This window comes from Kribbella soli (genome assembly GCF_004331345.1).
Lineage (GTDB): Bacteria > Actinomycetota > Actinomycetes > Propionibacteriales > Kribbellaceae > Kribbella > Kribbella soli.
On the sequence record NZ_SJJZ01000005.1, the window covers coordinates 1 to 461,373 of the forward strand.

The window sequence follows — 461,373 nt, forward strand, 5'->3', positions numbered from 1 at the left end:
CGCCAGCGCCGATGGTACTGCGACCGGGAGGTCGTGGGAGAGTAGGACGCCGCCGGACATTCACACTGTTAAGGGCCACCCCACTAGGGGTGGCCCTTAGCATTTTGTGGAGGGTCGGCGGCCGCCGACCAGGACGTCACCTCCGCTGCGGGCGCGGTAACGTTTGTCCGATTACTGCTCTTCAGCATCGTTAGGAGTCACCGTGGCGACGCCACCTCGCAATCCTCGGTCCGGTTCAGGGGACCGTCGCGGTTCGTCCGGAGGCGCCGGCCGCTCAGGCGGGTCCGGTGGTGGACGATCAGACTCCGGTCGTTCGAACTCGGGCGGTCGTTCGGGCTCGGGTGCCGGTCGTTCGGGCTCTGGAGCGGGTCGCTCGGGCTCGGGTGGCGGTCGCTCTGGTTCTGGATCCGGTTGGTCCGGCTCCGGGACTGGTGGTGGTGGCACTGGTGCTGGTCGTTCTGGTTCTGGGTCGGGTGCGGGTCGTGGTGGGTCTGGTGCCGGAGGCGGCGGAAGTCGCGGAGGATCCGCGGGCCGTAGCGGCGGGGCGCCGAGCCGGCGGGGCGGGTTTGCCGGTGGGCGTTCGGGTGGCTCGGGTGGTTCGTCGTACCGGGATCGGGATGAGAGTTCTTCCGAGAACAGGCGGGGGTTTGCCGGTTCTCGAGGTGATGACAAGTCTGCGCGGGACCCGTTCGGCGGGCAGATGTCCGGTCAGGGTGGGCGCGACGATCGCTCTGGTGGGTACCGGCGTGATGATCGGGGCGGTTCCGGCCGTGGACCTGGTGCAGGTCGCGGCGTAGCCGGCTCCCGGCGAGACGACCGCGGCGGCCGCGACGATCGCGGTCGTGACGACCGCGGCGGGTACCGCCGTGATGACCGTGGTGGTGGCGATGACCGCGGTGGCTTCCGTCGGGATGACCGTGGTGGCGCGAGTGGTGGTGGACACCGGCGCGATGACCGTGCGGACGGCGGACGTGACGATCGCGGACGTGATGACCGCGGCGGGTTCCGTCGGGATGAACGCGGCGGTGCGAGCGGTGGTGGCTATCGGCGTGATGAGCGTGGTGGTGACGACCGTGGTGGCGCTGGTGGCGGTGGGTATCGGCGGGACGATCGCGCGGGTGGTGAGCGTGGTGGGTTCCGGCGTGATGACCGTGACGATCGCGGGCGGGATGAGCGTGGGGATTCTCGGCGTGGGCCGGTGGGGGACTCGCGGGGACGCGGGCCTGCTCGGGCCAGTGGGCCTGGGCGGGGAGAGCGTGGCGCGTTCCGGCGTGATGAGCGGGGAGACTCGCGTGGGCGTCCGCCAGCCGGGGATTCGCGTGGGCGTTCCGGAGGTCGGGACGAGCGCGGCGGGTTCGGGGCGCGGGACGAGCGGCGTGGATCCGGTGGGCGTGACGACCGGCGTGATGAGCGGCGCGGTGGGCCCCGTCGGGAGGACCGCGAGGAGAAGGTCGGGCCGCGGCGCGACGACCCGAAGATTCCGGAAGGGATCACGGGTGCCGAGCTCGACCGTGGGGTGAAGGCCGAGCTTCGGTCCTTGCCGCGGACGTTGGCGGACCTGGTGGCGCAGCATCTGGTGGCGTCGGGGCGTTTCCTCGACGACGACCCGGAGCTCGCGTACCAGCACGCCCGGACCGCGCGGCGGCTGGCGGCTCGGCTCGGTGGTGTGCGGGAGGCCGTGGCGATCACGGCGTACCTGGCTGAGCACTACGACGAGGCGCTCACCGAGTTCCGCGCCGTACGGCGGATGACGGGCAACCACGAGGTCATCGCGATGATGGCCGACTGCGAGCGGGCGCTCGGGCGGCCGGACAAGGCGCTGGCGCTGACCAAGGACAAGCACGTCCATGACGTGTCGGAGCCGACGCAGATCGAGCTGCTGATCGTGGCGGCCGGGGCGCGGCGCGACAAGGGTCAGACCGCGGCGGCGATCCAGATGCTCGAGGTGCCGGAACTGACGAAGCGGACGCGGGCCGAGTGGCTGCCGCGGCTGCGGTACGCGTACGCCGATGCGCTGGCGGAGGCCGGGCGGACCGATGACGCGCTCGTCTGGTTCCACCGTGCGGCGGGCGTCGACGGTGACGGTGTGACGGGTGCGGCCGAGCGGGCTGCCGAGCTCGAAGGCCTCGAGTTCACCGACCTCGACGAGGACGACACCGTCGTGGACGACGAGTACTTCGAGGACGAGGACACCGCCGAGACCACGGACGCAGCTGACGCGGCCGAGGAAACCGACGAGGACCTCGATGCTGAGGAGGTCGTCGACGGCGAGGACGATGTGGATGTAGTGGACGTAGACGCGGAGGATGCGGAGAAGTCCGAGGACTCCGAGGTTGTCGGGGAGTTGACGGACGGGGAGTCCAAGGGCAGCGAGGAGTAGGGCGTGGAGGCTGCGGGCGTGCCGGCGGGTGACGAGCCAGTTCGGGTGCTGGTGGGGACCGCGCTGGCCAAGGGCGCGCGCCGGCTCGAGAAGTCTGTCCGGATGGTGCAGAACGCCGAGGACGACGCCATCCACCAGGTCCGGGTGTCCTGCCGGCGGTTGCGGAGCGATCTGAAGCTGTTCCGCAAACTGCTGGCCGGCGACTGGGCGACCGACCTGCGAGCGGATCTGTCAGCACTCGCGCAGGCCTGCGGTGAGGCCCGGGACCTCGAGGTGATCGCGGCGCTCGTCCGCGAAACCGCCAACAGCGAGGACAACCAGGAACACGTCGACACGATCCTCACCACGCTCACCCTCGGCCTGGAACGCGCTGCGGCCCGCTCCGCCGAGGTCGTCCTGGGGGAGTCCACCAAGGACCTGCTCACCACCATCGAGGCCGTCGCAGCAGCTCCCGACCTCAACGCCAAGGCAGAAAAGCCCTGCAGCGAGGTGCTACCGCAGCTCCTGCGATCCGCCACCGAGAAGTTCACCCAGGCAGCCGACAAGCTCAAGCCCTGGACCTCGGACGACGACTGGCACGAGGTACGACTGCTGGCGAAGCGAGTCCGGTACGCCGCCGACACCAGCGCCGTCGTACTCGGTGACGAAGCACGGGCGACTGCAGCGCACGCAGCGACGTACCAAGAGCTCCTGGGGCAGCATCAGGACCACTGCGCCGCGGCTGACGCTCTGACGGCCATGGCTGTCGACGCAGCGGCTCAGGACGACCCGGAGCTCTCCTTCACCCTCGGACGGCTCACAGAGCGCCACCGGGCCGCCCGCAAGCCCCTCCGTGAGCAGTTCCTCAGCCTGTACCACCGGCCCTGAACTCACAGGGTCCGGAACAGCAGCCCGACCCGTGGCTTCGGGCCGAACGACGTGGCCTTCTGCGGCAGTACGACGCCTTGCGCAGCTGAACGCAGTACCTGGTCCATCCGGGGAGCTGCGAGCTCCACGGCGAGCTGCTGAGGGCCAGCCAACGCCAGTGCGTCCGAGAACGTGTGGTGGAAGCTGAGGTCTTCCTCGATCACACCCCACGCCGGAAACAACACCTCATGCAGCAACGCGACCGTAGGCGCCTCGGAGTCAGTGTGGAGAGTCAGCCAGCTGGAACCGTCCGTGACCGAGATGCGGTCCGGGTCGCCCTCGATGCGACCGGGCTGCATCTGCCAGCCGGCCGGCGTGTGTGACTGCACGGTCACCAGGTCCAGACCCGGTACGACGCGGTGGATCGGGTCCAGCGTCAACGGGTGCCGGATGTAGTCGACCAGCATCGCCAAACCGACCTCCGCGGTCGGCCGGTACGGTTCGCGCAGCTGACGCTCAAGGTACGCCGCGTACCGGTGATGACCGTCCGCGATAACCGCCTCGTGTTTGGCCAGCTCCTGCTCGATCGTCGCCAGCACATCTGGATCGTCGATCCGCCAGATACGGTGCTCGGCGCCGTTGTACGTCTCGGCCTCCACCCACGGCTCACCGGACCGGGCCGCGTCCACAGCATCACTTGCCGCGCCACCGTCGGCGTACGCGAGCAGAATCGGCTCCAGGTCGGCGTCTGTCGCCTCCATCAGCTGCAGCCGGTCGTCGACCCAGTGCGGCATCACTTCCTCGTGCGGCAGCACCACTTGCCGCGTCGGGTCCAGCCGCAGCGAACCGACCAGTCCGCACAGTACGGCGCTCCCCAGACGCTGCTCGTACACGTACAGCGCGGGCCGCTCGTCCTGCACCACCACACCGTCCCGCTGCCATCCGGCGAGCCGGTGCGCGGGTTCGTCGTACCGGCCGCGACCGAGGTCCGGATCGCGTGGAAGGATGAGCCTCACCATGTTGTGCAGATCAGAGTCAGTCAGCCGCCGGACGATGGCGGGTTCCAGCACGTCGTACGGCGGTGAGGTGACGGCGCCGAGCGCGCTGACCTTGCCCGCCACGAACCGCCAGGCACGCAGTGGGTCGAGGCTCAGCACCCCCCGTGGATCCAGCATGCGCGGAATCGTACGGGGTGAAGCGTGAGCGCGGAACGTACACCGCCGCAGCCGCTCTCGGCGTGTGACGAACCGCTCGCGACCCGGTACGACGTGGCGCTGCTGGACCTCGACGGCGTCGTGTACGTCGGGCCGGATCCGGTCCCGGACGCGCCGGAGAACCTCCGCAAGGCCGCCAAGGAAGGCATGCGGATCGGGTACATCACGAACAACGCGAGCCGGCCGGCGGGAATCGTTGCCGAGCACCTCGCGTCGTTCGGGCTGGACGTGATCCCCGAGGACGTGGTGACGTCGGCGCAGGCGGCCGCGAAGCTGATCGCGAGCGAGTTCCCGAAGGGATCGCCGGTGCTCGTGGTCGGCGGCGAGGGGCTGATCGTCGCGCTCGAGGAGTACGGGCTGACGCCGGTGCGGACCAGCGACGCGCGGCCGGTCGCCGTCGTCCAGGGCTTCCACCCGGACGTGAACTGGGTGATGCTCGCCGACGGCGCGCACGCGATCCACGAGGGCGCGAAGTGGTTCGCGACCAACCTCGACCTGACGATCCCTACCGCGGCCGGCAAGGCGCCGGGGAACGGCACGCTGGTGCAGGCGGTCCGGGCCGCGGTCGACGTGGACCCGGTCGTTGCCGGGAAGCCCGAACCGCCGTTGCTGGAGACGAGCATCGAACGGCTGGAAGCCAAGCACCCGTTGATGATCGGGGACCGGCTGGACTCCGACATCGAGGGCGCCAACGCGGTCGGGATCGCGAGCCTGTGGGTCGCGACCGGCGTCAACGACGCGTACGACCTGGCGCGGGCGCCGAAGCACCAGCGTCCGACGTACGTCGCCGCAGGTCTCGGGGCGCTGGCCGAGAAGCAGCCCGGGGTGACTGTCAACGGCTCGAAGCACACGTCGGCCGGCTGGACTGCCGAGGTCGTGAACAACGCGGTCACGGTGAAGGGCGAGGGAGCGCCGTACGACGGACTGCGCGCGATCCTGTCCGCGGTCTGGGCCGCCGTCGACGCGCCCGCCGAGCCGACCAAGCCCGCCAAGGCCACCGCCCGCGGCCGCCGGCCACGCCCGAAGCCTGCGCCGACCGCCGACACCATCGCCCTGGACGCCGCCCTCCACCGCATCGGCCTCGACAAGTAGCGTGCCTCAAAGCCCCACGGGCGCGGGGCGGGCTGGTGTTGCGGCGGGGAGGCGATACCGTTGCTGGGAACGATGCGAGGAGGCAGTCATGGTGATGGACGCACTGCGCGGCTACGTACAACTGGCGAACGGGTTGACCGAGGTCACCAAGCAGAAGGCCCAGGCGGCTGCGAAGGCGTTGCTGCAGCAGACCGGGGCGGACGCGCTGACGACCAGGGCGAGTGACCTGGCCGACGAGATCGTTGCCACCAGCAAGAGCAACCGTCAGCTGCTGCAGGCGATCGTGTCGAACGAGGTCGAGGGCGCGGTCGCGCGGCTCGGGTTCGTCCGCTCCGAAGAGGTCGCGGCGCTGACCCGCCGGGTGAAGACGCTCGAGACCGAGCTGGCCGAGGCGCAGGCCGCTGCGCCGGCTCCGGTCGTGGACGCCGTGGTCGAGGAGGCTCCGGCGCCTGCCAAGAAGGCGGCGAAGAAGGCTCCCGCGAAGAAGGCGGCTGCAAAGAAGAGCGCGCCCGCCAAGAAGGCTGCGGCGAAGAAGGCGGCCAAGAAGGCTCCGGCCAAGAAGACGGCGAAGAAGGCCTGACATGACTGAGCATCCCGGCGAGCAGTTCCCACCGGACGTGGACCCGGACGTCGAGCCCGGCTTCGACCCGTATCAGTCCGAGGAGACTCAGTCGCACCCCGACTACGACACCGAGCCCGGTGCCCAGGACGTCGCTGAGCACGTGGATCCCGCTGCGGTCGAGTTCGGCCCGGAGTTCGCGCGCGCTCCCGGCCAGGAGTACGAGCACTCCTTCGAGGCCGGCTCCGCCGAGGACCCGGCGTACGAGGCCGAAGACCCGGCGAGCGAGCCGTCCACCCAGGAAGAGGGCGGACATCCGTTGGTCGAGGAGACGATGGCTCGGCTGGACGAGTTGCGGGAGAAGCCGGTGAGTGAGCACGGTGAGGTGTACGCCGACCTGCACGAGCGGCTGCAGACCGCCTTGGTCGAAGCCGACGCCGACCAGGGCGACCGGAACTAGCGGAAGAGCCGAGTGGCCAAGGGAGTCAAGCGGTCGCGGCTCGATGCCGAGCTGGTACGGCGTGGGCTCGCGCGCTCCCGTGAGCACGCGAGCGAGCTGATCGCGGCCGGCAAGGTGAAGGTTTCCGGGACCGTGGCCAGCAAGCCCGCGACCGGGGTCGGTGCGGATGCCCCGATCGTCGTCGACACGTCCGAGCACGAGGACCCCGGCTACGCGAGCCGCGGCGCGCACAAGCTGATCGGCGCCCTCGAAGCGTTCCCAGCTGTCCAGGTCAAAGGCCGCCGTGCCCTCGACGCCGGTGCGTCCACCGGCGGATTCACCGACGTACTGCTGCGCCATGACGCCGCGCACGTGATTGCCGTCGATGTCGGGTACGGCCAGTTGGTGTGGGCGTTGCAGACCGACGAGCGGGTCACGGTGATGGACCGGACGAACGTCCGGACGCTGACGCTCGAGGATATCGGTGGTGAACCGGTCGATCTCGTGGTCAGCGATCTGAGTTTCATCTCGCTCACGCTCGTGCTGCCGGCGCTGCTCGGGGTGGTGAAGCCGGACGGCGAGCTGGTGCTGATGGTGAAGCCGCAGTTCGAGGTCGGCAAAGAGCGGCTTGGCAAGGGCGGCGTGGTCCGGGACCCCGAACTGCGGGCGGACGCGGTCCGGAATGTCGCCGCCAAGGCGCACGACCTGGGCTGGGGAATCGAAGGCGTAGCGGCCAGCCCGTTACCTGGTCCGTCAGGAAATGTCGAATACTTCCTGTGGATACGCCGGGAAGCACCGCCTCTCGATGAGACGATGCTGCTGACCGCCATCGAGCGCGGACCGCAATGACCGGGGCGGTGGGGCGGGAAACGCAGAAAGAGTGGAGGCAGTGGTGGCTGAGCACGAGCCGCGGCGCGTGCTGCTGGTGACGCACACCGGCCGGGAGCAGGCGGTCGAGGTTGCCCGTGATGCGCACCGGTTGCTGACCGACGCCGGGATGCTGGTCCGGCTGCTCGGCGGTGAGGCCGAGGAGCTCAAGCTCGACCCGGTGGAGATCGTCGACGACCCGGAGAAGGCGGCGAACGACGTCGAGCTGATCATGGTGCTCGGCGGCGACGGCTCGATCCTGCGCGGTGCCGAGCTCTCCCGCCCGCACGGTACGCCGGTGCTCGGGGTGAACCTGGGCCACGTCGGGTTCCTGGCCGAGGCGGAGGTCGACGACCTGGAGCGGATCGTCCAGGTGGTGGTGGACCGCAGTTACACGGTCGAGGAGCGGATGACGCTGGCCGTCGACGTACGGCTCGACGACGAGCTGATCTTCGAGACCTGGGCGCTGAACGAGGCGAGTGTCGAGAAGGCGGCCCGGGAGAAGATGCTCGAGGTTCTGGTCGAGGTGGACGACCGCCCGCTGTCCCGCTACGGCTGTGACGGCGTCGTGGTCGCGACGCCGACCGGGAGTACGGCGTACTCCTTCTCGGCCGGCGGACCGATCGTGTGGCCGGAGGTCGAGGCGATCCTGATGGTGCCGCTGAGCGCGCACGCGTTGTTCTCGCGGCCGATCGTGGTCGCGCCGACGTCGCGGCTGTCGATCGAGCTCGTCCCGTCCTGGCACGGCCGCGGCGTGTTGTGGTGCGACGGCCGGCGGATGGTCGAGGTGCCGCCCGGCGCCGAGATCCAGGTACGGCGGGGTTCGACGCCGGTCCGGCTGGCCCGGGCCCACGAGGCGCCGTTCACCGACCGGCTGGTGGCGAAGTTCGACCTCCCGGTGCTCGGCTGGCGTGGGGCCGCCGAGCGCAAACGCAACGGAAACGGAAACTGACAATGCTTTCGGAGATCCGCATCACTGGGTTGGGCGTGATCGAGGACGCGACGTTGGACCTCGACCCGGGCTTCACCGCGGTCACGGGTGAGACCGGTGCCGGCAAGACGATGGTTGTGACCGGGGTGAACATGCTGCTCGGCGGCCGTGCCGACAGCGGTCTGGTGCGGCACGGGACGCGGCGGGCGCGGGTGGAGGGTCGTGCGAGCGCCGTACCGCGGGCGATCGTGCAGCAGGCCGAGGACCGTGGTGGCGAGCTGGACGACGACGAGCTGCTGATCGCGCGCGAGTTGTCGTCGGAGGGCCGTTCACGGGCGTTCCTCGGCGGCGCGTCCGTCCCGGTGTCCGTGCTGGGCGAGGTCTCCGGGGATCTCGTCGCGATCCACGGCCAGGCGGACCAGTGGCGGTTGCTGCAGCCGGCGCGGCAGCGCGAAACGCTGGACACCTTTGCGGGCAAGGCGGTTCTGGTGCCGCTGCAGGAGTACGCCGCCGCGTACAAGCGGCACCGTGACGTCGAGGCCGAGCTGACCGAGCTGACCACCCGCGAGCGTGATCGCCTCGCCGAGGCGGACCTGCTGCGGTTCGGTCTGAACGAGGTCGCGAAGGCGGAGCCGTTGCCCGGCGAGGACAGCGAGCTCGCGGCCGAGGAAGACCGCCTCGCGTACGCCGACGGTCTGCGTACGGCGGCCACGAACGCGGCGGACGCGCTGGCGTCGGAAGACCTCGAATCCACGCGGCCGAACGACGTACTCGGCCTGCTGGCGTTGACGAAACAGGTCCTCGACGGCGAGCGCGAGCACGACGCGAAGCTCGCGGAGCTGGCCGACCGCGCGGGCGAACTCGGGTACCTGGCGGCTGATCTGGCGCAGGAGCTCTCGTCGTACGCCGCCGATGTCGACACCGATCCGGCCCGGCTGGCTGTGGTGAGCGAGCGACGTTCGCTGCTCACCAACCTGGTTCGCAAGTACGGCGCTGAGGACGGCACCGTCGACGAGGTCATCGAATGGACCAAGCGGTCGGCCGAGCGGCTGTCCGAGCTCGACGGCAGCGACGAGCGCGTCGAGCAGTTGACGGCCGAGCTGGACGAGCTGGACGCGAAACTCGCCGAACTCGGTCAGCAGATGCGGGACGCCCGGATCGAGGCGGCCGCACGGCTCGGCGTCGCGGTGTCGGAGGAGCTGACCGGGCTGGCGATGCCGCACGCGAAGCTGTCGGTCGAGGTGCACGAGACCACGGCCGGCCCGTTCGGGATCGACGACGTCGAGTTCTGCTTCGCGGCGAACCCGGGGAGTCCGGCGCGCCCGCTGCAGAAGGCGGCGTCCGGTGGTGAGCTGTCCCGGGTGATGCTCGCGCTCGAGGTGATCCTGTCGGACACGCACCCCGTGCCCACGTTGGTGTTCGACGAGATCGACGCCGGGATCGGCGGCCGCGCCGCGGTCGAGGTCGGCAAGCGGCTGGCCCGGCTGGCGGAGAAGACCCAGGTGATCGTGGTGACGCACCTGCCGCAGGTCGCCGCGTTCGCGGACCGTCATGCCGTCGTGCTGAAGAGCGACGACGGGTCCGTCACCACCAGCGGTCTGATCGCGCTCGACGACGACGCCCGGCTGAAGGAACTCTCCCGGATGATGGCCGGCCTGGAGAACTCCGATGCCGCGCAGGCGCACGCCGAGGAACTGCTCGCACTTGCCGCCGAACGGCACAAACCGCGCCGGAAGAGTCGTTCCAAAGGATGATTTGACGCACAGTCACTGTTAATTCGGTGCGTGAACAAGGGCCGGGCCGGGTAAATGAGCCGGGAAGGGGCTCTTGACATGGCAGGATGAGGGTGCGATGAAACTGCCCAGCCTGCGGAGAGCACGTCCCACTGAACTGCCCGGCGTCACCGGAGTGGTCCGGCTGGATCGACGTACCAAGAATCTCACCAAACGGCTGAAGCCGGGTGACATCGCGGTCATCGACCACGTCGACCTGGACCGGGTGAGCGCCGAGGCCCTGGTCGACTGCCGGGTCGCCGCGGTGGTGAACGTCGCCGACTCGATCAGCGGCCGGTACCCGAACCTCGGGCCGGAGATCCTCGTCGAGGCCGGCATCCCGCTCGTCGACGGCGTCGGCCGCGAGGTCTTCTCGGTCCTGCACGAGGGCGAGCAGGTCAGGCTCGACGACGGCACGCTGTACCGCGGCCACGAGGCGGTCGCGAAGGGCATGACCCAGGACAGCAAGTCGGTCGCCGAGCTGATGGACGACGCCCGCGCCGGGCTGTCCACCCAGCTCGAGGCGTTCACCGCGAACACGCTCGAGTACCTGCGTCGCGAGAAGGATCTGCTGCTCGACGGCGTCGGCGTACCGGCGATCCACACGCAGATGGAGGGCAAGCACGTCCTGATCGTGGTCCGCGGGTACGACTACCGCGAGGACCTGGTCGCGCTGAAGCCCTACATCCGCGAGTACCGGCCGGTGCTGATCGGTGTCGACGGCGGTGCGGACGCGCTGGTCGAGAACGGGTTCGTCCCGGACCTGATCCTCGGCGACATGGACTCGGTGAAGGACGAGACCCTGAAATGCGGCGCCGAGGTGGTCGTGCACGCGTACCGCGACGGCCGCGCGCCCGGCGCCGAGCGGCTCGAGCGGCTCGGCGTGGACTCGATCGAGTTTCCGGCCGCCGGCACCAGCGAGGACATCGCGATGCTGCTGGCCGACTCCAAGGGCGCCTCGCTGATCGTCGCGGTCGGCACCCACAACTCGCTGGTGGAGTTCCTCGACAAGGGGCGCCCCGGCATGGCGAGCACGTTCATCACCCGGTTGCGGGTCGGTGCCAAGCTGGTCGACGCCAAGGGCGTCTCCCGGCTGTACCGCAGCCGGGTCTCGACGTTCCAGGTGGTCGCCTTGATGGTGGCCGGCCTGTTCGCGGTCGGGGTGGCGATGGTCGCCATCGGGGCCGACGACGTCGTCTGGTCGATCCTGCGGGCGCGCTGGGGCGACTTCGTCTACTGGATCCGGGAGCTGTTCACGTGATCGACTTTCGCTACCACATCGTCTCGATCGTGGCGATCTTCTTCGCCCTGGGCGCCGGTGTGGTGCTCGGCGCCGGGCCGCTGAAGAGCACCGGCAAGGAATTCGTCGCGAGCCAGGCCGAGAAGGACCGTCAGCAGCTGGCCGACGCCCGCGCCGAACTGGTGCAGGTGAAGGCACTCGACAAGTACCGCGACGACTACGTCGCCAAGGTGACCGCCGGGATGACCGCCGGCAAGCTGACGAACAAGAAGATCGCGATCGTCACGATGCCGAACGCGGACAACGACCTGACCAACAGCGTGCAGGACGAGGTGGAGAAGTCCGGCGCCGTCGTCACCACGAAGGTCGCGCTGGACGCGAAGATGTTCGACACCGGTCAGCGGCAGCTGGTCGAGTCGCTGGTCAACCAGCTGGTCACCGCGGACATGCAGATCCCGACGGACAGTACGACGTACCAGCGGGCCGGGCTGCTGCTGGCGCGTGGGATCGCGGCCAAGGAGGACGGCAAGACCGGCGACGCGGACTCGACCAAGGTGATCAGCGGCATGACCGGCGCGAAGCTGCTGTCGCTGAAGCCGTCGCAGATCAAGGACCGGGCGACGCTGGTCCTGGTGATTGCCGCGAAGCCGCCGACGCCGGTGCCCGACAACTCGACGTACAACGACAGCGTCGACTTCATCGAGGGCCTGGACACGGGCAGCAGCGGTGTCGTGGTCGCGGGGACTCCGGTGACCGCGGCCGACGGCGGAATCATCAAGGCCTTGCGGAGTGACTCCGAGGCCACCAAGATCGTTTCTTCGGTGGACGTGGCCGACATCCCCGCCGGACAGGCAACGGTCGTCTTCTCGCTGGTCGAGCAGGCGGAGGGCAAGGCGGGGCAGTACGGCGCGATCAACGCGAAGAACGGCGTCGCGCCGTCGGCCGTACAGACGAAGGACAACTGACGTGGGAATTCTGAGCGCCGCCATCGCGGCGGCCGCTACTGCTGGGCTCGAGCGTGCGGCGGAGAAGCTGCCGAAGGAGACCCGGGAGCCGTTCGAGCGGACCAATCACCGCGGTGAGCCGGTGACGCTGCTCGAGGGGCCGGTGGCGGTGCTCGGTGCACTGGCCGGCGTCGCGGCTTCGCGCGGCAGCGGCAAGGTGAAGGCGGCCGCGCTGGTGGCCGGCACGGTGTCGGGTGCGGTCGGTGCGTACGACGATCTGCGCGGGACCACGCAGGCGAAGGGTTTCCGCGGTCACCTGAGCGCGTTGAAGCGCGGCGAGGTGACGAGCGGCGCGGTGAAGATCCTCGGGGTCGGCGCGGCCGGTCTCGCGGCCGCCGCGTTGCTGCCGCGGAAGTCGCGCGGCGTGAAGGCCGTCGCCGGGGTCGTTGCCGACGGCGCCTTGATCGCCGGTACGGCGAACCTCACCAACCTCCTCGACCTGCGACCGGGCCGCGCGCTGAAGGCCGTGACCGCCCTGAACGCACCGCTGGCCGTCGTGAACGGTCCGGCCGGTGCCGTCGTCGGCGCTGCCGTGGCGTCCGCTCCGTCCGACCTCGGTGAACGCTCGATGCTGGGCGACTGCGGCGCGAACGGCCTCGGCGCCATCACCGGTACGGCGCTCGCGGCGTCGCTCCCGCGTCCGTTGAAGACGCTCGTCCTGGCGGCGGTCGTCGGCCTCAACCTGGCCAGCGAGAAGGTCAGCTTCACCAAGGTCATCGCCGACACCCCGGTCCTCGACAAGATCGACCAGTGGGGCCGTCGACCCAGGTGAGCAGGCTCGCCCGCGCGGCCCTGCTTGTTGCGGCCGTCACCGTTCTGGCGCGGGTTGTGGGCTTCGGCCGGTGGTTGGTGTTCTCGAAAACTGTCGGCGCGGGCTGCTTGGCTGAGGCCTACACGACGGCCAATCAGCTGCCCAACATTCTCTTCGAAGTGGTCGCCGGTGGGGCGCTGGCGGGTGCCGTCATTCCCGTGCTGGCCGGGCCTGTCGCCCGCGGCGACCGGGCGGCGCAGGGGCGGATCATCGGGGCGTTGCTGTCCTGGTCGTTCGTGCTGCTGGCCCCGGTCGCCTTGCTGGCTTGGGTTCTGGCGGGGCAGTACACCGACGCGATGCTCGACCCTGGCGCCGACTGCGCGAGCTCCACGGCGACCGCGACCCGGATGCTGGCGATCTTCGTGCCGCAGGTCTTCGGGTACGCCGTGGCGGTGGTCGCGACCGCGGTTCTCCAGTCCCACAAGCGTTTCGCGGCCGGTGCGTGGGCCCCGTTGATCTCGAGCCTGGTGGTCGTCGGCACCTACTTCCTGTTCGCCGGCACAGCGCCTGACGCGGACTCGGCCTCGCAAGGCGCCACCGATCTACTGGCCTGGGGTACTACGGCCGGCGTCCTCGCACTAGCTCTTACAGTCCTAGTCCCGATGCTCCTGCTCCGCCTGCCGATCAGACCGACGCTCCGTCTGGATCCGGGTGTCGGACCGGTACTGCGGAAGCTCGCACTCGCCGGCCTGGCAGTACTGGTCGCGCAACAGCTCACCTTCGTCGTTACGACGTACCTGGCCAACCACCGTGGCGTAGCGGGCAGCATTGCCGTGTACACGTGGGCCAACGCGGTGTACCTCCTGCCGTACGCAGTGCTGGCCGTGCCGATCACCACAGCCGTCTTCCCGCGTCTGGCCGCAGCGTTCGAGGCAGGGGAGGGTTTCGACCGCTACGCCGCGGCGTCCACCCGCGCGGTGATGCTGGCCGGTGGCGCAGGCGCCGCGCTGCTCGTCGGTACGGCGGTACCGGTCGCCAGGATCTTCGCGTACGACGACGGCGCGGTGCAGGAGGCCAAGGCGACCTCACTGGCCAACGGACTCCTCGCGTTCGCCCCAGCTGCCATCGGGTTCGCCGTACTGATGCATGTCGGCCGGGTGCTCTATGCCCGGCACTCCGGACGTGAGGTGGCCGTGGTGACATCCGCGGCCTGGATACTCGTGGCTGTAGCCGGTGTGGTGCTCACGGCCCGCTGGGACGCAGTACCCGCGCTGGCTGCCGCGATGTCTGTCGGCACGGTCGCAGGTGCGGCTGTACTGCTCCTGGTTCTACGTCGTGAGGCTGGACCAGCTGTACTGACCGGAGTGCCACGTGCGCACCTCACTGCACTGGCGGGCGCTGTGCTGGCCGGTGCAGCCGGCTGGGCGGTGGCACTGCCGGCAGGAGACGGTGGAGTAGGCAAGGCAGTGGTGTTCTCTCTCCTCTCCGGGCTCGCCGCCGTCGTCGTGTACGCCGTGGTCGTGCTTGCATTGGATCGCGCGGACGCTCGCGCACTCGTACGACAGGAGAAACCATGAGGATCGGGCTGCTGCTCGCGGAGTCGCGGGGCGGTATCGGGCAGCACGTCGCCTCGCTGGTGCCGCGGTTCGTGAGTGCTGGGCACGAGGTGGTGGTGTGCGCTCCACCGGGCACGGCCGAGCACTTCGAGTTCGCCCCGGCGACCGTCGTCTCCCAGGCCGCCGGACTCCGTGACTGCGACGTCATCCACGCGCACGGCTACCGCGCCGGCATGACCGCGCTCCGAGACAGGTCCCGGCTGCGCCCGCTGGTCGTCACGTGGCACAACGCGGTGATCGCGCCAGGACCACGTGGCCTCGTGATGCGGATGGGGCAGCGGCTGGTTGCCAGAGGCGCCGACCTGACCCTGGGCGCCTCCAGCGACCTCGTGGACCTGGCCAAGAGCCTCGGCGCCCGCAACGCGCAGCTGGCACCTGTGGCCGCTCCGGCGATGCCACGGATCCGTACACGGCGTGCCGACGTACGGCGGGAGCTGGGGATCGGCGAGCAGCCCATGGTGCTCACCGTGGGGCGCCTGGCGCCGCAGAAGGACTACCCGACCTTGCTGTCCGTGGCTGCCCGCGTCCACGAGTCGACTCCGGACGCGGTGTTCGTGGTCGTCGGTGACGGGCCGCTGCGGGACAACCTGCAGGCGCGGATCGACGCGGAGGAGTTACCGGTCCGGTTGCTCGGGCACCGCAACAACGTGGCCGAGCTGCTCGGTGCGGCCGATGTGTTTCTGCTCACATCACACTGGGAGGCGCGCGCCCTCGTACTGCAGGAGGCGATGCAGGTCGGCGTACCGGTCGTGGCCACCGCGGTCGGCGGCGTACCCGAGCTGGTCGGGGACAGCGCCGTACTGGCGTTTCCCGCTGACGCGGACGGGCTGGCGGACGGGGTACGGGCCGTACTCGCGGAGCCCGACACCGCGAACGCTATGCGGACACGCGGCCGGGAGTTGGCCTCCAGATGGATGGACGAGGACGCGGTGGCGAAGAATCTGCTCGACATCTACGCGGGTCTCGTCGCGACCGGTGGTTGACAAGAGGTAGGCTGGAGACCCGTGGACAGGGCTTCCAATTCGCAGCAGACCAAGCACGTATTCGTCACCGGTGGCGTGGCATCCAGTCTCGGTAAGGGACTGACAGCATCCAGCCTCGGCAGTCTGCTGACGGCACGGGGCATCCGCGTCACGATGCAGAAGCTGGATCCGTATCTCAACGTGGATCCCGGCACCATGAACCCGTTCCAGCACGGCGAGGTGTTCGTCACCAACGACGGCGCCGAGACCGACCTGGACATCGGGCACTACGAGCGTTTCCTCGACCGGGACCTCTCCCAGGTCGCGAACGTCACCACCGGCCAGATCTACTCGAGCGTGATCGCCAAGGAGCGCCGCGGCGAGTACCTCGGCGACACCGTTCAGGTGATCCCGCACATCACGAACGAGATCAAGGAACGGATGCTCGCGATGGCGAGCCCGGATGTCGACGTCGTACTGCACGAGATCGGCGGCACGGTGGGCGACATCGAGTCGCTGCCGTTCCTCGAGGCGGCCCGGCAGGTCCGGCACGACGTCGGCCGCGACAACGTGTTCTTCCTGCACATCTCGCTGGTGCCGTACATGGCGCCCAGCGGTGAGCTGAAGACCAAGCCGACCCAGCACTCGGTCGCCGCGCTGCGTTCGATCGGTATCCAGCCCGACGCGATCGTGTGCCGCGCCGACCGGCCGATCCCGGACAGCGTGAAGCGCAAGATCTCGCTGATGTGCGACGTGGATGTCGAGGCAGTCGTGGCGGCCGTGGACGCGCCGTCGATCTACGACATCCCGAAGGTCGTGCACGCCGAGGGCCTGGACGCGTACGTCGTCCGCCGGCTGAACCTGCAGTTCCGTGACGTCGACTGGACCCGCTGGGACGAGCTACTGCGGGTCGTGCACCACCCGAAGGACGAGGTCACGGTCGCGCTGGTCGGCAAGTACATCGACCTCCCGGACGCGTACCTGTCGGTCGCCGAGGCGCTGCGCGCGGGCGGGTTCGACAACGACGCCCGGGTGAACCTGCGCTGGATCGCCTCCGACGAGTGCGCCACGCCCGAGGCCGCGGCCCGGCTGCTCGGTGACGTCGACGCGATCTGCATCCCCGGCGGGTTCGGGGTGCGCGGGATCGAGGGCAAGATCGGTGCCATCCGGTACGCCCGCGAGCAAGGCGTACCGATCCTCGGGCTCTGCCTCGGCCTGCAGTGCATGGTGATCGAGGTCGCGCGGGATCTCGCCGGTCTCGACCAGGCGAACTCCAGCGAGTTCGACCCGGACGCGGAGCAGCCGGTGATCGCGACGATGGAGGAGCAGAAGCACATCGTCGCCGGCACCGGCGACCTGGGCGGCACGATGCGCCTCGGTCTGTACCCGGCGAACCTGGCCGACGGCTCGATCGTCCGCTCGCTGTACGGCGGCCCGTCGGTGCAGGAGCGGCACCGGCACCGCTACGAGGTCAACAACGCGTACCGGGACAAGCTGGAGACCGCCGGGCTGGTGTTCAGCGGGCTGTCGCCGGACAACGAGCTGGTCGAGTTCATCGAGCTGGACCGCTCCGTGCACCCGTACTTCGTCGCCACGCAGGCGCACCCGGAGCTGCGGTCGCGGCCGACCAAGCCGCACCCGCTGTTCTCCGGGCTGGTCGCGGCCGCCATTGAGCGGCAGCGCGAGTCCCGGCTCCCGGTCGAGGACCCGAAGCCGGTGGCCAAGAAGACCACTGAGAAGTCTGGTGCTGAGAAGGCCAAGGCCGAGACGGTCAAGGCTCGATGACCGACTACCCGGAGCTCCGGTTCGGCGCCGGGCTGGCGGATCAGCCCGAGCGCTGGCCGGTCTCCGCTTCGGAGACCGTGCATGAGACCGGCCGGGTGATCTCGGTACGCCGGGACACCATCGAACCGCCCGGCGGTGAGTCGTTCGTCCGCGATGTCGTCGTACATCCCGGAGCGGTCGGCGTGGTCGCGCTGGACGAGAACAACCGGATGCTGCTCGTCCGTCAGTACCGGCACCCGGTCGGCTACAAGCTGCTCGAGGCGCCGGCCGGGCTGCTCGACGTGCAGGGGGAGCAGTACCGCCTGGGCGGCGAGCGTGAGCTGTGGGAGGAGACCGCGACCAAGGCCGCCGACTGGCGGATCCTGGTCGACGCGTTCACCTCACCCGGCCTGACGAACGAGGCGGTTCGCATCTTCCTGGCCCGCGACCTGTCGCCGGCTCCGGAGTCGTTCGAGAGGGTGCACGAGGAGGCCGACATGGAAACCGTCTGGGCCCCCCTCATCGACGTAGTAGGCGCCGCCCTCGCCGGCCATCTCCAGAACCCCATCCTCATCATGGGCGCCCTGGCCGCCTGGACCGCCCTCAACGGCCCCGGCTTCGAAACCCTCCGCCCGGCCGACTCCCCGTGGCCGGCCAAGGACCACACCTGAGCAATCCCGGGTCTGGATGCCGGCATCGTTACCTGCCGCACATCGAGAGTGGTCCATCTCGTCGCTAGTGTCCTGCGGACATCCGACGGCGAGCAGAAGGAGATCGGTTCGTGAGCACGTCGCAGCCATCGCATGGTGCGAAGACAATTCTCGACAAGCTCGTGGTCAATGTCATCGATTGGGGCGAGCTCAAGGTCCATCGCAACACGGCCGGCGTGTCGTTCGACGCGTCGACCGGGCCGCTGGGTGCGGTGCAGCCCGACGGGTCGATGGTGTTCGACAACGCGATCGGTCGCGCCTTCGAGGCCGCGGCGGAACGACCTCACTCGCTCAGCTCTGACGAGGTGACCGAGCTCCGGCACGCGATCCGGGTTGTCACGTTCACGGCGCTGGACAAGCGCATCGAAGCCCGGGAGACCGAAGGGGGCGGACCCATCAAGATGGCACTCGACGCCGGCGGCGAAGCGGATCGGTTCCTGAACGACGGGCTGCGGCACGCGGACTGGGCCGTCAACGGTGACCGGATCTGCTACCGGCTCAGCCCCGAGCTCGGGTCGAGGCTGCGGGACGCCCAGGAGGGCGAGCCCGAGCATCCGGTGGCCCGGGACGCCGCCCTGGCGCTGGCCGTTCAGTACGGGCGGGCACGGGGCGAATGGCCCGACAACGCGGTCCGCGATCTGCTCAAGGCACCGCGGGAGGAGATCTTCGAACGGGTTGTCGACGCGAAACTGGCATCTCACCTGCGGGACAACTTCGAGCCGGCACGGGACGCGTTGGCGGACCTGCGCGCGCGATTGACCGACGACATCCGCACGGAGTTCCAGCAACTCTCCCAGGAGCCGCATCTCAAGACGTCCGAGGTCCAGGGGCGAGTGGCCGCGGTGTGCGAGCGCGTCGACGACTCGGCCCGGACCGTGAAGGAAACCCTCAACGCGGTGGCGGCAGTGCAGTCCGGTCGGCCATCGGCCACCGGAGCGCGCAAACCCGCGGCGGACAAGCCGCACAGATGGACCAGTTTCGGTCGCTGACCCTGGAGCCGGGGGCGTAGTCGGCAGTTCCGGAACTTCGCGTAGTTCTTGACGTGCGTTCCGTAGCCGGGTATTTGTTGCTGACAACGATGTCACACCGCCCCGTTCCGACGTCGAAGGTTGGCCGCCCATGCGCTTGTCCGCCGTACTTGCTGCTGCTCTGATCGCTGCGATCGCTCCTACGACGGCTCAGGCCGTGCCCACGCCGGCCGCGCCCGGCTCCGGTGGTCATCCGACGACGGCGACGCCGCCTGATCCGGTGGTTGCCGGTCTGCGTATACCGGAGGCCGTCGGGAGCAGCCGGATCACGAGCAGTTCCTTGGATCCAACTGAGCAGGTGGATCCGTTGGTGGGTACGTCGAATGCGGGGAACGTGTTTCCGGGGGCGGTTGTGCCGTTCGGGATGTTCTCGTTCAGTCCGGAGACGAGTCGGGGGAATGCGTACCGGACTGCTGCTCCGGGTGGGTACCTGTACTCGGCGAGCAAGATTCGTGGGTTCAGCCTGACGCATATGAGCGGGACCGGGTGTGCGGGCGGCTCGGGAGACATCCCGGTGTTCCCGTTGGCGGGTGAGGTGAAAAGCTCGCCGCAGAGTGATGCGAAAGACGAGCTCTACGCGTCGACGTACAGCCATGCGAACGAGGTCGCGAAGCCGGGCTACTACAAGGTCGGTCTGGACTCCGGGGTGTCTGCGGAGCTGAGTGCGACCACGCGGACCGGGTCGGCGGCGTTCACGTTTCCGGCGGACAAGGCCAAGACTCTGATGTTCCGTACGTCGAACTCCGAGGTCGGATCCAGCGACGCGCAGGTCAGCATCGACGCGGCGCACCGCACTGTGAGCGGGTCGGTGACGAGCGGGAACTTCTGCGGCTACCTGGCCAGCGTCGGGCAGCGCAGCTACTACACGCTGCACTTCGTCGCCGAGTTCGACCAGCCGTTCAAGAACCAGGGCACCTGGACCGACACCACGGTGACCCCGGGCAACACGAGCGCCCGCGGCGGTACGACGTACGGCGCCGACGGGTGGATGCCGCCGAACAAGGGATCCGGTGGGTACGTCGGCTTCGACAGCGACAAGGTGACGATGCGGATCGGCATCTCCTACGTGAGCACCGCCAACGCGCTGGCGAACCTGCGTGCCGAGAACCCGCGCGGTACGTCGGTCGCCGTCACGGCCGCGAAAGCCAAGCAGACGTGGCGAAAGCAGCTCGACCGTATCGAGATCACCGGCGGTACGACGGACCAGCGCACCACGTTCTACACCGCGCTGTACCACGCCCTGCTGCACCCGAACGTGTTCAGCGACGTCAATCGCCAGTACTGGGGCTTCGACCAGAAACCGCACTACCTGTCGCGCGGGCAGCAAGCGCAGTACGCGACGTTCTCCGGCTGGGACGTCTACCGGTCTCAACTGCAACTAGTTACATTGCTCGAGCCCGAGCGGGCCGGAGACATCGCGCAGTCGCTGTTCAACCAAGCCACGCAGAACGACGGCATCTGGGACCGGTGGACGCACGCGTCCGGCAGTACGGCGGTGATGACGGGCGACCCGTCCGCACCAGCTGTGGCCGGCATCTACGCGTTCGGTGGCACGAACTTCGACGCCCGCGGCGCACTGCGCTCGCTGGTGAAGGCAGCGACCGTGCCGACCGCGAAAGACCTCAGCTCGGCCGGTAAGCCGGTCATGTCGATCGGGCAGCGGCCGTCGCTGGACAAGTACCTGGCACTGCACTACATCCCCACGAAGTCCAATGCCTGGGGCGGTGCGGTCGAAACGCTCGAGGACGTGACGGACGACTTCTCACTGGCTCAGCTCGCGCAACGGACCGGCGACACGTCGACGTACCAGAAGTTCCTCACCAGGTCGCAGTACTGGCAGAACGTGTTCAACCCGGGCAACGGCGGCTATATCCAGAACCGGGACGACAACGGTGCCTGGCCCGCTTTCACGCCGTCGACGTACGACGGGTTCGCCGAAGGCAGTAGTGCGCAGTACAGCTGGATGGTGCCGCACAACCGGGCCGGTCTGGTCGACGCGATGGGTGGTGCGGACGCCGTTAACCAGCGGCTGGATGCGTTCTTCAAGAACCCGGACGGGACCTGGGCGCTGACCGGTGCAGGGGAACTTCACGCCGAGATGGACAACGAGCCGTCGATCAACACGCCCTGGATCTACAACTACACCGGCCGCCCGTACCAGACGCAGGAGACGTTGCGGCAGGCAATGACCCAGCTGTGGAACACCAGCACCGGAGGGATCCCGGGGAACGATGACCTCGGTGCGATGTCGTCCTGGTACGTGTGGACCGCTCTGGGCCTCTACCCGGACGTACCGAGCCGCGCGGAGCTCCAGGTCGCGGCGCCGCTGTTCCCACGTGCTGTGATCCACCGCGACGGCAAGACCATCCGGATCAACGCTCCGGGTGCGGATGCGCAGTACGTGCAGTCGCTGAAGGTGAACGGGAAGACCTCGACGAAGCCCTGGCTGCCGGAGTCGTTCGTACAGCGTGGCGGGACGTTGGACTTCACTCTCGGTACGACGCCCAACAAGGCCTGGGGCGCGAAGGACGCACCGCCGTCGTGGCGGACCGGCGAGATCCCGTTCCAGACCTCTACTGACACCAGCCGCGTAGTCATCGCTCCTGGCACTACTAGTGCACCTGTAACCCTGCAAGCGCACCGGCTGAGTGGGACGGCGCAGGACGTGAGCTACACGCTGAAGACACCTGCTGGTCTCACAGCGACACCTACTACCGGCACGTTCCACGTCGACAAGGTCGGTAGTGCGTCTGTGACGATCACAGCCGCCGCTGGTACGCCGAACGGTCGCTACCCCGTCACAGTGGAGATGAAGGCGGCTGACGGAACCGCCTTGCCACAGGTCGGCTTCACTGTGGTCGTGGGGCAACCGAACTCGTTCTTCGTACTACGTGAAGGCGTGGGCATCTCTGATGACAACAGCGACCACACCGAGGCTGACTACGACGGCGGGGGCGTCAGCTACTCACGTCAGGCCCTGGCCGCGGCCGGTCTGACTGCAGGCGGCACAGGTACTGTCCAGGGCCTCAGCTTCACGTGGCCCGACGTACGCGCCGGTGACCCCGACAACGTGCCGGCCGACGGACAGCTGCTCAACCTGAACCTGCCCGTCGGTACGACGAAGCTGTCCTTCATCGGCAGTGCGGTCAACGGCAACCAGCAGACGACCGCGACGCTCAACTACGCGGACGGTACGACGTCGCAGATCGACCTGTCCTTCAGCGACTGGACCCTGGGCGGTGGCGGCGACACCCTGCACTACGGCAACGTGATCGTCGCTACCACGCCGTACCGCAACGAATCGGGTGGCGGAAAGGACAACGTCATCACGCATATCTTCGCCACGGCACCTGTGACGTTGACGCAGACCCCGGTCAGCATCGCGCTGCCCAAGAACCGTGACCTACGGCTCTTCACCGTTGCGGGAGGGAATTCTTGATGAGGAAGACCATCGTGATCGCGGTGCTGACAGTGGCCAGTCTGCTGGTCGCCACAGCACCGGCCGACGCCACCGGTACGCCGCCGAGCACCAAGGGACCATGTGGCTACACGGTGACGCCGGACGAGCCGCCTGCCCGTCCGGTGTCGCTACCACCCGACCCGGAACACACACCGGACAAGGGGATCGTCAGAGTCGTCGTCGCGACCAGCCAGGGGCCCATGCTGCTGTCGCTGGACCGCGCGAAGGCGCCGTGCACGGTGCAGAGCTTCCTGCACCTGGCGAAGAGCCGCTTCTACGACTTCACCACCTGTCACCGGCTCACGCTGTACCCGACGCTGAAGGTGCTGCAGTGCGGTGACCCGAGCGGTACGGGCGAGGGCGGGCCGGGCTACTCGTACAAGGACGAGCTGCCCACCGACCTGCCGAACTGGCCGGACGACCCGACCGGGACGCGGAAGGTGTACGCCCGCGGCACGCTGGCAATGGCGAACGCCGGTCCGAACACCAACGGGTCGCAGTTCTTCCTCGTCTTCGGGGACTCGCGGCTGCGGCCGGACTACACCGTCTTCGGCTCGGTCGACCGCCTCGGGCTCGCCACACTCGACCGGGTGGCGGCAGGAGGGATCGCGCCGACGCCCGACGACCCGGCACCGGTCGACGGCCCGCCGGTGCGCAAGACCGACATCATCGTCGCGCGGTCACTCGGCTCCCGCTGATCCAACGGCTTCGCCGCCGTCCTCCGCGAGGGCGGCGGCGACCAGGCGGATGTTCGCGGTGAACTCGTCGGCGGGGATCTTCGGGAGCATGTCGTCCCAGGCCGCGATCATCGCGCCGCGGAGTTGCATCATGCCGACGGGGCGGGCGAGGAACCACAGGTGGAAGTGCTCGCTGCCGTCACCCCAGCGGTTGAAGTGCGTCCGGCCCACGCTGTCGATGCTCTGGATCGCCTTCGCCACGCGCTGGATCATCGAGCCGAGGGTGGCGGTCAGCTCAGGTGGCAGATTGTCGAGGCGGTAGTGCTCGCGCGGCTCGAGAATCGCCACCAGCGGTAGGCCGGTCGGCTCGAACGCCTTCAGTGTCCACTGCTCGTCGCGCCAGATCACGGACCCGTCGGGATCCGCGCACTTCGGGCACGGCTGACCGCCGTCCGCACCGCGTCGCGGCGGTTCGGGCAGCACCGGATCGGCCAGCGGCACGACCTCCAGCTCGCCCTCGAACGGGAAGAACGGCGATTCGAGCAACGGTTCGGCCGACATGCGTTCGCCGTACGGCAGCCGGCGGTGGTACTCGGAGGGCAGCTCGGTCATGGACCGCACTCTGCCCGAGAATCGGGGCATGGAGAAGCCAGAACTGGCCACCTTGCTGGATCTCGAACCGCACCCGGAGGGCGGGTGGTACCGGCAGACGTGGCGCTCGCCGGTCGAGTTCGAGCCGGAGGGGTACGGCGGGACGCGGGCCAGCGCGACCGCGATCTACTTCCTGCTGGCGCCGGGGGAGGAGTCGCGATCGCACCGGGTGCGGTCGACGGAACTCTGGCTGTGGCACTCGGGCGGGCCGTTGACGTTGGAGTACGACGATCAGACGGTCACCCTCGGGCCGGACGTGCGAGCTGGCCAGCGCCCGCAGGTGGTGATACCTGCGGGCGCGTGGCAGGCAGCCCGGCCCGTGGGTGACGAGGCGGTGCTGGTGTCGTGCATCGTGTCACCGGGTTTCGACTTCGCCGACTTCACGATGCGATAGACCCTCCTCTACATCTGCGGGACGATGCCCTCGCCTGCTGTGACTTCCGGGAGGTGTTCGCGGACCATGTAGCCGCCGGCGCAGGCGATCCACACCGCCGAGAGCAGCAACGGGATACCGGTCATCAGGAAGCCGCCGGCAACGAACGCGCCGTCGGAGGCGAACACTCCGAACGAACCGGCGAACGACACCACTGCGGCCAGCAGTGCCAGATAACCGAGCCAGTTCGGCATCAGGTGCGTGCGCAGCACGCCGAGGCCGGCCGCGGCCAACGGCAGTGCGGCAGCGAAGCCGATCATCGTGGTCATCACTGCGCTGAGCTCGTACATCGCCATGCTCAACCCGACCTCCCGGCCGTCGATGGCGAAGGCGGTCGCACCGGTGACGGTTGCGTTCACGAAGATCGCACTACCCACCAGCACCGATCCGGCGAGCAGCGCCAGGTGCACATCACTGCGCTCGTCGCGCTCGCGCATCGCCTCGGCGAACGCGGACGCGAACCAGATCACCAACCCGCCCGCTGCGGCCCACATCAGCGCGCTGGTCAGGATCATGCCGCGGTTGTCGCTCAGCCACGCCGCGATCGTGCTCCGCGAGTCGTCGACGGTCGGTGGATTGCCGGGCAGGAACCTGCCCAGGAGTGCCAGGACGACGAAGGCCAACCCAGCAAAGCCGCCCCAACGCAACTCGTGTCGCTCAGTCATGGGGAAACACCTCCAGTGTGCGCACCACGAAATATGGTGCGTCTACTGCTGATATTCCTCCGCTCTGAGCGGCCGTCAAGAGGTGCCGTCCGGCGAACAGGCGCGTCGTCGGACGGCAGCGCACATCGCTACTGGAGAACGGTTGCCAGGGCCTCGTAACCGGGCAGCAGGTCGATGCCTTCGTGGCCCAGTTGCTGGATCGCGACGTGGTCCGCGCCGGCGTCCAGATGGGCCTCCAGACCGGCCGCGATCTCGACCGCGGAGCCGTGCAGCACCATCGCGTCGACGAGCCGGTCGCTGCCGCCGTCGGCGAAGTCGTCGTCGCTGAAACCGAGCCGCTTGAAGCTCGTCGTGTAGTTGCTCAGCTGCAGGTACGGCGCCAACCGGTCACGGGCCGTCGCGCGCGCGATCTCCGGATCGGTTTCGAGCACGACCATCTGCTCCGGAGCGAGCAGCACCCCGCCGCCGAGGGCGCGACGCGCTTCCCGGGTGTGCTCCGGGGTGGTCAGGTAGGGGAGTGCCCCGGCGGTCCGTGCGGCGGACAACTGCAGCACCTTCGGGCCGAGCGCGGCCAGTGCCCGCCGGTCGACCGGCACCTTCGCGTCGTCCAGTTCGTCGAGGTACCCGACGATCGTCTGGTACGGCGACTTGTACTCGCCGGTGGCCTCCCGGTGCCCGATCCCGACCCCCAGCAGGAACCGTCCCGGGTGCTCGTCCTCCAGCCGGTGGTACGACGCCGCGACGTCGGCCGCCGGGGATTTCCACATGTTGACGATGCTGGTGCCGACGGCAACCGAACTCGTTGCGGCCAGCAACACCTCGGCGTCACGCAGATCGGACTCCGGCGAGCTGCCCAGCCACAGCGTGCCGTACCCCGCCTGCTCCAGTCGCGCCGCGAGCTCCGGGCCGTAATGCTGACCGCCGTGCCAGATCCCGTACCGTCCCAGTTCCATCGCCACTCCGTGCTCCTCTCGTCGGACGTCCCTCACCGTGCAACCCGGGGCGGGCGGGCGCCGTTCCAGCATCCCTGACGCCCACGAATGCCCGTCAATGATCGTTGCCACGTCAGCCGGCTAAGTAGTTGAGAACTGCATGAAACGGGCGGGCGATTTTGCCGAAATGCTTCCATTGGATTAATGCCGGGGCACTCGCAGAGTGTCGCGTGACGATCAGACCATCCGATCGGCTGGTATGAACCCCGCGGGCTTACACTCGGCAGCGACCTAGCGGCACACCCCTCAACCGCCGGGCCGCGGACACAACGACGTGAGCCGCACACCTGGAGCGTGAAAGAAGGGCGAGTTGTGAAGGTCGGAGTACCGAAAGAAGTCAAGAACCACGAGTACCGGGTGGCGATCACCCCGTCCGGTGTGCACGAGTTCGTGCGCAGCGGGCACGAGGTTCTGATCGAGCAGGGGGCGGGCGCCGGTTCGCTGATCCCGGACGACGAGTTCGTCGCCGCCGGGGCGCGGATCGTGCCAGAGGCGGACGATGTCTGGGCCGACACGGAGCTGGTGCTCAAGGTCAAGGAGCCGGTGGCGGAGGAGTACCACCGGATGCGCAAGGACCAGGTGCTGTTCACCTACCTGCACCTTGCCGCGAGCCAGGACTGCACCGACGCGCTGCTGAAGTCGGGTGTCACCGGAATCGCCTACGAGACGGTGCAGCTGCCGGACGGCACTCTGCCGTTGCTGGCGCCGATGAGCGAGGTGGCCGGCCGGCTGGCGCCGCAGTCCGGTGCGTACCACCTGATGGCGCAGGGCGGCGGCCGTGGCGTGCTGCTCGGCGGCGTGTCCGGCGTACACCCGGCCCGTGTGGTCATCCTCGGTGCTGGTGTCTCCGGGATGAACGCGGCCGCGATCGCGCTCGGTATGCAGGCGCAGGTGCAGCTGTTCGACCGCAACATCGCACGGCTGCGGCAAGCCGACCAGATCTACCAGGGCCACCTGCTGACGATCGCGTCGAACGCGTTCGAGATCGAGAAGGCTGTCCTCGAAGCCGACCTGGTCATCGGCGCGGTGCTGGTCGTCGGCGCCAAGGCGCCGAAGCTGGTCACCAACGACCTGGTCAGCCGGATGAAGCCGGGCAGTGTGCTGGTCGACATCGCGATCGACCAGGGTGGCTGCTTCGAGGACTCGCGTCCGACCACGCATGCCGACCCGGTCTACAGGGTGCACAACTCGCTGTTCTACTGCGTCGCGAACATGCCCGGTGCGGTGCCGAACACGTCGACGTACGCGCTCACCAACGTGACGCTGCCGTACGCGATCGAGCTGGCGAACCTCGGGTGGCGGGAGGCGCTGAAGCAGGACCACAGCCTGGCACTCGGCCTGAACACGTTCGACGGGCACGTCACGTACGGTCCGATCGCGGACGCGCACGACCTGTCGCAGCTGAAGCTCGACGAGGTGCTGGTCTGAGCAACATCGCACGGGCGGTCAGCGCGTACCTCGACCATCTGACGGTCGAGCGCGGCCTGGCCGCCAACACGTTGGCGTCGTACCGGCGTGACCTGCGCCGGTACGGCGGCTACCTCGCGGGCACGGAGATCGACGACCTCGGCCGGATCACGGAGGCCGTGGTCGGCGACTTCCTGATGCGGTTGCGCGAGGGCGATGCCGACCACCCGCCACTGACCGCGTCCAGTGCGGGGCGGACCGTGGTGGCGGTCCGTGGCTTCCACAAGTTCTGTGTGCGCGAGGGACTGACCGCAGTGGACCCTGCGGCGGCGGTGAAGCCACCTGCGCCGCCGCAGCGGCTACCGAAGGCCCTGTCTGTCGACGAGGTGACCAGGATCCTCTCAGCGGCCGCTGGGGCCGAGGCGGAGCCTGCTGTGCTCGCAACGCGGGATGCGGCGTTGCTGGAGTTCCTGTACGGCACTGGTGCCCGTATCTCGGAGGCGGTCGGGCTGGACGTCGACGACATCGACCTGGACGCCGGTGCGGTGCTGCTGCGCGGTAAGGGCAGCAAGGAGCGGGTAGTACCCGTTGGCACGTACGCCCGTGAGGCGCTGTCGGCGTACCTGGTCCGTGGGCGCCCCGATCTGGTGTCACGCGGTCGCGGCACCCCCGCGCTCTTCCTGAACGCCCGCGGCGGCCGCCTGTCCCGGCAGAGCGCTTGGACGGTACTGCGTCGCGCTGCCCAGCGGGCCGGGATCTCCAAGGAGATCTCCCCGCACACGCTGCGGCACTCCTACGCGACTCATCTGCTCGACGGCGGCGCCGACGTACGCGTTGTCCAGGAGCTGCTGGGACATGCGTCCGTTACGACAACACAGGTCTACACACTCGTGACGGTCGACAAGCTCCGCGAGGTCTACGCCACCTCTCACCCCCGGGCGCTGTCCTCCTGAGGGCTACCCCGGTGCGCCGAATATGTAGACGGTGTGCGATCATCTCGTCACGGCCGGTGATCCGGGGAGGGTGATCGGCCGAGTTCGGAGCTTTGTCGACAAACAGCCCCACCCCGGTGCGGAGTGGCTGGTTGAGAGTGCTTGAATGCACGCTTACAGTCGCTGGGATCGCCCGTATCGGTTGAAAGGTTTGACGAGTCATGAACGAGTCGACATTCCCGGGCACCGAACACGTGATGGGCCACCTTCCGGTACCGGAGCCGGCCCAGCCGATCAGCATGCCACCGACGACCCCACCCAGCAGCCCGCCGCGGCCGGCGCCCACGGCGCCGCGGGGCCTGCCCGACAACTATGCGGAGATGCCGAAGCCGACGGCCAAGCTCACCGCGGAGGACCTTGCACCCGTGAACGACCCGAACGGTCCGCGTCACAAGATCGGGCCGACCGGCCGGCCGCAGCCGGACCTGCCGGTGCCGCAGCCACCGACCAAGACCGGCCCGGCGCAGGTGATCGCGATGTGCAACCAGAAGGGCGGCGTGGGCAAGACGACCACCACGATCAACCTCGGCGCAGCGATCGCCGAGACCGGTCGCAAGGTGCTGCTGATCGACTTCGACCCGCAGGGGTCCGCCTCGATCGGCCTCGGCGTCCAGCCGCACGACCTCGAGCTGTCGGTCTACAACCTGCTGATGCAGCGCGACATCACCCCGGACGAGGTGATCCAGCCGACCCGGGTGGAGAACCTCGACCTGATGCCGGCCAACATCGACCTGTCCGCGGCCGAGGTCCAACTGGTCCAGGAGGTCGCCCGCGAGTACACGCTGCAGCGCGTCCTGGACCCGATCATCCCGCTGTACGACGTGATCCTGATCGACTGCGCCCCGTCGCTCGGTCTGCTCACCGTGAACGCGCTGACCGCGTCGAACGGCATCGTCGTACCGCTCGAGTGCGAGTTCTTCGCGCTCCGCGGCCTGGCGATGCTCACCGACACGATCGCCAAGGTGCAGGACCGGCTGAACCCGAAGCTGGAGATCGTCGGGATCCTCGGCACCATGTTCGACGGGCGGACGACGCACGCCCGGGAGGTCCTCGACCGCGTGGTCCAGGCCTTCGACGAGCGCGTCTTCCACACTGTCATCCGGCGTACCGTCAAGTTCCCCGAGACCACGGTCGTCGGCGAACCGATCACGACGTACGCGCCCTCGTCCCAAGCGGCTACGCAGTACCGCGACCTTGCCAAGGAGGTGCTGGCGCGTTGTCCCGCCGGGTGAGCCTGCCAGGTGCCAGTGAACTCTTCGGGGGTGCGGCACCGAAGCAGACCAGACCCGAGAAGCGCACCACCACTGACGGACCGTCGTCCACTGTGCGGTCCCGCACGACGGTCGTCGACGACCGGAAGTCGAGTGGTCGGATCCGGCACGACACGAAGATCACCGTGTACGTGACGGAGGAGGAGCTGCTCGGCCTGGAACAGACCAGACTCGCGCTGCGCGCGGAGCACGGCCTGACGGCCGACCGGGGCCGGATCGTCCGGGAGGCGATCGACGTCCTGCTCGCCGACTTCGTCGACCACGGGCCGGACTCGGTGCTGGTACGGCGGCTGAAGGCGTCGGAGTGACCGTGTCCTCCTCGGACTCGTTACCGTTGGACCTCGGAACCGATGCTGCTCCGGCTGTTGCCGAGGGCAAGGGGTTCAGTGTTCACCTGGTGAACTTCGAGGGGCCGTTCGACCTGCTCCTGCAGCTGATCTCGAAGCACAAGCTGGACATCACCGAGATCGCGCTCTCGGTGATCACGGACGACTTCATCGCGCACATCAAGGCGCTGGGGTCGGAGTGGGACCTCGACCAGACGTCGGAGTTCCTGCTGATCGCGGCGACCCTGCTCGACCTGAAGGCGGCGCGGTTGCTGCCGAAGGGCGAGGTCGAGGACGACGAGGACCTGGCGCTGCTGGAGGCCCGGGACCTGCTGTTCGCGCGGCTGCTGCAGTACCGGGCGTTCAAGCAGATCGCGGCTCTGGTGCAGGAGCGGATGGCGGTCGAGTCCCGTCGGTTCCCGCGGGCTGTGGGGGTCGAGCCGCGGTTCGCGGAGCTGCTGCCCGAGGTATTGCTCGGGCTCGACCCGGCCGGGTTGGCAGCGTTGGCTGCGAAGGCGATGGCGCCCAAGGACGACGTACCTCCGGGGGTTTCGCTCGCACACCTGCATGCGCCGGCTGTCACTGTGCGGGAGCAGGCCGAGGTGATCGTGGACCGGTTGCGGCGGCAACGGAGTACGACGTTCCGGTCGCTGGTGGCTGATTCGCCGGACACCGTCACGACGGTGTGCCGGTTCCTGGCGTTGCTGGAGCTGTTCCGCGAGGCGGCTGTGACGTTCGACCAGGTCACGCCGCTGGGGGAACTCACTATTCGGTGGACCGGCACCGACGAGGGCGAGATCGCGGTCAGCGACGAGTTCGACGAGGAGCAGAAACCCGCCGACGAGACCGGCGAGGCGCCGGTCGTCGAGGACGAAACGCACTTCCTCGAACCCGGTGAGAGCCTCACCGACGAATCCGACATCCACGAACCCGCCCCAGACGAATCCGAGACGGCAAACCAGTGACCAACTCCCACCACCCCTCCACCTCGGAGGACCCCACCTCCACCGACGACCAGCCGTCCACCACCCCCGACGCGGTGGACGAGTCGGCAGCCTCTGCCGAGGTGGTTGGGGAGGATTTTGCACCCGAATCGGCAGGTAATCCTCCCCAACCCGAAGCAACGGACGCGGCCAACGCGGCGGGAGAGTCGACCGACGAGGCGGAGGGGCTGTCTGGCGGGGCAGGCCCGACTGGGGTGGATGAGGAGCATTTGCCGCCGGGGCAGACTGCGGTGCCGGTGGGGGACGAGGTTGTTGTCGACGACGAGACGATGCGGCGGGCGATCGAGGCGATCCTGATGGTGACGGACGAGCCGTTGCCCGTACTGACGATGGCTCGTGCGGTCGGCCGGCCGACGGGCGATGTGGGTGCGGCGCTCGAGGAGCTGGCGGCGGAGTACACCGAGCAGGGGCGTGGGTTCGACCTGCGTGAGGTGGGCGGCGGCTGGCGGTACTACACCCGCGCCGAAGCCGCGCCGTACGTCGAACGCTTCGTCCTCGACGGTCAGCAGGCGCGCCTCACGCAGGCCGCACTCGAAACCCTCGCCGTGGTCGCCTACAAGCAGCCGGTCAGTCGAGCGCGCGTGTCGGCCATCCGTGGTGTGAACGTGGACGGCGTGGTGCGTACGCTCGTCGCCCGCGGTCTGGTCGAGGAGGCCGGTTCGGACACCGAGTCCCAGGCGACCCTGTACCGCACGACGACGTACTTCCTGGAACGCATGGGCATGCAGTCCCTCGACGACCTCCCCGAGCTGGCCCCGTACCTCCCCGACATGGACGACATCGAGGAAGAACTAGCCGCCCAGACCCTCCCCCCGGCCGCCACCACCGACACACAACCGTCAGCCGACGCGGAGGCCGGTGAGACTGAGGATTCGAGCGACGCCGCACCTACGGCTGACACCTCCACCGAGGCAGACGAGGCGTCCGCTGAGGTGTACGCCGAGGGCGCGCAGACCGATGAGGCCGAGGGGTCGGCCGACGCCGCAGACAGCACCTCCACCGAGGCAGCCACGGACGCCGAGGACGCGGACGCCGAGGACGAAGTAGACGCGGACGTCGAGGACGCCGCCGCCGAGGACGTCGACGCGGAGGACGCGGAGGACGTCGAGGAAGCGGACGCCAAGGATGACGGCGATGCGGAAGTAGAGGGTGCGGATGCCGTGGGTGAGGTAGGCGCGGACGCGGAGGGTGTGGGCGTGGAGGCGGGGGTGCGGGATGGGGGATGACAGCGGGGTTCGGTTGCAGAAGGTTTTGGCTCGGGCGGGGGTGGCTTCTCGGCGGAGTGCGGAGATTCTGATCGAGGAGGGGCGGGTCGAGGTCGACGGGCGGGTGGTGACGGAGTTCGGGGTCCGGGTGGATCCTGAGACGGCGGTCATCCGGGTCGACGGCGCGCGGATTCCGCCGGTGAGTGCGAACGTGTACCTCGTCCTGAACAAGCCCCGCGGCGTCGTGACCACGATGTCCGACCCGCAAGGGCGCCCGTGCATCACGGACTTCGTGGAGGACCGGCCCGAGCGGCTGTTCCACATCGGCCGGCTCGACACCGACACCGAGGGTCTGCTGCTGCTCACGAACCACGGCGAGTTCGCGCATCGCCTGGCGCACCCGTCGTACGAGGTCTCCAAGACGTACGTCGCCGAGGTCGAGGGCAACGTCAAACCGGGGGTACTGCGTGCGCTCCTGGACGGTGTCGAGCTCGACGACGGCCCGGCCCGCGCGGACACGGTGAAGATCGTTTCCACGGTGCCCGGCCGCACCCTCGTGGAGATGTCGCTGCACGAGGGCCGAAACCGGATCGTCCGCCGGATGTTCGACGCGGTCGGTCACCCGGTGAAGCGGCTGACCCGGACCGCGATCGGCCCGGTCCGCCGCGGCAACCTCCACACCGGCGAACTCCGCGAACTCGACCCACCCGAACTAGGTCAGCTCCTGGACCTCGTAGACCTCTGACCACACGAGGGGATATCCCTCCGCGTTGTGCCTTCTCCCCTCGAATACCAGGGGAGAAGGCACAACTGGAGTGGATATCCCCTCGTGTGACCGAGGCTGGGTCTACTCGCCGAACAGTTGCTCGTAGGCCTGGTTGTCCTCGAAGCGCCGGGAGTACGCCGCTTCGCTGAACGTGCGCGGTACCTTGCCGAACGCCTTGATCACGGTCGCCGTCCCGTTGGCGTGCCCGAACTCGTACAGGTACGGCGTCCCGGTCTCCTTGTCGACTCCCACCACGATCGTCTTGTTGCCGCAGCTGTCCGCGACGAGCGCCTCGAACCCTTGCCAGGTGGATCGCCGCACGACCTTCACGACGGGCTTGCCGGTGAGCGGGATCCGGATCGTGTAGAGCGCCCCGGCGCGCGTGTTGGCGAGGAAGGTGTCGTACGTCGCGGTCTGGCTGATCAGCGTCATCGTCTTGACCGCGCTGAATCCGGCGTACGTGGTCTTCCGGCTGAACGACGTACCCTCGCCGATGTTCCAGCGCACGATGTTGTCGCCGAGGACGGCATACATGTTCTGGCGGATCAGTGTGGTGTCGCGGTTGAACCGGGAGCTCTCCAGGTAGCGGACATCGCCCCAGCCGCCGCCGATCGGGATCCGCTGCACGGTCGCTGGATCGACCTCGCCGGCGAACCCGTTCACCGTGTAGGTCAGCAGGTTCAGGGTGGACCCGAGGACGACGTACTGCAGCCGGCTCTCACCCGTCTGCTCGGCGTTCGTCTGGGTGCCGATCCCACTGGCCACCCGGAGCTGGTTGTCCGGCAGCAGATCCTTGCCGCCCCACCTGCTCGGGCTGGCGCCCGGCGGAGTCACTCCGGACAGGACCCGCAGGATGAGGTCCCCTCCGCTGGTGGTCGAGCCCAGCACCAGCTGACAGAACGGCACAGCTGCCGCGTCCGTAGTACTTGCTGTGGCGGGAGCTGCCTGAACCAGGGCCCCGGCAGCCATCGCCAGCCCCAGCAACCCGGCAGCACGCTTCCTGATCATCTCGCTCACTCTCCGTACAGTAGGACGTTGGATTCTGAGCTGCCGGGGTAGTGCCGGAAGTACGTCTTGTCCTCAGGTGCGGCTAGCTGGTCGCCCACCTGACCCAGCCCCTTGATGACCGTTGCGGTCCCGTTGGCGTGGCCGACGGCGTACAGATAGCCGCGCCGCGTGTCCTTGTCGATGGCCAGCAGCAGCGTGCTCTGGTTGCCGCACTTCTCGGCGATGAGCGTCTCGAACCCCTGCCACGTCGACGCGCGCACCTTCTTCACGACCGGTGCGCCGCTCGCAGGGATCCGGATCGTGTACAGCGCTCCGCCACGGGTGTTGGCGAGGAACGTGTCGTAGCCGCCGGTCTGACTGATCAGAGTCATCGTCTTCACCGCCGAGAACCCGGTGTACGTCGCTTTGCTGCGCCAGACGGACCCCTCCACGGTCCAGCGCGTCACGACGTCGCCCTGCAACGCATACGCGTTGGTGCGCTTCGTAGTCCCGTAGTAGGTCGACTGCTCCAGGTACGTCTGGTGGATCCAGCCACCGCCCACCTTGGTCTTCTGGTACGACGCGGGGTCGAGCTGACCTGAGACCGCATCGGTCACGTACCGGAACCGGTACAGGTCGGTCGCGATCGTCACGTAACCCTGGTTGGCCATACCCGACGGCGGATCCGGCTCCCAGCCGGCCGAGGTCGCGAGCCGCACCTGGTCGACCGGGAACAACGCCTTCGGCCCGACGTTCGGCGGCGACGCCGTCACGGGCGCGGTCGCGGTGATCCGCTGAAACTTGTGATCGCCCTGCACGGTCACCGTGCCCAGCGTCATCGAACAGGCCGCGCTCGCCTGCCCGGCAGCAGCCTGTACCGGTACCGGCACCAGCGCCGCTGCTGTCATCGCCGCGCCCAGCGCACCCGCGGCGATCCGCCATCTGGTCATGCAGCCCCCTTCGAGGAGTCGTGTCATCCACCTCGATGCCGACTATCCCGAAAAGGTTAGGGACCGGTCGAAGAACTCCCGAACCAATCGCCGTACGGCGGGTACGCCGCAGTGCGAGGCACCGACCAGCTTGGCCCGCGCGGCAGCCGTCATGAGGCCGGCGGACTGCAGCTGCGGCGCGAACGCGGCGTAGTCCGTCCAGATCCAGTGGTTCGCGTCGGACAGCTGCACTCGCCGTACCGGACCGCCGTGTGAGAGCACCGCTGACCACGTGCGGTCGAAACGCTCGTCCCGGAACCCGTCCGTTCCAGCGAGCAGCAGTGGCTTGCGGGTGCCATGCCGGGCGATCGGATAGAGCTCACCGTCCAGCGTGTCCAGATAGCCCTCCAGATTGGCGGCTGCACGGACTTGTGGGTGCTCCAGCGACACTGCGGCGGTCGCACCACCAGCTGAGTGCCCGTAGACACCGACACGGCGCAGGTCGATCGACTCGTGCAGATCCGACAGGTGGTCGAGCACGAACCGCAGGTCGGCGAAACGCGTGTCCATCATCAGCCGCGACCGCACTGGGTCCGTCTGCACGTCCGGTCCGATCTCGATGACCCGGAGCCGCCCGTCCGGGAACACCACCTCACTCGCCTCACCTGGGTGGTCCAGCGTGAGTACGACGTACCCGTGGCTGGCCAGCTCCTCCGCCACGGAGGTGCCGATGGTCCGCGGGTCTGCACCGCCTGGGCTGTAGAGCAGCGTGGGGCGGCGGCCGGGCAGGGCCGGTGCGTCGACGTACGAATGGGTGAGGGTGGCGGCCCAGTTCACTCCACTGGTTGGCAGCTCCGGATGGAGCACGCCGGCGTCCAAGCCCTTGAAGACCTCCGCCGCAGCTGGTGCGAGCTGTGGTGCGCGCTGGTACCCGCGTACGACGGTGGCGGGGTAGAAGACCGTCAGCGCGATCTCACGGGTGGGTGCGCCGTTCCACGGGTCGGAGCGGCCCCGATCGACCAGGGCACGCGTCGTCGTACCGACTGACCAGCGGCCGGTGGGAGCGGGCAGACGCAGTGTGAGGTCGGTCGTCGCGGACGCTGAGAGCGGGAGGGCACCTGTCAGAGCGGAGGCGGCGGTGGCGGTGAGGAAGGTTCGTCGTCTCATGGCGACGACGCTGGCACGCCAGAAACCGCACGTCAGCTGAGCTACGAGCATCTCCACCCGGACTTCCAGCTCCGGGTGGAGATGCCCGTGGGTCAGGCTCCGGCCAGCTGGGTGCCGGCCGTGTAGTAGCGGAAGTACGAGTCCTCGGCCGGGAAGGTCGTCGGGACCTTGCCGACGCCCTTGATGACCGTGGCGGCGCCGTTGGCGTGGCTGACGGCGTACAGGTAGCCCGCACCGGTGTCCTTGTCGATGCCGAGCAGCAGGGTGCCGTAATTGCCGCACTTCTCGGCGATCAGCGTCTCGAAGCCCTGCCAGGTTGCGGTGCGGATCTTTGTCACCACCGGCTTACCGGAGCCCGTGGGCACCTGGACGGTGTAGAGCGCGCCACCGTTCGTCGTCGCCAGGAATGTGTCGTACGCACGACCCTGACCGATCAGCGTCATCGTCTTGACCGAGCCGAAGCCGCCGAAGGTCGTGTAGTACTTCCAGCCGCTCGGGGTGACCGTCCAGCGAGCGATCAGGCCGTCGGTGAACTGGTTGATCAGCGAGTAGACGTTGGACCGGCTGAAGCCCGCCACGGAGTACTGGCTGAGCTCGACGTACTTGTGCAGCTCGTCCCAGCCGCCACCGACCAGGGTCTGCTTGACGGTGCCCGGAACGACCGAGACTCCGGTGCCGTCGGTGATGTAGCTGGTGCCGTACATCCGCGGCCCGAGAGCTACCAGGCCAGTGCGCTGTTCGCCGGCCGGTGCCACCAGTTCGGTGCGGACTGCGGTGGGCAGGTGTGCCTGGCCGTCCGGATATAGGTTCATCGGGCCCAGCCGCCGGACAGTGGCGGAGGGGGCCGCGGTGATGGTCTGCAAGGTGTGGTCACCACCAGGGGTGACCGAGCCCAACCGCAGCGAGCAGGCAGCGGCGGAGGCGGCCGGTGCCGCACTGGCAGGTGCAGCCGCGAACCCTGCTGCGAGCAGGACCCCGGCGGCGAGGACTCGCCCGTATTTGATCATCTGAAATCCTTTCGTCAGTGGCCAGATGCGGGCGGACGGCCCATTGTTGCGGGCATCAAAGGGATAACGCCGTACGACGGCGCGCCTGAGACAGCACCCGGTTGTCTCAAGCGCGCCGTAGTGTGGGTGATGTGAACCGGCGAATCTTCGGTCTGGAGAACGAGTACGGCGTCACCTGTACGTTCCGCGGGCAGCGGCGACTGACCCCGGACGAGGTGGCGCGGTACCTGTTTCGGCGGGTCGTGTCCTGGGGGCGGAGCAGCAACGTCTTCCTCCGCAACGGGGCCCGGCTCTACCTCGACGTGGGCTCCCACCCGGAGTACGCGACCGGGGAGTGCGATTCGGTCACCGACCTGATCGCACACGACAAGGCCGGCGAGCGAATCCTCGAAGGCCTGCTGGTGGACGCGCAGAAGCGGCTGCACGACGAGGGCATCTTCGGCGACGTCTACCTGTTCAAGAACAACACCGACTCGGCCGGCAACAGCTACGGCTGCCACGAGAACTACCTGGTCAGCAGGCACGGCGACTTCGCCAAGCTGGCCGACGTGCTGATCCCGTTCCTGGTCACCCGGCAGCTGATCTGCGGCGCCGGCAAGGTGCTGCAGACGCCGCGCGGCGCGGTGTACTCCGTGTCCCAGCGCGCCGAGCACATCTGGGAAGGGGTCTCCAGCGCGACCACCCGGTCCCGGCCGATCATCAACACCCGTGACGAGCCGCACGCGGACGCCGAGCGGTTCCGCCGGCTGCACGTGATCGTCGGCGACTCGAACATGTCCGAGACCACGATGCTGCTCAAGGTGGCCAGCACCGACCTGGTGCTGCGGATGATCGAGGCCGGCATCGTGATGCGCGACCTGACCCTGGACAACCCGATCCGGGCGATCCGCGAGATCAGCCACGACATGACCGGCCGCCGCGAGGTGCGACTGGCGAACGGCCGTGAGGCGAGCGCCCTCGACATCCAGACGGAGTACCTGACCAAGGCACGCGACTTCGTCGACCGCCGCGAGCTGGGGACGCCGGCCGTCGAGCGGGCGCTGTCGCTGTGGGAGCGGACGCTGAAGGCGATCGAGTCCGGCGACCTGTCCGGGATCGAGCGTGAGATCGACTGGGTGATCAAGTACCGGCTGATCGAGCGATACCGGTCGCAGAACAACCTCGGTCTGGCCAGCCCGCGGGTGGCGCAGCTCGACCTTGCGTATCACGACATCCACCGGCCGCGCGGGTTGTACTACCTGCTCGAGCGCCGGGGTGCGGTCACCCGCGTCGTCGACGACCTGCGGGTCTTCGAAGCCAAGTCGGTGCCGCCGCAGACCACGCGGGCGCGGCTGCGCGGCGAGTTCATCAAGCGGGCCCAGGAGCGGCGCCGGGACTTCACCGTCGACTGGGTGCACCTGAAGCTCAACGACCAGGCGCAACGGACTGTGCTCTGCAAAGACCCCTTCAAGGCCCACGACGAACGCGTCGAAAAACTGATCGCCAGCATGTAGTCGTCGACTAAATGAAGTGCCGGGCTGCTGGTCCGGCTCTAGAACAGTCGTATGACGATCGAAATCCGGCCGGTCAGTCCTGCCGAGACGATGGAGTACCTGCGCGTCTTGCCGTATGCGAACGGCTTGCCGCAGGAGGAGCCCGAGCCGTCGGCCTGGTACGCCGGTAGCGCGGCCTGGCCACCACAGGTCCAGAAGACGGCGGAAGAGCTGGAGCGGGACGCCCAGGAGCTCCTGGCGGACTGGTTCCGCCCACAGGCCGCGTTCGTGGACGGCAAGATCGCAGGTGCGTCGGCGATCGTCTCCGTGCAGGTCACCGTGCCGGGCGGACAACAGATAGCCCTTGGCGGCGTGACGGCGACCGCTGTGCTGCCGACGTACCGGCGGCGTGGACTGCTGCGGAAGGTCATGTCGGCGATGCTGGACGACTGCCGCGAGCGAGGTGAGTTCCTGGCCGGGCTGAGTGCGAGCGAGGCGACCATCTACGGGCGGTACGGGTTCTCGCCCGCGACGTTCCAGCACCGGTGGGAGGTACGTCGTACCGATGTCACCTTCCGCTCCGAGCTCACGGACCCGGGTGCGCTCCACCTGGTGGACGGAGCGGAGGCGGCGAAGGCGTGGCCGGTACTGCACGAACACGTGCGGGCCGAGCGGATAGGGGAGATCAGCCCGCTGCCGGGCAAGTGGGACGGGCTAGCAGGCGGTGGGCTGCCGGCGGACGGGTCCGGTCCGGCGCATCACCTGGTGCATCGCGACGCGACCGGCGCAGTAGACGGTGCCGCGATCTTCCGGTTGCCGTGGTCGCCGGATCCGGAGCAGGCCGGCGTACTGCAGGTGGAGGCGTTCGAGGCGCTGACGTCCGATGCATACCGTGCGCTGTGGGGATTGCTGCTGGACTTCGACCTCACGAAGCGTGTGGTGGCTGCGAGGCGACCGGTCGACGAGCCGCTGCGGTGGATGCTGACCAACCCGCGAGCGCTCAAGCTGACCCGGACCCGGGACAATCTCTGGCTGCGCGTTCTCGACGTACGGCGTGCGCTCGAAGCCCGCACCTATGCAGGAACCGATTCACTCGTGCTGGACGTGTCCGACGACCTGTACGGCGGCGGGCGCTGGCGGCTGGACGCAGCACCGGACGGGGCCGTCTGCACTGCAGTCCACACGGAGCCGGACCTCAGCCTGAGCGTGAACGAGCTGGGTTCGCTGTACCTCGGCGGAGTCCGCGCGAGCGAGCTGTCGTACGCCGGTCGCATCGTCGAACGCACAGCCGGTGCGGTGTCACGTCTGGACGCCCTGCTGCGCCCGGACCGTGCTCCTCACAACGCAGTCGGTTTCTGAGCCCCTGTGACTGTACGTGGTGTGACGCAACGGTGACGCACGCGGCCGATCACCCAGTTTGTTCCGCAAGCTAGGGTGGTCCGCGTTGTTGACCGGAGGCAATCGGCGCACGTCCGCGCCGGGATGGTTCGAGGTGCTGGTTTCGTGCGCAAGTTGTTGAGTCTCGTCGTAGTCGCTGCGCTGGGGGCGTCCCTGGTGGCCTGTGGCGATAACGGGTTCGGGGCCGGCGGTATCAAGGTGACCTCGGACTTCGGGCAGAAGCCCACCATCACCCACCGCGAAGGTGATCCGGAGAAGCAGTTGGTGACCGAGGTCCTCAAGGAGGGCGACGGTCCCGAGGTGAAGAAGGGCGAGCTGCTCACCGCGAACTACCTCGGCCAGATCTGGCGCGACGGCAAGGTCTTCGACAACTCCTACGACCGCGGCGCGCCGTCGTCGTTCCCGATCGGGACGGGCAGCGTCATCGGCGGCTGGGACGAGGGCCTGGTCGGCAAGAAGATCGGCAGCCGCGTGCTGCTGTCGGTCCCGTCCGACAAGGGCTACAAGGCCGACGGCAAGGAGGAAGCCGGGATCAAGGGCGACGACACCCTGATCTTCGTCGTCGACCTGGTCGCCGCGGCCGGCAACGACACCCAGCTGAACGCCGACCCGGTCACCCCGTCGGCGCCGACCAAGATCAAGGTCTCCGGCCCGCTGAACGCCGCGCCGACGGTGACGGTCCCGGCCGGCACCAAGCCGCCGGCGAAGCCGGGCAAGCCGGTCGTGTTCGCGCAGGGCAAGGGCAAGCCGATCGAGAAGGGCGACCAGCTGGTCGGCCGGTTCGTCATCTACGACTACGCCGGCAAGAAGCAGGCCAGCACCTGGGACGCTCAGCCCGCCACCCAGCAGAGCCCCGCGCAGCCTGCCGCGCCGACGGACCAGCTCCCGACGGTCGGCGGCGCCCAAGCCGGCCCGCTGGACGGCTTCGTCGGAATCCCGGTCGGCAGCCGCGTGCTGGTCGAGCTCCCGGCCTCCAAGGACCAGGCCGGCAAGGCCGTCTACGCGTTCGCCGTGATCGACGTACTGAACGCCTTCCCTGCCCCGAAGCAGACCGGCCAGTAGTCGCAGTCCGAAGACGTCGAAGGACCGGCCCCCACCTCGGGAGGCCGGTCCTTCGGCGTTTCAGCGGGTACGCCGGACCGGGCGGCCGCTGAACCACCGGTTGGCGTCGGTGTGGAAACTGAGGGCGATCGCTGTGATCACCGCGGTGACGTGGACGCAGCGGATCGCGCCGAAGGCGATGAAGGACGCGGACCAGTCGAGCGCGCCGAAGTCTCCGTCGCGGATGAACCAGCCGACCGGCCCGACCGCGAGCGAGGCGATGCCGACGGTGCCGAGCAGGCCGGTGAGCAGCCAGCGGGACCAGCGGACACCGGGGCGGAAGTAGCGGTCGATGACCACGAACAGGCCGCCGTACACGATCGCGCGGAAGGCGATCTGGACGAGCAGGCCGAGGACGGAGGAGCCGTCGGCGATGGCGCCGGCAACTCCGAGCACGGACTCGGCGACACCGGCACCGACGGCTGTGAACCACAGGGTCGTCGCGCCCCGGACCGCGAGCGGCGGCTGGGGCCGGGCGACGTCGTGAATCGTGAGATCGCGGTGCCTGGTGCTGTTCATACCACCACTGTCGCCGCGTGAGCCCGTTCGGTCAGGAGTACTGCGACCCCACTGCAGGTGGTGGTACATCCACCAGACGCGCGGCGTGCCGACCTGCGGCGGCAGCAGCCTCGAAGTAGGCGCGGTCCTCGTCCAGGGCGCGGCCCATCGTCGACAGCTTGACGGGGGCCGCCTGCAGCGCGTCGTACAGCCCGTCGACCCCCACACGTACCACGCGATGCCGTGCCTTCAACGGCTCGGCAGCATCCCGTACGGCGTCGCCGAAATCGCCGGAAAGATCCGGTACGACGACATCGGCCGGGTGGAGCGCCACGCGGCCGTACGCGGTGAGGCTGTGGTGCGAGATGCCCCGGTGGCGTGGACGTGGGTCCGCCTCCGAGATCCGGAGGGAGGCGACGGCTCTGCCGCCCAGTGTCCCGATCGCGTTGACCGCCTCACCTGACTGCACGCCGGAGAACCCCCAGCGAGTACCTGTGCCCAGGTTGCCCGGGCCCTGAGTGATGACGACCAGCTCCGCCGACAGGACCTGTACAGCGGTCAACAGCCCGGTGTGGACCGTCACCGCCTCACGGTCACCGCCGTACGCCTGGCCGACCGTCACGGTGCCGCTGAGCCAACCGGCGTCGCGCAGGGCCGCAACACTCCGCGAGAACGCCAGCGGCAGCGCACCGCCGTCTGTCATGACGTAGACGACTCGCGTGGTCGGCCGTGCCTCGTACACACCCGCCAGCACGGCCGGGAGTGCGGAGTGCAGGTCCGCGACCACTACCGGCGTACCGAAGAGGTCGTCCGCGTCCCGCAGTACGTCGTGATCGGGGGAGTCCTGCTCGTCCGCACCCAGCACCATCGCCTGCAGCGGCGTGTACCGCGCCTTCACCAGATGCCCGTGCTCCGGCGGGTCCTCCGGCAACCGGTCCGGTACGGCGACCACCAGCGCGTACCCACCTGTGCCCAGACCGCGGTCCAGCGCGCCCACGTTGAGCAGCACGCGGTCACCGGCCACCGGCGTACCGACCAGGTCCGGGTACGCCAGCGCGCGCACAGGCTGCTCGCCGACCATCACTGTCAGTTCCAGCGCGCCGGCCCAGCTCCGCCCGACCTGCGCCACCACACCGTCCCGCCACCGAATCACAGGGTGACACTAGCCGGTCGAACCGGTGTTCGAAGTTCTGGTGCGGAAGGCGGGTTTTGGACGCCCGGAGGCCGTAAGGTGGTCGGGTGTCGGCGCGGAAGAGTGAGCGACTGCTCAACGTGGTCATCTGCCTCCTGGTCGCGCGCACCTATGTGACCAAGGAGCGGATCCGCGAGGTCGTCGAGGGGTACGCGGGACAGACCGACGACGCCTTCGAGAAGATGTTCGAGCGCGACAAGGACGAGCTGCGCGACCTCGGCATCCCGATCGAGATGGGCACGATCGACAAGTTCTTCTCCGACGACGTCGGCTACCGGATCCGCCGGGACGTCTTCGAGCTGCCCGAAGTGCACCTGGAGCCGGACGAGGCCGCCGTGCTCGGCGTCGCCGCGCGGGTCTGGCAGCACGCCGGTCTGTCCGAGGCGACCACGTCGGCGGTGCTGAAGCTGAAGGCGGCCGGGATCCAGACCGACCAGTCGGCGCTCAGCGCGATCGAGCCGCACGTCGGCGCCTCGGAGCCGGCCTTCGACCCGCTGTGGGCCGCTGTCGTGGCGCGGCAGGCGGTGCGGTTCCAGCACCTGCGCAGTGGCGCGTCCGAGCCGACCAGGCGGACCCTCGAGCCGTGGGGGATCGTCTCCTGGCACGGCCGCTGGTACGTCGTCGGGCGGGACCGCGATCGCGAGGCGACCCGGATGTTCCGGATGTCGCGGATCGGCGGAGACGTGAAGACGGTGGGGGAGCCGGCCGCGTTCACGGTGCCGGAGGGGACGGACCTGCGGTCGCTGGTGACCGAACTGGCTCCGCCGCGGCCGACCTCGGAGGCGAAGGTGCGGGCGCGGACCGGGTCGTGTGTGAGCCTGCGGCGCCGCGCGAACGCCATCGAGCCGTACGAGGAGGGCTGGGACCTGCTGCACGTCCCGTACGCCGACTCGTCGGTGCTGGCGGAGGAGATCGCGTCGTACGGACCCGATGCGGTCGTCGAAGGACCCGGCGACGTACTGGACGGGGTGCTCTGGCGGCTGCGGACGGTGGCTGGGGCATGAGTAATGCACGAGACCAGGTGCAGCGGTTGCTGGCGCTGGTGCCGTACCTGCGGGAGAACGACGGTGCTCGCGTCGACGACGTCGCCAAGGAGTTCGGCGTACGGCCGAAGCAGATCATCGCGGACCTGAAGGTGCTGTGGTTCTGCGGGCTGCCGGGTGCGCAGATGGGCGATCTGATCGAGATCGACATCGAGGCGGCCGAGGGCGACGGGGTCATCCACATCAACAACGCGGACTACCTCGCGCGACCGCTGCGGCTGGCCGCGGCGGAGGCGCTGGCGCTGCTGACCGCGCTACGCACGCTGCGCGAGGTGACGGGCGGTCCGGACCGGGACGCCGTCGACCGCGCGATCGCGAAGCTGGAGCAGGCCGCCGGCGAGGCCGCGGCGGCGAGTGAGGGTGCGGCCGCGCACGTTCACGTCGAGCCGGCCGCACCGGAGATCGCCGAGATCGTCAACCGCGGGCTGGCCACGAAGCGGCGGTTGCACCTGACGTACGACGTACCGTCGCGGGACGAGACGACCGAGCGCGACGTGGACCCGATGCGGCTCGTCGTGTCCGAGGGACGCACGTACCTGGAAGCCTGGTGCCGCCTGGCCGAGGACGTCCGGCTCTTCCGCCTCGACCGCATCGCCGCGGTCAAGCTGCTCGACCTCCCGAGCGAGCCGCCGCCGGAGGCGACACCGCGGGACCTGTCCAACGGCATGTTCCAGCCGTCGGAGTACGACCTGCTGGCGACCCTCAGGCTCGCCCCGCCGGCCCGCTGGGTCGCCGAGTACTACCCGAACGAGTCCGTCGAAGAGGGCCCCGAGAACTCCCTCATCGTCAAACTCCGCGTCGCCGACACCGCCTGGCTCCAGCGCCTGGTCCTCCGCCTCGGCGGAGCCGCCACAGTCCTCGACCCACCGGACCTCACCACCCAGATCGCAGCCACCGCCCGCGACGCCCTGTCTGCGTACGACGTTTAGCTGTGATGCCCGGGGACGCTGGCTGGTCATTTCAGGTGGGCAGCAGTCCCCAGTTCCCCGACCTGGCCACCCTCAGCCCACCGACCCACACGCCAACACAAGAGCGGTTATCCCCTCGTGTTGGGGCTTCTCTGCTGGTGTGCGAGGGGAGAACCCCCAACACGAGGGGATATCCAGTCCCGTGCGGGGACAAACGCTCGAGTGGAGCAGGCTCGTATGGGGCTGGGCGACGGCCGGTGGGTGGGGGTGGTGCGGCGGGTCAGCCCTGGCTGAGCTGTTTCTCGAGCGGGGAGCGGAAGCGGGGCGTGACACGGACGCCTGTCAGCCAGGTGGTCCAGCGCGCGGCCTCGGCGTCGACGAGGGCCGTGGTGTCCGCGCCTACGTCCTCCAGTAACTGGTAGCGGACCTCGCCGGACTCGGGTTGGCCCCAGGCGCCGATGATCCGGCCGTCGGACCAGATGCTGGGGCCGATGTTGCCGGTGTTGTCGAAGAGCTTCGACTTGTGCGGGCCCAGGAACCACTCGCGTTCCTTCCAGCCCATGGGCGTCGGGTCGAGACCGGGCAGGAACGCCACCCACGGGTCGACCGGGACCTCCGGCGCCTCGTCGCCCGGGAGTACGTACCCGACCTGACCGTCCAGATCGACCTCGACCGCCTCGACAGCCGTCAGCGCCTTCCGCGTCTGGCCCAGCGTCCATCCGGCCCACCACTGCAGATCAGCCGTCGTACCTGGTCCGAACGACGCCAGCCACGCCCGCGCGAGCGTCACGCGCGCCTCCTCCGCGCTCGGCTTGTCGCCGAGCCCACCGGGCAGCCAGTCCTCAGCAGGCGACCACTGGTGCTGGCCGCTGAGCCACGTCCCCAGCGGGCGCCCTCGCACGATCCGTCCCTCAGCCGCGAGCTGGAACAACACCCGGCTCGTCACGTACGGCTGCGCGGCGTACGCCTTCCCGACCGCCATGTTGAGTCGCGTCCGCAACCGCGGTTCGTCAGCAGACAGCTCCTGCGCCGTCGCGGACCCCCGCAGCGCCAGCGCGGTCGCCGTCGACTCCTCGACTGCAGCCAGCCACTGCCCGCAGGACTCAGTGCCGTCCGCGATCCCTGACTCGGCCAGATGCTTGACGAGCAACTTCCGCTGCTTCACCGCGATGTCGTCCGTGCACGCCGCCTGCACCACAGGCGCGAACAGCGTCGGTACGACGAACACCGTGCGCCGCATGCCCAGCATCCGGATCAGCGAACGATCCTCATACAGTGCACGCTCCGTGCTCGCGACGTCACTCCCCGGCACGCGGGCGGCGACACTCAGATGCACCGTGGCCGGATCGGACGCGTGCAGCGCCGCCATCGACGCGGCCGCCTCGACCGCATCGCCCGCCTGGCAGCCCGCTCCGAGCCGATGCCGCCGCCCGAGCCGCGTCCGCCGCTCCTCGACCCCGATCCGCACCATCCACGACCCCTAGCCTCGCCCTGAACCACCCGTGAACCACTGTGAACCAGCTGTTGAGCCCCGCCGTACCACCCTGCGGGACACTCGGTTTTACCATCACGTTCCGACACCGTTGTCCGCCGAGACCCACCGCGGGACGTGGGCGGTGGGGCGGAACCGGCTAGGCTCCTGGGTATGTTCTGGTTCCTGCTGTTCCTCGCGGTGGTGGCGGTGTGGCTTCTGGTCCTCGCCCTGCTCGCGAAGAAACTGTGGGGCCAGGTCAAGGCACTGACGCGTGAGTTGGTCGCCGCCCAGTCCAAGCTGGACGCCGCACAGTTCGAGGCCGGGTCTGGACAGACCCGTGAGGACGTGCGCGCTCCGGCGTAGTATTCGGCCACGAACTCAGGCTCGAGTCCCGAGTTGATGTTGGCAGTGTTTGATGGTGAAAGGGAGATCGACATGGCAGCACCGCTCATCGGTATGCCCCAAGGCGCCGAGTGGCTCGTCATCCTCGCGATCGTCGTGCTGCTGTTCGGATCGGCCAAGCTGCCGGCGCTGGTGAAGCAGCTCGGCAAGTCGAAGAAGATCTGGGAGGAAGAGGTCGGCCCCAAGAAGAAGGACGCGGAGCTGACCGAGGAAGCCTCGCAGCCCCCGGCGCAGCAGGCCGTGCAGCAGACGCAGGCCCAGCCGGCTCAGCAGCCGAACCAGGTGAACGGCCAGGCGCCGGGCGACGGCCTGCCGCCGACGCACACGGCCAACTGAGCCGAACGCGTCACCTGTGTCGATGGTGAAGTTCGGGCGGCGGAAAGAGAAGAAGGACAGCCACCCGAAGGACCCAGAGGGTCGGATGACCCTGCGCGAGCACATTGTCGAGCTCCGTAACCGGTTGCTCATCAGTGTGCTCGCGATCGTGCTCGGAACGGTCGTCGGCTGGATCTTCTACAACCACGCCTTCGAGTTCCTGACCAAGCCGTTCGTGACCAGCGTCGCCGAGATGGCCAAGGACGCCGGCCAGTCCAAGACTCCGCAGCTGACCTTCCCGGGTGTCGGTAACGCGCTGACGTTCCGGATCAAGATCTCGGCGCTGTTCGGGCTGGTCCTGGCCGCGCCGGTGTGGCTGTTCCAGATCTGGGCGTTCGTTGCGCCCGGACTGCACCGCAGCGAGCGCAAGTGGGCCTACATCTTCTCGGCGATCGCGACACCGCTGTTCGCAGCCGGTATCGCGGTGGCGTACTGGACGCTGCCGAAGGGCATCGAGATCCTGCTGGGCTTCACCCCGCTCGACATCCAGAACCTGGTCGAGCTGCCCGACTACCTGGACTTCGTGCTCCGCACGATGCTGGTCTTCGGTGTCGCCTTCCTGATCCCGCTGGTGGTCGTGCTGCTGAACATGGTCGGCGTCGTACCCGCCGCCGCGCTCGGCAAGTTCCGGCCGTACATCATCCTGGTGATCTTCGTGTTCGCCGCCGTCGCGACGCCGTCCGGCGACCCGTTCACGATGTGCCTGCTGGCGGTCCCGATGTGCCTGCTGTTCTTCGTCGCCGAGATCATCGCGCGGTTCAACGACCGGCGCAAAGCCCGCCGCACCGACGAACTCCTGGCCGACTGATGAGCCGGAGAATCGCGCTGGTGGTCAACCCCACCAGCGGTCGCGGACGTGGTGCGCGGATCGCTCCGGCGGTTCGTGAGCGGCTCGCGGCGGCCGGCCTGACCGTCGACGTACACACCACCACTTGTGCCGAGGACGTCGGGAGGATCGCCGCCGAGGTGGTCGCCTCGGGAGCGGACGCGGTCGCGCTGATCGGCGGCGACGGCACGATCCATCTCGGCGCCCAGGTGCTGGCGAACTCCGGGATGCCGTTCGGCGTGATCCCGGCCGGTACCGGTAACGATTTCGCCCGCGGTCTCGGCGTACCGCTGAATGATCCGGCCGCTGCGGCCGACCTCGTGGTGGCCGGCCGGACCCGGACGATCGACCTCGCGGTGGCCAAGGACGAGTTCATCACCACGGTCGTGGCAGGCGGTTTCGACTCGCTCGTCAACAAGCGCGCCAACGCGATGAGCTGGCCGAAGGGCAACGCGCGCTACACGGTCGCGACGCTCGTCGAGCTGCGCACCTTCAAGCCGCTCGAGTACGTCGTGACGGTCGACGGCGAGGTGATCGAGACCAAGGCCATGCTGGTCGCGGTCGGCACCGGCCCGACGTACGGCGGGGGCCTGCAGATCTGCGCCGGCGCCGAGCTCGACGACGGTCAGCTGGACGTCACGATCATTCAGCCGGTGTCCCGGTTGACGCTGCTGCAGATGTTCCCGAAGCTCTCCAAGGGCACGCACGTCGGCCATCCGGCGGTGCGGACGCTCCGGGGGAGCTCGGTCCGGATCGAGTCGCCCGGTATCACGGCGTACGGCGACGGTGAGGTGCTCGGCCCGCTGCCGGTCGACATCGGCATCGCGCCGGGCGCCCTGACCGTCTTCGCCTGAGACGAAAACATTAACGTCCGAGGTATTCTCATTTCTGTCCTCCGTCTGATAGGAAAGCTTCCTAACAGTTCATTCCTCGGACGCCCCTCGGAGGACCACATGGAGTACCGCCCCACGCGCCGGACCACACTGCTGCTCGGCCTGTCGCTCGCCGCCGTGCCGGCCACCGGGCTCGCCGTCTCCCGCTACGCGCCGCATGCCGACGCCGCGGTGCAGGCGACCGGCCTCGACGACCCTGCGAAGAAGGAGATCGCGATGCAGATCGTCTGCAGCGCGGAGAACTCGTCGCTGGACTGGAAGGCGCAGTACAAGTACATCGAGGACATCGACGACGGCCGCGGGTACACCGCGGGCATCATCGGGTTCTGCTCGGGGACCCACGACATGCTCGAGCTGGTCGAGCTGTACGCCGACCGGAAGCCGAACAACGTGCTGCAGAAGTACCTGCCGGCGCTGCGCAAGGTGGACGGCAGCGACTCGCACAAGGGTCTCGACCCGAACTACACCAAGGACTGGAAGACCGCGGCGAAGGACTCGGCGTTCCAGCAGTGCCAGAACGACGAGCGCGACCGGGTGTACTTCAACCCGGCGGTGAGCCGTGGCAAGTCCGACGGGCTGCGCACCCTCGGGCAGTTCTGCTACTACGACGCGATCGTCATGCACGGCGACGGTGACGACGCGACCAGCTTCGGCGGTATCCGCAAACGCGCGCTCGCGAAGGCGAAGCCGCCGGCGCAGGGCGGCAACGAGACGACCTACCTGAACGCGTTCCTGGACGCGCGGGTCTGGGCGATGAAGCAGGAGGAGGCGCACAGCGACACCAGCCGCGTCGACACCGCGCAGCGGGTCTTCCTCCGCAACGGCAACTTCAACCTGAACACCCCGCTGGACTGGAAGGTGTACGGCGACCCGTACCACATCGGGTAGTCACCCAAGGCGCGCAGCCGGGCTCTCATCGGACCACCAGGGACGGGAGCCCGGCTGCGTCATGTCCGGGTCTCTGACCGATCCGTGCGGGGGTCGAGTTCGGCGCGTTGGCGGAGCGTCGAGAGACTGGTGGCGAGTTGGTCGAGGGCCGTCGCCGGGAGGACGGAGCCGACCCAGGTGTGCAGCTCGGCTTCGACGGTCGGCGTCGCGGCGGCGAGGATGTCGGCGCCTGCGGGCGTCAGCTCGACCAGCGACGAGCGGCGGTCGGACGGATTCGCCGTACGTCGGACGCGCCCGGCGGCCTCGAGCCGGTCGACGGCCTTGCTGGTGGCGCCGACCGTGATGGCCATCTCCCGTGCGAGGTCGTAGACCCGCGTCGTCCCGTGCGCCGCGATGAACCGCAGGAACTCGAACTGACCGAGCGGGAGCGCGTGCTCGGCCTTCAGTCGGGCGTCGAGCACGTTGTAGAGCCGCGTTTCCAACCGGACCAGGTCCGTGAACAATGCTGTGAGATCAGTCACGGAATTAGATTCCTCGGAATGTAGTTGCAGAGAACTATATTCCTCGGAATCTATCATCAGGAGACGGCGATGAGCGCTGAAGAACGCGAAGCAGCACGCAGCATGATGGAGAAGGGCAAGCTCGGCCAGACGCCGGAGCAGCAGCGGGCCGGATTCGACGAGCTGTTCGCGAGCCGCCCGCTCGGCGACGACGTCACGCTGGTCGAGCGCACGCTGGGAGGTGTACCAGCGCTCGACGTGCGCGTCGAGGGTGCGGACCAGGACGGGGTCATCCTCTACCTGCACGGTGGCGCCTACATCATCGGTTCGGCCCGGACCGGCGCGAACCTGGCGGTGCCGCTGTCCCGTCGCACCGGCGTCCCGGCGGTCTCGCTGGAGTACCGGCTGGCGCCTGAGCATCCGTTCCCGGCGGGGATCCACGACGCGTTGGCGGCGTACCGGGAGCTGGCGGGTCAGAACGTCGTAATTGCTGGTGACTCGGCCGGTGGTGGGCTCGCGTTGGCGGTGCTGCTCGCGGCTCGCGCGGAGGGGTTGCCGCAGCCGGCCGGGGCGGTGCTGTTCTCGCCGTGGACCGACCTGGCGCTGACCGGACCCAGCATCGACGCGCGGGGTGACTACGACCCGCTGTTCAGCCGCGCCAACATGGTTGAGTCCGCCGAGCTCTACCTGGGCGGCGCGGACCCGCACAACGAGCTGGCCAGCCCGGTGTTCGCGGACCTGAAGGGCTTGGCGCCGCTGCTCGTGCAGGTCGGTTCGGCGGAGGTCCTGCTCGACGACTCGCTCCGCCTGGTGGCGCGGGCCGCGGAGCAGGAGGTGGACGTCAGCCTCGACGTGGTCGCCGGTGCGCCGCACGTGTACCAGTACTTCGCCGGGCTCATGCCGGAGGCCGACGAGGCGCTCGACCACGCCGCGACCTTCATCAAGAACCGGCTCCGCGACAAATCTGTAGGAGGAGTCGCATAGATTGGTCGCATGAGCACTCCGTCCGAGAAGTACGCCACGTTCCGCTCGGACCAGGAGCATCCCGCCGTGAAGGACTTCCGGGCGCTCTACGACTTCGAGCTGGACGAGTTCCAGCTGCGCGCCTGCGCCGCCCTCGAGGACGGTCACCAGGTGCTGGTCGCAGCGCCCACCGGCTCCGGCAAGACGCTGGTCGGCGAGTTCGCCGTCCACCTGGCCCTGGAACGCGGCCAGAAGTGCTTCTACACCACCCCGATCAAGGCCCTGAGCAACCAGAAGTACGGCGATCTGGTGAGCAGGTACGGCGCGGACAAGGTCGGCCTGCTCACCGGTGACAACTCGGTCAACTCCGAGGCCCCCATCGTCGTGATGACGACCGAGGTCCTCCGCAACATGCTGTACGCCGGATCGCAGACCCTGCTGGGGCTGTCGTACGTCGTGATGGACGAGGTGCACTACCTGGCCGACCGGGCCCGTGGCGCGGTCTGGGAAGAGGTGCTGATCCACCTGGCGGACTCGGTGTCGGTGGTCTCGCTGTCGGCGACCGTGAGCAACGCCGAGGAGTTCGGCGACTGGCTGGAGACCGTCCGCGGCAACACCGTGGTCGTGCTGGAGGAGAAGCGGCCGGTGCCGCTGTTCCAGCACGTGATGGTGGGTAAGCGGCTGCACGACCTGTTCGCCGGTGAAGCGCCGACCGCGAGGGTCGGCGCTCCCGCGAAGCCGTCCAAGTCGGGCAACCCCGCGAAGGAGGTCAAGGCCGATCTCAGGGATCTGGTGAACCCGCAGCTGGTCCGGATCGCGCGGGACGACAACCGGATCTTCCGCGACGACTCGCGCAAGCCACGCCGGCGTCGCGATCTGCCGAAGGGGCGGCCGGCCCGGACCCACTTCACGCCGTACCGCTCGGATGTGGTGGAGGAGCTGGACGCCGGTGCGTTGCTCCCGGCGATCTTCTTCATCTTCTCCCGCAAGGGCTGTGAGGACGCGGTCGTGCAGTGCCTGCGGTCCGGCCTGCGGCTGACCAAGCCGTCGGAGCGCGACGAGATCAAGCGAGTGGTCGCCGAGCGTACGGCGGACCTCCCGGACGAGGACCTCGGCGTGCTCGGGTACCACGACTTCGCCGAGGCGCTCAGCCGGGGCATCGCCGCGCACCACGCGGGCATGCTGGCGGCGTTCAAGGAGGTCGTCGAGGAGCTGTTCGCGCGCGGCCTGATCAAGGTCGTGTTCGCGACCGAGACACTTGCCCTGGGCATCAACATGCCGGCGCGCACCGTCGTACTCGAGAAGCTGTCGAAATGGAACGGCGAGGCGCACGTCGACATCACGCCGGGGGAGTACACGCAGCTCACCGGTCGCGCCGGGCGGCGCGGGATCGACGTCGAGGGGCACGCGGTCGTGCTCTGGCAGCCCGGGTTCGACCCGCGGGAGGTCGCAGGGCTGGCCAGCACCCGTACGTACCCGCTGCGGTCGTCGTTCTCCCCGTCGTACAACATGGCCGTCAACCTGGTGCGTCAGGTCGGGCGGACGCGGGCACGGGACATGCTCGAGCTGTCGTTCGCGCAGTTCCAGTCCGACCAGGCAGTGGTCGGGCTGGCGCGGCAGGTGCAGCGCAACACCGAGGCGCTGGAGGGGTACAAGGAGTCGATCGAGTGCCACCTCGGCGACTTCCTCGAGTACGCCGCGCTGCGCCGGCGGATCGGTGACCGCGAGGCGTCCGGCTCCAAGCGGCGCAAGCTCGACCGCCGGGTCGAGGCGCAGGAGTCGATCGAGAAGCTGCGGACCGGTGACATCATCCGGATCCCGGCCGGCCGGAGCGCGGGCTGGGCGCTGGTGCTCGACGCGGGCATGCGGTCGGAGCGGGAAGGGCCGCGGCCGACCGTGCTGACGCTGGACCGGCAGGTGCGGAAGCTGTCGATGGTGGACTTCCCGACGCCGGTCGAGGCGATCGGCACGTTGCGGATCCCGCGGAAGTTCAACCCGCGCAACCCGCAGCAGCGCCGGGAGCTGGCGCAGGTACTGCGGACCAGGACCGACCTGCTCGGTGAGGACGGGCCGCCGTCACGGTCACGGGGCAAGGATGTCGTCAGCCACGCGGACGACCCGGAGCTGCAGGAGATGCGGGCGGAGTTGCGCGCGCACCCGTGCCACGGCTGCTCGGACCGCGAGGACCACGCCCGCTGGGCGGAGCGGTACTTCCGGCTCGACCGGGAGAACCGTGATGTGCAGCGGAAGATCGAGCAGCGGACGAACACGATCGCCCGCCAGTTCGACCGGGTTTGCCAGGTGCTCGACGCGTTGCACTACCTCGACGGTGACAAGACGACCGAGGCCGGCGACCGGCTGGCGCGGATCTACACGGAGCTCGACCTGGTCGCGGCTGAGTGCCTGCGGCAAGGAGTCTTCGACGACCTCACCGTGCCGGAGCTGGCCTCGTGCCTGGCCGCGCTGGTCTACGAGTCGCGGTCGAAGGACGAGCCGACGTCACCGCGGTTGCCGCGGGGCGACGTACAGCAAGCGATCGAGCGGATGGGGTCGATCTGGCGGGACCTGTCCGCGCTGGAGCGGGACATGCGGGTGGACTTCCTGCGGTCCATGGACCTGAACTTCTGCTGGCCCGCGTTCCGCTGGGCGTCGGGCGCGTCCCTGGCCGAGGTCCTGTACGAGTCCGACCTGGCTGCCGGCGACTTCGTCCGCTGGGTCAAGCAGCTCATCGACCTCACCGAACAGATCGCCGACGCCGCCGGCGACACCGCGCTCCGCAAGACAGCGCGCTCCGTCGTCGACCAGATCCGCCGCGGCGTGATCTCCTACGCATCCATGGTCGAGTAGACCTCTTTGGGTGAAAGAATTCCTTCGCGCAGTACGTAGTTGTAAACCCCTGCCTTGAAGGAGAAGACGTTCGTGGAGTTGTCGCGCCGGAATCTCGGGAAGTTGGCTGTTGCGACGGGTGCCACTGCTGCGGTGGGCACCGGTGCCGGGTATCTGATCGGGCGGCCTGCTGATGCGGCCGCGACCTGGAAGACCACCGGGACCGCGGTGCCGGCGTTGGCCGGGTTCGACAACCAGATGAAGGCGTTCATGCAGGCCCGTGGCGTCACGGCCGGGCAGGTTGCTGTGACGTACAAGGGTCGCCTGGTGCTTGCCCGCGGCTACAGTACGTCGACGGCGCTGACCGTGCAGCCGACGTCGTTGTTCCGGATCGCGAGCCTGTCCAAGTCGTTCACCGCGGCCGCGATCGTGAAGCTCGTCCAGGACGGGAAACTCAGCCTGTCGACGCCGGTCGCGAACATCCTCGACATCACGCCGGCGAGCGGGCTGACCCGGGACTCGCGCTGGTCGACGATCACGCTGTGGAAGCTGCTGCAGCACCTCGGCGGGTGGGACCGGGACGTGTCCGGTGACCCGAACTTCAAGGACGCGACCATCTCGCGCACCCTCGGCGTACCGCTGGAGCTGCAGCACGCGGACGTGATCAAGTACATGGCCGGGCAGAAGCTCGACGTCGACCCGGGCACGAAGTACGCGTACTCGAACTTCGGGTACCTGCTGGCCGGCCGGGTGATCGAGAAGGTCAGCGGCCTGAGCTACGAGAACTACGTGAAGCAGAAGCTCCTGGCCCCGTTGAAGATCACGAGGATGTCGCTCGGCTACACGATCGCGAAGCACAGCGGCGAGACGTCGTACGAGTCGCAGTACTCCGGGCCGACCGTGCTCGACATGACCGGCAAGACCGTGGCCGCGCCGTACGGCTCGTTCAGCATGCGGATCCAGGACGCCAACGGCGGCTGGATCGCGAGCGCGCCGGACCTGGTGCGCTGGGCGAGGATGTTCGACGCGCCGTCGAGCGTGCTGAACAGCACGTCACTCGGCCGCGTATGGGCGAAGCCGTCCACCGGTGTGAACGCCGACGGCTGGTACTACGGTCTCGGCTGGCAGATCCGCCCGGTCACCGGCGGCACCGGTCGCAACACGTGGCACACCGGCAGTATGCCCGGCACGTACACGCTGGTCGTCCGCACGTCCGGCGGGCTGAGCTGGGCCGCCCTCGTCAACCGCCGCGACGACGCCAGCGGCAAGTCGTACGGCGACATCGACGCAGCCATGTGGACCGCCGCCAACGGCGTGAAGTCCTGGCCGACCCACGACCTGTTCCCGCAGTACTTCAGCTAGACATCGCGCACGACGCTCAACCCACGGACGGTTCAGTGGGTTGAGTGGGTCTTGATGTGCCAGGCGCTCAGGATGTGTGTGCGCATCGCCGCACGTGCCGCCTCCGGATCACCGGCCTCGATCGCCGCTGCGATCGCGCTGTGGCCGGTCTGCGCATGCCGGAGTTGCTCGGTGGTGGGTGTGCTTCCCGAGTACCGGCTGCTGCTGCGGGCGTGCCCGTGGAAGCTGGCGGCGATGGCCCGTCCGATGTCGTTGCCGGACAACGCCAGGACGGCATCGTGGAACTTCAGATCCAGGTCGAGGTAACGGCCGGGGTCGTCGACAGCCTCGCCCAGCTCCTCGATCAAGGGTTGCAGCCCGGCGGCCTGTTCGTCGGTACGGCGGCTTGCCGCCACAGCGGCCAGTTCACTCTCCAGCGCGACGCGAACGTGCACCAGGTCGGTCAGCACCGTCAGTGAATCGTCGTGCCGGATCCGCGCGTCGAGGACGTCGTCGTCCATCGGGTTCCACTGCGTGGCCGGCGCGACCACCGTGCCGTGGCCCTGCCGGATGATCACCAGGCCTCGCTGCTGCAGTGACTGAAGCGCCTCCCGGATGACGATCCGGCTGACGCCGAACTCGTCGCAGAGCGCCTGCTCACCCGGCAGGGCCTCGCCGACCGGGAGGCGTCCGCTCACCACAGCGTCGATCAGGTCCTCGACGACTGTCGTCGCCAGCCGCAGTGATCGTCGCGGCACGCGCTCGCCCTTGCGGAGTCCGACATTGGTGGTCATTGGCAGCCGCTCGCCTTCCCGTTGGTCTCGAACAGTCTACGGCCTCTTGTCTGCTCGTAATACATGTGCTGTTATGACGTCTTATGGGAAGGAGAACAGAGTGCGGATCGTCGAGGTGAGTGTGTGGCCGGTCGTGATACCGGCCGCCCGTCCAGCGTTTCGGTGGCGGGACGGCCTGCTTGGTTCGCCGGACGGCGACGGCACGGGCGCCGTGCTGGTGATCACGACTGAGGACGGGGTGCAGGGCCGGGCGTTCGACCCGCACGGGGCGATCGTCGGCGACATCGCTCGCCGGTTGCTGGCCGAAGCTCTCGTCGGCCGGGACGCGGCTGACCGTGAGTTGTTGTGGCATGCCATCTGGGAGCTGGACCGGATCGAGGAACTGCCCATCTACGCGCTCGGTCTGGTCGACGTGGCGCTGTGGGACATGGCCGGCCGCCGGGCGGGCTTGCCGGTACACGAGTTGATGGGCACGTTCCGGCGCAGCATTGCGGCGTACGCGTCGACGACCACCTTCGCGACGGTGGGGGAGTTCCTCGAGGTGGCCGACCAGTGCCTGGAGCGGGGATTCACCGCGATCAAGTTGCACGCCTGGGGCGATGCGCGGCGTGATGCGGAGCTCGCTTGCGCGCTGCGTGAGCATGTCGGAGACAAGGTCGAGTTGATGTACGACGGCTCGGCCGGGTTCGATCTCGCGGACGCCGTCTACCTGGGCCGTGCCCTCGGCGACGCCGGGTACCGGTGGTACGAGGAACCGATGCGTGAGTTCAGCATCACGGCGTACCGGTGGCTGAGTGAGCGTGTGTCCATTCCGTTGCTGGTCGGGGAGACGTCGGACGGCGCCCACTACAACATGGGTGACTTCGTCGCGAGCGGCTGCGCGACCTACGTGCGCACGAGTGCCCGGTACAAGGGCGGGCTGACCGGTGCGTTGCGGATCGCGCACCTTGCGGACGCCTTCAGGCTCCGGGCCGAGGTGCACGGAGGCGGCCCGGAAAGCCGCCACTTGTGCATGGCGATCGCGAACACCACCTACTACGAGTCGCTGGTGACGAGCAATCCCATCGTGACCGAGGACTGCATCGGACCCGACGGCGCAGTCGTGGCACCGACCGAACCCGGCGTCGGGCTGCCGGACGTCGTCGAGGAACAACTCGACCAGGCCACCCGAAGCTGACGACCGGCATCCATCAAACACCACGAAAGAGATCAAGATGCGTACACGACGGCGTACCAAGCAGTTCGTACTGGCGGCCACCGTCGCCGCCTGGGCTCTCGCCCTCACCGGATGCACAGCCGGCGTCGCGGAGCCGTCCGGTTCCGGCGACGAGGTCTCGCTGACCTTCCTCGTTTCCGAAACGCCGAACCTCACCGCGCAGTACTGGGACGACGCGATCGCTCGCGCCTCCGAGAAGGTGCCGGGCGTCACGATCAAGAAGGTCGTCGGCGAGAACACCCCGGCCTACGCGCAGCAGCTGTTCGCGTCCGGACAGGCACCTGACATCTTCGCAACGGGGATCGCGAACGGCCTTGCGCAGAAGGGCATGCTCGCTGAATACACCCGCGACGAGATGGAGAAGGCCGGCGTCACCGACTTCACGTCGGGCACGATCAACGGCAAGTTCTACGGCGTCGCTGTCGGCGCGCAGGCGATTCCGCTCGTGTACTACAACAAGGACCTCTTCACGAAGGCCGGCATCAGTGACGCGCCGAAAACCTACGCGGAGCTGCTCGACGACTGCGCGAAGTTGAAGGCGGCAGGCATCACCCCGTTCGAGATCGGCGGCGGCGGCAAAGACACCTGGGCGACGAACTTCGCGCTGGCGTCCGCGGTGGCCGCTGACGTCCTCACCGTCGACCCGGGCTGGTTCCTCAAGCGCGCGAAGGGTGAGGTGAAGTTCAGTGACCGGGTGTTCGTCGGCGCAGCCAAGAAGGTGCAGGACCTCACCCAGAACGGGTACGGCGACAAAGCCGCGATGACGCGCTCGTACGCCGACCTCGAGCAGGCGTTCCTCGGCGGCAAGGCTGCGATGTATCCGATGGGTTCGTGGTTCGCCGCAGCCGCTGACAAGGCGAAGCTGACCAATATCGGTGTCTTCGGCTGGCCGAGCGATGCCGGCAAGTCGGCGGTCCCGACCGTCAGCGGCTCAGGAATGAACGTGAACGCGAAGTCGAAGAACGTGGAGCTCGCCAAGAAGTGGTCGCTGGCCTTCGCCACCGACAAGCAGAACCGTGACCTCGGAGTCATCACCGACGGGGACATCGTCACGGTCAAGGACTATGAGATCCCAGGCAACGTCGGTGCGGTCTACAAGGAAACTGTGAAGGCCTACGACGCGGCTCTCGCAGCCGGCGCGACGGTTCCCGCCTGGGCCAACATTACTGGCGACGGCGCACTGCCGCCGGGATTCTCCGACCTGATGACTGCGGCGAACGTCGACCTGCTGACAGGCAAGAAAACGCCTGCGCAGTTCGCCCAGTACCTCGACCAGAAATACGCTGCGGCGCAAAAGTAGCCGTACCGTCTCAACCCGAGCGGGATCGGTGCCGGCACGGCCCGTCCCCGCCGTGAAAAGGCCTTACGTATGCAAATGCAGAACAAGTACCGGTTGGCTCCGCGCAATCCCCTCCACGTCCTCTTGTTCGCGGTCCCCGGCGCCGTGCTCTACGCGGTGTTCGTCCTCTGGCCGTTGCTGCTCGCGCTCTGGTCGAGCTTCACCGACGAGGACGCCTACAGACTCACCACCTCGTTCGTGGGGTTCGACAACTATGGTCGGTTGTTCACCGATCCCGCCTATCTGCAGACGTTGCGGAACACGGTGATCCTCGCCCTCATCTGCATCGTCGTACCGAACGCGCTCGGCCTCGGGATCGCCGTTCTGCTCGACCGCGCCGGGTGGGCGTTCAACGTGATGCGGGCGGTGTTCTTCATTCCCGTCATCCTGTCGTCGGTGGTCGTCGCGGTGATCTGGCAACAGATGCTGAAGGACGACGGGTTGATCAACGCGTCGCTGCGGGCGTTCGGGGTGGCCGACCCGCCCGGATGGCTTTCCGACCCGTCGCTCGCGCTCTACAGCGTCGGGTGGATCACCGCCTGGCAGGCCGTCGGAACCTGCGTCGTCCTGTACCTCGCCGGGCTGCAGAGCATTCCGAAGGAACTGCTCGAGGCCGCATCGATCGACGGCGCCGGGCCGGTCAGGCGCTTCCGCGCCGTCACCTGGCCGCTGCTCGCTCCGTCGGTCACGATCATGACCGTCCTGTCGATGATCGGCGGGTTCAAGATCTACGACCAGGTCAAGGTCATGACGAACGGCGGTCCGGGCGTCGGCACGACCTCGACGCTCGCGTTCGACGTCGTACGAACCGGTATCGACGCCGGTGCGGTGGGCTACGGTGCCGCGAAGGCCGCCGCCATGTTCTTCATGATCGCTGCGATCTCGTTGCTCGCCATTCGCGTCATGCGCCGCAGGGAAGTGGACCTGTGACCGCGGAAGCCGGCGTCGGTCACCGCACGAGCGGCCGCCGGCAGCTCGCCAGCCAGATCGAAGCCGGTCGCGCTGGGCCGGCGCGAACGTTGATCGCGCTGATCCTGACCGCTGTCTTCATCTACCCGATCTACCTCGTGGTCCTGAATGCGTTCAAGACGCAGGACGCCATCTACCGGTACCCGGGCCTGCCGACCCTGTCGTTGACGTGGCGAAACTTCGTCGACGTCCTCACCCGCCCTGACGGGTTGTTCTGGACCGGCCTGATCAACAGTGTTCAGATCACCGTCGTCGGCACCCTGCTCTCGACCGTGCTGGCCGCGATGATGGCGCACTACATCGTGCGGTCGACCGGATGGTTCGCCAAGATGCTGTGGGTCGTCATTCCGCTGGGCGTCATGATCCCGCCGGCCACGACGTTGCTCCCGTTGCTGCGCATGATGCGGGACCTGGGGTTGATCGGCTCGGTGTTCGGGCTGATCGTGCTGTACGTGGCGGGCAGCCTGCCGTTCGGTGTGCTGGTGTTCACCGGGTTCATGCGAACCATCCCGAAGGAGCTCGAAGAGGCCGCGGCGATGGACGGCGCCGGACCGGTCCGTACGTTCTGGTCGATCGTGTTCCCGCTCCTGCGCCCCGCCGGCGCGAGCGTCGTCATTTTCATTGCGGTCGGCCTGTGGAACGACTTCATCACTCCGCTGATCATTCTTGGCCCGGCCAACGGAAGCACCATCACCGTCGGCATGTACCGCCAGATCAGCGAACACGTCTCGAACTACGGCGCGGTGTTCGCGTACATGGTGCTCGCCACGATTCCGATTCTCGTTCTGTTCATCTTCATGCAGAAACACTTTGTGAAGGGACTGCTCGGTGGCGCAACAAAGGGATAACCGACGGAAGATCCTGTCCGGAGCCTTGGCGGCTGCGATCGCACTGGTGATCGCAGTAGGCGGGAGCGTTGTCGCCGGACCGCAGGCTCGTGCGGCTCAGACAGCCGGTACGGCGCCGTACCTGAACCAGTGGCTGGTTTCGGGGCCGTACGCCGACCCGGTGGTGGAGCAGGCTGCTGGACCGGTCGTGCCGGCGGTGGGTACGTCCGGCTGGCAGTACTTCGACGACCGGATCTTCAACCGGAACTACGACGACTACAACGACTTGATGGGCTACTTCGACGTCAAGCAGGGGCAGTCGACCGTCGGCAAGTGGGTGCTCGCCGGAAGCTACGTTTACAGCCCGGTCGCGCAGACCGTTCAGTGGCAGGTCGGGGGATCGGGCCTGTACCGGCTGTTCGCCAACGACTCTCCGGTCGGGCGACAGGACGCCGTGCCCGGTCGGGTGAACAAGAGCGGCACGAAGTACCCGATCCACCTGACCGAGGGCTGGAACAAGTTGCTGATCGAGATTCAGCACCAGAACCCCGGTACCACCAAGAACTTCGCCGGCTTCTACGCCAGGATCGGCGACGACGTCGGCAACACCGTTCCCGGATTGATCTACTCGGCTGCCGGGCCGAACGTTGCCGACGGCAAGCTGAGCGTCATCACCACAGGACTGGGCATCGACCGGACCGCGTTCGAGAAGCGCAACGCGAACGTTCCGGCCAACGACTACCCGTCCAACACGCTGCCGTACGCCTACGACGAGAACCCGTACGTCGGGATGGTGGCAACGATCGACGGCAGCCGGAACACCTCGAGCATCGCGCCGCAGGCGTCACCGTTCACGTTCCAGGCAGCCGGCGGCAGCCCGGGCTACACCTGGTCGATGGCCGGCGGACAACTCCCGCCGGGCCTGACGCTGGCGCCGGACGGTCATCTCGACGGCACCGTCGCCGACGGGGCGAACGGCGCCGGACAGAAGGACTACAGCTTCACCGTCAAGGCGACCGATGCCGGCGGAGCCACGGCCGCGAAGCCGTACACCATCACGGTCAAGAAGAACCCGGTCGACTGGTTCATCGACGGCAAGATGTCGGCCCTGTCGCACACCACGGGCACGATGCCGAACCTGTACGACCCGAACTTCAACTACGACGAGTGGGCGCAGACGGCCAAAGAGATGGGCATGACCATGCTCTCGACCGAGAGCCTGCAGAACACCATCTACTTCTGGCCGTCCCCGAACGCGAACCTCACCCCGAACAACGCCAACAAGCTCTACAAGTACGACGCCCTGTACCCGGCCGCGGACGGCAAGTGGCAGGTGAAGGACCGGGTCCTGCAGGCCAAGCAGGCGGCCGAGCGTTACGGACTGAAGTTCGGGGTGTACCTGTCCTCGCTGTACGAGGGGCAGGAGATCCTGGAGAGCGACATCCAAGGCCTGGTCGCACGCTACGACCCCTGGTATGTCTTCGCCGACGGCGGTCCGGAGAGCTACTCCAATCCTGATGTCGCCTGGAGCTCCGCACGCAACTACAACGACCGGGTTCTGATCGACGCGAACCCGAACGCGCAGACCGGCGACCAGGACATCACGCTGCACGAGCGGCCGTTCTGGAACAGCGAGCCGTACAACGAGGGCGGCTGGCGCTCCGGGATCCTGCCGCAGGGCCGAAAGGTCGCCCACGAGGAGTGGAACGACCCGTACACGACGGCTCTCGACATCTGGACGCAGTACGCCAAGGGCAACGAGCGGGACGACTGGGCCGAGGCGACGAAGGAACTGATCAACCAGTACGGCCACGGCTACGTCATGAACTACGACTCGTCGATCACCGTCACGCGCGGCATGGACAACCTGAGCAGCAACCTCGACAACACGAACATCTTCTCGATGGTGCCGATCTCCTCGCAGCAACTGTCGGACATGCGGGCCTCGATCGTGAAGTGGATGAACAACGGACGCGGACCCGACCTGCGCGAGTCGATGTACGGCACGACGCCGTACACGATGGACTACGCCTTGAAGCCTGGCTGGTTCACCGACCCACAGAAGGCGATCGCCCACGGTCAGGGGCCGGACTGGGGTTACGCCATGTCCCGCGACCAGTACGTGTACCTGCATCTGGTCAAGAACCAGATTCAGGGGACCGCGAAGACGGGCTTCACCGGCCAGTCGCAGCTGAGCCACCTCGGCCCGTTCGACTATCCGGTCGACCAGGTGCAGTGGCTGAACAAGGGCAGCTCGTTGCCGTTCACAACGGAGAAGACGAACGGCAAGTACTACGTCTCGCTCGACACGACCGGTGTGACGGCGGATCCCATCGACACGATCTTCAAGGTGAGGACCAAGAGTCCGGTCCGGAAGTACAAGCTGACGAGTGTCAAGCTCTTCAGCAGTCAGACGGCGGCTGACCGCCTGCAGTTGCGCGCCGAGAGCTACATGAACGACCTCACGAACGTCCTTGCCCCGGCCAGGCTCCAGTACACCAGCAGCAATGCGCGGGTCGCTGCCGTGAGCGCGGCGACCGGTCTGGTGACAGCCGTCGGCGACGGTACGGCGACCATCACCGTGACGGCGACGTACGACGACGGCGTGAACTCGCCGCAGGTCAAGACCGACACCTACCCGGTCAAGGTGCGGGACCGGGCGATCTCGGCGGCCCTTCCGCTTGCCGGCGTCAACCTGCTCACGAACGGCGCGCTGTTCTGGGGACAGTTCGGCACTGACAAGGACGTCCCGGTGACCTTCAAGGGCTTCACCGCCAAGGGTGGTGAGGTCGACATCCTCGATGCTTCCGGCATCAAGTACCACTACGCGACGGTCGACGGCAGGCGCGACAATGCCACGGGCAAGGTCACGGTGACCGAGGTACCGGCAGGCCAGACGCCGTTTGTGGTCGAAGGCAACAGGATGCGATTCACCGGCAAGGTTTCCGCCCCGACGATGTTCAGCTACTGGGCCGATGTGACGGTCGCGGGGAAGCGCTACACCTCGACCCGGAACTACATCACCTTGACTCCGGACGCCAACGTGGCGGCGGGAGTCACACCGAAGACGACCAGTGACGCCGGGCACGCCCGGTTGCTGTCCGACGGGACGATCAACGACGCCACCGGCGGCAATCTCGCGAAGTGGTCGGCTCCGGCGAGCGACCAGAATCCGAGCATCACCTACGACCTCGGCAAGATGCAGGACGTCTCACGGGTCAACGTCTTCTTCAATCACCACATGCCGAACGCGGACAATGTCACGTACTACAACGCGCCGAAGCAGGTGAAGCTCGAGTACAGCGCCGACGGCTCACACTGGACCGCCGGCAACGAGACGACCACCCTGTCCGGCGCCGGGCTGCCGACCTCGAGGAACACGCAGGCCGTACCGCGGACCGACACGACGCTGTACGGGTGGGAACAGGACGGCCTGTACTACAACTATCCGATCGATCCCGCCCGGCCGAGCGTTCCCGCACGCTACGTGCGGATCTCCTTCCCCGGTGGCGGCCAGGACGGCAGTCCGATCGACGTTCTCGAGGCCCAGATCTTCTCGTTGCGGGATCTGACCGCGTTGGGCAGCCTGAAACTCGACCCGAAGGCCGGTACCGACGGCCGGACGGCAACGATCGACGTCAAGGGGTACTCCTTCCTGGGCGCACCTCTCGACCTTCGAACCGCGGACCTCACGCTCACCACCGACAACCCGTCCGTGGTGACTGTCGGCGCGGACCGGGTGCTCTCGTCGGCCGGCGCGGGCAGGGCTCGGATCAGCGTCACCGCGGAGCTGGCCGGTTACCGTGCCGGCGACTACTTCTACGTCGACGTCGATGCGGACGGGCGCATGACGTTCCCCGCGTTCGTGAAACAGGTGGAGCTTGCGCTGAGCAACACCTCGGTCAAGGTGAACGAACCGGTCGTCGGCACGGTCAAGGGAACTCTGAACACCGGAGCGCAGGCCAACCTGTCGAAAGCAAAGATCGACTACGTGCTCAACGACAGCAGGTTGGCGACCGTGCCGGGCAGCAACACGATCGTGCTGAAGGAACCGATCGCCGGCTCCTTTCACGCGACCGCAAAGGCAGTCGTGACTCTGGATGGCGTGACGGTCGAGTCGACGCCGGCAACGATCACTGCGCTGGCCGACAACATCGCCGGCTCGGCCACGGTGACCGTCTCGTCCGTCCGCGACCGCAACGGCGTCCCGGACGGCAACAACCAGGACGACCGCTACCTGGGGACCAAGGCGACCGACGGCAGCAAGTCGACGTCCTGGGCAGCAAAGCAGGCGGACCGGACCCCATGGATCAAACTGCAGTTCCCGTCGCCCGTCGAGATCGACCACGTGAACCTCGTCGACCGCGGCGCCGACATCAACCAGATCGTGGACGGCGTGCTGGAGTGGGAGGGCGGCAGCAGGAAGGTGACCGGCATCCGGTGGGACGGCCAACCCGACAACATCGTCACCTTCGATGCTCCGGTGCGGACAAGCTGGGTGAAGTTCACCATCGATCCGGACAGCACCTACAACAATCCGAGCGGAGCAGAATGCGGACTGGCGGAGTTCGGCGTCTTCGAGGCCCAGAAGTCCAGGACGATCGTGGATTTCAAGCCGATCGCCGTTGATACGACGATCGGCAAGGTCCCCACACTGCCCGCGCAGACCGAGGCTGTCTACAGTGACGGCACCACCGGATCCGTCGCGGTGACCTGGGATCCGATCACGTCGGACATGGTGGCCGAGCGGGGATGGTTCACCGTCCACGGCGCCGTGGCGGAGACCTCGGTCAAGGCGGCAGCCACCGTCAACGTGGCCGATCGGTAGCGGCTAGAACATCAATGCGCGGAAGCGGGGCGTGCTGATCTGGGTTTCGCCGGCCATGTCGGTCAGCACGTCGCGCAGGGTGTCGACGGCTTCGTCGCCGAGGCTTTTGCGGAGTCTGCGCTCGTAGGTCTGGTGGAATCGCCGGGCGGCGGCGAGGGCTCCGTTGCCGCGCTCGGTGAGGTGCAGCAGGCGGGCGCGCGCGTCGGTCGGGTCGGGGCGGCGTTCGACGTACCCGCGGCGCTCCATGTCGTCGACGATCTGGCTGGCGCCCTGCTTGGTGATGTCGAGTCGCTCGGCCAGGCCGGTGATCGTGGTCGGGCCGTCGTGCAGCGTCCGGAACACGAAGCCGTCCGACCGGCCTTGGTCGTCGTACCCCTGAGCGGCGACGTACTCGCGGAGCTCGCGGACGAACTCCTGCTCCGCGAGGAGCAGGAGGATTCCGATATCAGGCTTGCCCGAACGCGTCATACCCGTCATGATAGTCAAGCTGACTTGGTCAAGTCAGCTTGACTAAATGATTTGGGGGAACGCAATGCATGTCATCCCTGCGGCAGAAGCGCCGCGGTTCCAGTTGCCGGGCGTCGAGTTCACCGTGTTCGCTTCGCCGAGCCTCGGGTCGGCCGGGCTGTGCGCGTGGCGGCTGACCGTTGACGTCGGGCACGGCGGCGATGCGCCGCACACGCTCGACCGCGACGAGATCTTCACGGTGCTGAGCGGCTCGGTGCAGTTCGGCCCGGACGGCGACAAGCTCGGTGCTGGCGACTCCGTCGTGGTCCCTGCGGGCGAGCCGATCTCGCTGACCAACCTCGGTGAGGACAAGGCGGAGCTGATCGTCGCCATCACGGCAGGCTTCACCGGCTACATGGCCGATGGCACCACGGTCCAGCCGCCCTGGTCCAAGTAATCAGCAGCGCCGGATAGGTACGGTGTACGTCGTCTTGCTCGCGGTGGCGACGTAGTAGTCGGTGACCCAGCTGCCGTCACTCAGCCGGTCCCAGACCGCGGTAGTGCCGACCTTCGAGCCGGGCGCCTGGCAGGTGACCCACGCCAGCGAGCCGATCGGCAGAGTGCTCGGGTACGTCGCATACGCCGTACCCGGGCCGTGCCGCCGGGTCAGACTGTTGATCGTGGTTTGGAACGGGAAGCTGCAGCCGGGCAGCGGCGCGCTGTACCCGGTCTTGTTCGGCGTCCGCACGTAGTAGTCGGTTACGTAGGTGCCGTCGATGAGCTTGTCCCACACCGTCGTGGTACCGACCTTCGGGCCGAAGGTCTGGCAGACGACGCGGAGCGAGGTGTTCGCCGCGATGGTCGAGCGGATCGGGTACGCGCTCGACGGTCCGCTGTACGAGTGGACCGTCGTACGGACGGTGTATCTGTAGGCAACACTCGCCACCGGTGCGTCGAAACGGTCGCTGTCGATGTTGAGCGTCACGCCGCCATGGGTCTCGTTGTGGTCGCCCTGGTACTGCTTGCCGCGCTGCCCGACGGCCCAGAACGTGTTGGGGATACCAGCCCATCCTGTGAGCAGGCTGCTGTTGTCCCAGCGCGCGATCCACAGTGCGTCGGGGCGGGCGTACGACGGGGAGTTGTACGCCGCAGCGAGGTCGGGCGCCCCTGAGCTCAGGTTGGCATACACGCCAGACAGGTAGCGCTGCAGGTGCAGTTGCTTCGTCCAGGCGGACAGGTAGTGCAGGACGGCGGAACGGCAGGCGGCGTTGGTGTTGTCGTAGTTCTCCATGTCGTTGTAGAGCGCACTGCCAGGCAGGAGGCCCAATGCCTTGGCCTTCGCGACTGCGTCGTCCGCGTCCCGGACCGCCTCGCGGTTGGACGCGGTCGTCGACATCTTGTACGTCCGGGTGCCGCAGGGTGCTTGAAGTCCTAGATAGATCGGGACGAGGCGCCATCCCATCGCGGTGACGGATGCGACCCACGCCGGGGTCAGCTGTGGCTGGGCACACGACCGGTTGACGCCACCGAAGTAGATCCCGATCGCCTTGTACGGCGAGGACTTCCACGCGGTCATCTGAGCGAGCGTCGGCGCCGTACACGTGTCGAACGCGAGTCCGGTGAACCGCGTCGCCGTCGTCCCGGCGTTGTAGGTGATCGGCGTCGTCGGCTCGGCCACCGCGGGCGCGGCAGGGCCGACCAGCAACACCCCGAGAGCTGCAGCGAGAACCTTGACCTGGAACATGACGGCCACCCCCAGTCTCAGTACACCCTCAGGAATCCGCCGGCGCCAGCCCTCAAAAGATGATCGCCAGGGTACGGCCGCGCAGGTCCGTCGACCAGGCTTGCCTTCGCGAGGCCCGCTCGGGCGGGCTTCCCGGTGGTGTTCGACCGGTTCACGAAGCTTCAGGTGAACGAGACGCTCGATCCCGAGGTCGCCGTGGTCGAGTACGAGTTGGCGGGGGAGATCGCTACCACTGGGGAGCGCGGGTCCGCGCGGTTCATCGGCGTACTGCGGGTGCGGGACGGGCGGATCGTGGGGTGGCGCGAGTACCAGAACACCTCTGCGATCCAGCACGCGCTAGGTTGAGTTCAACGGCGATTCTGGGAGGTCCGATGCCGGAGATCGTGGAGGTTGGGGAGCGGCCGTACGTCGCTCTGCGGGGCAAGGTCGCGATGGACGGGATCGGTGCGTTCGCGGACCGGATGGGCGAGGTGGTCGACTGGCTCGCCGCCAAGGAGATCGCGCCGAACGACGCGCCGTTCTTCAAGTACGACGCGGTCGACATGGAGGCCGGGCTGGTGCTCGAGATCGGGTTCCCGGTCGACGACCTGCGCTCCGGCGAGGGCGAGATCGTCACCGGTGTACTGCCGGCCGGACGCTACGCGACCGCTACCTATCACGGTCACCCCGACGGCCTGCTCGGAGCGACCCGCGACCTGCTCGCCTGGGCCGAGGAGCAGGGCCTCGAATGGGACGCGGACGGCGCCCACTGGGCCGCCCGCCTGGAGATCTACCGCTCGGACCCGCGCGAGGTCCCAGACATGAACGACTGGGACACCGACCTCCAGTTCAAACTGAAGGACTAAGGGCGTGTCTTCCGCTCCCGCGCCTACTGCGCGGCACTCGGCACGGCACCTCGCCGCACGTGAGCAAAGGCCACGATGCTCCGCATCGAGACCTTCGCTCCCGCACGCCGATGCACCGCACCGAGCACCTGCTCGCGACGGCGCGGGAGCGGAAGACACGCCCTAGTGCCGACCGTCCTAGCAGGCGTAGACCGGCTCGAGCCTGAGCGGATCCGTCACGTCGCCTCACCGCTGATCGAGCTCGGCTGTGCGCTCCATGTGCTGGCCGAGCCCGCCCACCACGACCGCGTCGACTGGGCTGCTGCGCTCCCGCTGTCCGCCGAGCTCCGTGAGGAGTTGGCGCAGTGGAGCTGGACCGTGCGCGCCGTACGTGCCCGCTTCTTCGCCACGAGCGCCGCCACTGGCCTGCCCACCTGGTCCGACGAGCTCTCCACGCTCCGTGAACGCCCGCCCGAGGAGGTGGCTGCGGAGCTGGTCAGGCCGTTGCGCGGTCGCCCGCTGAGCAGCCGCTCCATCGACACGGACGCCGTACAGCACTGGGCTCGCAGCCGCGGTCGCTCCGTCGCCGCACTGGTCGAGGCTCTCCTGACAGCACCTGCTGAGCCGGTACGCCGTTTTCTCGACGTACTGGATGCGTGCTGGCATGAGTGGTTCGGTGCGCTCTGGGAGGAGTCACGGGACTCGCTGGCTGCCCGTGGACGGCGCGACCGGCACCTGGCTGTCCGGGACGGTGTCGGGACCATGCTGCGCTCGCTGGACAGTGCGATCGACCTGCGGGACGCGGACAGCGTCGTCGTACAGAAGGTGCAGAGCAAGCGCATCGACGTCAGCAGCCGCTCGCTGTTGCTTGTCCCGAGCAACTACATCGCACCACACCTGTTCGTGGGTGAGGTCCCCGGCGAGCCCATCACGGTCATCTACCCGGCCACGGGCCGCGCGGCCGCCGTACCGACCGCGCAGCAGATCCGTGCCCGGCTGGATGCGCTGGCGTCCCCAGACCGCCTGCAGGTCTGCCGCGCCGTGGCCAGCGAACCCCGCACCGCCGGCGAGATCGCAGCCCTCTGGGGCCTCCACCCGACACAGGTCACCCGCCACCTCCGAGCCCTGACCCGGGCCGGTCTGGTCACCGCCGAACGCCAGGGCCGCTTCGTCGCCTACCGCCTGAACAACGACGCTCTAACCACCCTCGGCGCCGACCTGCTGACGCTGATCATGCGCTGATGGACTGACAGAAGTCTGCAGTCCAACAGGGGCGTCGGGGAACGGCTAGTTGGATGAGCAGCTGTGACCTCATCTCTCTCACCTGCCGTACGGCGGCTGATCGCCGCGACGCTCGTCAACACCCTGGGGAACGGCGTCTACGCAGCAGTCGGGGCGCTCTACCTGACCCGGGCCGTCGGGCTGTCCGTTGGTCACGTCGGCGTGGGGCTGACGATCGCCGCGCTGGTCGGACTGGTGGCGAGTACGCCGCTCGGTGTCGTAGCCGACCGGCTGGGACCGAAGCAGGCGTACGTCGGGTTCCTGTTGCTGCAGGCCGTCACCATGACCGCGCTGACCCAGGTGCAGTCGTTCGGGTGGTACGTCGCCGTAGCGGCGGTGACTGCGATCGCGGACTCGGGGCAGCGTGGCGCGAAGGGGGCGTTGATCGCCGGAGTCGCGCCGGCCGATCAGCGGGTCCGCACGCGGGCGATCCTCCGGGTCGTCACGAACATCGGTATGGCGGTCGGAATGGCAGCCGCCGGTGTGGTGCTGGCGGTCGATCGGCGCGAGGTGTACGTCGTGGCGCTGCTGGCGAACGCAGCGACGTACGTGGTGACGGCCGGACTGGTGCGGTTCGGGATGCAGGCGGTCGCGCGGGTGCCGGCCGCGGCGGGGCCGTCGGGGCTGACGGCGGTGCGGGATCGCCGCTTCCTGGTGTTCGTCGGGCTGGACGGCGTACTGAGCATGCATGGTGCGCTCGCGCAGATCGGCATACCGCTGTGGGTGGCGACTGCGACCGATGCGCCGCGGTGGATGATCTCGGTGCTGCTGGTGCTCAACTCCGCTGCGGTGATCCTGCTGCAGGTGCGGATCTCGCGCGGCACCGAGCGCCTCACTGGCGCCGCCCGGGCCGGGCGACGTGCAGGAGTGCTGCTGGCGATCACCTGCCTCGTGCTGGCGCTGAGCGATGCGACGTCCGGTGCGGTGACGATCGGTCTGCTGATCGCGGCGGCGCTGGCGCATGTCCTGGGCGAGATGCTGCAGTCCGCGGGTGGGTGGGGGATCAGCTTCGAGTTGGCGCCACCTGGTGCCCAGGGGCAGTACCAGGGCGCCTATGCGATGGGGCACCAGATCGGTGACCTCGTGGCACCGCTGCTCATTACGACGGTCGCGGTGTCCTGGGGCTGGCCGGGTTGGTTGCTGACGGCAGGTGTCTTCCTGGTCGCCGGACTGTTCGTACCGGTCGTGGTACAGGAGCCAGAACCTGTTATGCAGCCAGCGATTTGAGCAGGTCCCGCAGTGCGCGGGCGGCGGTGAAGCCGGCTCGGTTGGCGCCGATGGTGCTGGCGGAGGGGCCGTAGCCGACGAGGTGGATCCGCGGGTCGGCCGCGGTGGCGGTGCCGTTCATGCGGATGCCGCCGGAAGGTTCGCGGAGGTGGAGCGGAGCCAGGTGCGCCAGGTCGGCGCGGAAGCCGGTGGCCCAGAGGATGGCGTCGACGTGTTCCCGGCGACCGTCGGACCACTCGACGCCGTCGGGGGTGATGCGGGTGAACATGGGCAGGCGGGTATAGACCCCGCGGTCCAGCGCGGCCTGTTCCTGCTCGCGGAGGTGGAGACCGGTCACGCTCACCACGCTGCGTGGTGGCAGGCCTGCACGGACGCGCTCCTCGACCTTTGCAACCACCTGTCGGCCGTACTCCGGGTTGAAGTCCTCGCCGGTGCGCCACTCCGGTGGGCGGCGCGTGACCCAGGTGGTGGAGGCGACCTCGGAGATCTCGGCGAGGAGTTGCACGGCGGAAGCGCCGCCACCGACGACCAGGACCTGCTGGCCGGTGAACTCAGCAGCGCCACGGTAGTCGGCGGTGTGCAGTTGACGCCCCTGGAACGTCTCGATCCCCGGGTACCACGGGATGAACGGCCGGTCCCACGTCCCGCTCGCGTTCACGATCGAGGCCGCGCGATAGAGGCCGTTGGACGTGTCCAGCTCGAACCCGTCGTCCACCGAGCGGACGCTCTCGACCGCAACAGGCCGCAGTACGGGCAGGTCGAACTGCTTCTCGTAGTCCGCGAAGTACGCCGGCACGAACTCGTTGGCTCGTTCCGCACCGGCACTGGACGGCACCGGTACGCCGGGCAGGTTCGCGATCCCGTGGGCGTCGTGCATCGTCAACGAGTCCCACCGGTGTTGCCAGGCGCCACCGGGTTCCGCGTTCCGATCCAGTACGACGACCTCGTCGTACGGCGTGAACCCCATCCGCACCAGGTGGTACGCCGCCGACAGGCCCGCCTGTCCCGCTCCGATCACTGCTACGTCCAACACAACAGGAGCAACGCCGGACCCCGTCCGGGTCTTCCCGGCTACCGTGGACGACCATGGATCTCGGCGCGATGTACGGCGTAAAGATGGACTGGATCGTCAGTTTCGTCGCAGTCGCGCGGTACGGCGGGTTCTCTGCCGCCGCCAAGGCGGTGTACCGAGGCCAGTCCCGGATCAGCGAGCATGTCGCGGAGCTCGAACGCGCACTCGCCGTACAGCTCTTCGACCGCACGGCCCACCCGCCACGCCTCACCCCCGAGGGCCGCGCGCTGCTCCCGCAGGCGGAGGAGATTCTGCGGCGCGTGCAGAAACTGTCCGCCGGGGGAGCCGTCCGCTTCGGTGCCTATCCGAGTGCTGCGGCCTGGCTGTTCCCGCAGGTCGTACGACGGCTCCCGGACAGCATCCGCCTGCTGCTGGTCGAAGGGCCGAGCGTGGACCTGGAGGACGCACTGGTCCGTGGTGACATCGATCTCGCCATCCGTCCGGTGCACCCGCTGGTCACCGACGAGTCCCTGGTCCACGAGATCCTCTGGCGCGAGCCGCTCACCGCAGTCTTTCCGGAACACCATCCGCTCGCCGCCCACGAGTCGGTGGCTCTCGCGCAGCTCGCCGAGCTGCCACTGATCTCGATCGGCGAGAGCGACGGCCCGCGACAGTTCGAGTCGCACCTGGCCTTCGCCTCGAAGGGCCTCAGCCCCGAGTCCGCCTTCCGCACGAACCAGCCGCAGACCCTGCTCTCGCTGGTCCGCCACGGCCTCGGCGTAGGCGTCACCAACGAGCTCGCGGTCAGTACCGCCAACCTGGACGGCGTCCGCCTCGTCCCCATCCACGATGCGGGCGTGGAACGCCAGGTGGCCCTGTTCACCAGGCGCGACCGCCCCGAGTCACCCGCCCTGGACACCGTGATCGACACCGTGATCGACACCGTGATCGACACGGTCCGCAAGGTCAGCGGATGAACTGGTCCACGTAATCGGCGCCGAGGCCGTTGGCGCCGTAGTGGTCCCGGCAGAGCTGGATCTTGGTGAACGTGTCCTCGTAGCCGGTCTGGTTGCCGGCCTCGTCGACGTAGATCATCGCGCCGGAGATGTTGAAGAACGTGATCATCTCGGTGCACTCCTCCGGGACGCGGAGCGTGTGGATCTCCCCAGGCGGTTCGTACACGAACGAGCCGGCATCGGCGACCCAGTCGTGCTCGTCGTACTGCCACTTGCCCTTGATCACGTAGCCGAAGACCGCGCTCGGATGCCGGTGCCGGGACACGATGCCGGCCCGGGTGACCTTGAGCAGGTTGCACCACTGGCCGGTGACCGTGTTCAGCATCAGCGGCCGGAACCACACGTCCGGGGCCTGCGGCACCCAGAGCCGCTCGTCGTCGGGGACGGCCTGGACGGCGATCTCCGCCGGGACACCTGCGGATACCGGGATCATCGGGTTCTCCTCACATGCTCTGGTAGCCGCCGTCGACGGGTACGACGGCGCCGGTGACGAAGGCCGCGTCCGGGCCGGCCAGGAACGCGATCACGCCCGCGACCTCGTCCGGCGTGCCCCACCGGGCCATCGGCGTACGGGACAGGATCCGGTCGGAGGCGACCGGGTCGGACTGCAGTGCGGCGGTGAGGTCGGTGGCGATCCAGCCGGGCGCGACCGCGTTCACCCGGATCCCGTCCGTCGCCCACGCGACCGCCAGCGACTTGGTGAGCTGCACGATTCCGCCCTTGGACGCGCTGTACGCCGGAACCAGCGGTCCACCGAAGTAGCTCAGCATCGACGCCACGTTGACGATGCAGCCCCCGCTCGCGGCGAGGAGCGCGTGGGCAGCCTCGGCCGCCCGCATCGCTCCGGTCAGGTTGATCTCCACCACGTCCCGGAACACGTCCGGCCGGTGCTCGTCACCCCGCCGGATGATCCCGGCCGCGTTGACCAGTACGTCGAGACGCTCGAGCGACCCGATCAGCTCCTCTACCGAGCCGTCGACGCGCAGATCGAGCTCAACCTGCGCGGGACCCGCGTTGAGGCCGGCTGCGACGACGTGCAGTCCGTCCGCGGCGAACCGCCGTACGGCGGCCGCACCGATCCCGCTCGTTCCTCCGACGACCAGCGCGGTCCGTGTCATGCGGTTCAGCCTGACGGTCGCGCGTGTGCGCGGCCAGCGTCACCTGTAAGCCGGATCGGACCGATCCGCAGCGTGGGGTTCGAGATGCGGGTAGGGATGGTCGGGGGAGCGGTGCTGGAAGGAGAGGATGCCGGGATTGCGGATCGTGCCGGCCTCGATCTCGATCGCCCGGCTGATGGTGGGGTCGGCGTGCCAGGAGGCGGGACCTTCGAGCACGGTGCGGATGAACGGCAGCAGTGCCTCGCTGATCTCCCAGGTCGCCGAGTTCCACAGGTACGACGGGCTGTGGTCGACCCCGTAGTACGTGATGTTGTCGCCGACCAGGAACGTCGGGTCGTCGAACCCGGTCGGCCGCGCCCAGCTGAACCCCATGCCCAGGTCGCAGGAGACGTCGACGATCAGGCTGCCCGGCGCGAACTGCGCGAGATCCTCCTCGATCAGGAACGTCAGCGGCGCGTCCGGGTCCTGCAGCACGCAGTTCACGATCACGTCGTGCTCGGCCAGGAATCCGGCCAGCGGCACCCGGCCCTCGTCGGTCAGCGCGTGACTGCGGCGCGGGTCGAGGGCGGCGCCGGGCTCGACCTCGTCCTGGTCGTACTGGACGATCCGCGCCGAGTGGATCGGTGAGCCGACGGCGGCCACGTCACGGCCGGTGAGGACGTCGACGTCGTGGATGCCGTGCGCGTTCAACGCGGTGACGGCTCCGCGGGCGGTCGCGCCGAATCCGATCACCACCGCCCGCAACCGGCGCCCGTAGTCGCCGGTCGAGCCGACCAGCTCGAGCGCCTGCAGTACGGAGCAGTACCCGGCGAGCTCGTTGTTCTTGTGGAAGACGTGCAGGCTGAACCGGCCGTCGGTGGTCCAGTGGTTCATCGCCTCGAACGCGATCAGCGTCAGCCGGCGGTCGATCGCGAGCTGGGTGACCTCGTCGTCCTGGACGCAGTGCGGCCAGCCCCAGAGTGTCTGCCCGACCCGCAGCCCGGCGAGATCCTCGGGCTGCGGCTTGGGCAGCACCACGACATCGGCGACATCGATCAGTTCGTCCCGGCCGACGACGCCGGCGACCGATTTGGCCAGGTCCTCGTCGGAGATCCCGAACCGCTCGCCGTACCCGGTCTCGAGGAAGATGTGCTGGCGCAGATCCTCGTCGATCCGCTCGAAATGGTGCGGATGGATCGGTAGCCGGTGCTCGTTCTCCTTGCGGGAACGACCGATGACGCCGAGTTTTAACTGGTCCACGAAGGCCCCTTTGGTTACTGCCTGTTCTAGCACAGTCGCCCGCAGGGTGGTTCAGTCGGCGCTGGTGTCCATGCGGTCGTACCGCCGGCGGCCGGCCATTCCGCCGACCACTGCCGCGATCAGCGTGACGACGGCCGCGGCGATCACGGCGATCAGGCCGCCGGTCGTCAGCGTCTCGTCCGCGATCGGCACCGACGGGAGTTTCATACGGTCCAGTACGTCGTACTGCGTGCCCGCTAGCGCTGCTAGCCCGGCGGCGATCGCGGTGATGACGACACCGACCAGCCAGACGCCGATGCCGTGCAGGGCGCCACCGGATCCGGCGAGCCGGCCGGCGACGTACCCGCCGTGGTAGTAGGCGAACGCCAGGATCAACAGCAGGATCGCGCCGGACACGATCCCGATGGTGCCGGCAGTGTTCGCGCTGGTGGTGGCGTCGTACCAGTCGAAGGTGGCCGCGTAGTCGACGGCCGCCGCGATCGCGCCGGCGATCCCGGTCAGCAGCGCGGTCAGCCCCATCGCGACCAGCCAGCCGTAGAACGTCCCGCCGCCTGTAGAGCGCCTGTGTACCCGCTCCCGGTCGGGAGCGGCGCTCCGCTCCTCCTCGTGCAGCTCGGACGGGCCGAGCCGGTCAACGCGTGTGTCTTCCTGATGCTGCTGGGTCATGTCAGCTTCTCCTCGTCGGACAAGCCCCGTGTACCTCCCCGGTACCCGGTCAGAAACTGACAGACTGTTTACTCAGAGCAACTGGTCGATGCGGTCGTGGTAGCGCCTGCCGGACTTGCCGCCGACGATCGCGGCCAGCAGCGTCAGGGTCAGCAGGGTGGCCGCTGCGGCGATGCCGCCGAGCAGGAGGGTGTTGTCGGCGAGCGCGACGTTCGGCCAGTTGATCTCGTCCACCAGGCCGTACTGGCTGTCCAGCACCCAACCGGCGCCGCCGGCGAGCGCTCCGACGAGCAGAGCGATCATCCAGACGCCGAAGCCCTGGCGGCCGCCGTCGAAGCGGGCCAGCCGGCCGGCGACGTACCCGCCGATGTAGAACGCCAGCGTCAGCATGAAGATCGTGACACCTGCCGCGGTGAGCGAGGCCGCGCCGGGCTGCGCCTTCGCGTCGCTGGTGGTGTAGTCCAGGATCTCGGCGGTGCCGAGCGCGGCCGCGGCCACGGCGGCCATCAGCAGCACCGACATCGAGATCGCGATCAGCCACCCGAAGAACGCGGCGCCGAGCTTGAACCCGCGGTACGACAGCAGGTCCGGATCGACGTCCGGCTCGGCCGCCGCTGCCGGAGGCGTGCGCAACGGCTGCTCCGTGGGGATCGAGATCGTGCTCATCGCCCGGCTCGCGGCTGCGCGGGCCTCCTCGTACTTCTGCGTGCTGGCGTCGCCGGCGGGCGTGGTGATCGTGGCGGTGTCGCCGGGGTACTGCTGACTCATCTCCGCAGGCTCCTCACAGGTCGGTTCGGGGCGGTCCCTACCCGTCCGCACTGCGCCTGACACGGCCAGATCGCTGATTTAACCGACTCCTGGGGTGGCTTCACTCACCGTTGCCGGGTATCGGCGGGGAGTGAACACCAGCGAGCCGGCCGGCCGAGGCACAGTACGGGTCTGTGACGAGCCGACCAGGAGCAGGCACCGCATGTCAACCGTTTGAGGATCCAGTTCCGCCAGTGTTGTCACAGTGATCGCCTCCTCCGGCCCGCCGACATCGCGTCCGACCACGACCGGCGTACCGGGGGAGCGGTGCTCCAGCAGCAGGTCCCGGGTCGCCTCCACCTGCCAGGTCCGGGACCTGGAGGCGGGGTTGTAGATCGCTATTGCCAGGTCTGCCTGCGCTGCCGCGGTCAGGCGCTGGGCGATCACGTCCCACGGCTTGAGCCGGTCCGACAGCGACAACACGCAGTAGTCGTGTCCCAGCGGCGCACCGACCCGGCTGGCGACCGCCTGTGCGGCTGTCATGCCAGGTAGCACCTGTACGGCGATGTCGGCGTACTCAGGCTCCGCTGCGATCTCCGTGACCGCACTGGCCATGGCGAACACCCCTGGGTCACCGGACGAGACCACAACCACCGTGGAGCCCTTGCGGGCCAGATCGAGTGCGAATGCGGCCCGCTCCGACTCAACGCGGTTGTCCGAGCCGTGCTTACGCTGACGGGCCCGGTCCGGCAGGCGGTCGACATACGTCGTGTAGCCGATCACGTCGTCCGCACCGGCGATGGCGGCGCGTACCTCCGGCGTCATCCACTCCGGCCCGGCCGGTCCGAGGCCGACGACGGTGACGGAGCCTTCGGTGGCGGTCTTGGTGACCGGGGCGGCGAACGTGTTGTTGATGGGGCTCGGGAGGAGGGCGAGCGAGAAGTAGGGGACCTCGTCCGGGTCGACCTCGTTGAGCGGTGCTGTCCGCTGGGCGTCGGTGGTCGCGCGTTCGACGTACCAGGCCTCGTCGGCGCGACCTGCGAGCTCGAAGGCCTCGCGGACTCCCGCGAATGTGCGGCCGAGCTTCATCACCGCGGCCGCGTCGGTCGAGCGGAGGCGGTCCGCCAGGACGTCCGGCGGCAGGGTGCCGGGCAGGACGGTGAGGATCTCGTCGCGCTCGCAGAGCGGGCGGCCGAGTACGGCGGCCGCGGCGCTGACCGAGGTGACACCAGGGACGACCTCGCACGGGTAGCGGTCCGCGAGCCGTTTGTGCATGTGCATGTACGAGCCGTAGAACAGCGGATCGCCCTCCGCGAGGACGACCACGTCGCGGCCGGCGTCGAGGTGCGCGGCGAGCCGGGCGGCGCAGTCGGCGTAGAAGTCGTCCATCGCACCCTGGTACCCGCCTGGGTGGTCGGTCGTCTCCGTGGTGAGCGGGTAGACGAGGTGCTCCTCGAGCTGTCCGGGCGTCAGGTACGGCGCGGCGACCGACCGCGCGATGCTCCGCCCGTGCCGCGCACTGTGGAACGCGATCACGTCCGCGGCCCCGATCAACCGAGCCGCCTTGACCGTCACCAGCTCAGGATCCCCAGGCCCCAGCCCGACACCCCACAACCGACCAGTCACTCTGCCTCACTCGCAATCGCGTTGATGGCGGCCGCGGTGATCGCGCTGCCACCCCGGCGTCCTCGGACGACGAGGTACTCCAGCCCGAGCTCGTTCGCCGCCAGCGCTTCCTTGGACTCTGCCGCGCCGATGAACCCGACCGGGATGCCCAGCACCGCCGCCGGACGTGGACCGCCGGCCGCGATCACCTCCAGCAAGCGGAACAGCGTCGTCGGCGCGTTGCCGATAGCAACAACTGCGCCTTCGAGGTGGTCGAGCCAGAGGTCCACGGCCGCGGCACTCCTGGTGGTCTCCAGCTGCTGGGCCAGCTCGACCGTGCGCGAGTCCTGCAACGTGCAGATCACCTCGTTGTCCGCCGGGAGCCGTCGCCGGGTGATGCCGGCCGCGACCATCTGCGCGTCGCACAGGATCGGTGCGCCGGTCTGGAGCGCGGTGCGGGCGTTCTTGACCACGTTCGGCGACCAGGCGAGGTCCTTGACCAGGTCGGTCATCCCGCAGGCGTGAATCATCCGTACGGCGACCTGCGCCACGTCGGCCGGCAGCCCGTCGAGCGCCGCCTCGGCCCGGATCGTCGCGAACGACCGCCGGTAGATCTCCGCGCCGTCCCGCTCGTACTCGTAACTCACACCCGTTCCCCGTCCACCAGATAACCGTTGCCTACCGCAAGAACATCGACGAACCCGGCGGCCGGCTTCCCGCACCGCCGTTCACAACCGGACCAGTGCACCCGCCGCCCACGCCCCACCACTCGAGCCAACTCACCTAGCATCCTGGTCGCGTCTGCGCGCACATCTGCCAATGCCTTCGCACACCCCGGCTGACCTGCGCAGGCTGTGACACCTTCCCAGATGGAATCGGGTGTGGTCACCAGTCCGACCTCTTCCAGGCCGGTGCTACCCGCCGGCACCACAACAGAGCGCCACGGCGTGATCCGAACCTCATCGCCAACCTGCACCAACGCAGCAGCCTGCTCCTGCATCAAACTCCCCAGCGGAACCGTGACGACCAGCGCGTCTCCATGCACACCAGCAACGACCCGCGTCGTCTCAGTCGGCAGCGCCTCAGTCGCCTGCAGTCCAAGCCGCTCCAGGACCAGATCCTCACCACGAGCGACCTCAGCGATCCGCCACTCCTGGTCGCGCACTGCCAGGAACGCCTCCGCCGCAGCCAGCATGAGCTCCGGCACCACGTCCCACTCCACCTGCACACCACGGGTCCCGAGGCTCAGCAGGGCAGTCCGCTCGTCCAGCGCGCGCACAGCCACATCTGCTGCCAGCTCGGCCAGATCCCCTCGTCCGTCGTCCAGCGCGAACAGGAACCGTCCCGGCAGGTCAGCCAGCGCAGGGCGGTCGCACAGCGCCCGGTCCAGGGCAGTGGCTACGGGAAGTACGTCGTACCTCGACTGCTGGTCCAGACCGGAGAGTGGTGACGCCAGGATGTTGCGGACGCGTTCATGGGCGATCGACGGCAGCAGACCGGCTGTGAAGAGCCGGTCTGAGAGGTCCTGCGGCCCGTCGGCGTGCAGTCCGCGGAGCTGTACGTTGCCCCGCGAGGTGAGCTCCAGCCGCCCGTCACCCAGTTCGGCGGCAGCAAGACGCAGTACGTCGAGTTGCGTCGCCGTCAGCCGCCCACCGGGGACTCGTACGCGTGCGAGACCGCCGTCAGCCGCTTGGTGCACTGCCAGCACACCAGGGCATCGATCGACTTCAGTCCTCGCCACAGCCGTGATGCTACGTCCCCGGAACCTGGTGTGTTCTGGCCCACAGCAGGAACCCGACCGCCAGCAACGCGCACCCACCTCCGGCCACCATCGCCGCCGGTACCGACCACCTGTCCACCACGAGCCCACCGAGCAGGGCCCCGACCGACAACACCGCCTGGAACGAGGAGGTGAACCACACGGTCGCAGCCTCCCGCGACTCGGGTACGGCCTGCGCGAACATGCTCATCGAGCACACCGGTACGCCGCCGTACCCGAGGCCCCAGACCACGAGGAGCAGCAACGCTCCCGCCGTACTGCGGCCTGCCACTGGCATGAGGAGGGTCGCTGCGGCAATCAGCGCGGCACAGGTGGCGAACGTGGTGAGGAGGTTGCGGGCTGCGCACAGGCCGGCGACGAGGTTGCCGATCAGACCTGCGGCGCCGTAGACGAGCAGGAACAGGCCGATGAGCTCAGGACGCACCACCTCGCGCAGGAGCGGCGTGATGTAGGTGTAGGTCGCAAAGTGGGCGGTGACGATCAGACAGGTGACGATGAGGGCGGTCCGGCTGCTGCGGAAGGCCTTGCGAAGTACTGCGGCGTGGGTGACTTGTAACGGTGGCAGTGGCGACACGGTGGTGCGCAGTGTGACTAGTGCCAGTAGGGCGAGTACGCCGAGCGCTGCGAACGACGTACGCCAGCCGGCGAGCTCACCGACGAACGTGCCTGCAGGTACGCCGAGCACTGAGCCGAGGGGGACTGCGGAGAAGATGACGGCTGTCGCCCGGGGCGCCCATCGCTCCGGGACGAGTCGTCCGGCGAGACCTGCGCCGATGGACCAGAAGCCGCCGATCGTCAGGCCGACCAAGAACCGGGCAACCAGCTCGAGCCAGAAGACCGGTGCGGCTGCCGCGAGGAAGCCTGCGACGGCCAGCAGGACCATGAGGGCACAGAGCATCAGGCGTCGGTCCAGCCGAGCTGTCGCGAGCGTGACGACCGGTGCGGCGACAGCGGCGACCAGACCGGGCATCGTCATCAGCCAGCCGGTGCGGCCCGGGGTGAGTGCGAAGTCGGCGCCGATCGGGCTGAGGAGGCCGATCGGGAGGATCTCGGTGGTGACGATCGCGAAGATCCCCAGCGTCACCGCGCCGACCCCGAACCACTGAACGGCCCGTGGTGCGGCCTGGGTTGTCAGAACAGTCATGTCTCCCAGGCAACTGCCCGTGACACCGAGCAGCTCGCGATTTCGCGACACCGCGCTCGGAACCCAGCAAGCCGTCGCTTTTCCGCGATGGAGTCCGCAGCTCGACAGGAACTGTGGGGTGGACGGGTAGTGCACCTGAGCGTGAAGGCGTCCGTGCGTACAGCGTCTCGCCGGTGCTCTACCTGTCGAGCTGCAGATCAGATGAACCACCGGTGCCTGCGGGGGATGATCTAGCTTGGGATCATCTGTGGGCGGATCATCTCGCGCTACTCTCGGAGGTATGGCGCAGCTTCCGGAACGTACTGTCCCCGACCTCACCGGCTACCTCACGCACGCCGGGCACGTCCTGGAGACGCAGTTGTCCGCGGCGCTGGCGGAGATCGGCCTGACGCTGCGGATGCAGTGCGTACTGCGGCACGCGCTCGAGGCAGAGCGCACGCAGATACAGATCGCCGAGCTGTCCTACATGGACAAGACCACGATGGTGGTCACCGTCGACGCGCTCGAGAAGGCCGGGTACGCCGAACGCCGGCCGTCGGCGACCGACCGCCGCGCCCGCATCATCGCCGTCACCGACGCCGGCGCCGAGATCGCCGCCGCAGGCCAGCAGATCGTCGACCGCGTCCACGCCGACGCCCTCGAAGCCCTCGCCAGCCCCCAACGCAAGACCTTCGTCGACGCCGTAACCACCCTCGTCGAGGGCCCCCTCGCCACGCCCGTCACCGCCCAACCGGTCCGCCGCTCCCGCCAGCGCGCAGGCTGAACTATCCCGGCAGGTACTCCGTCAGCTCCTGCCAGGACAGCTTGCTGTCCTCCGAATCGGCGTGCGGCTCCCGGAACAGCTGGACGTACGACGCGATCTCGGACAGCACCCACCAGACGTCGAAGAGCTCCAACGCCGCGGCCCGTGGGCTGACCGGACCGGCCTCCGCCTGGTAGGCCGCGAGGACGTCGGTCGGCCCGCCGAGGACCGCCTTGAGGTCGCGTTCGCGCGGCGCGAGCCGCACGGTCTCCCAGTCGACCAGGCGCATCCGGCCGTGAGCGGTGCGGAGGACATTGGCACTGTGCGGCTCGCCGTGCGTCACCACCCAGGGGTCGTCCGACGCCTCGATCTCGCAGACCAGTGCGTCGTACCGCGCGAGCTCGCCGTGAACGTGGTCGAGCGCGCCGACCAGCCGCAGTCGAGTGAGCTCGGCGTACGGGCCCGTGGACCACGGGCGGTCGAGGTCCGCGAAGAGGGTGTCCCGCGCTGGTATGGCGAAATCCCAGCGCTGCAAGGCTTCCGGGACTGATGCCGTGTGGAGCCGGCCGAGGATCCGGGCGATCTGCGCCCGCTCCGCCGGATTGTCCCACCCGCCGTCTTCGGTGCTCCATCCGCCGAGGTAGGGCAGGACCACCAAGGTCCACCCCGGCAGCACCTCGCGAACCAGCCGACCGGATCGATCCGGCAGCGGTGACACAACGAACTCGTAGCCGCGGTCAGCCAGCTCCTTGGTCGTCTGCATGGCCGCCTCGATCACCGGCCCGCCGGTCGAGCCGACCCGATCCGCGGTGACAAACCAGCGCGGCTCGCCGGCCTCGGAGGCGATCCAGTGGTAACTGCCGAACCCCACCGGCGCGTAGGTCACCTCGGCGGCCTGGAACCCCCACTGCTCGTTCAGGATCCCGGCCACCAGGTCTCGCGGGATCTCGGTCGGCTCGTCCCTCACCCGGCGACCCTAACCGCGGCCCGGACAGGGGGCAGCTCATTTTCAAGAGTCATCCGATAAAAGATCATCTGTTACAGAACTATCTGTTATGGTCTTTTCAATCAACGGACTGAGGAGAGACCTGTGGCTGTGGATGTGGTGGAGTCGGTGGCGGTTCGGGCGCGGGGGAAGGCGCTCATCGTCCTGTGCGTGATGCAGTTGATGATCATCCTGGACGGGACTGTGGTGACGGTGGCGTTGCCGACGATTCAGGCGGATCTGGGGTTCTCGCAGGCGGGGCTGGCCTGGGTGATGAACTCGTACCTGATCGCGTTCGCCGGACTGCTTCTGCTGGCGGGGCGGATCGGGGACCTGATCGGCAGCAAGCGGGTCTTCATCGCAGGACTGGGCCTGTTCACCGCGGCCTCGTTGTTGTGTGGTGTGGCGACCAGTGCAGAGCTGCTGATCACCGGGCGGTTCCTGCAGGGCGTCGGCGGGGCACTGGCCTCGGCAGTGATCCTGGGCATGATCGTGAGCCTCTACCCGGCTCCCGGTGAGCAGGCGCGCGCCATGGGCGTCTACAGCTTCACAGCCGCCAGCGGTGCGTCGATCGGGCTCATCTTCGGTGGTGTGATCACTCAGACCATCGGCTGGCACTGGGCGTTCCTGATCAACGTCCCGATCGGTCTGGTCTCACTGGCCTTCGCCGTACGTCTCCTTGCGCACCGACCGGGACTCGGCCTCGCCAACGGCGCCGACGTACTGGGCGCGGTACTGGTGACCGCAGGCCTCTCTCTAGGCGTCTACACGATCGTCCAGACCGCAGAACCACAGGCGACGCTGACTCGCACGCTGGTGCTGACTGCTGCGTCGATCCTGCTGCTGGCCGCGTTCGTCGTACGCCAGGCGCGGATCAAGAACCCGCTGCTTGCCCTGCGCATCTTCCGTCGCCGTCAACTCACCGTGGCCAACGGCGTGGTCGTACTGCTCTTCGCAGCGGGCTTCGGCTTCCAGTTCACCACCGCCCTGTACGTGCAGCGCGTACTCGGCTACGACTCGCTGACCACCGGCCTCGCGTTCCTGCCCGCGCCGCTCATGAACGGGCTGATGTCCCTGTCCCTCGCGCCACGTCTCACCGTCCGCTTCGGCCCACGCAAGATGCTGATCGCCGGACTGGTCGTCTTCCTGCTGGCGCTGCTGTGGATCAGCCGTGCACCAGTAGACGGCTCGTACGTCGTCAACGTCGGGCCAGTGCTCGCAGTGATGGGTGCCGGCATCGGTGTGGCCATCCCTGCGGCGATCATGCTGGCCATGTCCGGTGCGGACGCCAGCGACGCCGGACTGGCCTCAGGACTCAACAACACCGCCCAGCAAGCCGGTGCAGCCGTCGGCACCGCCGTACTGGCCACGCTGGCCGCATCGACGACCTCACACCGCCTGACCGAAGGCGCTGGTGACCTCCTGTCATTACGCGACGGCTACGGCGCCGCCTGGCTCGCAGCTGCCGGATTCGTCCTGGCAGCCCTCCTCCTGTCGATCAGCTTGCTCCGGATCAGACACCGCTGACGGCTAGTGTGGCGGCCGTGAGTATGTCGAGAGATCCCGACCGCCTGGTTCTGTTCACCGATGCGGTCGTGGCGATCGCCATCACGCTGCTGGTTCTGCCGCTGGTCGACCTGGTGCCCGAGGTGAAGGCGGAGGGCGGTGACGCGGTCAGCGTGATCAGTGAGCACCGCCAGGAGATCTTCACGTTCCTGCTGAGCTTCGTGGTGATCGCGAGCTTCTGGCTGGGGCACCACCGGCTGTTCGAGCACATCCGCGCGTACACCCCGGCCATGATGCGGGTGAACCTGCTGTGGTTGCTCACCATCGTCGTACTGCCGTTTCCGACCGAGATCATCGGTGCCTTCGAGAGCGACCGCTTCACCGCCGGTGTCTACATCGGCACGATCCTGGCGCTCAGTGTGTGCCAGTCCGTGCTCACCTGGATGGTCTACGGTCACAAGGAGTTGGAGAGGCCGGACAATCCGGTCGGCAAGCAGGAGCTGGTGAGCTCTCTGATGCTGACCGGATTGACCGTGCTCGCCTACCTCTTGGCGTCGCTGGTGCCAGGCGTGCACTTCTACGCGATGCTCCTGCTGCTGTTGTCGCCGATCATCATGCGGGTGTGGAAAGGCCGCTCCAGAACCCGCACTGATGCTCAGCAGTCAGATTGACTCGCTGGATGCCGCCCTGGTCCGTCGGTGCGAGTGAGAGCCCGTTGACGGCCTTTACGCCGGCCGGCGACCAGTGCGGCCGGTCCGGTCCGTTCGGGTTGCCGGTCCGCGCGAACGCCGTCCAGTAGTCGATCATCTGGTTCGACAGCTTCTGCTGCGTCTCCGACATCGGGAAGTCGTTTCCGCCGAGCCGGAACAGGTACGGGAGTTCCATGGCGTGTGCGGCTCCCAGTCCGGGCGCAGCGATCGGGGAGTGCTTGTCGGCGAACTCGTACGCGTACACAGGGACCTTGCGCGCTGCCTGCTGGTCCGTCGCGACCTGTGTGCACGACCAGATCCGGTCCGTCGTCACAGCACCCCACGCTGCAGCCGGCGACTCGTAGCGCGACTGCGGGTACTGCCGCAGTACCTGGGCCGTTTTCGACGCGCCGACCATGTTCTTCACCAGCGCCGGGTAGTCCTTGATATCCCCGAACGCGGCCAGCCAACCGTTGGCTTCGTCATGGTTGTTCCCGGAGATGATCGGCACCCGGTGGAACAGCCCGGCCTTCATCGCCTTCGCCGGGCTGAACGGTACGACGGGAGTCCCGCCGTACCCGATCTGCGTGAACTGGAGCAGGTCGTCCACCAGTACGTCGGCCTTCATGGCGCGCAGACATTCGAGCGTCCTGCAGTGCTTGCTGTCGGCCCACTCCTTGCCGTTCGCCTGCACCCGGCTGACCGGGATCCAGGGGGAGTCAGCGGCCTGACCTGGGTACTGGCTGTTGTCGGCCCAGTTGAAGGCACACGAGCCGCTCTGCATGATCGCCTTCGCGAACAGACCGGAGGCGGTCGGAGAGGTCAGCTGTGCGCACACGCTCATTCCGCCGGCGGACTCACCCGCCACCGTGACGTTGCGCGGGTCGCCGCCGAACGCGCCGGCGTTGCGCTGCACCCAGCGCAGGGCAGCCTGCTGGTCCTGCAGGCCGAACGTGCCGGAGCCCGGCAGGCCCGGGTACCCGAAGAAGCCGAAGATGCCGAGGCGGTAGTTGACCGTGACAACGACCACGTCACCGCGGGCGGCGAACTTCGACGCCTCGTAGCTGCTGCCGGCGCCGGAGAAGAACCCGCCACCCGGGATCCACACCACGACGGCCCGTGGTTTCGTGGACGGCTTGGCGGGGGCCGTCACGTTCAGATACAGGCAGTCCTCGGCTGTCGAACCGTCCGGCGCCTCGGAGTTCGCCTGCTGCGCGCACACGCTGCCCGGCTTGGACGCCCGTACGCCGGTCCACGGCTGCACCGGCTGCGGCGCCTTCCACCGCAACGCGCCGACCGGAGGAGCGGCGTACGGAATCCCGTCGTACACCAGCGCGTCCCCAACGGTCATGCTAGCCACCAGCCCGCTGTCAATCCGTACAACGTTCTGCTGCGCCGCTTCACCAGGTCCGGCAAGGCCCACCAACAGCCCCACCGGCGCCAACGCGGCCGCCATACTCACCAAGAGTCTCTTCATGCCAGGAGCGTCGCCCACATCACTCCAGCCCGACTTCGGTCCAGCGGCCAGAGCTCCTAAGACTTTGGTCTACGTCTGAGCAGGTAGGTGTCCATGATCCAGCCCTTGCGCTCTCGAGCCTCGGCGCGGACCTTCTCGATCTCAGCCGCGACCTCCCGGAGCGGACCGGAGATCAGCAGCTCGTCCGGCGTACCGAGGTAAGCACCCCAGTAGATGTCAGCGTCCTGATCCACGTGCTCGGTGAACGCGGTCTGCGCGTCGAGCATCACCACGACATCGTCCACCCCCTCCGGCCACCCCTTCGCGAGCCGGCGGCCGGTGGTGATCTGGATCGGGCGCCCGACCTGGTTCAGCCCGACCCGGTGCCGCGCGGCCAGCGTCGACACGCTGCTGATCCCGGGAATCACCTCGACCGAGAACGCGAGCTCGCCCCGCGCCAGGATGTCGTCCAGGATCGCCAGCGTGCTGTCGTACAGCGACGGGTCGCCCCAGACCAGGAACGCCCCCACCTGATCCTCGCCCAGCTCGGTCGCGATCAGGTCCGCGCACACGTCGGCCCGGCGCCGCCGCCAGTCGTCGACGGCCTCGACGTACGCCGACGTCGTACGATCCCGCTCCGGGTCCTGCCCGACAACGACCCGGTACTCCTTCGACGTCGCATACCGCCGCAGGATCTCCGACCGCAGATCCACCAGCTCCTGCTTGACCTCGCCCTTGTCCAGCACGAAGAACACGTCGACCCGGTTCAGCGCCGACACGGCCTGCATCGTCATCTGCTCCGGATCGCCCGCACCGACCCCGACCACCACAATCTCCCGCATGCGCCGCAGCCTATTTGACGTGCCCCCTGGGCTGAGGCCCGGGGATTCCCGTGCAGCTGGTCCGCAGTCGGGGTGCTTCCTGCTTCATCACCATCCGCCGCCCTTCGGGTGGCGTTACGTTGGATTCACAGGCGTTTTGCCTCTCCGCACGCCCTGCGGCGAGGATGTTGAGCGCGGCGTTGCGGTCCCGATCGTGCAGGACACCGCAGGCCGGGCACACCCACTCTCTCACCTGGAGTGGCATGGCCTCGACCCGATACTCGCAGGCGTTGCACGTCTTCGACGACGGCAGCCACCTCGACACTTTCTGGACCGATCTGCCGTACTGGTCGGCCTTCTCCTGAATGAGCCGGAGAAACTGCGCCCACCCGGCACACCTGGTGTTGGCCCGCAATGTGGTCCACCTCGATCCTGCCTCGGCTGTGTTCGGCGCGATGAAGGACGGTTGGGCGCCCACCGCGTGAGCGAACGAGGAGGCACGTTCCACTGCCGGACGTGTCAGCCACGACCGCGCCGACGGTGTGGCGACTGCGGCCGCCTGAAGCAAGTGCGCGCCAACTGGCCGATCGGCCCGGTCTGCGACGCCTGCTACGCCCGGCGCAAACGCAACCCGCGCCCCTGCACACGCTGCCAAGCCTCCCAGGTCCTTGTCGGCCGCGCCGACGACACCGGAGGCGATCTGTGCGGTCCCTGCAGCGGCACGGACATCGCCTTCGTCTGCAACCGCTGTGGCTTCCCCGGCGACATCTACGCGGACGGAGCCTGCACCCGCTGCGTCGTCGGGGACCGCGTCCGGGACCTGCTGAGCCACGACGACGAAGGCAGCATCGCCCCGGCACTACAACCTCTCGTGAACTGGCTGGTAGCGCTAGATCCTCCGGTGACGGTACTGAGGTGGCTGCAGAAATGTGCCGGCCCGAGAATCCTGGCCCAGCTCGTCTCCCAGCGCACCGAGATCACTCACGCGTCGCTGGACGTCTTGCCCCAAGATCTAACGACCCGCCACGTTCGCGAGATACTTGTTGCCACCGGCATCCTGCCCCAGCGCCAGGAGAACCTGGCCCGCCTGGAACTCTGGCTCGACAACACGCTCAAGCTGCTGCCGGCACGCCAGAAGCACTTCATCGCCCCCTTCGCCGAGTGGAGCATCGTTCGTGACGCTCGACGCCGCGCAGCCCGCGGCCGGTACACAACCGGCGCCTGCGCGCATGATCGCGCCGACATCCGCACCGCCATCAAGTTCCTGACCTGGCTCGACGAGAACCATCTCGACCTGGCCGCCGTGGGTCAGGAGGACCTCGATCTCTGGCTCACCACCCACCCCACATTGCACCGCTCGATCGGCTCCTTCATCCGCTGGACCACCGCCCGACGGCTCACCGGTCAGATCACCATCCCCACAAGACGGGCGGGCCAGCCCGCCCGGTTCCTCGGGGAACAGGAACACCACGCGCAACTGAAACGGTGCCTCAACGACGAGGAGCTTCCACTCGAAGTGCGAATCATGGGCGCACTGATCGGGCTCTACGCCCTGCCAGTCACCCGCCTGGTCGAGCTGACCACCGACCGCTTCCACCGCGACCGTGGCAGTGCCTACCTCTCGATCGAACGCAATCCCGTACTGCTTCCACCCAGGCTCGCCGGGCTGATCGATAGACAGATCGCGCGAGTGGTTTCCATGTCCATGCTCCGGCGGCCGCACGATTCCGGCTCGCGCTTTCTTCTACCTGGACTGCCGTCCACCCGACCACTCAGTGCAGGGCGGGCACAAGCCCTCAACGCTGCCGGGTCTGTCGACCGTGGTGGCAGCATCCAGGGGGCGCAATCAGACCCGACGCCGGCGGACCCGAATTTCGCGCCATACCCACGATGTGCGGAGCTGCTGCGCACAAAGCCTGGCGGCTGCGATCCAGATCAGCCCGTACTGCTCGATGTCACCGGAGAAGCTGATGAGCAAGCGCGGGTTCGCCGGGTCCAGGCCGCGTTGGACAAGGTGCGCCTCCTCGACGGCGGCATCCTGTGGCAGTCGGCCCGCAAGGTGTTGGTGGTCCAGCTCGTCGGACCCGTCGACGGGTCCTCGCCTGCGGTCGAGCACGCCAAGTCCCTGGCCCGTGCGGCAGGCGACGGCCTCACACTCGAATTCCGGTCGGTGAAGTACTCGCGGGCGGAACTGGAGCAATTGAGTGATCGGCTGTTCCCGACCCAGAAGCAGTGGGCGGCCGGTCTGACCGAGGCCGACGGCTTGTACGACCCTCACATGAACCGCGTCGTGTTCCTTGTCCGCAACGACAGAGGTGACACCCAGGCGTGGGCCGACCGCATCAAGGCCCTGAACGACGACCGGATCGTCCTCCAGCCATACACGCCGGCACCCGATCAAGGCGCCGGCGGGACCGTGAAGCCCAGTCGCGCCTCCACGACACTGCAGGATCCTGGAGCGGCGGCGCTTGGCTCAGCCGCGCCCCGAACGCCGCGACGACCACCAATGCGCTGTGCACGGGCGGCTTCAACTGGAGGCAGTGGGGCACCGGCGTCGAATTCGGCAGCACCGCCAATCATTGCAACCGCGCCGGCGGCGACATCATTTATTGGTACAACGACGGGCGACCCGTCGGCTACTGGGAAACCGGCGAGTCGGGTAACGCCCCTGTTCCCTGCAGCGTCGCCGCGGATACGACGTTGATCCGGGGCTTCTATACCAGTTACGACTTCCATCCTTCGGTTTTCGTAGGAGGCCCGGCCACAACCACCTACCGGTTCGTGCGCGGCGTAGCAGCGCCAGCATTGGGCGCGACCGTCGCTCTCAGCGCAGCCTGGAGCGGACTCGTTGCCTCAACCATCAGAAGCACGAAGTATTGGGATAAAGACATAGGCGCCTATGTCGTCCTGATGTGGACAACTACCTGCGTGGAGGGCGACTCGGGCGCGCCCTGGCTGTCCACGTTTGGTCCCGACAGCGTCTACTACGGCGACGTCATTGCCTGGGGTCAGCATCGCGGCGCCGTCCAGTCAGGAACGTACCAGGGTGCGTGTGTCTGGGTACCGGTCACCTACATCAGCAGCAAGGTGGAGGCCTCGCTTCTCACGCCGTAGCAGGATTTAGAGCGGCGGCGCCGAGCATCAAGTGCCCGGACGTTCGTCGGCCGCAGAAGCCGGTCGCGCACGCTTCTCGAGGTTGCTAGCACGCTCGATGGTCGGCCGCTCAGGGACAGCGCTGGAGATGATCCGATGAACCGCGACGCGAAGCAGAATCCCGATGCTGCGATGCCCGGTCTGACTGTTCAACGGGAAGCCCCTGCCGTGGCGTTACAGTCCCGGTTGACCGGAACCCTCGAGATCGACGCCTCAACGAACTGCCTGGTAGTCCGCACCGCCGAGGGCACTCCTGCCGGCACCAGGCTCGTCGACGTCGATGTGGCCTGGCCTCCAGGCTGGAGTGTCGCACTCCGTGACGGCACTCCCGGCCTGATTGATGCAACAGGACAGCTGGCCGCCCGGCCAGGCGACGAGGTAGCCGTCGGCGGAGGCTTCAAAGACACAACCCGAGTCGGTGTCGTCTCATGCACAGGCCAAGATTGGGTATTCGAGGCGTACAGGCTCACGCGCACTTGAGCGTACTTGTCCAGGTTCGACGAGGATGCCCCGTCGCCCTCGTGACCAACACTGCTGATGGCCCCAGAGCCAGTGATCCAATCCATGTTTGCCCAAGGCGGACCGGAATACCGCACACTTTGGATATGTACCGGTTCCCAGTCAAACGGAGTGGGATGGATCAATGCGGTATCGACCATCCGCGACCCTGGCTCGTCGGGCCAAGGTCGCGGATGGCCGCATCGATATGGATGTGCGGTCGGCGCGACCAATAGCTGCGCGGTATCAAGCCACGGAACGCTCAGCCGACCTTGGCGTGCAGGCCCATGCTGGCCAGCGCGTCGAGTGCATTGACCGCGTAGCCGTACGGATAGCTATTCGCGCAGGAGTACAGTGGTTCTGTGCGCTTGTTCGAGGTGTCGCAGAAGGTTGCGTGTGCACCGAACGAGGCAGACAAGAAGCCGAACACTTCCTTTTGGCCGTTGCTGGTGTAACGGCCAAAAGGAAGCTCCTGATTCGCCTCTTTGGAAGACACCGCCACAGCCGCCGGTGCCGCACCCAGTGCCGGTGATGCTTTCCATGAATATGAAGGCTAGTCCGACTCGTGGTTGGTAATTCCCGAGGGAGTAGTAGCGGTTCAGGTATCTGATGTAGCGTTGGTAGATGGCTATTCCGGAGATTCCTCCGCTGATCCAGATCCGCATGTTGAGCACCGGCGGTGCGGCGCGGTACACCGACGATGCGGAGCCACTATTCCAAGCGCCATCCCAGATGAAGTAGTTACTACTCGCTGGCGCCCCGTTGTGACGGTACCAACCGTCGCGCGGGGAGAGTCGTAGTTGTAGAACGTCCCTGCGCCGCAGTGGTAGGCGGTCGTGATGTAGCTGTAGGGCCCGGCGTATGCAGCGATGCCAGTCGTACACGTTTGAGGGCCGGTTATCAGACTGCCACCAAACCAAGGCGCGTAGTCATTGTTTCGATTGGCCGGCTGCGGTGGCCGCCGTGAACAGCAGAAGCGTCTTTGCTCGAGACATTTCCCCCACCTCCACGCTGAAGATAGAGCGGCGTAGTCTGGATTGACAGAGCGCGGCATTGCAGCTTCATGCAACTTCGGGAGTGGATTTTGACGTGACTACTGCAGGCCCTCCTCCAGGACCGGATCGGAAAGCGTCGCCGGACCGTCAGGCGGTCCAGAGGTGGATCGAACACAATCCGAGTGCTCAGGCGCGGTTCAGCGCGGTCGTGGATGGTGAGACGGGCCAGGAGATCCTGGTGGTCAACATCCCGGACAGAACGGAGATGCATCGAGCAAGGCAAGAACTGCGGCACCTGGTTCGCCAACCCGAGCACCTGCGCGTTCGTCGCTGGTGTCCCCCGGATGATGAAGTCGACCGGATCATGGTCTGGGCACTTGAGACCCTGCTCCCCGTCGATGGCTCCAGTACGCCTGTGACGTCGGTCGGCCCGGACCCGGAATCTGGCCTTGTCATGATCACGCTCCGCACGAAGAACGCCGCTTATGCCGCGGACCTGGAGGCCAGAACCGATGGGTTAGCCTTCGTGGCTCTTGAGCCCGATGTTCCCGAAGCGCCAGTCGGACCCCCTAAGCCTTCCGTTTAGGCTCTGCTGAACGGTCGACTGACGGCCGATGGAGGTCTGTGGCTCACCGATGCCACGCCGGACTGGCTCGAGCAGGTGCCCACCCGAACTCGCGCACCGTCCGTACCGAGCGGATGGGTCGATCACAACGTCCTTCGGTTCGACCACGATCACGGCGGCGACAGCGATGGGTGGGGCGGTCGCCAGAAGCTACACCCGGCAACGTTCGTCGCCGTCGTCTGTGCGCTGCGCTCAGCGCACGACAAGACGAATAGCGCACACTTCGAATATGTACTCGTTGCCAGTCTGAGCCGAAATGATTGCCGGGTGTCCTTCCGCGATTTGAACCGCGGCCGCCCAACCCGACGTCCCTTCCGTCGTTTGGCGAGGGAGTCGAACCAGTTGCGATAGGCCCGATGCGAGTCCTGGACCGACTGCACCAGTGCCACCGACGGCACCTCCGCCAGCCACGCCCTCTCCGGGTCTGCTTCGCCGCAGTGACAACCCGGTGCTGCACCTCGCTGCTCGAGATCTTCTCCCCAGCCGCGTGCGCCTGGTCGCGGCATCGGATGGCATCGTTGAACACCGTCCGGGCGCAACCGAAGATCCGAGCCAACAGCATCCGCTGCTCGACGCTCGGTTCGATCCGATACCTGTACCTGGCCAACGCCACGTGACCACGCTAAACGGGAGCACCGACAATCAAGGCGTCAGACCGTCAGCAGGAGTCCGGCCGCGATGACGGATCCCACAACGGCGCCGCCGTAGCACAGGATCACGATCGGTACGGCGTACCGCTTGAGCTGCAGCCCGTCGTACAGCGTGTAGCGGAAGCGGTGGGCCCAGTGGAACAGCGCGAGCGCGCACAGACCGAACAACACCAGGCGGGTCAGTGGATTGTGCAGTACGGCGTACAGGTGGGCATGTGACGGCGTCGATAGCAGGCCGATGGGGAACGCGACGCCGAACAGGAACAGCAGGATCGGCACCATCAAGGCGGCCACCATGCCGCCGGAGCTGAACAGCATCCACAGCAAGGGTTCGGGGGACCGGCGGCGGTTCATCGCAGCACCAGCCACGCGACGGCACCCGACAACACCAGCCAGGCCAGGTAGTGCGCCGCGACGATCTGCCGCGCCGGCACCCGGCTGCCGCGCACCTTGATCGCCATCGCCCGCGGCGCCAGACCGAACCAGGTCACCACGTGTAGCAGCACGAACAGCATCGCGACCACGTTGATCGCGACCACCCACCACTGCCCACTCCAGTCGAGGAAACGCTGGTACGACGCGGCGCCGTCGCTGATCGCATTCACCAGCAACAGCAGGAACACCACGAACCACGCGACGAAGACGCTGCTGAGCTCACGCAGTACGAACAGCACATACGCACGGCGTTCGAGCCACCAGAACAGATGAATCGGCCGCTGGTAGACGCTCACCCCTTCCTCCGGGAACTCAGACTCCGCGGCATCAGCAGTTCCTTGATCGACTGCGTCGCGGCTGTCAGCTTGTAGCGCTGGATCGCGCCGGCCGGATCCACGCCCTTCGGGCACACGGCACTGCATTCACCCACGAACGTGCAGGCCCAGATCCCTTCCGGCGAAGACAGTACGTCGCGACGCTCGTCGGCGCCCTCGTCGCGCGAGTCGAGGTTGTAGCGCTGCGCCAGGGCGATCGCCGCCGGGCCGAGGAAGTGCGGTTCGAGACTGTAGACCGGACAGGCCGAGTAGCACAGCATGCAGTTGATGCACATGCTGAACTGCTGGTACTCGTCCATCTCCTCGGGCGTCTGCAGGTACTCGCCCTCCTCGACCGGACTCTGTACCTCCCGGACGATCCACGGCTTGACCTTCGGCAGCTTGGTCATGAAGTCGTCGATGTCCACCACCAGGTCCCGGATGACCGGGAAGTTGTGCAGCGGCTCGACCCGGATCGGGCCGGGGGCGTAGTCGGTCAGGAAGGTCGCGCAACTCAACTGGGGTTCGCCGTTCACCGTCATGCCGCAACTGCCGCAGATCCCCATCCGGCACGACCACCGGAACGACAGCGTGCCGTCCAGATGGTCCTTCACGTAGGTGAGGCCGTCCAGGATCGCCCAGTGCTCCCGCAGCGGGACCTGGTACGACTGCATGACCGGCTCGCTGTCGACTCCTGGCCGGTAGCGAGCGACCTCCAGCGTGATCTCGGTTGCCATCGCTATCTCCCGTAGACCCGTTCGCCCGGCGGCCAGCGGGTGATCGTCACCGGGAGGTACCCGACGCGGCTGGTTCCGTCCGGTTGGCGTCGTACCAGCGAATGCGCCAGGAAACGTTCGTCGTCGCGGGCCGGGAAGTCGGTCCGCTGGTGCGCGCCGCGCGACTCCTCCCGAAGCGCTGCGCTGTCGATGATGCACTCGGCAACATCCAGCATGAACCCGAGCTCGAGCCACGCGATCAGTTCGGTGTTGAAGCTCGTGCTGTGGTCGTCGATTCCCGCGTGCTGGAAGCGCAGCCGGAGCTCCGCAAGCTCGTGGGCGGCCTTGGTCAGCGAGTCGCCGTCCCGGTAGATCCCGGCGCCGTTCTCCATGGTGGCCTGCATCTCGGTCCGGATGTCCGCGATCCGCTGATGCCCCTCGACGCGCCGGCCCAGCTCCGCCGCCAGCCGGCGCTCCTCGTCCCGGCCCTGCGCGAGGATCGACGACGGCACTTCGCGGTGATAGCGCGCCGCGAACACCGCGGCGGCGCGGCCGGCCCGGTTGCCGAAGACCAGGCACTCCGGCAACGAGTTCGACCCCAGCCGGTTGGCGCCGTTGATGCTGACGCAGGCCACCTCACCTGCGGCGTACAGGCCGTCGAGCGGGGTCGCGCCACGAAGGTCCGTGTGAACCCCGCCCATCATGTAGTGCACGACCGGGCGCACCGGGACGAGCTCGGTCACCGGATCGATGTTCTGGTACTTCGAGCACAACTCCCGGACGAACGGCAGCTTCGCGTCGATCAGCTTCGCCCCCAGGTGCCGCAGATCCAGAAGGACGACCGGTCCGTACGGCGTATCGATCGTGCGGCCCTTCTCCACTTCATGGACGAACGCCTGCGACAACCGGTCCCGTGGCCCGAGCTCCATGTTGCGCAGGACCGGTTCCGGTGTCGGCGTACCGAGGTCGTAGTCCTGCAAGTAGCGGTAGCCCTCCTTGTTGAGCAGCCATCCGCCTTCGGCCCGGGCCGCCTCGGTGATCAGGATCCCGGTGAACGGCAGGCCGGTCGGGTGGTACTGGACGAACTCCATGTCCTTGAGTGGGGCGCCGGCCCGATAGGCGAGAGCCATGCCGTCGCCGGTCTTGATGTTGGCGTTGGTCGTGAACGGGAAGACTCGTCCGCAGCCACCGGTGCAGAGGATCACCGCGTTCGCCGTGATGGTCTCGGTCCGCCCGGTCGCCAGTTCGATCGCGACCACGCCGTACGCACGTCCGTCGTCGACCAGGATCTTGGTGACGTACCACTCGTCGTACCGGACGATGTCCGAGTAGGAGAGCGCGGTCTGGAAGAGCGTGTGCAGCAGGTGGAACCCGGTTCGGTCGGCCGCGAACCAGGTCCGCTTCTTCTTCATACCGCCGAACGCGCGGACGGCGATCTTCCCGTCCGGTTGCCGGCTCCAGGGGCAGCCCCAGTGCTCGAGCCGCAGAAGCTCCCGAGGGGCCTCGGCGACGAACGCCTCGACGGCGTCCTGATCACACAGCCAGTCGCTGCCGGACACGGTGTCGTACGCGTGCTCGTCCAGCGTGTCGTCGGGCGCGGCCACGGCCGCGGCACCGCCCTCGGCGGACACCGTGTGGCTGCGCATCGGGTAGACCTTCGAGATCACCGCCACGCGCAGTGCCGGGTTGGTCTCGGCCACCGCAATGGCAGCTCTCAACCCGGCACCGCCGCCTCCGACCACGACCACATCGTGAGAGTTCGTCATGGTCAGGCTTCGTGATCGCCGCTGTGCTCGTCAGACAGGATCTTCCCGTCGTGCCGCACAGTGCTGATCCGGACGCTGCCGTCGTGGAACTCGTGCCGCATCTGCCGGCACCCACAGGCAAACACCTTGTCGTCGAGCCGGAAGCCCTCGAAGTCGTCTTCCTGGCTCCGGTCGGCATCTCCGAGCCGCCCACAGGGCGCCCGTTCCCCAGTGAGATGCGTCTTGGTCCCCGTCATTCACCCACCTCCTCGCCCTCCGAGGTGTTCGTGACTTACATCACACCCTCGATAGTGCGCCTCGGTCGACGGGACGGCAATGGGTTACTGCTTGGCCTGCCGCCACTCGCGTTCGAAGGGCAGCCGCCAGGCGCGCGGGGCGATCAGCTGGTGGATCGCGTTCGGTCCCCAGGTGCCGGGCTGGTACGGCTTGACCGGCGGCGGGTCCTCGAGCAGCGGCGCGGACCGGTCCCACAGCGACTCGATGCCCTCGGCCGTCGTGAACAGCGTGTGGTCCCCGCGCATCGCGTCCAGGATCAGCCGCTCGTACGCCTCCAGTACGTCGCCCGCGCTCCCGGTCTCCTGGGTGGAGAACTGCATCGACAGCTTCTCCAGCCGCATCCCCGGACCGGGCCGCTTGCCGTAGAAGGAGAGCGACACCCGCGACGAGTCGGCCAGGTCGAAGGTCAGGTGGTCCGGTCCCTCCGAGCCGACGCCGGAGCCGGACGGGAACATCGTCTTCGGCGCCTCCTTGAAGGCGATCGAGATGATCCGCTGGCCCTCGGCCATCTTCTTGCCGGTGCGCAGGTAGAACGGCACGCCGGCCCAGCGCCAGTTGTCGATCTCCACCTTCAGCGCGATGAACGTCTCGGTGTCCGAGTCCGGCGCGACGCCCACCTCGCCGCGGTAACCGGAGTACTGCCCGCGGACCACGTCACCCGGGTTGATCGGCAGCATCGACCGGAAGACCTTGTTCTTCTCCTCCGAGATCGCCCGCGGCTCCAGGGCGGTCGGCGGCTCCATCGCGACGAACGACATCACCTGCATCAGGTGCGTGACGACCATGTCCTTGAACGCGCCGGTCGGCTCGTAGAAGGTGGCGCGCTGGTCCAGGCCGAGCGACTCCGGGATGTCGATCTGCACGTGGTCGATGAAGTTCCGGTTCCAGATCGGCTCGAACAGGCCGTTCGCGAACCGGAACGCGAGGATGTTCAGAGCGGCTTCCTTGCCGAGGAAGTGGTCGATCCGGAAGATCTGCGACTCGTCGAACGTCTCGTGGACGAAGTCGTTCAGATCGATCGCGGTCGCGAGGTCGTCGCCGAACGGCTTCTCCATCACCACCCGGGCGCGTTCGACCAGGCCTGCGTCGCGGAGCATCGCGATCACTGCCTGCGCCGCCTTCGGGGGCACCGACAGGTAGTGCAGCCGACGGGCGTCCGGGCCGAGCAGCTCCTCGGCGGCCTTTACCGCGGACGCCAGCGCGTCCGGCCCGGCGGTCACCGGCACGTACTCGAGGCGGTCGGCGAACTGCGCCCACTCCTCGTCGCTCATCTTGTGGGTGCCGAACGTCTCGACCGCCTTCCGCGCGCGCTCGCGGAACTCGTCGCTGGTCAGGTCCTCGGTGGCGGTCCCGATGACCCGGACGTCCGGTGTGAACTTGGACTGCTGCAGGTACGCCAGACCGGGCAGCAGCTTGCGCTTGGCGAGGTCGCCGGTGGCCCCGAACAGCACGATCACATGCGGCGCCAGCGGCTCCGGATCCCGCCGTGACGGCCGCGATCCGGGCGCCGGATACGCAATAGTCTGAGTACGGTCAGGCATTCAGTCCTCCCGAGGACGCCACCGGAGCCAACCCTTCGAAGTCTAGGTGCCCCCGGTGACGCTCAGGCGTCAGGCTGATTGCCAGAGACCGAGAATGTTGCCCTCCGGATCCTTGAAGTACGCCGCGTAGCCCATGTCGCCGACCGGCAGCTTCTCGCCGACCCGTTCGCCGCCGAGGCTCTCGATCGTCTTCCAGGCCGCGTCGATGTCCGGTACGTCGACGGTCAGAATCGGCCCTTTGAGATCGTCGGTGCGCTGGAACATCCCGCCGTTGATGAAGCCCGGCTCGGCCGGCATGGACTGCTCGTTCACCGGTCCGGTCGACGCCATCGTGTAGTCCATGCCGGGCATCTCCATCAGGTTCCACCCGAACGCCTCGCGGTAGAACCCCCGCGCCCGGTCCCCGTCGTCGTACGGCACCTCGAAGTGCACGATCCGCCCTGTCATCGCAGCCCCTCCCGTTGGTACGCCACTAGGGTCCCGACGCTAGACCCGGTACGCCGTACCGGCCAGGGCTTGCACTACACGTCGTACGCCGCGGTGATCTTCAGCAGTTCGGACAAGTCGCTGCCGGACGCGATCTCTTCCGGAGCGGTGCCGCGCCGGAAGAGGCGGGCGCCGGCCGGGATGCCGTCGAGGGTGAGCGTGTCCGCGTGCCGCCGCAGCCACGTCCCTTCCCGCAGACCGAGCACGGGTACGTCGTTCTCCTCGAGGAACTCGGTGATCCGCAGCTCGCGCGTCTCGCCCTGGTGCGTGGACTCCGGGTCCGGATCGAGGTAGTGCGGGTTGAGCTGGAACGGCACCAGCCCGAGCGTCTCGAACGACGGCGGCTGCACGATCGGCATGTCGTTGCTGGTCCGCAACGAGGGGCCCGCCAGATTCGTCCCCGCACTCGACCCGAGGTACGGCGTCCCGTTGCGGACGCGATCGCGGATCACGTCCAGCTGTCCACTCACCTGCAACGCCTTCACCAGCCGGAAGGTGTTCCCGCCGCCGACGAAGATCGCGGCCGCCGACCCGAGTACCCCGGGATCGGTGTGGGCGCCGACAACCGACACCCCGATCGGTTCCAGGGCGGACCGGACCTTTGCGGTGTAGCCGTCGTGGTCGGCGAGCGCGTACGGCACGAACACCACCTCGCGGACGTCGCGCAGGATGTCGCGCACGGCGTCCAGGGCGTGCTCGAGGAACGGCCGGCCGTGGGTGGCGGAGTTCGAGAGCAGGAGCAGTTCCACAAGATCCCCAATACTGTTCAGCGACGGCGAGTGCGGGCCGCCGGCGTACGGTGCGCGAGCAGGTTGCTCAGTTCTTCGGTTGCCTCCAGCAACCGTGGGACGTGGTCCCGGATGTCGCCGGGCAGCTCCTCGAACTTGCCCTCGACCACGGTCAGCGAGCCGATCGGGCGGCGGCCGAGCCGGACGGGCGCCGCGATCGCGCGGGTCGCGGCGTCGTACTCGCCGTCCGAGAACGCCCAGCCGGTCTGCACGGTGTCCTCGAAGACCCGCTCCAGTGCGGCCTCGTCGACCTCGGTGAGATCGGTGAACCGCGCGAACGGCCGCCCGGACAGCAGCGCGCGGCGTTCGTTGCGGTCCAGGAAGGCGAAGTACGCACGGGAGGTCGCGCCGGCGTGTGCCGGGTACAGGTCACCGACCAGCGGATGACTGCGCAGCGGACCGCCGCCGCCGTCGACGGCCGCGATGCAGCGCACGTGGAAACCGTCCGGGATGGTGAAGGTCGCGGTCCGCTCGGTGTCCTGGGCCAGCCGCTCGAGCACCGCATCGGCGAGAGCGGCCAGCCCGCCGGTGCGCTCCCACAGTGCGGCCATCCGCCACATCGTCGGGCCGAGGCTGTACCGGCGGCTGATCGGGTCCGGGCGGAGGAATCCGCGGAACGCGAGCGCCGCGAGCAGTCGCTGGGCCGACGACTTGTCGATCCCGAGCTCGTCGGCGAGCTCCATCACACCCCAGTCGCGGCGCTGCTCGGAGAACGAGATCAGGACCTGCAGCGCCCGGTCGACGGTCTGCAGCGGTGACCGTACGTCGTCATCCAGAGAATTCACGGTGAGAACGGTAGCGCAACGACCCGATTATCGAATTGGTCTCTCATATAACGGGAAGTCGTTGCAGATGTCGCGCCCTCTCCTCGAATCTCTTCCGCATGAACCTCGTCCTGCGCCGCGTGGCCGCGATGCTGCCCGCGCTGATCGGCGTCGTGGTGTGCATCTTCGTGCTCACCCGGGTGCTGCCCGGCGATCCGGCCCGGACGCTGGCCGGCGACCAGGCGGACCCGAGCGTGGTGGCGAAGATCCGCACCGACATGGGCCTCGACCAGCCGCTGCACCTCCAGCTGGTCCGGTACTTCGCGGACCTCCTGCACGGCAACCTCGGTTTCGCCTGGCACACCGGTCACAGCGTGGCCTCCGACTTCGCGTCCCGGCTGCCCGCGACCGTGGAGCTCGCGCTGGTGGCACTCCTGATCGCGTTGGTGGCCGGCGTCCCGCTCGGGGTGATCAGTGCGACGCGTCGCGACCGCCCGGTCGACCACGCCGGCCGGGTGTTCTCGCTGCTCGGTGCGTCGATGCCGCTGTTCTGGCTCGGCCTGATGGTGATCGTCGTCTTCTACAACAAGCTCGGCTGGGCGCCGGCACCACTCGGCCGGGTCGCCGAGGGCATCAACCCGCCGACCGGCATCACCGGTCTCTACCTGGTCGACTCGCTGCTCACCGGCGACTTCGTGGCGTTCCGCTCGGCGCTGTCCCACATCATCTGGCCGGCGCTCTGCCTGGCGACCGGCAGTACGGCGATCATCGCGCGGATGACCCGGTCCGCGATGCTCGAGGTGATCGGTCAGGACTACGTCCGGACGGCGGTCTCCAAAGGCCTCAAGCCGTCGGTCGTGACCCTCAAACACGCGCTGTGGAACGCCGCTCCGGTGATCGTCACGATCTCCGGCCTGCAGTTCGGCCAGCTGATGGGCGGCGCGGTCATCACCGAGACGGTCTTCACCTGGCCCGGCATCGGCTCGTACGTCGTGCAGTCCGTGCTGGCCACCGACTACGCGCCGGTCCAGGCGTTCACGCTGGTCGCCGCAGTCGTCTACCTGGCGGCGAACCTCGTCGTCGACCTCGTCAACGCCCGCCTGGACCCGAGGATCGCCGATGCCTGACACCGCCCTGCAGACCGCGCCCGCTGCCCGCCCGACCACTACTCTGCGGCTGTTGCTCCGCAACCGTCTCGCGGTTGTCGGCCTCGTCTTCATCGCGTTGTGGACGCTCGGCGCACTCCTGTCCGGCCTCTCTCCGTACGGCGCGACGCAGCCCGGCGCGGGCGCTCTGCTCCAGGGGCCGTCACTCGCGCACCCGTTCGGCACCGACAACTTCGGGCGTGACCTGCTCACCCGGGTGCTGGCCGGCGGCCGCATCTCGTTGTGGACCGGACTGATCGCGATCGCGATCTCGCTGCTGATCGGCGTACCGCTGGGCGCCTTCGCCGGCTTCGTCCGTGGTCGCGCCGGCGGTCTCGTGATGCGGTTGATGGACATGCTGCTGGCGTTCCCGTCGCTGGTGCTCGCGATGGCGATCGCGGCCGCGCTCGGTCCCGGCATGGTCAGCGCGATGGTTGCCGTGGGCATCGTCGGGATCCCGGAGTTCGCCCGGATCGTGCACGGTCAGGTGCTGTCGTTGCGGGAGCGCGACTTCGTCGAGGCCGGGCACGCGATCGGCCTGCCGGGGAGCAGCATCCTGATCCGGCACATCGTGCCGAACGCACTGGCCCCGATCCTGGTCCGGGCCACGCTCGGCATGGGCTACGCCATTCTCACCGCCGCCTCGCTGAGCTTCATCGGTCTCGGCGCCCAGCCGCCCGACCCGGAGTGGGGCGTGCTGATCTCGGACGGCCGCGGCTACATCATCAGCGGCGAGTGGTGGATGACCACGTTCCCCGGCCTGGCGATCGCGACCTCGATCCTCGGCTTCAACCTGCTCGGCGACGGCCTCCGGGACGTCCTCGACCCGCGCCTGCGGACCAGCAAATGACAAAGGAGACCCGCATGAAGCGGACAGTTCTCGCCCTCGCCGCGGCGGCGGCCCTCGCGGTTTCCGGCTGTGCCGCGAACGCGAACAGCAACAGCGGCGCGCAGGAGGACGCCGGCGACACCCTGGTCGCGGCGTACTCCGAAGGCGGTAAGACCCTCGACCCGGCCGAGGCGAACGACGTCACCTCGGACACCTTCGTGGTGGCGGCGTACGACCAGCTCGTCACCTACGCCCGGACCGAGGACGGCGGCAAGCCGAAGGCGAAGACCGACCAGATCGTGCCGATGCTGGCCGAGTCCTGGAAGGCGAGTGCGAACAACACGTCGTACACCTTCAAGCTGCGGGCCGACGCGAAGTTCCAGGACGGGGCGCCGGTCACGGCGGACGCGGTGGTGAAGTCGTTCGACCACATCAAGGCGTCCAGCTCGGCGAGCTTCCTCTACAAGATGGCCGGCATCGCCAAGGTCACCAAGGTCGATGAGCAGAACGTGAAGATCGATCTGACCGCGCCGAACCACCTGTTCCTGCAGATCCTGCCGATGTACTCGTTCTCGATCATCGACATGGACAAGGTGACGCAGAACGGCGGCCCCAAGTGGCTGGCCACGAACACGGCCGGTTCGGGCCCGTACAAGATCACCAAGTGGGACCCGTCGACCGAGGCGTCGATGGCCCGCAACGACACGTACTGGGGCGACAAGCCCAAGCTGCGTCAGGTGGACGTGAAGTTCATCGCCGAGGCGTCGAACCGGGTCCAGCTGCTCAAGAAGGGTGAGGTCGGCCTCGCTCTCGAGGTGCCGCCGAAGGACGTGCAGTCGCTGAAGGCGGCCGACGGCGTGATGATCGACTCGCGGGCCGGCAACAAGATCCTGTTCTTCGCGATGAACAACAAGATCAAGCCGTTCGACGACCCGCGGGTCCGGCAGGCGGTGTCGTACGCGATCCCGTACGACAAGCTGCTGAACGACGTGATGAAGGGTCAGGCGTCCCCGATGAAGTCGTCGGTGGCCAGCTCCACGCCGGGCTTCAGCGACGCCGGCTACACCTACACCCACGACCTCGACAAGGCCCGCGCGCTGCTGGCCCAGGCCGGTCTGCCGCAGGGCTTCAGCTTCGACTTCACGCTCGGATCCGGCTTCGACGACTGGAACGACGACGCGGTGCTGATCCAGGCCGAGCTGGCCAAGATCGGCGTGAAGATGAACATCAAGAAGATGGCGCGGCCGCAGTTCCTGGAGGCGCTGGAGACCAAGAAGGTCCAGTCTTACATCACCCGCTGGACCTCGTTCGTCAACGACCCCGGCTACCACCTCGGCCTGCTGCTCACCAGCCAGGGCTCGAGCAACTACGCCAACTTCTCCGACCCGGTGGTGGACCGCGCCTGGCAGCAGGCGTCGACCGAGCCGGACGTTGCCAAGCGCAACAAGCTGTACGGCGCCGCGCAGCAGGAGATCAACACCAAGGCGCCGTGGGCGTACCTGTACGAGTACAACATCGTGGTCGCGCACCGCGCCGGCCTCGACGGCTACACGTCGTACCCCGACGGCATCGTCCGTTTCTTCCAGCTGAGCGTGACCAAGTGAGCTGGGAGGAGAAGGTCCTCGCGGAGATCGAGCGGACCGCGGACGACCTGATCGAGCTGGCCGGTGACCTGATCCGGATCCCGAGCGAGAACCCGCCGGGGGACTGCACCGAGGTCGGTGAGTTCATCGCCGCCGTCCTGCGGAAGGCGGGTGTCGAGGTGGAGATCCTCGACGCCGGCCAGGGCCGCCTGAACGTGGTCTCTCACCACGGAGAGCCGGGCGATCGCCATCTCGTGCTCGCCGGCCACTCGGACGTCGTACCGGTCGGTGACGTGAGCCGCTGGAGCTTCCCGCCGTTCGCCGGTGACGTGGTCGACGGGTACCTGCGCGGCCGCGGCGCCAGCGACATGAAGGCCGGCCTCGCCGGGATCATCCACGCGTACGTCGTGATGCACCGGCTCGGCGTACCGCTGGGCGGACGGTTGTCGCTCGCCGCGGTACCGGACGAGGAAGCGGGCGGGCCGCTCGGCGCGGACTGGCTGCTCGACCAGGGCGTGCTGGACGGTGCGACCGGCGCGGTGATCGCGGAGCCGGCCGAGCGGACGCACCCGACGATCGGGCAGAAGGGCAGCAACTGGTTCCGGCTGACGGTGTCCGGCCGGCCCGGGCACGGAAGCCTGCAGCCGTTGCACGGGACGAACGCGAATCTCCAAGCAGCGAAGGCGATTCTCGCGTTGCAGTCGCTGTGGGAGATGGTTCCGGATGCGCCGGCCGAGGTACGGGAGCTGATCGCGCGGTCGCAGCTGTTCGCCGAGGAGCGGGAAGGGTACGCACCGGGGATCGGTGCGGTGTTCGACCATGTGACGATCAACGTCGGGAAGATCACCGGCGGGTCGGCGACCAACGTGGTTGCGGACAAGTGCGTCGTCGAAATCGATACCCGTGTCCCGATCGGACTGAGTCGCGCCCAGGTGCTCCAGCGGGTTGACGAGCTCTTGGCGGAGGCCGGGGTCGAGGCGACCGTGGAGCCGCTCGGGTTCCGCAGCGAGCCGAACTGGACGCTGCCCGACGACCCGATCGTGGTCGAACTGGTCAATTCACTGCGCGAGCTCACCGGTGAGTCGGCGGAGGGCGTGCTGCAGTGGGCGTCGTCGGATGCGCGGACGTTCCGCAGTCATGGCATCCCGGTGCTGCAGTACGGGCCGGCCGAGTTGTCCACGATCCATGGCTTCGACGAGCGGGCACCGGTCGCGGACGTCGTACTGGCTGCGAAGACCTACGCACTGACAACGTTGCGGTACCTCGGAGTTCGTGATGAGTGACCTGCTGACCATCTCCGATCTGACCGTGCGGATCGACACGTCGCGCGGGCCGATCACGCCCGTTCGCGACGTCAGCCTGAGCATCCCGAAAGGCAAGATGCTCGGGCTGGTGGGGGAGTCCGGCAGCGGCAAGAGCGTGACCGCGATGACGATCACGCGGCTGCTGCCTCGGCGGTCCGTGCACGTGACCGGCGGGCGGATCGAGTTCGACGGACGGGACCTCACCAACCTGTCGGACCGATCGCTACGGGCCGTGCGCGGCAAGGAGATCGCGACGATCTTCCAGGAGCCGATGACCGCGCTCAACCCGGTGCTGACCATCGCCGACCAGGTCGCCGAGCCGCTGCGTGTCCACCTCGGGTTGTCCCGCCGGCAGGCCGCGGACCGTGCGGCCGAGCTGCTCGACATGGTCGGCATCCGCGACACCGCCCGGGTACTGCGGGACTATCCGCACCAGCTGTCCGGTGGGATGCGGCAGCGCGTGATGATCGCGATGGCGATGTCATGCGAGCCGAAGCTGCTGATCGCGGACGAGCCGACGACCGCGCTCGACGTCACCACCCAGCTGCAGATCCTCGAGCTGGTGATGGACCTGCAGCAGAAGCACGGTACGTCGGTGTTGCTGATCACCCACGACCTCGGAGTGGTCGCGCAGACCTGTGACGAGGTCACCGTGATGCACAACGGACAGGTCCAGGAGACCGCACCGGTCGAGCAGATCTTCGAAGCACCGCAGGCGGACTACACGAAGCGGTTGCTGAGCTTCCTGCCGTCCAGCCGGCCGCGAACGCGAGAGGCCCGGCCGGCGGACGAGGCACCCCTGCTAAAGGTGTCGGACCTCGTCAAGGTGTTCCCCGGCCGACGTCGTCGTACCGAGCCTGTGACCGCCGTCGACGGGGTGAGCTTCAGTGTCGCTCCGGGCCGGACGCTGGCGATCGTGGGGGAGTCCGGGTCCGGGAAGTCGACGACCGGCCGGGCGTTGCTCCGGCTGCACGAGCCGACGTCCGGGGCCGTGACGTTCGACGGCGTCGACCTGCTCGGGCTGTCCGCGGCCGAGCTGCGGGCGATGCGGTCCCGGATGCAGATCGTCTTCCAGGACACGTATGCGTCGCTGGATCCGCGGTGGACGATCGAACGCACGCTGGCCGAGCCGCTGCGGTTGCACACCGACCTCGACGCGGCGGGGATCCGCGAGCGCTTGGTCGAGGTGATGGAGCTCGTCGGGCTGGAGGCCGAGCACCTCGAGCGGTTCCCGCACGAGTTCTCCGGTGGTCAGCGGCAGCGGATCGGCATCGCCCGGGCGTTGCTGCTCAACCCCTCGCTGGTGGTCTGCGACGAGCCGGTGTCCGCGCTCGACGTGTCGGTGCAGGCGCAGGTACTGGAGCTGCTCAAGGACCTGCAGGATCGGCTCGGTCTGGCGTACGTCTTCATCTCGCACGACCTGTCGGTGGTGCGGCTGATCGCCGACGACGTCCTGGTGATGAGCCGCGGCAAGGTGGTCGAGCACGGCACGGTCGACGAGGTCTTCGCCGCGCCGAAACACCCGTACACCAAGGCGTTGCTGGCCGCTGTGCCGTCGCCCGACCCCCGGGCGCGCCTGGATCGCGCCCAGCGCCGCGAACTCGTCGAAGCCGGAACGAAGGAGGCCGTCGCATGACCGTTCTAGGTGTTGTGACCATCGGGCAGTCGCCGCGCAGCGACATGGTTCCGGAGCTGCTGCAGTGGTTGCCGTCGTCGGTCGAGGTCCGCGAACGCGGTGCTCTGGACGGGCTGTCGGCCGCGGACCTCAAGGCGCTGGCTCCCGAGCCGGGTGACGAGACGCTGACCACCCGGCTGCGCGACGGCTCGTCGGTGGTGATCGGCCGAGCGGGGATTCTGCCCCGGCTGCAGGCGGCGATCGACATCCTCGAGGCCGGCGGAGCGGACGTCGTACTGATCGTCTGCACCGGCGACTTCCCGCGGTTCCGCCACAGCCGCCCGCTGCTGCTCGCGGGTCCACTGCTGACCGCGGGTCTGTCCGCGCTGGCGGGTGACGCGCTGGTCGGGGTGGTGTGCCCGCTGGCGGAGCAGGAACAGCAGTCGTACGAGAAGTTCGAGCACTTGGAGCAGAAGATCAAGGTTGCGTGGGCGACGCCGTACCAGCCTGGTCTGACCGAGTTGGAGAACGCGGCCCGGTCGTTGGCCGCGGAGGGCGCGCAACTGCTGGTTCTCGACTGCATGGGGTACACGCAGGAGCATCGTCAAGCAGCCGCGACCGCGTCCGGGCTTCCCGTGGTGCTGTCTCGTTCTGTTGTCGCTCGACTTGCTGCGGAGCTGACATGACCGTCCCTACGAAGCCCCAGACCAAGCACCCGCGGGCGTTCGAGCCCGCGACGCTAGCGCTGCTGGTTGTCTGCGCGGCGGTCGGCGCGGTCATCGGTCTGCAGATCATCACCACGCTGGGCGTCACTCCGAACACCGCGCTGATCGGAGTCCTGGTCGCCGTCGCGCTCAGCCGGGTGCCACTCGCCGTACTGCGTCCGTTCCGGTCGGTGCACCGGCAGAACCTGGTCCAGTCGACGATCTCCACCGCGACCTTCGCGGCCGCGAACTCGTTGCTGCTGCCGATCGCGATCCCGGTCGTCCTCGGCCGGCCCGGGCTGGTCTGGCCGATGCTGATCGGCGCCGGACTGGCGATGCTGATCGACTTCGTGATGCTGTACTGGCTCTTCGACTCCAAGGTCTTCCCCGGATCAGGCGCCTGGCCGCCAGGGGTCGCCGCGGCCGAGGCGATCAAGGCCGGTGACGAAGGCGGCAAGCGGGCAGCGCTACTGGGCGCCGGTACGGCGGTCGGCCTGCTCGGGTCGTGGCTCGGCGTACCGATGTCGGCGTTCGGTGTCGCGTTCATCGGGAACGTCGTCGCGCTCACGATGTTCGGGGTCGGGCTGTTGGCACGGGGCTACAGCGCGGACCTGTTCGGTGTCGACATCGCGGCGCACTACATCCCGCACGGGCTGATGGTGGGCGCCGGTCTGGTGGCGTTGATCCAGGCCCTCGTGGTCGTCTTCCGCGGTCGCCGTACGCCGGAGCCGGCTGAGTCGACTGGGGAGCGTACGACGTACACCCGCGACGACTCCGCTGCCGGCCGCGGTCTCGGCCGGGGCTTCGTGCTGTACGTCGGGGCGGCGATCCTGCTCGCGATCACCGGCGGACTGATCGGCGACCTGGGGATCGGGGAGCTCGTGCTCTGGGTCCTGTACGCCGCGGTGTCGTGCATCATCGCGGAGTTCATCGTCGGACTGTCGGCGATGCACTCCGGCTGGTTCCCGTCGTTCGCGACCTCGCTGATCTTCCTCACCATCGGGATGTTGCTCGGCTTCCCGCCGATCGCGCTCGCCCTGCTGGTCGGGTTCATCGCGGCCGGTGGACCGGCGTTCGCGGATGCCGGGTACGACTTCAAGGCGGGCTGGCTGCTGCGTGGCCGGGGGAGCGACCCGGCGTTCGAGCTGGCGGGACGGCGGCAGCAGCTGTTCGCGGGCGTCATCGGGATGGCGGTCGCGGGCGTGGTCGTGGCGCTGACCTACCACGTGTACTTCGACCGCGACCTGTTCCCGCCGATCGTGCAGGTCTACGCCAAGACCATCCAGGCCGGCGCCGACCAAGGCCTGATCGGCAAGTTGCTGCTCTGGGCCGTGCCCGGCGCGATCATCCAGGCGGTCGGCGGCGCAAAACGCCAGATGGGCATCCTGCTCGCCACCGGCACGCTGATCGTCAATCCGATCGCCGGCTGGACCGTGCTGGCGGGGATCGTGCTGCGGGTCGCGTACCGCCGCTGGAAGGGCCCCGAGGCCGAGTCGCAGATGACCATCGCCGCGGCCGGCTTCATCGCGGGCGACGCGTTGTGGGGCTTCGGCAACAGCCTCGTGAAGACGAAATTCTGACTGGGAAATTCTGACTAGGAGATCCAGATATGGCATGGCGTGAAGTTCTCGACCTGTACGACATTCTCGACGACGCGGCTGCTTCCGGTACGGCGGTGGCCGGTTGGCTGCGGGCGCACGGTGTCGACGACGTCAGCGTGACGGAAGTGAAGGGCGACAAGGGCAGCACCGACTTCGTCCGGGCAGTCATCCCGGGCAGCCGGGGCCGGATCGCCGGCGGCGACGCACCGACGCTCGGGATCATCGGGCGGCTGGGTGGATTGGGAGCCCGGCCGGAGCGGATCGGGTTCGTCTCCGACGGCGACGGCGCGCTGGTCGCGCTCGCGGTGGCCGGCAAGCTGGGCACGATGCGGCAGCGTGGCGACCAGCTGCCGGGCGACGTGATCGTCGCGACGCATGTCTGCCCGGACGCGCCGACCCGTCCGCACGACCCGGTGCCGTTCATGGACTCGCCGGTCGACGTCGACGCGATGAACCGGCACGAGGTCGAGGACGCGATGGACGCGATCCTGTCGGTCGACACCACCAAGGGCAACCGGGTCGTCAACCACCAGGGGTTCGCGATCTCGCCGACGGTCAAGGAAGGCTGGATCCTGCGGGTCAGCGAGGACCTGCTCGACCTGGCGTCCCAGGTGTCCGGCCGGCTGCCCGTCGTCCTGCCGCTCACCATGCAGGACATCACGCCGTACGGGAACGACGTCTACCACATCAACTCGATCCTCCAGCCCTGTACGGCGACGTCCGCGCCCGTGGTCGGAGTCGCGATCACCACCGAGACCGCCGTACCGGGATGCGGCACCGGCGCCACCGACCTCACCAGCGTCGAGTCGGCTGCCCGCTTCTGCGTCGAAACCGCCAAGACGTACGGCGGCGGCACGGCGTCGTTCTACGACGAGGCCGACTTCACCCGCCTCACCGGGCGCTACGGCACCATGCACCACCTCCAGGGCATGGGCTGAGTCGTTCTACCGTGGGGGTGTCTGTTCTCGCTCGGGCCGTTCGTCGGTGGGGTGAAGACACTCTGGAGGAGGACCGTGAAGTACTTGCTGATGATCTGTGGCGACGAGTCGGCTGCCGCGCACGCCAATGACGGGTGCGGTGGCTGGACCGAGGAGATGGAGTCCCGTGGGGTCGTGGCCGGTGGGGCCGGGTTGCGGCCGCCGGACGAGGCGACCACGGTGCGGATGCGGGAGGGCGAGCTGCTGCTGACGGACGGGCCGTTCGCGGAGACGAAGGAGCAGATCGGCGGGTTCGTGCTGATCGACTGCGCGGACCTGGACGAGGCGATCGAGATCGCGTCGAAGCACCCAGCGGCCGGCTACGGCACGATCGAGATCCGGCCGGTGTTCGAACCGCCGGTGCTGGAACCGCCGGTGTGACCTTCGAGGAGATCTACCGGCAGGAGTGGGGCCAGGTGGTCGCCACTCTCATCGGGCTCACCGGCAACTGGGAGCTGGCGGAGGAGTGCGCGCAAGAAGCGTTCGCCGCGGCGCTGGAGCGGTGGCCGAACGACGGCGTACCGGATCGGCCTGGTGCGTGGCTCACCACGACCGCACGCAACCGTGCGATCGACTGGCTGCGCCGCGAGGCAGTGGGTGCACAGAAGCTGCGGGAGGTGGCTGCGATGGCGCAGGACTCAGAGCCGCCGTACGACGTACCGGACGACCGGCTGCGGTTGATGTTCACCTGCTGCCATCCCGCACTGGCGATGGAGGCGCGGGTGGCGTTGACGCTGCGGACGCTAGCCGGTCTGAGTACGACGGAGATCGCGCGGGCGTTCCTGGTGCCGGAGACGACCATGTCGAAACGGCTGACTCGCGCGAAGCAGAAGATCCAGCACGCGGGCATCCCATACCGCGTCCCACCCGCACACCTCCTCCCGGAGCGGACACCCGCCGTACTGGCTGTCCTGTACCTCCTTTTCAACGAGGGGTACTCCGACGTTGTCCGGAGCAACCTCAGCGGTGAGGCGATCAGACTGGCCAGACTGCTCGTCCAACTCATGCCGGACGAACCGGAGGCGGCTGGACTGCTCGCACTGATGCTGCTGCACGATGCGCGCCGCGACACGCGCCTGGCACCGGACGGCGCTCTGGTCACACTGGACGAGCAGGACCGCACCCAGTGGGACAACACCCGGATCACCGAAGGCGTCGACCTTCTCGACTCCGCACTGCGCCGCGGCGAGCCCGGCCCGTACCAGGTCCAGGCCGCGATCGCGGCCTGCCACGCCACCGCCCGGACCGCAGCCGACACCGACTGGCCGCAGATCGCCGCCCTGTACGTTCAGCTCCCGCAGACTCCCGTAGTCGCCCTCAACCGCGCTGTCGCGATCGGCATGGCAGACGGCCCAGCCGTCGGCCTACGCCTGGTAGAAGAGCTAGCCGCCGGGCCGCTGCTCGGCTACCACCTCCTCCCCGCCACCCGAGCCGACTTCCTCCGCCGCCTGAACCGCCGCACCGAAGCCGCCACTGCCTACCGCGAGGCCCTGGCCCTGGCCACCACAGACGCCGAACGCAAGTACTTGGAGAGGCGGCTGGCCGAGGCGACCTGAGACGCTCTTTTCAAACGCCTCTCCCGCGTAATCTGGCAAGAGGGGAAGGGGGCGCAATGGTGGGGGAGACCGATTGGGCCGCGATCGGCGGTGAATTCAGCCGTCGCGAGCTGACAGCACTGACAACGACGCTCGAGAGCAACGGTGCGTTGCGGGAGGTCGTCGATCACGCGCTGGCAAGGGCCGGCAACAGTTCCGCAGAGTTCGAGCAGGCCTGGACGGCGGCCGGCCGGCAACCCGGAGCGACGCTCGTACTGGCCGCGTATCTCTACGCGCGTTGTCAGGCGGCGTGGGAGCGGACGGGCAACTACGACGGGATCCGGGCGACGATCGAAAGCGCCCGCACTGGATGGGACCTGTGCGACCGGCCGCTCGGCTGGGAGGACGAGGCCACCGACCTGTTCCTGCAGCACGCCGCGTCCCTGCCGGACTGCATGAACGCCGAGGGAGCGATCAACTGCTCCTGTCCGGTGGCGCTGGAGGTCCACGCCGCGGCTGTGTCGGAGGCCAACGCCGAGGTCCTTCGAGCGATCCGGGGCCTCGCGCAACCAGGTGCCGAGAGCTTCGTCAAGTTCCTCGCCGAGATCGTCGAGAAACACTTCGTGACGTACGACGCGATCGCCGCCGTCGCGCACGGCGTACTGGGCTGGATCCTCGAAGGGCCTGCCGCCGTCGATGAGCTCGAAGCGTGTATGACGCGGCTCGAGAGGGCGGAGTCCAGCCTGCTGCTGGCCGACGACGTCTACTCCTCGGAGCTGCGAGCGCACCGGTACGCGCTACAGAGGCTGACCGAGCACACGCCCGGTCCGAGCGTGCCGGAGCTGACGATCAGTGAAGCGCGCTTGGTCTACTGCTACCCGTTCGCCACCCCGGCGCGGATCAGCTGGGAGGTCCTCGGGAAGGCGCGCGTTCTGGCGGGCGCGCGACCGCAGCTCGTCGACAAGCTGCATCTCTCCGATATCTGGAACAGCGACATCTATCAGGGGCTGGTGGTGACGTTGCCGCCGATCAATGTCCGTACGACAGCCGGCATCGATCTGCGCCATACCGTCGAGCTCCGGCTGAGCAAGTTCGGCAACCACTACATCAGGATCGAGTACGACAACGACGGCGACGAGCTCGGACTGCACGAGATCTACCAAGGGCTGCGGCGGGCGTCGCACTCGATGGGTGACGAAGAGGTCACCTTGCTCGAGGGCGGTGGGACCGGATCGTGGCAGCGTCTGCACGAGTTCGCGGACGAGATCCACAAGGATCTGGCCGAGCAGGTCGACACTTTGCACCCGGGCGAGTGGCACGCGGACTTCGGCAACGACTTCAACGTCGTACTGGAGATCAGGCAGGCGCAGATCCGCGGCGCGGACGGTCACCGGCGCGCAGCGACCGGTCAGGACATCATCGACACGGCCGGGCAGCTGCTGCTGAATCCGGTCACCGGTTATGCGACGGCGCTCGAGGAATGGGCCCGCCGGCCGATGCCGCAGAAGGTGCGGAACCTGATCGGGGAGGCGGGGTACGACACCGACCTCGTCGCCAGGACCGACAACACCACGCTGGTCGTGCTTCCGGGCAGCCCGAGCTGGGTCTACCTCGGCCAGGAGGAGAAGGTCGAGTTCGTTGCCTCGCTTCCCCCGCTCCTGAAGCGGTGGCGCCACGAACTGCGAGCGACGAAGGACGCGCTGGCCGCGTCGTTGACGCCCGGACGCATGGAGGAGACCAAGCGCGGGCAGGTGGAGGCCGACCGGTTGAAACTGGCTCGCCACGTGGCCGACGTCCGCTACTGCCTCGATCAGCTGCACAGCAACGCGCTGTGCCGGCCGGCGGTACACCGTCGTCTGGTCGACAGGTTGTACGACGCGGCCGGTCTGCTCCGGTACGAGGACGAACTCGAGGCGGAGATCCGTGAGGTCGAGGCACTCTACGCACTGGTCGCCGCGCATGTGAGCGTTGTCGAGGAGCAGAAGGCGCGGGCGGACGAGGAAGCGACCAGCAAGTACCAGCGGAGTATCCAGGTGATTCTGGGGTTGCTGGCGGCGCTGTCGCTGGTCGGCCTGTTCGAGGCGATCAACCAGTTCGCCAAGGCGTCCGCCGTGGAACGCGTGCCAGTGGTGGTCGGCTCGCTCGAGCTCGGATTCGTCCTGCTGGCCGCGGCCGCGATTGCAACGGCGTTCGCGCTGCTGGGACGCCCTGGAGGCAGACACAGTGGCCATTCCTGACCTGGAGTACGTCGACTCCTGGCTGCTGGCGCCGGTGCAGCTCGAGCGGCTGTACGACGAGGTGCTCAACCCGAGCTTTCCCGTTGACGAGCTGATGCCGCGTGACCGGCTGTTGCCGCGGCTGGCCAAGGAGGACAGCGGAGTCTGCTGCCGCGTCGCGGTCGATCCGGCCGGACGGGTCGTGGCCGCGATCATCGCGGACACCTACCCAGCGGCCCGTGTCCTGCTGCTGTCCTACCTGGCCGTCCTGTCGGGGCTGCGTGATCGCGGCGTCGGCACCGGGCTCGCCAATGACGCCGTACCGCGCTGGATCGCGAGGTACCAACCTGCGCTGGCCGTCGCGGAGGTCGAGGACCCACGCCGCCACGTCGCCAGCGACTCCGCCGGGTACGGCGACGCGGACTTGAGGATGCGGTTGTACGACGGGCTCGGCGGACTGATCCTGCCGGTCCCGTACGTGCAGCCGGCCCTGTCCGCAGGAGCTGAGCGCGTCCGCAACCTGCTGCTGATGGTGTTCCATGCCGCCCCGGAGGTCTGTCCCGATCAGCTGCTCGACCCCGGGCTGCTGGTGCGGTTCCTGACCGACTACTTCACGGCCTGCGAAGGCAGGACACCCGTCGACGCCGAGTTCACCGCCCTGCTCGACGCCTGCAACCGCCCGGGCGGCATCCCCCTGGTGAAACCGTCCGAATATCTGTCGGACTGAGTGTCTGTCCCGGCAGAACCCGTTCGTCGGTGGGGTATGACGGACATTAGGAATGCTGTGGCGGGGGAGAGGGCCGAGCTGGCTGAGGTGCTGGCCGGGCTTCAACCGGAGGAGTGGGACAAGCCGACGTTGTGTGGCGGGTGGCGAGTGCGGGAGTTGGTCGCGCACATCACCATGCCGTACCGGATCTCTTTGCCGCGGTTCCTGGCCGGGATGATCCGGTCCGGCGGCAACTTCAACCGGTACGCCGACCGCCAGGCGCGGCAGGACGCGGCGGAGCTGACGTCTGCGCAGCTGGTCGAGTGTCTGCGCCAGAACATCAACCACCCGTGGAAACCGCCCGGTGGCGGCTTTGAGGGCGCCCTGTCGCACGACGTGATCCACGGCCTCGATGTGACCATTGCACTGGGCATCGATCGTCCGGTGCCGCCCGAGCGGCTGCGCATCGTCTTCGGTGCGATGAGGCCACGCCACGCCAAGTACTTCGGCGTCGACCTGGCCGGTGTACAACTGCAGGCAACCGACCTCACCTGGACGTACGGCACCGGCACCCCTCTCACCGGCATGGCACAGGACCTCCTGCTGGTCCTCAGCGGCCGTAGCCTCCCACCGAACCACCTGTCCGGTCGCGACGCCGACCGCTTCACCGCTGGAGTGACCCGATGATCATCTGTCTCCCGATCGAGGACCGGCCGCGCTCGTACGCCTTCTACCAGGAGGCGCTCGGCCTGACACCGGTCGGCGAGCTGGCCGACGACGGCATCCCCGAACCGCTGCAGTTCCAGCTGGCCGACGACGTACGGATGATGCTGATCCCGACCGAAGGCTTCGGCTGGGTGCTGGGTGATCAGCCGGCCGCACCCCATGGCCAGAGCGAGTGCATCCTCAACGTGCACGTCGACAGCGAAGCGGCGGCCGATGCACTGGCTGCCAGGGCGGTCGCCGCCGGCGCGGTGCAGGTCACGGCACCGACTCGCAAGCCGTGGACCTACATGGCCACGTTCACCGACCCCGACGGACACCTGTGGATGGTCACGGCTCCCTGAGTTCGAGGGCGTAGTCGCCGTGGGTGGCAGTCCGGACCACTACCCGGTCGGAATCGATGGTCAGATTCGTGATCGGGCCGTCGACGTACAGCCCGGCGATCCGGGTGCCTGCCGCCGGATCCCACACCGCGACGTTGCCGCCGGTCGATCCCGTGACCAGCACGGTCCGCGTGTTGAGCGATCCGATCGCCACGCACTGGACCGCTGAGGCGCGGTCCGCCGCGTTCTCGATCCGCTTCCCGTCCGCGATCGTGTACACCCGTGCCTTTCCGCCGCACGCGACGGCGACGATCGCGCCGTATCCAGGAAGGTTGCCCAAGGCCACAGAGGTCGCCTGCTCCAGGTTCGGCTTGACGTACAGCAGGTCCCAACCCTGTTCGAGCACGTACGACGGCAGCTCCACGAACGGACCGGCGATCGCGCGGGGACGCTCGCCTTCCCGACGGGCGGGGGACAAGGTTCGCGCGTCCCAGACCCAGACGGCGCCGTCGACCGATCCCGTCGCGATGACCGGCACGCCGTCCACCTCACCGGCCGCCGCGGCCGACTGCGGCCAGCCCTCCGGCCGGTCCAGATCGAGTGCCCGACGGCGAGACCCGTCCCGCGGCGGCTCGTTACCGAGCTCCTCCGGGACCGTTGTCGGCACGAACCGGTCGTAGCGCCACTGCTCCGTGGTGGTACTGCGAAGCCGCGAGAGCGTGACGCCGTCGCGGTTCGCGTCGTACTCGAGTTGCTGCAACTGCACCAAGGCGGTGTCGTCGTAGTCGGGCGCCGCGGCAACGATCGGATGTCCGCCGACCACGCCGATCGCGATGGCCCTGGAGCGCTCGTCGTACGGCGACTCCTCGACGTGCGTGTGTCCGTCGGTGAACCAGAACAGACGTCTCCCGATCCCCGCGGCGACCACGAACGGCGCGCCGATCCGGGCACCGGCCATGACGTCGAGCAGACTGCCGCTGTCGAACTGGACCGGATCGGTCCGCCACCCCTCGCGGCCGTCGGCGGGGTTGATCAGCAGAATGCGATGGGCGCGGTCCGGGTCGGGCTCGTCCTGCACGGCCAGGAGTACCAACGCGCCGTCGTCCTCGATCCCGAAGCCACGAACGTCGAGGGCCTCGAGCGCGGGCGGAAGGTCGAAAGGCCGCAATGTCACGGCGTCGACCAGCCTCAGCGTGCGGTCGAAGTCGACGCCGGCGATGACCAGCTGCCCGTCGACCCGGCCGACTCCGATGGCGTGACCGAGGCCGACGTCCGCTGCGGCGATCAGCTCCCTGGTCCGGGCGTCCCACACCTCGAGGATCCGGTCGTACCCGGCCGAGGTGACCACGACCGGGCGGCCATCGATGACGGACATCGCGACAGCGGTCGCCCGGTGCTGGAGCCCGATCATCGACATGACATCCGGTACGCCGGTCCGCGGGTCCCACAGCTCGATCCGCCTGTCGACCGCGATCGCGACCACGGGGAGGTCGTCGACGTGGCCGAAGCCAAGACCACGGACCTTGCCGGTCGTGCTGTAGGTCGACTCGAGATCTGCTCTCCAATCGAGGCTGCCCTCGACCATCCGCAGCCACGGTACGGTCGTGAGCCGGCCGACCGCATCGCCCAGCCCGGTCATCGACGCGCCGGCGTACTCCTTCAACCTGGCGTGCAACTGCCCCGGGAGCTGGGTGGGGTCGCGAGTGAGAGCGGTCCGGCTCCGGCGGAGGGTCCGTTCCATCACGTCGACGGGCTGGAACGTGGTCATCCACCGGACCGTCGCGTCGACGTCGTCGCGGGACGCATCCTGTTCCATCACGAGCTTGGCCGCGGTGATGACCGCGTCGGTCTGGTCGACGCCCAGCAGGTCGACCGCGCGGGTCAGCCAGCCGGCATCGGTCACCAGGTCGACGACGGCCGCGGAAGCTGGTGCGATCCGGTCCGCGTCGGCCACCAGATGCTCGGCGAGGTAGCGAACCGCGTAGAAGTTCGCGTCCGCCCAACCGTCCGTGGCCGACCGCTGCCGCGCGGCCAGCGCTCGCGCGATCCGTCGGTGGCCGGCGGCGTACGACGGCTGCGCGTGGAAGTGCTCCACGAACGTCTGGTGGGCCAGCCGGTAGGTGCTCTGCCCGTGCTCCCCGTCGAGCATGACGTACGGCGCCGCCGCGACCAGCAGGTTGTCGAGATCGGCCTCGCCGGGCCGGCCGTCCGTGAACGCGCCGGCCGCCGTCGCCCAGATGCCGTCGGCGCGCGGTAGCCCCCGGCCACGGGCATGGCCAAGAGCCTCGAGCAGCGGACGGAAGTTGCGGTTGGCAACCGTCAGCCGGTCCACAGCGGTCGCGAACAGGCCGCGGTTGTCCTGCTCCAGCAACTCTGCGAGCTCGGGCTGGGCCTCGGCGGTCAGCAACTCGGGCCGGACGAGGATCTCGTGGACGGCCAGCCGGGCGTAGAGGAAGTGCCGGTTGTGCGCGCCGACGCTGCGTGCGGCCGCGGCCGCGGTGCTGGGGTCGATCGGCAGCGCCCTCAACCGATGGTCGACGTACCTCGTCACCGCTTCGGCATCGAGGTCCACCGTCACGGTGGCGGTCGGTTCGAGCTCGTCGAGCAGGTTGGTGTCGACCGGCTGCAGGCGGTCGAGTCCTTCGTTGGTCGAACGGCGAGTGCCGACGACTACCCGGCAGCCGGGAGCCTCGGACAGTTGTCGCAGTACGGCGGCCACCGCGAGCGGATCCTGGGCCTCGTCCAGCGCGTCGACCATGACCGTGCTGTCCTCGACCACCGTCCGCAGGCCTTCGAGCGTGGAGGACACATCCGGCTCGCCTTGGAGGTCGGCCGCCAGCCGGTTGATCATCTCGGTGGTCGTCAGACCGGTGAGCAGGACCGCGGCATTGAAGACGTCGTCCGGCGGCTGCTCCGGCGCGGCCAGTCGCTGGACCCGGTCGGTGCGGATCAGCAGCTCGCGCAGTGACGGGTTGGTGTGTACGACGAGGTTGCCCAGGACGGCGGACTTGCCCGAGCCGGCCGGCCCGGTGACGGCGAGCAGTCCGGAGTCGGTCGTGCGCAGCCACTCGGTGATCTCCCGATGCTCCCGGCTGCGCCCCTCGAAGTACCAGGTCGGCTCGCCGAGCTCCGCCCCCTGCGCCTTGGGCACGAAGAACCTGCGCTGGTCCTTCGGCAGACCGGCAAGGAACGCCTCCAGTTCGAGATAGACGTCCTGGGTGGCGGTGACGCCCGCACCGAGCGGCCGCGCCGGCGGGGTCAGCGGCCGGGCCTGGCCGAGCCCGATCGGGATCGCGAAGCCGAACGCCAACTGGTCCTCCAGGCGGCCGACCAGGTCGGCCACCCGGATCACCTCGTCGTTGGCCGTGAAGGACTTCAACACCAGGTCCAGAGCCTTCGGCACCGCGTTGAGGAAGCCCGATCCGGTGCCGCCACCACCGAGCAGCGCGAAGCGTTGCGGCGGATTCGTCGTGGACAAGACCTTCGCCGCGAGCAGTTGGACGAACCGCTCGGCGCCGCAGGCCTCGATGACGACCAACGTCCACGCCCCGTGGTCATCGCTCCGGCCGGCCCATTCGTCCGCCAAGTGATTCGCCAGTTCCTGCGCGTGGTGGCCGGTGCCCTTCTTGTGCTGGGCGCTGTTGTACGACGCAAGCCAGGCATCCTCCGTGTCCGACTCACCATGACCTACCCAGACCAGGACCGAACTCCGCGGCCCGTCCCGATCGGCCCAGGCACCCAGCTCCTGCTGTACCCAGGCGGCGTCCGGCAGGCCGTCGGTCCAGGGATGCACAACTCCGCCGTACGGCGTGAGCAGGTCGGCGATCGCCTTGGCGTCGTCCTCGGCCGGGATCGACGCGAACGGCCGTCGTACCTCGGTGCTGTAGGCAGCGATCGGGATGGGATAGATGGTGAAAGCCGGCTCGCTCATTGGCCCGCCTCCTCGGGTGGGACCGCCAGTACCTGTTCTGTGACGGCTGATGCGCCGCCGCCTTTCACCTCAACCCGGTAGACGCCTGGCTCCCCGAGGACGACCGATGCGGTCAGCACTCCGTCGCGAAGCTGCAACGGAGGCACCGCGACCTGCCAACGGCTGAAGACGTCGACGACCCGGCACGTCGTACCGGTCGCGTCCGCGCCGGTCACTGTGATCGTGAGCGGTTCGGTTACGGAGACGACGTCGGGTACGTCGATGCCGATCTCGCCGGGGCCGAGCGGGGGACCGGCGGTGTCGTTGGTCAGGACGTCGCGCACATGCGAGATGGCTTCCTCGGTCGCGGCAACGGCGCCGTGGGACTGCGGGAGCGTGCCGGGGGGCAGACCGAACCCGGCCGCCGACCGGCGGAACACTGTGCCGTCGCCGCGCAGATCCAGCCGCTCCCTGATCACCCCGGCCGGATCGGTGATGCACGTGTGCATGAGCGGTGTCAGTACGCCGTCGCGCATCGACAGACTCTGCATCGTCGGCTGTTCGACGCCGATGAGCAGCCGCAGACTGCCGGCCCCGCCTTGCATGAGTTTGTCGTGCCGCAGAAGGGATTCGTCGGCAAGTTCCCGGTCGCCGTCGAGGTTCGCGATGTCGCTGGGCTCGAGCCGCCGGGCGGTCGCACCCTCGTCGACGCACCGGTAGAAGGGCAGCAGGTCGTACAGCCCCGGCATGTGCTGGACCAGTTTGCGCAGCCGCTTGCGGGGGATCGGTAGGCCATCTCCCGAGCTCAGGATGTACGCCGACTTGACCGAGCCGTAGTACGGCGTGCCGAGCGTGATCGTCGTACGGACGTCCGACGCTCCGCCGAGCACCTGCAGGTAGTACCGGGCGACCAGGCCGCCCATCGAGTGCGCGACCAGGACGACCTTCGCGTCGGCACTGCCCGAAGGATGCGCGCGCCACTGGGACAGGTGCCGGTCGACCAGTCGCTCGAGTTCATGCGCGTTGTGTTCCACGGACAGCCGCCAGTCGTACGGGAACTCGCACAACGCATCCGGATGTGCGAGCACCCGTCCTATCCCGGTCAGCAGCTTTGTGTACGGCTCGAAGCCCTTCAGCACCGGCGCGAACGCCGGGAAGCGCAACAGACCGGAGGCACGGACACGGCCGGTCCGGCCGGCCCGTTCGTCCTCCGTGACGGCCAAACGTTTGAGCGCTCTTCCCGTCGTCCACGCGCTGACCCACCAACTCGCGTCGTCGAGGCCCCACAAGACATCGCCTGACTCGACGTCGACCAGCGAACTCCCCATGATTCCCGGGATCACGATGACGGCATCCCGGGACACGGCCCCCACTGCGTCCATCCGAACCCACCCCCGGATTCAGTTTCGATCCGGGTCGGGCGATTTACCAGACCGTGGCCGGGTGGCGAAGCTTGGCCGGCCGGAGGGCCTTCTTGGTGGCTGATTGACGGCGGAACAGGCGGCCGCCGTACCGGAGCCACTCGACCTGTCCGTCGCTACCGCGAACGAAGTTGGCACGGACGTGCGTCGGCGTGCCGTCCGGGTTCTGCGCGAGCACGTAATCCTTGCGGTAGAAGGCGAATCGGAACAGAGCCTGCCCGCCCATACCGGCGACCAGCTCGCCGCTGTCGGCAGTGAGGTCGAGACCGAGCTCCTCCGGCTTACCGTCGAGACCGATCTGCTGGGAGACGTAGGTGCCCTCGTAGGCGGCCAGCCGGCTCGGCGGCAGCTCCTGCGGTACGGCGCGCAGGTTGCTGACGCCGGCGAACTCCTGCAGCGCCCAGTCGTCCGCGAACAGCTCTGCCACCAGAGACGGCCCGCTCTCGGAGTTGGTGAGCAAAGTGATGGCGAAGTCCCGCTGCGGTACGAACAGGAAGCCGGAGTGCTGACCTGACCAGTCCCCGCCGTGCTGCACCACCGTCGGACCCTGAGCGGTCGGCCGGAGCATCCAGCTGACACCCACCCCGTTCAGCTCGACGAACAGCGTGCCGCCCGGACCCGGATGCGACTGCATAGCAAGCCTGCTGCGATCGCTGAGCAGCTTGGGGAGGTCCCGGTGCCCGAGGTGGTAGCGCGCGTACCGGAGCTGGTCGCGTGCGCTAGAGATCAGGCCGCCGATCGAGTGCAGCGCCCGCGGCATCGCGTCGAACGACGGCTCGACGACCGGCTTTCCGTCGACGATGTTGTGCGACGCGGCGACGCTGAAACCGTCGAGCTCACTGTGGAAGAACCGGCTGTGCACGAGTCCGAGCGGATCGACGACCAACTCGCGGGCGGCGGTCTCGTACGGCTTCCCGGTCACCACCTCGATGATCCGCCCGGCCACGCCGATCGCCGCGTTGTTGTACGAGAACACCTTCCCGAGCGGCGTGAGCTGCGGGACCTTCGTCATACCGGCGACGTACTGCGCGAGCGCGCCGTCGCCCTGGCCTGTGTCCTCGAAGTAGTCGCCCTGCCAGCCGGCCGAGTGGTTCAGCAGTTGCCGGACGGTGACTCGGGCCGCGACCGATGGGTCCTGCGTCGCGAAGTCCGGCAGGTAGGCGCGGACCGGTCGGTCCAGGCTGATCCGGCCGCGCTCGACGAGTCGCATGATCGCGGTCGCGGTGAACGTCTTGGAGGTCGAGCCGATCCGGAACACGGTGTCGCCGGACACCGGTTCGCCGGTGTCCACGTTGGTGACCCCGAAGCCGCGGACGTACTCCCGGCCGCGGTGCCAGACGCCGAGACCGGCCCCCGGGATCGCGTACTTCGCCATCCCGGCCTCGATCTTCTCGGCCAGCCGCCCGATCGCGGCCGGTTCGCGCAGACCGGTGGCCGAGGCGGGCAGGGTGGACAATGCGGCGACCGGTACGGCAGCGGCCGCGGACTTGAGCACGGTACGACGGGTGAGCGACACGTCAACGTCTCCTCGGGCGAGTGGGAATGCTTCCGATTCCGCTATTATTACCAACATTGGTATCAATGGGTACCCTGAAAGATCCCTGATGGAGAGCCGATGGAGGAGTCGCCGACCCCGGTGCTGGACGTTCTGCTGCACCCGATCCGCTGGCGCATCGTGCAGCGCGTGCTGGGCCGCGAGGTGACCACCACGGACCTGAAACGCGACCTGCCCGACGTCCCCGCCACGACGCTCTACCGGCACGTCGCCGCGCTGATCGACGCGGGTTACCTGACGGTGGTCCGCGAGCGGAAGATCCGCGGTACGACGGAGCGCACGCTCAGCCTGGACCAGACCAAGGTCGGCCGGATCGACGAGCGCGAGGCGCGGGCGATGACACCGGACCAGCACCGGCAGGCGTTCCTGATGATGCTGACCCGGCTGGCCGCCGACTTCGACCGTGTGGTCGAGAGCGGCGACCTGTACCCGCGGATCCATCAGCTGGGCTACTCACAGCTCGCCCTGTACCTCAGCTCGGACGACATGGCCGCGTTCCGGTCAGGCTTCGCAGAGCTGATCGAGCCGTACTTGGCCGAGTCCCCGGGCAAGGACCGCGTGGTCCTGTCGATGTTCTCGTTGCCCGACAGCTGAGCGAGGTTCGTGCTTCCCGGGAGAGGGACGGCCCCCGGGAAGCACGAGTCAGTGGCGTCGGAGCAGGAGCTGCGCGACGTCGAGGTAGCCGGAGGCGAAGCCGGCTTCGCTGTAGGCCAGGTAGTACTCCCACGCCCGCCGGAACGACTCGTCGAAGCCCTCCGCCCGGACGACGTGCCAGTTGGCGACGAACCGTCGTCGCCACCGGCGGAGCGTCTCGGCGTAGTCCGCACCGAACCTGTGGTCGTCGTCGACCGCCAACGTGGTGTACTGCGCCACGGTCTCGTCGATCGCGGTGCGGGACGGGATCAGACCTCCCGGGAAGATGTACTTCTGGATCCAGCTGTACGAGTTCCGGGTGGCGAGCATCCGGTCGTGGTCCATCAGAATCGCCTGTAGTGCAACCGTTCCGCCCGGCGCGAGCAGCTGGTCCAGGGCTCGGAAGTACTCCGGCCAGTACTCCTCGCCGACCGCCTCGATCATCTCCACGCTGACGACGGCGTCGTACGAGCCGGTCACCATGCGGTAGTCCTGCAGCCGCAGGTCGATCCGGTCGACCAGACCGGCATCAGCAGCGCGTTTCTGCGCCAACTGCAGCTGCTCGGTCGACAACGTGATGCCCGTGACCCGGGCGCCCCGACGAGCAGCGGCAATCGCCAGCGTCCCCCAGCCGATTCCGACTTCGAGCACTCGGCTGCCCGGACCCACGGCCGCCAGGTCCAGGATGCGTTCGACCTTCCTGGACTGAGCCTCCTCGAGCTCCTGTGCGGCCAGCGGTACGTCGTGGTCGAACAGAGCGGAGCTGTACGTCAGGCCAGAGTCCAGGAACGCGCCGAACAGCGCGTTGCTGAGGTCGTAGTGCGCGCGGATGTTCTCCCGGGCGCCTGTCGGTGTGTTGCGCCGGAGACGCGGGATGCGCCGGTCGGCCACCCGCCGGAAGCGCAGGAGGTACTGCGGCACGAGCTGCGCGACACGTGCCGCGAACGGCATCAGCAGGTCGCCCAGGTCGGTGCCGTCGCCAGCAACCCAGTCCCCGGCCATGTACGCCTCGCCGAGACCGATCTTGGGGTTGTGGGCGAGCCGTTCGAACAGGGAGTCCGGCCGGACGATCCGCAGCACCGGTGCGTCCGGCCCTCCGCCACCGCGGACGGTGCCGTCCGGGTAGACCGCTCGTACGGGGACCTGGTCGAGAATCCTGTCGACGATCAGCCGGGTGATCCGGGCGCGGACGCACAACGGGCGCAGGACAGGGTGTCGCAGGCAGAGTGGTTGGGCGATGGTCAGACTGCTCATCGAAGTCCTTTCTGGAGCCGGTGCACCGGGCGTTGCACGACAGGCAGGCGGCGCGCCCACAGCCACACCCCGTTCAGCCGGATCAGCAGGGACACCCGCTGCGGCATCAGTGGCATCCGTACGGCGGCCGCAAGGGTCGCCCGGCGCGTTGCAGGGCGCGGTATGCCGTCGAAGCTCGCTCCGAAGACCGTCTGGCCGTGGTGCGACAGGCTCACCTGGACCCGGATCCGGTCGTGGTCGAGCTCGAAGCTCAGGCGGTACTGGCCGGAGACGTCGTTGAACGGCGAGACGTAGAGCTCCTTCGGGGCCTCGGCAACGCCGCTCGCATCCGGGCGGAGCAGGTAGGCGTGCCGTTCGCCGTACGTGTTGTGCACCTCTGCGACGACGTACGGACTGTCGATGCACCAGAAGACGGTCAGTGGGTCGAAGACGTGGCCCAAGGTGCGGGCGTTGGCCAGCATGAGGACGCGGCCGTCGTACGTGATGCCTTCGCTGGCGAGGTAGCGACGCAGATCGGCCTTGATCGTCGGGCCGTGGCCACCGAGATGGTCGCGGGCGTCGAAGCGCGCCAGCGGGCGCAGGTACCAGGGCTGGCGCGGTACGTCGTCGAGGTCGACCAGCCATTGGTGCACCCGGTACCGGAACGCGTGACGGATCGGAATCCGCCGCCCGTGCCGGACGAAGCCGGTGACGATCGCCGGCAGTGTGGGGAGCACACCGGCGACCGTCACCAGCGGACCCCGAAGGACTCGGCCGCGGCGACGCCGGCGCGACAACCGTCCTCGTGGAATCCCCAGCCGTGATACGCCCCTGCAAACGCGATCCGGCCGGTATTGAGGGCTGTCAGCCTGCTCTGCGCGGCGACTGCCTTCGGGGTGTACACGGGGTGCTGGTAGTCGATCCGCTCGATCACCTTCGCGGGATCGACCGTCGTGGCACCGTTCAGCGTGACCAGATAGGTCTCGTCGGTCTCCAGGCCCTGCAACCTGTTCATCCAGTACGTCGTCAGCGGCGCGCCGGAGCCAATGATGTAGTTCCAGGACGACCGGGCGTTCTTGGTTGCTGGAAGCAACGAGGTGTCGGTGTGCAGCACCGCCGTGTTGCGGCTGTACTCGAACGGGCCGAGCGCTGTCTTCTCCGCGGGCGATGCGTCCGCGAGCAGGTCGAGCGCCTGGTCGGCGTGGGTCGCCAGAACCACCCGGTCGAAGTCCGATACAGAGCCGTCGGGGCCGTCGGCAACGGTCACCGTGACGCCGTCCGGGTGCCGCTGGACCGCTCGGACGGGACGGTGCGTGCGAACCGTGCCGACCCGGTCGGAGAGCGCATCGACGTACTGCCGGGAGCCGCCGGTGACGGTCAGCCATTGCGGTGAGCCGCTGACGGAGAGCATGCCGTGGTGGTCGAGGAACCGGAACAGGTAGCGCGCCGGGTAGGTCAGCGCCGAGCTGCCGCCGCAGGACCAGACACAGGACACCACGGGTACGGCGTACTGGCGGACGAAGGCCGGGCTGAAGCGCTCGGCCTCGAGGAACTCGTCGAGCGTTGTGAGGTCGTCGTCGCCGGTCCGGGCCAGGTAGCCGGCGGCTCGGCGGTGGAAGCGGCGGATCTCGCCGAGCAACCGGAGGAAGCGCGGGTCCACGACCCGGCGGCGCTGTGCGAAGACCCCGGCCGCCCCGCGCCCGCCGGCGAACTCCAGGCCGCTCGCCGGGTCGCTGATGCTCATGCTCATCTCGGTCGGCCGGGTCCGGACACTCAGCTCGGCGAACAGTTTGCGGAGCAGGGGATACGTCCGTGTGTTGTGGACGATGAAACCGGTGTCGATCGCGAGCCGGCGTCCGGCCGGGTCGGTGACGTCATGGGTGTGGGCGTGTCCGCCGAGCCGCGGCTCGGCCTCGAACAGCGTGACGTCGTAGCGGCGGGCGAGCAGGTAGGCGGCGGTCAGGCCGGACACGCCGGCGCCGATCACAGCGACGGACTCGGTCATAACGAGGCTCCAGGCTGTCTGTCTAAGGTTTGTCTAGAGATTAGGCAGATGCCTAGCTCTTGTCAAAGGTCTGTCTAAAGTTTGTATACTGTGTGATCGTGGAGACTTCGGTGCCGGGCGGACTTCGGATCGGTGCGCTGAGCAAGCGCGCGGGGGTCAGCGAACACGTCCTGCGCGCGTGGGAGTCGCGCTACGGCCTCCTGTCGCCGACGCGCTCGTCCGGTGGCTTCCGGCTGTACTCCGACACCGACGTCCGCCGGGTCCAGCGAATGCGCGCGTACCTCGCCGAGGGCCTGTCCGCCGCTGAGGCGGCTCGCGCTGTGCTGGCCGAGCCGGCAGCGGCCGCGCCTCCGGACCCGGTCGTCGTACGGATGGCCGAGGCCAACGGCGCCGCGAGCCTGCGAGCCGCGCTGGACCTGCTCGACGAGCGTGCCGCGCACGTCGTACTGGACCAGCTGTTCGGTGCGCTGACCATCGAGGCCGTGATCCGCGACGTGCTGATGCCGTACCTGTACGAGCTGGGGGACCGGTGGAGCCGCGGTGAGGTGACCGTCGGCCAAGAGCACTTCGCGAGCAACGTGATCCGGTCTCGCCTCGCCGCGCTGTCGCCGGGCTGGGGCGGCGGCCGCGGACCACAGGTCCTGCTGGCCTGTCCGCCCGGTGAGCTGCACGACATCGCCCTGCTGTCGTTCGGCCTGGTACTTCGACGCTCGGGCTGGCGCGTGATCTTCCTTGGCGCCGACTCGCCGACCAGCGACATCCAGCGCACGGCTGACGCGCTCGGAGCCGACCTGGTGATGCTGGCCGCTTCCGACGCGTCCCGCTTCGACGCGATCCGCCCGGAGCTCGTCCGGATCGCGCAGGGCCGACCGGTCGCGCTGGCCGGTCCCGGTGCTTCCGCCGAGCTGGCAGCCGCCGTCGGGGCGCAGTACGTCGACGACGACCCGGTCACCGCCGCAGAGCGATTGGAGGAGCGTCGATGACTCGAGTCCTGGTCACCGGAGCGACCGGCTACATCGGCGGGCGGCTGGTCCCCGAGTTACTGGCGGCGGGGTACGACGTACGCGTGCTGGCCCGGCGTCCACAGCGACTCGACACCCGTCCCTGGCGGTCCCGGATCGAGGTCGTGGAAGGCGACGCGTCCGACCCCGCAGCGCTGGCGAAAGCACTGGACTGCATCGATGTCGCGTACTACCTGATCCACTCGATGGGCTCCGGCCGGCGGTTCGAGGTGCGGGACCGGCGGACCGCGCTCGCCTTCGGTGCGGCGTCCCGCGAGGCCGGCGTCGGACGGATCGTGTACCTCGGCGGCCTCTACCCGGACGGTGAGGAGTTGTCGCCGCACCTCGGTTCCCGGCGCGAGGTGGGAGAGATCCTGCTCGCCAGCGGCGTACCGACGACCGTGCTGCGAGCGGCCGTGATCATCGGCTCCGGCTCGGCATCGTTCGAGATGCTCCGCTACCTGACGGAGCGGCTGCCGGTGATGGTCACACCGCGCTGGCTGGACACGCGGATCCAGCCGATCGCGGTCCGCGACGTACTGCGCTACCTGGTCGGTTCCGCGGGGATGCCGGCCGATGTGAACCGCGGGTTCGACATCGGCGGACCGGACGTGCTGACGTACCGCGCGATGATGCAGCGCTACGCAGCCGTGGCCGGCCTGCGTCCACGCCGGATCGTGACGGTCCCGCTGCTGACCCCCGGCCTCTCGAGTCACTGGGTCGGTCTGGTGACGCCGGTGCCGAGCGGCATCGCGCGACCGCTGGTCGACAGCCTGGTGCACGAGGTCGTCTGCAAGGAGCACGACATCGACCGGTACGTCGAGCCGCGGCCGGCCGGCGGGATCGGGTTCGAGCAGGCCGTCGAGCTCGCGCTGAAGAAGGTGCACGACCTGGACGTGAGTACGTCGTGGGCGTCCGCGTCGACGCCGGGCGCGCCGAGCGACCCGCTGCCGAGCGACCCGGACTGGTCAGGCGGCTCGCTGTACGTCGACGAGCGCGATTGCACCGTCGCCGCACGGCCGGAGTGCCTCTGGAAGGTGATCGAGGGTATCGGCGGTCGACGCGGCTGGTACTCGTGGCGACTCGGCTGGTGGACGCGCGGCCTGCTCGACCGTGTCGTCGGCGGACCAGGCCTGCGCCGTGGCCGGCTGCACCCCGACGTCTTGTCGGTCGGCGATCCGCTCGACTGGTGGCGGGTCGAGACCATCGACCGCGGCCGTCTGCTCCGGCTGCGCGCGGAGATGCGGCTGCCCGGCGAGGCGTGGCTCGAGCTGCGCGTAGGTACCGACGAGGACGGCCGCACGCAGTTCCGGCAGCGCGCGCTGTTCCATCCGCGCGGTCTGCCGGGGGAGTTGTACTGGGCGGCGATCCGCCCGTTCCACGACGTCGTCTTCGGCGGCATGCAGCGCAACATCGCCCACGCCGCCGAACGAGCGGAGGAGAACCGATGATCGTCATCGAACGTGAAGTGTCCGTCGCCGCCACCCCCGAGCACGTCTTCGACTACCTGGCGGACTTCCGCACCACCGAGGAGTGGGATCCCGGCACGATCCGGACCGTCCTGCTGCAGGGCGACGGCGGCGAGGGTACGACGTACCGCAACACGTCTCGCTTCAACGGCCGCGAGACCGAGCTCACGTACGTGGTCGAGGAGTACGCCCGGCCCAGCAAGATCGTCCTGCGGGGTGAGAACCGCGCGATCGTTGCCCGCGACACCATGACGTTCCGCAGCGAGGCCCACATCACCCGGGTCATCTACCGCGCCGAGTTCCAGCTCAAGGGCCTCGCCCGGCTCGCCGAACTGTTCCTCCGCAGGTCCTTCGAACGCCTCGGTGAAGAGGCAGAGGACGCCCTCCGCAACGCCCTGGGCAAGCTGGCCGCATGAGCCCCGCCCTGGACACCCTCCTGGACCGCCTGGTCGTCCCCGGCTACACACGTCTCGGCTACAGCCTCCGCAGCCGCAGTTGGTCGACGGACGATCCGGCACCCAACTGTCTGGCCGGCAAGACCACTGTCGTCACCGGAGCGCGCTCGGGCCTAGGAAAGGCAACCGCCGCGGGCCTCGCACGTCTGGGCGCCACGGTCAGACTCGTGGTCCGCGACGCGGACCGTGCCGCCTCGACGCTCGCCGACCTGCGCCGCGCACACCCCACTGCCGAGTTCGTCGTCGACGAGTGCGATGTCTCCGACCTGGACGCCGTACGCCGCTACGCCGCCGGACTGAGCGGCCCCGTCCACGCCCTGATCCACAACGCCGGCGTCATGCCACCACGCCGTACGCAATCCGCTCAAGGCCACGAACTGACGCTGGCCACCCACGTACTCGGCCCGCTCCTCCTGACCGACCTCCTGCGCGACCATCTGAACGATGGTCGGGTCGTCTTCGTGGCATCCGGCGGCATGTACACGCAGCGGCTCCCTGTCGACGACCCGGAGTTCCGCAACGGCACCTACCGGGGCGCAACGGCGTACGCCCGCAGCAAACGCATCCAGGTCGCGCTGACGCCGGTCCTGGCCGCCGAACTGGCCGCCACCTTCATCGCGACCATGCACCCCGGCTGGTCGCAAACCCCTGGGTTGACCGACTCTCTCCCGCTCTTCACCAACCTCACCCGCCCGCTCCTCCGCACGCCCGCCCAAGGCGCCGACACCACCGTCTGGCTGGCCGCGACCGACCGGACGCTGCCCACGGGCAGCTTCTGGCACGACCGACAGACCCGCCCCACCCATTACCTCCGCCACACCGAGGACTCAGAAGCCGACACGCAGCGCATCTGGGACTATTGCCGCACCGCGGCAGGCATCAGCTGAGTCGCCGGCGCAGATGAGCGTGCGCGATCGCCGGGGGAGTGGTCGCGTAGTTGTCCGCCGCGTCCAGCTCGGTGCCCGGCGGCACGATCTCGTCGATCCGGTCGAGCAGGTCCGAGGACAGCTCGATCCCGGCGCCGGACAGCAGGCTGTCGAGCTGCTCCTGGGTACGGGGGCCGATGATCACCGACGTCACCGCCGGATGCGCGCGGACGAACGCGGTCGCCAGGTGCGGCAACGTCATACCGGCCTCGGCGGCGAGGGCGGCGAGCTTCGCCGCTGCTTCCGCCTTCGCTTGACCGGTCGGGCTCGAGGGGTCGTAGCTGGACGGCCGCAGCGTCGCCCGGTGGCTCGTGGCCAGGCCGGCGCGTCCTGAGAGCCAGCCTCCGTTCAACGGGCTGAACGTGAGCACTCCCAGCCCGTGCCGCTGCACGACCGGGAAGACCGATGCCTCCGGTCGCCGGGTGAAGATCGAGTACATGCACTGCTCGGTCAGGTAGCGGTGCGTGCCGCGACGCTCGGCGGCCCACTGTGCCTCGACGATCGTCTCCGCCGGGAACATCGAGGAGCCGAAGGCCAGGATCTTCCCGGCCTGGACGAGATCCGACAACGCGGACAAGGTCTCGTCCTGATCGGTGTCGTGGTCGGGGCGGTGCAGCTGGTACAGGTCGAGGCGGTCGGTGCCGAGCCGGCGCAGGCTGTTCTCGACGGACCGCACGATCCAGCGCCGGGAGGCCCCGCGCTGGTTCGGGTCCGCGCCCATCGGCATGCCGAACTTGGTCGCCAGGATCACCTCGTCGCGCCGGGTCCTGATCGCCGTACCGACGATCTCCTCGGACTCGCCGCCGGAGTACACGTCGGCGGTGTCGATCAGGTTGATGCCCGCGTCCAGGGCGCTGCCGATGATACGTACGGCGTCCTCGTGGTCGGGGTTGCCCATGGCGCCGAACATCATCGCGCCGAGTGCGAACTCGCTGACGGACATGCCGGTCGCGCCGAGAATGCGTCGTTTCACTGCCGTACTCCGTTCCTCCTGTGGATACCTGCTCTCGATCAGACCAGCCGTCACGGCGGCAGCGTGAGCGCGATCCTGGCGCGGCCTTGCCCGATCCTGTCAACCTGGAGACGTGGATCTGCTCGACGAACTGCGGGCTCTCATCTGCCGGTACGACGCGGGTCGCCGCGAGGAGCACGCCCGGCAGCTGCTGCCGGGCGTCCGGATCAGCCGGTGCGACACGCCGACCGAGCCGACGCCCGGCGTGGCCGAACCGTCGGTGGCGATCGTTGCCTCCGGCCTCAAACGGACCCTGCTGAACGGCGTCCCGTACGAGTACGGCGCCGGGCAGTACCTGGTCGCCTCACTGGATCTGCCGGTGATCGGCCAGGCGGCGAAGGCGAGCCGCGACGAGCCGTTCACGGTCGTCAGCCTGCGGCTCGAGCCGGCCGAGATCGCGCCGCTGCTGCTGGAGACACCGGCGCGTCCGGCGCAGTACGGCGGCCTGGTCGTGAGCGATGCGAGCGACGAGTTGCTGGATCCCGTCGTACGGCTGATGCGGATCGCGGAGCGCCCCGACGACGTCCGCGTGCTGGTGCCGGGCATCCGCCGGGAGATCCTCTGGCGACTCCTCACCGGCGAGCAGGGGGCCCTGGTTCGTCAGATCGGCCTCGCCGACGGCATGCTGGCCAACATCGCCGAGGCGATCCGCTGGATCCGCCGCAACCCGAGCCAGCAGCTCCGCATCGCCGACCTGGCCGACCTGGCCGGCATGAGCCCGTCGACCTTCCACCGCCACTTCCGCGCGGCGACGTCGATGACCCCCATCCAGTTCCAGAAGCAGCTGCGCCTCCAGGAAGCCCGCATCCACCTCAGAACCCGCACCGCCTCCGCCGCCACCATCGCCCACGAACTCGGCTACGCCAGCCCCAGCCAGTTCACCCGCGACTACCAAAGAGCCTTCGGCACCACGCCCGGCGACGACAGAACCCCCTGAAAGCACGACGGGCGATCCAGGTCGACGGTTTCCGTCGACACAGATCGCCCAGATCGTCCGCGCCCCCGGCAGGATTCGAACCTGCGCACCCGCCTCCGGAGGGCGGTGCTCTATCCCCTGAGCTACGGGGGCTCAGGAACGTGCAGAACATTAGCAGGAAGTTCATCGATATCCCGAATTGGGGGCACGCCCGCGTGCTGCAAACCCGTACGTGCGCAAACCGGAGGGTCATCGTGTTCTCGTGCTAGCCGCCGTTGAAGGTGAGTAGTCATTGGCTACACACTCACAGCCTCTGGCAAGGCGGTCCCGGTCTCATGCACTGGGCTGCCGGGTTGACGCTTCATAGCCACCTGCCCGGCAGGCCGGGTCTTCTGGTCGGCTCCGCGTCCGTTCAACGTCTCCGCACCACTCGCGGCGACCACCAGCGCGACAAGGTTCCTCGCCGCGTTCTCGTCACGGTCCATGACCAGACCGCAGGACTCACACCTGTAAACGCGTTCGGACAAGAGGAGCTTGGCTTTCACCACTCCACACCCCGAACACGTCTTGCTCGACGGAAACCACCGGTCAGCCACGACCAGCCGCCCGCCGTTCCACTCGGTCTTGTACGCCAGTTGGCGTCGGATCTCGCCGAAACCCGCGTCCCCGATCCGGCGGGCCAGTCTGCGGTTCTTCAGCATCCCCGCGACGTTCAGGTCTTCCACAACAACGGTCCCGTACTCGTGGGCGACACGAGTTGTCAGCTTGTGCAAGGCGTCGGCTCGCTGGTATGCAATCCGATGATGGACTCGGTTGCGCTGAGCGTTGGCGCGCTTCCACCGGTTCGACGGCACCTGGCCGGTATGGCGATCCGGACCGACGCGGCGCGATACCCGACGCGACAGTTTGCCGAGCTTCCGCAGCGACGCGTCCAGGTACTTGGGGTTCGGTATCGGGGCTAGCGCTCTGCCCGGTTCGGCCAGGACCGCGAGGCTTTTGATGCCCAGGTCCACGCCGGCCACCGCGTCGGGGCGCTTCGGGGTCCGGGCGGGTGTGTGCTGTTCGACGGTGAACGATACGAACCAGCGGCCGCGTTCGAGCCGGATCGTCGCGGCCATGATCCGGACGGTGCCGTCGAGCAGTTCGGATGCCGGTGCCTCGTGCAGCCGTACCCGGCCGATCCGCGGAAGTACGGCGTACCGTTCCTCGCAGCGAATGCCGCCGGTGGTGAACCGGCACGACTTGACCGTCTTGCGCTTGGACTTGAATCGCGGGAACCCCATCACGCGGCCAGCCCGCTTGCCTGTGCGGGAGTCGCGCCAGTTCTTCAGCGCGGTGGCGAGCTGGTTCAGGCCGCTTGCAAACGTCTCCTTTGAATACTCCGCCCACCAGGGCGCGACCGTCACCTTGGCCTGGTTCCAGGTTTTGCGCAGCGAGTACATCGACCACGAGATCGCCGGTGTGAGCATCTCTGCGGGGATGCCGTAGGTGGCTTCGGCCGCCCGCTGGTCCAGCACCGCCTTAACCCGCCCCAGACCCCAGTTGAACGCCTTACGCGCCGCACCACAATGCCCATCCAGGTACCTCGCCTGACGGGGAGTCGGATTCAGCGCGTACTTGTACGCCCGCAGCGTCACGATGGGTCCCCCGACAAGGCGGAGACACCGCGCCACGCCCGATCAGCGGCAACGGTAGGGGCACTGGCGCTGGTAACCCGACGTCGGGCCTCACTGCACTGCGCGGCCGGGACCGCGAACTGGTTGCCGAGCAAGACGGCATCATCTGGCATCTGAACAGTCTCGTCGGCCCCACCGACACAATCAGACGACTACTTGACGACTCAACTGCAACAGTCAGTCAGCCCTCCTCCTACCCGTCGTGATGTCGCCGGGGATCTGTATCGGGATCGACAGCAAGACGTACCGGTTCCAGCGCTGACCCCGTCCATCGTCGTACGGGGGAGCCCTGAGCGGACCCTGGAACACCGCCTGAATGGGATCAGATAGGCCGTGGGCACCGTCATAGTGGACGTAAGCCCAACGGTGGAAAGGAAAACGGTACTCATCATGGCAAGCTCTCTGGTCCGCCCGTCGCACGGTCGCTGGATCGGCGGTGTCTGCGCCGGACTGGCTCGCCGGTTCGGTATCTCCGCCAACACGATGCGCCTGATCTTCGTGATCAGCTGCCTGCTGCCCGGCCCGCAGTTCCTGATCTACATCGCGCTCTGGATCCTGGTCCCGGAAGAGCGCTGACCCCGCCCGCCGGCCGTCGCGGCGCACCTGGCAACCTGACTCTCCATGAGAGCAGGCAGGTGGCGCCGGACGGTCGGTACGGCGGCGGCGCTGCTGCTCGCGGGCAGTGCGGTGGGTGGTTGCCAGGTCGGCCCCGCGCCGCCGGCGGCCGCCGATCTCCGGACCGGCGCACCGCCCTGGGACGCTCCCCGGGACGCGGTCTCGTACATCGACAAGGCCGGGTTCGAACGGCTCCCGCTCGACTTCTCCGGACCCTCGCCGTACACGCTGAACATCGCGGTCACGGTCGACGGCAAGCCGGTGCAGGTCCCGGCCGGGATCGGCATCGACAAGCTCCGCGCCGAGCAGGCCGCCATCCACACGCACACGACCGACGGTCAAGTCTGGGTCGAGGCCAAGACCGCCTCCGAACACCCCACCCTCGCCCAGTTCTTCACCCTCTGGGGCCTCCGGTACGACGCCAACTGCCTCGCGGACGCCTGCACCGCCCTGAAGATCACCGTCGACGGCAAACCCGCCCCCTGGAACACCCCACTCACCCGCAACAGCCACGTCCTCGTCACAGTCCGTCATTGACGGCCGGGCGTACCGGGCTGTGGATGGTGAGTCAAGGGTTTGGGGGACGGGCCATTAGGCTGATCCGGTGACCCCGGAACAGCTCGCTGAGAAGATCCTCCAGGCCCTGGCCGCGCTTGCCGCCGACGGCACCATCACCGTCGAGGGCGGGCTGCCGCGCGAGCTGAAGGTCGAGCGACCCAAGAACCCCGAGCACGGGGACTACGCGACGAACGTCGCCATGCAGCTGGGCAAGCGGGCCGGGATGAACCCGCGCGCGTTCGCCGAGCTGCTCGCCGCCAAGCTGCAGGGCGACGAAGCCATCACCGCGGTGGAGATCGCCGGCCCCGGTTTCATCAACCTCCGGGTCGCGGCCGACGCCCAGGGCAAGGTCGCGCAGGCGATCCTCGACGCGGGCGCGGCGTACGGCAGCAGCGACAGCCTCCAGGGGCGGGCGATCAACGTCGAGTTCATCTCGGCGAACCCGACCGGCCCGCTGCACCTCGGCCACACCCGCTGGGCCGCCGTCGGTGACGCGCTGGCCCGGGTGCTGGCCGCCGCGGGCGCGAGCGTCAGCCGCGAGTTCTACATCAACGACCGCGGCAACCAGATGGACAAGTTCGGCGCCAGCCTGCAGGCCGCCGCGCACGGGCACCAGATCCCGGAGGACGGGTACCACGGCGAGTACATCCTCGACCTGGCGAAGCAGATCGTCGAGGAGGTCCCGGACATCCTGACGCTGCCCGAGGACGAGCAGGTGATCGCCTTCCGCGAGGCCGGGTACGAGCGGCAGCTCAAGGAGCAGCAGGACCAGCTCGAGCATTTCCGGACCAAGTTCGACGTCTGGTTCTCGGAGCGCAGCCTGCACGAGCAGGACGGCGTACCGCACGCGATCCAGAAGCTCCGCGACCAGGGGCATCTGTACGAGGCGGACGACGCGCTCTGGATGCGGACCACGGACTTCACCGACGACAAGGACCGCGTCCTGATCCGCTCGAACGGCGAGCCGACGTACTTCGCCTCCGACGCGGCGTACTACGTGAACAAGCGCGAGCGTGGTTTCGAGACGTGTATCTACATGCTCGGCGCCGACCACCACGGGTACGTGAACCGGCTGAAGGCGATCGCGGCCTGCGCCGGCGACGACCCCGAGCACAACATCGAGGTCCTGATCGGCCAGCTGGTGAAGATCCTCAAGGGTGGCGAGGAGATGAAGCTGTCCAAGCGGGCCGGCACCATCGTCACGCTCGCCGAGCTGGTCGAGGAGGGCGGCGTCGACGCGCTGCGGTACACGCTGTGCCGCTACCCGACCGACTCCCCGCTGACCCTGGACATCGAGGAGATGACCCGGCAGGCCAGCGAGAACCCGGTGTACTACGTGCAGTACGCGCACGCCCGGCTCGCCTCGATCCTGCGGAACGCCGACGAGCTCGGCATCAAGCTCGACGAGTTCGACCCGGGCCTGCTCAGCCACGAGCGCGAGGGCGACCTGCTCCGCGCGCTGGCCGAGTTCCCGCGGGTCGTCGCCACCGCCGCGGAGCTGCGTGAGCCGCACCGCATCGCGCGGTACCTCGAGGACACCGCGTCCGCATTCCACAAGTTCTACGACAGCTGCCGCGTGCTGCCGCGCGGCGACGAGGAGGTGGAGCCGGTGCACAAGGCTCGCCTGACCCTGGTTTCCGCGACCCGGACCGTGCTCGCCAACGGGCTCGACCTGCTCGGCGTCTCCGCACCGGAGCGGATGTGAGGGCGCACGAGGCGGGCGCGCTGCACGCCGACATCGGCCACAAGGCTCCGCAGTGGCTGCGCGCCCCGCGTGACCCCAACGACCTGGTCACCGCGCTCTGGTCGCACACGGCCAAGAAGAACGGTGAAGGCGCCCTCGAGGTCGGCGGCGTCGACGTCCGGGACCTGGTCGCCGAGCACGGCAGCCCCGCGTACGTGCTGGACGAGGACGACTTCCGCGCCCGGGCCCGCGCGTTCAAGCACGCCTTCAAGGACTTCGACGTCTACTACGCCGGCAAGGCGTTCCTGTGTACGACGGTCGTCCGCTGGGTGATGGAAGAGGGCCTGAATCTCGACATCTGCAGCGGGGGAGAGCTGGCGGTCGCGCTCCGGGCCGGCGCCGATCCCAAGCGGTTGGGGTTCCACGGCAACAACAAGTCCGTGTCCGAACTGGCCCGAGCCTTGGACGCCGGTGTCGGGCGGATCATCGTCGACTCGCAGTACGAGATCTCCCGGCTGATCGAGCTCGCGGGCGAACGTGACGTCGTGGCGCCGGTGATGATCCGGGTCACCGCGGGCGTCGAGGCGCACACCCACGAGTACATCGCGACCGCGCACGAGGACCAGAAGTTCGGGTTCTCGATCACCTCCGGCGCCGCCTTCGAAGCCGTTGCCCGGGTCAACGAAGCGCCGGAGCTGGAGCTGCTCGGCCTGCACTCGCACATCGGCTCGCAGATCTTCGACTCGTCCGGTTTCGAGGTGGCCGCGAAGCGCGTGATCGCCTTGCACGCAAGGGTTTCCGAGGAGCTCGGCGTCGACATGCCCGACCTCGACCTGGGCGGCGGTTTCGGGATTGCTTACACCACGCAGGACGACCCGTCCGACCCGGCGCAGCTGGCCACCGAGATGGGCAAGATCGTCGAGCACGAGTGCCGCGCCTTCGGGGTCGAGGTGCCGAAGGTGTCGATCGAGCCCGGCCGCGCGATCGTCGGCCCGGCGATGTGCACGGTGTACTCGGTCGGCACGGTCAAGGAGGTCGAGCTGGACGCCGGCGCCTCCCGGACGTACGTGTCCGTCGACGGCGGCATGAGCGACAACATCCGCACCGCGCTGTACGACGCCGACTACTCCTGCACGCTCGCCAACCGGTACTCCGACACCGTGCCGACGCTCGCGCGCGTGGTCGGCAAGCACTGTGAGTCCGGCGACATCGTCGTGAAGGACGAGTTCCTGCCCTCCGACGTCCAGCCGGGCGATCTGGTCGCCGTCCCCGGCACCGGCGCGTACTGCCGGTCGATGGCGAGCAACTACAACCACGTACCGCGGCCACCGGTGATCGCGGTCAAGGACGGCCACATGCGCGTCGTCGTACGCCGTGAGACCGAAGACGACCTGCTTCTCCTCGACATGGGGGCCGCCGAATGAACGACGACAAACCTCTCAAGGTAGGCCTGCTCGGTTGCGGAGTGGTCGGCACCGAAGTGGTGCGGATCCTGACCGAGCAGGCGGACCATCTCGCGGCCCGCGTCGGCGCCCCGCTGGAGATCGCGGGCATCGCCGTACGACGTCCCGGCCGCGCGCGCGACATCGCCGTCGACCCGGACCTGATCACCACCGACGCCCAGGCGCTGGTGTCCCGCGGCGACCTGGACCTGGTGATCGAGGTGATCGGCGGTCTCGAGCCCGCCCGCAGCCTGATCCTGACCGCGCTCGAGCACGGCGCCTCGGTCGTCACGGCGAACAAGGCGCTGCTCGCCGAGGACGGCCCGACGCTGTTCGCCGCCGCGGAGAAGTACCAGCGCGACCTGTACTTCGAGGCCGCCGTCGCCGGGGCGATCCCGATCCTGCGGCCGCTGCGCGAGTCGCTCGCCGGTGACGACGTGACCCGGGTGATGGGCATCGTCAACGGCACCACGAACTTCATCCTCGACAAGATGGACAGCACCGGCGCCGGTTTCGACGAGGCGCTCGAGGAGGCCCAGGCGCTCGGGTACGCCGAGGCCGACCCGACCGCCGACATCGAGGGCTTCGACGCCGCGGCGAAGGCCGCGCTGCTGGCCAGCCTGGCGTTCCACACCCGCGTCTCGATCGCCGACGTGCACCGCGAGGGCATCACCGAGGTGACCGCGACCGACATCGCCTCGGCCCGCGAGATGGGCTGCGTCGTGAAGTCGCTGGCGATCTGCGAGCTGGACGAGGCGACCGACTCGGTCAGCGCCCGGGTGTACCCGGCGATGATCCCGGTCACCCACCCGCTGGCCAGTGTTCGCGACGCGTACAACGCGGTTTTCGTGGAGAGTAAGGCAGCTGGACGGCTGATGTTCTATGGTCGTGGTGCCGGCGGCGCCCCGACGGCCAGTGCAGTCCTCGGGGATCTGGTGTCCGCCGCGCGCAACCGGCTCAAGGGTGTGCCGGGGGTCGGCGAGTCGTCGTACACCCAGCGGGCCGTGCGGCCGATGGGCGACGCGATGACCCGCTACCACGTGTCGCTGGACGTGGCCGACAAGGCCGGTGTGCTGGCGGCGGTGGCCCATGCCTTCTCGGAGCACGACGTGTCGATCCAGACCGTCCGCCAGGAGGGCCGGGGCAGTGACGCGCAGCTGGTGGTGGTCACCCACACCGCGACCGACGCCGCGTTGTCCGCGACCGTGGAGTCCTTGCGGGACATGGACATCGTCCGTGAAGTGAGCAGTGTGATGCGGGTAGAAGGCGAGTAAGAAATGGTGCACCAGTGGCGTGGCGTGATCGAGGAATACCGTGACCGGCTGCCGGTCTCGACCGATACCCCGGTCGTCACGCTCGGCGAGGGCGGGACGCCGCTGGTGGCCGCGCAGTGGCTGAGCGAGCAGACCGGCTGCGAGGTCTGGCTCAAGGTCGAGGGCAACAACCCGACCGGTTCGTTCAAGGACCGCGGGATGACGGTGGCGATCTCGCTGGCCGCGCAGGCCGGCGACAAGGCGGTCGTCTGCGCCTCCACCGGCAACACGTCGGCGTCGGCCGCGGCGTACGCCGTCCGCGCCGGGATGCTGCCGCTGGTGGTGATCCCGGCCGGCCGGATCGCGAAGGGCAAGCTGGCCCAGGCGGTCGTGCACGGCGCGAAACTGGTGCAGATCGACGGCGGGTTCGACGACTGCCTGCGGATCGTCCGCGAGCTCGGCAAGAACTATCCGGTCGCTCTGGTGAACTCGGTCAACCCGGTCCGCCTGGAAGGGCAGAAGACCGCGTCCTTCGAGGTCTGCGACGCGCTCGGCGACGCACCGGACCTGCACCTGCTGCCGGTCGGCAACGCGGGCAACATCGCGGCCTACTGGAAGGGGTACCAGGAGTACGCCAAGGACAAGCTCGCCACCCGGACGCCGAAGATGTGGGGTTTCCAGGCGGAGGGGGCGGCGCCGATCGTGCGCGGCTCGATCGTGGAGAAGCCGGAGACCGCCGCGACCGCGATCCGGGTCGGGAACCCGGCGTCCTGGACGCTGGCCGAGGCCGCACGAGACGAGTCCGGCGGCCGGATCGAGCTCGTCACCGACGAGCAGATCCTGACCGCGCAGCGTGAACTCGCCGCCCGCGAAGGTGTGTTCGTGGAGCCGGCCTCGGCGGCCGGCGTCGCCGGGCTGCTGCACGCCAAGGCGCAGGGCTGGTTGCCGGGCGGTTCGACGGTCGTGATCACCGTCACGGGCCACGGCCTGAAGGACATCGACACCGCGCTCGGCCATGCGACCTTCGAGGAGCCGCCGGTCACACCCGCGGACACCGACGCCGTTGCCCGCATCGCCGGCCTCGCCTGATAGCCATGGGCGACCACAAGCCGTGTGATCAGGTACGGGTTCGGGTGCCTGCCACCAGTGCGAACCTCGGTCCTGGGTTCGACGCGTTCGGGCTCGCGCTGACCTTGTACGACGACCTTGTCGTCACCCCGTGCGGCTCCGGGGTGACCGTCGAGGTGACCGGGTGCGGCGAAGGCGAAGTACCGCTGGACGAGTCGCATCTCGTGGTGCGGTCGATCCGGGCCGGGCTCGAGGCGCTGGGTGCTCCGGTGCCCGGATTCACCTTGCGGTGCGAGAACCGGATCCCGCACGGTCGCGGTCTGGGGTCGTCGTCGGCAGCGATCGTCGGCGGGCTCGCAGCAGCGTTCGCGCTGGCCGGCGAACCGGTCGATCGCGAGCGACTCGTCGTACTGGCGAACGAGCTCGAAGGGCACCCCGACAACGTTGCAGCGGCTGCCCTCGGTGGGCTCACGATCGCTTGGACGGAAGGCGAAACTGGCCGCGCGGTTCGTCTGGAACCGGCGGCCGGAACGGCTGTAGTTGCTTACGTACCGGACAATCGTGTGCTGACCAAGGAGGCGCGCGGACTGCTGCCGAGCGTTGTTCCCCACACTGACGCGGCGGCCAATGCGGGGAAGGCTGCACTTCTCGTCGCGGCGGTGACCGGGCGGCCGGAGTTGCTGCTCACCGCGACCGAGGACCGGCTGCACCAGGAGTACCGCGAGCCGGCCATGCCGGAGAGTCTCGCGCTGGTGCACAAACTGCGGGGCAGCGGGCACGCGGCGATCGTCAGCGGTGCCGGTCCGACGGTCGCCGTACTCGGCGGTCATGAGGGAAAGAGCGCAGGTCAGGACCTGTTTTTCCGCAGTACGCCGGATGCGCCGGACGGCTGGACGAAGTACGAGCTGGAGATCGATCCAGTCGGCGTACAGGTCTGGTCGATGGAAGCCGGCTGATCCGGGAATGCCGGGCTGCTGACACGCGTTGTAGGGCTCGAGTCGGCAGAAGGACCTGTAGTGGTGCTAGTCTCGACTCACCCGATCCCCTCCAGGTGATCGGTGTGCTCTCGTCACGATCCGGGCTGTGCTCCCGGCACCCTGTGTTGTGTGGCGACCCTCCTGTGGATGTGACCTTGCGCCGCCTGCGTCGGAGATGTCCGGGGGGACTCAGATCGAACGAGAGACTCTTGTACACCACGTGCCCGTTGTGCGGCCGTGGGTGGAATGAAATTGGTCGATGAGCCGTGTCGGACATCGACGATCCGTGTGGGAAGGACCTCACGTGACAGAAACTGTTGAAGCCTCTAGCGGAGCTGACGCTGCGGCTACCACCGCGACGCGTCGCCGGAAAGCCGGAGGCGGCCTCGAGGGCATGCTGCTCCCCGAGCTCAAGCAGCTCGCCGGGACGCTCGGCATCAAGGGCACCGGCGCACTGCGCAAGGGCCAGCTGATCGAGGCGATCAAGGCCGCCCAGACCGGCGGGTCCGCCGGTTCTTCTGCGGGCGGCTCTACCAGCGGCTCGAAGGCGAAGGCAGCGCAATCGACGCAGCCGACCCTGGACGAGGCCGCAGAGGCGCCGGCGGCGAAGACCGCGGCGCCCGCGAAGCGCGAGGGCGGCAGCCGCCGGACCCGCGCCGCCGCACAGAAGGACGCGACACCCGACGCCGCGCCGAACGGCGCCGCTCCCGAGGCCGCCGTCGAAGCGCCGGCCGCAAAGGTCGCACAGCCGGAGACGGCTGCTCAGAGCAGCGTTCAGAACGGCGCCGCCGAGCGGGTGGACACCCGCACCGAGGAGCGCGCCGAGGACCGCGGTGAGAACCAGAGCCGCAGCCGCGAGCGGAACCGCGACAACAACCGCGAGCAGGCCCGGGACACCAACCGGGACAGCCGCGACGGCAACCAGAGCCGCGACCGCAACCGCGACGGCAGCCAGAACCGGGACACCAACCGGGACAGCCAGCGCGACGGCAACCGGGACGGCCAGCGCGACAGCAACCGCGACGGCAACCGGGACAACCGCGGTGACAACCCGCGGAACCGGCAGGACCGTCAGGATCGCCAGGACCGGCAGGACCAGAGCGACCGGGGCGAGGAAGGCGAGGGCCGTCGTCGGCGCCGCCGGGGTCGCGACCGGGAACGCACCCGCGACGGCCAGCCCACCGGGGGCCGTGACAGCGGCCGGGACAGCGGTCGCGACACCACCCGCACCCGCGGCCGCGGCGAGCGGTACGACACCGAGCCGACGATCAGCGAGGACGACGTACTCGTCCCGGCCGCCGGCATCCTCGACGTACTCGACAACTACGCGTTCGTCCGGACCAGCGGCTACCTGCCCGGCCCGAACGACGTGTACGTCGCGCTCTCGATGGTGAAGCGCTACGGCCTGCGCAAGGGTGACGCGATCACCGGTGCGGTGAAGCAGCCGCAGGAGGGTGAGCGCAAGGAGAAGTTCAACCCGCTGGTCCGGATCGACACCGTGAACGGTGCGGACCCGGAGATCGCCAAGCAGCGGCAGGACTTCAACAAGCTCACCCCGCTGTACGCGACCGAGCGGCTCCGCCTGGAGACCGAGCCGGGCGTGCTGACCACCCGGATCGTCGACATCGTCAGCCCGATCGGCAAGGGCCAGCGCGGCCTGATCGTCTCGCCGCCGAAGGCCGGTAAGACGATGGTGCTGCAGGCGCTCGCGAACGCGATCACCACGAACAACCCCGAAGTACACCTGATGGTGGTGCTGGTGGACGAGCGGCCCGAAGAGGTCACCGACATGCAGCGCACGGTCAAGGGTGAGGTCATCGCCTCGACCTTCGACCGTCCGGCCGACGACCACACCACGGTCGCGGAGCTGGCGATCGAGCGCGCGAAGCGGCTGGTGGAGCTCGGCCATGACGTCGTCGTCCTGCTGGACTCGATCACCCGGCTGGGTCGCGCGTACAACATCGCGGCGCCGGCCAGCGGCCGGATCCTGTCCGGTGGTGTCGACTCGTCCGCGCTGTACCCGCCGAAGCGGTTCTTCGGTGCGGCCCGCAACATCGAGGACGGCGGCTCGCTGACCATCCTCGCGACCGCGCTGATCGAGACCGGCTCGAAGATGGACGAGGTGATCTTCGAGGAGTTCAAGGGCACCGGCAACATGGAGCTCCGGCTGCGCCGCGAGTTCGCCGACCGGCGGATCTTCCCGGCCATCGACGTGGTCGCCTCCGGCACCCGCCGCGAGGAGCTGCTGATGTCCAAGGACGAGACCCAGGTGGTCTGGAAGCTGCGCCGGGTGCTGTCCGCACTCGACGGGCAGGCCGCGCTGGAGCTCCTGATCGGCAAGCTCAAGGAGAGCAAGTCGAACATCGAGTTCCTGCTCCAGGTCAACAAGACCACCCCGTCGACCGGCACCAGCCACAGCACCACCAACGGCGACTGATCCACCTCGATTACCGGTTTGCCGCCCTCGGGTGGCAAACTGGTACGTCGGTTCCGGTTCACGCTCGCACCGTGCGGGCGACCCGGGGCACCTGAAACCTAGGAGACTGTCTTGAAGAGCGACATCCACCCGACGTACGTCGACACCACGGTGACCTGTACCTGTGGCGCAACGTTCACGACGCGCTCGACCGCGGAGAACGGCGTGATCCACGCCGACGTGTGCTCGCAGTGCCACCCCTTCTACACCGGCAAGCAGAAGATTCTCGACACCGGTGGCCGGGTGGCCCGCTTCGAGAAGCGGTACGCCAAGAAGTAGCTTCCACACCGCGCGCCGGTCTCGCCTGTCATGGGCGGACCGGCGCGCGGTTTGTATGTCAGCAGGTTCCCGAGAGGAGGAGTGCGGCATGTTCGAGGCAGTCGAGACACTGAAGGCGGAGTACGCCGAGCTGGAGCGGCAGATGTCGGAGCCGGAGCTGCACTCCGACCAGGCCAACGCCCGCCGGGTCGGCAAGCGGTACGCCGCGCTGGCGCCGGTGGTCCGTACGTACGACGAGTGGTTGCAGACCGGGGACGACATCGAGGCAGCGCGCGAGCTGGCCCACGAGGACCCCGCGTTCGCCGAGGAGGCGACCCGGCTGGTCGCGCGGCGCGAGGAGCTCGCCGAGCGGCTGCAGACGCTGCTCGTCCCGCGGGACCCCAACGACGACAAGGACGCGATCCTCGAGATCAAGGCGGGTGAGGGCGGCGACGAGTCCGCGCTGTTCGCCGGCGACCTGCTGAAGATGTACCTGAAGTACGCCGAGTCGCAGAACTGGAAGACCGAGGTGCTCGACTCGGCCGAGTCCGACCTCGGCGGGTACAAGTCGATCACGGTCGCGGTGAAGGCGAAAGGTACGCCGGAGCCGGGCGAAGCGCCGTACGCGAAGCTGAAGTTCGAAGGCGGCGTGCACCGGGTCCAGCGGGTGCCGGTGACCGAGTCGCAAGGGCGGATCCACACGTCCGCGGCCGGCGTACTGGTGCTGCCGGAGGCCGAGGACGTCGACGTCGAGATCGACCAGAACGACCTGCGGATCGACGTGTTCCGGTCGTCCGGTCCGGGCGGGCAAAGCGTGAACACGACCGACTCCGCGGTCCGGATCACCCACCTGCCGACCGGCATCGTGGTCTCGATGCAGAACGAGAAGTCCCAGCTGCAGAACCGTGAGCAGGCGATGCGGGTCCTGCGCGCCCGCCTGCTGGCCGCGGCGCAGGAGGCGGCCGACCAGGAGGCGTCGGACGCCCGGCGGTCGCAGATCCGGACCGTCGACCGTTCGGAGCGGGTCCGTACCTACAACTTCCCGGAGAACCGCTTCTCCGACCATCGCGTCGGCTACAAGGCGCACAACCTCGACCAGGTCCTCGGCGGCGAACTGGCGCCGGTGATCCAGGCCCTGACGGAGGCCGACCTGGCCGCCCGGCTCGAGGCCGTCGATTCGCAGTGAGCACCAAAGCTCTGGTCTCCGACGCGGCGGCGCGGCTGCGGGAGGCGGGGGTTGCCTCGCCCGAGTTCGACGCCGCGGAACTGCTCGCCTTCGTCACCGGTACCAGCCGGCTGAACCTCCGTGAACCGACGCCTGACCAGCAGGTTCAGTACGACGCCTTGATCACGCGACGGGCCGCACGGGAGCCGTTGCAGCACCTGACGGGTACGGCGGCGTTCCGGTATCGGGAGTTGGCGATCGGGCCCGGGGCGTTCGTGCCGCGACCGGAGACCGAGGTGATGGTCGGCTGGATCCTCGAGCGGATCGCCGGGCTGAAAGATCCGTTGGTGGTCGACCTGTGCAGTGGGTCCGGGGCGATCGCGGGCGCGGTCGCGACCGAGCGTCCGGACAGCACGGTGCATGCTGTCGAGCTCTCATCGGACGCGGTCGTCTGGGCTCGCCGCAATCTCGAGGGAACGGGCGCGATCCTGCACGAGGGGGACATCGACGGGTGCCTGCCGGAGCTCGACGGTCAGGTGGACGCGGTGATCTCCAACCCGCCGTACATCCCGTTGACCGCTTGGGAATCCGTGACGGCCGAGGTCCGCGACCACGACCCGGCGCTGGCGCTCTGGTCCGGTGACGACGGCCTCGACGAGATCAAGGTGGTCGCCGCGACAGCAGGCCGGTTGCTGAAGCCGGGCGGCTGGTTCGCCTGCGAACACGCGGACGTCCAGGGCGAGTCAGCCCCCGCCGTCTTCGCCGCCACCGGCCTCTTCACCGAAGTCCGCGACCAATCAGACCTAGCCGCCCGCCCCCGCTTCGCCACCGGCCGCCGGATCTGAATCGGCATCTCGACAGGAGGCGTCGGGTGCCGACGGCACCCGCCGCGCCGAGTGCGATGAGAGCCCCTCGCACGCGAGGGGATATCCGACGGTGTTGTGGCTTCTCCGTTGGTGTGCGAGGGGAGAACCCACAACACCAGGGGATATCCGGTCTTCTGCTGGATGACGGCTGGGGGATCGGCATGGCTGCTCGCGGCGGTGGGATGTGCACGCTCGACAGGTAGTGCACCGGTGAGACGGTGTACGCGCGGACACGTTCACGCTCAGGTGCACTACCCGTTCAGTCGACATGTCCTGTCGAGCTGCAGATGTTTCAGCGGGTGATGCCGCGGCGGGCCGCTCCGGGGGCTGAGCGGGCGGGTGGTCTGGTCAGGTCCTGTTCGCGGATGCGGCCGATCGCCGGTGCTTCGGGTTGCCGGCGTGCGAGCCGGCAGACGACCGGGAAGTGATCCGCGCCAGGCACCTGCACGACCTCGATCTCGCGCGCGACCAGATCCGGTGTGGAGAACAGGCGGTCGATCGAGCGACCGTCCGGGGTGGTGACAGGTGGCGGGTCGCCGAACGCGTCGACCAGACCGAGCGTCTCGCCGAAGAACTCCCGCGGGTTCGGCATGTTCAGGTCACCCGCAACGACCGCCTGACTGACACCGCGCGCCGCCAGCTCTTCCTGCAGGTACGCCGTCATCTGCGCACCGAACTCCCGCCCAGGCCCCTCGCGATACGTGTACTCGACCGCTGAGGCGCTCCGGAACATGTGGATCGGACACACCTGCCCGCCCACGATGTCGACCTCACCGAGCGCCCCGAAGTCACCCCTCGCGACCAGAAACCCCTTCGGATGCGGGTCCATCGGCTCACCGGTCCGCCAGTGCAGGAAGTCGATCGATGGGTTCGGCAGGTCGATCCGCTCCAGCTCGGTCAGCGGGTACGTCGACGCGACCCCCACCCCCAGCCGCTCCACGCCAGGGACGTGCGAGTCCGAGAACCCGTGCCGCACGTGGTGCACCTTCCGCCCCGGCATGGCCGCCGCGGTCAGCCGTTCGAGCTGATCGCCGTCCGGGTCCAGCTCGGTCACGATCAGCACATCCGGTTGCAGCCCCGCAAGCGCCTGCCCGAAGTCCGCCGTACGGTCAGCGTCGTCGTATCCGTCCGGGCCGACCAACCGACCGCCGGCGATGTTGGCGAAGGCGATCGAGATCATTCGTAGATCACCAGTTCTGGGCGGGGCTTCAGGGCCAACACCTGCGCGGGGGTCATCAAGGGACCGTGCCGGGTGTCCTCGGTGTAGAAGAGCTTGAAGCCGGCGTGGACCGACGGCGGCAGGGACGTGGTGAGTTTGGTCCACGTCTTGAGCTTGTCGGTGCGCGCGCCGATCCCGTCGACGGACTTGATCGTCACGACTCCGGGATGTGGCTTCAGTGCCTTCTCGCCGGTGACGATCCGCGGCGACAGTTGGTGGAACACGAACACCTTCTCCGGCAGGCCGTTCGCCTGTACCAGCCCCGAGAGGTACGCCGCGATGCTGTCGAGCTCTGCGCCTGTCGTGTGCCCGAACACCCGGCCCGGCACCTGAGTCGGGCCGACCGCCCACTCGGGGTCGAACGCCAGCCCGATATCCGGTTCCTTCAGCCACCGCTCCAGCCGCTTCACCTCGGGCAGGATCTTCGCCCGTCCGGGCTGGATGTCGAGCAGCAACAGCATCTTGTGCTTCCGCGCGACCGTCAGGTACTGCTCGATCTTCGCGTCGTCCAGCTGCCCGCGGTACATCCCGTCCTTGCCACGCGATCCCCTCGCGACAACCGCGATCAGCTCCATCACCGGCAGTGGCGTCCGCCCTGCTGCGTAGGCGCGTGACAGCGTGTCCAGCTTGGCCGCCTTCGCGTCCAGGTCCTTGTCCAACGGCCCGAGTGCGGGTGAGCCCGGCAGTCCGACGTACGCGACCAGCTGGTACTTCGGGAAGATCACTCGCCCACCACGTGGCAGTCCGTCCGGTGCTGGTGGGGGAGTGGGGCTGGAGTGGGCAGTCGTCGGAGGTGGCCCAGCCGGTGCGGGCTTGTCGTCGCTGCAGGCCGCCAGACCCAGCAGTACGACGGCCAGCGCCCCACAGACTTTCCGCACCGCACCAGCCAATCACACCTCACGCGGCAGCGGCGGTCCGCTCCAGTCCACCGGCTGCGCGCAGCACCATCGACTCCGGTCCCTCATCGAGCGCGAGCTCCAGCGCACGCGCAAAATGCGGCCGTGCCTGCGTCGGATCGCCCTTCGCCAGCAGCGTCTCTGCCAGTCGCAGGTACGCGTTCTGCTGCGACTGCTTCGAATCGCTCTCCAACGCCAGCTCCAGCGACCTGCGTCCGACGTCGATCGCCTCGGACCACTGGCGCTGCCGCGCGTACGCCGTACCCAGGAACGCGTACGTATAGATGAGGCTGTAGTCGGCTCCACGCTCCACCCCGAGGTCCCTGGCCGCCGTCAGCGCTCCCACAGCGTCGTCCACCCGGTCCAGCTCGAGCAGGCACTCACCGATCCCGTTCAGCACCTCTCCCCGTACGGCGGGATCACCTAGCTCGAGCGAGTCCTGGTACGCCGACAGCGCCCGAGTGAACTCCCCGCGGTCGCCGTACGTCACCCCGAGGTACGCCAGCACCCGCGACGCGATGCCGACCTCACCAGCTTGCCGAGCGACCTTCAACGCCTCGTCGAGCACGCCGAGCGCCTCGTCGTCGGGATGCAGCTTCGCCAGGCTGTAACCGATCGACGCGAGCAACCGCGCGCGCAACGCCAGGTCCGCGTTCTCCGGCAGCCTGTCGCGTGCGTCCTGCAGCGTTCGCAGACTCGCCTCAGCGCCGCGGCGGTACCGCCCGAGGCTGCCGATCGACAACAGCACCCGTGCCTCCACCGACGCGTCCGGAGCGGCCCGCAGCGCGAGCTCCAGCGCCTCGTCCATCTCGTAGACCCGGCCGCGCTGGAAGAAGCAGGCCGCCACCGCCAGACCGAGCCGCCACGCGTGTTCGGACGCACCACTCGACTCGGCGAACTGGATTGTCGCCAGCACGTTCGCACCCTCTGTATCGATCCACTCCAGTCCGTCGGACGCCGACGTGAACTCAGGCAACCGCACCGGCGCCGGCTCCGGCAGCGGTTGCAGCTGGCTGCTGAAGATCGCCGTACTCGCGGCAGATGTCGCGTAAAGGTAGTAGTCGAGCAAACGCCGTACTGCTTCCGGCTCGGGGTCCAGCGTGCGCGCGTACTGTCGCAGCAGGTCGTGGAACTGGAAACGGCCAGGACGCAGCTGCAGCACGAGATTGGCGTCGACGAGCTGCTCCAGCAGGTCCTCCGCGGCAACCGCGTCCACATCGGCCAGCGCCGCGGCGGCGTACATGTCGACGTCCTGTCCGGTCATGGCACCGAGCAGACGGAACAGGCGCTGCTGGTCCGACGGCAGATGCTCATAGGACAAGGCGAACGCGGGGGAGACACCACCGCTGTCCGTGCTGAGCTCGGCCAGCCGCCTGTCCTCGGCGGCGAGTCGTTTACTCAGGTGCTCGATCGTCCAACTCGGTCGATGCCGCAGCCGCGAACCAGCCACCCGGATCGCCAACGGCAGGCGTCCGCACTGGCTCACCACCCGTGCCGCAGCGGCTGTGTCACCAGCACGGTCCGGTCCGACGATCTCCGCCAGTAGCTCCTGGGCGTCCTCGGGCCGCAGTACGTCGAGCGCCAGCCGAGCAGTCGCGTCCAGACCGGTCAGCTGCCGCCGACTGGTCACCAGCACGCCACACCGCGGGCTCCCCGCCAGCAACGGCCGTACGGCGGCGCTGTCGGGTGCATTGTCGAGTACTACGAGGATGCGCCGGCCTGCCAGCTCAGAACGCCACAGCGCGGCCCGCTCCTCGAGGTCAGCAGGGATGCGGTCCGCCGGCACGGACAGCGTGCGCAGCAAGCGATCCAGGGCCTGCAGCGCCGACACCGGCTCGTTGCCGGGCGTGTAGCCGTGCAGATCGATGAAGAGCCGCCCGTCCGGGTACACGTCCGCCAGCTGACGTGCAGCGCGTACAGCGAGCGCAGTCTTGCCAACACCCGCCATACCGTCGATTGCAACGACCGCAGGCCCTGGAGTGCGCAGTGCGGCGACCACCTGGGTCAGTACGTCGTCACGGCCGACGAACGCCGCCCCGTCGTACGGCAGCTCGTCGCGGAGCACCGGACGGGCAACCGGCTCGTCGTTGCGCAGAATGCGTTCGTGGATCGCCCGGAGCGCCGGACCGGGCTCCACACCGAGCTGTTCGACCAGCTCCGCCCGTGTCCGGGTGTAGGTGTCGAGCGCTTCGGAACTCCGGCCGCTGCGCCAGTACGCCAGCATGAGCTGTCCGGCGAACTGCTCACGCAGGCGATCAGCCTCGACCAGCGCGATGAGCTCCGGCACCAGGTCGCCGTACCGGCCGCGCTCCAGGTCGAGGTCGATCCGCTCCGCCAGCACCTTCAGCCGGCGCTCCGTCAGCCGGTGCCGCTCGACACCGACGTAGTGACCGGGCAGGCCGCCCAACGGCTCACCCTTGAACAACGCAAGGGCTTCCGACAGGTTCGCCGCCGCTTCGTCGAGGTCGTCGGTCGCATGCGCGGCGCTGATGAGCTGCTCGAACCTGGTCAGGTCGAGCGCGTCCGGAGCGATCCGCAGGCTGTACCCGTCCCGCGAGCTGACCAGCACGTCCTTGGGCAGCAACTGCCGCAACCGATAGGCGTACGTCGGAACGATCCGGGTCCCGCTGCTCGGTGGCGCGTCGTTCCACACCAGCTCGACCAACTCGTCGGCCGGCACCACCTGGTTCGGACGGAGCGCCAGCACAGCCAGGAAGGCCTGCTGGCGCAGCGGTCCGAGCTCCAGCCTGCGGTCGCCCGACCAGCCGCGCAGAGGACCGAGCAGGTCGAGCCGCAGGTCCTCTGTCACGGAAGACAGTCTGTCAGCTACACCGCGTTCTCACCTAGGTAGGTGTCGATCTCGGACAGCAGAGCCGACTTGACCGAGTCCTCGGCGAACGACACCCGGACAGCGGTCTTGGCCAGCTCGCCCACACCGGCCTCGTCCAGGTCGAGCAGCCGCGCCGCGACGGCGTACTCGTTGGTGAGGTCCGTCCCGAACATCGGCGGATCGTCGGAGTTGATCGTGACGACCAGGCCGGCGTCGACCATCGCTCGCAGCGGGTGGACGTCGTAAGACGTGACCGCGCGGGTGGCGATGTTGGACGTCGGGCTGACCTCCAGCGGGATCCGGTGCTCGCCGAGGTACTCGACCAGAGCCGGGTCCTGCATCGTCGACGTACCGTGGCCGATCCGCTCCGCCTTCAGCACCCGGACCGCGTCCCAGATCGTCTGCGGGCCGGTCGTCTCGCCCGCGTGCGGGACGCTGTGCAGCCCGGCCGCGACCGCCGCCTCGAAGTGCGGCTGGAACTGCGGCCGCGGTACGCCGATCTCCGGCCCGCCGAGCCCGAACCCGACCAGGCCCTCCGGCCGGATCTTGGTCGCGATCCGCAACGTCTCGTCGGCGGCCGGGAGCCCTGCCTCACCGGAGATGTCGAAGATCCACCGCAGTACCAGGCCGAACTCCTTCTCGGCCGCGACCCGCGCGTCCTCGATCGCCTCGCAGAACGCCTCGGGGGCGATCCCGCGGACCACCGACGTGTACGGCGTGACGGTCAGCTCGGCGTACCGCAGGTTCTGCTGCTCGGCCATCTCGCGGGCGATCTCGTAGGTCAGCAGCCGGACGTCCTCGGGCGTCTTGATCAGCTCGACGACCGACAGGTAGATGTCGATGAAGTGGGCGAAGTCGCTGAACTTGAAGTACTCGGTCAGCGCGGCCGGGTCGGCCGGCACCGGCGATCCGGGGTGCCGGGCGGCGAGCTCGGCGACGATCCGCGGCGACGCGGACCCGACGTGGTGGACATGCAACTCGGCCTTCGGCAACCCGGCAAGGAACTCACGCGACACAGTCATGCCGGGGATCTTAAAGAGAACTGCGCCCGTTCGGTTGGAAAGCTGACAATCGTTTGTCAGTAACGACCCGGTTAGGGCCGGGGCCTGCGTGAGTGGCACGATTCACTCCGTGAGTGAGCGCTTCGACTTCACCGGGGACGAACTGGCACCGGCGTACCGCGCAGCGGTGGACGCCATCGAGGCCGGCGACCTGGTCGTGCTGCCGACCGACACCGTGTACGGGCTTGCCGCCGACGCCTTCAAGGCCGACGCTGTCCAGCGGCTGCTGGACGCCAAGGGGCGTGGTCGGGACATGCCGCCGCCGGTGCTGATCTCGGTGGTGGAGTCGCTCGACGCGCTCGCCACCGACATCCCGGACAACGGCCGCAAGCTCTGCGAGGAGTTCTGGCCGGGGCCGCTGACCGTCATCTGCCACGCGCAGACGTCGCTGATGTGGGACCTGGGGGAGACCCAGGGCACCGTCGCGCTCCGCGTGCCGGACCACGAGAACACCCGCGAACTGCTGTCGCGGACCGGACCGCTCGCGGTCAGCTCCGCGAACAAGTCCGGGCAGCCGGCGGCGCTGGACGTGTACGACGCCGAGGAGCAGCTGGGCGAGTCGGTCGCGGTGTATCTCGACGGCGGCGAGGCGACCGGAGGACAGCCGTCCACCATCGTCGACCTCACCGGCGACACCCCCCGCGTGATCCGCGTCGGCGCCCTCACCGTCGAACAACTCCGCGCAGTAGTCCCCGAGGTCGCCGCCGAATCCGACGAGAAGGCGGACGAGACGCCCGACGAGAAGGCGGACGAGAAGTCGGACGACGAAAAGCTGGCCGAGGAAAAGCCGGCCGAAGACAAGCCGGCCGAAGACAAGCCGGCCGAAGACAAGCCCGCGGATGAGAAGCCCGCCGAGGACAAGCCGGCGGATGCGGAGCCAACTGAGGAGTCGGTTGTGGCGTCCAAGGAGGACGAGGCAAAGACCGATCCCGATGTGAGGCCTGCGGACTAGTGCGCGAGTACCTGCTGGTCCTGTTCGTGGCGATGGCCACGACCTTCCTGCTGACCGGCGTGGCCCGGCAGATCGCGCTGCGGTACGGCGCGGTCGCGAAGGTCCGGGCCCGGGACGTGCACAAGGTCCCGATCCCGTACTTCGGCGGCCTGTCCATCCTCGGCGGCCTGATCGCCGGCTTCGCGGTCGCGTCGAGCCTGCCGTTCCTCGGCAACAGCCTGCAGGTCGCGCACGACGCCCGGGCGATCCTGGTCGGCGGCGTGGTGATCTGCGCGGTCGGCGTGGTCGACGACCTGTACGAGCTGGACGCGATCACCAAGCTGGCCGGCGAGGTCCTCGCGGTCGGCGTACTCGTTGTCCAAGGCATCCAGTTGTACTGGCTCCCGCTGCCCGGCGGCGTGATCTCGCCGTCGCCCGCGCAGTTGGCCGTCCTGACCGCGGGCATCCTGCTGGTGTCCTGTAACGCGGTGAACTTCGTCGACGGCCTGGACGGTCTCGCGGCCGGCGTCACCGCGATCGGCGCGACCGCGTTCTTCGTCTACTCGTACCTGCTGAACGTCCACGAGAACCTCGACCGCGCCACCACCTCCACCCTGATCACGGTCGCGCTGGCCGGCGCCTGCCTCGGCTTCCTGCCGCACAACTTCTTTCCCGCAAGGGTTTTCATGGGCGACTCCGGCGCCCTGCTGATCGGCCTGATGCTGGCCGCGTCGACGATCAGCCTGACCGGCCAGATGGACCCGAACGCGGTCCCGTACGAGGTCGGCGGCTCCAGCCTGCTGCCCGCACTGCTCCCGCTCGTGCTGCCGATCGCCATCCTCGCGATCCCCGCGCTGGACCTGACGATGGCCTACGTCCGCCGTACCAAGGCCGGCCGCTCACCGTTCGCCGCGGACAAGCAGCACCTGCACCACCGCCTGATGCAACGCGGCCACTCGCACCGCCGGGCCGTCCTGCTGATGTACCTGTGGACCGCCTTGATCGCGTACGGCGTGGTGGTGCTCGGCCTCGTCCTCACCTGGTGGACCGCCCTCGTCGTCCTGGCCGTCGCGGTCACCGCGGTCCTGCTCACGACCGGTCTCCCGAGACGGTCCGGGAAACCGCTCGCCAAAGTCTGAGTCCCCGCTGAGAGGGACCAGACCACTCGCCTGTGTGGCCTACCGATAAGGTGTGGCTGTACAGCGGCAGGGACCTCGTTTTGCTGACCATGCAGACTTTGTGCTAGTTTTCACAAGCACCAGCAAAGAACAGCGACACCCCTGACCCCGCCCACCCGACGAGCTGGCCGCGAGACCAGCACGCCAGCAGGACGGAACCACCAGATGGCTCCTTCGGCCCACAGCCCGAAAATCGCCGGACAAGCGACCAAGCACCCGGCGTTGGTGATGTTGCGTGGCGCTCTGGTCGCCGCGTTGGTCGTCGGCGTGAATGCCGCCGCCGTGTCCACTGTTGCCGCCGGAGTTCCCGGCCTCCTGGGTGCGCTGCTGGGACTGCTGACGGTCGTCGTGTTCTCCGGCGCCGGTCTGCTCGCGCTGCACCTTTCGCGCAAGACTTCCCCGACCATGCAGCTCGCCGTCGCGATGGCGTCGTACACCGGCCGGATCGCGATCTTCGGCGGTCTGCTCGCGCTCGCGCTGAACTCGGACGGCCTTGCCAGGCACGTGAATCTGACCGTGCTCGGCCTGGTTGCCATGGTCGTCGTGATGGGCTGGATGGCCGGCGAGATCTGGGCCTGGTCCCGGCTCCGGGTGCCGATCTACGACCTCGACAAGGAGGTGACGGCGTGAGCACCGTGGGTAATGATTCCCCTGTTGTGGTGGAGATTACGGGGCCCGATGTGACCGCTTCTGTCGCCAACTGGTACGTTTCGGGTGCCAATGAGCGAGCATCAGGATCCGAAGCCATCACCCCCGAATTCGGGCGACGGCTGGCGGGTCCTGTCCTACTTGATCGGCGGTGTCCTGGTCTACGGGGGCATCGGCTTCGGGCTGGATCGCCTCTTCGGCACCGAATTCTTGCTTCCGGTGGGCATCGTCCTCGGTGCCGGGCTCACCATCTTGATGTTGCACTTCCGGTACGGGTCGCGGTCCTGACTTCGGATCTGATCCCTACCGGGTCTGACGTTGTTGACCGCCATGCCCTGAGCCGCCCTGCCCCTGACTTCCAGGCGTCCGACTTGAGCACGACGCGAGAGGAGACCCGGTGACCGCCGGCGTTCCGACCGAGTTCATCCCACCCGGTCCACAGAACTTCGAGACCCCTCCGATCATCCACGGTGTCGACTGGTTCACCAAGCCCGTGCTGGTGTCCGCGCTGTCCGTCGTGGTGATCATCTGGTTCTTCTGGGGTGCGTCCCGCAAGGCCGCGATCGTGCCGAGCAAACTGCAGTTCGCCGGCGAGCTCGGCTACAACTTCGTCCGGAACTCCATCGCCCGGGACGCGATCGGCAGCGCGGACTACATGAGGTTCGTGCCGTACCTGACCGGCCTGTTCTTCTTCATCCTGCTGAACAACATCGCCGCGACGATTCCGCTGATCCAGTTCCCGACGTTCAGCCACATCGGCTGGGCCTACGTGGCCGCGATCATGAGCTGGGTCATCTACAACGCGGTCGGGATCCGGAAGAAGGGCCTCTGGGGCTACTTCAAGCACCAGACCATGCCGGCCGGTGTGCCCGTGTGGCTGATGCCGCTGATGATCCCGATCGAGTTCATCTCGAACATCCTGGTCCGGCCGATCTCGCTGAGCCTGCGGTTGTTCGCGAACATGTTCGCCGGTCACATCCTGCTGCTGGTGTTCGTGCTCGGCGGCGAGTACATGGTCTTCGAGTCCGGCAGCATCGCGATCGGCGGTGTCGGCATCATCACCTTCCTGATGGCGCTGGCGATCGCCGGGCTGGAGCTGTTCGTCCAGGCCATCCAGGCCTACATCTTCGTCGTCCTCACCGCGCAGTACATCGGCAGCGCGATCGCCGACGAGCACTGATCCGCACCACCCCGCAGTACCCCTAGACCGGTAGTAACGGAATCCCGGATAGCCGCTATCCGTACTGAAAGGAAACACCGCAATGGTGAGCAACATGGCTCTCGCAATCACCGGTGACATCGCCGTTCTGGGCTATGGCCTCGCTGCCATCGGCCCGGGTGTTGGCGTCGGCCTGATCTTCGCCGCCGTGATCAACGGCACGGCGCGTCAGCCCGAGGCTCAGAGCAAGCTGCAGTCGATCGCGTGGATCGGCTTCGGCGTCACCGAGGTGCTCGCGATCATCGGTATCGCCCTCGCCTTCGTGTTCAAGGGCTGACCCCTTCCCCCTGACTGACAGGACCCAGACATGCTGACGTTAGTTCTGCCGCTGACAGAGGCCGCGGACGAGGCGCCGAGCCCGCTGCTGCCGCACACGGCTGAGATCATCTTCGGTTTCGTCTTCCTGGTCCTCTTGGCCATCGCCTTCGCCAAGGTCGTCGTACCGAAGTTCGAGAAGGCGTACGCCGATCGGACCGCGGCGATCGAAGGCGGGATGAACGAGGCCAAGGCGGCCCAGGCCGAGGCGAAGGCGGCTTTGGAGAAGTACAACGCGCAGCTGGCCGAGGCCCGGCAGGAAGCTGCGAAGATCCGCGAGGACGCCCGCGAGCAGGGTGCCCAGATCATCGCGGAGATGCGCGAGCAGGCGAACGCCGAGGCCGAGCGGATCGTCACGCACGCCCGCGCGCAGATCGACGCCGAGCGGACGCAGGCGGTTGCCTCGCTGCGCGGTGAGGTCGGCACGATGGCGACCACCCTGGCCGGCCGGATCGTCGGCGAGTCGCTCGAGGACGAGGCCCGGCAGCGCCGGACCGTCGAGCGGTTCCTGGCCGAGCTGGAAGAGTCGGAGTCCGCTCGTCAGGCTGTCGGAACGGACGGCTGATGCGCGGCGCGTCGAACGAGTCACTCGCCCGGGCCGAGGAGGCCCTGGCGGGTGCGACCCCGGCCGAGGGCCTGGGTGGCGAGCTGTTCTCGATCGCCAAGCTGCTGGACGGCAGCGGCGCGCTCCGGCGCGCCCTGACCGACCCGGCGCGGCCGGCCGAGACCAAGTCCGCACTGGCCGGGCAGCTGTTCGGCGGCAAGATCTCCCCCCAGGCGTTGGAGATCCTGACCGTCGCGGTGTCCGGTCGCTGGGTCAGCGGCCGGGACCTGGGTAACGCCCTGGACCAGCTGAGTGTCGAGGCCGAGGTGGCCTACGCCGACACCCGGCGGAAGCTGGACGAGGTCGAGGACGAGCTGTTCCGGCTGGACCGGGTGGTCGCCGCCGAGCGCGCCCTGGCCGAGAAGCTGGGCGACCGGCGCATCCCGGCCGAGGCCCGGCAGGAGCTGATCCGCGGACTGCTGCAGGGCAAGGCCGACGCCACCACGGTGCGGCTGGCCGAGCGGGCTGTGGACGGCCGGGGCCGTGGGTTCGCGGCGTCGATGCGGTCCTATCAGGTCGCCGCGGCGGCCCGGCGGAACGCCAGCATCGCGACGGTGCGGGTGGCCACGGACCTGACCGAGGCGGAGCGCACCCGGCTCGCGACGGCGCTCGGACGGCAGTACGGCCGGGACATCCAGCTGAACGTGATCGTCGACCCCAACGTGGTCGGCGGCGTCCGGGTGGACATCGGCGACGAAGTGATCGACGGAACCATCGCGGCCAGGCTCGACGACGCGCAACGGCGCATCGCGGGCTGAACCCCCTTAACGACATACAGCGGCGCTAAGGGTCGGGAAAGCCTCTTAGAGCCACAACAGGCCAGCAAGGGTCAAGGAAGCAGGAAACACAATGGCTGAGCTCACGATCAGGCCGGAGGAGATCCGGGACGCCCTGGATCGGTTCGTCACCGAGTACCAACCGGCCGACACCGCCGCCGAAGAGGTCGGCACCGTGGTCGACGCGGGTGACGGCATCGCGCACGTCGAGGGTCTGCCCTCGGTGATGACCAACGAGCTGCTCGAGTTCGAGGACGGCACCCGGGGTATCGCGCTGAACCTCGACGTCCGCGACATCGGTGTCGTCGTCCTCGGTGAGTTCGACGGGATCGAGGAGGGCCAGCAGGTCCGCCGTACCGGTCAGGTGCTGTCGGTGCCGGTCGGCGAGGGCTACCTCGGCCGGGTCGTCGACCCGCTGGGCAAGCCGATCGACGGCCTCGGCGAGATCCAGGGCCTCGAGGGCGACCGCGCGCTCGAGATCCAGGCCGCCGGCGTGATGCAGCGCCAGGAGGTCCGCGAGCCGCTGCAGACCGGTATCAAGGCGATCGACGGCATGATCCCGATCGGCCGTGGCCAGCGCGAGCTGATCATCGGCGACCGCAAGACCGGTAAGACGGCGATCGCGGTCGACACGATCATCAACCAGAAGGCGAACTGGGAGTCCGGCGACCCGAAGAAGCAGGTCCGCTGCATCTACGTCGCCATCGGCCAGAAGGGCTCGACGATTGCGTCGGTCCGCGGTGCGCTCGAAGAGGCCGGCGCGATGGAGTACACCACCATCGTCGCCTCCCCGGCGTCCGACCCGGCCGGCTTCAAGTACGTCGCGCCGTACACCGGCTCGACGATCGGCCAGCACTGGATGTACCAGGGCAAGCACGTCCTGATCGTCTTCGACGACCTGACCAAGCAGGCCGAGGCCTACCGCTCGATGTCGCTGCTGCTGCGCCGCCCGCCGGGCCGCGAGGCGTACCCGGGTGACGTCTTCTACCTGCACAGCCGTCTGCTCGAGCGCTGCGCGAAGCTGTCGAACGAGCTCGGCGCCGGCTCGATGACCGGTCTGCCGATCATCGAGACCAAGGCCAACGACGTGTCGGCGTTCATCCCGACCAACGTCATCTCGATCACCGACGGCCAGATCTTCCTGCAGTCCGACCTGTTCAACGCCAACATCCGGCCGGCCATCGACGTCGGTATCTCGGTGTCCCGGGTCGGTGGCGCCGCGCAGGTCAAGGGCATGAAGAACGTGTCCGGCTCGCTGAAGATCGACCTGGCGCAGTTCCGCGCGATGGAGGCCTTCGCGATGTTCGCGTCCGACCTGGACGCCACCTCGCGGCGCCAGCTCGACCGCGGTCAGCGCCTGGTGCAGCTGCTCCGTCAGCCGCAGTACTCGCCGTACCCGGTCGAGGACCAGATCGTCTCCATCTGGGCCGGTACCAAGGGCCACTTCGACGACGTACCGGTGAACGACGTGCTCCGCTTCGAGCGGGACTTCCTGGACTACCTGCGCCGCGAGGGCAAGGTGCTCGACGCGATCCGTGAGTCCGGGCTGTTCGGCGACGACGAGGCACAGGCCGTCACGGACGCGCTGAAGGCGTTCAAGCCGACGTTCCAGACCTCCGAGGGCACGCTGCTCGGCACCGAGGCGGAAGCCGAGGCGATGGACGAGGGCGACGTGGAGCAGGAGCAGATCGTCCGGCAGAAGCGGGGCTGATCGACCGTGCCAGCCAATCTGCGGGAGCTTCGCGATCGCAAGGCCTCGGTCTCGACGATCAAGAAGCTCACCCGGGCGATGGAGCTCATCGCGGCGTCCCGGATCGTCAAGGCGCAGCAGCGCGCCCAGGCGGCCGGTCCGTACGCGCGTGAGCTCACCCGCGCCGTGTCGGCGGTGGCGACGTTCTCGAACGTCGACCACCCGCTGACCACCGAGAAGGAGAACCCGCGCCGTGCCGCGGTCCTGCTGATCACCTCCGACCGCGGTCAGGCCGGTGCGTACTCGGCCAACGTGATCCGCGAAGGGGAGCGGCTGAACCAGCTGCTCCGCGAGGACGAGAAGCAGATCGTTCCGTACGTCAGCGGCCGCAAGGGCATCGCGTACTACACGTTCCGGCAGCGCGAGATCGCGCAGTCGTGGGCCGGTGACTCCGACAACCCGAGCTTCGCCCGGGCCCGGGAGATCGCCGACGCGCTGATCGAGGCCTTCCTGACCCCGACCGACGAGGGCGGCGTGGACGAGATCCACATCGTCTTCACCCGGTTCGTGTCGATGCTCACCCAGCGCGCGGACGTGATCCGTCTGCTGCCGCTGGAGGTCGTCGAGGGCGAGGAAGCCCCGGCCGCCGACGACGTACTGCCGCTGTACGAGTTCGAGCCGTCGGCCGAAGAGGTGCTCGACGGACTGCTGCCGAAGTACGTCGCCAGCCGGATCCACTACTGCATGCTGCAGGCGGCGGCGTCGGAGCTGGCCAACCGCCAGCGGGCGATGAAGTCGGCGACGGACAACGCGCAGGACCTGATCGAGAAGCTCACGCGGGACCTGAACCAGGCCCGCCAGGCCCAAATTACCCAGGAAATCAGCGAGATCGTCGGCGGCGCGAGCGCGCTGGCCGACGCGAACGCCGGGAGCGAGTGAGAGAGATGACTGCCACGGTTACCGAGAAGAACAACGAGGCGGGTGCCACCGGCATCGGTCGCGTCGCCCGGGTGATCGGCCCGGTCGTCGACGTCGAGTTCCCAGCGGACGCGATGCCGGACATGTACAACGCGCTCGAGGTGGACATCACCCTGGGCGACGACACCCAGACGATCACCCTCGAGGTTGCGCTGCACGTCGGCGACAACATCGTCCGGGCGATCTCGATGAAGCCGACCGACGGCCTGGTCCGCGGCGCCGAGGTGCGCGACACCGGCGCGGCGATCTCCGTGCCGGTCGGCGACGTCACCAAGGGCCGGGTCTGGTCCGTGACCGGCAAGTGCCTGAACCAGGACGAGTCCGAGTTCGAGATCACCGAGCGCTGGCCGATCCACCGCAAGGCGCCGGCCTTCGACCAGCTCGAGTCGAAGACCGAGATGCTGGAGACCGGCATCAAGGTGCTCGACCTGCTCACGCCGTACGTGCAGGGTGGAAAGATCGGCCTGTTCGGCGGTGCGGGTGTCGGCAAGACCGTTCTGATCCAGGAGATGATCTACCGGATCGCCCACAACTTCGGTGGTACGTCGGTGTTCGCCGGCGTCGGGGAGCGGACCCGTGAGGGCAACGACCTGATCACCGAGATGGACGAGGCGGGCGTCTTCAAGGACACCGCGCTGGTGTTCGGCCAGATGGACGAGCCGCCGGGCACCCGGCTGCGCGTCGCCCTGTCGGCCCTCACGATGGCGGAGTACTTCCGCGACGTGAAGGAGCAGGACGTGCTGCTCTTCATCGACAACATCTTCCGGTTCACCCAGGCCGGTTCCGAGGTCTCCACGCTGCTCGGCCGGATGCCGTCGGCCGTGGGGTACCAGCCGAACCTGGCCGACGAGATGGGCGTGCTGCAGGAGCGGATCACGTCGACCCGGGGTCACTCGATCACCTCGATGCAGGCGATCTACGTGCCCGCGGACGACTACACCGACCCGGCGCCGGCGACCACGTTCGCCCACCTCGACGCGACCACCGAGCTCTCCCGTGACATCGCGTCGCGTGGTCTGTACCCGGCCGTCGACCCGCTGACCTCGACGTCGCGGATCCTCGACCCGCAGTACATCGGCCAGGAGCACTACGACGTGGCCGTCCGGGTGAAGCAGATCCTGCAGAAGAACAAGGAACTGCAGGACATCATCGCCATCCTCGGTGTCGACGAGCTCTCCGAAGAGGACAAGATCACCGTCGCGCGGGCGCGCCGGATCGAGCAGTTCCTCTCGCAGAACACCTACATGGCGGAGAAGTTCACCAACATCAAGGGCTCCACCGTGCCGCTGAAGGACACCGTCGAGTCCTTCAAGAAGATCGCCGACGGCGAGTGCGACCACATCGCCGAGCAGGCGTTCTTCAACGTCGGTTCGCTCGACGACGTCGAGCGCAAGTGGGCCGAGCTGCAGAAGGAAAACTGACATGGCCGATGATTCCGCGAAGCACCTCGAGGTAGCCCTCGTCGCGGCGGAGCGGACGGTCTGGCAGGGGCAGGCGAGGATCGTCATCGCCCGCACCACCGACGGTGACGTCGGTATCCTGCCCGGCCACGCGCCGTTGCTGGGCCTGCTGCAGGGCGGCACCGTCCAGGTGCGGACCGTCGACGACGAGTACTTCGTCGCGGCCGCGCCGGACGGGTTCATCTCGGTGGCGAACGACCGGGTCTCGATCCTGGCCGAGAACGCCGAGATGGGTCACGACATCGACCTCGAAGAGGCGCGTCGCGAGCTCGATCAGGCGATGGCGGCCGGCCTGGCCGACGCCGACGCCGACGAGGTACGACTCGCCGAGGCCAGGGTTCGGGCCGCCGAGCAGACGTCCTGACCCGACCTGCCATAATCAAATATCGTCACTTGGCAGTACGGTTCTCCGGGGTGCCCGGGGCAGTACCGAACACGGGCACCGGAAATGGGGTCGGCAAGGTATGAGGGTAGTCCTCGATGTCGTCGGGGTCTGTCTGCTTGCCGCCGTACTGTTCATCGCTCTTGTCGCGTTCCGCCGTCGCTGGTTGTCCAGGGACGGCGGAACTTTTGATTGCAGCCTGCAGCTCGCGCAGAAGGAACACGGCCGCGGCTGGGCCCTCGGCCTGGCCCGCTACGTCGGCGACGACCTGCAGTGGTTCCGCGTCTTCAGCCTCGCCTGGTGGCCGAAACTCGTCGTCAACCGCCGCCAGCTCGAAGGCATCACCACCCGCCGCCCGATGGGCAACGAGCCCCTGGTCACGTACGCCGGTCACGTCATCGTCGACGCCGACCTCCGCGACCGCACCGTCCACTTCGCCATGACCGAAGAAGCCCTCACCGGCGTCCTGGCCTGGATGGAATCCGCTCCACCGAGCACCCAGACCTACCTCTAGGTCATCGGACGCCCAAGGCCTGGAGCAGCATCGGCAAGGAGGCGTGCAGTTCGCGCTGCCAGTAGGCCCAGCCGTGCGTCCCCGGTCCGTAGAAGTTGGTCGTCAGGTGCTTCGCACCGACCTGCTCCAGTTGGGCAGCGAGAGCATGGTTCTGGCGGTTGAAGTCGGCCTCCAGTGCGTCCGTCTTTCCGGGCGGGTCGAACGGTCCGGCGGTGCCGTCGCCGCAGGAGAGGTAGACCGGCAGCGACTTGAGCCGGTGCGCCAGGTAGTACGGGTCGTGTGCCTCCCAGATCCGGCGCTGTGCGACCGGGTCTCCCCAGACCCGGAGCGGGTCGTTGCCCTGCCCGGCGAAGAATCCCATGATCCGGTTGATCGACTCGTCGTTCAGCAGTGGATGGGCCGAGCCGGAGTACGCCGCGGTCGCGCGGAACATGCCGGGATGACGGGCGGCGTACAACAGGGCTCCCTGGCCGCCCATCGAGAGGCCGGCTACGACGCGGTTCGAGCTTGCACCCCAGTCGTGTTCCAGCAGGTGCGCGAGTTCGACGGTGTGGAACGTCTCCCACGCCGGATCCCCGCCGGCGCCGTGGTTCCACCAGTTGCTGTACCAGCCGTTCCAGCCGGCCTCGGGCATCACGACGAGGACCTTGCGCAGGCTCGGGATCTTCGCGATGTCCGTGCCGGTCCACGACGTGTAGTCCCCGCAGCAGCCGTGCAGCAGCCAGAACGTCGGCCAGTGCTGACGGCGGTCGGCCGGATTCCAGCCGTCCGGCGTGAGCAGGCGGACGTTGACGGTGCGGCCGCCCAGTGCCTGGGACCGCACGGTCAGGTCGGTCAGCCGGTCGGCGACCTGCCTGACCGCGACGACCTCGGCACTCTGTGGCGCGCTTTGGACGGTCGCCGTGGTCTGTGGGGTTGCCGCCTGCGCGGGTGCGAGGGGTGAGACTCCGAGGAACACGGCGGCGACGAGGAGCGCGCGCCGACCGATCCAGGACAGCTTCGTGTTCACGAGCAACCTCCGGGGCGGGGGGACAGCTGAAGTTGAAAGCATTCAGGGCGGTTACTCAAGACGGCGTCCGGTTCCGTCGATCGGTGGTCCGTGATCTGCGGCGAACGGTCGGGAAATTCGATGGGCCTGGCGTCCGCTGCGTGCCATCATCTCCGTCCATGGAGACATACTTCTTCCGCGTGGGCTAGCTTCCGCTGGCCTGTTCGAGGTTTCCCGCGGTCAGCGATGCGGGAGTGACCAGTTGGTTGTTCCCGGGTGCTATCCGGGAGATTCTCCATGCAGTTGGTGCTGGTGCGGACCGTCACGGGGTTGGAATGGTTGGCGGCCGAGGAACTGACCGTCGCCGGGCATCGGGTGGTCGAGGTCGGCAAGCGACAGGTTGTCGTCGAGCCCGCGTCCGAGTCGATCACCGAGTCGCCACCACGGTTGGCGGACGACTTGTTCGTCGTGTACGCCGCGATTGCGGATCCGGGCCGTACGAAGGCAGCGCTCGCCGGGGCGGCCGATGCCCTTCGGCGGGTAGTGGAGCCGCCGCGTGATCGCAGCAACTTCGCGGTGTCGGCGTCGTTCCAAGGCGTGCGGAACTTCAATCGCTACGACGTCGAGGACCTGGTGGGGGAGCAGCTGGCTCGCCTGACAGGCGGCCGGTACTACTCGCGACGGCACGGCGTCGCGCCACCAGACGAGCGCTCCGAATGGCGCGTCGTACTGGACGGAAAGACGTTGTGGGTCGCCCGGCGCCCGTACGCCGTACCACTGCATCGCCGAACGTGGCGCCAGCAGACGGTACGAGGAAGCCTGCACCCACCGGTAGCCGCCGCAATGGCCCGCCTCGCGGAGCTCGCCCCCGCCCACCAGGTAGTCGACCCATTCTGCGGAGCCGGCACCCTCCTCCTCGAAGCACACCTCCTCGAGCCGCAGGCGGAGTACGTCGGCCTGGACCATGACCCGGTCGCGATCGCCGCAGCCAGGGCAAACGCTGCCGGCAGACGGATGGAGTGGAGGTGCGCAGACACCCGCGGGCTCACGACCGGTGCGGACCGCATCATCACGAACCCGCCGTGGAACAGGCAGGTCCAGATCGGCGACCTCGCGCCGTACCTCCGGGCCTGGAGACAGGTGCTCGACGGGCGGCTTGTCGCGATCCTCACCCCGGAGCAGGCAACCCGACTGGACCGCGGCTGGCGGGTTCAGGCGCGGTACGACGTCACCGTCGCGGGTCGGCACCCTGTCGTCGTCGTCGCGGAGGTGTCGCGCGGTTGATATCGGTTTGTATGTAACACATTCACCGAACCCGGGTATAAACAAGCACATGCTTTTCGGTGTCTGCGAGGTTGTTGCCGCCTGAGCCTTGGAGGACCTGTGACGCGTTCCCGACCGGTTCGTCTGATCGTCGCGCTGCTTGCCTGTGCGCTCGTACTTCCCGCGGTTCCGGCGTTGGCGTCGCGGGAGGTGAAGCTGGAGATCTTGTCCGGCCGGGCGGACAAGGTGACCGGTGGCGATGCGCTCGTGCACGTCGCCGTACCGGATGCGGACGAGCCTGTTCAGGTGACGCTGAACGGCAAGGACGTGTCGTCGGTGTTCACCGCTGACGGCACCGGTCTGACCGGACTGGTCGGGAACCTTCGGCTCGGCTCGAACCTCCTCCGTGCCGAGACGGAAGGACGCCGTACGACGCTGGAGGTGCAGAACTATCCGCGGCAGGGGCCGGTGTTCTCGGGGCCGCACGAGCAGCCGTTCCTGTGTGAGACGGCGAAGTTCACGATCCCGGTGATCGGTGGGACGCTCGGCGCTCCGCTGGACGCCGACTGCACCGTCGCGCCGCGGGTCGACTACTTCTACCGGACCACCGCAGGCCCGTTCGTGAAGTGGCCGGCCGGCGCCACGTCGTACCCGGCGGATCTCGCGAAGACGGACTCTGGTGATCCGTTCATCGTGCGGATGGAGACCGGGAGCACGAACCGGGCCGTCGTCCAGACCAGCATGCTGCACGACCCGTTGCGGGAGGCCGCGCCGACCCCGACGCGGCGTTCGCACAGCTGGAACGGCCGGGCGATCTTCACGCTCGGTGGTGGATGTGCCGGTGGCTGGTACCGGTCGGGTACGACGACCGGTGGGGTGACGGACGCGTTCCTGCTCGGACGTGGGTACGCGCTGATGTCGTCGTCGCTGAACGTGTTCGGCCAGAACTGCAACGACCTGACCGCGGCCGAGTCCGCGATGATGACGAAGGAACTGTTCGTCGAGCACTACGGACGCCCGGACTTCACGGTCGGCTTCGGGTGCTCCGGCGGCTCGTACCAGGCACATCAGATCACCGACAACTACCCGGACATCTTCGACGGCATCATCGTCGGCTGCTCGTTCCCGGAGGTCGGTTTCGGCACGGTCTCGTTCATCAGCGACTCGTGGCTGCTCGACTCGTACTTCACCAAGTCGACGGTGCCGTGGACGCAGGAGCAGAAGCGTCAGGTGGCCGGTTTCCAGACGTACGCGACGCTGCCGAGTATGGCGGTGAGTGCGGGCCGGATCGACCCGCGGCTCAACTGTTCCCACCTTCCGGCGGAGCAGCGCTACGACCCGGCGACGAATCCACGCGGCGCCCGCTGCGACGTCTTCGACCACACGATCAACGCGTACGGCACCGATCCGTCCACCGGGTTCTCGCGCCGGCCGCTCGACAACGTCGGCGTGCAGTACGGGCTGAAGGTGCTGAGGTCCGGGGTGATCACGCCGGCCCAGTTCCTCGACCTGAACGAGCGGGTCGGCGGGTTCGACGCGGATGCCAACCTGGTGCCGTCCCGGACCGTGGCGGATCCGCAGGCCACACGTACGGCGTACCGGACCGGGCGGCTGACGAACGGCGGGGGCGGGCTGAAGGACGTGCCGATCATCGACTACCGGGCGTACTACGACACCCAGTCGTACGGCGACATCCACGTCCGGTATCACACCTTCTCGATGCGCGCCCGGCTGCAGAAGGCGAACGGTACGGCGGCCAACCAGGTGAGTCTGCTCGAGGACGCGACGTACGGACTGTTCAGCACCGCCAGCCCGCTGCTGCAGCACGCGGTCGACGAGATGGATCGTTGGCTGACGCAACTGACCGCGGACAGTACGTCGCGGCCGCGGATCGACAAGATCGTGGCGGCGCGGCCTTCCGGACTCGTCGAAGGGTGCCGTGCTCCGGAGGGGTTCGTCGCGCAGCCATTGAACCGCGATCCGGCGTCGCGCTGCGAGAAGCTGTTCCCTTCCGCATCGTTCCCGCGTGAGGTGGCGGGGGCCGGGGTGGCGGTGGACGTGATCAAGTGCAAGCTGCGTGAGCCGGTCCGGTCGCAGTACCCGGGGTTCACCGACGCGCAGTGGAACAAGCTGCTGACGATCTTCCCCGGCGGGGTGTGCGACTGGTCGAAGCCGGGGATCGGACAGCAGCCGTTGGCCGGGACGTGGATCAGCTTCCCAAGCTGAACCTGAAGGTGTGCTTCTGCGGTTGCAGGTCGTGCGGCGGCAGGATCGGTGCGCCGCTCGTCGGACTTCCGAGCCCGTGCTGCAGGGCATCCAGTGTGATCCAGACCCGGTCGCTCGCGTGCAGGTCCGCTGGGTGCTCGGCGGCGGCCAGGTCGGCTGTCGTCCAGCGGCGTACCGTGAGCGCGAAGTGTGGATCGCCGGTCAGCCGGAGCTTGCCGGCCGACCCGGAGAGCTCGGCCCAGCGGACGTCGCCGCGGGCGCCGTTCTCCTGGGGGTACAGGTACGGGACCTGGAAGTCGTCGATCGTGCTTGTGTAGCGGCCGATCCGCGCTGCCGAGCGGGAGTCCGGGTAGGCCTGCCCTGGCCCCAACCCGAACCACGTCAGGTCGTGAAAGCTCGCCGGCACTCCGAACGTCACGCCGAGCCGAGCCCACGGGACCATCCACGCACCCAACGGCTCCACGTCAACGTCCGCCGTCAGCCGGCCGCCGCCGGTTCGCCACGTGTACGTCGTCAGCACTCGAGCATCCGTCGCCGCGGCTCCCACCATCGTCACGACGGTCAGCTCATCACCTGAGGCCTCGACGGACACGGTCCGGTACCGGAGCCGATCCAGCCCGGCATTCGCCCACCGCGTCTTCCGATCGAGCGTTGTGGCATCCCACGTCCGAGCGTCATGCTGCGTAGGCGCCCGCCACAGCTCCAGCGGAACATGGTCGATCGCCCACCCGTCGAGCCCGATCAATCGCCCGGTCCGCCGATCGAACCGCCCCGGTCCCACGACCACATGCTCACCACGATTCGTGAGCTGGGAGGTGGTTGGCGTGGAGGGGTGGGCCGGTGCGAGCTGGGACTGGGTGAAGGCGACCTCGTGGCCGGCCGGTGCCCAGGGGTTGTCGTCGGTGAGTACGGCGCGGATTGTCAGCCAGCGTTCGCGGTTCTGGAGCGCGGGGAGCTCGGGAAGTTGTACGGTCGCCGACTGGCCGGCCGCGATCACCGGGAAGGCGAGGGGGCCGCGGGCAACTACCTCGCCCTCGTCAGCGGCCTCCCAGTGGAGAGACAGGTTGGAGGTGTCGAGTACGTCGTACCTGTTGGTGATCGTGAGGACGTCGCCGGCGACGGACAGCCGGACCGGCTCGTAGACCTTGTGGACCTCCGCGAGCACCGGCTGCGGGGTCAGGTCGGGGAAGACCAGGCCGTCGAGCACGTACGTACCGTCGTGCAGTTCCTCGCCGAAGTCGCCGCCGTACCCGTAGGAACCGTCCGCTCGCAGGATGCCGTGCTCCATCCACTCCCAGAGGAACCCGCCCTGGCAGCGTTCGTAGGTGTCGAAGAGCGCCTCGTACTCCGGCAACCCGCCAGGACCGTTGCCTCCGGCATGCGAATACTCACACAGCACGAAAGGCATGGCACGTCGGCGCGCATCCAGCGCCGGATCCTCCAAGGGCTTCTCGGCACGCTTCCCGATCGCCTCGACCTCGGCGTGGGACGCGTACATGCGGCTGTACACATCCACGTCGGCACACGTCAGGTCACCCTCGTAGTGCAACGGCCGCGACGGATCCCGGTCCCGCGTCCATGCCGCCATCGCGGTCAGGTTCGACCCGACGCCGGCCTCGTTGCCCAGCGACCACATCACCACGCACGGGTGGTTCTTGTCCCGCTCGACTGTCCGCCGCATCCGATCCAGCGACGCGTCCAGGAACCGCGGATCATCGGCCGGGTTCCCCTGCCAGTCGAGCAGCATGAACCCGTGCGACTCGTAGTCGCACTCGTCCATCACCCAGAACCCGAGCTCGTCGCACAACTCCAGCAGGCGGGTGTCCGGCGGGTAGTGACTGGTCCGGATCGCGTTGATGTTGTGCTGCTTCATCACCAGCAGCTCCGCACGCAACCGTTCCTCGGGTACGGCGCGACCGAACACGGGATCGTGCTCGTGCCGGTTCACCCCGTGGAACAGGATCCGCCGCCCGTTGACCCGCAGTACGCCGTCGACGATCTCCACCGTCCGGAACCCGATCCGCAGGTCCACACGCTCACCCGGCAGCTCGACGACCGCGTCGTACAACCGCGGTACCTCGGCCGACCACGGCTCGACGCCCGGAATCGTCACCGTCTCCCCGCACGGCACCACCACGTCCAGCGCCGGGATCCGCACCACCGCACCCGGCGCCGACTCGACGCGGAGCACGCCGGAGCCGTCCCTGTAGTCGGCGTGCACGAAGACGTCGGCGTCCACCGGCCGGGCGATCAGCGTGACGTCCCGGAAGAGTCCCGGCAGCCACCACATGTCCTGGTCCTCGAGGTACGAACCGGACGACCACTGATGCACGCGCACGGCCAACACGTTCCGTCCCGGCCGCAGTACGCCGCCGACCGCGAACTCGGCCGGCAGGCGCGACCCTCGCGTCACCCCGAGCTCGACCCCGTTCAGCCAGACCCGCGCGCACGAGTCCACCCCGTCGAACCGCAGTACCGTCGAACCGCTCCACGACTCCGGGAGCTCGAAGGACAACCGATGGTCGCCGGTCGGGTTCTCGTCCGGCACGTACGGCGGGTCGACCGGGAACGGATACTTCTGGTTCGTGTACGCCGGACTCCCGTGCCCGTGCATCGGCCATGACGACGGCACGGGCAACCAGGCCCAGTCCGAGTCATCGAAGTCCACGTCCTCGAACCCGGCCTCGACCACTGACGGCGACAGCCGGAACCTCCACTGCCCATTCAGACTCAACCGAGGGGCATCCGACCGCACAGCCGCCCGCGGCGGCAGCACGCCGTACCCAGGACCCGGATCTTCCCAGTAGTTCACGCGTCCTCCCGGATCCACACGGTCATCGGCCCGACTTCCCGGTTCGCCCAGGCGTAGTAGGGGATCGCGGTCAGCGTGCCGTCGCGCGTCGGTACGTCGACCGTCGTCACACCGCCGAGCAGGTCCGGCTGCTCGCGCTCGATCAGCTCGCCCGCCACCACGGCCGTCGAGTCGAGTACGACGTCTGCGTCCTGCTGCTCGAAGCAGTACACCAACGGGCCGCGCTCGATCGCGACGCAGCCACGTACCGAGTCGATCCGCTCGTCAGGCGCCGTACGGCGGGCCGCGACCGGCAACTCCAGCACGACCTCGTCACCCACCTCCCACACCCGCCGCAGCGGTCCCTCGAACCCGTTGACCGTCAGCCGATGACTGTCTGCCCATGCCGGGATCCGCAGACCGAGAGTCCACGGCGTGTCCGGCGTCGAGGTGATCCGCACCCGGACGGTCCCGTGCCACGGATACTCGGTCTCGACCTCGAAGCCGATCGGACCGACGTTCACCGACGCCGGCGCGTACAGCTGTACCTGCACCCCGTCGTCGTCGGAGGTCGCGACCAACTGATCCAGTGACGACAGCGTGCGCATCACGTTCGGCGGACAGCACGCCGTACCGAACCACGGCTGCCGCCCACCCACCGCGGACCGCTGATCGTCGGCGAAGGCGTTGTTCCGCACCTTCAACGTGTTCACGTAGAAGAACCGGTCACCGGCGAGTGACACACCGGAGACCACCGCGTTGTAGAGCGTCCGCTCGATCAGGTCGGCGTACTTGCTCTCACCTGTTGCCAGCAGCAGTCGCCAGCTCCACTGCACGCTCGCGATCGCCGCGCAGGTCTCGCAGTACGCCGCATCCGGCGGCAGCTCGAACGGGTCGCCGAACGCCTCGCCGTACCACCTCGCTCCGACGCCACCGGTCAGGTATGTCTGGCTCTCGACCATGGTCGCCCACGTCGCCTGCAACGCGTCGAGCAGCTCGTCGTCGCCGGTCTCCACTGCGACGTCGGTCGCGCCGGACGCGAGGTAGAGCGCCCGGACCGCGTGCCCGGCGATCGTGCGGACCTCACGCACCGGCAAGTGATCCTGGAAGTACGCCGGACCGTGGTGACCCGGGGGAGTGAGCAGCCCGCGCCCACGCGCCTCGACGAAGTACGACGCCAGCTCGAGGTACGCCGCCGTACCGGTCTCGCGGTAGAGGTCGACGAGCGCCATCTCGATCAGCGGATGCCCGTCGACGCCTTCCAGCCGTCCGGGGCCGAACGTCTTGCACAGGTGATCGGCGAACCGGCTCGCCACGTCGAGCAAGGTGCGATCGCCGGTCGCCCGGACCTGCGCCACGGCTGCCTGCAGCAGATGCCCCGCGCAGTACAGCTCGTGTCCCTTCTCGAGGTCGCCGTACCGTTGCCCGTCGAGTGCGAGCCGCGTGTAGGTGTTGAGGTACCCGTCGGGGTCCTGCGCGGCGGCGACCAGCGCACTCGCAGTGGACTGTCGGTCGGCGAGGTCGGCGGACGGCTCGCGGGCCTGCTCCCACGCGACGGCCTCGAGCCACTTGTAGACGTCGGTGTCGGCGAACAACTTCCCGGCGAAGCCACTGGTCTGCTCGTCCGCGGCCCGGCGGAAGTTGCGGAGCGTGCCGACCTCCTCGAGGCGCTGTGCCGCGGCCGGGATGGTCGTCTCCCGGTTGATCTGCTGCCGGTTCAACCAGAACCCGCCGCTGAGTTTCGTGCTGCCGAGGGGGAGGGGGCGCAAAGGCATGGTGGCAAGGTAACCACCGTCGCGGACGTCCAGGCAAGAGTTCGTGCAAACGATTGCGGGCACGAAAATCACTTCGTGCAAACGATTGCGGTTTGTCGGAGTCACGCTCTTGACATCGGCTCGTAACCTCCGTGACCATGAGGGCCGGTCGTTCCATTCGGACGTGACTAGATATTCAGACTGCGCGGTTCAGCAGCCGCCCCCCTGCCGAAAGTGAGGCATGGACGATGACCGAAACTCTTCCGGACGTTCCCCCAGGCTGGTCCAGGCGTGGATTCGTCGGAACCACTGCGGCCGCCATCGGTGTCGCGTCGCTGGGTATCACGCCGACGGCGAGCGCCAGTACCGCCAAGGCCGCCGCGGGCGTGAACGACGACCGGCTGCCCGCCTTCCCCGGTGCCGAGGGCGCCGGCAAGTGGGCCAAGGGCGGCCGCGGCGGCTCCGTGTACGAGGTGACCACGCTGGCCGATTCCGGACCCGGGTCGCTCCGCGAAGGTGTCTCCGGCTCCGACCGGACCATCGTGTTCCGCGTCTCCGGGACCATCAAGCTGGAGACCCAGCTGCTGATCTCCGGGAACAACCTGACCATCGCCGGACAGACCGCGCCTGGTGGCGGCATCTGCCTGTCGGGTCACAGCACCGGGATCAAGGGCAGTGCCCACGACATCGTGATCCGCTACCTGCGGTTCCGGCTCGGCGACCTGTACGAGATCGCGGACGACTCGTTCAACACCAACGTGCCCGGATCGGTCAGCCCGGAGATCCGCAACCTGATCATCGACCACTGCTCGTTCAGCTGGGCGGTCGACGAGTGCCTCTCGCCGTACGGGAACTACGACGTCACCGTCCAGTGGTGCATCGTCTCCGAGGGCCTGGCGCTGTCCGCGCACCCGAAGAACCGGCACGGGTACGGCGGGATCTGGGGTGGCGAGCGGAACACGTACCACCACAACCTGGTCGCCCACCAGGGAGGACGACAGCCGCGCTTCGGCTACACCGAGGGCATCAACCTCGAGGTCGACCACTACAACAACGTGATCTACGACCACGGCTACACCTCGGTGTACGGCGGTGAGTGGGCCAACGGCATCAACATCATGAACAACTTCTACAAGCCGGGCCCGACCACGCTCGACGAGGTCGCACCGGTCGTGGTGAGCGCGAACCGCGGCGGCCAGTGGTACGTCGCCGGCAACCAGGTCGACGGCCACCCGGACGTCACCGCGCACAACCGCCGCGGCATCCGGTACCCGATCGGCGGGATCGTCGAGCTGGCCGAGCCGCAGCCGATCCCGGGCCGCGGCGACCTGCAGACGGCGAGCAAGGCGTACGAGGCGGTGCTCGCCGGGGCCGGCGCGATCCTGCCGCAGCGTGACGCCGCCGACGCCCGCGTCGTCGAGGAGGTCCGCAACGGCACCGGCCGGCTGATCAACTCGCAGAAGCAGGTCGGCGGCTATCCGGAGCTCGTCCAGACCGAGGCGCCGGTGGACTCCGACCACGACGGCATCCCGGACTGGTGGGAGAAGGCCAACGGCCTCGACCCCAACGACCCGTCGGACGCGCAGAAGATCGCGCCGAACGGCTACACCTACCTGGAGAACTACCTCAACTCGCTGGTCCCGGACCCGGTCGGCAACCCGGCCGTGCGGATCACCAGCCCGGCGCAGAACACGGCGGTCGCCGGTCGCACCGCGCCGACCCTGACGATCAAGGCCGACGCGTCCGCCGCGAAGGGCGGGCAGCTCGCCAAGGTCGAGTTCTTCACCGGCGACCAGGTGATCGGCACCGCGACGCAGGCGCCGTACCAGGTCCAGTGGAAGAACGTTGCTGACGGCTCCTACTGGATCACCGCGCGGGCCACCGACCAGAACGGTGCGGCGACCCAGTCGACGGCCGTCCAGGTGCACGTCAACCGGCAGACCGGTACGACGGGCTGGACGTCGGCGTCGATCGGGAAGCCGCCGGTGCCGGGCTCCGGCAGCCTGGACAACGGCGTGCTGACCATCAAGGGGTCCGGGCGGATCTACGGGCGGACGAGCAACTTCCACTACGTGTACCGCAAGCTCCAGGTCGGCGGTGCGGGTGCGGTCTCGCAGATCACCGCGCGGCTGGACCAGGTCAGCAAGATCGCCAACGGACTCACCGCGGGCCTGATGATCCGCGACTCGCTGGACCCGGCCGCGCCGTACATGTACGGCGGTATCGGCTTCGGCGTCGCGGGCGGGTACGGCACGGTCAACGACAACGCGAGCGCCGCGCCGACCGCCACCGACGACGGCGGCATGAAGGCGCAGGCGATCCGGATCCAGACCGACGGGTCGGTGCCCAGTGTCGGCCCGTGGCCGTGGGACGACAGCTACCTGGACCCCACGAAGGTGTACTGGCTGCGGCTGCTCCGGCGCGAGCGCCCGCAGGCCCGGGAGGTCGAGTTCGAGGCCTTCATTTCCACGGATCAGGTCAAGTGGGACCGCTTCGGCTACGAAAAGATCATGATGCCGAGTCGGACCTTCTACATCGGTTTCGCGATCGACGGCGGACGGGTCGACAACGCCCTCGTCGACTACGGGACCGCGCAGTTCAGCAACATCACGCTCGAGCAGCAGTGAGGTAGAAAACATGTCAGAACGCATGATCGACCGGCGCAGGCTGCTGCAGGGCGGTCTCGGCCTGCTGGCCGTGGCAACCATCCCTGGGTGCGGCTTCTTCGACACCAAACCGGCCGGCTCCGGCGCGCAGGTCGCGGCGGCCGGCGAGAAGGAGTCGCCGATGCTGAAAGCCCTGGTGGACAAGGGCTCCCTGCCCCCGCTGGCGGACCGGTTGCCGAAGAACCCGCCGGTGATCAAGCCCCTCGAGGGCAAGGCGCAGTACGGCGGAACCTGGCGGTCGGCGATGCTGACCCAGGAGGACACCCAGTGGCTGTGGTACGCGATGCGCTACGAGCCGCTGCTGCGCTGGAAGCCAGACAAGGTCGGCAAGCCCGGGTACGACGAGATCGAGGCGAACGTCGCCGAGTACACGGTCGATGCCGAGAGCAAGGTGTACACCTTCACGCTGCGCGAGGGTCTGAAGTGGTCCGACGGCAAGCCGTGTACGGCGGACGACATGCTGTTCACGATCCTCGAGGTGCAATGTGACGAAGGTCTGCACCCGGACGGTCTGTACGACGCGTTCACGTCGCCCGACACCGAGAAGATCGCGAAGATCGAGAAGGTCGACGAGCGGACCGTCAAGCTGACCTACACGTCGCCGCAGCCGTCGCTGCTGGTCCAGATCGCCGACGCGATCTTCGAGCGTGAAGGCGCCTACGGGATGCTGCTGCCGAAGCACTACTTCCAGCAGTTCCACCTGAAGTACAACAAGAACGCGAACGCACTGGCGAAGAAGGCCGGTGTGGGCAGCTGGACCGATCTGTTCGCGCAGAAGCAGAACCCGTGGACGAACGCGGAGCAGCCGACGCTGGCGCCGTGGAAGGTGACCACCGCGCTCGGCAAGGGCTCCGCGGTCACCCTGACCCGGAACCCGTACTACTGGAAGGTCGACGACCAGGGCCGCCAGCTGCCCTACATCGACAACTGCCGCGTCGAGGTCGTCCAGGACGCCCAGGTCGAGCTGCTCAAGGTGATGAACGGTGAGTTCGGCATGCAGTACCGGAACTTCGGTACGCCGCAGAACAAGCCGGTCGTCGCGCAGAACCGGGAGAAGGGCGGCTACAAGATCTTCGAGGTGCCGACCCAGCTGACCAACACGATGGTCCTCGGCCTCAACATGACGCACAAGGACCCGGTCAAGCGGGCGCTGTTCTCGAACAAGGAGTTCCGGGCCGGCCTGTCGCACGCGATCAACCGCAAGGAGGTCATCGACGCGGTCTACGCCGGTCAGGGTGAGCCCTGGCAGGGCGCGCCGCCGAAGGACTCGCCGTACTACAACGAGCAGCTGGCCACGCAGTTCCTGGACTTCGACGCCGCGAAGGCGAACCAGCACCTGGACGCGGCCGGGCTGACGAAGAAGTCGCCGACCGGCAAACGGCTCGGCGCGGACGGGAAGCCGGTATCGGTCGCCGTACTGGTGAGCGAGTCGTTCCCGGACCACGTCGAGGCGATCGAGTTCATCAAGAAGCGCTGGGCCGTGGTCGGGATCGAGCTGCGCACCCAGGCGGTCAGCGAGGATCTCTACAAGGAACGGGTCAAGGGCAACGACCACGACGCCGGGACCTGGACCTGCGGCACGTTCGTCCTGCCGACCGGCACCGGTGGTGACCACTACTGGGTGCCGACCAACGACGGCAGTGCGCGGTACGGGATCGGCTGGGCGCAGTGGTACCAGTCGAAGGGAGAGAAGGGCATCAAGCCGCCGGCCGAGGTGCAGAAGCAGATGGAGCTGTTCACCCAGGCGCGGCAGGAGCCGGACCCGGCGAAGACGCTCGACCTCGGCAAACAGATCCTGCAGATCGCGGCCGACCAGTTCTACTACATCGGCGTCAGCTCGGTGCCGAACACCTACGGCGTGGTGAAGAACGACTTCCACAACGTGCCGGCGAAGATGAGCGAGTCGGTTGCCCCGGGCATCGTCCATCCCGAGCAGTTCGCGATCGGTCAGTAATGCTGCGGTTCGTGGCCCGGCGGCTGGTCTGGATGGTCATCACGCTGGCGGCGATCTCGTTCGTCACCTTCGTGGTCATCAAACTGCCGCCGGGCGACTACACCACCACGGTGATCGCGAACGCGGAGGCCCGGGGGCAGGACATCCCGGACTCGCAGATCGCCGAGCTGAAGCGGCACTACGGGCTCGACAAGCCGTTCCTGGTGCAGTACTTCACCTGGATCAAGGGGGTGGTGCTGCACGGCGACCTCGGGCAGTCGTTCGCCTGGAACCAGTCGGTCGCCAGCCTGATCGGCAACCGGGTGCTGCTCTCGATGGTGCTGTCGATCGCCAGTCTGCTGTTCGTCTGGGCGATCGCGTTCCCGATCGGCATCTACAGCGCGCTGCGGCAGTACTCGGCCGGCGACTACTTCGCCTCGTTCCTCGGCTTCATCGGAATGGCCGTCCCGGAGTTCATGCTCGCGCTGGTGATGATGTACGTCGGGTTCCGGTACTTCGGCCAGAGCGTCGGCGGACTGTTCTCACCGGAGTACGCCGACGCGGCCTGGAACCTGGGCAAGCTGCTCGACCTGATCTCCCATCTGTGGGTCCCGATCGTGGTGGTCGGGGTCGCCGGTACGGCGGGACTGATCAGGATCACCCGGGCCAACCTGCTCGACGAGCTGCACAAGCCGTACGTCGCGACCGCCCGCGCGAAGGGCCTGCCGGAGTGGAAGCTGCTGCTCAAGTACCCGGTCCGGATGTCGCTCAGCCCGTTCTTCAGCACGGTCGGCTGGCTGCTGCCCGGTCTGATCAGCGGCGAGACGATCGTGTCGGTCGTGATGAGCCTGCCGACCAGCGGCCCGCTGCTGCTCGGTGCGGTGAAGAGCCAGGACATGTACCTGGTCGGCAGCTTCGTGCTGATCCTCAGCACGCTGACGGTGATCGGCACGATGCTCAGCGACCTCGCACTGGCCTGGTGGGATCCGCGGATCCGTACCCGGTTCCAGAAGGGATAGATCTGAATGGTCCAGCAGACCGAGGCGATCGCCCCCGATACTCAGCACGAGACCCCGCAAGAGGTCGTGAAGAGCCTCCGGGACCACGGCGCGCTGCCGCAGTGGCGGTTGATGTGGCGGCAGTTCCGCCGGCACCGGCTGGCGCTGATCGGGTTGATCGTGCTGATCCCGATCTACTTCATCGCGGTCTTCGCCGGCTTCTTCGCGCCGTCGAGCGCCGACACCGCGCACACCGCGCTGCCGTACGCCCCGCCGCAGCGGGTGCACGTCTCGGCCGAGCACGGGATGTTCGTGTACGGGTACTCGTCGACGCGGAACCAGGAGACGTTCGAGCAGACCTTCACCGTCGACAAGTCGAAGATCGTCGACGTCGGCTGGTTCGTGCGCGGCGACCAGTACTCGATCCTGGGGCCGATCAAGTCGAACATCCACCTGATCGGCCCGACGAAGGCCGGTGAGGCGTTCTTCCTGGTCGGCGCCGACCAGTCCGGCCGGGACCTGCTGTCCCGGCTGATCCACGGCGCCCGGGTGTCACTGTCGATCGGTCTCGTCGGCGTGTTCGCGAGCTTCCTGCTCGGCATGATGATCGGCGGCATCTCGGGCTACGTAGGTGGTCGGGTCGACAACATCATCCAGCGGATCATCGAGTTCATCATGTCGGTGCCGACGCTGCCGCTGTGGATGGCGCTGTCGGCGGCGCTGCCCGGTAGCTGGGGCCCGTTGACGAGGTACTTCGCGATCACGGTGATCCTGTCGCTGATCGGCTGGACCGGACTGGCGCGGGACGTCCGCGGCCGGTTCCTCAGCCTGCGCGAGGAGGACTTCGTGATGGCGGCCCGGCTCGACGGTGTCGGGCGGACCGGGATCATCTTCGGGCACATGGTGCCGTCGTTCGCCAGCCACATCATCGCCTCGATCTCGATGGCGGTGCCGCGGATGATCCTCGCCGAGACCAGCCTGTCGTTCCTCGGCCTCGGTCTGCAGCCGCCCGCGGTCAGTTGGGGTGTGCTGCTCGAGGGCGCGCAGAACATCCGCGCCGTCGCCACCGCGCCGTGGCTGCTGACCCCGGGCCTCGCGGTCGTGGTCGTCGTGCTGGCCATGAACTTCGTCGGCGACGGTCTCCGCGACGCCGCGGATCCCTACAAGTGAGGACCTGACATGCAACCTCTTCTCGAAGTTCGCGAGCTCAGGACCCACTTCGAGCTCGGTGACGGCGTGGTCAAGGCCGTCGACGGCGTCAGCCTGTCCGTACCCCGCGGCCGCACGCTGGCCGTGGTCGGTGAGTCCGGGTGCGGCAAGAGCGTCACCGCGCGGTCGATCCTGCGGCTGGTCGAGCGGCCGGCCCGGATCGTCGGCGGCCAGGTGCTGCTGTACGACGATGTCGCTGGGAAGGAACCGCTCGATCTGCTGGCCGCGAAGGACAAGCGGCTGCGGCAGGTCCGGTGGGCCGATATCGCGATGGTGTTCCAGGAGCCGATGGCGTCGCTGAGCCTGGTGCACACGATCGGCGACCAGATCATCGAGGCGGTCCGGCTGCACGAGAACGTCGGCAAGCAGGCCGCCCGCGACCGCGCGATCGAGATGCTCGACCGGGTCGGGATCCCGGACCCGAAACGCCGCGTCGACTCGTACCCGTTCCAGCTCAGTGGTGGCATGCGGCAACGCGCCATGATCGCGATGGCCCTGTCCTGCCGCCCGCGGCTGCTGATCGCGGACGAGCCGACGACTGCGCTCGACGTCACCACGCAGGCGCAGATCCTCGACCTGCTGCAGGATCTGCAGCAGGAGTTCGGGATGGCGATCATGCTGATCACGCACGACCTCGGGGTTGCGGCGCAGGTCGCCGACGAGGTCGCGGTGATGTACCTCGGCGAAGTGGTCGAGCAGGGGCCCGCGTCCGCCGTACTGAGTCATCCCAAGCACCCGTACACGCGGGCGTTGGTGCGCTCGGTGCCCCGGCTGGGTCAGCGCGGTCAGGAGCGGCTGGTCGCCGTACGGGGAACCGTGCCGCCGCCGTACGAGCGTCCGTCCGGATGCCGCTTTCATCCGCGGTGTGACGCGTTCATGGCGGGGAAGTGCGACGTGACTGTGCCGACGAGGGTGCGCAGCGACGAGATCGACGTGGCGTGCTTGCTGTACGGCGAGGAGGAACGATGAACCTGCTGGAGACCAAGGGTCTGACCATGCACTTTCCGTTGCATGGCGGGTTTCTCGGGCGGAACCGCGGCTTCGTGAAGGCGGTCGACGGTGTCGACCTGTCGATCAAGGCCGGCCGAACGCTCGGACTGGTGGGGGAGTCGGGCTGCGGCAAGACGACCCTCGGCCGCTGCATCGTCCGTGCGTACGAGCCGACCTCGGGCAGCATCATGTTCGACGGTGTCGACCTGGCGCCGTTGAGCGAGAAGCAGCTGAAGCCGTACCGTGCGCAGGTCCGGCTGATCTTCCAGGATCCGCACTCGTCGCTCGACCCGCGCAAGACGCTGCGCGACATCATCGCCGAGCCGCTGCGGGTCCAGGACGCGGGTTCGCGCGACGAGATCGACGACAAGGTCGCCTCGCTGCTGCGTCGCGTCGGACTGCGGGCGGAGTACGCGCACCGCTACCCGCACGCGTTCAGCGGCGGCGAGCGGCAGCGCGTCGTGATCGCGCGGGCCCTCGCCACCGAGCCGCGGCTGGTGGTCGCGGACGAGGCCGTCAGTGCCCTCGACGTCTCGGTCCGGGCCCAGATCCTCAACCTGCTGCGCGATCTGCAGGAGGAGTCCGGTCTGACCTACCTGTTCGTCTCCCACGACCTCGGCATCGTCGAGCACGTCGCCGACGACGTCGCGGTGATGTACGTCGGCAAGCTCGTCGAGAGCGCGTCGACCGAAGAGCTCTACTCCAAGCCCCTGCACCCGTACACCGAGGCGCTGCTCAGCGCCGTACCGGATCCCGACCCCGCCTCCCGCGGGCAACGCGAGCGGATCAAGCTGCTCGGCGAGATCGCGGATCCGTCCAAGGTGCCGGCCGGTTGCCCGTTCCATCCCCGGTGCGGGTACGCCGAAGCCCGGTGTGCCTCCGAAGTCCCGCAGCTGCGCGAGATCGGTGGCCGCAAGGTCGCGTGCCACCTCGCCGAGCAGCTCGACCTGAAGGGTGTCCTGATGGACACCACCGCCCCGTAGGAAAGGTCTTCTCATGTCCGAAGGAAACATGTCCCGTCGTGGACTGTTACGCAATGGCGCTCTGATCGGTGGACTCGCCGCGTTCGGCGGTGCTCTGCAAACGTCCCCCGCGGCCGCCAGTTCGACCAGTGCGATCCCGCGAGCCGCCGCGCAGTCCACGGCCGGTGTCGTCGACATCCCGAACAAGTACAACGTGCCGTTCTCGGTTGCCGACGACGAGCTGTTCGTGTTCGCCGCCAACTTCAAGCCGTTCGAGCTCGGCGGCAACGACGACGGCCGCGAGGCGCACCGGTACTTCGACGCCGTGTTCGGGGACGCGATCCGGGCCAAGTTCCCGAACCTGAAGGTGAAGTACGCGACCTGGGACTACCCGATCCGGTACGAGGACATCGCCAAGGCCGGCCGGGTGCCGGACCTGATCCTGGAGGACCCGCGTCTGCGGATCGACCGGGACCTCGAGCCGCTCGGCTGGACCCAGGACATCACGGCGCTGGTGCAGGGCGCCGGCATCGACCTGACCACGCTGAACCTCGGCTCGGTCGAGCAGATCAAGTCCCGCTCCGACGGCGGCCTGTACGGCGTCCCGCTGTGGATCGACGAGAGCCTGCTGTTCTACAACAAGCTGATCTTCGACAAGTTCGGCGTGCGCTACCCGACCGCGGGGTCGACGTACGACGACGTCTACAAGCTGGCCCAGAAGCTGACCCGGCAGGTCGGGATCGACCACTACAAGGGCTACATGCAGCACCCGGACAACTACCTCGCGATGAACCAGCTCGGGCTGTACCCGTTCGTGCCCGGTTCGAGCGAGCAGCCGGCGCCCGAGGACGTCAAGGTCAACCTGACGAGCGCGGAGTGGAAGACGGTCGCGAACAACCTGCACCGGTTCCTGATGATCCCGCGGAACAACTTCACCACGGTGGACGACTTCTTCAAGGGTGACATGAGCTTCCCCGGCCACCTCGCGATGGCCGTGAACAACCTGTCGAAGCTGAACGCGTACGCGCTCAGCTCCTACTACGTCGAGGAGGACGACGCCGCGCAGTTCGCCGAGTGGGCGAAGAGCGTGAAGATCGGCGTGACGTCGATGCCGGTGCTGTCCCGCGGCTCGAAGACGATCTACCAGCCGGACACCCGCGCGGCGTTCATCCCGCCGCAGTCGAAGCTCCAGGCCCAGGCGCTGGACGTGGTCAAGTACCTGGTGTCGGAGGAGATGCAGACCCGCATCTCGTCGTACGGCATGAAGGCGGTGCTGAAGACCGACGCCGTCGTGAACGCGTTCGGTACGGCGATCCCGGAGCTGGCGGCCATCGACACGTCGGCCGTGTACTGGGGCGAGAACGCGGTGATCAAGAACTACCAGAACACCGAGTACTGGGACATCCCGCTGTACAAGGTGTTCCGGCAGCACGTGCTCAAGGACGGCATGGACGTCGACTCGTCGCTGCTGGTCACCGAGACGCAGGACATCCCCGACTACATCAAGGCGCAGGTCGCCCGCGGACTCACATGGTGAACGACCCCAGGTTCGACGGCCGCATCCGAGAGGGTGCGGCCCTCCTGCCCACCATCCATCCGGGCGACAGCCACGCCGCGACGCTGGTCGAGACGGCGAACGGCGATCTGCTGTGCGCCTGGTTCAACGGCCCGGGGGAGGGCGAGCCGGACACCAACATCGTCCTGTCCCGTCTCCCCGCGGGCACCGACACCTGGCTGCCGCCTGAGCAGCTCTCGTCGGATGCGCGCCGCTCCGAACAGAACCCTTTGCTGTTTGTTACTCCGGACGACGACGTCTGGCTGCTGCATACGTCGAACGAGCCGCATGACCAGTCGACCTCGCGCGTGATCCGGCGGGTGTCGCACGACGGTGGGCTCAGCTGGGAGCGGAGCGAGGTGCTGTTCGATCACCTCGGTTCGTTCATCCGGAACCCGGTTGTTGTGTTGAGCAACGGTGACTGGTTGCTGCCGGCGTACGACTGCGACAAGACCGCCGAGCGCACTGTGCTGCGGTTGAGCACCGATCGAGGCGACTCGTGGTCGGTGATCGAGCTGCCGGACGCGGTTGGGCAGGTGCAGATGAGCGTCGTCGAGCTGTCGCCCGGCGAGCTCGTAGGGTACTTCCGTAGCCGCGCCGCCGACCGCATCCATCGGTCGGTCTCGAAGGACAACGGCCGGACCTGGACCTCCCCGGAGCGCACCGCGCTGCCGAACAACAACTCGGCGGTCCAGGTGCTTCGGCTGGACGACGGGCGGCTCGTCCTGGTGTTCAACGACTCGTCGGCGGAGCGCGACCAGTTCCGCTGGGTCGACGACGGCAAGGGCGGCGTACGCCGGAAGACCCTGCGGACCCCGCTGACGCTGGCACTGTCCGAGGACGACGGCGCCACCTGGCCGTACTGGCGGAACCTGCAGGTGCAGGACGAGGAGTACCGCGAGAACGAGTTCGGCTACTCGTACCCGACGCTGCTGCAGACCCGCGACGGGCAGTTGCACGTCGCGTACTCGTTCCTGCGCAAGACCATCAAGCACGTGATCCTGGCGCCCGAGTGGATCCAGGCAGGAGACCGATTGCCATGAGTATCGAGAAGTGGGGCCTGCACGAGCTCACGTTGTCCGGGCCCTCTGAGGGCAATCCGTTCACCTTGGAGTTCCAGGTCACGTACCAGTTCCGGAACCGGATGGTCACCGTCGACGGCTTCTACGACGGTGACGGGACCTACCAGGCGCGGTTCTCGCCGGACCGGGAGGGCGAGTGGTCGTACATCACGTCGAGCTCCGCACCCGAGCTCGACGGCCGGCGCGGGAGCTTTGTGTGCACCCCGCCGGGGCCTGGGAACCACGGGCCGGTCGACGTACTCGGCAGGCACCACTTCTCGTACGCCGACGGCACCCGGTACGACTGCATCGGCACCACCTGCTACCACTGGACGTACGAGACGAAGGAGCTGCAGGAGCTCACGCTCGACTCGTTGCGCTCGGCACCGTTCGACAAGGTGCGGATGTGCCTGCTCCCCACGGACGGGATGCGCCCCGACCGCACGCCGTTCGCCGGAACGACACCCGGTTCTGTCGACGTGGATCGGTACGACCCCGTGTTTTTCCAGGAGTTCGAGGCACGGGTGGCGGACCTGCTGGCGCTCGGCATCCAGGCGGACCTCATCCTGTTCCACCCGTACGACCGCGGTGTGTGGGGCTTCGACCGGATGACCCCGGCGCAGGACGCGGCGTATCTGCGGTACGTCGTCGCGCGGCTGGCGGCGTACCGGAACGTCTGGTGGTCGCTGTCGAACGAGTACGACTTCAACCACGAGAAGACGATCGCGGACTGGGACCGGTTGCTGCAGCTGGTGCAGCGGTACGACCCGTACCAGCGGCTGCGGTCGATCCACAACGGCACCAAGATGTACGAGGTCTTCACGCCGTACGACTTCGGCAAGCCGTGGATCACCCATCAGAGCGTGCAGCACTGGGACGGCGCCGAGGTCGCGGCCTGGCGGGACTGCCCGAAGCCGGTGGTGATCGACGAGATCGGCTATGAGGGCAACGCCGGCCGCCGCTGGGGAAACCTGACCGCCGACGAGATGGTGCACCGGTTCTGGCAGGGCATGTCGCTCGGCGGGTACGTCGGGCACGGCGAGTCGTTCGTCGACCGGGAGACCCGCGCGTGGATCTCGATCGGCGGCCGGCTGTACGGCGAGAGTCCGGAGCGGATCGACTTCCTCCGGGCCGTATTCGCCGGACTGCCGCGGCAGTCGGACGGTGAGGTCGACGCGGACCGCTGCGTCCTGCACTACCTCGGCGACCGCCAACCGTCCGCTGTCGAGCTGGACCTGCCGGACGGCTCGCCCTTCCACTTCGACCTGATCGACACGCGGGCGATGACCATCACCCCGCTGGCCGAGTACTCCGGCCCGAGCCACATCCCACTGCCCGCCACCCCGTACCTCGCCCTGAGAGGGACCCGATGACGTCAGTAGCACGCTGGGACGTGCTCGAACTACCTGTGCCCGGACCGGCCGGCGTGCTCTTCCGCCACACCTCCGGCGCTACCGCGTACGCCGAACCGTTCCAGTCGGACGACGGTTGGCTCGTCCGCTACAGCCCTGATCTGGAAGGCACTTGGTCGTACGACGGCGGGTCGCTGGAGTGCACGCCTGCGACCTCACGCGGTCCTGTCCGTCGCTCCGGCACCACGCTGCGCTGGGCGGACGGTACGCCGTACCACCCACTCACGACCGCCTGGTTCGGCGACCCGCAGCAGTGGGCCGCCGCCCGCCCGGCGCTCGCGGCCTCGCCGTTCAACCGCGTCCGGTTGAAGGTGTCCGACGGTATCGAGGATCAGGTCCGCGACCTGCTGGCCGCCGATATCGTCGCCGACATCGTCCTGCCGACGGACTCGTCTGTTGTTCGCGCCGCGGTGAATCGGCTCGCCGCCTACCGAAACGTCACCTGGTGTCTGGAGTCGGCCGACAACTCGCGCGAGTTGGCCGAGCTGATTGCTGAGCTCGACTCCAGTCGCCACCTGATCTCGATGCATGAGGCAACCGATCCGGGACCGCCTTGGCTGACTCACCTAAGTGTCCGGCTGGAGAACCTCCGTGGTGTGTCGGCGTTGCGCCTGGCCCACGCCAAGCCCGTGTTCGTCGACGCATGCGGCCATGAAGGCAACGGCACCACCCCCGACACCAGCCTCCGGCCGGAGGAGATGCTGACCCGCATCTGGGAAGGGACGGTGCGCGGGGCGTACGTCACGCACGGCGAGTGGTACGTCGACCCGTCGTCTGTGAGCGTGGTGCCGTGGTCGGACGGTGGCAGCCGGCCTAGTGGTGTCGTTGCGCAACGGCTGCGGCTGTTGCGGGAGGTGCTGGACGAGCTGCCCGACGGCGTGGAGCCGATCGACGACTACCGCGACGCCCCGACGCTCGCGGTCCCTGGCTCGTACTACCTCCAGTACCTCGGCGAGCACCAGTTCCCGGACCGCACGTTCTCCCTACCCGAGGGCGAGTACGACGTCGAAGTACTAGATGTGTGGAACCACTCGGTACGCCGTACCCGCGAGAGCGTCGCTGGTGCTGGTGCTGGTGCTGGTGCTGGTGCTGGTGGTCGTGGTGCTGGCACGTTGACTGTTCGGCTGCCCGGCACGCAGTACCAGGCTATTCAGATCCGCCGGACGTCCTGATGCCCGCGCTGACGTCTGGACCGCGCCAGGCTTCGTTGCGTCGCACGCCAGACGGTGTGGTGCTGGAGCTCGGCCAGGTCGACGGTCCGGCCTACCTGGAACGCCCACTAGGCGACCTCCTCACCTGCTCGGCCGGCCGCCCCTGGCAGCCCAGTCCGCTGACGTCTCCCGACGGATGGTGGATCTCGCGGCGTCCCGTGGAGCACCGGGCCGGCTGCCGGACCGGACCGCTCGCGGTCGAGGTGCGGTTGGCGTTCGACGACGGCGACCGCCTAAACCTCGAGCTCCGCTGGCGCAACACGAGCAAGCGCCGCGTCGCCGACCTAGCCGTCGGGCTGCTGCTCGACCTCGGCCGGGTGAAGGACAGCCAGCTCACCGTCCCCGGACTGATCTACAACGACAACCCGTCCGCCGACCCGGCCCGCGCCGTACCGCGCATCGGCCCGACCCCAGGCGGCGGCTTCGTCGCCGAGGAGGACCGGCTCCCGATCCCGGGCATCAACCTCGAATGGCGCGACGGCCGCGAACGCCGCTGGCTGTCCGTCTTCTCGCGCCCACAAGCACGCCGCTCGGGCGACGGTCAGGTCCGGTACGGCTCGCTCGGCGCGATCCGGCAGGACGGTCCGGTGATCGCGGCGCTCAGCGGCGTACTGATGTTCGACGGCAAGCAGGACGTCCGGTACGTCAGCAAGGCGGAGACCGAGGCGACCGACGACGGGTACCTCACGCTGCGCCCCGGTGAGGTCTACACCCAGCATCTGATCCTCGACTGGGGACTGCAGGATCTCCGCGGTCACGCCTTCCGGCACCTTGTTGAGAGTGCCCGCACGATCTTCACCGCCGCGGGTGCGCGCGCGCTGGGTCTCGACGAGCTCATCACCTTGAAGACCGTTGCCCTGGACAACCGGTGGTTCCAGTCCGGGACCGTGGCCGGGTACACCAAGTTCAGCGACATCCCCGGCAACGGGCCGCGCAAGCCTCGGCACTTCATGTACGGCTGGACCGGCCAGGCGCTGAAGCTCGCTTGGTGCGATGCGCAGGTCGGCTTCAACGCCCGGGACCGCCTCCGCATCGACCGCTGCCGCGCGGCCGTCGAGTTCTACCTGGCCGGAAGCCCGACGCCCTCTCCAGGCTTGCGCCACAACGCGTACCAGGTCAGCACCCGCCGCTGGACCAGCTTCCGCGCCGGCAACCGCCCGATGGTCTCCAGCCGGGCGTACGGCGAGACGATCAGCGACCTGGCCGACATCATCACCCTCTTCCGCCACCACGACGAACCCGTCCCACCCTCGTGGCTCGACGCCCTCGAAGAAGCCATGACCTTCCTCCGCACCTCCCCGCCCGCTCCACCCGGCGCCTCTTCCCGCGCCCCGGCGTCCGCGGCCGCTCAATTGGCTGATGGGACTTTCCCGGTGGGATGGCGACTCGACGGCACCCCGGCTGCGACGACGGTTTCCGCGGCGGGCATCCCGTGCGTACTTGCCGCATTGAAGGCCTCCGAGGTCCTCGACGACGCCGAACTGTTGGCCGAGGCAACCATCTGGCTGTCCCGGTACCACGACCAGCACGCACGGACCTTCGACCGCCCGTTCTCCCGCTCCACCCTGGACGCGGCCTGCGAGGACAAAGAAGCCGGCATGTACTACTTCATGGCCGCCTACGAACTCTTCCGCCGCACCGGCGACCCGCTGTACGCCACCTGGTGCGAAGTAGCCGCCGACTGGCTCCTCACCTGGGTCTACGTCTGGTCCCCGGAACAGGACGAGGACTCACCCCTCCACACCGCAGGCTTCAACGCGATCGGCTGGCCGACCGTCAGCGTCCAGAACCACCACCTCGACGCCTTCTTCCCGACGTACGAACTCCTCTCCTTCGGCCTGACCACCAACCGCCCCGCGTACGTGGCCGCTGCCCGAACCACCCTCCACGCCCTCACCCAAGGCGTCGCCACCGCCCCGAACGACTGGAACTTCCCCCTCCCCGGCGAACAAGGCGAAGCCGTCTTCCAAACCCACTGGCAACGCCGAGGCCACACCAACACCTGGAACCCCAGCTGGGTAATAGCCGTCCCCCTAGCCAACGCCCTCCGAACCCAGCCCCTCCAGCCGACCGACGACTGACAACCCAATGACTGACCATCTGATCACCAACTACGGAGCCGAGGCCGACCACGACGCCCGCGCCGACCTGCACAGCGCCGGTGTGGATTGTGCTGGTGTGGACCGTGGGGATGTGGATTGCACTGCCGCGATTGCGGAGGCGATTGACGCGTGTGCGCTGACCGGCGGGCGTGTTGTCGTACCCGACGGTGAATTCGTCACCGGGCCGATCCGGCTTCGCAGCAACGTCGAACTGCATCTGTCCGCCGGCGCGACGCTCCGGTTCCGCACCGACCCGACGGCGTACCCGATCGTCCGCACCCGCTGGCAAGGAATCGAGTGCTTCAGCCACTCACCTCTCATCTACGCGTACGACGAAACGGACATCGCGATCACCGGCACCGGCACCCTCGACGGCGGTGCGAGCACAGACAACTGGTGGAGCAGCACCCGCCCGCGCACCGACTGGGAACGTCTGCTGCGCATGGTCGAAGCCGACGTACCGGTGGAGGACCGCATCTTCGAACCCGGTCACGGTTTCCGCCCCAGTTTCATCCAGCCGCACACCTCCCGTCGCGTGCGCATCGAAGACGTCCGCATCGTCAACGCCCCGATGTGGGTGGTACACCCGGTCTTCTGCACCGACGTACTCGTCCGCGGAATCACCGTCGACTCCCTCGGCCCGAACAACGATGGCTGCAACCCCGACTCCTGCGAGGACGTCGTCATCACCGGCTGCTCGTTCACGACCGGCGACGACTGCATCGCGATCAAGTCCGGCCGCGACGCCGACGGCCGCCGCGTAGGCCGCCCGTCCCGCAACATCCTCATCGAGTCCTGCCGCTTCACCACCGGCCACGGCGCCCTGACCATCGGCAGCGAAGCCTCCGCCGGAGTCTCCAACATCCAAGCCCGAGACCTCCACATCACCACCCCACCAACCGCCCCCGCGACCAACTCCGTGGGTGGAGTGGGGAGTGGTGCGGTCGTGGGCGCGGGGGTTGACCATGCGTTGCGGATCAAGACGAACTCTTTGCGTGGTGGTGTGATCGAGCACGTGACCGTCGAGAACGTCGTCGTCGACGCAGTCACCACCTCCGCGATCCTCATCACCACCCGGCACGCGGAACCGGAACAGTTCGGCGGCCACGCCCCCGTCGTACGCGACATCACCGTCACCAACCTCGCCGTACGCTCAGCGCCCCGAACCGTCGAGATCCACGACACTCCCCAGGCGCCGGTCGAGTCCTTCACCCTGACCACCTCTGAAACTCCGTGAACAGGTCGACCTCGCCCAACTGCCCCGGCTTCAGCAAAACCTCCAGCCCATCAAGAGCCGGCACCGCAGAAGCCGCCCGACACAGATGCACCCCCGGCGATATAGCCCGCGGAGACCCGGCAAGCTCGAGCGAACTGATCCCGAGCTGCCGCAGCACCTGACCAGACGTATCCCCACCAGCCACAACCACCCGCCGTACGCCGGCTGCCGCGGTCACGCTCCGAACGACGTCTGCCAGCGCACTGGGCGCCCGTCCGAGCTCGTTGGGATCGAGCTCATTCGTGTGTACGACGACGCCCTCAGCACCCGCCGAAAACGCAGCAACCGCCCGCGCCGGAGCCTCGTCGCTGAGCGGCAGCACGGTCCAGCCGGCAACCCGCGCATGCTCGATCTGCTCGGCGGTACGCCGCGACTGACTACCCGACACCACCAACACCGGCCCACCCACACCAGACGTACCCGAGCCAACAGCCCCACCACCAGGCCGAAGCGCCAGCCCCAACGCCCGAGACAGCCCACCCGACCCAATCGCAAACCTGACTTCATCCGGAGACCCGTCCCGCAGAATCACCCTCCCGAGGGCCTGCAGATCCTCGTCCGTCAACGCATCCAGTACCACCGCACCAACCCCACCGGGCACAACAGGAGACTGGGAGAAGGGTTGGAGAGCGGGGCTGGTGGGGGACTGGGTGGTGGGTTGGGGGTTGGTGAGGTGTTGGTAGGCGGTGGGGAGGTTGGAGTACGTGGTCAGGTGGAGGGCGGTTAGGGGGAGGGTGGTTTGGTGGGAGAGGTGGTGGCGGAGGTCGGATTCGTGCATTGGGGTGGAGGGGTGGGTGGACATGGTGGGCTGGCGGTCTAGGCGGTGGATCTCGCCGGCTTCGGCGGCGAAGTGGTGGCTGAAGACGGTGTAGCGGCCTAGCTCCGGTTGCGCGATGAGGATGGGGACGACGGTGGGACCGCAGATCTCGCGCCCGATCTCCAGCGCACGCCCGATACTGCCGCGGGTGGGGGAGGAGTCCGCGGTCGAGCAGACCTTGTACTGCAGCACGCGTGGCCCGAGGTCCCGTAGCGCCTCCAGCACCGGACGGAGCTCGGTCTCCTGTTCGTCCGGCGGCAACGACCGGGCGATCCCGGCGACGCCGATCACGTCGTACCGCTCGGCCAGCTCCCGCAATTCAGGTGCCGACGGCAACGTCACGAGCAGCACCGCCCGCAGCCCGACCCGCGCGAACTGCACCATCGCATCCGTCGACCCAGTGAAGTCGTCCCCATAGAACGCCGCCTCAACCACGCCTACCCCCGACCATCACGACCCCCGTCGTACGGAGAGCCGAATTTGTTCAGGGCTTCTTGTAATGCGGGGACTTGGTTGGCGGCTGTTGTCAGGTCGGTGCCGGAGGTTGCTGCGGACCAGGCGGCGCGCATTGCGGTGACGCCTGCGCTTGGGCCGCTCGGGTGGCCGTGGATGCCGCCGCCGGCGAGTACCAGGAGATCTGTCGTGTTGGTACGGCGGTACGTCTCGGGGGCCAGTCCAGGCGTCTGGCCGGAGGAGAGAACGGGCAGGGTTTCGTAGCCTCCCAGGAGTGGCGTACGGACGGCGGTGATGGAGCGGAGGACCTCCTCGTCGGTTTCGTAGAACTTGTTGGACAGACCGTTGGTGTGCAGGTGATCCGCCCCAGCGAGGCGGGCGAGTTTGGACCACGCGATGTAGTCGATGCCGAGCTGCGGCACTCGGGTGTAGACACCGGTCATCGCGCGATGACCGTGGATGGGCAGGACGCAGCGTTCCCTCAACCAGGCGAGCGCGCTGAAGCCGACGAGGTTCACGCACACCATCACGCAGGTGCCGCCGGCCGCGTGCACCAGGTCGTGGTTGGCGGCCATGCGGTCGAGGTCGTCGGTGATGTTGAACGCATACATGGGACGCCGGCCGGTGCGCGCGGCGGCCTTGTCGAGTTCCTCGGTGACGACCGCTACCCGGTCGGCGAGTGGCGAATGCGGCGGGTTGCCCATCAGTTCGTCGTCTTTGATGAAGTCGATGCCTGCCTCGGCGAGCTCGCGGACGACGAGCCGGAGTTCTTCGGGAGGCAGTCCGATGCTCGGTTTCACGATCGTGCCGAGCAGGACGCCGTCCGGCCGGTCGAGCAGTTCGCGGGTCCCGCGGACGCCGTACTGCGGACCGGGATAGCGCTGGGCGAACGGCGCCGGGAGGTCGAGGTCGAGCAGCCGGATGCCGGCGAGCTGACGGAGCTCGAACAGGTTGCCGGCCACCGCGGCGAGGAGGTTGGGCAACGACGGGCCGAAGTTGTCCAGCCCGAACGCGATCCGCACCCGAGCGCTCCGCTTCACGGCATCCCGCGAGCGGGTGGTGCCTGGCAGGTCCGGGTTGCCGGTGGGTGGGAGTTCTTCTACGGAGAGGACGCGGGCGGCGAAACGTTCGCGGAGTTCGGGGGTATCCCGGGCGACGGCCGTGAACGTGCCGGTCGACTGTTCGCCGGCGATGGCCTCGGCGGCCTGTTCCAGTGGGAGGTAGGTCTCGACCAGGTACGTGGCGACGACCTCTGCAGCGCTCATCGGGTCGGGTCGATCTGCGTCTTGAGGTGGGCGGCCCCACCGTCGATCGCCAAGAGGGTCTCCGGCGTTCGGCCGAGTGGGACTACGTCGGAGATGTACGGGCGTACGTCGAGAGTTCGCGTGTTGACGAGCTGGGCCGCCGCCGCGAAATCGGCAGGTGTGTAGATCGTCGAGCCCTGCACTGTGACCTCCTTGAGAACTACCGGATTCAGATCAACCGTCAACGCGCCGCCGAACATCGGCAGCAGCACCACCTGCCCGCGCGGTCTGCACAACGCCAAGGCCTCCGCGAGACAGCTCGGATGCCCGGACGCCACCACGACCACGTCGAAACCGTCCCCGCCGCTCACCTCGATCCCGAGCGGTACCAGGTCCGCCGAGCGCGGATCAACCACGGCCTCAACGCCTTGTGACACGAGGAACTCGCGGTTGTGCTGCTTGACGTCGCTCACCATCACCGTCCGCGCTCCACGGTGCCGGCTCACCGCGGCCGCGAGGCTTCCGATCGCTCCACCACCGAGGACGGCGACGGCATCTCCGGCCCGCACCGCCGACGTGGAACGCCACCCCACCGCGACCGGCTCGATCATCGCGCCCTCGCCGTACCCGATCTCGTCGTTCAACGGCACCAGCACCCGCCCCGGCGCGGCGAAGTACTCGCTCAGCATCCCCGGCCAGCCCAGGCCGGGAACCCGTTTGTGCTTGCAGAGATGAGGATGACCGGTCTCGCACCGCGTGCACTCCCAGCAGGACAACGCCGGCAGTACGGCGACCCGATCGCCTGCGCGGAAGCGTGCATCACCCGACGACACGACCTCGCCGGCGCCCTCGTGCCCTAGCACCACTGGCGGTTTGCGGAACGGATGGAGCCCGCTCCAGGTGTGCAGGTCGGAGCCGCACAGCCCGACCGCACGCATCCTGAGCAGCACGTCGTCGCCCACGTCCGGCTCCGGCACGTCGGTCACCGAAACCTGCCGTGGCGCCTCCAGAACGGCTGCTCGCATCAGGTCTCTCCTTTGCTCGGGGTCCGACCAGTCTCCGTCAGTAAACCTCAAGAAAACAAGGCGGATCGGCCAGCCTGTGGATAGCCGGTTGACTTCGCGCGCGCAGGAGGCAAAGGTTTACCTCATGGCGACGATCCCATCGACTCTGCTGCTCGAGGACCGGGCCGCGCTGGCGATGAACGCGGTGACCGGCCTGGCCGACGACGACCTGGACGGCATCCCGTTCTTCAGTGCGAACCTGCTGGCCCGTCCTGCCCGCATGGACCACGGCGACTGGGACTACGGCTCCAGCCACGGACGGCTCACCGACGCGATCCTGCTGACCCGCCAGATGACCGGCGGCAAGGACTGGGACCCACGCTGGGACACGATCGCCGACCGCTACCGGCAGCGGCTGTTCGCGCTGCTCGCCGACGACGGTCTCACCTACCGTCGGGCGCACCCCAAGGGCCACTGGCTGCCGAATGCCAACCTGATCGACCAGCGCGCCACCCTGCTCGCCATGACGACCGCAGTGGTCGCCAGTGACGATCCACAGGCCCAGCGGGCCGCGGACCGCCAGGTGGCTGCGCTGAAGCGGATCGCGATCAAGGAGCGCGACGTCTGGTTCTACCCGGCGTCGGAGTACACGAAGGACGGCTGGCCGTCGTCGAACGCGATCGACCTGCATCTCGCGCCCGACCCCGCCTCGTTCTCCGGCCGCCTGATCATGCCGCTGTTGCGCTACCACCAGGCGACCGGCAACACCGACGCGCTGGAGCTGTGCGAATGGTTCGCCCGGCTGATCGTCGAGAAGAGCGGTGTCTTCAACGTCGACGGGAGCTTCAACCCGGCCCGTGCGTACCGCAGCGGTCATTTCCACACGCGAGTCGGGACGCTGGAAGGGCTGGCCCGGCTGGCGAGGCATACCGGTGACCACGGGCTGACCGAGTTCGTGCGACGGAGCTACGACTGGGTGCTCGGCGAGGCGACCCGGTTCGGCTGGACACCAGGCGACCTGGCCGACCAGCAGTACGAGCACGAGACCTGTTCACTCGTCGACCTCATCGGTCTGGGTACGACGCTGGCAGGGAACGGACTCACGGAGTACTGGGCGGTCGTCGAGCGCTTCGTCCGCAACCACCTGGCCGCGTCGCAACTGCAGGACGTCAGCTGGGTGGAGTCCGCACCGGACCGCTCACAGGACGAGCCCGGATGGCGGACGTACGTCGACGTCGGTCAGCGCGTTCTCGGTGCCTTCTGTGGGTACGGCGCTCCGAACGACTACGTGTCCGACGTACCACTGGGGCGCGGCCACACCAACGACGTACAGGCGTGCTGTGTCGGTTCCGGCGTCCGTGGACTGTTCTGGGCGTGGAACAGCATCGTCACCGGTGACCACCGCTTGACGCGAGTCAACCTGCTGCTCACGCGCGGCCACCACGCGGTCGACGTCATCAGCCACCTGCCGGTCGAGGGCAAGGTCGAGCTGCACGTCAACGAGCCGATTGACGAGCTCCGGGTGCGCATCCCCGACTGGGCCGGGTACGCGCGGCTGAGGCTTCAACGCGGAGACGACGAGTGGACCGGCGCCGAGCGGATCTGGGCGCCCGACGGCTACCTGTCGATTCCGAAGCCGCAGCCGGGGGAGCGCATCACCGTGACCTTCCCGATGGTCGAGCAGACCACCACAGAGCTTGCGGCCGGCAACGAGTTCCGGACCACCTGGCGCGGCGACGACGTGATCGCGATCGATCCGCCCGGCAGGTCCCGACCGATGTACGGCGACCGCCCGGAACACGCCGGCGGTGTGCGTGAGTACGAGCTCCACCGACCCGAGACGGAGTGGTCCTGGTGACAACTGACTGGGTGCTGTCCGAGCCGCCGAGTGCGACGGCGCTGACAGCGTACGACCTGCGCTGTGAGCACCGTGTCGATCCACTCGGGATCGGTACGGCGCGACCGCGGCTGAGCTGGCGGTTGGCGTCGCCGACCCGTGGCGATCGGCAGGACGCGTTCCACGTGCAGGTGCTGCGCGACGGCGTACAGGTGTGGGACAGCGGGTGGCGGAGCGAGCGGGACACGTACGTCGACCACGGTGGTGCACCGCTGACGTCGCAGACCGACTACGTGTGGCAGCTCTCGGTGCGGGATGCGGCCGGACAGGTCTCGTCGGCGGAGGCGACCTTTGCGACCGGTCTCTTCCACGACGACGAGTGGGAGGCGCACTGGATCGAGCACGACTACGAGACCGATCCGTACTTCGAGCCGCCGGTGGATCGCGTCGAGCCGCGGACGGTGCGGCAGGCAACCATCGCACCGCCTCGCTACTACCGGCGCTCGTTCGAGCTGACCCAACCGGTCAGCAGGGCGCGGATCTATGCGACTGCCCACGGTCTCTACCAGTTCAGCGCCAACGGTCAGCGGGTCGGCAACGACGAGCTGACGCCGGGCTGGACCGATTATCGCGAGCGCGTCGCCTATCAGACATACGACGTGACCGATGTGTTGCACGAGGGCGAGAACGTCATCGGTGCCGTGCTCGGCGAGGGCTGGTGGTCCGGGTACGTCGGGTGGGACACGCGAAGCCACGCGCACCACTACGGCAAGAAGCCGCAGCTGCTCGCGCAACTCGTCGTCGATCACCCGGACGGTTCGCGGACCGTGGTCGCGACCGACGGACGCTGGGTCGAACGCGTCGGGCCGATCAGGTTCGCGGACCTGCTGATGGGCGAGTCGTACGACGCCAGGCACGAGCTCGGCGCCTGGTCCAGCCCAGGGTACGACGCCGGCGACTGGGCGCCTGCCGGTGATGTCGGCAGCGACGTGTCGACGCTGATCGCCGCGACGACCGACCCTGTGCGGGTGACCGAGGACATGCCGGCGACCGCGGTGACCGCGCTCGAACCAGGACGTTTCATCGTCGACCTCGGGCAGAACGTTGCCGGCCGCATCCGGTTGCGAGTGCGTGGCGCCGAGGCCGGGGACCGGATTCGGCTGCGGCACGGCGAGATGCTGCAGGCTGACGGCGAGTTGTACACGGCCAACCTCCGGACGGCCGACGCCACGGACTACTTCGTCAGCGCCGGTGCGGGCGAGGAGTTCTTCGAGCCGATCTTCACCGTGCACGGCTTCCGGTACGTCGAGGTCGACGGCTATCCGGGTGAGCTCACCGCCGAGGACGTGACCGGGCGGGTGCTGCATTCGGACACGCCGGTCGCGGGGCGGTTCGAGTGTTCGGATCCGGGCGTCAACCAGCTGCTCAGCAACATCCGGTGGGGGCAGCGAGGCAACTTCGTCAGCGTTCCGACGGACTGTCCACAGCGCGACGAACGGCTCGGGTGGACGGCGGATGCGCAGATCTTCCTGCCCACGGCGGCGTACCAGTCCGACGTACTGACGTTCTTCGAGAACTGGTTCGCCGATCTCGCAGTGGCGCAGACCGATGATGGCGCGATCCCGGATGTGATTCCGCACGTGATCACCGGCCGGCACGGGACGCCGGCGTGGGCCGACGCGGCGACGATCGTGCCGTGGACGCTGTACCGGATCTACGGCGACGAGCGCGTACTGCGGACCGCGTGGCCGGTGATGCGGCGCTGGGTCGATTACGTGCACCGCGCCAATCCCGACCTGATCTGGCGGAACCGGACGAGCGGTCACTACGGCGACTGGCTGCAGGTCGGCGTCCAGACCGATCGGGATGTTCTTGCGACCGCGTACTTCGCGCGGAGCGTGGAGTTCACGGCGGCGGCAGCTCGGGTGCTCGGACTGGCGGACGAGGCGGCGGCGTACGGCGAATTGCGGGAGAAGATCGCGGCGGCGTTCGTGGCGGAGTTCGTGGATGCCGAGGGCAAGGTTCGCGGGGACACCCAGACCGGGTACCTGTTGCCGTTGGCGTTCGGGTTGCTGCCGGAGCAGCCTGAGCAGGCGGCCGTCAAGCATCTGGTTGCGGATCTCGAGCTGCGCGGACGATCGCTGACGACCGGGTTCGCCGGGGTCGCGTTGCTGTGCCCGATCCTGACGAAGTATGGGTACGCCGAGTTGGCGTACGACCTGCTGCACGACGACCGGTACCCGTCCTGGGGGTACTCGATCAAGCACGGCGCGACGACGATCTGGGAGCGCTGGGACGGGTGGACGGAGGAGAACGGGTTCGGGCCGGTCGCCATGAACTCGTTCAACCACTACTCACTCGGCTCGGTCGGCGAGTGGCTGTACGGCGACGTCGCGGGCATCAGCCAGTCGCCGGAGTCGATCGGCTTCCGGGACCTCGTCATCAAACCCCGCCCCGGCGGCCGTCTGAACTGGGCCGAGGCGTCGTACGACACTCCGACCGGCCGAGTCACCACCCGCTGGCAACGGTCCGACGGCACCCTCACCCTCGACGTAACCATCCCACCCGGCGCCAACGCCACCATCCACATCCCCACCGCGGACCCCGACGCCACCCAGGAATCCGGCCAACCCCTAACCCAGTCGAAGGACCTCACCGTCCTCGACTCCACCCCCGACACCACCATCTGCCGCACCGGGTCGGGCACCTACCACTTCACCACCCCCGCCTAACCCCACCCGGCCCACCGCCCACCCCACCCCGGCCCGCGCCCCCACCGACCACCACCTGCCGCCCCGGACCCGCGCCCGCCGCCCGGACCCGCGACCGTGTCAGCGGCAGCCGCTAGCCGCGCTGCTCGGTTCGTGCAGATGGCGGGTTGTTTCACCGATGGCGTCATGCAACCCGCCAGCGGTGAAACAACCTGGCATCCGGCAGCACAACGCGCCCGGCTCCGGACGTGTGTCGGTGAACCGGAGCTGGGGTGCGGAATCTCCGACGGGCGTTGGCATGGCTGACGTAGCAACTCTCGAGGGGATATCCCCTGGGGTTGTGGGTTCTCCACTCGCATACCAAGGGAGAAGGCACAACGCCGAGGGATATCCCCTCGTGTGCGGGGCTCTCGCCATGCCGGTTGGGGCGCGCCGGTGGGACGGGTCGGTCGGTTGGGACGGACCGGGCGGTGGTGCGGACCGGGCGGTGGTGCGGCGCCTGGTGCGGTGCGTGCGACCGGGAGGGGCGGGGTGGTGGTGCGTGCGTGCCGACCGGGTGGGGCGGGGTGGTGGGTGTGGTTAGCGGCGGGGGCGGTGGGGTGGGGGTGCTGTGGAGGCGCGGATTACTAGTTCGCCTTGGACGTGGGTGGTGGCGGTGGTGACTCGGGGGGTGAAGCGTTCCCAGGCTTGGCGGCCCAGTTCGATGGTGGAGACGGCGTACGTTGTGAGGCCGGGGTCGGTGTGGGCGCTCATGGGGGCGTTGTCGATGCCGGCGACGGAGATGTCGCCGGGGACGGAGAGGCCGAGTTCTCGGAGGCGGCTGAGGACGCCGACGGCGACGTGGTCGTTGAAGCAGATCATCGCGGTGGGCTTGTACGTCAGCGCCTCGTCTACCGCGTCCTGTCCGTCGACGAGCGTCGAGCCGCAGGGCACCCGGATGATCGTCAGACCCGACGCCTCCGGTGAGCGGAAGCCGCGTTGGCGTTGCTGATCGGACCAGGCCGCGGTCGGGCCCTGCAGGTACGCGATCCGCTTGTGGCCGAGTGACGCGAGGTGTTCGCAGAGCGCGCGGACGCCGAGGTGGTAGTCGACCACGACCGAGCCGACCGCGGAATGCCGCAGTACCCGGTTGATCAGGACGAGTCGGCGCGCGGCCTCGGCGACTTCGCGCAGGCGGGGCGTACTCATCCGGGGCGCGCACAGCAGCAGGCCGTCGACCCAGCGGGCGAGCTCGATCGCGGAGCGGTACTCCTGCTCCGGGTCCTCCTCGGTGCCGGCGACGAGCGTGTGATGGTCGGTGGCGGCTGCTTCGGCGGCGACGCCCTTGAGGATCTCGGCGAAGTACGGGTTGCCGAGGTCCGGTACGACGACGCCGACCGTCCGGCTGCTGCCACGCAAGAGTGTCTGGGCCGCGGGGTTCGGCCGGTAGCCGACGTCCTGGGCGGCGACGCGGACCCGGTCGGCGACCTCCGGCGACACCGGCTTGCCGCCGCTCAGTACCCGCGACACGGTCGCCGTCGACACCTCGGCCAGCCGCGCCACGTCATGGATCGTGGCGCGGGCAGCGCGGTCCGCAGCGGGCTCCGAAGATCGATACCGTCTCACCGGCCCATTGGACCATGATCCCAGCGCAGATCGCTGCCGGTAGAGCGATGTAAACCTTTTCCCGATTTCCTGCAGTGAACCCTTGACGCCACCGCGACCCCCTGCGACGGTAGCCAGGAAAAGGATTACCCGCCCACCGCCCCGGGCTCTGTTGTGGCGGTCCGCGCGAGGAGAACGCCGTGCGAAATCGCCTGTTGAGCCTATGTCTGGTCGTCCTCGCCGGAGCCGGCCTCCTGACGATGTCAGCCAGTACAGCAACAGCCGCGAACCCGGCGACATACGGACCGTTCGACCCGCGGATCGAGCTGGACGGGCACTGGGGCCGTGACGACGACGTCGCGATCACCGTGAACTCCGGGTCGTCGGTCCGCTTCCGGTTCACCGGCTCGCACCTCGGTGCGCTGTTCGACACCGCGTCGATCACCGTCCCGGCCCAGTTGTACGTCGCCATCGACGGCCAGGCGCCCGTACTGCACAAGGTCGACGCGGACCACAAGGTGTTCGCCGACGACCTCGATCCGACCGTCGCACACACCGCGGAGCTCGTGGTCAAGGACGTCGACGAGTACGAGAACCGCTGGAACGTCCCGCTGCAGACCGGTGTCGTCCTGGAGAAGATCGAGCTCGCCCCGGACGCCAAGCTGATCCCGCTGCAGACGACCGCCGAGCACCGCATCGAGTTCTACGGCGACTCGATCACGCAGGGCGTGATGGCGCTCTGTGCCGAGCTCGGGACCGATTGCGCAGACGGCAGCAAGGCGTACCCGCACCTGGTCGGGGCGGCGTTCGGCGCGGACACCAACCAGGTCGGCTTCGGCAAGCAGGGCATCATTCAGCCAGGCCACGGCAACGTCGGTACGGCGTCCGAGTCGTTCGGCTGGAACCTCGCCGGCTTCCCGGTCGCACCCTTCGACCCCGGCGCGGTCGTCGTCAACTTCGGCACGAACGATGCGGCGTCGACGAGCGCCGAGTTCACCCCGGCGTACCTGGCCTACCTGCGGAAGATCCGCGCGGCCGAACCGCAGGCGCTGATCGTTGCCCTGCGCCCCTTCAACGGCACGCACGCCGACGACATCAAGGCTGCGGTCGCGGCAACGAAGGACCGCCGCGTCGTGTACGTCGACACCACGGGCTGGCTAGGGCCGGACGACTTCAACGGCAGTACGCACCCGAACGTCCAAGGCCACCAGGTCGCCGCGACCAAGCTCACCGCGGTGCTCAAACGTCTGACCGGCTGGTCCACCGGCCCCAGCGGTACGCCGAAACTCGCGCCGCAGGGTCTCGAGGACGCGACGTGCTCGGACACCCCGCTCAGCCTGACGTACCAGGGCCCGGTCCGCCTCGGTGTGACCGGCAAACTCAACATCCACGCGTCGAACGGCGACGTCGTCGACACGATCAGCCTGGCGGACCTCACGTCGTACCAGCGGACTGTCGGGGACGCGCGGACGGACTACGGCGAGCTGCACACGTGGACGTACCAGGCGGTCGTGGTCGACGGGCGGACGGTGAAGGTCTACCCGCACCAGCCACTCAAAGCCGGCCAGATGTACTACGTGACTGTCGATCCCGGGTTCGTGCAAGGCGACCCAGGGATCACGAAGGCCGACGGTTGGCGGATCCGCACCCGCCTGGATCCGAAATCAGACACCCACCTGACCGTAGGACGTGACAAGGACTTCTGCACGGTGCAGGCGGCGATCGACTTCGTGGGCGAGGGGCACCAGGCGACGATCGACGTCGCGCCCGGTCTCTACCGCGAGCTGGTCTGGGTGCCGCCGACCAAACCCGGTCTCACGATCCGCGGCGCGGGTGCCGGCCGGACCGTGATCGGGTACCCGAACAACAACCTGCTCAACGGCGACTCCGCGATGGGGAACGTCCCGGTCGAGCAGTCGTACTGCCAGCGTCGCGTCATCCCGCAGTCGGACCGTTTCAACTGCTGGCGGTCCGCGATGGGCGTCTTCGCGGACGACTTCACGATGACGGACGTGACCGTGCAGAACCTCACGCCGTACCGCGGGTCGCAGGCCGAGGCGTTCTTCGGGAACGGGAACCGGATCGTGCTGGCGCGGGTTCGCATCCTCGGGTACCAGGACAGCCTCCGCCTGCAAGGACAGGCGTTCGTGACGAACAGCTACGTCGAGGGTGACGTGGACTTCGTCTGGGGGACCGGCGGCGTGTTCATGCAGGACTCGGAGCTGAAGGCGCTGCACGAGGGCTACTACAACCAGGTCCGCAATATCGACAACGGGCCGGGCAACATCTTCGTGCGGGTGCGGCTGACCCGTGGGCCGGAGGTGGCCGACGACAGCGTGTTCCTGGCGCGGGCCGAGCTCAGCCGGTTCCCGACCAGCCAGGCCGTCTTCATCGACTCCGCGATGGACAGCCACGTGAAGAAGACCGGCTGGCAGATCACCAGCCCCAACGACTGCGCGGCCGCCGGCCAGATCCGGTTCTGGGAGTACCACAGCACCGACCTGGCCGGTCAGCCGCTCGACACCACCACACGACTGGCGTGCTCCCGGCAGCTCGGCGACGAGGAGGCAGCGCAGCTGCGCGACCCGTCGTTCGTGTTCGGCGGATGGCACCCGGTTGTTCCCCGCCTCGAAAGGTGATCCAAGATGAAGAACGTCAACCGTCGGACCGTTCTCGGAGGTGCTCTCGCCGTGACTGCCGGCAGTGCAACGGGATGGCCACTCAACGCGGCTGCAGAGGAGGTCCCAGCGGGCGGTGTGCAGCCGCATCCGGCCCCGCGGCCCGTTGCGCCGGTGAACGCTGAGATCGCGGCTGCCCACGCGGCGACGTACAAGACGCTGCCGCAGGTCGTCGTCGGGGTGGACGTCGAAGAGCTGATGAAGATCCACACCGTCGCCGACGCGGACGCCCTGCGGCCGCAGCTGGTTGCACAGGTGTGGAAGGACACCGGTGTGTTGCCGACCGGTCTGCCGACGGTGACCCGCGACGTCGGTGTACCGGCCGTGCTGCCGGAGTTCACCGGCGTACGGCGCTACGACAAGCTCGACGTGGCGATGCCGTTCGGGTACGTCGCCACAGTGTTCGTCCTCGAGCCGACGCAGAGCACGCACCGCCGGGTCGCGTTCTACCACAACGGGCACGGTGAGGGCCTGGACACGATGCAGCGGGTCGCACAGGGCCTGCTCGACCACGGGTACACCGTGCTGCTGTTCGCGATGCCCTTCTACCACTGGAACCCGAAGACACTGCAAGACCCGGCCGACCCCACCAAGCAGCTGCAGCCGTCGCACAACGACCTGCCGCAGTGGGCCTCGGACACGTACTCGCCGCTCGCGCTGTTCCTCACACCGTTGGCCGTGGCGATGAACTACGTGCAGGCGACGTACCGTCCGTCGTCGGTGCAGATGATCGGGCTGTCCGGCGGTGGCTGGGCGACGAGTGTGTATCCGGCGCTGGACACGCGGATCACCCGGTCGTACCCGACTGCCGGCTCGCTGCCGTTCTTCGTCCGGCCGGGGTCGCCGAAGCCGAGCCCGACACGGGGCGACTGGGAGCAGCGGCTGGACATGCAACCGGGGTTCTACGGGCTGGCCGACTTCCCGGACTTCTACGCGCTCGCCTCGGTCGGACGGAACCGGCGCCAGATCCAGATCCTCAACCGGTTCGACGAGTGCTGCTTCAACGGTGTCGGGCACCGGTCGTACGAGGCCGCCGTGCGACAGCGGATCGCCGTGATCGGGACCGATGCGGTGAGCAACGAGTCGAACGGTCACTGGGAGCTGCTGGAGGACGCGACCCACGGCGACCACACGATCAGCCCGTACGCACTGTCGGTGATCCTGTGGGACCTGGACACCCACTGCGCGCACCTGCCGTGACGGGGTGAGGGGAGGGCGACCGCGGACCTCCCCTCCGTCTACCGGATCTGGTGAACGTCTTTCACCGAGTGCCCGTTCACGGTCACGTTGTCGAAGGTGAGTGCTGCGTGCTGGACCGTGCTCGGCTGGTCGACGGTGAAATTGCAGTCGACCAGCCGGAAGGCCTCGATCCGGGAGTTCCGGTAGCCGCGGAGCAGGAGCGCGTTGCGCGCGTGCTCGACTTTCACACCACGCAGTTCGACGTTCCGGACGTACGGCGTGAGCGGGCCGGCGTCCCCCTCACCGCGATGGAAGTTGCACTGGACAACTTCCTTCAAGACCTCGGAGACCGTGATGTCGCGCAGATAGACGTTCTCCACGAAGCCGCCGCGAACCGCATTCGTCTTGATGTACAGGGCGAAGTACGGTCCGCCGATCCGGCAGTTGCGGACGTACACGTTGCGGATGCCGCCGGTGAGGTCCGAGCCGAGCGTGATCGCGCCGTACTTGACCCGCAGTTCGCAGTCCTCGATCAGCACGTCCTCGGTCGGTACGTCGACGCGCAGGCCGTCCGCCTCGCGACCGGACTTGAGCGCGATGCAGTCGTCGCCGGCGTCGATGACACACCCGGAGACGACGACCGAGCGGCATGACTCGAGGTCGATGCCGTCGTTGTTCGGTCCCTGCGAGTCGATGACCAGGTCCCGGATCGTGACGTTGCGGCACAGCACCGGGTGGATCTGCCAGAACGGTGAACGAACGACGGTCACGCCCTCGATCAGCACGTTCGTGCAGTTGTACGGCTGCACGAACGACGACCGGAGCCGGTCGCCGGCATCACGGTCCGCCAGCGGTACGCCGTACCAGCTCTGCTCGCGTAGTCGTTTGAAGTCCTCGTCGCACTCGCGGAACCACCGCCACCACGTGTCCCACGATCCCTGCCCGTCGAGTGTCCCAGTGCCGGTGATCGCGATGTCGGTGCAGCCGTTCGCGTAGATCATGGGGGAGTGGTTGAGCACCTCGAGACCCTCGTACCGGGTCTCCACGACCGGCAGGTAGTCGGCCGGATCGGTGCTGAAGAGCAGCGTGGCGCCCTCGCTGACGTGCAGTTCGACGTACGACAGCAGGTGGATCTTTTTGGTATGCCAGTTTCCGGGCGGTACGACGACGCGCCCGCCACCGGACTCGTGGCATGCCCGGATGGCGGCCGCGATCCCCGGACCGGCGTCGCTTTCGACCGCGCCGTACGACGTGATCGGGAAGTCGACAGCAGGAAAGACAGGCGGCCGGACGTCGGCCAGGATGCGGTCGGCTTCCGCCCAGCCCGCGGTCACAGGAGCTGTGCCGGATCGGTGATCAGCTGACCGTTCACGTGGAAGTTCTGGAACGTCAGCTCGGTGTCCTGGATCGAGCTCGCAGCGTCGATGCTGGTGTACGTGCAGTCGATCAGCCGGAAGTCCTGGATCGGCGACCGCGGGTACCCGAAGATCGAGAACGCGTTCCGGGCGTGACCGACGTTGACGTTGCGCAGCTCGACGTTCCGCACCCGCGGTGTCAGTGGGCCGACGTCGCCCTCGCTGCGGTAGAAGTTGCAGGACACGACTTCCTTGGTGAGGTTCGAGATGTCGAGGTCGCGCAGGTAGATGTTCTCGGCGAAACCGCCGCGGACCGAGTTCGTCTTGATGTACAGGCCGAAGTACAGGTTCGGGCTGCCGATCGTGCAGTTGCGGACGAACACGTTCCGGACGCCGCCGGTCATCTCACTGCCGATCGTGATCGCGCCGTACCGGATGTTCAGCGTGCAGTTCTCGATCAGGATGTTCTCCGACGGCACGTTGATCCGCAGGCCGTCGGCGCCCTTGCCGGACTTGATCGCGATGCAGTCGTCGCCGCAGTTGAGCGTGCAGTCCTGGATGTGGACGTACTGCGAACTCTCCGGATTCACGCCGTCGTTGTTCGGGCCGCGGCTGTCGATGTGCAGGCCGCGGACGGTGACGTTGCGGGACAGCACCGGGTGGATCTCCCAGAACGGCGACCGGAGGATCGTCAGACCCTCGATCAGCACGTTGCGGCAGGACTGCGTCTCGATGAACGCGGCGCGCAGATGGTGCCCGTCGCCGAACACCCGCTCCGCGACCGGTACGCCGTCCGCCGCCATCTGCTGCAGCGCCTGGGCGTCGGGGCCGGACGGGGTGACCCAGGACCACCAGTTGTCCCAGGTCGCGCCGCCGTCGAGGGTGCCGTTGCCGGTGACAGCGATGTTCTCGCAGTCGCGCGCGTAGATGAAGGGCGAGTAGTTCATGCACTCCTGGCCCTCGAAGCGCGTCAGCACGACCGGGAGGTACTGCGCCGGGTCGGTGCTGAAGAGCAGTGTCGCGCCGTCCGAGACGTGCAGGTTGACGTTGGACTTCAGATGGATCGCGCCGGTCAGGAAGGTGCCGGCCGGTACGACGACGCGCCCGCCGCCGGAGCGGTGACAGGCGTCGATCGCCTTCGCGATCGCGTCCGTGGCGAGGGTGGTGCCGTCGGCGATCGCCCCGAAGGTACTGATCGAGAAGTCGCGAGCGCGGAACTGCGGCGGGCGGGTGTTGCGCAGGATCTCACCGACGTGCCCCCAGCCAGGTCCAGTATCCAGGGGGCTTGCCTCGGCTGCAGTGGTTGCCTCCGCCGGGGCAGAGCCGGCGGCGACGGCAGCGGTTGACGCCGCGGCGGCGGCGCCCAGGCGGAGGAAGTTCTTGCGGCTCAGGTTGTCCATGGGGGGCTCCTTCAGTTGTCGACGGGGGCGCCGTTGATCCACACCTGGTCCAGGCGCAGGCCCTCGACGTTCTCGATCACGTTGTCCTCGGTGATCGCGTCGAAGCGGCACTGGTGCAGGCGGATGTCCCGCAGCGGGTCGTCGGTGAGGCCGAGCAGGTTGAGGGCACGCGGCGCGGACGCCACGGTGAGCTGGCTGATCGTGATGCCGTGCACGTCCGGCGGGTACGCCCCGGTCGTCACGTTGGCGTAGTTGAGCACGATCTCGATCGCCGAGTCGGCGGCCTGCCCGACCGTCACCCGGCGTACGTCGATGTTGGTGATCGTCCCGCCGCGGTCCGGGTTGCTCTTGATCCGGATCGCGCGCTCGAGATGCGGGCTGCTCATCCGGCAGTCGCGGACGAAGATGTCCATCACGCCGCCGCTGGTCTCGCTGCCGGCCGTCACGCCGCCGTTCCCGTCGGCCATCTCGCAGTTCCGGACGACGGCGTACCGGGCCGGCACGTTCACCCGGCGGCCGTCGGCGTCCTTGCCGGACTTGAACGCGATGCAGTCGTCGCCGGTGGAGATCGTGCAGTTCTCGATCAGGACGTCGGTGCACGACTCGGGGTCGATGCCGTCGTTGTTCGGGCCGTCCGGGCTGTCGACGGTGACGCCGCGGATCGTGACGTTGCGGCACAGCACCGGGTGGATGTTCCACATCGGCGAGTCCTTGACCGTGATGCCGTCGAGCAGCACGTTCTCGCAGCGGTTGAACTGCAGCAGGTTCGGCCGGAGATTGTGACCCGCGCCGAACACCCGCTCCTCGACCGGAACGCCCGCCGCGGCCATCTGGATCAGCAGCGTCTTGTCCGGCCCTTCGTTCGGCGGCGGCCCGCCGGTCCAGTCCCACCAGTGCGTCGCGTCGGCACGGCCGTCGAGCACGCCCTGACCGGTGACCGCGATGTCGCGCTGACCGTACGCGTAGACGAAGGCGGAGTAGTTGTAGCACTCCGTCCCCTCGTAACGCGTCGCGACGACCGGGAGGTACGCCGCGGGGTCCTGGCTGAACGCCAGTCGCGCGCCGGCTGCCAGGTGCAGGTCGACGCGGCTGAGCAGGTGTACGGCGCCGGTCCGGTAGTCACCCGCCGGTACGACGACATGTCCGCCGCCGCGCCGGTGACAGGTCTCGATCGCCGCGCGGAGTGCCGCCGTACAGTCGGTCGCGTCGTCGCCGACGGCGCCGAAGTCGGTCACGTCGTACCAGCGGTCCGGGAACCGGGGCGGGCAGATCCTTCGCAGGATCGCGGCAACTTGCGCGTCCGGTGCGGTTTCGGCGGCGGCCGGGGCGGTACCGCCGCCGAGCAGGGATCCACCGGCGAGAGCAGCTCCACCGGCGAGCAGGACAGTACGGCGACTAACGGGGGCGGTCATCCGCGGCTCCTTGGTGCAAACGATTGCAACCGATCGTGCCCGGAGAGCGTCAGGCTGTCAACGGCTGGCTGTGGATGAGGGCTTGACCGGCCCCGAATCTCTTGGATACTTGCGGGCAAAGCTTTACCTCATCCGTCCCTGAGGAAGGTTCTCCGCTCATGCGTCCCACTCGTCGTCAGCTGCTCGGTGTCTCCCTCGGAGGAGTGGTTGCTGCAGGCATCGGACTGCCCGCGGCCGCCGCTGATCCGGGGATCGAAGGTCTGGTCAGGTCGCGGATCCGGCCGCCGCGGTTCCGGGACGCCTGGTTCCCGATCACGGCGTACGGCGCGACACCCGACGACGCGACCGCGGGGATCGCCGCCGCGATCTCCGCCTGTCATCACGCCGGCGGCGGGCATGTCGTCGTACCGCCGGGGGTGTGGCAGACCGGAGCGATCAACCTGCTGAGTCACGTCGACCTGCACCTGGAGGAAGGCGCGACGCTACGGTTCAGCACCGACCCGGCGGCGTACCTGCCCGTTGTGCGGACGCGGTGGCAGAGCGTCGAGGTGTACAACTACTCGTCGCTGATCCGCGCCGAGGGGCAGACCGACATCGGCATCACCGGCAAGGGCGTCCTCGACGGCGCCGGCGACAACGAGCACTGGTGGTACCTGATCGGCAGCGGGCAGTACGGCTGGCACACCGGTCTGCCGAACCAGCGCGCCGACTGGGGCGAGCTGGAGCGGATGAACAACGAGCAGGTCCCGGTCGAGCAGCGCGTCTTCGGTGCGGGCCACTACCTCCGTCCGAGCTTCATCCAGCCGTTCCGCTGCACGAACGTGCTGATCGAGGGCGTGACCGTCAAGGACTCGCCGATGTGGACGATCCATCCGCTCGAGTGCCGCAACGTGACGGTCCGGGGCGTCACCGTCAGCAACCTCGGCCCGAACGGCGACGGCTGCAATCCGGAGTCCTGCACCGACGTACTGATCCGCGACTGCACGTTCGCGACCCACGACGACTGCATCGCGATCAAGTCCGGCCGGGACGCCGACGGCCGCCGGCTCGGGCGCCCGTCGCGCGGGATCATCGTGGAGGACTGCACGTTCCTCAGCGGTGGCGCCGCGGTGGCTGTGGGTAGCGAGATGAGCGGCGGCGTCGAGGACGTGTTCGTACGCCGTTTGCACGCGCCGGCCGACCCGGCCGCGGACGAGGCGTACCTGCAATGGCTGCTCTGCGTGAAGTCGACCTCGACCCGCGGTGGCTATGTGCACAATGTCGATGTCCGCGACGTGGATTCGCGGGCCTGGATGTATCGTCCTTTGGAGGTTACTTTCAGCTACCAGGGAGGTGGCGACCAGTCCCTGTTCCCGGACGTGCGCGACATCCGCTTCGATCGGGTCCGGGTGGCCCGGGCCGAGCGGGCGTACCGCATCGTGGGGGCGGAGACGAAGCACATCACCTCGGTGGCTATCACCGACAGCCGGTTCGACGAGGTCGCGGCGGAAGCTGTCGTACAGTACGCCGACGACGTGACGATCCGGAACGTGTGGATCGGCCAGACGTAAGGTCACCAGGGCTGAAGGGAAGACAGTGGCGGAACGGGTTCGGTTGATCGACGTGGCACGCGAGGCCGGTACCTCGGTCTCGACGGTGTCGCGGGCGCTGAACGGTTCCGACCTGATCTCGCCCGAGGTGGTCGCGCATGTGCGCGCGGTGGCCGGCCAGCTGGGATATCGCGCCGACAAGCGGGCGCAGGAGTTCAAGCTCGGCCGCCCGCTGACGGTCGGCGTGACGGTGCCGGACCTGACCAACCCGTTCTTCTCCGAGGTCCTGAAGGGTCTCAATGCCGCCGCGCGCGCCGGCGGGTACCGGCTGCTGATCGGCGAGAGCAGTGAGGACCCGGCCGAGGAGTTGCGCCTCGTCGACGAGCTCGTCGACTACTCTGGCGCCCTGGTGCTCTGTAGCTCGCGACTGACCCGCGCCGGACTGGAGAAGGCGCTGGCGCAGCCGGTGCCCGTGGTCTGCATCAACCGCACCGTGAAGAACGCCGGTGTGGTCGCGATCGACTACCGCGCCGCTTCGCGATTGCTGCTTGAGCATCTCACTGGTCTCGGCCATCGCCGGGTGCTGTACGTCGGCGGTCCAGCGACCTCCTGGTCCGACGGAGAGCGCCGGCGCACGCTGCGTCGTACGGCGCGTGCGCTCGATGTGACTTTGGACGAGATCGACGGGGGCTGGTCCGGCAACCACGGGTACGACGCCGGTCCGACCGTCCTGCACAGCCGGGCGACCGCGGTGATCACGTTCAACGACCTGGTCGGGATCGGCTTGCTGAGCTGGATGTACGACAACGGCGTCGAAGTGCCGTCCGAGCTGTCGGTCGCGTCGTACGACGACATTCCGATCGCGGCGTACTCGCGGCCGCCCTTGACCTCGTTGCGCAACGAGCGGGCGAAGCTGGGCGAACTGGCCTGGGAGCAGCTCACGAAGCGGCTCGGCGGCGCCGACTGGCCCGCGCCGGACCTGCTCACGCCGGAGCTCGTGGTGCGCGCCAGCACCGGCCCGGCTCGACGGCGGGCCCGGATCCGGGCGAGCTGAGGCCCTGCGCGCCAACTCCTCGCGCGTAACTTGTCGGTGTGCGATTCCTCTGCACGCGATTCCCTTTGTGCAAACGATTGCACGAGTGTCGTGGTGTCGGTTAGCGTTGGCGCATGCTGCCGCCACATGTCGTGCTGGGGACGGCCTACTACCCGGAGTACCTGCCGCGCTCGCTCGGTGATCGGGTCCCGACCGACCTGGACCTGATGGCTGCGGCCGGCATCACCGCCATCCGTGTCGGTGAGTCGGTCTGGTCGACCTGGGAACCACGGGACGGCGTCTTCGACCTCGAATGGATCCGCCCGGTTCTCGACGGTGCTCACGACCGCGGGATCGGCGTGATCCTCGGAACGCCGACGTACGCCGTACCGCCGTGGCTGCAACGCGCGCACCCGGAGATCGCGGCCGAGCGGTCTACCGGCGTGCCGGTGCCGTGGGGGATCCGGCAGGAGATCGACTACGGGCAGCCTGCGTTCCTGTTCCATGCGGAGCGGGTGGTGCGGCGGATCGTGGAGCGGTACCGCGACCATCCGGCGGTGATCGGGTACCAGGTCGACAACGAGCCCGGTGTCCTGCTGGCCCACAACGCGTCCGCGTTCTCGGACTTTGTGGCTCGACTGCGTCGGAAGTACGGCGATGTCGAGGCGCTGAACGAGGCGTGGGGGTTGACATACTGGTCGCATCGGTTGAGCGACTGGTCCGAGCTGTGGCGGCCGGACGGCAACAGTACGCCGTCGTACGACTTGGCCTGGCGGCGGTTCCAGGCGGCGCGGACTTCCGAGTTCATCGGGTGGCAGGCTTCGCTGCTGCGGGGGTTGCGGCGCCCGGGGCAGTTCGTGACGACGTGTCTCGCGTACGACCGGCCGGCGGTCGCCGACGTACCGCTGACGTCGCAGCTGGACGTTGCGGCGGGCAACATGTATGTCGACGTCCAGGACGGGTTGGCGCGGCCGGCTTCAGCGTCCCGGCTGGAGCCGGGGTGGATCGGGCGGAGCGTCGCCGAGCTGTTCCTGGCCGCGGATCGGGTCTACGGGTCGCGCGGGGAGCCGTTCCTGGTGACCGAGACGAACGCGACGTCGATCGGCGGTTCGCACCAGAACCGGCCGCCGTACGACGGGCAGCTCCGGCAGCTCGCGTGGGGGATGGTGTCGCGTGGTGCGCGGATGGTCGAGTACTGGCACTGGCACACGATCCATCACGGGGCGGAGACGTTCTGGGGCGGGATTCTCGGGCACGATTTGGAGCCGGGACGGGTATACCGCGAGATCGCTGCGATCGGTGCCGAGTTGGCGGCGGCTGGGTCGTCGGTGGTGGATCTGACGCCTGATGTCGACGTTGCGGTGCTGTGGTCGAACGAGAGCGACTGGGCGATGCAGTGCCAGCCGCCGTTGGCAACGCCGGGCGGTATACCGGACAAGGCGTCGTACCGGACGATCGTTGAGGCCTTCTACTCGGGGATTCTGGACGCCGGGTTGCGACCTGGGGTGGTGCCGGTCGAGCGGCTCGAGGCTGCGTTGTCGGCTCCGGTGGTTGTTGCTGCGGGGCTTTACGTCGCGTCGGACGCGGTGCTGGATCGGTTGGTCTCGTATGCACGGGACGGCGGGCATCTGATCGTTGGGCCGCGGACCGGGTACGCAGATCTGGAGGCGCGGCCGCGTCCTGAGGTCGCGCCGCCACGGTTGCGGGAGGCTGCCGGACTGGCATACCAGGAGTTCGAAAACCTGGAGGCCGAGATGCCGGTGAGTGGGTTGGCCGGGCACGCGACGCGATGGGCGGAGACGTTGCTCGTCGACGATGCCGACGTACTGGCGTCGTACGAGCATCCGACTGGGCGTCGGCCGATCGTCACCAGCAAGCGATTCGGTGCGGGGCGGGTGACGTACGTCGGGACGGTGCCGGATCGCGCTTTGGTTGCGGCGCTGTATGGGGCGCTGTATGGGGAGTCGCGGTTGTGGGCTCCGTCGGTGACCGCGCTGTCGGCGGTGAACGCGGCGGGGGAGCGGCTGTGGTTCGTCCACAACTGGTCGGGAACGGCAGTGGTCGTCGAGCCGCCGATGGCTGTTGTGCCGCTCGTGCCTGTGGAGTCGGGGCAAGTCACGCTGGCGCGGGTTGAGTTGGGGCCGTGGGACGTTCGGGTGCTCAAGGAGGCGCAGTGAGGTACTTCGAGGATCTGACGCCGAGCACCGGGGCGCGCGAACCGCGGGCGTGGTTGCGGTCGTCACGGCCGCAGATCAGCCTGAACGGGCGCTGGAACTTCAAGCTCTGGGAGAGCGCGCCGGATGGTATGCCAAAGGTCGAGGCGGACTGGTGCGAGCTGACCGTTCCTGGGCACTGGGTGCTTCAGGGCCACGACCGGCCGCGGTATACCAACACCGCGTTTCCCTTTCCGATCGATCCGCCGTACGCGCCGGACGCGAATCCGACGGGCGACCACGTCCGGACGTTCGAGCTGCCGGACGACTGGCCGATCGACGGCGCAGTACTGCGCTTCGAGGGTGTCGACTCGTGCTTCAAGGTCTGGGTGAACGGCACTGAGGTCGGGACCGCGAAGGGGAGCCGGCTGCCGAGCGAGTTCACGGTCGGGCAGTTGCTGCGACCGGGACGGAACACGCTGGCCGTGCGGGTCCATCAGTGGTCGTCGGGTTCATACCTCGAGGACCAGGACATGTGGTGGTTGCCGGGCATCTTCCGGGACGTGACCCTGCTCGCGCGCCCGTTGATCGACGACGTTTTCGTGCACGCGTCGTACGACCACCTGACAGGCGCCGGGACGCTACGAGTCGACGTCACGTCGGGCACAGGGTCGGAGTCGGTGCTGGGTGCGGTTGTGCGGGTGCCGGAGCTTGGGGTGGTCGTTGAGCCCGGTGTGCCGGTGACGATCAGGGAGGTCGAGCCGTGGTCGGCCGAGCTGCCGCGGCTGTACGACGCGACGGTCGAGGTGCCGGGGGAGACGGCCGCGCTGCGGATCGGCTTCCGGACCGTGGCGATGGTCGACGAGCTGTTCACCGCGAACGGGCAGCCGCTGTTCTTCCGCGGCGTGAACCGGCACGAACACGACGAGCGGCGCGGCCGGGCGATGACGGTCGACGCGATGCGGCAGGACCTCGTGCTGATGAAGCAGCACAACATCAACGCCGTACGGACCGCGCACTACCCACCGCATCCGGCGTTCCTGGACCTGTGCGACGAACTCGGGCTCTGGGTGATCGACGAGTGCGACATCGAGACCCACGGCTTCATCTACACCGACTGGCGCGGCAACCCGGCCGACGACCCGGACTGGGCGCCGATGATGCTCGACCGGATGCGCCGAATGGTCGAGCGCGACAAGAACCATCCGAGCGTCGTGATCTGGTCGCTGGCCAACGAGAGCCACCGCGGCCGGAACTTCGGCGAGCTCGCGACCTGGACGCGACAACGGGACCCGGACCGGGCCGTGTTCTACGAGCGGGACCGGACGTACGAGTTCTCGGACTTCTACAGCCTGATGTACCCGCCGCTGGAGGATCTCGAGGCGATCGGGACCCGGACGGAGGACGTACCGGAGGAGACCGCGGAACATCCCGAGCTGGAGGCGCGACGGCGAGCCCTCCCGTTCATCCTGGCCGAGTACGCGCATGCCATGGGCAACGGTCCGGGCGGGCTGGCCGACTACCAGCGGATCCTCGAGCACTACCCGCGCCTGCAGGGCGGCTTCCTCTGGGAGTGGATCGACCACGGCCTGCTGTTGCCCGGCGCAACCGATCATGTATACGGCGGCGATTTCGGCGAACGCCTCCACGGCACCAACTTCTGCATCGACGGCCTCCTCTTCCCCGACCGAACCCCGTCCCCGGGCCTCACCGAATACAAGAAGGTCCTGGAGCCAGTACGCATCACCGGCCCCGACCCGCTGACCATCCACAACCACCGAACCTTCACAGACACCACGGACTTGCAGTTCCACTGGACCCTCGAACAAAACGGCCAAGAACTAGCCACCGGCCACCTCCCCCTCCCATCCATCCCCCCAGGCCAATCCACCACCATCCCCCTCCCATCCACCGCCCACTCCGCCGCACCTGCTTTACGTGCGGCCTCTTCACCTTCCAGTGGAGAGCGGGTGTTGACCGTGCGTGCGGTGCTGGCGAAGGACACGGCGTGGGCTACTGCAGGGCACGAGGTTGCCTGGGCGCAGTTCGTGCTGGAACAACCCGCTCCCGCAGCGGCACCTGTGGTGCACAGCGCTCCTGTGGTGGACAGCGGGGACCTGCTCACACTCGGTGGAGGTGAGTTCGACCGTCGTACCGGCAAGCTGACCCGCCTGTTCGGACAGGTGGTCGACGGACCCGAGCTGGACCTCTGGCGTGCCCCGACCGACAACGACAACGGCCAGGGCGGCCGGAACGGCGTCACCCAGGAGTGGCGCGCCGCCGGACTCGACCGCCTTCTACACCGCGTCGACGCCGTCGAAGTGCAGGACAACGAGCTCATCGTCCGTACGAGGGTGGCCCCCGAAGGCCTCGGCCTCAGCGTGCATACGACGTACCGCTGGACCGCCGACCAACACAGCCTCCAGCTAACCGTCGACGTACAGCCGGAGGGAGAGTGGGCCGGCACAGCGGTCACACCACGCTGCAGCAGTTGGCCGCGCGTCGGCGTACGGCTGACGCTGCCCAAGGAGCTGGAGAACGTGCAGTGGTACGGCGGCGGCCCGGGCGAGGCGTACGCCGACAGTCGCGAGGCGGCCCGAGTGGGACGGTATCGACGCACCGTCGACGAGCTGCAGACGCCGTACGTCGTACCGCAGGAGAACGGCTCCCGCGTCGACGTACGCTGGGCCGAACTGACCGATGCCAAGGGCAACGGCTTCCGAGTGAGCGGTACGCCGAACTTCCAGCTCACCGCCCGCCGCTGGACCACCGAAGACCTGGAACGCGCCCGCCACCGCTCGGACCTCACCCCCCACGACCACATCTACCTGAACCTCGACCTGGCCCAGAACGGCCTGGGCTCAGCCTCCTGCGGACCACCCGCCACCCAGCAACACACCCTCGAAGTAGCGCCCTACACGTTCACTCTCGGATTCCACCCATACAGTTGAGAGCTGCACGAATCTCGTTGAAAATAAGGGGTTGTGGCTTTGAAACTGTCGGTGGGGGTGTCTAGGCTTTGATGCATGGACAGGCCGCCTGAGTTGATGAGCGACAGCGAGCTGGTGCGCGCTCTCGACCAGGCCGACGCCGACCTGGCCCGCATCGAGACCCGCCGGCTGCGGATCGTCGCGGCGATGGACAAGTCCGGGTACGCCGAACAGGCCGGCGCCCGCGACATGGTCCAGTACCTGGAGTTCCGCTACCGCCTCGACCACTCCCGCGCCTACCGCGACGTCCGCCTCGCCCGAGCCCTGCCGAAGTATGCGGCGGTCACCGCCGCCCTGCCCAACCTCGATGTGGCCGACGACGGACAGATTCCTGAGGTGGTGTTGCGGCCGGCGCAGGCCGAAGCGATCGTGACCGCCCTGGAGAAAGTCCCGACGACGGTGCCGGTCGCCGACCTCGAGTTCGCCGAACAAGAACTGGTCCGCCTCGCCCGCCACCTGGCACCGATCGACCTGCGCAAGGCCGCCGACCAGTCCCGCGACATCCTCGACACCGACGGCCCCGAACCCGAAGAACACAAGGCGGCCGCCCGCGAAACCCTCACCCTCACCACCGCCGACCGCGGCGTCAAATTCAAGGGCTACCTCGCCAACGAGAACGCCGAACTCCTCCGCACCATGATCGTCGCCGGAGCCCGCCCCCACAAAACCCTCGACGGCGACCCCGACCCCCGCTCCCGCGAAAAGCGCCAAGCCGACGCCCTCACCACCACATTGACCCTCGCCGCCACCGCCCTCGACGCAGGCACCCCGAGTCCCACCATCCCCCGCCCCACCGCACAACCCACTACACGGGACACCGAGACGCCAGACACCGCCGCCCACAACACCACCTCGGCCACCACAACGGCGGACCCCGCAACGGCGGACGTGACGACGCCGGACGTGACCACGGCGGGCGCCGCGACCCACGACGCCACGGCGCACGGCTCGGATGTCGACTCGGACGGTGGGGCAGCAGCTGGCCAGGGCCGCGGTGCGGACGGTGCTGCGGTAGCCGGCCAACAGGCCGGTGCGGCCGCTGGTGTGGTGGCGGGTGCGGGTGCTGGTGTGGGTGGTGACGTGGTGCCTGGGTTCGGTGCGAAGGCGAACCTCACCGTCACCATCGACCTGGAAGATCTGAAGGCAGCCACCGCGGACGCGATCGGGCAGACCGTCTACAGCAACGGACTGTCCGCAGCCACGATCCGCCGGCTGGCGTGTGATGCGAAGGTCATCCCGATCGTGCTCGGCTCAAACTCCGAACCGCTGGATGTCGGCCGCTGCGAGCGGCTGGTCACCCGCGCGATGCGCAGAGCCCTGAACACCCGCGACCGCGGCTGTGTCGTCTGCGGAGCTCCACCGATCCTGTGCGATGCACACCACCTGATCTCGTGGATCGATGGCGGCGAAACCAAGACCTCCAACCTGGCGCTGCTGTGCCGCCGCCACCACACCGATCTGCATCAGGGCCACTGGACCGTCACCATCACCAACGGCGAGGTCCACGTAGCCAGGCCCGCCTGGGCCGACCCACCACCCCGCCGTCCACGCAAACCACCGGACAACGCACCCCGAGCACACGAGCCGCCGGCTGAACCCGCGACGCCCTCGGGTCCACCGGACGACGCATCGCGAGCGCACGAGCCGCCGGGTGAGCGGTCCACGCGCTCTGATCCAGCGGACGGCAGACTCACGTCCGAGGGCACTCCGGGGCCCCAGACCTCAACCCCAGCGGGCGATCCGTGGGGTGGGACCGCCGCGCCCGCAGCCACCACACCGGGTGTCAGGCCGAGCCGCTGGCACGCCGACGAACTGACACGCGCGGAAGCGGCCCGGTTCGCGGTCTGGGGTGAGCGCGCCCCGAATGAGTCCGGTGCTGGCCCGCCATCCTTCGCCACAATCTGACCCACCGTGTCTGCGCGATCCCCCGCCGGCCCGCCAGCCCGCCAGCCAGCGCGTCGCGCATGTCCGGGACGTGTCCTGTGCCGGGGCGTGCCGTGCGCGGCGTGCTGTCCCCGGGACGTGTCCTGTGCCGAGGCGTGGCGGGGTGTGCGCGGGGCGTGTCCTGCGCCGGGGCGTGCTGTGCGCGGGGCGTGCTGTGCGCGAGGCGTGCCGTGGCCCGGGGAGTTCGTGGTCGGAGGACGCCGTACCTGGGAGGTGGTGTTTGTGGGTCGTGTCGGGAAGGTGCTGCGTTGGCCGGGCAGCGTCTGTCTGAGCTTCCAAGGAGAGTGCGCCGCACAGGTCCGCGGGGTGGGTGTGGCGGGCGATGTTCTCCGGGACTGGGAGTGGCACCCAGCTGAACCGCCCTGAGACTGCACCGGCCTCGGCCGTGTTGCTAGAGGTCTGGACCCAGTGGAGTGTGGCTGCGAGGCACTGGCCGGAGTGGTGGTTTCGGGCAGTCTTGTCTGACCGCATTGGGAGTCCACGCCACGAAGCGTCGACTGGTCAGGCGGGGTCGGTGAACGAGATCGGCTTGCCGGTGGCGCGGGCGTAGGCGATCTCCCTGCTCGTGGACTCGCCGATATACCCGCCGGGGTTGACGACCAGAACGCGGTCGGCCAGGTCGATCTTGCGCAGGTGGAGGGCGCCCAACGCGGTCTTCTGCTCGTTGGTGATCAACTCGTTTGCTTCGGGATCCTCGGCGCGCAGGAAGACGCCTGGCGCGACGACGATGGCGCCTGCAAGGGTCAAGTCACGGTTCGCCGTGCGCATCTCGTCCACGAACCGGATAGAGCCGCAGATGCACACAATCTCAGGTCGGTCAGGCACAGCTCAGTCCTTCGGATCGAACGGGTAACCGTCAGTGCGCGCTTTGACGTCACGGACAGGAACACGAGCCAGCAGTTTACGCAGCGAGATGGACACGGCCGCACTGTCGCAGGCGGGAGGCGTGATCCATGCTGTGAGACGGCGCTCGACACCGAAATCTGGGGGTGCGCCCGGCTCACCAACTCCCTTTAGCAACACGGCTCAAGGGTGGTGGGGGTTGAGGTGGGACTGGAGGCGGTGGATGTAGGGGGCTCGTTGGTCGGGAGTGGCGGGGGAGTCGAGGTGGCGGGTGTTGTAGAGGTTGTCGTTGGGGTAGCGGGGGAAGACGTGGACGTGGTAGTGCCAGGCGTCTTGGTAGCCGGCGGGTTCGTTGTGTTGGCGGGTGGAGGTTCCTTCGCAGTTGTAGGTGCTGCGGATGGCGATGGCGATTTCGCGGACGATGTCGTGGACGGCGTGGCCGGATTCCGGGGGCAGGTCGTACAGGTTCTCGTGATGGGCGGTCGGGACCACCAGGACGTGGCCCTTGTTGTTGGGCCACCAGCGGGAGGCTACGAAGGCGAGTGCGTGCTCACGGCGCAGCACGATGTCGTGCTGCGCCGTGAGGTGGTCCTCGCCGCCGGCGGCCAGTCGGCAGAACGGGCAGTCGTAGCCGTCGGGCGCGTGGTTGAACATGCTCAGCGTGATACCACGAACGTGATGTAGGTGGAGTTCCCCTTGCCCGCCACACCGGAGTTCGGGCCCAAAACAACCTGCCCAGCGGGTACGTCGCGTTTGAAGAGGACCAGGCGCTGGTCGGTGGTCCCCACTGTCTCGCCAGTGCGAGTGAACGAGGACAGCCACGACGGCCACCACACGTTCTCGCCGCGGGGGTCGAAGGCGACGTACACGGTCGCCGGCCGGGTCAGGTTGAGTGTCAGGTAGTCCGGTGGTGTGGTCGCCTTGGAGTCGTCGTTGGAGCCCTGTACCAAGGCCTGACCGTTCAACGAACCAGGCAGCTCACTGACCGTGTAGCTGCGATCCACGTAGACAGGCGCACCGACCTGAGCCTTGACGAGGTTGGTCAGCTTCTCCGGCGACTGCACTGACACCAGGTCGCTCAGCAGCGGCGGCTCGCTCCGCGTGATGCCCAGTACCCGGTTGCCGACCGTCTTGACAGCAGACGCCGGCTGACCGGTGAGTGGTGCGAAGGTGAAGGACGACAGCGGTACGGCGACGCGCTCGAGCGTGTACGACGCGCCAGGAGCCGTCCGCAGATTGACGATGTCGGCACTGGTTCCACCGACGACGACCCGTCCGTCAGAGCCGACCACGCGGACCTGCTGGCCTGGCCAGGGGTTGCGCAGCTTCAACGTGTCGCGGCTGCCGGCCTGGATGCCGACCACGTTCGGTACGCCGTCGTGTACCTCGGTGCTGATCCGGTGCCCGCCTTCGATCTGCACAGACCCTGCCACGTCCCAGTCACGCGGCCACGCGGGCGCGACGTGGACAACCCCGTCGTACGACTGGACCAGCGCCTCCTGCAGGCCGGTTGTCAGTACGCCGCCCCACTCGTTGTAGAAGCTGCGGTTCCGGACTGCTTCCTGGCCGGTGCGGTGGACGGTGAAGCCGTTCGGGTAGATCTGGAAGTCCGCGATCCCCTTCAGCAGCAGGCGTTTCACCTCGTCCGAGAGACCGAGCCGGGCGGCCCAGGTGGAGTCCATGCCCCAGTCCTTGTCCTGCGGGTAAACCCGTTGCCGGTACGTCGCCTGCATCAACTCGGACGTCTCGTCGAACACGCCCCACGGCCAGAGCGCCTCCATCTCCGGGTTCTGCGTGTTGTGCGACTCCTCGTCGGTACCGGACCACGCCAGCACCTCCTCGCCGCCTCGCTGAACGGTCCGGAACGGCGGCAGCTTGCCCACTGCGTCTCGCAACTGCGCAGCCAGCGCCGTATCGCCACGCGATGTCGCCAGGTCGGCAACGAGGGGGAAGATGACCCGCATCGCAGCCATGTCCGGCACCGGGTCGCTGGTGTCCCACTGCACCTCCAGAGCGTTCACGTGCTCCAGATGCAGGTAGCCGTCCGCACCAGTGGTCATGGCCGACAGGTAGAACCGTGCCACGTCCCGCATCAGCGGGTAGCTCCGGTTCAGCAGTGCCTTGTCGCCGGTGTACCGGTACTGCTGCCAGATGTTGTTCACCAGCTCCGGCCCGCTGGTCAGGATCCGCCGTGTCCAGCTGGGCTCCTGCATGTTGTCGCAGCCGTCGCCGGTGCCGTCGTACCGCATGAACTCCGGCAGGCAGAGTCCCTCGCCGCCGATCCAGTGTGTTCGCGTCCACTCGCGCATCAGCTCGGCACGGTCCAGGTAGAACTTGAAGTACGGCGAGTTGAGCTCACCGATCCCCGCACCGAGGTTCGCGGACACCAGCATGCGCAGGTTGAAGTGCCAGTACGAGTCCTGCGCCCAGTCCGCCTGGTCTCCCGACGACGAGAACATCCGCACCACCGCACCATGCGTGCTCGGTACGTCGCCGCGCATCGACGCGGCCATCGTGTACAGCTGCAGTGTCCGCAGGTTCTCGACGTACTCACCGGACCCGTCCGCCGACGTGATCCGCATCGGCGCCGCCTTCTCCCAGAACGCGTGCCACCAGGCGAGGTGATGACTGGGCGACTCGACGACAGCACGTCGCGCGGCTGCCCGCAGCTCTCCACCGCGGTACGACGGTACGCCGACCACGAGCCGGAAACTGCCGTCCGCACGAGGCCGGAACGTGAGCCGCACCGTCAACGGGTCCACCACCGACGCGGTGACGCCCTGGGCCTGTGCGGTCAAAGCAGCAACCGCACCGGTGATGCTGCCGGACGCCTCGTCGTGGAACGTCTCCGCGAGCGCAGCAATCCCACCGACTGCACTGACTGCCGGCGTGCGCCCGGCCCACAACTTCAGGTCAGCGGTCTGCACCTTCGAAGGATCCGCACCAGTCACCTCCAGAACGAACTGGTCGGCGTCAGCACGTACGTAGGAGCGCGCAGTAAGTCCGCCACCGCTCTGCACGACCTGACCGTCGTACAGCGCCAACCGGCCGCTGTAGTCGTCGGAACGCATCAGCGAATCCAGACCGGGTACGACGAGACGCCCGGCGGACTTGAGGTCCGGGAACGTGTCCACGCGGTTGAGCTGCGCGCTGTAGCCCTTCTCGGCCCAGACCGAAGCACCGAGCACACCGTTCCCGAGCGGCATCGCCTGGTACGAGCGCCATGCCGGGCCCTCCTGGACGAGGTCGGACCGCGACACCAACCCTGCAGTGTCGCCTTGCAGCGCACCGTCACGCCACGCGGTCGTCCCCTGCTCAGAAGGCGCACTACTGGCAGCTGGGGCAGAGGTGGCGCCGACAGTGAGCAACGCAATCAGCAACGGCATCGTCAATCGAAGTGCAGTCACGGGCGCACCTCGATGAAGTAGTCGACGCCCCGGCGGGTGCGGAACTCGACAACGCCGTCCTCCGGGCGAGCGAAGGCCACCGGGCCGATGGACGACTTCACGTCCACCTGCGCGCCGGTCCGCAGCCGCAGCCGGTTGCCGAGCAGCGACCGGATCGTTGCCTTGGTCAACTTCCCGCCGGACCACGAGAACTCCAGGTCGAAGCCGCCGCGCGCACGCATGCCCCGCACGCTCCCGGTCGGGAACGCCGTCGGCAGACACGGGAGCAGGGCGATCTCGCCGGAGTGGCTCTGCATGATCATCTCGGTGATCCCGGAGACGCCGCCGAAGTTCCCGTCGATCTGGAACGGCGGGTGCAGGTCGAACATGTTCGGCGCGGTACGGCCAGGAGCCAGCAACTGGGTCAGGTGCTTGTACGCGTTGTCCGGCTCGAGCAGCCGGGCGCGGAGGTTGAGCTTCCACGCCAGCGACCAGCCGGCGGTCACGGCCGGACCGCGCAGTTCCAGCGACTTGCGGGCCGCGTCGGCGAGTTCCGGCGTACTGCGTGGTGTCACCTGGTCGCTGGGGAACACGGCCCACAGGTGGGAGACATGTCGACTCGTCTCCAGGGCGGCCTCCTCCCAGTCGATCAGCCACTCCTGGATCTGGCCGAGGTACCCGATCTGGATCGGTGCCAGCTTCGACCGTGCGTCCGCGGCGGCAGCGGCCATCGCGCTGTCGACACCAAGCACCGCAGTCGCTTGCCCGAACACCTTGAACAGGTCGTGCAGGATCTCAGTGTCCATGGTCGGACCTGCGCACATGCTCACACCGACGTTGTCGTAGTCGTGGTGCTTGACCTCGGGGGAGTGCGACGGGCTGGTCACCAGCCACCCCGTCTTGGCGTCGGTCTGCAGCTGGTCGAGGAAGAACTCCACAGAGCCACGCAGGACCGGGTAGTACTTCCGCAGCATTTCCAGGTCGCCGGTGTACTCGTACCGCTCCCAGAACAGCAGCGACAGCCACGCACCGCCGGTCGGCCAGACACCGTAGTACGCGAAGTCGACCGGTGCGGTCCCGCGCCACCCGTCCGTGTTGTGGTGCGCTACCCAGCCAGGTGCGTCGTACATGGCGGCCGCGGTGCGGGCGCCGGACTCGGAGAGCTCACCGATCATCTGGAACAGCGGGTCCCAGCACTCCGCAAGGTTCGCCGGACCTGCCGGCCAGTAGTTCATCTCGGCGTTGATGTTGAGCGTGAACTTGGACTGCCACTCGGGCAGCATCTTGTAGCTCCAGATGCCCTGCAGGTTCGCGGGTTGGCCCGGCGTGCGGGAGCTGGAGATCAGCAGGTACCGGCCGAACTGGTAGTACAGGGCGGCCAGCTGCGGGTCGCCGCCGTTGCGGAACGCCGTGACCCGCTGGTCGGTCGGCAGCGCGATCGAGTCCGACGTACCGAGGTCCAGATCGAGGCGGCCGAAGAGCCGTTGGTAGTCGTCCACGTGCTGGTGCCGCAGCGCGCCGTACGCCGGGCGACCGACCGCGGCCAGCGGTGCGACGGCGCGAGCGACCTGGTCCGCGCCGACGTCGAGGTAGTTGCGGTAGCTGGTGCCGACCGAGAACAGCAGCGTGACCTCGTCGGCACCGGCGACCGAGAGCTTGCCGTCAGCAACCGTCGTGCTGCCGCCGTCGGTGAACGCGCGGAGCAGCGCGCAGAACTTGACCGAACCGGTCAGTCCCTCGGCGTCGCCGCTGATCCCGTTGAGCGCCAGGGTCTGCTTGTCGTACGCCGCCGGTGTCGCGGCCTGCTCCGTGCTGTACGTCGCGTCGAACGTGAGCGCACCGCGCTGGCTGGCCGTCAGCCGCATCACCAGTACCTGTGCGGGATGGCTGACGAACACCTCCCGCGTGTAGCGCACCCCTGCGTGCTCGTAGCTGACCGACGTGATCGCCGTGGTCAGGTCGAGCTCCCGCCGGTATGCCGTGACCGCGGTCGCGTCGACGCCCGGAAAGGCCAGCGAAAGGTAGCCGACCGGCTGGTACTGCATCTGCTCGTGCGGGAGTCCCATGAAGTGCTCGTCGGCGAGGTTCTGCGCGTCGAGGTACTTCTCCTCGGCGATCAGCCGCCGGATCTCCGGGAGGACGTCCTTGCCGACCGGGTCGTCGTACTGGTGCGGACCACCGGCCCAGATCGAGTCCTCGTTCAGCTGCAGCTGCTCGGTCGCGGTGCCGCCGTACACCATGGCACCGAGGCGGCCGTTGCCGATGGCAAGTGCCTGGAGCCACTCGGTGGCGGGCTGGGTGTACCAGAGCTTCAGCGGGTTGGTGTCGCTGCCGGGCGGTGAGTCGACGGCGCCGGCGGTCAGGGGATTGGTGAGCGAGCCGGCGACGACTGCGGTGCCGGCCGCGGCGCCGGCGGTCCTGAGGACCTGGCGGCGGGTGTACTGGGTCATGGGGCGGTCTCCCTGGAGCGGTAGATGCGCTGGGCGGTGCCACGGAACACGTCGTTGTGCGTGGCGGGTGGCAGCAGTGCGGTGGTACGGCGGATCACCTCGGCGCGGGTGGCGGCCAGCGTGCACACGGGCCAGTCCGAGCCGAACAGCAACCGTTCACTGCCGAAGAGTTCGAGGGCGACGTCGACCAGTGCGCGGAGGTCGTCGGTCGCGAGGTGGGCGGTGCCGGAGAGCTTGACGGTCACGTTCGGGCACTCGGCGAGGGCCTGCATCCCGGACCGCCACTCGGCGGTCGCAGCTGTCGGATTGCCGAGGTGGTCGAGAACGAGACGGGCGTCCGGTACGGCGGAAGCAAGCCGGGCGGCACCGATGAGGGCGGAGGGGCGGAGCAGGAGGTCGATAGCGAGGCCGGCGTCGGCGGCGGCCCGCACTCCGCGCACATGCGCGGGAGCTGTCAGCAGGTCGGGATCGGTCTGGTCGACCGGTGGACTGCGCACACCGACGAGCAGCGGGTCGTCCGGCAGCCGGTCCGGGAAGTCGAGCAGATCGAACCAGCCCACCACGCCAACCACAGCCGGGCTCTGCTCAGCCAGCGCCAGCAGATCAACCACCTCGGCCGGATCAGCATCCGCCTGCACCAGCACCAGTTGGCCGTCAGCTACACCAGAGAGGGTGAAGTTGCGGCGGAGGGGGTGGTCGGGAGCCAGCCAGGGGAGGCGGCGTCGGGTCAGGTCCCAGACGTGGACGTGGGCGTCAATCATGGTGGCCGGCTGGTCTGGTGATGGAGCTTTCGCCGCGGGCGTGAGCGGCGAACAGGCGGGCGGAGTCCTCGGGGTCGGTGCCGGCGAGCACCTCGATCAGGTCCAGGTGACGGCGTGCCATCAGACCCCAGTCGCCGGCGTACATCGCGTTCGACACCACCTGCAGGCTCCACAGCGCCGGCTCCAGGGTCCGCCACACGCGCAGCAGCATCGAGTTGCCGCTGGTCGCCAGCACCTGCCGGTGGAACCGCAGGTCCGCCTCGCGGAACGCGCCGATGTCGTGGTGGCCGGCTGCCTCGATCATCCGCTGCACCTCGATCCGGAGCAGGTCCAGCTCCTCCGGCGGCGCGTGCCCGGTCGCCCGGCGCGCAGCAGCGGACTCGAGCAGTACGCGGACCTCCCGCGCCTCCCGGGCCTCGACCTGCGAGATCTCGGTGACGAAGTTCCCCAGCCGCGGCCGGTACGTGACGAGTCCTTCGTGGGCCAGCCGCCGTACCGCCTCCCGGGCCGGGGTCTGGCTGGTGCCGAGCACCCGGGCGATCTCGGACTCGACCACACGCATCCCAGGCGCCAGCTCGCCGGACAGGATCCAGCCGCGGATCGCCTCGTGCACTCGATCGGACAGCAACTCTGGGTCACTGGGCGGCGGCGGAGCGGGATGGCCGGTCGCCACACTAATTCCAGCACCGGAGCGGTAGTGCTGGACCTCCTCCCGGCGCCGCCGCGAGACCGTCGACTGCGAGACGCCGTACGCCGCCGCCAGCTCGCGGGTCGAGGGGCGATGTCCGGAATCGGCCATCGATGTTGTCGCAACGGCACCTAATTGCACCCGGTCGACCATTCGCGGCCGTCCGCTGCGCATCCCGTCGTCGAGGCCGGCCATGCCCATCCGGAGGAACCTCCGGCGCCATTTGCCGACCGTGCCCGGGGTGACCTCGAGCAGGTCCGCGACCGCCTTGTTCGAGCGTCCCTCGGCGCTGGCCAGCACGATCCGGGCCCGCAGCCGCATCGCGGCACTGGTCCGCGGGGCGGCCGCGAGCTGGCTGAGCGCGGTCCGCTCGGGCACCGACAAGGTCAGCGGCGACTTCGGTCTTCCGGCATCGGGCATGGCTGCATGGTGACCCGGTTCACAACGTTCTGCCAACCCCATATGGCACGGACTTCTGACTCATAACGTCCACTTTGCCGTTTAAACGTTGACACTTGAGCGTCGCGCTCTGCATCGTCACTCGATAACGACGCCCGGCCGCCCCCGAAGCCGGGACGATCCGAGGAGGACCCGGAAATGGCTCGTTCGGTACAGCGCACCCCAGGACGCAATCCACGGCGCACGCTAAGCCTGCTGACATCTGTCGTGATCCTGGTGGGCGCGGCGGGCTGCGGTGGCGGCTTCAGCGACGACAAGGGTGCTGCTGGTGACAGCACCGGCGAAGTGCGGATGCTGGTCAACATCACTCCCAACCTGACCAAGAGCTACTGGGAGGGCCTGGTCAAGCCCTTCGAGGAGGCCAACCCGGGCGTCGACGTGAAGATCGAGGCGCCGACCGGTTCGGGCGTCACGGACACGCTGCCGCAGCTGCTCGCGGCCGGCAACGCCCCGGATGTCGTCGAGACGCTGATGGCCGACAAGGTGCTGGCGCCGCAGATGCTCGACCTGACCGACCAGGCGTGGACCAAGGACACCCCGCTGGTGGAGCAGGCCTCGCTGGACGGCAAGGTGTACACGGTCGGTGTCGGCCAGCAGGCGCAGTCGCTGGTGTTCTACAACAAGGACGCCTTCGCCAAGGCCGGCATCAGCGCCCCGCCGAAGAACCTCGACGAGCTGACCGCGGCCATGGGCAAGCTCAAGGCGGCCGGCTACCTGCCGCTGCAGACAGCCGGCGACTACGTGACCGGTCTGCAGCTGCTGCAGCTCAGCGACCCGTCGATCGCCACCAAGTACCCGGACTGGTACCAGCAGGTCAGCTCGAAGCAGGCCAAGGTCGGCGAGACGCTGCGGCCGCTGCTGGAGCGCTACGAGTCCTGGATCAAGAGCGGGTACGTCGACAAGAACGCGCTCGGTCTGAAGGACGTCGGCGCGCAGACCAACTTCCTGTCCGGCAAGGCCGGCATGTACATCATGGGCAGCTGGTTCGTGCGGACCGCCGACGACGCGAAGCCGAAGTTCGACCTCGGCGTGTTCGCGGCGCCGACCGAGGCGGGGCAGCCCTCGCCGGGTCCGCAGGGTGTCACGATGGCCGCGCCGTACATGGTGCTGAAGTCGACCAAGCAGCGTGACCTCTCGGTGAAGCTGGTGCAGTGGCTGGTCACGGACAAGACCGCCGTCCAGAGCCAGCTCGCGCAGGACGGCAACTTCCGCAAGGGCTACACCGACAAGCTGTCGCCGCTCGGCAAGCAGGTGCAGGACATCCTCGACCAGGCGCCGAAGCAGGTCGCCCAGGGTGAGGGGTACGGCGCCAACACGCTGCCGCAGGGCTTCAACGGCGAGTGGAACAAGGCGGTCCAGAGCCTCTACACGGGGAAGAGTGCGAAGGACGTCGCTACCCGCATCGACAGCTGGATGGGCTCGAAATCGTGAGAGCCCGCCTGACGACCCTCAGTATGGTCGGCCCGGCGCTGGTGCTGTTCGTCGTCATGCTGGTCGTCCCGGTCTGCCTGTCGCTCTACCTCAGCCTGACCGACTGGGACGGCTACAGCGCGAACCCGGCCTTCGTCGGCCTGAAGAACTACGTGAACCTGACGCACAGCGCCGAGGCGATCCGGGCGGGCTGGGTGACGCTGCTGATCGCTGCCGTCGGCACTGTCCTGCTCAGCGTGTTCGGACTCGGGTTCGCCCTGCTGGTGAACGGTGCGTCCCGGCTGAACGCGTTCTTCCGCATCGTGCTGTTCTACCCGCACGTGCTGAGCGCACTGGTCGTCGGATTCCTGTGGAGCGCAGTGCTCGGTACGTCGGGTGTCGTCAACGGCTGGCTCACGTCGAAGGGCGCCGAGGTACTGCCGTTCCTCTCAGACCCGAAGTGGGCTCTCGCGAGTCTCATCGCCGTACTGGTGTGGGCCGGGTTCGGTGTGAACGTAGTGCTCTACCTGGCCGGGCTGCAGACGGTGTCGAAGGACCTGCTGGAAGCGGCCCGCATCGACGGTGCGTCGAAGCGGCAGACGTTCTTCAACGTCACACTGCCTGCGTTGGCGCCTGTGGTGACGGTGAACCTCGTGCTGTCGCTGGTGACGTTGCTGAAGACGTACGACCTCGTGGTGTCGCTGACAGGAGGTGGCCCGGCTGGGTCCACCCAGACCGCGGCGTACCTGATCCTGTGGGACTCGTTCCACAACAACGCGCTCGGGTTCGGCTCGGCGCAGAGCGTCGTACTGATGGTCATCACCGCAGGTCTTGCCCTGACCGTCGCTCGGCTGCGAGCGCGTGCTGACCGAGGGGTGCAGGCATGAGCGCACTCCGGATGCCACGGGTGGCCACTGTGCAGTTCAAATCCTTCCGCACCAAGGGCTGGGGACGGATCGCGTTCCTGGTCGTGACCAGCGTGCTGATGCTGGTGCCGATGTACCTGCTGATCGTCAGCGCGTTCAAGTCACAGCAGGACATCCTTCAGCACCCGTTCTCGCTGGCGCCGGACCAGCTGACCACGGAGTACCTGCGGAAGGCCGCGACGAACCCCGACTTCAACATCCTCAAGGGGTACGCCGTCACGATCCTGTTCGTGGTGTCGGTGAACGTGCTGTCCGTGGCGCTGGCCGGCCCGGTGTCGTACGTGATCGCGCGGCGCAGCGAACGCCGCTACCGGATGCTCCTGCTGTTGTTCGTGGCCGGGACGTTCATCCCGAGCCAGGTGCTGGTGATCCCGGTCGTCTACACGCTGAAGTTCCTCGGGTTGATGGGCACCATCCCCGGGTTCGTGCTGTTCGAGACCACGCTGACGCTGCCGTTCTCGATCTTCCTGTACGCCGGCTACATCATGACGATCCCGGCCAGCCTGGACGAGGCGGCCGCGGTCGACGGGGCCGGCAAGCACCGGGTGTTCTGGTCGATCGTGTTCCCGCTGATGAAACCGGCTGTGGTGACGATGGTCATCCTGAACACCTTCTCGGTGTGGAACGACTTCGTGAACCCGCAGATCATCCTCGGGCCGGGCAGCGGTCTCTACACCGTGACGACCGGCGTGTACGCCGCGGTGAGCCAGTACTCCACCGACTACACGGTGGTGTTCCCGACGCTGCTGCTCGCAGTGGCTCCGTTGCTGGTGGTCTTCGTGCTGCTCCAGCGGCACGTGATCAGCGGCCTGACCGCGGGAGCGACCAAGGGATGACAACAACCGAGCCGATCGTTGCAGAGATACCGATAGGCGCCCCGCCCGCGTGGGCGATCATGCAGCGCCGCCTGTTCGACGTGATGGACGAGGGCTGGTGGCTGTTCCGCGAACGCTACTGCCTCCCCGACGGCAGTCTGCGGTACGCCGGTCCGGTGCAGAGCCGGGACGGTGCGGACGACTTCTACGAGGCGTTCGTCAACTGGCCGGTGCTCTACCAGCTCGGTGGCGCGGACGACCTGATCGACGTGTCGAAGTGGCACTGGGAAGGCGTCACCCGGCAGCTCACCGACCTGGGGTTCCTGGTCGACGAGTTCGAGCGCGGGTACGACTGGTTCCACATCGGCGAGTCGATGATCTTCTTCTACTCGCTGTGTGCGGCCGACCCGACGGACGAGGTGTTCCGGGAACGCGCGTACCGGTTCGCCGAGCTCTACCTCCCCGGTTCGCCGGCCGCCAACTACGACCCCGCGACCCGGACGATCCGCGCGCCGCACAACGGCGCCGGCGGTCCGCGGTGGGGCATCAACGACGAGTGGCGGACGTTCGGCGCGAACCAGGAGCGGATGCGGATCTTCGGGCTGCCGCTGTCCGGCGTACCCGGGATCAGCGGTTGGGACGATCTGAAGGACCCGGCGAACGCGGACCTGATGGGTGCGGAGATGATCCGCCGACTCGGTGCTGGTGACACCGCAGTCAACCTGGCCGCGACCACGCTGACCGCGAACGCCTGGCTGTACGACCACAGTGACCGGTTCGCGGCGTGGACGCTGGAGTACCTGGACGCGTGGGAGGAGCGGGCCAAGGCGAACGGCGGCCTGCTGCCCGACAACGTCGGCCCGAACGGCATCGTCGGCGAGCTCCACGACGGCCGCTGGTACGGCGGTACGTACGGCTGGAACTGGCCGCACGGTGTCTACAGCGTCGGATCGGCCGCCTGCGTCGCGGCGTTGAACGGCGTCGTAGTCACGGGTGACTCGAAGCGGCTGGACTTCGCACGGCAACTGCTGGATCACCTGTACGAACGTGGCGTCAGCGGTGCGGTCGACGAGACCGACATGAGCATCCGGGACCGGTGGCAGGCCGAGCTGGGCGACGACTGCGCCAACCCGACCTTGCTGATCCCGAACCGGCACAGCGACGACGGGTGGTTCGACTACCAGCCGCCGCAGCTGGGCCTGCCGATGTGGTTGTGGCAGGCATCCTTCGAGTCGGGTGACCGCGACCGGCTGAGCAAGCTGCGCGAGCGCAGCGGCTACGACTGGCGTACGGTCCGCGACTTCCGCAACAAGGAGGACGCCGGCCACGAGGCGCCCTGGCTCGCCTACCTGGCCGGAGACAACCCCGGCTATCCGGAGGCGATGCTGGGCGTCGCACTGTCGCAGGTGCAGCGCCGGATGGACCTGATGGCCGTCGACACCGTCGACCCCGCCGAAATGAACATCCACCACTGGCAGCGGCACAACCCGGTCGCCACCGAGGCACTGCTGCAGCTGACCACCGGTACGCCGCAGCTCCTCTACAACGGCGGTCTGCTGCCACTGCGCGTGCTGTACCTGGACGCGGACCGCGGCCGTCCCGGTCTGCCACCTGACGTCGCCGCACTGGTCGACACAGTGGAGCCGGACCGGACAGGTCTGCAACTGGTCAACCTGTCCGCGACGCAGACCCGCCGAGTGGTCGTTCAGGCCGGGAGCTTCGGCACCGACCGTATCGACGAGGTCACGTTCTCCACTGCGACAGGGGATTATCCAGGGCCGTCCCCGGCGTACACCTCGACCCCGCCCACGCCGGGCCGTCGCACAGTCGTTGTCGACGGCAACCGGCTCGAGGTGACGATGCCGCCCGGCCGGACCATCCGGCTGGACCTGCGGTTGACCAGAAACACCTACCGCGCCGCACATCTGGCGCTTGCCTAGATGAATTACTGAGGAGACATATGAGCAGCACGGAACAAGCTCCGGTGACGCCGGTCTGGGACCTTCCGGTGCGCGGCGACACCCCGCCGGCGCCGGATCCCGGCCTGGTGGCGCGGCTGTCCGAGATCGGGTCGGCCACCGCCTGCGCCCGGTTGCACAACCAGGGCATCCGCCGGACCTTCGTCGACGGTCCGACCAGCATGTTCCCCGGCAAGAAGGTGGTCGGCCGCGCGCTGACCCTGCAGTTCATGCCGCAGCGTGAGGACATCGCCGACGGGCAGACCCAGGAGTACATCGAGCGCAGTACGGCGCTGTGGGCCGTGCTCGACGAGATCCAGCCCGGCGACGTCCTGGTGGTCCAGGCCTACGGCAGCCACACCACGGGCTGCTTCGGCGACATGCTGGTCCGCTACTTCAAGCTCCGCGGCGGGGCCGGCATCGTCGTCGACGGCCGGATCCGCGACGTACCGCGGGTGTCGGAGCTCGACGTCCCGATCTGGTCCACCGGAGCCACACCGCACTACGCGTCCCAGTCCGAGCTGTTCCCGTGGGCGTACAACGTCCCGGTGGCGGTCGGCGGCGTCCTCACGCTGCCGGGGGACCTGGTGCTCGCCGACGACGACGGTGCCGTCGTCGTACCCAGGCAGCGTGCGGAGTCCGTCATCCAGGCGGCCGCCGAGCACGACGAGTGGGAGAAGTTCAGCCGGCGCCGCATCGACGAAGGCGCCCCGTTGCGTGACTACTACCCCCTGACCGAGAAGACCCGTCTCGAGTACGAGCGCTGGCGCAGCCAGAACGGCAACGCCGGCGACTGATCCCTCCGAGAGAGGACCCCGCCCAACATGTCCAGAAGAACCAGGCGTACGGCGCTCAGCGTCGGCGCCGGGGTGGTCGCGGCTGCCCTGGTGACCGTCGCGGCCGTCCAATTCAACGCCCAACCCGCCGGTGCGGCCGACTGCAACAACTTCTGGGTCGCGCCCGATGGCAACGACTCCGCGAAGGGCACCGAGAAGGAGCCCTGGAAGACCGTCACCCGGGCCCGCGACGAGATCCGGAACAAGGACCTCAACGACCGGATGAACTGCGACATCACCGTCAACCTGAAGGCCGGCAACTACCCGGTCGCGTCCACGATCGACCTGAACGAGCAGGACTCCGGCAAGAACGGCCACCGGGTCGTGTACCGCAGCGTCGACGGCCCCGGCAAGGCGCAGCTCCAGGGCGCCGAGGAACTCACCGGCTGGACCCCGACCGAGAACGGCATCTACAAGGCCAAGTTCGACGCGTCGAAGCCGTTCTACACGCTCTTCGAGGACGGCAAACGCGCCACCAACGCCCGCTACCCGAACCGCGCCGCCGACGACACGTGGGCGCCGTACATGACGTCGATCCTCTACGAAGAGGACAAGATGGACGTCCACAACTGGCTGTGGGGCAAGGCCGGTGACTGGGACCCGACCTGGGACCTGAGCCAGGCGTCGGTGACGATCTGGTCCGGTGGCTCCTGGTCGTGGTTCACGGACACGATCCCGTTGCTGGACACCAACTTCAAGAAGACCCAGACCACCCTGAAGTACTTCACCCGGTTCGCCATGGTGAACAGCCGCGGCGGCTCGCGGTACTACTTCCAGAACTCGCTGAGCTTCCTGGACCAGCCAGGGGAGTACTACGTCGACTTCAAGGCCGGTGAGGTCTACTACAAGCCGCGCGCCGGCACGATGGACGGCGTCAAGGTATTGCGGCCCACGGTGAAGACCGTGCTCAACTTGGCCGGCAAGTCACCGCAGGACCGGCTGCACGACGTGACGTTCGACGGTCTGGGCGTGCAGTACTCTGACTTCGTCCCCTGGTACCGCGTCGGCTGGAACGCCCCCGGCGACTCGGGGGTCGAGCACAAGTACCCGGAGTACGACCGGCAGATCGAACTGCCACGGAACCGGTTCGGTGCGATCACGCTCACCAACACGAGCAATATCGACCTGACCCGGATGCACATCTCCGACACCGGTGCCACCGCGATCTACCTGCTGTTCGCGAACGACCACACCAGGGTCACCGACAGCCTGCTGGAGAACATCGGCAACGACGGCATCAAGGTCGAGGGCGGCTGGCCGGGTGAAGGCGACCTGAGCAACCACCACACGTTCTCGAACCTCTTCATCGACCACATCGGTGAGCTGGTCCCGGGTGACGCGTCCGGCATCGAGTTGATGGACACCGGCAGCAACACGGTGACGAACGTCGAGGTCAAGCACAGTGCCCGCTACGGCATCAGCCTGGAGTCGCGGCCGGAGGTGAAGGACCCGGACCAGTACGAGGGCGGCAACACGTTCAAGTACATCAAGCTCGAGGAGATGGGTCTGGACAGCGGCGACATGGGCGCCTTCTACACGTACGGCGTGGACAACCAGGAGCCGCATCCGATCCAGAACACGGTCGACCAGATGGTGATCGGCGACGTGATTCCCGACCCGTCGATGCCCGACGCGGGCGGCACCCGCGGTGTGCACATGGACGCCGGCGGCTGTGGGTTCGCGATCAGCAACGTGCAGGTCGGGAAGGTGACCGACCAGAAGTACCAGGCGTACCAGTGCAACCAGGTGACGAACGCCGACTGGGTCGAGGGCTTCGACGCGTCGAAGATGGAATACGACAAGATCGGCGTACTGCCCAGCTTCCCGTACGACGTCGCGGGCCGGTGACTCCGATGCCACGTTTCGCAGCGGGAGTGCTGGCCGGTCTGGCCCTTCCTGCTCTTGTCCTCGGAGGCGGGGTGGCGGCGCGAGCCGCCGCCCCGGCGGGGCAGGAGAAGAACTGCGCGTCGTTCTGGGTCGCACCGGACGGCGACGACAAGGCGCCGGGGACCGATTCGAAGCCCTGGAAGACGATCGAACACGCACGGGACACGTTGCGGACCAGGGGCCATGCCGGGTGCACGCCCGTGGTGAACCTGCGGGCCGGCACCTACCAGGTCGACAAGACGATCACCTTCGACGACCGCGATTCCGGGGTGACCTACCGGAGCGTGGACGGGCCGGGCAAGGCCGTCCTGGACGCGGGGCGGGAGGTCACCGGCTGGACGCCGTACAAGGACGGCATCTTCAAGGCGAAGGTCGACGTCGACCAGCCGTTCTACACGCTGTACGTCGACGGCGCGCGGGCGACCACCGCGCGGTACCCGAACCGGCGGTCCGACGACGAATGGGCGCCGTACCTGACGTCGGTCCTGATCGAACCGGAGAAGGAGGCCATCCGCGACCAGGTGGGCTTCACCGAGGGCGATTGGGACGAGACCTGGAACCTGGGCAGCTACACCGACTGGCCGGCCCAGGTGATGATCTGGTCGGGCGGGTCATGGAGCTGGTTCACCGACACGGTGCCGATCAAGAACCCGGACTGGAAGGACAACAAGGTCACGCTGGACTACTGGACCCGGTACGCGATGATGAACTCCCGGTCCGGTTCGCGGTACTTCGTCCAGAACTCGCTGGACCTGCTCGACGCCGAGGGCGAGTACTACCTCGACTGGGCGAGCAAGGAGCTGTACTACAAGCCGCGCGGCGGCACGATGGACGGCAAGCGGGTGCTGCGCCCGACGCAGACGCAGGTCCTGTCGCTGGGCGGTGTGACGCCCTCGCGCCGCCTGCACGACATCGCGTTCGACGGTGTCGGCATCGCGAACACCGACTTCATGCAGTGGTACCGCTCGGGCTGGATCAGCGCCGGTGACTCCGGACAGAAGCACAAGTACAAGGAGTACGACCGGCAGGTCGAGATGACCCGCAACCGGTTCGGCGCGGTCACGCTGACCAACACCCGCAACGTCGACCTGACCGGGCTGCACCTGCGCGACACCGGGTACCACGGCATCTACCTGCTGTCGGCCAACGACAACGTGACGATCGCCGACAGCCTGCTGGAGAACATCGGTGCCGACGGCATCAAGGTGGAAGGCCCGTACCCCGGTGAGGGTGACGTCGCGAACCACAACACGTTCACCAACCTCTACATCGACCACGTCGGCGAGCTGGTGCCGGGCGACGCGGCCGGGATCGAGCTGATGGACACCGGGAGCAACAAGGTCTCGCACGTCGTCGTGAAGCACAGCGCGCGGTACGGCATCACCCTCGAGGCCCGGCCGGAGGTGAAGGACGGGGAGGGCTACGCGCTCGACAACGAGTTCTCCTACATCCGCCTGGAGGAGACCGGCCTGGACAGTGGTGACATGGGCGCGTTCTACACCTACGGCATCGACAACCAAGAGCCCCATCCGGTGCGGAACACGGTGAAGCAGATGGTGATCACCGACGTGATCCCGGACGCGTCGATGCCGGACAGCGGCACGCGCGGTGTGCACATGGACGCCGGCGGGTGCGGGTTCAGCTTCTCCGACATCGAGGTCGGGACGGTGACTGACGACAAGTACCAGTCGTACCAGTGCAACGAGGTGACCAACGCGAACTGGGCGGCCGGATTCGACCAGGGCCGGATGGAGTACGACAAGATCGGCGTACTTCCCTCCTTCCCGTACCCCGTGGAAGGACGGTGAAGCGGATGAAGCTGCTCGGTGGAGTGGCCATCGGTGTTGCCCTGGCAGTCATAGGTGCCGGCACGGCGCTGGGCGCGGGGCCGGAGAAGGACGCCGCCGCGTGTGACGGGTTCTGGGTGTCGCCCGACGGCAACGACTCTGCTGCGGGGACGCAGCGGAAACCCTGGAAGACCGTCGAGCACGCGCGGGACGCCCTGCGGATCAGGGCGCACGCCGGCTGCACCACGGTGGTGAACCTGAAGGCCGGGACCTACCAGGTCGACAAGACGATCACCTTCGACGACCGTGACTCCGGGGTCACGTACCGGAGCGCGGACGGGCCGGGCAAGGCCGTCTTCGAAGCGGGGCGGGAGGTGACCGGCTGGACGGCGTACAAGGACGGCATTTTCAAGGCGCCGGTCGACGTCAGCCAGCCGTTCTACAGTCTGTACGCCGACGGGAAGCGTGCCACGACGGCGCGCTACCCGAACCGCGAGTCCGACGACAAGTGGGCGCCGTACCTGCGGTCGATCCTGTTCGACCCGACCAAGGAAGCGGTGCGCGACCAGATCGGGTTCAACACCGGTGACATCGACCCGTCCTGGGATCTTCGGCTCGGTACGTCGTGGCCCGCGCAGGTGACGGTGTGGTCGGGTGGCTCGTGGTCGTGGTTCACCGACACGATCCCGATGCTCGACATCAACTTCACGAAGAAGCGGACCACGCTGGTGTACCCGGCGCGGTACGGCTTCATCAACTCCGGCGGCGGCTCGCGGTACTACGTGCAGAACTCGCTCAGCCTGCTCGACCAGGCCGGCGAGTACTACCTGGACTACCCGGCGAAGACGCTGTACTACAAGCCGGCCGGCGGCACGATGGACGGTCTCAAGGTGTACCGGCCGACGCAGACGCAGGTGTTCTCGATCGAGGGCGCGTCCGCGAACCGGCGGGTGGAGAACCTGACCCTCGACGGCCTGACCATCCAGCACACCGACTTCATGGACTGGTACCGGTACGGCTGGAACGGGACGGGTGACTCGGGCAACAAGCACAAGTACCCGAAGTACGACACGCAGATCGAGCTGCCGCGGAACCGGTGGGGTGCGATCACGCTCACCAATACGCGCGGGGTGAAGCTGACCGGGCTGCACATCCAGCAGACCGGGTTCACCGCGATCGAGTTGCTGTTCGCGAACGAGAAGACCACGGTGTCCGACAGTCTGCTCGAGCACCTCGGCAACGACGGCATCAAGGTCGAGGGCGGCTGGCCCGGCGAAGGTGACGTTGCCCATGGCAACACGTTCACCAACAACTACATCCACCACATCGGCGAGCTGGTGCCCGGCGACTCGGCCGGCGTCGAGATCATGAACAGCGGCGGCAACGAGGTCAGCCACACCGTCGTCGAGCACGGCGCCCGGTACGGCATCAGCATCGAGTCGCGGCCGGAGATCCCGAACGCGGACAACTACACCGGCGGCAACACGGTCAAGTTCGTCCGGCTGTCACACCTGGCGCAGGACAGCGGCGACACCGGTCCGTTCTACGCGTACGGCGTCCGCAACGAGCCGCCGTACACGCCGGACGCCTCCGTGTCGCAGCTGATCATCGACGACGCGAACGCCGATCCGTCGATGCCGGACGCGAAGCCGTACGGCGTGCACATGGACTTCGGCGGCTGCGGGTTCGCGTTCTCGGACATCAAGGTGACCAACACCGAGAGCGACCCGTACCACGGGCCGTCGGCCGGGCCGTGTGACACGTTCGCGAACGTGAGCTGGGAGGCCGGGTTCGACGACTCCAAGATGCAGTACGACCAGATCGGCGTACTGCCGTCCTTCCCCTACGAGAAGCCCTGAGGGTTCTGAGAGTTCCATGGATATCGAGAGGTTCAAGGGCAAGGTCGCGCTGATCACCGGAGGTGCCTCCGGGATCGGCGCGGCCACCGCCCGCCGGATCGCCGACGAGGGCGGCACCGTGGTGATCTGCGACCGCGACGGCGCCGCCGCGGAGAAGGTGGCTACCGAGGTTGGTGGCCGAGGATACGAGTTGGACGTGACTGATCTGGATCGGACGCTGGCGGTCGTCGAGACCGTGGGCGACGTGCACGTTCTGGTCAGCGCGGCGGGTGTTGACGTGTGCGACACGGTGCCGAACACGTCCCCCGACGAATGGCGGACGATCCTCGACGTCGACCTGACCGGCGTCTACAACTCGTGCCGGGCCGTCCTGCCGCGATTCGTCGCGCAGGGCGGCGGTGCGATCGTGACGATCTCGTCGGCGATCGGGACGGTCGGGGAGCGGAACAGGTCGGCGTACTGCGCGGCGAAGGCCGGCGTGGAGAACCTGACCCGCGCGATGGCCCTCGACCACGGCCCGGCCGGCGTCCGCGCGAACTGCGTGGCGCCCGGGCTGATCGACACGCCGCTGATCCGCAACGGCAAGGTCAGCGGCGCGGACGATCCGGGCGCGATGCAGGCGATGGTCGACCGGCATCACGCCCTCGGCCGGATCGGGCAGCCGTCGGAAGTGGCCGCGGCGATCGCGTTCCTGGCCAGCGACGACGCGTCATTCATCACCGGTGCGATCCTGCCGGTCGACGCGGGCTGGACGGCGCAATGAACATCCTGGGTGGTTACCGGGTGCTCGACGTGTCGGTGGCGATGGCCGGGCCGCTGGCGGCGATGCGGCTCGGCGACCTCGGCGCGGACGTGGTCAAGGTCGAGCCGGTCACTGGTGAATGGCAACGGCACACGGCCGCCGGAGGCGCGACCGGCAACGAGGTCAACGCGTCCTTCCTGTCGCTGAACCGCAACAAGCGCAGTTTGGCGGTCGACCTCAAGTCCGACGCGGGCCGCGAGCTCCTGTACGAGCTGGTGCGCACAGCGGATGTGTTCCTGCAGAACTACCGGCCTGGTGTGGCTGCCCGTCTCGGCGTCGACTACGACACCTTGCGCGCACTGAAGCCCTCACTGGTCTACGTGTCGATTTCTGGTTATGGCGAGAGCGGTCCGTACGTCGAGTGGCCCGGACAGGACCTGCTGGTGCAGGCGATGAGTGGTGCCCTGTTCAGCGCCGGCCGACCGGACGAGCCGCCCGTCGCAGCGCCGTACTTCCTGGCCGACGCGGTCACGGCGTACAGCGCGTTCGAAGGAGTGTTGGCCGCTCTGCTGCATCGGGAGCGGACTGGTGAGGGACAGCTGGTCCAGGTGAACATGCTGGACGCAGTGATCGCGCTCCAGATGCAGGAACTGTCAGTGCACACCGTTGGCGGCGTACCGCAGACGCGGTCCGAGGAGGTGCACGCGCACAGCTACATCCGTGCGCCGTACGGAATCTTCACCACTGCGGACGGGTACATCTCATTGGCGTTTGCGAACCTGCCTGTGCTGGCGGAGGTGCTGGACGCGCCACAGCTCGCCGGACTGGACGCGGAGCGGGACGGGTTCGCACGGCGGGACGAGATCGCCGCTGCGGTGTCTACTGCGCTGCTACGGGAGAAGACCGAGCACTGGATGCTCAAGCTGCGTGAACGCGGCGTGTGGTGCGGTCCGGTGCTCTCGTACGACGACGTACGCACGGACCCGCAGGTGCTGCACAACGAGTCGTTCGTGACGTACGAGCACCCGACCGAGGGCACTGTGACGACACCTGGGTTCCCGTACCGCTTCAGCCGCACGCCTCCCGACGTACATCGGCCCGCTCCGCTGGTTGGTGAGCACACCGATGAGCTGCTCGCCGAGCTCGGTGTGTCACCGGCGAAACGACAGGCGTTACTGGAACAGGGCGCGGTGGTAGCCCCGTGACGGCGGACGGGCAGATCCGGTTCGAGCAGGACGGGTACGTCGGCGTACTCACGCTGGACCGTCCCGCGAAGCTGAACGCGGCCACCCGGTCGATGAGCGCCGAGCTGCTCGAGCTCATCCCGCGCATCGACGAGGACCCGTCGATCCGCGCGGTCGTGGTGACCGGAGCGGGCGAGCGCGCGTTCTCGGTCGGCAGCGACATCGGCGAGCTCGACCGGTACGACGGCCCGTGGCACTTCCGGAACCGGCGGGACTACTGCGACGCGCTGCGCTCGTTGCGGACGCCGGTGATCGCGGCGGTCAACGGGTACGCGTACGGCGGCGGACTGGAGCTCGCGCTGTCGTGCGACATCCGGCTGGCCTCGGGGACCGCGAGCTTCGCGGCGGCGGAGATCAAGCTCGGATGGATCGGCGGCGGGGGAGTGACGGCACTCCTCGCGGCGTCGGTGCCGGCGAGCGATGCGGCGATGATGCTGCTCACCGGCGACCCCATCGACGCGGTCGAGGCGCTCCGCATCGGGCTGGTCAGCGAGATCGTGGACCCCGAAGACCTGTTGCCGACCGCAACCGAGTTGGCGGACCGGATCGCCGCCCGCCCACCGGTCGCGGCCGCCGCGGCGAAGGCGAACCTGCGCGCGGCCTGGTCCATGGGACTGGAGGCCGCCATTCAGTACGAGCGCGAGCTGCAGGCCGTTGCCCTCGGCACGCAGGACGCCGCCGAGGGACGAGCAGCCTTCGCGGAACGTCGTACCGGAACCTTCGAAGGACGGTGAGGTTGTGCCTGAAGAGATCGCGCCGGGTATCCACCGGCTGGCGACCGACTACCCGCACGTGTGCGGCCTGCCGCTCTGGCTGCACGTGATTGACGCGGGCTCCGAGCTGGTGCTGCTCGACGCGGGCATCGCGTCCACGCCCGAGTCGTCGACAGCACCCGAGCTCGCCGGCCTGGGGCTCGGGCTGTCCGATCTCACCCTGGTCGTCAACAGCCACGCGCATCCCGATCACATGGGCGGCAACGCCGTACTGCGCAAGCACAGCGGGGCACGGTTCGCGGCACCCGCGTTGGAGGCCGGGTGGCTGGAGGACAACGAGCGTCTGCTGACCGAACTGTGGGGCTCGGATCCCGACGCGCTGGATCTGTCGGAGACGGAGCGGACCGAGCTGCTGGAGATGCTGGACGAGCGGGTTCGTATCGACGTCCTGCTGCGCGACGGCGACCGCCTTCCCGGCGAGCGTCCGCTGCAGGTGATCACGACCAGCGGCCACAGTCCCGGGCACATCGCCGTACTCGACGAGACTTCGCGAACTCTTTTCACCTTCGACGACGTGCAGGGCCGCGGGCGCCCGTACCTCGGCAGCTCGCTCTGGCTGGCGCCGCTCTACACCGACGTCACCCGGTACACGAACGGGCTGACCCGGCTCCTCGAGCTGGACTTCGACGCCCTCGTACCGTCCCACGGCGACGCGATGGACGCGACCGCCGGCCGGAGGCTGATCGAGGAGAGCATCGAATGGGTCGCCGGCGTCGACGAGCTCACCACCGGCCTGCTACGTAGCAAGGGTTCGCTGACTGTCCGTGACCTGGCCGATGCCGTCGGCACCGAGTTGGGAGCGTACGGCGGGATCAACCTGCAGACCGTCCGGATGGCCCGGGCGCACCTCGAACACCTGGCCCGTCGCGGCGGCGCCGAGACCCGCTGGCACCACCGCGCCTGACCGGTTTCCGCAAGACACTCCGAACAAAGCTGCGTGACTCCCCAAGACACGACACAGTCGAACAAAGGAGAACGGGAAAGCGTTCTCCAAACGTGGGGGGCTACGACCTGGGAGTGTCGCGTGGCTCAAACAGAACGAATCCCCAGCCGACAGACCACGGCCGGAGAACCGACGGGCTCCGGACCGCCGGGCACCGTTACGGACAGTAGATCCTCGGGGCGCTCGGCGGGTAAGCCGCTGTCCTGGTGGGCGCGCGCCCGCCGGGACAAGGTTCTGCTGCTGATGGCCCTGCCCGGGCTGGTGCTGCTGCTGGTGTTCCACTACCTGCCGCTGCTCGGGAACCTGATCGCGTTCCAGGAGTACCTGCCGTTCGTGCCGCTCGGCCGCAGCGCGTGGGTCGGGCTGGAGAACTTCGCGGTGATCTTCAACGGCGACGCGGAGTTCCTGAACGCACTCAAGAACACGCTGCTGATCACGGTGGTCCAGGTGATCTTCGTGTTCCCGGCGCCGATCGCGCTGGCGCTGCTGCTGAACAGCCTGCTGTCCGAGCGGATCAAACGGGTCGTGCAGTCGGTGCTGTACCTGCCGCACTTCCTGTCCTGGGTGATCGTGATCGCGATCTTCCAGCAGATCCTCGGCGGCAGCGGACTGATCAACAACTTCCTGCGCTCGCACGGCATGGGCACGATCGACTTCCTCGGCAACCCCGACGGCTTCATCGCGCTGCTCACCAGCCAGGTGATCTGGAAGGACACCGGGTGGGGGACGATCCTGTTCCTGGCCGCGCTGACGCAGATCGACCCGGGGCTGTACGAGGCCGCCCGCGTCGACGGCGCCTCCCGCTGGCGGCAACTGTGGCACGTCACGGTGCCCGGGATCCGCGCGTTGATCATCCTGCTGTTGATCCTCCGGCTCGGCGATTCGCTGACCGTCGGGTTCGAGCAGATCATCCTGCAGCAGAACCTGGTCGGGAGACCGGCGAGTGAAGTTCTCGACACATACGTCTACAACAACGGCGTACTGGCAGGCCAATGGGGTGTGTCGGCCGCGGTCGGCTTGGTGAAGGGTCTTGTTGCCGTCGTCCTGGTGCTCGGCGCCAACAAGATCGCGCACATCTTCGGCGAGGCGGGGGTGTACCAGAAATGAGCACGATTCAGAGAGGTATCGACGACGGGCCGGCGATGTCGTCGCGGGTGCTCAAGACCGTCGTACTGGTCGTCTGCTGCGCGTTCGTCATCATCCCGTTCATCGGCGTGATCGCGACCAGCATCGCCAGTCAGGAACATGTGACGAACTCTGGTGGATTCGTCCTGTGGCCGGACGGGCTGAACCTGGACGCGTACAAGGCGATCTTCAACGGCGGTGTGGTGCAGCGGGCGCTGCTGATCAGCGTCGTGATCGCCACCGGCGGCACGCTGATCAGCCTGGCCGGCTCCACGATGCTCGCGTACGCGCTCAGCCGGCCGGGGTCGTTCGGGCAGCGGCCGATCCTGCTGATCGTGCTGTTCAGCCTGTTGTTCAGCCCGGGCCTGATCCCGAACTACCTGGTGGTGAAGGAGTTCGGGCTGCTCGACTCGTTGCTGGCGCTGATCCTGCCGACGGCGATCAGCGGGTTCAACGTCATCGTGCTGCGCTCGTTCTTCATGGGCATCCCGGACTCGGTGCTCGACTCGGCCCGGATCGACGGCGCGGGCGACTTCCGGATCTTCTGGTCGATCGTGCTGCCGCTGTCGAAGGCGGTGCTGGCGGTCGTCGGGTTGTTCTACGCGGTCGGGTACTGGAACGCGTTCTTCAACGCGATGCTGTACATCAACGACACCGCGAAGTGGCCGTTGCAGCTGGTACTGCGGACCTACGTCATCAACAACACCGAGCTGAGCAGCGGTGATCTCGGCGGTGCGTCGGCCGACCAGCTGCCGCCGCAGGAATCGATCCAGATGGCGATCCTGGTGGTATCGCTGGTGCCGATCCTGATCGTGTACCCGTTCCTGCAACGGCACTTCGCCAAGGGCATGCTGACCGGGGCGGTGAAGGGATGACGATCAGCAGAAGGACGCTCCTCGGTGGATCGCTGGCTGCCGCGGCCGTCGGTCTGAGCGGCTGCTCCACCGTGACCAGGTCGACGGATATCGCGGCGTTGAACAAGCCGGTCGCGCTCCCGACGTACAAACGCTTCGAGGGCCCGAAGCCGGACCTGCCACGCAGCCATCCGCTGATGCCGGACTGTTTCTACCGCTTCCCGGCGAACCCGACGAAGGTGACCAACGGCGTACCGGGGGACGGGACCGACGTGGTCGGTACGACGCTGACGTCGAACCCGATCCCGCCGACGGCCGACCGCAACCCGTACTGGCAGGAACTGAATCGGCGGCTCGGATCGCCGCTCAAGCTGACCATCACGGCGGCGACCGACTACCCCAACAAGTTCGCCACCGCGGTGGCCGGTGACACGTTGGGCGACCTGTTCAACGTGGACAGCGGGTTCGCGTACCTGCCGCAGTTCCTGGAGGCACGGGCGCAGGACCTGACCGAGTACCTGTCCGGGGACGCGATCCTGGAGTACCCGTTCCTGGCGAACGCGCCGCAGGCCTCGTGGCGGGGCTGCGTGTTCTCCGGCGGTATCCGGGCGGTGCCGATCCAGCGTGGCGTGATGTCGTCGAACACGTTGCTGGCACGGCAGGACCTGCTCGACCAGCTCGGTGTCGAGCTCGACTCGCCGACCGTCGACGACCTGGTCAAGGTGGCGAAGGCGGTCACCGACGAGAAGAAGAACCGGTGGGGTTTCGCGGTGCCGCCGACCGCGGCGGTCAGCGCGATGCTCGGGCTGCCGAACGGCTGGGAGGTGCGCGACGGGAAGCTGGTGCACAGCCGGGAACTGCCGGAGCACAAGCAACTCCTGTCGATCACGCGGCAGATGGTGAAGGACGGCCTGATCCATCCGGACGGGGTCGCGAAGAACAACCAGAAGGTCTGGTTCACGCAAGGGTCGGCGGTGATGACGCAGGACACGTACTCGTCGATCCAGAGCTTCTACCGGCGTGCGACGAACGAGAACTTCAGCATCACGGTCCCGGTCTCGCGCGCGCAGGACGGCAAGGTCGGGCGGGTGCTGCTCGGTTCGCCGAACAACTCGATCGCCGCGATCCGGCCGAGTTCGCCGGAGCGCACGAAGGCGTTGCTGCGGGTGCTGAACTGGTTCGCGGCGCCGTTCGGGACCGAGGAGTACCTGTTCCGGAAGTTCGGTCTCCAGGGACGGCACTACACGTTGAACGGGACCGATCCGCAGTTGACCAAGGACGGCGGCAGCGAGGTGTGCCTCGGGGAGTTCCCGATCCAGTACCTCGCCGACGGGCCGTACCCGGCGTACTTCCCGGGGCATACAGAGGCGGTCGACAACCTGTACAACCACCTGAAGGCCGTACTGCCGACAGCGATCCTGCCTCCGGCGTACGGGCTCTACTCGCCGACCCAGTCCACCAAGGGCAAGATCCTCGACACCCGGATGGACGCCCTCACCAAGGACATCCAGCTGGGCCGCGCCGACCTCAGCGCCTGGGACGACGCCGTCGCCGACTACCGCAAGTCCGGCGCCGACGCCATCCGCAACGAACTCGAACAAGCCATGGCCGCCAAGGGCGAGAACTGAACTGATCACCCCCGCTGGGGACTGGGAACTAGCAATAGCCTGTTCCCAGTCCCCGGCGGCTGTCCCCGGTCAGTCGCAGCGCAGGGTGTCGAGGTTGGGTGCGTCGCCCATGGCCTGGTTGCCGGCGTCGTTGGGGTGCAGGCCGTCGCCGCCGTCGTACGCCGCCGCAAGCCGGGACGGATCCGCCGGGTCGCGCGTTGCCGCGTCGAAGTCGGCCACGCCGTCGAACTCACCGCTCGTGCGGATGAACGTGTTCACCGCCTGCCGGATCGCCTCCTTCTCCGGCGTGTACACGAACGAGCTCCCCATCGGCGTCAACGTCCCGCCGACGATGCAGCGGCCGGACGCGTGCACCCGCGCGATCAACTGCCGGTACCCGGCGAGCAACTGCTCGGTCGTCGCCCCGGCGTAGATGTCGTTGATCCCCTCCAGCACCAGCACCGTCCGTACGCCGGGCTTCGTCAGCACGTCCTTGTCCAGCCGGGCCAGTGCGCTCGCGCCCGCACTGCCTGCCTTCGCGACCCCGCCGAGCACCCGGTTCCCCGAGATGCCCTCGTTCGAGATCGCCAGCCGCCGCGGCTCCGGGAGCTTCGCGTACCGGGCCGCCAGGATGTCCGGCCAGCGCCGGTTCGTGTCGATCGTCGTACCGACCGACGACGTGATCGAGTCACCGAGCGTTGCGACGGTCTCCACCGGCCGCGGCGCCTCGACGATCGCGGCGTTCAGGAAGAACCACGCCGAGGACTCCGTCTGGTACGCCGTACTCGACTCGTCGGCCGCGTGGTCGCCGGATGTCGACTTGTAGCTGTGCTGCATCGCCCGGTTGTGCGCGGTGATCACGCCCGTCGTCCCGACCACATGCAGGCTGACCGTCAGACTCGTCAGCGCCGGCACCACACCTGGCAGCGGGTCGCTGATCGCCATCGCACCCGGCGGGATCGTCACCGTCGTACTGCCACTGAACGTCAACCGCCGGCTGGACCCCGGCACCACGGTCGCGCCGCTGTCCTGCCGCCCGACGTACACCGAGTCCGACACCAACGGCTGATCCCCGTTCGCGTTGGAGATCCGGATCCGCAGGTCCTTCCCGCCCACCGACGTCCGCAGCACGTTCCGCACCGTCATGTCACTCAGTGACCCACCGGCAATATCGTCCGCCGCACCCCACGTCGTCACCAGCCCACTTCCACCTCCTGTCGTCGCCACGTCGTCCGGTGCGGCCGCCACCAGACCCGCCGCACCCACAGCCGTCACCAGCAAACTCGCGCCCATCCGGCGCCACGAAAGGTTCATGCCCATCAAGTCACCCTCGAATAGACATGCGTGCAATCGTTTGCAGAGATTCTGTCGCCGAACGGTCTGCCCGGCGAGCCGAACGGTAGAAATCCGGGCCTGCCGCCCCGGCGCAGCCGATGGATTGGCGGGTCGGGGACAATGGGTGCTGATGACGCTGACCGAGATGTTGCCGGAGACGACCGAGCCTGACGACCTGTACGACGCGTTCGCGCGGTGGGTGGGGGAGCAGGGGATCTCGTTGTACCCGGCTCAGGAGGAGGCGTTGATCGAGGTGATGACGGGGTCGAACGTGATCCTGTCGACGCCGACCGGCTCCGGGAAGAGTCTGGTGGCGACCGGCGCGCACTTCGCGGCGCTGGCGAACGGGCAGCGGACGTTCTACACGGCGCCGATCAAGGCGCTGGTGTCGGAGAAGTTCTTCGCGTTGTGCGACGTGTTCGGCGCGGACAAGGTCGGCATGCTGACCGGCGACGCCTCCGTCAACGCGGGCGCCCCGATCATCTGCTGTACGGCGGAAGTCCTGGCGAACATCGCCCTGCGCGAAGGGGCGGACGCGGACGTCGGCCAGGTGGTGATGGACGAGTTCCACTTCTACTCCGAGCCGGACCGCGGCTGGGCCTGGCAGGTGCCGCTGCTCGAGCTCCCGAAGGCGCAGTTCGTGCTGATGTCCGCGACCCTCGGCGACGTCGAGCGGTTCAAGATCGACCTGTCCCGCCGTACCGGCCGTCCGACCGCGATCGTCGCGTCCGGCGAGCGGCCCGTCCCGCTCGTCTACAAGTACGTCACCACGCCGCTGCACGAGACGCTCGCCGAGCTCCTGGTGACGCATCAGTCCCCGGTGTACGTCGTCCACTTCACGCAGGCCGCTGCCCTGGAACGCGCCCAGGCGCTGACCAGCATCAACGTCTGCACGAAGGAGGAGAAGGACAAAATCAAGGAGCTGATCGGGCACTTCCGTTTCAGCTCGGGCTTCGGCAGGACCCTGCAGCGGCTGATCATGCACGGGATCGGGGTCCACCACGCCGGCATGCTGCCGAAGTACCGGCGGCTGGTCGAGCAGCTTGCGCAGGCGGGGCTGCTGAAGGTCATCTGCGGCACCGACACCCTCGGCGTCGGGATCAACGTGCCGATCCGCACCGTCCTGCTGACCGCGCTGAGCAAGTACGACGGACGCCGGCAACGCATCCTGAAGGCACGCGAGTTCCACCAGATCGCCGGCCGCGCCGGTCGGGCCGGGTATGACACGTCCGGCACCGTCGTCGTCCAGGCGCCCGATCACGTCGTGGAGAACGTCCGGTTGCTCGCGAAGGCCGGCGACGACCCGAAGAAGCAGCGCCGGGTCCAGCGCAAGAAGCCGCCGGAGGGGTTCGTCACCTGGGGTGAGGACACCTTCGACCGGCTCGTCGCCGCCGACCCCGAGCCGCTGCAGTCGCGGATGAGGGTCAGCCACGCGATGCTGCTGAACGTGATCGCCCGCGACGGTGACGCGTTCGCGAGCATGCGGCACCTGCTGCAGGACAACCACGAGGACTCCCGGGCGCAGATCCGGCTGATCCGCCGCGCGATCCAGATCTACCGGACGCTGCTCACCGCCGGTGTGGTCGAGCGCCTGGACGAGCCGGACGAGAACGGCCGGTCACTGCGGCTGACCGTTGACCTGCAGAAGGACTTCAGCCTGAACCAGCCGCTGTCCACCTTCGCGCTGGCCGCGCTGGACCTGCTCGACTCCGAGGACCCGGTGTACGCGCTGGACGTGGTGTCGGTGGTCGAGGCGACGCTGGAGGACCCGCGCGCGATCCTGATGGCGCAGCTGCACCACGCCAAGGGTGAGGCCGTGCAAGGGATGAAGGCCGACGGCATCGAGTACGAGGAGCGGATGGAGCTGCTCGACGAGATCAGCTGGCCGAAGCCGCTCGAAGAGTTGCTCGAGGCAACCTTGGAGATGTACCGGCAGACGCACCCGTGGGTCGCCGAGGCCGGGCTGTCGCCGAAGTCCGTCGTACGGGACATGTTCGAGCGGGCGATGACGTTCGGCGAGTTCATCCAGTACTACGGTCTCGCGCGCTCGGAGGGCATCGTCCTTCGCTACCTGAGCGACGCGTACAAGGCGCTGCGCCAGACCGTCCCGCCGGACAAGGTGAACGAGGATCTCACCGACCTGATCGAGTGGCTCGGCGAGGTGGTCCGCCAGACCGACTCCAGCCTGCTCGACGAGTGGGAGGAGCTCACCAACCCGACCGAGGAAGAGGTCGTCGCGCCGACGCCGGCCGGTCCGCGCCGGATCACCTTGAACACCAGGGCTTTCCGCGTCCTCGTCCGCAACGCCATGTTCCGCCGCGTCGAGCTACTCGCCCTGCACCGCTGGGCCGAGCTCGGGCAGCTCGACAACGCAGCCGGCTGGGACGCGGGCCGCTGGGCCGAGGCCGGTACGGCGTACTACGCCGAACACGACGTCGTAGGCACCGGCCCCGCGGCACGCGGCCCCGCTCTGTTCATGGTCGAGGAACACCCGGGCTACTGGGAAGTCCAGCAGATCATCGACGACCCCGAAGGCAACCACGACTGGCGCATCACCGCATCAGTCGACCTGTCCGCCTCGGACGAAGCCGGAGACCTCGTTCTGGAACTCGCCTCGTTCAAACCCCTGTAGTCACCGGCGTCTCGAGGCTCCGGACCTCGCGCACGAACATGGGCAGAGCCGACAGTGCGATGCCGATGGTGCCGACGGCAACGGCCGTCGTGGTGCTGAAGGTGCTCCCGAGTACGCCGCCGATCGCTGCGCCGACCGGGAGGACGCCGAACGTGAAGGTGCGGTAGGCGCCGTTGCTGCGGGCAAGCGCCGTCCGCGGAATCAGCAGTTGGCGGATCGTCACGGACAGCACGTTCGCACTGCCGAGGCCGATCCCGGCGAGGAACTGGACCGCTCCGAGCAGGACGCCGTACTGCAGACCGCGGCCGGGAAGGAAGGCCAGCAGGAGGGGGAGGCCGGTGGACAGGACCAGCGAGGTGCCGAAGGCGCGACCGTACCCCAGCTGCCTGGCCAGCCGGAGACCGAGCATCGCGCCGACGAACGCCCCGGCCCCGCCGGCGCTCAGCGCGACGCCGTAGCCGCCGGCCGAAAGTCCGCGTTCCTTGACCGCGAGTACGACGAGGTTGACGACCAGGATCTGTGCGGAGGCGTTGTAGAGCGCGGCATGCGCGGTCAGCGCGCGCAGGAACGGGCTGACCTTGAGTTGCCGGACGCCTTCCCAGAGGCCGGGTCGGTCGTCGCTCGCTCGCGGCGCGGGCTCAGCCCGTCGCGCGGTTCCGATGCCGATCGCGCTGGCGAGGTACGAGACCGCGTCCACCAGCAGCGCGATGGCCGGCCCGAGCAGCTGCACGAGGATCCCGGAGATGCCGGGGCCGCCGACCTGGGCTGCTGTCGACGAGCCCTGCAGCGCTCGGTTGGCTCCCGCCAACTCCTGCTCCGGCACGAAGTCCGGCAGATAGGCGAACGACGCGATGTCGAACACTACGCTCGCCGCACCGACGAGGAACCCGACCGCGACCAGCAACGGCAGCGTGAGCTCGCCGAATGCCCAGGCGATCGGGACCACCGCGACGGCGGCGGCCCGGATGACGTCGGTCGCGATCATCACGCCGCGCTTGCGCCGACGCTCCAGCCAGTGCCCGGCGAGCAGCGGGAGCGCCGCGCTCGGCAGGTACGTCGCGGTGGCGATCGCGCTGACTCCCGCCGCGCCCGCGTCCAGCGTGAGTGCGGCGGTCAGCGGCAGCGCGACCGCGGTCACCTGTGTGCCGACCGCGGACACTGTCTGACCCGCCCAGAACCGCTTGAAGTCCGCGTCCACCGTTACCGCTACCTCCGCCTCATCCAGTAACCGTTACCGGATCATGCCCTATCAGCGGTAACGTGGCAACTGTGATTCAGCCAGGCGAGCGGAACCCTGCTCCAGAGCCGCTGGTGGTTGTCCAGGATCTGGTCAACACCGTCGATCTGGAGCTGGAGAAGGACGCCCTGCGCGCGCCCGCGGACCTCAGCACGTTCTGCTCGGACCACGGGTTGCCGGGACTGCGCTTCGACCGCGACGACCTCGCGCAGGTGCTGACGCTCCGCGAGGCGCTCCGCGATGTCTGCCAGGCTCACGCCGGCGTCGACGTACCGGCGACGTCGCTCGCGGTTCTCGACCGGCTGCTCGCCGATGCGCCGCTGGCCTTGGCGTTGTCAGCCGACGGAAGCGCGATGGTCCGTCCGGTCGACGGGCTCCGCGGCGTACCAGCCCTGGTTGCCAGGCTGGCTGCGGATATCACCGCAGCCGTGACGGCCGGCACCTGGCCGCGGCTGAAGGCGTGCGCGGCCGATACCTGCCGTTGGGTCTACTACGACCGCAGCCCGGCGGGCCGCAGTCGCTGGTGCACGATGTCGCTGTGCGGCGCCCGCAACAAGATGCGCAGGTATCGCGCCAGCTCCTAGCGGTCCGGCCAGGCGACGTCGACCTCGGTCTCGGCGTCGTAGGCCACATCCCGTACGTCGAAGCCGTACAGGCGGCGTACCTCGGTGAGGAACCACGCGGCGTCGGCGACCTCGGCGATGTTGTCCTGGGTTGCTGACTCCCACTGCGCGCGGACGGCGGACTGTACGTCATCGTTGAGTTCCCAGCGGTCGAGGCGGATGCGGCCCTCGTCGTCCAGGTCGAACGGGGACTCGCCGGTGAGCTGGTCCCACAGCGCGATCGACTGCTCTACCGGCGTCTGCAGACCGGTCACCTTGTGCAGGAGGCTGACGTACAGGCCGATGCCCGGGATCGCGGACGACGCCTGCGTGACGGCGGCGCCGTTGACCGACGTCATCGCGGTCACCCCGTCCGCGGCCAGCTTCAGCGCGGTCTGCTCCAGATCCGCCTTGGCCGCGCCGATCGAACCCTGGCGGTAGAGCGGACCGGTCAGTTCGGAGCCGATGTAGGTGAGGGCGACGGTGTTGAAGCCGGGCTTGAGAAGGTCACGGTCCTGGAGAGCGGCGATCCAGCGGGTCCAGTCCTCGCCGCCCATCACCTTCACGGTCTGCGCGATCTCGTCGTCGGTCGCGACCTCGATCCCGACGTCCTGCAGCACCGGCGCACCGTCGTCGAACGCGAGGCTCTTGGTGGTGTGCTCGGCGCCGATCGCCTTCAGCACCGACTGGTACGTCTCGCCGGTGCGCGGGTCCGTGCGCCGCGGTGCGGCGACGCTGTAGACGAGGTGATCGATCCCACCGAGCTGCTCAGCGACCAGGTCGAGTACTTCGTCCTTCGTGGTGTCCGCGAAGGCGTCCGCGTTGACGAAGCTCCACGAGCGGCCGAGCTCGGCGGCGAGCGCGGCGGTCTCCGCAGTGCGGTACCACCCGGCGGTCGCCGTACGTCGTGCCGTCGGAGCCTTCTCGAAGCAGATGCCGATGCCGTCGATCCCGTACCGCGCGAGGCCGGCGATCGTGGTCGCGAGCCCGTAGCCCGAGCTCGACCCGATCACGAGCGCGGTACGACGCTGCGTCGTACGGTGCTCGACCTCCGCAGCCATCTCCCGCACAACCCGCGCACACCCCGCAGGATGCGAGTCGAGAAACAGGAATCCCCGCCCAACCGGCTTCACCACACGCTCAGTCATGGGGGAGACCCTATTAGCTCCAGTACATCTCCGCATCGTCCGGCTCGACCACGACGTCCGCGCCGAGGCGGCGGAGGTTGCCGGCGAAGTCGGTGTAGCCGCGATGCACGTGGTGGGCGGCCGACACGAGGGTCTCGCCCTCGGCGGCGAGACCGGCCAGCACCAGGGCCGCGCCCGCGCGGATGTCAGAGGCGACCACCGGAGCACCGGACAGGCGCGGTACGCCGCGAACCACCGCGTGATGCCCGTCGGTCTGGATCTGCGCACCCAGCCGGGTCAGCTCCTGCGCGAACGTGAACCGGCCCTCGAACAGGTTCTCGGTGACCATCGCCGCGCCGTCGCTGATCGCGTTCAGCGCGATCACGAACGCCTGCAGGTCGGTCGCGAACCCGGGGTAGGGGAGCGTCACCACGTCCACAGGCTTCGGCCGGTCGTGCATCCGGACCCGGAAGCCGGGGTTCAGCACGGTGATCTCCGCGCCGGCCTTGTGCAGCTTGTCGAGCGGCAGTTCGAGATGTCCCGCGTGCCCGTTGGTGATCGTCACGTCACCCTTGGTGATGGCGGCCGCGAACGCCCAGCTGCCGGACACGATCCGGTCCGGGACCACGACGTGATCGACCGGGTTCAGCAACCCGCTGACCCCGGTGATCTCGATCCGCGGCGAGCCGGCGCCGTCGATCTGCGCGCCCATCTCGACCAGCATCGCCGCGATGTCCTGGATCTCCGGCTCGCGGGCGGCGTTCTCGATGATCGTCGTACCGCGCGCGAGCACGGCCGCCATCATGATCGTCTCGGTCGCACCGACGCTCGGGAAGTCCAGCCAGACCTCGGCGCCGTGCAGCCCTTGCGGGGCCTCGGCGATCACAAAGCCGTGCTCGATGTGCACCTTCGCGCCCATCGACTCCAGACCCGCGACGTGCATGTTCAGCCCGCGGGAGCCGATGTTGTCGCCGCCCGGCAGCGCGACCTCCGCCTGACCGCAGCGGGCCAGCAGCGGACCGAGCACCGAGATCGACGCGCGCAACTTGCGGACCAGGTCGTAGTCGCACTGGTGCCCGATCGTGCCCGGTACGGCGATCGTCGCGAGCCGCTGCTCGGCGTCGACGGTCACCTCGCACCCGAGGGTGTCGAGCAGTTGCGCCATGAACGTGACGTCGAGAATGCCCGGCACCTGCCGCAGCGTCGTCGTACCCTCTGCCAGCAGCGCCGCCGCCATCAGCTTGAGCACACTGTTCTTCGCCCCGGCTACCTCGACAGCGCCCTCGAGCCGTGCCTCACCCGCGATCCGAAACCGTTCCACCGGTCGACTGTAGCGTTTGACCGTCCGAGGCTTTGCGTAGAGTCCTGGCATGGCTGTGAACTTGACGCGGATCTACACCCGCACCGGAGATGCCGGCGAGACCCGTCTCGGCGACAACTCCGTGACATCGAAGACGGATCCGCGGCTGGCGGCGTACGGCGAGGTCGACGAGGCGAACTCCGCGATCGGGGTGGCCATCGCGGCCGGGCACCTGAACACTGCGCTCGTGGTCCTGCTGACCCACGTCCAGAACGACCTGTTCGACGTCGGCGCGGACCTGTGCAACCCGATCACTCCCGACCCGGAGTATCCGCCGCTGCGCATCACGCAGGACTACATCGACCGGCTCGAGGGCTGGTGCGACGACTACAACAGTCGTTTGACCAAACTCCGCTCGTTCATCCTGCCCGGCGGCACCGAGGGCGCGGCCTACCTCAACGTCGCCCGTGCGGTCGTGCGCCGCTCCGAGCGGGCCGGCTGGGCCGCGGTCGAGGTGCACGGCCCGTCCGTCAACCTGCTCGCGATCACGTACCTGAACCGGCTGTCCGACCTGCTCTTCATCCTGGGCCGCGTCGCGAACCTGTCCTCCGGCGGCGACGTCCTCTGGGTCCCTGGTGGCGAGCGGGGTTAGCTGATCTCCCAGTTGAACGGCATCCGCAGTACGCCGGCCGGGGGCAGCCCGAGCGCGCTGTAGAGACCGGTGGTCAGGCCGTCGAGCGTCAACGGCGCCGCGCTGACAGCCAGATCATCGGTCGTCGTGGGCGCCTTCAGCTGACTGAGCAGGTTGCGGTGCGGTACTGCGGTCACGGCGATCTCGTCCCGGTCCAGACCGGCCCGGTTGCACGCGAGCGTCAGTGCGTGCTGGAAGCCGCCCAGCTCGTCGACCAGCTTGTGGCTGTGCGCGTCGGCGCCGGTCCAGACCCGTCCGCGGGCCAGCGACTCCAGCTGGTCCTCGGGCAGGCCGCGGTCCTGTGCGGCCTTGGCGACGAAGTCCTTGTAGATGCGGTCGAGCGTCTCCTCCAACCGCGCCCACTGCTCGTCGGTGAACTCCTCCTGTGCCGAGTACATCTGTGCGTTCGCGCCCTCGGACACGGCCTCGCGGGAGATGCCGATCCGCCCCAGCGCATCGCGTACGACGCCCTTGCCGGTGAGGACCCCGATCGACCCGGTGATCGTGCCGGGCTGCGCGACGATCACGTCAGCCGGCATTGCGACGAAGTACCCACCGGATGCGGCCACACCGCCCATCGACGCGATCACAGGTCGTCCGGTCGAGCGCAGCCGCAGTACCTCGTTGCGGATCGCGTCTGACGCGACGTACGACCCACCTGGGCTGTCGACTCGCAGCACTACTGCCTTCACGCGCTCGTTGTCCGCCACAGCACGCAGTGCGGCGCCGACGGTGTCGGAGCCAGAGCCAGGACCACCCATCGGGCTGTTGGAGTTGCGGCCGACCGAGATGCCACCTGTCACGCGAACAACCGCCACCAGCGGCTTCTGCGGCCACGGGAGGTTCTTGCGTACCTCGTCGAGCGTCCGCGGACCACGCCGGATGTACCGCTCGGCCAGCAGCCTGTCGTCGTACTGGAGCTCCTTCTCGAGCTCGTCGTACACGTCCGACCGGTAGCCGAGTCGATCGACCAGACCGGCGTCCACACCGACCTGAGCCGGCAGTGGCGCGCTGTCGACGAGCTCTCGGACCCGTGCGCTGTCCAGACGCCGCCGTACGGCGATGCCCTCGACGATCTGCTCGTACGCCGACTCCGCGAGCCGCGATGCCATCTCGCGAGCAGGCGCGGTCATCTCCCGCTCGGTGAACGTGTCGGCAGCGGTCTTGTACTCACGCCGCTTACCGAACTGGGGGATCACACCGGCCTTGTCGAGCGCACCGCGGATGAAGACCGCCTGCACGGACACACCTGTGATCGCCAGGTCGCCGGACGGCTGCAGCCAGATCTCGTCGAACGCCGTCGCCAGGTAGTACGGCACGGTGCCCTGTCCGGTCTCGCCGAACGACTCGGTCCACGCGACGGCCGCCTTGCCCGACGTACGGAAGTCAGCCACCGCCTCACGCAGCTCTTGCACCTGTGCGAGTGAGAGCCGGTTGCCGCCGATGTGGGCCACTACGCCGACCACACCGTCGTCACGCGCCCCCTTCCGCAGTGCGCCTACCAGCTCGCGCAGTGTCGGCAGGTGGCGCGCACGGAACGCCGCCACAGGAGAAGCGGGCGGCGTCTCGAGTACGCCGCGGGTCAGGTCCAGCTCGAGCAGAGTCCCCATACCCAGACCCTAGACCCACACCAAAGGCCCGTTGGCGGATGGCAGTGGACGGGACACGGTCACTCAAGGAACGTCGAGCAGGCCGCGGGCGGCGGCTTCGTCCTTCGGCCAGACGTAGATCGTCCAGCCGTCGGTGGTGCGGGCCGCGGTGGCCTTGATGCCGAAGTCCTTCAGGCGGCTGACCAGGACGCGAGCCTCGTTGTAGTTCGTGACGGTGCGGATGTCGATGAGCAGGCCGAAGGCGTCCCGGTCGGCCGGGCGGTGGTCGACCCGGCGTACGAGCGACCCGCCCTTCGCCTTCGAGAAGGCCCAGCGGCACAGCAGCACCATCAGACCGGCCAGGGCGATGGCCACCACCGGGAACAGGAAGTAATCCTCGGCGAACACGGACACCATTGTCTCGCGAAACAAAAGATCGTGAACTCTTGGCAACCTTCCGTGTCTCCAGGGAGTCTTTACCAACACAGACGCTGCCACGCGGCCAATTCACCTCGGGGGCCGCCGGAAGAGCGGGAGGGCACGGACATGCTCGCACCGACCCACAGCAAGCCTGACAACGTCGTACACCTGACCGGCATCCTGGACGTGCGCACCGTAGGCGACGTCCGTCAAACTCTCAACGACCTGATCGACGCCTCCGACGGCGACGTGATCGTCGACCTGGAAGAGGTCGACGCGGTCGATGCGACCGGCCTCGGCCTGCTGGTCGCGACCCACCGCCGCACCCAGTCGCTCGGCCGGCAACTGGTCCTCTGGCACCCGATGCCGTCGGTGGTCCGCATCCTCGCGGTCACCCGCCTGCACCGAGTCCTCAACGTCGAAAGAACACCCCTGCCCATCTCTGCGTGAGTGTGATCCACGCCCCTGGTGACACCAGTCACGAGGTGGCGACTCACAAGGGCACAGAGTCCTACTCTCGGGTACATGGCGACCGACAAGGATCGACCCTGGGTGATGCGGACGTACGCGGGCCACTCGTCCGCGGCGGAGTCCAACGCGCTGTTCCGCCGGAACCTCGCGAAGGGCCAGACCGGGCTGTCCGTCGCGTTCGACCTGCCCACGCAGACCGGGTACGACGCCGACCACCCGCTCGCGAAGGGTGAGGTCGGGAAGGTCGGCGTACCGGTCGCGCATCTGGGTGACGTACGGGCGTTGTTCGACCAGATCCCGCTCGCGCAGATGAACACGTCGATGACGATCAACGCGACCGCGATGTGGCTGCTGGCGCTCTACCAGGTGGCCGCGCAGGAGCAGGGCGCGCTGCCGGACGAGCTGACCGGGACCACGCAGAACGACATCGTCAAGGAGTACCTGTCCCGCGGGACGTACGCGTTCCCGCCGGACGCGTCGCTGCGGCTGACGACCGACGTGATCGCCTACACGGTCGCCACCATGCCGAAGTGGAATCCGATCAACATCTGCAGCTACCACCTGCAGGAGGCCGGTGCGACGCCCGTGCAGGAGTTGGCGTTCGCCCTGTCGACGGCGATCGCCGTCCTCGACCGGGTGCGGGACGGCGGGCAGGTTCCGCCGGAGCGGTTCGGGGACGTGGTGCAGCGGATCTCGTTCTTCGTGAACGCCGGCGTGCGGTTCATCGAGGAGACGTGCAAGATGCGTGCCTTCGTCCGGCTCTGGGACGAGCTGACCCTGCAGCGGTACGGCGTGACGGACGCGAAGGCCCGGCGGCTGCGGTACGGCGTACAGGTGAACTCGCTCGGGTTGACCGAGGCGCAGCCGGAGAACAACGTGCAGCGGATCGTCCTCGAGATGCTCGGGGTGACGCTGTCGAAGAACGCACGGGCGCGCGCGGTCCAGCTGCCGGCGTGGAACGAGGCACTCGGATTGCCGCGGCCGTGGGACCAGCAGTGGTCGTTGCGGATGCAGCAAGTACTGGCGTACGAGTCCGACCTGCTCGAGTACGACGACATCTTCGACGGGTCGCATGTGATCGAGGCGAAGGTCGACGCGCTGGTTGCCGGTGCACAGGAGGAGATCGACCGCGTGCAGGCGATGGGTGGCGCGGTCGCCGCCGTCGAGAGCGGGTACCTGAAGCAGGCGCTCGTCGGGTCGCATGCCGAGCGGCGGCAGCGGATCGAGTCCGGCGAGCAGATCGTCGTCGGGGTGAACAAGTTCGAGAACACCGAGCCGTCACCACTGACCGCCGACCTGGACACCGCGATCCAGACCGTCGACCCGGCGGCCGAATCGGCTGCGCTGAAGTCGCTGCAGACGTGGCGTGCCGAGCGCGACTCGACCGCCGTCGACACCGCTCTGTCGAAGCTGCGCGCCACGGCCAAGACGACCGACAACCTGATGCCCGTGACGCTGGAGTGCGCTCGTGCCGGCGTGACGACCGGGGAATGGGCCGGCGTACTGCGGGAGATGTACGGCGAGTACCGCGCACCGACCGGTGTCGCCGGATCCGTCGGGGTGTCCGCCGGTGGCGCCGAGATCGCCGCGGTCCGTGAGAAGGTCGCCGCCACCTCCTCCGAGCTGGGCGGCCGCCTCCGCCTCCTGGTCGGCAAGCCCGGCCTGGACGGCCACTCGAACGGAGCCGAGCAGGTCGCGGTCCGCGCCCGCGACGTCGGCTTCGAGGTCATCTACCAAGGCATCCGCCTCACCCCCGAGCAGATCGTCGCCGCCGCCGTCGCGGAGGACGTTCACTGCGTCGGTCTCTCGATCCTGTCCGGCTCCCACATGGAACTGGTCCCGCAGGTGGTCGCAGGCCTCCGCGAGGCCGGCCTGGAAGACGTCCCCGTCGTCGTCGGCGGCATCGTCCCCGAAGCCGACGCCAACTCGCTCCGGTCCGCCGGCGTGGCTGCCGTCTACACCCCCAAGGACTACGACCTCACCGGCATGATGTCCGACGTCGTCGACGTGATCCGCCAGGCCAACAAGTTGTAGGGCGTGGTAGAAGGAGTGCATGACCGCTAATACTCGGCAGCTCTCCAACGGAACTGAGATCCCGGTGCTCGGACTCGGGGTCTGGCAGGTGGATGACGGGGCGGAGTGCGAGCGCGCCGTCACCTGGGCGCTCGAGGCCGGCTACCGGCTGATCGACACCGCGCAGGCCTATCGCAACGAGGCCAGTGTCGGGAAGGCGATCCGCGAGAGCGGGATCCCGCGCGAAGAGATCTTCCTGACGACGAAGTTCTACCCGGGCGGGAAGGACGCGCGGGTCGAGGCGGAGAAGAGCCTCGAGCGGCTCGGGACCGACTACCTCGACCTCTATCTGATCCATTGGCCGCAGGGCGGTCCGACCTGGGCCTGGCCGGCCATGGAAGCGGCCGTGGACGCGGGACTCACCAAGGGCATCGGCATCTCCAACTTCAGCTCCGCCGAGCTGCAGGAGCTGAGCAAGATCGCCCGGATCCAGCCGGCCGCGAACCAGATCCAGTTCAGCCCGTTCGAGTACCGCAAGGAGCTCGTCGAGGCTTGCGAAGAGGCGGACGTCGTCGCGCAGGCGTACAGCCCGCTCGGCACCGGTCGCCACCTCGGCCACCCGGTCATCGCCCGCATCGCTGAGGCGACCGGCCACACGCCGGCGCAGGTCCTGATCCGCTGGGCGATCCAGAAGGGCCTCTCGGTCATCCCGAAGTCCATCCACCAGGACCGCATCGTCGAGAACTTCAACGTGTTCGACTTCGAGCTGGACGACGCGGCGGTCGCCGACCTCGACGCCCTGGACACCACGAACCTGACCGCGGACGCCTTGTCCCAGAGCGGCAAGTGGTGGTCCTGACAACACCTTCGGTCGGCCGCGACAAAGGCGGTCACAGCTCGGTGCGCTGAGGGATAGCGTGTCGGCAACCGGCGAGGGGGAGTAGATGGTCCAGGACGTACTGCGAGAGCCCGCGAAGGCAGTGACCTTCCTCGTGCTCGACGTACGCCCTGGATCCGAGGACACCGCGCGGGATCTGCTGGCGGACGTCGCCGGACTGACCCGCGCGGTCGGCTTCCGCGTTCCGGACGACCGACTCAGCTGTGTTGTCGGCATCGGCGCGTCCCTGTGGCACCGGCTCTACCGTTTGCCGGTGCCGCGCGGCCTGCATCCGTTCCGCGGGTTGTCCGGCGCCAGGCACACCGCCCCGGCGACGCACGGCGACCTGCTGTTCCACGTCCGCGCCCGCAGCCTCGACCTGTGCTTCGAGCTCGTCCGCCAGGTGATGCGGCGGCTCGCCGGCCACGTCAACGTCCGCGACGAGGTCCAGGGCTTCAAGTACTTCGACGAGCGCGACCTGCTCGGTTTCGTCGACGGCACCGAGAACCCGTCAGGTCCCGACGCGGTGGCCGCCGTCACGATCGGCGGCGAGGATCCGGCGTACGCCGGTGGCAGCTACGTGATCGTCCAGAAGTACCTGCACGACCTGGACGCCTGGCAGGCCCTGCCGGTCGCGGAGCAGGAGCGCGTGATCGGGCGGCACAAACTCAGCGACATCGAGATCCCGGACGCCGACAAGGCGCCGAACTCGCACGTCGCGGTGACCACGATCGTCGATCCGGACGGCACCGAGCGGCAGATCGTCCGCGAGAACATGGCCTTCGGCTCGCCGGCCGCCGCCGAGTTCGGCACCTATTTCATCGGGTACGCCGGGACACCGGACGTGATCGAGCGGATGCTGCACCGGATGTTTGTCGGCGAGCCGCCCGGCAATCACGACCGGATCCTTGACTTCTCGACCGCGGTCACCGGCAGTCTGTTCTTCGTGCCGACCGCGGAGTTCCTCGAAGACCCGTCACCCATCACATCCCACCCGGCCGCGAGCGCGGACGGCTCGCTGGGAATCGGCAGCCTGAGAAGGAGTCGGACATGACGAACAACCTGCACCGCGAGCTGGCCCCGGTCTCGGACGCCGCCTGGGGCGAGATCGAGGAGGAGGCCCGGCGTACCTTCACCCGCGACATCGCCGGCCGCCGCGTGGTCGACCTGGTCGGCCCGGCCGGACCGGGACTGTCGTCGGTCGGCACCGGGCACACCGAATCGGTCGAGGCGCCCGGCGAGGGTGTGATCGCGCTCCGCCGGCTGTCGCAGCCGATCATCGAGCTGCGCGTCCCGTTCACCGTCTCGCGGCAGGCCGTCGACGACGTCGAGCGCGGCGCGAAGGACTCGGACTGGCAGCCGGTCAAGGACGCCGCGAAGCAGGTCGCGTTCGCGGAGGACCACCTGGTCTTCCACGGCTCCGACGCCGCCGGGATCCTCGGCGTCGCCCCGAGCACCTCGAACCCTGTCCTCACGCTCCCGTCCGAGCCGCGCGAGCTGCCGGACACGGTCGCGCAGGCACTGCGGGCGTTGCGGCTGGCCGGTGTCAACGGGCCGTACAGCCTGCTGCTCTCCGCCGACGCGTACACCGCCGTGGCGGAGACCACCGACCACGGCTACCCGATCCGCGACCACCTGGCCCGGTTGATCGGCGACGGCGAGATCATCTGGGCGCCGGCTCTCGAAGGTGCGCTGCTGGTGTCGACGCGTGGCGGCGACTACGAGCTGCACCTCGGTCAGGACCTGTCGATCGGGTACCTCTCGCACGACGCCGAGAGCGTCCAGCTGTACCTGCAGGAGTCGCTGACCTTCCTGGCCCTCACCGCGGAGTCGAGCGTCGTACTGCGCCCCTGATCAGACCAACAGGCTCGTGCTCTTTGCCATCTTCTCCCTGAAGGCGTGCCACTTCGTCTCCGGTAGTTCGGGCGGGCCGGGGAGGAGCTGTTGGACGAGGGTGGCGCCAGGGGCCCAGGCGGCGTCCGGCAGGGTCCCCATCACGTCGGCGTACACCGACCGGAGGACCTCGGCCTGCGCGGCCCAGGAGAACCGGTGCTGCAGCTCGGGGTCGTCGGCGATGCGCTGGGCGATCCGGTCGCGGTCGGCGAGCACCACCCGGACCGCCTGCACGAGGCCGTCCACGTCACCCGCGGGGTAGACCGCGCCGAGGTCGAGCTCCTTCACCAGGTCGGCTTGCGCCGGGGTGTCGCTGGTGATGATGGGCAGCCCCGCGCCGATGTACTCGCAGAACTTGTTCGTCACCGCGATGTCGTGGTTCGGCGCGTGCAGCAGCGGGCTGAGGCCGATGGTGGCCGAGCGCAGGTACAGCGGCACGACCTCGGCGGCGACGAACGGCGCCAGGTGCACGCGGTCGGCCACGCCCAGTTCGGCCGCAAGGGCCTGCAACTCGACGGTGACGGAGTTGGGCCGCGCGACGATCGCAAGGTGGACCCCGGGCAGCTGCGGCAGCGCCTCGACAGCCGTCGCGACACCACGGGCACGGTTGACGCCGCCGCCGTACACCAGCAGCGGCACGTCATCAGGCAGCCGCAGCTGCTCGCGCAGCCCCGTGACCTCGGCGTCCTCGGGCGGCTCGACCGGCGCGTTGAGGACGACGTCAGGCAGGCCTGCCAGCTTGTGGTCACGCTGCAGCCAGTGGGCCAGCGGCTCGGACACCGTGACGACGCGGTCGGCGTCGCGGATGAACTCGCGCTCGAGATCGCTGTACGCCGCGACTCGGCGCGGAGCCACCACCGGCACGCCCGGGATGTACTCGTGGGCGTCGTAGATGATCTTGATCGTCCGCCCGTCCAGGGCCGCCCGGTGCGCCGCGCGCGCCGCGATGCCGAGCATGAACACGTCATGGACGTGGATGACCTCGATGAGGAGGCGGTCGAGCAGCGGGCCCAGCGTCAACTCCTGGTCGACCAGCTCGGGCATCACCCGCCGCCAGCGCCCTGTCGGCAGATAGCGGTGGAGAGTGAGCAGCCATTGGCGCCGCTTGCCGATCCCCAGGTCGCTGGTGTCGACCTCGGGCTTGGGCCGCCGGAACGGGTACGCGCGGGCCTGGAGGATCGCGCGGTGCAGCCGCAGCAACCGCCAGCGCACCGCCCGCTGCAGCCGATCGAGGAGGGACCGCGTGGCCGGCCCGGACTCACTGCCGGCGCGCTCGTGGTCACGGCGATCGCGGCCGCGGTCGCCGCGCAGCTCGCGGCTCGCGTACTGCCAGCGCCCGTAGGCCAGCATGTACTCGGCCTCGGTTCTGAACCACGGCCTCAGGTTGGCGTTGAGGTTGGCCAGCCGCTTGCGCCAGCCCGTCAGCAGCACCTTCGACTGGATGGTCGGGCACAACACCTGCACCTTGCCGAAGTAGCGGACGCCCCTGAACCGACGTCCGGGGATGCCGATGCAGGTGACGTCGAGGTCCCAGTTGGCCACCGTCTGCGCGTACTTGAGCACGCGGGCGTCGACCACGATGTCGTTGCCGGCCATCATGACGACCTTCGGCCGGATCCACGACGGCTTCCAGTCGACCGGCACCGGACTTGATCGGCTCGACTGCTCGACGAACGTCGCCAGCGCGTCGGCCGACCAGCTGCCGTCGTGCACCATCTCGACGAAGTCCGGTCCGCGTGCGGCGATCTCGCGGCCCCGCTCCGGGTGCGCGATCAGGTCGAGCACGACCTGCTCGACGGTGTCGGGGGTGGCGTCGACGATCGGCAGGTCGAGCCCGGTTTCCGCGGCCACGCGATCCCGGACGTGCTCGGCGATGTGCCCCACCACGATCCGGCCCGCCGCCATCGCCTCGCACGCGGCGACGCCGTAGCTGCCGATGCGGAACTGGTCGAGGACGATGTCGGCGTCGCGGTAGACGGCCGGCATGTCCGCCGGGTCGACACCCTCCACCCGGCGATAGGTGATCAGGCCCCGCTGGGCAAGGCTCTCCATGATCGGGTCGATGAGATCGGAACCCTTCATGGCCGACTTGCTCGGCGCGTGGGCCACTACCGGCTTCTTGTGCTCGAGCACCGGCGAGTCGCTGTGCCAGGTGTCGACGTCGACGATCACCGGGCACCAGACCGCGTTGGGGACGTAGTCGAGGAGGTCGGGGGTGGAGACATACACCCGGCCCGGGTACGACGTGAACAGCTCGACGGCACGCGTGGAGTTCCGTTCGAGCAGCTCGACGGTCTCGTCCTCGAGGTCGGGGAACGGCGACCACGGCTCGGTCTCCGCATGCTGGCTAGGGATGCGGACGTCGGAGCCGTGGGCGATGAGTGCCACCTGGAGACCCTTGGCGAGCAGATGCGGGATCTCGAAGGACCCGTCCGGTCCGTGCAAGGGACCGAAGATCGGCCGGGCCGCCTCGAGCAGCACGTGCGTGTAGTTGCCCACGACATGGTTGTAGAAGTTCAGCCGCCACCGCGGATTGCGCCGGTACGTGCGCGCCGGGACGCCGTAGTCGACCGGGTAGTCGAGGACTCCCTTGAAGAAGGCGAACGACGTCGCCTTCGTGGTGGCCACCCGCTCCTCGAGCGCGCGGACCCACCGAGTGCCCTGACCCGCGAAGTTGGCCGGACCAACGAGCAGCCGGACGGATGCGTCGAGCCGCTCCGGCATGCCGGCGCGCGGTTCCGAGTTCCGATCCACAGTGTTTCTTCCCCCCACCAGATCGCCCGTACGGTCTTGACTTTTAAGGACTAGACCGGTATTAAGACAGGCCACTCCCACGGCCTGTGCGACTGTTCTGAGTCCCCCCGGACTCAACCTATAGATGCAGTGGGACTCCCAGTTGGTTGCCAGGAACGCCCATTTGTTACCGAAGGACGCCGCTGTAGCGGAGGAGGGAAGGCGTCCAGAGGCCGAGGGCGGCGACCGCGGTGACCAGGACGACGCCGCTGACGAACGTCGTGATCCCGACGCCGTAGTGCTCCGCGAAGGCGCCCAGGGCCAGGGACGCTACGGGCATGATGCCGATCGCCAGTTCCTGGACGCCCAGTGCGCGGCCGTGCAGGGACTCGTCGGTGGTCATCAGGAGCAGCGTCGTCTGCAGTACGCCGAACGCCGCGCTCATCACGCCGATCGCGGTCATCAGCACGAACGACACCACCGGGTCGTGGGACAGCGCGAACAGCGACCACAACGTGCCCCAGATCGCCGTACCCACCACGAACATCCCGCCCTTGAACCGGAAGTCGCCGAGCCAGGCGATTACCAGCGAACCGGTCAGCCCGCCGACGCCGGCGCAGGTCAGCAGCCAGCCGAGCCCGGCCGCGTCGAGCCCGAGTGACTCCTGCGCGAACACCGGCATGAAGGACTGCGCGATCGGCCACAGCAACGTGTTCGCGGCCAGCGTGATCAGCAGGACGGTCGAGGCCAGCCGGTTCCGGGCGAGGTCGCGGAGACCGCTGGTGACCATCCGGAGCGCCGATCCGGTGTGCCCGCCGACTACCCGGCCGTACGCGCGCAACGGCAGCAACGTGACCAGCGAAATGGCATACCAAAAGGTCGAGACCCACAACGCGGCCGGCGCGCCCAAGCCGGTGATCATCAGGCCTCCGACCGCGGGGCCGATCACCTGCGTCATGTTCAGCGCCATCGAGTTCAGCGCGTTGGCGTTGCTGAGGTTCTGCCGGCCGACCAGGTCCATCACCAGCGAGGCGCGGGCCGGCTGCGACGGCGACTGCGCGAGGCCGATCGCCAGCCCGCCCACCACCAGCACCCAGTACGACGCCTTGCCGAGCGACGCCAGCGTGGCGACAGCGCTGACCGCCACCAGCGCCCACGAGGCCGCGACGATCAGCAGTCGCACCCGGTTGTGCCGGTCCGCGAACGCACCCGCGAACGGCCCGAGCAGCAACGGAGCCAACCGCACCGCCGTGTAGACGGCGACCAGGAAGTCCGAGTGGGTGGCCTCCCAGGCGAGCCATCCGAGCACGAGCGTCTGCGTCCAGACGCCGCCGAAGAAGAACAGGTTCGAGAACCAGAACAGCCGGAACGCCCGGTTGTCCCGGAGCGAGCCCAGCGTGCGTCCGACCGCAGTGCCGGTACTCACACCTGGAGTTCGCCGTCGCGGACGACGACCTGCCCGCCGGCGATCACGTACTCACGACGCGGCGCGCGGACCAGCACGTCCGGCGCGTTCTCGGCGTCGAGCAGCACGATGTCCGCGCGAGCGCCCACGGTCAGGCCGTGGTTCTCGCGGTGTACGAAGGCGGCGCCGTACGTCGTCGCGAGCTCGACCGCGTACGTCAGGTCCTCGTCGGTGCGGAGCCCGTGCAGCCGGGCGAAACCGCGGGCGATCTGCAGCAGGTCACCATCGCCGTACGGCGACCACAGGTCCCGGATGCCGTCGGTACCGAGCCCGATCAGGACGCCCGCGGCGCGCATCTCCCGGAACGGGAGCGGTGCCGAGGTGGCCGGAGCGACCGTCGTCCAGGAGATCCCGGCCTCGCCGAGCTGGTCGACCATTTCGGCCCGCCGCGCCGGGGGTAGCTCACCGAGCGCGAACCCGTGCGACACGTTCACCTTGCCGTGCAGACCGGCGTGCACGGTGCGCTCGGCAATCAGTTCGTACTGGAACGCGCCGAGGTCGCCGTGGTCGTGCAGGTGCAGGTCGATCCCGACTCCGCGCCGGGCGGCGATCTCGAACAGCGCGTCCAGCTGGCCGACCGGGTCGCGGTCGATCGTCGCCGGGTCGAGACCGCCGATGCTCGTCGCTCCTTCGGCCGCGGCCCTGTCGAGCAGGTCGAGTACGCCGGGGCGCCGGAGTACGCCGTCCTGCGGGAACGCGACGATCTCCACGTCGACGGCGCCGTCGAGCGCGGCCGCGGCTTCCAAAACGTTGGCGATGCCACGCAGTTCCACGCCGAGGTCGACGTCGACGTGCGTGCGCGTCGCCGTCGTACCGTGCCGGAGGAACTCACGCAGCACGGCCTTCGCGCCGCCGACGCTCGGGATGCCGTACTTGTCCCGCTCCGCGCGCTCGTGCGCGATCCGGCCCTGCGTGGTCGGCTGTCCGCCGTACGACACCCACGGCTGGCCCCACCAGCTCTTGTCGACGTGCGCGTGCGCGTTGACGAATCCCGGCAGTGCCAGCAGCCCACGCCCGTCGATCCGGTCCTCGACCGCTGTGCTGTTCCCGGCGGGGGAGAGGTCCGAGATCACGCCGTCGACGATCGTCACGTCGACCGCATCGCCGCCCCAAGGGCGCACGTCAGCAAGCAGCAAAGAGGTCATGCCGGAAATGGTATACCAAATTGCGGAGGGTCTTCATTCCATGCCGCGGCTGCTCCGGAACAGGACGTGCGACTGGGCGAGATGCTCCTCGGCGAGGCGTTCGGCGGCCGCGACGTCCCGGTTGGCGATCGCGGTGAACAGCTCCAGGTGCTGGCCGGCGACCGCGATCAGGTCGTCGTGCTGGGTCAGCAGCCAGCGCATCCGGCTGCGCAACGGGCGCTCGATCTCGACCAGCAGTTCGTTGGACGCGAGCTCGGTCACGATCTCGTGGAAGTCGGCCGCCTTCCGCCGCGCGACGACGGCGTCCTTCGCCCGCGCCGCGGCCAGTTGCTCGTCCAGAACCGCCCGCAGCCGGTCGAGTCCTTCCCGGGTACGCCGTTCCGCAGCGAGCCGGAACGTCAGCGGCTCGAACGCCGTCCTGACCTCGGTCAGGTCGGCGATGTCGGAATCGGTGAACGTCCGCACCACCGCCCACGAGCGCGGCCGCAACGTCACCAGGCCCTCGCTGACGAGTGCCTTCAGGGCTTCCCGGACCGGCACCCGGCTGACGTCCAGCGCGGCCGCCAGCTCCCGCTCGACGAGCCGCTCACCGGGCGGGCGCAGGCCGTCGAGGATCTCACCCCGCAGCTGCCGCGTGACCCGTTCGGTCTCGGACTCCCGACTCTCGCTCATCGAACCTCTCCAGCTTTTGGTATGCCATCGCAAGCATGGCGTACCGGCAGCCGGTCGGGCGAATCAGCCGGCCGACTTCTCCTTGATCAGGTCCTCGACGGCCTTCGGAATCGTGGTCTCGAAGTCGAGCAGCTTGGCCCACGTGAGCGTCACCGTGATCACGGCCATCTCGTCGTACAGGGCCTTCACGCCTTCGACCCAGCCCGGGTACTGCTCGTCGGTCATGACCTTGTGGCCGGCGACGAGGTAGCCCTCGGGGACGCCCGGGACGATGGTGACCTCGGCGGTGCCGCGGAGCAGCAGCACCTTGGGCGGGAACGCGCCGGTGTCGATGGTGAGCGCGACCTTCGGGTTCTTGCGGAGGGCGGCGACCTTGGCGGACTTCGGAACGGTGGCGATCACGATCTGCTCGCCCTCGACCCAGAACCCGATCGGGATCACCCGCGGGTCACCGTCCAGGCCGTCATAGGCGAAGCGGGCCGGCTCGTGGCCGTTCAGGAGCTGCTGCGAGTACGGCTTGGCGAGGATCTCGGCGATCTGCTGCTGGTTCATCTCGGTTTCCAATCTGAGGAGGCTGGTTCTCATCAGGGGGACGAAGCCGCCGCACGGTTCTCGACATCGATAGGTTGGCGAATCGTGGAGAGTTTTGAATTCGGTCGCGGGACGGTCGAGCTCGCCGACGACGGGGCGGTCGCGCAGGTGCTGCACCCGGACGGACGGCGTGTTCTGCTCGAAGAGAGCTCGGTGCACGACAGTCTGCATGCTTGGGGCAAGGGATTCGTGATCACCGACCGCGGCGCGCACCGGTTCGACGCCCCGGCGTTCACCCGGTGGCGGAGCAGCGGCATCGATCTGATGTACCGGTTCGGCGACCTGGAGCTCCGCGTCGGCCGCCGCTTCGGTGAGCAGTGGACCGAGACGTACGAGCTCCGCAACACGAGCGAAGACGCCATCGAGCTGGGTTCGCTGGCGATCAGTACGCCGTACCGCGATGTCTACACGTCGAGCCGGGAGAGTCTCACCGGTGCGGTGCACGCACACGTCTGGACGGGCGGCGCGGACGCGTGGGTCTGGGCGGTGCCGATGGACGGCAGCGGACCGGGGCTCGGGCTGCAGCTCAAGGAGGGCGAGCTCTGGGCGTACTCGGTCGAGTCCCGCGAGCCCGGCACGAGCAGCAACATCCGCGGCCACATCTACCTCCATGTCACCGACCACGCACGAGTACCTGCCGCGATGGGTGGCCAACCGGCGATCACACTCGCACCGGGAGCGTCGTACCGCTGGACCTGGCAGCTGGCCTGGTACGACGACCTGCCCGCCTTCCACGCGGACCGCGCGCCGCTCATCGACGCCGACCGCCTCGCGGCCGAGGTCGACGAGACGATCGGGCTCCACGACGGGCGCGAGATCACCAGCGCCGAGCCCGGCATCACGTACGTCGAAGCACCCGACGGCAGGTCCCGGATCGCGGTCCTCTTCCACGAGCCGCTGCGGACGATCGCCGAGCGCCGCGCCCGCTTCGTCCTCGACCGTCAGCGGCGGCCGGAGCTGTCCGACAGCCGCAAGTTCGCGTTCGTGCCGTACGACAACGAGAGCGGTCTCACCGTCCTGTCCAGCGCCTGGCGCGACTGGTCCGATGCCCGCGAACGCGTCGGCATGGCCCTTCTGCTGCAGGAGGTTCGCGACCGCGGCTGGGGCGACCGCGCCGAACTGGACGAGGCGCTGGCCGGCTACGAGCAGTTCGTCCGCGAGCATCTGCTCGACGAGCAAGGCACGATCCAGGACGACAGCGTCCACCAGAACGCCGTACGCCTGTACAACTTCCCGTGGTTCGCCCGCTTCCTGCTCGGCCAGGGTGATCGCGCCGGGGCGACCCGCATCCTCAACCGGTACTACGAACTCGGCGGCGACCACTTCCTCGCCTTCGACCTCGGCCCGCTGCTGAGCGAACTCGGCCTCCACGAGCACCTCGTCCGGCACGCGAAGACCTTCATCGGGTACGGCGACGAGCTGCCGCCGCACGAGGTGAACTACGAGCAGTCGATGGTCGCCCCGCTTCTCGAGCTGCTCGTTGCGGCGTACCGGATCGCACCGGACCAGATCGACGGCGCCGAGCTGACCCGTCGCCTCCCCTGGCTGACCGCGTTCGCCGCCGACCAGCCCGACGTACGACTGCGGCATGTGCCGATCCGGCACTGGGACGGCTACTGGTTCGGCCGGCTGCGCCTGTGGGGCGATGTCTTCCCGCATTACTGGTCCGCGTTGAGCGCCGTCGTGTACGCCGCCTGGCCGCGGGAACTCGTGACGCCCGAGCAAGCCGCGTGGCTGGATCGCGCGGAGGACGCGATCCTCCGCGCGAACCTGGTCAGCTTCGCCGCGGACGGATCGGCGACCTGCGCGTTCGTGTACCCGAGCTGCGTCAACGGGCAGCCCGCTCACATCGCCGACCCGCTCGCGAACGACCAGGACTGGGCCCTCGTCTACGCCTTACGTCGTTAGCGTCGGCAGCAGTTCCCGAAGCTGGGCCATCACGTACTCGTGCACGCTCGTCCCGTACGAGATCCGCGTCGCGCCGGCTGCCGCGAGCTCGGCCGGCGTCGGTCCACCGGTCTTCGCATGCCCGTTGATCGGTCCGCCGACCGCTTCGGCCACCTGGGCGAGTTGGTCGAGCGGGGCGAGGATCGGATACACACAGTCCACCCCGGCGCGCCGGTACGCGCGCCCTCGCCGTACCGCCTCGTCGACCGGGTCGTCCACCGGTCGGATGAAGGTGTCGACGCGCGCGTTGATCACCAGCTCGGCCCCCGCGGCGGCACGTACTTCGGTCAGATAGTCCGCCTGCTGGGCGATGTCGACCAACGCACCGCCGACCGAGTCCTCGAGGTTGCAGCCGACCGCGCCGGTCTCCAGCAACCGCTCCGCGAACTCCTTCGGCGGCAGACCGTACCCCGCCTCGACGTCGGCGGTGACGGGTACGTCGACCGCGCGGACGATCCGCGCCACGGCGGCGAACATCGTCTCCGGCGGGGTCAGCTGCCCGTCGTCGTACCCGAGCACGCGGGCGACTGCGCCGCTGCTCGTGGCCACCGCGGAGAAGCCGGCCTCGGCGACCAGACGTGCGCTCACCGGGTCCCAGGCGTTCGGGAGAACCAGGGGAGTGCCGCCGTGGTGAAGTGCTCTGAACAGTTCGGCTGTCATCGCTGCGACCTCACGGCTTGTAGTGGCCGGGCTCCATCCGACCGGTGACCCCGACCCGGGTCCACATGTTGATGGTGATGATCAGCGCGATCAGCTGCGCCAGGTCCTTCTCGTCGAACGCCTGCGCCGCGACCTCGTACACGTCGTCCGGGACGTGGTCGACGCTCACCAGCGTGATCGCTTCGGCCAGCTGCAGCGCAGCCTGCTCCTGCTCGGTGTAGAACTTCGGCGCCTCGCGCCACACCGGCAGCAGCGTGATCCGCTGCTGCTGATCCTCGCCGAACTCCAGCAGGTCGAGCGAGTGCATGTCGGTGCAGTACGCGCATCCGTTGATCTGCGAGGCCCGGATCCGGACCAGGTGCGCCAACTTCGGGTCGAGCCCGTCGTCCGACACCCGGTCCAGCTCGATCATCGCCTTGTAGAAGTCCGGCACCAGGTTGGCGAGCTTGACCCGCCGCGTTGTTGTGCTCATGCCTTCAACCTAGACATGAACCGGCCCAGCCCCATGGTCCAATCCCCGCAGAGATCAGGGGGCCAATTGTCAGGCCTTGGGGCGACGCACCAGACGGCGCCAGGAGCGGGTCATCGCGTTCCCCTGCGCTCGCTGGATCGGCTTGAGGAGTTCGTCCACGGCCGACCCCAGCGGTGCCAGGTCGTCGGTCGGCGGCGGCGCGGGCTTTGTTGCCGCGGGCTCGGGTGTGGTCGGGGTACGACGAAATGCAGACATGACATCCCCTGGGGGGAGAGGGCCGGTGCGGCCGGCACCTCAAGCGGATGTCAACGGATTCCGGAACTACCTCGACACTACTCCTGTCTGGTCCGGAAAGCGCTAGCCAAGACCCGGCGTTCACGCGGTCGTGCTCCGAGCGGCCGCGTCGAGGTTGGCTTCAAGGCGCCGCAGTACGTCGAGAGCGTCGGACTGCTGGGCCGCGGTGAGGTCACCGACCGCGATCTTCTCGAGGTCTGCCCAGCTGCGCTCGACCTCGCGGCGAACCGCCTGACTGGCGGGGGTCGCCTCGATGATCGTGGCGCGCTTGTCGGTGGGGCTGGGCCGGCTGCGGACGAATCCCGCGTTCTCGAGCCGCCGGACCATCCGGGTCATCGTCGCGGAGTCCGAGTCGAGCGTGCGGACCAGTTCGGTCTGGGTCTGCGGACCACGCTCCCACAGCTGCATCATCACCAGCTCCTGGCCGAGGTGCAGGCCGACACCGCGCAGCATCTGCTGCGCCAGCATGCGCTGCAGGCGTGCCACTCGGACGATCGCGTTGGTCAGCGGCTGTGCAGGCATGGAGGCCTGATCGCCAGAAGTCATCGTCACCTCATATAGCTGTTCGGACAGCTGAACCCTACCACGCCTGCCCGATAGCCGCTTGCGGAATGGATCTGGTGTGATTAACTGTTCGAACAGGTAATTGCTCTCCATGTCGGCGAGAGCTCGTCTAGAAACGGAATCCACCATGCCCACCGCCTTCGACCCCTACGCGTTGGGGGACGTCCGCCTGCCCAACCGCATCGTCATGGCCCCGATGACCCGCAGCCGCGCCGACCGACCCGGCGCCACCCCGGCGAACCTCGCCGCCGAGTACTACGCCCAACGGGCGGGTGCCGGCCTGATCGTCACCGAAGGAACCCAGCCGTCCCCGGTCGGTCAGGGGTACCCCGACACGCCAGGACTGCACTCCGCGGAACAGGTCGCCGCCTGGCGAGCGGTGACCGACGCGGTGCATCGCGCCGGCGGCGTGATCTATGCGCAGCTCCTGCACACCGGTCGGATCGGCCACCCGAGTCTGCTGCCCGACGACCTGCACCCGGTCGCCCCGTCCGCGGTGGCTGCCGCCGGCCAGGTCTTCACGGACGACGGCCTGCAGGACCTGGTCACCCCGAAAGCTTTGACGGAGTCCGGCATCCATCAGACCGTTGACGACTACGCGACCGCCGCGCGCAACGCGCTCGCGGCCGGATTTGACGGCGTCGAGCTGCACGGCGGCAACGGTTACCTGATCCACCAGTTCCTCGCGCCCAACACGAACCGCCGTACGGACGACTGGGGTGGATCGCCCGAGGCCCGGACGCGGTTCGTCGTCGAGTTGGCGAGGGCCGTGGCCGGGGTGACCGGCCCGGGGAAGGTCGGACTCCGGATCGCCCCCGGCAGCTCGGCGAACGGCATCGAGGAGAACGATCCGGAGGACACCTACCTCATGCTGCTCGCGCGCCTGAGGCCGCTCGACCTGAGCTATCTGCATGTCATGGAGGCTCCGGGGCAACGCGACCTGACGCACCGGCTGCGCAAGGAGTGGCCGGGCACGCTGATCCTGAACCCGGACACCGGATCCGAGCCGACCGGCCCGGACGCACTGGGACTCATCGAAGACGGTACGGCGGACCTCATCGCGTTCGGGGCGCTGTTCCTGGCGAACCCCGATCTGCCGACCCGGCTCGCGGCCGGCGGCCCGTTCAACACGCCGGACCGCGCCACCTTCTACGGCGGTGACCACCGGGGTTACACCGACTACCCGACGATCGACGGGAGGGCCTGATCATGCGCGCCTCTGCGCAGACACGGCCGGCTTCGACCAGGTCGCTCCGGATGGTCCTCGCGCTGGCGTGCGTCAGCCAGTTCATGGTGATCCTGGACGCCTCGATCGTGAACGTCGCGCTGCCCTCGGTCCAGCGGGAGCTGGGCTTCAGCGGCGTCGGCCTGGCCTGGGTCGTCAACGGCTACCTGCTGACCTTCGCCGGTTTCCTGCTGCTCGGCGGCCGCGCCGCGGACCTGTTCGGCCGACGCCGGATGCTGGTCGTCGGACTGGCCGTGTTCTCTGCCTCGAGTCTCGTTGCCGGCGTGGCGACCACGCCCGCGGTGCTGGTCGCGGCGCGGATCGTCCAAGGAATCGGCGCGGCGATGCTGGCCCCGGCGACGCTGGCCGTGCTGAACACGACCTTCACCGAACCGCACGAGCGGGCCCGGGCGTTCGGCGCCTGGTCCGCGGCGGGTGGGATCGGCGGTACGGCGGGCGCGGTCGCCGGCGGCGCGATCACCACCGGGCTCTCCTGGCGATGGGTCTTCCTCATCAACGTTCCGATCGGCGCGGCACTGATCGTGGTGGCGCTGTTGTCCCTGTCTGCGGTCCGACCTGTACGGCGCGAGTCTCTGGACCTCGTCGGTGCGGTCACGGCGACCGCGGGGCTCGCAGCGGCGATCTACGGGGTGATGCAGAGCGCGGACCACAGTTGGACCGCGCTGCGAGTGGCAGGGCCGGTTGTCGCGGGTCTCGTGCTGCTGGTCGCCTTCACGGTCGTCGAGGCGCGGACCGCCGTACAGCCGATGGTGCCGTTGCGGCTGTTCGGCAGCCGGAGTGTGGCGGTCGGAACGGGCATGCTGCTGCTGTTCGGTGGGATCGCCATCGCGATGTGGTACTTCTCGTCGTTGTTCCTGCAGAACGTCCTCGGCTACAGCGCGCTGCGTTCCGGGCTCGGACAGACGCCTGCGGCGGTGACCTTCGTGGTGGTCGCGCGCCTGGCCACGGCACTGTTGCCGCGGGTCGGCGTACGGGCGTTGATCCTCACCGGCTCGGCGCTGTTCCTGGCCGGATTCGGTTGGCTCTCGCAGGCCTCCGCGGACAGTAGCTACCTGACCGGTCTGCTCGGACCGACGCTGCTGGTCGCGGCCGGGATCGGACTGACGTTCCCGACCCTGATGGCCACGGTGACCGCCGATGCGGCCGCCGAGGATGCGGGCATCGTCGGCGGGCTGTCCAATACCGCCAGTCAGGTCGGCGGATCGGTCGGTCTGGCGGTCCTGACCACGGTCGCCGGCGACGGGGCGTCCACTGCCGAGGCGTTGCCGGCCGGGTACGACCGGGTGTTCCTGGTCGCGGCGGGCCTCGGTACGGCGATCGCACTGATCAGCCTGCTGCTACCGAGGTCGTCCCGCGCCTGACCTGGGCTGTTACCCGCCGCCGTCGGCAGCGATATCTTCAGCGCGCAACCACGTCGTGGTCTCGGGCTGATCCTCGTCGTCGTCCTGGTACTGGACGAGGCCGTGCCACCCGGACAGTTGGCGGTCGCAGCCGATGAGCCATCCCGATCGCCATTCGCCGCGGATCCGGACGTGGACGTGCGCGGGCAGTTGCAGGTGGTCGAGCCGGTAGTTGTCGTGGTCCAGAGCCATGGTAATCCTCGATCGTGGGGGCCGGGTCCGGCCGATGGTGTTCCACGGCGGCATTCCTGCGCGGGTCCGGGCGCCGGTCACGATGGCGAGAAACGTTGGTCGTTATAGCTTCAACGTACCCGGACGCAAACAATCCGGCGGCCGGTCACCAGCGGACGAGTTTCCAGAGGCCGGGCCGTGGCTCGGCGGCGATCTCCGGGCCCGGGCCGTGCGGCGCGCCGACCTCGGCGAAGATCGCCACCGCGGACTTCAGGTGCCGCATCGTCTCGTCCGGATGGCCCAGGGCGTGGTGCAGATCGGCGAGGTTGTTGTGCAGCGCGGCTTCCCGGTGCCGGTCGCCTTGCTCGCTGCACAGACCGAGTGCGGTGGCGGCGAGTTCGAGAGCGGGTTCCAGCTCTCCGCCTGCTCGGTGCGCGAGGGCGAGATTGTTCAGAGCCGCGACGCGGCCGGGGAGGTCGCCGATCTGCTCCGCGAGGTCGCGGCCGGCCTCGAGATGCTGGAAGGCGTCGTCGAGCCGGCCGGATGTGGTCGCGAGCATGCCGAGCAGGTTGTGTGCCTGGCCGAGGGCCCGCCGGTCGCCTGACGCGGTGGCGAACGCGAGGGCCTGCTGGGCGAGGTCCGTCGCACCTGCGGCGTCGCCTGCCTCCTGGTGGGTCAGACTGAGGTCGGCCGTGACTCCGGCGAGCTCGGCGGGCCGATCGGGTGGCAAGGCCTCCAGTGCCTCGCGGAAATGGGCCTCCGCGAGGGCCCATTCGCCGAGCCGGTGACACAGACGTCCCAGCCGGTGCTCGATCCCGGGCAGGTCGGCCGTGGCGGCTTCCGCGGCCGCCAGTTCGTAGCTGCGTACCGCGGCGGTGTAATCCCCGGCGAGCGTCTCGAGGTCTCCTATCGAGGCGTGCAGGGCTGACGGCTCCTCGTGTCCGAGCGCCAGCGCCGCGTGGAAGTGTTCGAGGGCTTCCGCGTTGGCATGGACCGCGCGAGCTTGTTCGGCGGCGCCGGCGTACACGCGGGCGGCCTCCTGGTCTTGACCGGCGAGCTCGAGGTGACGGGCGACTGCTGCTGCCGGGCCGCGGACGGCGCGAGCCGCCCGGGCATGGAGCAGGCGGCGGCGGGCCAGGCCGGTGTCCCCGGATACCAGCCTTCGCAACTGATCGTGGACGAAGTCGTAGTCGAGAGCGCCTTCGTGGATCAACCCGCGGTGCACCAACTCCTCCAGCGCGGCGACGGTCTCCTCGTCAGTGCGCCCACTGACGATCCGAACCGTGTCGACGTCGAACGATCGTCCGAGCACCGCGGCAGCGGCCAAGACCTGCCTGCCGGTTTCGCTGACCCTGTCGATCCGTGCCCGCAGGAGGTCGTTGACACCGGCCGGGACCGGCCAGTTCTCGTCCGAACCGGTCTTCAAGGCGTCGAGGTACTCGACCACCAGCAACGGCACGCCCTCGGTTTCGTCGTACAGCCGGCGCGACAGGTCCTGGTTCGTCCCCGGTAGTGCCTTGGCGAACAGCTCGTCGACAGCGTCCGTCCCCAGCCGCGCGAGCCGCCGTACGGCGCCAACGCCTCGCGCGGCTGCCCCGACGATGCCGGCGGCCGAGCGGTCAGCAGGTGTCCGCCAGGCGAGGATGATCAGCAGTCGGCGCCCGGCAAGCCGCCGTACGCCGTACCTGAGCAGGACCAGGGAAGCCTCGTCGAGCCATTGCGCGTTGTCGATGTGGATCACGCCCGGAACCGTCCCCGACACAGCGGTCGCGAGGGTGTCCCACGCGCCGGCCAGGAACCTGGTTTCGGCCCCCGGACCGTCGGGCCCGACCGTCGGCCGGGCCTCTGCAAGCTCAGGTAGCAGACGCGACGCTTCCGCGAGCGACTCGGCCGGCACATCGCCGATCCACCGGTTGTCGTCGTGCAGGCGGGCCCGGAGCGCGTCGACCAGCGGTGCGTAGGCCAGCGTCGCCTCGTCCTCGTACGCACGGCCGGCCAGTACGGCGGCACCGTTCTTGCGCAGATCGAGGAGAAGCTCGTCGACCAAGCGCGTCTTGCCGATACCGGCCTCGCCCTCGACCACCACCAGCCGGCCGTCGTGATCGATCGCATCGTAGACCGCGCGAACGGCATGTACGTCGTCGTTCCGTCCGACGAACGGCGTCTGGGTCAGCTCGGTCTCTTGCTCCGGAGCCCCAGCGCCCTCCGCGGTAGGGGGCGCGCCGGCCGAGACCAGGGTGCCCGTGTTGACGGCCTCGTAGAGCTCGGTGGTCTCGGGGAGCGGTGACACCCCCAGCTCGCGTGAGAGCGTGCGGACGCACTGGCGGTACTGGAGCAGCGCCGCGGCCCTGTCGCCGGTGAGCGCATACAGCCGGATCAGCGCGCGATGCGCCGGCTCGTGCAGGGGGTCGAGCGACAGCCAGCGACGTACGTGAACAAGCGCGGCCGAAGAGTCGCCGGCCGCTTCCAAGTCGGCCGCCAGCCGGGCCAGGACACTCGTCAGTTCGCGGCGCAGGTTGTCAGCCTGGTTGCGTGCCCAATCCTCGAAAGCGGGGGCGTCCCGCAGACCGAAGCCTTCCAGGAAGTCGCCGCGGAACAGATCGACCGCGGTCTCCAGATCACCTTCGGCCACCAGGGCCCGGAAGCGGTCGACATCGACGGCCAAGCCCTGGCTCTTGATCAGGCGTACGTGATCGCGCGTGGTCTCCAGGGACTCGGGCCCGATCGCGGCGCGCAGCGTGGACAGGGTCCGCCGCAGCGCACCGCGGGCGTGCTCGATGTCGTTGTCCGGCCACAGCAGATCGGCCATGGCGTCCCGCGGGCGCGGCCGGTCGGCCAGGGCCAGATGGGCGAGCAGCGCCACCGCCTTGCGGGTATCGAACCCGACCAGCGTTCCCGCCCGCTCGACCCGGGGCGGACCCAACAGACTGACCTCGATCACCACACCCCCACCCCGTGCGCCGGCGGCGCGGCGGACCGCGCACCGAAACCGTAACGATTCTTGCACGCTGGACTGCGAACGTGTCGTCCACTGGGGAATCGGGAGTTCCATGCCTGCAGGGGAGGGGGAGACTTCAGTGGCGGTCCGCGTGAGTGCTGCCCGTCTGGCCTGGTCGGTGTGGGGACTGTGCGTCGTGCTGACCGCGGTCGCGCTCGTACTCTTCGTGTTCAACGGAGATGTCCGGCCGGCGGATTCGTACGGCTCGCTGGATGCCGTGGTCGACGTGGCCATCCTCGGCTTTCCGACGGTCGGTGCGGTGATCGCCGCACGCCAACCGGGCAACGCGATCGGCTGGCTGCTCCTCGCCACCGGTCTGGGAAACACCCTCGCGCAGGCCTTGCTCGAGTACGGCACCTACACCTTGCTGCGCTCGCCGGGCGCTCTGCCTGGGGGAGCCTGGACCGGTCTGGTGGCCGATGCCGTGATCTGGCCTTCGGTCGCGGCGACCTCGCTCCTGCTGTTCGTCCTTTTCCCGACCGGGCACGTGCCGTCGCGTAGGTGGCGGTGGCTCATCTGGGCGGTGGCGCTCGACGTAGCGGCGTACGTCGCCGGGACGTTGCTCGCGCCGGGGGAGCTGCACTACTTCCCGACGGTCTCGAACCCGTTCCCGGTGTCCGTCCCCAGCGCGTCGACGGTCGGCGATCTCGCCGCACCCGTCCTGGCCGCCGGGCTCGTCTTCGGGCTGGTGGCACTGGCGGTGCGCTTCCGGCGATCGCGCGGTGTGGAACGACAGCAGATCTCGTGGATGTTCTATCTGGGAGCCCTCCTGATCGGCTCGATTCCCGTCACGACAGCGCTCTCGTTCACCAATCTGAGCCTCGCCGGCATCCCGGTCTCCGAACTGGCCTTCGCGGGGTTGCTGCTGGCCATCCCGGGGGCCGTCGGACTCGCGATCCTGCGTTATCGCCTGTACGACATCGACGTCGTCATCAACCGGACACTGGTGTACGGCGCTCTGTCCGTGACACTGGGAGCGGCGTACGTCGGAAGCGTCTTGTTGCTGCAGCTGGTCCTGAGCCCCGTGACGCAGGGATCGGGCCTCGCGGTCGCGGTGTCGACGCTCTTGGTGGCGGGGCTGTTCCGCCCGGTGCGGTCGCGGATCCAGGGCCTGGTCGACCGGCGGTTCTTCCGGCGCCGGTACGACGCGGCCCGGACCCTGGAGGCGTTCGGCACCCGGTTACGTGACCAACTGGATCTCGATGCCCTCGGCACCGATCTCCAGTCCGTAGTGCGCGACACCATGCAGCCGGCGCACGTGACGCTGTGGTTGCGAAAGGCCGAACGATGAGCGGCCGCGTCGCCAAGTGGCTCGCGTGGAGCCTGTTCGGGCTCTTCGTGGCGCTGGCGGTGGCAACGCCGGTGCTCGTGGCGGTGCGCGACGGGAACGCGTCGGACGCGCTGGTCGCGACCGGGATCGGGTTCGCGCTCGTCGGCGCGCTGGTGGCATCACGGCAACCCACGAACGCGGTCGGGTGGCTGCTGCTCGTCGCCGCTGTTGCCCTAGGCATCGACACCTTGATGAGCGTCTACGTCAGCCGGGCAACCCTGCCCGGCGCGGCCTGGGCGGGCTGGCTCAACAGCTGGTTGCTGTTCGTGTGGCTCTATCTGCCGGCCTTGTTCCTCGCCCTCGTGTTCCCCACCGGTCGGCTGCTGTCACGACGGTGGCGGGCCGTCGTCGGGATCGGTGTGGCTGGTGTGGCAGCCAACATCGCCGGAACCGCCTTCGCGCCGGGCGTCTTGGACATCCACGCAGATCGCCCGATCCGCAATCCGCTCGGGGTCAGCGGGCTCGTCGGCGACGCGCACTCCTGGCTGTCCGGCGCCGGCGAGCTGCTCGCGGCCGGCACGCTCGTGCTCGGCGGGCTGTCCGTCTTCCTGCGCCTGCGCCGTTCGCACGGTCGCGAGCGTCAGCAGGTCACCTGGTTCGCCTACATCTGCATCGTGGCCCTCGTTCCGTTCGTCGTACTCGCGCTCGTCGGCCTGGTCGCAGGCGACAACGTCCCGCCCTCGCTGGACGTGGTGCAGGTGATCGCCTGGTGGTCGCTGGTCGTCCTGCTTCTCCTCGGGCTGCCGTCCGCGATCGGCATCGCGATCCTGCGCCACCGCCTGTACGACATCGACATCGTCATCAACCGGACCTTGGTGTACGCGGCACTGACGTTGACGCTCGGTACGGCGTACCTCGGCAGCGTGCTGCTCCTGCAACTGGTGCTGGATCCGCTGACCCAGGGATCGGACCTGGCGGTCGCGATGTCGACGCTCGCGGTCGCAGCGCTGTTCCGTCCGGCCCGGCGCCGGATCCAGCTCCTGGTGGATCGGCGCTTCTTCCGGCACAAGTACGACGCGACGCGGACGTTGGCGGCATTCGGCGTACAGCTGCGCGACGAACTGGATGTCGATGCGCTGGGCAACGACTTGCAGGCCGTGGTTCGGGACACCGTGCAGCCGGTTCACATGTCGTTGTGGCTGCGGAGTCCTCGATGAGCGCCCGCGCCGTACCTGTCCTGGCGTGGGTCCTGAGCGGTGTGTCAGTGGCTCTCACCGCGACCGCCACGGCTCTGGCCGCGGCCGCCGGGACGGTCGACCTCGGCTGGGGAAGCCTGGGCATCGTGATGGTGCTGGTCTTCTGCACCGTCGGCCTGATGATCACGTCCCGGCACCCGCGCAATCCGATCGGCTGGATCTTCTGTGCGTCCGCGGTGCTGAACGGCCTGGGATCGTTGGCCGCCGGGTACGCCGACTACCGGCAAGCCGGATCCGGTTCAGCCGGCTTCCTGGCCGAGGCGGCCGCTGGGTACGCGACCGCGTCGTGGATTCCGGTCGTCCTGGTCCCGGTGGCGTACCTGCCACTGCTGTTTCCCGACGGTCGGCTTCCGTCCCGCCGCTGGCGACCGGTGGCCTGGTGCGCCGGGCTCGGAATCGCCGCCGCTTTCCTGACGTCGGCCACACAGCCAGGTGCGCTCGAGGACTACCCCGGCCTGCCGAACCCGTACGCGATCGACTCTGTCGTACGGACGGTGGGTGAAGGTCTGTCCGCACTGGTGGTGCTGTGTGTGCTGGTCGCCTCGCCGCTGGCGCTGATTCTGCGGTTCCGCAGAGCTGGTTTCGAGCAGCGTCAGCAGATCAAGTGGCTGGTCTGGGCCGGCGCGCTCGCGGCCGCGATGATCGCCATCGGCACCGCAGGCTACGACCTCCTGACCCCTGCCGTCGCCAACGTCGCGATCCTGCTCAGCGTTCTCGGACTACCCGTCGCGACAGGCATCGGCATTCTGCGCCATCGCCTCTACGACATCGACGTGGTGATCAACCGCACCATCGTGTACGGCGCTCTAACGGTCACGCTCGCCGCGGGATATCTGGGCAGTGTGCTCGTGTTCCAGCTCGTACTGCGTCCGGTGACGCACGGCTCAGGACCGGCGGTCGCGGTGTCCACACTTGCGGTGGCGGGGTTGTTCCGACCGGTCCGGTCGCGCATCCAGGCAGTGGTGGACCGGCGGTTCTTCCGGCGCCGGTACGACGCCGCCCGCACGCTGGAGGCTTTCGGCGTACGACTGCGTCACGAACTGGATCTGGACGCATTGGGCGCTGACCTGCGCAACGTCGTACGCGACACGATGCAACCGGCGCACGTGACGCTGTGGCTGCGTGACCGTAACGATTCCCGGACGCCGGGTCCGTAGAAAGGGCTTGTGATGGTCGCATTGAGCAGCACTCTCCGCCGCTTCCGCAGGCGAACCGCCGCCGAAGTCGGACGGCCCGCGTCCGAGCAGCTGGTGCAGCCGGTTCCGGGCGACGAGCCAACGCCCGTCGACATCGCACCCAACGACCCACTCCTCGCCTACCTGCAGAGCGCGAGCGGCGCGGTGGACGTGGAGGCTCTGGAACTCGACTCGCCGGCCCTGGCGGAGCTCAAGGCCGCCGGCGTCAAGCTCGCCGTACCGCTGGTGAGCCAGGGCGAGCTGATCGGTGTGCTCAACCTCGGGCCGCGCCGGTCCGAGCAGGAGTACTCCAGCGACGACCGCAGACTGCTCGACAATCTCGCTGCGCAGGCCGCGCCCGCCCTGCGGGTCGGCCAACTGGTCCGCCAGCAGCAGGCCGAAGCTCGGACCCGCCAGCGCTTCGAGCAGGAGCTCGAGGTCGCCCGGCTGATCCAGCAGAACTTCCTGCCCAAGGAGTTGCCCGAACTGTCCGGCTGGCAGGTCGCGGCGTGCTACCAGCCGGCCCGGGAAGTGGGTGGTGACTTCTACGACGTGATCGCGCTGGCCGACGGTCAGGTCGGCTTCGTGATCGGTGATGTGACCGACAAGGGCGTACCGGCCGCACTGGTGATGGCTGCTACCCGGAGCGTGCTGCGCGCTTCCGCCCAGCGACTGATCGAGCCCGGCCAGGTGCTCGAGCGGGTCAACGAGCACCTCTGCCCGGACATGCCCGCGAAGATGTTCGTCACCTGCCTGTACGGCGTTCTCGATCCGGCGACCGGCCGCTTCCGGTTCGCCAACGCCGGTCATGATCTGCCGTACGTCAAGACCGCCGAGGGGTCGGTCGAGTTGCGCGCCCGGGGCATGCCGCTGGGCCTGATGAGCGGGATGACGTACGAGGAGCACGAAACTCTGCTCGCGCCCGGCGACTCGCTGCTGCTGCACTCCGACGGCATCGTGGAAGCGCACGACCCGCAGGGACAGATGTTCGGCTTCCCGCGCCTCAAGGAGCTGGTGGCGCGCTACCCGGGCGGCGGCGAGTTGATCGAGCTGGTGCTCGCCGATCTGCACGCCCACACCGGGCCCGGCGCCGAGCAGGAGGACGACATCACCATGGTCGTGCTGCAACGGGAGCCGGCGCCGGGCAACGGCAGGATCAGTCCGAAGCTGCTCGCCGAGTTCGAGGTGCCGAGCGTCGAGGGCAACGAGCGGCTGGCGCTCGAACGAGTGGCCGGCCTGGTCGGCCCGCTCGGCCTCCCGGCGGCCCGGCTGCGCCGCCTCGAGACCGCGGTCGCCGAGGCCACGATGAACGCGATGGAGCACGGCAACTCCTACCGCGCCGACCGTCCGGTCACCGTGCGCGTGTACGGCGAGCCGACCCAGGTCCGGGTCGAGGTCGCCGACCTCGGTGGCGTCTCGAGGTCTGGCACGTCTGCTCCCGGCGAGACCGAAGTACCCGACCTGGAGGCGAAGCTCGCCGGACTGCAGCGGCCGCGCGGCTGGGGACTGTTCCTGATCAAGAACATGGTCGACGAAGCGCGGGAGACCAGCGTCGGAGAACGCCACATCGTCGAACTCGTCATGCACCTCGAAGCGGTGCCGGAGAAAGCGGTGCAGGAGAAAGGAGACGACGATGACGACACGTGAAGCGGTCGCCCGCGTCCGGCGGCGGGAAGGCGTGGCGGTCATCGAGCTGATCGGTGACCTGAACGCCGCGGCCGAGCCGGCCCTGGACGAAGCCTGGACCGCCGCGACGAGCGAGCGACCCGAGGCCGTGGTGCTCAGTTTCGAGAACAGCGGCTACATCAACTCGACCGGGATCGCGCTGGTGGTCGGCCTGCTCGCGAGTGCGCGGACGCACCGGATCCCGATCCGGGCCTACGGACTCAGCGACCACTACCGGGAGATCTTCGAGATCACCCGACTGGCCGACTTCATGGCGATCGAGGACGACGAGGACAGCGCAGTACAGAGGGCCGTGCAGGGAGCGGGAGGGGACGGAAATGGCTGAGGCAACAGCGACATTCGACGTACGCCGGCAGGGGACGGCCGGTGTCCTCGATATCCGGGGAGACGTGACAGCGGGTTCGGAGGACGTCTTGATGAAGGCGTACGAGGGCGCGGGGGACGTCACGGCGGTGATCCTCAACTTCGCCGGCCTGTCGTACATGAACAGCGGTGGCATCGGTCTGCTGGTCACCCTGCTGGTGCGCGCCAGGCGGCGCTCGCAACGGCTGCTGGCGTACGGGCTGTCCGAGCACTACCGGCAGATCTTCGAGCTGACCCGCCTCGACGAGGCGATCGGCATCCACGACACCGAGCAGGACGCGCTGGCCGCGGCCGGCGCGGCGTAGAGGGGCGGACACCATGAGTAGCAACGACGAGCAGCCCGCCGCGGCGAACCGCGACGCGGCCAACTGGGCCAAACTGGTCTCGCGACTGAAGGTCGCACAGGTGCCCGACGGCGCCGTGAACCTCAACGTGGACGGCCGGCAGCTCACCAGCCCGATCCAGGGGTTCGGGAAGATGTGGCAGAAGACCTACGTGGTCCGTCTGCCGGGCGAGCGGGTCACACCGACCGAGCTGATCGCCACCTGGCGCCGGCAGTTCGGCGAGTTCTGGCCGAAGGGCAACCATTTCTACGCACCGCTCACCGGCATCGAACCCGGTGACGTCGCGCTCCTGAACCTGCGGATGCCCGGCGGTACGACGCTGTCGACCGGGGTGATGGTGCTGTACGCCGACGAGGAGTCGTTCACGCTGATGACGCCGCAGGGGCACATGTTCGCGGGCTGGATCACGTTCAGTGCGGCGCGGCAGGACGACGAGACCGTCGTACAGTCCCAGGTGCTGATGCGGGCCTCGGACCCCATCTTCGAGCTGGCCCTGACGATGGGAGGCCATCGCCAGGAGGACCTGTTCTGGAGCCAGACCCTGGGCAACGTGGCGGCCCACTTCGGCCATCCGGATGCAGTGGTCGAGACCAAGGTCGTCTGCGTGGACAAGCGGCGCCAATGGTCGAGATGGCGCAACGTGTGGCACTCGTCGGCCATCCGCTCCACGATCTACATGGTGGAAGCCCCGATCCGCGCCATCACCCCCCACAAACGCCCCGCCGCCTGACCGCTACTCCCCGAGGAGCCAGTCGTCGTAGCGGGGGATCCAGCGGAAGTTGACCGGATCGTCGAAGGTGATCGGGACCTGACCGCGGCCTTGGATGACGGTGGCCAGGCCGTTGGCGTGGCCGACCGCGTACAGGTACCCGGCCTTGGTGTCCTTGTCGATGCCGAGCAGAAGCGTGCCGTTGCGACCACACGGCTGGGCGAGCATCGTTTCGAATCCTTGCCAGGTCGATCGGCGGACGAGCTTCACGACCGGCTTCATCGGCGAGGTCGTCGGGATGTGGATGGTGTAGAGCGCCCCGCTGCGGCTGTTGGCGAGGAACGTGTCGTAGGTCCGGGTCTTGCTGATCAGGGCCATCGACTTCACCCCGGTGAATCCTGGGTACGACGCCTTGCTGCGCCAGGCGCCGGTGCGGTCGAAGGTCCAGCGGAAGAGTGTGCCGTCGTTGCGGAGCCCGTAAGCGTTCATCCGCCAGAAGTCGCCGGTGGGCGACCGGTACTCGGCCCGTTCGAACGCGGTGAAGCTGCTCCAGCCGCCACCGACCCGCGAGAGGCCGGCGTTGACGATCTCGCCGTTCGCGGCCTTGTAGCCGCTGCCGTACAGCGCATCGCCCATGACGACGAAGCCGCTGACGTCGAGGCCGTCGTACCCGTCGTCGGTGCCGATCATCGAGGTGCTCAGCCGGACGAGTCCGTCGGGGTACACATCGTGTGCCACGAGCTCGCTGCCGCCCGCTGTGGGCGGCACGGTCGCGCTGACGTGACGTGCCCGGTGGTCACCGCCGGCGGTCCGCGAGCCCAGTGAGACCAGGCAGGATTCAGTCGCCGTGGAAGTCGCTTCTGTATGCGACGCAGCCGCGGAGGCGGTCGCCGGGACAGCGACCGCTCCCGCCGGTACTGCGGCCACCGCGAGGACTGCGAGTGCTGTGCGAAGGCGGAACGTGCGAAGTGTCTTCATGGCGTCGTCCCTCACCAGCTGTGGGCGACGTCGACGACGACCCGGCTCGTCGTACCTGGACCGGTGAGCGTGAAGACGCGGAACGGGAGCCGGGCGCGGACGCCGAGTCCGATGGTGGTCTCACCTTCGAAGCTGCCTGCGCTGACGACCTGCCGGAAGGTCCGGTAGCCGGTGACGTCGGTCAGTTCGTCGTAGTTCGCCGGGTTGTAGGTGTAGTGGTTCGTCTCGTCGTAGGACTGTGCCAGCAGGACGATCGCGAGCTTGGCGCCACCGCGGACCGGAATGAGCTTGCCCTCGCCAACGGTGGAGATGTCCTTCACGTACTCCACGCGGAACCAGGACGGCTTGCCCTCGATGTCGAACACGATCCGGTCGAAACACGCGTGCTGTCCGGTCCGGACGTCGGTCAGGTGACCCAAGCCCTGGAACGTACTTGCCTCAGGCAACGAACCCCAGCCGGTCGGGCAGCTGGCGGCAGCGGTGCTGACGACGGATGCCCTGGACGGGCCGGCGAGCGCCGGTACAGCGACCGCTCCCGCCGGTACTGCGGCGATTGCGAGCACCGCGAGTGCGGTGCGGATCGGTCTGCGGATGTCGATGGTCGGAATACATTTCACGATGCCCCCCTCAGGACACTCAGCTAGATGCACCAGGCGGGCCGGAAGTTGCACATCGGGCGCACCGAACCCACAGGAGGACCGCAGCAGCTGCCCAGATGACGGGGAGGACGCGGTGCCGGCCCTCGAGGACAAGCGTTGGCTTCATGCCGACCCAGGGGGAGTTGGGCGCGGGCGTGGGCATAGGGTCCACTCCATGGAGGACCCACAGGCCACCTGGGCCGGTTCGGACCTGCATCTCGAGCTGGCGGCGACGCGGGGGCGGAACGATCTGGTGCAGGCCCTGCACGAGTCGATCCGGACCGGACGGCTGCCGGCGGGAACGCGGTTGCCGTCGTCGCGGTCGCTGGCTCGCGACCTCGGTATCGCGCGGAACACGGTTGCCGATGCCTATGGGCAGCTCGTCGCCGAGGGGTGGCTGATGGCGCGGCAGGGGTCCGGGACAGTGGTCGCGAACCGGGCCGCCGTACCGCCGGCGCCGAGCGTTTCGTTGCCCGAGGCCCGGAGTTTTCGGTACGACCTGACGCCGGGGTCCCCGGATGTGGCGACGTTCCCGCGGACCGAGTGGCTGGCCGCGGCGCGGAAGGCGCTGACCGCGGCGCCGAACGAGGCGTTCGGGCTGGGGGATCCGCGCGGCCGGATCGAGTTGCGGCGGGTGCTGGCGGACTACCTGGCCCGGGCGCGCGGCGTGCGGGCCGATCCGGAGCGGATCCTGATCTGCTCGGGGTACGTGCAGGCGCTGAGTCTGCTGAGCGAGGCGATCGGGACCCTCGGCGGTACGACGATCGCGGTCGAGGAGTTCGGGTACGGGCTGCACCGGGACGTGATCCGCGCGCGGGGGCTGGAGGTGGCCGCCGTACCGGTGGACGAGTTGGGTGCGCAGACGACCGGGTTGACCGGGCAGGGCGTGCTGCTCACGCCGGCGCACCAGATGCCGACGGGCGTGCCGCTCGCGCCGGAGCGCCGTACCGCTGCCGTCGAGTGGGCGCGGGAGTCGGGGGCGGTGCTGATCGAGGACGACTACGACGGCGAGTTCCGGTACGACCGGCAGGCGGTCGGGGCGTTGCAGGCGCTCGATCCGGAGCGGGTCGTCTACACGGGTACGGCGAGCAAGAGCCTCGCGCCCGGGCTGCGGCTCGCGTGGATGGTGCTGCCGCAGCGGTTGATCGAGCCGGTGGTCGCGGCGAAGCGGACGGCCGACTATCAGACCGCGACCCTCGAACAGCTCGTCCTCGCGGAATTCATTGCCTCCGGCCACTACGACCGGCATGTACGGCGTTCCCGTCTGCACTACCGTCGCCGCCGCGACCGCCTCGTCGAACTGCTCGCGGTGCGCGCGCCCACCGTCGAGGTGGCCGGGATCTCGGCGGGCCTCCATGTGCTGTTGGACGTTCCCGGCGACGCCGAAGACATGGTCGCCCGAGCCGCCCGCCAGGGCCTAGGCCTCGCCACGCTCACGACGTACCACTTCAACCCCACCCCAGCCACCCGCCAGGCAGTAATCGTCGGCTACGGCACCCCACCCGACCACGCCTACCCCGGAGCCCTAGACCTCCTCTGCCAGGTCCTCGGCGTCTAGCCCGCCGCGCCACCAACCGGGGGTTCGCACAAGAACGGGGGGCACTACACAAGAAATAGCCTGTTCCCACCCACCACTTCCTCGGCAACGCCCCGGGATGTGCTGGTTCGGGCGGTCGGTCTGAGGCCCACGAGAACACCACTTCGGTTGCCGACCGCGTCGGGCAGCCCGCGATTTCCGGAACCTCTTCGCCACCAGATGACCTTTATGTTCCGCAAAGGTGCCCGGCAACACATCACCCGCACAACACCAGGAGACCGGATATCCCCTGGTGTTGTGGGTTCTCCCTTCGCATACCAACGGAGAAGGCACAACGCCATCGGATATCCCCTCGTGTGCGGGGCTCTGGTCGCGAGGAACAGCAGGTAGCGCGCAGCTACGCAACGCCCGCCGCCAGCGCTCGGATGTCGTCCGGGCCTACTCGGCAGCAGCCTCCGATGTACGTTGCACCCGCCTCGACCCAGGTGGGTGCGAAGGTTGCTGGGCCCTCGCCGTTGCCGACCCATTTACGGGCGACGGCGTCCCAGGACTCGCCGTGGTTGGGGTAGGCGATCGCGGGCTTGCCGGATGCGGCGACGGCTGTCTGCACGGCGGCTTGGACGTCGGTCGGCTTGCAGCAGTTGATGCCGACAGCAACTACCTGGTCGATGGCGGGGATCGCGAAGGCTTCCGTGAGTGGTTGGCCGGCGCGCGTGTGGTCGCCCTCGATCGAGTACGAGAACCACGCGGGGAAGTCGAGTTCACGCAGTAGCTCCACCAGGACGTCGGCCTCGTCGGTGTCGGGGATGGTTTCGACGGCGAGCAGGTCGGGGCCGGCGTTGGCGAGGAGTTCGAGGCGCGGGCCGTGGAAGTCGCGGAGGACCTGCGAGCTCACGCCGTACCGGCCGCGGTACTCGGAGCCGTCAGCGAGCATCGCGCCGTACGGTCCAACAGAGGCCGCCACCAGCCGGTCGTCGAACTCGTCGCGGACGGCGAGAGCGATGCGGACGCTGCCCGTGATCAGGCGTTCGGCCTCGGCGCGTTCGACACCGGCGCGTTCGAAGCCGACCACGCTGGCCTGGTAGCTCGCTGTCGTGGCGACCATCGCGCCCGCCTCGTAGTACGCGCGGTGCACGGCAGCGATCTCCGAAGGCGCGTCACGCAGCAGACGGGCGGACCACAGTGCGTCGGACAGGTCGTGGCCGCGGTCCTCCAAGGCGTTCGACAGACCGCCATCGAGGATGACCAGGTGGTCAGACACCTTGGACAAGTTCGAAGACCTCGTCCGCGCAGCCCCAGGAGAGGGTGACGCCGGAGCCGCCGTGGCCGTAGCAGTGGATGATCGGCTCGCCGGAGCGGGTGCGTACGAGCTCGCACCGGATCGCCGGTCGTGCAGGCCGCAGCCCGACGCGCTGACGGATGATTTTCGCCTTGCGCAGTTGGGGAACCAGCTCGGCCGCCCGCTCCATGATCTCCGCGGTCGTCTTCGGGTCGACGGCCATGGTCCAGTCGCCGGGCTGGCTGGTGCCGCCGACGACCACGTCGTTCTGGCGCGGAATCACGTACGTCAGCTCGTCCGGCGAACGGTCCGCGAGCAGCCAGTCGGTCAGCCCGCACGGCTCGACGGTCAGCACCTGTCCGCGCACCGGCGTCACCGTCGGATCGCTCGCGGTCAGCCGCGCGCCCAGCCCGGTGCAGTTCACCACCAGATCGGCCCCGGTCGGCAACGCGGACAACGCCGCCCGCGTCAGCGTCCCGCCCGCAGCCTCGAGCCGTTTCACCAACGCAGGCAGGTACGCCGGCATGTCGATCACCGGCGTCGTGAACGCCCACCCGTCCACGAACCCGGCCGGCGGCGACGCGACCCGCGTGAGATCCGGCAGTACGTCGGCCCACCGCGGATCCGGCGTCCGCTCCACCAGGAACTCGCGCCCGTGCCGCAGCTGCACCGACGGCTCGATCTCCGCCAGCTTCGCGAACTCCTCGTACGTCGCCCGCGACCAGCCGGCCACCCGGTCCTCCGGGGCCGACAGGTACGGGTACCAGATCGCGGCCGCCGCCGACGAGGTCGTCTCCAACGGCAGATCGCGGGCGAACACCGCCACGTCGTACCCGCCCTCGGCGAGCCGGATGGCACAGCTCAGCCCGATCACGCCCGCACCCACCACGATCACGCGCATTCCCACAGTCTTACCTACACACGGTGATCACGCCAGACGGGCTAGTGGAGGTCGACGGCCAGGGAGTAGAAGCGGGTGATCTGGGTGGCGCCGTTGTTGTCGTCCGACATCAGGTACAGCTGCCGCCGTCCGCCCGGCAGGTACTCGCCGAGCGCGAGCGCCTCGACGTTGTCCAGCAACGGGTTCGGCTGCGGCTGCTTCGCGACCGCGCCCGACGGCGGGCAGTCCACGAGGTCGAACAGCAGCTTCTTCTGCAGGAAGACGGACGACGGCGCATCCGCCAGCGATGCCTGGGCCGTCACGTCGGTTGCCCGCCGCAGCGACACGGTGAAGACGCGGATCGTGTTCCCGACGCCCGGGGTGAACGTCCGCTCCATCGACACCAGTTCGGTCGGGCTCGCCGACGCGAGCTCGACGAGCGCGAGTCCCGGGTCCGGCTTGTACGCGTACTGCGCGACCGGACGGTACTCGTGTCCGGGCAGACCGAAGTACCGGATGATTCGGTTCCGTGTGCGGTTGTCGACGTCGGTCCCGTCCGATGCGAGCGGGCCCTCCATGCCGGCGTACAGCGACAGACCGTCACGGCTGACCGCGAGCGACTCGAACGTCGCGTTGCTCGTCGCCTCGCCGGCCGGCGCGACCTGGAAGCGGGCCGGCACCGGCAGCTGACCGATCTGCTGGCCGTCCGACAGGCGGAAGCGCCGGATCGACGGCTCCCGCTCCGACGTCGCCAGGATGGTCCGGTCGCCCCGCTCGACGACGAGGCCTTCACCGTCGAAGTCGCCACCGTTGTACGGCGTACCGTCCGGACGCCGGAGAATCGTCATCGCGTCGACCTGCACCGAGGTCGGCTTGCTGTTCACCTTCAGGCCGAACACCCGGGCGGGCGTGGTCCCGACGTTGTCGACGAGCGCGACCGCGCTGTGCGGCCCGGTCACGTTGAGTGCCGACAGCCCGGCCACCGGCTGGCCGTCGTACGTCGTCTTGTCGAGCGCATCGCTGAAGCCGAGGAGCGTCGCGTTCGAGGAGCAGGCACCGCCGCCCTGAACAGGAGTCGCCGACGCGGTGAGCGTCGTGGTGAGTGCGGTCAGGACAACTGCTGCGGCCAACGGCTTCTGCCAACGCATTCCGGACTCCTAGAAGAGGGACGACAGCTGCGATCAAAACCTATCCTGCACAACGGCAGTTGAACGCATGGTTACTCGCTGACGCCGCGACTCAGCAGCACGGCCGCGATGAAGGTCCGGTACAGCTGCAGCGGATCATCATTGCGCAAGGCAACAACCTTCTCCTCACGGCGCTCGACTCCGCGCAGCTCACAGGCCAGCTCGGCGAACGCCCCGCTGTGGAAGCGAACGGTCAGCTCGGCGGGCAGCGTGATACTCGGCAACCGGATGTCGCTCAACCGGGCGAGCGCGCGGCGGGCGCCGTCGTGGATCAGCTCCCGGGCTCGCTCCGGATGCACCGACAGGGCCGCGTTGTGCGACACGGATTCCTTCACGACGACCGATTCGATCTCCGGACAGAACGCCTGTGCCTCGTCGATCGTCACCTGGTCGCCCGAGATCAGTACGACGGGAACGCCGTACGCCAGCGCTGCCAGCGCGTTGATCCCTGCCTCGCCGGTGATCGCGCCGTTCAGCCGAACCTCGGCGATCGCCCGTGGGTTGTACGTGTGGTGCAGCACGGACGACGTCGACCCCACCGACCCGTGGTACGAGACGAAGAAGGCGGCGTCGAACGAGTCGTCGAGGCCCTGCATCATGTACAGCGGCTTGTGCTTCCCGGACAGGTAGCTCGCGCGGCCGTGCAGCTCGTCCGGACGCAGGTTCTGCATCGTCGAGTGCGAGTCGTTCACCAGGAACTCGGTCCCGCCCGCGGCCAGCGCGCCGTCGATCGCGGCGTTCACCTCGGCCTGCAGCTGACCCCGGTAGTACTCGTACTCGGCACCGGGTCCGCGACACTGACTCCAGTCGACGACCCCCGCCGTACCTTCCATGTCGGTGGACAAGAAGATCCTCATCTACCGCACCATACAAGGCCGTTTCGGGTCGAACTCCCAGTCCTCGATCAGGTACTGCATCGCGATCGCGTCGTTGCGCGCGCCGAGACCGTGCTCCAGGTACAGCTCGTGCGCGGCCGCCAGTGCGTCGCGGTCGAGTTCGATCCCGAGCCCGGGCCGCGTCGGTACGGCGATCTCGCCGCCGGCGATCTGCAGCGGCTCCTTGGTCAGCGCCTGCCCGTCCTGCCAGATCCAGTGGGTGTCGAGCGCAGTGATGTCACCGGGCGCGGCCGCGCCGACGTGGGTGAACATCGCCAGCGAGATGTCGAAATGGTTGTTCGAGTGCGAACCCCAGGTCAGCCCGAAGTCGTGACACAACTGCGCGACCCGCACCGATCCTGCCATCGTCCAGAAATGCGGATCCGCCAACGGGATGTCGACCGCGTCCGTCCGGATCGCGTGCGCGAGCTCGCGCCAGTCGGTCGCGATCATGTTGGTCGCCGTCCGCAGACCGGTCTGCCGTTTGAACTCGGCCATCGTCTCCCGCCCGGAGAACCCGGACTCGGCACCGCACGGATCCTCGACATACGCCAGTACGTCGTCCAGACCCGAGCAGACCGCGACGGCCTCGCGGACCAGCCACGCGCCGTTCGGGTCGACCGTGATGCGCGCCGACGGGAACCGCTCGTGCAGCGCCCGGACCGCGTCCACCTCGACGTGCGGATCGAAGACGCCGCCCTTGAGCTTGAAGTCCGCGAACCCGTACCGCTCCTGCGCAGCCTCTGCCAGCTCCACCACCGCGTCAGCCGTCAGAGCCGGCCTCCGCCTTAGCTGCGACCACTTGTCAGTGTCGCCGTCCGTCCGGTAGGGCAGGTCCGTTCGCGCTACATCTCCTACATAGAACAAGTACCCCAGTACTGGGACCGCGGTGCGCTGCTGCCCGTCACCAAGCATTTCAGCGACCGGTACGCCGAGATGCTGCCCGAGCAGATCCAGCAGCGCCGACTCGAGCCCGGTCACGGCATGCACCGTGGTCCGCAGGTCGAACGTCTGCAACCCACGGCCCCCGCTGTCACGGCCTTCGAACCTGGTGGAGACGGTCTGCAGTAGGTGGCGGTGCCTGCCCAGGGATTGGCCGACGAGAAGCGGAGCCGCCTCGCGGATCGTGGTGGCGATCTTCTCGCCGCCCGGAACCTCCCCGAGGCCAGTGTTGCCCGCGCTGTCGGTGACGATCACGACGTTGCGGGTGAAGAACGGGCTGTGCGCGCCGCTCAGATTCAGCAGCATGCTGTCGTACCCGGCAACAGGCACGACCTCCACCGAGGTGACGGTAGGCGTCATTTCACCTTCCCGATCAACGCGGTCAGCTGCGCGATCTCCTCATCGCTGAGGTCCTGCAACGGCGGTCGCACCGGCCCGGCGCCGCGTCCGATCGCATTGACGCCGGCCTTCACGATCGAAACGGCGTACCCCTTGGTCCGATCGCGGATGTCCAGATACGGAATGACGAATTCCCGCAGTTTCCGGTAGACCGCATCGCGGTCCTGGGCGATCACGTCGGCGTAGAAGCCGAGCGCGAACTCCGGCACGAAGTTGAAGATCGCCGACGAGTACGTGCTGTACCCGAGCTGCAGCAACGGCAGCGCGAACGTCTCCGCCGTCGGCAGCCCGCCGACGTACGTGAGCCGCTCGCCGACCCGCGCGTACGTCCGCGTCATCTGCTCGACGTTCCCGACCCCGTCCTTGAGGCAGACCAGATTCGGGTTCCGGTCCGCGAGCTCGGCAACCGTCACGTCGTCGAGGATCGCATTCGCCCGGCTGTAGACGGTCACCCCGAGGCTCGTACTGCGGCAGACCGTCGACACGTGCTCGATCAAACCACGCTGACCCGCCTCGGTCAGGTACGGCGGGAACAGCAGCACCCCGTCCGCACCGGCCGCCTCCGCCGCCTGGGCACCCGCCACCGCGGAGGCGGTCCCACCGGTCGCCGGCGCGATCACCGGGACGCGCCCGTTCACCTCCGAAACAGCGGTCCGTACGACGGTGTCGATCTCCGCCGGTGTCAGCGAGAAGCCCTCGCCGGTCCCGCCCGCGGCGAACAGGCCGGCGACGTCGTACTGGCTCAGCCAGGACAGGTGCTCGCGGTACCCGGCCTCGTTGAAGCTGAGGTCCGCGTGGAAGTGCGTCACGGGGAACGAGAGCAGGCCGGTCTTGAGCTGCGCGGCGAGTTCTGCGGGGGAGTACCGGGGGGAGTCATTGGTCACGCGGCTCAGCGTAGGAAGCCGCGTGGATACCTGTCCAAGATCGATTTTGGATCTAATGATGCTCTGGGAGCATCGTGAGCACGCGCTGCAGGACCGGGCTGGTCGCGTCCCGCCGCCAGATCGCGTGCAACTCGACAGCCTGGCCGGGTCCGGCGAGATCGCAGTACGTCACGCCCTCGACGCCGAGGTGCCGGGCCGACGCCGGCACGAGCGCGACACCGCGGCCGGCGGCGACCAGCAGGATCACGGTGAGGATCTGCTGCACCCGCTGCTCGATCCGCGGGTGCGACTCGGCGAGGAACCGCACCGTCAGCTCGTGGAAGTACCGGGCCTGGGTCGGCGAGTAGCTGATCACCTGCTCCCCGCTGAAGTCCGCCGACGTCAACGGCCGGCCGAGCGCGGCGAGCCGGTGGTTGCCGGGGACAACAGCACACAACGGTTCGCGGGACACGATCCGGGAGTCCAGTACGTCGGAGTCGAACGGCGGCCGCCCGAGCCCGAGATCCAGCTCGCCGCGCAGCAGCCCGTCGATCTGTCCGGGGGTGACACGCTCGTGCAGGATCACGTCGACGTCCGGCAGTTCCTCGGACAGGCGGCGCAGTAGCGGGCCCAGCGTCCGGATCGCCGACGTGGCCGTGAACCCGAGCCGCAGCGTCCCCGCCGCACCCTGGTCCACCCGGCGCGCGAGATCACCGGCGGTCTCGACCAGCGCGAGCAGCCGGCGTGCCTCGGTGAGGAACGCCTGCCCGGCCTCGGTCAGCTCGACCTTGCGGTTGTCGCGCTCAAGCAGCCGCGCGCCGACGGCCCGCTCGAGCTTCTGCACCTGACGGCTCAACGGCGGCTGGGTCATGTTCAGCCGCTCGGCAGCACGACCGAAGTGCAGCTCCTCGGCGACCGCGACGAACGCGCTCAGCTGGTCGAGCGAAAACATGATTCCCGAAAGGTATCACTCGATGCCACATCGGCCTTGGACACGCATGATCGACCCTCCCTACGCTCACGCAATCGAGCCGGAGGACCACTCTCCGCAAAGGAGGATCCGATGCTGTTCAGCAAGCTCAACCGCCGCGTCCTGGTGACGGCGGTCAGTGCTTCCGTCCTGTTGGCAGGCTGCGGTGGGGTCAAGACGACCTCCACCGGCGGTAAGGGTGACTATCCGACCGGCAACATCCAGATGAGTGTCGGCGCGTCCCCCGGCGGCAGTACCGACCTGATCACGCGGGCGATCGCGGAGGGCGTCGGCAAGGAGCTCGGCGTCTCGGTGCCGGTGGTCAACAAACCCGGCGCGAACGGCGCGCTGAACGCCAAGGAACTGCAGTCCGCGAAGCCGGACGGCTACAAGATCGCGGTCCAGAACGCCTCGCTGTTCACCATCACCCCGCTCGCGGTGTCGGCCAACGAGGTGGTGAAGCTCGACGACTTCGACCTGCTCGGCGGCATCTCGCAGGACGACTACGTGCTGATCGCGCCGGTCGGCTCCGGGTACAAGACGATCGCCGACCTGAAGAAGGCCGGCAAGAACATCAAGTACGGCACCACCGGCGTCGGTACCGGCGCGCAGTTGGCGTCCGCACTGACGTTCAAGCAGGCCGGCATCCCCGCGACCGACGTACCGTTCGACGGTGGTGCCCCGGCGCTGACCGCGTTGCTCGGCAGTCAGGTCGACGTGGCAACGATCCAGGTCGGTGACGGTATCGAGCAGGTGAAGGCGAAGAAGGTCGTCCCGCTCGCGGTCTTCTCGGCCGAGCGGATCAAGTTCCTCCCCGACGTTCCGACCGCCAAGGAGCAGGGGTACGACGTCGTGGTGTCGCAGTACCGCTTCCTCACGGCGCCGAAGGGGACGCCGGACGACGTGAAGACGAAGCTGGCCGACGCGGCGAAGAAGACCTACGCGACCGACGCGTACAAGAAGTTCAACGACGCGCACTGCCTGACGCCGATCGAGGTGTCACCGGACGAGGTGCGGAAGATCCTCGACGGGTACGCGACGAAGTACAAGGGACAGCTCGACCAGCTCGGGATCTCGCTGGCGGCCAAGAAGTGAGTGAAGAAGTGAGTATCGACCAGGAGTCTCTGCGTGCGGAGTGGGCCGAGGACCGGCCGCCGCACGCTGGGCCGTGGTCTCAGTTCGGGGCCGCGGTTGTTGCCGGTGTCGTCGGTCTCTGTGGAGTGATCGGGTCGCTCACGCTCGGGTTGGGCCGGTTGACCCAGCCGGGCCCGGGGCTGTGGCCGTTCGTGGTCTGCGTTGTCGTGACCGTCCTGTCGATCGCCCTCGCACTGGTTGGCCGGCACGGGACGGATACCGAGAAGTTCTCGCGGTCGAGTGTGCTGACGGCGGTCGCCGTGCTGACGCTCGTGGTCTTCGCGGCCGTGCTGCCGTTGATCGGGTTCGAGCTCCCGTCGCTGCTGCTGACGTTCGTGTGGCTGCGGTTCCTCGGCAAGGAGTCCTGGGTGTCGTCGGTCGCGATCAGCGTGGGCACGGTCGCCGCGTTCTACGTCCTGTTCGTGCTGATCCTTCAGATTCCGCTGCCCAGGTTGATCTGATGGGCGGCTTCATCGATGGTTTCGGCGTCGTCCTGCAGCCCGGGAATCTGCTGTACTGCCTGATCGGCGTCGTGATCGGCATGCTGATCGGCGTCCTCCCCGGGCTCGGCCCGGCAGCGACGATCGCGATCCTGCTGCCGATCACGTACGGCGTGGAGCCGGTGTCCGCGATCATCATGCTGGCCGGCATCTTCTACGGCGCACAGTACGGCGGCACGATCACGTCGGTCCTGCTGCGGCTACCGGGCGAGGCGTCGTCCGTGGTCACGGTGTTCGACGGGTTCGCCCTGGCCAAACAAGGACGAGCCGGTACGGCGCTCGGCATCGCCGCGATCGGATCGTTCATCGGCGGCACGGTGTCGATCATCGGGCTGACGCTGCTCGCTCCGGTGGTCGCGAGCGTGGCGCTCGACTTCGGTCCGCCGGAGTACGCCGCCTTGTCGTTGTTCGGCGTACTGCTGGTGGCGACCGTGGGGAACGGCAGCCGGTTGAAGGCGGTGATCGCCGCGGGCCTCGGGTTGCTGTTGGCAACGGTCGGGCGGGACACCTTCACCGGGGCGAGCCGGTTCACGTTCGACAGCCTGAACCTTGCCGACGGCATCGACTTCGTGCCGATCGCGATGGGCCTGTTCGGGCTCGGCGAAATCCTCTACAACCTGGAGGAACGGCACCACAAGGTGCAGACACCGGCCGCGGTGGCGAACATCTGGCCGTCGCGAGCCGACCTGCGGCAGGCGCGCGGCGCGATCGGCCGCGGCTCGGTGATCGGTTTCGTGCTCGGTGTACTGCCCGGGGGTGGCGCGACGCTGTCGTCGCTGGTCGCGTACGCGGTGGAGAAGCGGCGGGCGAAGGAGCCCGAGCGGTTCGGTCGCGGTGCGGTCGAGGGTGTCGCGGCGCCGGAGACGGCGAACAACGCGGCCGCGACCTCGTCCTTCATCCCGCTGCTGACGTTGGGGATCCCCGCGAACGCGACGATGGCGTTGATGTTCGGCGCGCTGCTGATCCAGGGAATCGCGCCCGGCCCGCAACTGGTGTCGGAGCACCCGGACCTGTTCTGGGGCGTGATCAACTCGATGTATCTCGGCAACATCCTGTTGCTGATCATGAGCATCCCGCTGGTCGGGGTGTTCGTGAAGATCCTCAAGGTGCGGCCCGCCGTCCTCGCGCCGATCACGGTGCTGATCACGCTGCTCGGCGTCTACACGGTGGCGAACCAGGTGTTCGACATCTTCCTGGTGATCGTGTTCGGCGTCCTCGGGTACCTGATGAAGAAGTTCGGGTTCGAGCCGGGGCCGCTGGTGCTCGCGTTCGTCCTGGGGAGCGTGATGGAGATCGCGGTCCGGCAGTCGCTGCTGATCTTCGGCGGCAACCCGGCCGGCTTCTTCACCCGGCCGATCTCCGGCACGGTCCTCGTGGCGCTGATCATCGTCCTCGTCCTGCCCGCGGTGCGCCTGCTGGTACGTCGACGTAAGGAGAAGGAACTCGTATGAGCAAGATCGCCCGCGTCGAACTCACCCCGGTCGCGTTCGCGGACCCACCGCTCCTCAACGTGGTCGGTGTCCACGAACCGTTCGCGCTGCGGACGATTGTCCAGGTGTGGACCGACGACGGGCTGGTCGGGTTGGGGGAGACGTACGCGGCCGACGACCACCTGGCGCGGTTGCGCGCCGTCGCCGACGTACTGCCCGGACTGGACATCTTCGACGTGAACGGCCTGCGTCAGCGCGTGAGCGACGTACTGACCAGCGGCGGTGGAGCTCAGGTCGGCGGGATGCTCAACATCCAAGACCCCGTCGACGTGGTGTTGTCGCCGTACGAGGTTGCGTTGCTGGACCTTCAGGGCAAGCAGCTGGGGCTCCCGGTGGTGGATCTGCTCGGCGGGGCGGTCCGGGACGAGGTGCCGTTCAGCGCGTATCTGTTCTACAAGTGGGCTGGTCATCCGGGTGGTGCACCGGACGCGTGGGGCGAGGCCCTCGATCCTGATGGGATCGTGCGGCAGGCCGCGAAGATGATCGGGGAGTACGGCTTCACCGCGATCAAGTTGAAGGGCGGCGTGTTCCCGCCGGCGCAGGAGGCTGAGGCGGTTCGGGCGCTCGCCGAGGCGTTCCCGGAGCACAAGCTGCGGATCGATCCCAACTGCGCGTGGACCGTGGACACGTCGGTACAGGTCGCTCGGGAGCTCACCGGCGTACTGGAGTATCTCGAGGATCCGACGCCCGGGATCGACGGTATGGCGGCCGTTGCGCGGCAGACCGAGATTCCCTTGGCGACCAACATGTGCGTGATCGCGTTCGCGCACCTGAAGCCGGCCGTGCTCGCGGATGCCGTGCAGGTGGTGCTGTCGGATCATCACTACTGGGGTGGGCTGCGGCGGTCGCAGTTGCTGGCGGGGATCTGCGACACCTTCGGGATGGGGTTGTCGATGCACTCCAACTCGCACCTCGGGATCAGCCTCGCCGCGATGACGCATCTGGCCGCGGCGACGCCGAACCTGACGTACGCGTGCGACACGCATTACCCGTGGAAGACCGAGGACGTGATCAAGCCCGGTGTGCTGGCGTTCGAGTCGGGGAGCGTGCGGGTGCCTGGTGGGCCTGGGCTCGGCGTTGAGCTGGATGCTGACGCGCTGGGGGAGTTGCACGAGCAGTACCTCGCGTGCGGGATCCGGAGGCGCGACGACACGACGTACATGCGGACGATCGATCCGGAGTTCAGCCCCAACACAGCGCGCTGGTAGTCAGACGGGCCAGCCGCTGGCGGAGAGAGCGTTCAGTACGGCGGTGCGCTGCGGGTTGAGCGGGACGTACATGAGTCGGCTGCCGTCCGGGCCGCGGAGGCGGGCGTAGCGGCGGCCGACCTTGATGGAGGTGACCGCGGTCCGCTGGACGACCTGCGAGGCGAGGGTGCCGTGGGTGACCGAGACTCGGTCCGGTGCGATCGTGACGGACAGAGTGACTCCGAGGGCGTGCCGGATGGCGAGGACGACCAACGCGAGTGCGAGCACGAGGCTCGGACCGAATACGGCGATGACGATCACGGTCGTCGACGCGCTGGCGAACGCCAACGCCATCACGCCCATCCCGACCACCACCGCAAACGCCACCGCAAGCTTCGGACTGAACCCACTGTTGGCCCACGGCAACGGCCCCCGAGCCCCATCCCGAAGCACAACCCGAGTCTCCCGACGCGCCGGACCCGACGGTGCAACAGCTTGCGGAGGTGCCGGCGCGTCGGCCGGGTCTGCCTCTGGTGTTGACCAGTGCCAGCCCTCGGCGGTGGCGGCGCGACGGAACTCTTCTACGTCGAAGCGGGCGAGCGGGATCATGCCGTTCGAGGTCATGCCTTCGAGGTACAGCTGCGGCTGCCCGCGGGACTCCGCGACGCGCAGGGTGCTGTCGTCGTTGCGGACGAGCTCCCACGACGTACCGGAAGCCCGCAACGCGGTGATGCGATCGGGCCGCACCTCGATCCAATCCGGATGCCGGCGTACCGCCCCGCCGAATTCGAACCGCTTCCGCGGCGGGACCGGCTTGCGGGCGTGCACGAGCTGCGCCATGCCGGCAACGCTATCCGGCGTGGTGGGTCAGCAATCGGTGCCGGGTGCTCGACAGATGCACCCGCATCGCCGCCCGCGCCGCCTCCGGCTCGGACCGCGCGATCGCCGCGCTGATGTTCTCGTGTTCGTGTACCACACGGGTCAGGTGGTCCGGGTCCGACATCTCGTACGCCGGGTCGAGCCGGGTTCGCGGCAGCATGATCATCATCGGCCCGAGCTCACCGATCAGGTCGCCGTAGAACCGGTTGCCCGAGGCAACGGCAATCTTGAGGTGGAACGCGAAGTCGGCCTCCACCGACCGGCCCGGATCGTCGCCGACCCGCCGGAAGTCGTCCAGCGCCCGCTCGATCCCCTTCAGCTGATGCTCGGTACGCCGTACCGCGGCCAGCCCGGCCGCCTCGCTCTCGACGCCGATCCGGAAGTCCATCAGGTCGAGTACGTCGCGGTGCGACCGCACCTCGCGCAACCCCGGCGTACGCTCCGGGACCTCGAGCACGAACGAACCGCGCCCCTGGAACGTCTCCACCAGGCCGGCCGCCTGCAGCCGCGAGACCGCCTCGCGAACCACGGTCCGGCTGACCCCGAACTCCTCGACCAGACCGTTCTCACCCGGCAGCTTCTCGCCCGGCGCGATCCGCCCGCTGAGAATCCGCCGCTTCAGATCGTCGACGATCTGATCGGCAAGACCACTCACCGGAACTCGCAGCTGTCCACCGTCCAGCGCGCGCACTGCTCGGTCGTCGTGAAGCCGAGCCCCGGGCGGTCGGGTACGAGCATCCGCCCGTCGACCGTCTCCAGACGCTCGTTGAACAAGGGATTCAGCCACTCGAAGTGCTCGACCCAGGGCTCACGCGGGTATGCCGCGGCGAGGTGCAGGTGGATCTCCATCGCGAAGTGCGGCGCGAGCTGCAGACCGTTGTGGTCGGCCAGCGTCGCGAGCTTGAGGAACGGCGTGATGCCGCCGATCCGGGGCGCGTCGGGCTGGATGATGTCGGCCGCGCGGGCCTCGATCAGCCGCACGTGTTCACCGACGCTGGACAGCATCTCGCCGGTCGCGATCGGGGTGTCGAGCGCCGCCGCCAGCTCCGCATGCCCGAGCGCGTCGTACGCGTCCAGCGGCTCCTCGATCCAGACCAGGCCGAACTGCTCGAGCACCCGGCCGATCCGCAGCGCGGTCGGGCGGTCCCACTGCTGGTTCGCGTCCACCATCAGTGGTACGTCGTCGCCGAGGTGTTCCCGTACGGCGCGAACGCGGTCGAGATCGATCCGGCTGTCGGGCTGCCCGACCTTGATCTTGATCCCGCCGATCCCGTCGGCGAGCGACTTCGACGCGCGTTCCTTCACCTCCTCGATCGGGGCGTGCAGGAACCCGCCGGAGGTGTTGTACGCGCGGACCGAGTCGCGGTGCGCGCCGAGCAGCTTGGCCAGCGGCAGGCCGGCGCGCTTCGCCTTCAGGTCCCACAGCGCGATGTCGATCGCGGCGATCGCCTGCGTCGCGACGCCGGATCGGCCGACCGAGGCGCCGGCCCAGAGCAGCTTGTCGTACACCTTCGCGATGTCGGACGGATCCTCGCCGAGCAGGTTGGCCGCGATCTCCTTCGCATGCGCGTACTGCGCCGGTCCGCCGGCCCGCTTCGAGTAGCTGAACCCGATGCCGTGCTGGTCCTGCTCGGTCGCGATCTCCGCGAACAGGAACACCACCTCGGTCATCGGCCGCTGCCGTCCGGTCAGCACCTTGGCGTCACTGATCGGCTGATCGAGCGGGAGCACGACGGACGAGAGCTTCACCTGGCGGATGCGGTCCATGGGCAGTGATCATACAAGTAGTCAACTTGTCCTACAACGGGCCCGTTTGACATCGCCGTAACACCAGGTGACTGCTCTGGAAACACAAGAAGGACAAGCTGCTGCGCGCCGACAGCGTGGTCGTGCGCGCCCGCCTGCCGCCATCTGGGGAAGGAAGCAGCCAATGGACGTCTCGGAGAAGCTGCTCCGGTCGTACGCGACGATCGACGAGGACAACGACGGCCGGATCTGGTCCTGGGAGTTGCTCAACACGCTCGGCCGGGCCGGGATCATGCCGGACGATCCGCGGGTCCGCGCGGCGCTGGACGGCGTCCGTGATGCCGCCGGCCGCCCGGCGATCACTCCGTACGCCCAACCGGTCCAGCTTGACTTCGACACCTTCGCGGAGGTCGCGCAGCACGCCGTGGTGCAGCAAGCGCTGACCGGTGACCTCGCGGTCCCCGCAGACGAGTTCGCGGAGTTCGCGCACGCGGTGGAGCGGATCCACGCGGACCTGCTGGACGAGCGGTCCGGCGAGGTCGCGGACTACATCCCGACGCTGCGGGACGCCGATCCGGAGAAGTTCGGGATCGCGGTCTGCACGGCCGATGGCCAGGTGTTCTCGATCGGCGACACCGCGGAAGAGTTCAGCGTGCAGTCGACGTCGAAGCCGTTCAGCTACGCGATCGCGCTGGAGCAGCTCGGCCCGGAAGAGGTGCACCGCTGGATCGGCCAGGAGCAGAGCGGTGGTCCCTTCAACGATCCCTTGCTGTCGCTGGGGCGGGACGGCAGGCCGCACAACCCGATGATCAATGCCGGAGCGATCGGGACGCTCGCGCTGGTCGACGCCGGCAAGGACCAGTCCGGTCGGTTGACCACCGTCCAGGAGACGTGGAGGTCGATGACAGGCGAGCGGCCGCAGCTGCACGGTTCGACGTTCGTGGCCGAGCGCGACACCGGATTCGGCAACGCCGCGTTCGCCAACGCGCTGGCGAAGGTGGGGAAGTTGTACGGCGCCAGTCCGACCGATCGGCGTGCTCCGGAAGACGCCAACGAGTTCTACACGATGGTCTGTTCGCTCACCATGAACGCGGAGCGGCTGGCCCGGGCCGGTGCCACGCTCGCGAGCGGTGGAGTCGCACCGTTGAGCGGCCGGCAGGTGTTCTCCGCGGACACCGCCTCCCGCGTGCTGTCCGTGATGGGCCACAGCGGGATGTACAACGACTCCGGACAGTTCTCGAACCAGGTCGGGCTGCCGGCCAAGAGCGGCGTGTCCGGCAACGTCATGATGGTGGTGCCGTCGAAGCAGATGGCCGTCGTGGTGTTCTCCCCGCGGCTGGATGCGGTCGGCAACTCGGTGCGTGGGGTCGAGGTGTGCAAGCGGCTGGTCAACGAGTTCGGCCTGCACCCGTACCGCGCAATGGGCGCCGAGCGCGGCCGGGTCGCCGCACACCAGATCGGCGGCCACATGAACGAGGCCGACAAGCGCGCCGAGGCCGCGAGCGCCGCCGACCGCGCGCTGGGCGGCGTGGCCCGAGCCGGGTCGGGCGGTGCGGCGAAGGTCGTGGCCGCTGACGGAACAGGCGGTGCGGTGAAGGTCGCCGACGCCGAGCGGACCGGGACGACCGGACGCCGCACAGGACAGCCCGGCCACCAGCTCTGATCCTCCAGGCCATCACAAATGAACGGCCCCCGCCACGCTGAGCGTGACGGGGGCCGTGGTGTCGCAGTTGTGATGGCCTGGCGGTCCGCTACTCGACGGTGACCGACTTCGCCAGGTTGCGCGGCTTGTCCACGTCGTGGCCGAGGGCGACCGCGGCGTAGTACGCGATGATCTGCAGCGGGATCGTCAGCAGGATCGGGTCCAGCTCGGGCTCGTTCTTCGGTACGACGATCTTCGCCGCGACCCCGTCCGGAACCTCGACGCCCGGGTGCGTGACGACGTACAGCGGGCCGGAGCGGGCGCCGATCTCGTGCAGCGCGCCGATGTTGCGGTCCAGGAGCTCGTCGTCGGGGACGATCGCGACACTCGGCACGTCCGGCGAGATCAGCGCCAGCGGGCCGTGCTTCAGCTCGGAGGTCTGGTACGCCTCGGCGTGCCGGTACGAGATCTCCTTCAGCTTCTGCGCGCCCTCGCGCGCCACCGGGTACCCGCGGGTGCGGCCGACGAAGAACAGGCTCTCGTGCTTGGCGAGGCGGCCGGCGATCTTGGCCAGTTCCTCCTCCTGGGCGACGATCGCGGCGATGTCCGCCGGCAGCTTCTTCAGGCCCTCGATCAGCCGACGGCCGTCGGCGGGGGAGACGTCCCGGATCCGGCCGAGGTGGATGCCGAGCATTGCGAACCCGACCGCCATGTTGGTCAGCGCCTTCGTCGACGCCACCGAGACCTCCGGGCCGGCGTGCAGGTACACGCCGCCGTCGACCTCACGGGCGATGCTCGAACCGACCGCGTTCACCAGGCCGATCACGCGACCGCCCTTGCGCTTCAGCTCCTGCACCGCGACCAGGGTGTCGAGGGTTTCGCCGGACTGCGACACGGCGACGTACAGCGTGTCCCGCTCGACCACCGGGTTGCGGTACCGGAACTCCGAGGCAGGCTCCGCGTCGGCGGGGATCCGCGCGACCTCCTCGATGAACTGCGCGCCCATCTGACCCGCGTAGTACGCCGAACCGCAGCCGAGGATCTTGACCCGCTTGATCTCCCGCGCCTCGCGGGCGTCCATGTTCAGGCCGCCGAGGTGCACGGTGTGGAAACGCTCGTCCAGCCGGCCCCGGATGACCCGGCCGACCGCGTCCGGCTGCTCGTGGATCTCCTTCATCATGAAGTGCTCGTGCAGGCCGCGCTCGAACTCCTCGGCCTCCCACTCGACCGTCTTCGCGGTCTTGGTGGTCGGGGAGGCGTCCTGGGTGAAGGTGCGGTAGCCGTCGGCGCGGACGGTGGCCAGCTCGCCGTCGTCCAAGTAGACGACCTGGCGGGTGTAGCGGATCAGCGCGGCCGCGTCGGAGGCGATGTGCATCTCGCCGTCGCCGATGCCGAGGATCAGCGGGCTGCCGTTGCGGGCGACCACGATCCGGTCCGGGAAGTCGAGGTCGATCACCGCGATGCCGTAGGTGCCCTCGATCCGGCGCAGGGCGGCCATCACCTTCTCCTCGAGGGTGGCGCCGTCGGCCTGCTCGATCAGGTGCGCGAGCACCTCGGTGTCGGTCTCGGAGCGCAGCTTGACGCCGGCGTCCTCGAGCTGCGAGCGGATCGCACCGGCGTTGTCGAAGATGCCGTTGTGCACGACCGCGATCCGCTCGTTGCCGCTGGCGTGCGGGTGCGCGTTGTCCTTGCTCGGGCCGCCGTGGGTGGCCCACCGGGTGTGGCCGATGCCGAGCTTGCCGCCGAAGCGCTTCGGCAGCGACGCCTCCAGCTCACGGACCCGGCCGGCGTCCTTGTGCACCTTCAGCTCGCTGGACCCGAGGACGGCGACGCCCGCCGAGTCGTAACCCCGGTACTCGAGCCGAGCCAGTCCGTCCACCAGGATGGGCGCGGCCGGCTTGGTGCCGACGTACCCGACGATTCCGCACATGTAATGGTGCCCCTTCGTAGGTCTGCGTGTGCCCCGTGATTTGCCCGTCAGCCGTAGACGATCCGTCGTAGCTGGCGGGCGGAGAGTTCGGGTGAGCGGACCGGCCAGTGCCGGAGCTCGGTGCCGAGCCGGGCGAAGATCTCGTCGTTGCGGGCGCCGTAGGTCTGCAGCTCGCGGTGCCGGCGCCGGACGTACTCCTCGGTCGTCTCGGTGAAATAGGCCAGTACGTCGGCGACCACGCGCCGCGCGACATCCGCCGACAGTCCGGTCGTGCGGCTGACCTGATCGGCCAGCTCGTCGACCGGCTCCACGGCCGCCGCCTCACTGATCACGCGTCCACCATGCAGTCTTTCCGGGGCCAACGCCAAGCATCTGCCCGAAATCGGGCAAATTTCCTGCTTTGTCAGGAGTTGCCTCACACACTTTGAGAAGCCACCAACCATATTTCGCCGCGAGAATTGGTCGGTGGCTTCTCAAAGTCGGTCAGAAGAGGCGGAGGACGTCGGACTCCATGCCGCGGAGGGCGTCGTAGTCGACGGTGAGGCAGTCGAGGCCGCGGTCGGTGGCGAGGAACTGTGCCTGCGGCTTGATCAGCTGGGCGGCGAAGATGCCGCGGACCGGGGCCAGCAGCGGGTCGCGGTTCAGGAGCTCGACGTACCGGGTCAGCTGCTCGACGCCGTCGATCTCGCCGCGGCGCTTGATCTCGACCGCGACGTGCTTGCCGTCGGCGTCGCGGAGCAGCAGGTCGACCGGGCCGATCGCGGTCGGGTACTCCCGGCGTACCAGCGTCCAGCCCTCGCCGAACGTCTGGACGTGCTCGGCGAGCAGCTCCTGCAGGTGCGCCTCGACACCGTCCTTGATCAGGCCGGGGTCCGTCCCGAGCTCGTACGCCGTGTCGCTGTGCACCTCCTCGATGGTGATCCGCAGCTCCTCACCAGCCTTGTTGGTGACGCTCCAGACCCCCTCGTCCTCCGTCAGCTTGCACGGCGGCGACATCCAGTTCAGCGGTTTGTACGACCCGCCGTCGGCGTGGATCAGCACGGATCCGTCCGCCTTCACCATCAGCAGCCGCGGCGCCATCGGCAGATGAGCCGTCAGCCGCCCCGAGTAGTCAACAGAACACGTAGCAATCACCAAGCGCACGACAAAGCACCGTAGTGCACCGGGCCGCCGGAGTGGGAAGGTGGTGAGCATGATGCCGAAGGTGAGCGACGAGGCGGTCGCGGCGTACGACGCGGTTGCGGCCGGGCTCGAGGGGGCCGGAGTGGTCCGCGGCAGCATGTTCGGGATGCCGTGCCTGAAGATCGGCAAGAAGGTACTCGCGGGCATGTACGGCGACGCGATGACCTTCAAACTCCCACCGGAGCCGCGGGAGAAGGCGCTGGCCGTCCCCGGCGCGGAGCAGTTCGATCCGGGGATGGGTCGGCCGATGAAGGAGTGGGTAAGGATCCCGCTCGACCAGTCGGCCGTCTGGCCGGACTACGCCGCCGAGGCCCTGGAGTACGTCGCTCAATGAATCTCATGTGTCCCGCCCGGATCCTGCTGCTGCCCGGCGATGTCCAGGACGCGCTGGTCGGTGAGCGGATCGTGCAGGTGTACGCCGGGACGTTCGAGGCGGCTGCGGGCGCTCGGTTGGCCGAGGCGCTCGCGGTGCGGCTGACCGTCGTACCCGAGCTGACTCAGCAGCCGGACGCCGAGTTGCGGTCGATCGCGGACCTGCATCGCGGCGAGACCGTCGTCGTGCTCGGGCTGGACCTCGGCCTCAAACTCCCCGCCGTCGTCGAGCACACCGGCGACGGCTGGACCCGGGTCGCCTCGGGCAACGAGGTCACGCTCGCGGCGTACGAACAGGCCGCCGGCAAGTTCCGTGACTCGATCCCCAAGGACCCCAACCACCTGTTGATCGACCTGCTCGCCGACCGCCTCGCACCGGGCGGTCAGGTGCTCGAGCTCGGCAGCGGCACCGGCAAGGACGCGATCGAACTCGAGAGCCGCGGGTACGTCGTACACCGTACCGACGCGACGCAGGCGTTCGTCGACATGATGCGATCCGACGGGTACGCCGCCGACCGGTTGAACGCGATCACCGACGACTTCGGCGGCCCGTACGGCGCGGTGTACGCGAGCGCGGTGTTCCTGCACTTCGATCGCGCGCAACTGTCCGGCGTACTGCGGAAGGCGGCCAAGGCCGCGCCGGTCCTCGCGTTCGCGACCCGGGAGGGCAAAGGCGAGGAGTGGTCGAACAGGCACCTGGACCTGCCGCGACATTTCGTTCTCTGGCAGGAAGATCCGCTCCGTGAGTTGCTGACCGCGACCGGATGGACGGTCGCGCGGCTGGAGCGCGGCGACTCGAAGATCGGCACCTGGTTCCAGATCCTGGCGACGCGCTCGTGATCCGCGCGGGCGTCGTACTGCTCAGCGAACACGGGATTGCCGCGATCGAACGGGTTCGCGACGGGCGGACCTATCACGTGCTGCCCGGCGGTCAGGTCGAGGACGGGGAGAGCCCCGCGGAGGCCGCGCGCCGGGAGGTCCACGAGGAGCTCGGTCTGCTGGTGAAGATCCGTGCGGCGGTCGCGGTCGTGCACTTCGGCGACAGCACGCAGCACTACTTCGTCGCCGACCTGATCGGGGGCGAGTTCGGCACCGGGGACGGTCCGGAGCTGGACAGCCCGGCCGATTCGGAGCGGGGGAGTTACCGCGCCGTGTGGCTGCCGGTGACAGACCTCGCCGCCTGCGACCTCCGGCCGCGGCCGATTGCCGCCGCGCTCCAGGGCGCACCGGACCCGTGGTGGCTGCTCGACGGCTGGATGGCGACGCCGGTCGTCATCGACGAGCCAGTGTGACTGTGAGGTTGACCTCGCCGGTGACCCAGCTCATGGGCGGACCAGTGCCCGGACTGGCATAGTGCACAGCATGGCTCGGGAATTGACGACGGTGGGTGTGGTGGGTCTCGGCACGATGGGCGCCGGGATCGCCGAGGTGTTCGCGCGCAACGGCCTGACGGTCGTCGGTGTCGAGCGTGACGAGGAAGCCGTCGAGCGCGGCCGCGGGCACATCCAGCACTCGACCGACCGAGCCGTGAAGCGCGGCAAGCTGTCGGTTGAGGATCAGCAGGCGCTGTTCGACCGGGTCACGTTCGCCACCTCGCTGGAGGCGCTCGCGGACTGCGACCTGGTGATCGAGGCCGTCGTCGAGCGGCTCGAGCTGAAGCGCGAGATCTTCGCCGCGCTGGACAAGGTCGTCCGCGACGACGCGATCCTGGCGACCAACACCTCGTCGTTGTCGGTCACCGAGATCTCCGTCGCCACCCAGCGCCCGCGGCGCGTGGTCGGCATGCACTTCTTCAACCCGGCGCCGGTGCAGGAGTTCGTCGAGGTGATCAAGACCGTGGTCACCGAGCCGGACGTGGTCGAGGACGTGCAGGCCCTGGCCCGCCGGCTCGACAAGGTTCCGGTGGTCGCCGCGGACCGGGCCGGGTTCATCGCCAACGCGCTCCTGTTCGGGTACCTGAACCACGCGGTCTCCATGGTCGAGTCCCGCTATGCAACCCGTGAGGACGTCGACGCGGCGATGCGGCTCGGCTGCGGGTACCCGATGGGACCGCTGGCGCTGCTCGACCTGATCGGCCTGGACACGGCGTACGAGATTCTCGACACGATGTACAAGCAGGGCCGCAACCGGCTGCACGCGCCGGCCCCGATCCTCAAGCAGATGGTGACTGCGGGCCTGCTCGGCCGGAAGACCGGGCGCGGCTTCTACACCTACGAGTCGGCGGACTCGCCGGTCGTGGTCGACGACGAGAGCACGCCGCACCGCAACGGTGACGAGATCGCCGTCCGCCCGATCAAGCAGGTCGGCGTCGTCGGCTCCGGCACGATGGCGGTCGGCATCGTCGAGGTCCTCGCCAAGGCCGGGTACGACGTGCTGTACGTCGCCCGCGGCACCGAGAAGGTCGACCGGGTCCGCGGCGTGCTGGAGCGCTCGCTGGAGAAGGGCGTCCAGCGCGGCAAGCTTTCCATGGAGGAGCGGGACGCGGCGCTGCGCCGAGTGACCGGTACGGCGAAGCTGGACGACCTGGCGAGTGTCGACCTGGTGATCGAGGCCGTGGTCGAGGAGCTCAGCGTCAAGCAGGCGCTGTTCGAGACGTTCGACGAGATCTGCAAGCCGGGCGCGATCCTGGCGACGACGACGTCGAGTCTGCCGGTGATCGACCTGGCGATGGCGACCAAGCGGCCGGGCGACGTGGTCGGGCTGCACTTCTTCAACCCGGCGCCGGTGATGCAGCTCGTCGAGGTCGTCAGCACGGTCAGCACGTCCACCGAGGTCGCCGACACGGTGGCCGCCGTGGCCGTTGCCGCCGGCAAGCACCCGGTGCGCTGCGGTGACCGGGCCGGCTTCATCGTGAACGCGCTGCTGTTCCCGTACCTGAACGACGCGGTTCGGATGCTCGAGGCGCACTACGCCGGTGTCGATGACATCGACGCCGCGATGAAGCTCGGCTGCCGCCTCCCGATGGGCCCGTTCGCCCTCCTCGACGTGGTCGGGCTGGACGTCTCGCTCGCCATCCAGCGCACCCTGTACCTGGAGTTCCGCGAGCCCGGCTTCGCCCCGGCCCCGCTGCTGGAACACCTGGTCACCGCCGGCTACCTCGGCCGCAAGACCGGCCGCGGCTTCCGCGACTACTCCAACTAGGGACCTCCGCGCAGGCAGAACCCACCTTTCCGGCGGGCTTCAGCCCTGATTTCGGGGGTTCTGCCTGCCTGCAGAACCAGCCTGCGTCCTACGGCTCCATCTCGGCGTAGTCGCCGCAGGGGCCGCCGCCGATGGCTTCGGGGAGGACCGTTTCGCGGCGGTCGGGGCGGACCAACGGGTTGTAGAAGGCTGCGATCTCGACGCTGTCCTCCGGGATGTAGTGGAAGATCAGCGAACGCCGGAAGCGGTCGTCGGTGCTGTTCGGGCGGGAGCCGTGGACGACGCTGCCGTGGAAGAAGAGGACGTCGCCGGCCTTCATCTTCGTCTGCACCTTGCTGAGGCCGTCGGGGACCGGGACCTCGGCATTGGTGAAGGACTCGGTCAGGTCGGCCGGCTCCGGGCAGACCAGCTCGGTCTTGTGCGAGCCGGGGACGACCGCCAGGCCGCCGTTGTCCGCGTCCACGTCGTCGACCGCGATCCAGGCCGCGAGGCAGGTCTCCGGGTCGGCGCGCAGGAACGTGTTGTCCTGGTGCAGCGCCTGCCCGCGGGCGCCCGGCGGCTTGAAGTAGAACATCGACTGGGCGCCGAGCGCTGGACCGATCAGCGCCTGGACGACATCGAGGATCCGGTCGTCGAGCATCAGCTCCATCGCGACCTTCCCGGCGTCGGTGTCGCTCGCCCGGTGCGGGTGCACGAACCGCGGGTACTTCGCCAGCGGATCGTCGTCCGGTACGCCGTCGTCGATGGCGAGCGAGTGGTCGACGGCGACCTGCTCCATGAAGACTGTCCTGATCCGCTCGACCTCGGCGGGTTCGAGCAGCTGGGGGACCTGGACGATGCCGTCCCGCTGGTAGATGTCCACGACTGTCATGTCTCCAGAATGCGGCGGGCCGGCCGCGCCCAGCGATAGCCTATCTAGCTGTGAACCTTCGATATCCTGCTGAGTCGCCGCATCCGGTGGTGCGCCGGCTGGTGACCGGTGAGTTCGACGAAGGCCCTGAGTACGCGACGTATCGGCGGCGCGGGACGACCGACTGGCTGCTGGTCCAGACTCTCGACGGCCAGGGACGATTCGGTCAGGTCGCGGCCGCGCCGGGCAGCGTCACACTGGTCCGCCCGCGCACCCTGCACGACTACGCCACGGTCGGTGACCGCTGGCATTTCCGGTACGCGCACATGCACCCGAAGCCGGACTGGCTGCCGCTGCTCGACTGGCCGGAAGTTGCTCCCGGCATCGTTCAGCTCCATCCGGCCGCGCCGACCTTCGCGCGCATCGCTGACCATCTGCGCGACGCCGTACGGCATCAACACAGCGTCCTACCGCAGGCCGAGCAGCTCAGTGCCAACTCGCTGGAGGCGGCGCTGTTGTGGTGCGACACCCAGAACCCGAAGGCCGTGCAGATCGACGACCGCTTGCTACGTGCGATCGAGCTGATCGACCAGGACCTGACCGCGAGCCTCGACGTACCGCGGCTGGCGCGTGCCGTGAATCTGTCGGTGTCACGGTTCGCGCACCTGTTCCGCGAGCAGCTCGGCGTCAGCCCGCAACAGTTCGTCGAGCGCCGCCGGCTGGACGCGGCGGCCCGCCTCCTGGAGCTCACCAGTCGGTCGGTCGCGTCGGTTGCGGCCCAGGTCGGGTACGCCGACCCGCTCTACTTCGCGACCCGCTTCCGTCTGCACACTGGATCGAGCCCCACGGCGTACCGTCGCAGGTCTTAGAGTTCTGCCCATGAGAACGCGTGCTGTGGTGGGGCTGGCGGTCCTGGCGGTCGTGGGGCTGGGGGCGTGTGCACCGGAGGAGAGCTCGTCCGGGTCGTCGACTCCGTCGGGGGCGGATGCCTGTGCGAAGGACAAGTTGGCGGTGAAGACGGCCGGCACGCTGACGGTCGGCACCGACAAGCCGGCGTACGAACCGTGGTTCAGCGGCAACGACCCGAGCAACGGCAAGGGGTACGAGTCGGCGGTCACCTACGCGGTGGCGAAGAAGCTCGGGTTCGAGCAGGCTGCGGTGAAGTGGCAGACGGTGCAGTTCAACACCGCGTTCGCACCTGGCCCGAAGGCCTTCGACCTGGATGTGAACCAGGTGTCGATCTCCGAGGACCGCCGCAAGGCCGTCGACTTCTCCTCGGGGTACTACGACGTACGCCAGACCGTGATCACCACCGAGGGCAGCAAGATCGCGAACGCGAAGTCCGTCGCCGACCTTGTCGACGCCAAACTCGGGGCCCAGGTCGGTACGACGAGCTACACCGCGCTGCGCGACCAGGTGAAGCCGAAGCAGAAGCCGGCCGTGTTCGACACCAACGACCTGGCCGTGCAGGCGCTCAAGAACAAGCAGATCGACGGCATCGTCGTCGACCTGCCGACCGCGTTCTACATGACCGCAGCGCAGCTCGACAACGGCAAGATCGTCGGGCAGTTGCCGGCCGGCGGGCAGGCGGAGCAGTTCGGGTTCGTGCTCGAGAAGAACTCGAGGCTGACCGGCTGCGTCACGCAGGCCGTCGACGCGCTCAAGTCCGACGGCACCCTGGCGAACCTGCAGAAGCAGTACCTGACCGAGTCCGGCGCGCCCGAACTCTCGTGACTACCTGGCAACCATCGGCGCTGCAGCGCGAGCGGATCGCGTATCGGCGCCGGCGGGCGCGGCGATCAACCGTGATCGCGGTGGTCAGCTCGGTGATCCTGCTCGCGCTGGTTGTCGTGGGCATCGGTTCCACGCCGGGCTGGCCGCGGGTCCGGGCGACGTTCTTCGACGTCCACCGCGGCTGGGAGGCGCTGCCGGTCGTTGCCGAGGGCCTCTGGCTGAACATCCGGGTGATGCTGGTCTGCGCGGTGCTGATCGTGGTGTTCGGGCTGACGCTGGCGATCATGCGGACGTCGCGGGGCCCGATCTTCTTCCCGCTGCGGGTGTTCGCGGCCGCCTACACGGACGTGTTCCGCGGTCTGCCCTTGCTGTTGGTGATCTTCCTGCTCGGCTTCGGCGTACCGGCCCTGCAGTTGCGCGGGTTACCGAACCAGGCGGTGATCTGGGGCGGCGCGGCCCTCGTCCTGACGTACTCGTCGTACGTCGCCGAGGTTTTCCGGGCCGGGATCGAGTCGGTGCATCCGTCGCAGCGGGCGGCGGCGCGGTCGCTCGGGCTGACCTATCGGCAGACGTTGCGCTTCGTCGTCCTTCCGCAGGCGGTACGGCGGGTGCTGCCGCCGCTGCTGAACGACTTCGTGAGCCTGCAGAAGGACTCCGGGCTGATCGCAGTGCTCGGCGTCATCGACGCGATCCGGGCCGCGCAACTGGAGACGGCCGAGGACTTCAACTTCACGCCGTACGTCGTCGCCGGGCTGCTGTTCGTCGCGCTGACGATCCCGCTGACCCGGCTGACCGACTACGTCGCCCGACGCCAAGGCTGGTACGGCGGGGGAGGCGGACCGGTATGAGTTTGCTCAGTCTCCGCGGAGTGCGGAAGGCGTACGGCGAGAACGTCGTACTGGACGGACTGGATCTGGACGTTGCGGCGGGGGAGTGCGTCGTACTGATCGGGGCCTCGGGGTCCGGGAAGTCGACGCTGCTGCGGTGCGTGAACCTGCTGGAGACGGTCGACGACGGCGTGATCGAGCTGGCCGGGGCGGATATCACGGATCCGCGGGTCGATGCGGACAGGGTGCGGTCCGGGATCGGGATCGTGTTCCAGGCGTACAACCTGTTCCCGCACCTGACCGTGCTCGACAACATCACGTTGGCGCCGATCCGCGTGCACCGCGTGCCGCGGGACGCGGCGCGGGCCCGGGCGCTGGAGATGCTGGAGCGTGTCGGCTTGGCGGACAAGGCGTCCGCCAAGCCGGACGAGTTGTCCGGCGGTCAGCAGCAGCGCGCCGCGATCGCCCGCGCGATGGTGAACTCGCCGCAGTTGATGCTGCTCGACGAGGTCACCTCGGCGCTCGATCCCGAACTCGTCGGCGAGGTCCTCGACCTGCTCCGCGAGCTGAAGTCCGAGGGGATGACGATGCTCGTCTGCACCCACGAGATGGCCTTCGCCCGCGAGGTCGCCGACCAGGTCTGCTTCCTGCACCACGGCCGGCCCCTGGAGATCGGCCCACCCGCGCAGGTCCTGGACGACCCCCGCGAGGACCGCACCCGGGAGTTCCTGCGTCGGGTCAGCGGGACGACAGGTAGGTGAGGACCGCCATCACGCGGCGGTTGTCGTCCTCGGACGGGGGCAGGTCGAGTTTCGAGAAGATGTTGTTCGTGTGTTTGCTGACGGCCTTCTCGGTGACGAACAGGGCGGCGGCGATCGCGGCGTTCGAGCGGCCTTCGGCCATCAGGCCGAGGACCTCGGACTCGCGCGGCGTGAGCCGGCTGATCGGTTCGTCGCGGGTGTTCCGGGCCAGTAGCTGACCGATCACGTCCGGGTCCATCGCTGTGCCGCCGGCCGCGACCCGGCGTACCGAATCGAGGAATTCGGCCACGTTGGAGACCCGGTCCTTCAACAGGTAGCCGACCGCGCCACCGCCGCCCGTGAGGAGCTCCCGCGCGTACAGCTGCTCGACGTACTGCGAAAGCACCAGAATCGGCAGCCCCGGGACCTGGCGGCGCGCCTCGATCGCGGCCTTCAGGCCCTCGTCGGTGAAAGTCGGTGGCAGCCGTACGTCGACCACTGCGACGTCCGGCCGGTGCTCCACGAGCGCGGGCACCAGCCGGGGCCCGTTGTCGACCGCCTCGACGACCTCGAAGTCGTGCGCCTCCAGCAGGCGGATCAGGCCGTCCCGGAGGAGGGCGTGGTCTTCAGCGATGAGGACTCGCAAGGCAGCTCCATGATCACGGTGGTCGGCCCGGCGCTCGGGCTCACCACGGTCAACGTACCGTCGAAGGCGGCCAGCCGCCGCTCGATACCGTACAGACCGCCACCGGGCCTGATCACGGCACCTCCGACGCCGTCGTCGCCGACGATCATGTGCAGCTTCTCGTCCTCGTGGGTGATCTGGATCCAGGCGGTGGTCGCCGCCGAGTACTTCACCGTGTTGGCGAGGCATTCGGCGATCGCGAAGTACGCCGCGGACTCGACCGGCGCGGGCGGACGGCCAGGTACGTCGAAGGTGACGTCGACCTTGAACGGGCAGGACATCGCGAGCGCCTTGACCGCGCCGTCCAGACCGCGGTCGGCGAGCACCGGCGGGTGGATTCCACGGACCAGGTCGCGCAGCTCGGACAGCGCCGTACTCGCGGACTCACGGGCCTCGGTGAGCAGGGCGGCCGCCTGGGCCGGGTCACGCGCCACCATCTCCTCGGCCATCCCGAGGTTCATGCTGAGCGCGGCCAGCCGGGCCTGGGCGCCGTCGTGCAGGTCCCGCTCGATCCGGCGCAGCTCGGCCGCCTGGGTGTCGACGGTCTCCGCCCGGGACTCGGCCAGCTCGCGGACCCGCATCGCCAGCTTGGCGCTCTCGGTCGGGCCGAGCAGCGAGCGAGCCACGAACGCGTTCGCCTTCAGCAGCCGCTCGCCGGCGGCGTTCCAGATCATGAACGCGAGCAGCGCGACCGGCATCAGCAGGAAGCTGGTCCAGAAGTTCACTGTGAGCAGCCCGCCGAACGGCTCGGTGAACACGCCCTCCGGTGTGACGCCGACGAGCAGCGGGTAGACCAGGTAGAACAGTGTGGCCAGGAACAGCACGGCGCTCAGCAGGCACAGTGTGAACCCGATCACCGCGTTCACCAGCAGCCAGACGATGTCCCGCCAGGTCTGCGGATCGGTCAGGATCGTCCGCAGGCGCATCAGCATGCCGGGCATCGGAGGCTTCTTGTACGGGCGCGGGATCCGCTCACCGAGGAAGCCGGCCAGCAGCGTGCGGTGGCAGTTCGCGAACCATCGCGCGGCCGGTACGACGACCAGCAGCATCGGGATCCCGACCCACACGGCGATCAGCGGGACGGACACCACGCTGAGCACGAACAGGGCGATCCCCAGCTCGGCCAGGATCGCGAGGAACAGTGCGATCCACGGCTGCGCAAGCTTGGGGTAGCGCATCGGCGGCGCTTCAGTCGTGGCAACAGTGCTCATCCACGTCCTCGCTTCGCTCCGGGCGCGGATGAGACACGAGATGCGCTGTGCCTTCTGATGAACTCACTGCGTTCGTTCATGCCTCCATCATGACCGAGCGTGAGATCTACGGCAGTGGTGTTATCTCCACTGTCCGCTGGGAGCTGACTCCACAGCCGATTTGGGTAGTAACTCTCATGCTTTCGGAGGTTAGGGGGACAAGGCTTGATGTATTACGCTGGCCGCGGCTGTACGCCTAGGCCTTCCCCCGCTACCGAGACGAGGACCTGATGGCACAGCCTGTCGCGTCACCTGCTGCTACCCGCCGTTCCGAGTTTTCCCCGCTGTTACGGGAGATCAAGGCTGCCGGCCTGCTGGAACGCCGTACGGCGGCGTACGCGATGGCGATCGGTATCAACGTGGTTCTGCTCGGCCTGACCTGGGCGGCCGTCGCGGTGATCGGCAGCTCGTGGTGGGCATTGCTGCTGACGCTGCCGATGGGGATCCTGACCACCCGGGCGGCGTTCTTCGGGCACGACGCCGGGCATCAGCAGATCGGCAGTTCGCGCAAGCTGCACGACTGGATCGGGATGCTGCACGCCAACCTCCTGCTCGGCATGAGCTACGGCTGGTGGAACGACAAGCACAACCGGCACCACGCCAACCCGAACCACACCGACAAGGACCCGGACGTCGGCGAAGGCGTACTGGTCTGGACCCTTGAGCAGGCCTCCGGCCGCAAGGGCGTCGAAGGCTGGCTGAGCCGTAACCAGGCGCGGATCTTCTTCCCGCTGCTCACTCTGGAGGGCTTCAACCTCAAGGTGTCGGGCATCCGCTTCCTGATCGGCCGCCGCCGTACGGAGAAGACGGAGATCGGCCTGATGGCCGCGCACCTGGCGCTGTACTTCACCGCGCTGTTCCTGATCCTGTCGCCGGGCCAGGCGGTCGTCTTCGCGGTCGTCCACCACATGATCTTCGGGCTGCACCTCGGCAGCGTGTTCGCGCCGAACCACAAGGGCATGGAGATGCCCGACGACGACAGCAACTGGGGCCACCTGGAGAAGCAGGTGCTCACCTCACGCAACGTGAACGGCGGTCTGGTCACCGACTGGATGATGGGCGGGCTCAACTACCAGATCGAGCACCACCTCTTCCCGAGCATGCCGCGCGCCAACCTCCGCTTCGCCCAGCCGATCGTGCGCGAGTACTGCGAGCAGATCGGAATGCCCTACGTCTCAACGAGTCTGATCGATTCGTACCGAATGGGGTTGCGCCACATGCACGACGTCGGTGAGGAACTCCGCGCGAGCTGATCTGCCTCCTGCCGGAGTGACCTGGCTCATACGGATAGCCTGGACGAGCTATGTCGCGCAGAAGGCCTTCCAAGTGGCAGCGGCCGGTCAGCGACCGGCCGCTCCTTGGTGGTACCCAGAGTCGTGAGGCCAAGGCCGACGGGGAGTGGAACGTCCGGCGGGTATCGGGCTCCGCGTCCGCGAAGTCGTACCGTTGCCCGGGCTGCGACCAGCAGATCCTGCCGGCCACCCCGCATGTCGTGGTGTGGCCGGAGAACCCCAGCCTGCTCGGCGCGATCGGTGGCAGCCAGTCGCTGGACGAGCGGCGCCACTGGCACACGGCCTGCTGGCAGCGCAGTCGGTGAAAGGGTGGAGGGCATGAAGCTTCCGGTCACGGCGTACGGCGAGAGTGGTACGCCGGTCGTGGTGATGCACGGGTTGTTCGGCTCGGGACGGAACTGGATGACCGCCGCGCGCCGGCTCGCGGACCGGCACCGGGTGTTCGCGTTCGACCTGCGCAACCACGGGACCTCGCCGCACGTCGAGACGATGAGCTACCCGGAGATGGCCGACGACGTCCGCGAGACGATCGAGTCGCTCGGGGTCGGGCCGGTCGCGCTCGTCGGGCACTCGATGGGCGGCAAGACCGCGATGCTTGCCGCGCTGCAGCACCCCGAGGTGGTCGAGCGGCTCGTGGTCGTGGACGCGGCGCCCGTCGCGTACCCGCCGGCGTTCGTCGAGTACGCCCGGGCGATGCGGAACGCCGACCTGTCCTCGATCACTCGCCGTGCGGAGGTCGACGCCCAGCTCGCCGACGCCGTACCGACGCCCGGGACGCGGGCGTTCCTGCTGCAGAACCTGATCCTCGACTCCGACGGTGCCCGGTGGCGGCCGAACCTTCCGGTGATCGAGGCCGCGCTGCCGGCGATCTCCGGCTGGCCCACGGTCGACGGGCTGCGGTACGACGGGCCGACGCTGTTCATCTACGGCGGCAAGTCCGATTACGTCCAGCAGGACCACCGAGCGACCATCGCGACGTACTTCCCGCACGTCCAGTACGCCGAGGTCCCGGAGGCGGGCCACTGGGTGCATGCCGAGCGCCTCGACGACTTCCTGGCGGCCCTGACACCGTTCCTCGGGTAAACGGTTGTCCGTAATCCATTGACCTCTACCTGAATCCATCGGTAAGTTTTCAACCCAGTTCCTGCAGGATCCACGATCTGGGTTGGTGGTAGCGATGGTGGTCCGGACCGGCGCGCAGCGTCTGGCCGAGGACCCGGGGTTGGTGCCGGACGGGCGCCTGGGACTGATCACGAACTTCACCGGCGTGCTGCCGGACCTCACGCCGACGTCGGTTGCGTTGCGTGCGGCCGGGTTGCCGTTGGCGGCGTTGTTCGGTCCCGAGCACGGCCTCCGCGGTACGGCACAAGCGGGTGAAAGCGAAGGCGAAGGAGTCGACCCGGATACCGGGTTGCCGGTGTTCGACACGTACCGGCGGCAGGGGCGCGAGCTCGACGACCTGTTCTCCGGTGTCGACGTGCTGCTGTTCGACATCCAGGACATCGGGACGCGGTTCTACACCTACGTCTGGACGATGTACGACTGCCAGCAGGCGGCCGCCCGGCTTGGTATGCCATTTGTGGTCCTGGACCGGCCGAACCCGCTCGGCGGCGTCCGGGTCGAGGGGCCGCTGCTGCAGCCCGGGTTCGAGAGCTTCGTCGGGCGGGCCCCGATCCCGCTCCGGCACGGGCTGACGGTCGGCGAACTCGCCCTGCAGTTGGGTGCGGCAACAGTCGTCGAGGCGGAGGGCTGGAGCCGTACGTCGACCGGGACCGGGCTGCCGTGGGTGCCGCCGTCGCCGAACATGCCGACGCAGGACACGGCTTTGGTATACCCCGGGACCGGCCTGTTCGAGGGCACGAACCTCAGCGAGGGCCGCGGTACGACGCGACCGTTCGAGACGATCGGGGCGCCGTACGTCGACGACCGGCTGGTGCCGGCGCTGCGTGCGTGTGAGCTGCCCGGGGTGATCTTCCGGCGGACGTGGTTCGAGCCGGTGTTCCACAAGTACGCGGGCCAGGCGCTGTCCGGCGTACAGCTGCACGTCGTGGATCCGGAGGCGTTCGAGCCGGTGCGGACCGCGTTGGTGATGCTGCGGGTGCTGAACGAGCTCTATCCCGACGACTTCGGGCTGCTGCCGTCGCTCGACAAGCTGTGGGGTTCGGACTCGCTGCGGAAAGCGCTGGAGGCGGGCGACGACCCGGTCGAGCTCTTGCCCGCGGCAACCACACCGGCCGCGTGGGTACGCGACGGCGTACTGCTCTACGAAGGGACTGCCCGATGATCCGTTCGTTCCAGGTCGGCGACGGGCAGGCACTGGCTGCGGCCTGGACCGCCGCAGCGCCGGCCGACCCGATCAGCTACCAGCGGTTCCGCGACCTGTTCCTGCTCGACCGCAACTTCGACGCGGCCGGTCTGCAGGTAGCCGTGATCAATGATCAGATCGTCGGCGCCGCGTACGCCGTCCGCCGGCTGATCGCGGTCGACGCCGACGATCTCGAGCCCACTTCCGGCTGGATCCCGTTCTTCTTCGTGCATCCGGAGCATCGCGGTCGTGGCCTCGGGCGTGAGTTGTTGTCCGCGGCAATGGACTGGCTCCGGTCCCACGGACGGTCCGAGGTGTACTTCTCGTCGTACACGCCGAACTACTTCCTCCCCGGTCTCGACGCGGCACGCTACCCCTCAGCGGCCCGGCTGCTCGCCGGCCTCGGCTTCGAGCGCGGGTACGACGCTGTCGCGATGGACCGCAGCCTGGTCGGGTATGCCGTTCCGGACGAGGTCCGCAAGCGGATCGAGGCGCTGACGGCCGAGGGCTACAGCTTTGGTACACCATCCGACGACGAGCTGACCGCGCTGATCGCGATCGCCGGCGCGGAGTTCAACCCGGACTGGGCGCGCGCGATCCGCGAGGGCGTCGTGTCCGGTCTGCCACTGGACCGCATCGTGGTGGCACGTGATCCCAGTGGGGCGATCCTCGGCTGGGCGATGCACGGGACGTACGAGGCGGTGATCGACCGCTTCGGGCCGTTCGGCGTCCTGCCGGCCTCCCGCGGCACCGGGCTCGGGAAGGTGCTGCTGCACCTGACGCTCGAGCGGATGGTCGCCGCCGGCGCGCACAGCGCCTGGTTCCTGTGGACCGGCGAGAAGTCCGCCGCCGGCCAGCTGTACCTGAAGACAGGTTTCGACATCACCCGCACGTTCACCATCCTCCGGGCGCCCCTGCCCCCGGATGGCGGGAAGGAATGACATGAGGATTTCCAGAGGTCTGCGGCTTGCCGTTGCGCTCGGACTGTTCGCCACGGCCGCGGCCTGCGGCGATGCGGGCGGAGGCGGTGACAAGGTCGAGCTGACGCTGCTGAGCCACTACAGCGACGGCCCGTCCAAGGAAGGGCTGGACAAGATGATCCAGCAGTGGAACAAGGAGAACCCGAAGGTCCAGGTGAAGGCGCAGGTGGTCAAGTTCGACGACCTGCTCACCACGATGACGGTCCGGCAGACCGGTGGCCGCGGCGCCGACATCGTCAGCGCGTACGGCCTGTGGGGCGGTCAGCTGATGAAGGCGAACGTCGTGGCCAAGGTGCCGGACGACATCGCGACGAAGATCAAGGCGGAGTACAGCCCGGCCGCGCTCGGCGCGGTCACCACCGGCGACACGCTGCTCGGGTACCCGACCGAGCTGAACACCTACGTGCTCTTCTACAACAAGAAGATCCTCGCCGCGGCCGGGATCAGCAAACCGCCGACCACCTGGGCCGAGCTCGCCGACGCAGCCAAGAAGACGGTCAAGCGCGATGCCAAGGGCAACATCCAGGTCGAGGGCCTGAGCCTGATCCAGGACGGCGACAACAAGTCCGTGCACCCGTTCCTGTCGCTGCTCGACGCGGCCGGCGGGAAGTTCCTCGGCCCCGACGGTACGGCGCAGTTCGACGACGCCGCGGGCAAGGCGGCGCTGAAGTTCGAGGCCGATCTCGCGGCCGCGAAGGCGACCAACCCGTCGATCATGCCGACCAAGCAGTTCCGCAGCGGCGGTGTCGCGATGGCGATCCAGGCCGGCTGGTGGATCGGCAGCCTGAAGACCCAGATGAAGGACAAGTACTCCTCCGACGTCGGCGTGACCGCGATCCCGGGGCCGACCGCGGGCAGCAAGGGCTCGCTGGCGTACGGGTTCTTCATGGGCGTGAACCAGCGCAGCAAGCACGCCGACGAGGCGTGGAAGTTCCTCACCTGGATGAACGAGCACAAGGCGGCCGACGGGCAGGTGACGGAGACCGGCAAGTGGCTGGCCGACCAGGGCCTGATCCCGCCGCGGACCGCAGACCAGGCGGAGTACAAGAAGTCGTTGTCCGACCCGAACCTGGCGCCGATCTACGACGCGGCGACGTACGCGATGGCCGAACCCAACCAGCCGGGTGCGTACGAGGCGAAGACCGCGCTGCACAACGCGATCATGGGCGTGCTTGCCGACGGCAAGAACCCGGACGACGCGCTGGCGCAGGCCGCCAAGGCGGTCAAGCCGCAATGACGACGGCGGTCGGCCGGGTCGGTGACGATCGCCTAGCGGCGTCGCCGGCCCGGCGGCTCGGCAGGCTGCAGCGCGAGGGACGGGCGGCGTACCTGTTCCTCGCGCCGGCCTTGCTGTTCTTCTGCGTGTTCCTGATCCTGCCGTTCGTCTTCGCGATCGTGCTCGCGTTCTCGGACTGGGGCGGCTTCGATCTCGGGACCCTGAAGTGGGCCGGTACGGCGAACTTCGGCGACGTCCTGAGTTTCGACGGGACGTTCGTCAAGCTGATCCTGGTGAACACGCTGCTGTTCGCGTTCGGGTCGGTGTTCCTGGCCACGTTCGGGTCGGTGCTGGTTGCCTACTGCATCGATCGGCTGGCGTTCCAGGGGTTCTGGCGAGTGCTGTACTTCCTGCCCGTGGTCGCGACGGTCGTGGCCATCGGCAACGTGTGGAAGATGATGTACCAGCCGGCCGGGCTGATCAACGGCGTCCTGAACAAGCTCGGCGTGAACAGCATCGGGTTCCTGTCCGACGCGTCGTACGCGCTGCCGTCGGTGACCGTCGTCCAGGCCTGGGCCTCGATCGGCGGCGCCGTGCTGATCCTGACGGCCGGGCTGAAGGCGATCCCGGAGATGTACTACGAGGCGGCCGAGGTGGACGGGGCGAACTCGTGGCACATGTTCTGGTCGATCACGTTGCCGTTGCTGCGGCCGGCCCTGCTGTTCGTGCTGATCACGCAGTTCATCGGCGGGTTGCAGTCGTTCGCGCTGATCATCGTGATGACGGGTGACGGCGGGCCGGTGAACGCGACCAACGTGGCGGCGTTCGAGATGTACCAGCGAGCGTTCAAGTACGGCGCCTGGGGTACGGCGAGCGCGATGGCGATGGTGTTGTTCGTGATCATCCTGGCGATCACCCTGCTGCAGCTGTGGGTCGCCCGGCGGCGCGGGGAGGAGACCTCGTGAGGCGGCATGGCAAGTTCCCGTGGTTCGCGTACCTGGTCGTGATCCTCGGCGGCGTCGCGATGGTGATGCCGTTCCTCGACATGGTGATGAGCTCGTTCAAGGGCGCGGGCGAGTACGGCGTGATTCCGTACAAGCTGTTGCCGGAGTCGTTCAATCTCGACAACTATCGCGAGGCGTTCTCGCAACTGGAGCTGCCGCGGTTGTTCCGCAACAGCGTGATCGTCACGGTCAGCGTGACGGTGTCGGTGCTGATCACGTCGGCGCTGGCCGGGTACGCGCTGGCCAAGCTGCGGTTCCGCGGGCGGGCGGTGATCTTCCGGTTCATCCTCGCCACGATGATGCTGCCGCCGTTCCTGCTGCTGATCCCGACGTTCCTGATCATGCTCAACTGGCCGCTGGCCGGCGGTAACGACTTCCTCGGGCGCGGCGGCGACGGCGGGCTGACGACCAGCCTGCTCGCGCTGATCCTGCCGTTCACGGTCTCCGGTTTCGGGATCTTCCTGATGCGGCAGTTCATGATCTCGCTGCCGGACGAGATGCTCGAGGCGGCCAAGATCGACGGCGCGAACCAGTGGCAGATCTGGCGGCTGATCGTGCTGCCGCAGACCAAGCCGGTGGCGATCACGCTCGGGCTGATCACGTTCATCGGCACCTGGAACGAGTACATCTGGACGCTGCTGATCTCGTCGTCCGACCCCTCGTTGCAGACGCTGCCGGTCGGGATCCAGTTGCTGCAGAGCTTCCTCGATCCGGACCGCACCATGCCGATCGTGATGGCCGGCCTGGTGATCAGCACGTTGCCGGTGCTGGTCGTGTTCCTGGTGTTCCAGAAGTACTACGTGCGTGGCGTCGTACTCAGTGGCCTGAAATGAGGAGACCGTTGTGACCAGATCAGTACTCGCCATCGGGGCGCACATCGGCGACATGGACCTGACCGCCGGGCCGACGCTGGCCAAGCTCGTCCTGGAGGGCGCGTCGGCGACGATCGTCGCGCTCACGCCGGGGGAGCGCGGCCACCCGCGGCTGACGCCGGCGGACTACAAGAAGCAGAAGATCGCCGAGGGTACGGCGTTCGCGGAGGCGATCGGCGCGGACTTCCTGGTCCTCGACCACAGCGACGGTTTCCTCCCCGACACCGACGATGTGGCCCTGCAGTTGGCCCAGATCATCCGCGAGAAGCAGCCCGACACGATCATCACGCACTGGAAACACTCGATCCACAGCGATCACGAACACACCGCTGCGCTGGCCGAGCGCGCCCGCTTCCTGGCCGGCCTGCCGATCGATCCCGCGGACGATTTCGCCGCCATCACGCCGTACCCGGCACTGGCCGAGAAGCTCGCCGCGCTGCCGCGGCACGGTGTGCGGTCCTTCCTGCACGCCGAGAACTGGGAGGACATGGAGGGCTTCACGCCTTCGCTGTACGTCCCGATCTCCGACGAGGCCTTCTACCGCTGGGTGTCCGCGATCCGGCACCAGGCCTTCGCCCGCGGCGAGACCTACGGGTTCCGCTACATCGACTACTACACCGCCCTGATGACTACTCGCGGTTGCCTGGCCTCGTACCCCCGAGCGTGCGCCTTCCACACCAATCAGTCCCCAGAGGTCACCAAACTCGCCGGACCATAGGAGATCTGTCGGTGTTTGGTCGTACGGTCGGTGTTGGCTCTGTCGGCGGATGGTGGGAGTAGGCGTGAGTGAAGTCCGGCTGGTTGTTCAGGGTGACGACTTCGGGATGTGTCATGCGGTCAACGTGGGGACGGTGCAGGCGTTTCGCGAGGGGATCGTGACGCAGGCGTCGACGATGGCGGCCTGTCCGTGGTTCACCGAGGCGGCGGCGCTCGCGCGGGAGTTCGCGATCCCGGTGGGTGTGCATCAGACGTTGACGTGCGAGTGGGACTTCCTCCGGTGGCGCCCGGTGACGGACGGACCGTCGTTGGTGGGGGAGGACGGCACGTTCCGGCGTACGGTCGAGGAGTCCAAGGCGGCGATCAGCCACGCGGACGCAGTGCGGGAGTTGTCGGCGCAGGCGGCGAAGTTCGCGGCGGAAGGGCTGACGCTCGAGTATCTCGACGTCCACATGGGGCAGGCGGCGCCGGCGGCGTACGACGAGGTGTCGGCGGCGCTCGGGAAGCCGTTCATCTACGGGCCCGAGGAGTCGAAACGGTTCGCATCGATCGAGACGCTGAGCGACCGCGACGCCGCGGACAAGAAGCCCTGGCTGCTCGACTACCTGGACAAGCTCACCCCCGGCGTCCACCTGCTCGTCACGCATTGCGCGGCCGCGGAACCCGAACTGGCCGCCATCCACCGCCCCGGCTCCTACACCTACCGCTGGGCCGAGGAATACCGCCTCACCGACCAGGCGATCGTCACCGACCCAGACATCCGCCAGGCCATCGAGGACCGCTCCGTCACCCTCACCACCGTCCAAGCAGCCTTCGCCGACTGAACTAGCCTTCCGCGCAGCTGTCGAGTCGTGCGAAAAGGCGAGTGAAATGAACACCGATTCACGACTCGGGATTCTGTGTGCGAACCTTCTGCCACGACTCGGCAGCCGCCGGATGGGTGCCCGGGTTGGTAGGGTCGCAGGCTGTGGTCAGTGACGGTGCTGAACCTCGGGCGCAGGCCGCCCGCGCGATGGTTGCCCAGGACGCGCGATGGATCGCCGACGCCATGATGTCGACTTCAAACCACAAGAGTGGTTCGGGATGGTTGCCACTGGTGTTGATCGGTCACAGTTCACGGATCGTTTACGAGGGATCGATCCTGCTTCGTTCGTCAGACCCGGCTGCAGGGAAGCCACTCCTGGCCGCGCTTCTGGATGACCGGTACGGCGAAACAATCGAACGGTCTCGGCACGCCGGCAAGTTGCTCGACGACACGCTGAAGTCTTACGCGCAACTCAAGGACGAGATGTCCGCGTTCTACCTTGCTCATCACGACGAGTTCTCGGGCAATGCAGTGTGGTTCGCTCGCTGGCTTGAGACTGATCTCGGGCTGTACTGCGCGCCGAGCGGTCGCATCCTGGGCAACAATGTGACCGGACATTTTCGGGCAGGGCTGAGCAGCGCTACCAGCTTGGCTCAGATGGGCCGTCAACTGTTCGAAGTCGCAGAGGAACAAGGCGGAGCGCTGTCTGTACTCGCGGCTGCCGCCGGCGACGCGACACCGCCCACCTCGACGTTCGACTACGCCAACCTGGGGCGCATGGTCGGCAAGGACCGGAAGGCGTTGGCGTATCTCGCGAAACGGTATGACCCGGTTCTTCCGGTGGAGTCGAAGCTTCTGCTGCTGATGGTTGAGGCTGAGATCAACACCACGGACGTCGTCCTGCCGCTGATCGAGCGAGGCCACGAGGAGGCGGTGTTTCGGGCTCGCATGATCAGTACGTACCACGCACTCCGTGCGGTGGAGGAGATGCTGAATGCAGATCCGTCAGCCGATTCGCCGGCGACGATCCGAGTTCGGTCCTTGCTGGACGAATCGTCGACTCGTGGGCTGCTCGACGATCGCGGCGTACGGCAAGTGCGGAATCGTTGCATGCACTACGAGATCCGAAGCCGATCCCTTGCGCTTGATGCGGCGATGCCGATGTTCGGGATCGTTGAAGCGTTGTGGGACCGTACGTTCGACGAACTCAACGTCATCGTTCGGGCGATCAGTGGCCGGCTTGCGGAGGCCTTGAGCCTCTGGCGGGTTTGACCGAAGGAGCCGTTCGGCGCTGCTGTCCATCGTCTGCGATGCGGAGGGCTCCCGGTGGGGAGCCCGTGGCGGCTTTGATGTGGCGGGTCAGGTGGCTGACCGAGTGGTAGCCGGTCAGGTCAGCGATGGCCTGGAGCGGGAGCGTCGAGTTGCGGATGTGGGCTAGTGCGTGGCGTAGGCGTACTGCCTGAAGGGCGGCCTGCGGGCTGGTGTTTCGGAGACGCGTGAACGCTGCTCGGAGGCCTGACTGCGAGACGCCGAGGTCGGCTGCGACGTGCGCGATGCGGAGACCGGCCGCGAAGCGTTCCTCGAACAGCTGCTCTGCCTGGGCGACGAGTTGTTCGGCGGGCGTTCTGGGAGGGGTGTCCACGGCGCGGCGGAGGCGGAGGTCGAGTTCGGCGAGGAGGAGCGAGCGGAGGTCGTCGCTCTCGGTTTCGCGGACCAGGGCGTCGAAGACGCGGCGCAGGGTGTGATCGGTGTCGTCGTAGCACAGGCGCGGCCACGGGTGGGTGGTTGCGGCGTCGACCTGGAGGAAGCGGTTCGCGTACCCGGTGCGGCTCTGCTCGGCGTGCCAGGTGTGCGGTGGGGTGAGGAGGACGGTCCCAGGCGTGGCGTCGTACGTCTCGTCGCCGACGGGGCAGGTGATCCGGCCGCGAACGTAGTACACGAGCTCCCACGACGTGTGCGCGTGTGACGGGTAGTCCTTGCCGGGCGCGGCGGTGTGTACGCCGGCGCCGAGCAGTCGTGGCGATTTGTGCATAAGCCCTGTCGCCTCCTGCATTGTTTCTCCGGTACGTCGGAACGATGCTGGCATCGATTCGTGCATCTTGTGAAGGAGCACTGCGATGGATATGGATGTGGCGCTGCGGGAGCTCGGCGTGACGGACGACGTACTCACGCAGGACGAGAAGGACCAGCTCGACCGCGACGGATTCCTTCCGCTGAAAGGGATTCTCACAGCGGAGGAAGTGGCCGCGATCAACGAACGGCTCGCCGAACTGACCGCGGCCGAGGGGGATCGGGCCGGCCTCGAAGTGCATCAGGAGCGGGGTACGGACCGGTTGGCGGATCTGGTGAACAAGGATCCGAGATTCGAGGTGTGCTTCAGTCACCCGCGCGTGCTGGCGGCGATGCGGCACGTGCTCGGCGAGTTCAAACTCTCGTCCCTCAACAGCCGCGCGGCCCTACCCGGTGAAGGGCACCAGGGCCTGCACGTGGACTTCGGACATCCCGTCCAGCCGGGCGAGTACGAGGTCTGCAACTCGATCTGGCTCCTCGACGACTTCACCCCCGAGAACGGCGCGACCCGCGTGGTCCCCGGCTCCCACCGCCGCGCAACCATGCCCGGCGACGAGATGCCCAACCCGGGAGCCGACCACCCCGACCAGATCCAGCTGCTCGGCACAGCCGGCACCGTCGTCATCTTCAACAGCCACCTCTGGCACGGCGGCACCAAGAACCACACCAACAATCCCCGCCGAGCCCTGCACTCCTACTTCGCCCGCCGCCACCTACCCCAGCAACTCGACCAGCAGACCTACATCCGCCTCAACACCTACAACCGCCTGACCCCCGCCCAACACTTCATCCTCGGCGTCACGTAGTCAAAAGGCTTGGGGAGCGTTCCTACCCGAATCAGGTAGGTAACGCTCCCCAAGTTGGTGAGTTGGTGGGTTATGAGGCGTCGGCTTTGCGGACCCAGACTTCTCGGATGATGAGGAGGATGGCGGCGGCTGAGGGGATGGCGAGGAGGGCGCCGACCACGCCGAGGAGGGCGCCGCCGAGGAGGGCGGCGATGACGGTGACGGCGCCGGGGATGTCGACGGCCCGACGCATGATGCGGGGTGCCACGAAGTAGTTCTCGACCTGCTGGTAGATGACGCCGTAGATCAGGCAGCCGAGGCCGGTCCACAGGCCGCCGGTGAAGCCGATCAGGGCGACCACGACAACGCCGATCAAGCCGCCGACCATCGGGATGAAGTCGCAGAACATCACCACGATCGCCAGCGCCACGGCGTACTGGCGCAGCCCGATGATCTCCAGGAAGATGAACATCATCACGCCGGCGATCAGCGCCACCAGGAACTGGCCGCTGACGTAGCCGCCGACCCGGCCGAGCACCTCGTCGCCGAGGATCGAGACGCGGGTACGGCGGGTGCTGGGGACCAGGCTGTACGCCGCCCGCTTCACCGAGGGGAGCGAGGCGAGGAAGTACAGCGTCAGCACCAGGATCGTGAACGTGTTGAACAGCGCGCCCGCGACCACCTTGCCGACGCCGAGGATCCCGCCGAACGCGCGTTGCGCCAGCGCCGGGTCCTGGATGTAGTCCTGCGCCTTCTGGATGAAGTGGTACTTGTTGTCCAGTTCGTTGAGCGTCCTCGACTTGGTCAGCAGGTCGAGCCACTCGGGCGCGTTCTTGATCAGGCTGTTGATCTGGTCCGAGACGACCGGGACGATCGCGAAGGCGACGCCGGCGACCGCGAGGATCATCAGCAGGAACACCACGCCGACCGACAGGCCGCGCTTCAGGCCGCGGCGCATGAACCACTCGACCAACGGGTTCAGGCCGACCGCGATGAACATCGAGACCAGTAGCAGGATCAGAACCGAGCGGGCCTGGCCGGCCGCGTTCCACAGACCCACCGCGACGAGTACGCCGAGCGCCGCGAAGAACCCGAACGTGAACGGGTTCCCCCGGCGCAGCGGCGGACCCGGCGTACCCATGCCGACCGACGGGTGCCGCTCCTCGATCAGCAGTTCGTCCGCGAGGTTGGTGTCGCCGTCCTCCGCATCCTCGGCGGCAGCTGCCGCTGCAGCCTTGTCGGCTGCGTCGTCCGCTTCCTCGGCGGACTCGTCTGCCTGGTCAGCAGAGGCGTCGGCCTCGTCGGCGGAGCTGGCGGCGTCGATTGCGGATTGTTCGCTCTTGTCGGCGGCGGCCTGGGCTTCCGCGGCGGCGGACTTCGCTTCGCGCGCGGCGTCGGCGAGGTCCTTGTCGGGGGTCGCTGTGGAGGTGTCGTCGCCGGCTGGCGTCACATCTTGTCCTTCGGGGATCGCGCGCTCGAGGTGGCCGCATCGGTCTTGTCGTCGTCCGCGGGCGTCTCGTCGTCGGAGGACTTCGCCGAGCTGGAGCGCCGCGTCTGGCCCCGAGTCTCCTCGCTCGCGAGGTCACCCAGCCGGAACTCGTCGACCATCGTCGAGTCCTTCGGCTCCTCGTCGCCGTCCGAATCCTTGGTGGCTTCGGGGGTGTCGGCGAGGTCGGCATCGTCGGCAAGGGCGGCCAGCTCGGCGAGGTCCGCGGCGTCGGCGTCAGGGTCGGCCGGGCCGCCGGCGGTCTTGCTGGTCAGGTCGGCGAGGTCACCGGCGTTCTTCGGGTCGATGCGCAGACCGGTGTCGATCCGGGTCTCGTCGACGCGGGCGTCCCCGGCGCCGATGCCGACGAACGGGCTGGAACCGGTGAACGGTCCCTCGGTGTCGTACGACGACTCGCGCGAGGATCCCGTGGACAGGCCCGCGGCCGGCGTCGCACCCGGGAACGGGTTGTCAGCCGGCGTCGCCGCCGGGAAAGGGCTCTCGTCATCTCCGAAGTCCGCGGCAGCGCCCGAGTCAGCCGCCGAACCGGACCCGGCCGAAGCCGAGCCGAGCGAATCGGACCCGGCCGGAGCCGAGCCGAGCGAACCCGAGCCGGCCGCAGTCGAGCCAAGTGGCGCCGAGTCCGACGGGGTTGGGCTGGGTGCTGACGACTCGAAGGAGGTGCTCGAGCTGGGTGGGGCGGAGGGGAACGCGGCCGAGGGCTCGGCGGCGAAGGGGCTGCCGGCGCCCGTGCCCGGCGCATCGAGCGGGGGCCGGGGGGACTCGGCCGGCCGCGCGAACGGGTTCACGTACGGGGCCGCGGCGGTTTCGGAGTCCAGTTCGGCGGCCTGCCGGGCGATGTTGCTGGCGATCTCGTTCAGGCCGGCGATCTGCGTAAGGATGCCGTCGCGCCGCTTCGCCAGCCGCTCGGTCTCGCGAGCGACGACGGTCCGGGACCGCTCGGCCTCGTCGGCCGCGTTCGCCAGCTCGGACTCGGCGCGGGTGCGCGCGGTGGTCAGCAGCTGCTCGGCCTCCCGGCGGGAACGCGAGAGCGTGCGCTCGGCCGACTCCTCGGCCTCGGCGCGGATCTTGCGGGCCTGCTCGGTCGCCTCGGCCACCCGGCGCTCGGACGCCTCGGCGGCCTCCTTCATCTGGGTGGTCAGGCTGTCGGTGTCGGCCGCGATCTGCTGGTGCTTGTCGGCCAGTTCCTTGGCCTGCTGCTCGCGCTCGTCCGCCAGCCGCGCGCGCAGCGCCGCCGACTCGCGCTGGATCGCGGTCCGGATCTTTTCGGCCTCGTGCAGCGCGCCGTTCTTCAGTGTGCTCGCCTGCGACTCGGCGGTCAGCTGCAGCTGCTCGGCCTTCCGCCGGGCCGCCTGCAGTACCTCGGCCGCCTCGGTCTCCGCCGTACGCCGCAGCTCGGCCGCGTCGCCCTCGGCGGTCCGGCGCATGCTGTCCGCCTCGTTGAGCGCGACGGTCCGGATGTCCTCGGCCTCGCGGTCACCGGTCGCCCGCGCCGCGGCCGCCTCCTTGGCCGCGTTCGTACGGAGCTCGTCGGCCTCGCGCTTGGCCTCCTCGAGCGCCTCGGACGCCTGGTCCTGGGCGAGCCGGAGGATCTGCGCGGCCCGGTCGCCGAGCCCGGCGTACGACGGGTTGGCGCTGGCCTCGAGCTGGCGCCGCGTCTCCGCGAGCTGGTGCTGCATCGGCGCGACACTCTGCTGCAGCCCGTCGGCGCGGTTGCGTGCCTCGACGAGTTGCATCTCCAGCGCGCGGACATAATCGTCCACGGCCTGCTTGTCGTATCCGCGGCGACTGACCGGGAAGCCCCCGGCCGCCGTCGCCGTGCGGTCGAAGAACGGCAGGCTCGACTCGTCAGGCATTCCCGAGGTTCCCTTCTGGCGGCTCAGCGTGAATCCCCCACCATAAGCCTGTCAGAACCCACCCGAAACCAGCCAATCGGGAGTCGGCGGCAACTACCTGTTGCGGAAGCGATTAATGGCGGCCAGATGCTGCTCGCGAAGCGCCGGGTCGCGGACGCCCAGGCCTTCGGTCGGGGCCAGCGTGAGGACGCCGACCTTGCCCTGGTGGAGGTTGCGGTGGACGTCGTACGCCGCCTGCGCGGTGTCCTCGAGTGGGTAGACCTTGCTGACCGTCGGGTGCACCATGCCCTTGGCGATCAGCCGGTTCGCCTCCCAGGCCTCGCGGTAATTGGCGAAATGCGAGCCGATGATTCGCTTGAGGTTCATCCACAGGTACCGGTTGTCGTACTCGTGCATGAAGCCGGACGTCGACGCACACGTCACGATCGTGCCGCCGCGCCGCGCTACGTACACCGAGGCGCCGAACGTCTCCCGCCCCGGGTGCTCGAACACGATGTCCGGGTCGTCGCCGCCGGTCAGCTCCCGGATCCGCGCCCCGAACCGCTTCCACTCCTTCTGGTCCTGGGTGTGCTCGTCCTTCCAGAACTTGTAGCCCTCGGCCGACCGGTCGATGATCAGCGAGGCGCCCATCGCGCGGCAGATCTCCGCCTTCTCCGGCGACGACACCACGCACACCGGGATCGCCCCGCCGTTCAGCGCGAACTGCGTCGCGTAGGAACCCAGGCCGCCGGACGCGCCCCAGACCAGCACCACGTCGCCCTGCTTCATGTTGGCGCCGTTCGCGGACACCAGCTGCCGGTACGCCGTGCTGTTCACCAACCCCGGCGACGCCGCTTCCTCCCATGTCAGGTGGGCCGGCTTCGGCATCAGCTGGTTCGACTTCACCAGCGCGATCTCGGCGAGACCGCCGAAGTTCGTCTCGAAGCCCCAGATCCGCTGCTCGGAGTCGAGCATCGTGTCGTTGTGCCCGTCCGGCGACTCCAGCTCGACCGACAGGCAGTGCGCGACCACCTCGTCGCCCGGCTTCCAGGCGTTCACGCCCGGTCCGGTCCGCAGTACGACGCCCGCCAGGTCGGAGCCGACCACGTGGTACGGCAGGTCGTGCCGGGCCGTCAGCGGCGACAGCTTCCCGTACCGCTTCAGGAACGAGAAGGTCGACACCGGCTCGAAGATCGACGTCCAGACGGTGTTGTAGTTGATCGCACTGGCCATCACCGCGACCAGTGCCTCACCCGGCCCGAGCTCAGGCGTCGGTACGTCGTCGAGGTGCAGACTCTTGCGCGGATCCTTCTCCTTGCTGTCCAGCCCGTCGAACATCGCGGCGTCGTCGGCGTGCACGGTGATTCCGCGGTAATGGTCCGGTACGTCGAGCTCTCCGACGGCGGCGCTGTCACCGGCAAGGATCGCGTCGAGGATCTGCTTCACGTCGTACCTCCTGAAGCGGCGGTCTGGGTGAGCGGAACTTACCGTCGAGTATGCACGCGTGGCTGTGCCCTGTAACACACCGACGGACGGTTGAGACGACCGTCACTTTTGCAGTCCACCGTTGTCAGTGGTCTTATCAGCGCAGTCTGGTGTGGAGCCGTACTTGGGTGAAGTCGTCACCGGACCGCAGCTGCGCCAGGTCGCACAGCTGATTGGCGAGCCAGACGCCGCGCCCGCCGAGCCCGTCCAGCGGCGGCAGCACCCGTCCGACCAGCAGGTCGTCGATCCGCCCGCAGTCCAGTACGTCGCAGATCAGCGTGCCGTCGGCGATCCACACCGCCAGCCGCCCGCGCCCGCCGCCGAACCGGATGCTGTTCGTGCAGATCTCGTGCAACGCCAGCGACAGGTCCTCGAGCCGGTCCCTCGACACGCCGTGCGACGCCGCCTGGCCACTGAGCCACTGCCGGATCTGCCCGAGCTCGTCCGGCCCGAACTCCCACCGCTCGGCCCGGTCCGGTACGTCGTCGAGCGCGATCCGGAACCCCTTCTCCGCAAGAGCTTCTGCGCCCGAGTGCGTCACGGTCGGGTCGATGCCGACGGACGCCTCGTACGCGCAGCACAACCGGAACGCCCGGTCCTCGGCGAACGCGATGTCGGACAGCGCCTCGTGCAGCAGCACCTCGTCGTACGCCGCCGCGCTGCGTCCCGGGTACGCCGGTTCACAGAGTCCGCGCACCGGTCCGGGGTGCTTCTCGATGACACCGCGCCAGTACGGGATCAGCCGCGCCGGGTTGCCCCCGGCAACGGTCATGTCGTTGAACCGGATCTCATGGTGCAGCGGTCCGAGAGCGTCGCGCAGTACGGCGGTCCGCTCCGGCGGCAGCACGGCCACGATGGTTTCCCCCGCCGCCAGACCCTCCTGTACGAACGCAGCCGAGCGCTGCACGAACTCCTCGTCCGACACGTGGACAAAGGCGTCGTGCAGGAATCCGGCCGGCGCACCGTGCAAGGAGTCGGTGGCGCTGTCCTTCAGCACCCGATCAGAGTAGTCCGCCAACCCGGTCGAGGAGACTCCAATTCGCGCGCCGTCACCCCGCGTGTGAGGCCCGTGGCTCCACGAGTTCGACCAGCACCCCGCCGGCCGACTTCGGGTGGATGAAGTTGACGCGGGAACCCGCCGTACCGCGTTTCGGCTCGTCGTAGAGCAGGCGGGCGCCGCGCTCGCGCAGGACCTTGGAGACCGCGTCGAGATCGCGGACGCGGTAGGCGAGCTGCTGGATGCCCGGGCCGCGCTGGTCGAGGAACCTCGCGATCGGCGAGGCGTCCGACAGCGGCGCCAGCAACTGGATCGAGGAGCCCGAGTCGCCGACCGAGAGCATCGCCTCCCGGACGCCCTGCTCCTCGTTGATCTCCTCGTGCGCCACGGTCATGCCGAACACGTCGGCGTAGTACCGGACGGCCTCGTCGAAGTCGGGCACCGCGATGCCGACGTGGTCGATCGCGTCGAACAGCTGATCCATCTCGTCAGCCTGGCGCACGCCGTACCGCGAGGCCATCGAAAGTGGCCCAGTCGACACGATCCGTGTGACCCGTCTGACGTCATCGAGCAGCGGCGTACCAGTGCGGTCGCAGGTATCGTGACGGCATGTCTGACACGCGGAACCACAGCGTCATCGTCGCCGGTGCACGGACCCCGATCGGGCGGTTGCTGGGTGGCCTCAAGGGCTTCACCGGAGCAGAGCTCGGCGGGTTCGCGATCAAGGGCGCACTCGAGAAGGCCGGCGTCGCGCCGGACCAGGTCGAGTACGTGATCATGGGCCAGGTCCTGCAGGCCGGCGGCGGTCAGATCACCGCCCGCCAGGCCGCGGTCAAGGGCGGCGTCCCGATGGACGTGCCGGCCATCACGATCAACAAGGTCTGCCTGTCCGGGCTGAACGCGATCGCGCTCGCCGACCAGCTGATCCGCGCCGGTGAGTACGACGTCGTCGTCGCCGGCGGCATGGAGTCGATGACGAACGCGCCGCACCTGCTGCCGAAGTCCCGCGAGGGCTTCAAGTACGGCGACACCACGCTGGTCGACTCGATGGCGTACGACGGGTTGTGGGACGCGTTCACCGACCAGGCCATGGGCGCGCTCACGGACCAGGCGAACGACGAGCGCCAGAAGCTGAGCCGCGTGGAGCAGGACGAGTTCAGCGCCCGTTCGCACCAGCGCGCCGCCGAGGCCTGGAAGAACGGCGTCTTCGCCGACGAGGTCGTGCCGGTCGAGGTGCCGCAGCGCAAGGGCGACCCGATCGTGGTGGACAGCGACGAAGGTGTCCGCGCTGACACGTCGGTCGAGGTGCTGGGCAAGCTGCGGCCGGCGTTCGGCAAGGACGGCACGATCACGGCCGGTTCGGCGTCGCAGATCTCCGACGGCGGTTGTGCGGTCGTCGTGATGAGCAAGGCGAAGGCCGAGGAGCTCGGGCTCAGCTGGATCGCCGAGATCGGCGCGCACGGTTCGGTCGCCGGACCGGACTCGTCGCTGCAGAGCCAGCCGGCCAACGCGATCGCCAAGGCCTGCGCGAAGGAAGGCATCCAGCCCGCCGACCTCGACCTGATCGAGATCAACGAGGCGTTCGCGGCGGTCGGGATCGCGTCCGCGCGTGAGTTGCAGATCGGCGAGGACAAGGTGAACGTGAACGGCGGCGCGATCGCGCTCGGCCACCCGATCGGGATGTCCGGTGCCCGCCTCGTGCTGCACCTGGCCCTCGAGCTCGGCCGCCGCGGCGGCGGTGTCGGCGCGGCCGCCCTGTGCGGTGGCGGCGGTCAGGGCGACGCACTGATCGTCCGCGTTCCCCAGAGCTGATTGAGACCAGAGCTGATAGAGAGCTGATGCCACGACGTACCGCGCCGGTCGGTGAGCTGGTCGCGCAGGCCCGGGAGGGTGAATCCCGGGCCGTCGCGCGGCTGATCTCGCTGGTCGAGGACGAGTCCCCGCTGCTGCGCGAGGTGATGGCCGAGCTGGCGCCGTACGCCGGTCACGCGCACATCGTCGGCATCACGGGCTCGCCCGGGGTCGGCAAGTCGACGTCGACGTCGGCCCTGGTGTCGGCGTACCGCGAGACCGGGAAGCGGGTCGGCATACTCGCGGTGGACCCGTCGTCGCCGTTCTCCGGCGGCGCGCTGCTCGGGGACCGGGTGCGGATGCAGGACCATGCGACCGACCGCGGGGTGTTCATCCGGTCGATGGCGTCCCGCGGGCATCTCGGCGGGTTGTCGTGGTCGACCCCGCAGGCGTTGCGGGTGCTGGACGCGGCCGGGTTCGACGTGGTGCTGGTGGAGACGGTCGGAGTTGGGCAGTCCGAGGTGGAGATCGCCGGGATGGCGGACACGACGCTGGTCCTGCTGGCGCCGGGGATGGGCGACGGCATCCAGGCGGCCAAGGCCGGCATTCTCGAGGTCGGTGACATCTACGTGGTGAACAAGGCGGACCGGGACGGCGTCCAGTCGGTCACCCGGGACCTGCGGTCGATGCTGGCGCTGGCCGAGCGGTCCGAAGGAGCCTGGACGCCGCCGATCCTCAAGACGGTCGCTTCCCGCAACGAGGGGATCCCCGAGGTGGTGCAGGCGATCGAGGACCGGCTGGAGTGGATGCGCGGGAACGGCGTACTCACCGAGCGTCGCCGCAGTCGCGCGCGGGACGAGATCGAGGCGATCGCCACGACCGCGCTGCGGGCCCGGTTCGCGCACCTGCACGGGGACGCGCGGCTCGACGTACTCGCCGCGAAGGTCGCGGACGGCGGCACCGACCCGTATTCGGCGGCCGACGAGTTGATCGCTGCTTTGTGACACTTGTCTCGCCGTGGAACAATCGACCACGTTGTGTCACATCGTGTCTTTGCCTTTCGTTCACCGGAAGTTGTGCTGATTTCGGGCAAATGCCGCAGGATTTCCACCGGGTACGGCGATCCGCGTCTCAGGGCGGCGCGCCGATGGCTGCCATGCCCCCGGATCCGTTACAGAATGGACCTTGTAGCTGGAGAGGATTGTGCGGTGGGCTGTGTTCAGTCAGTGACAATTGGTCACGGTCCGTGATACAAACTCAAACACAGTCGACCGAGTGGTTAGGAACAAGGAGTGGCGACATGCCGAAGAAGCTGTTGATCTGGTCGCTCATCGCCTTTGCCGGCTTCTATCTGTTCACTCAGCCGGCCAACGCCGCGGGAGCGGTAGGGGGCGCGTTCTCGGCCGTTGGTGACGCGTTCGGAAGCGTCATCACCTTCCTGACGGCGCTGTTCAGCTGATCTGTCGCCTCTGTGTCCCGTTGCACGTCGTCGTGCGGGACACTTGGTCGTACGGGGTCACACAACAGCGTGACAGGGGAGTGAACGGATGGCCGGAATAGGCCTGTTCCGGATCTTCGACCCGAAGGTCCGGCGCCATCTGATCTCGGACGAGGGCGAAGTCGTCATCGACGAGGTGCGGCAGCACTGGGTGGTGTACTCGGTGCCGATGCTCGAGGTCGTGCTCGCGGCGGCCCTGCTGCTGACGATGGCCACCACCGCGATCGGTGGGCAGCCGGTGCTGCTGGCGATCGTGCTGGTGCTGCTGACCCACGCCTTCTGGCAATTCCTCACCCACCATCGGGACCGGTTCGTGGTCACCAACATGCGGGTCATGCGGATCCGGGGCGTCTTCTCCCAGACCGTCGCGACCACCCCGATCGCCCGGGTCCTCGACATCACCCTGCAGAAGCCGATCATCGGCCGGATGCTGGGCTACGGCCACTTCGTCTTCGAGTCGGCCGCGCAGGACCAGGGCTTCCGTGAGATCAAGTGGGTCAGCCGGCCTGACGACCGCGACCTGACCATTCAGCGCGTCATCCAGCGGACCGGCCTGCGGGCCTCCGCGAGTGTCGACGTACTGCAGGGGGACGAGGACTCCGACGACGACGGCACCGGCCCGATCGGGATGGACTCCGCGCAGGAAGTCAGCGCGAGCAGCGCCCCGGCCGCCGCGCAGCCGTCCCGCCCCGCGTCCCCACCGACCTCGTCCGCCTCGAAGTCCATCTTCAACAGCGAACGCGGCAACTGGACCGACAGCGAATGACCCTCACGTCTTCGTGAGGTCGGCGAGGTCGCGGAAGTGGTTGCGGCGGCGTTCCCGGTGGAAGCGCTCCGGGTGGTTGGGCGGAGCTGTGTCCAGCGCCTGCTGCAGCTCGACGGCGGCCTCGTCGTAGCGGGACCTGCGGGCGAGGAGTTCGCCGCGGACCGCATGCCGGCGTGAGCTGGGTGGGATCTCGTCGAGCAGCTTGAGGGCCCTGTCGACATCACCGATTTCGGCGATCGCGACGACGCGGGCGAGTTCGGCGGCGGGGCTGGGGGAGACCTCGACCAGCAGGTCGTACAGCCGGACGATCTCGCGCCAGTCGGTCGCGGTGTAGCTGGGTACGCGCGCATGCTCGGCTGCGATCGCGGCCTGCAACTGATACGCGTCGGCCTGCCGGGCGGACCGCTCCAGCGACTCGTTGAGGAGCGCGACGCCGCGGCCGATGAGGTCCTGATCCCACAGCGAGCGGTCCTGCAGATCGAGCGTCACAACCTCGCCGGAGTCGTCGACGCGGGCCGGTCGACGCGCCTCGGTCAGGAGCAGGAGCGCCAGCACCGCCGTCGGTGTCGGCTGGACGGGGAGGAGCGAGTGCAGGAGCTCAGCCAGCCGGATCGCTTCCGCACACAGGTCGACGTCGTACGCCGCCTCGCCCTCGGCCGGCGCATGGCCCGCGGTGTAGAGGCTGTGGATGACTGCGCAGACCGCAGGCAGTCGTTCGGGTAGCTCGGCCTCGGCCGGCACGCGGTACGGGATGCGCGCGGCGGCGATCTTCTGCCGTGCGCGGACCAGCCGCTTCGTCGTGGCGACCTCGGTCGTCAGCAGGACGCCGGCGATCTGTGCGGGTGAGAGGCCGCAGAGCGTGCGGAGCGCGAGAGCCACGCGGGTCGGAGGAGACAGCGACGGGTGGCAGCACGTGAAGATCAGCCGCAGCAGGTCGTCCTGGACGACGTCGTCGGTCTCGACCTCGCGCTTGGTCAGCTCGATCAGGTCCGCGCCGTCGCGCTCCTTGGTGCCGCGGGCCTGCTCACGGCGGATGATGTCTATCGCCTTCCGCCGGGCGGTCACGGTGAGCCAGGCCCGCGGCTCGGGCGGTACGCCGGTCACCGGCCACGCTCCGAGCGCCGCCAGAGCCGCCTCCTGGACCGCGTCCTCGGCGAGTTGGACATTGCCGACCGTCCGGATCAGGGTCGCGAGAATCCGCGTCCCCTCGATCCGGATCGTCTCGGCGACCGCGTCGTACCGCTCGTTCACGGGACCTGCTCTACTTGGCCACGATCACCGGCCGGACCTCGACCGCGCCGCCCCAGGCCGCCGGGATCTCGGCCGCGACCCGCACCGCCTCCTCGAGGTCCTCGGCCTCGATCAGGTAGTAGCCGGTCAGCGCTTCCTTGGTCTCGGCGTACGGTCCGTCGGTGGTGACCACCGGCCCGCCGCGGGCACCCTCGACCCGGACGACGGTCGCCGTCGAGGTCGGATGCAGTACGGCGCTCGCCTTCACCTGCTCGGCGAACTCGACGCCGAACCTCCGGTACTCGGCCAGCTCGTCGGCCTGTTCGGGCGCCCACCAATCGACGTCAGCGGTGTAGGTCAGTGCAAGGTACTGCGCCATCGGAGTCCTCCTTCTCGCTGAGACCACTGTGGTCTCTCAGCAAGGGAACGAACAGCCTTCTCCCGAGAGGACATCCTCATTGCGAGGCCTCCGAAAGTCGTCCACGGAACGCCCGCACCACGTCCGGATCACCGGCTGTCTGGATCGCGTCGTCGCCCGCCCTGCCCCACAACCACAGATAGACCTGCGCCGGATCCCCAGAGATCTCCGCCGCTGCATCCCCCTCAGCCCCTTGCCGTACGTCGACACTCCTCGCGTCGGCGTACACGGTCCAGGACCGGCCTCCCGCGGTCAGCCGAACGGCCGCGTCGATCGGGTAGGCGGTGTCGCCCTCCTCCCACCACGGCCCACCGAGCGTCGGGTAGAGGACCTCGTCGATCCCGTCGAGGGCCAGCTCGGTGTCGATCGGTGTGACGACGTCGTGCGCCTGCTCGACATCGATCCGATGGATCACGGTCTCGTGCGCCATCCGCCGGTACCAGAACGCGGACGTGCTGTCGCGCGGGCTGAACGTCCACGTCGGCGTCTCGGTCCCGGCCGCTTCCAGCGCGTCGACGATCGCCGCGCGCGCGTCGTCGTACCACTCCAGGGAAGCGAGCCCGGAGAAGTCCGGCGGCCACGGGTCGGGGCGGGCGCCGAGCTTCAGCACCTCGACCTTGTGGACGTACACCATCGCGACGTGTCGCACCACGTCGTCCACCGTCCACCCCGGACAACTGGGCACGGCTGCGTCGAGCCCAGTCCGCGCGACCTCGCCGAGCCGGGCGCTCTCGGCCCGCACGTGCTCCAGAAATCTCATGTCGGCACCTTGTCAGAGCCCGCCGACAGTTTCAGACGCTCCGCGCCTTCAAGGCTGCCTCCCAGTCCTGGGTCTCGGAGTAGCTGATCTCGACGACTCGCTCGGCGAGCAACTTCACCGGTTCGCCGGCCTTGGCGTACCGGCCGGCCTTCTGCGAGTAGAGCCAGGCCTCGTTCCGCAGCTCCTGCGCGGTCCGCGTGTACGTCGGATATGAGTCCTTGAACCCGAACAACGTCCGGATCCCCTCGGCCAGCGCGATCACCCCACCGAGCGAAGGGGCCAGCCAGATGGGCGCCTTGATGGCCACCGAGATCGCGATCACCACGGCGGCGATGAGTTGCACGGTGCCGAGCGCCCGGTACCAGATGCGGGCGCGCCGGGCCTGCGCGGCGTACCAGCGGAAGCGAATGCTGATCAACTGCTCCGCGGGTGCGTCCGTCCCGAGGACAGGAAAGTCCGAATCTCTGAGTCTCGACATAGTCCGATCAGTGTCGGGCTAAGGTTCCGGTCATGGCCAGGAAGAGGGCGTTGCCGTTCGATCCGATCGAGGAGGCGTCGCGGCAATGGGGGCGGCGTTGGGGCGCCGTCGAGCAGATGCGGGCCGTCACGTCGCTGATGCGGGCGCAGCAGATCGTGATCAACGAACTGGACGAGATCCTCCGCAAGCACGGGCTGACGTTCGCCCGCTTCGAGGCCCTGGTGCTGCTCACCTTCTCCCGGCGCGGGTCGCTGCCGCTCGGGAAGATGGGGGAGCGCCTGCAGGTGCACCCGACGTCGGTGACCTCGATCGTCCGCCGGCTCGAGTCGGCCGGGCTGGTGACCCGGACGCCGCACCCGGACGACGGCCGCGCGGTGCTCTGCGAGATCACCCCCGAGGGCCGCGACCTGGTCGAACGTGCCACCGCCGACCTGGTCGCCGCCGACTTCGCGCTGTCCGGCCTGACCGACGACCAGCTCAAGATGCTCTGGTCCGTCCTCGAACCCCTCCGCCACAACGCCGGCGACTTCAACTGACCCAGTCCTGACCGACGTTCCTTGTGTTACGCCTGCGCTAAAAGTTCATTTCCTACTGAAACTTCCCAAGTTTCCCTATTGCCAGGTAGTGGGATCGGCGTCCAGGATCGGAGACGAGTCGGCCACCCCTGCAGGCCGGCACACGTCCCTGGAGGACCTCATGAAGCGTGCTGCCGCTGTTCTCCTCGCCGCCACCGTGGCCCTGGCCGGCTGCTCCGGCGGCGGCGACTCCGGGTCGGCCGATGGCGCGACGAAGTCGATCTCGTTCGCCGTCTCCGACCCGGTGACCCTCAACCCCGGTCGCCAGACGATCGCGTTCGCCCAGGTCAAGGAGCTGTTCGCGAGCCTGACCTTCGTCAAGAGCGACGGATCGGTGACCTATCTGAACGCGGAGTCGGTGAAGTCGTCCGACGCCGTGCACTGGACCGTCAAGCTGCGCCCGGGCTGGACCTTCCACAACGGTGAGAAGGTCACCGCCGAGAGCTACGTGAAGGCGTGGAACACCGTCGCCTACGGCCCGAACGCCTGGGAGAACAGCGGCCAGCTGGTCAACATCGCCGGGTACGACGCCCTGAACCCGGCCAAGGGCAAGCCCACGACCACGCAACTGTCCGGCCTCAAGGTGGTCGACGACCTCACCTTCACGGTCACCTTGAAGAGCCCGGACGGCCAGTTCCCCGTGCAGCTCTCGCAGGCGCAGAGCGGGTTCTTCCCGCTGCCGGAAGCGGCGTACAAGGACTTCGATGCCTTCGGCAAGCAGCCGATCGGCAACGGGCCGTTCCAGATGGTCGGCAGCTACACCGAGAACGAGCCGATGACGGTCAAGCGGTACGACGCGTACCAGGGCCCGAAGCCCACGGTCGACGAGATCGTCTTCAAGCCGTACACCGACATGACCACGGCCTACACCGACGTACAGGCCGGCAACACCGACATCCTGTTCGTGCCGGCGGCCCGAATGGCGCAGGTGAAGAAGGACTTCGGCGACCGCGCGTACGTCTTCCAGGGCCTGGGCATGAACTACCTCGGTCTGCCGCTGTGGGACAAGCGCTACCAGGACGTCCGGGTGCGGCAGGCGATCTCGATGGCGATCGACCGGCAGGCCGTGAGCAACGTGATCTACGGCGGCATCTGGGAGCCCGCGACGGCGCTGACCCCGCCGGGTGAGCCGGGTACGCCGAAGGGCCTGTGCGGCGAGCTGTGCACGTTCAATCCGGCCAAGGCCAAGCAGCTCCTGGCCGAGGCCGGCGGCTTCAGCGGCACCATGGAGATCCGCTACCCGGGTGGCTCGGGCCTGGACGACCTCTACAACGCCTACGCCAACCAGCTCCGGCAGAACCTCGGGATCAAGGACGTCACCGCGACGCCGACCACCGACTTCCCGGAGTTCCAGAAGCTGCGCAACGACCAGAAGCTGAGCGGCCCGTACTTCTCCCGCTGGGGCGCCCTCTACGCCAGCCAGCAGAACACCCTGCGCTCCTTCTACACAAAGGCCGGCGGCTGCGTGAACTGCATCCCGTACTACACCCCGCAGGTCGAGCAGCTGCTCGCGAAGGCGGACGCGCAGGTCGACCCGCAGAAGGCGATCGAGGGGTACGTCGACGTACAGACGGCGATCCTGAAGGACTTCCCGGCGCCGCCGATGTTCTTCGAGAAGTACACGTACGCGACCTCGGACCGGATCGCCAAGCTGGCCGAGGGTGCGGGCAGCCTCGAGCTCGAGAACACCACGCTGGCGGACAACTGATGGCGGCTGTTGCCGACGGCCCGCTCCAGGCGATCCTGGAGCGGGCCCACCGCGTCCCCGACCTGACCCACTTCCCGGGCATCGACGAGATCACCGCGCGGCTGGACGCTCTGACCGACGCGCACCCCGACCTCGTCACCCGGCGCCGGATCGGTACGTCGAGACTCGGCGACCCGATCACCATGTACTCGATCGGCGACGGGCCGGACCAGGCCCTCGTGTACGCCGGCGTGCACCCGAACGAACCGATCGGGTTCTGGACCGCGATCCACCTCGCCGAGGACCTGTGCGCCGATCCGGAGCTCCGGGCGACGTGCCGCTGGAACATCATCGGCTGCATCGACCCCGACGGCACCCGCCTGAACGAAGGCTGGTTCGACGGCCCGTTCACCCGGGTCCACTACGGCGCCCACTTCCACCGGCCCGCTCCCGCTGAGCAGGTCGAGTGGTCGTTCCCGTTCCAGTACAAGAACGCGTACTTCGACCAGGTGCTGCCCGAGACACTCGCCCTGATGCGGGTGATTGACGAGCTGAAACCGATCATCGCCGTCTCGTTGCACAACACCGAGCTCGGCGGCGTCTACTACTACGTCACCCAGGAGCTCGAGGGGTACGTCGACGAGCTGCACGCGGTGGCAGCCTCCTTCGGATTGCCGCTCGACCTCGGTGAGCCCGAGACGCCCGTGGCCCGCCCGCTCGGGCCGGCGGTGTACGAGATGATCTCGGCCAAGGCGACGTACGACTATGCCGAGCGTCTGGGGCTGCCGACGCCGAGCGGATCGGGTGGCTCGTCAGCCGCGTACGCCGAACGGCACGGGACGGTCACGCTGGTCGCCGAGTTGCCGTACTGGACGCACCCCGCGGTGGACGACCAGTCGTCGACGGATGCGCCGTACGGACAGGTGCTCGCGGACGCGGCGGATGAGCTCGAGCGGAATCTGCGGGAGATGGACGAGATCTTCCAGCAGGTCCGGCCGTACTTGTCGGACGATTCGCAGCTGGTCCGCGGGATCACCGCGTTCCTGCCGTACCTGTTCCGGCGGCCGGAGCGCGACCGGCGGCGAGCGGCCGAGATCGACCCAAGCCGGCGCGCGACCGTCGCGGAGGCGTTCGGCCTGCCTGACACCAACCGTATGTTCCGGCTCCGGTACGGCGGGATGCTGGTCCGCGCCGTCGAGGGAGAGATCGCTCGCGGCAGCGCTGCGGCCGCACTTCATGGACCGGCCAAGCGGCTTCGCGAGCTCTACCGCGGATGGCAGGACGAGGCCGCGTCACTCGACACGCAGCTGCGGACGATCCCGATCAAGGATCTGGTCGGGGTGCAGTACGCCGCCGCGCTCGCACTGCTGGACGCGGTGCGGAGGCGGGCCGACTGATGGCGCGGTTCACGATCCGGCGGTTGATCGAACTGGTGCTGGTGTTCTTCGGCGTCACGTTCGCCATCTACGCGGCGGTCTTCGCGTTGCCCGGTGACCCGATCTCCAGCCTCGGCGGCGATCAGCCGCTGTCGCCGGCGGTGGTCGAACGGATCCGGAATCTGTACCACCTCAACGATCCGCTCTGGTCGCAGTACCTGCGCTACCTCGGCCATCTGCTCACCGGCGACCTGGGCGTCGACTTCCGCGGCCGATCGGTGGCCGAGCGGCTGGCGAGCCGCTGGCCGGTGACGATCCGGCTGGCGCTGACGGCCTGGGTGATCCAGGTGGTGATCGGCGTCGGCCTCGGTCTGGTCGCCGGACTGCGGAAGAACACCTGGATCGATCGCGGTGTGCTGATCCTGACGATCCTGATCGCGTCGGTGCCGATCTTCGTGATGGCGGTGACGGCGCAGCTCGTGTTCGGCGTGAAGCTGTCGCTGCTGCCGATCGCGGGCGTGACGGACGGCTGGCCGACGTCGTACTTGCTGCCGGCAACGGTTCTGGCGATCTACGGCCTGGCCGCGGTGGCGCGGCTGACCCGGGGGAGCGTGGTGGACACGATGAGCTCCGACTTCGTCCGCGCGCTGTGGGCCAAGGGGTTGTCCCGGCGCCGGGTCATCGGCGTGCATGTACTGCGGAACTCGGCGATCCCGGTGCTGACGTATCTCGCGATCGATCTGGGCGCGTTGCTCGGCGGCGCTGTCGTGACGGAAGGCATCTTCAACCTGCCGGGCGTCGGTCAGTTGCTGTTCGAGTCGATCCGGGTGCACGAAGGACCGACGGTGGTCGGCATCGCGACCGCCCTGATCCTGATCTTCCTGCTGACCAGCCTCGTCGTCGACCTGCTCAACTCCCTCCTCGACCCGAGGATCCGCCATGACTGATGCAGTGCTCGCCCGGACTCTCGACGAGGACGTGATTGCGCGCCGCGGTGTCTGGGTAACCGTCCGCCGCCGCGTGCTCTTCTGGCTACCGCTAGCAGTGCTAGCGGTTCTGCTGCTGATGGCGATCGTCCCGCAGTTGTTCAGCAGCGCCGACCCGCGCGCCTGCGACATCTCCGCCAGCGCGCGCCCGTCCTCACCCGGCCATCCGTTCGGCCAGGACCTCCAGGGCTGCGACGTCTACGCGAACGTCGTACACGGCGCCCGCGCGTCGCTGTCCGTCGGCCTGGTGTGCACGTTGATCGCCCTGGTGATCGCCGTCGGCGTCGGAACGGTCGCCGGGTACGTCGGCGGCTGGGCGGATTCGATCCTGGCCCGGCTGACCGACGTCTTCCTCGGCTTCCCGTTCCTGCTCGGTGCGATCGTCGTACTGAACAGCCTCGGCAAGCGGTCGGTCCTGTCGGTGTCGCTCGTCCTCGCGGTGTTCTCCTGGCCGACCCTGGCCCGGATGGTCCGTACGACGGTCCGCGCGACCCGGGACGCGGAGTACGTCCAGGCCGCGAAGGCGATGGGGTTCCCGACCACCCGGATCCTCAGCCACTACGTGCTGCCGAACTCGATCGGCCCGGTGCTCGCGGTCGCCACGCTGACCGTCGGCGGTGTGATCGTCGCCGAGTCGACCCTGACCTTCCTCGGCCTCGGTCTGCGGGCGCCGTCGATCTCGTGGGGCCTGCAACTCGCCACCGCGCAGTCGCGCTTCCAGCAGGCGCCGCACACACTGATCTACCCGGCGATCTTCCTCGCCGCGACGGTACTGAGCCTGATCACCCTCGGCGACGTGCTCCGCGACGCGGTGAACCCGAAGGGACGCTCCTGATGACCACACTCGACAGAACGGACGCCGCCTTGTTCGACGCAGCTATTGCCAGGGAAGCCGCACCGGCCATCGAGAGCTGGCTGGAGTACCAGCGTGGCTATCTGCGCACGCCGGGAGTCCAGGCGGCGATCCGGGTCGGTGACGAGCTCATCCTCTCGACCGCCCTCGGTCACAGCGACGAGGTCGCCGGTACGCCGCTGCGCACGGACCACCTGTTCCGGATCGCGTCGCACAGCAAGACGTTCACGGCGACCTCGATCCTGCAGCTGGTCGAACAAGGCAAGGTCCGCCTGGACGACCCGATCGATACCTATGTCCCCGAGCTGGACGGGAGTGCCTTGGCGCCGGTCACCGTGCGCGAGTTGCTCGGTCATCAAGCAGGCGTGATCCGGGACGGCGTGGACAAGGACTACTGGCAGCTGATGGATCCGTTCCCGGACCGGGACGGGCTGATCGAGCTTTGCCGGTCTGCTGGGCAGGTGTTCGAGCGCAACGAGTACTTCAAGTACACGAACATCGGGTACTCGCTGCTCGGCCTGGTGATCGAGTCCGCGAGCGGGTCGTCATACGGCGATTACGTCGCGGCGAACATCGTGGATCGGCTCGGACTGACCAACACGGGCGCCGAGTGGGAGCGTGCGCGGGCCGGTGAGTACGCCGGCGGTCATACCGGGCTGCTCGACGGGAACGACGTACGCGAGGTCATCCCGCACGTGGACACCCGCGCGATGGCGGCGGCCACCGGGTTCTACTCCACCGCCGAGGACCTGGCCGTCTACGGTGCCGCGCATTTCTTCGGGGCGGACCAGCTGATCGGTGACGCGAGCAAGCGGCTGCTGCAGCGGGACGAGAGCCTGGTGAACGCCAACGGGCGCGAGATCGGCCGCTACGGACTCGGCATGGACATCATCACGATCGGCGGACGGCGGCTGGTCGGGCACAGCGGCGGGTACCCGGGCCACATCACCCGGACCTTCATCGACCCCGCCGACCAGATCGTCGTGTCGGTCCTCACCAACTGCATCGGCGGGCCGGCGGGCGTCCTGGCCACGGGTGTGGTCAAGCTGCTGAACCTCGCGGCCGAACCGCCGGCCGGTACCCGGGTGCCGAGCGACATCGACGCCCGGCGGTTCTGCGGGAACTTCGCGAACCTGATGGGCGTGCTCAGCATCGCGCTGCTCGGCGGGCGCCTGGTCGCGTTCTTCCCGGCCGCACCGGATCCGGTCGACAGCTACGAGGAGCTCCAGGTCGTCGACGAGAACACGCTGGCCGTCGTACCTTCGGCGGGGTTCGGATCGATCGGCGAGAAGGTGGAGTTCACCTGGGACGCGGACGGCCGGCCGTCGCTGGTCCGGTACGGCGGAAGCTCACGCTGGCCGGTCGAGGCGTTCCGGAAACGCCGTACGGCGCAGATCGCGGGAGCCATTCTGGGAGGTCGGGATGAGTGACGAGACGATGCCTGACGACGCGTGGGAGGAGGACTCGCGCCGCGCGGACTTCGTCGAGCAGTTCGCCCTGCTGAGAGAGCTGGCGGGCTCGCCCCGGATGGAGGGGCGCGTCCTCGGCTACCTGATGGTGAGCAACAAGCCGTACGTCGCATCGGCCGAACTGACCCGGGCGTTGTCGGCGAGTGCCGGCTCGATCTCGAGCGCGACCCGGCGGCTGATCGATCTCGGGTTCATCGTGCGGCACGCCGTACCGGGTGATCGCAACCACTACTTCAAGGTGGAGGACGACGTCTGGGGGAGCTTCCTGGCGGGGGAGCGGCGGTCGCTCGGCAGACAGCAGCGGCTGTTCGACGACATGCTCGCCGAGCTTCCCGAGGGGATGCCCGGTCCGGCCAAGCGACTGCGGAACGCGCGCAACTACTTCGAGTGGCTGGCGTCGTACCACCGCAAGATGCTCGCTGACTGGCAGGAACACCGCGACAAGCTCGAAGCGGATCAGGGGGACAGCGAGTGAGCGACGAGGTCCTGCGGTTCGAGGAGCTGACGGTCGACTTCACCGTCGGCGGTACGACGCAGCGCGCGGTCGACGGGGTCAGCTTCGGGGTCCGGGCGGGCGAGGTGCTCGCGGTCGTGGGTGAGTCGGGGTCCGGGAAGAGCGTCACCGCGCTAGCAGCGCTAGGTCTGCTGCCCTCGAACGCGCGGGCAGGCGGGCGGATCAGCTTCGGCGGCGCCGACGTACTGGAGATGTCGCGGGCCGAACTCACCGCGCTCCGTGGGCGGCGGATCGCGATGATCTTCCAGGACCCGTCCGGGGCGCTCGATCCGGTGTTCACGATCGGGGCACAGCTGGTCGAGATGATCCGCACGCACCAGCCGTCGCTGTCGCGGGGCGCGGCGCGGGAGCGGGCGATCGAGTTGCTGCGGATGGTCGAGATCCCCGAGAACCGGCTGAAGTACTACCCGCACCAGTTGTCCGGAGGCCAGTGCCAGCGGGTGATGATCGCGATCGCGCTGGCGTGCGACCCGGAACTCCTGATCGCGGACGAGCCGACCACGGCCCTCGACGTGACCGTGCAGCAGGAGGTGCTCGACGTACTGCTTGCGATGCGGTCGAAGATCTCCGGGGCGATCATGATCATCACCCATGACATGGGCGTGGTCGCGGACGTGGCCGACCGGGTCGTTGTGATGCGCAAGGGCGCGGTGGTCGAGACGGCCGACGTACACGAGCTGTTCGACCACCCGACGCAGGAATACACCCAGGCCCTGCTGGACGCTGTGCCGCGGGGCGGCCCACGCGAGTCGACTTCTGTGGACGCGGACGTTGCGGCGCTGCGGATCGACGATCTCGTGGTCGAGTACCGCGGTCGCCGGGGCCGGACGGTGCAGGCGGTAGGTCACGTGGATCTGCTGCTGAATCCGGGTGAGGTCGTCGGTCTGGTCGGTGAGTCCGGATCCGGGAAGTCCACGATCGGCAAAGCGGTGCTCGGTCTCGCACCGATCACCTCCGGCGAGGTCCACGTCGCCGGACAGGCGCTCACCTCCTCGTCGGCGTCCGACCTGCGCAAGACCCGTGCCCGGATCGGCGTCGTGTTCCAGAACCCGGCCGGCTCGCTGAACCCGCGCGGCACCATCGGGCAGTCCGTCGGCGAGCCGCTCGCGGTCCATGGCGGCGTCCGTGGCGCCGAGCTCCGTCGCCGGGTCGAGGAGCTGCTCGACAGTGTCGAGCTGCCGGGGGCGTGGGCCGGGCGGTACCCGCACGAGTTGTCCGGCGGTCAGCGTCAGCGGGTGTCGATCGCGCGGGCGATCTCGCTCGATCCCGGGTTGCTGATCGCCGACGAGCCCACGTCCGCACTCGACGTCTCGGTGCAGGCCACCGTGCTCGAGTTGCTCCGCTCGCTGCAGGACCGGCTGCACTTCGCCTGCCTGTTCATCAGCCACGACCTCGCCGTGGTCGACCAGGTCTGCGACCGCGTCGCCGTGATGAGCCAGGGCCGCCTGGTCGAGCAGGGCGACCGCGAGTCCGTCCTCCGCGCACCCCAGGACCCCTACACCGTCCGCCTCCTGGAGGCGGCGCCCGTCCCGGACCCCCGCGAACAGTCGCGTCGGCGCGGGCTCAGGTTGGCTGGGTAGGGCCGGATCTCCAGGCCATCACAATCGCGGTCTCGCCGACCCGTCCCGCGGGAGGAGCGCCGAGTCGGTCGATTGTGATGGCCTGGGCGTCCGCGCCGGTTGGAAAAGCGTCCGAGGCGGTTGGAAATAGTTGGACGTCCTAGTATTTTGGGACCAGTTCCCGAGGAGGTCTGACTGATGGATGCCGAGCAGATTGCGGCCGGCCGGAGCCGGTGGCAGCAGCGGTACGACGCCGCGCGCAAGCGGGAGGCGGACTTCACCACGCTGTCCGGCACCGAGGTCGAGCCGGTGTACGGGCCGCCCGAGGGCGTCGTCGACCCGCGGATGGAGCGGATCGGCTGGCCGGGGGAGTTCCCGTTCACCCGCGGTCTGTACGCGACCGGGTACCGCGGCCGGACCTGGACGATCCGCCAGTTCGCCGGTTTCGGGAACGCGGAGCAGACCAACGAGCGCTACCGGATGATCCTCAACGGTGGCGGCGGCGGTCTGTCGGTCGCGTTCGACATGCCGACGCTGATGGGGCGCGATTCCGATGAGCCGAAGTCGCTCGGCGAGGTCGGCCATTGCGGCGTCGCGATCGACTCGGCCGTCGACATGGACCGGCTGTTCAAGGACATCCCGCTGCAGGACGTCACCACGTCGATGACGATCTCCGGCCCCGCCGTGCCGGCGTTCTGCATGTACCTGGTCGCCGCCGAGCGCCAGGGCGCGGACATCTCCAAGCTGAACGGGACGCTGCAGACCGACATCTTCAAGGAGTACATCGCGCAGAAGGAGTGGCTGTTCCCGCCGGAGCCGCACCTGCGCCTGATCGGCGACCTGATGGAGTACTGCGCGACGACGATCCCGGCGTACAAGCCGCTGAGCGTCTCCGGCTACCACATCCGCGAGGCCGGCTCGACCGCCGCGCAGGAGCTCGCCTACACGCTCGCCGACGGCTTCGGGTACGTCGAGCTCGGGCTCTCCCGCGGACTCGACGTCGACGTGTTCGCGCCGGGCCTGTCGTTCTTCTTCGACAGCCACCTGGACTTCTTCGAGGAGATCGCGAAGTTCCGGGCCGCCCGCCGGATCTGGGCGCGCTGGCTGCGGGACGTGTACGGCGCCAAGACCGACAAGGCGCAGTGGCTCCGGTTCCACACGCAGACGGCCGGGGTGTCGCTCACGGCGCAGCAGCCGTACAACAACGTCGTACGGACGGCTGTCGAGGCGCTGGCCGCCGTACTCGGCGGGACGAACTCGCTGCACACCAACGCGCTCGACGAGACGCTGGCGCTGCCGAGTGAGGAGTCGGCCGAGATCGCGCTGCGGACTCAGTCGGTGCTGATGGAGGAGATCGGCATCACGAACGTCGCCGACCCGCTCGGCGGGTCCTGGTACGTCGAGGCGCTGACCGACGCGATCGAGGCCGAGGCCGAGGCGATCTTCGCGCGGATCAAGGAGATGAGCCCGGACGAGACGATGACCGGCGGCATCCTGCGCGGGATCGAGGACGGCTGGTTCATGGCCGAGATCGCCGACGCCGCGTTCGAGTACCAGCAGAAGCTCGAGAAGAGCGAGAAGAAGATCGTCGGCGTCAACACGCTCACCGACACCGTGTCCGGCGAGCTGGAGATCCTCCGGGTCTCGCACGAGGTCGAGGTCGAGCAGTGCCGCGTCCTCGCGGAACGCAAGGCGCACCGCGACGAGGACCGGGTACGGCGTACGCTGTCGGCTCTGGTGGAGGCGGCCAGGGGCACTGGCAACCTGATCGAGCCCATGCTGGAGGCAGTGCGTGCGGAGGCCACGATGGGGGAAATCTGTCACGTTCTTCGGGAACAGTGGGGAGAGTACCGAGAGCCCGCCCGATTCTGAGGAGCCGCCACCGTCCGGGCGAGAGGCCTCCGGCGCGGCCGATTCCTCGGACGGACGGCGAGTGGTGGTCTGCGGTTCGGACCGCACGATGCTGCGGGTGGTCACCGAGCTGGTGAGTTCGGGCGAACGGGTGACCGCGATCGTCAACCCCGCCTCCCGTCACTACGACCGCATCGGTGAGCTCGGCGCGACCGTGATGGGCGCGCGGGTGATCAGCGAGTCGTTGCTGCGGCGGGCCGGGGTCGACGCCGCCGACGACGGTACGCCGTCCACCGCGCGCGCACTGGTCCTCCTGGACACCGACGACGTCCACAACGTGCACACCGCGCTGACCGCGCGGGACATGGATCCGGAGCTGCGGATCGTCGTACAGATGGTGAATCCGCGGCTGAGCAAACAGCTCAACAGCCTGCTCGGCGACTGCGTGGTGATCAACGGGCCGTCGCTGGCCGCGCCCGCGTTCGTCTCGGACGCGCTGGAGGACGACGAGCTGACCTGGATGGAGCTCGGCGGTCGGCGGGTGGTCGTGGGACAGGCCGACCTGATCGGCGAACCGCATCTGACGGTGCTCGCGGACACGACCTCGTCCGCGACGCCGCAGCTGTTGCCGATGGCCAGCGCCGACCCGGACGGTGACATCGTGCTCGGCACCGGCGTACGGACGATCTGGCCCAGCCGCGACGTACGCCCGGCCGGCTGGTTCATGGCGCTCCGCGACATCCTCGACAGCCGGGTCCGGAAGATCGCCGCGGTGATGGCGTTCCTGGTCGCGGCCGGTACGGCGGTCATCCACTTCGTCGGTGGGATCGAGTGGTGGCGGGCGGTGTACATGGCCGCCGGCGCGGTGACGTCGGCGGGCATCGAGGACAACGCGTTCTCCGACGCCGACCCTTGGGTGAAGGTCGCCGCTGTGGTGGTGCAGCTGACCGGGATCGTGCTGATGGCGTTGCTGACCGCCGTCGTGGTCGACTCGCTGATCGGCGCGCGGCTGTCGCGCATCATCGGCGGTGTCCGGGGCCGGCCGCGCAACCATGTCGTCGTGTGCGGCCTCGGTACGGTCGGCGCGCGGGTGCTCGAGATTCTCACCGAGCGGGGCGTCGCGGTCGTCGGCGTCGATCAGGACGAGGACGCGCCCGGCATCCAGGTCGCGCACCGGCTGAAGATCCCGGTCGTGATCGGGGACAGCAGCAACGAGGAGACGCTGCGTTCGGCCGGCGTACAGCGGTGCCAGTCGGTGCTCGCGATCACCGACGGAGACATCACCAACCTGGAGTCGGCGATGGTGGCCCGGGACCTGAACCCGGAAGCCCGGATCACGATGCGGATGTTCGACCACGACCTGGCGCAGCGGGTCGAGCGGCGGCTGGGCCTCGGCCACAGCCGGTCGGTGTCGATGCTGGTGGCGCCGGCGATCGCCGCCGCGGTCGCGAACCGGCGCAAGCAGGTCACGATCCCGGCCGGCCGCCGCGTGCTGCTGCTGACCGAGGTGGCCGTCGAGCCCGGGTCGGTCGCCGACGGCCGGCGGCTCGGCGAACTGAACGAGGCCGAGGGGCTGCGAGTGCTCGCGCGGCAGGATCTGCACGGACCCTGGGAGTGGAGTCCGGCGTCCGAGCGGCCGGTCAAGGTGGGGACCCGATTGGCGGTCGCGGGGACCCGAGCAGGCCTCGCGCGGCTCCTGATGGTGACCCGGGCGCAGCGCAAGTCGGCCGCGTCGTAGAGGATGGACCTGTGAACGTACGGAGTGTGCACGGAATGCGAGGACAGTGGTGAGCCAGTCCAACTTCTCCCGTCCAGGGGCGGTCGACCTGTCGTCCCTCCGTAAACCGGCCGGTGCGCCTGGCGCTCCTGGTGCTCCTGGTGCTCCAGCGGGTGGCGCCACAGGTGCGTACGTGCTGGAGGTCGGCGAGGCCAACTTCCAGGCCGACGTCATCGAGCGCTCGCTCCAGGCTCCGGTCGTCGTCGAGCTGTATTCGCCGCGGTCGCAGGGCTCGAACGCCCTCGGTGCAGTGCTGGCGCAGCTGTCGACCGAGTACGCCGGGAAGTTCCTGCTGGCCCGGATCGACGTCGACGCGAACCCACAGGTCGCCCAGGCGTTCGGCGTACAGGCGGTGCCGGTCGTGATCGCCATCCTGCGGGGTCAGCCGGTGCCGCTGTTCCAGGGCGTCCTCGGTGAGCCCGAGGTCCGGCAGTACCTCGACCAGCTGCTGACGGTCGCGGTCGCGAACGGGATCACCGGGCGCGCCGAGCCGGTCGGTCCGGTGGCCGAGGCCGCTGAGGAGGAAGAGGCGCCGAACCCGCGGTACGAGAAGGCCGAGAACGCGGTCGGCGCGGGCGATCTGGACGGCGCGATCGCGGCGTACGAGGAGCTGCTGCAGGAGACGCCGAACGACGCCGAGGCGAAGTCCGGGCTGGCCCGGGTGCAGCTGGTGAAGCGTACGCAGGACGTGCCGGCCGATGTCCGGACGCGCGCGGCCGACAACCCGACCGACGTCGAGGCGCAGATGCTGGTGGCCGACGTGGACCTGATGGGCGGGCACGTGGACGACGCGTTCGCACGCCTGATCTCCACGGTCCAGGCGACCGCTGGGGACGAGCGGAATGCGGTCCGGCTGCACCTGCTCGAGCTCTTCGAGGTCGTCGGCGCCGACGACGAGCGGGTCGTCAAGGCCCGCCGCCGGTTGATGGCCGCCCTGTTCTAGGTCTTCAGGATCGGGTCTGTTGTCAGGGCCTGTGAGACCCGGGCGAGGAGGGTGCGGAGGGTCTCCGCCTCCTCCTCGCTGAAGGCGTCGGCCAGTCTGCGCTCGACGCCGGTTGCGCGCTTGTCCGCCTGTTCGAGAGCTTTCCGGCCCGCTGCGGTCGGGCGCGTCTCGATGACGTGTCGGTGCAGTGGGTGCGGTGTGCGCTCGATCAGGCCGGCCGACTCCAGGTTGCGCAGGATCGTCGTCATCGTCTGCGGCGTGACCAGGCATCGGCGGGCGAGCTCGGCGGCCGAGATTCCCGGCTGCTCGTCCAGGACGAACAGGGCGGCGTACTGCGGAACGGTGAGCCCGGCCGGCTTCACCGCGGCCGCCTTCGCTGCCTGCAGTTCCTGCTCGACCCGCTTGAGGTGACTCCCGAGCCGTTCGTCGAAGGACATCCGCATGGGGACCATCGTACGAACGACGTTGGTGATATATGCATTGACGACCATCAGAGCTCTGATTAGTGTCTGTGTTCGTATCCAACAGGAGAGAGGCCCTCCATGAGGTTCCGCGCCCCAATAACAGCCCTACTAACCCTGGCAACCGCCCTACCCGCAGCCACCATCACCACCGCCTTCTCCACCACAACCGCCACGGCTGCCGCCACGACCGGCACCACCACAGTCGCGTCGGCTCCTGCGGTGGGGCGCCGGGTTGTGCAGATTGACGGGCGGACGACTGATCGGTATCCGGAAGGGATCGCCTGGGATCCGACTCGGCGGGCGTTCCTGGTCGGGTCGATGGCGACCGGCCGGATCTCCGTGGTCGGCCGCGACGGCGTACCGCATCCGTTCGGCGTCGCACCCGGCGTCTCCACCTTCGGCCTGCATGTCGATGCCGTCCGCAACCGAGTGCTCGTCACGTACGCCGACATCGGCAACGGCGAGCGGTCATCGGAATCCACCACCTACAAGCAATCCGGCGTCGCCATCTATAACCTGCGCACCGGCCAACTCGAGCAGCGCGTCGACCTGAACACACCCCGCCTGAACCCGGCCGGCGGCCACCACGGCGTCAACGACCTGGCGATCGATGCCGCCGGCAACGCCTACGTCACCGACCCGGCATCCGACGCGATCTACAAGGTCACGCCGGCGGGCGCCGCAACCGTCCTGATCCGCGACGAGCGCCTGCGCAGCGACACGATCGGCGCCAACGGCATCGTCTGGCACCCGGCCGGCTACCTCCTGACGGTCCGCTACGACACCGGCACCTTGTTCCGCATCTCGCCGCGCGGTGAACTCAGTACCACTGGTCTGACCAGTGCACTGGTCGGCGGAGACGGCTTGGCTCTCACGCATGACGGTCGCCTGATCGCGATCACCAACAAGCTCGGTGCCCCCGGCGTCGAGCAGGCGACCGTGCTGAGCAGTCGCGACAACTACCGAACCGCACAGGTCCGATCGATCGAGCCATGGCCGGTCGCCGGTCCGACAACGGCCGCGGTCACGCCGTACGGCACCTATGTGCTGAGCGGGCGGATCGACGTACTGCTCGCCGGCGGCTCGTCGGACCAGTTCACCATCCGGAGGATGAGTCAGTGACTGGTCGGACCAGTTCACCATCCGGCGGATGAGAGTCGCTGACTGGTCGGACCAGTTCGCTGTTCGGCGGATGAGTCGGTGGCTGGCCGGAATCGGACAGTGTGAATCCTTGTAATTGCAGTTGAGGTGCTCTGAGAATTCTTTACATGAGCGCTGTCGAGTCGCCACCGCCGTCGCCGAGTCTCGAGGCGCGGATCCACGGCCTGCTGCCGGTGCTCAGCCCGGCGCAGGCGCGGATCGCCGCCGAGGTGCTCCGCGACCCGGCGGCGGTCGCCTCGTCGACGATCGGCCAGTTGGCGGCCCGCTGCGGTACGTCGCTGCCGAGCGTGACCCGGTTCTGCCTCGCGCTCGGTCTGTCCGGGTACGCCGAGTTGCGGCTGACATTGGCGGCCGAGAGTGGTCGGACCAGTCCGAGTTGGGAGCGGGGGACCGGCTCCGAGGTAGGTCCGGACGACTCGCTGGACGACGTACTCCGGACCCTGCTTCGCGCCGACACCCGCGCGCTCGAGGACACCGTCGCGGCGCTCGACGTCGACGCGCTCGGGCGGGCCGTCCGGGCGATCTCCGACGCGCGGCGGATCGATCTGTACGCCGTCGCGGGGTCGGCGTCCGTCGCCGAGGACCTGCGGCTGCGGCTGCACCGGATCGGGCGTAGCGCGAGCACCTGGAGCGACGTACACACCGCGCTGGCCAGTTCCGCGCTGCTCGGCACCGGGGATGTCGCGATCGGGATCTCGCACAGCGGCGAGACGATCGAGGTCCTGGAACCGATGACCCGGTCCGGCCGGCAGGGCGCGACGACTGTTGCCATCACCAACTATCCCCGGTCGCCGCTGGCCCGCGCGGCGGACATCGTTCTGGTCACCGCGGCCCGCGACGTCACCTTCCGCACCGGGGGACTGTCCGGGCGGCATGCCCAGATGATCGTCATGGACGCCATCTATCTCGGCGTCGCCCAACGCGACTATCCGCTGGCAGAACAGGCCTTCGACGCGACTGCCGACGCAGTGTCCACGCACCGGCAACGCTCCTGAACAACCCTCGCCACTCCGTTCGACCGCCTTTCGAAGGAGAGACATGCAGAGTCCGCACGAGATCCTCGGCCCCAGCCGTCGCAGCCTGCTGCTCGGCGCCACCGCCACCGCCCTCACCGCAGGAGCCGTAACTGCGGCATCCGCCGCCACAGCATCCGCCTCCACCACAGCGTCCGCTTCCGCAGGATCCGCGTCGGGTGCCGCTGCCGGTGCGGCTGCCGGTGCGACCGGCTCGGCTGCGGTCGCCGTACCGTCACCTGACACGTTGCCGTTGACGGGCGGGGCCGACTTCCCGATCGGGTTGTTCTGGCCGCCGCACCCGTATGCGAGTACGGCGGAACGGTTCGCCGAGATCAAGAACGCCGGGTTCGACTTCGTCATCTCCGGCAACTACGCCGGCGACGGCAACATCTTCCAGTACCAGCTCGGGCTCGCCCGCGACGCCGGCCTGAAGATGCTGATCTCCGACGACATCCAGATCCGCAACATGTCCCGCTGGTTCTCGATTTCTGACACCACGTCAGATTTCCTCAGCGTCACCCCGGCCGAGGCTGCCGCGCTCTACGTTCGGGCCCGCGACGCGTACGGTCCGTACTCTTCGCTGGCCGGTTTCAACTTCTACGACGAACCCGGCGCGGGCTGGTTCGCCACGCTGGCGAAGGCGTTGTCGATCTCCCGTGAGCTGGCGCCGCAACTGCTGCCGTACATCAACCTGTTCCCGTCCGACGACGCGTCGTACTACCGTGGCTTCGTCGATGTGGTGAAGCCGTCGCTGATCTCGTTCGACCGGTACCCGCTGCTCTCCGAGGGTCGCGAGGACGCGAACTACTTCCACAACTGGGCGATCGTCCGGGACGCCGCGCTGCACGGCGACATCCCGTCCTGGGTGTTCATCCAGACGCTTGCCTACAACAACCATCGCGAACCGACCGCGGCCGAGCTGCTCTGGCAGGTGAACATCAGCCTCGCGTACGGCGCGAAGGGCATCCAGTACTTCACCTACTGGACGCCCGAAGCTGCCCGGGGTGAAGGGTTCGGGCCGGCGCTGATCACCGTCGACGGGCAACGAACTTCGCGGTACGACGCGGCGAAACAGATCAACACCACCTGGCTGCACCAGGTCGGCCGCGAACTCAAGCCGCTCGTGTCCGAAACCGTGGAGCACGCCAACGAAACACCGCTGCCGAACGGAGCCGTCGGCTTCACCCCGACGAACCTGGTGTCGGGCATCACCGGCGATGCGGTCGTGGTCGGCACCTTCCGATCCCGGGACACCACGTCCGGCGATCGGTGGCTACTGGTCGCCAACCGCTCGCACAGCACGCGGGCGCGAGCAGTCGTATCGGTGAACGAACAAACGGTCGGCTCGATCGGAATCTTCCAACCGGCCCGCCAGAAATACACCCCACAACGCGTAGCCCCGATCCCCATCTCCCTGAACCCCGGCGCCGCAACCCTCCTAAAACTAACCACCAAGTAACCCACACGTCGGGGGTTGCCTCCTCAACTGGAGAGTTGCCCACGGAATCCCCACCGGGCAACCCGCCACTCCAGGAGGCAACCCGCCAACCCGCCGCCCCGCCGACCCGGCGTACGGCCGGCCCGGCGTCCATCGAGTCGTGGACATCGGCTGCCGAACACCGCCTCGATCCACGACTCGCAGTTTCGGAGACCAACCAAACGCCACGACTCGGCGTGATATCGGGCGAGCGATGGTTCCGCGCGGGGGCGACGCGCCGTGCGCGGCGGCTCTCTGGCGGGGCACGTGGTGTGCGGCCAGGTGGTGTGCGGCAGGTGGGTATGAGTTAGGTGGTTTGGCCGGTGTAGATGCCGGGGGTTCGGAAGCGGAGGGGTGGGGCTGCGTATTCCTCCAGGGCGTGGGCGGTCCAGCCGATCATGCGGGCGAGGGCGAAGAGGGCGTCGCCGGCGTCGGGACGGAAGTTGTAGGCGTGCATGACGGCGGCGATCGCGAGGTCGCTGTTGGGGAACGTCGGCGTACGTTCGGCGATCGCGTGGATCGTGCTGACGATGGGGTCGTCGCCGAGGAGTTCGAGCAGTACGTCGGCGCGCGGGTCGCGGTGCTGGTAGATGCGGTGGCCGAAGCCGGGGATCGGTTCGCCGGAACGCAACTGGTCGGACAACGCCTTCATCGGGTCGTGTTTCGCTCGGTCCAGGAACTCGTAGGCGAGTGTCGGCGCGGCGCCGTGGTACTGGCCGTCGAGTGCGCCGAGTCCGGCCGAGATGACGGCGTACAGGTTCGCGCGTGCGCTGGCCGCGACCCTGGCTGCGACGGTGGAGACGGCGAGTCCGTGGTCGGCCAGGAGGATGAGTGCGGCGTCGAGTACTTCCGGTCGCGGTTCTTCGTCCGAGAGCTTCGGCCAGAGTTTCCCGCCCAGCGTCGTACGCGTGACGATCCGTCCCGGGAGTGCCGCGACCAACGTCCCGATCAACCTCCCGGCCGCGGCAGTCACCGACGCCGTCGACAGGTCGAACCGCAATGGATCCGCGGCCCCCAACACAGCCACCGCCACCCGCAACCGATCCGTCAACCGAGCCCCTGCCGGCACCACCTCCATGGCCGCCCGAGCCAACTCCACCCCCTCCCGCTCCACCCCGAACAAACTCTCCGCTTGCGGCACCGCACCCGAATCTGTTGGGGGTCGGCCGGTCCAGAGGAGGGTGGCTACTTGTTCGAGGGTGGCGGTGGTGGCTAGGGATTGGGCGGAGTGGCCTCGGTAGTAGAGGTTGTCGTCCTGAAGGAGGGTCAGTTCGGATTCGATGCGTTCGACTACGCCGGAATGTTCTACCGAGCGGGCGGCGAGGCGTTCGACGTCGGCGGCGGGGAAGAGGCTGCCGCGGCGGCCGCGGGCTCGGACGCTGGTCAGGAGGCCCCGGCTGACGTAGGCGTAAACCGTTGCCGGCTTGACCTGCAGACGGCGCGCCACCTCGGCGGTGGTCAGGTAATTCTCGTCACCTTCGGACGGCATCCCCGCTCCTCGGACCATTCATGTTGACTGGATCAATATTGACAATCATTGATCGCCTGTCAACTCTGAAGATATGTCAACAACGATCAATGTTCCGCCCGGCCTGCGCAATGTCGTCGTCACCGAGACGACCCTCGGCGACGTCCGTGGCGACGAGGGTTTCTATCACTACCGCGAGTACTCGGCGATCGATCTCGCCAAGTCCAAGACTCTCGAAGACGTCTGGTACCTGATGTTCGAGGGCTACCTCCCGAGCGCCGCCGAGCGCGAGCGGTTCGTCGCCGAGATTGCCCCGCTGCGCGTCCTCCCGGACGAGGTCAGCGCGGTCCTCCCGGCGATCGCGACCGCCGGTACGACGTTCAACCCGCTCGCCGGCCTCCGAACCGCCCTGTCGCTCCTGGCGGCTGTCCGTGGTCTCCCGCCGCTCTGGGACGCCGACCCGGCTCGCCGTAAGGCCGACGCGATGCTGGTCTGCGCAGTGACACCGACCATCCTCGCGGCCCTCTACCGGCTGCGTGAAGGACAGCAGCCGCTGGAGCCGCGCGCCGACCTGTCGGCGGCCGAGAACTGGCTCTATCTGGTGACCGGCGCCGAACCCACTGCCGTCCACGCGACCGCGATCGAGCACTACCTGGTCTCGACCGTCGACCACGGTTTCAACGCGTCCACCTTCACCGCCCGCGTCATCGCGTCCACTGGTGCGGACGTGGTCGCGGCCGTCGCGGGTGCGATCGGTGCGTTCTCCGGTCCGCTGCACGGCGGCGCGCCGGATCGCGCTCTCGCGAGCCTCGACGAGATCGGTACGCCGGACCGCATCGACGACTGGGTCCGCGCGAAGGTGTCCGCCGGCGACCGGATCATGGGGTTCGGGCATGCGGTGTACCGCACCGAGGACCCGCGTTCGCTGATGCTGCGCGACATCGCTCGCGGGATCGGCGGCGAGCTCGTCGACTTCGCGACGACCGTCGAGCAGCGGATCGTCGACGTACTCGCCGAGCTGAAGCCGGGTCGCAACCTGTACGCCAACGTCGAGTTCTACGCTGGCGTCGTGATGGAGCTGTGCGGTATCCCGCGCGCGATGTTCACGCCGACGTTCGCCGTCAGCCGCATCATCGGCTGGTCCGCCAACATCCTCGAACAGTCCACCGACCCGAAGATCATCCGCCCGGCCGCGACGTACGTCGGCCCGCAGCCTCCCGCGCCCGTCCCTAGCTGAACTGCATGACGCCGTCGTCGAGTCGGTTGTAGCGGAGGGTGATGAGGTCGCGGGGGTAGTTCTGGCGGAGGCGCCAGGGGCCTTGGGTTCCTTGGCGGGGGAGGATCTGGGCGGCGCGGCGGATGTAGCCGGAGGAGAGGTCGACGACGGGGCGGGGTGGGGCGTCGTACTCGGAGGGGTCGACCTCGGGGAGGCAGACGCGGGTGCCGGTTGCGGTGAGGTGGTTGAGCAGCCGGCACACGTACTGCGAGGTGAGGTCGGAGCGCAACGTCCACGAGTTGTTGGTGTACCCGATGCACCAGGCGAGGTTCGGTACGCCGCTCAGCATCATGCCCTTGTAGACGAACGTGTCGTGCGGCGCCACCGCCCGCCCGTCCACCGTCACCTGGATGTTGCCGAGCGCAACCATGCGGAGGCCGGTCGCGGTGACCACGAGATCGGCCTCCAGCTCACGCCCGGACCGCAGCCGCAGTCCGGTCGGCGTGAACCGATCGATCTCGTCGGTCACCACCGAGGCCGACCCGTTACGCAATGCCTTGAACAGGTCCGCGTCCGGGACCAGACACAGTCGCTGATCCCAGGGCTTGTACCGCGGCGTGAAGTGCGGATCGACCGGGATCGACTCCGGCAGCTCTTTCGCCACAAAGCTGTTCAACAGCCAGGCAGCATGCGCCGGCCATTTCCGGAACGCGCTGTAGACCGCGGTGCTCGCGACGACGTTCTTCCCGCGGATCAACCGGTGCGCGAGCTTCTCGGGCAGTACGGCGCGGATGCGGTCGGACATCGCGTCGTGGGCCGGGCGAGAGGCGACGTAGCTCGGCGACCGCTGCAGCATCGTCACGTGTTCCGCCGTACCCGCCATCGCGGGCACCAGAGTCACCGCGGTCGCGCCGCTGCCGATCACGACCACCCGCTGGCCGGCGTAGTCCAACTGGTCCGGCCAGTGTTGCGGGTGCACGATCCGCCCCTGGAAATCATTCTTTCCGTCGAAGTCGACGACGTACCCCGAGTCGTAGTCGTAGTAGCCGCTGCACACGTAGAGGAACGAGCACGTGTACGCCGCGTCCGCCGTCTCCACGGTCCACAGTGCGTCCGCCGACGACCACGAGGCGCGGACGACGCGCTGTCCGAAGCGGATGTGCTTGTCGATCCCGTACGTCGACGCGGTCTCGTACAGGTAGTCGAGGATCGACGGCCCGTCCGCGATCGCCTTCGCCGCCTTCCACGGGTGGAACGGGAACCCGAGCGTGAACATGTCGGAGTCCGACCGCACCCCCGGGTACCGGAACAGGTCCCAGGTGCCGCCGAGCGCGTCGCGGCCCTCAAGGACGGCGTACGTGCGGTCCGGGCACCGGGTCTGGATCCGGTACGCCGCGCCGATCCCGGACAGGCCCGCGCCGACGATCAGGACGTCGAGGTGCTCCATGTACCCCACGGTAATAAAAATTCTTTCCGGGTGTTGTCGATTCCGTGTCGCGACGTTCGTCAGCAAGATGTCCAAGTAGAAGACCTCAACGAGGGAGCCCGAGATGGCGCAGTACATGTTCCTGCTGTTCGACAGCGAGGAGTGGTACGACAACCTGACGCGCGACGAGTGGCAGCAGGCGATGAAGTTGCACGGGGAGTTCGCGGCGGCGGTCGAGAAGGCCGGGGCGCGGATCCTCGGCGGGGAGGCGCTCGAGCGGTCCAATACGGCGAGCACGGTCAAGAACCGCGAGGGTGCCGAGCCGCTGGTCACGGACGGGCCGTTCATCGAGACGCGGGAGGCGCTCGGCGGGTTCTACGTGATCGAGGCGCGTGACCTCGACCAGGCGCTGGAGCTGGCCAAGCTCTGCCCGTCCGGCAACATCGAGGTCCGTCCGGTGATGCCGACGACCGAGGACGCGGCCCCGCCGGCCTGACCAGCGACGGCGCACGGACGATCGGATCGCGATCGCGATCGTGCACGGAGGATCGTCCGGATCGTGCCGTTCGACCCGGGGACGCCGGCGCTCGGTCCCGTCGGCGTACCCACGGCAGGGGGACAGGGGAGATGGTGACTGAGGCGGTAGAGGTGACCCGGGTGGTGGACCGGGCGCATCGGGAGAGCTGGTCGACGGTGCTCTCGTCCGTCGTCCGGCTCACTCGGGACCTGGATCTCGCGGAGGACTGCACGCAGGACGCGTTCGTCCAGGCGCTGCGTACCTGGCCGGACGGGATTCCGGACAATCCGGCCGGCTGGCTGACGACCGTTGCCCGGCGACTGGCGCTGGACCGGCTGCGGCGGGAGACGAACCTGCGGCGGAAACTGCCGCTTCTGGTGGAGCAGCCCGACGAGGCCGAGCAGCCGACGGACCCGCTGCGGCTGGTGTTCACGTGCTGCCACCCGGCGTTGGCGCGGGAGTCCCAAGTGGCGTTGACGTTGCGGCTGATCTGCGGGTTGACCACGCGGGAGGTGGCCGCGGTGCTGCTGATCGGCGAGGCGACGGCGGCGGCGCGGATCACCCGGGCGAAGAAGAAGATCGCGGCGGCCGGGATTCCGTATCGCATCCCGGCGGATCACGAGTTGCCGGCGCGGATGGATGTGGTGCTGACCGTCGTACATCTGGTTTACACGGCGGGGTACGTCGCCACGGGGGTGGAGCTGACGCGGGCCGATCTGACCGGGCGGGCGATCGAACTGGCGCGGATGCTGGAGCGTTTGATGCCGGACGAGCCGGAACCGCTAGCACTGCTAGGGCTGCTGTTGATGACCGAGGCGCGTGGTGACGCGCGGGTCAGCGCGGACGGTGAACTGGTGCTTCTGGCCGATCAGGACCGGTCGCGGTGGGACGGGAAGCTGCTGGCCGAGGGTGTCTCGCGGGCGACGTCGGCGTTGCAGCGCGGGCATGGGCGGTTCGCGTTGCAGGCGGCCGTAGCCGGTCTGCATGTGACGGCGCCGTCGTGGGAGAAGACGGACTGGGGGCAGGTGGTCCGGATGTACGACGCGATGATGGTGAGCTGGCCGACCCCGATCGTCGCGCTCAACCGGGTGGCCGCGCGCAGCCTGGTCCCGGGAGCTGACCTTGAGGCGGTCCTGGTCGAACTGGATGCCTTGAGCAAGGAGCCGGCTCTCGCGACGTACGCCTACCTGCCCGCGACCCGGGCGGATGTCCTCACCCGCCTCGACCGTCCCGAACAGGCGGCCGAGGCCTACAAGCAGGCGATCCACCTGACCGCCAACGAAACCGAGCGCCGCTTCCTCACCACCCGCCTCACCAACCTGAACCGCTAGCACACGAGGGGATATCCCCTGGTGTTGTGGGTTCTCCCCTCGCATACCAACGGAGAAGGCACAACGCCGACGGATATCCCCTCGTGTGCAGGGGGTCTCGTCGCGGCGCGGCGCGGGGAGGGGAGGGGAGGGGAGGGGAGGGGAGGGGGTTACTCGCGGGGGGCCCAGAGTTGGTCGGCGTCGCCGGCTTGCATGCGGCCTCGGTAGACGTCGATCTTGTGGTCGATGAGTTCGAGGCTGTCGGTGAGCTGGGCCAGTTGGGTGAGGATCTCGGCGCGGTGCGTCTCGAGGAGTTCGAGGCGGTCCTTCTCGTTGCCGCGGCCGGCTGTGACGAGTTCGGCGTACTGGCGGATGGTGCGGATCGGCATGCCGGTGGCGCGGAACCTGGTGCAGATCTTGATCCAGTCCAGGTCGATCTGACGGTAGCGGCGGCGCCCGCCGGCGGTCCGGTCGACGGTGGTGACGACGAGGCCGGCGCGCTCGTAGTACCGCAGCGTGTGGACACTGACGCCGGTGCGTTCGGCGGCTTCGGCGATGCTGATCCCGCGTTCATTGACTTCGAGCACGCTCTAAATCCTAGCGTTGCTCGTATGACCCTTCCAACGCTCGAGGACACTGGTCTGACCAGTGCCCGCCGGTACGCCGTCCTCGCGATCTGCTGCGCGAGCCTGCTGATTTCGGTGATGGACATCTCGATCGTGAACATGGCGCTGCCCGCGATCCGGGACGATCTCGGCGCCTCGACGGCCGGTCTGCAGTGGACCGTCGACGCCTACACCCTGGTGCTTGCGAGCTTCCTGCTGCTGGCCGGCTCGACCGCCGACCGGTACGGCCGCAAGCGCATGTTCCGCCTCGGCCTGACCGTCTTCGGCCTCGGCTCGCTCCTCTGCAGCCTCGCGCCCAGCATCGAGACGCTGATCGCCGCCCGCGCCGTCCAGGCCGTCGGCGGCACGCTGCTCAACCCGGTCGCGATGGCGATCGTGGTGACCGTGTTCCCGGAGCGCGCCGAGCGGGCCCGCGCGATCGGGATCTTCGGCGCGACCGCCGGCCTCTCGCTCGTCCTCGGCCCGATCCTCGGCGGCGCGCTCGTGGACGGTCTCGGCTGGCGGTCGATCTTCTGGGTGAACCTGCCGATCGTCGTCCTCGCGGTGATCTTCACCAGCCTGTACGTGCCCGAGTCCCGCGCCGCGCACGGCCGCCGCTTCGACCCGATCGGCCAGCTCCTGGTCGTCGTGCTCCTCGGCAGCGTGGTGTCCGCGATCATCGAGAAGAACGCGTGGCGTACGCCGCTGATCGTCGCGGCCGCCGTCGCCGCGGTCTTCCTGATCGCGTACGAACGCCGCCGCGCGGAGCCGTTGCTCGAGCTCCGGTTGTTCCGCAGCGTCCCGTTCAGCTCGGCGGTGGTGATCGCGATGTTCGCCTACACCGGGTTCGGCGCGTTCCTGTTCGTCACAACGCTCTACCTGCAGAGCGTTCGCCACCTGTCGGCCCTGGACGCGGGTCTTTGTCTGCTGCCCGTCGGACTCCTCATCTGCGTCCTCTCACCGCTGACGGGCCGGGTCGTCGGATCGCGCGGCCCACGCCTGCCACTTGTCGTCGCCGGTACGGCGCTGACGCTCGGAGCGCTCGCATCCCTCACGATCCAAGCGTCCACACCGCTGATCAACGTGCTCGCGATCCTTCTGTTCTTCGGCGTCTTCCTCGGGACCATCAACCCGCCGATCGCGAACTCAGCGGTGTCCGGGATGCCGGCGGCGATGGCCGGTCTGGCCGGTTCGCTCGCCTCGGTCGGCCGGCAGACCGGTACGTCGCTCGGTGTCGCGATCGCCGGATCGATCGTCGGCGCCACCGCGACGACCGATCCGCGTCGGTTCGTCCGCGCCGAGCACATCGTCTGGTGGCCGACGATCGCGATGGGTCTCGTCGTACTGGCGCTGGCTCTGATCAGCACGAGCCGCCGTGCGCGTCTTACGGTGCAGGAGCTGTAGGGGGCAGACCGAAGTGCGTGACGAGACTCGGGTCGCTGAACACATGGATGTGGGTCAGTCCGGTCGGCGTGGGCGTGAGTACGGCGACGCCGTACGGCTCGCCCTTGAAGTAGGCGCCCACTGCGGGCTGGCCGTTCGCGATGATCGGGATCATCCGCCAGTCGCCCGGTGCACCGACCGCGGAGGCGAGGAGCTGCAGGCACATCACGCGACCGTTGAACCAGGCCGTCGTACCGACCATCTCGATCGCGGCGTCCGCGCGGAGAGCGCGTTCTAGGGCTGCGGTGTCGGCGTTCTCGAAGCCGGCGATGTAGTCGTCTAGCAGTGCTAGCGATTCGGGGTCAGTGGGCGCTGAGACGTCACCCTGTGACGGCGCCTTCTCGTCCAGGCGGGCTCGGGCGCGTTGCAGCGTGCTCTTCACGGCCGCGACCGACGTGTCCAGCATCGTGGCGACCTCTGCGGCCGGGAACGCGAGCACCTCTCGCAGGATCAGTACGGCGCGTTGCTTCGGCGGCAGGTACTGCAGGGCGGCGATCAACGCCAGCCGCAGGCTCTCCCGGACGGTGACGATCGACGCGGGATCGGAGACGACCAGAGTCTCGGCGATCGGCTCGACGAACCGCACCGCCGGATCGTCCGGCGGCACGCCGGGACTGAGGTCGGTGGCAGGTGCTCCCAGACCGGAGGGCAGAGCCCGGCGTCCACGCTGCTCGAGCGCAGTGAGGCTGACATTGGTCGCGATCCGGTACAGCCAGACCCGCACGGACGAGCGGCCCTCGAAGGACGACCACGACCGCCACGCCCGTAGGTAGGTTTCCTGCACCACGTCCTCGGCCTCGTGCACGGACGCGAGCATCCGGTAGCAGTGCGCCAGCAACTCTCTGCGGAAGGGCTCGGTCCGGTCGGCGAACTCGGCCTCATCCTCCATCACAGCTCCCTGAGTCATGGCGTCTCCAACTGCAGTACCCGCTGAGCAAAGCGTCCCATCCGCTGGATCGCATCGTCCGCCTCCGGCGCGCGCCCAGCCGCCATCTGGAACGTGTGCTGCATCTCCGGAAACACGTCCAGCTGCACCTCGACCCCGGCCTTCGCCGCGACAATTGCGAGTTGTTGCGCGTCGTCCAGCAGTACTTCGTCCCCGCCGACCTGGATGTAGATCGGTCCGAGTCCGGTCAGGTCGCCGTACAGCGGGTTCACGAACGGGTCGCGCGGCGAGCCGTCCGGTCCGAGGAAGATCCAGGCGAGTCCACGGACCAGATCCCGGTGGAAGAACGCGTCGCGGTCCTGGTTCTCGTTGTACGACGTACCCGTCGCCTCGAGGTCCACCCACGGCGAGAACGGCATCGCGCCGGCGGGCAGCGGCAGGCCGACCGAGCGGGCGCGTAGTTGCGTGGTGATCGCCAGCCCGCCGCCGGCCGAGTCGCCGGTGAACAGGATGTGCTCGGGCGCGATGCCCTGGTCGAGCAGCCAGCGGTACGTGTCGACCGCGTCGTCGACCTGGGCCGGATGCGTGTGATCGGGCGCCAGCGGGTAGTCGAAGACCAGCGCCCGCGCTCCGACCGTGCGGGCGAGGTGCGCGAACAGCTTCCGGTGCGAGTACTGCGATCCGCCGATGAAACCGCCGCCGTGCAGACACAGCAGCACCCGATCCGCGGCGGCGCCGTGCGGCACGATCCACGTCGCCCGGCGTCCCGGCACCGCCAGGTAGTCCACGTCCGCCGGCTCGGTCGTCAGCCCGGCCCAGCGGTGATCGGCCAGCTCCTGATCGCCGTCCTGGATGTTCTCCTCGGCAGCCTTCCGGTTCGCGGCCCAGTGCCGCCGGACCGCTTCCGACTCCTTGCTCGCCATCGTCATCCCTTTCGTTGCAGGTATGTCACCGGTACTGACTGGAGACACCGCGAAAAGGAATCGGTGTGCTTGACTGGACTATGAGCACGCCGCTGTCAGGCTCAGAAGAGCGCACGTGGGCGATGGTCGCGCACATCGGTGTGCTGATCGCGGCCTGGCTGGCGATGGGGTTCCTGTGCCCCCTGATCGTCTGGCTGGTCTTCCGGGACCGCTCGGACTTCGTACGGCGGCATGCGGTGGAGTCGCTGAACTTCCAGATCTCGCTGCTGATCTACTCGGCGCTCTCGGCCGTGCTGATCTTCATCACGTTCGGTCTCGGGGTGCTGATCGTCGTACCGCTCGTCGTGATCGGTGCGATCGCGGCGCTCGTGGTGATCATTCTGGCGACCGTCGCGGCGTCCAGTGGGAACGACTACAGGTATCCGTTGACGATCCGCTTCATCCGCTAGACAGGCCTAGCTGGACACGGCCTATAGGGTCGGCCCGGTGGAACTCATCGGGCAGGGGATGGAAGGGGCCGTCTACGATCTCGGCGACGGGACCGTGCGGAAGGTCTGGTTCGATCGCCGGCCGGAGGACGTGCGGCCGTTGCAGGCGTTCCTCGACGAGCTGCCGGAGCTGCCGTTCCGGACGCCGCGGATCCGGGAGATCACGGCGGGGGAGGACGGGCTGGCGGTCAGCGTCGAGGACAAGCTGACCGGCGCGCCGCTGCACGAGGCCGGGCTGCCGGAAGAGGTTGCGCTGGACGCGTTCGTCGCCGTGGTGGAGGCGTTGCGCGAGGTGCGGCCCGGGCAGGCGAGCAACGACATGCCGGTGCTCGGGCAGCAGTTCTGGGGGCAGTCGTGGGGCGATCGCCTGGCGGGTTTGGTACGCCGTCGCGCGGAAGCCTCGAACGTCCACCTGGAGCGCGACGTCGCCGGTTTCCCCGAACTGCTGGAGGAAGTGCTGGACGGCCTGACCCAGCTCGGGGACGCGTCGAGCGTTGTGCACGGCGACATCTGTCCGCCGAATCTGCTGATGGACGGGCAGCGGGTGGCGGCCGTGCTGGACTGGGGGTTCCTGTCGACCGCGGGGGACAGCACGTTCGAGGCGTCCCTGGCGGCGGGTTTCTTCGACATGTATTCGCCCGATGCGCGCCGACTCGACGACCTGCTCACGGCCCGGTTCGAGGAACTCGGGCACGATCGGGAGCGGATGCACCTCTACCGGAGGGCGTACGCGATCGTCACCGCGACGGTCTACGACGAGAACGCCGGTGACGGACACTACGCCTGGTGCGTCAACCAGCTCACGAGGTGATGGGCGAGCCGTCCCGGAGGTTGTGCAGCTGGTCCGGAGCGTCCAGGAGCATCGGGAGCCGGCGCGCATTGAGCGGCGAAACCAGCCCGGCCAGCTTGTCCGGCGGATGCCACGAGATGCCCTTGATCTCGAACCCGTCCGGCTGCAACCGGTCGATCAGCGACGGGTCGTGCACACCACCGTCGTACAGGATCTCGACGGCGTCGCCCCAGCCCTCCCAGCGCGGCAGCCAGTCGATCGCGAGTACGCCGAGCAGCGGGAGCGCCGTACCGAGCTCCTCCTCCATCTCGCGGGACGCACCGGTCGCCGGGTCCTCGTCCGGCTCGACCACCCCGCCGGGCAGCTCCAGGTCCTTCTTGTAGCTGACCTGGCACAGCAGCACCCGTCCACCGGTGTCGCGGACGACGACGTGCGCGATCACGCGCTTCTTCGGCAGCGTCGAGTCCATCAACGCGGTCCAGCCCGTCACGGTGTCCGGACGCGGATCGTCGACGCGCATCCCGTACACGGCGACATCGCGGCGCTCGCCCTCCACCAGAGCTGCTCCGCGTAGTACGCCCTCCCGCCGGAAGCCGGAGCGGACCGCGACCCGTGCGGAGGAGTGCAGCTCGGGATCCACCTCGACCTGCAGCCGCTCCAGACCGAGCTCACCGAACGCGTACTCGGCCACGAGCCGCAGAGCCTGCTGCGCCGCCCCAGGACCGCCCTCCAACGCCCACGTGACCAGGCCGACGCCCGGCGTCGTCTGGCGTACCTCGACCTTGCCGAGAGGTTCGCCGTGCTCGACGTCGAAGGTCACCACCTGCCCGTTCGGCTGCGAAGGGTGCAGCGTCAGGTCACCATCTGACAGGGGATGTAAGGCGGTCACGCCGTGAACGCTACCCGGTGAAGCGCAGGTACACCGTCGCCAGGGGTGGCACGGACAGCTCGGCACTGGACTTCATGCCGTGCCACTCGGGGCCGTCGGCCTCGACAGCGCCGAAGTTGCCCACGCCGGATCCGCCGTACGAGTTGGCGTCGGTGTTGACGACCTCCTCCCAGCGACCGGCGTACGGCAGGCCGAGCTGGTAGCCGTGGTGCGGGAGCGCGGAGAAGTTCGCGATACACGCCACGGTCGGCTCGCCCTCCTCGCCGTACCGGACGAACGAGAACACGTTGTTCCCGGCGTCGTTGGCGTCGATCCAGCTGAACTTCTCCGCGTCGTGATCGGTCCGCCAGAACGCCGGGTTGTCCTTGTAGACCCGGTTCAGGTCGCGGATCAGGTCCTGCAGACCCTTGTGGTCGCTGTGCTCCAGCAGCCACCAGTCCAGCTCACCCTTCTCCGACCACTCCGACTCCTGGCCGAACTCGCAGCCCATGAACAGCAGCTGCTTGCCCGGGTGCGCCCACATCATCGCCAGGTACGCGCGGAGGTTCGCCAACTGCTGCCAGCGGTCGCCGGGCATCTTCCGCAGCAGCGACCCCTTGCCGTGCACGACCTCGTCGTGGGACAGCGGGAGGACGAAGTTCTCGGAGTACGCGTACATCATCGAGAACGTCAGCTCGTGGTGGTGGTACTGCCGGTGCACCGGCTCGTGCTCCAGGTAGCGGAGCGAGTCGTTCATCCAGCCCATGTTCCACTTGAAGCCGAACCCGAGGCCGCCGAGGTGCGTCGCCCGGGTGACACCCGGCCAGGACGTCGACTCCTCCGCGACCGTGATCACGCCCGGGACCCGCTTGTAGAGCGTCGCGTTCATCTCCTGCAGGAACGACACGGCCTCCAGGTTCTCGCGGCCGCCGAACTGGTTCGGCACCCACTGACCCTCTTGCCGCGAGTAGTCCAGGTAGAGCATCGAGGCGACCGCGTCCACCCGCAGGCCGTCGATGTGGAACTCCTCGGCCCAGTACAGCGCGTTCGCGACCAGGAAGTTGCGCACCTGCGGGCGGCCGAAGTCGAACACCAGCGTTCCCCAGTCGGGCTGCTCGCCGCGGCGCGGGTCCGGGTGCTCGTAGAGCGGCGTACCGTCGAACCGGGCCAGCGCCCAGGCGTCCTTCGGGAAGTGCGCCGGCACCCAGTCGACGAGTACGCCGATGCCGGCCTGGTGCAGCCTGTCGACCAGGAACCGGAAGTCGTCCGGGTCGCCGAACCGCGACGTCGGCGCGAAGTACGACGTGACCTGGTAGCCCCACGAGCCGCCGAACGGGTGCTCCATCACCGGCATCAGCTCGACATGCGTGAAGCCCATGTCGTTGACATAGGCAACGAGCTCGTCGGCCAGCTCGCGGTACGACTTGCCCTTGCGCCACGAGCCGAGATGCACCTCGTACACGCTCATCGGCTCGGCGTACGCCTGCGCGCCGGCGCGCTTGGTCAGCCAGTCGGAGTCGCTCCACTCGTACGTCGACTCGTGCACGACGGACGCGTTCGCCGGGGGAGTCTCGGCCAGGTTCGCCATCGGGTCGGCCTTCTGCCGCCAGACGCCGTCCCGGCCGCAGATGTCGAACTTGTACCGCGTGCCCGGACCGACGCCGGGCACGAACAGCTCCCACACGCCGGAGCCGCCGAGCGAGCGCATCGGATGCGCGCGGCCGTCCCAGAAGTTGAAGTCCGCGGTCAGCCGGATGCCCTGCGCGTTCGGGGCCCAGACCGCGAACGACGTACCGGTCACGGCGCCGCCCGGGCCCTCGTACCGGCGGACGTGGGCGCCGAGCACGGTCCACAGTTGCTCGTGGCGGCCCTCGCCGATCAGGTGCAGGTCGACCTCGCCGAGCGACGGGAGGTACCGGTACGGGTCGTCGACCTCGCTCGCGGGACCGTCGGTGTAGGTGACCTCGAGGCGGTAGTCCGGGACCTTGTCGATATCGAGTACGCCGACCCAGATCCCGTCGTACTCGTGCCGGAGCGCGAGCCGCTGGTCGTCGTACAGCACCGTCACGCTGTTCGCGTACGGGCGCAGCGCGCGGACGGTGACGCCGTGCTCGCCGACATGCGGGCCGAGCACCTGATGAGGATCGTGGAAGGTGCCGGCAACCAGTCGTTCGAGATCGGTCCGAGCGACCGGAACCGCTGTCACCACAGGCTCGTCGGCCGCCACCACTGGCTCCTCAAAAGCTTCACGCTCTCCCATGAACCCCATCCTGCCCGATCCCGACCCGCTACACCGCACCCCCGTACCCGCCGAGTCCTGAAGTACACAAACTCAACCGGGCAAAGCGTCGAAGCGGGTGGTGTAGCGGGGCACCTGGCCGAGATTTGCGGGTACTAATGTTCGGCCAACTGCGCGGCAGCCGACAGTGGGATCATGAGCCAGCTCGGGCGGTTGCGGGCTTCGTAGAGGGTTTCGTAGATGACCTTGTCCGCGAGGAACGCGTTCAGCAGCACGCTCTGCTCGCGTGGATCGCTGCCCGCCGCCTCGGCGTACCCGTCGCAGAAGGCCTGCTGGTTGCGGGTCACCCACTCCGCCGCGCGGTACGCGATCTGCTGGTCGCCCTGGTGATCGGCCAGCAGCGACCGGGCCGCGTAGTCGAACGAGCGCAGCATCCCGGCGATGTCCTTCACCTCGGTGTCCAGCGCCCGCCGCTCGACCAGTGATTTGGCCGGCTCGCCCTCGAAGTCGATCAGCTTCCAGCCGTCGATGGTCCGCAGCACCTGACCGAGATGGAAGTCGCCGTGGATCCGCTGCACCGTTACGGGCTGGTCGTACGCCGCCAGCGCGTCGAACGCCCGCGCCAGTCCGTCGGCGTACCGCGCGAGCTCCGGGATCGCAGCAGCGGCCTTGTCGAGCCGGCGACGCATCGCGTTCGCGTGCTCGACCAGCTTGGCCGGCTCCCAGATGTCGGTGCCGAGCGCCTTCGCCAGCTCGGAGTGCACCTGCGCCGTGCTCGCGCCGAGCCGGTGCGACTCGGCGGCGAAGTCACCGCCGACCTCCTCGGCGTGCAGGTCGGCCTCGGCGTACAGGTCCCGCACCGACGAGGTCGCGAACGTCCAGCCGTCGGTCGCGTTCTTCTGGAACGCCGTCATCATCGCCAGCTCGCCGCTGTCGGTGCCGCCGCCCGCGCGCGGCCACCGACCACGCGCGGACCCCAGCACCTCCGGGACCAGTTCGGACCCGGCCTCGGTGAGCGCCGACTCGATCTCGACCCCGGGGTTGCTCCCGGGCTCGAGCCGGCGGAACACCTTCAACAGTGCGACGTCGCTGAACACCAGCGACGTATTGCTCTGCTCGACCGTGAGGACCAGCGACTGCGCGTCCTCCGGTACCTCGATCGAGCCTTCCGGAGCCTGGACGGGATGGAACTCCAGCCCGTCCAGATTCCGTCCGTGCGTGAGCCCGTCCAGCCAGTACGGCGTCGCTTCCTTGTCGTGCAGAGCGTCGTACACCCAGACCTCGGTGTCGCCGAGGTCCGGTTCGGTCCACTCACCGACCAGCGCGTGGCCGAGGTTCTCGACCGGTGCGCGGTGGTAGCTGAGCGGTAGCTGGTACACCCGGATCGGGGATTCCGCCCCGGGTGGCCCCGCACAGTAGACGAACCCGATCCGGACCGCCGGCCAGGCGTCCGCGTCGGACAGCCACGTCGAGGTGGCCACCGCTTCGACGTGAACGTCGTGTCCCTTCTCGCCGAACCACCTCTGGCTCGCGCAGAAGGACTGGACCTGGTCCAGATGGGAAGTCACTTAAATGCTCTCCTCGTGGTCTTCCGGCCTCGCCACCGGCAGCCGGAACCAGTAGAAACCGTGCGCGCCGAGGGTCAGAAGGTAGGGCAACTCACCGATGGTGGGGAAGTGCACGCCGCCGAGCAGTTCGATCGGCTCCACGCCCTGCCACTGCCGCAGGTCCAGCTCGATCGGCTGCGGGAACCTCGACAGGTTGTTCACGCACAGCACCATGTCGTCGCCGAACTCCCGGACGTACGACAGCACGCTCGGGTTGGAGCCGCCCAGGTCGGTGAAGGTGCCCATACCGAACGACGGATGCTGCTTACGGGTCTGGATCATCCGCCGGGTCCAGTGCAGCAGCGACGAGGCGTTCTCCATCTCGGCCTCGACGTTCACCGCCTGGAAACCGTAGACCGGGTCCATGATCACCGGCAGGCTGAGCTTGCCCGGTGTCGCGGTCGAGAACGAGGCGTTGCGGTCCGGGGACCACTGCATCGGGGTCCGGACGCCGTCCCGGTCGCCCAGCCAGATGTTGTCGCCCATACCGATCTCGTCGCCGTAGTACAGGATCGGGGAGCCGGGCAGGCTGAGCAGCAGCGCCGTGAACAACTCCATCTTGTTGGTGTCGTTGTCCAGCAGCGGAGCGAGCCGGCGGCGGATGCCGATGTTGGCCTTCATCCGCGGGTCCTGCGCGTACTCGCCCCACATGTAGTCGCGCTCTTCGTCGCTGACCATCTCGAGGGTGAGCTCGTCGTGGTTGCGCAGGAATATGCCCCACTGGCAGGTGCCCGGGATCTCCGGCGTCTGGGCCAGGATCTCGGAGATCGGGAACCGCGACTCCCGCCGGACGCCCATGAAGATCCGCGGCATCACCGGGAAGTGGAACGCCATCTGGCACTCGTCGCCGCCGGAGTCCCGGTCGCCGAAGTACTCGACCACGTCGGCCGGCCACTGGTTCGCCTCGCAGAGCAGGACGCGGTCCTCGTAGTTCGCGTCCACCTCCTTGCGGACCCGCTTCAGGAACTCGTGGGTACGCGGGAGGTTCTCGCAGTTCGTGCCGTCGACCTCGAACAGGTACGGCACGGCGTCCAGCCGGAAACCGTCGACGCCCAGGTCCAGCCAGAACTTCAGCGCCTCGATCATCGCGTCGCCGACGGCCGGGTTCTCGAAGTTCAGGTCCGGCTGGTTCGAGTAGAACCGGTGCCAGAAGTACTGGCCGCGCACCGGGTCCCAGGTCCAGTTCGAGGACTCGGTGTCGACGAAGATGATGCGCGCGTCGGCGTACTTCTCGTCGGTGTCGGACCACACGTAGAAGTCGCCGTACGGACCCTCGGGGTCCTCCCGCGACGCCTGGAACCAGGGGTGCTGGTCCGAGGTGTGGTTCATCACGAAGTCGACGATCACCCGGATGCCGCGGGCGTGCGCCTGCTGCAGGAACTCCGCGAAGTCGGCGACCGTGCCGATCTCCGGCATCACCTCGGTGTAGTGCGAGATGTCGTAGCCGCCGTCGCGCAGCGGCGACGGGTAGAAGGGAGGTAACCAGAGGCAGTCGACGCCGAGCCACTCGAGATAGTCGAGTTTCTCGGTCAGGCCTTGCAGGTCGCCGATGCCGTCGGCGTTCGAGTCCTTGAAGGACCGCACGAGGACCTCGTAGAAGACGGCCCGCTTGAACCACAGCGGGTCACTCTTCGTCAGTCCGTGGTGCTGCTCCGGCAGCATGTCGGTCACGCTCACCTCCATCAGGTGTCTCCAAACCTAGGATCCCGTACCCCGTTCGGGCGCACCTAAAAGGGGAGGGCAGTGCGAAAAGCCCGGACAACTCCCGGGGGTACAGCGGTGATGTGGTGACGCCGTCGGCCGGACGGGTCCGCAAGGCGTTCCGCACAGTCTGGCGGCCCTTTGCCAGTACAAGCAAATAGGCTCGCTCGCACTCAGCGGCGACGGCCCTCGTTCTGCCGTTCGGACGAGGGCGGCTTGCCCCGCCCACCCCGCCCGCGCCAGGCCCGCGGCCGCCGGCGAACGGCGCCACGCGCGTCCGCCACGCCTTCACGCGGGTCGGTGGTCTGCTCGTCCGGAGTGATGATCCGGTCCGGCTCGAGGGGTTCCGACGACTCCGATTCCATCGGCCTCTCCCAGTGCTCAGAGATGGCCCGGCCGACCCCGGGGGCCGGCCGGACAGGTTATCTGCGTCTCGATATCTGCTTATCTGCCGTCTAGGCCGGAGGCGCCGCGGGCCGCGCTCTTGCCGGCCTGCTGATTCGGCGTGGCGGCCGGCTGGTTCTGCGTGCCGGACCCGCCTACCTGGGCGCTGCCAGGACGCGCGACGCCGTCGTTCGCGAGCCGCTTCACCTGATCGGCGTCCGGCACGGCCCTCGGCTTGGACTTCTTGAGGCCGGCCTGCTTCATGATGCTGCTCCAGGTACCGGTCTTGATTTCTTTGTGCTTCGGCACGGTGACCGTCTTGCCGCTGGAGTTCTTGTACGTGATGTGGCTGCCGTTCTGCCTGGACGGCGTGTAGCCGGCGTCCTTGAGGTCCTTGTCCGCGTCGCGGAACTTCTTCGGCATTACGGAACCTCGACCGTCACGACGAGCTGCTCGGGAACACCGACCTCTTCGGCCAGCAACTGGAGCGCCGACTTGAGATCTTCGATGGCCTCCTCGCGGGTCTCACCCTCACCGTTGGCGAACGCGTCCGGCGTCAGCGCCGCCGACGCGGTCCAGCCGCCGTCTTCAGTGTCCTCGGCGATAACGAAAGGAACTGTGATGTCACGCTGCACTACGCCTCCTGGTTACTCAGTGTTGTCGAGATCGTAGAACCGGGGCGGGGTCAGTTCTCCGGGACGTCCACGTCCACGACGAGTTGTTCGGGGGCGCCGGAATCGGCCACCACGCGGGCGATCTGGACGCGGAGGTCGTCGAGGGACGCCTCGCGGGTCTCGCCCTCGCCGGAGACGAAGATGTCCGGGGTGAGCGCCGCCTCGGCGATCCAGGTGCCGTCCTCGTCCTGGCCGACGATGAAGGGAAGGTGGAGCTGGCGTCGCACGGTCTCTCCCGGGGTCAGTCGCGCGGGTCCGCGGCCTTGCGCGGACGACGGGTGTACTTGGTGAAGCCGGCTCGCTCGGCGTCGGCCTCGGTGCGGAACCAGACCTCCGGCTTGGTGCGGCCGTAGTACGGCGAATCGGGCGTGTGGAACAGCATCGACTGCGCGTTCCCCTTGATCGTGAACCCGTCCGGCGGCCCCTGATGCGGCACCGCGTCGGCCGACCCCTCGCCGTACCGTCCTGCCCGTACGTCGGCGGGCGCTTCCGGAGCCGTGTCAGCGGTCGGCTGGATGTGGTCGAACAGCGTCGCCTCCCCATCCATCAACTGCGAGAACACCGGCCGCCCAACCTCCCCACCCGAATCCGCGGGAGCTTCCGGAGCGGGTGCCACGGGTGGTGGAGGAGCCGCGGATGCCGCGGGTGGTGGGGTAGGCGCCGGAGCGGGGTCGGGCTCGGCTGGTGCGGGTGCTGGGGGAGCGGGGGAGGCCGTGGGTTTGGGCGCGGTGGTGGTGCCGGCAACGGGCTCGGGTGGGGTCGGCTGTGGGGCGGGGGTGGGGAGTGCGGGGGGGGGGCGGCGGCGGTCCAGGAGGCGCCAGGTGATGGCTGCGCCGACCAAGAACGCGAGGAGGGAGCCCAGCCAGTTGTCGCGTAGCAGCCAGCTCATCAGCGCGCCCCTCCGGCCGAGTGGCGGACGAGTCTGTGCACCAGCCAGGCGGCCGCGCTGCCCAGCACGAACGCGACCAGCAGCAGAATCCAGGTCTCGGCGATCAGCCAGCTCATTTCAATTCCCCTGCACTACTCGGATCTCGGCGCGGCGGTTCGCGACCCGCCCGGCGCCGGTGGCGTTGGATGCGATCGGGAACGCCTCGCCGTACCCGTGCGCGAGGATGCGGTCCGCGCCGACCCCGAGCCGCACCAGTTCGGCCTTCAGCGCGGCGGCCCGGCGCTCGGACAGCGGCAGGCTGGTCGCGGGCGAGCCGAGGTCGTCGGTGTGACCGGCCACCTCGACGCGCACCGTCGTACACGACTTGAGGACGGCGGCGGCCTTCAGCACGGCCGGCTTCGACGCGTCGTTCACGATCGACGTACCGGACAGGAAGTTGATCGGGTACTGCCGGCTGAACTGGGCCAGCCGGCTCGGGAAGGTACGGCACGGCTCGCTGACCGCGCTCTTCGGCGGCGCCGGGAGCGTCAGTTCGTCCGCGATCACCGCGCCCGGAACGGCTGTCGCGGCGGCCCGGCCGATCGTCGCCTTGGTCGCCTGGTCCGGTACCTGACCGGACAGCGTCACGGTCTCCCCGTCGTACCGCACCGAGGCGTCACCACCGCCGATCGCCAGTGCCCGCAACAGCGCGGACACCGTCGACGCCTCGGCGAGCCCGTTCGCGGCGTCGATCGTCGTGCGGTCGTCGTACTCACGGCCCTCGCCGAGCACCTGCTCGACCTCAGCCGCGATCGCGTCCTTGACCGCCTGGCTCCGCACCGGCGCCTGGACCCGGATCGACCGGTCCGTCCGCCCGACCTCGAACGCCGGTACGTCGGACTGCGCCGGCGTACTGCTGCTGGTCGGAGCAGGTGTCGGCGTTGCGCCGGCCGCCTGCCCGTTCACGAGCTCGACGGACCGTACGCCGTCGACGCCGGAGACAATGTCCCGGACCACCGCCGGGTCCACTCCGGACGGCACGCTGACGCGCGCGTTCCGGCCGTCGAAGTCGACGCTGCCGGTCTCGATACCGCGGGCCTTCAGTGCGGCTGTCGTGCGTTCGCGGAGGTCGTCTTCGGTAGTGCCGGCCCTGGCGGGAATCAGCACAGCCGTCAGCAGTACAGGGACTGCGAGGGCCGCGAGCAACCAGATGACGAGCGGCCGTCGAACGAGACCGGGCACTGTTCCTCCGTGGATGCGGTCAGAGTGACCGTGCGGCAGGAGACTACTCCGCCTGGCGGGCCGATCGCACACCTGTCCGGGGAGCGTCGCGAGGTTTTGCCAAGGTTTGCCTGTCCTGTCTCGGACAGGACGCATATGTGCCAGCCCGCTGCGCCCCGAATCACTTGACTTAGTTCGCGCCGTAAACCGTACTTAGGTCCTGCCGGTTCGACTGGGAGGGGCGAGCTTGTGATGCCGATCGAGAGGCCGTCCGATTCGTCATTGATCATCGGCGTGGCCGCGTCCACGGCCGAACGAGTACACCTGGCCCGCCTGCTGGGCGGCGCCGACGCGCTGCTGCTGGTCTCGAACGCCGACCAGGCGCGCGCCTTCCTGGAGCTCACGGGAGTCACGGTCGCGCCGAGCGCGGCAATCAGTGCAGCAGGCGGCGTACCGGCTGTGCCGACTGGGCTGCCTGTGCCGGCTGGGCCGACCGTCGCGGCGGCCGTGGAGCGCCGGATGCAGGCGGTGCGTGAACCCGAGCCGGTCGCCGAGCTACGCCTGGACGTCGACCGCCGGGTGGTCCGGTGGAAGGACCGCGAGATGCCGCTGACCCGGCTGGAGCACGACTTCCTGCACTGCCTGGTCGCCGAACCCGGCCGGGTGTGGACGTACCAGCGCCTGCACCACGCGGTCTGGGGCAACGAGCACCTCGGCCACGGTTCGCACATCCACTCGGTCGTCAAACGCCTCCGCCAAAAACTCACCAACCTCGGCGCCACGGTAACCATCCACGCCGTCCGCGGCGTCGGCTTCCACCTCCTCCCCACCACCTAGCCGGCGTGCGGTGGGGAATCCAGCAGGTCAATCCAGGTTCGCTGCATTCCCCAACCCGATCGGGCACTCGGGGCCGCACGCGGTGGGGAGGCCTGGCCAGCTCCGCGCGCGGAGGACCGTGGCGACCTGGACCGCGGCACCGCAGGGATCACTCACGATCTGGACGAGGAGGCCGTGCCCGGGGAGTTGCTGCATCCGGGCCAACTCGGCGAGCAGACGTTGTGGCGTCGTACGGCGCTGACGGCACGCGTCGAGTACGAGCGCCGCCGCATCGTCCGGGCGGGCCCGTCGACTCGCGACGGTCAGGACAGCGACTTCGAGCCGGACCATCGGCGGCTCCCGCGATTCGAGCACGCGATGAGCGAAGTCGCGAGTCCGGGTGATGGCTACGCCGGCTTCAGCGCGCAACCTACGCCGGTGCGGTATCTCCAGCCGGATCACATCACTCTCACCTCGATAGATGCCGTACTGCCGAAGCGCTGTCTCATCGGCGAGTGCTGCCTCCGGCCCGTATGCCAGCCATGCAGCCCACAGCCGCGTCTCCCAGGGCACCGGACCGGAGAAATGCACGTATGCCCCGCGGTAGAGCCGCTGAATACGTCCCGCCCGGCACCTGGCCGCGAGTGACCGGTCCGACATCCCCGCCGCGTTCGCCTGTGCCCGGCTGAACGCTCCTAGCTGCCGTCGCAAAACCTCTTCGAATTCCCGTTCCACCTCAAGAACATGCACCGATCCCCACGCCCAAACGCCCCCAACCTCGCTCCTGTGCATAAATCCAGGGGGTGGGGAGTGCTACCTATCATCCCGGGTGCGGTGGATTCCGCACTCCTTCCGCAAACAGGGCTCGGCCCCCGGACCACAGGGGTCCGGGGGCCGAGTTTCTACTAGGTGCTTACTTGATCGACTTCAGGGCGAAGTCTTCGGTGACGGGGGTGCCGGCGACCAGCTTGGTGGTGCGGGTCTGGGGCTTGTAGCCGTCCTTCGCGGCGATCAGGGTGAGCGGGTTGTTGCGACGGTCGAGCCAGTAGGCGTACTTACCGTCCTTGTCGGTGATGAAGGTGTAGGACTGGGCCCACGAGTCCACCTGCACGATCGCGCCCGGGAGGGCAGCGGAGGCGCCGGACGAGCTGACGCCCGTGACGGTGCCCTGCAGCTTGCTCCAGGTGGTGGGCGGGGTGACGTTCATCGTCACGCCGACCGGAGCGACCGTGTAGGGGGTGTTCTCGCCGATCGTCACGGCACCGCTGTAGGTACCGGGCTGGTCGACGCTCGCGGAGAGCGTGACCTTGACGGTCGTCGACTGTCCCGGGGCCAGGGTGGCCTCGGTCTGGTCGATGGACAGCCAGCTCACGTCCGCCGACGACTCGGAGCAGTCCTCGAGACCCGGCAGGGCCTCACTGTCCACGGTCGCGTTGAAGCTGCCGGACGAACCACCGATCTTGTAGAAGCCACACGCCGCACCACCGCGGTACCGCGGCAGGTTGGCGTTCGGCAGTGCGGTCCAGCTCTCGGACGACGGGTCGTACGAGAACCCAGCGTTGGTGACCGCACCGGCCTGGACACCGCCGACGATCAGCAGCTTCCCGCCCGCGACGGCGTACGACGCCGCCCAGTGGTCAGCCGGAGCGTCCGCGATCGCGGTCCAGGAGTCGGCTCCCGGGTCGTAGACGTACGCCGCCTTGAGCGAGTTCGTGCCGTCGTTACCACCGGCGCAGTACAACTTGCCGTCGATGGCACCGCAGGACGCGAACGCGACCGACTGCGGGTAGTTCGCCAGCGTCTCCCAGGCGTTCGCCGCGGCGTCGTAGCGGACGACCGTGTTGCTCATCGGCAGACAGCTGGAGGTGGTGCACCCGCCGACGGCGTACAGCTTGCCGTCGAGCACGGCCTGACCGGCTGCGGCCCGCGGGGCCGGGTTGGCGGCCAGTGCGGTCCAGGCGTTGGCGGCCGGGTCGTAGGACCAGGTCTCCGGCGCCGGGCCGGATGCTCCCCAGCCGGAGCTGGCGATGATCTTGCCGCCGATCACACCGACGCTGATGGCGTTGCGAGCACCCGGCAGCGGGGCGATCGCGGTCCAGGCGAGGGTCGCCGGGTCGTACACGTAGCTGTTGGCGGTCGACGCACTACCGTTGCCACCGGCAATCGAGTACGTCTTGCCCTCCAGGCTGACCACCCGGTTGTCCATCACGGACGCCGGGTAGTCGGCGATGTCGGCCCACGGAGCCGCCATCGGCTTCGCGGCGGCCGGCGCTGCGCCGGTCTTGCCGGTCAGCATCCGGGCGAACGAGGTGTCCACGGCGAGCCGCTGCAGCGGGGCGCCGGGCCCGTTCTCCACCTGGGCCTTGGTCGTCGTGGAGCCGTTCGCGTTCTGCAGGACGAAACCGCCGTCCTTCTCACCGAACTTCACGTCGACGTCCGCGCCGCCGGTGTTCGTGACCTTGAACGACTTGGTCACCTTGCCGGTCGGCAGCTTCAGGTTGCCGGTGACAGTGCCCGGCGTGACGGCCAGCTGGCCGGCCTTCAGCGTGTAGTCGGCCGTGGTCGTCCAGTCCGCCTCGACCCCGACGGTCGCGGTCGAGCTGACGTAGTTGCCGGCCTTGGCGGTGAAGCCCTGGTTGCCGTCAGCGGACGAGTACAGCCAGTAGAAGCCGTCGTTGAGACCGGTGTCCTCGGGCGTCGCCACGGTAGTCGCGGACTCGCTGCTGCCGTCACGGGTGACGACGGCGCCGTTCACGAAGCCGCTGGTGTTGGCGTCCTTGACGTTGCCGACGACGATGCCGCCGCCGGTCGCCACACAGCTGATCTGGCTGCCGACGAGGACGTTGTCGACCTCCCACCACCATTCGTACGACGCGTTGTAGTAGTGGAACCGCACCTGGACCGCGGACTTGCCGGCCGCCTGCGGGATCGCGATCTCCTTGACGCCGCGGGCGTCGGTGCCCTGCGTGAGCACGTTGCTCCAGGTGGCACCGCCGTCGATCGACAGGTCGATGTCGGCCTTCTCGCCGCCGAGGTAGTTCAGGTCCTGGTTGAACCGGATCACCGGAGCGGTGACCGCGGTCAGGTCCACGACCGGGCTGACCAGCGACGTGTCCTGCGACCCGCCACCGCCGTACTTGTCACTGTCCACGATCGCGAACTTGCCGCTGCCGCCGGCCAGGTTGCTCCGGTTGCCCGGGTCGTCGAACTTCCAGACCTGACCGTTGCCCTTGTTGTCGACGACGGTCCAGCCGCTCGGCGCGGCACCGGAGTCGAAGGTCTCGTAGACGCCGTCCGAGCCCCACTTGTAACCGGGCGCGGTGCTGCACGAGGTGCCGTCGGCCGGTACGGCGATGTTCTGCGTCAGGTTGCCGGTGCCGACCGTGATCGGCTGGCTGACGGCCTGGTAACCCGGGTACTTCGACTCGACCTTGAGCGAGTACGCCGCACCGGACGGGACCTTCAGGCTGTAGCGACCGTTGCTCGGCGTCGTGTAGTCGAACACGCCACCCGGGCCCTCGACCGTCACCTTCGCGTACAGCGGCCAGCCGTGGCCGGAGCCGTCCGTGACGGTGCCGCCGACGCTCACCTGCGGAGTGCTCACCAGAGCGAAGTCCTTGGTGGTGGTCTGACCGGTGGTGATGGTCGCGGTGGCGGTCTGCGTCGCGTAACCGAACGACGCGACCGTCAGGCTGTAGTCGCCGGCCGGCAGCACGGACGAGAACGCGCCGTTGCTGCTGGTGGTCAGCGTCTTGTCCGGCTGGCCTTCCGCCTTCACCGTCACGCTGGCGCCGGCGAGAGCGGCTCCACCGGTGGCGGCGGTGACGGTGCCGGAGAGCGTGCCGGTGTCGCCGATCGGCGCCGCGTTCAGGAGCGCCAGCGCGTCCAGGCGGCCCTGACCGAAGACGTTGTTGTTCGCGTCGGTACCGCCGCACTGGCTGTTCGGCGTGTCGATCGCGGTCGAGTCCAGCAGCGCCCTCGTGGCGGCGACGTCACCCTTGAGGGACGGCGAGGCCGACCACAACAGGGCCACGACGGCCGTCAGGTGCGGTGTCGCCATCGACGTACCGTTGAATGCGCCGTACGTGTTGCCCGGCAGGCTGGAGCGGACGTTGACACCCGGAGCCGAGATGTTCGGCTTGATGGTGCCGCCCTGACCCACACCACGGCCGGAGAACGACGCGATGTTGTTGTTGATGTCGTAGGCGCCGGCCGAGTAGTTGCTCGTCAGGCTGCCCGGTGAGCCGGATGTGTTGCAGCCGCCCTCACCGCTGTTGCCGTTGGCGAACGTCCCGAAGATCCCGGACGCGGTCCAGGCCAGGGTGATGTCCTCCATGAACGGATCGTTCGACGGCAGTTGCGAGCCCCACGAGTTGTTGATGACGTTCGGCCGCTTGCTCGCGTCCGGGTTCTGCCCGGCGAGGTCGGTCGGCTCGAGCATCCACTGGCCGGACGTGATCAGCGCGGCGTCGCTCGGGCAGCAGCCGTTCGCGGCGATCCACTTCACGCCCGGGGCGACACCGATCTGGTTGCCCGCGCCGTCGTCGCCGGCCATGGTGCCCATCGTGTGGGTGCCGTGGCCGTTGCCGTCGGCCGGCGCGTTCGGCGAGGTGCCGGCCGCGTCGAACCAGTTGTAGTTGTGGTTGAAGGTGCCGTCACCGTTGTTGCCGCGGTACTGGTTCACCAGCGCCGGGTGGTCGTACTGCACACCGGTGTCGATGCTGGCGACGACGATCCCCTCGCCCTTGTCGCCGTACTGCGACCAGACCTGGTTCGCCTTGACGTTGGCGACACCCCACTCGACGGCCTGGATCGCCTTCTCCTGCTGGCCCGGCGTGACCTTCGGTACCTCGATCTGGACGGGCGCGTAGAGGCCCTCGACCTCGGTGTGGCCGGCCAGGTTCTGGGCGAGTTCGAGCGAGCCGCTCTCGATGCGGATCGCGTTCGTACCCCAGAAGGACTGGTACTTCACGTGCTGCGCGTCCAGCTCGGCGCGGATCTTCGCCTGGCTGTCCGCGGCGGCCTTCTTCAGCGCGGCGGCCACTGCGGTGCCGCGTTCGTTCCAGTTGGTGATCTTGCCGGCGGCGGTCAGATCGGCCTTGGCCGCGAACCGGACCCAGTAGTCCGTCGCGGACTTGGCATCCTTGCCGTCCAGCTTCTCCAGCAGTTCTGGCTTGATCTTGGAGGCTGGTGTGGCCTCCGGCTTGGTGGGCGATGAAGCCTGGGCCTGGCCGGCGGCGGCCAGGCTGGTTGCGACGACTGCCACCGTCGCGAGGGCACCCACCAGTGATCTGGCGAGTCCCTTTCGTTGATGTGACATCTCTGCAGCCCCTCACTTGAAACGACCCCGAGTCGACTCCCCCGAGTCATTTGCTGCAGGAGGGCATACGAACGTTGTGTACCCCCCAGGTCGCGGCATGTGACACCGCAAGCCTGACGTGGACCTTATGTGTCAGAACAACGTGGTAACAAGCACGCCTGGTGAGCAACTTGTGACTAGCTGTCGCGCCGATCGAAGCAACCTGGGCAAACGTTGGCATTCCGTTGACGATCCGAGGCAGATGTTGACATCGTGATCAGATGGTCACCGCCCGTGTCCCCGCCCCAGCGGACGTCGATCTGACCACCACCAGATCCGAACCGTTCCCACTGCTCATCGCGGTCGCGGCCTCGCCCGAGCAGCGCGTCCGGCTGGCCGAGCTCGTCGACGACGTCGCGCCGCTGCTCCTGGTCTCCAGCCTCGACGAACTGCGCAGACTGCTGGTTCCTGCTCAGCAACCACCACCCGCCGCACCTGGGCAGCCCGAGCCGCCGGAGCCCGATGCGGTCGATGCCACCGCCGTCCGCGCAACCGGCGGGGACCCCGAGGCCGACGTACTCACCATCGATCGGGGGCGCTCGGTCGCGCGCTGGCGTGGTAGCGAGATCCAGCTGACCGACCTCGAACAGGAGCTGCTCAGCCGGCTGATGTCCGCGCCGCTGCGGGTCTGGTCGTACGACGCCCTGCACCACACCGTGTGGCGGGACCGGAACATCCGCGGCACCGCCGACGTGCACTCGGTAGTGAAGCGCCTGCGCCGCAAGCTCGACGACCTCGGTACGACGGTCACGATCGACGCCGTCCGCGGCATCGGGTTCCGGCTCACCGATCACCAGCGCCCGATGATCACCGATCTGCGCGCGGGGTAGTTTCTGTTGTCGTGACCTTCTCCGCGCTGAGTCATCTCGAGTGTCCTCGTTGTGGCGTCACCCATGACGCCGATCAGATCATCGGCCTGTGCCCGTGCGGATCGCCGCTGCTCGCGCGGTACGACGTACCGGTAGTTCAGTCGGCACTGAAGAAGGCGGATCTCGCCGCTCGGCCGGCGGACCTGTGGCGGTATCACGAACTGCTGCCGGTGCGGTCGCCCGAGAACGTGGTGACGCTGGGGGAGGGGATGACGCCGCTCCTGCCGTTGCCGCGGTACGGCGCCGAACTCGGGGTGGATCGCCTGCTGATGAAGGACGAGGGGCTGATCCCGACCGGGACGTTCAAGGCCCGCGGCGCCGCCGTCGGTGTGTCCCGCGCGTACGAGGTCGGCGTCCGGAAGATCGCGATGCCGACGAACGGGAACGCCGGGTCGGCCTGGGCCGCGTACGCCGCGCGCGCCGGGATGGAGGCGTTGATCGCGATGCCGATCGCCGCGCCGGAGATCTGCCGGCGCGAGGTGATCGCGGTCGGTGCGCGGCTGCAGTTGATCGACGGGCTGATCGGCGACGCGGCGGCGTACATCCGGGAGCAGTCCGGGTACTTCGACGCGTCGACGCTGAAGGAGCCGTACCGGATCGAGGGCAAGAAGACGATGGGCCTGGAGATCGCGGAACAACTCGGCTGGCAGTTGCCGGACGTGATCGTCTACCCGACCGGTGGCGGCGTCGGCATCATCGGCATCTGGAAGGCGCTGAACGAACTCCGCGACCTCGGCTGGATCGACGGGCCGCTACCGCGCCTCGTCGCCGTCCAGTCGACCGGCTGCGCACCGATCGTCCGCGCCTGGGAGAAGGGCCTCCCCGAAAGTGAGCCGTGGGTAGACGCCAAGACGGTTGCCTTCGGCATCACTGTCCCGAAGGCCCTCGGCGATTTCCTTGTACTACAGGCGATCGCCGAGACCGGCGGCTGCGCGATCGCGGTCGACGACGAGGACATCCTGGCCGAACAACATCGCGTCGCCCAACTCGAGGGCACCTTCATCTGCCCCGAAGGCGCCGCCAACTTCGCCGCAATCCGCACCCTACGCGAATCCAACTGGATCCAGGCCAACGACCAGGTAGTAGCCCTGAACACCGGCGCCGGCCTCAAATACCCAGAAACAGTCCCGCTCTAGCAAAGGATCCAGCCCGAACTGCACACGATCGGCTGGCTGGGGCGGGCGTATGTTGGTGGCCGTTCGTGGTGGGTGGTGGCGGGCCGCGGTGGGTGGAGACAGGCTATTTCCTGTTCACAGCCACCAGTTCAGGTGCCGTGCGTAGCGCGCGTGGGCCGGATCGGTTAGTCGTCACCGGCCCCGCGTGCTGTTGCTTAGGCTTGGCCGCGGCGGACGGCGAGGATGTGGGCGGGTTCGCCGTTGGGGTCTAGTTTTACGTAGTTCTGTTGGCCCCAGCGCCACGTTGCGCCGGTGATTTCGTCGTACACGGTGAAGGTGTCTTCGGGGCGCATGCCGAGGGCGGTCATGTCGAGGTGGACCATCGACTCGCGGACCGAGTGCGGGTCGGTGTTCACGACGACGATGACGGTGTCGGTGTGGCCGTCGGGTGCGGTGGAGCGCTTTGAGTAGCACATGATCGCTTCGTCATCGACCGAGTGCAGGGTCAGGTTGCGCAGTTGCTGCAGGGACGGGTGCCGGCGACGGATGTTGTTCAGCAGCGTCAGGTACGGCGCCAGCGAACGACCCTCGGCCTCCGCAGCCTCCCAGTCCCGCGGGCGGAGCTGGAACTTCTCGGTGTCCAGGTACTCCTCCGAGCCGGGCCGCAGCGCGACGTGCTCGAACAGCTCGTACCCGGCGTACACACCCCAGGCCGGTGACGACGTCGACGCGATCGCCGCGCGGATCTTGAACGCGCCGGGGCCGCCGTACTGCAGGTACGCCGTGAGGATGTCCGGCGTGTTCACGAAGAAGTTCGGGCGGAGGAAGTGCCCGGTCTCCTTGGTCAGCTCCTCCAGGTACTCCTCCAGCTCCCACTTCTCGTTGCGCCAGGTGAAATACGTGTACGACTGGTGGAACCCGACCTTCGCCAGCTCCTGCATCATCGGCCGCCGGGTGAACGCCTCGGACAGGAACACCACGTCCGGGTCGGTCTTGCGGATCTCGCCGAGCAGGTACTCCCAGAAGTTGACCGGCTTGGTGTGCGGGTTGTCGACCCGGAACACCGTCACGCCCTTGGAGATCCACAGCCGGACGATCCGCAGTACTTCGGCGTAGATGCCTTCGGGGTCGTTGTCGAAGTTGATCGGGTAGATGTCCTGGTACTTCTTCGGCGGGTTCTCGGCGTACGCGATCGAGCCGTCGGCGCGCTCCGAGAACCACTTCGGGTGTTCCTTCACCCACGGGTGGTCCGGCGACGCCTGCAGGGCCAGGTCGATCGCGACCTCGAGGCCGACCTCACGGGCCCGGCCGACGAAGTACTCGAAGTCCTCGAACGTGCCGAGCTCCGGGTGGATCGCGTCGTGGCCGCCGTCCTCGGAGCCGATCGCCCAGGTCGAGCCCGGGTCACCCGGCTTCGGGTCGAGGGTGTTGTTCGGGCCCTTGCGGAACGAGTGGCCGATCGGGTGGATCGGCGGCACGTAGAGGATGTCGAAGCCCATCTTCGCGACGGCTTCGAGCCGCAGCGCCGCGGTCCGGAACGTCCCGGACTTCCACACACCGGCTTCCTCGTCGTACTCCGCACCCTCGGAGCGCGGGAAGAACTCGTACCAGCTGCCGTACAGCGCGCGGGTCCGGTCGACCCACACCGGGTACGTCTCGGAGGAGGTGATCAGCTCGCGCACCGGGTAGCGCCCGAGAGCCGCCCGTACCTGCGGGGAGATGCCCGCGGCCAGCCGCGCCTCCGGCGGCAGCGCGCCGTTGGCCAGTGCATGCGCCGCATCGCTCAGCGTGCCACGGTCCGCCCGTACGGCGGGTGGTACGCCGGCGGCTGCGCGGTCGAAGAACGCGGCGCCCTCGGCGAACATCAGGTCGACGTCCAGGCCGGCCGGGATCTTGATCTCGGCGTTGTGCCGCCAGGTCCCGTACGGGTCGCTCCAGCCCTCGACCGCGAACGTCCACGCGCCCTGCTCCTGCAGCGTCACGTCGACGGTCCAGCGGTCGGTGCCCTGACCGACCGGTGCCATCAGCATCCGTCTGGTCTGTCCCGACGGCGAGGTCAGTACGACGTTCGCGTTCACCGCGTCATGGCCTTCCCGGAAGACCGTGGCCGCGATGGTGAACGTCTCGCCGACCGCGGACTTCGCCGGATAAGCTCCGGCGTCGACGGTCGGGGTGACGTCGGTGATCGGGATGCGCCCAGTCATGGCGTAGACGAACCTTCACTCTCCGAATAGAGGTACCGCCCGATTTGCGGATCCGGCGGATGGGTAAGTACGTCGGGAACTGCACTGCTGACGGTATCGGTTCCCAGCACCTGTCTGTGACATGCAGAGCTGCAAATTCTTGCTCGCGTTGCAAGATCGATGCATCCCGAAGGTGTTCTGCGGCCCCCGGGCCGGTACGGTGTCCCGGTGCGAGCGATACGACGATTTTCCGTCCGCCCTGTCCTGCCCGAGCCGCTGACCGGCCTGGGAACCCTGGTGAACAACCTCCGCTGGGCCTGGCACCCGGAGACGCAGGACGTCTTCGAGGCCGTCGACCCGCAGCTGTGGCGGAGCACCGGCGGTGACCCGGTCAAGCTGCTCGGCGAGGTCCCGGCGGCCCGGCTCGACGAGCTGGCCAACGACCACGCTTTCCTGCGCCGGCTGGAACTGGCAGTAGCCGACCTGGACAGCTATGTGACCGAAGACCGGTGGTTCCAGACCGCGGGCGGTTCGCCGCTCGACGCGGTCGCGTACTTCTCCCCGGAGTTCGGCATCACCCACGTGCTGCCGCAGTACTCCGGCGGTCTGGGCATCCTTGCCGGTGACCACCTGAAGGCGGCCAGCGACCTCGCCGTACCGCTGATCGGCGTCGGTCTGCTGTACCGGCACGGGTACTTCGCGCAGTCGCTGAACCGTGAGGGCTGGCAGCAGGAGCGTTACCCCCTGGTGGATCCGGACGGGCTGCCGATCAGCCTGCTCCGGGATGGTGACGCACCGGCGACCGTGACGCTGACGCTGCCCGGAAACCGCGAGCTGCATGCGCAGATCTGGGTCGCCCAGGTCGGCCGGGTGCCGCTGCTGATGCTCGACTCCGACATCGAGGAGAACGAGCCGTCGGAGCGCGAGGTGACCGACCGGCTGTACGGGGGTTCGACCGAGCACCGCCTGCTCCAGGAGCTGCTGCTCGGCGTCGGCGGTGTCCGCGCGGTCCGCACGTACTGCCGGATCACCGGCCACCCGGCGCCCGAGGTGTTCCACACCAACGAGGGTCACGCCGGTTTCCTCGGCATCGAGCGGATCCGCGAGCTCGCCGCCGACAAGGACCTCGACTTCGACACCGCGCTCGAGGTCAACCGCGGTGGCACCGTCTTCACCACGCACACCCCGGTCCCGGCCGGTATCGACCGGTTCCCGGTCGAGCTGATCCAGCAGCACTTCTCGCCGGACGTGTTCGGTCCGGAGGTCCCGGTCGACCGGATCCTCGAGCTCGGCGCCGAGGACTTCGAGGGCGGCGACCCGGCGCTGTTCAACATGGCGATCATGGGGCTGCGGCTGGCGCAGCGCGCGAACGGCGTGTCGAAGCTGCACGGTGTGGTCAGCCGCGGGATGTTCGCCGGGCTGTGGCCGAGCTTCGACTCGATCGACGTGCCGATCACCTCGATCACCAACGGCGTGCACGCGCCGACGTGGGTGGCGCGTGAGGTGCACGACCTGACGTACGCGAACTACACCGCCGACGGCGACTCGGTGTTCGAGGGTCTGGACAAGACCACCGACGCGCAGATCTGGGAGACCAAGCGGCTGCTCCGGCAGCGGTTCATCGACGACACCCGTTCGCGGGTGCGGCAGTCCTGGATCAACCGTGGCGCCAGCGATGCCGAGCTCGGCTGGGTCGACTCGATCCTCGACCCGGACGTCCTGACGATGGGGTTCGCCCGGCGTGTTCCGTCGTACAAGCGGCTGACGCTGATGCTGCGTGACCCGGAGCGGCTGAAGGCGCTGCTGCTGCACCCGGAGCGTCCGGTGCAGATCGTCATCGCCGGCAAGGCGCACCCGCACGACGAGGGCGGCAAGAAGCTGATCCAGGAAATGGTCCGCTTCGCCGACGACCCGGAGGTGCGGCACCGGATCGTGTTCGTGCCGGACTACGACATCGCGCTGGCGCAGCCGATGTACCCGGGCACCGACGTCTGGCTGAACAACCCGCTCCGCCCGTACGAGGCGTGCGGCACGTCCGGGATGAAGGCCGCTCTCAACGGCGGACTCAACCTGTCCATCCGCGACGGGTGGTGGGACGAGTGGTACGACGACGAGTTCGGCTGGGCGATCCCGTCCGCCGAGGGCATCGAGGACACCGACCGCCGTGACGACCTCGAGGCGCACGCGCTGTACGACCTGATCGAGAAGCAGGTCGCGCCGCGTTTCTACGACGGTGACGTGCCGACCCGCTGGATCGAGATGCTGCGGCACACGATCAAGGAGCTCGGCCCGAAGGTGCTCGCCACCCGGATGGTCAAGGACTACGTCGAGCAGCTGTACGTGCCGGCGGCGCAGTCGTCGCGGGCCCTCAACTCGACGTACGACGGCGCACGCGAACTGGCCGCGTGGAAGCAGAAGGTCCGGGCGGCGTGGCCGCAGATCCGGGTCGACCACGTGGAGCTCCAGGGCCTCGGCGACGTACCGCAGCTGGGCACGACCGTCGGGATCCGCGCCTTCGCGGCGCTCGGCGACCTCGCCCCGTCGGACATCTGCGTCGAGGTGCTGCACGGTCGCGTCGACACCAACGACGAGATCACGGACCCGGTCCGCGCCACGCTCTCGCTGGCCGAGACGTACGAGGGCAACCGGCACCGGTACGAGGGCGAACTGAAACTGGACCGCACCGGCCCGTTCGGCTACACGGTCCGCGTCGTCCCGAACCACACCGGCCTGGCGAGCGTCGCCGAACTCGGCCTCGCCGCCGGCCCGTCCGACCCGGACGACCCGTCCACCCCTGACCTACCCGCCGGCTCGGAGTTCTGAGCCACCACCACAAAAGACACACCTCCGCCTGCCTCACCAGGCGGGGGTGTTTTGTGTACTGCACCGCCGCGAGCCGGGGGTGTGAACAGGTACTGGTGGCCGGGGACAGGCAATAACCTGTCTCGCGGCACCGGCGGGGGTGCTCAGGCCCGACTGCGGACGATGCCCCAGGCAACCAGTGCGGCGGCGAGGGCGGTGCGGGTGAGGCTAGCCCAGGTCCTTCCAGACGAACTCTCCGCCGGCGGGTGAGGTGACGAAGGCGCGGCCGGCGTACGTCAGGCCGGGGTCGGTGCGGTAGAGGTCATTGACCTCCTTCGTCGCCGCGTCGTCTCCGTTGTCGGAGGCAAGCATCAGGCCGGCGATCCGGTCGGTGAGCTCGACGTCAGCGCCGTCCAGCGTGTCGGACATCGTGCCCCAGTTGTCCCACAGCAGAAGTTCGTCGCCGTTGAGATGCGCGAGCTGGTAGTGCACATAGGTACGAATGAACCAGCCGCCGTGCAGCTTCAGCGGAGCGTCCGGATTCGTGTCCACGCCGAAGAGATCGCCGTTGAGCTCACCGGCCCGGTATCCCTGCCACACCTCGGCCGCGGACCGGAACGGTCCGGCCGGCATGTCCGCCACGTCGAAAGTGAACTGTGGATCAGCCGGGTCCATCTCGGCGTCGATCATCACCCATCGGTCGCCGTTCCAGTACTCGGCCACCACATGGTCGTTGTTGAAGCCCTCGGTGAAGTAGTTCCCGAAGCCGACCCGGCTGCGCGCCGGGATCCCCTTGTGGCGCAGGATCGAGACGAACAGGAGCGTGTAGTCGCGGCAGCAGCCGACTACCCGGTCCACCGGCTCCCGCGGCACCGCGAGCGGCGTACCGTTGCGTTTCTGGTCGGTGGCGAGGATCGCCGACACCCAGCGGTTGTCGATCTCGGCGAGTCGTTCGCCGGTGAACTCGATGCCGCCGCCGCGGTAGTGGATCAGCAGGTTGCGGACCACCGCGGCGATCTCGGTGACATCGTCCGGCAGCGCGTCGAACAGTCCGGCGTGTACGCCGGGATCGCTGAAGCGCGTCTGAATCGCGTAGTCCATCAAAGGTTCCTCTCGAGAATGGGCAGTGCGATGTCGACGGCAGGTTCGTTGCGGGGGAGCAGGTGGCAGTCCGGGCGGTAGACCTCCCGCGGCGGACCCGCTTCGGGGCCGCCGGACGCCCGGACCCAGTCGAAGACGAGGTCGTAGGCGAGCATGATCCGCGGGTACGCGCACTCGTCCATCGTGATCGTGCAGTACGCCTCCCGGTGTGCGGGCTCGACCCGGATCCCGATCCGGCCGGCCGGGTCCACCAGGCCCTCGAACGGTACGCACACCTCGACTGTCGCCTCACCCTCGGGCGTCACCGCGCCGTGGTAGATCACCCACGACCCGACGTTCGCGGTCGCACCGGCGGCCCGCAGGTACGACGTGAGCTCGTCGGTGCACGTCACGATCACCCCGATCAGCGACTGCTGGTTGGTGTCGGCCCGGATCGACGCGATCTTCGTCGCCGGCACGTCCCGGGTGTGCACCGGTCGCGGAGCGAGCCCCGTCGTACCGGAGCGCGACAACCGGTCCCGCAGGTACTGCAGCGTCGCCCGCCGGGAGGCCGTGGTCGCCTCCTCGGCGGCCCACCACCGGTCGAGCCGGATCAACGCGTCCTCATCTGTTCCGGTGAGGACCTCGGCGATCGTGGTCAGCGGCATGTCCAACTGCCGCAGAACGCTGATTCGTCGCGCCCGCTCCAGCTGCTCCTCGTCGTACAAGCGGTACCCGTTCGCCGGGTCCACCTGCGCCGGTGCCAGCAGCCCCGACACGTCGTACAACCGCAGCGCCTTGTGCGAAAGCCCGGCCCTGCGCCCGAACTCACTGATCGTCAACACCGGACCATCACACCCCCTGCCCTTGGGGCAGAGTAAAGGGAAACGCCTTGATGTCCGGCTCCACCCACCCGGTCCGTGCGGCCGGAGACGCCAAGGCGCGTGAGCTGTAGAAGCGCGTCAGCAGCCGCTTGTCCAGCAGCCCCGGGTTCCGTCGCACCAACTCGTCGAAGTCCTCGCCCGGCGCCTCGGTCATGTGGTACGCCGTCAGCTCGACCCAGGCCCTGCTGACCGTGGCGTTGTACTTCTGCGGCACCCCGGCGTACCGAGCCGTCTTCTGGATCCCGTCGCTGATCAACTCCACCGCGCGGGCCGTCCCACACCGCCGTACGGCGAGCCACGTCAGGCGGACGTGCTCCCGATGACCGAACCGCTCAGCGGTCGACATCAACTCACCCATCAGCTCGTCGAAGACGGTCATGATTCCGCCAACGCCTTCAGCACCCGCCGGGCCTGCTTGACCGCCGACTCTGGTACGTCGTCCAACGCTCGGTCCTCCACCGCTTTGAACGCCTTGGCCACCCTGGCCGCAGTCCGGGCGCCGGCTGCGGTCAGCGAGATCTCCACGGCACGCCGGTCGCCGCTGCGCGCGGCACGAGTCAGCAGCCCTTTGTCGGCAAGCCGATCGAGTACGCCGGTCAGCGTCGTCGGCCGCACGCCCGCCGCGACCCCGATCTCGGACACCGTCCGCGGCCGCCCGTCCGCGAGGTTCGCCAGCACGTTCAGCTCGGAAGCCGTCAACCCTAGGTCGGCCAGCTCCGTCCCCAGCACCTGCAACGTCACATGTGTCGCCCGCTGCAAAAGCACCAGCAGCAACTCGTCATTTTCCACGAATCCAGATTATCCGAATCCGTAGTATTGGCGCCTCAGGGTTTCGCGGTGCGATCCCGGCGCCGGTACCCGCCCAGGCCGAGCCAGGTCAGGGCGATCCCGCTCGCCGCTCCGACGGCGACCGAGGTTGCGTCCAGAGCGCCGTTGCGGTCGGGTGCCTGAGTGCTGTAGCTCGCCGACGCGCCGTCCGGCCGCGGATGGTTCGCCGCCATCGCCGGGACAGGTGCGATCAGCGGCGCGCTGCACACGACTACGGCTGCCGATCTCCGCAACCAGGTCGTGATTGATCGCTTGTTTTGTGGTGCCTGCGTCCGTCCAGCTCGTGCGGACATGGTACTTCCCCCTTGACCTCACGAGTCTGCTCCCACCAGGTATCGGCGCGGTATCGAGTGCGGTCTTGACGCGCCGCGCCGCGCCATCGACAGTCGAGAGGTGGGTATCGCCGTTCTGGGCCCACTCACGGTCGATGGGGGGCAACATCTAGGCCGGCGTGATCGCGTCGTCCTGTCTGCGCTCGTGGTGCATCCGGGGGACGTCGTCAGTGCCGACGTACTCGCGGACGTCCTGTGGGGTGACGAACTCCCGGCGTCGTGGACCAAGATCGTGCAGGGCTGTGTGGTGCGGTTGCGGAAGGCGCTGGGCAATCGTTCGATCGAGACGTCGCCGCGCGGCTACCGGCTCACGGTCCCGCCCGACGAGATCGACGCGCAGCGGTTCGAGCGAGCCGTCGAGCGGGCCGGCGTACTGGTGGCGACCGATGCCGAGCGCGCGGCCGCGGTGCTGTCCGGCGCGTTACGTCTGTGGCGGGGCCGGCCGCTGATCGAGGTCGAGTGCTGGGACGCGGCCCGGATCGAGGCCGCGCGGCTCGAAGAACTGCGGCAACTCGCGCAGGAGACTGCGGTGGAGGCCGCGCTGCGGTCGGGTCGGCACAGCAGCGTCCTCGGCAGGGCTCAGGCGTTGGTCGCCGAAGCCCCGCTGCGTGAGCGGCGGTCGATTCTGCTCGCCACAGCGCAGTACCGGTCCGGCCGGCAGGCCGAAGCGCTGGACACAGTACTTCGGCTGCGGGCGGTGCTGAATCGCGAACTCGGTGTGGATCCGGTGCCGGAGATCGACGAACTCCAGGAGGCGATCCTCCGGCAGGACCCCGCGCTTGTCCCCGCCGCGGCGGACGCCCTGATGTTCCTCGCCGAGGAGGTGCACGCGGCCGCTCGACTGGTCGACCGCAGTGGCTCGGAGGAGCAGCGCACGGCGACCGCCAAGATCCTGGCCGACGCCCGCCACTCGATCCACCTGCTGCTCGCCGACGCCTGAGCCCCCGCGCCACGCGGGGGAGTCTCGGCTGAAAAGGGTCTTGCGTTGGAGACAGTAACGATATATCGTTAGTGTCATGAAGAATATCGAGGAGGAAAGTATGAACACCCCCAACGAAACCCGAGGCCGCCGACGCGGCCACCACCCCCGACGCGGCGGACCGCGGATGGGAGAAGACCTGCCGATGCACCGCGGACGTGGTGGCCGAGGCCCCAGTCGTGGTGAAGGACGCGGCACCCGCCGCGGCCGGGCCCCGCGCGGCGATGTCCGAGCGGCCGTCCTGATGCTGCTTGCCGAGGAGCCGATGCACGGCTACCAGCTGATGCAGGCCATCGCCGACCGCAGCGACGGGCGCTGGACCCCCAGCCCCGGCGCGATCTACCCGACCATCAACCAGTTGGAGGACGAGGGCCTGGTCACTGTGACCGCCGAGGCCGGCCGCAAGCTCGTCACCCTGACCGACGCCGGCCGCGAGTACGTCGAGACGCGTCGCGAGACGTCGATCGATCCGTTCGCCGGTTTCGCGAGCACCGAGCCCGCGACCGACCTGCGCGCGTTGCTCGAGGAGCTGCACTCGGCGACTCGGCAAGTTGGCCGCAGCGGCTCGGAGGAGCAGCGCACCGCAGCCGCCAAGATCCTCGCCGAGGCTCGCCGCTCGCTCTACCTGCTGCTCGCCGACGCCCCGGTGATCCCCGAGGCCCCGAAGGCACCTGAAGCCTGAGACCTGCATCACGCAGGGGAACGTCTCGGCCGAACGGCTCCTCTTCTCAGCTGTCACGCACATCTGAGAAGGAGTCGAGATGGATTCTCGAAAGGTCTCCGCGAGCGCACACCTCCTGCTTGCGGCGGTGCACGTCTACTGGGCAACAGGCGCCACTTGGCCCGCAGGGGATGAGCGCAGCCTCTCGCTGACCGTCCTCAACCTGCAGGTGAGCTTCGGCCCCGGAGTAGTGCTGCCACTGGCTGCACTGCACCTCCTGCTGGCAGGCGCCATTCTCACCAGCGCGAGGTGGCGACTCAGCAGACTCGTGGTCTGCGGACTGGTGGCCGGGCTGGCCGTGCGGGCGGCCGCTGGACTGGTCTGGATCTCGGGCGCGGTTTACACGAGTACGGCGTTCTACTGGCTCAACCTGTTGCTCTACACCCCGCTCTGTGTCGCGCTGTGCGTAGCTGATCTGAAGCTCGTCCGAGCGCAGCGGCCGCTGGTGCCAGAATTCTCCAGATGATCGAGGAACATCTGGTTCGCGCGGCGCAACGTGGCGACACGGTCGCGATGAACGAGGTGCTCGACGCGCTGACGCCGTACGTCGGGAGGATCTGTGGGCCGATCGCGCTGCACGACGGAGCCGACGCGGCACAGGAAGCACTGATCGCGATCTTCCGCGGGCTGCACAGCCTGCAGGAGCCGGCGGCCCTGTTCGGCTGGGCGCGGGCGATCGCCGTCCGCGAGGCGGTCCGGGTTGCGCGCCGCGGGCAGCGGCAATTGCCCGCCGAGCTCACGGACCTGCCGGCCGCGGACGATCCGCAGCTCGCGATCGACGTACAGGACGTCCTCAGGAGGCTGTCGCCCGAGCATCGAGCGGTCCTGGTACTGCGCGATCTCGAAGGAATGGACGAACAGGCAGCGGCCGCCGTACTCGACGTCCCAGAGGGTACGGCGAAGTCGCGGCTGCACCGGGCGCGGGCAAGCTTTCGGAAGGCGTGGAGCTCATGAACTGGCCACAGGTTGAACTGACGGACGTCGAGCGGTTCCGGGCGCTCGCGGCGGCCGTGCCGGGTGCAGCCGTCACCGAACGCGTGCTGCCGCAAGAACCCGACCGGGTGCAGGCGATGCTCGCCGACCTCGACGTGTTTGCGACCATCCACGCAGACCTCGTCTCGGCGACGCTCGAGGAGCGCGACGGCGACTATGTCGTCGTACTCGCGAAAGGCGCCAGAGGGCAACGCGCGCGGCTGAAGGGTCAGTTCCGCCCGGGGTGGTGCTGGCTGCAGAGCCGCTTCCTGATCATCGGCATGGCAGTCGCCGCCGAACCAGGTGGTGGCACGCGAGTAGCTCTGACCGGCGGCATTCGGGTACCGGGCCGTGGCGCGATCATCCCGATCAAAGTGCGACAGGAGAGCAGCAAGGCGCTGGACCGGCTACAACAGCTTCTCAGGGATTGAGTACGCCGGCCGGTAGTGCCGCGAGTAGTGCGTCGGCGTGACGGCGGTAGCCGAGGTTGTTGGGGTGGAAGGCGTCTGGTGCGAGCATGCCGCGCCATGGTGGGCGGGCGTAGCGAGACACCTCGGCCACCGGGAGGCCACGGGACGTGGCTGTGTTGCTGATCAGCTGGTTGATTCCCGAGACGTACGGGCTGACGGCTCCACCGATCCGCCAGAAGCGGTCCGGGACCGTCAGGTCCATCACGACGGACGAGGAGGGGAGTCGATCGATCACCTGGCGGAGGTGGTCGCGGAAACGCTTTGGTGGCGTAGCGAGGATGTCGTTGTTGCCGATGCCACAGGTGACCAGTGCCGGCGTCAGACCGTCCAGCAACGGGAGCTGATCCTCCAGCACATGCCGTGTCTGCGCACCGGACCGCGACAGGTTGAGCACTCGCCACGGCGTTCCCTGACGGCGCAGGGCGTTCAGCACCTGGCCGACGTACCCGTGCAGCGGCGACGAAGCGCCCAGTCCTTGCGCGGTCGAGTCGCCGAGGACCACCCAGAGCGGTCCCTCCGCTGTCAGCGTCAGAGAGTTTTGCTGCGTCCAGTACTCCGCATACGTCCGCGCCTGTACGTCGACGTACGCCACGCCGTCCACCCAGCGCTGGATCGCCAGCCGCGAGCTGGTCCGCTCGGCCTCGCCCCAACGCATGATCGCTTGGTGCAACGCACCAATCGGCGTGGTCCGTTCACGACCCCCTCGGCGCAGCAAAAACATCGGTCCCCCCAGACATGAACAGAAGGTGACCGCCGAATGTACAGGGGGAAGGTTAACGACCCCGCAGAGTACGAACGGCCGGGACCGGCGGCGCGGTGAACTCAAGCCTGAGCTCACCGCGCAGCCGGCATGAGGTCAGCAGGCGACGTTCGTGCACTGGAGCGGGTTGCCGTTGTGGCTTGCGTGATTGCCGCCGCCGTCGGTGACACCGAGGACGGCTTCGATTCCCAGGTTGTGGTTGTAGTCGGCGGTGTTCCGGGTCAGCTTGGTCGTAGGCGCGTCGACCTTGATGCCGTCATTGCCGCTGCGGTTGGCGATGTTGCGCTCGACGACGGTCCCGGTCGCACCGTTGCCGATGTAGATCCCGTCGCTCTGCCTGCTGTTGACGATGTTCCGCGAGACGATGTTGCCCACGGCCGCGGTCGGCGCGTCCAGAGTCAGCACGAGGATCGCCGGTCCACGGCCGCCGGTGACCGTGTTCCGGTCCAGCTTGTTCCGATCGGCGCCATCGAGGATGAGCCCGAATCCGCCCGCGTCCGGGAAGCCGAAGAAGCCCGTGCCGGTCACGACGTTGTCGCTGATCAGGTTGCCGGCAACCTCCGTGAGGATGATGCCGTCGCCGTTGTCGGCAAGGTGGTTGTGCTCGACGCGGTTGGCCGTCGCGTTCTCACCGAGGTCGATCGCCCCCCCGTTGCTGTGCGAGACCGCGTTGCTGCGGATCGTGACGCGGGAGCTGCCGGCGACCGCGACGATCCCGTGGTTGTTGTGGTCGAGCGTGTTCTTCTCGACCGTGCTGTCGTGGACGTCGAACAGGAACATGCCGCTGGCCCCGGATCCCGTCACCGAGTTTCCGGCCAGCTGAGCGTTGTGGGACTCGCCGAACACGATCCCGACAAAACCGTTGCCGGACAGGCGGTTCTTCTCGATCACGGTGTCGGTGGAGTCGACCACGACGATCCCCATCCCCAAGCTGTTCCGCACGGTGAGCTGGCGTAACCGGGTGTGGGCGAGACCACCGGCGAAGAACACCCCGGTGTCGAACTGCCGGATCACTCCGCCGCTGACGGTGACGCCGTCATGGCCGGCGAGGTTCGAGATCCCGACGTCGCAGGGAACGTCGTCGGGGCACTCGGCCGCGTTGTCCCCGTCGACGGTGTGTCCGTTGAGATCGACGGTGATGTTGTCGGCGCCGATCACCAGACCGTTGCCCGGACAGTTGACCAGGTCGGCGTGCAACGTGGTGTCAGCGGTGATCGTGTCCCCACAGTGAAGCGTGGCCTTCGCAGCTTGGGCCGACGCCGTGCTGAACGCCGTACCGGCGACCACCACTCCCAGCACGATCGCCGCGGAGAGTGCTCGGTTTCTTGTTTCTGACATGGTTCGCTCCTCGCCTCAGGCCTGGAGTTCTCGGTACTTGCGGTCGAAGCTAGGTGCCACGAGGCAGTTGCGAATCGGGGTGACCTCTCGGCCAGTGTTGGGGTTCTCCCTGACAACGCCCATCCGTGGATCAGTGCGCGTCTGGATTCGCCGGACGGAACGGGTCGATAGCTTCGAACACGGGGAGAGGAGCTTTCGATGAACCTGGTCAGTAAGTCCGGAACTGCGCTCATGGTCGTCGCGGCCGTTGCCGGCTGCGGTGGACCTGTTGACAAGGCGGGCGGGAGCCAGACGCCCGGTCCCGTCACACTGACGATCGCGACCCCGATCCTCGAGGAGAGCCAGCCCTTCGTCGACGAGGTCGGCCGGGTCTCCAAGGGATCGATCCACCTGGAAATCGTCCATCGACCGACCACCGGGACCACCGAGGCCGAGCTGATTCGATCCGTCGAAGCCGGCGAGGTCGACCTCGCTGTCGTCCCGGCCCGTGCCTGGCACGCCCGCGGGATCAAGGACTTCGATGCTCTGGTCGCCCCGATGGCAGTGGACAGCTTTGCGTTGCAGCAGAAGGTCCTGGCCAGTGACCTGGCGACCGGCATGCTCACCTCGGTCGACACGATCGGTCTCGCCGGTATCGGCATCCTGCCAGGAACGATGCGCAGGCCCGTGGGGATCACCCGCAAGCTGCTGGGGCCTGCGGATTTCCGCGGTGCGCGGATCGGCTTCTCGCTGTCGGACGTGGGAGCTCGGTCTCTGCAAGCCCTGGGAGCCACGACCGTGCCGTCCGTGTTCGGCGGCACACCGCTGACCGGGATGGACGGGCTGGAGCATCAGGTCACGCACATCCAGGCCGAGGGCTACGACACCGTGGCCCGGACGATCACGGCGAACGTCAGCCTCTGGGCCCGGCCGCTCGTCGTCGTTGCCAATGGCAAGAAGCTGGGTGCCGGGCAGGCAGACGTGCTGCGCAAAGCCGCCAACGCGGCGGTCCAGAGCACTGCTGAGCTCCAGCGCAACGCCGAGACCGAAGCGGCGGCCGTGCTGTGCCGTCGCGGCAAACTCCAGTTCGTCACGGCGAGCGCGGCGCAGATCCAGCAGCTCCACGCTGCATTCGAGCCGGTCTACACCTGGCTGCGGGAAGACCCGAAGACCCGGTCCAACCTCGACCGGATTCAGGAACTCCGGGCGCAACTGCCGGCCGCTTCAACGGACAAGGCCCTGACCTGTCCGGCAGTCGGTCCGTCGGTCGGTACGGCGGCCAGCAAGCTGGATGGGGTCTATGAAACGAGCTTCACCAAAGCGGAGCTGGCGGCGTCGCCACTGCTGTACGACCAGGGCGAGGTCAACGACGACGAGAACTGGGGCGACCTCACGCTCACCATCAAGGAAGGGCAGGTTTCCCTGTCCCAGCGCGGCGGCTTCTCGGACACCGGCACTTGTACCGTGCAAGGGGATACGGTTCGGCTCACCTACAGCGGCACCGGCGAGACGTTCGGGTTCCACTGGAACCTCTTCCGGGACACGCTCACCTTCCGGCGCGACGATGCGCTCGGGGTCGGGCCGACGACCTATCTGGTCAAGCCGTGGAGACGGGTCGGCTGACCGTCGGCCCAGGAATCCGCGCAGTCAGCCGGGTGCCCGCACCCGGCTGACTCTCGACCAGGAAGGTTCCGCCGAGCGCCTGGACCCGGTCGGCCAGACCGTGAAGGCCGGAGCCGCGGGTCGGATCCGCGCCACCGACTCCGTCGTCGGTCACCTCGATGACGACCACGCCGTCCGCCCTGGCTACCTCGATGCGGGCGTGGCCGGCCTGCGCGTACTTGCCGATGTTGGCCAAAGCCTCGGAGCACACGAAGTACGCCGTTGCCTCGACAGCGGTGGGAAGCCGAGCAGACAGGACCTCGAGCGCCACCGGCGTCTGGCAAGCGCCGGCCAGCTCGGCCAGTGCACGCGGAAGACCCGACTCGGTCAGAACCCGAGGATGGATGCCGCGGGCAAACTCGCGGAGCAGGACCTGCGACGTGTCGAGGTGCGCCTGCAGTTCGTCCGGGTCATCGGCTGTGAGCAGCTCGGCGACCTCCGACAACCGGCGCATCGCGCCCTTCTGCAGCAGGCTCTCCAGCCGTCGGCGCTCGGCATCGGCGGCTTCGACGATCCGGCGGCGGGCTGCCTCGACGTCGCCGACGCGTGCCCGCACCTCGGCCTGCAGGCGGACGTTCGTGACTGCCATCCGAGCGAGCGCCACCACCGACTCGACCAGCAGGGGATCGTCGAGTACGGCGGTGTCGTGGACGAGCACCCCGACGCGCTGACCGTCGGCCACCAGTTCGGTCAGCACGCGCGTGGGATCGCTGTCGGGCAGGTCGACCGGGCGACCCGCCTCGTCCACATAGCTGCGCATCTCCGGCAGCCAATAGCCCAGCACCAGCGATCGATCGCCGAGCGCCTGTCCCAGCTTGTCGGCCAGTACGCCGGTGCGCTCCGCCTCACCGAGATCGACAACGAGGCCCGTGATGGCCGCGCCGTCCCTGCGACGCCAGCGGAGATCCACGAACAAGATGACGGCTGACGCACCGACCGCCAGCTCGTAGGCCCAGAGCGCCGCGGTGTCAGCCGGAGCACCGATCAGCCGGGCGGTCGCGCCCAGGCCGAGCGCCAGCATGATGCCGACCGTCGCGACGACCGCGGGCACCCGCGCGCGCCGCTCTCTCTGGGTTGCGGTGGCATAGCCGACCAACGCTGTCCCGATGACCAAGACGGCCAAGGCGACCGTCACGCTGTCCATCCGTCCGAGCGGGTAGACCAGCGCGTCGACGTACGCGATGACGATGACAACTCGGTCCAGTCGCCTGCGGGGCCATCCGCGCGGATAGCTGAGGAGTAGCTGGACAAGTGGTCCCCTGTGCAGGAACAGGGCCCAGCCGCCCAGATCGCCGGCGAACCAGGCAGCAGCAGTAGCCACCATGAGCAGCCCGACGGCCCGGGATCGCTTCACCCACGTGGCCAGGCCGAGACCCGCCATCGTCAGACCGACGATCGTGTCGGCGACGGTGAGGCCGAAGTCGTGCACCGCTCAGCCGACCAGGGCGGCCACTGCGGCTCCCGACAGCTCTGCCTTGGCGATGAAGCCACGCGCGGTGCTGCCGGCCAGGCGCCGACGGTACGACGAGCTGTCGCGGCTGGACGTGAGGACGACGGCCGGACCGTCCGGGTCCGCTGCCAGCTGCCGAGCCACCTCGAATCCGTCCAGGTCGGGGAGCTGGATGTCCAGCAGGACCACGGTCGGGCGCAACCGGCGGCTCGCCTCGAGCGCGGATCGGCCGTCCCCCGCCTCACCCACCACTTCGAACCCCTCCGCCGTCAGGAGCGCACGGGCGATCGAACGGAAGGGCGCGTGATCGTCGACGATCAGGACCCGCTCGGCCATGCGTCGATCGTCGCACAGCTTCGACGACGGGAAGTCAGGGCTGACCCTCGAATCGGGAGGTGCCTAGCCGCTCCGGAGGGCGGCGAGAACCGCGAGGACCCGGCGGTGATCCTCAGCGGTGGCGGGAAGCCCGAGTTTGACGAAGATGTGGCTGATGTGCGCTTCGACTGTCTTCAGGCTCAGCTGCAGGAGCTGGCTGATGCCCTGGTTGGACCGTCCTTCGCCCATCAGCGCGAGGACCTCTCGTTCTCGCGCGGTCAGCTGGTCGAGGGGAGTAGACGCGCGTCGTCGCGCCAGCAAGCGGGAGACGATCGTTGGATCGAGCACGCATTCGCCCTCGGCGATGCGGTGCAGGCTGTCCACCAGCACCGCGATATCGGAGACCCGGTCCTTGAGCAGGTAGCCGACGCGCTCCGGCTGCCGCTCGAAGAGCCGCAGCGCGTACCGCGACTCGAGGTAGTGAGACAGCACCAGTACGCCGATCGACGGATGCCGATCGCGGATCGCCAGGGCCGCGACGAGACCTTCGTCGGTGTGCGTCGGCGGCATCTTGATGTCGACGATGGCGACATCGGGCCGGTCCAGCTCGACCTGGCGCAACAGTGCGGGTGCGTCGCCGACCGTGGCCACGACCTCGACGCCGACCTCGCCGAGGAGGCGGGCCAGCCCCTCCCGCAGCAGGACCTCGTCATCAGCCACTACGACGCGCACGGTACCTCCGCATGGATCCGGGTGCCGCCGGTGCGCAGGCGTTCCACCAGTAGCTGCCCGGACAGCGTACCGACGCGATCCTCGAGATCGGTCAGATCACGAGGCGGCTGTCCGTCGGTCTCGATGTCCACCACGAGGCGACCGTTCGTCTGCGCTGCGTGCACGGTCGCCAGCCGGCTCTGGTAGCTGCGGTTCAGCGTTTCGGCGACGACGAAGTACGCCGCCGACTCGACCGGGGGATCGAACCGGCCATCGGGCAGCGGACCGAGAACGATCCGCATCGGGTGTCCTTCCACCAGCATCTCGAGAGCCGCTGCCAGTCCTTCGTCGGCGAGTGCGTTGGGATAGAGCCCGTGCGCGATCTCGCGGAGATCGGCCAGCGCCGCCTTCACCTGCGCCTCCGCTTCGTGGAGTCGCTCAGAACTACTGTCGGATCGCAACGCCGTCAGCCGCAAAGACAGCGCGAGCGAGATCAGTCGCTGCTGGGCGCCGTCGTGCAGGTCGCGTTCCAGCCGGCGCCGTTCGGCGTCACCGGCCTCGACAAGGCGCGCGCTGGACGACCGTAGATCCTCCAGTTGTGCAGCGGACTCGGCCTGCAGACGTTCATGTTCCAGGGCGAGACGAGCAGCGCCGGTGATCTCGTCTGCCAGTTGGGGATCGTCCAGCAGCCCGGGCCGATGCGTGACCAGCGCTACCGTCTCGCCGCGACGTACCAACCGGGTGACAGCTTGCCCGGCAGCTGTCACTGACGGCCGACCGTGGCCGTCGACCAGTCGGCCGTCGGCCAATTCGTACAGCACCTTCAACGATGGGTCTCCGAGCAGACCGGCGAGTGCGTCGCGGAGGCCGCCCGGCGGTGGCGATCCGGCGACTTCCACCACGAGCTGCGCGACCGCCGAACGAGCTCGCCGCGCGCGAAACCCTTCAGCCGCGACGCCCAGGACCATCGCGACAAGTGCCGCGCCCTGCCCGAACCAGAGACGCCGATCCACCGGATCGTTGCTCAGGTATCCCCGACCCCACGAATGCACACCCCACCACGCAACCAGCGTCAGGTAAGCGATCCCTGGAACGACGACGGGCGCGATCATCCGCCGCCGTACGACCGACGATCGGAGCAGCTGCAGAACGGCCAACGCCGCGGCTGCCAGGACTCCGGCGACGGTCAGCCAGAGGCCCACGCGACTCACGGTCCCGGCCGCCGACGCGTCGGCGTGCGCGAGCAGAAGATTGCCGGGGCAGGTCGCGCACCCCGTGGCGGCCGGATCGGTCAGCACGGCCGGAACCAGACCGAGGCCGATGAACGCGCTGACGAACAAGGTTGCCAACGCCAACCGATCTGCTGCGGAGAGCCGGACCGTCCGGTACGAGAGTACGGCGTAAGCCACCAGCGGCGCGCAGCCGGCGTAGGTGACCAGTCCGACCGTGAACACGATCGCCGAACCCACCCCCGGGTTGTTCCATTCGAGGAGGAACCAGGCGAGTCCCGCAGCCGTGAGCGTCAGCCCGAAGGACGCGGTCGGCTGCCGTTTGACTGCGGCGAACCCGGCGCCGGCCAGCGCCCATCCCACGGCCAGCTCGGCGACTCGACCTGGCCACGAACCGCCACTGAACGAGTGCTCCGGGGCCTGCCGGACGAGGACGAGTGTGCAGACCCCGAACACCAGCCCGAGGATCAGGAACACGGTCCGGACGGTGATGATCCGTCCGGTGGCGGAGGCCATAGGCCTGATGGTCGCAGAAGTTGCTGCACCTGGGCAGTCAGAGAGCGCGCAGCAGTACCAGGCAGCGTGGGCCGAGGGGCACTGTTGCGCCGGCCTCTACCTCGGTCACCGTGCTGTTGCTGGTGTCCAGCACCACCTCGTACGCGGGCGCCCACGACGCATCCGGTACGACGACGTTCCGGGTCTCCGCCGTCGCGTTGAGGGCGAGCAGGAACGAGCTGTCGGTCAGGGCGTTGCCCTCCGCGTCGGTGGCCCGCAACGCGTCACCGCGCAGGAACATGCCGATCGTCCGCAGGTTCCCGTCGAACCAGTCCGCGTCGGTCATTTCACCGCCGTGCGGAGCGATCCACGACAGGTCCTTGCGGCCGCCGGACACGACAGGCTGCCCGGAGAAGTAGTGCCACTGCCGCAGTGCGGGGTGCGCGGCGCGGAGAGCCAGCAGCTTCTTGGTCAGCTCGAGGTGATCGGACCAGGTGCTCGGCAGTGACCAGTCGAACCAGGAGATCTCGCTGTCCTGGCAGTAGGCGTTGTTGTTGCCGTCCTGCGTCCGCCCGCACTCGTCCCCGGCGGTGATCATCGGCACGCCGGTGGACAGGATGAGCGTGGACATCAGGTTCGCCATCTGCTGCTTGCGCAAGGCGATCACGCCGGCGTCGTCGGTCTCGCCCTCGACGCCGCAGTTCCAGGACCGGTTGTCGTCGGTCCCGTCCCGGTTGTCCTCGTGGTTCGCCTCGTTGTGCTTGTGGTCGTAGCTGACCAGGTCCCGCAGCGTGAACCCGTCGTGCGCGGTGACGAAGTTGATCGACGCGAACGGGTAGCGACCGTCGTCGCCGTACAGGTCACTGGACCCGGAGAGCCGGTAGGCGAGGTCCTTCACGCCGTCGGAGGTGTTGCGCCAGACGTCGCGGACGCTGTCGCGGAACTTGCCGTTCCACTCCGACCACGGCGGCCCGAAGTTGCCCACCTGGTAGCCGAACGGCCCGACGTCCCACGGCTCCGAGATCAGCTTCACCCGGCCGAGCACCGGGTCGGCCGCAACCTCGGACAGGAAGGGGTGGTCGGGGATGTCGACCTCGTGCCGCTCGTTGCGTACCAGCGTCACGGCGAGGTCGAACCGGAACCCGTCGACGCCCATCTCCTCGACCCAGTACCGCAGCGAGTCCATCACCAGTTGCCGGACGTGCGGGTGCGAGGTGTCGACCGAGTTGCCGGTGCCGGTCACGTCGTACATCGCCGCCCCGCCGGCCAGCCGGTAGTACGTGCGGTTGTCGATCCCGCGGAAGCTCAGCGTCGGTCCGTCGAAGCCGCCCTCGGCGGTGTGGTTGTAGACCACGTCGAGGATCACTTCGATGCCCGCGGCATGGAACGCGGCGACCATCGCCTTGAACTCGGCCACCTGCTCACCGCGCGAACCGGACGACGAGTACGGCGCGTGCGGCGCGAAGAAACCGAGCGTGTTGTAGCCCCAGTAGTTCGGCAGGCCGCGCCCCGCGATGGCCGGCTCGGTGAGGAAGTGGTGGATCGGCAACAGTTCCACCGACGTCACGCCGAGCTCGGTCAGATACTGGATCACCGACGGATGCGCGAGACCGGCGTACGTGCCGCGCTGCTGCTCGGGTACGTCGGGATGCAGCTTCGTGAACCCCTTCGTGTGCAGCTCGTAGATGACCGTCTCGCCCCAGTGCACCGGCCTGCTGATCGGCGGCGGCGGTGCGGAGTCGGCGACCACCACGCCGACCGGGACATGTCCGGCCGAGTCGCCGTCGGAGGAGTCGTAGACGAGCGGACTGGTGAAGTCCAGCGAGCCGTCGACGGCCCGCGCGTACGGGTCGAGCAGCAGTTTCGACGGGTTGAAGCGCAGACCGTGCGACGGGTCGAACGGACCGTGCACGCGGTACCCGTACCGCTGGCCGGCGCCGACGCCCGGGACGAACCCGGTCCAGAACTCACCGGTGTGCGTGAGGTCCAGGTTCCGCTGGCTGCCGTCGTCGGCGATCAGCGCGAGCTCGACCCGTTCCGCCGCCGGAGCCCACAGCGTGAAGGTGGTCCCATCGGTCTGGACCACTGCCCCCTGACGCGGACCGGTCGCGGTGGACTGGCCGGGCGCGCTCGAGGCGGCGGTCGCTTCCATCACCGGGACATTCTGCACAGTACGGCCTGAGTTCACGATAGTGAGGTGGTTGTGTTCGTGAGACGGTAGTTGCGAACGCCTGTGCGCAGTGATACGCAAGGACCGTTACTAATTTACCCACCCCCAGGGGAACACATGTCGGAAGAGTTGGCCGGTCTGACCGTCGGTCTGATCGGCGCGGGCAACATCTCGCGCATCCACGCCGAGTCCTGGAAGGCCGTCGGCGCCCGGGTCCTGGTCTATTCACTCGAAGGCGCGGAGGAACTGGCACAGCGGTACGGGCTGGAGGTCGTGGCGTCGCTGGACGAGCTGCTGGCCGCGGTCGAGTTCGTCGACATCGTCACGCCGTCGGCGACCCACAAGGAAATCACGCTGGCCGCGATCAAGGCGGGCAAGAACGTGATCTGCGAGAAGCCGCTGACGCTGACGGCGGCCGACTCGCACGAGGTGATCGACGCGGCCGCGGCGGCCGGCGTCCGGCTGTACCCGGCGCACGTGGTGCGGTGGTTCCCGGCGTACAAGGCGGCGTACGACGCGATCCAGGCCGGGCGGATCGGTGAGGTCGCGGTAGCGCGGTTCTACCGCCAGGCGTCCTCGCCGGCCGGTGCGGGCTGGTACCGCGACGTGGCCCGGTCCGGTGGCGTGATCATGGACCTGATGGTGCACGACCTCGACCAGGCGCGCTGGCTGTGCGGCGAGGTCACCACGGTGTACGCCGTACAGAACCCGCCGACCGTGGACGGGGTCAGCCCCGTCAACGTGGCGGCCCATGTGACGCTGACGCACGAGTCCGGTGCGATCAGCCACTGCCGCGCGACGTGGGGAGCGACCGGTACGACGTTCCAGACCGGCTTCTCGGTCGCGGGTTCGAGCGGCGTACTGAAGTTCAAGTCCGACGGCGACACGGGCTACAAGGAAGAGTTGCAGGACGGCGCTGCCGCCGGCGACCTGCTGATTCCCGAGTCGGCGCTGGGCGAGAGCCCGTACCTGACCCAGTTGCGGGAGCTGGCGATCGGCCTGCGCGGTGGACCGGAGCCGCGCGTTCTCGCGTCGGACGGTGCGACCGCGGTCTACCTGGCCGAGGCGGCGCGCGCGTCGATGGAGTCCGGTCAGCCGATCGACATGAAGACCTTCGTCTCGACGGGAGTAGTGGCATGACATTGAAGGTCGCGATCGCTTCGTTCGCGCACGTTCACGCGGGTTCGTACGCGCACCTGCTCGCGTCGCTGCCGGACATCGACGTACTGTCCGCCGACCCCGACGGTGCCGGGGCGCCGGATCCCGGTCCGCGCGGTGCCGAGTTCGCCGCGCAGTTCGGCATCCCGTACGTCGACTCGTACGACGAACTGTTCGCGTGGGGACCCGACGCGGTCGTGGTGACGTCCGAGAACTCGGGCCACCGCGAACTGGTCGAGCGCGCCGCCGCTGTCGGTGCGCATGTCCTGTGCGAGAAGCCGTTGGCGACCGAGGTCGCGGACGGTGAGGCCATGCTCGCGGCGTGCGAGGCGGCAGGGACGATCCTGATGGTCGCGTACCCGGTCCGGTTCGCGCCGTCGTACGCGCAACTGCGGGCGAACGTCGAGGCAGGCCGCCTCGGTGACGTGTTCGCGATCCTCGGCACCAACAACGGGAAGATCCCGTACGCCGCCCGGCAGTGGTTCACCGACGCGAAACTCGCCGGTGGGGGAGCGCTGGTCGACCACACCGTGCACTGCGCGGACCTGATCGACGGCCTGACCGGTGGCGCGTCCGCCACCCGCGTGTACGCCGCCGCGAACCGGATCCTGCACCAGGACAAGGGTGTGGAGGTGGAGACGGGCGGTCTGGTGACGATCAACTACGACAACGGGCTGCTGGCAACCATCGACTGCTCGTGGAGCGTTCCGGACAACGGTGCGACCTGGGGTGGTGTGTCGCTGCAGGTGACCGGCACCAACGGGTCCGTGGAGATCGAGCCGTTCGTCGCGCACGTCGGCGGCACGGACGCCTCCGGCGAGGTCTTCCTCGCGATCGGCGGCAACCTGGACGCGTCGCTGCTCGACACGTTCCTGGACGCCGTCCGGACGTCCGGCCCGGCACAGCCCGGCCAGGCGCCGGCCGTCGTGCCGCAGCCGGACGGCGCTGTCGGCCTCCGCACCCTCCGCATCGTCGACGCAGCCCGCCGCTCGGCGGCCTCCGGCCAGGCGGTGGATGTTTAAGGTCCCGCTTCCGTCAGGTACGGTTCCCGGGGATGTGACCGACCGGTAGGCCCCGGGAACCGTAGGGAGTGGACGCCATGGGCGAGTTCGTCAACCTCACCGTGAGTGCAGGTGTTGGCACGATCCGGCTGGATCGGCCGAAGATGAACGCGCTGAACGTCCAGGTCCAGGAGGAGATCCGGGCCGCCGCGGTCGAGGCCACGGCCAACGACGACGTACGCGCCGTGGTCATCTACGGCGGCGAGCGGGTGTTCGCGGCCGGTGCGGACATCAAGGAGATGGCGGACATGTCGTACGCCGACATGGCCAAGCGCTCCGGCCCGCTGCAGTCCTCGTTGTCCGCGGTTGCGGCGATCCCGAAGCCGACCGTTGCCGCGATCACCGGGTACGCGCTCGGCGGCGGCTGCGAGCTCGCGCTCTGCGCCGACTACCGGATCGCCGCCGAGGACGCCAAGCTCGGCCAGCCGGAGATCCTGCTCGGCATCATCCCGGGCGCCGGCGGGACCCAGCGGCTGTCCCGCCTGGTCGGCCCGTCGAAGGCCAAGGACCTGATCTACACCGGCCGGTTCGTGGATGCCGCCGAGTCGCTGCAGATCGGTCTGGTCGACAAGGTGGTCCCGGCCGCCGACGTGTACGACGCGGCCGTTGCCTGGGCGTCGCAGTTCTCCCGCGGCGCGGCGATGGCGCTGCGTGCGGCCAAGGAGTCGATCGACTCCGGGCTGGGCGTCGACCTGACCACCGGGCTGGAGATCGAGCGTCAGCAGTTCGCGGCGCTGTTCGCCACCGAGGACCGCGCGATCGGGATGAAGTCCTTCGTCGAGAACGGTCCTGGAAAAGCTGAGTTCAAGGGAATCTGATGTCTGCTACCTCCAAGCCTGCTGCCTCTGCTGAAGACGTCGAGGCGGCCTGGAACGACAACAAGCTCGCCCAGGTGCTGTACCACGACTGGGAAGCGTCGACGTACGACGAGAAGTGGTCGATCTCGTACGACGAACGCTGCGTCGACTACGCCCGGGACCGCTTCACCGCGGTCGCCGGAACCCGCGGCTGGCCGTACGGCAAGACGCTCGAGATCGGCGCCGGCACCGGCTTCTTCACGCTGAACCTCAAGCTGGCCGGCGTTCTCGACGAGGCGCACGTCACCGACCTCTCGCCGGGCATGGTCGAGGCCGCGAAGAAGAACGCGAAGACCCTCGGGTTCGCGGTCGAGGGCAAGGTCGCGGACGCCGAGAAGCTGCCGTACGACGACGACACGTTCGACCTCGTCATCGGGCACGCGGTCATCCACCACATCCCGGACGTCGAGCTGGCGTTCCGCGAGATGCTCCGGGTGCTGAAGCCGGGCGGCCGCTTCGTGATCTGCGGCGAACCCACCCGGTACGGCGACCTCGTGGCCCGGCGACTGTCCCGGTTCACCTGGTGGGCGACCACCAACGTGACCAAGCTGCCCGCGCTCGCGCACTGGCGGCGACCGCAGGAGGAGCTCGACGAGTCGTCGCGGGCGGCCGCGCTGGAAGCGGTCGTCGACCTGCACACGTTCGACCCGGACACGCTGGCGCGGATGGCGTCGCGGGCGGGGGCTACGGACGTTCGCACCGTCACGGAGGAGTTGCTGGCGGCGTGGGTCGGGTGGCCGATCCGTACGTTCGAGGCCGCCGTACCGGAGCAGAAGCTCGGGTTCGGGTGGCGGATGTTCGCCTACAAGTCGTGGCTGCAGCTGTCCAAGGTGGACAAGGCGCTGTCGGCCGTCGTACCGGACGAGCTGTACTACAACGTCTCGATCACCGGGGTAGCCGACAAGCAGTAGGGTGTGTTGATGCGGTTGCTGTCCGTGGCGAATCTGCGCTGGGTGGTGCGCCATCGGGCGTGGACGCCGTACTACCTGAAGCGCTACTGGCGGTTCGCCTGGTTCCGGCTGCGCCATCCGCACGTGATCACCGAGGGTTTCGTGTTCCTCGGCAAGCACCTGGAGATCGTGGCGCGGCCCGGTCACGGGCGGATCGTGCTCGGCAAGTGGGTGCATCTCGGTGACGAGACCCGGCTGCGCGCGCACGAGGGGACGCTGCGGATCGGCGACAAGGTGGTGTTCGCCCGCGACGTCACGGTGAACTGCTACCTGGACATCGAGATCGGCGCGTCGACGCTGATCGCGGACTGGACCTACATCTGCGACTTCGACCACAAGACCGAGGACCTCGACCTGCCGATCAAGGACCAGGGCCTGGTGAAGTCGCCGGTCCGGATCGGCCCGGACTGCTGGCTGGCCACGAAGGTCACGGTCACCCGAGGCGCCGATATCGGCCGTGGTGCGGTGATCGGCGCCAATAGCGTTGCCCGCGGCAACATCCCGGCGTACGCGATCGCCGGCGGCGTTCCGGCCAAGATCCTCGGTGACCGCACTACCCGGTACGCCGCCAACGCCGAGCGCCGCAAGTACCTGGCCGGCCTGGCCGCGGCGAACACCCGGACCGCCGGCCTGCTGCGCTCCGGTGAAACCCCGACTGTGCCTTCCGAGGGGCCGTCCCAGAGCGTGGCGCCGGGGGATGCGGGTGGTGACGGTGTAGAAGCAGATGGTGAAAAAGAGAGCGTGAGGGGTTCTCAAGTTACTCACCAGTCGGGCACTATGGCCCCCACATCCGGTCGGACGCCCACGACCGGATGAGCATCGGAGAGGAGAAGTAGCGTGGCTGACCAGGCTGCGATCGAGCCGGCCGACCAGGCTGCCCGATCGCTGCTCGACCAGGCCGCGGCCGACAACTCGATCACGCAGGCGAGGACCCGCGCGGTCGACCCGGTGCCGATCGTGGCCGAGCCAGTGGTCGCCGGCAGCGCTACGTTGGAACCAGTGCTTGAAACGAACGAGTCAGACATGGGCGTGAACAACAGCGTGAACCCGGAAGCACAGGCAGTGGACGGCAGTACGGCAGCGGCACCGGTTGCGGGCGCGCGCCGCAGGTTGTCGCCACGCCCGGTCCCGGTCAGCCGGCGGAGGAGACCGCCGGCCGCCGCAGTGGCCACGGACGAGGAACGGACCCCGGCTGAGGAGATGGACGACGTGGGTACGCAGGACGAAAAAGGGACGGCCGACAAGGCCGGCACGACGCCGGACACCGCTACTGGCACCGAGACCGGTACAGGCGCGAGCGGTTCGGGTACGGCGACCGCGACGAAGACTGCCCGGCCGAAGACGGCGGCGGAGATCGTGGCGGAGCAGCGGGCCCGGGAGAAGGCGGCGGCAGAGGCCCCGGCCACGGACGCGGCCGCCTCGGAGGATGCCGCGTCCGGTCGGCCGGATGCCACGGCCAAGGACGCCTCGAAGGATGCTGCTGCTGACAAGGCGCCGGCTGCGGCGGCCACTGGTACGGGTGCTGCGGCGGGCAAGCCGGCCGCGAAGCCGACAGGTGCCTCAGGCAACAAACCGGCGGCCGCGAAGGGCGGCTCGTCGGGATCCGGCATGGGCAAGCAGGCGCTGACCTCGGTCGGTTCCGGTGTCCGGAAGCTGCGCAATCTGATCGCGTCGCTGATCTGGCTCGCTGCGGTTCTCGCGGCTGCGGTCCTCGCGCTCGGTGCGCTGTTCACCGCGCTCGACCAGACCAACCAGAGCAACGAGATCGTGCGCTGGATCCTGGAGCGCGGTCACGACCTGGTCGGCCCGTTCAAGGACCTGTTCCGGCTCGAGACCGCGAAGAACACCCTGCTGGTGAACTGGGGTATCGCGGCGCTCGTCTACCTGATCGCCGGCAAGATCGTCGAACGCATCATCCGGCCGTAGCGATCAGAACCAGATCGAGAGATTCGTCCAGGTTTCCTGGGCGGATCTCGAAGTCGGCGTACGTCGTACTGCGCACGAGCGCGGCCAGGTTGTCGTCCCACTGGTCGTGCTCGGCGGCGAGCTGCGCGTCGACACAGGATCCGTACTGCGTCTCCCAGGACGTCAGCCGGTCGCCGTGGTGGAGTCCGAGCGCCTGCGTGATGGCGAAGTGCGGCTCGAGCAGTTCGATGAACTCGGCGGCGGTCAGTTCGCGCGTGTGGTACCAGTTCCCGCTCGGGAAGGTCAGGCGGTTCGGCGTACTCAGCACCAAGGTCCCGCCGGGCGCGAGAACGCGCGCGCACTCGGCGACGAACCGCGGCTGCTCCCACAGGTGCTCGATCGTCTGCAGTGAGGTCACGGCCTCGAACGCGTTGTCCGCAAAGGGTGTCTGCACGAGATTGCCGCGCGCCACCTTGACCTGTGGATAAACGCGGCGGACGTGCCGCAACGTCGTATCTTCATAGTCGAGACCGGTCACCTGGCTCGCCCCGGCGAGCCGGAGCAGTTCCGCGCCGTAGCCCTCGCCGCAGCCGGCGTCGAGGACCCGGCCGGTCCCGATCGGCAGTTGGGTCGTGATCCAGCGATAGGCGGCGTCGTGGCGCGCGAACCAATAGTTCTCGTGCCAGATCCCGGGCGCGGTCCTCTCGCCCGTGAGCGGTAACGTCTCGGTCACTGACTCAGACTAGTCGTCCACGAGACTGTGATGGGACTCGCACCGCCGTTATGTTTCTCGCGAGTAACATCCGTGGCAGGCTTGGCAGAGACCGTTAACCAGAAGGGGTCCCACACGCTATGAAGATCGTCGTCTGCGCGAAGTTCGTGCCGGATGCCACCGCGGACCGCCGCTTCCGCTCGGAGGACAACACGGTGGACCGTGCGGGTGTCGACGGGCTGCTGTCCGAGCTGGACGAGTATGCCGTCGAGACCGCCCTCACCGTCAAGGAGGCCGGGGACGCCGAGGTGACCGTTCTCACGGTCGGCCCGGAGCAGGCCGCGGACGCGGTGAAGAAGAGTCTGCAGATGGGCGCCGACGCCGGTGTCCACGTTCTCGACGACGCGATCCACGGTTCGGACGCGGTCGCCACGTCGCTGATCCTGTCCAAGGCGCTGGCCAAGCTGGAAGCGGACCTGGTCGTGTTCGGCATGGGTTCGACCGACGGCGGCATGGGCGTCGTTCCGGCGATGGTGTCGGAGCGGCTCGGACTGCCGGCCGTGACGCTGGGCTCGGAGGTGACCGTCGACGGGCAGACCGTGCGGATCCGTCGTGACGGTGACACCGCGAGCGAGACCATCGAGGGCACGCTGCCGTTGGTGCTGTCGGTGTCGGACCAGGCGAACGAGCCGCGGTACCCGTCGTTCAAGGGGATCATGGCGGCGAAGAAGAAGCCGGTCGAGACCTGGTCGCTGGCCGACCTCGAGCTGACCCCGGAGCAGGTGGGCGGCTCGTCGGCGTGGACCGAGGTGGTCGAGGTGACCGCCCGTCCGGCGCGGACCGCCGGCACGATCGTCACCGACGAGGACGGTAGCGGTGCTGCCGGGCTGGTCGAGTTCCTGTCCACGAACAAGTTCCTCTGAGGGGTGCGGGTCTAGTTATGTCGAACGTTCTGGTTCTCGTTGACCACACCGCGGGCACGGTCCGCAAGACGACCGCCGAGCTCCTCACGATCGCCCGCCGGCTCGGCGAGCCGGTCGCAGTGTTCGTCGGTGAGGGTGTCGCGGATGCCCTGCCGGCTCTCGGGCAGTACGGCGCGACGAAGGTGATCGCGTTGTCGAACCCGGAGCTCACGCAGTTCCTGGTCGCTCCCAAGGCCGAGGCGCTGGCGCAGGTCGCGGCGAAGATCGAGCCGTCGGCGATCCTGATCTCGTCGAACGCCGAGGGCAAGGAGATCGCGGCCCGGCTCGCGGTCAAGCTGGACTCGGGCCTGATCACCGACGCCGTCGACGTCGTCGCGGCCGATGGTGGCGCGGTCACGACGCAGTCGGTGTTCGCGGGCAACTTCACCGTGCAGGCGAAGGTCACGCACGGCACGCCGATCATCACGGTCAAGCCGAACGCCGCCACCCCCGAGGCCGCTGAGACCTCGCCGGAGGTGGAGGAGTTCGACGTCACGATCTCCGACGCCGCGAAGACGGCACGGATCGTGGAGTCGAAGCCGCGGGAGGCCACGGGTCGTCCGGAGCTGACCGAGGCCGCGATCATCGTGTCCGGTGGCCGCGGTACGGGCGGTGACTTCGGCCCGATCGAGGCGTTCGCCGACTCGCTCGGTGCCGCTGTCGGTGCGTCACGCGCGGCGGTGGACTCGGGCTGGTACCCGCACGCCTACCAGGTCGGCCAGACCGGCAAGACGGTGTCGCCGCAGCTGTACGTCGCGGCCGGTATCTCCGGCGCGATCCAGCACCGCGCCGGCATGCAGACCTCGAAGACGATCGTCGCGGTCAACAAGGACCCCGAGGCCCCGATCTTCGAACTGGTCGACTTCGGCGTCGTCGGCGACCTCCACAAGGTCCTCCCCACCGCCACCGAAGAAGTCACCAAGCGCAAGTCCTGACCCACGGCTCCACCCTGCACCAACAGCCCGGCTCGGCACTCCCGAGCCGGGCTGTCGCATCCCTGGAGGGGATATCCCCTCGGGTTGTGGGTTCTCTGTTGGTATTCGAGGGGAGAAGCCAACAGAGCAAGGGATATCCCCTCCCGTTGTCGACCGGGGGTGTGTGACCGGATCCGTTGAGTCAGGTGGTCAGTTGCTGGCGGATGGTGGCGAGGTCGTCGGTGATGGTGGCTTTTCGGGTGTCAGCGTTGTTGAGGTAGTTCGCGAGTGCGGTCGCGGCCGTCGCGCAGCGTTCGTTGAGGTTGGCGACCTCCCCGGCGGCTCTAGTTTTGTCGTCGTTGATGGCGTGCCGCAGCTTCACGTAGCTGTTGAGGCCGAAGGCCATCACGACGAGGCCGACCACGATCCAGAACCAGTGCAGGAGCAATCCGAGACCGATCGCCACAACCGCGCCACCGACCAGCAGCCCGATCGGAGTGGCGCGCTGTCCAGCGGTCATGACGCCGGCGGAGGCGGTGAGCGCCGACGTCGCCTTGCCCAGTTCGAGCTGGTCCGGTCCATCGGCGCGGATCGTGATCGTGTGTGCGCCGCTCTCGATGGAGACCTCCGACGGGCCCGGGAGCTCGGCGGTCTGCGCCACCGTCTCGACCGCGGGCAGCACCAACGGACCGACGACGCGCAGGGCGGCGGTCGACAGGTGCGGGTCGGCGGACAGGCCGAGGTCCTCGGTGAGCAGCGCGTCGACGGTGCCGGCCGGATCGTCGAGCGTCTGGGCGGCCGCCTCGGCGGCCCCGGTCACCCGTGCACGCAGTACGGCGATGCGGGCCAGCGTCTCGCGCTCGGGCTCGCTGCCTTCGGAGATCAGCAGCCGCAGCATGGCCGCGGCACTGTCCGCGGGCGGCTCGTCGTCGGCATCGCGCCCGGACGACTTGGCGCCGCGACGGGACGACTTGGCGTCGTCCGGGGTGCTGTCGGTCTTGCGGGTCTCCGGGTAGTTCAGGTCGGGGTCGGGTTCGCGGGCCTCGGTGTTGCCGAGGATCGTCTCGACGGCGTCGCGGACCCGGCTCAAGCGGTTCGCGGCTTCGTCCTGCTGCTCGGTCGCCTTGAGCCGCGGCCCGTTCGAGCGGCTCGAGCTGCCGCGATTCTCGAGTCGCGACAGCCACCCGCCGTCGGGAGACGCGGCCGACTGCAGCCGCTTCACCACGAGCTCCAGACCGTCCGCCCCGAAGCCACCACGTGCGGCTGTCGTCCACAGCACCCGCTGCACCCGGGTCAGCGTTCCGTCCGCGGCCGGTACGCCGAACGCGACGTCCAGCCACTCGTTCTGCACCTGGTGCCGCTGCCCGAGCACCGCCAACGCCAGCGACAGGTAGATCGACGTACGGCGCTGGTCGAGTTCCATCGCCGTACTGATCGCCTGCTCGTCCGGTGTGGACGCGTGCAGGGAGATCAGTGCCTGGGTGGCGGGACTCAACCAGTATCGAGCGACGGGGGCGCCCGCTTCCGGGATCTCGGCGCTGGAGGCCATCGCGGAGAGGACCCGGGTGGCGTAGCGGCGGAGTTCGGCGGCGTCGACGAAACCGGCCGTCTCGTGGCGGAGATCGGACAGCTCGACGAACGCGTCGAACGCACGGGACATGCTGTCCACGCGGCTCTGCAGGCTGCCCTGGACCCGGGACAACTGGGACCGGAGACTGGAGGCCTCCTGGCGCGCATACGACATCTCGCTCTCCAGGTTGGAGAGCTGCTGGTTCTGCTTGCGATCGGTCCACCAGTCGTTCATGTCCTGCCTTCCGCTCCACCAGACATTGCTCTCCGGAAGGATTGCGTGTCAGCGGGTCATCAGGCCCACACGGGTCGCCGCGAGTCGCGCCCGGTGCCGTACTCCGGGTCGCCGCCCGTGACCAGCACCCAATGCTCGGTGGCGCGGGCACAGTACAGCCGGAGTTCGTCGCGCAGTTGGTCGGCGGTGTACGCGCGCAACTCTGCGTACCGCGACGAGAACAGCGTCGCGCAGGCTTCCAGTTCGTCGTCCGGGACGAGAGCGGCCTGCGCGCGGAAGTACACCGCCGATGCTTCACCGATCGGCACGGTCGAGTCGAAGATCGCGATGCTCACGTCCGGCCGCTCGGCCACGTTGCGCGAGTGCAGCGAGTTCGGTGACGACGCCCAGTAGAACCTGTCGTGCCCGTCCGGCGTGAAGTAGACCGGCGTCACCCAGGGCAGTCCGTCGTCGCCGACCGTCCCGAGCGCCATGTACTTGTTGGCTTCGATGACCGCCGCCGCGCGCCGGTCGAGGATCTCCTGGATCATCCCTGCTCCTGATGAGGTACGTCGTACGTCAGGTGGGTCGCGTTCGGTGTGCTCGTAGTGTCTCGTGGCACCAGCCGGATCGGTGTCAGCGTGGTCCGCTCGAACAGCGGGGTGCCGTCACCGAGCACGATCGGCGCGACGTGGACCCGCAGTTCGTCCACCAACCCGGCGTACAGGTACTGCCGGCAGAGGTGACCGCCGCCCATGATCATCACGTCCCGCTGACCCGCGGCGGTCCGGGCGAGCTTGAGCGCGGCCTCGATCCCGTCCGGCACGAACTCGAACCAGCCGTCCAGCCGGACCCGGCTCGGCGGATTCGACGTCACCACGTAGATCGCCGGCCGCTCGCCGCTGAACCCGTCGGCGCTCCATCCCTGCGGCCCGTCGATGAGGTCGAACGTCCGCCGTCCCATCAGTACGGCGCCGATGTTCGCGCTGGTGCGCTCGAACGCCTCGCGGTCGGCTGCCTGCTCGCCGGCGATCCAGTCGTGCAGGGGATCGCCGCCGATCCCGAGGCCGTGCGTGAGGTCCGCACCCGGCCCGGTGACGAATCCGTCGAGCGACATCGTGATGTCCAGCAGTACGCGTCCCATGATCTTCTCCTGGTTCCGAGGTTGTGCCTCCACAGTCGGTGCAGGCGCCACGGAAAGTCCTCCGTGCCGGCCACGGAAGGACCACGGATCCCGCATGATGGGCCAATGGCTGGTCCGAAGGACGTGTCGGCGCGGGAGGCAGAGGTACTCGCGGCGCTCGCGGGCGACCGCTCGAACGCCCAGATCGCCCGGCGGCTGCACATCAGCATCCGGACCGTCGAGAGCCACATCTCCTCGCTGCTGCGCAAGTACGGCGTCGCGGACCGGCATGAGCTCGCCGCACTCGCGGACGTAGCCGAGTCCCAACCGCCGGGCTTCAGCACACCGGCCGGACCAGGTACGACGTTCGTCGGCCGCGAGCAGGACCGCGCAGAGCTGACCAGAGCACTCGGCAGCAACCGCCTCGTCAGCCTGCTGGGCCCTGGTGGCGTAGGCAAGACCCGTCTGGCGCTGCGCGTCGCAGCGGACGTCGCCGACAACTACCCGTACGGCGGTGCAGTGGTCGATCTCGTCCCGGTACGTCCTGGCTTTGTGGTCGCTGCGGTCGCTGAAGCACTCCAGGCCACCGAGCAACCACCCCACAGCCTTGCGGACGCCGTACTCGAACGACTCAAGCGCGGTCGCACACTGCTCGTTCTGGACAACTGCGAGCACCTGCTGGACGACGTGGCCGGTCTGGTCGCCCGCATCCTCACCGAGGCGACGGAAACGGCAGTAGTGGTCACCAGTCGCGAACGTCTCGGCGTAGCGGGGGAGCGGCCAGTGCAACTCGGTCCGCTGACGCTAGGAACCGAGGCAGAACAGCTGTTCCGCGACAGGGCTGCTCTGGTCGCGCCTGAGTTGGCGGATGACAGTGAGCTTGCGCAGAAGGTGTGTGCAGAGTTGGACGGCGTACCGCTGGCTATCGAGCTGGCTGCGGCTCGTGCTGGGTCGCTGGGGCCGGACGGCCTGTTGGCGGCGCTGGACGACCGGCTGCGGCTCCTGTCCGGAGGACGTGGTCCGAACGAGCGGCACAACTCATTGGCCCAGGTGATCGGCTGGAGCTACGACCTGCTTGGTGACGACGAGCGCAGGTTGTTCCGGCGGCTGGGTGTCTTCGTTGGTGGGTTCGACCTCGCTGCGGTCGCTGGTGTGACGCCGGGCAGTACCAGGAGCGAGCTGAGCGACCTCCTCGGTCGGCTGACCGACAAGAGCCTCCTGCACCGTAGTCAGCACGCGGGGATCAGCCGCTGGCGGATGCTGGAGACAGTGCGGGTCTTCGCGCTCGAAGAGCTCAAGGACGAGTACGACGAGGTTGCTGCGCTGCATGTGGCGTGGGCCGACCAGTTGGCCACCAAGCTGGAACAGCAACTGGAGGCAGGGGAGGACTGGCAGCAGGAGTTCGACCTGCTGGCTCCGGACCTGCGCGTGGCGAGCGGCGCCGTACGGCCGCTTGCGCGCAAGCTCGCCCATCTGACTTTTGCCCGGAGGCGCTTCCTGGAGGCGCGTGAGCACTACCTGGTTGCTGCCGCGCATGCTGCGGACGCCGCCGAGCGGTACGACGATCTGCGGGATGCTGCCGATGCCGCGATGGTCGTCGCGGACGGCGGACATGCCTACCAGTTGATGATGCGATCGGCCGCGGACGGGACTCCGGACGCTGCGGGGTACGCGGTCACCATCCTGAACCGCTACGAGATGACCCGCCCGGCCGAGCTGCCCGACGACCGGGGAGCGAGCCTGCTCCCGGGTGAATCGGGTGGATCGGGCGACAGTGTGCTGGTTCGGGTGGCGCGGGCTTGGGTGGATCGGTTCGGCGTCGCGTCGGCGGAGGCCGCGGTCGCCGCCGCTCGGCGGGCGAACCAGCCATTGGACCTGATGAGCGCCCTCGACGCGTACGGCACCGCGGTCGCCGCGGCCGGGCGGCTGCGCGACGCAGATGCGTCGGCGAAGGAGCGGCTGAAGCTGGCCGCGGACCTCCCCGCGCACGACCCGCGTGCGGCAGCCGAGATCGTTGACGCCTTCCACGTCGCCTCGACCACGGCGATCGCGGTCGGCGACATCGTCGAGGCCCTCCGGCTGGCGCAGTTGATCAGTGACCCGGTGCACGGTCATCCGTACATCACCGCCCCGCGCAAGGTCCGTGCCTATGCGCTTGCCGGGCGGTTCGAGGACGCCGTACAGGCGGCAGACGTGATGTGGAGCGGCTGGCGTGCCGCTGGATGTCCGCCGCGGGTCTGGATGGCCTCGGCTGCGGCGGCGGCCGCGCTCGCCCACGGACTGCTCGGCAGCGGCCAGGAGGGGGTCTGGCAGGCCCGCGCCCTGGAGATCGCCCGCGTGACCGACGCAACCGACGACGGGGGCCTCGCGGCCCCCGCCGCGTTCGTAGAAGCTCGCCTCGCCGTCCACCGCCACGACACCAACCCGACTGCGCTGAGCGAGCTGAGTGACGTGGCGGGTGTGGTTGAGCGGGCGTGTGCAGCGTTTCCTGAGCCGTGGTGGATTCCGTACGCCCACGCCGCCGGTGCGGAGCTCGCCGTGGTGTCCGAGTACCCCGACGCGGCGCAGTACCTGGAGCGGGCGGTGAGCGAGAACGCCTGGGCGGAGGCGGTCCTGCGAAGGGCTCAGGGTCGTCTGACGGGGGACCGGGACACGCTCCTGGAGGCGGCCGGGAAGTTCCACCAGATCGGGGCCCGGTTCGAGGAGCGGTGCACGCTCAGTCTCGCGCGCTGACTCCCGAGGAGCGGGAACATCCGTGCCGGACATACCCTTGAAACCGATATGACTGCTTCCGACCGTCGCACGGTGTACCTGGACCACGCGGCGACGACCCCGATGCTCCCGGCCGCGATCGAGGCGATGACCTATCACCTCGCCCGGACCGGTAACGCGTCGTCACTGCACGGCTCCGGCCGGTGTGCGCGGCGGACGGTCGAAGAAGCCCGCGAATCGATCGCCGCGGCGCTCGGGGCGCAGCCGAGCGAGATCGTGTTCACCTCCGGCGGCACCGAGGCGGACAATCTCGCGCTGAAGGGCCTGTGGTGGTCCCGGCTTGCCGCCGATCCGCGCCGGCGCCGGATCCTGCTGAGCGGCATCGAGCACCACGCGGTGCTCGACCCGGCGATCTGGCTCGGTCAGCACGAGCACGCCGAGATCGAGTGGCTCCCCGTCGACGAGCTGGGTCGCGTGCAGCCGGACGACGTACGGCGGGCCGTCGAGCGCGACCCGGAGTCCGTGTCGTTCATCACGCTGATGATGGCGAACAACGAGGTCGGCACGCTGCAGCCGGTCGCCGATGTCGCGGCGATCGCGCAGGAGTACGGCGTACCCGTGCACACCGATGCCGTGCAGGCGATCGGGCAGGTGCCGGTGGACTTCGCTGAGCTGGGCGTGGACGCGATGACGGTGTCCGCACACAAGCTCGGTGGTCCGTACGGGATCGGGGCGCTCGTCGTCCACAAGGAGACGCAGCTGACGCCGATCCTGCACGGCGGGGGACAGGAGCGCGACGTACGGTCCGGCACCCTCGACGCTCCCGCGACCGCCGGGTTCGCGGTGGCGGCCGAGCACGCCGTGAAGCACCAGGCGGAGGAGGCCGGCCGGCTGACCGAGCTGCGGGACACCCTGATCAGCGGCATCACCGGCACCGTCGAGGGAGCCCTGCTGTCGGGGGACCCGACGGACCGCTTGCCCGGTAACGCACACTTGTCCTTCAGCGACTGCGAGGGTGACTCGCTGTTGCTGCTGCTCGACGCCCGCGGGATCGAGGTCTCGACCGGATCCGCGTGCAACGCCGGGGTCGCCGAGCCGAGCCACGTACTGCTGGCGATGGGGTACGACGACCAGCGGGCCCGCGGCTCGCTCCGGTTCACCCTCGGGCACACGAGTACGCGCGCCGACATCGACGCCGTACTGGAGAACATCGGGCCGGTCGTGGAGCGGGCGAAGTCCGCCGGCCTGCAGAACGTGGGAAGGAACACCTGATGCGGGTACTCGCAGCCATGTCCGGCGGAGTGGACTCCGCCGTCGCGGCCGCGCGGATGGCCGAGGCCGGGCACGACGTGACCGGCGTGCACCTGGCGCTGAGCCGCAACCCGCAGTCGTACCGCAGCGGCGCGCGCGGCTGCTGCACGATCGAGGACTCCCGTGACGCCCGCCGGGCCGCGGACGTGATCGGCATCCCGTTCTACGTCTGGGACCTGGCCGAGCGGTTCCACGCCGATGTGGTCGAGGACTTCGTCAGCGAGTACGCCGCCGGCCGGACGCCGAACCCGTGCCTGCGCTGCAACGAGAAGGTCAAGTTCAGCGCCGTACTGGAGCGGGCTCTCGCGCTCGGCTTCGACGCGGTCGCGACCGGGCACTACGCGCGGATCGTGGACACGCCTGAAGGTCGTGAGCTGCACCGGGCGGTGGATCCGGCCAAGGACCAGTCGTACGTGCTCGGCGTGCTGACGCAGCAGCAGCTCGCGCACGCGTTCTTCCCGCTCGGCGACACGGTCAAGACCGAGGTACGCGAGGAGGCTCAGCGCCGCGGGCTGTCGGTCGCGGCCAAGCCGGACAGCCACGACATCTGCTTCATCGCCGACGGCAACACCCCGGGCTTCCTCAGCGCGCAGCTGGGCGAGGCGCCCGGCGACATCATCGATGCGCAGGGCAACAAGCTCGGCGAGCACCAGGGCACGCACGGCTTCACCATCGGCCAGCGCAAGGGCCTGCGGATCGGTACGCCGGCCGCGGACGGCAAGCCGCGCTTCGTCCTCGACATCAGCCCGGTCGACCGCACCGTGACCGTCGGATCCCGCGCGGAGCTGGCCGTCTCGCAGCTCACCGCGTCGAAGCCCCGCTGGTGCGGCCCGGCTCCCACCGAGGAGCTGCAGGTGAAGGCACAGCTGCGTGCGCACGGTGAAGAGGTCGCCGTGACCGCACAGGTCGACGGCGACGAGGTCCAGGTGAGCTTCACCGAGCCGACCTCGGCGGTCGCCCCCGGGCAGGCGGTCGTCCTGTACGACGGCACGCGCGTGATCGGCTCCGCGACCATCGACACGGTCGAGCGAGTCACTGCTGCCGTATGACAACCACCGGCCTGGGCTCGCTCCCCGGCGATGACATCCGCGAGTGGATGCGCGCCGTACTCGAGCTGGTCGACCTCCCGTTCCTGCCCGAGCTACCGGCACGTCCGTACGGCGACATGATCAGCCGGACTGTCGCCGTACTGACGGAGTTGGGCGCGGACCTGCAGCCGGTCGGGTGGCGGGTGACCGGTGGTGGGGACGCGCGGGCGAGTCTGGACCAGCGGCGGGCGCGGGCGCGGCTGCACGAAGACCTGGACGTGCTGGAGGAGTACGCCGACGGGTACCAGGGGCGGCTGAAGGTACAGGTCACCGGGCCGTGGACGCTGGCTGCAGCGGTCGAGCGGCCGCGCGGGGACAAGATGCTGGCGGACCACGGTGCGCGGCGGGACCTGGCGCAGGCTCTGGCGGATGGTGTGCAGCAGCACGTGGCCGACGTACGGAAGCGGGTTCCGGGAGCCGAGGTCGTGCTGCAGGTGGATGAGCCCGGGCTGCCCGCCGTACTCGCGGGAGCTGTGCCGACGGCCTCTGGCTGGAGCAAGCACCGGTCTGTCGACGGGCCCGGTGCTGTCGAGCTCCTGAGCCTGTTCACCACGGGTGTACCGACCGTCGTCCACTGCTGCGCCGCCCGCCCTCCGATCGAGGTCTTCACCAAGTCGGGCGCCACCGGGGTCGCCGTCGACACGGCCCTGCTGAACACGGCGGCCTGGGACCAGATCGCAATCGCCGCCGAGGCGGGCACCACCATCTACGCGGGCGTCGTACCCACCACCGGCGCGCTGCCGACCGCGCACAAGGCGGCAGACCTGCTCGTACGCCGCTGGCGCGAACTCGGCCTCGACCCGGAACTGCTGAAGAAGGTCGTCATCACGCCCGCCTGCGGGCTTGCGGCCGCTCCGTCACCGGCCGATGCCAGAGCGCGGTTGAAGCTCCTCCGCGACATCGTCGACGTCGTCGGCGAAGCTGCTGACGCTTGACCAAAATTGTCGGTGAACCCCTGTAAATTCACCTCATGAGCACGGAGGAGAACGGGGCTGCGCCCGCCGAGGTCCGGACACGGCACGCGGAGCTGAGCCAGGAGATCGAGGATCACCGGGCGCGGTACTACCTGGCCAGCCCGATCATCTCGGACGCGGACTTCGACGTGCTGATGCACGAGCTGCAGGGCCTCGAGGAGCAGTACCCCGAGCTCCGGACACCGGACTCGCCCACCCAGAAGGTCGGCGCGCCGATCTCCACGCTGTTCACGCCGGTCGACCACCCGATGCGGATGGAGAGCCTCGGCAACGCGTTCTCCGCCGAGCAGATGGAGGCCTGGGCCAAGCGGCTCGAGCGCGAGGTCACGGTCAAGCAGATCCACGACAGCGGCTTCCTCTGCGAGCTCAAGGTGGACGGCCTCGCCCTCGACCTGGTGTACGAGAACGGCAAGCTGGTCACCGGCGCCACCCGCGGCGACGGCCGCACCGGTGAGGACGTCACGCCGAACGTCCGGACGATCAAGAGCATCCCGGAGCAGCTGCGCGGCGACGACCTCCCGACGTTCCTGGAGGTCCGCGGTGAGGTCTACTTCCGGGTCGAGGACTTCGAGGAGCTCAACGCCCAGCTCGTCGAGGCCGGCAAGGACGTGTTCTCCAACCCGCGGAACAGTGCGGCCGGATCACTGCGTCAGAAGGACCCGCGGGTCTCGGCCGGCCGGCCGCTGCGGTTCGTCGTGCACGGCCTCGGCAAGGTCGAGGGCCACCACTTCGGGCGGCTCTCGGAGGCGTACGACCAGCTGAAGGCCTGGGGTCTGCCGGTCAGCGACCGCGCCCGCCGGGTCGGCACACTCGACGAGGTCAACGAGTTCATCGCGTACTACGGCGAGAACCGGCACTCGGTGGACCACGAGATCGACGGCGTAGTCGTGAAGGTCGACGAGGTCGATCTGCAGCGCGCCCTCGGATCGACCTCGAGCGCCCCGCGCTGGGCGATCGCGTACAAGTACCCGCCGGAAGAGGTCAACACCAAGCTGATCGAGATCGAGGTGAACGTCGGCCGGACCGGCCGGGTCACCCCGTTCGCGCACATGGAGCCGGTCCGCGTGGCCGGTTCCACGGTCGAGTACGCGACCCTCCACAACGCCAAGGAGGTCGCCCGCAAGGACGTCCGCCCGGGCGACACCGTCGTACTGCGGAAGGCGGGTGACGTGATCCCCGAGGTCCTCGGACCGGTGGTGGACCTGCGTCCGAAGGGCCTGCCGGCGTGGGAGATGCCGACCAGGTGCCCGTGGTGCGACACGGTGCTGGCGCCGGCGAAGGAATCCGATGTCGACATCCGCTGCCCGAACTCGCAGTACTGCCAGGGCCAGTTGCGGGAGCGGCTGTTCTACCTGGCCGGGCGGTCCGCGTTCGACATCGAGGGGCTCGGGTTCAAGGCGGCCGACGCGCTCATCCGCGGCGGGCTGATCGCCGACGAGGGCGACCTGTTCGCGCTCACCGAGGAGAAACTGGCCGAGAGCGAGTTCTTCACCACGAAGGCCGGCGCGCTGTCGGCGAACGCCCGCAAGCTGCTGGCGAACCTCGAGGAGGCGAAGACCAAGCCGCTGTCCCGGGTGCTGGTCGGGTTGTCGATCCGGCACGTCGGGCCGACCGCGGCGGTGGCGCTGACCGAGGTGTTCCGGACCATCGACGACGTCCGGGCGGCCACCGAGGAACAGTTGGCCGAGACCGAGGGCGTCGGGCCGACCATCGCGCAGGCGATGATCGAGTGGTTCCAGGTGCCGTGGCACCAGGCGATCGTGGACAAGTGGCTGGCGTCCGGCCTGGTCATGCGCGAGGAGCGCACCGGCCCGACGCTGCCGCAGACGCTGACCGGGCTGTCGGTCGTGGTGACCGGGACCGTCGAGGGGTTCAGCCGGGACGAGGCGACCGAGGCGATCGTCGGCCGCGGTGGCAAGGTCGCGAGCTCGGTGTCGAAGAAGACGTCGTTCGTGGTCGTCGGCGATTCGCCGGGATCGAAGTACGACAAAGCGGTGCAACTCGGCGTACGGATTCTGGACGCCGCCGGGTTCCAGGTGCTCCTGGACGACGGTGCCGAGGCGGCCGACGCGGTGGCGACAACACCGACAGCCGAGGAATCGTAACGATTTCGGCAGTCCGCGAACCGGATGGATCCGTCGGGAGACCTGAGCCGTCCGACTGTTAACTTTGCACGTCGACACCTGGGTCAGAAGGAGCGAATATGACGACGCCGCCGCAGGGACCATGGGGTCCTGGGCAGCCGGGGGGCCAGCCAGGCGGGCAGCACGGGGGGCAGGGCGGCCAGCCGCCACAGCAGGGCGGCTGGGGACAGCAGCCCCCGGGCCAGGGCCAAGGTGGTGGCTGGGGACAGCCGCCGCAGCAGCCGCAGCAAGGCCAGCCTCCGCACGGTCAGCCGCCGCAGCAGGACCAGCGTCCGCAGCAGGGCGGCTGGGGCCAGCAGCCCGGGCAACCGGGCCAACCTGGTCAGCCGGGACAACCTGGCCAGCCTGGACAGCCGCAGCAGGGACAGCCGCCCGCCGGAGGCTGGGGTCAGCCGCCGCAGCAGGGTGGCGCGTACCAGCAGCAGTCGTGGGGCCAGCGCCAGCAGCAGCAAGGCGGCTGGCACCAGCAGCAGGGCGGTCCGGGCCAGCAGTGGCAGCCGGGCGGTCCGGGCTCCAAGGGCCCGGGTGGCATCAGCAAGGACAAGCTGCCGCTGGTGATCGGCGGCGGTGTGGTCGGTCTCGTGGTGATCGGCCTGCTGGTGTTCCTCGGTATCCGCGCGTTCGGCGGCGACGACGAGCCGACGACGCAGCCGACGACCACCGAGCAGCCGACCGGTGAGCCGACCGGCAGCCCGACGACGTCCACGTCCGGCGGTCCCGGCCAGAACGGCGAGCTCGGCAACGCGACCGGCCAGGCCAAGGCGGCGACCGAGAAGTTGCAGGGCCTCGGCTTCGGCTGCAGCGACCTGTTCAACACCGGTCAGGGCGCGCACCGCGGCTGCTTCAAGCAGGACGGCCGCAAGGGCGCCGAGGCGATCTTCCAGTTCCAGTCCGACGGCACCATCGTCGCGGTGCGGCTGCAGGCCGAGGACGACGACAACTTCAACAACGCCCAGGTCGCCTTCGACCAGGTGCTGCAGGCGGTCGGCAACGACACGTTCGGCGCCGACCAGGTCAAGAAGGTCCAGGACGCGGTGAAGACCGGTCAGCGTTCCGACGAGGTCGGCACCACCTGGGGAGAGTTCCAGCTCAGCAACCAGGGCCAGAGCGTCCGGCTGTCCGGTCACAAGTCCGGCGAGGACTCGATGGACCTGCCGGACCAGACCTTCGACACCACCCAGGCGCAGCTGGTGACGGCGCTGAAGGCCAAGGGCTACGTCTGCACGACCTCCTGCAAGAAGGACGTCGGCAAGTACGGCTACCAGCGGGTCTTCTTCTACGCGAGCAGCGGCAAGGGCATCAAGGACATCGAGGTCAGTGCCTCCGGTGAGGCCGAGGACGCCAAGAAGGCGCTTCCGGCCGCGCTGGGCGACGCGTTCGGTGCCCTCAAGGGCGGCAACATCGCCGCCGTGAAGTCGTACGTCGAGGCGCACAGCGACGGGAAGTCGTACGCTGCTTATGTAGGCGGCTGGAAGGTCGAGATCAGCGGGAACAGCTCGGCGAGCTACACGTCGCAGCAGGTCTCGATCCAGTACGAGTCGTTCTACGCCTGACCAGCAGCACGCAAGCAGCACGGAGGACGGATTGAAGTTCCCCCGGGAGAAGCGGGAGTCTCGGACGATGGCGCAGCCACCGCCCGAGGCGGTCCAGCGGGTCGACGGCGGTGGGGCCTGGGGTCCCACCCAGTTCGACCTCCCGGACCGGAACGGCAGCAACAGCCAGGCGATCCTGATCGTCAGCCTGATCGGCGTCGTCGTCCTGCTGATCATCGCGGGCCTCTGGGCCCTCGCGTACTTCCAGTTCACCTGAGACAGCCGGAAACCCCCGCTCGCAGCGATTCGGCGAGCGGGGGTTTTCGCGTTGGGTCAGGCGGTGGCGCGGATGGTGACGGCCAGTGAGGCCAGGTAGGAGAGGCGCGCGACCTCGGAGCCGAGGAACTCGGGGCCGCCGCGGCGGCCGATCACGAGCACGCGGCGGTCGGAATCCAGCGGTGCGGCGACCAGCACCGACTCCGACAGACCCTTGTGGTCCGGAGCTGCCAGCGTCGTCGCCTTCTCCAGCGGAAGCCAGCCGCCGGCCATATCGCCGAACTCGGGCGTTGCGCTGGTCTCGAGTGCGACCTTCACCTCGCTGCCGGTGCCGTCGAGCAGCGCTGCCCAGTCCGCGTGCAGCACGGCCGGTGACTGTTCGACCAGGATGTCGATCGCGTCCGCGGGGGCCGACGTCATCTGCTCGACCGCTTCCAGGTCCATGTGCAGTCCGCCGCCGGCGCCGTACCGCGAGAACCAGATGACCTCGACGTCGGGTACGCCGTTGCAGGCGGAGACCAGGCGGTCCGGGAGCACGCCCGGTGGCAGGTCGACCACGATGTCGTCGACGGCGGTGCCGTTCTCCCGCCGGTGCTCGACGATCTCGATGGCGTGGATGTCGGCATCCACCTCACCGAGGGCCGTCGCCACCACGCCCAGCGAACCGGGCCGGTCGGGGATGATCAAGCGCAGCAGGAACACCGAACGATCATCTCCCAGCCGATCACCTTGCACGTAACGCCTTGTCGCGGCCCATGTTACAGAGCGGTAGGCAGAGACACGCCCGGCCATCTCATCCCGCCCGCATCCTGTCGTTGTCCACACCCCCAGGGGGCGACGCAACGTGCCTGTCACAGCGGCCCACTAGGATGGCTCGGGTCGCGGCGGAACACGCTGCGGAAGTCCTGCGAACCATTGGATCAGTTCATGCCATCGATTACCCGCGAAGAGGTTGCGCACCTGGCGCGACTGGCGCGGATCGAGCTCTCCGACGACGAGCTCGACCACCTTGCGCCGCAGCTCGACCAGATCATCACCTTGGTCGGGCAGGTCAGCCAGGTGGCGGCGGACGACATCCCGCCGACCTCGCACGCCCTGCCGCTGACCAACGTGATGCGCGCCGACGAGAACGTCCCGTGCCTCACCCCCGAGCAGGCGCTGTCCGGCGCGCCCGCCGCGGAGGAGCAGCGCTTCCGGGTGCCGCGGATCCTGGAGGAGGACTGACGATGAGTGACCTCACCAGGAAGACCGCGGCGGAGCTCGCGGAGTTGATGACGTCCGGGCAGGCCAGCTCGGTGGAGATCACCCAGGCCCACCTGGACCGGATCGGCGCCGTCGACGGTGACGTTCACGCGTTCCTGCACGTCGACACCGAAGGCGCGCTGGCGCAGGCGAAGGCGGTCGACGGCAAGCGCGCCGCGGGCGAGCAGCTGTCCCCGCTGGCCGGCGTACCGCTGGCGCTGAAGGACGTGCTCACCCAGGAGGGTGTGCCGACCACGGCCGGCTCGAAGATCCTCGAGGGCTGGAAGCCGCCGTACGACTCGACGGTCGTGAAGCGGCTGAAGGCGGCCGGGATCGTGATCCTCGGCAAGACCAACATGGACGAGTTCGCGATGGGCTCCTCCACCGAGAACTCGGCGTACGGCACCACCCACAACCCGTGGGACCTGGGCCGGATCCCGGGCGGTTCCGGCGGCGGTTCGTCGGCCGCGATCTCGGCGTACGAGGCGCCGCTCGCGATCGGCACCGACACCGGCGGCTCGATCCGGCAGCCCGGTGCGTTCACCGGCACGGTCGGTGTGAAGCCGACGTACGGCGGGACCTCGCGGTACGGGCTGATCGCGCTGGCGTCATCGCTGGACACGCCTGGTCCGTGTGCGCGGACGACGCTCGACGCGGCCCTGCTGCACGAGGCGATCGCCGGTTACGACCCGATGGACTCGACCTCGATCAACCAGCCGGTCCCGGCCGTCGTCGAGGCCGCCCGCAACGGTGACGTCTCCGGTCTGCGGATCGGTGTCGTGAAGGAGCTCGGCGGCGAGGGGTACCAGCCGGGTGTCGAGGCCCGCTTCCACGAGGCGGTCGAGCTGCTCACCAAGCTCGGCGCCGAGGTGGTCGAGGTCTCCTGCCCGCACTTCGAGTACGCGCTCCCGGCGTACTACCTGATCCTGCCGAGCGAGGCCTCGTCCAACCTGGCCAAGTTCGACGCGATGCGGTACGGGCTGCGCGTCGGCGACGACGGCACCAACAGCGCGGAGACGGTGACGAGCCTGACCCGCGAGGCCGGTTTCGGCGCCGAGGTGAAGCGCCGCATCATCCTCGGCACGCACGCGCTGTCCAGCGGGTACTACGACGCGTACTACGGCCAGGCGCAGAAGGTGCGGACGCTGATCGCCCGCGACTTCGCCAAGGCCTACGAGCAGGTCGACGTGCTGGTCTCGCCGGCCACGCCGACGACCGCGTTCGCGATCGGCGACCGGATCGACGACCCGATCGCGATGTACAAGAACGACCTGTGCACGATCCCGTCCAACCTGGCCGGTAACGCGGCCGCGTCGTTCCCGTGCGGCCTCGCCGACGAGGACGGCCTGCCGGTCGGCTTCCACGTGATGGCGCCGGTGATGCGCGACGACCTGCTCTACAAGGTCGGCGCCGCGCTGGAGTCCGCGCTGGCCGAGCAGTGGGGCGGCGTACTGATGACCAAGGCTCCGGAGCTGGAGGTGACCCGATGACTGCCGCAGTACTCGAACTCGACGACGCGCTGGCGACGTACGACCCGGTGCTGGGTCTCGAGGTCCATGTCGAGCTGAACACGAAGTCGAAGATGTTCTGCGGCTGCCCGACCGAGTTCGGCGCGCCGCCGAACACCCAGACCTGCCCGGTCTGCCTCGGTCTGCCGGGGGCGCTGCCGGTGGTGAATGCGAAGGCGGTCGAGTCCGCGATCAAGATCGGCCTGGCGCTGAACTGCGAGATCGCCGAGTGGTGCCGGTTCGCCCGGAAGAACTACTTCTACCCGGACATGCCGAAGAACTTCCAGACCTCGCAGTACGACGAGCCGATCGCGTTCAACGGCTGGACCGAGGTCGTCGTCGACGGCGAGACGTACCGGATCGAGATCGAGCGCGCGCACATGGAGGAGGACACCGGCAAGTCCACCCACGTCGGTGGCGCGACCGGCCGGATCCACGGCGCCTCGCACTCGCTGGTCGACTACAACCGGGCCGGTATCCCGCTGATCGAGATCGTCACCAAGACGATCGAGGTGCCGCCGGCGAAGGCCGCGGCGGTGGCGCGTGCGTACGTGAGCATGCTGCGCGACCTGCTGTTCGCGCTGGGCGTCTCCGACGTGCGGATGGACCAGGGCTCGCTGCGGTGTGACGCTAACGTGTCGCTGAAGCCGCACGGCTCGACTGTTCTGGGCACCCGGACCGAGACCAAGAACGTGAACTCGTTCCGCTCGGTCGAGCGTGCGGTGACGTACGAGATCACCCGGCAGGCGGCCGTCCTGTCGTCCGGCGGCAAGGTCCTGCAGGAGACCCGGCACTGGCACGAGGACACCGGTATCACCACGTCCGGCCGGGAGAAGTCCGACGCCGACGACTACCGGTACTTCCCGGAGCCCGACCTGGTCCCGGTCGCACCGTCGCGCGAGTGGGTCGAGGAGCTGCGCGCGACGCTGCCCGAGGCTCCTTCGGTACGTCGTGCGCGGCTGCAGGAGGACTGGGGTTTCACCGACCTCGAGATGCGCGACGTCATCAACGGCAACGCGCTGGAGCCGATCGTGGCGACCATCGAGCTCGGCGTCACGCCGGCCGCCGCGAAGAAGTGGTGGCTGGGTGAGCTGGCCCGCTCGGCGAACGAGTCCGGTCAGGACCTGGACGCGCTGGGCGTCGGCCCGGCCGAGGTTGCCGAGGTGCAGAAGCTCGTCGACGACGGCACGCTGAACGACAAGCTCGCGAGGCAGGTGTTCGAAGGTCTGCTCGCCGGTGAAGGTACGCCGGCCGAGATCATCGAGAAGCGCGGGCTGGCGCTGGTGTCGGACGACTCGGCGCTGCTCGAGGCGATCGACCGCGCGATCGCGGCGAACCCGGACGTGGTCGAGAAGGTCAACTCCGGAAAGCCGGCCGCGGCCGGTGCACTGATCGGCGCGGTGATGAAGGACATGCGCGGCCAGGCGGATGCCGCCAAGGTCCGCCAACTCCTGAACGAGAAACTGGGTATCTGACTGATTGAGGGGGTGCAGCTCGCTGCACCCCCTCGTAGTCAGGCTGCGTCCTTCTCGGGGTGCGGGGCGTCGGCGATTACTCCGCGGTCTACTCGGCCGTCGTCCACGTCGGCTGCGTCCGCGAGCAAGGTCTGCGCGACGGACAGTTCGCCGGCCGGGCAGCGGACCTCGTAGCGGGTCGGCAGGATCTCGGTGCGGACCAGGTCCGGCCGGTTCCGCACGAGTCCGCGGAACAAACCCCAGAGGGCTCCGACGAGTACGCCGTACACGAAGCCCCAGACCACGACCGCGAGACCGGTCAGCGTGGTTTCCGCGACCAGGGTGATGAAGACGGCCGCGAGGACGCCGAGCAACGCGCCCTGCAGCGCGGTCGTTGCGGTGAGCCGGGCGACCGGCACCGCTCTGCGTCTGGTGGCTTGCCGGAGTCCGGCGCCGACGATCTCCAGGTTCGCCGCGTTCATCCCGTAGCTTCTGAGGTACTCGACTGTTCGCTGAGCATCGTCGAACCTGCTCACCGCTGCGATCACACTGCTGGGGACGCCAGACGCCTGGCCGGTCGGCATACCGATCTCCTCCTCGAGTCACTGTTCTTCAGACAAGTACCAGACGACCGACGAAGCCAAACGGTTGACGGATCAGGAAGTGCTGAGCGTCACGCGCAGGATCCGGTCGTCGCCGTCACGGGTTCCGCCGCGGCCGTCGGTGTTGGACGTGGTGACCCACAACGAGCCGTCCGGTGCGAGTTCGACCGTGCGCAGACGCCCGTACTGATTGGTGAAGAACGCCTGCGGCTCGCCAATTCGTTTGCCTCCGGCAACAGGGATCGCCCAGAGTCGCTCGCCGCGCAGCGACGCCATGAAGACGTGCCCCTTGGCGAACGCGATCCCCGACGGCGACGCGTCGGCCGTGTGCCACTGCGCGATCGGGTCGGTCATCCCGTCCAGCTGGCTGATGCCCTCGGCGGCCGGCCAACCGTAGTTCGATCCGGGGGTGATCGCGTTCAGCTCGTCCCAGGTGTTCTGCCCGAACTCGGCGGCGTACAGCTGGTTCCCGTCGAACGCGAGGCCCTGGACGTTGCGATGGCCCTTGGTGATCCACACCCGGCCGTCCGGGTTGCCCGGCGCGGCCTTGCCCTCGGTGGTGATCCGCAGGATCTTCCCGCCCAGCGAGTCGTCGTCCTGCGAGTTCGGCCGGTCCGATCCGTCGCCGGTCCCGGCGTACAGGAACCCGTCCGGCCCGAACCGGAGCCGCCCGCCGTTGTGGATCGCCGCCGCCGGAATCCCGTCCAGGATCACCTGCTGGTCCGACAACTTGCCGTCCCGGTAGGTGATCCGTGCGATCCGGTTGTCGTCCCCGCCCGAGTAGTACGCGTAGATGTACGGCTTCCCCGGATATCCCGGATCGACCGCCAGCCCCAGCAACCCGCCTTCCGACGACGACTTCACGTCGTCCACAGTCCCGACGTCGGTCACGTCCTGCCCGGCGATCCGCTTGATCTTCCCGGAGTCCCGCTCCGCCACCAGCGCGCTTTTGTCCGGCAGGAACGCCAAGCCCCACGGCACCTGAATTCCAGTTGCCACCGTCGACGCGACCGTCAGCTTGAGCGAGCCCGTGGGCACCGCCGTACCTGAACTCGTCGGAACCGACGTGGACGGGGAACTGGTCGGCGCCGCATCCGAGCACCCGCTGACCAACGCCAACGCAGCCACCACAGCCGTCGCCCGCCCGCTGCCCATCGCCGCTCCCTCAGGTCGTCCTGTCCCCAAGCTAGCGGCTCACACCAGCCCGTACGGCGGGAACCACCCGGCGCGCGATCAGTTCGAGCGAACGTACGGCGGCCTCATGCGAGAGCGTGGGTAGCCGGAGCCAGTGCGCGAAGTGGACGAACCGGGTCGCCGCGTGCAGGTCGATCAACCGGGCAGCGATGTCTTCCGGCGTACCCACCAGGTAGTCCGTGCGATGCAGGCGCGGCGGTTCGGTCCCGCCGTACGACGCGATTTCGCCTTCCAGGTAGGCGATTCCCGGCGCGGCCTCCGCCCAGGCTCGGTCCGCGTCGTCGTCCACGTGCATGATCCCGGTGCAGATCAGCGGCGGCGGATCGTCGACGACCTCGTCCAGGAGCGTGCGGCGAGCGATCAGATCCGCGGGCGTCGCGCAGTAGATGATCACGCCGTCACCCACCCGGGCGGCCCGCCGCAGTCCTGCCGCGGTCACCCCGGCAGCGTAGATCGGGATCTCGCCGCGCGGCCGCGGCGTCACGTCCCCGGCCGACCACGCCTCCCGGATACGTCGCACACCTTCCTCGAGCAGCACTCCGCGCCGCCGCCGGTCCGCTCCGAAGGCTGCGAACTCCCGCTCCGCGTACCCCTGCCCGACCCCGAGCACGAACCGCCCGCCGGACACAAGATCCAGTACGGCGACGTCCTCGGCAACCCGCAACGGGTGATGCAACGGCAACACCAGCACGTTGGTCCCGATCCGGATCCGCGAGGTCCGTCCCGCCAGCACCCCCGCCATCACCAAAGGTGAAGGTAATACCCCGTCCGCCGTCAGGTGGTGCTCCGACAACCAGGCCCCCTCGAACCCGAGCCGGTCGGCGGCCACAACCTCCTCGACCCGTTCGCCCGAGTACCCCGCCCCTTCCTCCCGGACGTCCACCAAGACACCGAACTCGACAGTCACCCACCCACCGTCTCCCGGCGTCCAGGAGCCGGTCCAATGCCAAGTTCCTCCGCAGTTCATGCGGGACGCGCATGAACTGCGGAGGACGAGTCAGCTGAGCCAGCTCGGGCGGAGGGGGAAGTGGGCGTCGGCGTCGGCGTCGAGTTTCACGGCGAGGATCTGGTGGAGTTGGGTGGTGTTGCGTTCGAAGCCGACGCGGCAGGCGGCCAGGTAGAGGCCCCAGATCTTGGCGGTCGGGTAGCCGACCTCGGCCACGGCCTCGTCCCAGTTCGCGAGCAGGTTGTCGGACCAGCCGGCCAGGGTGAGCGCGTAGTGCTCACGGAGGTTCTCCTCGTGGCGGACCTCGAAGCCGGCGTCCTGGGCCTCGGCGATGATCCGGCCGGAGCCGATCAGCTCGCCGTCCGGGAAGATGTAGCGGTCGATGAACGCACCGGTCGAGCGGAACCGGTTGTCCGGCCGGGTGATGCTGTGGTTGAGCAGCCGGCCGCCCGGCTTCAGCCGGTCGAGCAGGAAACCGAAGTACGACGGGTAGTTGCGGACGCCGATGTGTTCGGTGAGGCCGATCGAGCTGATCGCGTCGAAGTCGCGCTCGGCGACGTCGCGGTAGTCGAGGAACCGCACCTCGGCGCGGTCCTCCAGGCCGTCCCGCTTGATCGCCTGCGTCGCCCACTCCGCCTGGGCCGCGGACAACGTGACGCCGAGCGCCTTGACGCCGTACTCGCGGGCCGCGTGCCGGACCATGCCGCCCCAGCCGCAGCCGACGTCGAGGAGTCGCTGCCCGGGTCGCAGGTCGAGTTTGCGCGCGACCAGGTCGTACTTCTCCGCCTGCGCCTCCTCGAGCGTGGCGCCGAGTGACGGGTAGACCGCGCACGTGTAGGTCATCGACGGTCCGAGGATCAACTCGTAGAACCGGTTCGACACGTCGTAGTGGTGGTGGATCGCCAACTTGTCCCGCGCCTTCGAGTGCCGCAGACCCTCGAAGGTACGACGCCACTTCGGCAGGTGCTCCTGCGGCGGTGGAGGCGGCGGCTTCAGATGACTCCAGCCGAGCCCACGGACGATGCGCAGCGCTTCGCTGGGCGTCGGCCGGTGGAAGTGGAACTGGTTCAGCATCATCCGCATCAGGTCGTACGGGTTGCCCGGATGCACGCCGGTGATCTCGAGGTCACCCATCACGTACGCGCGGACCAGACCGAGGTCACCGGGCGCTGTCAGCACGTACGACAGTCCACGCTCGGAGGCGAGGTGCATGTGCACGGGTGAATCTTCCGGTCCGGTCGCGCTGCCGTCGTACGCCGTGAACCGGAACGGCAGCCCGTCCGGCGTCACGGCTGTGAGGGCTTCGGCGATCGATACGTGGGTCGCAAGCGTCGTCATCGGCGCGTCACCGCCTTTTCGTAGAGCCCGGTGAGCCGGGCGTCCGGGTCGTAGCGTTTCTTCACCTGGTCCAGCGCTGCGACGTTGTAGAGCCGGTCGAAGGTGTCACGGTCGTAGTAGGCGTCGGAGTACAGGGACTTGTGGCCGCCGAAGTCGGTGACGGCCTGCTCGATCCGCCGGTTGACGTCGCCGTCGGCGGCGCCGGGGGCGATCGGGACGGTGCCCCAGAAACCGACATTCACGTAGGTCTCGGCGGGTTGCAGCGGATAGAGCGGCCAGGACTCCTGTCCACGCAGTCGCAGCGGGCAGAGCCAGACCGGGCGCATCCCGACTTCTTCGTCGAACCAGCGCAGGAAGTCCGCCAGCCGGGCGACCGGGATCTCCACGTCCTGCACCACGCGCTCGCGGTCAGGCTTCCCGCGGCGACGGTCCAGCCGGGCGGCGACGTGGTGCCGGTTCTCGAAGCCGACGATCTTGTGGAACACGTCGCTGCGGCGCCAGCGCTTCGGCCACAACCGACGTACGACGGGATTCTGCGCACCGAACGCCGCCGAGCACCAGAACCAGTCGGTGTCCCAGCGCCAGAGGTAGTCGTGTGCGGTGAGGAAGTCCTTCGGGCGCTGCCGGATCGACCGGTAGTAGATCTGCTGACCGGTGTAGTTGCTCGTCCGCACCGCGGCGTCGCTGTTCCGGCCGAGGGTCAGGTACGCCTCCGACGGGCTGAATGCGACGCCGTCGACGAAGTGCACCGGCTCCCCGTCGTACGTGCTTGAGGCAACGATCTCGTCGATGGCCGGGGCCAGCGCGTCCAGGTCGAGCCGGACGTGCCGGAGGGCGACGTACGGCGAGATGCGGTCGAGTTCGATGCGCAACCGGGTCGCGTACCCGAGCGTGCCGTACGAGTTCGGGAACATCCGGAACAGCTCGGCGTGCTCGCCCGAGGGGCGCGCGGTGACGAGCTCGCCGGCACCGGTGAGGATGTCCAGTTCGAGCACGGACTCGTGCGGGAGGCCGGCGCGGAACGACGACGACTCGATGCCGAGACCGGTCACCGCACCGCCGAGCGTGATCGTCTTGAGCTGCGGCACGACCATCGGCGTCAGTCCGTGCGGGAGGGTCGCCGCAACCAGGTCCTCGTACGTGCACATGCCCTGGACGTCGGCCGTCCGCGCCGCCGGATCGACACTGATCACGCCGGTCAGCTTCGAAACGTCCAGGCCGGGGCGCTCGATCTCGGTCCGCGGCCGGAAGAGGTTCGAGCTGCGCTTCGCCAGCCGTACGGGCTCGCCCCGCGGGATCAGCTCGTACGACTCCCGCAGCCGCCCCACGGCTTGATCGTGCGCGACCACCACCGCCGTATCCGATGTCGAAGGCACCAATCCAGAGTACGACGGCGCCCGGACTCAAGCACGGGAGTTCAAAAGTGTCCAGGGTCGCGAGTAGGTTCGTGCCATGGCTGACGTGGTGAAGGCATGGCTCCCGTGGGAGGACCCGGACGCGTTCCTCGGCGAGGTGCCCAAGGGTTTCGACGTGGACTTCTACTCCGGCGGTGAGCGGCCGAAGTCGCTCGACGAGGTGGAGTTCTACGTGCCCAGTTACATGGGCGGCGGTGACGTGTTCGACGTCATCGGTGACATGCCCGCACTGAAGGTTGTGCAGCTGCAGACGGCCGGGTTCGAGCACGCGCAGTCGCGGCTCGCCGACGGCGTCACCTTGTGCAACGCGCGCGGCGTGCACGACGCGTCCACGGCCGAGCTGGCGGTCGGGCTGATCCTGGCGTCGTTCCGGAACCTTCCGCGCGCCGTCCGTGACCAGGAGCAGCAGGTCTGGCCGGGGTCGTACGACGAGGTCGACGACTCGCTGGCCGACCGGACGGTGCTGATCCTCGGGTACGGCGCGATCGGCGAGGCGCTCGAGCGCCGGCTGACCGGGTTCGAGTGCGACGTGATCCGGGTCGCCCGGCGGGAGCGGGACGGCGTACACCCGATCTCTGAGCTGCCTGAGCTGTTGCCGCGTGCGGACGTCGTCGTGCTGCTGACGCCGGCGACGCCGGAGACCAAACGGATGGTCGACGCGAAGTTCCTGGCGAGCATGAAGGACGGCGCGCTGCTGGTGAACGTCGCGCGCGGTGTCGTCGTGGACACCGACGCGTTGCTGACCGAGCTCGGGACGCGGCGGATCAGGGCCGCGCTGGACGTGACCGATCCCGAGCCGTTGCCCACCGGACATCCGCTGTGGTCTGCTCCGAACGTACTGATCAATCCGCATCGCGGCGGCGCCTCGACGGCGTTCGCGCCGCGGGTGGCCAGGCTGGTGCGCGCGCAACTGGAGCGCTACGCGTCCGGGGAACCGTTGATCAATGTGGTGGCAGGTCCGCCACGCTGAAGGAGGAGGACAACGATGTCCGAGGCCGTACTGCTGATCGGAACCAAGAAAGGGCTCTGGATCGGCCGGAGTGCTGACCGCGAGGAGTGGCGGCTGGACGGACCGGTGCCGGAGTTCGAGATGCAGGGCGTGTACGCCGTGGGCATCGACACCCGTGGCGATCAGGCCCGGCTGTTCGTCGGCGGCACCAGCGAGCACTGGGGCCCGGCGGTCTTCCACTCCGACGACCTCGGCGCGACCTGGGCGGAGCCGCCGGAGGGTTCGATCGGGTTCCCTGCCGACGCCGAGGCCTCCCTCGAGCGGGTCTGGCAGATCCAGCCGGCCGCGGCCGGCCAACCGGGCGTCGTGTACGCCGGGTCGCAGCCGTCGGCCCTGTGGAAGTCGACCGACGGTGGCGTGACGTTCGAGCTGGTCAGCGGCCTGTGGGACCACCCGCACCGCAAGGAGTGGGGCGCCGGATTCGGCGGCCAGGCGGTGCACACCGTGCTGCCGCATCCGACCGACGCCGACCAGGTGAGTGTCGCGATGTCGACCGGTGGCGTGTACCGGACCACCGACGGCGGGCAGTCCTGGTCGCCGCGGAACCAGGGCATCCAGGCCAAGTTCTTCCCGGACCCGTATCCGGAGTTCGGTCAGTGCGTCCACAAGCTGGCCGCGCACCCCGACGTCCCTGAGCGGATGTTCGCGCAGAACCATCACGGCGTGTACCGGTCGGACGACGCCGGCGCGATCTGGAAGTCGATCGCGGACGGCCTCCCGTCGGACTTCGGGTTCCCGATCGTGGTGCACCCGCACGAGCCCGAGACCGTGTACGTCTTCCCGCTGGTCGCGGACGCGAACCGGATCCCGACCGAGGCGCAGTGCCGGGTCTACCGCTCCCGCGACGCCGGCTCGACCTGGGAGCCGCTGGCCGCCGGGTTGCCGGACGTCTCCTACGCCCCGGTGCTGCGCGACGCGATGACCGTCGACACCGCCGATCCGGCCGGCGTGTACGTCGGCACGCGGGACGGCTGCGTCTACGCGAGCGCCGACGCCGGCGACAGCTGGACCGAGGTCGCGCGGCATCTTCCCGACGTCCTCACTGTGCGCGCAGCGGTGCTTGGATGATCGCGGTCCGCCTTCCGACGGTGCTGCGCCCGTTCGCGGGCGGCGTCGAACGTGTGGAGGTCGAGGTGGACGGTTCGCCGACCGTCGCCTCGGTCTTCGCGGCGCTCGAAGCCAACCACCCGGCGCTCCGCCGCCGCCTCACCGACGAGCAGGGTGCGGTCCGCCGGCACGTGAACATCTACCTCGGCAACGACAACATCCGCGACCTCTCCGGGCTCGAGACCAAGCTCACCGAAGGCGACGAGCTCCTCATCCTCCCGAGCGTGGCCGGCGGCTGACGTCCGGCGCCGGCGAAAAGAGAAGACTGCCGTTCCGCGGCGGGCTTGGTTAACGTCGGGCGCCATGAGCAACGTCCTCCTCCTGACCGGCCCGTCGGGCTCCGGTAAGACGACTGTGGCCCGGCTCGTGGCCACCGGCGCGCCGCGGCCGACGATGCACCTGACGACCGACGAGTTCTACCGCGGCATCCGCACCGGGTTCATCGCGCCGTACCTGCCGGGAGCGCACCGCCAGAACGAGGTCGTCGTCGACGCGATCGTCGCGACCGTGAGCGTGTACGCGCGCGGCGGGTACGACGTGGTCGTCGACGGCATCATCGGACCGTGGTTCCTCGCCCCGTTCCGCGCGGCCGCCGCGGCGGGGGAGTGGACGATGTCGTACGTCGTACTGCGTCCTGACCTCGATACGACACTGGACCGTGGACAGGCGCGGCCCGAGCCCGAGCTGACCGACGCCGACGCGCTCACCGGTCTGCACGGTGCGTTCGCGGACCTCGGCGCGCTCGAGCCGCACGCGATCGACACCACCCTGCTCGACGCGCCGCGGACCGCGGCCGAGGTCCGCAAAGCCGTTGCCTCCGGCGACTACCTGCTCAGCGCTTGAGTCTTAGTGTCTGAACAGCCGTACGCCGGTTTCCGACCAAGTGATCCGGGCCGCCGCGCAGGCGGCCGCCACCTCGGGTGAGCGGATCGAACCACCCGGCTCGGCGATGTGCGAGACGCCGTACCGCTGGGCCTCCACGACGTTGTCGGTAAACGGCAGCGCACCGTCGGAAACCATCGAGACACCGGTGAGCGGATCGGTCGAATGACGGGCCCACCAGAGCGCGGCCTTCTCGCCGGCGAGCCGCGTACAGTCCACCCGCGACTGCTGCCCGGCACCGATGCCGATCGCCATCGCGTCCTTCATCAGTACGACCGTGTTCGACTGCGTGTAACGGGCGACGATCATCCCCAGCAGCAGGTCGCGCGCCGTATCGTCCGGCACCTCGGCGCTCAGCAGGCCGCGCGTCAACGGCAGCGCATCGCGCGTCTGCGTCAGCCGCACCCCGTAGAGCTCACGCACCTCCTCGGCCGGCGGCTCGAACTCCGCGTCCGCCTCGAGCACCAGGTACGTCCCACGCTTCTTCGCCGCAAGGATCTCCACCACACCCTCGTCGTACCCGGGCGCGATGATCCCGTCCGAAACCACCCGCTTCAGCACCGCGGCCAGTTCCAGATCGACCGGATGCGAGACCGCCACGAAATCGCCGTACGACGACTTCGGATCAGCGTCCCGCGCCCGGGCGTACGCGGCCGCCACCGTCTCGCCCAGCGCAGCACCCGCCGGCGACACATGCTTGTACGACGCCGCAGCCGGTACGCCGAACTGCTCGGCAGCCTCCCGCACCAACTGCCACCCGGTGAGCGCATCGAGGACATTGATGTACGACGGCTCGCCCGCAACCACCGTGAACGGCGCAGAGTCGAGGCTCGCCGCTTGATGAGGATTCATGCCGTACCGCAGACGCATCGGGACCTCCGATTGAATCGGAGGCGCCCAGGCGGACGACGCCTTGTACGAACACACCCGCTCCCCGGTGGTACTCCACCCTCGCCAGTCGCGGTGCGCCCAGCCTACTTCGTCGCGCGCACCACCAGCAGGCGTGATGCCTCGCCCAACGGTTCCCCGTGCCAACCGCCCTCGATGACCACGTCCGAGAAGCCCGCCGCCCGCAGGTCAGCGGTGATCTCGTCGGCGGAGCGGAAGTACAGGACGTTCCGGTAGACCGCGTCACGCCCGTCCTCGAAGACGTTGTGCGCGTCGAACGTCACGCGCCCGTTCGCGATCTCGATCAGCTCGAGCCACTCCTTCAGGTGCCCGGCCAGCGTGTCCCGTTCGCCGTACGTCGCCTCGCTCGTCCACTGCTCCCACGCACGCGCCGCCGGATTGCGCGACTCGAACGCGAGCACCCCACCGGGACGCAGCGCGGCCGCCAGCGCAGCGACCGCGTCCGCGTGCTCCGCGACGTGCATCATCGTGTTGCCGCTGCTGACCGCGAGATCCACGTCGCCGGTCGGTTCCACCGAGCGATGGTCCCCGTCGATCCAGGTCACCGCGTCGGCACCGGGCTGTCGGCGCGCGTACCCGAGCATGGTGGGACTCGGATCAACGCCGATCACCAGCCGGCCAGGCACGGCCAGCGACCGTGTGAGCAGACCGGTTCCACAGCCGAAGTCCAGGACCTTCGCAGCGCCCTCGGCCAAGGCACGGTAATAGGCGTGATCCTCTCCGGACGGGTTGTCCAGGTCATAGAGCTCCACCAACTGCTCGTCGCCGTACGGATCATCGATCACGCACTGCACCTTACTGGGCCGCGACCCACCCATAGATGTCGCCGGGGCGTCCGGCGTCCTGCGCGTGCTGGGGGTCGAACGGCCCGTGCTTGCGGACCTGGTTCTCCGAATTGCCTTCCACCGTCGTGATGCTCCCGTCGGTGCCGACGGCAACGACCACGCCGGTGTGCACGCTGGTGTCGGTGTTCTCCGGGCCGGTGCCGTAGAGGACGATGTCGCCGGGCTGCATGCCCGTGTCGCCGGAGTGTGCCCGGCCCCTGTCCTGGCCCCAGGTGTAGATGTCGCCGGTGAAACCGTAGTTCGGGATGTCGATACCGGCCTGCCGCCAGGTCCAGGTGGCGAAGTGCGCGCACCACGCCTCGCACGGCCCGTACGGGTTGCAGTTGCTGCCGGGCGGCGTTTCCTGCTGCCCGACCTCGCCGTTCGCCGCGTTCACGATCGCCGTCCGGGTGTCGGCCGCGGAGGCGGTCAGTGACAGTGAGCCCAGCAGGGCTATGACGACGAAGGACAGCAGCATTCGAAGGCACAAGCGCATCAGACTGCTCCAATCAGAGGGGACAAATCTCCAACACGGTCCGCCCGGTCAGTATGTAATTAACTAACTACGGATTGCCATCACAGTGTCGTTAAATTACTGGGGAATAGAGTGAGCCGCATGGTCGATGTGAAGCCCCGCAGCCGGACAGTCACCGACGGATTGGAAGCGACCGCCAGCAGAGGCATGCTGCGCGCGGTCGGGATGGGGGACGACGACTGGGTCAAGCCACAGATCGGCGTCGCGTCGAGCTGGAACGAGATCACCCCGTGCAACCTGTCGCTGGACCGGCTCGCCAAGGCGGTCAAGGACGGCGTGCACGCGGCCGGCGGATATCCGCTCGAGTTCGGCACGATCAGCGTGTCCGACGGCATCTCGATGGGCCACGTCGGCATGCACTACTCGCTCGTCAGCCGCGAGATCATCGCGGACTCGGTCGAGACCGTGATGGAGGCCGAGCGGCTGGACGGTTCGGTCCTGCTGGCCGGCTGCGACAAGTCGCTGCCGGGCATGCTGATGGCCGCGGCCCGGCTCGATCTGGCGTCGGTCTTCCTGTACGCCGGTTCGATCATGCCGGGCAAGCTCGGCGACAAGGACGTCACGATCATCGACGCCTTCGAGGCGGTCGGTGCCTGTGTCCGCGGCCTGATCACCCAGGACGAGGTCGACGCGGTCGAGCGCGCGATCTGCCCCGGCGAAGGTGCCTGCGGCGGCATGTACACCGCCAACACCATGGCCGCGTCCGCCGAGGCCCTCGGCATGTCGCTCCCGGGCTCCGCCGCCCCGCCCGCGGTGGACCGCCGCCGCGACGGGTACGCCCGCAAGTCCGGCGAGGCCGTCGTCGGCCTGCTGCAGAAGGGGATCACGGCCCGCCAGATCCTCACCAAGGACGCGTTCGAGAACGCGATCGCCGTGGTGATGGCACTCGGCGGCTCGACGAACGCCGTACTCCATCTGCTCGCGATCGCCCGCGAGGCCGAGGTCGATCTGAGGCTCGACGACTTCAACCGGATCGGCGACCGGGTCCCGCATCTCGGTGATCTCAAGCCGTTCGGCCGCTATGTGATGACGGATGTCGACCGCGTCGGCGGCATCCCGGTGATCATGCGCGCGCTGCTCGACGCCGGCCTGCTGCACGGCGACTGCCTGACGGTGACCGGCAAGACGATGGCCGAGAACCTCGCCGACATCGCGCCACCGGACGTCGACGGCACCATCATCCGCGCGCTGGACAAGCCGATCCACGGCACCGGCGGCATCACGATCCTGCACGGCTCGCTCGCGCCCGAGGGTGCGGTGGTGAAGAGCGCCGGCTTCGACTCGGACGTCTTCGAGGGTACGGCGCGGGTGTTCGACGGCGAGCGTGGTGCGATGGACGCGGTCGGCTCGCTGAATCCCGGTGATGTGGTGGTGATCCGGTACGAAGGCCCGAAGGGCGGCCCCGGCATGCGCGAGATGCTCGCGGTCACCGGCGCGATCAAGGGTGCGGGCCTCGGCAAGGACGTCCTGCTGCTCACCGACGGCCGTTTCTCCGGCGGTACGACGGGACTCTGCGTGGGGCATGTGGCGCCGGAAGCCGTCGACGGCGGCCCGATCGCCTTCGTCCGGGACGGCGACCGGATCACCCTCGACGTGAAGAACCGCACCCTCGAACTCCACGTCGATCCCGAGGAACTCGAACGCCGCCGCGAGGGCTGGACCCCGAAGACCCCGGCCATCACCAAGGGCGTCCTCGGCAAATACGCCCGCCTGGTCCGCTCCGCCTCAGAAGGCGCCGTCTGCATCTAGGCGGTTGGGGTCAGCCGTCTATCGGTAAGACAGGCATCTCATCCATTGGGACGGGCGGACACCGAACTTGACCCGGCTGCCGGTTGTCGGCGAATAATGCCTACATGCGATCGATTCTCCTCGTACTTGTGCGGCGCGCCGACTGACGCGACCACTGAGTCGAGCGCGCCCCCTTCAGCCCACCCGGCGGAGGGGGTTTTTTGTTGCCAATGCGACTATCTGCGACCCAGTAGTGCAACGACAACGGCCACGAGCGAGGATGGATCGGTCGCGAAGCAGTATCTGTTTTTTGGCATAACGTGACAGGACAAGGAAGGCACTCATGAGTGAGCAGCTGACCGGGGCACAGGCTCTGATCCGCGCACTGGAACATGCCGGGGTCGACACCGTCTTCGGCATCCCGGGCGGCGCGATCCTCCCGGCGTACGACCCGATGCTCGACTCGACCCAGATCCGCCACATCCTGGTACGTCACGAGCAGGGCGCCGGTCACGCCGCCCAGGGGTACGCCGCCGCGTCCGGGAAGACCGGCGTGTGTATGGCGACCTCCGGGCCGGGCGCGACCAACCTGGTGACGCCGATCGCCGACGCGTACATGGACTCGGTGCCGATGGTCGCGATCACCGGCCAGGTCGCCGGCGCCGCGATCGGCACCGATGCGTTCCAGGAGGCGGACATCCGCGGCATCACGATGCCGATCACCAAGCACAACTTCCTGGTGACCGACCCCAACGACATCGCCACCACGATCGCCGAGGCGTTCCACATCGCCTCCACCGGCCGCCCCGGCCCGGTGCTGGTCGACGTGACCAAGGACGCGATGCAGACCAAGGGCGTCGACTTCCAGTGGCCGACCGAGCTGTCGCTGCCCGGCTACCGGCCGGTGACCCGCCCGCACCCCAAGCAGGTGCGCGAGGCGGCCCGCCTGATCGTTGCCGCCGAGAAGCCGGTGCTGTACGTCGGCGGCGGTGTGATCCGCGCTCGGGCCAGCGTCGAGCTGAAGGAGCTCGCCGAGCTGCTCGGCATTCCGGTGGTCACCACGCTGATGGCCCGCGGCGCGTTGCCGGACACCCATGAGCTGCACTTCGGGATGCCCGGAATGCACGGCTCGGTGTCCGCGGTCGGCGCCCTGCAGCGCTCCGACCTGCTGATCACCCTGGGCGCCCGGTTCGACGACCGGGTGACCGGCAAGCTCGACTCGTTCGCCCCCGAGGCGAAGGTCATCCACGCCGACATCGACCCGGCCGAGATCGGCAAGAACCGGGCCGCCGACGTGCCGATCGTGGGTGACTGCAAGGAGGTCATCACCGATCTGATCGCGGCCCTGAAGACCGAGATCGCGGGCGCCGGCCGCACCCCGTCGTACGACGCCTGGCGTGGTCAGCTCGAGTCGGTCCGCGCGAAGTACCCGGTGGCGTACGACGAACCCGAGGACGGCACGCTGTCCCCGCAGTACGTGATCGAGCGGATCGGCAAGATCGCCGGCCCGGACGCCATCTACACCGCGGGCGTCGGCCAGCACCAGATGTGGTCCGCGCACTACCTGCCCTTCGAGAAGCCCGGCCACTGGCTGAACTCCGGCGGCCTCGGCACCATGGGGTACGCCGTGCCGGCCGCGATGGGCGCCAAGGTCGCGCGGCCGGACAAGACCGTCTGGGCGATCGACGGCGACGGCTGCTTCCAGATGACCAACCAGGAGCTCGTCACCTGCGCCCTCGAGGGCATCCCGATCAAGGTTGCCGTGATCAACAACCAGTCGCTGGGCATGGTCCGCCAGTGGCAGACGCTGTTCTACGACAAGCGCTACTCCAACACCGATCTGCACTCGGCCCGGATCCCGGACTTCGCGAAGCTCGCCGAGGCGATGGGCGGCGTCGGGCTGCGCTGCTCCGACAAGGAGTCGGTCGACGCCACCATCGACAAGGCGATGTCGGTCACCGACCAGCCGGTCGTGGTCGACTTCGTCGTGCACCGCGACGCGATGGTCTGGCCGATGGTCGCCGCCGGCGTGAGCAACGACGAGATCCAGATCGCCCGCGACATGGCGCCGAAGTGGGAAGGCGAGGAACTCTGATGTCCAAGCACACCTTGAGCATCCTGGTGGAGAACAAGCACGGTGTGCTGGCCCGCGTGGCCGCGCTGATCTCGCGGCGCGGGTTCAACATCGACTCCCTCGCGGTCGGTCCGACCGAGCATCCCGAGGTGTCCCGGATGACCATCGCGGTCAGCGTGGACGAGCAGCCTCTGGAGCAGATCACCAAGCAGCTCAACAAGCTGGTGAACGTGATCAAGATCGTCGAACTCGAACCCACGCAGACGGTTCAGCGCGAACTGCTGCTGGTGAAGGTCAAGGCGGACACCCTGACCCGTGGACAGGTGCTGGAGACCGTCCAGCTGTTCCGGGCGAAGGTGGTCGACGTGGCACCGGACGCGATCACGATCGAGGCGACCGGCAATCCCGAGAAACTCGAGGCCATGCTCCGGGTGCTGGAACCCTTCGGCGTCCGCGAGTTGGTGCAGTCCGGCATGGTGGCGATCGGCCGGGGCAGCCGCTCCATCTCCGACCGCACCCTGCGACCGGTGCCAGTGCCGCCGCCGCACGTGCAGACCGGACCCCCGAACGTGCAGGCGCGGCCTGCCGGTGCCGGCTCCTCACACCACCCGGTGCCGGCCCCGCCGCCGGGCCGTACCGCCGCCGCCGTACCGAATCAACACTAAGGAGAAGTGCCCGAAGTGGCTGCTGAAATGTTCTACGACGACAACGCCGACCTGTCGGTGATCCAGGGCCGGCACGTGGCCGTGCTCGGCTACGGCTCCCAGGGCCACGCCCACGCGCTCTCGCTGCGCGACTCCGGCGTCGACGTCCGGGTCGGTCTGCCGGAAGGCTCGAAGAGCCGGGCCAAGGCCGAGGCCCAGGGCCTGCGGGTCGTCACCCCGGCCGAGGCGGTCGAGGAAGCCGACGTGATCGTCGTACTCGCTCCGGACCCCGCCCAGCGCAAGCTCTACAAGGAGGCCATCGAGCCGAACCTGGTCGACGGCGACGCGCTGGTCTTCGGTCACGGCTTCAACATCCGGTTCGGCTACATCAAGCCGCCGGCGGGTGTCGACGTGTTCATGGTCGCCCCGAAGGGCCCGGGTCACCTGGTCCGTCGCGAGTACACCGAGGGTCGCGGCGTACCCGTGCTGGTAGCGGTGGAGCAGGACGCCACCGGCAAGGCGTGGGACCTGGCGCTCTCGTACGCCAAGGGCATCGGCGGTCTGCGGGCCGGCGGTATCAAGACCACCTTCACCGAGGAGACCGAGACCGACCTGTTCGGTGAGCAGGCCGTCCTCTGCGGTGGTGTCTCCGCGCTGATCACGGCCGGGTACGAGACCCTGACCGAGGCCGGCTACCAGCCCGAGGTCGCGTACTTCGAGTGCCTGCACGAGCTCAAGCTGATCGTCGACCTGATCTACGAAGGCGGCATCGCCAAGCAGCGCTGGTCGGTCTCCGACACCGCCGAGTACGGCGACTACGTGTCCGGCCCGCGGATCATCGACGCGTCGGTGAAGGCCCGGATGAAGGAGGTCCTCGGTGACATCACCGACGGCACCTTCGCGGCCCGCTTCATCGCCGACCAGGACGCCGGCGCGCCGGAGTTCGCGGAGTTCCGCAAGAAGAGCCAGGAGCACCCGATCGAGGCGGTGGGCAAGGACCTTCGCGGTCTGATGGCGTGGGTCAAGTCGCACGACGACGACTACGTCGAGGGCAGCGCCGCGCGCTGACGAACGACCCCGCAGGTGACTCGAGGGTCCGGACCATCCAGGTGGGTGGTCCGGGCCCTTTTGTTTGACACAATGTGTGACGGTTGTGGTCTGTACTGGTGATCTGGGGGGAGGGCGAGCGGTGGAGGACGGCAGGAGCGGGCTTCCGCGGCCGCCGCGGCGGGTTCCGGCGGGTGCCGGCACGCTGACCCAACTGGAGGCTCCCAGCCGGTCGGCCGGGGCCGAACCGCCGCCACGGGGTCCGTGGATCTTCGGCCGGATCCTGGCCGGTCTTCTCGTCCTGATCGTGATCGTCGCCGGCGGCGCCGGAGCGGGCTGGTTCATCCGGCAGGAGAGCCTGCAGATCAACACCGACGAGGTGCTGAAGTCGGTCGGGCCGTCTGTCGTCCGGGTGCTCGCGTCGACCTGTACGGGGACCGGCGAGGCGTCCGGCGTACTGATCGACAACGGTCGCATCCTGACCGCGACGTCCGCGGTCGAGGAGCCGAGATCGATCGTGGTCGTGATGCCCGACGGCCGGATCCGGCGCGCCAACCTCCTCGGTACCAGCACCGACGGCGTCGCAGTCCTGCAGTCGATCGGATTCGACGGCGAGCCGCTGCACCTGCCGCCGGCGAACCCCGAGTCGAAGGCCGAGCGGGCACTGGTCGGCTACACAGCGGCGGGCAAGCAGGTCATCAACGCGATCGGCTCGGCGGCCGACCCCACGGCGCTGGGCGAGGTCATGAACGCGGCCAAGCTGGGCGGCCCGGTCGTCGACAAGTCCGGTGGACTCATCGGTCTAGTGGTCGGCGACACCGTCCAGGCCAGCACGATCGTCGGTCTCGACAAGCTCCGTGGGTACGTCGCTTCGGCGTCGACGGGCCTTACCGTCGCCGCGGGCGGAACCTGTGAACAGTCGAAGGGCCCGCAGGGCGCGATCGCGCCGGTGCTGCAGGTCGCCAACACCCCGCTGGCGGTAGAGGTCCAGGGGCTGCTCGCCAACTACCTGACCCTGGAGAACCGGCAGAACTTCGCCGCGTTGCAGGCCCTGTACTCGCCACGGTTCGCGAAGAGCCTGACCGAGGAACAGGACCGGAGCAAGCACCAGACGTCGTACTTCTTCAGCCCGAAGCTCACCGATCTGGCCTCGGACGGGTCGTACGCGCGGATGTCGTACAACGTGCTGTTCGCTCCCACCGCGACCGGTGCCGACGGGCAGAACTGCAGCCGCCTGGACACGAAGTTCCAACTGGTCCGCTCGAAGGGCAAGCTGGTCATCGACCGAACCTCACCGATGTCCCCAGCGGTGCCCTGCGACAGCTAGGGGGTGTCTGATGGTTCCACGCCTACTGCGGGGCACTCGGCACGGCACCTCGCCGCACGGGTGCAAAGGCCACGATGCTCCGCATCGAGACCTTCGCCCCCGCACGCCGATGCACCGCACCGAGCACCTCCTCGCGACGGCGTGGAACCATCAGACACCCCCTGTGACCGGCATTCGGGTCCCCTCACACAGCGTGCAGCGGACGGGGTACCATCGAAGCAGCGGGCACAGCGCGGTGCTCTGTTCTTGATGAGCCCCTACCGCTTCTGCAGGAGATTCCTCCATGACTGACGTAACCCGGCCCGTCGTCCTGATCGCCGAAGAGCTCAGCCCGGCCACCGTCGAGGCCCTCGGACCCGACTTCGAGATCCGCCAGACCAACGGCGCCGACCGCGCCGCGCTGCTCCCGGCCATCGCCGACGTCGACGCCATCCTGATCCGCAGCGCCACCAAGGTGGACGCCGAGGCCCTGGCCGCCGCGAAGAAGCTGAAGGTCGTCGCCCGGGCCGGTGTCGGTCTGGACAACGTGGACGTCAAGGCCGCCACCCAGGCCGGTGTGATGGTCGTGAACGCGCCGACCTCCAACATCACCAGCGCCGCCGAGCTGGCCGTCGCGCTGCTGCTCGCGTCCGCGCGCCGCGTCCCGGCCGCGAACGAGTCGCTCAAGAAGGGCGAGTGGAAGCGCAGCAAGTACTCGGGTGTCGAGCTGTTCGAGAAGACCGTCGGCATCGTCGGCCTCGGCAAGATCGGCGTCCTCGTCGCGCAGCGGCTGGCCGCCTTCGGCATGAACGTGATCGCCTACGACCCGTACGTGCAGGCCGGCCGGGCCGCGCAGATGGGCGTCCGGCTCGCCACCCTGGACGAGCTGCTGGCGACCAGTGACTTCATCTCCGTGCACCTCCCGAAGACCCCGGAGACCATCGGCCTGATCGGCGACGAGCAGCTGCACAAGGTCAAGCCCGAGGTCATCATCGTGAACGCGGCCCGCGGCGGCATCGTCGACGAGCAGGCGCTCTACAGCGCGCTCAAGGAAGGCCGGGTGGCCGGCGCCGGTCTGGACGTGTTCGCGTCCGAGCCCTGCACCGACTCGCCGCTGTTCGAGTTCGAGAACGTCGTCGTCACGCCGCACCTCGGCGCGTCCACCGACGAGGCGCAGGAGAAGGCCGGTATCGCGGTCGCCAAGTCGGTCCGGCTCGCGCTCTCGGGTGAGCTGGTCCCGGACGCGGTCAACGTCCAGGGCGGCGTGATCGCCGAGGACGTCCGCCCGGGCATCGGGCTGACCGAGAAGCTCGGCCGGATCTTCACCGCGCTGGCCGGCGGCGTCGCGCAGCAGCTCGACGTCGAGGTCCGCGGCGAGATCACGCAGTACGACGTGAAGGTGCTCGAGCTCGCCGCGCTCAAGGGTGTCTTCGCGGATGTCGTCGAGGACAACGTCTCGTACGTGAACGCGCCGTTGCTGGCGGCCGAGCGGGGCCTCGAGGTCCGGCTCGTCACCGACCACGACAGCCCCGAGCACCGCAACCTGATCACGCTCCGCGGCACGCTGGCCGACGGCGCCCAGGTGTCGGTGTCCGGCACGCTGGTCGGCGTCCGGCAGTCCGAGCGGCTGGTCGAGATCGACGGGTACGACCTCGAGATCGAGCTGTCCGCGCACCTGGCGTTCCTCACCTACGAGGACCGGCCGGGCGCGGTCGGGCAGATCGGCCGCATCCTCGGCGACGCCGACGTGAACATCGCCGGTATGCAGGTCAGCCGGGACCGCAAGGGCGGCAAGGCGCTCGTGGCGCTGTCGGTCGACTCGAAGGTCGCGCCGACGGTCCTCGACGACATCGCCGTCGCGGTGCAGGCAGATACGGCCCGCACCGTGGACCTGGAGGCCTGATTCACCCGAACGACTGATTTACTGGAAGCGGTCAGCCGCCCGCAGGCGCATGGCGGCTGACAAGGGCCCGAGCTCCATAGCTCGGGCCCGCTTCACGTCTGCACCCCACCCCCCGCCGTACCGCACCCCGCCCCACCCCCCGCCCACCACGACCGTCCCGCCGGTCGTCCCGTGGTCCGATTTGCTGGGTGGGCCAGCCAATTTGCTGGGTAAGCCAGCTAGCTAAGGGGTTCTACACCCTGAACCAGGGTCCGTAACCCCGCATTTGATGGGTCAACCAGCCAAATGCCGGAGGAGGAGGGAGCGCTGGGGCAGCGGTACGGGTGGTGGTGGTACGGGTGGTGCGGTGGTTAGTGGCGGGTGGCGAGCAGTACGGCGGCGTCGGGGGCGACCATCACCTCGACGGTGGTGAAGCGCTTGTCCATCAGCCATTCCTGACGGAGCGTGTCGACGCGCCCTTCGTACATGGGCGGCCAGACGGCCGACGGCGTGAAGTCGTCCAGTACGACGAAACCGCCCGGCTCGACCACGTCCGCGATGATGTCGCGGGCGGACAGCTTCGCCTCGCGGGCGTCCACGAACAGCAGCGCGAACGGGCCGCGCTCGATCAGCGCGGTCCAGTCGGCGGAGACGACCTCGATCCGCTCGTCGTCGGCGAACAGTTCCGCGACCACCTTCGCGAGCTGCGGATCGCTCTCCGCGGTGACGATCGACGTGCTCTCGCCGGCGCCGCTGCGCAGCCACGCCGAGCCGACGCCGCAGCCGGTCCCGAGCTCACCGAGCAGGCCGGTCTTCGAGGCCGCGAGGGTGGCGAGCAGGCGGCCGGTCTCGTTCCTGGTGGAGCTGACGAATCCGCGCCGGCCGGACAGGCTGAGGGCCGCTGATACCAGCGGCGGCAGTTCTGGAGGAGCACTCACCGGCTGAGAGTCGCACAGGTCCGGTCCAGTGACCCCACCCGGATCTCATATTCCGGGACAAGCTGCCCGCATGGTGGAGAAATAGTCGGATGTGCGAGTAAATTCGTGCGCATCCTGCCGCCCACGACATATTTGGGAGCAGCTGCATGTACGACATGTATCCAGCCAACTGGCCCTCGATCGATGCGCGCGAGCGGAAGGCGACCCGGCGTCGCCGTACCACGCGCCAGGCGAGCGACGAGGTCAAGGCTGTCCAAGAGGCCATGAACCGCCGTGACAATGGGGGAGAACCCAAGAAGTGAGCGAGACGAAGAACTTCACGCTGGCCGTCGTCCCCGGTGACGGGATCGGACCCGAGGTGACTACCGAGGCGCTCAAGGTCCTCGACGCGGTCGCCGCACAGCACGGCGTGACGTTCGAGCGGACCGAGTACGACCTCGGCGCGAAGCGCTGGCACGCCACCGGTGAGACGCTGCCGGACGCCGAGCTGGAGGAGATCCGCAAGCACGACGCGATCCTGCTCGGCGCGGTCGGGGACCCGAGCGTCCCGTCCGGCGTCCTCGAGCGCGGTCTGCTGCTCAAGCTCCGGTTCACCCTCGACCACTACGTGAACCTGCGGCCGTCGAAGATCTACCCGTCCGTCGGCTCGCCGCTGGCGAACCCGGGCGAGGTCGACTTCGTCGTCGTCCGCGAAGGCACCGAGGGCCCGTACGTCGGCAACGGCGGCGCGCTCCGCGTCGGTACACCGGCCGAGATCGCGACCGAGGTGTCGGTGAACACGGCGTACGGCGTCGAGCGGGTCGTTCGGGACGCGTTCGCCCGCGCGCAGGCCCGTCCGCGCAAGAAGCTGACGCTGGTGCACAAGAACAACGTCCTGGTGTACGCCGGCCACCTGTGGAAGCGGACCGTCGACAAGGTCGCCGAGGAGTTCCCGGAGATCGCTGTCGACTACCTGCACGTGGACGCGGCGACGATCTTCCTGGTCACCGACCCGGCCCGGTTCGACGTGATCGTCACCGACAACCTGTTCGGCGACATCATCACCGACCTGGCGGCCGCGATCAGCGGCGGGATCGGGCTGGCCGCGAGCGGCAACATCAACCCGGACCGGACCGCGCCGAGCATGTTCGAGCCGGTGCACGGCTCCGCGCCCGACATCGCCGGCCAGCAGAAGGCCGACCCGACCGCGGCGATCCTGTCCGCGTCGCTGCTGCTCGAGCACCTCGGCCTGACCGAGGCCGCACGCGCGATCGAGGACGCCGTCACGGCGGACATCGAGGAGCGCACGGGCGTTGCCCGCAGTACCGCGGAGATCGGTGACGCGATCGCCAAGCGCGCGGCCGGCTGAGAAAGGCTGATGCTCGCATGACCAGTCAGCCGAGAGGTACGGTGCGGTTATGAGCGCCGATCTGCAGTTCTCAGTTGAGCCGAACACCCAACCGGCCAGCGACGACCAGCGCGCCCAGATCCTGGCGAACCCGGGATTCGGGCAGTACTTCTCCGACCACATGGCGATCGCCACCTGGACGGCCGAGAAGGGCTGGCACGACGCACGGATCACCGCCTTCGGACCGCTGGAGCTGTCTCCCGCGACCTCGGTGTTCCACTACGCCCAGACCATTTTCGAGGGGATGAAGGCCTACCGGCATCCCGACGACTCGATCCACCTGTTCCGCCCCGAGGCGAACGCGATCCGGTTCCAGCGGTCCGCGCACCGGCTCGCGCTGCCGGAGCTGCCGACCGAGGCGTTCCTCGACTCGCTGCACAAGCTGGTCGAGATCGACCGGGCCTGGGTGCCGGGCGGCGGCGAGACATCGCTGTACCTGCGGCCGTTCATGTTCGGCTCGGACCCGTTCCTCGGCGTCCGCCCGTCGGCGCAGGTCACGTACTGCGCGATCGCGTCGCCGGCCGGGTCGTACTTCGCGAACGGCGTGAAGCCGGTCCGGATCTGGCTGAGCGAGGAGTACACCCGCGCGGCCCCCGGCGGCACCGGCGCGGCGAAGACCGGCGGCAACTACGCCTCTTCGCTGCTGGCCCAGGCCGAGGCGATCGAGCAGGGCTGCGACCAGGTCGCGTTCCTCGACGCGGTCGAGAAGAAGTGGGTCGAGGAGCTCGGCGGGATGAACCTGTACTTCGTCCTCGACGACAACTCGGTCGTCACACCGGAGCTGTCCGGCACGATCCTCGAGGGCGTCACCCGGGACTCGATCCTGAAGCTGGTCACCGACCTCGGCTACACGGTCACCGAGCGCAAGATCTCGGTCGACGAGTGGCGCGAGGGTGCGGCCTCCGGCAAGGTGAAGGAGGTGTTCGCCTGCGGCACCGCCGCGGTCGTCACCCCGGTCGCCTCGCTGAAGTGGAAGGACGGCGAGACCCAGATCGGCGACGGCAACGGCGGCCCGGTCACCGCAGCCGTCCGCACCGCCCTCCTCGACGTCCAGTACGGCCGCGCCGCAGACCCCCACGGCTGGATGACCCGCATCTCCTGAAGCAGGTGACGAAGGCCCGGCGATCTACCGCCGGGCCTTCGTCATGACCGGGGCCTGGTCTCGAACCAGCCGATGGTGTTGATGACGGCCAGGAGCAGCCAGAGGCCGAGCGCGAGGATCGGCGCCCCGGTCCAGGCGATCTCGGTCTGCCGACTCCCCTCCGGCTTCAGCAGCATGATGACGATCGTGTCCACAAGCCCGGCGTACGCACAGGCGAAGGCGGCGATCTTCGTCGGCGTGGCCAGTGCGACCAGCACCAGGACGACGTACGCGATGAACAGAAGGTTGGCCGCGCTGCCGAGGATCGTGGCGTCGCGGGCCATGCCGAATCCGGTGTACAGGTGGAGGCTGCCGCGGCTGTACTCCCGGGTCAGCCAGGTCGGCGTGAGCGTGACCAGCACCGCAAGCGCGGTGGCGTAACCCAGCAGCTGGAACCGCAGCCGTTGCAGGGGATCTCTTTCGCCCCGCGGTGGCAACGGAGCCTTCAGGACGTTCAGGTCAACCTGGTCGTCGGGCTCACTCACTTGATGAATCCCATCTCTCCAGCGGATGTTTCACAGGATCTTTTCAGGTCTGAGGGCCGGACCGGCGGTCGCTGTCCACAGGTCCGGTTCGATAGGGTCGGGCGCCATGAGCAGCTTCCCGGACGACGTCGAGGGCTACTACGCCGAGTTGGCCGAGCGCCGGGGATGGTCCGCCGAGACGTCCGCCGCGATTCGGTCGACGGTTGAGCTGATTCGGGATCTGGATCGTGGGACGGCGTCTCGGACGTACGGCGCGGCTGTCGACGACTACGGCACCGACTGGCTGTACGAGGCGGTCTGGCACGAGCGGGAATGGGTCGTCGTCCGCCAGCTCGGGGTGGGGGAGGACGGCGAGGTACGGCGGTACTGGTGGCAGCGCCTCGAGGACGACGAGGGAATGCTCACCGACCAGTCCCTCGACCGCGAGGACTGGGGCCTGCGTCCGCTCACCCGCGAAGACTTCTACACCGCCTGGGATGATCCCGGCTGGTCCCTCAGTGCCTAATCTTCGGGCCTAATCTTCGGGCCTGAACTCCAGTACGCCTCCGCGTACTGAATGTTCGTGATGCGAGACGGGCCCGTCATGGTCCGGACATTGTGTGGCAGACTGCAAAACGTCATGAAGCACTATCGGGTGATTATTTCCTAGGCGCGCTCGGCAAGCTGTACCTGAGCGCGCAGACCTCTCGCACCTTGCGGGAGGTTTTTTGTTTGCCCGTATCGACGCCGCACACCCCTCCGGAAGGCCGACCCCCATGACTATCTCGGACGATTTCCACGTGTACGACACGACTCTGCGCGACGGTGCGCAGCAGGAGGGTCTGGCACTGTCCGTGGCCGACAAGATCGCCATCGCGCACTACCTGGACGAGCTGGGTGTCGGCTTCATCGAGGGCGGCTGGCCGGGCGCCGTACCCAAGGACACCGAGTTCTTCGAGCGGGCGAAAACCGAACTGCACCTGCGGCACGCGACGTTCGCGGCCTTCGGTGCGACCTGCAAGCCGGCGGCCGTCGCCGCCGACGACCCGCAGGTCGCCGCGCTGCGGGAGTCCGGCGCCGGCGTCGTCACACTCGTTGCCAAGAGCCACGACGCGCACGTCGAGCGGGCGCTGCGTACGACGCTCGACGAGAACCTCCGGATGGTCGCCGATACCGTGCGGCACCTGCGGGAGAACGGTCAGCGGGTCTTCCTCGACACCGAACACTTCTTCGACGGCTACCGCGCGAACCGTGCCTACGCGCTCGAGGTCGTACGAGTAGCCACCGAGGCCGGTGCCGACGTCGTCGCCCTGTGCGACACCAACGGCGGGACCTTGCCCCGGGAGCTCCAGGACGTCGTCCGCGACGTACTCGAATCGACCGGGGCCAGGCTCGGCATCCACTGTCACAACGACGCCGGCTGCGCGGTGGCGAACACGATCGCCGCCGTCGAGGCCGGCGTCACGCACGTCCAGGGAACGATCAACGGGTACGGCGAACGCACCGGTAACGCCGACCTGCTGGCGATCGTCGCCAACCTCGAGCTCAAGCGCGACCTGCGACTGCTCCCGGAGGGCAATCTCGCCGAGTCGTTCCGGCTCGCGCACGCGATCGCCGAAGTGACGAACGTGCCGCCGTCGACCCGGCAGCCGTACGTCGGTGTGTCCGCGTTCGCCCACAAGGCGGGCCTGCACGCCAGCGCGATCAAGGTGGACCCGGATCTCTACCAGCACACGGATCCGGCCAAGGTCGGCAACGACATGCGGATGCTGGTGTCCGAGATGGCGGGCCGGGCGAGCGTCGAGCTGAAGGGCCGGGAGCTCGGGTTCGACCTCGGCAGCGACCGCGAGCTGGTCACCCGGGTGACCGATCGGGTGAAGGAGATGGAGTCCCGCGGGTACACGTTCGAGGCAGCGGACGCGTCGTTCTCGCTGCTGCTGACCGAGGAGGTCACCGGGCAGCGGACCTCGTTCTTCGACGTCGAGTCCTGGCGCGTGATCACCGAGTCGCGCGCCGACGGCGAGGCGGTGTCGGAGTCGACGGTGAAGCTGGTCGCGGGCGGCGAGCGGGAGATCGTCACGGGCGAGGGCAACGGCCCGGTCAACGCGCTCGACCACGCGCTGCGGACCGCGATCGAGCGCGCGTACCCGGTGGTGAACAAGTTCGAGCTGGTCGACTACAAGGTCCGCATCCTCGACCAGGGGCACGGGACGGACGCGGTGATCAGAGTGCTGATCGAGACCGCGGACGGCGAGGGCTCGTGGGTGACGGTCGGGGTCGGCCACAACATCGTCGAGGCCTCCTGGGAGGCACTGGTCGACGGCTTCACGTTCGGCCTCCTGCGCCACAAGGAGGTCGTCCGATGAGCCTGCTCGCCGTCGAGCGCACGATGACGGTCTTCACCGCCGAGGTGGTCGAGACGACCGGTCTGCTGGCGCGGATCGCCGTACTGCTCAATCCGTACGACGTCCGCGAGCTCGCCCTGTCGCTGGACCGGGGCGAGCTGCGGATCGTCGTCGAAGGCAACGGTTTCGACGCCGGGCGGGTAGCCGCCCGGCTCGAGAAGGTGATCGGCGTCCTCGAGGTGGCAGTCAGCTAGTCGGCCAAGAGGCGGCGGGCAGCTCGACGGCGGAGATCCTCGCGTTGCTCGACTGAATTTGGCTAGGAAGGTTTACAAATACCCGGTCGCTGGGTAGCTTCCTGGGCGCGCCCCTTCGCCCAGGAGACCGCCCATGATCCGACTGCACCGCCCACTCCTCCTTGCCCTGACCACAGCGCTGATCGCGGCCACCGCAGTACTGGCCGTCGCCCAGCCGAGCACCGCCGGTCCACCGCCGGCGCCGGCCGCGTTCAAGCATCCCGGTGTGCTTGTCGACAAGGCGCAACTCGACTTCGCCCGGCAGCAGGTCCTGGCCGGAGCCCAGCCGCAGAAGGCGGCGTACGACGCGATGAAAGCCAGCTCGTACGCCGACCTCGCGTACACCCCGAAGCCGCGCGCGATCGTCGAGTGCGGTTCCAACTCGAACCCGAACTACGGCTGCTCCGACGAGCGCAACGACGCGCTGGCGGCGTACACGCATGCGCTGCTCTGGTACATCACGCGCGACGACCGCTACGCCAAGAAGTCGATCGAGATCATGGACGCGTGGTCCGCCGTACTGCGCGACCACACGAACAGCAACGCACCGCTGCAAACCGGTTGGTCCGGCGCGTCGTTCTCCCGCGCCGGCGAGCTGATCAAGCACACGTACGGCGGTCCGTGGACGCAGCGGGTGCGCTTCGAGACGATGCTGCGCACCATCTACCTGCCCGAGGTGCGCAACGGCGCCGGGTGCAAGAACGGCAACTGGGAACTGATCATGACCGACGCCGCGATCGGGATCGCGGTGTTCCTCGACGACCACGCCGCCTTCAACAAGGCGATCAGCATCTGGCGCGGCCGGCTGCCCGGCTACATCTATGAGACGAGCGACGGCGCCGACCCGAAGGCGCCGACGACCTGCCCGATGGACACCCGCGACGAGATCGTCGACTACTGGCAGGGGCAGTCGACGTTCACGAACGGCCTCGCCCAGGAGACCTGCCGCGACTTCGGCCACACCGGCTGGGGTCTGACCGCCGCCACCCACGTCGCCGAGACTGCCTGGCACCAGGGTGTCAATCTGTACGGCGAAGCCGGCAAGCGCCTGACCGACGGCTACTACTTCCACACCCGCCTGGAGAACGGCGCGGCTGTTCCGCCCGACCTCTGCGGTGGAACGGTGAAGTTGGGCCTGGGCGCCGTCACCGAGATCGTCTACAACCACTACCACAACCGCCTCGGCCAGCAGATGCCCACAACTCTGGCCTACACCGAAGCCAAACGCCCCGCAGGCGCCAACTACTTCTTCGCCTGGGAGACGCTGACCCACGCCAACAACCCACGCTGACCGATCGCGGACGGGCGGAAGGCCCGCGGAGCGGCGAGTTGCACCGCGGGCCTCCCGGTCTGTGATGGTCCCGGATCGAGTCAGTCCCAGCTGAGTCCGCTGGCGGACTGGTACTCGATGACCCGGGTCTCGAAGAAGTTCTTCTCCTTCTTCAGGTCCATCACCTCTGACATCCATCCGAAGGGGTTCCGTGTTTCACCGAAAATCGGTTCGATACCGATTTGTTCCGCTCTGCGGTCCGTGACGAAGTGCATGTACTGCTCGCAGAGGTCCGCGGTCAGGCCGAGCATGCCGTTGGGCATGGTCGCGCGGCCGTAGGCGACTTCCAGCTCGCACGCCTCGGTCAGCATCTGCCGGACCTCGACCTGGAACGCGGTCGTCCACAGGTGCGGGTTCTCCTGTTTGATCTGGTTGATGCAGTCGATGCCGAAGTTCAGGTGGATCGACTCGTCGCGCAGGATGTACTGGTATTGCTCGGCGATCCCGACCATCTTGTTGCGCCGGCCGAGCGACAGGATCTGCGCGAAGCCGGTGTAGAACCACATCCCCTCGAACACGACGTAGAACGCGATCAGGTCGCGCAGGAACGCGGTGTCCGCTTCCGGCGTACCGGTGCGGAAATCCGGGTCCTCCAGGTGTTGCGTGTACTTCAGCGCCCACGCGTCCTTGTCGGAGATCGACGGCACCTCGCGGTACA

Annotated in this window: 412 protein-coding genes, 1 tRNA gene and 1 riboswitch (1 of these 414 only partly in view); of the genes, 252 read left to right on the forward strand and 161 right to left on the reverse strand. The window is 68.4% G+C overall.

All coding sequences use genetic code 11. The features are described 5' to 3' along the window. The first annotated feature begins 842 nt into the window (after positions 1–842). The 3 genes from E0H45_RS35815 to E0H45_RS35825 are packed head-to-tail and all read left to right on the forward strand — an operon-like array spanning position 843 to position 3,247. Complete coding sequence (locus tag E0H45_RS35815) at positions 843–1,520, forward strand: hypothetical protein (protein ID WP_131346071.1); 678 nt, start codon at positions 843–845, stop codon at positions 1,518–1,520. Between the two features lie 17 nt (positions 1,521–1,537). Further along, complete coding sequence (locus E0H45_RS35820; RefSeq protein WP_131347203.1) at positions 1,538–2,380, forward strand: hypothetical protein; 843 nt, start codon at positions 1,538–1,540, stop codon at positions 2,378–2,380. 3 nt (positions 2,381–2,383) lie between these two features. Beyond that, entirely contained in the window at positions 2,384–3,247 is an 864-nt protein-coding gene (locus tag E0H45_RS35825) for a CHAD domain-containing protein (RefSeq protein WP_131346074.1), read from the forward strand. Positions 3,248–3,249: 2 nt separating this feature from the next. Here E0H45_RS35825 and E0H45_RS35830 read toward each other — a convergent pair whose 3' ends face one another. Continuing rightward, entirely contained in the window at positions 3,250–4,401 is a 1,152-nt protein-coding gene (locus tag E0H45_RS35830) for a DUF1015 family protein (RefSeq protein ID WP_131346077.1), read from the reverse strand. A gap of 24 nt (positions 4,402–4,425) precedes the next feature. On the opposite strand from E0H45_RS35830, the gene E0H45_RS35835 reads away from it, so the two are divergent. The 16 genes from E0H45_RS35835 (at position 4,426) to E0H45_RS35910 (ending at position 23,333) form a co-directional block, all read left to right on the forward strand. Beyond that, positions 4,426–5,532 carry an HAD-IIA family hydrolase gene (locus E0H45_RS35835; protein WP_131346080.1) on the forward strand — a complete coding sequence of 369 codons (1,107 nt, stop codon included), beginning with the start codon at positions 4,426–4,428 and terminating at the stop codon, positions 5,530–5,532. A gap of 88 nt (positions 5,533–5,620) precedes the next feature. Continuing rightward, positions 5,621–6,112 carry a phasin family protein gene (locus E0H45_RS35840; RefSeq protein WP_131346083.1) on the forward strand — a complete coding sequence of 164 codons (492 nt, stop codon included), beginning with the start codon at positions 5,621–5,623 and terminating at the stop codon, positions 6,110–6,112. Position 6,113: 1 nt separating this feature from the next. Further along, complete coding sequence (locus E0H45_RS35845) at positions 6,114–6,551, forward strand: hypothetical protein (RefSeq protein WP_131346086.1); 438 nt, start codon at positions 6,114–6,116, stop codon at positions 6,549–6,551. A 12-nt stretch (positions 6,552–6,563) separates the two neighbouring features. Beyond that, positions 6,564–7,379: a TlyA family RNA methyltransferase gene (locus E0H45_RS35850; protein ID WP_131346089.1), complete on the forward strand. Its 816-nt coding sequence runs from the start codon at positions 6,564–6,566 to the stop codon at positions 7,377–7,379. Between the two features lie 43 nt (positions 7,380–7,422). After that, positions 7,423–8,349: an NAD kinase gene (locus E0H45_RS35855; RefSeq protein ID WP_131346093.1), complete on the forward strand. Its 927-nt coding sequence runs from the start codon at positions 7,423–7,425 to the stop codon at positions 8,347–8,349. Positions 8,350–8,351: 2 nt separating this feature from the next. After that, complete coding sequence (recN, locus tag E0H45_RS35860) at positions 8,352–10,082, forward strand: DNA repair protein RecN (protein WP_131346096.1); 1,731 nt, start codon at positions 8,352–8,354, stop codon at positions 10,080–10,082. A gap of 97 nt (positions 10,083–10,179) precedes the next feature. Continuing rightward, complete coding sequence (gene steA, locus E0H45_RS35865) at positions 10,180–11,361, forward strand: putative cytokinetic ring protein SteA (RefSeq protein WP_131346100.1); 1,182 nt, start codon at positions 10,180–10,182, stop codon at positions 11,359–11,361. Then, positions 11,358–12,305 carry a copper transporter gene (locus tag E0H45_RS35870; RefSeq protein WP_131346103.1) on the forward strand — a complete coding sequence of 316 codons (948 nt, stop codon included), beginning with the start codon at positions 11,358–11,360 and terminating at the stop codon, positions 12,303–12,305. Before steA ends, E0H45_RS35870 begins: the two co-directional genes overlap by 4 nt. Before the next feature lies 1 nt (position 12,306). Continuing rightward, on the forward strand, positions 12,307–13,116 hold the full coding sequence (locus E0H45_RS35875) for a hypothetical protein (protein ID WP_131346106.1): 810 nt from the start codon (positions 12,307–12,309) through the stop codon (positions 13,114–13,116). Beyond that, positions 13,095–14,672 carry a murein biosynthesis integral membrane protein MurJ gene (murJ, locus tag E0H45_RS35880; RefSeq protein ID WP_238155594.1) on the forward strand — a complete coding sequence of 526 codons (1,578 nt, stop codon included), beginning with the start codon at positions 13,095–13,097 and terminating at the stop codon, positions 14,670–14,672. Before E0H45_RS35875 ends, murJ begins: the two co-directional genes overlap by 22 nt. Further along, the gene (locus E0H45_RS35885; protein ID WP_131346109.1) at positions 14,669–15,694 is read left to right on the forward strand and encodes a glycosyltransferase family 4 protein; all 1,026 of its coding nucleotides are present in this window, start codon (positions 14,669–14,671) and stop codon (positions 15,692–15,694) included. The genes murJ and E0H45_RS35885 overlap by 4 nt, the downstream gene beginning before the upstream one ends. Positions 15,695–15,715: 21 nt before the next feature. Beyond that, the gene (locus E0H45_RS35890) at positions 15,716–17,458 is read left to right on the forward strand and encodes a CTP synthase (RefSeq protein WP_131346112.1); all 1,743 of its coding nucleotides are present in this window, start codon (positions 15,716–15,718) and stop codon (positions 17,456–17,458) included. After that, on the forward strand, positions 17,455–18,108 hold the full coding sequence (locus tag E0H45_RS35895) for an NUDIX domain-containing protein (protein ID WP_131346115.1): 654 nt from the start codon (positions 17,455–17,457) through the stop codon (positions 18,106–18,108). Before E0H45_RS35890 ends, E0H45_RS35895 begins: the two co-directional genes overlap by 4 nt. A gap of 110 nt (positions 18,109–18,218) precedes the next feature. After that, positions 18,219–19,136 carry a hypothetical protein gene (locus E0H45_RS35900; RefSeq protein ID WP_131346120.1) on the forward strand — a complete coding sequence of 306 codons (918 nt, stop codon included), beginning with the start codon at positions 18,219–18,221 and terminating at the stop codon, positions 19,134–19,136. Between the two features lie 130 nt (positions 19,137–19,266). Continuing rightward, on the forward strand, positions 19,267–22,614 hold the full coding sequence (locus E0H45_RS35905) for a GH92 family glycosyl hydrolase (RefSeq protein ID WP_131346123.1): 3,348 nt from the start codon (positions 19,267–19,269) through the stop codon (positions 22,612–22,614). Further along, positions 22,614–23,333, forward strand: coding sequence for a peptidylprolyl isomerase (locus E0H45_RS35910; RefSeq protein WP_131346126.1), 720 nt, complete (start codon positions 22,614–22,616; stop codon positions 23,331–23,333). The genes E0H45_RS35905 and E0H45_RS35910 overlap by 1 nt, the downstream gene beginning before the upstream one ends. Here E0H45_RS35910 and E0H45_RS35915 read toward each other — a convergent pair. Continuing rightward, complete coding sequence (locus E0H45_RS35915) at positions 23,316–23,924, reverse strand: hypothetical protein (protein ID WP_131346129.1); 609 nt, start codon at positions 23,922–23,924, stop codon at positions 23,316–23,318. The genes E0H45_RS35910 and E0H45_RS35915 overlap by 18 nt on opposite strands. Positions 23,925–23,952: 28 nt before the next feature. Here E0H45_RS35915 and E0H45_RS35920 point away from each other — a divergent pair, with 28 nt between their 5' ends. After that, positions 23,953–24,357, forward strand: coding sequence for a cupin domain-containing protein (locus E0H45_RS35920; protein ID WP_131346132.1), 405 nt, complete (start codon positions 23,953–23,955; stop codon positions 24,355–24,357). 8 nt (positions 24,358–24,365) lie between these two features. On the opposite strand, the gene E0H45_RS35925 is transcribed toward E0H45_RS35920, so the two are convergent. Both E0H45_RS35925 and E0H45_RS35930 read right to left on the reverse strand, forming a co-directional pair. Continuing rightward, on the reverse strand, positions 24,366–25,061 hold the full coding sequence (locus tag E0H45_RS35925; protein WP_131346135.1) for a DUF4386 family protein: 696 nt from the start codon (positions 25,059–25,061) through the stop codon (positions 24,366–24,368). A 128-nt stretch (positions 25,062–25,189) separates the two neighbouring features. After that, positions 25,190–26,014 (reverse strand): LLM class F420-dependent oxidoreductase, encoded by an 825-nt coding sequence (locus E0H45_RS35930; protein WP_131346138.1) that lies wholly within the window; start codon positions 26,012–26,014, stop codon positions 25,190–25,192. 351 nt (positions 26,015–26,365) lie between these two features. Here E0H45_RS35930 and ald point away from each other — a divergent pair, with 351 nt between their 5' ends. From ald to E0H45_RS35965, 7 genes are all read left to right on the forward strand, one after another. Next, positions 26,366–27,481 carry an alanine dehydrogenase gene (gene ald / locus E0H45_RS35935; RefSeq protein WP_131346141.1) on the forward strand — a complete coding sequence of 372 codons (1,116 nt, stop codon included), beginning with the start codon at positions 26,366–26,368 and terminating at the stop codon, positions 27,479–27,481. Continuing rightward, positions 27,478–28,413 carry a site-specific tyrosine recombinase XerD gene (gene xerD / locus E0H45_RS35940; RefSeq protein ID WP_131347207.1) on the forward strand — a complete coding sequence of 312 codons (936 nt, stop codon included), beginning with the start codon at positions 27,478–27,480 and terminating at the stop codon, positions 28,411–28,413. The genes ald and xerD overlap by 4 nt, the downstream gene beginning before the upstream one ends. Positions 28,414–28,613: 200 nt before the next feature. Beyond that, the gene (locus E0H45_RS35945; RefSeq protein WP_238155595.1) at positions 28,614–29,684 is read left to right on the forward strand and encodes a ParA family protein; all 1,071 of its coding nucleotides are present in this window, start codon (positions 28,614–28,616) and stop codon (positions 29,682–29,684) included. Next, the gene (locus E0H45_RS35950) at positions 29,669–30,031 is read left to right on the forward strand and encodes a hypothetical protein (protein ID WP_131346144.1); all 363 of its coding nucleotides are present in this window, start codon (positions 29,669–29,671) and stop codon (positions 30,029–30,031) included. Before E0H45_RS35945 ends, E0H45_RS35950 begins: the two co-directional genes overlap by 16 nt. Then, the gene (locus E0H45_RS35955) at positions 30,028–31,014 is read left to right on the forward strand and encodes a segregation and condensation protein A (protein WP_131346147.1); all 987 of its coding nucleotides are present in this window, start codon (positions 30,028–30,030) and stop codon (positions 31,012–31,014) included. The genes E0H45_RS35950 and E0H45_RS35955 overlap by 4 nt, the downstream gene beginning before the upstream one ends. A 233-nt stretch (positions 31,015–31,247) precedes the next feature. Further along, positions 31,248–32,279, forward strand: coding sequence for an SMC-Scp complex subunit ScpB (gene scpB / locus E0H45_RS43815; protein WP_337590430.1), 1,032 nt, complete (start codon positions 31,248–31,250; stop codon positions 32,277–32,279). Next, positions 32,269–33,003 carry a pseudouridine synthase gene (locus tag E0H45_RS35965; protein WP_131346150.1) on the forward strand — a complete coding sequence of 245 codons (735 nt, stop codon included), beginning with the start codon at positions 32,269–32,271 and terminating at the stop codon, positions 33,001–33,003. Before scpB ends, E0H45_RS35965 begins: the two co-directional genes overlap by 11 nt. Positions 33,004–33,105: 102 nt before the next feature. On the opposite strand, the gene E0H45_RS35970 is transcribed toward E0H45_RS35965, so the two are convergent. From E0H45_RS35970 to E0H45_RS35985, 4 genes are all read right to left on the reverse strand, one after another. Beyond that, a complete protein-coding gene (locus E0H45_RS35970) occupies positions 33,106–34,041 on the reverse strand; it encodes a hypothetical protein (protein ID WP_131346153.1) in 936 nt (311 codons plus the stop codon). Continuing rightward, positions 34,038–34,961, reverse strand: a complete 924-nt coding sequence (locus E0H45_RS35975; RefSeq protein ID WP_131346156.1) for a hypothetical protein — start codon at positions 34,959–34,961, stop codon at positions 34,038–34,040. Before E0H45_RS35975 ends, E0H45_RS35970 begins: the two co-directional genes overlap by 4 nt. Before the next feature lie 42 nt (positions 34,962–35,003). Further along, positions 35,004–36,107, reverse strand: coding sequence for an alpha/beta hydrolase (locus E0H45_RS35980; RefSeq protein WP_202872684.1), 1,104 nt, complete (start codon positions 36,105–36,107; stop codon positions 35,004–35,006). 92 nt (positions 36,108–36,199) lie between these two features. Then, positions 36,200–37,114: a hypothetical protein gene (locus E0H45_RS35985; RefSeq protein ID WP_238155596.1), complete on the reverse strand. Its 915-nt coding sequence runs from the start codon at positions 37,112–37,114 to the stop codon at positions 36,200–36,202. A 131-nt stretch (positions 37,115–37,245) separates the two neighbouring features. Between E0H45_RS35985 and pafA the strand changes: the two genes are divergently transcribed. The 3 genes from pafA to E0H45_RS36000 all read left to right on the forward strand — a co-directional run bounded on the left by pafA (position 37,246) and on the right by E0H45_RS36000 (position 41,046). Further along, the gene (pafA, locus tag E0H45_RS35990; RefSeq protein WP_131346158.1) at positions 37,246–38,607 is read left to right on the forward strand and encodes a Pup--protein ligase; all 1,362 of its coding nucleotides are present in this window, start codon (positions 37,246–37,248) and stop codon (positions 38,605–38,607) included. A gap of 51 nt (positions 38,608–38,658) precedes the next feature. Continuing rightward, positions 38,659–39,945, forward strand: coding sequence for a GNAT family N-acetyltransferase (locus E0H45_RS35995; RefSeq protein WP_131346160.1), 1,287 nt, complete (start codon positions 38,659–38,661; stop codon positions 39,943–39,945). A gap of 144 nt (positions 39,946–40,089) precedes the next feature. Then, complete coding sequence (locus tag E0H45_RS36000) at positions 40,090–41,046, forward strand: FKBP-type peptidyl-prolyl cis-trans isomerase (RefSeq protein ID WP_131346162.1); 957 nt, start codon at positions 40,090–40,092, stop codon at positions 41,044–41,046. Between the two features lie 60 nt (positions 41,047–41,106). Here E0H45_RS36000 and E0H45_RS36005 read toward each other — a convergent pair whose 3' ends face one another. Together E0H45_RS36005 and E0H45_RS36010 are read right to left on the reverse strand one after the other, a co-directional pair. Next, positions 41,107–41,604, reverse strand: a complete 498-nt coding sequence (locus E0H45_RS36005) for a hypothetical protein (RefSeq protein WP_131346164.1) — start codon at positions 41,602–41,604, stop codon at positions 41,107–41,109. 31 nt (positions 41,605–41,635) lie between these two features. Further along, positions 41,636–42,736 carry a DUF3866 family protein gene (locus E0H45_RS36010; RefSeq protein ID WP_131346166.1) on the reverse strand — a complete coding sequence of 367 codons (1,101 nt, stop codon included), beginning with the start codon at positions 42,734–42,736 and terminating at the stop codon, positions 41,636–41,638. Positions 42,737–42,822: 86 nt separating this feature from the next. Here E0H45_RS36010 and E0H45_RS36015 point away from each other — a divergent pair, with 86 nt between their 5' ends. Both E0H45_RS36015 and E0H45_RS36020 read left to right on the forward strand, forming a co-directional pair. Beyond that, complete coding sequence (locus tag E0H45_RS36015) at positions 42,823–43,779, forward strand: helix-turn-helix transcriptional regulator (RefSeq protein WP_131346168.1); 957 nt, start codon at positions 42,823–42,825, stop codon at positions 43,777–43,779. Continuing rightward, a complete protein-coding gene (locus tag E0H45_RS36020; protein WP_131346170.1) occupies positions 43,776–44,747 on the forward strand; it encodes a helix-turn-helix transcriptional regulator in 972 nt (323 codons plus the stop codon). Before E0H45_RS36015 ends, E0H45_RS36020 begins: the two co-directional genes overlap by 4 nt. Positions 44,748–45,006: 259 nt before the next feature. Here the strand turns inward: E0H45_RS36020 and E0H45_RS36025 are convergent, their stop codons facing one another. Then, positions 45,007–46,197 carry a winged helix DNA-binding domain-containing protein gene (locus tag E0H45_RS36025; protein WP_131346172.1) on the reverse strand — a complete coding sequence of 397 codons (1,191 nt, stop codon included), beginning with the start codon at positions 46,195–46,197 and terminating at the stop codon, positions 45,007–45,009. Between the two features lie 174 nt (positions 46,198–46,371). Between E0H45_RS36025 and E0H45_RS36030 the strand changes: the two genes are divergently transcribed. From E0H45_RS36030 to E0H45_RS36050, 5 genes are all read left to right on the forward strand, one after another. After that, complete coding sequence (locus E0H45_RS36030; RefSeq protein WP_131346174.1) at positions 46,372–46,563, forward strand: hypothetical protein; 192 nt, start codon at positions 46,372–46,374, stop codon at positions 46,561–46,563. Between the two features lie 72 nt (positions 46,564–46,635). Next, complete coding sequence (locus E0H45_RS36035; RefSeq protein ID WP_131346176.1) at positions 46,636–46,938, forward strand: twin-arginine translocase TatA/TatE family subunit; 303 nt, start codon at positions 46,636–46,638, stop codon at positions 46,936–46,938. Between the two features lie 22 nt (positions 46,939–46,960). Further along, a complete protein-coding gene (gene tatC / locus E0H45_RS36040) occupies positions 46,961–47,785 on the forward strand; it encodes a twin-arginine translocase subunit TatC (RefSeq protein ID WP_238155597.1) in 825 nt (274 codons plus the stop codon). Continuing rightward, positions 47,785–48,657 carry a diacylglycerol/lipid kinase family protein gene (locus tag E0H45_RS36045; RefSeq protein WP_131346178.1) on the forward strand — a complete coding sequence of 291 codons (873 nt, stop codon included), beginning with the start codon at positions 47,785–47,787 and terminating at the stop codon, positions 48,655–48,657. Before tatC ends, E0H45_RS36045 begins: the two co-directional genes overlap by 1 nt. 99 nt (positions 48,658–48,756) lie before the next feature. Further along, positions 48,757–49,584, forward strand: a complete 828-nt coding sequence (locus tag E0H45_RS36050; protein WP_131346180.1) for a chitosanase — start codon at positions 48,757–48,759, stop codon at positions 49,582–49,584. 59 nt (positions 49,585–49,643) lie between these two features. On the opposite strand, the gene E0H45_RS36055 is transcribed toward E0H45_RS36050, so the two are convergent. Beyond that, positions 49,644–50,105 (reverse strand): MarR family winged helix-turn-helix transcriptional regulator, encoded by a 462-nt coding sequence (locus tag E0H45_RS36055; protein ID WP_131346182.1) that lies wholly within the window; start codon positions 50,103–50,105, stop codon positions 49,644–49,646. Positions 50,106–50,174: 69 nt separating this feature from the next. Here E0H45_RS36055 and E0H45_RS36060 point away from each other — a divergent pair, with 69 nt between their 5' ends. From E0H45_RS36060 to E0H45_RS36070, 3 genes are read left to right on the forward strand one after another with little or no spacing between them, the layout of a single operon-like run. Further along, positions 50,175–51,068, forward strand: coding sequence for an alpha/beta hydrolase (locus tag E0H45_RS36060; RefSeq protein ID WP_131346184.1), 894 nt, complete (start codon positions 50,175–50,177; stop codon positions 51,066–51,068). A 9-nt stretch (positions 51,069–51,077) separates the two neighbouring features. Next, the gene (locus tag E0H45_RS36065; protein ID WP_131346186.1) at positions 51,078–53,894 is read left to right on the forward strand and encodes a DEAD/DEAH box helicase; all 2,817 of its coding nucleotides are present in this window, start codon (positions 51,078–51,080) and stop codon (positions 53,892–53,894) included. Between the two features lie 54 nt (positions 53,895–53,948). Continuing rightward, positions 53,949–55,235, forward strand: a complete 1,287-nt coding sequence (locus tag E0H45_RS36070) for a serine hydrolase domain-containing protein (RefSeq protein ID WP_131346188.1) — start codon at positions 53,949–53,951, stop codon at positions 55,233–55,235. A gap of 32 nt (positions 55,236–55,267) precedes the next feature. Here E0H45_RS36070 and E0H45_RS36075 read toward each other — a convergent pair whose 3' ends face one another. Continuing rightward, complete coding sequence (locus tag E0H45_RS36075) at positions 55,268–56,008, reverse strand: FadR/GntR family transcriptional regulator (RefSeq protein ID WP_131346190.1); 741 nt, start codon at positions 56,006–56,008, stop codon at positions 55,268–55,270. A gap of 100 nt (positions 56,009–56,108) precedes the next feature. On the opposite strand from E0H45_RS36075, the gene E0H45_RS36080 reads away from it, so the two are divergent. The 5 genes from E0H45_RS36080 to E0H45_RS36100 all read left to right on the forward strand — a co-directional run bounded on the left by E0H45_RS36080 (position 56,109) and on the right by E0H45_RS36100 (position 65,187). Then, positions 56,109–57,185, forward strand: a complete 1,077-nt coding sequence (locus E0H45_RS36080; RefSeq protein ID WP_131346192.1) for an enolase C-terminal domain-like protein — start codon at positions 56,109–56,111, stop codon at positions 57,183–57,185. 37 nt (positions 57,186–57,222) lie between these two features. After that, positions 57,223–58,524, forward strand: a complete 1,302-nt coding sequence (locus E0H45_RS36085; RefSeq protein ID WP_131346194.1) for an ABC transporter substrate-binding protein — start codon at positions 57,223–57,225, stop codon at positions 58,522–58,524. A gap of 75 nt (positions 58,525–58,599) precedes the next feature. Continuing rightward, on the forward strand, positions 58,600–59,493 hold the full coding sequence (locus E0H45_RS36090; RefSeq protein ID WP_131346196.1) for a carbohydrate ABC transporter permease: 894 nt from the start codon (positions 58,600–58,602) through the stop codon (positions 59,491–59,493). Beyond that, positions 59,490–60,380 (forward strand): carbohydrate ABC transporter permease, encoded by an 891-nt coding sequence (locus E0H45_RS36095; protein ID WP_202872686.1) that lies wholly within the window; start codon positions 59,490–59,492, stop codon positions 60,378–60,380. The genes E0H45_RS36090 and E0H45_RS36095 overlap by 4 nt, the downstream gene beginning before the upstream one ends. Before the next feature lie 25 nt (positions 60,381–60,405). Continuing rightward, entirely contained in the window at positions 60,406–65,187 is a 4,782-nt protein-coding gene (locus tag E0H45_RS36100) for a DUF7402 domain-containing protein (protein ID WP_202872687.1), read from the forward strand. Positions 65,188–65,190: 3 nt separating this feature from the next. On the opposite strand, the gene E0H45_RS36105 is transcribed toward E0H45_RS36100, so the two are convergent. Then, positions 65,191–65,655 carry a MarR family winged helix-turn-helix transcriptional regulator gene (locus E0H45_RS36105; RefSeq protein ID WP_131346198.1) on the reverse strand — a complete coding sequence of 155 codons (465 nt, stop codon included), beginning with the start codon at positions 65,653–65,655 and terminating at the stop codon, positions 65,191–65,193. A gap of 64 nt (positions 65,656–65,719) precedes the next feature. Here E0H45_RS36105 and E0H45_RS36110 point away from each other — a divergent pair, with 64 nt between their 5' ends. After that, positions 65,720–66,091, forward strand: coding sequence for a cupin domain-containing protein (locus E0H45_RS36110; protein ID WP_165546719.1), 372 nt, complete (start codon positions 65,720–65,722; stop codon positions 66,089–66,091). On the opposite strand, the gene E0H45_RS36115 is transcribed toward E0H45_RS36110, so the two are convergent. Beyond that, complete coding sequence (locus E0H45_RS36115; protein ID WP_131346202.1) at positions 66,092–67,378, reverse strand: glycoside hydrolase domain-containing protein; 1,287 nt, start codon at positions 67,376–67,378, stop codon at positions 66,092–66,094. A 165-nt stretch (positions 67,379–67,543) separates the two neighbouring features. On the opposite strand from E0H45_RS36115, the gene E0H45_RS36120 reads away from it, so the two are divergent. The 4 genes from E0H45_RS36120 (at position 67,544) to E0H45_RS36140 (ending at position 70,710) form a co-directional block, all read left to right on the forward strand. Beyond that, a complete protein-coding gene (locus tag E0H45_RS36120; protein WP_131346204.1) occupies positions 67,544–67,723 on the forward strand; it encodes a nuclear transport factor 2 family protein in 180 nt (59 codons plus the stop codon). Positions 67,724–67,749: 26 nt separating this feature from the next. Then, complete coding sequence (locus E0H45_RS36125) at positions 67,750–68,223, forward strand: GyrI-like domain-containing protein (protein ID WP_131346206.1); 474 nt, start codon at positions 67,750–67,752, stop codon at positions 68,221–68,223. A gap of 165 nt (positions 68,224–68,388) precedes the next feature. Further along, the gene (locus E0H45_RS36135) at positions 68,389–69,444 is read left to right on the forward strand and encodes an ArsR/SmtB family transcription factor (RefSeq protein ID WP_131346208.1); all 1,056 of its coding nucleotides are present in this window, start codon (positions 68,389–68,391) and stop codon (positions 69,442–69,444) included. A 63-nt stretch (positions 69,445–69,507) separates the two neighbouring features. After that, positions 69,508–70,710 (forward strand): MFS transporter, encoded by a 1,203-nt coding sequence (locus tag E0H45_RS36140; protein WP_131346210.1) that lies wholly within the window; start codon positions 69,508–69,510, stop codon positions 70,708–70,710. Here E0H45_RS36140 and E0H45_RS36145 read toward each other — a convergent pair. Then, complete coding sequence (locus E0H45_RS36145) at positions 70,691–71,743, reverse strand: FAD-dependent oxidoreductase (RefSeq protein ID WP_131346212.1); 1,053 nt, start codon at positions 71,741–71,743, stop codon at positions 70,691–70,693. The genes E0H45_RS36140 and E0H45_RS36145 overlap by 20 nt on opposite strands. A gap of 53 nt (positions 71,744–71,796) precedes the next feature. On the opposite strand from E0H45_RS36145, the gene E0H45_RS36150 reads away from it, so the two are divergent. Next, on the forward strand, positions 71,797–72,699 hold the full coding sequence (locus E0H45_RS36150; RefSeq protein WP_131346214.1) for a LysR family transcriptional regulator: 903 nt from the start codon (positions 71,797–71,799) through the stop codon (positions 72,697–72,699). On the opposite strand, the gene E0H45_RS36155 is transcribed toward E0H45_RS36150, so the two are convergent. The 9 genes from E0H45_RS36155 to E0H45_RS36195 all read right to left on the reverse strand — a co-directional run bounded on the left by E0H45_RS36155 (position 72,689) and on the right by E0H45_RS36195 (position 81,037). After that, the gene (locus E0H45_RS36155; RefSeq protein WP_131346216.1) at positions 72,689–73,171 is read right to left on the reverse strand and encodes a 2,4'-dihydroxyacetophenone dioxygenase family protein; all 483 of its coding nucleotides are present in this window, start codon (positions 73,169–73,171) and stop codon (positions 72,689–72,691) included. The two genes, E0H45_RS36150 and E0H45_RS36155, sit on opposite strands and share 11 nt — an antisense overlap. 10 nt (positions 73,172–73,181) lie before the next feature. Continuing rightward, positions 73,182–73,856 carry an SDR family NAD(P)-dependent oxidoreductase gene (locus E0H45_RS36160; RefSeq protein ID WP_131346218.1) on the reverse strand — a complete coding sequence of 225 codons (675 nt, stop codon included), beginning with the start codon at positions 73,854–73,856 and terminating at the stop codon, positions 73,182–73,184. A gap of 39 nt (positions 73,857–73,895) precedes the next feature. Further along, positions 73,896–75,095, reverse strand: a complete 1,200-nt coding sequence (locus tag E0H45_RS36165) for a N(5)-(carboxyethyl)ornithine synthase (protein WP_131346220.1) — start codon at positions 75,093–75,095, stop codon at positions 73,896–73,898. Positions 75,096–75,146: 51 nt separating this feature from the next. Then, a complete protein-coding gene (locus E0H45_RS36170) occupies positions 75,147–75,761 on the reverse strand; it encodes a hypothetical protein (protein WP_131346222.1) in 615 nt (204 codons plus the stop codon). Positions 75,762–75,833: 72 nt separating this feature from the next. Then, positions 75,834–76,529, reverse strand: a complete 696-nt coding sequence (locus E0H45_RS36175; protein WP_131346224.1) for a hypothetical protein — start codon at positions 76,527–76,529, stop codon at positions 75,834–75,836. A gap of 78 nt (positions 76,530–76,607) precedes the next feature. Further along, positions 76,608–78,134 carry a precorrin-2 C(20)-methyltransferase gene (locus tag E0H45_RS36180; RefSeq protein ID WP_131346226.1) on the reverse strand — a complete coding sequence of 509 codons (1,527 nt, stop codon included), beginning with the start codon at positions 78,132–78,134 and terminating at the stop codon, positions 76,608–76,610. After that, a complete protein-coding gene (locus tag E0H45_RS36185; protein ID WP_131346228.1) occupies positions 78,131–78,760 on the reverse strand; it encodes a precorrin-8X methylmutase in 630 nt (209 codons plus the stop codon). The genes E0H45_RS36180 and E0H45_RS36185 overlap by 4 nt, the downstream gene beginning before the upstream one ends. Continuing rightward, on the reverse strand, positions 78,757–79,854 hold the full coding sequence (locus E0H45_RS36190; RefSeq protein ID WP_238155598.1) for a nitrite/sulfite reductase: 1,098 nt from the start codon (positions 79,852–79,854) through the stop codon (positions 78,757–78,759). The genes E0H45_RS36185 and E0H45_RS36190 overlap by 4 nt, the downstream gene beginning before the upstream one ends. Before the next feature lie 10 nt (positions 79,855–79,864). Further along, entirely contained in the window at positions 79,865–81,037 is a 1,173-nt protein-coding gene (locus E0H45_RS36195; RefSeq protein WP_131346230.1) for an MFS transporter, read from the reverse strand. Positions 81,038–81,317: 280 nt separating this feature from the next. Here E0H45_RS36195 and E0H45_RS36200 point away from each other — a divergent pair, with 280 nt between their 5' ends. Then, the gene (locus tag E0H45_RS36200) at positions 81,318–81,800 is read left to right on the forward strand and encodes a MarR family winged helix-turn-helix transcriptional regulator (protein ID WP_131346232.1); all 483 of its coding nucleotides are present in this window, start codon (positions 81,318–81,320) and stop codon (positions 81,798–81,800) included. Position 81,801: 1 nt separating this feature from the next. Here E0H45_RS36200 and E0H45_RS36205 read toward each other — a convergent pair whose 3' ends face one another. After that, positions 81,802–82,746 (reverse strand): phosphotransferase enzyme family protein, encoded by a 945-nt coding sequence (locus E0H45_RS36205; RefSeq protein WP_131346234.1) that lies wholly within the window; start codon positions 82,744–82,746, stop codon positions 81,802–81,804. A 123-nt stretch (positions 82,747–82,869) separates the two neighbouring features. Between E0H45_RS36205 and E0H45_RS36210 the strand changes: the two genes are divergently transcribed. Together E0H45_RS36210 and E0H45_RS36215 are read left to right on the forward strand one after the other, a co-directional pair. Then, complete coding sequence (locus E0H45_RS36210) at positions 82,870–84,291, forward strand: DHA2 family efflux MFS transporter permease subunit (RefSeq protein WP_238155599.1); 1,422 nt, start codon at positions 82,870–82,872, stop codon at positions 84,289–84,291. A 23-nt stretch (positions 84,292–84,314) separates the two neighbouring features. Next, entirely contained in the window at positions 84,315–84,941 is a 627-nt protein-coding gene (locus tag E0H45_RS36215; protein WP_238155645.1) for a TMEM175 family protein, read from the forward strand. Here the strand turns inward: E0H45_RS36215 and E0H45_RS36220 are convergent. The 3 genes from E0H45_RS36220 to E0H45_RS36230 all read right to left on the reverse strand — a co-directional run bounded on the left by E0H45_RS36220 (position 84,883) and on the right by E0H45_RS36230 (position 87,744). Further along, a complete protein-coding gene (locus tag E0H45_RS36220; protein ID WP_202872688.1) occupies positions 84,883–86,310 on the reverse strand; it encodes a carboxylesterase/lipase family protein in 1,428 nt (475 codons plus the stop codon). The genes E0H45_RS36215 and E0H45_RS36220 overlap by 59 nt on opposite strands. A gap of 182 nt (positions 86,311–86,492) precedes the next feature. Next, complete coding sequence (gene cobF / locus E0H45_RS36225) at positions 86,493–87,257, reverse strand: precorrin-6A synthase (deacetylating) (RefSeq protein ID WP_131346238.1); 765 nt, start codon at positions 87,255–87,257, stop codon at positions 86,493–86,495. A gap of 10 nt (positions 87,258–87,267) precedes the next feature. Beyond that, positions 87,268–87,744, reverse strand: a complete 477-nt coding sequence (locus E0H45_RS36230) for a zinc ribbon domain-containing protein (RefSeq protein WP_337590431.1) — start codon at positions 87,742–87,744, stop codon at positions 87,268–87,270. Positions 87,745–87,804: 60 nt separating this feature from the next. On the opposite strand from E0H45_RS36230, the gene E0H45_RS36235 reads away from it, so the two are divergent. Both E0H45_RS36235 and E0H45_RS36240 read left to right on the forward strand, forming a co-directional pair. After that, the gene (locus E0H45_RS36235; RefSeq protein ID WP_131346240.1) at positions 87,805–89,940 is read left to right on the forward strand and encodes a hypothetical protein; all 2,136 of its coding nucleotides are present in this window, start codon (positions 87,805–87,807) and stop codon (positions 89,938–89,940) included. A 206-nt stretch (positions 89,941–90,146) separates the two neighbouring features. After that, the gene (locus E0H45_RS36240; RefSeq protein WP_131346242.1) at positions 90,147–90,350 is read left to right on the forward strand and encodes a hypothetical protein; all 204 of its coding nucleotides are present in this window, start codon (positions 90,147–90,149) and stop codon (positions 90,348–90,350) included. A 799-nt stretch (positions 90,351–91,149) separates the two neighbouring features. Here the strand turns inward: E0H45_RS36240 and E0H45_RS36245 are convergent. Then, complete coding sequence (locus E0H45_RS36245; RefSeq protein WP_131346244.1) at positions 91,150–91,383, reverse strand: hypothetical protein; 234 nt, start codon at positions 91,381–91,383, stop codon at positions 91,150–91,152. A gap of 707 nt (positions 91,384–92,090) precedes the next feature. Here E0H45_RS36245 and E0H45_RS36250 point away from each other — a divergent pair. Further along, positions 92,091–92,468 (forward strand): hypothetical protein, encoded by a 378-nt coding sequence (locus tag E0H45_RS36250; protein WP_131346246.1) that lies wholly within the window; start codon positions 92,091–92,093, stop codon positions 92,466–92,468. Positions 92,469–92,511: 43 nt separating this feature from the next. On the opposite strand, the gene E0H45_RS43945 is transcribed toward E0H45_RS36250, so the two are convergent. The 10 genes from E0H45_RS43945 to E0H45_RS36300 form a co-directional block, all read right to left on the reverse strand. Then, positions 92,512–93,069 carry a helix-turn-helix domain-containing protein gene (locus tag E0H45_RS43945; protein ID WP_420323361.1) on the reverse strand — a complete coding sequence of 186 codons (558 nt, stop codon included), beginning with the start codon at positions 93,067–93,069 and terminating at the stop codon, positions 92,512–92,514. Positions 93,070–93,157: 88 nt separating this feature from the next. After that, positions 93,158–93,511, reverse strand: coding sequence for a fumarate reductase subunit FrdD (gene frdD, locus E0H45_RS36260; RefSeq protein ID WP_131346248.1), 354 nt, complete (start codon positions 93,509–93,511; stop codon positions 93,158–93,160). After that, a complete protein-coding gene (locus E0H45_RS36265; RefSeq protein ID WP_131346250.1) occupies positions 93,508–93,888 on the reverse strand; it encodes a succinate dehydrogenase/fumarate reductase transmembrane subunit in 381 nt (126 codons plus the stop codon). Before E0H45_RS36265 ends, frdD begins: the two co-directional genes overlap by 4 nt. Further along, positions 93,885–94,643, reverse strand: coding sequence for a succinate dehydrogenase/fumarate reductase iron-sulfur subunit (locus E0H45_RS36270; RefSeq protein ID WP_131346252.1), 759 nt, complete (start codon positions 94,641–94,643; stop codon positions 93,885–93,887). Before E0H45_RS36270 ends, E0H45_RS36265 begins: the two co-directional genes overlap by 4 nt. A 2-nt stretch (positions 94,644–94,645) precedes the next feature. Next, positions 94,646–96,388 (reverse strand): fumarate reductase (quinol) flavoprotein subunit, encoded by a 1,743-nt coding sequence (gene frdA, locus E0H45_RS36275; protein WP_131346254.1) that lies wholly within the window; start codon positions 96,386–96,388, stop codon positions 94,646–94,648. Positions 96,389–96,390: 2 nt separating this feature from the next. Next, positions 96,391–96,624 (reverse strand): hypothetical protein, encoded by a 234-nt coding sequence (locus E0H45_RS36280; protein WP_131346256.1) that lies wholly within the window; start codon positions 96,622–96,624, stop codon positions 96,391–96,393. Positions 96,625–96,708: 84 nt separating this feature from the next. Further along, entirely contained in the window at positions 96,709–98,205 is a 1,497-nt protein-coding gene (gene zwf / locus E0H45_RS36285) for a glucose-6-phosphate dehydrogenase (RefSeq protein ID WP_131346258.1), read from the reverse strand. A 69-nt stretch (positions 98,206–98,274) separates the two neighbouring features. Next, entirely contained in the window at positions 98,275–98,652 is a 378-nt protein-coding gene (locus E0H45_RS36290; RefSeq protein ID WP_131346260.1) for a VOC family protein, read from the reverse strand. 74 nt (positions 98,653–98,726) lie between these two features. Then, positions 98,727–99,440, reverse strand: coding sequence for a dipeptidase PepE (gene pepE, locus E0H45_RS36295; RefSeq protein WP_131346262.1), 714 nt, complete (start codon positions 99,438–99,440; stop codon positions 98,727–98,729). A 17-nt stretch (positions 99,441–99,457) separates the two neighbouring features. Beyond that, on the reverse strand, positions 99,458–100,264 hold the full coding sequence (locus E0H45_RS36300; protein WP_202872692.1) for an IclR family transcriptional regulator: 807 nt from the start codon (positions 100,262–100,264) through the stop codon (positions 99,458–99,460). A 98-nt stretch (positions 100,265–100,362) separates the two neighbouring features. On the opposite strand from E0H45_RS36300, the gene E0H45_RS36305 reads away from it, so the two are divergent. From E0H45_RS36305 to E0H45_RS36370, 14 genes are all read left to right on the forward strand, one after another. Beyond that, positions 100,363–101,370, forward strand: a complete 1,008-nt coding sequence (locus tag E0H45_RS36305) for an ABC transporter permease (RefSeq protein WP_131346264.1) — start codon at positions 100,363–100,365, stop codon at positions 101,368–101,370. Continuing rightward, positions 101,363–102,238: an ABC transporter permease gene (locus tag E0H45_RS36310; RefSeq protein WP_131346265.1), complete on the forward strand. Its 876-nt coding sequence runs from the start codon at positions 101,363–101,365 to the stop codon at positions 102,236–102,238. Before E0H45_RS36305 ends, E0H45_RS36310 begins: the two co-directional genes overlap by 8 nt. 14 nt (positions 102,239–102,252) lie before the next feature. Beyond that, entirely contained in the window at positions 102,253–103,821 is a 1,569-nt protein-coding gene (locus tag E0H45_RS36315; RefSeq protein WP_131346267.1) for an ABC transporter substrate-binding protein, read from the forward strand. Next, on the forward strand, positions 103,818–105,083 hold the full coding sequence (locus E0H45_RS36320) for a M20 family metallopeptidase (RefSeq protein ID WP_131346269.1): 1,266 nt from the start codon (positions 103,818–103,820) through the stop codon (positions 105,081–105,083). Before E0H45_RS36315 ends, E0H45_RS36320 begins: the two co-directional genes overlap by 4 nt. Next, a complete protein-coding gene (locus E0H45_RS36325) occupies positions 105,076–106,740 on the forward strand; it encodes an ABC transporter ATP-binding protein (RefSeq protein ID WP_131346271.1) in 1,665 nt (554 codons plus the stop codon). The genes E0H45_RS36320 and E0H45_RS36325 overlap by 8 nt, the downstream gene beginning before the upstream one ends. Then, on the forward strand, positions 106,737–107,405 hold the full coding sequence (locus E0H45_RS36330; RefSeq protein ID WP_131346273.1) for an AroM family protein: 669 nt from the start codon (positions 106,737–106,739) through the stop codon (positions 107,403–107,405). Before E0H45_RS36325 ends, E0H45_RS36330 begins: the two co-directional genes overlap by 4 nt. Next, entirely contained in the window at positions 107,402–109,003 is a 1,602-nt protein-coding gene (locus tag E0H45_RS36335) for an OPT/YSL family transporter (RefSeq protein WP_131346275.1), read from the forward strand. The genes E0H45_RS36330 and E0H45_RS36335 overlap by 4 nt, the downstream gene beginning before the upstream one ends. A 29-nt stretch (positions 109,004–109,032) precedes the next feature. Beyond that, positions 109,033–109,962: a DUF1177 domain-containing protein gene (locus E0H45_RS36340; RefSeq protein WP_131346277.1), complete on the forward strand. Its 930-nt coding sequence runs from the start codon at positions 109,033–109,035 to the stop codon at positions 109,960–109,962. 75 nt (positions 109,963–110,037) lie between these two features. Further along, a complete protein-coding gene (locus tag E0H45_RS36345; protein WP_131346279.1) occupies positions 110,038–110,382 on the forward strand; it encodes a YciI family protein in 345 nt (114 codons plus the stop codon). After that, on the forward strand, positions 110,379–111,557 hold the full coding sequence (locus E0H45_RS36350; protein ID WP_131346281.1) for an RNA polymerase sigma factor: 1,179 nt from the start codon (positions 110,379–110,381) through the stop codon (positions 111,555–111,557). Before E0H45_RS36345 ends, E0H45_RS36350 begins: the two co-directional genes overlap by 4 nt. Positions 111,558–111,613: 56 nt before the next feature. Beyond that, positions 111,614–113,773, forward strand: a complete 2,160-nt coding sequence (locus E0H45_RS36355; RefSeq protein ID WP_131346283.1) for a hypothetical protein — start codon at positions 111,614–111,616, stop codon at positions 113,771–113,773. After that, a complete protein-coding gene (locus E0H45_RS36360) occupies positions 113,760–114,479 on the forward strand; it encodes a hypothetical protein (RefSeq protein WP_131346285.1) in 720 nt (239 codons plus the stop codon). The genes E0H45_RS36355 and E0H45_RS36360 overlap by 14 nt, the downstream gene beginning before the upstream one ends. 57 nt (positions 114,480–114,536) lie before the next feature. Beyond that, complete coding sequence (locus E0H45_RS36365) at positions 114,537–115,145, forward strand: maleylpyruvate isomerase family mycothiol-dependent enzyme (RefSeq protein ID WP_238155601.1); 609 nt, start codon at positions 114,537–114,539, stop codon at positions 115,143–115,145. After that, positions 115,142–115,525 carry a VOC family protein gene (locus tag E0H45_RS36370; protein WP_131346289.1) on the forward strand — a complete coding sequence of 128 codons (384 nt, stop codon included), beginning with the start codon at positions 115,142–115,144 and terminating at the stop codon, positions 115,523–115,525. Before E0H45_RS36365 ends, E0H45_RS36370 begins: the two co-directional genes overlap by 4 nt. Here E0H45_RS36370 and E0H45_RS36375 read toward each other — a convergent pair. From E0H45_RS36375 to E0H45_RS36385, 3 genes are read right to left on the reverse strand one after another with little or no spacing between them, the layout of a single operon-like run. Further along, complete coding sequence (locus E0H45_RS36375) at positions 115,512–119,435, reverse strand: WD40 repeat domain-containing protein (RefSeq protein WP_131346291.1); 3,924 nt, start codon at positions 119,433–119,435, stop codon at positions 115,512–115,514. The two genes, E0H45_RS36370 and E0H45_RS36375, sit on opposite strands and share 14 nt — an antisense overlap. Beyond that, positions 119,432–120,796, reverse strand: coding sequence for an esterase/lipase family protein (locus tag E0H45_RS36380; protein ID WP_131346293.1), 1,365 nt, complete (start codon positions 120,794–120,796; stop codon positions 119,432–119,434). Before E0H45_RS36380 ends, E0H45_RS36375 begins: the two co-directional genes overlap by 4 nt. Before the next feature lie 43 nt (positions 120,797–120,839). After that, the gene (locus E0H45_RS36385) at positions 120,840–122,351 is read right to left on the reverse strand and encodes a serine hydrolase domain-containing protein (RefSeq protein ID WP_202872693.1); all 1,512 of its coding nucleotides are present in this window, start codon (positions 122,349–122,351) and stop codon (positions 120,840–120,842) included. Between the two features lie 99 nt (positions 122,352–122,450). On the opposite strand from E0H45_RS36385, the gene E0H45_RS36390 reads away from it, so the two are divergent. Further along, on the forward strand, positions 122,451–122,984 hold the full coding sequence (locus E0H45_RS36390) for a helix-turn-helix domain-containing protein (RefSeq protein ID WP_131346296.1): 534 nt from the start codon (positions 122,451–122,453) through the stop codon (positions 122,982–122,984). A 48-nt stretch (positions 122,985–123,032) separates the two neighbouring features. Here the strand turns inward: E0H45_RS36390 and E0H45_RS36395 are convergent, their stop codons facing one another. From E0H45_RS36395 to E0H45_RS36405, 3 genes are read right to left on the reverse strand one after another with little or no spacing between them, the layout of a single operon-like run. After that, positions 123,033–124,277, reverse strand: coding sequence for an SAM-dependent methyltransferase (locus tag E0H45_RS36395; protein ID WP_131346298.1), 1,245 nt, complete (start codon positions 124,275–124,277; stop codon positions 123,033–123,035). Then, entirely contained in the window at positions 124,274–124,993 is a 720-nt protein-coding gene (locus tag E0H45_RS36400; RefSeq protein ID WP_238155602.1) for a DUF1365 domain-containing protein, read from the reverse strand. Before E0H45_RS36400 ends, E0H45_RS36395 begins: the two co-directional genes overlap by 4 nt. Positions 124,994–125,004: 11 nt before the next feature. Next, positions 125,005–126,261, reverse strand: a complete 1,257-nt coding sequence (locus E0H45_RS36405; RefSeq protein WP_131346302.1) for an NAD(P)/FAD-dependent oxidoreductase — start codon at positions 126,259–126,261, stop codon at positions 125,005–125,007. A gap of 98 nt (positions 126,262–126,359) precedes the next feature. On the opposite strand from E0H45_RS36405, the gene E0H45_RS36410 reads away from it, so the two are divergent. Genes E0H45_RS36410 through E0H45_RS36425 form a run of 4 tightly spaced genes read left to right on the forward strand, consistent with a single transcriptional unit; the run spans position 126,360 to position 130,073 of the window. Next, positions 126,360–127,244 carry a MerR family transcriptional regulator gene (locus E0H45_RS36410; RefSeq protein ID WP_165546720.1) on the forward strand — a complete coding sequence of 295 codons (885 nt, stop codon included), beginning with the start codon at positions 126,360–126,362 and terminating at the stop codon, positions 127,242–127,244. Beyond that, positions 127,241–128,713: an SDR family oxidoreductase gene (locus tag E0H45_RS36415; RefSeq protein WP_131346306.1), complete on the forward strand. Its 1,473-nt coding sequence runs from the start codon at positions 127,241–127,243 to the stop codon at positions 128,711–128,713. Before E0H45_RS36410 ends, E0H45_RS36415 begins: the two co-directional genes overlap by 4 nt. Further along, positions 128,710–129,147, forward strand: a complete 438-nt coding sequence (locus E0H45_RS36420; RefSeq protein WP_131346307.1) for an SRPBCC family protein — start codon at positions 128,710–128,712, stop codon at positions 129,145–129,147. Before E0H45_RS36415 ends, E0H45_RS36420 begins: the two co-directional genes overlap by 4 nt. After that, positions 129,144–130,073 (forward strand): SDR family NAD(P)-dependent oxidoreductase, encoded by a 930-nt coding sequence (locus E0H45_RS36425; RefSeq protein WP_131346309.1) that lies wholly within the window; start codon positions 129,144–129,146, stop codon positions 130,071–130,073. The genes E0H45_RS36420 and E0H45_RS36425 overlap by 4 nt, the downstream gene beginning before the upstream one ends. On the opposite strand, the gene E0H45_RS36430 is transcribed toward E0H45_RS36425, so the two are convergent. Continuing rightward, complete coding sequence (locus E0H45_RS36430; protein WP_131346311.1) at positions 130,066–131,085, reverse strand: aldo/keto reductase; 1,020 nt, start codon at positions 131,083–131,085, stop codon at positions 130,066–130,068. The two genes, E0H45_RS36425 and E0H45_RS36430, sit on opposite strands and share 8 nt — an antisense overlap. Positions 131,086–131,197: 112 nt before the next feature. Here E0H45_RS36430 and E0H45_RS36435 point away from each other — a divergent pair, with 112 nt between their 5' ends. Next, positions 131,198–132,061: an AraC family transcriptional regulator gene (locus E0H45_RS36435; protein ID WP_202872694.1), complete on the forward strand. Its 864-nt coding sequence runs from the start codon at positions 131,198–131,200 to the stop codon at positions 132,059–132,061. Positions 132,062–132,121: 60 nt separating this feature from the next. Here E0H45_RS36435 and E0H45_RS36440 read toward each other — a convergent pair. Beyond that, a tRNA-Arg gene (locus tag E0H45_RS36440) sits at positions 132,122–132,193 on the reverse strand. Positions 132,194–132,336: 143 nt separating this feature from the next. Further along, positions 132,337–133,677: an IS607 family element RNA-guided endonuclease TnpB gene (tnpB, locus tag E0H45_RS36445; protein WP_202872696.1), complete on the reverse strand. Its 1,341-nt coding sequence runs from the start codon at positions 133,675–133,677 to the stop codon at positions 132,337–132,339. A 429-nt stretch (positions 133,678–134,106) separates the two neighbouring features. Between tnpB and E0H45_RS36450 the strand changes: the two genes are divergently transcribed. The 11 genes from E0H45_RS36450 (at position 134,107) to prmC (ending at position 146,057) form a co-directional block, all read left to right on the forward strand. Then, entirely contained in the window at positions 134,107–134,292 is a 186-nt protein-coding gene (locus E0H45_RS36450) for a PspC domain-containing protein (protein ID WP_131346313.1), read from the forward strand. 45 nt (positions 134,293–134,337) lie between these two features. Further along, positions 134,338–134,868 carry a hypothetical protein gene (locus E0H45_RS36455; RefSeq protein ID WP_131346315.1) on the forward strand — a complete coding sequence of 177 codons (531 nt, stop codon included), beginning with the start codon at positions 134,338–134,340 and terminating at the stop codon, positions 134,866–134,868. A gap of 67 nt (positions 134,869–134,935) precedes the next feature. Continuing rightward, complete coding sequence (gene argS, locus E0H45_RS36460) at positions 134,936–136,594, forward strand: arginine--tRNA ligase (protein WP_131346317.1); 1,659 nt, start codon at positions 134,936–134,938, stop codon at positions 136,592–136,594. Further along, positions 136,591–137,997, forward strand: a complete 1,407-nt coding sequence (lysA, locus tag E0H45_RS36465) for a diaminopimelate decarboxylase (RefSeq protein ID WP_131346319.1) — start codon at positions 136,591–136,593, stop codon at positions 137,995–137,997. The genes argS and lysA overlap by 4 nt, the downstream gene beginning before the upstream one ends. Beyond that, entirely contained in the window at positions 137,994–139,289 is a 1,296-nt protein-coding gene (locus E0H45_RS36470; protein ID WP_131346321.1) for a homoserine dehydrogenase, read from the forward strand. Before lysA ends, E0H45_RS36470 begins: the two co-directional genes overlap by 4 nt. Before the next feature lie 3 nt (positions 139,290–139,292). Next, positions 139,293–140,357, forward strand: a complete 1,065-nt coding sequence (gene thrC, locus E0H45_RS36475) for a threonine synthase (protein WP_131346323.1) — start codon at positions 139,293–139,295, stop codon at positions 140,355–140,357. Between the two features lie 44 nt (positions 140,358–140,401). Beyond that, the gene (thrB, locus tag E0H45_RS36480; RefSeq protein ID WP_337590432.1) at positions 140,402–141,292 is read left to right on the forward strand and encodes a homoserine kinase; all 891 of its coding nucleotides are present in this window, start codon (positions 140,402–140,404) and stop codon (positions 141,290–141,292) included. 325 nt (positions 141,293–141,617) lie between these two features. Then, positions 141,618–143,750, forward strand: coding sequence for a transcription termination factor Rho (rho, locus tag E0H45_RS36485; protein ID WP_202872697.1), 2,133 nt, complete (start codon positions 141,618–141,620; stop codon positions 143,748–143,750). A gap of 111 nt (positions 143,751–143,861) precedes the next feature. Beyond that, a complete protein-coding gene (rpmE, locus tag E0H45_RS36490) occupies positions 143,862–144,068 on the forward strand; it encodes a 50S ribosomal protein L31 (RefSeq protein WP_130387310.1) in 207 nt (68 codons plus the stop codon). 88 nt (positions 144,069–144,156) lie between these two features. Beyond that, positions 144,157–145,233, forward strand: a complete 1,077-nt coding sequence (prfA, locus tag E0H45_RS36495; RefSeq protein WP_131346329.1) for a peptide chain release factor 1 — start codon at positions 144,157–144,159, stop codon at positions 145,231–145,233. Further along, the gene (gene prmC / locus E0H45_RS36500; protein WP_131346331.1) at positions 145,230–146,057 is read left to right on the forward strand and encodes a peptide chain release factor N(5)-glutamine methyltransferase; all 828 of its coding nucleotides are present in this window, start codon (positions 145,230–145,232) and stop codon (positions 146,055–146,057) included. The genes prfA and prmC overlap by 4 nt, the downstream gene beginning before the upstream one ends. A 313-nt stretch (positions 146,058–146,370) precedes the next feature. On the opposite strand, the gene E0H45_RS36505 is transcribed toward prmC, so the two are convergent. Genes E0H45_RS36505 through E0H45_RS36520 form a run of 4 tightly spaced genes read right to left on the reverse strand, consistent with a single transcriptional unit; the run spans position 146,371 to position 152,045 of the window. After that, entirely contained in the window at positions 146,371–147,258 is an 888-nt protein-coding gene (locus E0H45_RS36505; protein WP_131346333.1) for an endonuclease/exonuclease/phosphatase family protein, read from the reverse strand. Further along, entirely contained in the window at positions 147,255–148,175 is a 921-nt protein-coding gene (locus E0H45_RS36510; protein WP_238155603.1) for a hypothetical protein, read from the reverse strand. Before E0H45_RS36510 ends, E0H45_RS36505 begins: the two co-directional genes overlap by 4 nt. 19 nt (positions 148,176–148,194) lie before the next feature. Beyond that, positions 148,195–151,002, reverse strand: coding sequence for an AfsR/SARP family transcriptional regulator (locus E0H45_RS36515; protein ID WP_131346335.1), 2,808 nt, complete (start codon positions 151,000–151,002; stop codon positions 148,195–148,197). Positions 151,003–151,019: 17 nt separating this feature from the next. Beyond that, complete coding sequence (locus tag E0H45_RS36520; RefSeq protein ID WP_131346337.1) at positions 151,020–152,045, reverse strand: adenosine deaminase; 1,026 nt, start codon at positions 152,043–152,045, stop codon at positions 151,020–151,022. 109 nt (positions 152,046–152,154) lie between these two features. Here E0H45_RS36520 and E0H45_RS36525 point away from each other — a divergent pair, with 109 nt between their 5' ends. From E0H45_RS36525 to E0H45_RS36585, 13 genes are all read left to right on the forward strand, one after another. After that, positions 152,155–153,036: an L-threonylcarbamoyladenylate synthase gene (locus E0H45_RS36525; RefSeq protein ID WP_238155604.1), complete on the forward strand. Its 882-nt coding sequence runs from the start codon at positions 152,155–152,157 to the stop codon at positions 153,034–153,036. Beyond that, positions 153,036–154,154, forward strand: coding sequence for a glycosyltransferase family 4 protein (locus E0H45_RS36530; RefSeq protein WP_130387316.1), 1,119 nt, complete (start codon positions 153,036–153,038; stop codon positions 154,152–154,154). The genes E0H45_RS36525 and E0H45_RS36530 overlap by 1 nt, the downstream gene beginning before the upstream one ends. A 204-nt stretch (positions 154,155–154,358) precedes the next feature. Then, positions 154,359–154,823 (forward strand): Cg1360 family ATP-synthase-associated protein, encoded by a 465-nt coding sequence (locus E0H45_RS36535; RefSeq protein WP_131346339.1) that lies wholly within the window; start codon positions 154,359–154,361, stop codon positions 154,821–154,823. A 90-nt stretch (positions 154,824–154,913) separates the two neighbouring features. Continuing rightward, positions 154,914–155,129: an AtpZ/AtpI family protein gene (locus tag E0H45_RS36540; RefSeq protein WP_130387318.1), complete on the forward strand. Its 216-nt coding sequence runs from the start codon at positions 154,914–154,916 to the stop codon at positions 155,127–155,129. 109 nt (positions 155,130–155,238) lie between these two features. Next, positions 155,239–156,021: a F0F1 ATP synthase subunit A gene (gene atpB / locus E0H45_RS36545; RefSeq protein WP_131346341.1), complete on the forward strand. Its 783-nt coding sequence runs from the start codon at positions 155,239–155,241 to the stop codon at positions 156,019–156,021. Between the two features lie 94 nt (positions 156,022–156,115). Beyond that, on the forward strand, positions 156,116–156,337 hold the full coding sequence (gene atpE, locus E0H45_RS36550) for an ATP synthase F0 subunit C (RefSeq protein WP_198682801.1): 222 nt from the start codon (positions 156,116–156,118) through the stop codon (positions 156,335–156,337). A 30-nt stretch (positions 156,338–156,367) separates the two neighbouring features. Next, a complete protein-coding gene (locus E0H45_RS36555) occupies positions 156,368–156,940 on the forward strand; it encodes a F0F1 ATP synthase subunit B (RefSeq protein WP_131346343.1) in 573 nt (190 codons plus the stop codon). Next, positions 156,940–157,737 carry a F0F1 ATP synthase subunit delta gene (locus E0H45_RS36560; RefSeq protein ID WP_131346345.1) on the forward strand — a complete coding sequence of 266 codons (798 nt, stop codon included), beginning with the start codon at positions 156,940–156,942 and terminating at the stop codon, positions 157,735–157,737. Before E0H45_RS36555 ends, E0H45_RS36560 begins: the two co-directional genes overlap by 1 nt. Positions 157,738–157,828: 91 nt before the next feature. Then, the gene (atpA, locus tag E0H45_RS36565; RefSeq protein ID WP_131346347.1) at positions 157,829–159,466 is read left to right on the forward strand and encodes a F0F1 ATP synthase subunit alpha; all 1,638 of its coding nucleotides are present in this window, start codon (positions 157,829–157,831) and stop codon (positions 159,464–159,466) included. A 6-nt stretch (positions 159,467–159,472) separates the two neighbouring features. Continuing rightward, positions 159,473–160,384 (forward strand): F0F1 ATP synthase subunit gamma, encoded by a 912-nt coding sequence (locus tag E0H45_RS36570; protein WP_131346349.1) that lies wholly within the window; start codon positions 159,473–159,475, stop codon positions 160,382–160,384. 5 nt (positions 160,385–160,389) lie between these two features. Continuing rightward, positions 160,390–161,844 (forward strand): F0F1 ATP synthase subunit beta, encoded by a 1,455-nt coding sequence (gene atpD / locus E0H45_RS36575; RefSeq protein WP_131346351.1) that lies wholly within the window; start codon positions 160,390–160,392, stop codon positions 161,842–161,844. A 1-nt stretch (position 161,845) separates the two neighbouring features. Then, a complete protein-coding gene (locus E0H45_RS36580) occupies positions 161,846–162,247 on the forward strand; it encodes a F0F1 ATP synthase subunit epsilon (RefSeq protein WP_131346353.1) in 402 nt (133 codons plus the stop codon). Between the two features lie 100 nt (positions 162,248–162,347). After that, positions 162,348–162,779 (forward strand): DUF2550 domain-containing protein, encoded by a 432-nt coding sequence (locus E0H45_RS36585; protein WP_131346355.1) that lies wholly within the window; start codon positions 162,348–162,350, stop codon positions 162,777–162,779. Position 162,780: 1 nt separating this feature from the next. Here the strand turns inward: E0H45_RS36585 and E0H45_RS36590 are convergent, their stop codons facing one another. After that, entirely contained in the window at positions 162,781–163,788 is a 1,008-nt protein-coding gene (locus E0H45_RS36590) for an alpha/beta hydrolase (protein WP_238155605.1), read from the reverse strand. 276 nt (positions 163,789–164,064) lie between these two features. On the opposite strand from E0H45_RS36590, the gene E0H45_RS36595 reads away from it, so the two are divergent. Together E0H45_RS36595 and E0H45_RS36600 are read left to right on the forward strand one after the other, a co-directional pair. Next, positions 164,065–165,051 carry a TRM11 family SAM-dependent methyltransferase gene (locus E0H45_RS36595; protein ID WP_131346359.1) on the forward strand — a complete coding sequence of 329 codons (987 nt, stop codon included), beginning with the start codon at positions 164,065–164,067 and terminating at the stop codon, positions 165,049–165,051. Positions 165,052–165,150: 99 nt separating this feature from the next. Further along, the gene (locus E0H45_RS36600; protein ID WP_202872698.1) at positions 165,151–167,256 is read left to right on the forward strand and encodes a DUF6351 family protein; all 2,106 of its coding nucleotides are present in this window, start codon (positions 165,151–165,153) and stop codon (positions 167,254–167,256) included. Here E0H45_RS36600 and E0H45_RS36605 read toward each other — a convergent pair. Together E0H45_RS36605 and E0H45_RS36610 are read right to left on the reverse strand one after the other, a co-directional pair. After that, on the reverse strand, positions 167,240–170,068 hold the full coding sequence (locus E0H45_RS36605) for a glycoside hydrolase family 2 TIM barrel-domain containing protein (protein WP_131346361.1): 2,829 nt from the start codon (positions 170,066–170,068) through the stop codon (positions 167,240–167,242). The genes E0H45_RS36600 and E0H45_RS36605 overlap by 17 nt on opposite strands. Next, positions 170,065–171,822 (reverse strand): glycoside hydrolase family 127 protein, encoded by a 1,758-nt coding sequence (locus tag E0H45_RS36610; protein WP_131346363.1) that lies wholly within the window; start codon positions 171,820–171,822, stop codon positions 170,065–170,067. Before E0H45_RS36610 ends, E0H45_RS36605 begins: the two co-directional genes overlap by 4 nt. Before the next feature lie 227 nt (positions 171,823–172,049). Here E0H45_RS36610 and E0H45_RS36615 point away from each other — a divergent pair, with 227 nt between their 5' ends. From E0H45_RS36615 to E0H45_RS36665, 12 genes are read left to right on the forward strand one after another with little or no spacing between them, the layout of a single operon-like run. Beyond that, on the forward strand, positions 172,050–174,428 hold the full coding sequence (locus tag E0H45_RS36615) for an Ig-like domain-containing protein (RefSeq protein ID WP_131346365.1): 2,379 nt from the start codon (positions 172,050–172,052) through the stop codon (positions 174,426–174,428). 10 nt (positions 174,429–174,438) lie between these two features. Next, positions 174,439–176,421, forward strand: coding sequence for an ABC transporter substrate-binding protein (locus E0H45_RS36620; protein ID WP_131346367.1), 1,983 nt, complete (start codon positions 174,439–174,441; stop codon positions 176,419–176,421). Continuing rightward, complete coding sequence (locus tag E0H45_RS36625) at positions 176,421–177,419, forward strand: ABC transporter permease (protein ID WP_131346369.1); 999 nt, start codon at positions 176,421–176,423, stop codon at positions 177,417–177,419. Before E0H45_RS36620 ends, E0H45_RS36625 begins: the two co-directional genes overlap by 1 nt. Positions 177,420–177,425: 6 nt before the next feature. Next, positions 177,426–178,568, forward strand: coding sequence for an ABC transporter permease (locus E0H45_RS36630; RefSeq protein WP_131346371.1), 1,143 nt, complete (start codon positions 177,426–177,428; stop codon positions 178,566–178,568). 9 nt (positions 178,569–178,577) lie between these two features. Next, the gene (locus tag E0H45_RS42665; protein ID WP_165546721.1) at positions 178,578–179,576 is read left to right on the forward strand and encodes an ABC transporter ATP-binding protein; all 999 of its coding nucleotides are present in this window, start codon (positions 178,578–178,580) and stop codon (positions 179,574–179,576) included. Next, complete coding sequence (locus E0H45_RS42670; RefSeq protein WP_165546722.1) at positions 179,573–180,580, forward strand: ABC transporter ATP-binding protein; 1,008 nt, start codon at positions 179,573–179,575, stop codon at positions 180,578–180,580. Before E0H45_RS42665 ends, E0H45_RS42670 begins: the two co-directional genes overlap by 4 nt. Before the next feature lie 13 nt (positions 180,581–180,593). Beyond that, positions 180,594–182,096, forward strand: a complete 1,503-nt coding sequence (locus E0H45_RS36640) for an ABC transporter substrate-binding protein (RefSeq protein WP_131346373.1) — start codon at positions 180,594–180,596, stop codon at positions 182,094–182,096. Then, a complete protein-coding gene (locus E0H45_RS36645; RefSeq protein WP_131346375.1) occupies positions 182,090–183,157 on the forward strand; it encodes a sialidase family protein in 1,068 nt (355 codons plus the stop codon). Before E0H45_RS36640 ends, E0H45_RS36645 begins: the two co-directional genes overlap by 7 nt. Further along, positions 183,154–184,548, forward strand: coding sequence for a DUF5060 domain-containing protein (locus tag E0H45_RS36650; protein ID WP_131346377.1), 1,395 nt, complete (start codon positions 183,154–183,156; stop codon positions 184,546–184,548). Before E0H45_RS36645 ends, E0H45_RS36650 begins: the two co-directional genes overlap by 4 nt. Next, a complete protein-coding gene (locus tag E0H45_RS36655) occupies positions 184,545–185,759 on the forward strand; it encodes a DUF5605 domain-containing protein (RefSeq protein ID WP_131346379.1) in 1,215 nt (404 codons plus the stop codon). Before E0H45_RS36650 ends, E0H45_RS36655 begins: the two co-directional genes overlap by 4 nt. Positions 185,760–185,815: 56 nt before the next feature. After that, a complete protein-coding gene (locus E0H45_RS36660; protein ID WP_165546723.1) occupies positions 185,816–187,879 on the forward strand; it encodes a hypothetical protein in 2,064 nt (687 codons plus the stop codon). Positions 187,880–187,886: 7 nt separating this feature from the next. Beyond that, positions 187,887–189,137, forward strand: coding sequence for a glycoside hydrolase family 28 protein (locus tag E0H45_RS36665; protein ID WP_131346383.1), 1,251 nt, complete (start codon positions 187,887–187,889; stop codon positions 189,135–189,137). Here E0H45_RS36665 and E0H45_RS36670 read toward each other — a convergent pair. The 3 genes from E0H45_RS36670 to E0H45_RS36680 are packed head-to-tail and all read right to left on the reverse strand — an operon-like array spanning position 189,109 to position 192,715. Further along, positions 189,109–190,428, reverse strand: a complete 1,320-nt coding sequence (locus tag E0H45_RS36670) for a four-carbon acid sugar kinase family protein (protein WP_272949015.1) — start codon at positions 190,426–190,428, stop codon at positions 189,109–189,111. The genes E0H45_RS36665 and E0H45_RS36670 overlap by 29 nt on opposite strands. A gap of 2 nt (positions 190,429–190,430) precedes the next feature. Beyond that, entirely contained in the window at positions 190,431–191,711 is a 1,281-nt protein-coding gene (locus tag E0H45_RS36675) for a RuBisCO large subunit C-terminal-like domain-containing protein (protein WP_131346385.1), read from the reverse strand. Beyond that, positions 191,708–192,715, reverse strand: coding sequence for a zinc-dependent alcohol dehydrogenase (locus tag E0H45_RS36680; RefSeq protein WP_131346387.1), 1,008 nt, complete (start codon positions 192,713–192,715; stop codon positions 191,708–191,710). Before E0H45_RS36680 ends, E0H45_RS36675 begins: the two co-directional genes overlap by 4 nt. Positions 192,716–192,839: 124 nt before the next feature. On the opposite strand from E0H45_RS36680, the gene E0H45_RS36685 reads away from it, so the two are divergent. Both E0H45_RS36685 and E0H45_RS36690 read left to right on the forward strand, forming a co-directional pair. Beyond that, entirely contained in the window at positions 192,840–194,552 is a 1,713-nt protein-coding gene (locus E0H45_RS36685; RefSeq protein WP_131346389.1) for a glycoside hydrolase family protein, read from the forward strand. Beyond that, positions 194,549–197,263 carry a glycoside hydrolase family 78 protein gene (locus tag E0H45_RS36690; RefSeq protein ID WP_165546724.1) on the forward strand — a complete coding sequence of 905 codons (2,715 nt, stop codon included), beginning with the start codon at positions 194,549–194,551 and terminating at the stop codon, positions 197,261–197,263. Before E0H45_RS36685 ends, E0H45_RS36690 begins: the two co-directional genes overlap by 4 nt. Positions 197,264–197,821: 558 nt before the next feature. On the opposite strand, the gene E0H45_RS36695 is transcribed toward E0H45_RS36690, so the two are convergent. Then, positions 197,822–198,847, reverse strand: a complete 1,026-nt coding sequence (locus E0H45_RS36695; RefSeq protein ID WP_165546725.1) for a LacI family DNA-binding transcriptional regulator — start codon at positions 198,845–198,847, stop codon at positions 197,822–197,824. A 179-nt stretch (positions 198,848–199,026) separates the two neighbouring features. On the opposite strand from E0H45_RS36695, the gene E0H45_RS36700 reads away from it, so the two are divergent. Together E0H45_RS36700 and E0H45_RS36705 are read left to right on the forward strand one after the other, a co-directional pair. Further along, positions 199,027–201,465 carry a pectinesterase family protein gene (locus E0H45_RS36700; protein ID WP_165546726.1) on the forward strand — a complete coding sequence of 813 codons (2,439 nt, stop codon included), beginning with the start codon at positions 199,027–199,029 and terminating at the stop codon, positions 201,463–201,465. 153 nt (positions 201,466–201,618) lie between these two features. Further along, positions 201,619–202,704: a hypothetical protein gene (locus E0H45_RS36705; protein WP_131346396.1), complete on the forward strand. Its 1,086-nt coding sequence runs from the start codon at positions 201,619–201,621 to the stop codon at positions 202,702–202,704. Between the two features lie 38 nt (positions 202,705–202,742). Here E0H45_RS36705 and E0H45_RS36710 read toward each other — a convergent pair whose 3' ends face one another. Genes E0H45_RS36710 through E0H45_RS36720 form a run of 3 tightly spaced genes read right to left on the reverse strand, consistent with a single transcriptional unit; the run spans position 202,743 to position 206,850 of the window. Then, positions 202,743–204,017 (reverse strand): glycoside hydrolase family 28 protein, encoded by a 1,275-nt coding sequence (locus tag E0H45_RS36710; RefSeq protein ID WP_202872699.1) that lies wholly within the window; start codon positions 204,015–204,017, stop codon positions 202,743–202,745. Further along, the gene (locus E0H45_RS36715; RefSeq protein ID WP_131346400.1) at positions 204,014–205,438 is read right to left on the reverse strand and encodes a glycoside hydrolase family 28 protein; all 1,425 of its coding nucleotides are present in this window, start codon (positions 205,436–205,438) and stop codon (positions 204,014–204,016) included. Before E0H45_RS36715 ends, E0H45_RS36710 begins: the two co-directional genes overlap by 4 nt. 11 nt (positions 205,439–205,449) lie before the next feature. After that, positions 205,450–206,850 (reverse strand): glycoside hydrolase family 28 protein, encoded by a 1,401-nt coding sequence (locus E0H45_RS36720; RefSeq protein WP_131346402.1) that lies wholly within the window; start codon positions 206,848–206,850, stop codon positions 205,450–205,452. Between the two features lie 158 nt (positions 206,851–207,008). Between E0H45_RS36720 and E0H45_RS36725 the strand changes: the two genes are divergently transcribed. From E0H45_RS36725 to E0H45_RS36745, 5 genes are all read left to right on the forward strand, one after another. Beyond that, the gene (locus E0H45_RS36725) at positions 207,009–208,400 is read left to right on the forward strand and encodes a glycoside hydrolase family 28 protein (RefSeq protein WP_131346404.1); all 1,392 of its coding nucleotides are present in this window, start codon (positions 207,009–207,011) and stop codon (positions 208,398–208,400) included. A 25-nt stretch (positions 208,401–208,425) separates the two neighbouring features. Then, a complete protein-coding gene (locus E0H45_RS36730; protein WP_131346406.1) occupies positions 208,426–209,433 on the forward strand; it encodes a LacI family DNA-binding transcriptional regulator in 1,008 nt (335 codons plus the stop codon). A 113-nt stretch (positions 209,434–209,546) separates the two neighbouring features. Further along, positions 209,547–211,589, forward strand: coding sequence for a beta-galactosidase (locus E0H45_RS36735; RefSeq protein WP_131346408.1), 2,043 nt, complete (start codon positions 209,547–209,549; stop codon positions 211,587–211,589). Further along, positions 211,586–214,516, forward strand: a complete 2,931-nt coding sequence (locus E0H45_RS36740; protein WP_202872700.1) for a glycoside hydrolase family 2 TIM barrel-domain containing protein — start codon at positions 211,586–211,588, stop codon at positions 214,514–214,516. The genes E0H45_RS36735 and E0H45_RS36740 overlap by 4 nt, the downstream gene beginning before the upstream one ends. A 75-nt stretch (positions 214,517–214,591) precedes the next feature. Beyond that, the gene (locus E0H45_RS36745; RefSeq protein WP_131346412.1) at positions 214,592–216,460 is read left to right on the forward strand and encodes an HNH endonuclease signature motif containing protein; all 1,869 of its coding nucleotides are present in this window, start codon (positions 214,592–214,594) and stop codon (positions 216,458–216,460) included. Between the two features lie 540 nt (positions 216,461–217,000). On the opposite strand, the gene E0H45_RS36750 is transcribed toward E0H45_RS36745, so the two are convergent. The 6 genes from E0H45_RS36750 to E0H45_RS36775 form a co-directional block, all read right to left on the reverse strand. Beyond that, on the reverse strand, positions 217,001–217,267 hold the full coding sequence (locus E0H45_RS36750; RefSeq protein ID WP_238155647.1) for a hypothetical protein: 267 nt from the start codon (positions 217,265–217,267) through the stop codon (positions 217,001–217,003). A 258-nt stretch (positions 217,268–217,525) separates the two neighbouring features. Next, positions 217,526–217,996: an HIT family protein gene (locus tag E0H45_RS36755; RefSeq protein WP_131346416.1), complete on the reverse strand. Its 471-nt coding sequence runs from the start codon at positions 217,994–217,996 to the stop codon at positions 217,526–217,528. A 2-nt stretch (positions 217,997–217,998) separates the two neighbouring features. After that, positions 217,999–220,749 carry a glycosyl hydrolase family 95 catalytic domain-containing protein gene (locus tag E0H45_RS36760; protein WP_131346418.1) on the reverse strand — a complete coding sequence of 917 codons (2,751 nt, stop codon included), beginning with the start codon at positions 220,747–220,749 and terminating at the stop codon, positions 217,999–218,001. Further along, on the reverse strand, positions 220,746–223,178 hold the full coding sequence (locus tag E0H45_RS36765; RefSeq protein ID WP_131346420.1) for a glycoside hydrolase family 95 protein: 2,433 nt from the start codon (positions 223,176–223,178) through the stop codon (positions 220,746–220,748). Before E0H45_RS36765 ends, E0H45_RS36760 begins: the two co-directional genes overlap by 4 nt. Next, positions 223,175–223,939: an amidohydrolase family protein gene (locus E0H45_RS36770; RefSeq protein ID WP_131346421.1), complete on the reverse strand. Its 765-nt coding sequence runs from the start codon at positions 223,937–223,939 to the stop codon at positions 223,175–223,177. The genes E0H45_RS36765 and E0H45_RS36770 overlap by 4 nt, the downstream gene beginning before the upstream one ends. Further along, the gene (locus E0H45_RS36775; protein WP_165546727.1) at positions 223,932–225,047 is read right to left on the reverse strand and encodes an FCD domain-containing protein; all 1,116 of its coding nucleotides are present in this window, start codon (positions 225,045–225,047) and stop codon (positions 223,932–223,934) included. The genes E0H45_RS36770 and E0H45_RS36775 overlap by 8 nt, the downstream gene beginning before the upstream one ends. Positions 225,048–225,224: 177 nt before the next feature. On the opposite strand from E0H45_RS36775, the gene E0H45_RS36780 reads away from it, so the two are divergent. The 15 genes from E0H45_RS36780 (at position 225,225) to E0H45_RS36850 (ending at position 243,873) form a co-directional block, all read left to right on the forward strand. Further along, entirely contained in the window at positions 225,225–226,517 is a 1,293-nt protein-coding gene (locus E0H45_RS36780; RefSeq protein ID WP_131346424.1) for an ABC transporter substrate-binding protein, read from the forward strand. Next, on the forward strand, positions 226,514–227,383 hold the full coding sequence (locus E0H45_RS36785; RefSeq protein ID WP_202872701.1) for a carbohydrate ABC transporter permease: 870 nt from the start codon (positions 226,514–226,516) through the stop codon (positions 227,381–227,383). Before E0H45_RS36780 ends, E0H45_RS36785 begins: the two co-directional genes overlap by 4 nt. Then, entirely contained in the window at positions 227,380–228,258 is an 879-nt protein-coding gene (locus E0H45_RS36790; protein WP_131346426.1) for a carbohydrate ABC transporter permease, read from the forward strand. The genes E0H45_RS36785 and E0H45_RS36790 overlap by 4 nt, the downstream gene beginning before the upstream one ends. Further along, positions 228,255–230,177 (forward strand): DUF8034 domain-containing protein, encoded by a 1,923-nt coding sequence (locus tag E0H45_RS36795; RefSeq protein WP_131346427.1) that lies wholly within the window; start codon positions 228,255–228,257, stop codon positions 230,175–230,177. The genes E0H45_RS36790 and E0H45_RS36795 overlap by 4 nt, the downstream gene beginning before the upstream one ends. Positions 230,178–230,197: 20 nt before the next feature. Further along, positions 230,198–230,992, forward strand: coding sequence for an RraA family protein (locus E0H45_RS36800; RefSeq protein ID WP_131346428.1), 795 nt, complete (start codon positions 230,198–230,200; stop codon positions 230,990–230,992). A 27-nt stretch (positions 230,993–231,019) separates the two neighbouring features. Next, a complete protein-coding gene (locus E0H45_RS36805) occupies positions 231,020–232,879 on the forward strand; it encodes a right-handed parallel beta-helix repeat-containing protein (RefSeq protein WP_131346430.1) in 1,860 nt (619 codons plus the stop codon). 5 nt (positions 232,880–232,884) lie between these two features. Beyond that, entirely contained in the window at positions 232,885–234,726 is a 1,842-nt protein-coding gene (locus E0H45_RS36810; protein ID WP_131346432.1) for a right-handed parallel beta-helix repeat-containing protein, read from the forward strand. A 5-nt stretch (positions 234,727–234,731) separates the two neighbouring features. Next, entirely contained in the window at positions 234,732–236,564 is a 1,833-nt protein-coding gene (locus tag E0H45_RS36815) for a right-handed parallel beta-helix repeat-containing protein (protein ID WP_131346434.1), read from the forward strand. A 16-nt stretch (positions 236,565–236,580) separates the two neighbouring features. Beyond that, complete coding sequence (locus E0H45_RS36820; RefSeq protein ID WP_131346436.1) at positions 236,581–237,327, forward strand: SDR family NAD(P)-dependent oxidoreductase; 747 nt, start codon at positions 236,581–236,583, stop codon at positions 237,325–237,327. Next, on the forward strand, positions 237,324–238,511 hold the full coding sequence (locus tag E0H45_RS36825; RefSeq protein ID WP_131346438.1) for a CaiB/BaiF CoA transferase family protein: 1,188 nt from the start codon (positions 237,324–237,326) through the stop codon (positions 238,509–238,511). The genes E0H45_RS36820 and E0H45_RS36825 overlap by 4 nt, the downstream gene beginning before the upstream one ends. After that, entirely contained in the window at positions 238,508–239,284 is a 777-nt protein-coding gene (locus E0H45_RS36830; protein WP_131346440.1) for an enoyl-CoA hydratase/isomerase family protein, read from the forward strand. Before E0H45_RS36825 ends, E0H45_RS36830 begins: the two co-directional genes overlap by 4 nt. A 4-nt stretch (positions 239,285–239,288) precedes the next feature. Continuing rightward, the gene (locus E0H45_RS36835; RefSeq protein WP_165546729.1) at positions 239,289–240,227 is read left to right on the forward strand and encodes an MBL fold metallo-hydrolase; all 939 of its coding nucleotides are present in this window, start codon (positions 239,289–239,291) and stop codon (positions 240,225–240,227) included. A 282-nt stretch (positions 240,228–240,509) separates the two neighbouring features. Then, positions 240,510–241,373 carry an ABC transporter permease gene (locus tag E0H45_RS36840; RefSeq protein ID WP_131346444.1) on the forward strand — a complete coding sequence of 288 codons (864 nt, stop codon included), beginning with the start codon at positions 240,510–240,512 and terminating at the stop codon, positions 241,371–241,373. Further along, the gene (locus E0H45_RS36845; RefSeq protein ID WP_131346446.1) at positions 241,370–242,266 is read left to right on the forward strand and encodes a carbohydrate ABC transporter permease; all 897 of its coding nucleotides are present in this window, start codon (positions 241,370–241,372) and stop codon (positions 242,264–242,266) included. The genes E0H45_RS36840 and E0H45_RS36845 overlap by 4 nt, the downstream gene beginning before the upstream one ends. Beyond that, the gene (locus E0H45_RS36850) at positions 242,263–243,873 is read left to right on the forward strand and encodes an extracellular solute-binding protein (protein ID WP_131346448.1); all 1,611 of its coding nucleotides are present in this window, start codon (positions 242,263–242,265) and stop codon (positions 243,871–243,873) included. The genes E0H45_RS36845 and E0H45_RS36850 overlap by 4 nt, the downstream gene beginning before the upstream one ends. A gap of 69 nt (positions 243,874–243,942) precedes the next feature. Here the strand turns inward: E0H45_RS36850 and E0H45_RS36855 are convergent, their stop codons facing one another. Next, positions 243,943–245,172, reverse strand: coding sequence for an SGNH/GDSL hydrolase family protein (locus tag E0H45_RS36855; RefSeq protein ID WP_202872702.1), 1,230 nt, complete (start codon positions 245,170–245,172; stop codon positions 243,943–243,945). A 145-nt stretch (positions 245,173–245,317) separates the two neighbouring features. Between E0H45_RS36855 and E0H45_RS36860 the strand changes: the two genes are divergently transcribed. After that, on the forward strand, positions 245,318–247,819 hold the full coding sequence (locus E0H45_RS36860) for a DEAD/DEAH box helicase (protein WP_131346450.1): 2,502 nt from the start codon (positions 245,318–245,320) through the stop codon (positions 247,817–247,819). Here E0H45_RS36860 and E0H45_RS36865 read toward each other — a convergent pair. Beyond that, a complete protein-coding gene (locus E0H45_RS36865; RefSeq protein ID WP_165546730.1) occupies positions 247,806–249,017 on the reverse strand; it encodes an MFS transporter in 1,212 nt (403 codons plus the stop codon). The genes E0H45_RS36860 and E0H45_RS36865 overlap by 14 nt on opposite strands. A 62-nt stretch (positions 249,018–249,079) precedes the next feature. On the opposite strand from E0H45_RS36865, the gene E0H45_RS36870 reads away from it, so the two are divergent. Then, positions 249,080–249,640, forward strand: coding sequence for a CGNR zinc finger domain-containing protein (locus tag E0H45_RS36870; protein WP_202872703.1), 561 nt, complete (start codon positions 249,080–249,082; stop codon positions 249,638–249,640). Here the strand turns inward: E0H45_RS36870 and fabV are convergent. Further along, positions 249,637–250,806: an enoyl-[acyl-carrier-protein] reductase FabV gene (gene fabV, locus E0H45_RS36875; protein ID WP_131346454.1), complete on the reverse strand. Its 1,170-nt coding sequence runs from the start codon at positions 250,804–250,806 to the stop codon at positions 249,637–249,639. The genes E0H45_RS36870 and fabV overlap by 4 nt on opposite strands. Positions 250,807–250,819: 13 nt before the next feature. After that, complete coding sequence (gene murA / locus E0H45_RS36880; RefSeq protein ID WP_131346456.1) at positions 250,820–252,106, reverse strand: UDP-N-acetylglucosamine 1-carboxyvinyltransferase; 1,287 nt, start codon at positions 252,104–252,106, stop codon at positions 250,820–250,822. 49 nt (positions 252,107–252,155) lie between these two features. Between murA and E0H45_RS36885 the strand changes: the two genes are divergently transcribed. After that, positions 252,156–252,737 (forward strand): cob(I)yrinic acid a,c-diamide adenosyltransferase, encoded by a 582-nt coding sequence (locus tag E0H45_RS36885; protein WP_131346458.1) that lies wholly within the window; start codon positions 252,156–252,158, stop codon positions 252,735–252,737. Here E0H45_RS36885 and sppA read toward each other — a convergent pair. Further along, entirely contained in the window at positions 252,734–254,386 is a 1,653-nt protein-coding gene (gene sppA, locus E0H45_RS36890; protein ID WP_131346460.1) for a signal peptide peptidase SppA, read from the reverse strand. The genes E0H45_RS36885 and sppA overlap by 4 nt on opposite strands. Before the next feature lie 63 nt (positions 254,387–254,449). Then, on the reverse strand, positions 254,450–254,782 hold the full coding sequence (locus E0H45_RS36895) for a hypothetical protein (protein ID WP_131346462.1): 333 nt from the start codon (positions 254,780–254,782) through the stop codon (positions 254,450–254,452). 129 nt (positions 254,783–254,911) lie between these two features. Here E0H45_RS36895 and E0H45_RS36900 point away from each other — a divergent pair, with 129 nt between their 5' ends. The 5 genes from E0H45_RS36900 (at position 254,912) to E0H45_RS36920 (ending at position 260,000) form a co-directional block, all read left to right on the forward strand. Continuing rightward, the gene (locus tag E0H45_RS36900) at positions 254,912–255,235 is read left to right on the forward strand and encodes an STAS domain-containing protein (RefSeq protein ID WP_131346464.1); all 324 of its coding nucleotides are present in this window, start codon (positions 254,912–254,914) and stop codon (positions 255,233–255,235) included. Between the two features lie 75 nt (positions 255,236–255,310). Beyond that, entirely contained in the window at positions 255,311–257,290 is a 1,980-nt protein-coding gene (locus E0H45_RS36905; RefSeq protein WP_131346466.1) for a protein meaA, read from the forward strand. Positions 257,291–257,309: 19 nt separating this feature from the next. After that, on the forward strand, positions 257,310–258,128 hold the full coding sequence (locus E0H45_RS36910) for an aldo/keto reductase (protein ID WP_131346468.1): 819 nt from the start codon (positions 257,310–257,312) through the stop codon (positions 258,126–258,128). An 85-nt stretch (positions 258,129–258,213) separates the two neighbouring features. Continuing rightward, positions 258,214–259,200 (forward strand): Dyp-type peroxidase, encoded by a 987-nt coding sequence (locus tag E0H45_RS36915; protein WP_131346470.1) that lies wholly within the window; start codon positions 258,214–258,216, stop codon positions 259,198–259,200. Then, the gene (locus tag E0H45_RS36920) at positions 259,197–260,000 is read left to right on the forward strand and encodes a family 1 encapsulin nanocompartment shell protein (protein WP_131346472.1); all 804 of its coding nucleotides are present in this window, start codon (positions 259,197–259,199) and stop codon (positions 259,998–260,000) included. Before E0H45_RS36915 ends, E0H45_RS36920 begins: the two co-directional genes overlap by 4 nt. Here E0H45_RS36920 and E0H45_RS36925 read toward each other — a convergent pair whose 3' ends face one another. The 5 genes from E0H45_RS36925 to E0H45_RS36945 all read right to left on the reverse strand — a co-directional run bounded on the left by E0H45_RS36925 (position 260,001) and on the right by E0H45_RS36945 (position 266,606). After that, positions 260,001–262,793 carry a glycosyltransferase gene (locus tag E0H45_RS36925; RefSeq protein WP_131346474.1) on the reverse strand — a complete coding sequence of 931 codons (2,793 nt, stop codon included), beginning with the start codon at positions 262,791–262,793 and terminating at the stop codon, positions 260,001–260,003. It lies immediately after the preceding gene. Between the two features lie 166 nt (positions 262,794–262,959). Next, entirely contained in the window at positions 262,960–264,198 is a 1,239-nt protein-coding gene (locus tag E0H45_RS36930; RefSeq protein ID WP_131346476.1) for an MFS transporter, read from the reverse strand. Then, positions 264,195–265,382, reverse strand: a complete 1,188-nt coding sequence (locus tag E0H45_RS36935; protein ID WP_131346478.1) for an amidohydrolase — start codon at positions 265,380–265,382, stop codon at positions 264,195–264,197. Before E0H45_RS36935 ends, E0H45_RS36930 begins: the two co-directional genes overlap by 4 nt. A 33-nt stretch (positions 265,383–265,415) precedes the next feature. Continuing rightward, positions 265,416–266,054 carry a GntR family transcriptional regulator gene (locus E0H45_RS36940; protein ID WP_131346480.1) on the reverse strand — a complete coding sequence of 213 codons (639 nt, stop codon included), beginning with the start codon at positions 266,052–266,054 and terminating at the stop codon, positions 265,416–265,418. Positions 266,055–266,117: 63 nt separating this feature from the next. Next, the gene (locus E0H45_RS36945) at positions 266,118–266,606 is read right to left on the reverse strand and encodes a pyridoxamine 5'-phosphate oxidase family protein (protein WP_131346482.1); all 489 of its coding nucleotides are present in this window, start codon (positions 266,604–266,606) and stop codon (positions 266,118–266,120) included. A gap of 84 nt (positions 266,607–266,690) precedes the next feature. Between E0H45_RS36945 and E0H45_RS36950 the strand changes: the two genes are divergently transcribed. Then, the gene (locus E0H45_RS36950) at positions 266,691–268,553 is read left to right on the forward strand and encodes a hypothetical protein (RefSeq protein ID WP_238155606.1); all 1,863 of its coding nucleotides are present in this window, start codon (positions 266,691–266,693) and stop codon (positions 268,551–268,553) included. Here the strand turns inward: E0H45_RS36950 and E0H45_RS36955 are convergent. The 4 genes from E0H45_RS36955 to E0H45_RS36970 form a co-directional block, all read right to left on the reverse strand. Next, complete coding sequence (locus tag E0H45_RS36955) at positions 268,542–269,252, reverse strand: isocitrate lyase/PEP mutase family protein (RefSeq protein ID WP_131346484.1); 711 nt, start codon at positions 269,250–269,252, stop codon at positions 268,542–268,544. The two genes, E0H45_RS36950 and E0H45_RS36955, sit on opposite strands and share 12 nt — an antisense overlap. 10 nt (positions 269,253–269,262) lie before the next feature. Then, positions 269,263–269,724 carry a carboxymuconolactone decarboxylase family protein gene (locus tag E0H45_RS36960; protein ID WP_131346486.1) on the reverse strand — a complete coding sequence of 154 codons (462 nt, stop codon included), beginning with the start codon at positions 269,722–269,724 and terminating at the stop codon, positions 269,263–269,265. Positions 269,725–269,793: 69 nt separating this feature from the next. After that, positions 269,794–269,979 (reverse strand): hypothetical protein, encoded by a 186-nt coding sequence (locus tag E0H45_RS36965; RefSeq protein ID WP_131346488.1) that lies wholly within the window; start codon positions 269,977–269,979, stop codon positions 269,794–269,796. Positions 269,980–270,099: 120 nt separating this feature from the next. Then, the gene (locus E0H45_RS36970; protein ID WP_202872704.1) at positions 270,100–270,564 is read right to left on the reverse strand and encodes a MarR family winged helix-turn-helix transcriptional regulator; all 465 of its coding nucleotides are present in this window, start codon (positions 270,562–270,564) and stop codon (positions 270,100–270,102) included. 145 nt (positions 270,565–270,709) lie between these two features. Between E0H45_RS36970 and E0H45_RS36975 the strand changes: the two genes are divergently transcribed. After that, on the forward strand, positions 270,710–271,789 hold the full coding sequence (locus E0H45_RS36975; protein ID WP_131346490.1) for an alkene reductase: 1,080 nt from the start codon (positions 270,710–270,712) through the stop codon (positions 271,787–271,789). A 50-nt stretch (positions 271,790–271,839) separates the two neighbouring features. Beyond that, positions 271,840–273,189, forward strand: a complete 1,350-nt coding sequence (locus E0H45_RS36980) for an MFS transporter (protein WP_202872705.1) — start codon at positions 271,840–271,842, stop codon at positions 273,187–273,189. A gap of 9 nt (positions 273,190–273,198) precedes the next feature. Here the strand turns inward: E0H45_RS36980 and E0H45_RS36985 are convergent, their stop codons facing one another. Beyond that, positions 273,199–273,420, reverse strand: coding sequence for a hypothetical protein (locus E0H45_RS36985; RefSeq protein WP_131346494.1), 222 nt, complete (start codon positions 273,418–273,420; stop codon positions 273,199–273,201). A 145-nt stretch (positions 273,421–273,565) separates the two neighbouring features. Then, positions 273,566–276,340, reverse strand: coding sequence for an ATP-binding protein (locus E0H45_RS36990; protein WP_131346496.1), 2,775 nt, complete (start codon positions 276,338–276,340; stop codon positions 273,566–273,568). A 148-nt stretch (positions 276,341–276,488) separates the two neighbouring features. Between E0H45_RS36990 and E0H45_RS36995 the strand changes: the two genes are divergently transcribed. From E0H45_RS36995 to E0H45_RS37025, 7 genes are read left to right on the forward strand one after another with little or no spacing between them, the layout of a single operon-like run. Beyond that, positions 276,489–277,688: a hypothetical protein gene (locus tag E0H45_RS36995; RefSeq protein ID WP_131346498.1), complete on the forward strand. Its 1,200-nt coding sequence runs from the start codon at positions 276,489–276,491 to the stop codon at positions 277,686–277,688. Next, on the forward strand, positions 277,685–278,884 hold the full coding sequence (locus E0H45_RS37000) for a hypothetical protein (RefSeq protein ID WP_131346500.1): 1,200 nt from the start codon (positions 277,685–277,687) through the stop codon (positions 278,882–278,884). Before E0H45_RS36995 ends, E0H45_RS37000 begins: the two co-directional genes overlap by 4 nt. Next, positions 278,881–280,080, forward strand: coding sequence for a hypothetical protein (locus E0H45_RS37005; protein ID WP_131346502.1), 1,200 nt, complete (start codon positions 278,881–278,883; stop codon positions 280,078–280,080). Before E0H45_RS37000 ends, E0H45_RS37005 begins: the two co-directional genes overlap by 4 nt. A gap of 12 nt (positions 280,081–280,092) precedes the next feature. Then, on the forward strand, positions 280,093–281,745 hold the full coding sequence (locus tag E0H45_RS37010; RefSeq protein ID WP_131346504.1) for an ATP-binding SpoIIE family protein phosphatase: 1,653 nt from the start codon (positions 280,093–280,095) through the stop codon (positions 281,743–281,745). Beyond that, complete coding sequence (locus E0H45_RS37015) at positions 281,732–282,109, forward strand: STAS domain-containing protein (protein ID WP_131346506.1); 378 nt, start codon at positions 281,732–281,734, stop codon at positions 282,107–282,109. The genes E0H45_RS37010 and E0H45_RS37015 overlap by 14 nt, the downstream gene beginning before the upstream one ends. Next, positions 282,102–282,452 (forward strand): STAS domain-containing protein, encoded by a 351-nt coding sequence (locus E0H45_RS37020; RefSeq protein WP_131346507.1) that lies wholly within the window; start codon positions 282,102–282,104, stop codon positions 282,450–282,452. The genes E0H45_RS37015 and E0H45_RS37020 overlap by 8 nt, the downstream gene beginning before the upstream one ends. A 13-nt stretch (positions 282,453–282,465) precedes the next feature. Continuing rightward, positions 282,466–283,221, forward strand: a complete 756-nt coding sequence (locus E0H45_RS37025; protein ID WP_131346509.1) for a hypothetical protein — start codon at positions 282,466–282,468, stop codon at positions 283,219–283,221. A 3-nt stretch (positions 283,222–283,224) separates the two neighbouring features. Here the strand turns inward: E0H45_RS37025 and E0H45_RS37030 are convergent, their stop codons facing one another. Both E0H45_RS37030 and E0H45_RS37035 read right to left on the reverse strand, forming a co-directional pair. Further along, complete coding sequence (locus E0H45_RS37030) at positions 283,225–284,178, reverse strand: hypothetical protein (RefSeq protein WP_238155607.1); 954 nt, start codon at positions 284,176–284,178, stop codon at positions 283,225–283,227. 11 nt (positions 284,179–284,189) lie between these two features. Next, the gene (locus tag E0H45_RS37035) at positions 284,190–284,795 is read right to left on the reverse strand and encodes an AMIN-like domain-containing (lipo)protein (RefSeq protein ID WP_238155608.1); all 606 of its coding nucleotides are present in this window, start codon (positions 284,793–284,795) and stop codon (positions 284,190–284,192) included. A 196-nt stretch (positions 284,796–284,991) separates the two neighbouring features. Here E0H45_RS37035 and pdxR point away from each other — a divergent pair, with 196 nt between their 5' ends. Further along, positions 284,992–286,374 (forward strand): MocR-like pyridoxine biosynthesis transcription factor PdxR, encoded by a 1,383-nt coding sequence (gene pdxR, locus E0H45_RS37040; RefSeq protein WP_131346511.1) that lies wholly within the window; start codon positions 284,992–284,994, stop codon positions 286,372–286,374. A 376-nt stretch (positions 286,375–286,750) separates the two neighbouring features. Here pdxR and mmuM read toward each other — a convergent pair whose 3' ends face one another. The 7 genes from mmuM to E0H45_RS37075 all read right to left on the reverse strand — a co-directional run bounded on the left by mmuM (position 286,751) and on the right by E0H45_RS37075 (position 293,730). After that, positions 286,751–287,614, reverse strand: coding sequence for a homocysteine S-methyltransferase (gene mmuM, locus E0H45_RS37045; RefSeq protein WP_238155609.1), 864 nt, complete (start codon positions 287,612–287,614; stop codon positions 286,751–286,753). Beyond that, complete coding sequence (locus E0H45_RS37050) at positions 287,607–288,533, reverse strand: FAD-dependent oxidoreductase (RefSeq protein WP_131346513.1); 927 nt, start codon at positions 288,531–288,533, stop codon at positions 287,607–287,609. The genes mmuM and E0H45_RS37050 overlap by 8 nt, the downstream gene beginning before the upstream one ends. Before the next feature lie 41 nt (positions 288,534–288,574). Then, positions 288,575–289,660: an esterase-like activity of phytase family protein gene (locus E0H45_RS37055; protein WP_131346515.1), complete on the reverse strand. Its 1,086-nt coding sequence runs from the start codon at positions 289,658–289,660 to the stop codon at positions 288,575–288,577. A 71-nt stretch (positions 289,661–289,731) separates the two neighbouring features. Continuing rightward, on the reverse strand, positions 289,732–290,556 hold the full coding sequence (locus tag E0H45_RS37060) for a M55 family metallopeptidase (RefSeq protein WP_131346517.1): 825 nt from the start codon (positions 290,554–290,556) through the stop codon (positions 289,732–289,734). Further along, positions 290,557–291,876, reverse strand: a complete 1,320-nt coding sequence (locus E0H45_RS37065) for an enolase C-terminal domain-like protein (protein ID WP_131346519.1) — start codon at positions 291,874–291,876, stop codon at positions 290,557–290,559. Then, the gene (gene kdgD / locus E0H45_RS37070; RefSeq protein ID WP_131346521.1) at positions 291,873–292,799 is read right to left on the reverse strand and encodes a 5-dehydro-4-deoxyglucarate dehydratase; all 927 of its coding nucleotides are present in this window, start codon (positions 292,797–292,799) and stop codon (positions 291,873–291,875) included. Before kdgD ends, E0H45_RS37065 begins: the two co-directional genes overlap by 4 nt. 52 nt (positions 292,800–292,851) lie before the next feature. After that, positions 292,852–293,730 carry a LysR family transcriptional regulator gene (locus E0H45_RS37075; protein ID WP_131346523.1) on the reverse strand — a complete coding sequence of 293 codons (879 nt, stop codon included), beginning with the start codon at positions 293,728–293,730 and terminating at the stop codon, positions 292,852–292,854. 111 nt (positions 293,731–293,841) lie between these two features. Between E0H45_RS37075 and E0H45_RS37080 the strand changes: the two genes are divergently transcribed. Genes E0H45_RS37080 through E0H45_RS37095 form a run of 4 tightly spaced genes read left to right on the forward strand, consistent with a single transcriptional unit; the run spans position 293,842 to position 298,080 of the window. Beyond that, on the forward strand, positions 293,842–294,843 hold the full coding sequence (locus tag E0H45_RS37080; RefSeq protein ID WP_131346525.1) for a Bug family tripartite tricarboxylate transporter substrate binding protein: 1,002 nt from the start codon (positions 293,842–293,844) through the stop codon (positions 294,841–294,843). A gap of 8 nt (positions 294,844–294,851) precedes the next feature. Further along, positions 294,852–295,343: a tripartite tricarboxylate transporter TctB family protein gene (locus tag E0H45_RS37085; protein ID WP_131346527.1), complete on the forward strand. Its 492-nt coding sequence runs from the start codon at positions 294,852–294,854 to the stop codon at positions 295,341–295,343. Next, a complete protein-coding gene (locus E0H45_RS37090) occupies positions 295,343–296,833 on the forward strand; it encodes a tripartite tricarboxylate transporter permease (RefSeq protein ID WP_131346530.1) in 1,491 nt (496 codons plus the stop codon). The genes E0H45_RS37085 and E0H45_RS37090 overlap by 1 nt, the downstream gene beginning before the upstream one ends. Next, on the forward strand, positions 296,830–298,080 hold the full coding sequence (locus E0H45_RS37095; protein WP_131346532.1) for a glucarate dehydratase family protein: 1,251 nt from the start codon (positions 296,830–296,832) through the stop codon (positions 298,078–298,080). The genes E0H45_RS37090 and E0H45_RS37095 overlap by 4 nt, the downstream gene beginning before the upstream one ends. Here E0H45_RS37095 and E0H45_RS37100 read toward each other — a convergent pair whose 3' ends face one another. From E0H45_RS37100 to E0H45_RS37110, 3 genes are read right to left on the reverse strand one after another with little or no spacing between them, the layout of a single operon-like run. Beyond that, complete coding sequence (locus E0H45_RS37100; protein WP_131346534.1) at positions 298,081–298,899, reverse strand: hypothetical protein; 819 nt, start codon at positions 298,897–298,899, stop codon at positions 298,081–298,083. Between the two features lie 10 nt (positions 298,900–298,909). Next, on the reverse strand, positions 298,910–299,593 hold the full coding sequence (locus E0H45_RS37105) for a FadR/GntR family transcriptional regulator (protein ID WP_131346536.1): 684 nt from the start codon (positions 299,591–299,593) through the stop codon (positions 298,910–298,912). Further along, positions 299,590–300,705: an L-talarate/galactarate dehydratase gene (locus tag E0H45_RS37110; RefSeq protein WP_131346538.1), complete on the reverse strand. Its 1,116-nt coding sequence runs from the start codon at positions 300,703–300,705 to the stop codon at positions 299,590–299,592. The genes E0H45_RS37105 and E0H45_RS37110 overlap by 4 nt, the downstream gene beginning before the upstream one ends. Before the next feature lie 163 nt (positions 300,706–300,868). Here E0H45_RS37110 and glsA point away from each other — a divergent pair, with 163 nt between their 5' ends. Beyond that, positions 300,869–302,347 carry a glutaminase A gene (gene glsA / locus E0H45_RS37115; RefSeq protein ID WP_131346540.1) on the forward strand — a complete coding sequence of 493 codons (1,479 nt, stop codon included), beginning with the start codon at positions 300,869–300,871 and terminating at the stop codon, positions 302,345–302,347. A gap of 88 nt (positions 302,348–302,435) precedes the next feature. On the opposite strand, the gene glmS is transcribed toward glsA, so the two are convergent. The 3 genes from glmS to nucS all read right to left on the reverse strand — a co-directional run bounded on the left by glmS (position 302,436) and on the right by nucS (position 305,399). Next, positions 302,436–304,256 carry a glutamine--fructose-6-phosphate transaminase (isomerizing) gene (gene glmS / locus E0H45_RS37120; protein WP_131346542.1) on the reverse strand — a complete coding sequence of 607 codons (1,821 nt, stop codon included), beginning with the start codon at positions 304,254–304,256 and terminating at the stop codon, positions 302,436–302,438. A 47-nt stretch (positions 304,257–304,303) separates the two neighbouring features. After that, on the reverse strand, positions 304,304–304,588 hold the full coding sequence (locus E0H45_RS37125) for a hypothetical protein (RefSeq protein ID WP_238151128.1): 285 nt from the start codon (positions 304,586–304,588) through the stop codon (positions 304,304–304,306). Between the two features lie 151 nt (positions 304,589–304,739). Further along, positions 304,740–305,399 (reverse strand): endonuclease NucS, encoded by a 660-nt coding sequence (nucS, locus tag E0H45_RS37130; protein ID WP_131347256.1) that lies wholly within the window; start codon positions 305,397–305,399, stop codon positions 304,740–304,742. 49 nt (positions 305,400–305,448) lie between these two features. Here nucS and E0H45_RS42675 point away from each other — a divergent pair, with 49 nt between their 5' ends. The 4 genes from E0H45_RS42675 (at position 305,449) to E0H45_RS37145 (ending at position 308,951) form a co-directional block, all read left to right on the forward strand. Further along, positions 305,449–305,772 (forward strand): hypothetical protein, encoded by a 324-nt coding sequence (locus E0H45_RS42675; RefSeq protein ID WP_165546731.1) that lies wholly within the window; start codon positions 305,449–305,451, stop codon positions 305,770–305,772. Further along, entirely contained in the window at positions 305,769–306,650 is an 882-nt protein-coding gene (locus E0H45_RS37135; RefSeq protein ID WP_131346544.1) for a class I SAM-dependent methyltransferase, read from the forward strand. Before E0H45_RS42675 ends, E0H45_RS37135 begins: the two co-directional genes overlap by 4 nt. After that, positions 306,647–307,102 carry an NUDIX hydrolase gene (locus E0H45_RS37140; RefSeq protein WP_165546732.1) on the forward strand — a complete coding sequence of 152 codons (456 nt, stop codon included), beginning with the start codon at positions 306,647–306,649 and terminating at the stop codon, positions 307,100–307,102. The genes E0H45_RS37135 and E0H45_RS37140 overlap by 4 nt, the downstream gene beginning before the upstream one ends. Before the next feature lie 70 nt (positions 307,103–307,172). Beyond that, positions 307,173–308,951 (forward strand): 3-hydroxyacyl-CoA dehydrogenase family protein, encoded by a 1,779-nt coding sequence (locus E0H45_RS37145; protein WP_131346548.1) that lies wholly within the window; start codon positions 307,173–307,175, stop codon positions 308,949–308,951. Between the two features lie 88 nt (positions 308,952–309,039). Here E0H45_RS37145 and E0H45_RS37150 read toward each other — a convergent pair whose 3' ends face one another. Further along, complete coding sequence (locus E0H45_RS37150) at positions 309,040–309,822, reverse strand: phytanoyl-CoA dioxygenase family protein (protein WP_131346550.1); 783 nt, start codon at positions 309,820–309,822, stop codon at positions 309,040–309,042. A 50-nt stretch (positions 309,823–309,872) separates the two neighbouring features. Here E0H45_RS37150 and E0H45_RS37155 point away from each other — a divergent pair, with 50 nt between their 5' ends. Genes E0H45_RS37155 through E0H45_RS37170 form a run of 4 tightly spaced genes read left to right on the forward strand, consistent with a single transcriptional unit; the run spans position 309,873 to position 313,123 of the window. Beyond that, on the forward strand, positions 309,873–310,670 hold the full coding sequence (locus E0H45_RS37155; protein ID WP_238155610.1) for a helix-turn-helix domain-containing protein: 798 nt from the start codon (positions 309,873–309,875) through the stop codon (positions 310,668–310,670). Positions 310,671–310,680: 10 nt separating this feature from the next. After that, on the forward strand, positions 310,681–311,535 hold the full coding sequence (locus E0H45_RS37160; protein WP_131346552.1) for an ABC transporter substrate-binding protein: 855 nt from the start codon (positions 310,681–310,683) through the stop codon (positions 311,533–311,535). Further along, positions 311,532–312,383: an amino acid ABC transporter permease gene (locus E0H45_RS37165; protein ID WP_165546733.1), complete on the forward strand. Its 852-nt coding sequence runs from the start codon at positions 311,532–311,534 to the stop codon at positions 312,381–312,383. The genes E0H45_RS37160 and E0H45_RS37165 overlap by 4 nt, the downstream gene beginning before the upstream one ends. Beyond that, entirely contained in the window at positions 312,380–313,123 is a 744-nt protein-coding gene (locus E0H45_RS37170) for an amino acid ABC transporter ATP-binding protein (RefSeq protein WP_131346554.1), read from the forward strand. Before E0H45_RS37165 ends, E0H45_RS37170 begins: the two co-directional genes overlap by 4 nt. Here the strand turns inward: E0H45_RS37170 and E0H45_RS37175 are convergent. After that, entirely contained in the window at positions 313,101–313,748 is a 648-nt protein-coding gene (locus tag E0H45_RS37175; protein ID WP_131346556.1) for a response regulator, read from the reverse strand. The two genes, E0H45_RS37170 and E0H45_RS37175, sit on opposite strands and share 23 nt — an antisense overlap. After that, a complete protein-coding gene (locus E0H45_RS37180; RefSeq protein WP_131346558.1) occupies positions 313,700–314,998 on the reverse strand; it encodes a sensor histidine kinase in 1,299 nt (432 codons plus the stop codon). The genes E0H45_RS37175 and E0H45_RS37180 overlap by 49 nt, the downstream gene beginning before the upstream one ends. Positions 314,999–315,267: 269 nt before the next feature. Between E0H45_RS37180 and E0H45_RS37185 the strand changes: the two genes are divergently transcribed. The 11 genes from E0H45_RS37185 to E0H45_RS37235 all read left to right on the forward strand — a co-directional run bounded on the left by E0H45_RS37185 (position 315,268) and on the right by E0H45_RS37235 (position 325,500). Next, positions 315,268–316,290 (forward strand): fatty acid desaturase family protein, encoded by a 1,023-nt coding sequence (locus tag E0H45_RS37185; protein ID WP_131346560.1) that lies wholly within the window; start codon positions 315,268–315,270, stop codon positions 316,288–316,290. A 50-nt stretch (positions 316,291–316,340) separates the two neighbouring features. Beyond that, positions 316,341–316,634, forward strand: a complete 294-nt coding sequence (locus E0H45_RS37190) for a hypothetical protein (protein WP_131346562.1) — start codon at positions 316,341–316,343, stop codon at positions 316,632–316,634. A gap of 13 nt (positions 316,635–316,647) precedes the next feature. Further along, positions 316,648–317,412, forward strand: a complete 765-nt coding sequence (locus E0H45_RS37195; protein WP_131346564.1) for an alpha/beta fold hydrolase — start codon at positions 316,648–316,650, stop codon at positions 317,410–317,412. A gap of 94 nt (positions 317,413–317,506) precedes the next feature. Then, positions 317,507–318,613, forward strand: coding sequence for an exo-beta-N-acetylmuramidase NamZ family protein (locus E0H45_RS37200; RefSeq protein WP_131346566.1), 1,107 nt, complete (start codon positions 317,507–317,509; stop codon positions 318,611–318,613). After that, positions 318,610–319,575, forward strand: coding sequence for a GNAT family N-acetyltransferase (locus E0H45_RS37205; protein WP_131346568.1), 966 nt, complete (start codon positions 318,610–318,612; stop codon positions 319,573–319,575). The genes E0H45_RS37200 and E0H45_RS37205 overlap by 4 nt, the downstream gene beginning before the upstream one ends. 1 nt (position 319,576) lies before the next feature. After that, on the forward strand, positions 319,577–320,851 hold the full coding sequence (locus E0H45_RS37210) for an extracellular solute-binding protein (protein ID WP_131346570.1): 1,275 nt from the start codon (positions 319,577–319,579) through the stop codon (positions 320,849–320,851). Beyond that, positions 320,848–321,795 carry a carbohydrate ABC transporter permease gene (locus tag E0H45_RS37215; RefSeq protein WP_131346572.1) on the forward strand — a complete coding sequence of 316 codons (948 nt, stop codon included), beginning with the start codon at positions 320,848–320,850 and terminating at the stop codon, positions 321,793–321,795. The genes E0H45_RS37210 and E0H45_RS37215 overlap by 4 nt, the downstream gene beginning before the upstream one ends. After that, the gene (locus E0H45_RS37220) at positions 321,792–322,667 is read left to right on the forward strand and encodes a carbohydrate ABC transporter permease (protein WP_131346574.1); all 876 of its coding nucleotides are present in this window, start codon (positions 321,792–321,794) and stop codon (positions 322,665–322,667) included. Before E0H45_RS37215 ends, E0H45_RS37220 begins: the two co-directional genes overlap by 4 nt. A gap of 10 nt (positions 322,668–322,677) precedes the next feature. Next, positions 322,678–323,424 carry a PIG-L deacetylase family protein gene (locus E0H45_RS37225; protein ID WP_131346576.1) on the forward strand — a complete coding sequence of 249 codons (747 nt, stop codon included), beginning with the start codon at positions 322,678–322,680 and terminating at the stop codon, positions 323,422–323,424. A gap of 64 nt (positions 323,425–323,488) precedes the next feature. Then, positions 323,489–324,247, forward strand: a complete 759-nt coding sequence (locus tag E0H45_RS37230; RefSeq protein ID WP_165546735.1) for a carbohydrate deacetylase — start codon at positions 323,489–323,491, stop codon at positions 324,245–324,247. A gap of 143 nt (positions 324,248–324,390) precedes the next feature. Beyond that, complete coding sequence (locus E0H45_RS37235; RefSeq protein ID WP_131346580.1) at positions 324,391–325,500, forward strand: hypothetical protein; 1,110 nt, start codon at positions 324,391–324,393, stop codon at positions 325,498–325,500. Here E0H45_RS37235 and E0H45_RS37240 read toward each other — a convergent pair. Then, a complete protein-coding gene (locus E0H45_RS37240) occupies positions 325,457–326,260 on the reverse strand; it encodes an AraC family transcriptional regulator (RefSeq protein ID WP_165546736.1) in 804 nt (267 codons plus the stop codon). The genes E0H45_RS37235 and E0H45_RS37240 overlap by 44 nt on opposite strands. 85 nt (positions 326,261–326,345) lie before the next feature. Between E0H45_RS37240 and E0H45_RS37245 the strand changes: the two genes are divergently transcribed. Then, entirely contained in the window at positions 326,346–327,104 is a 759-nt protein-coding gene (locus E0H45_RS37245) for a phytanoyl-CoA dioxygenase family protein (RefSeq protein ID WP_131346584.1), read from the forward strand. Between the two features lie 70 nt (positions 327,105–327,174). Here the strand turns inward: E0H45_RS37245 and E0H45_RS37250 are convergent, their stop codons facing one another. The 5 genes from E0H45_RS37250 to mce form a co-directional block, all read right to left on the reverse strand. After that, on the reverse strand, positions 327,175–328,533 hold the full coding sequence (locus E0H45_RS37250) for an AI-2E family transporter (RefSeq protein ID WP_131346586.1): 1,359 nt from the start codon (positions 328,531–328,533) through the stop codon (positions 327,175–327,177). Then, positions 328,530–330,446, reverse strand: a complete 1,917-nt coding sequence (locus tag E0H45_RS37255; RefSeq protein ID WP_238155611.1) for a coiled-coil domain-containing protein — start codon at positions 330,444–330,446, stop codon at positions 328,530–328,532. Before E0H45_RS37255 ends, E0H45_RS37250 begins: the two co-directional genes overlap by 4 nt. A gap of 93 nt (positions 330,447–330,539) precedes the next feature. After that, positions 330,540–331,871 carry a crotonyl-CoA carboxylase/reductase gene (ccrA, locus tag E0H45_RS37260; protein WP_131346587.1) on the reverse strand — a complete coding sequence of 444 codons (1,332 nt, stop codon included), beginning with the start codon at positions 331,869–331,871 and terminating at the stop codon, positions 330,540–330,542. Positions 331,872–332,007: 136 nt separating this feature from the next. After that, on the reverse strand, positions 332,008–332,907 hold the full coding sequence (locus tag E0H45_RS37265; protein WP_131346588.1) for a sensor histidine kinase: 900 nt from the start codon (positions 332,905–332,907) through the stop codon (positions 332,008–332,010). Positions 332,908–332,959: 52 nt separating this feature from the next. Beyond that, on the reverse strand, positions 332,960–333,391 hold the full coding sequence (gene mce / locus E0H45_RS37270) for a methylmalonyl-CoA epimerase (RefSeq protein ID WP_131346591.1): 432 nt from the start codon (positions 333,389–333,391) through the stop codon (positions 332,960–332,962). 125 nt (positions 333,392–333,516) lie between these two features. Between mce and E0H45_RS37275 the strand changes: the two genes are divergently transcribed. From E0H45_RS37275 to E0H45_RS37285, 4 genes are all read left to right on the forward strand, one after another. Then, positions 333,517–334,719, forward strand: a complete 1,203-nt coding sequence (locus E0H45_RS37275; protein WP_131346593.1) for an acetyl-CoA C-acetyltransferase — start codon at positions 333,517–333,519, stop codon at positions 334,717–334,719. 26 nt (positions 334,720–334,745) lie between these two features. Beyond that, positions 334,746–335,702: a methylmalonyl Co-A mutase-associated GTPase MeaB gene (meaB, locus tag E0H45_RS37280; protein WP_131346595.1), complete on the forward strand. Its 957-nt coding sequence runs from the start codon at positions 334,746–334,748 to the stop codon at positions 335,700–335,702. Positions 335,703–335,998: 296 nt separating this feature from the next. Continuing rightward, the gene (locus E0H45_RS42680; protein WP_165546737.1) at positions 335,999–336,157 is read left to right on the forward strand and encodes a hypothetical protein; all 159 of its coding nucleotides are present in this window, start codon (positions 335,999–336,001) and stop codon (positions 336,155–336,157) included. Positions 336,158–336,245: 88 nt separating this feature from the next. Then, positions 336,246–336,962 carry a PH domain-containing protein gene (locus E0H45_RS37285; RefSeq protein WP_131346596.1) on the forward strand — a complete coding sequence of 239 codons (717 nt, stop codon included), beginning with the start codon at positions 336,246–336,248 and terminating at the stop codon, positions 336,960–336,962. Between the two features lie 3 nt (positions 336,963–336,965). Here the strand turns inward: E0H45_RS37285 and E0H45_RS37290 are convergent, their stop codons facing one another. The 4 genes from E0H45_RS37290 to E0H45_RS37305 all read right to left on the reverse strand — a co-directional run bounded on the left by E0H45_RS37290 (position 336,966) and on the right by E0H45_RS37305 (position 339,848). After that, on the reverse strand, positions 336,966–338,213 hold the full coding sequence (locus tag E0H45_RS37290) for an RNA polymerase sigma factor (protein ID WP_131346598.1): 1,248 nt from the start codon (positions 338,211–338,213) through the stop codon (positions 336,966–336,968). Positions 338,214–338,223: 10 nt separating this feature from the next. Next, positions 338,224–338,571 carry a YciI family protein gene (locus E0H45_RS37295; RefSeq protein ID WP_131346600.1) on the reverse strand — a complete coding sequence of 116 codons (348 nt, stop codon included), beginning with the start codon at positions 338,569–338,571 and terminating at the stop codon, positions 338,224–338,226. Positions 338,572–338,647: 76 nt separating this feature from the next. After that, positions 338,648–339,370, reverse strand: a complete 723-nt coding sequence (locus E0H45_RS37300; protein WP_131346602.1) for a maleylpyruvate isomerase family mycothiol-dependent enzyme — start codon at positions 339,368–339,370, stop codon at positions 338,648–338,650. 31 nt (positions 339,371–339,401) lie between these two features. Continuing rightward, positions 339,402–339,848 carry a DUF4231 domain-containing protein gene (locus E0H45_RS37305; protein WP_131346604.1) on the reverse strand — a complete coding sequence of 149 codons (447 nt, stop codon included), beginning with the start codon at positions 339,846–339,848 and terminating at the stop codon, positions 339,402–339,404. A gap of 32 nt (positions 339,849–339,880) precedes the next feature. Here E0H45_RS37305 and E0H45_RS37310 point away from each other — a divergent pair, with 32 nt between their 5' ends. The 11 genes from E0H45_RS37310 (at position 339,881) to E0H45_RS37360 (ending at position 353,438) form a co-directional block, all read left to right on the forward strand. Beyond that, on the forward strand, positions 339,881–340,384 hold the full coding sequence (locus E0H45_RS37310; protein WP_131346606.1) for a MarR family winged helix-turn-helix transcriptional regulator: 504 nt from the start codon (positions 339,881–339,883) through the stop codon (positions 340,382–340,384). A gap of 160 nt (positions 340,385–340,544) precedes the next feature. Next, positions 340,545–342,131 (forward strand): peptide ABC transporter substrate-binding protein, encoded by a 1,587-nt coding sequence (locus tag E0H45_RS37315; protein ID WP_131346608.1) that lies wholly within the window; start codon positions 340,545–340,547, stop codon positions 342,129–342,131. After that, positions 342,131–343,507 (forward strand): M14 family zinc carboxypeptidase, encoded by a 1,377-nt coding sequence (locus tag E0H45_RS37320; RefSeq protein ID WP_131346610.1) that lies wholly within the window; start codon positions 342,131–342,133, stop codon positions 343,505–343,507. Before E0H45_RS37315 ends, E0H45_RS37320 begins: the two co-directional genes overlap by 1 nt. Next, positions 343,507–344,433, forward strand: coding sequence for an ABC transporter permease (locus tag E0H45_RS37325; RefSeq protein ID WP_131346612.1), 927 nt, complete (start codon positions 343,507–343,509; stop codon positions 344,431–344,433). The genes E0H45_RS37320 and E0H45_RS37325 overlap by 1 nt, the downstream gene beginning before the upstream one ends. Beyond that, on the forward strand, positions 344,426–345,307 hold the full coding sequence (locus E0H45_RS37330; RefSeq protein ID WP_131346614.1) for an ABC transporter permease: 882 nt from the start codon (positions 344,426–344,428) through the stop codon (positions 345,305–345,307). Before E0H45_RS37325 ends, E0H45_RS37330 begins: the two co-directional genes overlap by 8 nt. Further along, positions 345,307–346,755, forward strand: coding sequence for a serine hydrolase domain-containing protein (locus E0H45_RS37335; protein WP_131346616.1), 1,449 nt, complete (start codon positions 345,307–345,309; stop codon positions 346,753–346,755). Before E0H45_RS37330 ends, E0H45_RS37335 begins: the two co-directional genes overlap by 1 nt. After that, positions 346,748–347,269 (forward strand): GbsR/MarR family transcriptional regulator, encoded by a 522-nt coding sequence (locus E0H45_RS37340; RefSeq protein ID WP_131346619.1) that lies wholly within the window; start codon positions 346,748–346,750, stop codon positions 347,267–347,269. Before E0H45_RS37335 ends, E0H45_RS37340 begins: the two co-directional genes overlap by 8 nt. After that, a complete protein-coding gene (locus E0H45_RS37345; protein ID WP_131346621.1) occupies positions 347,266–348,888 on the forward strand; it encodes a dipeptide ABC transporter ATP-binding protein in 1,623 nt (540 codons plus the stop codon). Before E0H45_RS37340 ends, E0H45_RS37345 begins: the two co-directional genes overlap by 4 nt. Before the next feature lie 177 nt (positions 348,889–349,065). Next, positions 349,066–350,739 (forward strand): coenzyme B12-dependent isobutyryl-CoA mutase large subunit, encoded by a 1,674-nt coding sequence (locus tag E0H45_RS37350; RefSeq protein ID WP_131346623.1) that lies wholly within the window; start codon positions 349,066–349,068, stop codon positions 350,737–350,739. Continuing rightward, entirely contained in the window at positions 350,660–352,456 is a 1,797-nt protein-coding gene (locus tag E0H45_RS37355) for an NAD-binding protein (protein ID WP_131346625.1), read from the forward strand. The genes E0H45_RS37350 and E0H45_RS37355 overlap by 80 nt, the downstream gene beginning before the upstream one ends. Positions 352,457–352,628: 172 nt before the next feature. After that, on the forward strand, positions 352,629–353,438 hold the full coding sequence (locus tag E0H45_RS37360; protein WP_238155613.1) for a tetratricopeptide repeat protein: 810 nt from the start codon (positions 352,629–352,631) through the stop codon (positions 353,436–353,438). On the opposite strand, the gene E0H45_RS37365 is transcribed toward E0H45_RS37360, so the two are convergent. Continuing rightward, a complete protein-coding gene (locus tag E0H45_RS37365) occupies positions 353,435–353,881 on the reverse strand; it encodes a MarR family winged helix-turn-helix transcriptional regulator (RefSeq protein ID WP_202872707.1) in 447 nt (148 codons plus the stop codon). The two genes, E0H45_RS37360 and E0H45_RS37365, sit on opposite strands and share 4 nt — an antisense overlap. Positions 353,882–353,980: 99 nt before the next feature. Here E0H45_RS37365 and E0H45_RS37370 point away from each other — a divergent pair, with 99 nt between their 5' ends. The 3 genes from E0H45_RS37370 to E0H45_RS37380 all read left to right on the forward strand — a co-directional run bounded on the left by E0H45_RS37370 (position 353,981) and on the right by E0H45_RS37380 (position 357,538). Further along, on the forward strand, positions 353,981–355,024 hold the full coding sequence (locus E0H45_RS37370; RefSeq protein ID WP_202872708.1) for an SMP-30/gluconolactonase/LRE family protein: 1,044 nt from the start codon (positions 353,981–353,983) through the stop codon (positions 355,022–355,024). 146 nt (positions 355,025–355,170) lie between these two features. Further along, positions 355,171–356,058, forward strand: coding sequence for a MurR/RpiR family transcriptional regulator (locus tag E0H45_RS37375; protein WP_131346630.1), 888 nt, complete (start codon positions 355,171–355,173; stop codon positions 356,056–356,058). Between the two features lie 43 nt (positions 356,059–356,101). Continuing rightward, on the forward strand, positions 356,102–357,538 hold the full coding sequence (locus tag E0H45_RS37380; RefSeq protein WP_238155614.1) for a hypothetical protein: 1,437 nt from the start codon (positions 356,102–356,104) through the stop codon (positions 357,536–357,538). A gap of 325 nt (positions 357,539–357,863) precedes the next feature. On the opposite strand, the gene E0H45_RS37385 is transcribed toward E0H45_RS37380, so the two are convergent. Continuing rightward, positions 357,864–359,045, reverse strand: a complete 1,182-nt coding sequence (locus tag E0H45_RS37385; protein WP_131346632.1) for a citrate/2-methylcitrate synthase — start codon at positions 359,043–359,045, stop codon at positions 357,864–357,866. 73 nt (positions 359,046–359,118) lie between these two features. On the opposite strand from E0H45_RS37385, the gene E0H45_RS37390 reads away from it, so the two are divergent. Next, the gene (locus E0H45_RS37390) at positions 359,119–360,261 is read left to right on the forward strand and encodes a citrate/2-methylcitrate synthase (protein ID WP_131346634.1); all 1,143 of its coding nucleotides are present in this window, start codon (positions 359,119–359,121) and stop codon (positions 360,259–360,261) included. Here the strand turns inward: E0H45_RS37390 and E0H45_RS37395 are convergent. Then, positions 360,254–361,687 carry a flavin-containing monooxygenase gene (locus E0H45_RS37395; protein ID WP_131346636.1) on the reverse strand — a complete coding sequence of 478 codons (1,434 nt, stop codon included), beginning with the start codon at positions 361,685–361,687 and terminating at the stop codon, positions 360,254–360,256. The genes E0H45_RS37390 and E0H45_RS37395 overlap by 8 nt on opposite strands. A gap of 103 nt (positions 361,688–361,790) precedes the next feature. Here E0H45_RS37395 and E0H45_RS37400 point away from each other — a divergent pair, with 103 nt between their 5' ends. Beyond that, positions 361,791–362,162, forward strand: coding sequence for a YciI family protein (locus E0H45_RS37400; RefSeq protein WP_131346638.1), 372 nt, complete (start codon positions 361,791–361,793; stop codon positions 362,160–362,162). A gap of 131 nt (positions 362,163–362,293) precedes the next feature. Beyond that, complete coding sequence (locus E0H45_RS37405) at positions 362,294–363,514, forward strand: RNA polymerase sigma factor (protein ID WP_131346640.1); 1,221 nt, start codon at positions 362,294–362,296, stop codon at positions 363,512–363,514. A gap of 149 nt (positions 363,515–363,663) precedes the next feature. Here E0H45_RS37405 and E0H45_RS37410 read toward each other — a convergent pair whose 3' ends face one another. Next, a complete protein-coding gene (locus tag E0H45_RS37410) occupies positions 363,664–364,080 on the reverse strand; it encodes a MerR family transcriptional regulator (protein WP_131346642.1) in 417 nt (138 codons plus the stop codon). 24 nt (positions 364,081–364,104) lie between these two features. On the opposite strand from E0H45_RS37410, the gene E0H45_RS37415 reads away from it, so the two are divergent. Next, entirely contained in the window at positions 364,105–365,502 is a 1,398-nt protein-coding gene (locus E0H45_RS37415) for an MFS transporter (RefSeq protein WP_131346644.1), read from the forward strand. Here E0H45_RS37415 and E0H45_RS37420 read toward each other — a convergent pair. Then, a complete protein-coding gene (locus tag E0H45_RS37420) occupies positions 365,483–366,430 on the reverse strand; it encodes an RNA polymerase subunit sigma-70 (RefSeq protein ID WP_238155615.1) in 948 nt (315 codons plus the stop codon). The genes E0H45_RS37415 and E0H45_RS37420 overlap by 20 nt on opposite strands. 14 nt (positions 366,431–366,444) lie before the next feature. Further along, on the reverse strand, positions 366,445–367,350 hold the full coding sequence (locus E0H45_RS37425; RefSeq protein ID WP_131346648.1) for an alpha/beta hydrolase: 906 nt from the start codon (positions 367,348–367,350) through the stop codon (positions 366,445–366,447). Positions 367,351–367,415: 65 nt separating this feature from the next. On the opposite strand from E0H45_RS37425, the gene E0H45_RS37430 reads away from it, so the two are divergent. Together E0H45_RS37430 and E0H45_RS37435 are read left to right on the forward strand one after the other, a co-directional pair. Further along, positions 367,416–367,799, forward strand: coding sequence for a DUF4870 domain-containing protein (locus E0H45_RS37430; protein ID WP_202872709.1), 384 nt, complete (start codon positions 367,416–367,418; stop codon positions 367,797–367,799). A 37-nt stretch (positions 367,800–367,836) separates the two neighbouring features. Further along, positions 367,837–368,649 (forward strand): aminoglycoside phosphotransferase family protein, encoded by an 813-nt coding sequence (locus E0H45_RS37435; RefSeq protein ID WP_131346650.1) that lies wholly within the window; start codon positions 367,837–367,839, stop codon positions 368,647–368,649. On the opposite strand, the gene E0H45_RS37440 is transcribed toward E0H45_RS37435, so the two are convergent. The 10 genes from E0H45_RS37440 to arfA all read right to left on the reverse strand — a co-directional run bounded on the left by E0H45_RS37440 (position 368,639) and on the right by arfA (position 378,211). Continuing rightward, positions 368,639–369,517, reverse strand: coding sequence for an NUDIX hydrolase (locus E0H45_RS37440; RefSeq protein WP_238155616.1), 879 nt, complete (start codon positions 369,515–369,517; stop codon positions 368,639–368,641). The two genes, E0H45_RS37435 and E0H45_RS37440, sit on opposite strands and share 11 nt — an antisense overlap. Before the next feature lie 10 nt (positions 369,518–369,527). After that, on the reverse strand, positions 369,528–371,756 hold the full coding sequence (gene glgB, locus E0H45_RS37445; RefSeq protein ID WP_238155617.1) for a 1,4-alpha-glucan branching protein GlgB: 2,229 nt from the start codon (positions 371,754–371,756) through the stop codon (positions 369,528–369,530). Positions 371,757–371,890: 134 nt separating this feature from the next. Next, complete coding sequence (locus tag E0H45_RS37450; protein ID WP_131346656.1) at positions 371,891–373,303, reverse strand: maltokinase N-terminal cap-like domain-containing protein; 1,413 nt, start codon at positions 373,301–373,303, stop codon at positions 371,891–371,893. Next, on the reverse strand, positions 373,304–375,025 hold the full coding sequence (treS, locus tag E0H45_RS37455) for a maltose alpha-D-glucosyltransferase (RefSeq protein ID WP_131346658.1): 1,722 nt from the start codon (positions 375,023–375,025) through the stop codon (positions 373,304–373,306). A 191-nt stretch (positions 375,026–375,216) separates the two neighbouring features. Then, positions 375,217–375,408, reverse strand: a complete 192-nt coding sequence (locus E0H45_RS37460) for a hypothetical protein (RefSeq protein ID WP_131346660.1) — start codon at positions 375,406–375,408, stop codon at positions 375,217–375,219. 79 nt (positions 375,409–375,487) lie between these two features. Next, positions 375,488–375,850, reverse strand: a complete 363-nt coding sequence (locus E0H45_RS37465; RefSeq protein WP_131346662.1) for a type II toxin-antitoxin system HicA family toxin — start codon at positions 375,848–375,850, stop codon at positions 375,488–375,490. After that, positions 375,850–376,062 carry a type II toxin-antitoxin system HicB family antitoxin gene (locus E0H45_RS37470; protein ID WP_131346664.1) on the reverse strand — a complete coding sequence of 71 codons (213 nt, stop codon included), beginning with the start codon at positions 376,060–376,062 and terminating at the stop codon, positions 375,850–375,852. Before E0H45_RS37470 ends, E0H45_RS37465 begins: the two co-directional genes overlap by 1 nt. Positions 376,063–376,112: 50 nt before the next feature. Further along, complete coding sequence (locus E0H45_RS37475) at positions 376,113–376,328, reverse strand: hypothetical protein (RefSeq protein WP_131346666.1); 216 nt, start codon at positions 376,326–376,328, stop codon at positions 376,113–376,115. A gap of 14 nt (positions 376,329–376,342) precedes the next feature. Beyond that, positions 376,343–376,663: a sunset domain-containing protein gene (locus E0H45_RS42685; protein WP_165546738.1), complete on the reverse strand. Its 321-nt coding sequence runs from the start codon at positions 376,661–376,663 to the stop codon at positions 376,343–376,345. A gap of 444 nt (positions 376,664–377,107) precedes the next feature. Then, positions 377,108–378,211, reverse strand: a complete 1,104-nt coding sequence (gene arfA / locus E0H45_RS37485; RefSeq protein ID WP_238155618.1) for a channel-forming protein ArfA/OmpATb — start codon at positions 378,209–378,211, stop codon at positions 377,108–377,110. A gap of 231 nt (positions 378,212–378,442) precedes the next feature. Here arfA and E0H45_RS37490 point away from each other — a divergent pair, with 231 nt between their 5' ends. Next, positions 378,443–379,027 (forward strand): winged helix-turn-helix domain-containing protein, encoded by a 585-nt coding sequence (locus E0H45_RS37490; protein ID WP_131346672.1) that lies wholly within the window; start codon positions 378,443–378,445, stop codon positions 379,025–379,027. Positions 379,028–379,054: 27 nt separating this feature from the next. On the opposite strand, the gene E0H45_RS37495 is transcribed toward E0H45_RS37490, so the two are convergent. Together E0H45_RS37495 and E0H45_RS37500 are read right to left on the reverse strand one after the other, a co-directional pair. After that, positions 379,055–379,741 (reverse strand): type IV toxin-antitoxin system AbiEi family antitoxin domain-containing protein, encoded by a 687-nt coding sequence (locus E0H45_RS37495; protein WP_165546739.1) that lies wholly within the window; start codon positions 379,739–379,741, stop codon positions 379,055–379,057. A gap of 178 nt (positions 379,742–379,919) precedes the next feature. After that, on the reverse strand, positions 379,920–384,272 hold the full coding sequence (locus E0H45_RS37500) for a S8 family serine peptidase (protein ID WP_238155619.1): 4,353 nt from the start codon (positions 384,270–384,272) through the stop codon (positions 379,920–379,922). 314 nt (positions 384,273–384,586) lie between these two features. Between E0H45_RS37500 and E0H45_RS37505 the strand changes: the two genes are divergently transcribed. Together E0H45_RS37505 and E0H45_RS37510 are read left to right on the forward strand one after the other, a co-directional pair. Next, complete coding sequence (locus E0H45_RS37505; RefSeq protein ID WP_131346678.1) at positions 384,587–385,195, forward strand: winged helix-turn-helix domain-containing protein; 609 nt, start codon at positions 384,587–384,589, stop codon at positions 385,193–385,195. 11 nt (positions 385,196–385,206) lie between these two features. Beyond that, positions 385,207–386,370, forward strand: a complete 1,164-nt coding sequence (locus E0H45_RS37510; RefSeq protein WP_131346680.1) for a threonine synthase — start codon at positions 385,207–385,209, stop codon at positions 386,368–386,370. Positions 386,371–386,564: 194 nt separating this feature from the next. Here the strand turns inward: E0H45_RS37510 and E0H45_RS37515 are convergent, their stop codons facing one another. Then, the gene (locus E0H45_RS37515; RefSeq protein WP_131346682.1) at positions 386,565–388,553 is read right to left on the reverse strand and encodes a maltotransferase domain-containing protein; all 1,989 of its coding nucleotides are present in this window, start codon (positions 388,551–388,553) and stop codon (positions 386,565–386,567) included. Positions 388,554–388,760: 207 nt separating this feature from the next. Between E0H45_RS37515 and glgP the strand changes: the two genes are divergently transcribed. Continuing rightward, on the forward strand, positions 388,761–391,355 hold the full coding sequence (gene glgP / locus E0H45_RS37520; RefSeq protein WP_131346683.1) for an alpha-glucan family phosphorylase: 2,595 nt from the start codon (positions 388,761–388,763) through the stop codon (positions 391,353–391,355). A gap of 207 nt (positions 391,356–391,562) precedes the next feature. Here the strand turns inward: glgP and E0H45_RS37525 are convergent, their stop codons facing one another. Genes E0H45_RS37525 through E0H45_RS37545 form a run of 5 tightly spaced genes read right to left on the reverse strand, consistent with a single transcriptional unit; the run spans position 391,563 to position 394,359 of the window. Beyond that, positions 391,563–392,435 carry a transglutaminase-like domain-containing protein gene (locus E0H45_RS37525; protein WP_131346685.1) on the reverse strand — a complete coding sequence of 291 codons (873 nt, stop codon included), beginning with the start codon at positions 392,433–392,435 and terminating at the stop codon, positions 391,563–391,565. Beyond that, positions 392,435–393,259 (reverse strand): MerR family transcriptional regulator, encoded by an 825-nt coding sequence (locus E0H45_RS37530; protein WP_131346687.1) that lies wholly within the window; start codon positions 393,257–393,259, stop codon positions 392,435–392,437. The genes E0H45_RS37525 and E0H45_RS37530 overlap by 1 nt, the downstream gene beginning before the upstream one ends. A gap of 7 nt (positions 393,260–393,266) precedes the next feature. Continuing rightward, a complete protein-coding gene (locus E0H45_RS37535; protein ID WP_202872710.1) occupies positions 393,267–393,677 on the reverse strand; it encodes a hypothetical protein in 411 nt (136 codons plus the stop codon). Continuing rightward, positions 393,674–394,087 (reverse strand): MarR family winged helix-turn-helix transcriptional regulator, encoded by a 414-nt coding sequence (locus E0H45_RS37540; protein ID WP_202872711.1) that lies wholly within the window; start codon positions 394,085–394,087, stop codon positions 393,674–393,676. The genes E0H45_RS37535 and E0H45_RS37540 overlap by 4 nt, the downstream gene beginning before the upstream one ends. 35 nt (positions 394,088–394,122) lie before the next feature. Continuing rightward, positions 394,123–394,359 carry a hypothetical protein gene (locus tag E0H45_RS37545; protein WP_165546740.1) on the reverse strand — a complete coding sequence of 79 codons (237 nt, stop codon included), beginning with the start codon at positions 394,357–394,359 and terminating at the stop codon, positions 394,123–394,125. A 160-nt stretch (positions 394,360–394,519) separates the two neighbouring features. On the opposite strand from E0H45_RS37545, the gene E0H45_RS37550 reads away from it, so the two are divergent. The 5 genes from E0H45_RS37550 (at position 394,520) to E0H45_RS37570 (ending at position 397,561) form a co-directional block, all read left to right on the forward strand. Next, complete coding sequence (locus tag E0H45_RS37550) at positions 394,520–395,398, forward strand: AfsR/SARP family transcriptional regulator (RefSeq protein WP_165546741.1); 879 nt, start codon at positions 394,520–394,522, stop codon at positions 395,396–395,398. Between the two features lie 76 nt (positions 395,399–395,474). Continuing rightward, positions 395,475–396,119: a PadR family transcriptional regulator gene (locus E0H45_RS37555; RefSeq protein ID WP_131346693.1), complete on the forward strand. Its 645-nt coding sequence runs from the start codon at positions 395,475–395,477 to the stop codon at positions 396,117–396,119. Between the two features lie 79 nt (positions 396,120–396,198). After that, the gene (locus E0H45_RS37560) at positions 396,199–396,624 is read left to right on the forward strand and encodes a DUF3995 domain-containing protein (RefSeq protein ID WP_131346695.1); all 426 of its coding nucleotides are present in this window, start codon (positions 396,199–396,201) and stop codon (positions 396,622–396,624) included. Next, complete coding sequence (locus E0H45_RS37565; protein ID WP_131346697.1) at positions 396,621–397,112, forward strand: RNA polymerase sigma factor; 492 nt, start codon at positions 396,621–396,623, stop codon at positions 397,110–397,112. Before E0H45_RS37560 ends, E0H45_RS37565 begins: the two co-directional genes overlap by 4 nt. After that, a complete protein-coding gene (locus E0H45_RS37570) occupies positions 397,109–397,561 on the forward strand; it encodes a hypothetical protein (RefSeq protein ID WP_131346699.1) in 453 nt (150 codons plus the stop codon). The genes E0H45_RS37565 and E0H45_RS37570 overlap by 4 nt, the downstream gene beginning before the upstream one ends. Here the strand turns inward: E0H45_RS37570 and E0H45_RS37575 are convergent. Together E0H45_RS37575 and E0H45_RS37580 are read right to left on the reverse strand one after the other, a co-directional pair. Then, a complete protein-coding gene (locus tag E0H45_RS37575; protein WP_165546742.1) occupies positions 397,551–398,255 on the reverse strand; it encodes an SGNH/GDSL hydrolase family protein in 705 nt (234 codons plus the stop codon). The two genes, E0H45_RS37570 and E0H45_RS37575, sit on opposite strands and share 11 nt — an antisense overlap. A gap of 201 nt (positions 398,256–398,456) precedes the next feature. Next, positions 398,457–399,698, reverse strand: coding sequence for a right-handed parallel beta-helix repeat-containing protein (locus E0H45_RS37580; protein WP_131346703.1), 1,242 nt, complete (start codon positions 399,696–399,698; stop codon positions 398,457–398,459). 198 nt (positions 399,699–399,896) lie between these two features. On the opposite strand from E0H45_RS37580, the gene E0H45_RS37585 reads away from it, so the two are divergent. Further along, on the forward strand, positions 399,897–401,300 hold the full coding sequence (locus tag E0H45_RS37585) for a TRAP transporter substrate-binding protein (protein ID WP_131346705.1): 1,404 nt from the start codon (positions 399,897–399,899) through the stop codon (positions 401,298–401,300). Here the strand turns inward: E0H45_RS37585 and E0H45_RS37590 are convergent. The 5 genes from E0H45_RS37590 to glgX all read right to left on the reverse strand — a co-directional run bounded on the left by E0H45_RS37590 (position 401,275) and on the right by glgX (position 407,691). After that, the gene (locus tag E0H45_RS37590) at positions 401,275–402,768 is read right to left on the reverse strand and encodes a sensor histidine kinase (RefSeq protein WP_131346707.1); all 1,494 of its coding nucleotides are present in this window, start codon (positions 402,766–402,768) and stop codon (positions 401,275–401,277) included. The genes E0H45_RS37585 and E0H45_RS37590 overlap by 26 nt on opposite strands. Positions 402,769–402,771: 3 nt before the next feature. Beyond that, entirely contained in the window at positions 402,772–403,125 is a 354-nt protein-coding gene (locus E0H45_RS37595; protein WP_131346709.1) for a LytR/AlgR family response regulator transcription factor, read from the reverse strand. A gap of 63 nt (positions 403,126–403,188) precedes the next feature. Continuing rightward, complete coding sequence (locus E0H45_RS37600; protein ID WP_131346711.1) at positions 403,189–403,836, reverse strand: response regulator transcription factor; 648 nt, start codon at positions 403,834–403,836, stop codon at positions 403,189–403,191. Continuing rightward, complete coding sequence (locus E0H45_RS37605) at positions 403,824–405,560, reverse strand: sensor histidine kinase (protein WP_131346713.1); 1,737 nt, start codon at positions 405,558–405,560, stop codon at positions 403,824–403,826. The genes E0H45_RS37600 and E0H45_RS37605 overlap by 13 nt, the downstream gene beginning before the upstream one ends. Before the next feature lie 37 nt (positions 405,561–405,597). Then, positions 405,598–407,691, reverse strand: a complete 2,094-nt coding sequence (gene glgX / locus E0H45_RS37610) for a glycogen debranching protein GlgX (RefSeq protein WP_131347274.1) — start codon at positions 407,689–407,691, stop codon at positions 405,598–405,600. Positions 407,692–407,826: 135 nt separating this feature from the next. On the opposite strand from glgX, the gene E0H45_RS37615 reads away from it, so the two are divergent. From E0H45_RS37615 to E0H45_RS37640, 6 genes are all read left to right on the forward strand, one after another. Continuing rightward, on the forward strand, positions 407,827–408,849 hold the full coding sequence (locus E0H45_RS37615) for a Gfo/Idh/MocA family protein (RefSeq protein ID WP_131346715.1): 1,023 nt from the start codon (positions 407,827–407,829) through the stop codon (positions 408,847–408,849). Further along, positions 408,846–409,889, forward strand: coding sequence for a Gfo/Idh/MocA family protein (locus E0H45_RS37620; RefSeq protein WP_131346717.1), 1,044 nt, complete (start codon positions 408,846–408,848; stop codon positions 409,887–409,889). The genes E0H45_RS37615 and E0H45_RS37620 overlap by 4 nt, the downstream gene beginning before the upstream one ends. Before the next feature lie 77 nt (positions 409,890–409,966). Beyond that, on the forward strand, positions 409,967–410,746 hold the full coding sequence (locus E0H45_RS37625) for an enoyl-CoA hydratase/isomerase family protein (RefSeq protein WP_131346719.1): 780 nt from the start codon (positions 409,967–409,969) through the stop codon (positions 410,744–410,746). Further along, positions 410,746–411,696, forward strand: a complete 951-nt coding sequence (locus tag E0H45_RS37630) for a class I SAM-dependent methyltransferase (protein WP_131346721.1) — start codon at positions 410,746–410,748, stop codon at positions 411,694–411,696. Before E0H45_RS37625 ends, E0H45_RS37630 begins: the two co-directional genes overlap by 1 nt. 9 nt (positions 411,697–411,705) lie before the next feature. Further along, entirely contained in the window at positions 411,706–412,551 is an 846-nt protein-coding gene (locus E0H45_RS37635) for an acyltransferase (protein ID WP_131346723.1), read from the forward strand. Between the two features lie 21 nt (positions 412,552–412,572). Continuing rightward, positions 412,573–413,661, forward strand: coding sequence for a hypothetical protein (locus tag E0H45_RS37640; protein ID WP_131346725.1), 1,089 nt, complete (start codon positions 412,573–412,575; stop codon positions 413,659–413,661). Here the strand turns inward: E0H45_RS37640 and E0H45_RS37645 are convergent. Then, positions 413,648–414,373, reverse strand: a complete 726-nt coding sequence (locus E0H45_RS37645; RefSeq protein WP_131346727.1) for a class I SAM-dependent methyltransferase — start codon at positions 414,371–414,373, stop codon at positions 413,648–413,650. The genes E0H45_RS37640 and E0H45_RS37645 overlap by 14 nt on opposite strands. A 119-nt stretch (positions 414,374–414,492) precedes the next feature. Between E0H45_RS37645 and E0H45_RS37650 the strand changes: the two genes are divergently transcribed. Both E0H45_RS37650 and E0H45_RS37655 read left to right on the forward strand, forming a co-directional pair. Next, positions 414,493–415,275, forward strand: a complete 783-nt coding sequence (locus tag E0H45_RS37650) for an electron transfer flavoprotein subunit beta/FixA family protein (RefSeq protein WP_131346729.1) — start codon at positions 414,493–414,495, stop codon at positions 415,273–415,275. A 17-nt stretch (positions 415,276–415,292) separates the two neighbouring features. After that, positions 415,293–416,249 (forward strand): electron transfer flavoprotein subunit alpha/FixB family protein, encoded by a 957-nt coding sequence (locus tag E0H45_RS37655; protein ID WP_131346731.1) that lies wholly within the window; start codon positions 415,293–415,295, stop codon positions 416,247–416,249. Between the two features lie 181 nt (positions 416,250–416,430). Here the strand turns inward: E0H45_RS37655 and E0H45_RS37660 are convergent, their stop codons facing one another. Genes E0H45_RS37660 through E0H45_RS37670 form a run of 3 tightly spaced genes read right to left on the reverse strand, consistent with a single transcriptional unit; the run spans position 416,431 to position 419,155 of the window. Next, complete coding sequence (locus tag E0H45_RS37660; RefSeq protein ID WP_131346733.1) at positions 416,431–418,032, reverse strand: hypothetical protein; 1,602 nt, start codon at positions 418,030–418,032, stop codon at positions 416,431–416,433. A gap of 59 nt (positions 418,033–418,091) precedes the next feature. Further along, the gene (locus E0H45_RS37665) at positions 418,092–418,562 is read right to left on the reverse strand and encodes a pyridoxamine 5'-phosphate oxidase family protein (protein WP_131346735.1); all 471 of its coding nucleotides are present in this window, start codon (positions 418,560–418,562) and stop codon (positions 418,092–418,094) included. After that, positions 418,559–419,155, reverse strand: coding sequence for a dihydrofolate reductase family protein (locus E0H45_RS37670; protein ID WP_131346737.1), 597 nt, complete (start codon positions 419,153–419,155; stop codon positions 418,559–418,561). The genes E0H45_RS37665 and E0H45_RS37670 overlap by 4 nt, the downstream gene beginning before the upstream one ends. A gap of 105 nt (positions 419,156–419,260) precedes the next feature. Between E0H45_RS37670 and E0H45_RS43025 the strand changes: the two genes are divergently transcribed. The 7 genes from E0H45_RS43025 to E0H45_RS37705 all read left to right on the forward strand — a co-directional run bounded on the left by E0H45_RS43025 (position 419,261) and on the right by E0H45_RS37705 (position 429,172). Then, on the forward strand, positions 419,261–421,867 hold the full coding sequence (locus E0H45_RS43025; RefSeq protein WP_131346739.1) for an ATP-binding protein: 2,607 nt from the start codon (positions 419,261–419,263) through the stop codon (positions 421,865–421,867). Between the two features lie 48 nt (positions 421,868–421,915). After that, positions 421,916–423,118 carry a cysteine desulfurase family protein gene (locus E0H45_RS37680; RefSeq protein WP_131346741.1) on the forward strand — a complete coding sequence of 401 codons (1,203 nt, stop codon included), beginning with the start codon at positions 421,916–421,918 and terminating at the stop codon, positions 423,116–423,118. Next, on the forward strand, positions 423,118–424,206 hold the full coding sequence (mnmA, locus tag E0H45_RS37685) for a tRNA 2-thiouridine(34) synthase MnmA (protein WP_131346743.1): 1,089 nt from the start codon (positions 423,118–423,120) through the stop codon (positions 424,204–424,206). The genes E0H45_RS37680 and mnmA overlap by 1 nt, the downstream gene beginning before the upstream one ends. After that, positions 424,203–425,180: a uroporphyrinogen decarboxylase/cobalamine-independent methonine synthase family protein gene (locus E0H45_RS37690; RefSeq protein WP_131346745.1), complete on the forward strand. Its 978-nt coding sequence runs from the start codon at positions 424,203–424,205 to the stop codon at positions 425,178–425,180. Before mnmA ends, E0H45_RS37690 begins: the two co-directional genes overlap by 4 nt. Before the next feature lie 35 nt (positions 425,181–425,215). Next, entirely contained in the window at positions 425,216–427,324 is a 2,109-nt protein-coding gene (gene ligA / locus E0H45_RS37695) for an NAD-dependent DNA ligase LigA (protein WP_131346746.1), read from the forward strand. 98 nt (positions 427,325–427,422) lie between these two features. Next, positions 427,423–428,916: a hypothetical protein gene (locus tag E0H45_RS37700; protein WP_131346748.1), complete on the forward strand. Its 1,494-nt coding sequence runs from the start codon at positions 427,423–427,425 to the stop codon at positions 428,914–428,916. A 67-nt stretch (positions 428,917–428,983) separates the two neighbouring features. After that, entirely contained in the window at positions 428,984–429,172 is a 189-nt protein-coding gene (locus tag E0H45_RS37705; RefSeq protein WP_238155620.1) for a hypothetical protein, read from the forward strand. 56 nt (positions 429,173–429,228) lie between these two features. Here E0H45_RS37705 and E0H45_RS37710 read toward each other — a convergent pair whose 3' ends face one another. Then, positions 429,229–429,873, reverse strand: coding sequence for an ACT domain-containing protein (locus E0H45_RS37710; RefSeq protein WP_131346752.1), 645 nt, complete (start codon positions 429,871–429,873; stop codon positions 429,229–429,231). A 225-nt stretch (positions 429,874–430,098) separates the two neighbouring features. On the opposite strand from E0H45_RS37710, the gene gatC reads away from it, so the two are divergent. The 3 genes from gatC to gatB are packed head-to-tail and all read left to right on the forward strand — an operon-like array spanning position 430,099 to position 433,396. Continuing rightward, entirely contained in the window at positions 430,099–430,395 is a 297-nt protein-coding gene (gene gatC, locus E0H45_RS37715; RefSeq protein WP_130387521.1) for an Asp-tRNA(Asn)/Glu-tRNA(Gln) amidotransferase subunit GatC, read from the forward strand. A 2-nt stretch (positions 430,396–430,397) separates the two neighbouring features. Then, on the forward strand, positions 430,398–431,903 hold the full coding sequence (gatA, locus tag E0H45_RS37720) for an Asp-tRNA(Asn)/Glu-tRNA(Gln) amidotransferase subunit GatA (RefSeq protein WP_131346754.1): 1,506 nt from the start codon (positions 430,398–430,400) through the stop codon (positions 431,901–431,903). Then, positions 431,900–433,396 (forward strand): Asp-tRNA(Asn)/Glu-tRNA(Gln) amidotransferase subunit GatB, encoded by a 1,497-nt coding sequence (gatB, locus tag E0H45_RS37725; protein ID WP_131346756.1) that lies wholly within the window; start codon positions 431,900–431,902, stop codon positions 433,394–433,396. The genes gatA and gatB overlap by 4 nt, the downstream gene beginning before the upstream one ends. Before the next feature lie 38 nt (positions 433,397–433,434). On the opposite strand, the gene E0H45_RS37730 is transcribed toward gatB, so the two are convergent. The 5 genes from E0H45_RS37730 to E0H45_RS37750 all read right to left on the reverse strand — a co-directional run bounded on the left by E0H45_RS37730 (position 433,435) and on the right by E0H45_RS37750 (position 438,831). Then, positions 433,435–433,959, reverse strand: coding sequence for a general stress protein (locus E0H45_RS37730; protein ID WP_131346758.1), 525 nt, complete (start codon positions 433,957–433,959; stop codon positions 433,435–433,437). A gap of 72 nt (positions 433,960–434,031) precedes the next feature. Further along, positions 434,032–435,132, reverse strand: a complete 1,101-nt coding sequence (locus tag E0H45_RS37735) for a PQQ-dependent sugar dehydrogenase (RefSeq protein ID WP_131346760.1) — start codon at positions 435,130–435,132, stop codon at positions 434,032–434,034. Positions 435,133–435,163: 31 nt separating this feature from the next. After that, positions 435,164–436,078, reverse strand: coding sequence for an LLM class flavin-dependent oxidoreductase (locus E0H45_RS37740; RefSeq protein WP_165546743.1), 915 nt, complete (start codon positions 436,076–436,078; stop codon positions 435,164–435,166). A gap of 90 nt (positions 436,079–436,168) precedes the next feature. Next, positions 436,169–437,455: an SAM-dependent methyltransferase gene (locus E0H45_RS37745; RefSeq protein WP_131346764.1), complete on the reverse strand. Its 1,287-nt coding sequence runs from the start codon at positions 437,453–437,455 to the stop codon at positions 436,169–436,171. After that, complete coding sequence (locus E0H45_RS37750; RefSeq protein ID WP_238155621.1) at positions 437,452–438,831, reverse strand: FAD-binding oxidoreductase; 1,380 nt, start codon at positions 438,829–438,831, stop codon at positions 437,452–437,454. Before E0H45_RS37750 ends, E0H45_RS37745 begins: the two co-directional genes overlap by 4 nt. Positions 438,832–438,907: 76 nt before the next feature. On the opposite strand from E0H45_RS37750, the gene E0H45_RS37755 reads away from it, so the two are divergent. The 4 genes from E0H45_RS37755 (at position 438,908) to E0H45_RS37770 (ending at position 441,829) form a co-directional block, all read left to right on the forward strand. Beyond that, positions 438,908–439,840, forward strand: coding sequence for a 2-hydroxyacid dehydrogenase (locus E0H45_RS37755; RefSeq protein ID WP_131346766.1), 933 nt, complete (start codon positions 438,908–438,910; stop codon positions 439,838–439,840). Positions 439,841–439,855: 15 nt separating this feature from the next. Further along, complete coding sequence (locus E0H45_RS37760) at positions 439,856–440,947, forward strand: WD40/YVTN/BNR-like repeat-containing protein (protein WP_131346768.1); 1,092 nt, start codon at positions 439,856–439,858, stop codon at positions 440,945–440,947. Next, positions 440,944–441,225, forward strand: a complete 282-nt coding sequence (locus tag E0H45_RS37765; RefSeq protein ID WP_131346770.1) for a ubiquitin-like small modifier protein 1 — start codon at positions 440,944–440,946, stop codon at positions 441,223–441,225. The genes E0H45_RS37760 and E0H45_RS37765 overlap by 4 nt, the downstream gene beginning before the upstream one ends. Positions 441,226–441,289: 64 nt before the next feature. Then, complete coding sequence (locus E0H45_RS37770; RefSeq protein WP_131346772.1) at positions 441,290–441,829, forward strand: AAA family ATPase; 540 nt, start codon at positions 441,290–441,292, stop codon at positions 441,827–441,829. Between the two features lie 3 nt (positions 441,830–441,832). Here the strand turns inward: E0H45_RS37770 and E0H45_RS37775 are convergent, their stop codons facing one another. The 3 genes from E0H45_RS37775 to E0H45_RS37785 all read right to left on the reverse strand — a co-directional run bounded on the left by E0H45_RS37775 (position 441,833) and on the right by E0H45_RS37785 (position 444,097). Next, positions 441,833–442,738, reverse strand: coding sequence for a 5-aminoimidazole-4-carboxamide ribonucleotide transformylase (locus tag E0H45_RS37775; protein WP_131346774.1), 906 nt, complete (start codon positions 442,736–442,738; stop codon positions 441,833–441,835). Between the two features lie 18 nt (positions 442,739–442,756). Beyond that, positions 442,757–442,840: riboswitch (ZMP/ZTP riboswitch) on the reverse strand. A gap of 2 nt (positions 442,841–442,842) precedes the next feature. Next, on the reverse strand, positions 442,843–443,562 hold the full coding sequence (locus E0H45_RS37780; protein WP_131346776.1) for a class I SAM-dependent methyltransferase: 720 nt from the start codon (positions 443,560–443,562) through the stop codon (positions 442,843–442,845). A gap of 10 nt (positions 443,563–443,572) precedes the next feature. Then, entirely contained in the window at positions 443,573–444,097 is a 525-nt protein-coding gene (locus E0H45_RS37785) for a CHAP domain-containing protein (RefSeq protein ID WP_131346778.1), read from the reverse strand. Between the two features lie 120 nt (positions 444,098–444,217). Here E0H45_RS37785 and ilvD point away from each other — a divergent pair, with 120 nt between their 5' ends. The 6 genes from ilvD (at position 444,218) to serA (ending at position 452,838) form a co-directional block, all read left to right on the forward strand. Next, entirely contained in the window at positions 444,218–445,885 is a 1,668-nt protein-coding gene (gene ilvD / locus E0H45_RS37790; RefSeq protein ID WP_131346780.1) for a dihydroxy-acid dehydratase, read from the forward strand. Positions 445,886–446,207: 322 nt separating this feature from the next. After that, entirely contained in the window at positions 446,208–447,959 is a 1,752-nt protein-coding gene (locus E0H45_RS37795) for an acetolactate synthase large subunit (protein ID WP_131346782.1), read from the forward strand. Next, positions 447,959–448,603, forward strand: coding sequence for an acetolactate synthase small subunit (ilvN, locus tag E0H45_RS37800; RefSeq protein WP_131346784.1), 645 nt, complete (start codon positions 447,959–447,961; stop codon positions 448,601–448,603). The genes E0H45_RS37795 and ilvN overlap by 1 nt, the downstream gene beginning before the upstream one ends. 27 nt (positions 448,604–448,630) lie before the next feature. Next, positions 448,631–449,650 (forward strand): ketol-acid reductoisomerase, encoded by a 1,020-nt coding sequence (gene ilvC / locus E0H45_RS37805; protein WP_131347278.1) that lies wholly within the window; start codon positions 448,631–448,633, stop codon positions 449,648–449,650. Between the two features lie 121 nt (positions 449,651–449,771). Then, entirely contained in the window at positions 449,772–450,956 is a 1,185-nt protein-coding gene (locus E0H45_RS37810) for a trypsin-like peptidase domain-containing protein (RefSeq protein ID WP_131346786.1), read from the forward strand. 283 nt (positions 450,957–451,239) lie between these two features. Beyond that, complete coding sequence (serA, locus tag E0H45_RS37820) at positions 451,240–452,838, forward strand: phosphoglycerate dehydrogenase (protein WP_131346788.1); 1,599 nt, start codon at positions 451,240–451,242, stop codon at positions 452,836–452,838. A 350-nt stretch (positions 452,839–453,188) separates the two neighbouring features. On the opposite strand, the gene E0H45_RS37825 is transcribed toward serA, so the two are convergent. After that, complete coding sequence (locus tag E0H45_RS37825) at positions 453,189–453,755, reverse strand: O-methyltransferase (protein WP_131346790.1); 567 nt, start codon at positions 453,753–453,755, stop codon at positions 453,189–453,191. Positions 453,756–453,901: 146 nt separating this feature from the next. On the opposite strand from E0H45_RS37825, the gene E0H45_RS42695 reads away from it, so the two are divergent. From E0H45_RS42695 to E0H45_RS37835, 3 genes are read left to right on the forward strand one after another with little or no spacing between them, the layout of a single operon-like run. Further along, the gene (locus E0H45_RS42695) at positions 453,902–454,057 is read left to right on the forward strand and encodes a hypothetical protein (protein ID WP_165546744.1); all 156 of its coding nucleotides are present in this window, start codon (positions 453,902–453,904) and stop codon (positions 454,055–454,057) included. After that, the gene (locus tag E0H45_RS37830) at positions 454,054–455,103 is read left to right on the forward strand and encodes a 3-isopropylmalate dehydrogenase (protein WP_131346792.1); all 1,050 of its coding nucleotides are present in this window, start codon (positions 454,054–454,056) and stop codon (positions 455,101–455,103) included. Before E0H45_RS42695 ends, E0H45_RS37830 begins: the two co-directional genes overlap by 4 nt. A 49-nt stretch (positions 455,104–455,152) precedes the next feature. Next, a complete protein-coding gene (locus E0H45_RS37835; RefSeq protein WP_131346794.1) occupies positions 455,153–456,244 on the forward strand; it encodes a branched-chain amino acid aminotransferase in 1,092 nt (363 codons plus the stop codon). 41 nt (positions 456,245–456,285) lie between these two features. Here the strand turns inward: E0H45_RS37835 and E0H45_RS37840 are convergent, their stop codons facing one another. Further along, on the reverse strand, positions 456,286–456,768 hold the full coding sequence (locus tag E0H45_RS37840) for a hypothetical protein (RefSeq protein WP_131346796.1): 483 nt from the start codon (positions 456,766–456,768) through the stop codon (positions 456,286–456,288). A 106-nt stretch (positions 456,769–456,874) separates the two neighbouring features. Here E0H45_RS37840 and E0H45_RS37845 point away from each other — a divergent pair, with 106 nt between their 5' ends. The 4 genes from E0H45_RS37845 to E0H45_RS37860 all read left to right on the forward strand — a co-directional run bounded on the left by E0H45_RS37845 (position 456,875) and on the right by E0H45_RS37860 (position 460,676). Beyond that, a complete protein-coding gene (locus E0H45_RS37845) occupies positions 456,875–457,273 on the forward strand; it encodes a hypothetical protein (RefSeq protein ID WP_131346798.1) in 399 nt (132 codons plus the stop codon). Positions 457,274–457,523: 250 nt separating this feature from the next. Then, positions 457,524–459,113 (forward strand): citramalate synthase, encoded by a 1,590-nt coding sequence (gene cimA / locus E0H45_RS37850; RefSeq protein WP_131346800.1) that lies wholly within the window; start codon positions 457,524–457,526, stop codon positions 459,111–459,113. Next, positions 459,110–459,346 carry a hypothetical protein gene (locus E0H45_RS37855; protein ID WP_131346802.1) on the forward strand — a complete coding sequence of 79 codons (237 nt, stop codon included), beginning with the start codon at positions 459,110–459,112 and terminating at the stop codon, positions 459,344–459,346. The genes cimA and E0H45_RS37855 overlap by 4 nt, the downstream gene beginning before the upstream one ends. Positions 459,347–459,479: 133 nt before the next feature. Further along, positions 459,480–460,676 (forward strand): alginate lyase family protein, encoded by a 1,197-nt coding sequence (locus E0H45_RS37860; RefSeq protein WP_131346804.1) that lies wholly within the window; start codon positions 459,480–459,482, stop codon positions 460,674–460,676. A gap of 80 nt (positions 460,677–460,756) precedes the next feature. Here E0H45_RS37860 and E0H45_RS37865 read toward each other — a convergent pair whose 3' ends face one another. Further along, a protein-coding gene (locus E0H45_RS37865) for a ribonucleotide-diphosphate reductase subunit beta (RefSeq protein WP_238155622.1) crosses the window boundary here: on the reverse strand, positions 460,757–461,373 show its 3' portion. Its footprint extends 436 nt past the window's final position; 617 of the gene's 1,053 nt are visible here — the last part of the coding sequence; the start codon falls outside the window, past its right edge; the stop codon is at positions 460,757–460,759.

Bases quoted from the DNA above. Each gene is read 5' to 3' on its own strand.
- E0H45_RS35830 (WP_131346077.1), bottom strand. From the start codon at position 4,401: ATGCTGGATCCACGGGGGGTGCTGAGCCTCGACCCACTGCGTGCCTGG.
- E0H45_RS35840 (WP_131346083.1), top strand. From the start codon at position 5,621: ATGGTGATGGACGCACTGCGCGGCTACGTACAACTGGCGAACGGGTTG.
- E0H45_RS35845 (WP_131346086.1), top strand. From the start codon at position 6,114: ATGACTGAGCATCCCGGCGAGCAGTTCCCACCGGACGTGGACCCGGAC.
- recN (WP_131346096.1), top strand. From the start codon at position 8,352: ATGCTTTCGGAGATCCGCATCACTGGGTTGGGCGTGATCGAGGACGCG.
- steA (WP_131346100.1), top strand. From the start codon at position 10,180: ATGAAACTGCCCAGCCTGCGGAGAGCACGTCCCACTGAACTGCCCGGC.
- E0H45_RS35885 (WP_131346109.1), top strand. From the start codon at position 14,669: ATGAGGATCGGGCTGCTGCTCGCGGAGTCGCGGGGCGGTATCGGGCAG.
- E0H45_RS35895 (WP_131346115.1), top strand. From the start codon at position 17,455: ATGACCGACTACCCGGAGCTCCGGTTCGGCGCCGGGCTGGCGGATCAG.
- E0H45_RS35905 (WP_131346123.1), top strand. From the start codon at position 19,267: ATGCGCTTGTCCGCCGTACTTGCTGCTGCTCTGATCGCTGCGATCGCT.
- E0H45_RS35910 (WP_131346126.1), top strand. From the start codon at position 22,614: ATGAGGAAGACCATCGTGATCGCGGTGCTGACAGTGGCCAGTCTGCTG.
- E0H45_RS35915 (WP_131346129.1), bottom strand. From the start codon at position 23,924: ATGACCGAGCTGCCCTCCGAGTACCACCGCCGGCTGCCGTACGGCGAA.
- E0H45_RS35920 (WP_131346132.1), top strand. From the start codon at position 23,953: ATGGAGAAGCCAGAACTGGCCACCTTGCTGGATCTCGAACCGCACCCG.
- E0H45_RS35925 (WP_131346135.1), bottom strand. From the start codon at position 25,061: ATGACTGAGCGACACGAGTTGCGTTGGGGCGGCTTTGCTGGGTTGGCC.
- E0H45_RS35930 (WP_131346138.1), bottom strand. From the start codon at position 26,014: ATGGAACTGGGACGGTACGGGATCTGGCACGGCGGTCAGCATTACGGC.
- E0H45_RS35945 (WP_238155595.1), top strand. From the start codon at position 28,614: ATGAACGAGTCGACATTCCCGGGCACCGAACACGTGATGGGCCACCTT.
- E0H45_RS35965 (WP_131346150.1), top strand. From the start codon at position 32,269: ATGGGGGATGACAGCGGGGTTCGGTTGCAGAAGGTTTTGGCTCGGGCG.
- E0H45_RS35975 (WP_131346156.1), bottom strand. From the start codon at position 34,961: ATGACCAGATGGCGGATCGCCGCGGGTGCGCTGGGCGCGGCGATGACA.
- E0H45_RS35980 (WP_202872684.1), bottom strand. From the start codon at position 36,107: ATGAGACGACGAACCTTCCTCACCGCCACCGCCGCCTCCGCTCTGACA.
- E0H45_RS35985 (WP_238155596.1), bottom strand. From the start codon at position 37,114: ATGATCAAATACGGGCGAGTCCTCGCCGCCGGGGTCCTGCTCGCAGCA.
- E0H45_RS35995 (WP_131346160.1), top strand. From the start codon at position 38,659: ATGACGATCGAAATCCGGCCGGTCAGTCCTGCCGAGACGATGGAGTAC.
- E0H45_RS36005 (WP_131346164.1), bottom strand. From the start codon at position 41,604: ATGAACAGCACCAGGCACCGCGATCTCACGATTCACGACGTCGCCCGG.
- E0H45_RS36020 (WP_131346170.1), top strand. From the start codon at position 43,776: ATGAGTAATGCACGAGACCAGGTGCAGCGGTTGCTGGCGCTGGTGCCG.
- E0H45_RS36025 (WP_131346172.1), bottom strand. From the start codon at position 46,197: ATGGTGCGGATCGGGGTCGAGGAGCGGCGGACGCGGCTCGGGCGGCGG.
- E0H45_RS36030 (WP_131346174.1), top strand. From the start codon at position 46,372: ATGTTCTGGTTCCTGCTGTTCCTCGCGGTGGTGGCGGTGTGGCTTCTG.
- E0H45_RS36035 (WP_131346176.1), top strand. From the start codon at position 46,636: ATGGCAGCACCGCTCATCGGTATGCCCCAAGGCGCCGAGTGGCTCGTC.
- tatC (WP_238155597.1), top strand. From the start codon at position 46,961: ATGGTGAAGTTCGGGCGGCGGAAAGAGAAGAAGGACAGCCACCCGAAG.
- E0H45_RS36045 (WP_131346178.1), top strand. From the start codon at position 47,785: ATGAGCCGGAGAATCGCGCTGGTGGTCAACCCCACCAGCGGTCGCGGA.
- E0H45_RS36050 (WP_131346180.1), top strand. From the start codon at position 48,757: ATGGAGTACCGCCCCACGCGCCGGACCACACTGCTGCTCGGCCTGTCG.
- E0H45_RS36060 (WP_131346184.1), top strand. From the start codon at position 50,175: ATGAGCGCTGAAGAACGCGAAGCAGCACGCAGCATGATGGAGAAGGGC.
- E0H45_RS36065 (WP_131346186.1), top strand. From the start codon at position 51,078: ATGAGCACTCCGTCCGAGAAGTACGCCACGTTCCGCTCGGACCAGGAG.
- E0H45_RS36075 (WP_131346190.1), bottom strand. From the start codon at position 56,008: ATGACCACCAATGTCGGACTCCGCAAGGGCGAGCGCGTGCCGCGACGA.
- E0H45_RS36085 (WP_131346194.1), top strand. From the start codon at position 57,223: ATGCGTACACGACGGCGTACCAAGCAGTTCGTACTGGCGGCCACCGTC.
- E0H45_RS36090 (WP_131346196.1), top strand. From the start codon at position 58,600: ATGCAGAACAAGTACCGGTTGGCTCCGCGCAATCCCCTCCACGTCCTC.
- E0H45_RS36105 (WP_131346198.1), bottom strand. From the start codon at position 65,655: ATGACGCGTTCGGGCAAGCCTGATATCGGAATCCTCCTGCTCCTCGCG.
- E0H45_RS36110 (WP_165546719.1), top strand. From the start codon at position 65,720: ATGCATGTCATCCCTGCGGCAGAAGCGCCGCGGTTCCAGTTGCCGGGC.
- E0H45_RS36115 (WP_131346202.1), bottom strand. From the start codon at position 67,378: ATGTTCCAGGTCAAGGTTCTCGCTGCAGCTCTCGGGGTGTTGCTGGTC.
- E0H45_RS36125 (WP_131346206.1), top strand. From the start codon at position 67,750: ATGCCGGAGATCGTGGAGGTTGGGGAGCGGCCGTACGTCGCTCTGCGG.
- E0H45_RS36150 (WP_131346214.1), top strand. From the start codon at position 71,797: ATGGATCTCGGCGCGATGTACGGCGTAAAGATGGACTGGATCGTCAGT.
- E0H45_RS36155 (WP_131346216.1), bottom strand. From the start codon at position 73,171: ATGATCCCGGTATCCGCAGGTGTCCCGGCGGAGATCGCCGTCCAGGCC.
- E0H45_RS36160 (WP_131346218.1), bottom strand. From the start codon at position 73,856: ATGACACGGACCGCGCTGGTCGTCGGAGGAACGAGCGGGATCGGTGCG.
- E0H45_RS36170 (WP_131346222.1), bottom strand. From the start codon at position 75,761: ATGACCCAGCAGCATCAGGAAGACACACGCGTTGACCGGCTCGGCCCG.
- E0H45_RS36175 (WP_131346224.1), bottom strand. From the start codon at position 76,529: ATGAGTCAGCAGTACCCCGGCGACACCGCCACGATCACCACGCCCGCC.
- E0H45_RS36195 (WP_131346230.1), bottom strand. From the start codon at position 81,037: ATGACTGTTCTGACAACCCAGGCCGCACCACGGGCCGTTCAGTGGTTC.
- E0H45_RS36200 (WP_131346232.1), top strand. From the start codon at position 81,318: ATGGCGCAGCTTCCGGAACGTACTGTCCCCGACCTCACCGGCTACCTC.
- E0H45_RS36215 (WP_238155645.1), top strand. From the start codon at position 84,315: ATGTCGAGAGATCCCGACCGCCTGGTTCTGTTCACCGATGCGGTCGTG.
- E0H45_RS36220 (WP_202872688.1), bottom strand. From the start codon at position 86,310: ATGACCGTTGGGGACGCGCTGGTGTACGACGGGATTCCGTACGCCGCT.
- cobF (WP_131346238.1), bottom strand. From the start codon at position 87,257: ATGCGGGAGATTGTGGTGGTCGGGGTCGGTGCGGGCGATCCGGAGCAG.
- E0H45_RS36240 (WP_131346242.1), top strand. From the start codon at position 90,147: ATGTGGACAACTACCTGCGTGGAGGGCGACTCGGGCGCGCCCTGGCTG.
- E0H45_RS43945 (WP_420323361.1), bottom strand. From the start codon at position 93,069: ATGCTGTTGGCTCGGATCTTCGGTTGCGCCCGGACGGTGTTCAACGAT.
- frdD (WP_131346248.1), bottom strand. From the start codon at position 93,511: ATGAACCGCCGCCGGTCCCCCGAACCCTTGCTGTGGATGCTGTTCAGC.
- E0H45_RS36270 (WP_131346252.1), bottom strand. From the start codon at position 94,643: ATGGCAACCGAGATCACGCTGGAGGTCGCTCGCTACCGGCCAGGAGTC.
- frdA (WP_131346254.1), bottom strand. From the start codon at position 96,388: ATGACGAACTCTCACGATGTGGTCGTGGTCGGAGGCGGCGGTGCCGGG.
- E0H45_RS36280 (WP_131346256.1), bottom strand. From the start codon at position 96,624: ATGACGGGGACCAAGACGCATCTCACTGGGGAACGGGCGCCCTGTGGG.
- zwf (WP_131346258.1), bottom strand. From the start codon at position 98,205: ATGCCTGACCGTACTCAGACTATTGCGTATCCGGCGCCCGGATCGCGG.
- E0H45_RS36290 (WP_131346260.1), bottom strand. From the start codon at position 98,652: ATGACAGGGCGGATCGTGCACTTCGAGGTGCCGTACGACGACGGGGAC.
- E0H45_RS36305 (WP_131346264.1), top strand. From the start codon at position 100,363: ATGAACCTCGTCCTGCGCCGCGTGGCCGCGATGCTGCCCGCGCTGATC.
- E0H45_RS36310 (WP_131346265.1), top strand. From the start codon at position 101,363: ATGCCTGACACCGCCCTGCAGACCGCGCCCGCTGCCCGCCCGACCACT.
- E0H45_RS36315 (WP_131346267.1), top strand. From the start codon at position 102,253: ATGAAGCGGACAGTTCTCGCCCTCGCCGCGGCGGCGGCCCTCGCGGTT.
- E0H45_RS36325 (WP_131346271.1), top strand. From the start codon at position 105,076: ATGAGTGACCTGCTGACCATCTCCGATCTGACCGTGCGGATCGACACG.
- E0H45_RS36330 (WP_131346273.1), top strand. From the start codon at position 106,737: ATGACCGTTCTAGGTGTTGTGACCATCGGGCAGTCGCCGCGCAGCGAC.
- E0H45_RS36335 (WP_131346275.1), top strand. From the start codon at position 107,402: ATGACCGTCCCTACGAAGCCCCAGACCAAGCACCCGCGGGCGTTCGAG.
- E0H45_RS36340 (WP_131346277.1), top strand. From the start codon at position 109,033: ATGGCATGGCGTGAAGTTCTCGACCTGTACGACATTCTCGACGACGCG.
- E0H45_RS36355 (WP_131346283.1), top strand. From the start codon at position 111,614: ATGGTGGGGGAGACCGATTGGGCCGCGATCGGCGGTGAATTCAGCCGT.
- E0H45_RS36370 (WP_131346289.1), top strand. From the start codon at position 115,142: ATGATCATCTGTCTCCCGATCGAGGACCGGCCGCGCTCGTACGCCTTC.
- E0H45_RS36375 (WP_131346291.1), bottom strand. From the start codon at position 119,435: ATGAGCGAGCCGGCTTTCACCATCTATCCCATCCCGATCGCTGCCTAC.
- E0H45_RS36380 (WP_131346293.1), bottom strand. From the start codon at position 120,796: ATGGACGCAGTGGGGGCCGTGTCCCGGGATGCCGTCATCGTGATCCCG.
- E0H45_RS36390 (WP_131346296.1), top strand. From the start codon at position 122,451: ATGGAGGAGTCGCCGACCCCGGTGCTGGACGTTCTGCTGCACCCGATC.
- E0H45_RS36395 (WP_131346298.1), bottom strand. From the start codon at position 124,277: ATGAGCAGTCTGACCATCGCCCAACCACTCTGCCTGCGACACCCTGTC.
- E0H45_RS36405 (WP_131346302.1), bottom strand. From the start codon at position 126,261: ATGACCGAGTCCGTCGCTGTGATCGGCGCCGGCGTGTCCGGCCTGACC.
- E0H45_RS36415 (WP_131346306.1), top strand. From the start codon at position 127,241: ATGACTCGAGTCCTGGTCACCGGAGCGACCGGCTACATCGGCGGGCGG.
- E0H45_RS36420 (WP_131346307.1), top strand. From the start codon at position 128,710: ATGATCGTCATCGAACGTGAAGTGTCCGTCGCCGCCACCCCCGAGCAC.
- E0H45_RS36425 (WP_131346309.1), top strand. From the start codon at position 129,144: ATGAGCCCCGCCCTGGACACCCTCCTGGACCGCCTGGTCGTCCCCGGC.
- E0H45_RS36450 (WP_131346313.1), top strand. From the start codon at position 134,107: ATGGCAAGCTCTCTGGTCCGCCCGTCGCACGGTCGCTGGATCGGCGGT.
- E0H45_RS36455 (WP_131346315.1), top strand. From the start codon at position 134,338: ATGAGAGCAGGCAGGTGGCGCCGGACGGTCGGTACGGCGGCGGCGCTG.
- E0H45_RS36470 (WP_131346321.1), top strand. From the start codon at position 137,994: ATGAACGACGACAAACCTCTCAAGGTAGGCCTGCTCGGTTGCGGAGTG.
- thrC (WP_131346323.1), top strand. From the start codon at position 139,293: ATGGTGCACCAGTGGCGTGGCGTGATCGAGGAATACCGTGACCGGCTG.
- prfA (WP_131346329.1), top strand. From the start codon at position 144,157: ATGTTCGAGGCAGTCGAGACACTGAAGGCGGAGTACGCCGAGCTGGAG.
- E0H45_RS36505 (WP_131346333.1), bottom strand. From the start codon at position 147,258: ATGATCTCGATCGCCTTCGCCAACATCGCCGGCGGTCGGTTGGTCGGC.
- E0H45_RS36520 (WP_131346337.1), bottom strand. From the start codon at position 152,045: ATGACTGTGTCGCGTGAGTTCCTTGCCGGGTTGCCGAAGGCCGAGTTG.
- E0H45_RS36535 (WP_131346339.1), top strand. From the start codon at position 154,359: ATGGCTCCTTCGGCCCACAGCCCGAAAATCGCCGGACAAGCGACCAAG.
- E0H45_RS36540 (WP_130387318.1), top strand. From the start codon at position 154,914: ATGAGCGAGCATCAGGATCCGAAGCCATCACCCCCGAATTCGGGCGAC.
- atpE (WP_198682801.1), top strand. From the start codon at position 156,116: ATGGCTCTCGCAATCACCGGTGACATCGCCGTTCTGGGCTATGGCCTC.
- E0H45_RS36555 (WP_131346343.1), top strand. From the start codon at position 156,368: ATGCTGACGTTAGTTCTGCCGCTGACAGAGGCCGCGGACGAGGCGCCG.
- E0H45_RS36560 (WP_131346345.1), top strand. From the start codon at position 156,940: ATGCGCGGCGCGTCGAACGAGTCACTCGCCCGGGCCGAGGAGGCCCTG.
- atpA (WP_131346347.1), top strand. From the start codon at position 157,829: ATGGCTGAGCTCACGATCAGGCCGGAGGAGATCCGGGACGCCCTGGAT.
- atpD (WP_131346351.1), top strand. From the start codon at position 160,390: ATGACTGCCACGGTTACCGAGAAGAACAACGAGGCGGGTGCCACCGGC.
- E0H45_RS36580 (WP_131346353.1), top strand. From the start codon at position 161,846: ATGGCCGATGATTCCGCGAAGCACCTCGAGGTAGCCCTCGTCGCGGCG.
- E0H45_RS36585 (WP_131346355.1), top strand. From the start codon at position 162,348: ATGAGGGTAGTCCTCGATGTCGTCGGGGTCTGTCTGCTTGCCGCCGTA.
- E0H45_RS36595 (WP_131346359.1), top strand. From the start codon at position 164,065: ATGCAGTTGGTGCTGGTGCGGACCGTCACGGGGTTGGAATGGTTGGCG.
- E0H45_RS36610 (WP_131346363.1), bottom strand. From the start codon at position 171,822: ATGCCTTTGCGCCCCCTCCCCCTCGGCAGCACGAAACTCAGCGGCGGG.
- E0H45_RS36615 (WP_131346365.1), top strand. From the start codon at position 172,050: ATGACCGAAACTCTTCCGGACGTTCCCCCAGGCTGGTCCAGGCGTGGA.
- E0H45_RS36620 (WP_131346367.1), top strand. From the start codon at position 174,439: ATGTCAGAACGCATGATCGACCGGCGCAGGCTGCTGCAGGGCGGTCTC.
- E0H45_RS36625 (WP_131346369.1), top strand. From the start codon at position 176,421: ATGCTGCGGTTCGTGGCCCGGCGGCTGGTCTGGATGGTCATCACGCTG.
- E0H45_RS36630 (WP_131346371.1), top strand. From the start codon at position 177,426: ATGGTCCAGCAGACCGAGGCGATCGCCCCCGATACTCAGCACGAGACC.
- E0H45_RS42665 (WP_165546721.1), top strand. From the start codon at position 178,578: ATGCAACCTCTTCTCGAAGTTCGCGAGCTCAGGACCCACTTCGAGCTC.
- E0H45_RS42670 (WP_165546722.1), top strand. From the start codon at position 179,573: ATGAACCTGCTGGAGACCAAGGGTCTGACCATGCACTTTCCGTTGCAT.
- E0H45_RS36640 (WP_131346373.1), top strand. From the start codon at position 180,594: ATGTCCGAAGGAAACATGTCCCGTCGTGGACTGTTACGCAATGGCGCT.
- E0H45_RS36645 (WP_131346375.1), top strand. From the start codon at position 182,090: ATGGTGAACGACCCCAGGTTCGACGGCCGCATCCGAGAGGGTGCGGCC.
- E0H45_RS36650 (WP_131346377.1), top strand. From the start codon at position 183,154: ATGAGTATCGAGAAGTGGGGCCTGCACGAGCTCACGTTGTCCGGGCCC.
- E0H45_RS36655 (WP_131346379.1), top strand. From the start codon at position 184,545: ATGACGTCAGTAGCACGCTGGGACGTGCTCGAACTACCTGTGCCCGGA.
- E0H45_RS36665 (WP_131346383.1), top strand. From the start codon at position 187,887: ATGACTGACCATCTGATCACCAACTACGGAGCCGAGGCCGACCACGAC.
- E0H45_RS36675 (WP_131346385.1), bottom strand. From the start codon at position 191,711: ATGAGCGCTGCAGAGGTCGTCGCCACGTACCTGGTCGAGACCTACCTC.
- E0H45_RS36680 (WP_131346387.1), bottom strand. From the start codon at position 192,715: ATGCGAGCAGCCGTTCTGGAGGCGCCACGGCAGGTTTCGGTGACCGAC.
- E0H45_RS36685 (WP_131346389.1), top strand. From the start codon at position 192,840: ATGGCGACGATCCCATCGACTCTGCTGCTCGAGGACCGGGCCGCGCTG.
- E0H45_RS36715 (WP_131346400.1), bottom strand. From the start codon at position 205,438: ATGGACAACCTGAGCCGCAAGAACTTCCTCCGCCTGGGCGCCGCCGCC.
- E0H45_RS36720 (WP_131346402.1), bottom strand. From the start codon at position 206,850: ATGACCGCCCCCGTTAGTCGCCGTACTGTCCTGCTCGCCGGTGGAGCT.
- E0H45_RS36725 (WP_131346404.1), top strand. From the start codon at position 207,009: ATGCGTCCCACTCGTCGTCAGCTGCTCGGTGTCTCCCTCGGAGGAGTG.
- E0H45_RS36735 (WP_131346408.1), top strand. From the start codon at position 209,547: ATGCTGCCGCCACATGTCGTGCTGGGGACGGCCTACTACCCGGAGTAC.
- E0H45_RS36745 (WP_131346412.1), top strand. From the start codon at position 214,592: ATGGACAGGCCGCCTGAGTTGATGAGCGACAGCGAGCTGGTGCGCGCT.
- E0H45_RS36750 (WP_238155647.1), bottom strand. From the start codon at position 217,267: ATGCGCACGGCGAACCGTGACTTGACCCTTGCAGGCGCCATCGTCGTC.
- E0H45_RS36755 (WP_131346416.1), bottom strand. From the start codon at position 217,996: ATGTTCAACCACGCGCCCGACGGCTACGACTGCCCGTTCTGCCGACTG.
- E0H45_RS36765 (WP_131346420.1), bottom strand. From the start codon at position 223,178: ATGACCCAGTACACCCGCCGCCAGGTCCTCAGGACCGCCGGCGCCGCG.
- E0H45_RS36770 (WP_131346421.1), bottom strand. From the start codon at position 223,939: ATGATTGACGCCCACGTCCACGTCTGGGACCTGACCCGACGCCGCCTC.
- E0H45_RS36775 (WP_165546727.1), bottom strand. From the start codon at position 225,047: ATGCCCGATGCCGGAAGACCGAAGTCGCCGCTGACCTTGTCGGTGCCC.
- E0H45_RS36780 (WP_131346424.1), top strand. From the start codon at position 225,225: ATGGCTCGTTCGGTACAGCGCACCCCAGGACGCAATCCACGGCGCACG.
- E0H45_RS36790 (WP_131346426.1), top strand. From the start codon at position 227,380: ATGAGCGCACTCCGGATGCCACGGGTGGCCACTGTGCAGTTCAAATCC.
- E0H45_RS36795 (WP_131346427.1), top strand. From the start codon at position 228,255: ATGACAACAACCGAGCCGATCGTTGCAGAGATACCGATAGGCGCCCCG.
- E0H45_RS36800 (WP_131346428.1), top strand. From the start codon at position 230,198: ATGAGCAGCACGGAACAAGCTCCGGTGACGCCGGTCTGGGACCTTCCG.
- E0H45_RS36805 (WP_131346430.1), top strand. From the start codon at position 231,020: ATGTCCAGAAGAACCAGGCGTACGGCGCTCAGCGTCGGCGCCGGGGTG.
- E0H45_RS36810 (WP_131346432.1), top strand. From the start codon at position 232,885: ATGCCACGTTTCGCAGCGGGAGTGCTGGCCGGTCTGGCCCTTCCTGCT.
- E0H45_RS36815 (WP_131346434.1), top strand. From the start codon at position 234,732: ATGAAGCTGCTCGGTGGAGTGGCCATCGGTGTTGCCCTGGCAGTCATA.
- E0H45_RS36820 (WP_131346436.1), top strand. From the start codon at position 236,581: ATGGATATCGAGAGGTTCAAGGGCAAGGTCGCGCTGATCACCGGAGGT.
- E0H45_RS36825 (WP_131346438.1), top strand. From the start codon at position 237,324: ATGAACATCCTGGGTGGTTACCGGGTGCTCGACGTGTCGGTGGCGATG.
- E0H45_RS36840 (WP_131346444.1), top strand. From the start codon at position 240,510: ATGGCCCTGCCCGGGCTGGTGCTGCTGCTGGTGTTCCACTACCTGCCG.
- E0H45_RS36845 (WP_131346446.1), top strand. From the start codon at position 241,370: ATGAGCACGATTCAGAGAGGTATCGACGACGGGCCGGCGATGTCGTCG.
- E0H45_RS36850 (WP_131346448.1), top strand. From the start codon at position 242,263: ATGACGATCAGCAGAAGGACGCTCCTCGGTGGATCGCTGGCTGCCGCG.
- E0H45_RS36855 (WP_202872702.1), bottom strand. From the start codon at position 245,172: ATGGGCATGAACCTTTCGTGGCGCCGGATGGGCGCGAGTTTGCTGGTG.
- E0H45_RS36860 (WP_131346450.1), top strand. From the start codon at position 245,318: ATGACGCTGACCGAGATGTTGCCGGAGACGACCGAGCCTGACGACCTG.
- fabV (WP_131346454.1), bottom strand. From the start codon at position 250,806: ATGACTGAGCGTGTGGTGAAGCCGGTTGGGCGGGGATTCCTGTTTCTC.
- E0H45_RS36885 (WP_131346458.1), top strand. From the start codon at position 252,156: ATGGCTGTGAACTTGACGCGGATCTACACCCGCACCGGAGATGCCGGC.
- sppA (WP_131346460.1), bottom strand. From the start codon at position 254,386: ATGGGGACTCTGCTCGAGCTGGACCTGACCCGCGGCGTACTCGAGACG.
- E0H45_RS36895 (WP_131346462.1), bottom strand. From the start codon at position 254,782: ATGGTGTCCGTGTTCGCCGAGGATTACTTCCTGTTCCCGGTGGTGGCC.
- E0H45_RS36900 (WP_131346464.1), top strand. From the start codon at position 254,912: ATGCTCGCACCGACCCACAGCAAGCCTGACAACGTCGTACACCTGACC.
- E0H45_RS36905 (WP_131346466.1), top strand. From the start codon at position 255,311: ATGGCGACCGACAAGGATCGACCCTGGGTGATGCGGACGTACGCGGGC.
- E0H45_RS36910 (WP_131346468.1), top strand. From the start codon at position 257,310: ATGACCGCTAATACTCGGCAGCTCTCCAACGGAACTGAGATCCCGGTG.
- E0H45_RS36915 (WP_131346470.1), top strand. From the start codon at position 258,214: ATGGTCCAGGACGTACTGCGAGAGCCCGCGAAGGCAGTGACCTTCCTC.
- E0H45_RS36920 (WP_131346472.1), top strand. From the start codon at position 259,197: ATGACGAACAACCTGCACCGCGAGCTGGCCCCGGTCTCGGACGCCGCC.
- E0H45_RS36935 (WP_131346478.1), bottom strand. From the start codon at position 265,382: ATGACCTCTTTGCTGCTTGCTGACGTGCGCCCTTGGGGCGGCGATGCG.
- E0H45_RS36940 (WP_131346480.1), bottom strand. From the start codon at position 266,054: ATGAGCGAGAGTCGGGAGTCCGAGACCGAACGGGTCACGCGGCAGCTG.
- E0H45_RS36945 (WP_131346482.1), bottom strand. From the start codon at position 266,606: ATGAACCAGCAGCAGATCGCCGAGATCCTCGCCAAGCCGTACTCGCAG.
- E0H45_RS36955 (WP_131346484.1), bottom strand. From the start codon at position 269,252: ATGACAGCCGAACTGTTCAGAGCACTTCACCACGGCGGCACTCCCCTG.
- E0H45_RS36960 (WP_131346486.1), bottom strand. From the start codon at position 269,724: ATGAGCACAACAACGCGGCGGGTCAAGCTCGCCAACCTGGTGCCGGAC.
- E0H45_RS36965 (WP_131346488.1), bottom strand. From the start codon at position 269,979: ATGTCTGCATTTCGTCGTACCCCGACCACACCCGAGCCCGCGGCAACA.
- E0H45_RS36970 (WP_202872704.1), bottom strand. From the start codon at position 270,564: ATGACTTCTGGCGATCAGGCCTCCATGCCTGCACAGCCGCTGACCAAC.
- E0H45_RS36975 (WP_131346490.1), top strand. From the start codon at position 270,710: ATGCCCACCGCCTTCGACCCCTACGCGTTGGGGGACGTCCGCCTGCCC.
- E0H45_RS36980 (WP_202872705.1), top strand. From the start codon at position 271,840: ATGGTCCTCGCGCTGGCGTGCGTCAGCCAGTTCATGGTGATCCTGGAC.
- E0H45_RS36985 (WP_131346494.1), bottom strand. From the start codon at position 273,420: ATGGCTCTGGACCACGACAACTACCGGCTCGACCACCTGCAACTGCCC.
- E0H45_RS37000 (WP_131346500.1), top strand. From the start codon at position 277,685: ATGAGCGGCCGCGTCGCCAAGTGGCTCGCGTGGAGCCTGTTCGGGCTC.
- E0H45_RS37005 (WP_131346502.1), top strand. From the start codon at position 278,881: ATGAGCGCCCGCGCCGTACCTGTCCTGGCGTGGGTCCTGAGCGGTGTG.
- E0H45_RS37010 (WP_131346504.1), top strand. From the start codon at position 280,093: ATGGTCGCATTGAGCAGCACTCTCCGCCGCTTCCGCAGGCGAACCGCC.
- E0H45_RS37015 (WP_131346506.1), top strand. From the start codon at position 281,732: ATGACGACACGTGAAGCGGTCGCCCGCGTCCGGCGGCGGGAAGGCGTG.
- E0H45_RS37020 (WP_131346507.1), top strand. From the start codon at position 282,102: ATGGCTGAGGCAACAGCGACATTCGACGTACGCCGGCAGGGGACGGCC.
- E0H45_RS37025 (WP_131346509.1), top strand. From the start codon at position 282,466: ATGAGTAGCAACGACGAGCAGCCCGCCGCGGCGAACCGCGACGCGGCC.
- E0H45_RS37030 (WP_238155607.1), bottom strand. From the start codon at position 284,178: ATGAAGACACTTCGCACGTTCCGCCTTCGCACAGCACTCGCAGTCCTC.
- pdxR (WP_131346511.1), top strand. From the start codon at position 284,992: ATGGAGGACCCACAGGCCACCTGGGCCGGTTCGGACCTGCATCTCGAG.
- E0H45_RS37050 (WP_131346513.1), bottom strand. From the start codon at position 288,533: ATGCGCGTGATCGTGGTGGGTGCGGGCGTGATCGGGCTGAGCTGTGCC.
- E0H45_RS37055 (WP_131346515.1), bottom strand. From the start codon at position 289,660: ATGCGTTGGCAGAAGCCGTTGGCCGCAGCAGTTGTCCTGACCGCACTC.
- E0H45_RS37060 (WP_131346517.1), bottom strand. From the start codon at position 290,556: ATGAGGATCTTCTTGTCCACCGACATGGAAGGTACGGCGGGGGTCGTC.
- E0H45_RS37065 (WP_131346519.1), bottom strand. From the start codon at position 291,876: ATGACGCCTACCGTCACCTCGGTGGAGGTCGTGCCTGTTGCCGGGTAC.
- E0H45_RS37075 (WP_131346523.1), bottom strand. From the start codon at position 293,730: ATGTTTTCGCTCGACCAGCTGAGCGCGTTCGTCGCGGTCGCCGAGGAG.
- E0H45_RS37080 (WP_131346525.1), top strand. From the start codon at position 293,842: ATGCTGTTCAGCAAGCTCAACCGCCGCGTCCTGGTGACGGCGGTCAGT.
- E0H45_RS37090 (WP_131346530.1), top strand. From the start codon at position 295,343: ATGGGCGGCTTCATCGATGGTTTCGGCGTCGTCCTGCAGCCCGGGAAT.
- E0H45_RS37095 (WP_131346532.1), top strand. From the start codon at position 296,830: ATGAGCAAGATCGCCCGCGTCGAACTCACCCCGGTCGCGTTCGCGGAC.
- E0H45_RS37100 (WP_131346534.1), bottom strand. From the start codon at position 298,899: ATGGCGCAGCTCGTGCACGCCCGCAAGCCGGTCCCGCCGCGGAAGCGG.
- E0H45_RS37110 (WP_131346538.1), bottom strand. From the start codon at position 300,705: ATGGACCGCATCCGCCAGGTGAAGCTCTCGTCCGTCGTGCTCCCGCTC.
- glsA (WP_131346540.1), top strand. From the start codon at position 300,869: ATGGACGTCTCGGAGAAGCTGCTCCGGTCGTACGCGACGATCGACGAG.
- glmS (WP_131346542.1), bottom strand. From the start codon at position 304,256: ATGTGCGGAATCGTCGGGTACGTCGGCACCAAGCCGGCCGCGCCCATC.
- E0H45_RS42675 (WP_165546731.1), top strand. From the start codon at position 305,449: ATGATGCCGAAGGTGAGCGACGAGGCGGTCGCGGCGTACGACGCGGTT.
- E0H45_RS37135 (WP_131346544.1), top strand. From the start codon at position 305,769: ATGAATCTCATGTGTCCCGCCCGGATCCTGCTGCTGCCCGGCGATGTC.
- E0H45_RS37145 (WP_131346548.1), top strand. From the start codon at position 307,173: ATGGCTCGGGAATTGACGACGGTGGGTGTGGTGGGTCTCGGCACGATG.
- E0H45_RS37150 (WP_131346550.1), bottom strand. From the start codon at position 309,822: ATGACAGTCGTGGACATCTACCAGCGGGACGGCATCGTCCAGGTCCCC.
- E0H45_RS37160 (WP_131346552.1), top strand. From the start codon at position 310,681: ATGAGAACGCGTGCTGTGGTGGGGCTGGCGGTCCTGGCGGTCGTGGGG.
- E0H45_RS37170 (WP_131346554.1), top strand. From the start codon at position 312,380: ATGAGTTTGCTCAGTCTCCGCGGAGTGCGGAAGGCGTACGGCGAGAAC.
- E0H45_RS37180 (WP_131346558.1), bottom strand. From the start codon at position 314,998: ATGAGCACTGTTGCCACGACTGAAGCGCCGCCGATGCGCTACCCCAAG.
- E0H45_RS37185 (WP_131346560.1), top strand. From the start codon at position 315,268: ATGGCACAGCCTGTCGCGTCACCTGCTGCTACCCGCCGTTCCGAGTTT.
- E0H45_RS37190 (WP_131346562.1), top strand. From the start codon at position 316,341: ATGTCGCGCAGAAGGCCTTCCAAGTGGCAGCGGCCGGTCAGCGACCGG.
- E0H45_RS37195 (WP_131346564.1), top strand. From the start codon at position 316,648: ATGAAGCTTCCGGTCACGGCGTACGGCGAGAGTGGTACGCCGGTCGTG.
- E0H45_RS37200 (WP_131346566.1), top strand. From the start codon at position 317,507: ATGGTGGTCCGGACCGGCGCGCAGCGTCTGGCCGAGGACCCGGGGTTG.
- E0H45_RS37205 (WP_131346568.1), top strand. From the start codon at position 318,610: ATGATCCGTTCGTTCCAGGTCGGCGACGGGCAGGCACTGGCTGCGGCC.
- E0H45_RS37210 (WP_131346570.1), top strand. From the start codon at position 319,577: ATGAGGATTTCCAGAGGTCTGCGGCTTGCCGTTGCGCTCGGACTGTTC.
- E0H45_RS37215 (WP_131346572.1), top strand. From the start codon at position 320,848: ATGACGACGGCGGTCGGCCGGGTCGGTGACGATCGCCTAGCGGCGTCG.
- E0H45_RS37240 (WP_165546736.1), bottom strand. From the start codon at position 326,260: ATGCACAAATCGCCACGACTGCTCGGCGCCGGCGTACACACCGCCGCG.
- E0H45_RS37245 (WP_131346584.1), top strand. From the start codon at position 326,346: ATGGATATGGATGTGGCGCTGCGGGAGCTCGGCGTGACGGACGACGTA.
- E0H45_RS37255 (WP_238155611.1), bottom strand. From the start codon at position 330,446: ATGCCTGACGAGTCGAGCCTGCCGTTCTTCGACCGCACGGCGACGGCG.
- mce (WP_131346591.1), bottom strand. From the start codon at position 333,391: ATGGATCAGCTGTTCGACGCGATCGACCACGTCGGCATCGCGGTGCCC.
- E0H45_RS37275 (WP_131346593.1), top strand. From the start codon at position 333,517: ATGTCTGACACGCGGAACCACAGCGTCATCGTCGCCGGTGCACGGACC.
- meaB (WP_131346595.1), top strand. From the start codon at position 334,746: ATGCCACGACGTACCGCGCCGGTCGGTGAGCTGGTCGCGCAGGCCCGG.
- E0H45_RS42680 (WP_165546737.1), top strand. From the start codon at position 335,999: ATGCCGAAGAAGCTGTTGATCTGGTCGCTCATCGCCTTTGCCGGCTTC.
- E0H45_RS37285 (WP_131346596.1), top strand. From the start codon at position 336,246: ATGGCCGGAATAGGCCTGTTCCGGATCTTCGACCCGAAGGTCCGGCGC.
- E0H45_RS37295 (WP_131346600.1), bottom strand. From the start codon at position 338,571: ATGGCGCAGTACCTTGCACTGACCTACACCGCTGACGTCGATTGGTGG.
- E0H45_RS37300 (WP_131346602.1), bottom strand. From the start codon at position 339,370: ATGAGATTTCTGGAGCACGTGCGGGCCGAGAGCGCCCGGCTCGGCGAG.
- E0H45_RS37305 (WP_131346604.1), bottom strand. From the start codon at position 339,848: ATGTCGAGACTCAGAGATTCGGACTTTCCTGTCCTCGGGACGGACGCA.
- E0H45_RS37310 (WP_131346606.1), top strand. From the start codon at position 339,881: ATGGCCAGGAAGAGGGCGTTGCCGTTCGATCCGATCGAGGAGGCGTCG.
- E0H45_RS37315 (WP_131346608.1), top strand. From the start codon at position 340,545: ATGAAGCGTGCTGCCGCTGTTCTCCTCGCCGCCACCGTGGCCCTGGCC.
- E0H45_RS37320 (WP_131346610.1), top strand. From the start codon at position 342,131: ATGGCGGCTGTTGCCGACGGCCCGCTCCAGGCGATCCTGGAGCGGGCC.
- E0H45_RS37325 (WP_131346612.1), top strand. From the start codon at position 343,507: ATGGCGCGGTTCACGATCCGGCGGTTGATCGAACTGGTGCTGGTGTTC.
- E0H45_RS37330 (WP_131346614.1), top strand. From the start codon at position 344,426: ATGACTGATGCAGTGCTCGCCCGGACTCTCGACGAGGACGTGATTGCG.
- E0H45_RS37335 (WP_131346616.1), top strand. From the start codon at position 345,307: ATGACCACACTCGACAGAACGGACGCCGCCTTGTTCGACGCAGCTATT.
- E0H45_RS37340 (WP_131346619.1), top strand. From the start codon at position 346,748: ATGAGTGACGAGACGATGCCTGACGACGCGTGGGAGGAGGACTCGCGC.
- E0H45_RS37350 (WP_131346623.1), top strand. From the start codon at position 349,066: ATGGATGCCGAGCAGATTGCGGCCGGCCGGAGCCGGTGGCAGCAGCGG.
- E0H45_RS37365 (WP_202872707.1), bottom strand. From the start codon at position 353,881: ATGCGGATGTCCTTCGACGAACGGCTCGGGAGTCACCTCAAGCGGGTC.
- E0H45_RS37370 (WP_202872708.1), top strand. From the start codon at position 353,981: ATGAGGTTCCGCGCCCCAATAACAGCCCTACTAACCCTGGCAACCGCC.
- E0H45_RS37375 (WP_131346630.1), top strand. From the start codon at position 355,171: ATGAGCGCTGTCGAGTCGCCACCGCCGTCGCCGAGTCTCGAGGCGCGG.
- E0H45_RS37380 (WP_238155614.1), top strand. From the start codon at position 356,102: ATGCAGAGTCCGCACGAGATCCTCGGCCCCAGCCGTCGCAGCCTGCTG.
- E0H45_RS37385 (WP_131346632.1), bottom strand. From the start codon at position 359,045: ATGCCGTCCGAAGGTGACGAGAATTACCTGACCACCGCCGAGGTGGCG.
- E0H45_RS37390 (WP_131346634.1), top strand. From the start codon at position 359,119: ATGTCAACAACGATCAATGTTCCGCCCGGCCTGCGCAATGTCGTCGTC.
- E0H45_RS37395 (WP_131346636.1), bottom strand. From the start codon at position 361,687: ATGGAGCACCTCGACGTCCTGATCGTCGGCGCGGGCCTGTCCGGGATC.
- E0H45_RS37400 (WP_131346638.1), top strand. From the start codon at position 361,791: ATGGCGCAGTACATGTTCCTGCTGTTCGACAGCGAGGAGTGGTACGAC.
- E0H45_RS37405 (WP_131346640.1), top strand. From the start codon at position 362,294: ATGGTGACTGAGGCGGTAGAGGTGACCCGGGTGGTGGACCGGGCGCAT.
- E0H45_RS37415 (WP_131346644.1), top strand. From the start codon at position 364,105: ATGACCCTTCCAACGCTCGAGGACACTGGTCTGACCAGTGCCCGCCGG.
- E0H45_RS37420 (WP_238155615.1), bottom strand. From the start codon at position 366,430: ATGGAGGATGAGGCCGAGTTCGCCGACCGGACCGAGCCCTTCCGCAGA.
- E0H45_RS37425 (WP_131346648.1), bottom strand. From the start codon at position 367,350: ATGGCGAGCAAGGAGTCGGAAGCGGTCCGGCGGCACTGGGCCGCGAAC.
- glgB (WP_238155617.1), bottom strand. From the start codon at position 371,756: ATGGGAGAGCGTGAAGCTTTTGAGGAGCCAGTGGTGGCGGCCGACGAG.
- treS (WP_131346658.1), bottom strand. From the start codon at position 375,025: ATGGAGGTGAGCGTGACCGACATGCTGCCGGAGCAGCACCACGGACTG.
- E0H45_RS37460 (WP_131346660.1), bottom strand. From the start codon at position 375,408: ATGGAATCGGAGTCGTCGGAACCCCTCGAGCCGGACCGGATCATCACT.
- E0H45_RS37465 (WP_131346662.1), bottom strand. From the start codon at position 375,850: ATGCCGAAGAAGTTCCGCGACGCGGACAAGGACCTCAAGGACGCCGGC.
- E0H45_RS37490 (WP_131346672.1), top strand. From the start codon at position 378,443: ATGCCGATCGAGAGGCCGTCCGATTCGTCATTGATCATCGGCGTGGCC.
- E0H45_RS37505 (WP_131346678.1), top strand. From the start codon at position 384,587: ATGGTCACCGCCCGTGTCCCCGCCCCAGCGGACGTCGATCTGACCACC.
- E0H45_RS37515 (WP_131346682.1), bottom strand. From the start codon at position 388,553: ATGACTGGGCGCATCCCGATCACCGACGTCACCCCGACCGTCGACGCC.
- E0H45_RS37525 (WP_131346685.1), bottom strand. From the start codon at position 392,435: ATGGACTACGCGATTCAGACGCGCTTCAGCGATCCCGGCGTACACGCC.
- E0H45_RS37535 (WP_202872710.1), bottom strand. From the start codon at position 393,677: ATGACCGTCTTCGACGAGCTGATGGGTGAGTTGATGTCGACCGCTGAG.
- E0H45_RS37555 (WP_131346693.1), top strand. From the start codon at position 395,475: ATGAAGAATATCGAGGAGGAAAGTATGAACACCCCCAACGAAACCCGA.
- E0H45_RS37560 (WP_131346695.1), top strand. From the start codon at position 396,199: ATGGATTCTCGAAAGGTCTCCGCGAGCGCACACCTCCTGCTTGCGGCG.
- E0H45_RS37565 (WP_131346697.1), top strand. From the start codon at position 396,621: ATGATCGAGGAACATCTGGTTCGCGCGGCGCAACGTGGCGACACGGTC.
- E0H45_RS37570 (WP_131346699.1), top strand. From the start codon at position 397,109: ATGAACTGGCCACAGGTTGAACTGACGGACGTCGAGCGGTTCCGGGCG.
- E0H45_RS37575 (WP_165546742.1), bottom strand. From the start codon at position 398,255: ATGCGTTGGGGCGAGGCCGAGCGGACCAGCTCGCGGCTGGCGATCCAG.
- E0H45_RS37580 (WP_131346703.1), bottom strand. From the start codon at position 399,698: ATGTCAGAAACAAGAAACCGAGCACTCTCCGCGGCGATCGTGCTGGGA.
- E0H45_RS37585 (WP_131346705.1), top strand. From the start codon at position 399,897: ATGAACCTGGTCAGTAAGTCCGGAACTGCGCTCATGGTCGTCGCGGCC.
- E0H45_RS37595 (WP_131346709.1), bottom strand. From the start codon at position 403,125: ATGGCCGAGCGGGTCCTGATCGTCGACGATCACGCGCCCTTCCGTTCG.
- E0H45_RS37605 (WP_131346713.1), bottom strand. From the start codon at position 405,560: ATGGCCTCCGCCACCGGACGGATCATCACCGTCCGGACCGTGTTCCTG.
- glgX (WP_131347274.1), bottom strand. From the start codon at position 407,691: ATGGAAGCGACCGCCGCCTCGAGCGCGCCCGGCCAGTCCACCGCGACC.
- E0H45_RS37615 (WP_131346715.1), top strand. From the start codon at position 407,827: ATGTCGGAAGAGTTGGCCGGTCTGACCGTCGGTCTGATCGGCGCGGGC.
- E0H45_RS37620 (WP_131346717.1), top strand. From the start codon at position 408,846: ATGACATTGAAGGTCGCGATCGCTTCGTTCGCGCACGTTCACGCGGGT.
- E0H45_RS37625 (WP_131346719.1), top strand. From the start codon at position 409,967: ATGGGCGAGTTCGTCAACCTCACCGTGAGTGCAGGTGTTGGCACGATC.
- E0H45_RS37630 (WP_131346721.1), top strand. From the start codon at position 410,746: ATGTCTGCTACCTCCAAGCCTGCTGCCTCTGCTGAAGACGTCGAGGCG.
- E0H45_RS37635 (WP_131346723.1), top strand. From the start codon at position 411,706: ATGCGGTTGCTGTCCGTGGCGAATCTGCGCTGGGTGGTGCGCCATCGG.
- E0H45_RS37650 (WP_131346729.1), top strand. From the start codon at position 414,493: ATGAAGATCGTCGTCTGCGCGAAGTTCGTGCCGGATGCCACCGCGGAC.
- E0H45_RS37655 (WP_131346731.1), top strand. From the start codon at position 415,293: ATGTCGAACGTTCTGGTTCTCGTTGACCACACCGCGGGCACGGTCCGC.
- E0H45_RS37660 (WP_131346733.1), bottom strand. From the start codon at position 418,032: ATGAACGACTGGTGGACCGATCGCAAGCAGAACCAGCAGCTCTCCAAC.
- E0H45_RS37665 (WP_131346735.1), bottom strand. From the start codon at position 418,562: ATGATCCAGGAGATCCTCGACCGGCGCGCGGCGGCGGTCATCGAAGCC.
- E0H45_RS37670 (WP_131346737.1), bottom strand. From the start codon at position 419,155: ATGGGACGCGTACTGCTGGACATCACGATGTCGCTCGACGGATTCGTC.
- E0H45_RS43025 (WP_131346739.1), top strand. From the start codon at position 419,261: ATGGCTGGTCCGAAGGACGTGTCGGCGCGGGAGGCAGAGGTACTCGCG.
- E0H45_RS37680 (WP_131346741.1), top strand. From the start codon at position 421,916: ATGACTGCTTCCGACCGTCGCACGGTGTACCTGGACCACGCGGCGACG.
- mnmA (WP_131346743.1), top strand. From the start codon at position 423,118: ATGCGGGTACTCGCAGCCATGTCCGGCGGAGTGGACTCCGCCGTCGCG.
- E0H45_RS37690 (WP_131346745.1), top strand. From the start codon at position 424,203: ATGACAACCACCGGCCTGGGCTCGCTCCCCGGCGATGACATCCGCGAG.
- ligA (WP_131346746.1), top strand. From the start codon at position 425,216: ATGAGCACGGAGGAGAACGGGGCTGCGCCCGCCGAGGTCCGGACACGG.
- E0H45_RS37700 (WP_131346748.1), top strand. From the start codon at position 427,423: ATGACGACGCCGCCGCAGGGACCATGGGGTCCTGGGCAGCCGGGGGGC.
- E0H45_RS37705 (WP_238155620.1), top strand. From the start codon at position 428,984: ATGGCGCAGCCACCGCCCGAGGCGGTCCAGCGGGTCGACGGCGGTGGG.
- gatC (WP_130387521.1), top strand. From the start codon at position 430,099: ATGCCATCGATTACCCGCGAAGAGGTTGCGCACCTGGCGCGACTGGCG.
- gatA (WP_131346754.1), top strand. From the start codon at position 430,398: ATGAGTGACCTCACCAGGAAGACCGCGGCGGAGCTCGCGGAGTTGATG.
- gatB (WP_131346756.1), top strand. From the start codon at position 431,900: ATGACTGCCGCAGTACTCGAACTCGACGACGCGCTGGCGACGTACGAC.
- E0H45_RS37730 (WP_131346758.1), bottom strand. From the start codon at position 433,959: ATGCCGACCGGCCAGGCGTCTGGCGTCCCCAGCAGTGTGATCGCAGCG.
- E0H45_RS37735 (WP_131346760.1), bottom strand. From the start codon at position 435,132: ATGGGCAGCGGGCGGGCGACGGCTGTGGTGGCTGCGTTGGCGTTGGTC.
- E0H45_RS37745 (WP_131346764.1), bottom strand. From the start codon at position 437,455: ATGACGACGCTTGCGACCCACGTATCGATCGCCGAAGCCCTCACAGCC.
- E0H45_RS37755 (WP_131346766.1), top strand. From the start codon at position 438,908: ATGGCTGACGTGGTGAAGGCATGGCTCCCGTGGGAGGACCCGGACGCG.
- E0H45_RS37760 (WP_131346768.1), top strand. From the start codon at position 439,856: ATGTCCGAGGCCGTACTGCTGATCGGAACCAAGAAAGGGCTCTGGATC.
- E0H45_RS37765 (WP_131346770.1), top strand. From the start codon at position 440,944: ATGATCGCGGTCCGCCTTCCGACGGTGCTGCGCCCGTTCGCGGGCGGC.
- E0H45_RS37770 (WP_131346772.1), top strand. From the start codon at position 441,290: ATGAGCAACGTCCTCCTCCTGACCGGCCCGTCGGGCTCCGGTAAGACG.
- E0H45_RS37775 (WP_131346774.1), bottom strand. From the start codon at position 442,738: ATGCGTCTGCGGTACGGCATGAATCCTCATCAAGCGGCGAGCCTCGAC.
- E0H45_RS37785 (WP_131346778.1), bottom strand. From the start codon at position 444,097: ATGCGCTTGTGCCTTCGAATGCTGCTGTCCTTCGTCGTCATAGCCCTG.
- ilvD (WP_131346780.1), top strand. From the start codon at position 444,218: ATGGTCGATGTGAAGCCCCGCAGCCGGACAGTCACCGACGGATTGGAA.
- E0H45_RS37795 (WP_131346782.1), top strand. From the start codon at position 446,208: ATGAGTGAGCAGCTGACCGGGGCACAGGCTCTGATCCGCGCACTGGAA.
- ilvN (WP_131346784.1), top strand. From the start codon at position 447,959: ATGTCCAAGCACACCTTGAGCATCCTGGTGGAGAACAAGCACGGTGTG.
- ilvC (WP_131347278.1), top strand. From the start codon at position 448,631: ATGTTCTACGACGACAACGCCGACCTGTCGGTGATCCAGGGCCGGCAC.
- serA (WP_131346788.1), top strand. From the start codon at position 451,240: ATGACTGACGTAACCCGGCCCGTCGTCCTGATCGCCGAAGAGCTCAGC.
- E0H45_RS42695 (WP_165546744.1), top strand. From the start codon at position 453,902: ATGTACGACATGTATCCAGCCAACTGGCCCTCGATCGATGCGCGCGAG.
- E0H45_RS37835 (WP_131346794.1), top strand. From the start codon at position 455,153: ATGAGCGCCGATCTGCAGTTCTCAGTTGAGCCGAACACCCAACCGGCC.
- E0H45_RS37845 (WP_131346798.1), top strand. From the start codon at position 456,875: ATGAGCAGCTTCCCGGACGACGTCGAGGGCTACTACGCCGAGTTGGCC.
- cimA (WP_131346800.1), top strand. From the start codon at position 457,524: ATGACTATCTCGGACGATTTCCACGTGTACGACACGACTCTGCGCGAC.
- E0H45_RS37855 (WP_131346802.1), top strand. From the start codon at position 459,110: ATGAGCCTGCTCGCCGTCGAGCGCACGATGACGGTCTTCACCGCCGAG.
- E0H45_RS37860 (WP_131346804.1), top strand. From the start codon at position 459,480: ATGATCCGACTGCACCGCCCACTCCTCCTTGCCCTGACCACAGCGCTG.